Source organism: Rhizobium anhuiense bv. trifolii, assembly GCF_024346605.1.
Lineage (GTDB): Bacteria > Pseudomonadota > Alphaproteobacteria > Rhizobiales > Rhizobiaceae > Rhizobium > Rhizobium anhuiense.
The window spans coordinates 1,489,145-1,941,908 of record NZ_CP098803.1; the positions used below are offsets into that span (position 1 = coordinate 1,489,145).

The window sequence follows — 452,764 nt, forward strand, 5'->3', positions numbered from 1 at the left end:
GCCAGCCCTCTTCGCCGCCATGCGAATGCTCCATCCGCTTGAAATAGGGAAGCACGTCGGCATAGGCCCAGCCGCTGGCGCCGAGTTCCTCCCAGCGGTTGAAGTCTTCGGCATGGCCGCGCACATAGACCATGCCGTTGATCGAGGAGGAGCCGCCGATTACCTTGCCGCGCGGCGCGGTGATGCGCCGGTTGTTGAGGTTTGCCTCCGGCTCGGAGAGATAACCCCAGTTATACCGCTTCATGCTCATCGGCCAGGCAAGGGCTGCCGGCATCTGGATGAACGGCCCGAAATCGCTGCCGCCCGCCTCGATGACGAGGACGCTGGTCTTGCCGTCTTCCGACAGGCGATAGGCGAGGGCGGAACCGGCCGACCCCGAGCCGATGATGACGAAATCTGCTTGTTGCATGACGTTCCCTTAGATTCTTTGCAACGGTTCCGAAGACCCCGGACATTAAGACCCCGCCCCAAACCCCTCCCCACAAGGGGAGGGGCTTAACTTGCGGCACTGCCTCACTTCAAAATCAGCGCCGTAAGCGATGCGATGGAAGGAGGGCAAAACCGGTGCCCCGGATTGGCCCCTCCCTCTTGTGGGGAGGGGTCTTCACTCCTTCAATAAGGCGCCACCACCGGCCCCATGCCGACATAGACCGTCTTCAGCTCGGAATAATGCTCCAGCGCCGCAAGAGAATTCTCGCGGCCGAAGCCGGATTGTTTCGAGCCGCCGAAGGGGATTTCCACCGGGCAGAGATTGTAGGTGTTGATCCAGAGCGTGCCCGCCTCCAGCCGGTCGACGACGCGGTGGGCGCGGGTGAGGTCGGCGGTGAAGACGCCGCCGGAAAGGCCGAATTCGCTGGAATTGGCCCGCGCGATCACCTCGTCCTCCGCGTCGAAATCGAGCACTGACATGACCGGCCCGAAGATCTCCTCGCGGGCGATGCTCATGTCGTCGGTGACATCGGCAAACACCGTCGGCTGCACGTAATAGCCTTCGCCGGAGACGTTGTTCGGAATGCCGCCGCCGGCAATCAGCGTTGCGCCCTCGGCCTTGCCCTTCTCGATGTAGGAGATCACCTTCTCGCGCTGTGCCCAGGAGACCATCGGGCCGATCTGCGTCGCCTCGTCCATCGGATCGCCGATCAGCATCGCCTCGGTGCGGGCCTTCAGCCGCTTCAGGAACTCGGCTTTGATCGTCTTCTGTACGAAGACGCGCGTGCCGTTCGAGCAGACCTGGCCGGTCGAATAGAAATTGCCGAGCATCGCGCCCCCGACCGCCGAATCGAGATCGGCATCGTCGAAGACGATCAGCGGCGACTTGCCGCCGAGTTCCATCGTCACATGCTTGAGGTTGCCGGCCGCCGCCGCCGCGACCCTGCGGCCCGTCGGCACCGATCCGGTCAGCGATACCTTGGCGACGTCGGGATGGTTGACGAGCAGCGGCCCGGTGTCGCGGTCGCCCTGGATCACATTGAAGAGCCCCTTCGGCAGTCCCGCCTCATAAAGGATCTCGGCGATCTTCAATGCGCCGAGCGGCGTGTTCTCGGACGGTTTGAACACCATGGCATTGCCGCAGACAAGCGCTGGTGCAGCCTTCCAGCAGGCGATCTGCTGCGGATAGTTCCAGGCGCCGATGCCGACGCAGACGCCGAGCGGCACCCGCTTGGTATAGGCAAAGTCCTGGCCGAGCGGGATCTGCGAACCGTTGAGACCGGCCGGCGCAATACCGCCGAAGAATTCGAAGGCATCGGCACCCGAGGTCGGGTCGGCGACGATTGTCTCCTGGATCGGCTTGCCGGTATCGAGCGTTTCCAGTTCGGAGAGTGCCTGGTTTCTCTCGCGCATGATGTCGGCCGCCCGCTTCAGGATGCGCCCGCGCGCCATCGGGCTCATCGCCGCCCACTCCGGTTGGGCGCGTTTGGCCGCCGCGATCGCCCGCTCGACGATCGCAGGCGTTGCGGCATGCAGCCGGGCGATCACTTCGCCGGTCGCGGGATAGAGGCTCTCGATGACGGTGCCGTCGGTATCCTCGACATATTCGCCGTCGATGAAGTGCGAGGCTTTCGGCTGGGCTTTCATGTCATTTGTCCTTGGGTGGTTCGATGGGGTCGTCCCTTCTCCCCTCGGGAGGAAGGGGAGGCGGTGGCCAGGAGCGCATTCAGGTAATCCTCGGTCAGCGCGATCGAGGCTTCGATGCCGATCGGCGCTGATTTCAGACTTTGCCTGATATAGAGCCCGTCGATCATCGCCGCAGCGCCTTCGGCGATGCGTTCTGCGGCGTCAGCCGGCAGGAGTGCTTTCAGATCGGCCAAGAGATTGGAACGCAGCCGCCGGGCATAGATCACCAGGAAACGGCGGGTCTCTTCCGAGCGCTGCGCCTCGGCGTAGAAGGCGAGCCAGGCGGCAATCGTCTCCGGCGCGAACTGGTCGGCGTGGAAGCTGACGCGGATGACGGCCGAAAGCCGCGCCCGCGGCGTTCTGACCGCCTTGAGTGCTGCCACCGTATCACTGCGCAGCTGTCGGAGAAGCGAGCGGATCGTCTCGATCAGCAATTGCTCCTTGCTGCCGAAATAATGATGGGCCAGGGCTGGCGACACGCCGGCCTGCCGGGCAATGTCGGACATGGTGACGGCAAGCGAGCCGTGATCGCCGATCACCCGCAGCGCCGCATCGACAAGCGCCTTGCGGCGCACCGGCTCCATTCCGACCTTTGGCAAGCTGCCAGCTCCTGTAAAAATTTGAAGCAGGTTATTTTTGATTGACTGATCAATCAATAAAAATCTTTCTCGATTTGATCTGGCGCAGATCTTTCCGTGAAAAATTGCTGCAACATATTCCAAATCTCAGGAGGTGCATCATGGCCGATGTCTTTGAGGGAACACCGACATCTTCACTGCAGTCGAAATGGATCTGGTTCGTCGGCCTCGGCGTGGTGTTGCTCGTCTGCGGTCTGATCGCGCTCGGCAATCTGATGCTCGCCACCGTCGTCTCGGTCTACTATGTCGGCATGCTCATGCTGTTCGGCGGCGTGATCTATCTCGTCCATGCCTTCCAGGTGCGCGGCTGGGATCACGCGCTGTTCTGGGTGCTGAGCGGCCTACTCTACCTGCTTGCCGGCATCTGCGCCTTCATCAATCCGATCCTCACCTCGGTGGCGCTGACGCTGTTTCTCTCTTTAACCCTCGTCATCGCCGGCGTCTTCCGCACCTGGGTCGGCATGCGCATGAAGCCCACCAAGGGCTGGCGCTGGATCGTCGCAAGCGGCGTCATCACCGCCCTTGCCGGTTTCGTCATTGCGCTTGGCTGGCCGGTGAACAGTCTCTGGATCCTCGGCCTGTTCCTGGCCGCCGACCTCATTATCCAGGGTTGGACGATGATTGCCTTCGGCATCGGCATCCGCAGTGGGGCTGTGGAAAGTGATGCTCCGGCGTCGCTTTCCGACCGTTCTTTTTGACAAGGGGATGACAGGGGATTAGACTTTAAGGGTTAATGCCGGTCCAAAGACAGAGGATCGGCTACGTGCGAATGCACCAAGGCACCGGCTGGTATCGCCGAGAATGCTGAAAATGGTCATGCGTCCCCCAGAGGCAGGGTTCTGCCTGATCAGAAAAGGGAGGAAGTTCATGCCGATGGTCACCGTATCCATCTCTCCGCAACAGGCAGCGGGTATCCGCGCCGCCGTCGACAATGGCGGCTATGCCTCGAGCAGCGAGGTCGTCCGCGAAGCGCTGCGCCTGTGGGATACCGCCCGCAAGCTCAACGAATTCCGGGACGATGTCCTCGACGATGAGGGCGCTCCATCCGGCGGCAGATGCGTCGCCGACATGTTCGCCGATCACGAGGCGGAGCGCCGTCGTTCCGCCTGAGCAAGCATTTGATTGCATTTGAAAAATTGAATAAACGCGGAACGCGCGGCGAGTCTCTGCGCGTTTCATAAAACCTTCACACTGGCGAAAGAGTTCGTTGATCCTTCTGCGGCATGTTCCGGACGAAAAGAACAAGTCACAGTGGAGATCCGCCACAATGAAGACCGGCCACGTGAAGACCGACATGTCTTTGGTTGCTACCGTCGAGCCGGGTGTTCTGCGCCGCTACGCCAGCGATCAAATCGTCACGCTTGCCAAGCTCGTGGTCGAGAACGCCTTCCAGCCGATCGTCGAGGCCGGCACCGGCACGGTCTTCGGTTATGAATCCCTGATGCGAGGCCAGGAACGCATCGGCTACGACACGCCGGTCGAACTCCTCGACGAGGCCCATCAGCTCGGCCAGCTGCTGCAGCTCGAACAGATGCTCGCCAGCCGGGCGCTCGCCAAATTCGCCACGCTGTCGAATTTTGCGACCTCCACGCTGTTCCTTAATCTCGACGTCCGGTTGATCCCGCATGGCGAACGCCTGGTCGAGAACCTGCTGCAGCATCTGCGCAAGGCCAATATTCCGCCATCCTCAGTCTGCTTCGAATTCTCCGAGCGTTTCGACAATACCAGCGTGCCGGAATTTTCCGCCCTGGTGTCCAGGCTGCGCAAGGCCGGTTTCAAGCTGGCAATCGACGATTTCGGCGTCGGTCACGGCGAGATGAAGCTGCTCTGCGATTATGCCGTCGATTACCTGAAGATCGATCGACATTTCGTCGCCGAGATCGACCGCAGCCCGCGCAAGCGCCATCTGTTGAAGAGCATCGTCAACATCGCCCATGTGCTCGGCACCCGTGTCATCGCCGAAGGCATCGAGACCGAGGCCGAATTCATCGCCTGCCGCGAATACGGCGTCGACCTCGTCCAGGGCTGGTTCATCTCCCGCCCGACGACGCATATATCGGAGCTGACGCCGTCATTCCCGCATCTGCAGGAGCTCGGCAAGAGCAAGCGGGGATCGCTCGACGAAATCCTCATCCGCAAGCAGATCGAACTGCTGCCGACGGTTTATGAGAACGACAGCATCGACAGCGTCTTCGAACTCTTCCGCCGCAATCCGCGCCAGGCCTTCTTTCCGGTTCTGAACGCCAACAGCGAGCCGCGCGGCATCATCCACGAGCATCACCTCAAGGAATATATCTACCAGCCCTTCGGCCGCGATCTCCTGAAGAACAAGATGTACGAGCGCTCCATCTCGCATTTCGTCGAGATGGCGCCGATCGTCGGCCTCGACAGCGACGCCGAGCGGCTGATGGCGATCTTCGCCAGCATGGAAGGCAGCAACTGCCTGATCCTGACCGACAATATGCGTTATGCCGGCGTCGTCTCCGCCGCCTCGCTGATCAAGGTCATCAACGAGAAACAGCTTAAGACCGCCCAGGACCAGAACCCGCTGACCGGCCTGCCGGGCAATCGCGCCGTCCGCGATTTCATGCGTCAGTCCGGCCGCGACGGCGATGAGATCCGCCATTTCTGCTATTGCGACTTCGACAATTTCAAGCCGTTCAACGATGCCTACGGCTTCCATCTCGGCGACCACGCGATCTCGCTGTTTGCCGCGCTGATGCGCCGCTATTTCTTCGCCGAGCGCCATTTCCTCGGCCATGTCGGCGGCGACGATTTCTTCATCGGTGTCGTCGGCTGGACGAAGGAGGAGCTGACGGAGATCCTCGACCGGCTGATCAGCGATTTCCATGACGACGTGCGTGATCTCTATTCCGACGAGGACCGGGCCGCCGGCCGCATCCTCGGTCACGACCGCACCGGCGCCGAAGCCCTGTTTCCGCTGATGCGCTGCTCGATCGGCGTCATAGAACTGCCGGAAGGCCTCGTCATCGACGATATCAATCGCGTCAGCGCCGAGATCGCCATCATCAAGTCGGCCGCCAAGGAAAGCGAGGAAGGGCTCGTCTTCCACCTCCTACAGCGCCGCGCGTCTTTCTAGACGCGCAAAGGACGCTGTAGCACTGATGCAGTGGCCGAGGCGAATTGACGCCCTTGCCACTTCCAGCCTTCCCAAGCCTCCGGGGCTGATCTATTCCGAACATTCGGGATCAGGAGGGCCGCGACATGTCACTGCCTCAGGAAATGCACTTCGTCGATCTGCCGTCCTTCGGCGGGCCGGAGGTGATGGTGATCGGCAAACGCCCGCTGCCGGTGCCTGGTGAAGGTGAGATTCTCGTGCGCGCCGAGGCCATCGGCGTAAACCGTCCGGATATCGCCCAGCGCCAGGGCAGCTATCCCCCGCCCAAGGGTGCGAGCCCGATCCTCGGCCTGGAACTTGCCGGCGAAATCGTCGCGATCGGCCCAGGCGTCACCGGCTACGCCGTGGGCGACAAGGTCTGCGGCCTTGCCAATGGCGGCGCCTACGCCGAATATTGCCTGCTGCCGGCAGGCCAGATCCTGCCCTTTCCCAAAGGCTATGACGCGGTCAAGGCGGCGGCTCTTCCCGAGACCTTCTTCACCGTCTGGGCCAATCTCTTCCAGATGGCCGGGCTGACGGAAGGCGAGAGCGTGCTGATCCATGGCGGCACGAGCGGCATCGGCACCACGGCGATCCAGCTTGCCCGCGCCTTCGGCGCCGAAGTCTACGCGACGGCAGGTTCGAAGGAGAAATGCGAGGCCTGCGAAAGGCTGGGCGCCAAACGCGCGATCAACTACCGGACCGAGGATTTCGCCGCGGTCATCAAGGCCGAGACCGGTGAGGGCGTCGACATCATCCTCGACATGATCGGTGCAGCCTATTTCGAGCGCAACCTCGCCTCGCTCGCCAGGGACGGTTGCCTGTCGATCATCGCCTTCCTCGGCGGTGCGATCGCCGAAAAGGTCAATCTCTCGCCGATCATGGTCAAGCGCCTGACGGTCACCGGTTCCACCATGCGCCCGCGCACGGCGGAGGAAAAACGCGCCATCCGCGACGATCTGCTCTCGGAGGTCTGGCCGCTGCTCGAAGCCGGCACCGTCGCCCCGGTCATCCACAAGGTCTTCGCCTTCGAAGAGGTCGTGGAGGCGCACCGCCTGATGGAGGACGGCAACCATATCGGCAAGATCGTGCTCACCGTCCGAGGTTAGTGGACAAGGCACAGCGTTCAATTGTGAAAAGGCGCCCCGAACCCGAGGCGCCTCTTTCAATTCCGGCGGTCTCTCAGCGTCATCGCCGCCGCAATCGCGACGATGCCGGGCAGCGCCATCAGCAGATAGAGCCAGTGGGCCGCCGAGATGCTGCCGGCAATACCGCCCGGATCGACGAGGCCGGCGCCATTGGCAATGACCCCTGAGAAGGCCGCGCCGAAAGCCCCGCCGAGCGAACTCATCGTCGGGATCGCCGAAGAGGCCTTGTCCTGCTCATTGTCGGCAACGAGCCTCAGGACCATGGCGACGAGATGCGCCCAGCCGAGACCGATGCCGAAGCCCATCATGAACATGCCGATTGCCGCCGGCACGATGAGGAGCAGGTGCCCTTCCGGATTGTCGCTGCCGAGGAAGACGGCGAGCAACGCGGTCGCCGCCGCCTCGATGAGAGCGCCGATGACGATCGCCGCATGGGCTCGGCCGCCGGTTAGCGAGCCGCTGAGGAAGGCCGCGAATGTCCAGCCGAGGGCGACCAGCGCCACCAGATAACCCGATAGGAGTGGCGTCACCCCATGCAGCGTCTGCAGGAAATAGGGAATGAAGACGTCGCTGACCAGCACGACGGTCAGGGCGAACATCGTCAGATAGACCCGTGCAATCGGCCGGGACAGGCTGACGGCGCCGGAGGGCAGCAGCCGGTTCGCGCTTCGCCTCTCGATGAGAAACATGCCGGCGACGGCGACGACTGCGGCGGCAATCAGCGCTCCTCTCGCGCCCGTCGTCTCGATCGCGCCGGCGGCGCTGACCATCAGCACGGCCGCCAGCAGCAGCCCGATCTGCGCAACCGGGGTTTTCGCCTGCTCGCGATCGTCCTCGACTTCGGGCAACAGCCGCGGCGCCAGCGCCGCCATCAGCAGGCCGAGCGGCACGAGGACGATGAAGGCGTAGCGCCAGCTGCTGCCGGACGAAAAGAAACCGCCGAGCGTCGGCCCGATGACGGTCGCCACACCCCAGATCGCCGCATAGAGCGTCGAGGCCTTCGGCCAGAGCGGCTCGGGATAGACGAAGCGGATGAAGGCATAGCCGAGCGCGGCCAGTGCCCCGGTTCCCAGACCCTGGACGGCGCGTCCGATCAGCACCACCGGCATCGAGGGGGCGGCTGCGGCAATCAGGCTGCCGACGCCGAAGACCAGTGCTGCGATCACATAGACGGTGCGAAGCCCGATCCCTCGCGGCCGCATGGCGACGAAGATCGAGCCAAGCACGGCAGCCGCCACGAACAGGCTGGTGACCCAGGAAAACAGCGCGAGCCCGCCGATATCGCGCACGATCGAAGGCGCGATCGTCGCCATGATGTAACTCTCGACGGCATAAAGCATCACGCCGCCGGCCAGCATCAGCGTTGCCGGCAGGTGCTCGGGCAGGAACAGGCGAAAGACGGAGCCGGGATTCGGGAGGGCTGCGGTCTGGTCGATATTCGACATGGGAGAATCCCCGAGATTTTGACTGGCGAAGGATTATTTTCCAAGTTATAAATTGGAAAATTGCATGCTGTCTCGAATTAAACAAGACTTGACTTGGAAAAATATGCGCCAGTCCCCTGCCAACCGCATTCTGATCCTGATCAAAACCGACGGCCCGCAGCTCGCCGCCGCGATCGGCGATGCGCTCGGCATCTCAGGCGAGGCCGCCCGCCAGCAGCTTTCGAAGATGGCGGAGGAGGGGCTGGTGGAACCGGTCACAACAGCCGCCACCGGCAGGGGCCGGCCGCGCCAGCTCTGGCAGCTCACAGCCGCCGGCAACCGCCAGTTTCCCGATGGCCACGCCGAATTGACGGCAAACCTGCTCGGCACGCTGGTCGAACAGCTCGGACCCGCAGCCCTCGATACCGTCATCTCCGCCCGCGAGGCCGAGACGCTGCAGCGCTATCGGAAAGAGCTGGAGACTGCCGGCGACCTTGCTGCCCGCGTCGAGGGGCTTGCCGGCATCCGCACCCGCGAAGGCTATATGGCCGATCATTGGCAGGAGGCGGACGGCGCCTACATACTGGTCGAAAACCATTGCCCGATCTGCGCCGCCGCCACCGCCTGCGCCGGCTTCTGCCGCTCCGAACTCGAAACCTTCCGCACCGTCCTTGGCGCCGATGTCGAGCGCAGCGAACACATCCTCCTCGGCGCCCGCCGCTGCGCCTATCGCATCACGCCGCGTTGAGGCGGATTGTTCGGAACGTCGCACTTCATGCCGGCTGCCGCGCCTGACGCTTGCTGCTTTCGAGATAGAGCAGGGCGCCGATCGACGCCAGACCCGCGACCGCACCGACGAAAGCGGTGCCGGAATAATCGGTGATCGCGGTGCCGAAGGCGAAGAGGCCGGCGCTGATGCCAACCCCGATGAAGGTGTTCAGCGAGATCAGCGAGCTTCCGAGCCCCGGCCGATCGGCGATCAGGTCCTGCAGATAGGTGATCGGCACGCTGAGGATCGCTGCCACCCCGCAGGCATTGACCAGCAGCAGCGCATAGATGTGCCAGCGCGCGGACGCAAAGCCGAGCAGCGAGAGATAGACGCAGTAGATCAGCGCGCCGAAGGCGAGCACGTGCACGGTCCGGAAGCGGCGCTGCGCCAAACCCCACATCACCATGAACGGCATTTCGAGAAAGGCCGTCAGCCCGGCCATGAAGCCGACATCGACCACGGTGCCGCCGGCCGCATGGGTGATGATCAGCGGCGAGAGCATGCCGTTCAGCCGCTGCAGCCCGAACAGCATCGACATGACGATGACCCGCGACAGCACATAAGGCTCAAAGATCCGCTTCAGCGACGCAAGGAAGCCGACATGATCGGGGGCAGGGCCGGCGGCGCCATTTCCGGGCGCGAAGAAGAAATACAGGCAGAAGCAGGTGCAGCTTGCCAGCGCCGCGATCCCATAGGCCGGCGTCATCGACGGCGAACTGACGAGAGCAAGGCCGATCATCCCCGGCGCCAGCGCCCATGAGCCGGAATAGAGTGCCCGCACCGTCGCGGTGATCGCCGCACCCTGGCCGCGCTCCATCTGGTTGGTCCTGGCGCGCAGGCTGGCAAACAGCAGCGAATAGGTGGAGTTGCTCATCGGCACCAGCAACAGCGTGGAGAAGATGAAGACTGCGGGACTGTGGATGATCGCGATCGACCCGAAGCCGAGCATGCCGGCGACGGAAAGCCCCAGCACCAGCGGCCGCCGCTCTTTCAGCCTGTCCGACCAGATGCCGAGCGTCAGGCTCGTCGTGACGTTGACGATCGCCGAGAAGAACACCAGCGCCGAATAGGCGCCGTTGCTCAAGCCCAGTTCATTGATCCCGATGATCGACTGGTAGGGCACGGTCGAGGCATAGGTGAAGGCGAGCGCGACGAGCGTCACCGTCGGGATGCGGATCCTGTTGTCACGAAGGATCAAGGAAAAAGTAGAGGGCATGGCGCGGTTCCTGATGCACCACTCTTAGCTGCATCGGACCTATCAGAGAAACGATAGTTTTAGATCGCTTCGGTCAATTCATGTGATGAATGTTTGGGGGATGTGATCGCCGTCCAAGCCCGCAACAGGGCTGAACGCCTATTTTAGAATTTCGCGAGCAGATTGGAGAGCCAGAAGTCGATTTGCCCGAATGGAAGAACATTTCCCAAAAATCCGACCAGAGTTGATGTGATGATTATCAATGCCAGCCCTAGAAGGACTCCAAGGGTGATTCCAACGCTCGTCTTTGCGGGCCGGCGCGCCAGCCAACACGCCAAGCTCAGAGAGACAATCGTGAAAAGTGCCAGCAATGTGGACTCGGTGATAGATATGCCCGATTGCAAAAACAATTCCTCGGATTGTGAAAACTGGATTGCAAGGCATATCGTCTCGAGGCGTCTAAACTCAAGGGATAATGGAGGTTGGGGAGCGCGGCCGGCGGGAGGGCGCACTTCCGCTGCCGCGGTGACGTCCAGCCACATATAGAGCCGGCACTATCAGCAGGCATCCGCCTAGCCACCTAAACCTGGCAAAACGTCAACCCCGTTGGCTTTCGCCGCGTGACGCGTTATGGACTGCGCAACCCAGCCAGCATCCGGATGAGAGCCTATGTCCAATCCCGTCACCGTCGAAGTCACCCGCGGCCTGCTCGTTGAAAGCCGCCATCGCGGCGCGGTGGCGGTCGTTGATGGAGACGGCAAGCTTGTCCTTTCGCTGGGCGATATCGAGGCCGCCATCTTCCCGCGCTCGTCCTGCAAGGCGATGCAGGCGCTGCCGCTGGTCGAGAGTGGTGCTGCCGATGCCTATGGCTTCGGCGACAAGGAATTGGCGCTGGCCTGCGCCTCGCATAATGGCGAGGACGCGCATGTGGCGCTGGCCGCTTCGATGCTGTCGCGGGCCGGTCGCGATGCCGAGGCGCTGGAATGCGGCGCCCATTGGTCGATGAGTCAGAAGGTCCTGATCCATCAGGCCCGCACGCTCGATGCGCCGACCGCGCTGCACAACAATTGCTCGGGAAAACATGCGGGCTTCATCTGCGCCTGCTGCCATCAGGATATCGATCCGAAGGGCTATGTCGGCTACCAGCACCCGCTACAGGTCGAAATCCGCGCGGCGATGGAAAGCCTGACCGGCGCCGTGCTCGGAGCGGAAAGCTGCGGCACCGATGGCTGCTCCATTCCGACCTATGCCGTGCCGCTTCGCAGTCTCGCCCACGGTTTTGCCAAAATGGCGACCGGCACCGGCCTGGAACCTCTACGCGCCAAGGCGTCCCGCCGGCTGATCGAAGCCTGCATGGCCGAGCCCTTCTATGTCGCCGGTTCCGGCCGCGCCTGCACGGAATTGATGCAGATCGCCCCCGGCCGCATCTTCGTCAAAACCGGCGCCGAGGGTGTCTTCTGTGCGGCGATCCCGGAAAAGGGCATCGCCATCGCGCTCAAATGCGAGGACGGCACGACCCGTGCTGCCGAAGCCATGGTGGCGGCGACGCTTGCCCGTTTCTTCGAGACGGAGGGCGAGGTGCATGCGGGCCTGATGGCCCATGCCGAATTGCCGATGCGCAATTGGAACGGCATCCATGTCGGCGATGTCAGGGTCACCTCCGCCTTCGCCGGATGAGCGTGGCTCTGCATATATAAGTTATTAGAAAAATAAGAATTACCTAATATAAAAGGGTACGTCCCGCGATCGCGGATGCACCCCTTCGCGGCGGCGTGAGCACAGTCCTGGAAGCCATGAGGGCAGGGCATGTTTGCAGGCCGCTATCTCTGGTGGATGCTGATGGGGATCGGCATCTTCCTATTCGCCGCGCTGAGCCTCGATTATATCACCTGGCTCACCATCCAGCTGTCCGGCTGCGGAGAAATGGCCGGCGCCTGCCAGCCGACCCTCCGGCTGATATCGGGCTTGCTCAAACCCGCCTGCATCTGGACCGCGATCGGCATTCTCTTCGTCGCCACGCTGCTGCGTCTTCACAGGCTCTCGCTCCTCTGGTCCTGGGGGCCTGTTGTCACCGTCTGGTTCGTCGCCTCCACGCCGATCCTTCTCTTCCTGGCCGCGGATGCGGCGGCTCTGACGCAACCCGCCACCCTCGCCGCACTGCCCGTCGCCTTCCTGTTCCTGGCGGCTTTCGTCGCCTATCTCACGCTTGTGCTCGAGGATGGTGACACGCTGCCGCTTGCCGCCTCGGTGCCGTTGCGCCGCACAATCCGCCTGACGGCGGTCTACGGCGCGCTTGCTGGCGCAGCCTTCATGTCGGAGCTGTCGCGGATCGCCGGGACACTGCTCGACATGCCGGCGCTTGCCGTCGTCATCGCGCTGGCGCAGCCATATCTGCAGATGGTGCTCACCCTTGGAACCGGCAGCATGACGCCGGCCTATGCCGTGCTGGCGGCCTTCATCGCGGCTCTTGCCGCCAGCCTGCTGCCGCACGCCACGGCGCGGCAACAACCCTCGCGCAGGGCCATCATGCTGCGGCGATCGCGCCGTTGAGATCGCGATAGGGTTTCAGCCGCTCTGCCGTCATCTCCATCGGCACGATCAGCCCTGCCACCTCGGAAATGCCGAGCACCGGGCAGGGCGAGACGAGGTCGAACTTCTCCTCGGTCAGCAGCACATGGGTTTCGGCCGCGCAGTGGGCGATATGCCGCTTGATCGCCGCTTCCTCGAAATCGCCGGTGGAAAGCCCGTGCAGGGGATGGGCGGCGGTGACGCCGAGGAAGAACAGATCGGGGCGCAGCTGCGAGATTGCCGCCATCGCCGCCGCGCCGGTCGCCACCATCGAATGTTTGTAGAGCCGTCCGCCGGTGAGGATCACCTCGGCTGTGGCGTGGTGCTCCAGTTCGGCGGCGATGGTCGGGCTGTGGGTCGCCACCGTCAGCGGCATGTCGCGCGGCAAGTGCCTGGCGATCTCCGCCGTCGTCGTGCCGCCGTCGAGGAAGATCATCTGTCCCGGCCTGACCATCGCTGCCGCCGCGGCCCCCAGCCGCGCCTTGATCTGCGACGAGACGCTGCGCCGGGCGGTGAAATCAGGCAGGTCGGGCGCCAGCGGCATCGCCCCGCCGTGCACCCGTTTCAACAGCCCCTCCGCCGCCATTTCCCGGAGATCGCGGCGGATCGTGTCCTCCGAAAGCGCGAAATCCTCGGCGACACGCTTGGCGATCACCTGTCCGTCACGGCGCAGGATATCGAGAATGAGGGTCTTGCGTTGCGTCGTCAGCATGGGCTCTCTGCACGAAGTTAAACATAATCACCCGATATTGCACGAAGTGACTCGACATTCAAGAAATATCGTGCATTTTCACGACATCCCGTGCATGAGGCCGGGAGTGCTCCCGCACAGGCGGGGCGAATGGAGTGGATCATGTTGATTTTGATTGCCGGGCCTTACCGGTCCGGAACGGGCGACGACCCGGAGAAGATGGCCGCCAACCTGAAGCGGCTGGAAGAACCCTCGCACGCACTGTTTGCAGCCGGCCACGTGCCGATGATCGGCGAATGGGTGGCCCTGCCGATCTGGCACGCTGCCGGCGGCCGCTCGGTCGGCGACGCGCTCTACGAAGAAATCTTCCACCCGGTCGCCGGCCGGCTGCTGCAGCTCTGCGAGGGCGTGCTGCGCCTGCGCGGCGATTCCAAGGGGGCTGATAACGACGTGCGCATCGCCAGGGAGCGCGGCATCCCCGTCTGGCACCGGCTGGAGGATGTGCCGGGCTGCGGGTGAGGGTGGGCCTGGCTGCGTTAGCTGACAAGGAGTTGAAGTGCAAGATAGGCCCCTCACCCTAACCTTACCGGGGTCGAGCCACTCGTCTCGCCCCGTCCTTCGGACCCCCGTAAAAACGGGGCGAGGGGACGTGCCCTGCGAGAGGTGAGCGAGGCACCGAGAGGTTGCGGCTATCCCCTTCGCCCCGCCTGCGGGGAGAAGGGGGCGGCAGCCGGATGAGGGGCGCGGCACGGCACACCGATCATGCCCTCACACTCGCACCCACCCTTGTCCCGATGGAGGATCAAAACCCAATCCCCCAGTTCCGGCGCACCCACCGCTACGCTATAACCCTCGCCGAAAGGGAGTCGAACATGCTGACACTGTATTACGCGCCGGGAACCTGTGCGCTCGCAAGCCTTATTGCCCTGGAAGAATCCGGCCTGGCCTTCGACGTAAAGAAGATCAGCCTCCGCGATGGCGAGCAGCGTTCGCCGGACTATTTGAAGATCAACCCGAAGGGCCGTGTGCCGGCACTTGTCACCGATCGCGGCGTGCTGACGGAAACGCCGGCGATCCTGGCTTATATCGCCCAGAGCGCCCCGGCCGCCAAGCTGGCGCCGCTTGGCGATGTCTTCGAATTGGCCAGGCTCCAGTCCTTCAACAGCTATATTTGCTCGACCGTGCATGTGAACCATGCCCATCGCCCGCGCGGCTCCCGCTGGGCCGACGAGCCGGCCGCCATCGAAGCGATGAAAGCGAAAGTGCCGCAAAACATGGCCGATTGCTTCACACTGATCGAGCAGACGATGTTTAAAGGCCCATGGGTGATGGGCGAGACCTATTCGATCGCCGATCCCTATCTTTTCGTCATGACCGACTGGCTGCCGTCCGACGGCGTCGATCCCACCCGCTTCGAAAAGGCGAGCGACCATCACGCCCGCATGCTGCAGCGCCCTGCCGTCCAGCGGGCGCTGGCCTACGATCGGGCCTGATAGCGGGCGGCAAGCTTCTTCGGCGCCCGGAACAGCCAGGCGCCGATCAGCCGCAACCGCAATTCCTCGTCGCCGATCATGGCGGCGCGCACCGGCAGATATGGCCAGCCGACATAATGATCGGTTTGAAAATAGACGTCGGGCGCCATCTCCAGCAGGTGGTCCTTGTCGTCGAGCGAAATCGAGATGACGATCGTCTCGGCACCGCCACAAAACTCTTGCCGCCGACCTTCAGCGCCGGATTGCCATAGGAGGTGCTCTCCTCGACATCAGGCAGCCCGGCTTCCGCCGCCAGCCGCTTCAGCCGTTCGAAGATCGCATCGACATCACCGGCCATGGTTCCGCCCTTTCTGCCGGGGCGAACCTACCACGGTTTCACGCGCATTTCGCCAGCGGCGGCTTGGCCTCTTTGGGAAAGCCCGCCTGTATCCCGAGCGGCAGATCGGCGATTTCGCGCATCGACATGCGTTCGACCTCGGGATGCCGCAACGGATCGTCCTTCCAGGCCGGGACAATGTCTGCCCTTCCGACGGCAAGGGCAGGTCTCAAGAAAAACTTCAGCAATGACATGGCAGGCCTCGCTTTCTTCGGTGGCGTAGAAGGATGATCGCAAAGTGGCTTCCGTCTGCTGAACTATCTTATCCGCCTCACACACTGCGTTCGAATGGATTGCCTATGCTTGCAATGTCGGCCTCTCCAGGCAGAATTTCAATTGAGATTAAAGCGGAGCCGTTATAGAAAAACTATATGAAGAACCTGAATACCGTCCATCTCAACGGACTGCGGGCGCTGGAAACCGTCGGCCGTCTTGGCTCGCTCAAGGCCGCCGCCGAGGAACTCGGCGTCTCGGTCGGCGCCGTCAGCCAGCAGGTCATCAAGGCCGAAGCCCAGCTCGGCCAGGTGATCTTCGAGCGCACCGCCCGGGGAATGATTGTCACCGAAGCCGGCCGGCCGGTTCTCCTGGCGCTGGACGAGGGTTTCGCCCGGCTTTCGGCGGCGGTGTCGATCGCAAACCGCAAGGACGACACCATCCTGACCATATCGGTGGCGCCGGTTTTCGCCGCCCGCTGGCTGGTCTGCCGGCTCGATCGCTTCGCCGAGCGCCACCCAGACATCAAGCTGCGGCTGGATGCGACCACCAACCTCGTCAGCCCGGCGCTCTGCGACGTCGATATCGGCATCCGCGTCGGCAACGGCAAATGGCCTGACGTGAAGGCCGAACTGCTCCTGGAGCAGGAGGTCTTTCCCGTCTGTTCGCCCGAGATGGCGGCGAAATTGAAAGAGCCCGCCGATATCCTCGAACTGCCCGCCATCATCGATGGCCATGCCATGTTCACCTGGGAGGTCTGGATGCGCGAGGCCGGGCTATCGGGCGCGACGCTTTCGACCCGCCACGTCTTCAACGATGCCTCGCTCTGCCTCGATGCGGCGATCGCCGGCCAGGGCGTCATGCTCGCCTGGCAGACCCTTGCCGCCTTTGCGCTTGCCGAAGGCCGGCTCGCCGCCCCCTTCGGCATTCGCGCGCCGACCGGCTTCGGCCACTATTTCGTCACCGCCGAAGGCACACGCGAGCCGAAGAAGGTCAAGGATTTCAAGGCCTGGATCCGCGAGGAAATGGCCGGCACACTGGCTCTCTTCCGGTAGTCCTCACACCTCGATCGGCTCTTTGCCGCGGGTCGCCTGCATCGCCTTGTAGGCCGGGCGGGATTGGCAGCGCTCGACCCAGGCTTTGATATTCGGATGTGCCTGGAACAGCGCCTCCTCGCTCTGGGCGTAGCGCAGCACTTCGGCGAGGTTGAGGTCGGCGACGGTGAAGCGGTCGCCGACGATCCATGGCCGGCCGGCAAGATGGCCTTCGAGAACTTTTAGCGGCCTGCGCAGCGAGCGGCAGGCGACGGCGATCGTCTCTTTGCCGCCTTCGCTGTTTTCAAGCCCATTATCATAGGTGAGCACGATCCGCACCGTATGCGGCTCGACCTCTGCCGCCGCCCAGACCGTCCACATCGTCAACAATCCGTCTTCTTCGACGGTTTGACCGGAAAGCGGCCCGCCGTTTTTGCGGCCGAGGTAGAGATTGATCGCCAGCGACTCGTGCATGACGAGATCGCCGTCCCGAATGCTGGGGATCTGCCCCATCGGATTGACGGCGATGAATTCAGGCGAACACGTGTTGAGCGGCGCATCCTCCGCCAGCGGATCTGCAAGCCGCCTTGCCTGCAGCACCGGCACCGAGCGGAATTCGAGCCCAAGCTCCTCCGCCATCCAATAGACGCGGGAAGCGCGCGATCGATAGACTCCGTAGATTATCAGCATGAACGTATCCCCTCGATATTGTCCGCGGGAGCGTAAATGCCGGATCGGCGTGGGAAAAGTCCCTGTGGCTGATGGGATGATGAAAGCTTTTGATGGCCTCACCAATTCCAGCAAACGTGTATAGCGGTTTTGCCAGGTAAAGCGCGAAGCGCTTTTGCCGGGAATTGTCTAAACGGTCACGAGACCCGGTTGTGCTCGACGGTCAGTTGCGCATAAGGCGAGCCGCCGCCAGCCATCTCGGCGGAGACTTTCTTCTCCCACTGGAAGCCTAAAACTGCGCCTTCTGTGGTCTCCTGGAAGATGTTGTCGGTGATGACGGCCGTGCCGGCGCCGTCGGCCACCGAGACGGCGCATCCCACGGGCGCCTTGCGCACCACATTGCCTGTCACAACGACGTTGCGCAGATACGGACCCCAGCCGATCTGCAGACCCCAGCGCGGCGCGCCCTCGATCACATTGCCGGAAATCAGCGTATCGGCCTCCGCCGCGATGCCGATGCCGAAACCGACCTCGTGGGTGTAGGGGCCTTTCAGCGTGAGGTTGCGCACGACGTTGCCGGTGACGCTCGCCAGCCGGCCGCCCTCGTCGAAATTGGCGATCGAGATGCCGTTTGCCGCACCGTCGATCATATTGGCGGAAACCACGGCGCCCTCGAAGGCGAATTCGACATAGATCGCCGTCTCGCCGGAGCGCCGGCACTGGTTGCTGTTGATCTGGATGTCCGAGGCAGAATTGGCGCGGATCGCCGTGAAGGCACAGTCGGAGATATGGTTATTCGTTACCATCACGCCGTCGGCACGGAAGATATTGATGCCGTTACCGTTTTCGCCGGTACCGCCGTCATTGGCGCGGATGTTGGAGATGCGGTTGCCGGAAACGACGGTGCCGTCCTCCGCCTTCTTCCAGCGATGCACCAGGATGCCGCCATTGCCGCAATCCGAGACCGTGTTGCCGGTGACCGATAGATTTGCCGATTCGACCGCGTAAAGCCCGGATTGGGCCGCACCCGAAATGCGGCTGCGCTCGATCCGTCCGCCGCAGCGCTCCAGTTGCAGGCCGTGTTTGCGGCTGCCGCCGATCTCGCAATTGTCGATCAGCACCTCGTCGACGCCGGTAAATTGCAGCAGCGCGCCGGCGTAATCGCCAAGCCAGCGATTGCCGCCGTCGATGACGAGATTGGAAAGCTCGATGCGGCGCACGTTTTCGGCCGAAAACAGGTGGCCTTCGCCGGTGTAGACGATCCGCGAGGCGCCGGGCACGCCAGTGATGCGGGTATTGTCGGGCAGGGTGAGATTGGAGATCCGGTAGGTGCCGGGCGGCAGGAAGACCGGCACGTTCTCGCGCGCCGCCCGTTCGATCATCTGCTCAAGGTTGCGGGTCTTGCGGTCGCCGCTTTCGGGAACGGCGCGATATTCCACCGCGTCGATCGCACCGCGCAGATCGGGCTGGGCGGCGGCCGTCAGCGGCGAGGCAAGGGCGCGCGATGCCCCTCCCGCCACCGCCGAGGCAGCGAGAAAGAGAAGCATATCGCGGCGTGAAGGCATTCGGCGCACTCCTGTCATAACGCGCCCGTAGCAGGAAACGTGCCAGGTGGGCATGTATTCTTTTGGTACAAGCTTGGCAGAGGTGGCCGAAATTGCAGGTGTAGCCGCCGCCGACGGCAGGATATTGCCGCTTATATTGTCGTCTTGTTCACCCTTTCATTTAAGCAAGCCGAAGGGAATGAGGACTACTTTGAAGGGAAATTCTATGATGACAAGGGCGGGATACGGCCTTCGGCCGCGGGGGAGAATGGCGTTATGCACGAACCGAGTGCCAGGCGATGGGAATCGACCGATGCCCTGACAGCCGAAACGCGGCGCATCGTCGCCGCGACGGAGGCGATGATGGCATCGACCGCCCATCACCTTTCCGAGGGCATCGAGAACCTGCGCCTCAAGGAAATCGTCCACGAGCTTCCGGATTTCCTCTACGTCAAGGATCGTGACAGCCGCTTTGTCTTCGCCAATGCCGTCACCGCCAGCAGCCTCGGCGTGCAGAGCGCGGCGCAGATCACCGGCAAGCGCGATTTCGACCTGTTCGATTTCGAAACGGCGCGCCACCATTTCGATATCGAGCAGCAGATCATGGCGACGGGCGAAGCCCGCATCGACATGGAGGAATCCTACATCCTTCCCGGCGGCAAAAGACCGATATGCCGGCTGACCTCGAAGATACCGCTGCGCAACGATCGCGGCGAAGTCGTCGGTCTGATCGGCGTGTCCCGCGATATCACCGAGCGCAAGCTTCAGGAGGATCTCCATCGCGGCCAGGCGAAACTGCTCGAAATGATCGCCCGCAACGAGCCGTTGCCGATGATCCTCGAGGCGCTGGTGCTGATGATCGAATCGCAGCTGACGGGGATCGACGGATCGGTGCTGCTGCTCGACAGCGAGGGCACCAGGCTCTATCACGGCGCCGCTCCCAATCTGCCCGGCGGTTATAGCCGCCTGATCGACGGCGTCACCATCGGTCCCAAGGTCGGCTCCTGCGGCACCGCCGCATGGCGCGGTCAGACCGTCATCGTCGAGGACGTGATGGTCGATCCGCTGTGGGAGGATTTTCGCGCGCTGATTGCGCCGTTCGGCTTCCGCTCCTGCTGGTCGACGCCGATCGCCACCTCGCAGAACAACGTGCTCGGCACCTTTGCGCTCTATTCCAGGGAAGTCCGCCGTCCCACCGAGCATGAGATGACGCTGGTGGCGCTCGCCACCCACATCGCCGGCATCGCCATCGAGCGCAAGCGCGTCGATGACCGCATCCATTTCATGGCCCATCATGACGATCTCACCGGCCTGCCGAACCGCGCCTTCCTGAAAGAACGGCTGGCCAATATCCTCGACCAGGCCCGGCGCAACAACCGCAAGGTGACCGTCGCCTATATCGATCTCGACAATTTCAAGGATATCAATGACGGCCGCGGCCATGCCGCCGGCGACGAGGTGCTGAAGGAGGTTGCCGCCCGCATGGCCAACAGCGTGCGGGCCTCCGATATGGTCGTGCGTCTCGGCGGCGATGAATTCCTCGTGGTGCTCGTCCACCAGTCGAGCCATGATGCCGGCATCACGCGCCGCCTTCGCGAGCTGCAGAAGGCGATCAACCGGCCGATCCGCGGTGAGGATGGCGAGCTCACCGTCACCGCCAGCATCGGCGTTGCTGCCTTCCCGTTCGATGGCGCCACCTCGCAAGAGCTTCTCGCCAATGCCGACCGCGCCATGTACCGCGCCAAGGAGCTCGGCCGCAACACATTGCAGCATCATGAGGGCGGCAGCACGCCCGTCGGAATGCCGCTTGGCGAACAGGAGGAGCTGCACCAGGCAATCACCGGCGACCAGCTCTTCCTGCAATACCAGCCGCAGGTCGATGTCGCCACCGGCCGCATCACCGGGCTCGAGGCGCTGGTGCGTTGGAACCATCCGGCCAAGGGCAGGGTGCCGCCGGTCAATTTCATTCCGCTCGCCGAAGAGACCGGCCTGATCGTCCCCCTTGGCCTCTGGGTGCTGAACGAGGCCTGCCGCCAGGCGCGCCAGTGGCAGGATATGGGCCTGACGCCGCTGACGATCGCCGTCAACGTCTCGGCCAAGCAGTTCGCCGATCCGGATTTCGCCACCCATGTCGCCGAGGCGCTCGATCGCCACCGGCTGCAGTCGCGCTGGCTGGAGCTTGAGGTCACCGAAAGCGTGGTGATGCAGGATGCCGAGCGCGCGCTTGCCATGATGGAATCGCTGCGGGCGCTGGGTGTGCGCCTGTCGATCGACGATTTCGGCTCCGGCTATTCCAGCCTTGCGGCACTGAAGACCTTCCCCTTCGACCGGTTGAAGATGGACCGTTCGCTGGTCGAGGCCCTGCCGGGCGACAAGACCGCCGTCGCCATCGCCTCGGCCGTCATTTCACTGGCGCAGACGCTGAAGCTTTCGGTGCTGGCCGAAGGCGTTGAAACCGATGCCCAGATGGATTTCCTGCGCCACGCGCATTGCGAGGAGGCGCAAGGCTACCGCTTCTCCAAGCCCGTCTCTCCGGAGGAGATCCCGGCATTGCTGAAGGCGCGCAGCCTCTAATCAGCCGCCTTGATTTCTAAACGCGAATGACATTGAGCCGCAGAGCGCTGACGACGGCCTGCGTTCGCGTGGTGCATCCCAGTTTCTTGATCGCGCTGCCGATGTGATTGTTCACGGCATTTTCTGAGAGATCGAGAAGTTTGGCAATTTCATTGCCCTTCCTGCCGCCGGCGGTCAGCCTCAGGCAGTCCAGCTCGCTCGCCGTAAACTCGATGGGCTTGTGTTTCTCGTTCAATGTCAGTTGCGAGAGCCGGTCATAGATCAGCGTGGCGATGAACAGCAGCTTCGCCATCTCGATCATGCTGAAATTCCGCGACCCCGAAATCGACATGGCGCCGCGTCCGCCCGCGGCATCGTGGACAGGAAAATAGGCGCCTTTTTCCATGCCGTATCGGTTGAACAGCTCGATGACCGTGGACTTCTTGCCTTCGCCGCGATTGGTATTGATCGCTTCGACGTCATAGTTGAACGGGCTGGTCGATCTCAGCATCCGGCGGATGACCGGGCTGTCGATCATCAGGTTATGGGCGTCATAGAAATCCACCATCTCCGCCGGCCAATTGGTGATGATCTTCGTCGCGCCGATTTCGAGGATGTCGACGGTCGGCAGCGTCATGAACAGGAACGCATTCATTCCAAGGTCTTGCGTGAGACCCTTCATATATTTGAACACTTCGTAATGCGTGTTGAAGCCTGCGGCGACTTCCTCGATTCGATTGAATTCGGCCTCGAGCTTCATGTCTTCTCCATCAGCCGCCGCATCCGGGCGCTTGGCGACGGCCGCCTCATTCCTCAAATCGCAATCGATACAGAGAATGATGCAGCAATTCAAAGTGTTACAGCGTCCTTTGCGCGTCCGAAAGACGTGCAAGGGACGCTGTAATGTGCCGGGCGAATCCGCTCGGATCGGATGTGGATTCTACACGGTTGGAGGACGCTGCAACATGTGGCAGCGGAAGAAAAAGACAAGGCCTTAACTGCCGGGAAAAGTACGCTTACGAGACAACGAGCCCTTAACAAATCGTAAAGGCGCTTTCTGGCTTCCGGGCACAAAAGCGGTGAAAAATCGCCAATGTCGGCATGGAAAATCCACCGCGGCAAATCTTGTATCGAACCGATACGTTCGAAACGAATGCTTATATCAGATTGATTTTATTGACACATTTCTCCTCTGCCTGATTGGCTCGAAGAGCCTGTATGGGTGAATGACCGGGTTAATGGATACTTAAAGAATTTGCCGGATTTTATCTTCAGATTGCTCGTCCAGCGCAAGCTCGCAGTGGGAGCGCTGCTGGCACTCTTTGAGGGGACCGCATACCGACCGCCAATCGACGATGTCTTCCGCCAATTCGTTTTGATCGATGAAATTGTACTAAGTAACTGTAAATATTAGAGGAATATGTCGTGCCCTGGCAAGTCTTGATCGGAAATGTGGCTGCGGTTGCGCTCGTCATTTCGGTGTGGATGCACCTGCATTACAAGTTCTACCGCCTGTCGAAGGTCCAGGCAGAACTTGGTTTCGGCTTGATGATGGGCCTTGGGGCAGTCTTGTCGATGCTGCTGTCCGTCGAGGTCGACAGCGGCTATTATCTCGATCTCCGTTCGACCTTGCTGGCGGTCTCGGCAGTATACGGCGGTCCGCTGGCGGTTCTGACGACAGCCGCCCTCACATCCGTGCAGAGGATCTCCATGGGTGGCGCCGGTGTCGAGCCGGCACTGATCTCGATCATGCTGGTATCCGTGTTTGGACTGGCGGTCCACTTCCTGTTTGGCAGGGGCTCGGCGGATGTCAAAAAGGCTCTGGCTTGTGCCGTAACGGTGGCCGCGGTCACATTGGCGATGAGCATTTTCCATCGAGGCGGCTGGTCGCATATCACGACTGTCAGCCTTGCCGTCATAGGCGTGAAATTCGCCGCGACCTTGGCCGCGGCATCCGTCATTACCTATTTCCATGCCTTTACCCTCGAGCGGGATATCTTGAAGGCCGCGCTGACCCAGGCGCCGGATTTCCACTATGTCAAAGACCGGAATAGCCGCTTCGTCGTCACCAACCTCAACGTCGCGCGAAACCACGACCGCACCAAGTCTTCGGAGATGGTCGGCCTGACGGATTTCGATCTCTATCCCAGCGAAATGGCGCAAGCGTTCTTCGATCACGAACAGGAGATCATGGCGACCGGCGAACCCATCGTCGACTTCGAGGAACCGCTCGTCCAAGAGAATGGCCGGGAACGCTGGTTCATGACGTCGAAGGTCCCGTTGCGGAACCGCCACGGCGATCTGATCGGACTTTCCGGCGTGACCCGCGATATCACCGAGAAAAAGCGTCTCATTCAGGAAGCGCTCGACAGCAAGAACGTGTTGTCCCAAGCGATGACGGAAATGTCCGATGGGCTTGCCATGTTCAATTCCGCGGGCCGGCTGGTGTTTTGCAACGATCAGTATCGCGCCGCCTTTCCCCGTTCAGCCGATGCCAGACGGCCCGGCGCTGCTATAACCGACATTCTGCAGGCCGTTATGCGCAACGGTGAGCGGATCGACGTCGGCCCGGATGCCGGCGAGGATTGGATAGAGACGGAAGCAGCCCAGCTTTTCCTGACCCATGATAGTGACATACCGATGTTCGATGGACGCTGGCTCAGGCAGCGCACCCGTTTGGCGGCCGACGGCTCCGCCCTGGTGGTGGTTTCCGACATCACCTCGATGAAGCACTCCGAGGAACGGCTGACGCAGCTCGCCATGAAGATGAAAGGGCTGGCCGACACCGACGCATTGACCGGTATTGCCAATCGCAGAGTGTTCAACGAGGCGATCTCGGAAGAGTTTGCCCGCGCCCGCCGGGCCGAATCCGCTCTCAGCCTGCTGCTGATCGATGTCGATCACTTCAAGGCCTACAACGATACCTATGGTCATCTCGAAGGAGACAATTGCCTGAGGATGATCGGCGAGGTCCTCAGGTCGATTGCCAAGCGCCCCTGCGACCTCGCGGCGCGATTTGGCGGGGAGGAGTTCGCCATCCTGCTGCCCGGCACGGACAGGGACGGCGCGGTGCGGCTTGCCAAGATGCTGCGCTCGGCATTGCATCGGCGCGCAATCCCGCACAGTGAGAGCAGCAAAATGATCGTGACGGTCAGTATCGGTGTGGCGAACATCTTGGATCGATTTACGACGCCGGCAGAATTGGTCGCGGCCGCAGACCGGGCGCTTTACGCGGCGAAAAAGCACGGTCGCGACCGTATTGAAGCCGCTGCAGTTCAAGCAAGAGCGGCGTGAGTTCCGACACTTCGCACACGTCTCGCCCCTATTTCTCAGCGAGCCTCACTTTGCAAGCTTGCCGATCGCCTCGATCTCGTTCGTCCATATGCCCGCCGCATAGTCCTGTGGCAGCCGTGCCAGTTGCGTGGGGTCGTCGATGCCGCTGGAAAAATCGCTGCCGCGATAGGGGCCGAGCACGAAGACCTCGGTTCCGGCATCCTGCATCCGGTTGAGAAAACGGTCCGGCCAGCCCCAGAGCCACGGCGCGATATTGATCGGCACCAGCATCATCCGATGTTTGCAGACGTCCGGCAGCACGCCGCTCCAGCCATAGCCGATATAGCCGAACAGGCAGCCCTTCAGGCTCTTGCGCGAGGCGGTCCTGATATCGGGCGAAAGCCGGCGCAGGACGTCGATCGGCTCGTCGCCGCCATAGACTGTGATATCAGCCCGTCGCGCGGCGGGAAGCCCGTTGAGCACGGCGGCGAGCTTTTCGCCCTCGGAAGGGTCGCGGCTCTTGACGTTGATGAGGAAGCGCCGATCCGGAAAGGTCGTCAGCACCTCGGCAAGCGTCGGCATCATGCCGATGCCCTGGCCGCGAAAGGGAAAGCTCTTGCCGCCATCGGCCGTATAGCCATAGCCGAGGTCGAGCTTCTTCATGTCGGCCATCGAATGCTCGCGCGTGACGCCGTGCCCGTCGGTGCGGCAGTCGAGCGTCCAATCGTGAAAGACGGCGAATTGCCCATCCGTCGTCGGATGCACGTCGATCTCGACCATATCGGCGCCGGCTGCAAAGCCTGCCTGCATCGAGCGGATGGTATTTTCGAGATAATCGTGTTTCGGCGGCAGCATGCGGGCGGCCGTGCAGGTATCGTTCTTCAGATCGGTTTCGTCGAACCGCTGGGCGATGCCGCGATGGGCGAGCAGCACCGGTTTTCCCGGCCGATGCTCTGCGAGCAGGTTGGTATTGTTGAGGTAGATGCCGGCGGCTGCAGCGGCGATTGCCGCCGCGCAATAGAGAAGCTTCCTGCCCAAGATTTATCCCCCTCCGGTTGCATCGAACGCACAAGGGCTAGAAAGCGATTCCGGTTGTTCTTGGGCCCTTTTCCGGCTTTTCTATGCCATCGCCTATTTGCCGGACGGGAGCCTGATCGCTATGGAACCACAAGACGACGAGCTCATCCATTTTGAAGCGCATGGCGCCGCCCCGTTGCCGCCGGCAGCAGTCGAAGGCCATGTCGAGCACGACGGCGCCCGCATCTGGTATGCGAGCTACGGCGCCGGCCCTCCCGTCATTCTGTTGCATGGCGGCCTCGGCCATAGCGGCAACTGGGGCTATCAGATCCCGGCACTGTTGCTGAGCCGCCGCCGCGTCGTGCTGATCGACAGCCGCGGCCACGGAAGAAGCAGCCGCGATATCAGGCCCTATGCCTATGAGTTGATGGCTGCCGACGTGCTTGCCGTCATGGACGAACTCCATATCGATAAGGCGGCGATCGTCGGCTGGAGCGACGGCGCTTGCATCGCTCTGATCCTGGCCATGACGGCGCCGTCGCGGGTTGAGGGCGTCTTTTTCTTCGCCTGCAACATGGATCCGAGCGGCACGCTGGAATTTCATCCGACCCCGGTCATCGACCGATGCTTCAGCCGGCACGCCAGCGATTATGCCGCCTTGTCCGCCACGCCGGACGATTTCCATCCTTTTGTCGAGGCGGTCAGCCTGATGATGCGGACGGAGCCGAATTATGACGCGGCCGACCTCGGCCGGATCCGCGTGCCGGTCGCCATCGTGCTCGGCGAACATGATGAATTCATCAAGCCCGACCATGCCGAATATCTGGCCCGCAGCATTCGGGACGCTGCGATGATCTATCTCCCGGGCGTCAGCCATTTCGCGCCGCTGCAGCGGCCCGCCGAGTTCAACGCCGCGCTGGTCACCTTCCTCGATGGGATAGGATCACCGGCGTGAGCGGCGCATTCGATCGTGAGCTTTTCCAGCCCCTCTGGCCTCGCGCCCATTTCCCGCTATCTCTCGCTTCATGAGACCTGATGCGCTGCTCTATCCCGCCCCCGAAGGGCTCTATTGCCCCGAAGGCGGCTTCTATGTCGATCCGGTGCGGCCAGTCGAGCAGGCGCTCGTCACCCACGGTCATTCCGATCACGCCCGGCCGGGCCATGTGAATGTGCTTGCCACCCGCCAGACGCTCGACATCATGCGTCTGCGTTACGGCGAGGGTTTTTGCGCCAGCGAGCAGGCCGCCGCCTTCGGCGAGGCGCTGCTGGTCAACGGCGTCAAGGTGAGCTTTCATCCGGCTGGCCATGTGCTCGGCTCGGCCCAGATCGCCATCGAGAAGAACGGCACCCGCATCGTCGTCTCCGGCGATTACAAGCGCCGCCCCGACCCGACCTGCGAGGCCTATGTGCCGGTTCCCTGCGATGTCTTCATCACTGAGGCGACCTTCGGCCTGCCGGTCTTCCATCATCCCGATCCGATGGACGAGATCGGCAAGCTGCTGGCGTCGCTGCGGCAATTTCCCGAGCGCACCCATCTCGTCGGCGCCTATGCGCTGGGCAAGGCCCAGCGTGTCATCCGGCTGCTGCGCGATGCCGGTTATGCCGAACCGATCTATATCCATGGCGCCATGGAAAGGCTCTGCGACTATTATATCGGAGAGGGCATCGATCTCGGCGAGCTGCTGCCGGCCACCATCGAAAGCCGCGACAAATCAGCCTTCAGGGGCGCCGTCGTCATCGGTCCGTCATCGGCCTTCGCCGACCGCTGGGCTCGCCGTTTCAACGAACCGTTGCCGGCCTTCGCCTCCGGCTGGATGATGGTGCGCCAGCGCGCCAAACAGCTCGGCGTCGAACTGCCGCTCGTCATCTCCGATCATTGCGACTGGCCGGAACTGACGGAAACGATCCGGGAACTGCACCCGGCCGAGGTCTGGGTGACGCATGGCCGCGAGGAGGCCCTGGTGCGCTGGTGCCAATTGCAGGGCATCAAGGCGAAACCGCTGCATCTGGTGGGGTATGAGGACGAGGGGGATTGAGGATGGAGTTCGTTGCTGAAAATCCGTCCCCAAACCCTCCCCACAAGGGGGAGGGGATGCCGGGCCTCGCCCGTCGCATTTTACCTCTGACGGCCTTGCATGCAGCGACGTTGCCTTGGGACGAGGCGTTGCCGCAGGTTAGTTCCTCCCCCTTGTGGGGAGGGCTTGGGGAGGGGGCTTTTCCATGCGCCATTGGGGAGGGGTTTTCCTCAAGAGCCGGGAGGCGTCCATGAAAGCCTTCGCCGACCTCCTCGACCGTCTGGTGCTCACCCCCAGCCGCAACGGCAAGCTGAAGCTGCTCACCGATTATTTCCGCGACACGCCGGACCCCGACCGCGGCTATGGCCTTGCCGCCATCGCCGGCACGCTGGAGGTGCGCAACGTCAAGCCCGCCATGCTGCGCGAGCTGGTGCTGGAGCGCATCGACGAGGTGCTGTTCCGCTATTCCTATGACTATGTCGGCGATCTTGCCGAAACCATCTCGCTCGTCTGGGACAATGAGAGGGATATCGACCGTTCGGCACTCGCTCAGCCGCGCCTCGGCGAAGTCGTCACCGGCATGAACGCGCTCGGCCGCACCGAAGTGCGGAGCTTCGTCCGCGACCTGCTCGACCGGCTGGATTCGTCCGGCCGTTTCGCCTTCATCAAGCTGGCGACCGGCGCCATGCGCATCGGCGTTTCCGCCCGCCTTGCCAAGCAGGCGCTCGCCGATCTCGGCGGCAAGGACGTGACCGAGATCGAAACCCTCTGGCATGGCCTGCAGCCACCTTACGAGACCTTGTTCACATGGCTGGCAGGCGGCGGCGAAAAGCCGGTGCTGGCCACACCGGCGATCTTCCATTCCGTCATGCTCGCCAATGCGGTGGAGGAGGGCGATCTGGCCGGCCTCGATCCGGCCGGCTACGCCGCTGAGTGGAAATGGGACGGCATCCGCGTCCAGCTCTCCCGCTCGGGCGACAGGCGCAAGATTTATTCCCGTTCCGGCGACGACATTTCAGGCGCCTTTCCCGATATTCTCGACGCGATCAATTTTTCCGGCGTCGTCGACGGCGAGCTGCTGGTCGGCGGCACCGCCCGCTCCAACAGCCCGACCCGAACCTTCTCCGACCTGCAACAGCGCCTGAACCGTAAGACGGTGACGGCGAAGATGCTTGGCGATTACCCCGCCTTCATCCGCACCTATGACCTGCTCTTCGACGGCGAGGAGGATGTCCGCGGCCGCTCCTATATCGATCGCCGCGACCGGCTGACCGAGATCATCGATCGCGCCCCCCATGACCGTTTCGACCTCTCGCCGCTCGTGCCGTTCTCCTCATGGGAGGAACTCGACGCCCTACGCGCCGCCCCGCCCGATCCCGTCATCGAAGGCGTGATGATCAAGCGCCGCGACAGCATCTACCAGGCCGGCCGCATGAAGGGTCCCTGGTTCAAGTGGAAGCGCAATCCTTACAATGTCGATGCGGTGCTGATGTATGCCCAGCGCGGCCATGGCAAGCGCTCCAGTTATTATTCCGATTTCACCTTCGGCGTCTGGGCCGACGACGAGGACGGCGAACAGCTGGTGCCGGTGGGCAAGGCCTATTTCGGCTTTACCGATGCCGAACTCGAGGTGCTCGACAAATTCGTGCGCAACAATACCACCGAGCGTTTCGGCCCGGTGCGGGCCGTGCGCGCCGACAGGGATTTCGGCTTCGTCGTCGAAGTGGCTTTCGAGGGCATCAACCGCTCGACCCGGCACAAATCCGGTGTCGCCATGCGTTTTCCCCGCATCGCCCGCCTGCGCCCCGACAAACCCTCCTACGAGGCAGACCGGTTGCGCACGCTGATCGCCATGATCGACGCCAAACCGGCGTGACCGGATGGATAATGAATGACGCAGACTGGGGCAGAAGCCGTCAAGCGATCCGCCTACAGGTCCCAGGCGATGATTTCAAGATCCGGCCACAGCGTGCCCCACCGCGCGATCTTCTTCTCGTAGATTTCCCGGGTAATCTGCTTCTTGTTGGCTCGCACCACCGGGGCCAGGAGGTCCTTCAGGCCGTAGGGTGCAAACAGATCCAGCCCCTTGTCCACGGGGCGAATGCCGACGGCAGCGGCCGTGGTCGGAAAGGTCGTGATCGCCTCATCTGTGGATGTATACGGCGTTATCGAATGCCCGAACTTTTCCTTGTACCAAATATGAACTCTGGCCTGGTTCTTCATGTCTATCCAGACAGGCAGATTGGATAATAGCCCCCGAATACGGGCAGAGTGATCTGCTTCGGCGCTTTCGGACAGATCATTGCCATCGAAATAAACAATATCGATGTCATTGATGCCGTGATCGTGGGCAAAGCCAAAGGCGTGGTTCCATACTGTCTGGGCGATCGCCCCGGCCACCAATCGCGCATCAGGCAACCCGATACGGTCCCAGTGATCGAGCACCGTCGAGAGAAGCGGACTGTCCGAAATGATCGCCTGGAGTTCCATGTGCGGATTCAGCGTCAATTCCCCCTTTTCGCTTATCCAACGCGATTCCCGATATAAGATTGTTGCGATAAGGTTTGCGTGGCAACCTGCGCAACAATGACGCAGGGCAATATTTTCAACACCATGTGTATTGGCGGCAACGATCTTCCGGTGCAGATTTTGCATGCCGGGGAGATGATTTGGGTGCTGCGTTATGAGCTCGCGTGAACAAAATTCCTTTTTCCTCCAACGCCGTGCCGTGCTGGCGGGTCTTGCCGGTGCATTCGTCCTGCCGCGGATGGCGGCCGCCTTCGATGTCCCGGACGAGCCGCGCCTCGCCAAAGGCGACTATGCCAAAGTCCGCCACCATTTTCGCACCAAGCTGTTGCAGAAGGGCCCGGCGCCCGACAAATACGAACCGCTGAATGCGCCTGCCGATGCAGACAAGATCTTCTACCGCTCCGGCTACGGCGAGTTGGAACTGGCGGCCTGGGTTTCGAAATACAAGCGCGAGCGCGCCGCCAAACCGGCCGTGCTCTTCCTGCACGGCGGCAATGCCATGGGCATCGGCCACTGGCAGTTGATGAAGCCCTATATGGATGCCGGTTATGTCGTGATGATGCCATCGCTGCGCGGCGAAAACGGCCAGATGGGCAATTTCTCCGGTTTCTATGACGAGGTCGACGATGTGCTCGCCGCCGCCGAGCGCCTGGCGCATCTGCCGGGTGTCGATCCCGAACGCCTGTTCATCGCCGGCCACAGCATCGGCGGCACGCTGACCATGCTGGCGGCGATGAGCACCGATAAGTTCCGTGCCGCGGCGCCGATTTCGGGCAATCCCAATGCTTTCCGCTTCTTCAGCCGCTATCCCCAGGATATCCGCTTCGACGACAGCAATGCGCATGAGTTCGAGGTGCGGTCGGCGCTGTGTTACGCCCACAGCTTCAAATGCCCGGTCCGTGTCGTCCACGGCACCGAAGAGGCCCATTTCAATGACCGCGCCGATCTGCTTGCCCGCCGCGCCCGCGCCGCCGGCATCCATATCGAAACCGATACCGTCGCCGGCAACCACACCTCGGCGCTGCCGGCCGAGATCGAACAGAGCATCCGCTTCTTCCACGGGGTGGCGGCCTGAGTTTTGCCGATACCGGCAGCAGCGATGAAGTGTGACGGATGATTGATTGCGATCCCGCCGCCGCCCACGGTGGCGGGTTCATCGTTTGCTGATCTTGCTTTTCCCACCCCAACACCAGCCTCGCGCCAGCCGCAGATGCCATCGTCCCGGCAGATGTCGTTGTCTGCCGATCGTTGATAAGGGTGGTTCCATGAATTTTCTGCGCCGGGTCTTCCCGATTGCCGGGCTTGTGATTGCCGTTGCGTCGCTGAGCGGCTGCAACATTCTCATTCCCGATGTCGCCGCCGATTCGCCCGCCCGCTTCGTCCAGGAAACCTCGCCGGTGTTTTATCAGCCGCCCGGCGTCGATCCGCGCCGGGTGCGGCCCATTCCCGATCAGCCGGTGCCGCAGACGCGCGAACTCTACAAGACCCAGTTCCATCAGACCTACGGCCTGCCGGTCACCAATCCCGTGCACATGGCGATGTATGGCCAGCTTCGCGACGAGGATTTCACCCTGCCGGCGATCCCGATCAGCCGCGTGCAGCCGCAGTTCCTGCGCCAGGAGGTCGATTACCAGACGACAGAGCGGCCCGGCACCGTGATCGTCGATACCAAGACGCGCTTTCTTTATTTCGTCGAGGGCAACGGCAAGGCGATGCGCTACGGCGTCGGCCTCGGCCGCGACGGTTACGCCTGGTCGGGCCGCGGCACCATCCAGTGGAAGCAGAAATGGCCGCGCTGGACGCCGTCAGTCGAAATGGTCTCGCGCCAGCCTGAGGTTCGCCCCTTCGGCGCGGAGAATGGCGGCATGAATCCGGGACTGATGAACCCGCTCGGCGCCCGCGCCATGTATATCTTCAAGGGCGGGCAGGACACGCTCTACCGCATCCATGGCACGCCCGACTGGCAGTCGATCGGCAAGGCCACTTCATCTGGCTGCGTGCGCATGCTGAACCAGGACGTCATCGATCTCTACGACCGCGTTCCGGCCAAGGCTGAGATCGTTGTGATGTAGCGCTGCAACAGCGCGCCCCATATCGTCTGCCCCAGGCCGGACACGTCTGCGTGAAGCTATGGTTTATTTGGCGCAAGCCGATAGATTCACTGATGTCGTTATCCCAGGATTCCCGCATCAAAGGAAATCAGTCCCGCGTCATGAGCTTCGATAGACATCTTTCCCGCCGTAGCTTTCTTTCCTTTTCGGCATTGACCGCAGCCTCCGCACTCACCGGCTGCGCCTCCAGCGCCAACACGGTGACATCAGGCGATACAACGATCATTTACCGTTCGCCCATGCGCCTGTTCCAGTCCCCGGGGGCGTCGAGCGTGCCGAGCGGAGCCGAGCTTGCCGTCATGTATGGCCCCATCGAGGACGGCGGCTTTCTCATTCCCGCCGTTCCCTACGAACAGATCGATCCGCGCTATTATCGCCAGCGCGTCGTCGATCCCACCGGCCAGCCGCCGGGCACCATCGTCGTCGATACGCCATCGCGTTTCCTCTATCTCGTCCAGAGCGATGGCATGGCGATGCGTTACGGGGTCGGCATCGGTCGCGAGGGTTTTGCCTGGCAGGGCTCGGGCGTTATCCAGTGGCGGCAGAAATGGCCGCGCTGGAAGCCGCCGAACGAGATGGTCGCCCGCCAGCCGGAACTCGTCAAATATTCGATCGACAACGGCGGCATGGAGCCGGGCCTGAAGAACCCGCTCGGCGCCCGCGCGCTCTATATCTTCTCGAATGGCGAGGACACGCTCTACCGCCTGCACGGCAATCCCGACTGGCGCTCGATCGGCAAGGCCGTCTCATCGGGCTGCGTGCGGCTGATGAACCAGGATATCATCGATCTCTACGACCGCGTGCCGACAAAGGCGCCGATCGTCGTCTGGCAGTAATGATCACCAGGGCGGCCCACAATCCGGCCGCCCCGGATCGATCCTTTTCCCCGAGGAAGTCGTTGCTTCCGCCCAAAAGCACCAGCTTTCGCTTGAGCAAGAGTTTTCATTTTGCGCCGCCAGGGGATTTTATTTTTCGAAATACCATTGCTTAATTCGATAAATATCCTACATGGTGCGTATCGAATTGCTTGCGACCTTTGTCCACGCGCTGAAGCGCTCCGTCAGATATCCTCTCAACATCGATACGGCTTGTCGGATATCTCTCCGCAGGCGAACACAAACGGTTGAAAAGGAGATCGTTATGAATTCAGGCGTCGTCAAGTGGTTCAATGGCACCAAGGGCTTTGGCTTCATCCAGCCCGATGATGGTTCTACCGACGTTTTCGTTCACATTTCAGCGGTTGAACGCGCCGGCATGCGCGAACTCGTTGAAGGCCAGAAGATCCGCTACGATCTCGTCCGCGACAAGAAGTCCGGCAAGAACTCGGCTGATAATCTTCAGGCCGCATGATTTGTCATTCGCCTGCGCTGACCATGAACATGGCGGCGGGCTGACCAAATGCTGGCAGCGAGCTGACCACGGATGTACTGGCAGCGAACTGACCAAAGATTGGCAGCGGGCTGAGTGACTGGAAGAGGTCGGGTCCGAGCCCGGCCTTTTTGCTTTGATCGCCTGGCTTTGCTGATTTGATCGCCCGGCCTTTGATTGATCGATTGCGCAGCCGAAGAGTCGAAGGGACGCTGAAATGGGCAGACCAAACTATAAAGTCGGCGACATGATCGTGCTGAAATCCGGCCTCACCCGCACGGCGAAAGCCGACAAGCGGTGCCGGATTTCCAGCATACTGCCCAACGACCACGGGCATGTGCAATATCGGGTCCAGTTCGATGCGGAGAATTTCGAGCGCCGCATCACTGAGGCCGATATCGATACGGGGGAAACGCCATCCAGGGTTTCTCCCGAGGCGGCGGCCAAGTCCGATGGCGCCGAGCCATGGCTGAAGTTTTCGAGCATCAAGATCGGGAAGTAGTCCCGCCGTTTTTACTATGACAGCGCGGCCTTGCCGCCGACAGGAAGGATATCGTTTTGCAGGTTCTCGTCAGGGATAACAACGTCGATCAGGCGCTCCGCGTGCTCAAGAAGAAGATGCAGCGGGAAGGTCTGTTCCGGGAAATGAAGGCGCGCAGCGCCTTTGAGAAGCCGTCCGAGAAGCGCGCCCGCGAAAAGGCCGAAGCCATTCGCCGCCAGCGCAAGCTTGCCCGCAAGAAGCTGCAGCGCGAAGGTCTGCTGCCGGCACCGAAGAAGGTTCTTCGCGCCCGCTAAACCTAGCCGTGGAATCACGGCGCCTGCCGTGGAATCGTGGCGCCAAACATGGAGCCGCGGTTCCAGCCGCGGAGCCACGACTCTAGCGCCGCCATCACCTGAGAAAGGGGCACATGACCGCCACCAAGGGAGAATTCTTCAATCCCGCCAAGCTCTCGTCTCGCGACAAGGCGGAAGCGACCGATCATACGGCGCGCGCCATCATCGCCGCTGAGGCATCGGCTCGTGACAAGAAGACGGAGAAGCTGAAAGCACTGCGCCTGCAGCAGGAGGCCGAAGCCGAACCTAAGGCGCCGCCTGCAAAGAAGCGCCGGTCGCCGGCCAAGCCGGCTGCGGGACGGCCCTAATCCTCGGTGGGTGCCCTTATTTAGGCTGACCGGGTGGATGCGTTCAGCCGTCCGTGCCGGCGTGGGCGAGATTGCCGCGCAGCCGATGCAGCATGTCGCGCATCTCGGCCATTTCCTTGAGCGTGCAGCCGGCGGCTTGCCCGATCGCCGTCATGATCGTATCGATCTCCCCCTTCATCGCCTCACCTCTCGGGGTCAGTGACACGATTACCTGCCGTTCGTCGCGCAGGTCGCGGATGCGCTTGATCAGTCCGCCCTGTTCCAGCCGTTTCAACAGCGGCGACAGCGTGCCGGAATCGAGATCGAGCTGCTCGCCGATCGTCTTCACCGGCAACTCGCTGCGTTCCCAGAGCACCAGCATCACCAGATATTGCGGATAAGTCAGCCCGACCCGGTCGAGGATTGGCTTGTAGGCGCGGGTGAAAGCATGCGCCGTCGCATAGACCGCGAAGCACAACTGCTTTTCCAGTCGTTTCTCCTCTTGCGGTATCTCCATCGTCTTCGTCGTGTGCGCTTTCATATCCATCATCCTTGAGGCCTTATTGTCCTCTTTTCGAATTCGAAATGCAATTTGCAAAATTCACTTGCGTACAATTTAATTGTGCTATATTGAAAGTCCAACCCGATCGAAGGGCCAATCAAAGGAGATCGTCATGCCTATTCTCTATACGACCAAAGCCTCTGCCACCGGCGGCCGCGCAGGCCGCGCCGTTTCCGAAAACGGCGTTCTGGACGTGACGCTGACCGTTCCCAAGGAACTCGGCGGCGACGGCGCGACCGGCACCAATCCCGAACAGCTCTTCGCTGCCGGTTACTCCGCCTGCTTCCTCGGTGCTTTGAAATTTGTCGCGGGCCAGCAGAAGGTCAAGATTCCGGAAGAGACGACGGTTTCCGCCAAGGTCGGCATCGGCCCGCGTGAAGATGGCGGCGGCTTCGGCATCGAAGTGGCGCTGACGGTCAATATCCCCGGTCTCGACCGTGAAACCGCCGAAAAGCTCGCCGCCGCGGCCCACATCGTCTGCCCCTACAGCCACGCCATGCGCACCTCGACCGAAGTTCCGGTTACGGTTGCCTGATCGGCTTTAAGAAAGGCGGCAGCCGCGATGGCTGCCGCAATCTGCCGGTAGGGCAGGGCCATTGACCTGGTGGGAAATCGGTTCGATTTCAGCTCCGCATCGCGATCAGCGCCGCCGAACCCGCCATCAGCCCTGCCGCCGACCGGTTCACCGCCCGCATCTGGCGTGGTGAGCGGATAAAGGCGCGGGCTCTTGCCGCGACCATGAGATAGGCGAGTTGCACGCCGAGATCGATCGCAAGGCCGAGAGCGACGATCACGGCAATCTGCGATACCGACAGCGCCGTCAGATCGAAGGCCTGTGGCAGCACCGCCCCGAAAAACACCACCGCCTTCGGATTGCCGAGCGTCAGCAGCATGCCGGCGACCAGGTCGCGCTTGCCGCCCGCCTGCGCCTGGATGCCATCAGGCGCGCTCGTCCAGAGCTTCCAGGCTATGAACAGCAGATAGGCGACCCCCAGCCATTTGACGATGACGAAGGCGGCTTCGAAGCGCAATGCCAGCGCCGAAAGCCCTGAGATCGCTGCCACCAGCCAGAGCGAATTGCCGGCGATCATGCCGAGGATGAAGGTAAGCGTCGAGCGCCCGCCACGCGTAAGCACCTGCGCGATCAGCGCGCCCTGGGCCGGTCCCGGAAGGGCGGCGGCGAGTGTGAAGGGAATGATGAAGAACCAGATGCTCATAGCCCGCCTATTCCGCCGTTGTCCGCCTGTTATGACGGGACGGCCGCGGCGACGCAGCGGCCTTCAGCGTTTCGGCCGGCATGGATGATAGCGCCTGCAGGTCCTGCCGCAGCCGCGCGGAACCGCTATCCGAGAGCCTGCCGTCAAGCAGCGCATGCGTCGCTTCCCAGATCGGCAGCGCCTTTGCCAGCGCCGCCTTGCCATCGGCGGTGAGGCTCAGCAGCCGGCCGCGCCTATCCCGGGGGTTCTCCATCACTGCGACCCAGCCCTTGCGCTGCAGCGGCTTCAGCGCCGCCGTCAGCGTTGTCTGGTCCATCGCGAGCAGGGCGGCGACCGGTCCCATCGGCGGCGGTTCCGGCCGGTTCAGCGACATCATCAGCGAAAACTGCCCGTTGGTCAGCCCCGCCGGCCTCAGCGCATCGTCGAACAGCCGGGCAAGTGCGCGCGCCGCCCGCTGCACATGCAGGCAGAGGCAGGTGTCGCGCACCATCAGCGTCGTGGAAAAGGGAATCTCGATCGAATTTGACATGCTCCATTTCTATTGATATCAATGTAATTAGTCAAGGAAAAGGAGCGTGCCGGAGGAGGGCGCATTCCATGCAGAATGAGGTTGTTTCCCGAGAAGAATGGCTCGAAGCTCGCCGCGCCCTGCTGGTAAAGGAGAAGGAGGCGACGCGGCTGCGCGACAGCGTCAACGCCGCCCGTCTGGCGCTGCCCTGGGTGAAGGTCGACAAGGATTATGTCTTCGACACGCCGGAGGGAAAGAAATCGCTCGCCGATCTTTTCGACGGCCGCAGCCAGTTGCTGGTCTATCATTTCATGCTCGGCCCCGATTGGGATGCCGGCTGCACCGGCTGCTCCTTCCTGTCGGATCATGTCGACGGCGCCCTGCCGCATCTGAACCATCACGACGTCACCTGGGTCGCCGTTTCGCGCGCGCCGCTCGACAAGATCGCCGCCTACAAGCGGCGCATGGGCTGGCAATTTCCCTGGGTCTCTTCCTTCGGCAGCGATTTCAATTTCGATTATCACGTTTCTTTCAGCCCGGAGGATCTTGCCAAAGACAAGGTCTTTTACAATTTCACGCCTATGCCGCCGGCTGATGCCAATGACGAGCTGCCGGGCCTCAGCGCCTTCTACCGCGACGACAAGGGCGAGGTCTTCCATACCTATTCGAGTTATGCCCGCGGCCCGGAAGAACTGATCGGCACCCTGATGATCCTCGACCGCGCCCCGAAGGGCCGTAACGAGGACAGCACGATGAATTTCGTGCGCCGCCACGACGAATATGAGGGGGCCCCGAAGGCGCCATCCTGCTGTCACTGAGCCGGGATGCGGAAAGACGACGCCACCATCACTCAAGGGAGAAGAGGACGATGAAGACCGCTGAAGTGCTGAAGGAACATTCCTTCCTGGAAAGACTGATCGGCGAATGGACCGTCACCGCACCCGATATGACCGGCAGCGAGCCTTGGACGGAAACCGTGCGCTCGCTGCACGGCATCTGGTTCGTCGCCGAAGGGACCGGCCGCATGCCGGATGGTAAAGAGGCGACCAGCATCCTGACGCTTGGCTACAACGCCGCAAAAGGCAAATATATCGGCAGCTGGATCGGCAGCATGATGGACTATATGTGGGTCTATGAGGGCGAGCTCGACGCATCCGGCAATGTGCTGGACCTCTATACGACAGGTCCCGACTTCAATGGCGAGGGACTTGCCGATTACTGCGAGCAGATCACCTTCACCGACGCCGATCACCGCACCTTCATCTCCAGCGCCAAGCAGCCTGACGGTTCCTGGAAGCAGTTCATGGAAGCACATTACGCCCGCAAGATCTGACAATCACGGCGCTCGACCTTGAAAGAAGGGGTTTCGAAAAAGAGGCCTCGGGAAAGGAGCGTCGAAAAAGGGAGAGTAGGATGTCCGAGACGCATGGAAAGTTCATCTGGTGCGAGTTGATGACCCCCGACACAGCGGTTGCTGCGAAATTCTACAGCTCCGTCGTCGGCTGGACGACCTCCGAGATGAAAATGGAGGGCATGCCGACCTATACGATCTTCGAGGCGAACGGCATCGGCGTCGCCGGCCTGATGGAGTTTCCGGCCGAACTCGAGGGCAAGGGCATTCCACCGAACTGGACGGGTTATGTTGATGTCGACGACGTCGATCAGTCGGCCAAGGATTTCGCCGCCAATGGCGGTTCGGTCCGCCGTCCGCCGGAAGACATCCCGACCATCGGCCGCTTCGCCGTCGTCGCCGATCCGGGTGGCGCGGTGATCTGTATCATGACGCCGGCGCCGATGGACAAAACCTGGCCGGAACTGGCCTTCGACGCGCCCGGCAATATCGGCTGGCACGAACTCTACGCCGGCAATGGCGAACAGGCGCTGGCCTTCTATTCCAAGCTGTTCGGCTGGACGAAGCACAGCGATTTCGACATGGGTCCGATGGGCGTCTACCATCTCTTCGCCCATGGTGGCCGGCAGATCGGCGGCATGATGACCAAGCCGGACAATATGCCGATGCCCTTCTGGTGCTACTATTTCATCGTGCCGGCGATCGACGCCGCGATCGAACGCGTCACCTCAGGCGGCGGCAAGGTCGTCAACGGCCCGATGGAAGTCCCCGGCGGCAGCTGGATCATCCAGGCCACCGACCCGCAAGGCGCCTTCTTCTGCCTGGTGGCGCCGAAGCGGTAGGTTTTGCCGCATTTTTGGCGGTGTGGCGTAAAGCCCCCTTATCCGCCCTACGGGCACCTTCTCCCCGAGGAGAGAAGGGGGAATCGAGACGTCGCCACGAGTCCCTTCTCCCCGCGGGGAGAAGGGCGGCAGCCGGATGAGGTGGCTTCACGGCACACGGCCAACACCAATCACACCCATCCATCACCCCGCAACCGAAGCAAAGAACCCTTCCGGGCTCTCCACCTCCACCAGCCGCTTCTTCTCGATCAGCCAGAACCGGTTGCCCACCGCCCGCACGAAACTGCGGTCGTGTGAGACCAGCAGGCAGCTCGCTTCATGCGACATCAGTTCGCCCTCCAGCGCTTCCTGTCCATCGATGTCGAGGTGATTGGTCGGCTCGTCGAGCAGATAGAAGTTCGGCTCGGTCAGCCGCAGCACCAGCATGCCGAGCCGCGCCTTCTGGCCACCGGACAGCTGGCCGATCGGTTTTGCCTGCATGTCGATCGTCATGCCGGCGCCGGCCAGCAGGGCCCGTGCCCGCTGGTCGCCGACATCGAAGCGGCGGATGATCGTGCCAATCGGCGTGTCGCTGTCGGCGAGATCGGCAAGCGCCTGGTCGCCATAGCCGAGCACGAGCGAAGGCGTCGCCTTGATGCTGTCGCGCGCCGTCTCCGGCCTTTCGATCGCCTGCTTCAGCATCGACACCAGCCGCGACTTGCCGGCGCCGTTGAGGCCGAGCAGCACGATGCGGTCGCCCTGGCAGATGAATTGCCGGCCGGTCTTGAATAGAGGCGTCCCATCCGGCGTCGTCACGGCCGCATCCTCCAGCGTCACGAGCACCTTGGCATGCGTGCCGCGATTGGCGAGCCGGATGGCGCCGGCCGAGCGCTCGAGATGCGCCGGTTTTGCCGCATCCTCCAGCTTCTCCGCCCGCTGCTTGAGCTGCTTCGTCTTGACGACGAGCAGGTCGCTGCCCGAATTGATGCCGATATTGTTGAGCTTCGCCGCCTGCTTGCGCAACTGCTCCGCCACTTTCATGTCGCGCTCGTAGCGCCGCGCCTCGGACGCATCGGCTTCGTCGAGGGCGGCGCGCGCTCGTGTGTAGGGCAGGGCGAAGACCGGCGATTGCTCCGGCCGCAGGAACAGCGTCCGGTTGGTCGTCGCATCGAGGAAGGCGCGGTCGTGGCTGGACAGGATCACCGGCACGTCGCGCGGCAGCGCATTCAGCCAGCCTTCGAGCTGGGCGATCTTTTCAAGGTCGAGATGGTTGGTCGGCTCGTCGAGCAGAAGCACGTCGGGCTCGCTCACCCAGGTGCGGGCAAGCATGGCCAGCCGTTGCCATCCGCCGCTCAGCTGCTTCAGCGGCCGCTGGCGCATGGCCTCCGGCACCTCGAGCGATTCCAGCACCACATCGACGCGCCAGCTCTCGCTTTCGGCCTGATCGGCCGGCAGCGCCTGCAGCACGGCATCATAGAACGGCGTGTCGAAAAGCCCCGGCGGCACATTCTGCGCGACATGGCCGACGGTCAGCCCGCGCGCCTTGGTGATCTCGCCCTCGCTCGGCTCCAGCGCGCCGGTGATGCAGGCAAGCAGCGTCGATTTCCCCCGCCCGTTGGCGGCGACGAGGCCGATGCGATCGCCAGTGTTGACGACGAGATTGAGCTTGGAAAACAACGGATTGCCCAGCGTCACGCCGAGATTGCGGATATTGATGAGTGTCATGATCGTTCTCTGGTCTTGACCGGGTATCACGCGCGATCCGGGGCATTCAGCCATCACGGGATTGCGTGTATCGGGCCCGGAAATTGAGAAAAATGCGCGCTGTCAGCTACGGCGCCGCATTGGCCACGAAGGGCAGACCAGGAAGAGATGTCGAGAAACGGCCTCTGGTCAGCCCTGCAAACGCATCTGCAGGGCGTTGACGGGACCACGCTGGCGATTAAACCGAAAATAATACTGCATTGCGTGATCCTCCTTTCTCAAAAAAGGTTGCCGGATCCAAATAACATTGCCCGCAAAAAGAGGCAAGTGAGCCGGCCCTGTGCCGATTCTAGCCATAAACCGCGCATAGTGGATTCTTCGGGACCGACCGGGAGAATAAGACGCATGCTCATTGCCCATTTGCCTGCAGGCTACCTTCTCGGGAGCGCCGTGCGGCAACGGTCCGCCGCACCTGGCATCATGACTGCAGCCTTGATCGGCAGCGTATTGCCGGATTTCGACATGGTCTATTTCTTCCTGACCGGCGGCAAAGTCCACCATCACGACTATGTCTCCCACTGGCCGCTTTTTTGGCTCGGCTTCGCCGCCACGGCCCTGCCGGCCATCAGTCGACTGGCGCCGGACTGGCTTCCCACGGTCGCCGCGTTTTTCGCAGCCGTCACACTTCATATGATTATGGATACCGTCGCTGCGCCGATGCTTTGGCTCGCGCCATTCGATTGGTCGAAATTCGAGCTGACGACGGTGCCGGCGACCTACAGCAATTGGATCGTGAGTTTCATGCTGCATTGGACCTTCGTTCTCGAACTCCTGATCTGCGTCACCGCGTTGATCGTTGCCGTCTGCCGAAACCGTCGCGTTGGAGGCCGGCAGCAGGCGTGAGCCGGAATTATCCCGGGTCGCCGGCAGGTAATTCCAGCCGCTGCTCTATCCCGATACTCTCGAGAAACGTCTCGTCATGGCTGACCACCAGCAGCGCCCCGTCATAAGCGCGCAGTCCGGCCTCAACCGCAGCAATCGAGTCGATGTCGAGATGATTGGTCGGCTCGTCGAGGATCAGGAGCGGCGGCGGTGCTGAGCCCAGGACGCAGGCAAGGCCGGCGCGCAGCAATTGCCCGCCGCTGAGCGCCGAGACGGTCTGCAGCGCCGCATCCGCCCTGAACATGAAGCGGGCAAGGGCCGCCCGGCAAGTATTCTCATCGGAAAGCGGATTGATCCGGCGGAAATTGTCGCGGATCGAGGCCGAGGGGTCGAGCAAGCTGACCTTCTGATCGAGCATCGTGAAAGCGGTCATGACGGCGACGGTGCCGGCCCAGGGTTCCAGTTCGCCGGTGATGAGCGCCAGCAAGGTGGTCTTGCCCGAGCCGTTGGGGCCGGTGACGGCGATCCGTTCCGGCCCCGTCACGTCGAAGGAGAGATCGCGGATGACGGGATCACCCGGCTGGTAGCCCGATGTCACGTCATCCATCCTGAGCACGATCTTGCTGGCGGGCAGCCCGGTCGGCGGCAAGGTGACCGACAAGGGTTGCAGGATCTCGATCTTTTCGCGCGCCGCCTTTGCCTCTTCCAGCGCCTGGGCGCGCCGCCGTTCGGCAAGCCGCGCGTTGTCGCCGCCCGTCGTTTGGCTCCGCTCCTTCATGCCACCGAGCATGATGCGCGGTATGCCGCCCTTGGCGGCCATCTTCCGCCCGGTACTGTCCCTGTGCGCCTGACGCTCCACCGTCGCCTGCGCCTTCCGTGCCACCTCGGCCACGCGTTTATCGGCTTCAGTGAGATCATGTTGTGCCGCCGCCAGCTCGAGCGCCTTGCGCTCGCGATAATGGCTCCAGTTGCCGCCATAGCGCGTGGCGCTGAGCGAGGTCAGTTCGACGATCGCATCGACGCTTTCAAGCAATTCCCGGTCATGGCTGACGATGATGGCGCCGGCCCGCCAGCCTGAAATCAGGCCGATCACCGCCTCGCGGCCATCGCGATCGAGATTGTTTGTGGGTTCGTCGAGCAGCAGGAAATCCGGTTCGGTGAAAACAAGCGCCGCAAGCCCGGCACGTGTGCGCTGCCCGCCCGAGAGTGCCGCAAGCGGGGTCTGCGCGGCCACGTCGAGGCCGGTGCGATTGAGCGCTGCGGCCATGCGTGCCTCCAGCGTCCAGTCGGCCGATGCCAGCTCGTCGGCCGTCGCCTCGCCGGCTTCGGCACGATGCAGAATAGCCAGCGCATCGGTGACGCCGAAGAGATCGCCGACCGTCTCGTCAGACGCCACCTGAACGCTCTGCCGCAGCACGCCGAGGCTGCCGCTGACGGAAACCGTCCCCGAATGCGGTTGGATATCGCCGCAGACGAGCTTCAGCAGCGTCGTCTTGCCGACGCCGTTGCGCCCGACAAGACCGGTGCGCTCCGACCCGAAGCTGAGGTCGAGATTGGAAAAAAGCGGCCGCCCGTCAGGCGCGGACCATGAAATCTGGAAGAGGGTGATGGATGCAGGCATGGATGTGGATTTCCTCGTTGGCAAGGCGAACTGGCGTTGCGATCGAGTTGAAATCCATTGCGGCACACATCCTGTTGAAGTGATCGATGGCGGGGAATTTAGGGAAGAAAGGCGGAAGGTTCAAGGCAAAGAGCCAACTGACCGCCCGCTTTCTGGCTGGCTTCGTCAGGAGATTGCCCCTCACCCTAACCCTCTCCCCGTAAACGGGGCGAGGGAACGTGCCCTGCGAGAGGGTGGTGGGGAACGGAAAGGTCGAGACACGTGGCCCGACCCCGGTCGGTGCCGGCAGGCGGATGAGGGCTTACGGCGCGCCGCAAACCTACCGCTTCAAACTCCCCAATATCCCGCGCACCAGCGCCCGGCCGACTTGGGTCGCCACCGTGCGCGCCACGCTCTTCATCGCCGCTTCCACCACCGTTTCGCGCTGGTAGCCGGAAGTCCTGCCACGCGATTGGCCGCGGCCCCGGTTGTCGTCGTCATTGCCGCCGCCGAAGCCCGGCAGGTTCCAGCCGGAGGTCGTGCCGCCCTGCTGCTGGGCCGCTTCTTCCTGCGCCCGCTTGGCGGCCTCGGCATCCGCCGCCTTCTTCGCCTTTGCCGCCAGCAGCTCGAAGGCGGATTCGCGGTCGATATCCTCGTCATAGACGCCGAGAACCGGACTCCTGTCCATGATCTGCTGGCGCTCGGCATCCGTCACCGGGCCGACGCGGCCCGACGGCGGGCGGATCAGCGTGCGCTCGACGATCGACGGCGCGCCCTTGGCTTCCAACGTCGAGACCAGCGCCTCGCCCGTGCCGAGATTGGTGATGACGGTGGCGCAATCGAAGGCCGGGTTGGCGCGGAAGGTATCGGCCGCCGTCCTCACCGCCTTCTGCTCGCGCGGCGAATAGGCGCGCAACGCATGCTGCGCCCGGTTGCCGAGCTGGGCGAGCACCGTTTCCGGCACGTCGAGCGGATTCTGGGTGACGAAATAGACGCCGACGCCCTTGGAACGGATCAGCCGCACCACCTGCTCGACGCGTTCGGTCAGCACCTTCGGCGCGTCGTTGAAGAGCAGATGCGCCTCGTCGAAGAAGAAGACGAGCTTCGGCTTTTCCGGATCGCCCACCTCGGGCAGTTCCTCGAAGAGCTCCGAGAGCAGCCAGAGCAGGAAGGTGGCGTAGAGGCGCGGGTTCATCATCAGCTTGTCGGCGGCGAGCACCGAGATCTGGCCATAGCCATTGTTGCTGGTGCGCATGATGTCGGTGATCTTCAGCGCCGGTTCGCCGAAGAAATGCTCGGCGCCCTGCTGTTCGAGAACGAGCAGCGCCCGCTGGATCGAGCCGACCGAGGCCCTGGAGATCAGGCCGTATTGGTTGGAAAGCTCGGTGGCGTTCTCGCCCATATAGTTGAGCAGCGAGGTGAAATCCTTGAGGTCGAGCAGCGGCAGCCCGGCCTGGTCGGCGATCTTGAAGGCGATGTTGATGACGCCTTCCTGCGGTTCGGAGGCATCCATCAGCCGGGCGAGCAGCAGCGGCCCCATCTCGGCGACCGTGGTGCGCACCCGGTGGCCTTTCTCGCCGAACAGATCCCAGAAGATCACCGGAAACTGGTCGAATTCATAATCGGTGAAACCGATCTGCTCGGCGCGTTTCGTCAGGAAATCCTTGGGCTCGCCCTTGGCGGCGATGCCGGAAAGATCGCCCTTGATATCGGCCGCAAAGACCGGAACGCCGGCCCGCGAAAAGCCTTCGGCGAGCACCTGCAGCGTCACAGTCTTGCCGGTGCCGGTGGCGCCGGTGACGAGGCCGTGGCGGTTGCCGAACTTCAGGTCGAGATATTCCGGCTTGTTGATGCTGTCATCGGGATTGCGGCTCGCGCCGATGAAAATCTTGCCTTCCTCGATCATTCGGAATGCTCCCTTCGGGCTTTGCCGCCATTTATGTCAGAAGGCTCGGTGTTCTCTCCCGCCGCCTTCATCGAACCATCGTTTCCCTGTTATAAGCAGGGAGATGGATGCGGACAACCGTTTGCATTAAAAGCAAAACCGGACAAAGTGCCCCCGCGGAGAGACCGGCTTGAGTTGCTGTGGAATTTCCATTAACGTTGACGTTAACGTCAAAATAACAGGAGGCTGACGATGAATGAAATTGTGACCCAGATCGCCGATCGCGTGGGTATTGCGCCCGACTTGGCCGAAAAGGCGCTCGGCATGATGCTCGGCTTCCTGCAGCGCGAGGCTGCCGATGGTCCGGTCGCCAAGATGATCGAAGCGATCCCCGGCGGCGCCGATCTCGTCGCCCAGTTCAATGGGGCAGGTGCCGGCGGCGGCGGCCTGCTCGGCGGGCTGATGAGCTCGCTCGGCGGCGGCGGCATCATGGGCCTTGGCCAGCAGCTGATGGGCGAAGGCCTCGGCATGGGCGAGATCACCTCGCTTGCCAAGGAAACCATCGCCATCGCCAAGCAATATGCCGGCGAAGAGGTGGTCGACGAGGTCGTCGCTTCCGTCCCCGGCCTCAGCCAGTTCGTCTGAGACGGGAGATCGGCATGAGCCTCGCGTTGCCGCGGGGCTCATATTCTTGCGCCGGAAGCGCGCTGTCCACTGGCTGCCCTATGAACGGAAGGAGAGCAGATGACCGTCTGGCGCCCGTCGCAGCAGATCAGGGTGAAGGTGATCGGCCTTGCCTGGCGGAAAGACCAACTGCTCGCCGCCGAAGTGGAGGATGACAGTGGCCGTATCAGGGGCGTTCGCCCGCTCGGCGGCGCCATCGAATTCGGCGAGAGCCGCGAAGAGGCCCTGCACCGCGAATTCCAGGAGGAGCTCGAAACGGCGATCCGCGTCGTTGGCCCCTGGCATCTGCTTGAAAACATCTACGAGCATCATGGCGCGACCGGCCACGAATATATCTTCGCCGCCGATATCGAACTGGCCGATGAAAGCCTCTATGAGCGCGACGAAATCCGCTATTCCGAACTCGATGAGACGGCGGCGACGGCGCGCTGGTTCGGCCGCGACAGGTTGCGCGAGGCCGGCATCGATCTTTATCCGACAGGTCTCGAAAGACTGCTGTCGCGCTGGCGAGGCTGAGCCTGGTATCGCCCGCTTAGAGGACTGATATCCCGATCGCCAAACTTTGATCGCCAGTGCCCGCTTCCGGGGGGAACAATGAGGTCGTCCTGCTGTTTCTGTCGCATCGATGAAACCAGAAGGAATAGCATCATGCGCAGGTTTATTGCAGCAGCCTCGATCGCTCTCCTCAGCCTCTCCGCCCCGGTTCTTGCCCAGTCGAACATGGGCATGGATGCCAGCGGCCGGATCGACGGCACGCCGCCGCTCGGCACCGCGCCCGGAGCCGAAACGCAAAGCGGGCTGATAATCCCGCTCGACTCAATCGAAACCGGCAGCATCGACAATGAGCCAGTCAGCGGCCCCGTCGACTGGGCGCGCTGCCCGCCGCGCAAGGCGCGGGGAGCGCTGGCCACCGAAGGCGGCAACAGCGGCGCCTCGGTCAGCGCCGCATGCCGTGACGAGGGAAATCAGTAATATCAGGGGAGGGCGCTATTTGCCGTCCTTCTTGTCGTGATGCAGAATGACGCCGAGTTCATGCCACTCCCGCCTGTCGCGCTGGATCAGTTCGTCGGCTGAGGCAGGTCCCATGCTGCCCGGCGCGTAAGCGTCGGGCACGCTCTGATCCCTAGCCCAGATATCGAGGAAGGGCTGCACCGCCGCCCATCCTGCCTCGATGCCGTCGGCACGCTGGAACAGCGTCTGGTCGCCGATGAAGAGATCGTAGAGCAGTGATTCATAGCCGGTCGTCTTGGCGATATCGAATTTGTCCGCATAGCGGAAATCAAGGGAGACCGGCACGGTATCGACGGAAAGCCCCGGCGACTTGATCGAGATTTCCATGCTCATGCCTTCGTCCGGCTGCACCTGGATCACCAGCCGGTTCGGCGGCAGGCGGCGCTTGACGTCGGTCTCGCGAAACTGCGCGAAGGGAACCGGCTGAAAGGTGATGACGATCTCGGTGTCGCGCGCCGTCAGCGCCTTGCCGGTTCTCAGATAGAAGGGCACGCCGGCCCAGCGCCAGGTATCGGCATAGAGCTTCAGTGCCACGAAGGTCTCGGTCCTGCTGTCGGGCGAAACGTCCTTGGTGTCGCGATAGGCCGGAAGTTCAGCACCATTGAGCGGACCTGCGGCATAGGCGCCACGCACGCCATGCGTCTTGGCCTCCTCCGGTGTATAGATGCGCAGCGCCTTCAGCACCTTGCTCTTCTCGTTGCGGATCGCTTCGGCATCGAAGCTGTTCGGCGGCTCCATGGCGATCATCGCCAGCAGCTGGAAGAGATGGTTCGGCACCATGTCGCGCAGCGCGCCGGTTGCGTCGTAGAATTTGCCGCGGCTGCCGACATCGACGATCTCGGCGGCGGTGATCTGCACATGATCGATATAGCGGCTGTTCCACAAAGACTCGATCATCATATTGGCGAAGCGCGCCGTCATCAGGTTCTGCACCGTCTCCTTGCCGAGGAAATGGTCGAGCCGGTAGACTTGGCTTTCTTCAATCTGGGCGAGGATCTGCGCATTCAGCGCCTGCGCCGAGGCGAGATCGGTCCCGAACGGCTTCTCGATGGCGACGCGGCGGAAAATGCCGTCGCTTTCATCGGTCAGCCCGTGAGCGGCGAGCTTCTCGACGATCGTGCCGAAAAAGGATGGCGGTACCGCGAGATAGAAGGCGGCATTGGCATTCGGCCCCAGCCGCTTGCCGATCTCGACGAAAATATCGTCCTTGGTGAAATCCCCGGACGTATAGGAAATGCGCCGGCGCAGGCTTTCCCATGCTTCGTCCTTGACCCTCGGCTCTTCGCCGCTGAGATGGTTGAGGAACTGGTCGAGCCGCCCGCGCAGGAATTCGTCGTCACCCGGCTCGATGCCGATGCCGAGAATGTGGAGATCGTCGCCGACGAGGCGGCTGCGCGTCAGATTGATGATCGCCGGCACCAGCAGGCGGCGCGTCAGGTCGCCCGTCGCGCCGAAGATGACCAGGGTGACCGGCGGGGTGGGGGCAGCGTCCATGTGTCATCTCCTTGCAATTTGCGGCCGACTATAATGCGTGCCGGTTTCGCCGCAACATAGGCGGCGAGGGGTAACAGGCATTTGACATCCTCTGGCGTGCGCCCGAGGTCGGTTACGCTTTGACCGCCACCATGAAAATCCTCGGAAACCTGAGCAGCACCCGGCCATCCGAAAGCTTGGGATAGGCCTGTTCCACCCGCTTGAGGTAATCGGCCAGGAAGGCCTCGCGATGCTGCTCGCCGGCATGGGCGAGATAGGGCATCAACCCGGTTCCCTTCACCCATTCGACGATCGCGGCCGCATCGGCCATCGGGTGATTGTAGATGGTGTGCCAGATATCGACGCGCGAGGCTTTGGCGATCAGCCTGTCGTAATAGGCGGAGGGCGGCGGCAGCGCCTGGCGGCGCACGCTCTTCGCCTCGAAGGCGGCCTTCCATGGGCCGGCATGCGCCGTTTCCTCCATCGCCAGATGCGAGGGTTCGCCGAGATTGTCGGGCATCTGCACCGCGAGCACGCCGCCTGCGGAAAGCCCGTCCATCAGCCGGTCGAAAATGTCGATATGATCGGGCAGCCATTGGAAGACGGCATTGGCAAACAGCAGGTCGGCCGGTTCCGTGGGCTGCCAGCTGCCGAGATCGGCCTCGACGAAATCAGTGCCTGGAAGCCGCTTGCGGGCCGCCTCCAGCATGTTCATGTCGCTGTCGAGGCCGGAGACGCCGGACGCTCCGTAACGCTCGATGATCAGTTCGGTGGAATTGCCGGGTCCGCAGCCGAGATCGACGGCGTGGCGAAGGCTTTGCAGCGGCACCTGCGCCAGAAGGTCACGCGCCGGTCGCGTGCGCTCGTCCTCGAATTTCACATATTGATGGGCGGACCATGCCATGGCGTTCACTCCTGCTGTATCTGTGTAAGGCGCCTGCCGACCTTCATTCAGCCGACACAAGTATCTTGTCCACGCGCCTTCCGTCGAGATCGACGACTTCGAAGCGCCACCCATCTCTCGTGAAGCTCTCGCCCAGTTCCGGCAGATGTTTCAGCTCTTCCAGCACCAGGCCGGCCACAGTCTGATATTCCAGATCGTCATCGAGCTTGAGGTTTAGGAATTCAGCGAACTCGTCAATCGGCGTCCAGCCCGACACGAGATAGGAACCGTCGTCTCGACGAGCGATGGCCTGTTCATCGACAGGTCCCTCCTGGAGAGCCCCCATGATCGCTTCCAAAATGTCGCCTGACGAAACAACTCCCTCGAAATGGCCGTACTCGTCGAAAACCAGCACCATGTGAACGGGCGATTTCCGGATTGCCTCAATAACGTTGATGGCCGTTGAAAGGTCTGAAACCACCGGGACATCGTGTGTCAGAGCCTTGATATCGGCGCTGCCGTGTTCGGACATCGAGTCGTAGAAGTCCTTGACCGGAAGAATGCCAATCACCTCGTCCGAACTGCCTTTTCGAACGGGCAACCGCGACCGTTTCGTCCTGTGCAGCTGGGTCCGAATTTCCTCGAGGCTGTCGTCAATATCAATGATTTCGACGTCTCGCCGGGGCGTCATAAGCGCTCGGGCGGTGCGGTCCGCCAGCCGCATGACGCCTGATATCATCGCAGACTCTTCGCTTTCAATCACGCCAGCCGACTGCGCCTCGGCCAGTACGGTTTTGATCTCTGCGTCGGAGACATTGTCGCCGCCTTTTCCCGACTGGCCCAGGAGCTTCAGCACCAGATTTCCGGAGGCGTTCAGAAGCCACACGAGGGGCAACGCAATTTTTGAAAGCACCGCCATGGCGGGTGCGACCTTGGCCGCAACCGCCTCGGGTTCTCGCAATGCGATCTGCTTTGGAACAAGTTCGCCGATGATCAAGGAAAGATATGTGATTGCCACGACGACCGAACCGACGCCGATGGCATCAGCGGCCGTCGAGGACAACCCTTGTGCTTCCAGCCATCCGCTCAGCCGGCCCCCGAGCGTGGCGCCTGAGAAAGCGCCCGAGAGAACACCGACCAGCGTGATGCCGATCTGCACCGTGGAGAGAAAACGTCCGGGGTTTTCAGCGAGTTTGATCGCTTGAGCGGCACCCTTGCTCCCATTGTCGGAGAGAACCTTTAGGCGGGCCGTTCGCGAAGACACAACGGCCAGCTCCGACATGGCGAGCACACCATTCAGGATGGTGAGAAATGCCACAATTCCAATTTCCAGAAACACAGGGACCCTATTCGTTGAGGTTGTCATACCGCATTCATCAGGCGAAGCGGCGAGGTATTCGAAGGGACGCTACTATAGACGCATCACCTGTCGTCTTTCCATCATCGTGTTACATCGGTGTAGGTTCCATCCGTTTTCAGAATTCGGTGAGTGGCAACCCCGACCCATGGGGAAAGGGCCGAATCCAGTCGAAAGACATCAGCGACCATAAGCGGTCGTCGTCATGAGGGACCGCTCCTTGTGAAGTGGAAGTCATAGGTCGTCGGGAAAAGCGGGCCGGCATGCGGCCGCCCGTCATGCTCGATGACGTGGAAAGCGGCTGCTCGCTGCGGGAGCCTGAGGTGTCCAGGGCAAGGAGGAGGTCATCGCGCCATCTACAGTGGTCGCCAGCGTCCTCGGCCGGGAGATCCCGGTTGGAACGGGCGGAGCTTGTACTGGATGGGTCGCTGTCAGGCATGGCGCAATTTTGGCGGTGAAACGCTTCCGGCGCAAGAGGCGCCGGACGAAAATCCTTATAGCGTCTTGATATGACAGTTTTGAAAATAGCGGCAGCGCCGCGTTCCGGTTGAGAATTTCAGGGGAATTTTCGTGTTTCTACAGCGATGGAGGAACAACCGCTTTGGCGTATTATGCAAGTGCCTTGGCATCTCTCGTCAGTGATCGGGGGCCAAACGAGCCCTAGATGATCTCATCACAAAGAGAGGTCGAGATGATTGACAAGAAAACCGCACTCGTTACAGGCGCATCCTCCGGAATGGGCAAGGCGATCGCCAAGCGTCTGCTCGTCGATGGCTACAGGGTCTACGTCGCCGCCCGCCAGGTCGAGAAGATGGAAGACCTTGTACGGCTCGGCGCTACGCCCTTGCGCATGGACATATCGAGGGAAGGTGAGATCAAAGCCGCTGTTGAAACGATTCTGGCGGAAGTCGGCACTATCGACGTGCTGGTCAACAATGCCGGCTTCGGGCTCTACGGTCCGGTTGAGGAGATCGGTATCGACGAGGCCCGCTACCAGTTCGAGGTGAATGTGTTCGGCCTGGCGCGGCTGACGCAGCTTCTGCTTCCAGCGATGCGTGGGAAGGGCGCCGGCACGATCGTCAACATCACCTCCATGGGCGGCAAGATTTACACTCTGCTCGGCGCTTGGTACCACGCCACCAAACATGCGCTGGAAGGTTGGTCGGACTGCCTGCGGCTGGAGCTTGCCCCGTTCGGGATCCGAGTCGTGATTGTCGAACCCGGCCTGATCGAAACGGGATTTGGCGACGTCGTTGCCGACGGACTCATCAAGCGTTCGGGGAAGGGGCCCTATGCCGAGGTGACGCAGGCGGTTGCCAAGTCGACGCGCGAAGCTTACGGCCATGGCCGCGGCACCGATCCCGATGTGATCGCCGACATCGTCTCCAAGGCGGTCAAAGCGAAAAAACCGCGCACGCGCTACGTCGCCGGCAAGTATGCGAAGCCGATGATCATGATTCGCAACTGGTTCGGCGATCGCATATTCGACCGCGTGATCATGAGCCAGATGCGATAGGGGAGGCAGCCATGAGTGGAGCGCCGGCAGATCGGTGCAAGATACCGCGGGCTTTCTGGCTCGCGGTCGAGCATATCGGTGTGCCGCCCGCGGCGCTGCTGCGGCAGGCGCGCCTGCCGGCGACTTTGCACCTGAATGGCCAGGGTCTGGTCAGCACGGCGCAGTTCTTCGCCCTCTGGCGGGCGCTGGAGGAACTGACGGCGGATCCGGGCCTCGGGATCAAACTGGTTGAATCGGCGGAAACCGCCGTGCACCCGCCCTCCAGCCTCGCGGCCTTCCATGCCCGCGACTATCGGGACGGGTTGTCGCGATTAGCCCGGTTCAAGCGGCTTTGCACCCCGGAGCAATTGCACTTTTCCGAGCAAAGCGGGGAATGCACGATCAAGGTCGAGTGGCTCTACGCCACCGAACCGGAGCCGGCAGTCGCCGTCGATGTAGACTTCGCCACGCTGGTCGAACTCGGCCGGCGCGGTACCGGGCAAAGGCTGACGCCGGTTCGCGTGGAATTCCAGCGCGCCGGTCCGCAGCGCGACGCGCATCGATCCTATTTTGGATGCCCCATCCGCTATGGACAATCCCGCAACGCCCTGATTCTCAAATCCGCCGATCTCGGCCGGCCTTTCCTCGGGCACAATCCGGAACTGCTCGAACTCCTCACGCCCGCCCTTGCCTCAGCACTTGGCGAAATCCAGGCGCGCAGTGCAATCCGCGAGCAGGTCAAGATCGTTCTGAAGAGAAGCCTGGCGAGCGGCCGGCCGGAACTGTCCGATGTGGCCTTCGACCTGGGCATGAGTGAGCGCACACTGCAGCGCCGGATCACCGATGAGGGCTCGACCTTCCGGGAGTTGCTCGTCGAAGCACGTCAGGAATTGGGGAGGCAATTGCTCTCCGATCCCTCAGCCGGGATTGACGAGGTCGCGTGCCTGCTCGGCTATCAGGATACAAGCTCCTTCTATCGCGCTTTTCGGGATTGGGAAGGCGTGACGCCCAACCAGTGGCGGGAACGCAACCTGGGACACCTCGGACGCCGAGTGATTGCCGGCGTCTCCGTGCATTAGATCCATCACGCCGCCAGGATCGTAATCCCGTAAGCATTGGCGGCGGCCGTCATGCGGGCGATGGTCTCAGTCGAAGGGCTGGCCTTCGGGGGTTCGGTCGCGCCCTCCGCTTCGATGAACTCGGCCATCTCACGATCAACGATCGCGGAAAACACCACCGGGACGGTTCCGCGGTTGGCATAGCCATGCACCATGAAGGGCGGGATGGTGACGATGTCGCCGGCACTGGCCTCGATCTCTTCCGGGCCGCTGTCGCTCAGGCGCCAGATCGTCAGACGTCCCTCGCGGATGCGGAACACTTCAGGGCTCGCATGCGCATGTTTCGGCGTCCGGCTGCCTGATGGCACAGTGACGTCGAAGATATTCAGCCAGGTTCCGCTGATTCTAAGCCGCCGCTCGACCCGGTCGCCGAGAACGAAAAACCGCTTCGCCTCGTCACTGCCATGCATTTTCACAAATGAGTTGGACATCATGTCTCTTTCTTTTTCTTCCAGGGCTTTTTCTTGCGGGCGCAGCCGTTAAACCTCTACGCCGCTTTTGACAACCACACTGTTGTCTGGGGCAACATTGCCAAGCGCCTTCAACGCGGCGCTTCGGTCGCCGAAGCGATGAACGTACGGCTCCGTTGCCGAGAGTTCAGTGCAGCTCGTGCGCCTGGAGCAATTCCAGGAAAAGTGCGAACCGGTTTTCCGTCCGGAATTGCGCAAAAACAAAAGGATAGAGCGGTTCTGCGCTTCCGTTAAAAGCTGAACCGCTCTAGCCATCACGAGTAGTCGGCGCTGATATCGGTACGGCGGGTCGTTTCCGCAAGGCCCGAAAATGCCGCACCAGCTGTGCGGAAATGACTGAAGCCGGAAGGTTTCGAGTCTGCCTGTCTGTAATACCGCCGACACAGAAGGGGCGCATAGAACGCGGCGGCCGTTCTTGACCGTTCTTCCATTTTCACATTGATCATTCCAATTGATGGAGCGCATCCATGTCTTCTCTTCCCGTCGTCGGCGCCGCCATGACGCTCGATGAAGTCGAGCTTCACCGCGACTGGCTTTTCGAAAAATCCCGCGATCTCGAATTGCAGAGCTTCATCGATGCCGAGGTTCTCAACGGCGACTGGGCGCCGCTTGCCGCCCGCACCAGGCGGCTTCTCGACGGCCACAGCGGCCGCCTCGGCATTCACGGCCCGTTCTGGGGCTTCACCATCGCCTCGGAAGATCCCGATATCCGCGCCATCGTCACAAGGCGCCTGCTGCAGGGTCTCGATGTCTGCGCCGCCATCGGCGCCACCCATATGGTCATCCACAGCCCCTACACCTCCTGGTCTTACAACAATCTCGACGACAATGCCGGCGCCCGCGAAGCCTTGGTCGAGCGCACGCACGTGACCCTGCGCGACGCCGTCCGGCGCGCCGAGGATATCGGCTGCACCATGGTCATCGAGAACATCGAGGATAAGGATCCGCATATTCGCGTGGCGCTGGCCGAGAGCTTCCAATCGCCCGCGGTCGCCGTCTCGATCGATACCGGGCACGCCCATTATGCCCATGGCTATACCGGTGCTCCGCCGGTCGATTACTACGTCAAGGCCGCCGGCAATCGCCTGCAGCATGTCCACCTGCAGGATGCCGACGGATATGCCGATCGCCACTGGAGCCTCGGCGAAGGCTCGATCCACTGGCACGCCGTCTTTAGGGCACTTGCCAGGCTCGACAGCAATCCGCGCCTCATCATCGAGATCAAGGACAAGTCGAAAATCCCGGCTTCATCAGCTTTTCTCGCCTCGATTGGCGTAGCCCAATAGGGTCTTGTTGCTCGCCCCGCCCTCCCTCAGTCCGGGGCTCGTCACGGGCGGGGAGGGTGGAATTCCCTCATGAAAACCGGGTAATCACGCTGATTCCGGTGGCCTCCGCCTTGTCGAGCGCCATCAGCGCCGGCACGGCCTCTTCGAGGCTGACCCGCCGTCCGATCAGCTTCTGCGGCGCGATCTTGCCGGCCGAAAGCATCGACAGCATGGCGTCGTAACGCCAGGCCTGCATGCCGTGGCTACCGTAGATTTCCAGCTCGTGGCCGATGACCTGCGCCATTGGAATCTGCGGTGTTGCCTGTTCACCGAGCATCAGCCCCACCTGCACATGCCGTCCGCGCCGGCGCAGGTTCTTGATCGAGTTGAAGCAGGTGACAGGATGGCCGAGCGCGTCGATCGAGACATGCGCGCCGCCCTTGGTGATTTCGCGCACCGCCTCCGCCACGTCGGCGACGCCTGCTGCATTGACCGTCGCCACTGCCCCGCAATCCCGCGCAAAGGCGAGCTTCTCCTCGGATATGTCGATGCCGATCGCATTCGCCCCGAGGGCGGTGGCGATCATGATCGCCGACAGGCCGACGCCGCCGCAGCCATGCACGGCGATCCATTCGCCGGGCCCGGTGCGGGCCTGGTCGGCGACGGCGCGAAACGAGGTGGCGAAGCGGCAGCCGAGGCTTGCGGCCGTCGCATCGTCGATCGTATCGGGCAGGTGCACCAGATTGGTGTCGGCATAATCGATCGCCACATATTCGGCGAAGGAGCCCCAATGGGTGAAGCCCGGCTGGAACTGGTTCGGGCAGACCTGCTGGTTGCCGGAATGGCATTCGCTGCAATGGCCGCAGCCGGAAACGAAAGGCACTGTCACCCGGTCGCCGACCTTGAAACGCATCACGCCGCGGCCGGTGGCGACGATGCGCCCGGCAAGCTCGTGTCCCGGCACATGCGGCAGGCGGATATCGGGATCGTGTCCCATCCAGCCGTGCCAGTCGCTGCGGCAGAGCCCGCTTGCGCCGACCGCAATAACAACGCCGTCCTCGGTCGGCGTCGGGTCGGGCAGGGTGCGGATTTCGGGCGCCTGTTCGAAGGCTTCGTAGAACATGGCTTTCATCGGCGTCTTCCCTTGCTGCGTATCCGCTGTTGCACCCCATCATCGCATGCTGCAGCCAGCCATTCCAACATTCCATTCCATCATTTTTGCTGATGCACCCATCGATGAAGCCGCTGTTGCTGCGCACGAATATTGCGGCATGATCGCATCCTTCGGCATTTTCTTGCTTCCGTGTTTCCGAGCGGGATTTGTCCTTGACCCGGCTTGCCGCGGAGGTTTTTGCTTTGCCGGCTTTATAGGGAGGGCAGCATGGCCGTCGATACATCACCCCGTTCAACCACCTGGACCCATGTCGATGGAGAATGGCTCCCCGGCAATCCGCCGCTGATCGGGCCGACCTCGCATGCCATGTGGCTGGGTTCCACGGTCTTCGACGGCGCCCGCTGGTTCGATGGTATCGCGCCGGATCTCGACCTGCACTGCCAGCGCATCAACCGCTCGGCGCTGGCCATGGGCCTGAAGCCGGTGAAGTCGGCCGAGGAGATCGCCGCACTCGCCTGGGAAGGCGTTGCGAAATTCGATGGCGCCACGGCGATTTACATCAAGCCGATGTATTGGGGCGAACATGGTTCGCCCGGCAGCGTCGTTTCCGTCGACGCGGAATCGACCCGCTTCGCGCTCTGCCTGTTCGAGGCGCCGATGGGCGGCCATGGCGGCACCAGCCTCACCGTCTCGCCCTATCGCCGCCCGTCGCCGGAAACGGCGATGACCGAGGCGAAGACCGGCTCGCTCTATCCGAACAGCGGCCGCATGATCGCCGAGGCGCGCAGCCGCGGTTTCGACAATGCGCTGGTGCGCGACCTGAACGGCAACGTCGTCGAAACCGCCTCATCGAACGTCTTCATGGTGCGCGACGGCGTGGTGATGACGCCGGCCGCCAACCGCACCTTCCTCGCCGGCATCACCCGCGCGCGGGTCATCGGCCTGCTGCGCCAGGCCGGTTTCGACGTCGTGGAAGCAGCGCTCTCCGTCGAGGATTTCCTCGCAGCCGACGAGATCTTCACCACCGGCAACTACTCCAAAGTCGTCGGCGTCACCCGCCTCGACGACCGCAATTTTCAGGAAGGCCCGTTCACCCGCAAGGCGCTGGAGCTTTATATGGACTGGGCCTACGGCCGCAGCGAAAGCGAGGAGTGAGCAGCGGTTCGGCGCAGCCGAAGCAATCGATCCAGTGAATCGATTGCAGCAGCGAACGCCCGGAGCGCAAGCGCAGGGCAGGGGGTGCCACCCACACCCGAGCCCGCTCGCAAAAAAAAGAGCAGGCCTACCCCCGGGCAGGCCCCTCACGTCATCCACTTCCGATGCTCGGCAAATCTCTCCACCAAGAGATCAATGAACAGCCGCACCTTCGTCGGCAGATGGCTGCGGTTGGGATAGACGGCGTTGATGTTAAATTCCACCGGCCGGTAGTCCGGCATGATCTTCACCAGCCGCCCTTCGGCGATGTCGTCGAACACCACGAAGCTCGGCGCCAGGAAGATGCCCCGCCCGCTCAGCGTCAGGAAGCGCAGCATCTCGGCGCTGTTGGAGACGACGTTGCCGGCGATCTTGACGCTCTCCGCGTTGCCCGCACCATCCTCGAAGCGCCATTCGTCGCCATAGGGATAATAGGCATATTGCAGGCAATTGTGCTCCGCGACCTCCGCCGGCTTCTTCGGCATCGGATGAGTCTCGAAATAGGCCGGCGAGCAGACGAGCATATGGCGCCAGGGCGTCAGCTTGCGGGCAACGAGCGAGGAATCCGGCGGCGGTACGGTGCGCATCACCAGGTCGTAGCCGTCCTCGATCATGTCGACCATCCGCTCGCCGACGCTGAAATCGAGTGAGATCGACGGATAGAGCTCCATATATTCGCTGACGACGGGCAGCAGGAAACGCACGATGGCGCTGCTGGTATAGACCCTCAGCGTGCCGCGCGGCGTCGAGCTCAGCGCGCCGGCCGTCCGGTCCGCCTCCTCAAGTTCGGCCAGGATCTGCGACGAGCGTTCGTAGTAATATTTGCCGGTTTCGGTCAGGCTGACCTTGCGTGTCGTGCGGTTGAGCAGTCGCACGCCGAGCCGATCCTCCAGCGATTGCACGTGATTGCCGACCATGGTGACCGACATGTTGAGCCGGCGCGCCGCGGCGGAAAAACCGCCGCATTCCACCACCCAGCCAAAGACTGTGAGGCTTGTCAGCCGATCCATATTGCCCTCGGATTATCCGCTGAGAGTTGATGATCCTTCCCGATTTAAACAGATTATCAAAATAAATGTCAGGGCGCATTTTTCTTCGCATCGAACATGGCCTCTCACAGAGGAGGCCAACGGTGAAGGAGAATGACGATGGTCGAGTTACCCCAGAGGCAAGTTTTCGAAACTTCCAGGCAGGCCGAGCAGATCCTGGCCGAGGAAGCTGCCAGGACGCCCACTGCCGAGGCGCCGCCCATGCCGGCCGCCGAAGCACCGGTCGCGGCTGCTTCCGGAAAGACTGGCCGAGGGATCGTCAAGCGCGCCGTGCTTGCCGCCGCGCTGCTTGCCGGCGTCGCTTTCGCGGGTGATTTCGGCTACCGGTACTGGACGGTCGGCCGCTTCATCGAATCCACCGATGATGCCTATGTGAAGGCCGATTACACCACTGTCGCCCCGAAGGTCGCCGGCTATATCAGGGAAGTGCTGGTCAGCGACAATGACCAGGTCAAAGCCGGTCAGGTTCTCGCCCGCATCGACGACCGCGACTTCCAGGCTGCCCTGTCGCAGGCGAGAGCCGATGTGAAGGCGGCCGAAGCCGCCATCGCCAATATCGATGCCCAGATCGCCTTGCAGCAGTCGGTGATCGAGCAGGCGAGGGCGACGATCGACGCCTCGCAGGCCTCGCTGGATTTTGCCGTGTCGGACGCCGCCCGCTCGGCCCGCCTCATCACCAACGGCGCCGGCACTCAGTCCCGTGCCGAGCAGACCCAGTCGGCCAGGGAACAGGCCGCTGCCGCCGTCGAGCGCGACCGGGCAGCCCTCGTTGCAGCTCAAAACAAGGTGCCGGTGCTGCAAACCCAGCGCGAACAGTCGGTTGCCCAGCGCGACCGCGCCGCCGCCGCCGCCCAGCAGGCGGAGCTCAACCTCTCCTATACGGACATCGTCGCCGCCGTCGACGGCACGGTTGGCGCCCGCTCGATCCGCGTCGGCCAATATGTCAATTCGGGCACGCAACTGATGGCGGTCGTGCCGCTGCATGCGGTCTATGTCGTCGCCAATTTCAAGGAAACGCAGCTGACCTATATCAGCCCCGGCCAGCCGGTCGAGATCAAGGTCGACAGCTTTCCCGACATCTCGATCAAGGGGCATGTCGACAGCGTTTCGCCGGCAAGCGGCCTGGAATTCTCGCTGCTGCCGCCGGATAATGCTACCGGCAACTTCACCAAGATCGTCCAGCGCATCCCGGTCAAGATCGTCATCGACGATGAGCCTCTGAGCGGCCTGTTGCGTTCGGGCATGTCGGTCGAGCCCGAAATCGATACCAAGGCTGCCCAGACCCAAGCTGCCGAAACCAAGCCTGCCCAAGCCAGGGCTGGCCAGGTCTCCGGGGCAGCGGAAGAAGGATTGTCCAGCCACGAAGGTTGATCCTTCTCTTCTCTGCCGAATGATCACCCGAACCCCGTCATGAGAAAGTTTCCCGCGAGAGCTGGAAGGAGATAAGCCATGGCCACTCTTCAGATCGCCGCAAACGGCAATGCGCTTGCGCGCCCCGCCGCCGCAGCGCCCGTGGCGCCTGCCGCCATGAGCCCGCTTCGCATGTGGGCAGCCGTTGTCGGCTCGACACTCGGCGCCTTCATGGCCGTCCTCAACATCCAGATCGTCAATGCCTCGCTCGCCGATATCCAGGGCGCGATCGGCGCCGGCACCGATGACGGCGGCTGGATCTCGACGTCCTATCTGATCGCCGAAATCGTCGTCATCCCCTTGAGCGCCTGGCTGGCGCGCGTCTTCTCGGTCCGCAACTATCTGCTCACCAACGCCATCCTCTTCCTCGTCTTCTCCGTCGCCTGCGCCTTCGCGGCCAATTTGCAGCAGATGATTATCCTGCGCGCCATACAGGGCTTTTCCGGCGGCGTGCTGATCCCGATGGCCTTCACCATCATCATCACGCTGCTGCCCAAGGCCAAGCAGCCGATCGGTCTTGCGCTCTTTGCCCTGTCGGCCACCTTTGCGCCGGCGATCGGCCCGACGATCGGCGGTTACCTCACCGAGAACTGGGGCTGGGAACATATCTTCTACGTCAACCTGGTGCCCGGCGCGCTGATGGTCGGCCTGCTCTGGGCCTCGCTCGACCGTGCGCCGATGAACCTGAAGCTGCTCGCCAAGGGTGACTGGCCTGGTATCATCACCATGGCGATCGGCCTCGCAGCCCTGCAGACCGTGCTGGAAGAGGGCAACAAGGAAGACTGGTTCGGCTCCGATTTCATAGTCCGCCTGTCGGTTATCGCCGCCGTCTCGCTGACGCTGTTCCTGATCATCGAGCTGAAGACCGCCACTCCGCTGCTGAACCTCCGCCTGCTGGTCCGCCGCAATTTCGGTTTCGGCATCGTCGCCAATTTCCTGCTCGGCATTGCGCTTTACGGCTCGGTCTTCGTGCTGCCGATCTATCTGACCCGCATCCAGGGCTATAATTCCGAGCAGATCGGCATGGTTCTCGCCTGGACGGGCATCCCACAACTGCTGCTGATCCCGCTGGTGCCGCGCCTGATGAAGCGCTTCGATGTGCGCCTGCTGATCGTCGTCGGCTTTGCTCTCTTCGCCGCCTCGAACTTCATGAACGTGCACATGACCGGCGATTATGCGAGCGACCAGCTCTTCTGGCCGAACATCGTCCGCGCCATTGGCCAGGCGCTGGTCTTCACGCCGCTTTCGGCAATCGCCACAGCAGGCATCGAGCAGGAGAATGCCGGTTCGGCGTCGGCACTCTTCAACATGATGCGCAATCTCGGCGGTGCCGTCGGCATCGCCTCGCTGCAGACCTTCCTGTCGAAGCGCGAACAGTTCCACTCGAACATCCTGACCAATTCGGTCTCGGTCTTCGAGGAGGCCACCCGCGATCGCATCGCGGGGCTGACCGGCTACTTCATGAGCCATGGGGTCAGCGATCAGGCGCTCGCCGGCCACAAGGCCGTCGTCGCCATCGCACTCAAGATACGCAAGCAGGCCAATATCATGGCCTTCAGCGACACCTTCTTCCTGCTCGGCGTCGCGCTCGTCGTCGCCCTGCTGGCAAGCCTGCTTCTCAGAAAACCCGGTCAACTCTCCGGCGGCGGCGCTCACTAGCGCTCCGCCTTCCCTTAAGGAGGAGAAAGCCATGACATCAGCGATCTACGTTCCCGATACCGACAGGCTGCAAACGAAGACCGCCGGCCATGCCGTCAGCGCCGCCGCACTTCTGTCGATCATCGAATGGCTTTCCGGCGATGAATGCCACGCGCTCGACGAAGCGGGCCTCGTCTCCGGCCTCGGCCGCAGGCTCCAGGCGCTCGGCCTGCCTATCGACCGGTTGACCCTGCATCTGATGACGCTGCATCCCGAGTTCATCGGCCGCACCATCGCCTGGGCGCCGGGCGAGCCGGTCGAGATCCACGACCGGGAACACGGCGCCCGCGTCGCCATCGCCAATACGCCGCTGCGCAAGGTCATGGAGACCCGGGAGCCGCTGGTCGTCGATACCGGCGAAAGCGTGCATGGCCGCTGGCAGCATATCGATGTCTTCGCCGATCGCGGCCTGATGCAGCTCGTCATCGCGCCGCTCTGCAACGTCGACGGCCCGGTCAGCGCCGCCGTCTTCGGCACCAGGCGGCCTGGCGGCTTCACCGCCCCGGAGCGTCAGGTGATCGAGCGCATCCTGCCGGCGCTGCGCAACACCAGCGAGCTGCGCATTCTGCGCCAGGTCGAACTCAGCCTGCTCGATACCTATATCGGCCCGCTGACGGCAAGCCGCATCCTGGCCGGCCGCATCCGCCGCGACGAGATCGAATCGATGGAGGCGGCACTGCTGCTCTGCGATCTCAGAGGCTTTACCGAACTGTCGAACCGTCTGCCCGGCAGCACCGTGCTCGGCCTGCTCAATGCCTATTTCGACAGGATCGTGCCGGCCATCACCCGAGAAGGCGGCGAGGTGCTGAAGTTCATGGGCGATGGCGTGCTTGCCTTCTTCCCGGGTTACGATGCCGCCCATTCCTGCGGCGCCGCCCTGGCATCGGCCCGCGCCATCCTCGAGGAGATCGACCATTTTCAATATGAGGGCATCGGCGTGAAGGCCGGCATTGCCCTGCATTACGGCGAGGTCAGCTACGGCAATGTCGGCTCCGGCCGTCGCCTCGACTTCACCCTGATCGGCGGCGACGTCAATCTTGTCAGCCGCATCCAGACCGCCTGCAGCGAGTTGGGAGAGGCCTTGCTGATGTCGGCACCGTTCCGTCAGGAGGCCGGGGCAGGGGATGTGGTGTCCGCCGGGGCGCACAGGCTGAAGGGTTTTGCGGATCCGGTGGAGCTGTTCACGATCGTGCGGTAGGTGCGAACCCAGCCCGGAGATACTGCGCCCCAACGCCCCACTTGCATAAAATGCATGGCAGCTCTGCCCGAAACGGTTTCGTCCTCCCCCATCTTTTCGCCATAGTGGCGCCGAAATTCCGTAAGTGGGAGGAGAGGCTTATGACGGTGCTGTTCGACGAACAAGGCGAGATCATCCGCGAACTGGGTGTTGCCGCCGACATCGACCCTGAGCACGAGATCGAACGGCGGACCGCGTTCCTCAAGGATTATCTCGTCGCCTCGGGCATGCGCGGCTACGTCCTCGGCATCAGCGGCGGCGTCGATTCGCTGACGGCGGCGCTGCTGGCTCAGAAGGCGGTGCGCGAGCTGCGGGACAGCGGCCACACCGCCGAATTCATCGCCGTGCGCCTGCCCTACGGCGTCCAGGCAGATGAGGCCGATGCGGTGAGGGCGCTGGAAACGATCGGCGCCGACCGCTCGATGGTGGTCAACATCAAGGAGCCGGCCGATGCGATGCTTGCCGCCGCGCTAAATGGCGGCCTCGCCTTCGCCGATGCCGGCCGGCAGGATTTCATCCTCGGCAACATCAAGGCCCGTCAGCGGATGATCGCCCAATTCGCCCTGGCCGGCGCCCTTGGTGGCCTCGTCATCGGCACCGATCACGCGGCCGAGGCGGTCATGGGCTTCTTCACGAAGTTCGGCGATGGCGCCGCCGATATCCTGCCGCTCGCCGGCCTCAACAAGCGCCGCGTCCGTCTGCTGGCAAAGCGCCTCGGCGCCCCGGACGAGCTGGTGTTCAAGGTGCCGACGGCCGATCTCGAGAGCGAGCGCCCATTGCGCCCCGATGAAGAAGCCTATGGCGTCAGCTATGACGAGATCGACGATTTCCTCGAAGGCAGGCCGGTCGGCGAGATCGCCCGCCGCCGCATCCTCGCCGCCTATCGTGCCACCGGCCACAAGCGTGCCCTGCCGGTCGCCGTCAACGCCGTCTGATACCCCTCGGAGTCGCGGTGTGGCCGACCTCGTGTTTACGGCCTGACCGGCGAGCCGGTCCGTCCTGATGAGGCGAGATAGGCGTGTGGCGCAAAATAGACGCCGTCGGCATCGAAGGCCTCGAGATCTTCGGCCTGCAGCGCCTCGCGCACCTTCGGTCGAGCCGCCACGCGGGCCATGAAGCCGTGCAGTGCCGGCCATTGCTTGAGATCGATGTTGGTCCAAGGCGACCAGTTCAGGCAGACGAAGAGATAGGCATCCGCCACCGTAAACGCATCGCCGGTGAGATAGGGTCCGGCAAGACGGCCGTTCAGCCAGGCGAGTCGCTTCGATATCAGCGCGCGGATCTCCTCGTGAACGCTGGAATAAATCGGATTGAAGAGCAACACCATCGGCTTGTGCAGCTCGGCAGTGATGAAGTTGAGATAGGATTGCACCTCGTTGCGGCGGATGTTGCCGACCTCAGGCAACAGGGCTGCTCCTTCGGGCACGCTGTCGGCGAGGAACTGTACGATCGCCGGCCCCTCGGTCAACACCTTGCCATCGTCGAGCATCAGCGCCGGCACATAGCCGTTGCCGTTGATGGCTAGATAATCCTCGCCGTTGCTCGTCCGATGGGTCTGCCGGTCGACCTGGACGAGTTCGATATCGAGCCCCAGCTCCCGGCAGATGATGTGCGGCGAAAGCGAACAGGCCGCGGCGTGCATATAGAGTTTCATTGCGGTTTCCTCTCTTTGGGGAGGCAGGTGATGCCGCCCGCGATAGCATTGCACATTTGTACTGTTTCGCATAAAATAAACTTCGTCAAGAATTTAATGCGAAACGGTACAAAATATGAAGGACGAGAAGAAGCGCGGCCGCCCGAGGGGCTTCGACCCCAAGGCGGCGCTTGGCAAGGCGCGGGATGTGTTCTGGGACAGGGGTTTTGCCGCCGCCTCGCTCGACAATCTGAGCGCTGCGACCAACCTCAACCGCCCGAGCCTCTACGGCGCCTTCGGTGACAAGGAGGATCTCTATCTCGATACGCTGGAGGGGTATCGGCAGGACGGCATGGACGTGCTGATTGAGGCGCTCGACCCGTCACTGCCGCTTCGCGACAATATCGCCCGCGTCTATGCGGGTGCGCTGGCGATCTATCTGCACGGTGAAACCGCCGCCCGCGGCTGCCTGCTGATCGGCACGGCATCGGCCGAAGCGGTCCAGCATGAGCGGGTCCGCGAAGTGCTCGGCCGCAGCCTCAACGATTTCGACGACGAGATCGAAAAGCGCATGCGCCTTGCCGTGGAAAGGGGCGAGCTTCCCCGAAGCGCCGATCCGCAGATGCTTGCAAGGCTCGCCTCCGCCGTCATGCATTCGCTCGCCGTCCGCGCCCGCGCCGGCGACAGCCGCGAGACGCTGGAAGCGATCGCCCGGTCAGGCATCGAGATGATCTGCGGGAGCGCGCCTTAGCCGGATGTCTGCCGATCCCGCGGCCGCACGACCCAGGCATAGGCAGCGCCGGCGACAAGCAGCACGGAGGTGCCGAGGAAAACCGCCCGCATGCCGATATGGCCGCCGACGAAGCCGCCAAGGATGGGACCGGCGACTTGGCCGACATATTGCGAGGAGATGGAAAGCCCGAGAATGCTGCCGGCCGCACTGTCCGGCACGCTGTGGCGGATGACGGCGGCGATGCAGGGCAGAAGCCCGCCAAGTGCTGCGCCCATCAGAAAACGCAGGATGATCAACTGCCAGGAGCTGGTGACGAAGGCCTGTGGGATCAACAGCAGCCCGGCGACGGCGAGGGCGCCTGAAATCACCGGCCAATGGCCGATCCTGTCTGCAAGCTTGCCGAGCCACGAGGCCGAGAGAATGCTGCCGAGGGCGGCGGCCGACATGACGACGCCCGATACGATCGTCACCTGGGCTTCTACGGCCACCAGCTGCGCGACATAGACGGTGATGATCGGCTCGATCGACATATTGGCAAACATCAACAGCATGCCGGTTGCCAGCATGGCGACGACAGGCCGCTTGTCGGCAATGGATTTCCAGCCGCCGCTGGCCTTGGCGGCCTGCTTGCGGGCCGGCGATTTCTCCTCCTTGATCAGCAGGGCCGTGGCGAGAAAGGCGAGGAAGATCATGCCGCCGGCGGCGAGAAACGTGCCGCGGATGCCGATGATCGGCGGGAGCGCCCCGCCGAGCAGCGGCCCGACGAGATTGCCGGCCATGATGCCGGAGGAGAGCACGCCGAGCGCCCAGGCCGAACGGTCCTTCGGCGTCTGCGTCGCCACCAGCACCATAGAGCCGGAGGAGTACCCGCCGGCAAGCCCGACGAAGAGGCGCAGCGCCACCAACTGCCAGACATTGCCGGCCATGCCCATCAGCGCGATCGCCACCGTCATGCCGAAACTGGCGCGCACCAGCATCAGCTTGCGGCCATAGATATCGCCGAGCCGCCCCCAGAGCGGCGCGACGAGGGCGGCGGCAAAGAAGGTGGCGCCATAGGCGATGCCCGACCATTGCACGATCGCCGCATGGTCGCTGACGCCGAGTTCCTCGACATAGAGCGGCAGAAAGGGAAGCAGCAGCGTCATCGCCACGATCGTGGTGAAGGAGCCGATCAGCGAGATCACCAGGTTGCGCTTCCAGTAGATCGAGCCCGGCCTGGCGCTGGCAGCTTCCAATTGCGTATCGGTCATTCTTTCGGCCTCGGCATTGATCGCGCGGCGAAGTTCCGCCCGCCCGATGAAACGATGTACCCCTTGCCGCGGCGAGGAGATCGACGCGGGTAAAACTGTCCTGAGATCGAGCTTTTCGAGGTCGAGCGCACGGGCCTGGCGGAGCATGCGCTCGTCGTTCCAGGGCGGGCACGCGCTGATATAACCGCCTTGTCGCCCGTCCTTCAAGACGGCGTTTGCGCATCGGTGGCCTGTCTTTGGGAAATTATCGCCGTAAGCTGGACCCGTTCCGGCAAAAGTGTTAGAACGTGACTGATTGCATGATGCAATCAGTCACGCCGAGGAGATTGCCATGAGCGACATGCGCACATCCCGAGAACAGACCGTCCGCCATCTCTACGCCGCCTATCTCGACGACCGCAAGGATATGGTCGGCGCCATCTTGACGGAGGATTTCACCTTCTCCAGTCCGCGCGACGACCACATCGACCGAGCGACGTATTTCGAGCGCTGCTGGCCGAAGGAGCCGGTCTTCCGCGACTTTCACATCGAATTCCTGGCGATTGACGGCGACGAGGCGGTTGTCCGCTACCGCGCCGAAAAATTGGACGGTGGCAGTTTCCGTACCATCGAGAGCTTTCCCTCCGTGGATGTCTATTTCGGCCGGAATCTGTAACCCCTTTTACAGGATCCGCATCGCCGACGTGCCGATGATGATCATCGAGACAGCCACCATCAACGGCCGCACCGGCAGCCTCTTGACCAGGATCGCGCCGAAGGGGGCAGCGATGACACCGCCGATGATCAGGCCGATCGCCGAATCGAGCTCCGACCAGCCGAGCGTCAGGACGAAGGTCAGGGAAATCGTCAGCGTCACTGCGAATTCGGTGAAGTTGGTCGAGCCGATCACCCGCTTCAGGTCATGGCCGCGGCTGACGAGCGAACTGGTGACGATCGGCCCCCATCCGCCGCCGCCGATCGCATCGAGCAGGCCACCGAAAAGCCCGACCGGCGGCACGATCCAGTCGCGAACATCCCGCTTCGGCGGCGGCCGGAAGGCTTTGTAGAGAATCACCAGCCCGATCACGATCAGATAGGCCGACACGAAAGGCTCGATCGCCTTGCCGTCGACATTGGCAAGCAGATAGGCCCCCATCGCACCGCCGAGCATGCCGGCCGGGGCGAGCCGCGCCACCAGGCGCCAGTCGACATTGCGATGATAGGCATGTGAGAGGCCCGAGGCGGCGGTCGTGAACATTTCCGCCACATGCGTCATCGCGCTGGCATTGGCCACCGGTACCCCGAAGGCGAGAAGGCTCGTCGTCGACAGCACGCCGAAGGCCATGCCGAGCGCGCCATCGACGACCTGCGCGCAGAAGCCCACGACGATGAAGAAGAAAAAATCCGATGTCATGCGGTCCCCTCAGGCGAACGGTAGTATCAGAACAAACGACGCGGGGAAAAAAGTTCCGGTCTCAGGCGGCCAATACTCTCACGCGTTAGGTTCGCGCGGTTTCAGCCGGATGATCTTGAAGAAACCGTTCGGAAAGACCGGCAGGATTTCGGCAGCGTCAAAATCGCCGCGGCGCTCGGCCCAGGCGATGATGCGGTGGATACGGAAGGCGGAGGACCAGCCGATATGACGCACCAGCGGCGCCACCGCCGTCTCGATCGCGCCCTGCAGGCCGGCGCCGTCGCCAAGCTTGCTGGCAAGGATGATCTCGCCGCCCGGCCGCAGCACCCTTGCGCATTCGTCAAGCGCACGTTCGGGCTCGGGGATGAGCGTGATGACGAAGGGCAGGCAGACCGCATCGAAAGACCGGTCGGCATAGCTCAGCGCATGCGCATCCATCACATCGAGCGCCTGTACATGCTGCAGATTTTCGCGTTTCGCCTTTTCGCGCGCCCGCGCGATCATATGTTCGGAAATGTCGATGCCGGTCACCCGGCAGCGGCGCGGGTAGTGCCCGAGCGTCAGGCCGGTGCCGACGCCGATCTCCAGAATATCGGTGCCGGCCGCGGCGGCCAGCGCCGCCAGCTTGCGGTGGCCATCGCGCAGGATGCCGCGATAGACCCGGTCATAGACCGGCGCCCAGCGCTGATAGATTTTCTGCTGATCGTCCGCCCGGTTGCGAAGCTCTGACATGCCGACACCTCCCCAGCAAGTCCAGCAAAAGTGCACAGCGGTTTTGCGTTCGGAATTGCTTAAAACAAAAGATTTGGAGCGGTTGCGCGCTTCCATGAAAAAGCTGATCCGCTCGAAAGCCCAGCCTTTCAACTCCCAAGGGTAGCCTTCGGTTCCCCAGGAATGTGACGCAGGTCACAAATTGCCATGGTGGATCACCCGCAGCAGACTATTTTGCCGGCATCAGCCCGAGCTGTTTGGCATCTAGCTCGCTGCCGATCTCGACGGTCTTCTTCTGCTTGTCGTAGACGCAGATCTGGACAATCAGCCCCTTGGCACCCTTCGGTTTGCCCGTCACCAGGGCGAGCCCGTAATGCGAGCTGCCGAAGGGATCGACAGTGGCGCTGGGCTTTTCGATCGTGACCGCTGCCTTCTTGCATTTGACTTCGACGTCGGCAGCAAGCTGCTTCCAGGCATCGTCGGAGGAGGCATGCGCCGCAGCTGGGAGCGAAAGTAGCACGGCGGCAGCGAGAAGCTGGATTATATTCCTGTTCATATCGGTCTCCGTTGATCTCCGTCACAGGCGAAGCGGTTTTCGCGGCGCGCAACCCGGGCGATTTGCCCGCGCGACTAAAGCCCCGTAACTGAGGCAAATTTTCCTCCGGCCGGTCGTTTTTTGATATTTCGCCGGTTGCCTCTCCCCCTTTCCCCTCCTATGTTCCGCCACACCTGCCGATGACGCAATCTATTGCCAAGAGGAGATCTGACATGGCTTTCGAATTGCCTGAACTTCCCTATGATTACGAAGCGCTTGCTCCCTTCATGTCGAAGGAAACGCTGGAGTTCCACCACGACAAGCACCACAAGGCCTATGTCGACAACGGCAACAAGCTCGCCGCCGAAGCCGGTCTTTCGGATCTCTCGCTCGAAGACGTCGTCAAGAAGTCTTTCGGCACCAATGCCGGCCTCTTCAACAACGCGGCCCAGCACTACAACCACATCCATTTCTGGAAGTGGATGAAGAAGGGCGGCGGCGGCAACAAGCTGCCGGGCAAGCTCGAAGCGGCCTTCACCTCCGATCTCGGCGGCTACGACAAGTTCAAGGCCGATTTCGCCAATGCCGGCGCCACCCAGTTCGGCTCCGGCTGGGCCTGGGTTTCCGTCAAGAACGGCAAGCTCGAGATCTCCAAGACCCCGAACGGCGAAAATCCGCTGGTTCACGGCGCCACCCCGATCCTCGGCGTCGACGTCTGGGAGCATTCCTACTACATCGACTATCGCAACGCCCGCCCGAAATATCTCGAAGCTTTCGTCGATAGCCTGATCAACTGGGACTACGTCCTGGAACGCTACGAAGAAGCCACGAAGTAAGCGGCACCGGACTCGCCGCCATGGTGGCGATGTCGCCCGCCTCTTAGAATTCAGCACCCGGCGTCTCAGGCGCCGGGTGTTTTGTTTTCACACAAAGCCGTCACATCCCTGTCACCGACCGCTCCTAATCACGCCCCCATGTCGTCTTCCGATTCTCCCCTGTTCCGCTTCGGCATCATCGCCGATCCGCAATATGCGGCGATCGCGCCGCATATGGCCATGGATCGCCACTATGCCAACAGCCTCGCCAAGGTCGCCGAGGCGATCGAGACATTCAACGGTGAGGAACTGAGCTTCGTCATGACGCTCGGCGATGTCATCGACCGCAGCTTTTCAAGCTTCGACGATATCCTGCCGGTCTATCGGAAGCTCCGGCATGAGGCGCTCTTCCTGCTCGGCAATCATGATTTCTCGGTTTCGGCGGGGCATCTCTCCGAAGTTGCCGCGCGTCTCGGCATGCCGTCGCCCTATCACAGCTTCTTGCGCCACGGCTGGCGCTTCATCGTGCTCGACGGCAACGAGGTCAGTATCTTCGCGCCGCCCGAAGGCCATCCTCATCGCGCGTTGGCCGCCGAGATGCTGGCGGAGCTGCAGGCCAAGGGCGCGGCGAATGCCCATCGCTGGAATGCCGCGCTGAGCGACGAGCAGTTTGCCTGGCTCGGCGATGAAATCGCAAAAGCGGCCGCGGCCGGCGAGAAGGTAATCGTCATGAATCACTATCCGGTGCATCCGCCGAGCGAGCATGGCATGTGGGACAGCGAACGCATCGTCGCGCTGCTCGCCTCACGCAGCAATGTCATTGCCTATCTCAACGGCCACGACCATGTCGGCAATTACGGCATGGCCGGCGCCTGCCACTTCGTCAATTTCAAGGGCGTGGTCGACACCGAGACCAAAAACGCTTTCGCGATCGTCGAGGTCCATCCCGACCGCCTCGAAATCCGCGGCTTCGGCCGGGAAGAGAGCCGCACGCTGGCTTATTAGGTTGCTCGCTACTGTTTGATTCACGCGAGCAGCTGCCCCTCACCCTATAACCTTACCGGGGTCGAGCCACTCGTCTCGCCCCGTCCTTCGGACCCCCTTAAAAACGGGGCGAGGGGACGTGCCATGCGAGAGGCTGGCGGGGACGGAGAGGTCGCGGCATATCCCCTTCGCCCCGCCTGCGGGGGGCCGGAGGATGGGTCGAGACACGTGGCTCGATCCAAGCAGAGGTGCCGGCAGGCGGATGAGGGGCTGGTCTCGCCAACCTCATGGCCGGAATGTTAGGTGACACTGACGCCTGCTCGTACCTCAAACGCCGCGCCTCAGGCAGGAACAGCCTTCTCCGTCCAGCCGCTCGTCCACAATTCCCGCAGTCCATCGCCTTCACCCTTGAAGAAGCCATCGGCCTCCTCGCAGTGCTCCACCCGGTCACTGCGGAAATTGCGGATCGCCTGGCGCAGTTCGCACCAGGCGACGATATTGGCGGTCTGCGAATAATAGATCAGTGCGACCGGCCGGATCGTCCTTTCGCTGGCGCGGCCGAGTTCGTCGCGGTAGCCGAGCATCAGCTTGCGTTCGTCGCGGATCGCCCGGCGCACGATCGCCAGGTCCAAGCCGGCCGGCTGCGCGATCGAGCCCCAGGCATAGAGCGCCTTGTTGTCCATCGCCTGGCGCAGCGGGGCGGGCACCGCGCCTGAAATCTTCCGGTTGACCCGGCGCGCCGCCTGTTTCAGTTCCTCGTCCGCCGTCCGGTCGAGCAGCGCCAGCGACAGCACGATCGCCTCCATCTCCTCGATCGAGAACATTAAGGGCGGCAGGTCGAAGCCCGGTCGCATGATGTAGCCGATGCCGCGCCCGCCTTCGATCGGCACCCGCATCGCCTGGAGTGCGGCGATGTCGCGATAGATCGAGCGCACGGTCACTTCGAGCGTCTCGGCCATGTCAGCCGCCGTTATCGGCTTTCTTGCCAGCCGGAGGATCTGAATGATCTCGAAAAGCCGCGAGGCCTTGCGCATTTAACCTCTCCCATCCGCCACGCTCCTGACAGTACACTGTCAGTTGGGTTCCCGTATAGAGCCGCCTATCAGATTGAAATCAATCAGGGTCTTTGAAAACGGCCCGCAGAAATTCAAGGCGGTAACTGACATGAACTACCATGAAAACCTCTGGCTTTTCTTCACCCTTCTGTTCGGCATCATCATCGTGCCGGGCATGGACATGCTCTTCGTGCTCGCCAATTCGCTGACCGGCGGCGTCAGGCGTGGGCTGGCGGCAACCGGCGGCATCATGGCCGGGGGTGCGGTACATTCGGCCTATGGCGCGGCCGGCGTCGGCGTGCTCGTCACCATGCTGCCCCAGCTTTTCAACGTGCTGCTCTTTGCCGGCGTGGCCTACATGATCTGGATCGGGATTTCGCTGATCCGCAGCTCGATCACCGTCGAGGCGGTCGGGCCGGGAACGGCGCGCTCCGGCTGGCGCGCCTTCCGCCAGGGGGCCGTCACCTGTCTGGTCAACCCGAAGGCCTATATCTTCATGTTTGCCGTCTACCCGCAGTTCCTGAGACCGGAATATGGTCCGCTCTGGATACAGGGGCTGATCATGGGCGTCATGACTGTCGTCACCCAGTTCGCCATCTACGGCACACTGGCGATGACGGCCGGCCGCAGCCGCGACCTGCTCGTCGCCAACCCTGACGTCACGGCCTTTGTCGGCCGCTTCGCCGGACTGCTGCTGGTTGCGGTCTCCGCCTTCAGCCTCTGGCAGGGGTGGAAAAGCGCTTGAGCCGCTGCGGCCTATCACATTGTTTTTATGATGATCCGGCAAAACGTGACTGCCCGGACGCATGGATTTTGGCATGCTCCCGGTGCAGATTGGCCTTCGGCCACCCTGGCCGAGGAGAAATGGAGAGGAATATGAATTGGAAAGCAGTAGCTGCGGCCCTGGCGATGGCCGGCATGGCCGCCGGTTCGGTGACCGCCGCCGACGGCACTCATGATTCGCGCGTTGCGTTGATGAAGCAGATCGGCGGTTCGGCCGGGGCCTTGGCAGCCATCGCCAAGGGCACCAAGCCCTATGACGCCGAGGCAGTGAAGGCGGCGCTGACGACGATCGCCGCAACTGCCAAGGTCTTCCCCGACCAGTTCAAGCCGGGCACGGACACGAATGACGAAGGCGCGAGCCCGAAAATCTGGGAAAACATGGACGACTTCAAGGCGCGCGCCGCCAAGCTCTCCAGCGACGCTGAAACCGCGCTGGCTCAGCTTCCGGCCGATCCTGCGGCCGTCGGCGCCACGATGAACACGCTCGGCGCCAATTGCGGCGGCTGTCACAAGGCCTATCGCCTCAGCAAGTGAGCGATAGGCCATTTCATCTGGATACAGGATCCGCGCCGGCCTTGTCGCCGGCGCGGATCGCCTTATTCTCCGCCTGCGCAGATCGATCGGGGGATCGATCGACGCGGAAATCTCGGCAAAAGGGGAGGCGGCGCATGGTCCGCAGGTTCATCCGGTTATTGCTCTGTCTGATCGGCGTCGCCGTCCTCGGCGGAGGCGCCTTCTATCTCGTCACCGCACCCGATCCGCTGCCGGAAAGCCATTGGGCCAATCTCGGCGCGCCAGATACGGCAAACGGTGAGATGGTCTTCTGGGCGGGCGGCTGCGTCAGCTGTCATGCCGCACCCGGTTCCGAAGGTGATGCCAAGCTGACACTGTCAGGCGGCCTGGCGCTGAAGAGCCCTTTCGGAACCTTCCACGTGCCGAACATCTCACCCGATGAAAAGGCCGGTATCGGCGGCTGGACGCTTGCCGAGTTCGGCAATGCCATGAAGCGCGGCGTCGGCCCGGGCGGTCAGCATCTCTACCCATCCTTTCCCTATGCCTCCTATTCCCGGATGAGCGACAAGGACGTCAACGATCTCTACGCCTTCCTGAAAACCCTGCCGAAGAGCGCAAACGTCGCGCCGCCGCATGAGCTGCCGTTCCCCTTCAATATCCGGCTTGCGCTCGGCGGCTGGAAATTCCTCTATTTCAACGACCAGCCGCGCGTGGCGCTGGCAAAGAGCGACGACAAGATCAAGCGCGGGCAATATCTCGTCGAAGGTCCCGGTCATTGCGGCGAATGCCATACGCCGCGCGATGCGCTCGGCGGCTTTACGGCGGATCAATGGCTTGCCGGCGCTCCCAATCCGGAAGGCAAGGGCCGCATACCCGATATCACGCCGGCCTCCAAGAGCATCGGCGGCTGGAGCGAGGCCGATATCGCCAGCTATCTCGAAACCGGCTTCACGCCCGATTTCGATTCCGTCGGCGGCTCGATGGTCGATGTGCAGCAGAACATCGCCCATCTCCCGGCCGCCGACCGTGAGGCAATCGCCGCCTATCTGAAGGCCGTGCCGGGGCGTTAGTGGTGGGGCGAAGTCACTGCGGCCTGCAGTTGATAATATCTTTCTACGGGATATCGCTTTGCCCGGCGGCGGCAGCGCTTTCCGCTTCGATATGTCGGTGCTAAACGGCGACGTTTGTATTTCAAGGACATATCATGAAAAGATTGCTTCGCCTGCTGCTGACGATCGCACTTGCGGTCGTGATTTTCACCGGTTTCCGCTGGTATCGCTATATCACCAACACCGACAGCCCCTATGATGAAATCGGCATCACGCTCAACAATGCCATGCCCGGCCCGATCAACAGCTGGGGCTGCGCCAAGCTGAAAATCACCTTTGCCGGTTCCCTGCCGCCATACGGCTGCGCCGCCGCTGACGGGACGCAGTGGAAATAACGGTGCCAACCGGGCGAGGGCTTTCGCGCGTTCACTTGGTTGCTTGGCGCCTTCGGAAGATCCGATGCTCTGTCTACAGGGAGGTGGGACCCGGCATGAGATCATAGGGATGGCGCCAGCCAGCCATGTTTCTGATCCGATCTTTCCAGGCTGCGATAGCCGGAAAGGCGCTGTGATCGATCCCGGTTTCCTCCGGCATGAAGACGTAGCCCGCCAAAGAGAGGTCTGCGATCGTCAGCCGGTCGCCGACCACGAAGGCCCGACGCGCCAGATGTTCGTCGACGATTGCGTAGGCAGCTTTAGCCCTCAGTCTTAAAAACTCGACGACTGGCGTCTCGCCGCACTTCTGCAGGCCATACATGAACCTCAACGTCGCGTAATAGCTCGTGAATTTGTGGTTATCGAAAAGAATCCAACGCATGATGTCTCGTCGTTCTTCGGCTGTCTGCGCCCCGAAGTGCCCAGTCACCTCCGACAAATAGTCAAGGATGATCCCCGATTGGCTGATCTTCGTTTGCCCATGTTCAAGCACAGGGGCTTCGCCCTGCTCGTTTATGGTCTTTCGCCATTCTTCGGTGCGCGTTTCGCCGCCCAGATAGTCAACGAAAGTGCTCTCCCACTCGATGCCGGCAAGTGCGAAGAAGAGCGCGACCTTGTAACAGTTCCCCGAGAGAGCAAAACAATGTAGCTTGAAATCTGGCATGAAAGCTCCTCATGCAATTCGATAATTGTCGGTAGGCTGAAACCGGTTCCTGCATAAACCCGGCGGGCGCCTCGTGCCTGCCAGCCTTGAAGCGCGTCGCAATCTTTCAGATTCGTTCGTCGCGCTTTAGGGCTTTTTGTTAATGCATCCCGTTATCGCAACACCGCTCGCACCATGCCCGACGCGCTTCAGGCGATCGACTGCATGTAGCGCATGCCGGTTACCGGACGCGGGGTGAAATCCAGCTGTTCGTAGAAGCGGTGCGCCAGCACGTTTCCGGTCGCAGCACTGACGGAGAGGTAGCCGCAGCCGGCTTTGCGGGCGGTTTCGCGCGCCCGGTCGACGAGCAACTGGCCGGTGCCGTGACCGCGATGGCCGTCGCGCACGAACAGATGGTGCAGGTCCATGCCGCGCTTGCCTTCCTGCGCCCTGTAGAGCGGCACGAGAATGGCGTATCCGATCAGGCCTTCGCCGGTCTCGGCCACGAGCGCATGGATCCAGGGCAGCGGACCGAAGAGGTCGCGCTCCAGTTGCTCCGGCGTTGTCGCAGCCGCATCGCCATGATGGGCGGCGAGCAGGGCGATCATCTCGTTGAGCTCGGGCAGGTCGCGCGGCTTGGCGGCGCGGATCGTTACCACCGATGGGCGCATCAGTGAAATTTCGCTGTCTTCGATTTCGGTCATGGTCTTCGCGTCCTTTGATATTCTGCCGTCAGGACGCTGCCGATACAACAAAGCCGCCTGACGGCGGCTTGTTGACAATATGATCTTGTCCGGCCGCCCTTTACAGGTACAGCCAAAAATACGAGCGGCTCTGGTGCGCGTTTTTGATCATGGGCCATAGATCGTCGGAAACGCGGCCCTTGTCAATGGCGGATTAAGCCGCGCATTCGCTTTCATTAGAAAATGCTGTGAGGGGCTCGCGCGGCCATGATCGCATCGAATGTCGCGAGAAGGAGCGGTGCTGAACGACATCATCGGCATTGAGCTCTGGCTTTCCGCTTGATACTATACCCCCCTATGCTATATGAGAACCCACCATGTCCCACACCACCCTGCAGAAAAAGAAGCTCGTCGCCCGCATCAGCCGCCTGAAAGGGCAGATGGAGGCGGTCGAGCGTGCGCTCGAGGCTGAGCGCCCTTGCGGCGAGATCCTGCAGCTGCTCGCCTCGATCCGTGGCGCGCTGACCGGGTTGACCGGCGAGGTGCTCGACGACCACTTGCGCGAACATGTGCTGAATGCCGCCAATGATGCGGCGAGGGCCGAGGCGGTCGAGGAAATATCGGAAGTCTTGAGAATCTATATTCGCTGAATGCCGTGAAGAAGGAGCTGTAATGCGTGCCGGAATCGACAAGGCTGGAATGGACGCCCTGGAACACGACCATGTCTTCCTCGGCGCCGATCACACGCGCAATGAGCGGCGCATCTGGCTGGTGATCGCGCTGACGGCGGTGATGATGGTGGCGGAAATCGCCGCCGGCACCGTCTACGGCTCCATGGCCCTTGTTGCCGACGGCTGGCACATGTCAACCCATGCCAGTGCGCTGCTGATTTCGGCGCTCGCCTATCTCTTCGCCCGTCGGCAGGCGCGCAATCCGCGCTTCACCTTCGGCACCGGCAAGCTCGGCGATCTCGCCGGCTTTGCCAGCGCCATCGTCCTTGCCCTGATTGCCCTGCTGATGGCCTGCGAAAGCCTGCTGCGCCTTTCTAACCCCGTGCCGATCGGTTTTGCCCAGGCGATTGCCGTCGCGGTCATCGGCCTTGCCGTCAACCTCGCCAGCGCCTGGCTGCTCGCCGGCGGCGGCCATGCCGGGCATGGCCATCATTCGCACGCGCATGGCCAGCATGCGCACCACGGCCACCATCATCACGCTCACGGCGATCACGGGCGCCATGGACATGGCGATCACGGGCGCCATGGACATGGCGATCACGGGCGCCATGGACATGGCGATCATGCCCACCACACAAAGACTGGCGACAACAATATCCGCGCCGCCTACCTGCACGTCATCGCCGATGCCCTGACCTCCGTGCTCGCCATCGCGGCGCTGACGCTCGGCAGCCTTTACGGCTGGCTGTGGCTCGATCCGCTGATGGGCATCGTCGGCGGGCTAGTCATCGCCAACTGGTCATGGAGCCTGATGAAATCCTCCGGCGGCGTCCTTCTCGACGTCGTCCCCGAAGGCGAGACGCTGCCGGCCGAAATCCGCGGCGCCATCGAGACGGAGGACGATCGGATCACCGATCTGCATGTCTGGCAGGTCGGTCCCGGCCATCATGCCGCGATCGTCGCCGTCCTCACCTCGCAGCCGCGCGACCCGGCCTTCTACAAGGGCAGGCTTTCGGGCCTGGAGGAATTGTCCCATGTGACGGTCGAGGTCACCCGCGCCGCGTGACCAGTGCGGACGATAGAGGTCGCTCGGCGGGCGAAGAAGTCGCCGCGTTGACGACAAGTCGCCGCAATCGCTCCTTAGCTCTGTCCTCCCACCCGCCGGAGGATTTCATGGATCTCAGTTTGACCCGCCGCATGCTGCTCGGCTCGGCCCTTTGCCTGCCTGCGATGGGCCTGCCCGCGCTGGTGCTTCCCGCCAATGCCGAGGAGGGGACCAAGGAGGAGAATACCGAGAAGGGCGACGACGACATCCAGCACCGCCTTGCTGCGCTCGAAAAACGCACCGGCGGCCGTCTCGGCGTTTCGGTGCTCGACACTGAAACGAGCATCTCCTTCGGCTATCGCGGCAGCGAGGCCTTTCCGATGTGTAGCACCTTCAAGGCGCTGGCAGCAGGTTTCGTGCTGGCCCGTGTCGACAAGGGCGAGGAGAAGCTCGACCGACGGGTGACTTATGGCAAGGACAAACTCGTCGACTATTCGCCGCTCAGCGAAAAACATGCGGGCACCGACGGCATGACCGTTGCTGAACTCTGCGAGGCGGCGGTGACCGTCAGCGACAATACCGCCGGCAACCTGCTGCTCGAAAGTTTTGGCGGGCCGGCAGGACTGACCGATTGGCTGCGCTCGATCGGCGATGGCACCACGCGTCTCGACCGCACCGAACCGACGCTGAACGAGGGCAGGAAGGGCGATCCACGCGACACGACGACCCCGGAGGCGATGCTCGACACGCTCGGCAACCTGACGCTCGGCTCGGTGCTTGCCGAGGCTTCCTGCGACCGGCTGATCGCCTGGCTGGTGGCCAGCACCACAGGCAAGGAACGGCTGCGGGCCGGTCTGCCCCAGGATTGGAAGGTCGGCGACAAGACCGGCACCGGCCCGAACGGCTCTCTCGGCGATATCGCCGTCATCTGGCCGCCGGATCGCGGCCCGATCGTCGCTGCCGTCTATATCGCCGAGGCGACCGCACCGGTGACGGAACTCAACCCGGTCTTCGCCGAAGTCGGCCGCATGATCGTCGAGATGGTGTGAATCATTAGATATGCGGCGGCGGGTGTAGGATTTCTCCGCCAAATGAGCCGTGACCCATTGATCATCGATCAATACCCCGCACAGGTTCATGCAAGTTGTGTCGCGCCAACTTCATCAATTACTTAGTGACGTTCTTGATATATTTCGAATAAAAGGGATAACACAAAGCCTATTGCAAACAGCATCGAAAAAGAGCGCAACGAATATTTAAACCCAGAGGTGTTGAAGATGACTTCCCACAGTCGCTGCCCTCCAATGATTGTCAAACTTATCAAAAACGACCGCAAGGCAACGAATAGGAACGGTTTCATCACTTGATGCTCCTGAGTGAAGGCCTGTCAATGCCTTTGGCATTTGACCGGAACTAGCGATTTAGCTACGCGAGCCTGCGAGTCAACGCCTCGGTCATGTCGTTTTTGCACTTGCACGGTTCACAGTTTACATCTCACGATTGTCGTGCTCAATCGACTGGAATGTGGTTCGAGGCGTAGCTTCCCCATCAAGGCAGCGTATAGGCGATCACGTAATCGCCGGGCTTCGTGCCGACCGAGCCGTGGCCGCCGGCGACCATGACGATATATTGTTTGTTGTCATCAGCCATATAGGTCATCGGCGTCGCCTGGCCGCCGGCGGGAAGCCGTCCCTGCCAGAGCTGCCGCCCACTCGTCACGTCGTAAGCGCGCAGATAGTTGTCGACCGCAGCCCCTAGGAAGGCGACGCCGCCCTTGGTCAGTATCGGCCCGCCGATGCCCGGCACGCCCACCTTGAAGGGCAGGGGTAAGGGCGTCATGTCGTGCACGGTGCCGTTCTTGTGCATATAGGCGATCTTGCCAGTGCGCAGGTCGACGCCGGCGACATAGCCCCAGGGCGGCGCCTGGCAGGGGATTTTGAGCAGCCCGAGGAAGGGACCCATGAAGACGCCGTAGGGCGCGCCGTCATTGCGGTTGAGTCCCTGTTCGCTGCCCTTCTCGTCCTGGCCCCTCGGCGGAATGTCGGCCGCCTGCACCAGGCGCGAGGTGAAGGCGAGATAGGTCGGCATGCCGAACATGATCTGCCGCTCCGGATCCACGGCCACCGAGCCCCAGTTGAAGGTGCCGAAATTGCCGGGATAGACGATCGTGCCGACGAGCGAAGGCGGGGTGTAGCGGCCCTCGTAGCGATAACGGTGGAAGTCGATGCGGCAGGCGAGCTGGTCGAACAGCGACACGCCCCACATGTCCTTTTCCTGAAGCGGCTCGGGCGAGAAGGTGAGATCGGAGATCGGCTGGGTCGGCGAGGTATGATCGCCGGCAACAGCGCCGCCCGGCGCCGGGATTTCCTTGACCGGAATGATCGGTTCGCCGGTCCGCCGGTCGAGCACATAGATATCGCCCTGCTTGGTCGGGCCGACGAGCGCGGGAACGGTCGTGCCGTCCTGCTTCGTCAGGTCGATCAGAACGGGCTGTGCCGGCACGTCCATGTCCCAGAGATCGTGGTGCACGGTCTGGCGCACCCAGCGCAGCTGGCCGGTGGCGATATCGAGCGCGACGATCGAGGAGGAGAATTTCTCGACATTGTCGCTGCGGTTGATGCCGAGCTGATCAGGCACCTGGTTGCCGAGCGGGAGGTAGACCATGCCGAGCGCCTCGTCGACGCTGAAGACCGACCAGCTGTTCGGCGAATTGGTGGTATAGGTCTGCCCTTCGGTGATCGGCGTCGTCACGTCGGGATTGCCGGAATCCCAGTTCCAGATGAGCGCGCCGGTATTGATGTCGAAGGCGCGGATGACGCCGGACTGCTCCTGCGTCGAGTAGTTGTCGTTCACCGCCCCGCCGATGATGATCTTGCCGGCCACCGCGACCGGCGGCGAGGTGGAATAATAATAACCGGCCGGGTTGTAGCGCATGCCGGCTTCCAGATGCAGCACGCCCTGATCGGCAAAGCTGGTGCAGATCTTCCCGTCCGCCGCATCGAGCGCGATCAGCCGGGCGTCCGAGGTCGGCAGGTAGACGCGCTCGGCGCAGGGCTGGCCGGCGGCAACGGTTGGATCGGCATAATAGGTGACCCCGCGGCAGGTCTGATGCTGCCGGTCGGGGTTCATGCCGGAGTTGGCGTCGTACTTCCATTTCTCCTTGCCGGTCTTGGCGTTGAGCGCGATCGCCCAATTATGCGGCGTGCAGAGATAGAGCGTGTCCTTCACCTTGAGCGGCGTCACCTGATAGGTGGTCTCGCCGACATCCTCCGGCCGCTTGACGTCGCCGGTCTGGTATCGCCATACCTCCTTGAGGGTGGAGACGTTTTCGGCGGTTATCTGGTCGAGCGGCGAATAGCGCTGGCCGAAGGGCGTGCGGCCGTATTGATGCCATTCGCCGTCCGGCACGCTGCCGCCGAAGGCGGGGCTGGCGGCGACCTTATCGGTCGGCAGATCGCCGGCGAGATCATGCGGATCTGTGGTCATCGAATAGAGGGCGACGAGAATGGCGAGGATGACAGGTATGGCGAGCGGCCAGGGATTGGCGCCGTAAGTGAAGCCGGTCGGGCTGCGCAGGCCGAGCGGCCGGCGGATCCAGGGCGTCAGCAGCCAGAGCCCGAGCAGGATGATCATGCCGCCGCGCGGACCCAGCTGCCACCAGTCGAAGCCGACCTCCCACACCGCCCAGCCGAGTGCGGCGATGACCAGCACCGCATAGACCCAGAGCGCCACCGCCTTGCGCATCAGCAGCAGCCCGGCGGTGATCAGGAACATCAGCCCGGCGAACAGATAAAAGACGCTGCCGCCGAGCGTGACGAGCCACAGCCCGCCGCCGCCGAGGGCCAGCCCGATGATGATGAAGAAGATGGAGGTGATGACGATCGCCATAAGGCTGTATCTCCCGCTGAGGTTCGCCGGGGTGAGGGATCGGCGGAAAAGTCCCGCCGATCAGCCAGATAGCGCGAAGGAGATGCCTTTCAACGGCCACAATTGCCGCAGGCTGTCGTCACGTTTTGGATACCCTGAACTGGGCTTGGTGCTGGTTGTGAGGAGATGACGACGCCTGTTACGTCCCGCAGAAGGTCGCGAGCACCCGTTCATCCGGCTTCGGCGGTGCCCGATAGGCGGCAAAGCCCGGCTGATCCTCATAGGGTTTTGAAAGCACGGTCAGCAGCGCCTCGAACAGCGAGAAATCGCCGTTCTCGACCGCGGCCTCGATCGCCTGCTCGACCCGGTGATTGCGTGGAATGAAGGCCGGATTGACGCTACGCATGGCAATGGCGCGCTCGGTGGCCGTCTGCGGTTCGCGCGACAGCCGCTCGCGCCACTGCGCAAGCCAGGCGCCGCAGGCCTCCGGTTCGCGGAAACTCGCCGCAAAACCCGGCTCTGCCGCGTCATCGCCGGCAAGATCCGACAGCCGCCGGAAGGTCAGGGTGAAATCGGCGGCCTGCGTCTGCATCAGCGACAGCAGTGCCTGCACCAGTTCGAGATCGCCATCCTCTTGCCCGGCAAGGCCGATCTTCTCTCGCATGCCGGCCAGCCAATGCGCCTGGAACCGTTCGCCATAATTCTTGATCACCACATTCGCCTTGTCGACGGCGCTGTCGGGATTGGCGTCGATCAGCGACAGCAATGTCTCGCCGAGCCTTGCGAGGTTCCATTGGCCGATGCCCGGCTGGTTGGCATAGGCATAACGCCCGTGCTGGTCGATCGACGAGAAGACGATCGCCGGGTCATAGGTATCCATGAAGGCGCAGGGGCCGAAATCGATCGTCTCGCCGGAGACGGTCATATTGTCGGTGTTCATCACGCCATGGATAAATCCGACATGCAGCCAGCGGGCAATCAACGCCGCCTGGCGCTCGGAGACCGCATCGAAAAGCGCGAGATAGGGGTTCTCGGCCTCTTTCAGCGCCGGATAATGCCGGTCGATCACATAGTCGGCCAGCGCCCGCACGCCGTCGGTGTCGCCCCTGGCCGCGAAATACTGGAAGGTGCCGACACGGATATGGCTGGCTGCGACGCGGGTGAAGACCGCGCCCGGCAGCACCTCTTCGCGATAGACCGGCTCGCCTGTCGTCACCGCCGCCAGCGCCCGCGTGGCGGGAATGCCGAGCGCAAACATCGCCTCGCTGATGATATATTCCCTGAGCACCGGCCCGATTGCCGCCCGGCCGTCGCCGCGACGCGAAAAAGGCGTCGGGCCCGCACCCTTCAGCTGGATGTCATAGCGCTTGCCGTTGCGGTCGATCACCTCGCCGAGAAGGATCGCCCGCCCGTCGCCGAGCTGCGGCGAGAAGCCGCCGAACTGATGCCCGGCATAGGCCATGGCCAGCGGTTCGGCCCCTTCGGGCAGGAGATTGCCGGAAAAGATCGCCGCACCGTCGCGGCGCAGGGCCTCGACGTCAAGCCCGAGCTCGGCGGCGAGCGGCTCGTTCAGCTTGATCAGCCAGGGCTCCGCCACCGGCGTCGGCGCCTGCGGCGCAAAGAAGTGCTGGGGCAAGCCGACATAGCTGTTGTCGAACGGAAAGGCCGCACTGGGCCGGTTTGTCTGCAGGGCGGAGGTCATCACTCATAGGTAGGGCTGGGATGCATGCCGCGCAAGCCGGGAGATGAAGACCTTCACGAAGAGCGGACGAGTGCAAGGAATCGTGATCTGCCTTTACCTCTCGTCAAAGCAGCTTTGCCATAAAGGACATAGCGCCGCCATGATCGCCGGCGTATAGCAAATCGTCTCTCCTTGGCCTTGCGCCATGTCATCTCCGCGGCCCAGCTGCTTCGTGTGCTCCGCCGCGCCACCGCGAGTGATTCCGGACGATGTCGGATCAGATTTACCAGGCGCCGATGGTTCGGCGCGCCGCGCCCAATTTCCGGGTGATCGCGATGATTGTCGCGAGTGCGATGCTGATGGAAAATATCGATGCGACCGTGCTGGCGACGGCGCTGCCCACAATGGCGCGCGATTTCGCCGTCAGCGCGCCGGCCATGTCGATCGCGCTCACCTCCTATCTCCTGAGCCTGGCGATCTTCATTCCGGCAAGCGGCCGGATGGCCGACAGTTTCGGCTCGCGCACCGTCTTCCGCGCCGCCATCGCCGTCTTCGTCGCCGGCTCCATCCTTTGTGCGCTCGCGCCGACGCTGTCCTTCCTGGTGCTGGCGCGGCTGCTGCAGGGCATGGGTGGCGCGATGATGATGCCGGTCGGGCGCTTGGTGCTGATGCGCAGCGTCGACCGCAAGGATATGGTCAGCGCCATGTCATGGCTGCTCGTGCCGGCGCTGATCGGCCCGATCATCGGTCCGCCGCTCGGCGGCTTCATCGTCACCTATCTCGACTGGCGCTGGATCTTCTATATCAACGTGCCGGTCGGCATCGTCGGCATGATCTTCGTCTCGATCTACATTGACGAGGTGAAGGGCAAGGCCAGCGGTCCCTTCGATACGATCGGCTTCATCCTCTCCGGAATCTCGCTCGGCTCGCTGCTCTTCGGCTTCGAAATGTCGAGCCATGAAGGCGAGGGCGCCTTCTCGATCGTCCTGATCGCCCTTGGCCTCATCTTCGGCATCGCCTATCTCAAGCATGCCCGCAAACACCCGTCGCCGATCATGGATTTCTCGCTGATGAAGGTGCCGAGTTTCGGCACGTCAGTCATCGCCGGTTCGTTGACGCGCATCACGCAAGGGGCGCAGCCCTTCCTGCTGCCGCTGCTTTTCCAGATCGGCTTCGGTCTGTCTGCCGCCGCGGCCGGCCAGATCGTCATCGCCACCGCGATCGGCGCGCTCGCCATGAAGCCGATGGCAAAGTTCGTCTTCAGCCGGCTGGGCTTCCGCCGCAGCCTCGTCCTCAACGGCATCTTCGGCACGATTGGCTATGGCCTCTGCGCCGCCTTCCGGCCGGACTGGCCGATGCCGCTGATCTTCGTCGTCCTGGTGCTCAGCGCCTTCTTCCTGTCGTTCCAGTTCACCGCCTATAACACCATTGCCTATGACGAGATCGACAAGGAGCGGATGAGCTCGGCCACCAGCTTCTACACCACCTTCCAGCAGCTGATGCTGTCGCTCGGCATCTGCATCGGCGCCTTGGCGCTGCACGGCTCCATGGCCCTGTCAGGCGCCGAAACGCCCGCCCTTGGCGATTTTTCGGCAGCCTTCGTCGTCGTCACGATCATCTCGATCACCGCGACCTTCTGGAACCTGCGCTTCTCCCCGACCGCCGGCGAGGAGATCAGCGGCTACAAGGCCAAACCGGCGAAAGGCGTCGCCAAAGGCTGACGCCGTCTTTCCCTTCGTCAGAAGCCGACCGGCTCCCGCAGCCGCCTGCGTCGCGAGGACCGGCCCTCACGCCGCTCCGCCTGAAGCCCGGAGGTCACCTGGCCGTCGAAGGCGAGATCGCTATCGCGCAGCGCCACCTCCACGGCCGCCTCAGGCTCGGGGCGCCTGTGCCGTCCCGTGATCGCAAGCCACAGATCGTGCCAGCCGTGCTCCCGTGTCACCACTCCCATCATCGTCCATCCAATCGTCATTCTCTCCTCCCTCTCAGGTCGTCACGCCGCCTGCGGCAGGCATGCCTCGCAGATCGCCGCGACATGGCGGTGGTCGGTGCCGCAGCAGCCGCCGAGCACACGCACCGCGGGCATGCGGTCGAGCAGTCTGCGGTAGCGGCGGCCGAGATCTGCGGGATCGCCGGCATCCAGCGTCTCGCTATTGTCCAGCTGTTCGTGGCTCATGGTCGAGGCATTGGCGCGGATGCCGGAAATGCGCTTCACCCAGGCGCTTTCGGGATCGAGCGCGGCTTCGAAATGCGTCGGATGCGCGCAGTTGATCATGTAATAGGCCGGCGCCCCGCCGGTGGCCGCATCCGTCGTCTCGATGGCGTCCTGAATGCTGCGGCCCGTCACCAGCCGGCCATCCGTCTCCAGCGTGAAGGAGATGGCCGAGGGCATGCCGAGCGCCTGTGCCGCCCGCGCCACGCCGATCGCCTCGTCGATATTGGTCAGCGTGAAGGCGCTCACCATATCCGCCTCCGTACCGGCGAAAGCCGCGATCTGGAAGGCGTGGTAGTCCTCCGCCTCGGCCGCATCCATGATGCCCGCCTTATAGCCGTCGCCGCGCGGGCCGATCGCGCCGCTGATGACGATCTGCTGCTCCGGCCGCTCATAGGCGCTGCGCAAGCCGACGAGCAGGTCGACGGCCTCCTCGTTGACCGCCTTCAAGGCTTCGCTGGTATAGCCGAGCTTCTGCCCCCAGTCCGGATTGGCCCGCCATGTGGCAGTGTCGAGCACGAAGCCTGTGCCGTGGCGCCGTGCGATATCGAGGTAGCGGCGATAGTAATTCCGCATGCGCTGCCGCCCCTCTTCGGAAGCCAGCAATATGAAGGCGGCAAAATGCGGAAGTTCGATCCCTTCGTGAAATATCAACGTCGTTTCCATGCCGCCATCGGTAATGAAGGTGCCGCCTTTGAGTTGCGGCAAACCGTTTCTGTACTTTGCCATTGTGAAGTCTCTCCCTCGCAGCGCCAGATACGGCTGCTGTCGATGAATGATGTTCTGACGCTTATTCGGCTGCCAAACTAGGCGACTTGAGGTATACTCCAGGCGGTTTTGGGTTTTGCCGATGGATATCAATTGCTTGCTTCAGTCGATGCTGCCGGGGCGATGGCAGATCTGAATATGCGGCGCTGAAAACCGTACCGCCGGTACAGGAGCCAGGGCAGGAGGGGACATGCGAAAGGGCGAGGAAACGCGGACCCGCATCCTCGATGTGGCCGAAGCGGCGGTCTTGCAGAAGGGTTTCGGCGGCACCTCCATCGAGGAGCTGATCGCCGAGACCGGCATCACCAAGAGCGGCTTCTTCTATCATTTCCGGGACAAGAACGAGCTCGCCAAGGCGCTGCTCAACCGCTACATCGAAAATGACGAGCGCATCTACGATGAGATCTTCAGCCGCGCGCGCGATCTGGTCGACGATCCGCTGCAATCCTTCCTGCTCGGTCTGAAGCTGCTGTCCGAACTGCTCTCCGACCTGCCGAACGGCCATCCCGGCTGCCTCGTGGCGACCGTCTGCTACTACGAGCGGTTGTTCGACCGCGAGATACAGGAGACCAATCGGAATGCGGTGCTTGCATGGCGGCGCCGTTTCGGCCGCATGCTGCGGGAGATCATGGCCATCTATCCGCCGCGCGAACCCGTCAATGTCGACCAGCTCGCCGACATGGTGTCCTCCGTCCTGGAAGGCGGCATCGTCCTGTCGAAGACGCTGAAGGAGCCGAACACGCTGGCCGAACAGGTGCTGATGCTGCGCACCTTCGTGAAGATGCTCTTTCTGCCGGTGGTGGAAATGCCGAGGGCGTCGGGCGATTCAACTTTTCTTGGAAGCGCAGAACCGCACTGACTTTTTGAGGCCCCTCAGTCCTTGCCTTCCAGCGCCGCTGCCAATTCGGCGAGCTTGCGCACGGTATTGAGATTGCGCGAGGTTGCGGGCTTCAGCGCCGACAGTTTCAGCTTCGAGCGGCCGGATCCATTGGGATAATGCACATAGATTTCCCGGCCGGCGAGCTTGGCCTCCTCGCCATCGGGCGCCACCATCTTTTCCAGCGCATCACCGGGTGCCTTTTCGGGCAGGAAGTGGACGAGCAGGAAGTTCGGCTTGGCCTCGGGAAAGGGGGCGTCGGCAGCGATCTTGTCGAGTTCTTTGCGGCTGCGCACCATCACCCCTGGCCGCTTGCCCATCTTTTTGCCGAGCGCTTCGTCGAGCCGCTCCTCCACCGTCTTTTCCGCCTCGTCCGAGCGGAAAAGCACGTTGCCGCTCTGGATGTAGGTCTTCACCTCGGTAAAGCCGAGGCCTTCGCAGACTGCCTTCAGCTCGGCCATCGGCAGAGAGCTGGTGCCGCCGACATTGACGGCGCGGAGTAGGGCGACATAGACGGGCATTTCTCTCTCCCTGGCCTCTGTGACGCCCCACCCAACCCTTACATCTTCCCCGCAACCTTGATCGCAAACGCATACTCGAAGGCGATCTCTTCCAGCCGCTGGAAGCGGCCCGAAGCGCCGCCATGGCCGGCGTCCATATTCGTCTTGAGCAGGATCGGCGCGTCGCCGGTCGTCTTATCGCGCAGCTTCGCCACCCATTTGGCCGGCTCCCAATAGGTGACGCGCGGGTCCGTCAGGCCGCCGAGCGCCAGAACCGGCGGGTAGGCTTTCGCACCGACATTGTCATAGGGCGAGTAGGAGGCGATCTGCTCGTATTCTTCCTTGCTGTCGATCGGGTTGCCCCATTCCGGCCACTCGGGCGGGGTGAGCGGCAGCGTATCGTCCAGCATGGTGTTGAGCACGTCGACGAAGGGAACGGCGGCAATGATGCCGGCGAACTTCTCCGGCGCCATATTGGCAACCGCGCCCATCAGCATGCCGCCGGCCGATCCGCCCTCGGCGATGATCTTCGCGTAAGAGGTGAACTTCTGTTGATTCAGATAATCGGCCGCGGCGACGAAGTCCTTGAAGGTATTCGTCTTCTTGTCCATCTTGCCGTCTTCGTACCAGGCAAACCCCTTGTCCTTGCCGCCGCGGATATGGGCGATGGCATAGACGAAGCCGCGGTCGGCGAGCGACAAGCAATTGGTGTTGAAGCCGGCCGGAATGGTGATGCCGTAGGCGCCGTAGCCGTAGAGAAGGCAGGGTGCCGTGCCGTCGAGGGGGGTATCCCGGCGATAGAGCAGGGTGACCGGCACCTTCTCGCCATCCCAGGCCGGGGCGAAGACGCGGCGGGTGATGTAGTCGTCGGGATTGTGGCCGGACGGCACCTCCTGCGTCTTCAACAGCGTGCGTTCGCGCGTCACCATGTTGTAGTCGTAGAGCTGCGACGGTGTCGTCATCGAGGAATAGGAGAAGCGGATGATATCCGTGTCGTATTCGGCTGCACCCTGCAGCCCCAGCGAATAGGCTTCCTCGGCAAAGGCGATCGCATGCTCCTCGCCGGTCGCCCGGTCGCGGATCATGATCTGCGGCAGCCCGTCCTTGCGCTCCAGCCAGAGGAGATGGCGGGCATAGGCCATGTGGCTGATAACAAGCGTGCCGGGCTTGTGCGGCACCACTTCGCGCCAGTTTTCCTTGCCCGGCTTATCAACCGGCGCTTCCATGATCTTGAAATCCTTGGCGCCGCCGTCATTGGTCAGGATGTAGAAGACGTCGCGGCCCTCGGTCAGCGAATATTCGATGCCTTCCTCGCGCGCCGCCACAAGCTTCGGCTCGGCGGTCAGGTCCTTGGTCGACAGCAGCCGGTATTCGCTGGTCTCGTGGTCGTGAATGTCGATATAGATGAAATCGTCGAGCAGCGAGCCGCCGACGCCCATGAAGAAGCCGGCATCCGGCTCTTCGTAGACCAGCCGGTCTTCCGACTGCGGCTGGCCGAGAATGTGGTGGAATACCTTCGACGGCCGGTGGTTCTCGTCCAGCGCCGAATAGAAGAAGCTCTTGCCGTCGGGCGCCCAGACGCCGCCGCCGCCGGTATTCTCGATCCGGTCGGCAAGGTCCTCGCCGGTTGCGAGATCGCGGACCTGCAGCGTGAAGAATTCCGAGCCCTTGTCGTCATAGCCCCAGATGCCGCGGCTGTGGTCGCTCGTATGGTCGAGACCGGCGAGGCGGAAATAGGCCTTGCCGGCGGCCTCCTTGTCGCCGTCGAGCAGCACGGTGCGGATCGTCTCGTCGGCGACATTGCCGTCGCGGGCGATGCGGAAATAGCGCGGCTGTTCGCCGCCGGTGACATAAAAGGTGCCGTAGGCATAGGCGCCGTCCTTCATCGGCACCGAGCTGTCGTCCTCCTTGATGCGGCCGCGCATTTCGGAAAACAACACCTTCTGCAGCGGCTTGGTGTCTTCCATCGCTGCGTTCATATAGGCGTTTTCGGCTTCCAGATGCCGGCGGATATCAGGGTCGAGGATCGACGGATCCTTGAACATCGCCTGCCAGTTGTCGGCGCGCAGCCAGGCATAATCGTCCGTGCGGGTAATGCCGTGGCGCATATCGGAGATCGGCTTCTTCGGTGCGGCAGGCGGTGTCGGCAGACTTTTGAAAACGGACAAGGAATGGCTCCGGTGGGAATGTCGGGTTGGCAAGAGATAGAGGCGCACCGGCCCCGGATCAAGCGGCAAGGATGCGCCAAGGGTCGAGGTGCCCTTCCACAGGCAAGGAGGGCGCTCTGCCCGCCTTGCCTTGATGTCACCACAATATTTAAGAAAGTCCGCTCTCGTTGCGCGAAATTTGCACGTGCCAAGCCTCCGGCAAGCCGTCGGTGGCAGGGTGAAGAATGGACAACAGTAAGGGATTTTCTCCACAATGCCGAAACGTCTGCTCCTGTTTGTATCCCTCGCAAGCCTTGCTGCCCCCGCCTTCGCCGTCGATCCCGCCATCAAGAAGCAGCTGGAAAAACTCGATCCCTCGACCCGGCTGGAACAGAGCTGCGACACCGAGGCGATGAGCCGCATCAACAAGGACAGCACCGGCTTCAAGCCCGACAAGGTCATCGCCTATACGTTCAAGGACCCGATCCCCGGCGACAATTCGCTGCAGGCGCCGGGCGCGGTCTTCCGCAGCAAGGGCGACTGGTATCATCTCTCCTACAATTGCATCACCGGTCCGCAGCATATCAACGTGCGCGAGCTCAACTACGAGATCGGCGAGAAGGTGCCGCGCGAGAAGTGGGACAAGTATTATCTTTACGATTGATGCGGCTCCGTCCGCCCAAACGGGTGCGGTGACATCCGGCCACATGGCGCCGGGCAAACCCAACCGTTAGAACTGCCGGATCGAATCGTAGAAATCCACAATATGAACCGCATCCTGCTCGCTTCGGCGTTCCTACTGGCCAACATGTCCGCGGCATTGGCGGATGAAGTGCCGCCAACGCTGCCTGCCGCCGTTGGACCGGCCTCGGCCGTAATCAGCCCGGCCCCGAAGGCGCCGGCGCCAAAGCTCGTCGAGCCGCATCTGCATATCGCCCGCTCCAATCTTGCCGGCCACGCCCGCATTGCGCTGACCTTTGATGCCTGCATGGGCCAGGCGGACGAGCGCATCCTGTCGACGCTGGTGCGGGAACGCATCCCGGCGACGATCTTCGTCACCGCCCGCTGGCTGAAGCGCAATCCCGCTGCCGTCGCCGTGTTCCTGCAGAATCCCGATCTCTTCGAACTCGAAAACCATGGCGAGAACCATATTCCGGCCGTCGACACGCCGACGCTGATCTATGGCATCGCTTCCGCCGGATCACCGCAGGCGGTGCGGCAGGAAGTTGAAGGCGGCGCTGCCGCCATGGTCGCGGCCGGCATTCCGGCGCCGCACTGGTTCCGCGGCTCGACCGCCAAATACGATCTTTCCGCCATCGGCGAGATCCGCGCCATGGGTTATCGCATTGCCGGTTATTCGGTGAACGGCGACGGCGGCTCGCTGCTGGGAGCCGCGATCACCGAAAGGCGCATCGCTTCGGCCAGGGATGGCGATGTCGTCATCTCCCACGTCAACCAGCCGACCCATGCGGCCGGCGAGGGGGTGGCCAAGGCGTTGGTCGATCTGAAGGCCAAGGGGACCGAGTTCGTCCGCCTCGAGGACGTCGAGGACACTGGCGACGACAAGACGACGGAGTGATTTTGCGGCTGAAGGTATGCCAGGGGGGCGCCCACGCCACGACAGTCAATATGAGACCTTACCTCAGCTCCTTGCCCACCCGCACCACATCCTCTCCAAAACGACGCAAACCCGGTCCGTCCCTGTCGAGCGCGAAATCCTCGAACCAGTCGCGCTGCATACCGGCCAGCATGGCGCCGATCATCTGCGCGGCGAGATAGGAAAAGGTGATGCCGTTGCCGCCGTAGCCATAGGCGGCGAACACATGCGGCGTCTCCGGCACCGGGCCGATCAGCGGCAGGCCGTCGACCGTCTCACCGAAGGTGCCGCTCCAGGCGTGTTCCACCCGCGTATCCGCCTTCGGCCACAGCCGCTTCATCTTCTCCCGGATCGCCGTGATCTTGGCCGGCAGCTTGCGGTCGCGCGTCTGCGCGTCGATCGTCTCGTCATCCTCGCCGCCGGCGACGATGCGATTGTCCGCGGTCGTCCGCATGTAGAGATAGGGGTGGCTGTCCTCCCAGATCAGCGCCCTGTCGCGCCAGAAATGTGCCGGGTCCTGCGGCACGGTGGCGAGCGCCCAGCTCGAACTCGACCGATGCAGCTTCGGCATGTCGAGGCCCGGCATCGAATAGCCGGTCGCCAGCACGACATGCCGCGTCTCGATCAGATGGCCTCCATCCGTCTCCATCGTGACGTGATCGCCTTCGCTGTGAAGTGCCGTCACGGAAGCGTTGACCAGCCGCGCGCCGCGCCGTATCGCCATCTCCAGCAGCGCCCAGGTGAGAAGCAACGGATCGCATTCCGCCGAGCCCGGCGAATAGATCGCGCCATCCCGGTCGAGTTCGAATTGGGTGAAGAGATCGGGATGTTCGAGATAGACGCCGGGCAGGCCGGCCCGGCGGCGAAGCTGGCGCTCCTCCAGGAGATTGCGTGCGCCTTCCTGATTGGCGGCGAGATAGAGCGTGTTGCGCGGCCGGAAGCCGCAGGCAATCCCATTGGTGGCGATCAGCTTGGAAAGGCCGGCCACCGCGGCACCGCTGCGGCGGTAGATGCCGGCCGCGCGCTCGAAGCCATAATAATCCTCGAGCTCGGTGAGCGTGCTGTCGATTTCCCATTGCAGCATCGCCGTGCTCGCCGCGGTGCTGCCGAAACCGGGCTGCTCCCGGTCGATGACAACAACGGAAAAACCGCGCGCCGTCAGATGTTCGGCAACCAATGCGCCGGTGATGCCGCCGCCGATCACCGCGACGTCGGTGGAAAAGCTCTGCGCGATCGGCCGCCTTTCCGGTCGTATGCCGCTTTTCCCCCAGAGAGAACGGCCGCTGACCATCTGGTCGTGATCGGATTCGGCAAGATCGAGATCAGCTGCCACGAACGTCCCCCCGGTTGATCATTTCGGCAATTGCGGCTGCGGTTTTTCCTCGATCAGCAGTTCGTCGATAACAGTCATGACGATCAGCGACAGCGGCAGCGCCAGCATGGCGCCGACGGCACCCCACATCCATGTCCAGAACAGGATGGCGAGAAAAACGACGAAGGGATTGATTTCCAACCGCCGCCCCATCACTGCGGGAAAGATCAGGTTCTCCATGAGGAGATGCACCGTGAAGAAGGCCGCGGCCGGCATCAGGCCGATGAGAAAGCCATCATGGGTGAGGATGCCGGCGACCGCGACGGCAAGCGTCATCAGCGTGATGCCAAGGTATGGGATGAAGCTCGAGAGGAAGGCGAAGAAGCCCCAGAGCACCGGGGCAGACAGCCCGCCGGCATAGGCGATAACGGTCATGACGACGCCGAGCCCGACATAGATCAGCGAGGCCGTCGCGAAATAGAAGCCGAGCACCTGCTCGACAGCGTTGATGACGCGGATGGCTGCCAGCCGTTGCGTGCGGGTGCGGAAGGTCATGATGATCGTTTTGCGTAGGTTGACCCGACCAGCGAGGAAGAACAGCAGCGCCGCAAAGAATATCATCCCCTGCACCAGCGCCGGCGTCAGGCTGCTCGTCACCACATGCAGCACGTTGCCAGTGTTTTCGAGCAGTGCACCGATCGACATCGACCCGCTTTCGAATGTCGCTGGCGTAATATGCAGCCATCTGATGCGCTCGAGATAAGGCATGACGCGGTTGATGGTTCGCTCGGCGAAGGCCGGGCCTTCATTGGCAAACGTCATCAGCGGGTCGGCGAGCGAGTTGATAAGCAGGAAGATCACCAGCGCCACGCCGCTCGACAGCATGAAGGCGTTGGCAAGCCGCGGCACGCCCATCTTGCTGAGCTTTTCCGCCGCCATGCCGAGGATCATGCCGACGACGACGGCGAGCGTGATCGGAATGAGGATGAGCGACATCAGGTAGACGGCGGCAAGGAAGAGAATGCCGAAGATGCCGATGATCGCCCAGGCCATGGTGACATCGAGCCCGTCCTTTTCCAGACGGTGCAGCGGCGGCGGCGGCGGCAGTTCTTCCGCGGCTTCCTTCAGCGACTGTGCCCAGGCGCTGGTGTGGCGTTCGCCGATTGCGATCTTCTTTGCTTGTTTGCGGATGCCATTGGCGATGCCCATGCGGTGAGGTCCCCGAAGCCCCATTGCTTCCTCACGGAAACGCGTTGACAGGGTTCCGGTTCCGTGACTGGACTGACCATCCGATACGCTGCATGCCGCATGTCTTTGCGTCGACGGCATTGCTCCATGGCGCAAGCCTCTTCAACCGTTATGGCTGACCCGACGCGACCTGGAAATTATGCCGAAAGCGTCAGGCCGATGCCCCAGGGATCCTTGAGGAATACGCCGCCGTCGCGCTTCTCGCTCTTGATCTCCAGTGCATCGAGCTTGGAGACTGCCGCATCCAGCGTCGCCTTGTCATTGAAGCGGACCTTGTAGTCCGAAAGCCCGGTCATGTTGCCGGCGCGCGCAGTGGCGCCGCGGCTGTTCCAGATATTGGCGGCGAGATGGTGATGGTAGCCGCCGGTCGCAAAGAAGCTCGCGCCGGGATAACGCGCCATCAGCTTGAGGCCGAGAACGTCGTGGTAGAAGGCGTCGGCCTGCGGGATGTCGCCGACCTGCAGATGCAGGTGGCCGATCGCCGTCCCCGCAGCCATGCCGTCCCAGCGCTCATCAGGCGCACTGTTGTAGAGCGCCTGGAGGTCGAGGCGCAGCGTCGCCATCTCCACCATGCCATCCTGGTGGAACTTCCATTGTTCGTGCGGCCGGTCGGCATAGATCTCGATGCCATTGCCTTCGGGATCGGACAGATAGATCGCCTCGCTGACGAGATGATCCGAGGCGCCGTCGAGCACGACATTATTGTGTGCCGCATGGCGCAGCCAGCGTGCGAGTTCGACCCGGTTCGGCATCAGGAAGGCGGTGTGGAAAAGGCCGGCTGCATTGCGGGGCGCGATCGCAGCATCTTTTGCCGTGGTCAGCGTCAGCAACGGCAGATCGCCGACACCCAGCACTTCGCCGCTCGCCGTCTTCTCGATCACCTTCAGGCCGAGCATCGATTGATAGAAGCCGGACACCAGGCCGAGGTCGGTCACGACGAGATGCGACTGATCGATATAGGCAGGCCGCGTCAGCGCATAGGAAGTTTCGCTCGTCATGGATGACTCTCCTGGAGAATTGGCCCGTGAAAGGGAAGGCGTACCGGCTGTGGCGGCAAACACGCCGCCCGTGGCAAGCTCAAGGAAGTTTCGCCGGTTCATTCGTCTTTATCTCCCTGGCTGCCGTACTTGACCCCTATATGGCGCATTCCGATTGTTCACAGAAGACCCGTTTTTGACGATGAAGCGTTGAACAGATGTTGACGATGGCTTGCGCCCACTTGATTGCGATCAATGCGCTCATATCTTCTTTAGAGGAAGCTTATATATGTCAGTCATGGAGGGAAGCCATGTACAGGAAGATCATCGTAGCGATCGCGCTCGGCGGTATCGAAAAGGGAGAAAAGATCCTCCGCAAGGCCGCGTCCTTGCTCGATGACGGCGGCGAGATCATCGCGCTTAACGTCATCGAAGATGTGCCGAGCTATGTCGCGATCGAACTGCCGGCCAATATGGTCGAGGACGCCATGCAGGACAGCCGCGACAAGCTGCAAGCGCTGCTCGCGACCACCGGCGTCACGGCAACCGTCGAGATCCGCAACGGTCCACCTGCCAAAGCCATCATCTCGACCGCCGAAAGCCACGGCGCCGATCTCATCATCGTCGCCTCGCACGTTCCGGACTTTTCCAACTACTTCATCGGCGCCACTGCCGATCGGGTCGTGCGCCATGCCAAATGCTCGGTGCTGGTCGACCGGCAGAAGATTTGATCCTGGGCCACTGCCTGTTCGGCGTGTCGTGCGTCGGCCGCAGTCCTTGTCCGCGTACCATCAAAGGCAGCGCAGACTGCCTGCCTGGCTGTCACGAAGATTTACCGCCGGTGCGCTTTGCCGCAGTTGCGCCTCCACCCGTTCGATGCGACGATTGCAACCGGGGTATGAAACGGATTGGCGTGCATGGCCGAGTTCAACGGCATTCGCTGGGCTTACGACAGATATGAACTGATCGCCGACGGTATCGTCCACGGCGTCGGTCTCGTGCTGGCGCTGATCGGCGCCACCGTCCTGATTTTCTACGCCACGGTCTGGAGCTCCTACGGCGCGCTCGCCGCCGCCTGGATCTATGGCGTCGGGCTGGTGCTGACGCTGGCCATTTCCTTTTCCTACAACGCCTGGCCGGTCTCGCGTACGAAATGGTACCTGCGCCGCTTCGACCATTCGGCGATCTTCCTGCTGATCGCCGCCACCTACACGCCCTTCCTCGAACGCGGCGCCGACGATCCACTGCTCCTCTTCATGCTGGTCGCGATCTGGCTGTTCGCCGCTATCGGCATTATCCTGAAATGCGTCTTTCCCGGGCGCTACGACCGCCTCGCCATCCTGCTTTATCTCGCCATGGGCTGGAGCGGCGTGCTGGTGGCCGGACCTGTCGCCGCGCGCATTCCCTCGGCCTCGATGCTGCTGATCGTCATCGGCGGCGTCATCTATTCGCTCGGCGTCATCTTCCATGTCTGGGAGAAGCTGCGCTTCCAGAACGCCATCTGGCACGGTTTCGTCGTCACCGCTGCGGCGGTGCATTATTCGGCCGTCTTCACCTATTTCAGCCTGCCGGCGCCGGGTGTCTGAACGACGGCCGTTTACATCTGTCGGGGTCGGGCGTATGCCGCCTTGGCAGACAATGTGAACCTGAGCATCATGACAGACGCTGTCCTCCTCCGCGACGCCACCGAAGCCGATCTTTCCGCCATCCGCGATATCTACAATCACGCCGTCGAGCACACGACGGCAATCTGGAACGACACGCTGGTCGATCTTGAAAATCGGCTGGAATGGTTCAAGGCGCGCAAGGCGCGCGGCTTTCCCGTCATCGTTGCCGAGATGGCGGGCAAGGTCGCGGGTTACGCCTCCTATGGTGACTGGCGGGCCTTCGACGGTTACCGCCACACGGTGGAGCATTCCGTCTATGTCGACAAGGATTGCCGCGGTGCCGGCATCGGCGAGCGCCTGATGCGGGAACTGATCGCACGTGCCGCGGCCGCCAATATCCATGTGATGATCGCCGGCATCGAGGCTGAGAACACCGCCTCGATCAGGCTGCACGAAAAGCTCGGTTTCCGCATCGCCGGCAGATTTTCCGAGGTCGGCACCAAGTTCGGCCGCTGGCTGGACCTTACCTGCATGGAGCTTCGCTTGCCTCTGGAGTCGTCCGGCAACCCATTGTGAAGGGCGCTTGCCATCTTTTTATTGTAGTCTGAGCTGTGTAAGAAAGTGGAAGAAGCCTGCTTCGCCGGAGGCGGCTTCAGAATGTCACGGAGGTGAACAGTTCAATGGCAATGCACAGATCGTCGCTCGGTCTCCTTGCCCTCATTCTACTGGCATTTCCGCCGGTTGCAGCACGCGCCGCCGATTGCGGCAGCCTGGCATCGCCAAAGCTCGACTGGCAGGAATGCACCAAGAAGAACCTGATGCTGCAGGGCAGTGATCTCGAAGGCGCCAATCTCTTCGGCACCGATTTCTCGCTGACCGATCTCGCCGGCGCCAACGTCAAATCCGCCAATCTCGAGAAGGCGACCTTGGTGCGCGCCTCGCTCGAGGGCGCCCATGCCGAAGGCGCCAACTTCGCCAAGATCGAGGCCTATCGCGCCAGCTTCGCCAATATCATCGCCGAAGGCGCTTCCTTTGCCGGCGCCGAGTTGCAGCGGGCCAATTTCGCCGGCGCCCGGCTTGCCGGCGCAAGCTTCGAAAAGGCCGAACTCGGCCGCGCCGATTTCGACAAGGCCGTGCTGACGGGGACGAAATTCTCTTTCGCCAATCTCTCCCGCGCCGATCTCTCCGGCGCGGCCCTCGAAGGCCCGGCGATGTTCGAGCGCGCCTTCATGTTCTTGACCCGCATCGAAGGTCTCGACCTCTCGGCCGCCACCGGGCTCGAACAGGCGCAGATCGACCTTGCCTGCGGCGATGCCTCGACCAAGCTGCCGGCCGGCCTCTCCGCCCCGACAAGCTGGCCCTGTCCCGCCGACCACGAGTGATGGGTCCGTACCGCTCTACGCCGCGTCCGTGATGTAGAGGTAGAATTCCATCATGCCGCCATCGGGGCTGCCTGTTTTGGCGAATGTTTCTCGCCGCCGGTGCACCCGCTCCGCAACGCGCCGCGAGGGAATGTTGTCGGGCCTGACGATGGAGACGATGCGCGCAAGACTAAAGGTATCAAGCGCGTGGTCCCGGCATGCGGTGGCTGCCTCGACCGCATAGCCCTTGCCCCAATGGTCGCGCCACAGATGATAGCCGATCTCAGGTTCCAGCCCCGCAGACGTTTCCTGCATCGTTATGCCGCAATCTCCGAGCAACGCGCCGCTCTGCCGGTCCGTCACCGCCCAGAGGCCGAAACCGTGACTGGCATAACTGTCGAAGGCGAGCCTCTGAAACCAGAGCGCGGTTTCGTCGAAACTCTTGATGCCGGGGTAATAACGCATGGATTCGGCATCGCTGAAAATGCGGTGGAGAAACGGCAGGTCGGCAGGCGTGATCTCCCGCAGCACCAGCCGATCGGTCTTCAGGATATCTCCCGCCATTGGCTTCTCCTGGGACTACCGGTCCGTCGATAGCGTGAACGACACAGAAGATCAGCGGCTCATTGCATCCGGACGAGCCGCTTGCCGATGGCGCGGCTCAGCACTTACTTTCCGGGTTCGAACACCATGGAATGGCCGTTGATGCAGTAGCGCAGGCCGGTCGGCGGCGGGCCGTCGGGAAAGACGTGGCCGAGATGGGCCTCGCAGGCGCCGCAGCGGATTTCGGTGCGCACCATGCCAAAGGTCGTGTCGCGATGTTCGGTCACCGCATCGGGCGAGACTGCCTCGAAATAGCTTGGCCAGCCGCAGCCGGCATCGAATTTGGTGTCGGAGCGGAAAAGCGGGGCATTGCAGCCGACGCAGCGGTAAAGCCCTGTCTCGAAGGAATCCCAATAGGGGCCGGTGAAGGCGCGTTCGGTGCCGTGCTGGCGCGTGATGCGGTATTGCTCAGGCGTGAGCTGCTCTTTCCATTCGGCATCGGTCTTGTGGATCTTGGCGGTGGTTGCAGTTTCGGACATGCCATGCTCCTTTCGCCGAGGGGCGGTTCCGTTTCGCGCAAAATGTGGTGCGCCGTCACCGATTCATCAAGTCTTGGGCACCATCCTGCCCAATTCGCCGTGTACCGCTTTTGGGGGAGGACGCTTGCTCTTACATCCGTTAGGGGTTTTCTGTTAGGGTTAATGTTACGTGCATTGGGGAATCACTGGTGTTTGAAGCAGCAATCGTCCTGCTCTACGGCCTCGTCGCCGTGGCCGCCATGGCGGTCACGCTTTTGGAAGGCTGGGCCAACCATGACGGCTTGACGCTCCATCGTCTCGCCGGCCTCTTCGCCTGCCTGCTCTGGCCGCTGACGCTTCTGGTCTTCGTCCTGCACGGCTGCGTCGCCCGGCTGCTGACGCGTCTTTCCCGGCCGACGGCCTGATCGACGGGCCGGTCTGCGGTCTGAACCGCTTCGAACACACCTGCAGCTTTGTCTGCGGCCGAAATCGCTTGAGGCGCCCTCCCGTTTCGCCTAAGTCATGAAGACAGGCCGGTTTTCGCTGGCGTTTCGTTTCTTTTGCGGTTGGGGAGGAGACATGGCCGATGTCACGGCTCTGACATTTCTGGCCCTGTGTCTCCCGCTCGCCGGCGCTCTTGCCGCCCCCTTCGTCATCCGCATGCTCGGTGCCAACGGGGCCTGGCTTCTGGCGATCGCGCCCCTGCTCGCCTTCCTGCATTTCCTGCGTTTCGTCCCGCAGATCGCGCGCGGCCAGGTCGTCACCGGCGGGTATGCCTGGGTGCCGAGCTATCATCTCTCCTTCTCCTGGTTCCTCGACGGCCTGTCGCTGGCTTTCGCGCTGCTGATCACCGGCATCGGCACCCTGATCGTGCTTTATGCCGGCGGCTATCTCAAGGGACACAAGGATCAGGGCCGCTTCTTCTCCTTCATCTTTCTCTTCATGGGCGCGATGCTCGGCCTCGTCGTTTCCGACAGTTTCCTGATGCTCTTCATCTTCTGGGAACTGACATCGATCACCTCCTTCCTGCTGATCGGTTTCGATCACGAGCGGGAAGCGGCTCGCCGCGCCGCCCTGCAGGCCCTTGTTGTGACCGGCGGGGGAGGGCTCTGCCTGTTGGCCGGCCTGCTGCTGCTCTGGAACATCACAGGCGTCACGCAGATGTCTGAGCTCACAGGCTTCGGCGATGTCGTGCGCGAAAGTCCGCTCTATCTCGCCGCCCTCATCCTGGTCCTGGGCGGTGCCTTCACCAAGTCGGCGCAGTTTCCCTTTCATTTCTGGCTGCCGAACGCCATGGAGGCGCCGACGCCGGTTTCGGCCTACCTGCATTCGGCCACCATGGTGAAAGCCGGCGTCTATCTCTTGATGCGGCTCAATCCCGTCATGGGGGCGACGGCTGCCTGGGAAATCCTTCTGCCCTTCTTCGGCGGGCTGACGCTGGTGGTCGGCACCACGCTCGCCATCCGCCAGACAGACCTGAAGCTCAAGCTTGCCTATACCACCGTCTCATCGCTCGGCCTGCTGGTCATGCTGATCGGCTTCGGCTCGGAACATGCGGTGGAGGCGGCGGCCCTCTATCTGGTGGCGCATTCGCTGTTCAAGGGCGCGCTCTTCATGGTCGCCGGCATCATCGATCACGAGACCGGCACACGCGATATCACCAGGCTCCGCGGCCTGATGCGGGCGATGCCGCTGACTTGGATCATTGCGCTCGCGGCGGCTTTCTCCATGGCCGGCCTGCCGCCCTTCTTCGGCTTCCTCGCCAAGGAGGAGATCTATACCGCCCTTATCGGCGGCGACATCCGCGCGCTGACCTTTAGCGCCATAACCGTCTTCGGCAATGCGCTGATGTTCGCGGTCGCCTTCGCCGTGGCGCTGAAGCCCTTCCTCGGCCAGCCGGTGGAGACGCCGAAACATCCGCACGAAGCGCCCGTCCTGCTCTGGCTCGGCCCGGCCGTTCTCGCCATCCTCGGCCTGCTCGCGGCGGTCTTTTCGACTTTCACCCATGCCGTTCTGTCCTCGCCGATATCAGCCGCCATCCGCCAGACGCCTGTGGAAATCGACATTTCGCTGACGCCGCATCTCGGCCTGCCTTTGGCACTCTCCGCTCTGACCGTGCTCGTCGGCATCGGCGTCTACTGGCAGCTCGCGCCCGCCCGCTCGGCGCTGGCCGTCCTCCTGCGTGCGGCCGGGCGCGGGCCGGATCACGGTTTCGACCTCGCCATATGCGGCCTTGTCCGCTTCGCCGCCCACGCCATGCGTGTGCTCCAGCCGGGGCGGCTCGAGATTTATGTCACCTGCACTTTCCTCTGCGTTGCCGCCATCCTCATCGTCCCGCTTGTCGTCTATGGCGAACTGCCGCGCCTTCCCGCCTGGCCGGCCGATGTCAGGCTGCATGAATGGGCGGTCTTCCTGATCGCCGCCTTCGGCCTCGCCGCCGTGCTCGTCGCCCGCGACCGGCTGACGGCGATCGTCTCGCTCGGCATCCAGGGTTTCGCCGTCGCCATCATCTTCCTGCTGTTCGGTGCGCCGGACCTCGCCTTCACCCAGTTCATGGTCGAAACGCTGTCGGTGGTCATCCTCGCCCTCGTCATGACCAGGCTTCGCCTCTCTCCCGCCGACCGGCGCCCGCTCGGCCGCAGGCTCTTCGACGGAGCGCTTGCACTGGTCTGCGGCCTCGGCTTCGCGCTTCTGCTGATGCGGGCGACCGAGGCGCCGTTCAACGACGCGCTGACGGTCTTCTTCAACACCTATTCGAAATCGATTGCCCACGGCGCCAATGTCGTCAACGTCATCATCGTCGATTTCCGCGGCACCGACACGCTCGGCGAAATCGCCGTCGTCGCCGTCACCGGCCTCGCCATCCTGGCGCTGATCCGCATGCGCGCCGGCGCCGAGCGCAAGCTTGCCGCCAATGATCCCGGGCTGGAGGGCTGATCCGATGAACACCCTGATCTTCCGCACCGTCGCCCCGTTCCTCACCGCGCTGATGCTGCTGTTTTCCGTCTTCGTGCTGTTGCGCGGCCACAACGAGCCGGGCGGCGGCTTCATCGGCGGGCTGATCGCCGCCTCGGGACTGGCGATCTACGGCATTGCCAGCGGCGTTGCCGCCGTCCGCCGGGCGCTGTTCTTCCATCCACTGTCGATTGCCGGTTTCGGCCTGCTGCTGTCGACCCTGGCCGGCCTTCTCTCCATCCTCTTTGCCGTTCCCTTCATGACCGGCCTCTGGATCTATCCGAACCTCTTCGGTCTCGAAGTGCCGCTGTCGAGCGTCATGCTCTTCGATGTCGGCGTCTATCTCGTCGTGCTCGGCGCCATCACCTCGATCGCGCTGGCATTGGAAGAAAAGGAGGTGGGATGATGGAGCCGCTTCTTTCGATCCTCGTCGGCCTGTTCTTCGCCGCCGCCATCTACCTCTTGCTGTCGAAATTCTCGATCCGTATCGTGCTCGGCATCGCCATCCTCGGCAATGCCGTCAACCTGCTGCTCTTCACCGGTGGCCGGCTGACGCGCGGGGTGCCGCCGATCATTCCGGCGGGTCTCGAAACCTTGCCCGTAGGTGCGGCCAACCCGCTGCCGCAGGCCCTCATCCTGACGGCGATCGTCATCTCCTTCTCCTTCCTCGCCTTCCTGCTGGTGCTGACCTATCGCGCCTATCAGGACCTCGGCACCGACGACACCAACGACATGCGCGCCGCCGAGCCCGACGACCGGCCGCTGCCGCCATTGGGGTATTGAGGCGGATGCTGGTGCGGATGCTTGCCCCATGGCAAACCCTTTCTCGCGGTAGTGGAGGCGTCACCTGATGGCCGCCCCAACCACCGTCGATCTCTCCGATGCCCTGATCGCCGCCCCGGTGCCGCTCGCCCATTGGCTCGCCATCCTGCCGGTCGCCCATTGCATCACGCTCGGTGCGGTTCTGCTGATGCTCCGTGGCTATCCACGTGTGCAGGCCTGGCTTGCCATATCAGGGCTTGCGGGCCTGGCGCTGATCGATGCGGCGCTGCTCGCCAAGGTCGCAGCCGAAGGGCCGCTGACCATGGTCATGGGGCGCTGGCTGCCGCCCTTCGGCATCGCCTTCACCGTCGATCTCTTCGGTGCGCTGATGACCTTCACAGCAGCTCTTGCGGCGCTCGCCGGCGGCATCTATGCGCTGGCCGATATCGGTCAGAGCGGCCGGCGGTACGGTTTCTTCCCGCTGCTCATGCTGCTGATGGCCGGCGTCACCGGCGCCTTTCTCACAGGCGATATCTTCAATCTCTATGTCTGGTTCGAGGTGCTGCTGATCTCTTCCTTCGGGCTGATCATCCTCGGCTCCGAACGTGAACAGATCGACGGCGCGCTGAAATATGCGGTGCTCAATCTCATCGCCACGACGCTGTTCCTGATCTGCGTCGGCATTCTCTATGCTGCCTTCGGCACGCTCAACATGGCCGATATCGCCGCAAGAGCGAGGGATTTGAGCGGCACCGCACCGCTGATGACGCTGGCGAGCCTCTTCCTGCTCGCCTTCGGTATGAAGGCGGCCGCCTTCCCGGTGAATTTCTGGCTGCCCGCCGCCTATCATACGCCGCGCATCGTGGTCTCCGCGCTGTTTGCCGGCCTGCTCACCAAGGTCGGCATCTACGCGCTGATACGGGTGATCGTCATGCTGCTGCCGGTGGAACGCGCGGAACTGAGTCCGCTGATCGCGCTCGCCGCTGCCGCTACCATTGTCGTCGGCGCTCTCGGCGCTCTTGCCGAAAACGATATCCGCAGGCTGTTCGGCTATGTCGTCATATCGGGCATCGGCAACATGCTCGCCGGCGTCGCTCTCGGCGGCGTCAGCGGCCTTGGCGGCATCAGCGGCGCGGTCTTCTATGCGCTCCATTCCATGGTGCTGATGACCGCACTTTATCTTGCCGCCGGCGAGATCGCCCGGCGCGGCGGCGGCTTTTCACTGTCAGCCCTCGGCGGGCTCTACCGGCAAAGCGGCGGCTTCACCGCGCTCTCCCTGGTGCTCTTCCTGGCTGCCTGCGGCTTGCCGCCCTTTTCCGGCTTCTGGCCGAAAGTCATGCTCGTCAAGGCCTCGCTCGATAGCGGCGCCTGGTGGCTGGCGGCGGCGATTCTCGTCGGCGGTTTTTTGACGACGATCGCCTTCGGCCGCCTCTTCCTGCTCGTCTATTGGCGCCCGGCGGCGATGGTGCTCGCTCCGTCGAGAGCGAACTGGCGCACCGGCCTGCCGCTCGCCGCGCTGACGGCGCTGGTCATCGGCTTCGGCATCCTGCCGGAGCGGCTGCTGGCGCTGTCGCAATCGGCGGCCGCCGGCCTTGTCGAACCAGGGGCCTATCTTCATTCGGTCTTCCCGGGAGGCGCGCGGTGATCGCCTTCCTCTTCAACCTGCTGCTGGCCATTGCCTGGGTCGCCGTCACCGGCAGCGCCTCGCTGCACAATCTCGTCTTCGGCTTCCTGCTTGGGGCCCTGGCGCTGGTCGTCATCCGCGACTCTTTCGGCGGCAAGGGGGGGCATATCCCTCGCGTCGGCCCGCTGCTCTCGCTCGCCGCTTTGTTCCTGAAGGAATTGTCGCTGTCGGCCTGGAAGGTCACGGTCACCGTGCTCTCGCCCGATATGAAGCTGAAGCCCGGCATCTTCGCCTTCCCTTTGACGGTGACGAGCGATTTCGAGATCACCTTGCTCGCAAACCTCATCACCCTGACGCCCGGCACGCTTTCGGTCGACGTCTCCACAGATCGCCGCACGCTTTATGTCCACGCGCTCGATTGTTCCGATCCGGAGGCGAGCAAGCGTGACATCGCCAACGGTTTCGAACGCAAGATCATGGAGGCCTTCCGATGATCACACCTGCCGCCATCGTCGCGGTCGCATCCTCGGCCGCACTCGTCATCCTCGGCTTGGCGCTGATTCTGACGGTCTGGCGCGTCGTCGCCGGGCCGACATTGCCGGATCGTATCCTGGCGCTCGACATGCTGACCGGCATCGCCATCGGTTTCATCAGCGTCATCGCGGTCAAAACCGGCTTTTCGCTCTATATCGATATCGCCATCTCGCTCGGTCTCGTTGGCTTCCTGGCGACGGTCGCCTTCGCCCGATTCGTGCTGTCGCGCGGCAACATCAAATCGCCGCCTTCCGCAGCTGCAGCAAAGGGTGGCGGGAATAAGCGCCGGGCAGGAGGCAAGACGCGATGATGGATTATCTCGTGGCTGCGATCACCGCTGCGTTGCTGATTGCCGGTGCGTTCTTTGCGCTGGCGGCGGCGATCGGCCTGGTCAGATTGCCCGATCTCTACATGCGCATGCACTCGGCCTCGAAGGCCGGTACGGTCGGCTCAGGCCTGCTGCTGCTTGCCGCCGGCCTCTATTCGCAAGATCTGGCGATTCTCGCCCGCGCCATTGCCGGCTTCGTCTTCTTCCTGCTGACAGCGCCGGTGTCTGCCCATCTGCTTGCCAAAGCTGCCCATCATTCGGGATATGATCTCGCTGCACTCTCGGTTCGTGACGATATGCCGGATCGCTGAGCCTGTGCTGTTTGGCGACTTTACCAGATTTATGCAAAACTTATGCACAGGAAGCTGTGAGTAAAGCTTGCCGGAAAGCCCTTCAATTCTTCATCTGTCATTTTTTCTCAAGAAAAACGACAAATAATAATTGGCCTTTTGGCCAAACGATGGTATTTGAAAATGCAAGTAGAGTTCTGATTGTGAATTGCAATCGTACTGCTTCCAAGTCCCTCAGTTTTGATTTTTAATGTCTAAACTGAGGCCGTCGCGTGGAGCATGACGTAGTGGTTTCCAGTCAGGCAGTATAAGAATAGGTATCGGTCTTCGGAATCTAGGGGTGGATTTCGCGTTTTTCGAAACAGAAGGTCGCTTCCTGTACTTTTGCTGTTCGCTTCTACGAGGCGGGTCTTTGACGTGTCAGTCAAAGACCGTTTGAGCATGCTAACAGGAGAAAGAATATGACGGATATAGCGACCGGCAATGCGCCGGAGCTGCTTGTGGAACTGACGGCCGACATCGTCGCGGCTTATGTCAGCAACCATGTTGTACCGGTCAGCGACTTGGCCAATCTGATTTCCGACGTGCATTCGGCACTGAGCAACACGTCCGTTCCGCAGCCTGCTGCGGCGATCGTCGAAAAGCAGAAGCCTGCAGTTTCTGTCCGCAAGTCCGTACAGGACGAGCAGATCACGTGTTTGGAATGCGGCGGCAACTTCAAGTCCCTCAAGCGTCACCTGATGACGCATCACAGCCTCTCGCCGGAAGAATACCGCGAGAAGTGGGACCTGCCGACCGATTACCCGATGGTAGCGCCCGCTTATGCCGAAGCGCGTTCGCGCCTGGCAAAGGAGATGGGCCTGGGTCAGCGCCGCAAGCGCGGCCGCGGCTGAGCTTTTTCGAAAGCGTCGACGACAAGAGCCGGGCCTAGTGCCCGGCTTTTCAATTTGTGGAACTTCGCTCTCGACACGGCGTCATGCCATTGCTGTCCGGTTCGCGCAGGCGCGGCATCACCTTCGCCCCGTTTACGGGGGCCGAAGGATGGGTCGAGACCCTGTGGCTCGAACCCGGTAGGTTAGAGTGAGGGGCCGGTCTCATGTTTTTGTGTGCCGTTTCAAGGCGAGGAAAATAATCTTTCCAGTATTTCGAGCCTGCGCAAATGATTCGTGCGGATGTCCAGAGAGCGTGCGCGATCCCGTCTTATGCTTTGCCGGCGGACTTAGAATGTATTCCTATACTATGAGAAAGTGTGAATATACTGGATTCACCAGAGCGGACGCTTGCGAATCCACCGCCTGTTTGCTTCAAAGCCGATCGGCCATGATCGCGTTCAAGCCGCGACGCGGACTTTCGCCTCTTCGCGGATCCGGTTCACCATCGAGCGCAGTCCGTTCGAGCGCTGCGATGATAGGTTCTCCACCAGCCCGATCTTCGAGAAAATCTCGAAGGCATCGAGCCCGGCAATTTCGGATGCCGGCTTGCCGGAATAGGTGGCCAGCACGATGGCGACGAGACCGCGCACGATATGGGCGTCGGAATCACCCTCGAAACTCATGACCGGGTTGTCGGGATCGCCTGTCGTATGCGTCACCAGCCAGACCTGGCTGGCGCAGCCCATCACCTTGTTCTCGGAGGTGCGCTTCTCCTCGGCCAGGTCGGGCAGCGCCTTGCCGAGTTCGATGACATAGCGGTAGCGGTCTTCCCAATCGTCCAGGAAAGCGAAGTCGTCGATGATCTGGTCGAGGGATGCCATGGAGAAGCCTTTCACTGTTAAAGCAGTTCCAGCAAAAGTGCGCAGCGGTTTTGCGTCCGGAATGCGTGAGGAAATGCTCTAGATGTGCATATAGGTGAAAGACCGGCAGTTTTGAACCACTAAAGCAATTCCAGGAAAAGTGTGAAGCGGTTTTCCCAGGCAAAGCGCGAAGCGGTTTTGCCGGGAATTGCGCAGACCGGAGCAATTCCAGGAAAAGTGTGAAGCGGTTTTCCCAGGCAAAGCGCGAAGCGGTTTTGCCGGGAATTGCGCAGACCGGAGCAATTCCAGGAAAAGTGTGAAGCGGTTTTCCCAGGCAAAGCGCGAAGCGGTTTGGCCAGGAATTGCGCAAACAATAGAAAAAACGCCGTGAGGGATGGGCATCCTCACGACGCAGCAACATGCTGAATTAAACAGGGCAGGCACGTCAGGCATGGGGCATCTCCGCGTCATGCGGACCACCGATGCAAGCTGTAAAACCGAAAGGCACTGCGGGCGGGTGCCCGCGAAATTTCGTCAGATCGCCGGCTTTGGCGTCGGCAGCGGAATCGCGCCCGTTACCACCGTCTCGGCTGCGGCATCATCCTCGACGGGCGGGCGGTAAGGCATCGGCTGGTTGAGCGCGGCCTTTGCCTCGCGCACCTTTTCCTGGATGGTGGGTGCTGCCAGCGAAGGCATGTTGAGTGCGACCGGCGTCTGCGGTTCGCCAAGCTTAGCGGTCGCCGGCGCCTCGTCCTTGAACTGGCTGTCGAGAAGTTCATAGGCGACGCGGGCGCCCTCGCGGGCCCGGTAACCGAGTGCGGTGAGGGTTTCGCCGCCCTTGGCGCAGACCTCGGGTTTTTCCGAGCACATGCCGGTGAGATAGTCATAGGCGCCGCTGGCCGCGGTGAAGGCGTCAGAAAGCTGCAATTGCGGGCCGCTGGCGAACTTGTCGGAACTCTCCGTGCTGAAGACGGAGAGAAGCACGAGCACAAGGCCAAACCAGAAGGATCCTTTGATCAGAAACCACATTGTCGTTGCCCATCCTGTTTCCCGTCCGGTTCTTGTCGCCGAATCAGGCCGGTTGTCCGGTGTGTTTTCACCCTACCGCCAAGTTGCGAATGCCGCTTTTCGAAACTCACGCGCATTTGCGGCAAATTTAGTTCAAATTTTAGCGAACGGCATTTGAGGGACATTTTAGTCGAATGCGAGCGATCGGCGTTAAGCATCAGGGCAGGACCTCCTTGCAATTGCAGGGCTTTTGCCGGCTCGCCTTGCCACAGGAGTTAACGCAATGCTGAAATATGAGGAAAATCCGTCGCTTACCTGCTATTAACCACAAAAGGCAAAGACGCTTCCAGATGCCTCAAAACGGGAAATTCGGTCGTTTCAGGCTGTGAACTGCGCTTTTGCCTTATCCTTTCTTTAAGTCGCCAAGGCCTATTGTCCGGATCGATAGACAGCCTTTTGGGCGGGTATTGCGTGCGTGTATTGAGTAACATTGGCGGCTGGGTGACGGCCCTCGTAGACCGGGCAGCGACAAGCTGGCTCTCCCGGACCGGGGGCGGTGAAGCCGTGCGTCAACGCGAGCTCGCGATCCTGCGCCGCCTCGTGCTGTTCTCGTCGGTCGCTCTTGTCGCCGCGCCCATCGGTCTTTCGGCGGTCACCAGTCCGGCTGTCGCGCTGCCGGCCGGTGTCGCCATGGTCTGCGCCGCCTTTCTCTTTTCCGCCGTCGGCAGCATCGCGCTCGCCCGTCAGGGTTCGTCCGCCGGTATCGCCACGCAGTCGGCCGAGGATTTCTTCCTTGCCGCCACTCCCGGCCTCGTCTTCTTCCTCGACCCGCACGGCAGTGTGGCGACCGTCGGCGGTCGCGACCGGCGCGATTTCCTCGCCTGGATGCGCGATCCCAAGGGCAGGGGTTTTCTGGAGCAGGTGCATGTCTCCGACCGCATTCTTTTCCTGCAGGCGCTCGATGACATGCGCCGGGGCGAGGATGCGGCAAGCGTCGATCTGCGCCTCGATCGGCCCTCGGTCTCGCGCGATCAGCGCCAGTTCGCCTATCTCAGAATGGACATGACGGCCCGGCGCGATGCCGACGGCGAACTTGCCGCCATCATTGCCCAGCTGCGGGATGTCTCTGTCGAGCAGCAGCTGCGTGACGAAGCCCAGAACCGCGCGGCCGATGCCGAATCGGCAAACGACGCCAAATCGCGCTTCCTCGCCGCCGTCAGCCATGAGCTGCGCACCCCGCTGAACGCCATTCTCGGTTTTTCCGATATCCTGATCGGCGAATATTTCGGCAAGTTCGAAAACGACCGCCAGCGCGAATATGTCGGTCTGGTCCGCGAATCCGGCGCGCATCTGCTGTCCGTCGTCAACACCATGCTCGACATGAGCAAGATCGAAGCCGGTCGCTATGAGCTGATCCTTGAAGCCTTCGATATTTCGAGCTCCGTCAAATCTTGCGAATCGATGCTGGCATTGCAGGCCAAGACCAAAGGCCTCACGCTGACCAGCCGTATCCAGCGCGGCCTCGGCGAGATCGTCGCCGATCAGCGCGCCATCCAGCAGATCCTCATCAATCTCGTCGGCAATGCCATAAAATTCACCGAGGCCGGCGGCGTCGTCTCGATCGATGCGGCGGCGCGCGACGGCATCCTCAAGCTGACGGTCAGCGATACCGGCATCGGCATCCCGGCCGACAAGCTGGCCTCGCTCGGCCAGCCCTTCGTCCAGATCCAGAACGACTATACCCGCCGGTTCGAAGGCTCCGGCCTCGGCCTTTCCCTGGTCAAGGGACTGGTGGCGCTGCATGGCGGATATTTCGCCATCGCCAGCCAGCCGGGCGAAGGCACGATTATCACCATCGAGATCGCGGTGGACGGCTCGGGCGCCAAACACGCCGAAGACGCCGGCCATGGTGCGGCTGTCGAGTTTCCGCCGCGGCTGAAGGGCGCGGTCAATACAGGTGCAGAACTGGAAGAGGGGCGCTTCGATGGCCGCGCGCAAGCGAAAATCGCCTAAGGGAAAAAGGGGACGGCAGCAGCCGGGCCTACTGATGTCAGGCGCTGCCGCCCTTGGCGGGCTCGGCCTGCAGGGCGCATCCGCGCTCGGCGGCGTCATCGGCCGCAATCCGTCGGTCGCCGGCGGCACGGTCACCTTCGTCGTTATCTTCTCCTTCGTCGCCGCCAATGCGCTCTGGTATCAGCCGGGTCTGCATCCGCACCCGATCTTCCGCACCCGCGATCCCCAATCTCCAGCCGTGCTCGGCGCCCGCCGCCTGGCCGAGGAGCAACAGGGCGACGTCACCACCTTCCGGATCGAACGGCCGGAGGATGCCGCGACCACCAACGCGACGCCAGCGCCGGCGGCACCCGCTCAGCAGCCGAGCCAGCTCGTCATGGAGATCCAGCAGCAGCTGGTGCGCCGCGGCCTCTATAACGGCACCCCCGACGGCATCATCGGTCCGCGCACCAGTGCAGCCATCCTCTTCTTCGAGGAGACCGTCGGCATGGCCCAGACCGGCGATCCGACGCCGGAGGTGCTGGCGGCGCTGAAGACCGATGCATCAGGCCCTTCGACCGTGCCCGCCGAAAAGCCGGCCGAGGATGTGAGCTCGAAGGCGGCGGCGGAAGACCCGGTGGCAGCCGCGATCCGCAGCGCCGAAAAGACGGTCAAAACGTCTCCATCGGCCGCAAAGCAGGTTCCCTCTGGCGGACTCACCAATGTCGATCTGGTACTGAAGATCCAAAAGGGCCTTTCCAACATGGCCTATGCCAATGTCGGCGTCGACGGCGTCGCCGGCGAGCAGACCCGCGCAGCCATCCGGCATTTCCAGAAGCACTACAACCTGCCCGAAAACGGCGAGCCGACCGAGGCGGTGCTGAAGAAGCTCAAGGAAATTGGCGCGATCTAGCGGCTCCGCAGTTACCGAGCGGGCCTTCTCTCTACAACCTAAGTCTAAGGTGCGGCCGCTGTTTGCAACTTGTTAACCATGTTGCCTGAAGCTTTTCTGATTGAGGCGGGGGAGCGTCGGCATGCATGCGCTGAAGGCGATAGACGATCTGGCCGGAGAACCGGCGGTCGAAGCGGAAGGCCCTGATCCCGAGGCGTTGCGCCATATCCTGCTGCGCCTTGCCGAAGAGGCTTCCACCCTTGGCATCGATCTCGTCGATATCGCCGGCGCCATACAGGATATGGCGGGAATGTCGGCCCGGCATGCCTCCGCCTTCGATGATGTCACCCGCACCGCGCTTTCGATCGCCGAGACCAACCGCTCGGTCGCCGTATCGTTGCGCGAAACCGACCGCACGGCGGCAGAGGCCCGTCACATGTTGAAGGAATCGGCCGACCGTCTGACGGGCTCGGTCGCCGAGATCGGCCACATGGTTCAGTCCTCGAACGAGATCGGCACTGAGATCGCCGGCTTCTCCAAGTCGCTTGCCGATGTCGACAACATCGCCGAGGAGATCAGTACCATCGCCCGCCAGACCAACCTGCTGGCGCTGAACGCCGCGATCGCGGCGGCGCGCGCCGGCGATGCCGGCAAGGGTTTTGCGGTCGTTGCCGCCGAGGTCCGGGCGCTGTCGCTGCAGACCTCGAAGGCGACCGGCTCCATCCAGCAGACGCTCGACGAACTGCGTGTGAAGATCGACCGGCTGTCGGCCGTCGGCAGCGATGCGCGCGACAGTGCGGCCGGTGTGCGCGACAAGTCGGAGGCGATGCGCGGGGCCTTCGAAAGCCTGGAACATGTCATCACCCGCATCCTCGACAGTTCGACTGTCATGGCCAACACCACCGAGGCTGTCGACCTGCAATGCGCCGGCTTCGTCGGGAAACTCGGCGAGATGTCGGCCGAGGTCGCCGGCTCGAATGTCAGGTTGCAGCAGGCGGCAAAACGCGTCGACAGCGTCGTCGGCCTCTCGGAAACCCTGATCCAGCTGACGGCGAGCGCCGGCGTCAAGACCGCCGACAGCCGTTGGATCGAGGAAGCGCAGTCGGTGGCAAGGCAGATTTCCGCCGCCTTCGAACGCGCCGTTGCCGAGGGACAGATCGGGCTCGATGCTCTGTTCGACCGGCGTTATCGGCCGATACCGGGCTCGGATCCGGCCCAGGTGATGGCCGCCTTCACCGAACTCACCGATCGCCTGCTGCCACCGATCCAGGAACCCGCGGCAGCTTCGGACGAGCGTATCGCCTTCTGCGCGGCAATCGACGAGAACGGCTATCTGCCGACCCACAACCGTAAATTCTCGCAGCCGCAGCGCCCCGGCGACGTCGTCTGGAACACCGCCAATTGCCGCAATCGCCGTATTTTTGCCGATCGCGTCGGCCTTGCCGCCGGCCGCAGCACCGCGCCCTTCCTCGTCCAGACCTATCGGCGCGACATGGGCGGCGGCAATTTCGTGATGATGAAGGATATCTCCGCTCCGATCACCGTCCGCGGACGGCATTGGGGTGGATTGCGGCTCGCAGTCAAAGTCTGACCCTCGTCAAACTCTGACTCCATGGGTCAAACACTGACCCTGCATTGCCGCCGCCGGCGCGCCGGTCTATACCGCGCCGATGAGATTACGCGCCGACATCTTCGTTTCCGCCCTCCTGCGTCGCGTCTTCGCTAGCGGCGATTTTGCCGCCGTCGAGAAAAAGGGGGCGGAGGAGGCGGGTGCGATCTTCATCCGCCAGCATTTTCGCGATGGCCTGGAAACGCTCTATGCGCCGGCGCCGCAGACCGCCTTCGACGAAGGCCAGGCCAGCGACCGGCTGTTCGAGATCCGCCTGTTGCGAGCCGAGGCGGAAGCAGTGCGCGCCATGCTGGAGCGTGAACGCAGGTTCGATCCCGATCTCTGGATCGTCGAGCTGGAGGTGGAGGAATTGGGAGACGTGATCCCGCTTGCCAAGGACGGCTGACAGCCGCCCCCTCGTCGGCTCAGCGATACCGCCGTCCCATGACGCGCATGTCGCGTTGCGGCGGCGTCTGGCGGATGAAGCGGTGGTTCGGCGTTTCCTGAGGGGGCGTCACATTCGGCGCCTCCGGCTTATAGGTGTAGCGATCGGCGCGCCGCCAGGCGTCCACACGGTCGTGGCATTCTTCCGGATCAAGTGCATCGAGCACCATCCAGCCGCGTGTGACGTTGTGCTGCTGTTCGGAAAGATGCGGATAGAGCCTTTCGAGCACGAAGACGGCATCAAGAAAACCCATGCCGAGGCTGGTCAGCGTCGTGGCGAGCTGTTGGCCGGAAAGATCAAGCATGATGCGCTCGGCAAGCCAGCGGCTGGCCGACAGCGCATCGGCAAGGGCTGTTGCGAAATGCGCCGCCTCGCGGGAGCGGGCGAAGCGCACCAGCAACGCCTCCTGAATGTCGGTGAGCGTGCGCAGGCCGAGCCTGTCCTCGTCGGCACGGCCGAGATGACCGGCAAGCCCGAGGAGGCGCTCGCGCAACGCCTCTTCATTGGCCACCCGCTGTTCCTCCAGCGCATCCGCCTCATTGGTTTCGGTGGGCGTCGGCGAAAGCGGGACTGCCGGCGATTCCGTGATCGGCGCCGAGGCGGCGGCGGATCGCGGCTGGGTCTGGCGCAGCGCCACCAGCGCATCGATGACCTTCGGCGAGAGTGAATCGCGGCTGACGATCGCCTTGACATGCGCAGCACCCTGCATGCGCGCGATGGTGATCAGCGTATCGTCGGCAATTGCCTTTGAGGCGGCAAGAAAAGGGGCGGCGATCTCGATCGGCTGATTGCCGATGAACAGCGCCACGGCGGCCGGCATGTTCTCGCATTGGGACAGGGCTGCGACCGCCTGGCGCTTGGCCTCGTCGGAGGAGGCTTGGAACAGCGGCATGAAAAGCTCGGCAAATTGGCGCAGTTCGGACCGTGTCGGATGCGACAGGTTCTCAAAACTGCTGACAGTCGCCATCAATACCACGTCCTTTTTCCTGACGGCCAAGGGGCCTTCTAGGTCTCGAAACCGGTCACGCACAACAATACCCCGAAAACGCAGAATAAGGGGACCACAGGCCGATATGCGCTGGCGGAACGCATGTCGGGCCATACGGTTATGAATAAATCCTACACCGGTACGGTTAATGCATGCTGAAGATTTTATTAAAATGTAACAGAAATATACACGCAACGCGTGTCGCGGCACGGTTGGCCGGCAATATCAGAACGCGCGGTTTGAAAGGGCGTTGGGCCGCCTGCGTATCCCGCTGTGATTGCGGAAAAGTTCAGGCGATCCTGTGATCGCGCAGCGCGTGCAGCAGCTTTTCGCGGCTGTCGTAACCGGCTTGATAGAGGTCGAGTGCGGTGGATGCCGCAAACTGCGCCTCGACGCTTCTGATGTCGATGCGCCGTTCCGCGCACCAGTCGTCGAGCGCACTGCGCAGCACGTCGAGATCATCAGGCGAGAAAGAAGAATTCACCAGCAAAGACACCGCTTGCACTCCGCATTCCGGCAAGAGCGTGGATGATCCGCGATCGATCGGGGCCCGGAAACGTATGATCGATGAGAGCTACAATACGCGCATCTCAGTCGCTCGCAATTAAATATTTTCATGAAGCATTTTTGCAACACCGCCTTTTTCCGCGCGTGTAAGCTTGCCGCCTCAATGCCAACTATATGAATTGTTTCTAATTTTACGCGTCGATCTCCAACCGGTCTTTCCGTGGGCGGCGTGAAACCAAATCAACTCTTCGCGCGTTACAGAGGAAGTGAGGTGAACTGTGTTTGGCATCCGCCGAATATTAGTAAACTGTTAACTGTCATCTGTCTCAATTCGGATAGGAACGACGCGATTTGAGTGTTTGGATCGTTGAAACTCCGCATCACGGTATTTCAATCAGGTGCCGTGGGAAAGGCGCGAATGCCCTCGGTCCGGTCATCCCGGTTCCGCAGGACGCGCCGGCCCGCACATTGGCGGGCAGGGTGAAATCCATCGCAAGTTCATCCGTCTCGGGCAGTGCATGGAGACGAGAATGGCAATAGTAGTCGCATTGGCGGATCGGCGGCCGCGGGCGCCGCGTCGTCCGGACAAAGAGCCCCGTGAAGCCAAGATCCTCTGGTTCACCGGCGTTCGCTACGAGCGCTTGGCCGAGAGCCCGAAACATCGTCCGGCGCCCGCGCCGCGCGTCAACAAGAAGTAACCGCTTGTTCAACCTCAGCGAGCGGTGAATTGCTCGCAGCCGGCTTCCGTGAGAAAGTTGCGCGCGGCCTCATTAAAGCTCGCCTGCGGCGCCAGCGTCCGCAGCACGGCATAGCCGTCCGGCCGTGCCATTTCCACCAGGATCGCCTGCTGCAATTCCTGCGGCAGGTTCTTGCGCAGGTCCGTCAACTGGATCGGACCGCCGGCCAGCACATCGAGCGCCCCGCCGACCGACGTCCTGTCGTTCATGCTGAAGACCTCATTGGAGGCGCTGTCATAGATCGCGATCGACCAGAAGGGCACATTGCCCTTGGCGGTGAAATGCACCGGCCCATCTTCGATGTCGAAGGAGCAGACAGCGGTGCGCACGAAGGGGTCGCCATTGGCAAGGCCGGCCTCGTCATACCGGTCGGCGAGCAGATAGAAATTGTTGAGGTCGCCCTCCGCCTCCACGCGGGTCGCCGCATCCCTGCCGGTGAAATGCGGCAGCGACAGGATGATGACGAGATGCAGCAGGGCTGCGCCGAAAAGACCGGTGAGGATAGCGAAGAATATCCTAAGCATTGCCGCATCCGGTCTTGGTGAGCTTCGGCATGGCGAGGTCGATCACGCCGGAGCTGCCGGCGGTCGGGGTGTCGAACAGCGTCAGCACCAGCCGGAAGGTGCCGGCTTCCGGCAAGGCCAGCCAGTTGCCCGGCTGCGCGACGGCGGAGATCTCGATCGAGAAGCTGCTGTCCGGCTGGCGCAGCACCGTCCAGGAATTCAGCGCCGAGGGATGCCCGGTCTTCACCGCCGCCGGATTGCCGCCATTGTCGGCGGTAAAGAGGGTCCAGAGCCGGGCAGGCGGCGTCTGCCCGCTGATGCGGTAGCGGCAGTTGGCATTCAGCCGGCCGCCCTCGTCGTCGACGCTCGCCGTAAAGGTCAGGCCCTCGGCGCTGCCATAGAGCAGCTTGCCGGCGCGCGCCCGGTGCGACTTGGCGTAAGGGTCGGCTTCGACCGTCTGCAGCGCCGGAAACGCCTCCCAGGCGCCGAGCTTGATCGCCCCGAAACCCTGCGTCGCATCCAGCGCATAAAGCGAAATCATGATCCCGCCGCCGAAGGCGACGATCAGCGTGATCGCGATAAAGAGGGGGAATCGAAACACGTCAAGACCTTGGAAACCATATCGGATGAAAGGGTTACCACTGATTCTGGCGGGGTGGAATGGCGCGCCGCGACATAGGCGCCGATTGATCCCCGGTTGGTGGCGGCAGCCGGATGAGGGGCAGGCACCGAAGATCTGCCGGGTCGAGGATTTCTGAATCCGCGCGTGATGCCGCCAACTACTCCGCGCTCGCCACCTTCGCAGGCGCGAGCGGAGCGGCATTCTTCAGCTTCTCGCCGAGCTTCTTGAGGATGTCGGTCGATTGAACCGAGAGCATGCGCGGCCGGATTAGCTGCGGCAAACCGTCCTGCGGCTTGGCGGCGGCGGTTTTGGCGAGGTCCTTTTCCGAGGGCAGGGGGTTTTCGATGCCGGGAATGGCGCGCAGCGTCACACCCTGATGGGCATAGTCCATAGCGCGCTTGAAGGTCATCGCCGGCAGCGAGCCGCCGGTCATCTCGTTGGTCGAGGTATAGTCGTCATTGCCGAACCAGACGGCGCAGGTGTAGTTGCCGGTGTAGCCGACGAACCAGGCGTCGCGATAGGCCTGGGTCGTACCGGTCTTGCCGGCGGTCACAATGCCGTTGTCGAGGGCTGCCTTGCGCGCCGTGCCGACATAGGGAACGCGCGACAGCATCTGGTTCATATAGGCGTCGGCCTGTTCGGAGAGCACACGTTTCGGCGCCGGCTCGTCGCGGTCGAAATCATAGAGCACGTCGCCGTCGTAATCGAGGATCTGGGTGATGCCGTGGCGGCGCGACTGGTAGCCGCCGGCCGGGAAGGTGGCATAGGCCGTCGCCTGGTCGAGCACCGTCACCTCGGAGGTGCCGATCGGGATGGTGACGTCGTCGCGGATCGGCGTTTCGACGCCGAGGTTCTTCGCCATCGCCCGGATCGGCTGAATGCCGAGTTTTTCCTTGGCGAGCCGCACCGGCACGGTGTTGATCGACTGGGCGATCGCGGTCTCGAGCGTGATGCGGCCGGCATAGCGGTTGGCATAATTATGCGGGCTCCAATTGCCCCAGGAGATCGGCGCGTCGACGATCGTCGTCTGCGGCGTCATCCCGCTCTCCATCGCCACCGAATAGGTGTAGACCTTGAAGGAAGAGCCCGGCTGGCGCAGCGCCCTGGTGGCGCGGTTGAACTGGCTCTCGCCATAATCCCGGCCGCCGACCATGGCGCGCACGGCGCCGCCGTTTTCGATCATCACCATGGCGCCCTGCTTGGCGTGATAGGCCTCGCCATATTCGCGCAGCGACGTTTCGACCGAATCCTCGGCCGCCTGCTGGATGCCCATGTCGATCGTCGTGCGCACGATCAGCGAATGCTGGTGGAAACGCGGTGAAAGCCGCTGCACTTCGTCGAAAGCCCAGTCGAGGAAGAAGTCAGGCGATTCCACTTCGTTGCGGTCGACGACGGTCGCCGGATTGCGCCGGGCGGCGATCACCTGGCCTTCGGTCATCAGTCCGCTCTGCACCAGATTGGTCAGCACTTCGTTGGCGCGAGCACGCGCTGCCGGCAGGTTGACATGCGGCGCATATTTCGCCGGCGCCTTGAACAGGCCGGCAAGCATGGCGGATTCGGCAAGGTTCACATCGGTGATGTTTTTGCCGAAATAGAACTGTGCCGCCGCCGCGGCGCCAAACGTACCGCCGCCCATATAGGCCCGGTCGAGATAGGTGGAGAGGATTTCCTTCTTGGAAAGGTTCGCCTCGAGCCACAGCGCCAGGAAGGCCTCGGTGACCTTGCGGTCGATCGAGCGTTCGTTAGACAGGAACAGGTTCTTGGCGAGCTGCTGGGTCAGCGTCGAGCCGCCCTGGACGACCTCGCCGGCGCGCGCATTCTCGCTCATGGCCCGGAAGAGGCCGATGAAATCGATGCCGAAATGGTCGAAGAAGCGCCGGTCCTCGGTGGCGATCACCGATTTGATCAGCGAATCCGGCAGCTCGTCGATCGGCACGGAATTCTGGTGGATGACGCCGCGATGGCCGATGACGTTGCCGTAGCGGTCGGTGAAGGTGACAGCGAAATCGCCGCGATTGCGCCAGTCCTCCTTGGTCGCCTCGAAGGCGGGCTGGGCGAGCAGAAGCATCAGCACCGAGCCGGCCGCCCCGAGCGTCAGCCCTTCGCCGGCAAGTTCGAAGACCATGCGCTTCCAGCCGCGCACGCGGAAGCGGCGGAAGAAGATGGTGATGTCTTCCCAGATCTCGGCGGCGCGGAAGCCGGCGTTCCAGACGGTCGAATCGATCCAGGAATCGATGCGCAACAGAATGTGACGGCTCTTCCTAGGCCGCTTGTCCGCCGCCCCGTTCGCCACTTTTCCGGGCTCGTTGTCTGGCCCGTTTTCTGGGTTGTCCGGATCCTGCACGTCCTGTATTCCCGCCTGATCGTGCTTCGGTCATCTCCGACGAAAGCGCAAGGCCCGCATATGGCCGCAAAGCTCTCCGATACCAGGAGAGAATTCTCCGAGTACCAGGAGTATATTGAAGAATTGATTGATTTTGCGGCTGATAACAAGAGAGATGCATGAGGGTCACGCGAATTTGCGGGCCGCTGTTGCAAGAAACGAACGATGAACGATCTGCCCTTCTGGAAGAGCAAGACGCTGGCCGAAATGACCGTCGCCGAGTGGGAAAGCCTCTGCGATGGCTGCGGCCTCTGTTGTCTCAACAAGATCGAGGAATGGGACAGCGGCGATATCTATTTCACCTCGGTGAGCTGCAAGCTGCTCGACGGCGAAAGCTGTCGCTGCTCCAGCTATGAGAACCGCTGGGACTTCGTGCCGGATTGTGTGCAGCTGACCAAGGAGAACGTGCCCGATATCGCCTGGCTGCCGCCCACCTGCGGCTACCGGCTGGTCAATGAAGGCCATGACCTCTACTGGTGGCACCCGCTCGTCTCCGGTGACCCGGAAACCGTTCATGCCGCCGGCATTTCCGCGCGAGGCCGCACGATCAGCGAAAACGAGATCGATATCGACGATCTCGAGGACTACGTCGTCGACTGGCCGCTGACCGTGGGTGAGGTAAAGGACGATGAGGAAGCCTGAGGCGGCCGGCGCTCCCGGCTTTCTGTTGCGGGGCGAGTGACGCATTCGCACTGCCGCCTCCCGCGCGACATATAAAATTGGCGCCGGCCGCTGCTTGATTATTGAAAAGTGAGACCCCACTTGCGGTGCGACCCGCTGGTCCGGGCCCCTCTGGCGAGAGCTTCGGCACTCTTGCGATGTCGGACCTCTTCTCCGACAACCAGTGCCGACAGGGGACTATCCTTGGATCTCTCTTTTTTGTTCGTCGAGTGGCTGGGAACGCCGCTCTGGATGTGGTCGAGCTTTTTCGCCCTCGTCATCGCCATTCTGTCGTTCGACCTCGGTATTCTTCATAAGCAGAACAAGGAAATCGGCGTCGGCGAAAGCGTCAGGCTTTCCGCCCTCTATATCGCGCTCGGCCTCGCCTTCGGTGGTTGGGTATGGTGGTATCTCGGATCCGAGGCGGGCCTTGCCTATCTGACCGGCTTCGTCGTCGAAAAGACGTTGGCCCTCGACAATGTCTTCGTCATTGCCCTGATCTTCTCCTTCTTTGCCGTGCCGCGCATCTACCAGCACCGGGTGCTCTTCTGGGGCATTCTGGGCGTCATCCTGTTGCGCGCCATCATGATCGGCGTCGGCGCCACGCTGGTCGCCGAATTCGCCTGGCTTCTCTATATCTTTGCCGCGTTCCTGATCGTCACCGGCATCAAGATGCTGTTCGTCAAGGAGGCCGAGCCTGATGTCTCGAAGAACGTCCTCGTCCGCTTCATGCGCAGCCGCTTTAACGTCACCGACGAACATCACGGCGAGCGGTTCTTCGTCAGAAAGGCAAACCCCAAAACGGGAAGGATGACCTGGTTCATCACTCCGCTCTTCATGGCGCTCGTGATGGTCGAAGTGGCAGACGTCATCTTCGCCGTGGATTCGGTGCCTGCGATCTTCGCGATCACCACCGATCCGTTCATCGTCTACACCTCGAACATCTTCGCGATTCTCGGCCTTCGCGCCCTCTATTTCGCGCTGGCGGCGATGATTCATCGCTTCCGCTATCTGAAGCCCGCGCTTGCCATCGTGCTGATCTTCATCGGCTCGAAGATCTTCCTCGCCGATCTGCTGGGCCTGGAAAAATTCCCGGCCGCGCTCTCGCTCAGCATCACTTTCACGATCATCGCCGCCGGCGTGGTCTGGAGCCTTCTCAAGACGCGGGATCCGCAGCAGCCCGCCTGAGCGGGCTCTGCACACGCAAACGCTAACAAAGGAAGGAACCGGATATGATTTCGAATTTCATCGGCTGGATTTTTGCCCTCCTCGTCGTCGGTCCGCTGCAGGCTGAGATACAGGAGCAGGCTGAGCGCGCCCGGCTTCCCGTGGAGATCGTCCGCCAGTCCCGGGCCTGCCTGACATCCCAGGGGCCGCAGCTCATCGAGCGCGCCGCCGGCGACTACGGCTGGGCGGCGGCCACAGTCGTCAGCATAGCGATCGGCTATACTGCGCCGGCAGAACTTCTCGACGGCAGCGACCCACAATGCGCAGCCCTTGCCAGCGCCCTGAAGGGAGCCGGCGAGGGTGCGTGACCGCGACCAGCTGAAAATGGACCGTGCGATTGATCACGACGGAAATAGACGACCGCCGCGCGGTGTGGCCACCGCGCGGCTTCGGGAGATGCTGGAACTCGCCCGGGCGAAAGGCGGCCTCTCCATCGGCGAGGCTCTGGAGGCGATGGGCCCGACCAGCATCGCCTTCACCATCCTGTTCCTGGCAATCCCGGCTCTAACCCCGATCCCCGGGCCGTTCGGAATGGTTTTCGGCACCGCGCTTGCGCTGGTCTCCCTCCAGATCGTCGCGGGTGGCCGGAAGGTCTGGTTGCCCGCTATCATCAGGGATCGTCGGGTTTCGTCCGTGGCGCTTGATCTTATCGTGGGTCACGCGGTCCCGGTGATCGCCCGGGTGGAAAAGCTCGTGCGCGCCGGCCGGCTGCAGGCCCTCACCGGCCGGACCGTGCAGGCACTTCTTGGCATTCCTGTCTTTCTGCTCGCCGTCGTGATCGCGCTGCCGATCCCCTTCGGCAATATTCTGCCGGTGTTGTCGCTGGTGGTGCTCGCCGTTGCCCTGATGGAGCGGGATGGTCTCGTCACCCTGATCGGACTGCTGCTCACATCGGCGACGATCGTCGCGACCGCCGCCCTGCTTTATTTTATCAAGGCGATGATCTTCACGGCCTCCTAGGCTGAATGGACAGGTACCGCGCCGAGGAAACGCCGCAACTCCGTCTCGACATAGGCAGCCACCGGCCCTTCGGCGCCAAAACCCCACCAGAGCAGCGAACCCTGCCATTGCGACAGCATCAGCCGGGCGATCGTCTCCGGCGCCTTCGCCGATCCGAAACATTGCGCGATATCAGCCATCAGCGCTGTTCCCCAGGCAGCACCCCGGGCGCGCAGCACCGGATCGCGGAAATCCTCGCGAAGCACCAGCAGTCCTTCGCCATAGGCGGCGGCATCGTCCCCGTAGTCCTGCGACAGGCCGACGAGCAACGCGACGGCGCCGTCCGGGGTTTTCGGCACGGTCCCGGCAAGTCGCGCCGTTTCCGCGTCAAGCCTGTCCCAGGCATAAAGCAATGCTGCGCGCAGCATCGCCGCCTTCGTTGCGAAACGCTGCACCAGCGTCGAGCCGGAAAGGCCGCTTGCTTTCGCCACCGCCGCAAAGGTCGCCGCATCCGGCCCCTGTGCCTGGATCAGCGCAAGCACCATGGCGAGAAGCTGTTCATCGGAAACTGTGCGGCGGCGCGGCATGAAATTCCTCTCGCATTCATGTTGAATGTAAACGATCATTCGTTTATATACAACCAACCCCGGAAACCCGGGGCGCTTTCCATTTCGGCGTGAGAGCCGTTTTAGCGTGGAGGATGGAGAAGTGACAGCGAACTTGCGGGAGAAAGTGGCGTTGGTGGCGGGAGCTACGCGCGGCGCCGGCCGGGGCATTGCGATGGAGCTCGGCGCCGCCGGCGCCACCGTCTATGTCACCGGGCGTACGACGCGCGCGCAGCAATCCGAATATATGAGACCGGAGACGATCGAGGAGACGGCCGAACTGGTGACCGCTGCCGGCGGCAAGGGCATTGCCGTGCAGGTGGACCACCTCGTCAATCAACAGGTCGAGGCGCTGGTCGCCCGCATTCGCGAGGAAGCCGGCCGGCTCGATATTCTCGTCAACGACATCTGGGGCTGCGAGAAGCTGTTCGAATGGGACAAATCAGTCTGGGAGCATTCGCTGGACAAGGGCCTGCACATGCTGCGGCTCGGCATCGAAACACATCTGATTACCGCCCACTACGCGCTGCCGCTGATGATCGAGCGGCCGGGTGGACTGCTGGTGGAAGTAACCGACGGAACGGCCGAATACAACGCCACGCATTACCGGCTTTCGCCCTTCTACGATCTCGTCAAGACAGGCGTCACCCGCATGGCCTGGACGCATGCGCAGGATCTGGCGAAACACGGCGCCACCGCCGTTTCGATCACACCCGGCTGGCTGCGCTCCCAAATGATGCTGGATGCCTACGGTGTGCGCGAGGAGAACTGGCGCGATGCGACGAAGATACAGCCGCATTTCGCCATTTCTGAAACCCCGCGTTTCCTCGGGCGCGCCGTTGCGGCGATTGCCGCCGATCCCGACCGCGGCCGCTGGAACGGCCAGTCGCTATCGAGTGGCGGCGTGGCGAAGACCTATGGCTTCGACGACATCGACGGTTCGCGGCCGGATTGCTGGCGCTACCTGGTGGAAGTGCAGGAGCCGGGCAGACCGGCGGATGTGACGGGTTATCGCTAAAGCGAAACTGCGCGGGGTTTTGCGTCCGCAAAAGCCCGACCGATTCCAGGGAAACCGTCAACCGGTTTCCCTGGATTTTCGTATAAACAAAAGGTCAGAGCGGTCTACGCTTCAAAACCGGAACCGCTCAGAGCCCGCCGGTTATCTTGCTGCGGCGAGCCGGGCTGCGTCGCGAAACGACACCAGCCGCTTCGCCTGTTCGTCCCACAGCACCAGCTTGACGCAGCGCAGACTGTCCATCAGCGTGATGCGGCCGATATCGGCAAGCTCAGGATGGTCTCGCAGCACCTCCGGCAGCCGGTAGTAGGGCACCCGGCTCGACAGATGATGCACGTGGTGGATGCCGATATTGCCGGTGATCCAGCGCAGCACCGGCGGCAGGTCGTAATGCGAGGCACCGTGCAGGGCCGCATGCTGGAACTGCCAGTCCGGCTTCTTCGACCAATGTGTTTCCTCGAACTGGTGCTGGACGTAGAACAGCCAGACGCCGGCAGCGCCGGCCAGAAGCACGATCGGCAGATGCACCAGCAGAAAGGGGACGATCCCGACTGCCCAGATCAGCAGTGCGGCGGCTGCTGCGATGGCAAGATTGGTCGCCATGGTCGAGATCCAGGGCAGGGCGCCGGAGCGCATCATGCCGAAAGGCAGGCGCTGCTTGATGAGAAACAGCCATGCCGGTCCAATGCCGAACATCACGATCGGGTGCCGGTAGAGCCGGTAGCCGATCCGGCCCCAGCGCGACAGCGCGTTGTATTCGGCAATCGTCAGCGTCTCGATGTCGCCAACGCCGCGCTCGTCCAGGTTCCCGGCCGAGGCGTGGTGTTCTGCGTGCGCCCGGCGCCAATAGTCGTAAGGCGTCAACGTCAGGATGCCGATCGTGCGTCCAACCCAGTCGTCGACGCCGCGACGGGCGAAAAACGAGCCGTGGCCGCAATCATGCTGGATCATGAACAGCCGGAGCAGGAAAGCGGCGGCGGGAACGACGAGGATGAGACCTGGCCAGAAGCTGTAATGAACCGCCGCCCATGCGGCGGCCCAGAACAGCGCGAAGGGGACGACCGTGACGGCAAGCTCGAAGGCGCTGCGTCCGGCCCGTGGCTGGCGATATTGGGCAAGGATCTTCAACCAGCCCTTCTCGGTGAAAAGGGCGGTTTGATCTTCGGATCGCTTCGGGTTTTCGTCAGGCTCGCCCGAAGGGGCAACCCGGATTTCCTCGCACTCGCTGCGGCGCGCAGATTCGATCACAGAATAGCGCCGTGAAAGGCAGCGACAGTCGAAAAGCCGAGTGCAATCACCACGGCTGAGCGAATGAGGAATAGCGGATAGTCGAAGCGGTACATGGTATGAAGAGGGGTCATTTTGTGTGGCACCTTCCGTTTTCTTTAAAACACGTTCATGCGTGATCCCGTCACGCCAGAGCGCGGCGTGCCCGAAAGGGCACGCTGTGACTTTGAATCTGCGCATAATCCTTCCGCAAATCGATCTTGATTTGCGCTGTTATGCGCCATCGATGATGAGAGCCCCGTCCAGGGCTCGAGACGAGCCCCTATTTTTTTGGAGCACTGCCCTGCGGGGCGGCTTTGGTCGCCGTCTTCATCTGGTTGGCGAATGTGCTTTCCACTTTCGCAGCTTGCTTGTCCTTTTTTGGCTTCCGGACCTCGCGATTGCTTCTTACCTGTCCTTTTGCCATGGATGAGTCTCCCTTTGGATCGACATTAAAAACCGCGGCCTGCGTGGTATTCGCCCCGCTTGTCGGTCGCGACTGGAGATCGCGGGATCGTCATGAGGGGCAACCCGACAACACCGGGCCGCAGGGATGGAATGAAAATGATGCCTGCTGAAACCGCATCGCAGTCTGGAGGCGGATGACCGGAGAGGTCACCGAAAGCCAAACCCGACGTTGAGACGGGACGTCACCATGCTTTCGCGATCGGGAAAATGGCGGGGCCGGAAAACCGGTCACCGCAAATGCCGCATCGGCCAAATCAGCGAGCCCTCTTCATAGAATAAAATTGAGGTGCCATTAAGGCCATCGCCGCAGGAAAGCCATATTTCCACAGGGCTTATTCATTTAATGGAAACAGCCGGATCAGCTTCGTTCTTTCCATCTCGGCCATGCCTGATGCCGACATGATGCCGCGAGCCAAACAGAGTTCGATATCCCGCCCGATATCGAGTGGCACCCGCATGCCGCCGGCCTTGAGAAGGCGGTCGGTCAGCGACAGAAGCAGATCCACTTTCGCCTGGCAGCCGTCGATCTCAAGGAGCGCCACCCGGCGCTCCTTGTCGATGTCTGCAAGATCCTTGTCCTGCTGCCGTTGCTGGTAAGCTCCGAATTGCACCCATCCGAAATAGGCGGCCGCTGCGACTGAGATACAAAGCAAGGGGGTTTTCCGCACAATAATCCTTCGGAGCCGGGCGGCTGGCTAGCCGGCGGCACGTCTTTCGCGGGGCAATCCCTGTATCGCATATCGGTTACAGACAGGAGTTACCACTTTCGGCGGGGCCTTCGGCTTGCCGAAATGGTGTTCGAGCGCCCGTGAGAGCATGGCCGGCGAGGTGACGCCCTCTTGGAACAGCCTGATCAGCAGGATGGCCGCGACGTTGAAAACCCGTTCGTCATCGATCAGGATTCTGGCGTCGTAGCCGGCGTCGTCGAGCACGCCCTGAAGCATGTCGAGATCGGACGAGGTCAGATGCGGCTTTTCTGAGGTGGAAGACATCGGTCCTCCTTTCGTCGGGGCGAGGGTATAAAAACCCTCAGTCGGCAGCGCCCGTGCGATGGCTGCCGAAGGCGGGACCATGCGCCTTTCGCTGAGGCAACGCAACGGGAATCTTGCTGCGGATATCGCACCGGTTGATGGGCAGCCCGCACCGGTCAGGGTGCGGGCCGAGATGGTTATTCCGCCGCCTGATAGCTGGGTCTCCGGGCGGCCGATGTCCGCGGACCGGCGGCTGCAAGCAGGGTGATGGCGATGGCAAGCAACGCCACGAAGGCGATGCCGGCGACATAAGGGTCCCAGCCGAAATGCGGCGCGGCGCCGAAGACCGCCGAGGCGGCCGCAAGCACGATGCCGCCGCCGATCTGGAAGGAGGCAAAGAGCAGTCCCGATGCGAGTCCAGCCTTGTCGTCCTCCACATCGGAAAGGGCCGCGACCTGCACCGAGGGGTAGGTCAGGGCGTAACCGAGGCCGAGCGGGATCTGCGAGAACAGAACGAGCAGGATCGGGTCGACATGTCCGAGCGCGGTCACCCAGAAGATGTAGCTGAAGGCTTGCAGGCCGACACCCACCGCCATCAGCCCGGTGGCGCCGCGATTTTGCGCGAGTGTGGCAAAACGTGGCGCCAGGAACATCACGAAGACGCCGCCAAGCGCAAAGCAGAAGCCGGTGGTGAAGGCCGACCAGCCTATGACGTTCTGATAGTAGAGCGTCGCCAGGAACTGGAAGCCGACATAGGCGCCCTGGAAGAGGGCGGCAATCGCATTGGCATGCCGAAGCTTGGCCCGACGGAACATGCCGAGCGGCACCATCGGATCGGCATGGCGCGCTTCGACCGCGAGGAAGAGCAGGATCAGCACCAGCGACGCGATGAGCGAGCCCCAGGTCGAGAAGGCCTGCCAGCCCGCCGCCGCAGCGTTGGTGATGCCGAAGACGAAGAACAAGAGCCCGGGTGTGATGGTCAGCGCGCCGGCCCAGTCGAAGGCCGGCCGCGGTCCGGTTCTTTTCGGGTCGGCCGGCAGCACCAGCGGCGCAAGAAGGAGCGTCAGGATAGCGACCGGCGCGCCCATGACGAGCGTCGCCCGCCAGCTGAAGATCGTCGCAGCACCGCCGATCACCATGCCGAGCACGAAGCCGGCGGCGCCGGTGGAGGAGAAGACGCCGAGCGCCTTTGCCCGCGCCGCTCCCTCGCCGAAGACGGAGAGCAGCAGCGCCAGGGCGGCCGGCGCCGTGAAGGCGGCGGCAATGCCCTTGATCAATCGGGCGGCGATCAGTGTCGGGCCGCTGTCGACGAAGCCGCCGGCGATGCTGGCGGCGGCAAAAATTGCCAGCGACCAGAGGAAGACGCGGCGATGGCCGAAGACGTCGGCGACCCGGCCGCCGAGGAGCAGGAAGCCGCCATAACCGAGCACATAGGCGCTGACGGCCCATTGCAGCGAGGTCGCCTCCATGCCGAGTTCGGCCTGGATGGCAGGCAGCGCGACGCCGATGGTGGAGACATCCATGGCGTCGAGAAAATTGGCGGCGCAGAGCAGCAGCAATGCCAGCCCCGCCCCGTTTCGCGATTTGGAAAGAGTCATCGAAATCGTTCCTTCTTTGCTGCCGCCTCATCGGGGGAGGTTGCCGGGCGGCAGGGAACGAGAAAATGTACAGCTTCCTTTCCTATTGCAAATTGATAGTAGCCATGCCAGGTATTACTGGTGATGATGAATGATGCCACTCTTCGCAAGATCGACCTTAATCTGCTGCTGGCCTTTTCGGTGCTGATGCAGGAACGCAATGTCAGTCGCGCCGCAGAGCGGCTGCTGCTTGGCCAGCCCGGTCTTTCGGCCGCTTTGCGGCGCCTGCGCGAGGCACTGGATGACGAATTGTTCGTGCGCGTCGGCCGCGGCCTGCAGCCGACGCCACGGGCCCTTTCCATCGCCCCGGCGATCGAGGATGCGCTGTCGGGCATCGAGCGTGCCATCCGCCCGCAGGCCGAATTCGATCCGGCCAGCTGGCAGGGCGAGTTCCGCATCGGCATGTGCGACAATCTCGAATCGGCCTTCTTCGGCCCGCTTGCCGCCCGTCTTCTCCAGCTCTCACCCGGCGCCCGGCTGATCGGCATCGCTTCCGACAAACGCGATGCCGCGCGCCGGCTGGACGAGGGCGTCTTCGACTTCAGCGTCTCGGTGCACGAAGAGCCGGCCTCCTGGCACATCCGCGCGCCGCTGTTCGATCAGGCCTCGATCTGCATCTACGATGAAGCCCAGCTCCGGCTGAAGGCGCCGTTGAGCCTCAAGGATTTCGCCAATGTCGCCCATGTCACCGTTTCGTTCGAAGGCAATGCCGCGACCAGCATCGATAGCGCGCTGAGCCGCACTGGCCACGTCAGGCAGGTGGTGGCGACGGTGCCGCGTTTTTCCGCCTTGCCGACGGCGCTCAGGGCCATGCCGGCCATCGCCACCGTGCCGGAATCGATCGGTCGCTGCATGGCGCAATTGCATGGGCTGACGATCTGCCAGCCGCCGCTTTCCCTGCCGGCCGATCCCGTGACCATGCTCTATCGCCGCGTCGACCAGGCGGACGGCCGGGCGCGCTGGTTCCGCGGCCTGTTCCTTGACGTCGCCAGCGTGGCGCTCGAAGCCTCCGGCTGCCGCGTATCGATATCGAGAGCTGCGGCTTGACTCAGGGGTGATTGCATCGAGATTGTCGCCCCGGCTGCCGTCTATTCAATGACCGATTTGAACCACGTACAGAAGGCTGAAATTGATTTTTGGGGAGAAGCCCTGCAGATCAGAAAATAGCTCTCCTGTGCGAGAATCGCGATGTCCGAGAGCACGATCAGGTCGCCATTCTCGATTTCGCGGCGGCATAACTCGACCGGGCAAAGTGCCACGCCATGACCGGCAATGGCGGCGGTTGCGAGCAAATTGAAGTCTTGAAACACCGGCCCCCTTAGCGTTGGCGTCAACGGCACGCCCGCCTTGTCGAGCCACTGCGCCCAATGCGCTGTGGTCTCGTCGTGGAGCAGGTCTGCCGTTGCGATCTGTGTCGCGTGGTCGATGCTGCCCTTTCTTTCAAGATAGCGCGGACTGGCGACAGGTTGAGTGGCGCGGGAGAAAAGCTGGTGGCAAACGACGCCTTCGAAGGTATCGGCGCCAAGCGTAATCAGTACATCGCAGCCGGTTTCACGCAGACGCTGTTCGGCCATGGCGTAGACCACCTTTATTGTGACATCCGAATGCCTAGCCAGGAAATCGCTGAGCGATGGTATCAGCCATCGCGTCGCGATGGACGGGATGCAGCCGACGGTGATCTCGGATCTCGTCCTGAGCTTCAATAATTCCGCTTCTGCGGAAATTCTTTCAAGACTGCTCGATAGGGTTTCGGCAAAGCTTTTGGCCTCGGGTGCGAGCCGCACGCCGCGTTTTTCACGCAGAAACAAGGCACGTCCGAACCATTCCTCCAAATGACGGATCTGATGGCTGATCGCGGCATGCGTGACGCGCAATTCGTCGCCGGCGCGTGAGAAACTTGAAAGACGCGCTGCCGCTTCGAAGGCTCTCAATGCGCCGAATGGAAGTGTCATCTGTAAGTTTTCCTCAGCTATCCGATAGAAATCATCATTTGTCCGAATATGGAGATCACCAGTATGGCTGAAGGAAGCGGATCTGAACAGTATCGCTGACGTGTCAAATTTTCTTACACCAGGAGAGCGGAATGTACGTGCGCAGCCTGAAGGATGTCGAAGCAACCGACTATTTTGTGGAATGGGGCAATGGGACGAGCCACCGTTTGCTGACGGAAAAGGACGGGATGGGTTTTACCGTTTGTCATACGATCGTGCGCGCCAACACCGTTTCGCTTCTCGAATACCGCCAGCATCTCGAAGCCTGCTATTGCATCGCCGGCGAGGGCGAGGTGGAGGATATGGACGGCACCGTCTTTCCGATCCGTCAAGGCGATATCTATGTGCTCGACAAGCATGACAAGCATCTGCTGCGCGGCGGCCGTGACCAGGATATGATCCTCGTCAGCGTCTTCAATCCGCCGCTCGAGGGATCCGAGCGCCATAATCTGAACGACCCCTCGGGATCGGCTTATTGAAATCAGCCTATAAGGGAAAGTGCGCGGTTTTCTGACGGTCAGTCGGCCTGTTACAGCTCGCCTTTATGAAAATAGGCTTCGAGCCGGTAGCCGTCCGGGTCGATGATGAAGGCGGCGTAATAGAATTGTCCGTAATCCGGCCGGATCCCCGGTTCGCCATTATCCGTGCCGCCGGAGGCGACGGCCGCCGCGTGAAAGGCATCGACCGCAGCCTCGTTCGGGGCGACGAAGCAGAAATGCAGCCCGGATCGCAGATCGGCAACAACGGGGTGTTCGACCTGCATCACCCAGAGGCCGACCCTTTCCGGGCCGTAGCCGATCATCGCGTCGGAATTGGACAGCCGCTCATATCCGAGCGGCGCCAGCGCCGCGTCGTAGAAACGGCGGGCTCTTTCGATGTCCTTTACGCCGATGGAGACATGATCGAACATGGACGCAAACTCCCTGACTTCCCTTGGTCTCCGAAGGACGGCTCATCCCTCAAGATGGCACGACGCCAACATCTTTCAACCGCGATCCGAAGTCAACGAAAGGGCGTCGTTCAAAAAGGCTGGCGATCCGCTCGAGCGTCCTGGCAAAGAAATCGGCGCGCCGAATTACCGCTGTTCAGCGCAAGCCCTGCGACGCTGTCACGTGATTTAGGGGAGGGCGGAGTAGGGTCCGGATCCTAGCGCCACGGATGAGCCGGCGGGGTGTCACGAGCGATCTGCGCAGCGTCGGATAGCCTGAGCCATTCCTTCCGGTATCCGATGTTGAGAAGATTGAAGGACAACATGTCTCTCCCGGCCTGCGAACGGCTCGCGCCGGTCACGGCATGGTCCGCGTGCGTCGGAACGCTCGCGTGGTAGACGGTCCACGAACGGGCGGGTTCGACCCGGCGGTCGCGTCCAATGTCCATGGCGTAGTGGCCGGCCGCGCCGCCCTTGTTGTTGCCGACAGCAAAGGCGTTCGGTCTTCCTTCGTCTTCATGGCTGTTCACGATGTCAACCTTCCGTCATTCGGGCCGTGGCCAAACGTTGTCTCGATCAGTGTTGCGCCGCTGCCGGGCGATAGGTTTACCGGCTCCAGGCTGTCTTCCGTCGTGACCCGCTCGTGACGTTCGTCGTCGCTGCGAATGCGGTATTGCAGCAGATTGCCTCTCGGAGGCAGCGTGGCGGTAATGCGGTATGTGTCGGGGAGCTTGGAAGGCACGATCAGGAACCCGTCCTTCAACCGGACGGTCTGCCCAACCTTGAAGATATGTGTTGCTGGCTCGCGTCGGACCGAACGTCCATTGCGTTGCGGGGTGCGCGTAGCGGTCATGACGGTTTGTGGTCCTTTTCGAGCGCGGTTTCGAGATCTGACGGATGGATAGGCATCATCTGCAGTGTCGAACTCTGTGCGGCGATCGCCGGCAGGTGGATGAAGGCGCCGATCCGTCGCCAGGCAAGCCTGGAAACGCCATCGATCAATTCCTCGTCATAGTCGACGCGATATTCCCCGGCTGGCTGTGCTCTGTCGAAACCTGGCAGGCGGAAAGGAGATGAAAAGTGGACGACGGTTTGTGTGGTGCGACTTGTCATGACTGAAGCCTCCGCAGGAAACACCGATGCATTTCCTGTATCGTTGAGATCCGAACCGGACGAACTCGACGCTGCCGGTACATCCGCGGTCAGCGCCAAGCTCATTCCGGATCGAATACGCGAAATGCACGCCGGAACGACGTCATATATTCGCTATCGAGAATTCGGTGGTGTATGGCGGGTCGTAGGTCTCTGACACCGCGAAGCCAAGTCGGCCAAATCGACGAGGCTTATCGTTACGCCTGGATTACGTTTAAATCAAGATAAATTCGGATTTATCTATAAAAAACGCCAAATTAACTCCGTGGTCACGCAAATAAAATGGAGCGTAATGGCTCAAGAAATTCTATTCAATTCATAATTATTACAAACCATCCCGCCGAAATGATTTCCTGATTTTTCATGCGTGAATAATATTTATTGGCACTCCTATCAATCGAGTGCCACGGGTGCTATTTATGTGTTGCAGCCGCCATATGCGCCGGCAGCAGAAAGACCTCTATGAAATTCCGTTCACTTCACGACCGCGTCGTCATTCGACGTGCGGAAGGCGATGTCAAATCCAAGGGCGGGATCATCATTCCAGACGCCGCCAAGGAAAAGCCGCAGGAAGGCGACGTGGTCGCAGTCGGCCCGGGCCTGCGCGACAACAACGGTAATCTGATCCCGCTCGACGTTAAGGTCGGTGATCGCATTCTGTTCGGAAAATGGTCGGGGGCAGAGGTCACGATCGAGGGCGAGATCCTTCTGATCATGAAGGAGACCGACATCATGGGCATCGTCGAAAAGATCGGAGTGGCCTCTCAAAAGGCCGCCTGATCGACCGCATTCCGATCCGTATCTCAAGACCGAACTGGACCAATATTATGTCTGCCAAGGAAATCAGATTCTCCACCGATGCACGCGATCGCCTGCTGCGCGGCGTCGAATTGCTCAACAATGCCGTCAAGGTCACGCTTGGCCCCAAGGGCCGCAACGTCGTCATCGACAAGGCCTATGGCGCACCGCGTATCACCAAGGATGGCGTCACTGTCGCCAAGGAAGTCGAGCTAGCCGACAAGTTCGAGAACATGGGCGCGCAAATGGTGCGCGAGGTGGCGTCGAAGACCAATGATCTTGCCGGCGACGGCACGACGACGGCGACGGTGCTCGCGGCCTCCATCTTTCGTGAAGGCGCAAAGCTCGTCGCTGCCGGCATGAATCCCATGGATCTCAGGCGCGGCATCGATCTCGGCGTCGTTGCGGTGGTCAAGGAGATCCAGGCGCGGGCGAGGAAAGTCAAATCGTCAGGCGAGATCGCCCAGGTCGGCACCATTGCCGCCAATGGCGACGTCAGCGTCGGCGAGATGATCGCCAAGGCGATGGACAAGGTCGGCAATGAGGGCGTCATCACCGTTGAGGAGGCGCGCACCGCCGAGACCGAACTCGACGTCGTCGAGGGCATGCAGTTCGACCGTGGCTACCTCTCACCCTATTTCGTTACCAATGCCGAGAAGATGCGCGTGGAACTGGAGGACCCCTATATCCTCCTTCACGAGAAGAAACTCGGCAGCCTTCAGGCGATGCTGCCAATTTTGGAAGCCGTCGTGCAGACCGGCAAACCGCTTCTGCTCATCTCCGAGGATGTCGAAGGCGAGGCGTTGGCGACGCTGGTCGTCAACAAGCTGCGCGGCGGCCTGAAGGTCGCGGCCGTCAAGGCGCCGGGCTTCGGCGACCGCCGCAAGGCCATGCTGGAAGATATTGCCGTGCTGACATCAGGCCAGATGATTTCCGAGGATCTCGGCATCAAGCTCGAAAACGTCACGCTCGATATGCTCGGCCGCGCCAAGCGCGTGCTGATCGAGAAGGAGAGCACCACGATCATCGACGGTTCCGGCGAGAAAGCGGCCATCCAGGCGCGCATCCAGCAGATCAAGGCGCAGATCGAGGAGACCACCTCCGACTACGACAAGGAAAAGCTGCAGGAACGCCTGGCGAAACTGGCCGGCGGCGTCGCAGTCATCCGTGTCGGCGGTGCGACCGAGACGGAGGTCAAGGAAAAGAAGGACCGCATCGACGACGCGCTGAACGCGACCCGTGCGGCGGTCGAAGAGGGCATCGTGCCGGGCGGCGGCGTGGCACTGTTGCGCGCGAAGTCGGCGCTGACGGGTTTGACCGGCGAGAACGCCGACGTGACGGCCGGCATCTCGATCGTGCTCAGGGCGCTTGAAGCCCCGATCCGGCAGATCGCCGACAATGCCGGGTTCGAAGGCTCCATCGTCGTCGGAAAACTCGCCGGCAGCAATGATCACAATCAGGGCTTCGACGCACAGACGGAGACCTATGTCGATATGATCGAGGCCGGCATCGTCGATCCGGCCAAGGTCGTACGCACCGCTCTGCAGGACGCCGGCTCGATTGCGGCGCTTCTGATCACCGCCGAGGTGATGATCGCCGACATTCCCGCAAGAGACTCTGCCCCGGCAGCCGGAAATGGCGGCATGGGCGATATGGGATACTGAGGCCAGCCTGAACCGGTCCGGCGTCGCCGGACGGCGCAACCCGAACAGTAGACAGGGAGAATTCCAATGTCCGTGCAGAGCAGCAGCAAGACATCGATTACCCAGCGTTTCGACAATTACCAGCCATCCAAGACGCTTCTCGTCTGGGCCTGCGTCGTCACGGCGATCGCCACGATGATCATCGGCTTCAGCTGGGGAGGCTGGGTCACAGGCGGCACGTCAAGCAAAGCGGCAGCCGCCGCCGGCGATACCGCACGCGGAGAATTGGCGTCGGCCATTTGCGTCGAGCGCTTCAAGGCGGCGCCGGATGCGAGCGCTAAACTGATCGAGTTCAAAGCGCTTAACGATGGCTACAAGCAGCGTCAGTTTGTCGAGGCGGGCGGCTGGGCAACCATGCCTGGGCAGACCTCGTCCGACAGCCGAAGTGTTCAAGGCTGCGCCACTGCGCTTGCCGTCTGACACCGTTCTTCCAGAGCGCTCCGATATATCTGCGGAGCGCTCCCACTGTTGAAGCAGGAAATGACCCATGATCCGCTTTGAAAAAAAGAGCGACCCGCAGCCAGCCGCAGACGACGCCGGCGGCGAAAGCCTCAAGAAAGTCCCTGAGGCATCAGCCGACGGGCAGAAAAAAGCCGCCAACGACAGCACGCGTCGCCGCGCGCCGCGGGCGGCGGAAGATGACGACCGGCTTATCTGAGCATAGCGTCACACCGCGGTTGACGGCCTAGCGATAATCCAGCCAGACCCCGCCGGCGTCGGCGGACCGCACGCAGTTTTCCACCCAGCGCACCCCTTCCAGCCCGGCATCGACATCGGGAAAGACCAGATCTTCAATGCCCGCCGGCGCGAGGCCGCGCGCTCTGTTGATGGCAAAGCCGAAGCGACGGTAGAGGTTTGCCCAGGCTTCGAAAAGGCCTTCCGGATGGCCGCCGCCGATGCGGTCGTCGATCCTGGCCTCGGGATAGAGATAGTCCATGCCGCGCTCGAGAATGCGGGCGGGTTCCCCCTGGATTTCGTAGGAGAGCTGGTTCGGCCGCTCATCCCACCATTCGATGCTGGCCTTCGAGCCCACGATGCGGATCTTCTGGCCGTGCATGGAGCCGGCATTGACGGCGCTCGACCAGATGGTGGCGATCGCGCCATTGTCGTATTCCATCAGGGTCACCGCATTGTCCTCCAGCGGCGCGCGGCTTTTGACGAAGCTCTGGCGGGTGCAGAGGAGGCGGCTGATCTTGAGGTGCGGCAGAATGACCTTGGCAATGTAGAGCGGATGGGTTCCGACGTCGCCGAGGACATAGCTGGGGCCCGCGAATTTCGGATCGACACGCCAGCGCGTCGACGGGTTCTGCTCCTCCACCGCGGCACTGTGGAAGCCGTGCGCAAATTGCAGGTTGACGATGCGGATCTCACCGAGATCGCCATTCCTGACCATGGCGCGCGCCTGCTCGATCATCTGATGGCCGGCATAGCCATAGGTCACGCCGACGATCCGGCCGCGCGCTTTTGAAAGCGCCTTCAACTCCTCGGCTTCGGCGATGGTAAAGCAGAGCGGCTTTTCGCAGATCACATGCAGATCATGTTCGAGAGCTGCCTTGCAGATCGCGAAATGAGTGTTGTTGGGTGTTGCGATCGACACCGCCTCGATACCGTCGGCGCGTGCGGCTTCGGCGGCAAACATCGCTGCATAGTCCGGGTAGCTCCGGGCTGCGTCGAGTCCGAGATCGAGACCGAAGGCGTGACCGCGCTCGGGATCGATATCGAAGGCGCCCGCCGCAAGGGCAAAGACGTCGTCGCGATGCGCCGCCGAGCGATGAATATAGCCGATCTGGCTGCCTTTGCCGCCGCCGACCATGCCCCAGCGGATCGGCTTTCGCCTGTCATTCGTCATAGTGTTTTCCCTAAAAACCAACGGACCTGAGGTAATCGCGGCTTTGCTTCACATCGTCGAGGCTGCCGGCGACATTCCTCGGATCGCGCTCCTGCTCGACGGTGATGAAGCCGTGATAACCGATCTCCTCGAGCGTCCGCTTGACGGCGGGGTAGTCGATGATGCCGCGGCCGATCGGGCACATCACGCCCTGTCCGCAGGCCTCGAAGAAGCGGATCCTTTCACCGAGCACGCGGTCGAAGACGGCCTGGTCGATATCCTTGAAATGGACGTAGTCGAGCCGGTCGGCATAGCGGCGCAGCGTCTCCACCGGGTCCATGCCGGCATAATAAGTATGGCCGGTGTCAAGGCAGAATCCTGCGACTGCCTGCGGAATGTCACCCGCCACCCGCTCGATCTCGTCGGCGAATTCGATATAGCCGCCCGCATGCGGATGGATGACGGCGCGAACGCCGTATTTGCGCTGAGCAAGTTCGGCGATCGCCGTGATATTGGCGATCATCCCGGCCCAGGCCTTGTCGTCGAGGCGCGGCGCACGATCGGAATGGCCGGCGGCATAGTCTCGCTCGTCATGGCCCCAGTCCATGACCGTGAGATAGGGCGTCCTGAACCGCTGGCCCGCCACCTGTTCCGGCTGCGGCAGCCGGGTGATCACGGCGCAGATTTCGTCGGTCTGCCGCAGCAATGTCTCCCGATTGTCGGCGGAGACCAGATCGTCGAAGATCGTGCCGGCGACGATGAACAGATTGCGTTCGGCAAGCGCCTTGGCGACCAGCGCATCATCGAGCGGCACGTAGCCGTAGGGCCCGAGCTCAAGGCCGCCATAGCCGGCGGCGGCGGCCTCGTCGAAGACGCGCTCCCAGCCGGGAAGGTTTGGATTGTTGACGTCATCAACGCCCCAGCAGCAGGGGGCCGTCGTAATCGTGATGGTCACGGTTCTGTTCCTGATAGTGGTGATCTCGAGGGTCAGCCGCGTTTCCCGGGCCAGTATTTGTCGACATATTTCTGGATTTCGGCGCGCATGAAGCGGCCGGATTCATCGGCGCGGTCTTCCCAGCCGAAGACGCAGGCGGTGATGATGCCGTCGAAGCCGACAGCGGCGAGCGAGGAGAAGAACACATCCCAGTTGATCTCGCCCTGGTACATATCCATGTGCTGATGGATCGTCACCTTGGCGCCCGGCGGGTTGATGATGTAGCGCAGCCCTGACGACGCCTTGTGATTATAGGTATCGGCCACATGCACATGGGCGATCAGCGGGCCGGCATCGCGGATCATCCGCGCCATGTCGTCACCGAAATAGAAAGTATGCGGCGCGCAATAGAGGAACTTGACGTTCTTCGAGCCGATGGTCTTCAGCATGTCGATCGCCGGATGCAGCGTTTCGCACCAGTCTTCCGGATGCGGCTCCATGTTGAGCGTGACACCCTCGCGCTCGAACACCGGAACGAGCTCTTCCATCGAGCGCCACCAGGCTGCCTCGCTGTGCTCGTGGGTGTGCATGCCGCCGCAGCAGTTGGAGCGGTGGCTGCGATCCGGTGACGGGCCGCGGCCGAATTCCGAGTTCATCGTATCGCAGCCCATTTCGGCCGCGATTTCGATCGCTTCCTTCCAGTAGCGCACCGCCGCCTGCCGCTCATCCTCATGCGGGCTCGCCCAACGATACATCGGCAGCAGCGAGGCGAGCTGGACGCCATGATCCTTCAGCGCAGCCTTGAATTCCGCGATGCGTTCCTTGTGTGCCCGCGGGCGCACCCACCAGGGCAGAAAATCGTCACGCGGCGAAAGCTCGATATGCTCATAGCCGAGCTCCGCCGCCTTGCGGCAGAGGTCGTTGAGGTTGAGGTGACGGTGCATATGCGGGTCGAGTGCGATCTTCATCTGGTTCCTCCGTCATCCCCAGCCATCGCCAGCGGACGCTCCTTGATCTCGTTTCATGCTTCCGGTGCTCCTCCCGGATTGCCGCCACGATACTGCCGCGGCGCCTCGATATTCCAATGCTTCGATGATCAAATTTGATCATTGACCGTGCGAAGCGCGGATGCTCTGCTGTGTCAGCTTTGGGAGTGAATAAGCCTGTGACGAAGGTGACTTTGAAGGATGTGGCCCGGGAAGCCGGCGTCGGCACCGCGACGGTGGAGCGCGTCCTCAATAATCGCGGCGGCGTTCGGCCGGAGACGGTGGAGAAGGTGTTTCTAGCGGCAAGACGGCTTGAATACCGGCAAAGCCTGCCGGTCGCCCATCGCGGCCTGATCCGGATCGAGGTGATCCTGGTTCGCCCGGAGACCAGCTTCTATTCGCGCCTGAACCGGGCGTTCGAGCGCATCGCCGCCTCGCTCGACGACAGCATCGTCGTTCACCGCACCTTCGTGCGCGAGAACGAGCCGGCGCAATTTGCCCGCTATATCGCCAACCCGACGGCCCGCCGGTCGGCGCTGATCGTGGTCGCGCCCGACCATGCCGATGTCGTCACCAGCGTGCGGAAGGCGGCCGGTCTCGGCATTCCCGTCGTCCAGATCATGACCCGTCCGGCCCCCGAACTGCCCTATGTCGGTATCGACAATTACGCCGCCGGCCGCACCGCCGCCCATTACATGTCGGGCATGCTGGCGCAGCGCCCCGGCTCCTTCGTCGCTCTCTGCCATAGCGGCGCCTATGAGAACCATAAGGAGCGGATCCGTGGCTTCTCCGCCTATCTCTCGGACCATGCTTCAAACGAGCATCGTTTCATCGAAGTCATGTTCGATCTCGACGACGAGCACAATGCCATCGAACTGCTGCAAGCGGCGTTGAGGCGGGAGCCCGGCATCATCGGCGTCTATAGCGCCGGCGGCGACAACAAGGGCGTTGCCAGGGTGCTCGCGGCCAACAAGGCCGGGCGGCCCTTCTGGGTCGGCCACGAATTGACCGGGCAGACGCAGGACTATCTCCGCCGTGGTATCATGTCGATCGTGCTCGATCAGGCGCCGGAGGTCCAGGCGAGGCGTTCGATAGACCTTGCCCTGAACAGGCTTGGTCTCATCGAGGTGGAAGTCAGCGCCGAGCCAGTGCGCTTCCTGACGATCACGCGGGAAAATCTTTGAGGTGGATGTAATCGGCGTTTTGGGGCGCCGGCGCGCCCCTATTGCAACTGAGGCTTCTTGAGAAAGCTGTTGCGGTCGGCGGACTTGATGCGCAGCCAGGCTTCCCGGCCGTTCCTGAGGACCCGCATGGGGATCTCGGCGCCGGCGGGACCGCTGCTCCATAGCTTGCGGTAGAAATCGGCCAGGCCGTCGACCTCCTCGTCGCGGATCTCCGAGATGATATCGCCCTGCCGCAGGCCCGCCTGGGCGGCCGGACCGCCTTCGGCCACGCTCATCACCACCACGCCGCCATTGCTCTCGGCGGAGAAGGCACCGAGCCAGGGCCGCGGCGGCTTGTTGACCTGGCCCCGGTTCAACAGATCGTCGAGGATCGGCGGTAAAAGGTCGATCGGCACGACCATGTTAATATCGGCGACCTCGTCGCCCTGGCTCATCTGCAGGCGAAGCGAACCGATGCCGAGAAGTTTGCCGTCCGAACCGATCAGGGCTGCGCCGCCCCATGAGGGATGGGCCGGTGCGGTGAAAATCGCCTCGTCCAGCAGATATTCCCAGTAGCCGGCGAATTCCTGCCGGGCGACGATGTTTGCCTGGACGAATTCTCCGATCCCATCGGCGAGCACGACGGGATCGCCGGGCTTGGCCGTGGCCGCGTCGCCGAGATCCACCGCCGGCGCATTCAGCGGGCCAAGCGCCTGCACCAGGCCGAAGCCGCTCTCCTGATCGTAGGCAAGCGCATGGGCGGGAACGACGCGCCCGTCATGGGTCGTGAGCCATACTTCTTCAGCCTCGGTGATGAGATAACCGATGGTCAGCACCAGCCCGTTGTCGCGAATGACCACGCCGCTGCCCTCCCGGACAGTGCCCAGCGTCTGCGCTGTGAAGGCATCTTCCGGAATGGAGGAACGGACGGCCACGACTGACCGCAGAATCGGATCGATATTCATGCTTTCATCCCGATGGGCGCCGGAGCATTCTTCCTTGAATAGGTAAGAGAATGAACGGCGGGTGCAAGGCCGTATCGGACGGAATTTCGGCAGGCCAACGCTGATGCCTGCACCAATCAAGGTTTCACTGAGCGCCGAGACTATCTCGCATGGCTCCAGGCGGTTGAGCGCGGCCATATTGCCGCGGCGAGCATCCCATCACTCTCTTGAAAGCAGTGCTGAATGCGCTTTCGGATTCATAGCCGAGCGACAGGGCGACACCGGCGATTGCTTCAGCCGAGTTCGTCAATCGGTCACCTGCGAGAAGCATGCGCCAGCGCGTCAAATAATCCATCGGGGCAAGCCCGACCTTTTCCTTGAAGTGAAGAGCAAAACTCGACCGGGACATCGAGGCCCGTTCAGCCAGCGACTGCAAGGTCCACTTGCGGGCCGGATCGGCGTGCACCGCACGGATAGCCGCACCGATCCGCCGGTCGGCAAGCGCGAAAAGCCAGCCGACGCCGCGCGCATTCGGCGATGCGATATGGAGGCGCAATACCTGCATGAGCATGACATGAGCAAAATGCTCCGCCATCAGAAAGCCACCCGGCTGCTGGTCACGCAATTCGCGCGTCATCCGATCGAGACACCAGCGCAGCACGGCGGCATGATCGGAATCCTTCTTCACATGGACGATCGGCGGCAGGATTCCGAGAAGGATGTCCGAATTTCCTCCCGAAAAGGAAAAACGGCTGCCGATCAGGAAGAAATCGCCGCCGCCGCCGCAAGTTGCAATCCCATCGCGGGCGATCGAATAGATCGCATCGGACGGGATCGGTTCGAGAGTCGGATCGCTGGCGAGACGAAAGGCTCGGCGGCTCGTCAGCAGAAAGCAGTCGCTTTCCTCGAGGCGGACAGCTTCGGGGACGCCATCGACGCTCAGCCAGCACCCGCCTGATATCACCGCGTTGAACTTGATGCCATCAGGGGGCGGAAAATCGATCGCCCAAGCACCGCCAGCGTCAAGCCCCGCGGAAACATAGCTGCGCGGTTTGAGCAGTGCGAGAACATCGGATAATGGGTCCATGAAGAAATCCGGACGATGGCGAAGAGATAATGGACTCTAACGCATAGATCGTCTGGAGGCCACGCCTTATTCTCGCAGCCGTCGTACCGAGCGACGGCAACACGGAACAAGGGTAATTATCATGAATGACAAACAAGTCCCCATCGGCTCCGGATTTGGAGCCTACACGACTGCCGACGAGGTTCTGGCCGGTCTCGATCTTTCCGGCAAGCGCGCCATCGTCACCGGTGGCCATTCCGGCCTCGGGCTCGAGGCCACACGGGCTCTGGCGGGCGCGGGCGCTAAGGTGATCATCGGCGCAAGGAGCATCGAGGCGGCGCGCAGCGCGGTCGCCGGCATCGATGGCGTAGAGATTGATCGGATCGACCTTTCCGACCTCGAAAGCGTTCGCGTCTTTGCCGAGCGGTTCGTCGCGTCTGGCCGCAGCATCGATATGGTGATCAACAGCGCCGGCATCATGGCCTGCCCGGAAACGCGCGTCGGCGACGGATGGGAGGCACAGTTCGCGACCAACCATCTCGGCCATTTTGCCTTGGTCAATCGCCTTTGGCCGGCAATCTCGCGCGGCGCTCGCATCGTTTCGGTTTCCTCCGGTGGCCATCGCAACTCCGCCATACGATGGGAGGATATGCAATTCGAGACCGGTTACGACAAATGGCGGGCCTACGGCCAGTCGAAGACTGCCAACGCACTTTTCGCCGTGCATCTGGACAGGCTCGGGCGCGACAGCGGCATCCGCGCCTTCTCGCTGCACCCGGGCAAGATTTTTACCCCCTTGCAGCGCCATCTCGCAAAGGAGGAAATGGTCAGTGCCGGCTGGATCGATGCGGACGGCAATCCGATGGATCCGACGTTCAAGACGCCATCCCAGGGGGCCGCCACGCAGGTCTGGGCGGCGACCTCGCCGCAACTCGACGGTATGGGAGGCCTCTATTGCGAGGACTGCGATATCGCCATCCGCGCAACGGATGGAGAACCCGGCGGTGTCAGCGACCATGCAGCCGATGCCGAGGAGGCAGCGCGCCTATGGATCCTGTCGGCAAGGTTGACCGGCATTGACGCTTTCGCGGCGGCCTGAAGCCATAGCTCGCGGCAAACCCTCGTCAATGCGTGCTGAGACGCTGCCGATTGTCTTGCCGTCCTCGTGGCTCACCCGGGACTACTCGGGTGAAAGCCCGATCAACTCGATCCGCAGCGCCTCGCCGGGGCGGATGTTGCCGGAAAAGAGATCCCGCGGTGGATGACGGCTGACGTGCCAGATTGTATTTGCGCAAATAGCAGTCAAATCCGGCGACACTCCGTCATTAAAACGTATCAAGGAGTGCGCAAAAGCTGCGCCATACCGGCCAGCGTCGCTTCCCCAACTTGGCGCGCGACATTTTTCGTGACAGCGGCATTGTGCAACAATATACCGTCAATCTCATCAGGAATCAGACTGACACGGATCACGACATGAAAGACTGGCATCCCGATCTCAGCCGCAGCAGCAGTCCTCGTTATATGGCGATCGCCGACGTGATCGAAATGGATTTGCGCAGCGGGCATTTGGTGGTTGGGGACCGGCTGCCGCCGCAACGTGAACTCGCCAAGCGGCTGAATGTCGATTTCACGACGGTAGCCAGAGGTTATGTCGAGGCGCAGAAGCGCGGGCTGGTGGATTCGCATGTCGGCCGCGGCACCTTCGTCACCGGTGGCGCCGACAAGGAGCGCCAGGGTTTTGCGCCCGACGCCGCGCCCGATCCCCGCCGCGCCTCCGTCGTCGATTTCTCGATGAACATGCCGCCGGAGCCGGATGACCCGGAACTGATTGCCCGCATGCGCGAGGGCATGTCGGCGGTGGCGGCGAGCCTCATTCCGCTGCTGCGCTATCAGGGTTTCGGCGGCTCCAGCATGGACAAGGAGGCTGCAGCCTCCTGGCTCAGCCGTCGCGGGCTGGTGCCGTCGCAGGAGCGGATCTTCGTCACGCCAGGCGCCCATCCGGCCCTGCTGGCGATTTTTGGTCTGCTGGCAAAACCCGGCGAAACCGTGCTTTCGGAAGTCATCACCTATCCCGGCATGCGCTCGATCGCCGCCCAGCTGCGGCTCAATCTGACCGGCCTGCCGATGGACGAGGACGGTATCCTGCCCGACGCCTTTGCCGAGGCCTGCGAGAGATTGAAGCCGAAGGCGCTTTATCTCAATCCGACGCTGCAGAACCCGACGACGCTGACCATCCCGGTCAGGCGGCGCGAGGAAATCTGCGCCGTTGCCCGCAAATATCACGTGCCGATTGTCGAAGACGATGCCTACGGCTTCATTCCGCAGCAAGGTCCGGCGCCGCTCGCGGCAACAGCGCCTGATCTGACCTGGCATATTGGCGGACTGGCAAAATGCATCGGTGCGGGCCTGCGCCTTGCCTATGTCGTGGCGCCCGACAGCAAGGCCGTATGGCCCTTCGTCAGCGCCATGCGCGCCAACAACGTCATGGCCTCGCCGCTGACCGTGGCGCTCGCCACCCGCTGGATCGAGGATGGCACCGCCGATACGATCCTGCGCTTCATCCGTGCCGAGGCCGCCGCCCGCCAGCAGATGGTCGCCACCATCCTGCCTGCCGGCAGCTACCGCGCCGATCCGATCAGTTTCAACATCTGGCTGCCGCTTTCCAACGGCTGGACCCGCTCCACCTTCGGCAGCCATACCCGCTCCTCCGGCATCGGCGTCGTAGCAAGCGATGCCTTCACGGTGGAGGGCACGGCGCCCGAGGCGGTGCGCGTCTGCCTCGGCGGACCGATCACCCGGGAGAAGTTGCAGGGCGCGCTGGAATTCATGGCCCATGCGCTGGAAGGCCCGCCCGAGATGGCGGCCTCGTTCTTCTGACGTTCAAGCGTTGCGGCTGAACCTACCGGGCGCATCCGAAAGCCGGAAGGGTCACCCATCAAATCCGCCGCGACTCGAACCGTTCGGGATGGCCGAATGCGGCCGCTGCATTCGGTGCGCTCCCGTTATGGCGCCGCTTTGATCTCCATTTTCATGTTTGCCGTTGATCAGCCCCGGCCAGTCGGCAGGAAACCTGCGGCATTCTGACGAGTTGACTGGTAATGCATTTGCAATGTAACTATATTGAATGCATTCAATGTGCGGAATTGATGGAATCAATGTTCCGCGCCAGATAGGACGAGGTCATCATGGACACCGAATATCCGCCACTTCCTCCGATACAGACCGGCATCAGGGGACGCTGCCCGCGTTGCGGCGAGGGGCATATGTTCAAGGGCTTTCTGACGCTGCAGCCGCAATGCGAGGTCTGCGGCCTCGATTATTCCTTTGCCGATCCGGCTGACGGCCCGGCCTTCTTCGTCATCTGCTTCGCCTGCATTCCGAGCGTGCTGCTTGGCGTCTGGCTGGAGGTGGCCTTTTCGGCGCCGATCTGGGTGCAGCTTCTGGTCACCGGCCCCTTCATGCTCGCCACCTGCATTCCGCCGCTGCGGCCACTGAAGGGCTGGCTGGTCGCCAGCCAGTATTTCTACAAGGCGGAGGAGGGCAAGCTCGCCTGAGACTTGTTCAGCGTCGCGCGCAGCCGCGGCGTTGCGAAATCGAGCAGCGCCCGCAATTTCAGCGGCACCAGCCCCTGCGCGGGATAGACGAGATGCACCGGCGCCGGCGGCGGTTCGAAATCTTGGAGCAGCGGCACCAGCAGGCCGGCCATCTCGGCGCGTGCGGCCTGGTAGGAGAGCACGCGGGTGATGCCGAGACCGGCGACGGCCGCATCGACCGCGGCTTCGGCGGTGTTGACGGCAAGCCGCGAATGGACCGGCACGGTGAGATCGCGTTTCCCTTCAGTGAAGGTCCAGCTCAGCGCCGAGGCCATGCCCTCGAAGGTGACGCAGTCATGCGCGGCGAGATCGCCTGGATGCCGGGGCAGGGCCTGCCGCAAGAGATAATCGGGGCTGGCATAGACCGTGCGGCGGATCGCGCCGAGCCTTGTGGCGATCAGGTTGCTGTCCGGCAGGTTGCCGATCCGGAGCGCCACGTCGATATGATCCTCGACGAGGTTCGACAGCCTGTCGCCGAGCATTAGCTGCAGATTGATATCGGGATAGGCTTTCAGGAAATCCACCACGACGGGCAGGACATGCAGCCGCCCGAAGACGATCGGCGCGGTCATCGTCAACTCGCCTTTCGGCGCACTGTATTCGCCGGCAGCAGTCCGTTCCGCTTCTTCCACCCGGTCGAGAATTTCCCGCGCCGCCTCGACATAGGAGCGGCCCGCTTCTGTCAGCGTGATCTTCCGGTTGCTCCTCTGCAGCAGCTGGGCGTTGAGATGGGCTTCCAGGTCCGAAACCTTGCGGCTGACGGTTGCGAGTGGGGATCGCAGATGCCGTGAGGCGGCCGACAGGCTGCCCTGTTCGACAACGGCGAGAAGCACGGTCATGGCGTCGAGGCGGTCCATCCTATCCTTCCATGAATTGGGAGTATGCCTTCCAGATTAGCATTCTACTGTAGTCAGATGGAAGGCAGTAAATTGGCCGCAGATGGTTTCGAAACGGCCATCGCTATCGCGTCCCGTCGATCAGGAAGACCAAAGGAACCATCATGAAACTCTACCATCACCCGCTTTCCGGCCATTCGCACCGGGCCCATTTGTTCCTGTCGCTGCTTGGCGTGCCCTATGAACTGGTCGAGGTCGACATGGCGGCGGGCGCCCACAAGGCGCCGGGTTTCCTGAAGCTCAATCCCTTTGGCCAGGTGCCGGTCCTTGACGACAATGGCACGGTCATTGCCGATTCCTCTGCCATTCTCGTCTATCTCGCACGCAAATACGGCCGCACTGACTGGCTGCCGGAAGAGGCGGTGGCCGCGGCGCGGATACAGAAATGGCTCTCGGTTGCGGCAGGCGAGATCGCCTACGGACCATGTGCTGCACGCCTGGTCACCGTCTTCGGCGCCGACTTCCGCACCGACGAGGTGATCGCCCGGGCGCATCGCATTCTGGCGCTGATCGAGGCGGAACTCGACGGCCGCAATTTCCTGCTCGGCGGCAATCCTGTGATCGCGGACATCGCGCTCTACAGCTACATTGCCAATGCGCCGGAGGGCAATGTCGATATCTCGGCCTATCCAAACGTCCGTGCCTGGCTTGCGCGCATCGAGGCGCTGCCGGGCTTCGTCGGCTTTCGCAAGACCAAGATCGGCCTTGCCGCATAAGATCCTCCGGGGCGGATCACCGTCCCGGTTTCCCAAACCATGCCCGCAAGGAGACCCGTGATGCTGGAGCAGACAAGACAGGACGCGCCGTCACCCTGGCATGAAGGTGAACTCGCCATGCAGCGCAGCGTCGGCGTCGTCGAGCGCATGGACGGGCCGGGACGCAATTTCCTCCGCAAGGCCATGCCGGAGCAGCACCGCGCCTTCTTTCCGATGCTGCCCTTTATCGTGCTCGGCGCGGTCGATGCCAAGGGGGACGTCTGGGCGACGGTGCGGGCTGGGCACCCGGGTTTCTTGGTCTCGCCGGAGCCGGAGATCCTTGATGTCAGCCTGGCGCGCGACCCGGCCGATCCTGCCGACGCCGGCATGGAGGATGGCGATGCGATCGCGATGCTCGGCATCCAGCTCGAGACCCGGCGGCGCAATCGGCTGAACGGTGTGATCCGCAGGGCGGATGCCGGAACTTTCCACGTGCGCGTCGGCCAGAGTTTCGGCAATTGCCCGCAATATATCCAGCCTCGCTCTTCCGCCTTTGTCCGCGATCCCGATCTAGCCACAGCGATACCGCCGCTTCATTCCGGCCAGCTCGACGATCGGGCGCGGCGGATGGTCGAGGGAGCCGATACGTTCTTTGTCGCCTCCTATGTCGATCGCAACAATGGTGAACGGCAGGTGGACGTGTCGCATCGCGGCGGCTACGCCGGCTTTATCGATGTCGGCGCCGATGGCGTGCTGACTATTCCCGATTTTCCCGGCAATCGGTTCTTCAACACGCTTGGCAATTTCCTCGTCAATCCGAAGGCGGGGTTGGCCTTCGTCGATTTCGCAACCGGCGACATGCTGCAGATGACGGGAAGAGCCGAGGTGCTTCTGGAGTCCCCTGAGATTGCCGCCTTTCCACGGGCGGAACGGCTGTGGCGTTTCACGCCCGAAGCGGTCGTGCTTCGCCCGGATGCCCTGCCGCTGCGCTGGAGCCTGCCTCGCGACCTCTGAGGGGAAACACCGTTTCGTCCCACCTTGCCAATCATTGTACCGATCGGTACAATGAAACCATTCAGTACCGGAGAGCTCCTTGTCCAGGAGAACCCCTTGTCCAGGAGAACCTATGTCCAGCCTCGTCCCGCCCTTCACCCTTGAGACCGCCACCCAGAAAGTCCGTCTCGCCGAGGACGGCTGGAACAGCCGTGATCCCGAGCGCGTCTCGCTTGTCTACACGCCGGACAGCCGCTGGCGGAACCGCGCCGAGTTCATCACCGGCCGCGCCGAGATCGTCGCCTTCCTCACCCGCAAATGGGCAAAGGAGCTGGATTACCGGCTGATCAAGGAGATATGGGCCTTCACCGATCATCGCATCGCCGTGCGCTTTGCCTATGAATGGCATGACGACAGCGGCAACTGGTTCCGCTCCTATGGCAACGAGAACTGGGAGTTCGACGCCGCCGGCCTGATGCAGCGCCGCTTCGCCTGCATCAACGATCTGCCGATCCGGGAATCGGAACGCAAATATCATTGGCCGCTCGGCCGACGGCCGGACGACCATCCGGGCCTGAGCGAACTCGGTCTCTAGAGCGAACCAGGAAAGCCCGCCGGTGAAGACCGTCTACGAACGCGCCGACATCGTACCGCTGCTCGCCGAAATCTTCCGCGAGCTCGGCTATGAGGGCACGTCGCTCAGCCGCATCACCGAACGCACCGGCATCGGCAAGGGAAGCCTTTATCACTTCTTTCCCGGCGGCAAGGAGGAGATGGCGGGCGCCGTGCTCACCGAGGTCGATGCCTGGTTCGAACATGCGATCTATCGGCCGCTGAGAGAGGACGACGCCCATCAGGCGATCGCGGCGATGTGGGCGAATGTGAACGATTATTTCCGCTCCGGCCGCCGCATCTGCCTCGTCGGCGCCTTTGCGCTTGATGAGACCCGGGAACGGTTTTCAGCAGCGATCGGCAACTATTTCATCCGCTGGGTCGGCGCCTTGCGCTCGGCGCTGATGCGGGCTGGCTGTCCGGAGGAGGAGGCGCTGGCGCTCGCCGAGGAGGCCGTCGCGGGCATTCAAGGCGCGCTGGTGCTGTCGCGCGCGCTTGATAATACAGCAGTTTTCACCCGATCGCTGGAAACGCTGGCGAAACGGCTTGATGCTGTGATGTGATGAGTCAGGCCATCGGGACGTTATGGCAACTGTGAAAATTCGCCCGGCCACGATTGACTGGCCGGGGCATTGATCGGGCGCGGGTGGCGCTCGAGCTTACATCGGTATCGCTTTGCGTATATCAGCGTTGTTGTTGAGGCTGTTGGGCCGGGCGCGTATTTTCCCGTTCAGGGCGAATCTGGCGCCATTCGTTTTCCATCTGGTCGACAACGTGCTGGGGAATGGTGGTTGGGGTATTGGCGGGCATCTGCATCGGAAGTCTCCTCTTTTCGTGGTAAGGCTTCAGGGCAAGAAGATGCATTGCACAAGACAAAAGGTGTGTAAATCAGTGGCTTAAACACTTTAAACGATTAAATAGATTTTAATCGATTAAGACGGTTTTAACCATGAAATTTATGGGAAGCGCGGAATGGTTGTCCACATGGATCGGGCCTTCTTTTTCGATACTGTGCGGCGCGAACTCTTCAAGGGAGAGCTGACGCAGCCTCAGGTAGTGGGCATCACGGCGATTCTCGACGCCTGGGAAAGGCGGTTTGCCCATGCCGACTGGCGCTGGCTCGCCTATATCCTCGCAACCGCTTACCACGAGACCGCCTACACGATGCAGCCGGTCCGGGAGACGCTGGCCGATAGCGATGGGCGCGCGGTCGAGATCCTGGAGACGGCCTTTGCCGCGGGCCGGCTTTCCTGGGTAAAGACGCCCTATTGGCGGCCGGATGAGGATGGCCGCAGCTGGCTCGGTCGCGGCCTGGTGCAACTCACCCATAAGCGGAATTATCAGGCGATGAGCGTGCTGACCGGTATCGACGTCGTTGCCGATCCCGACCGCGCGATGGAGATGGACGCGGCAGTGACGATCCTGATCGAAGGCATGCTGCAGGGCAGTTTTACCGGCCACAAGCTTGCCGATCACCTGAACGCGACGACCGCTGACTGGGTGAATGCGCGCCGCATCGTCAATGGTACCGACCGGGCGGAAAAGCTCGCAGCCTATGCCATGGCCTTCGATGCGGCGATACGTCCCGATGCTGCGCATGGCATGCTGGCGCGGTTGAAGGCCTGGGGCGCGCGTGTTATCGCCCGGCTGAGATCTGGAGCGCCGCGCGTCTGATAGGATGCGCCAAGGTCGCTGCATCATTTTGACAAATCTGACAGGAGCTTGCGCGTGATCCGCCATATCGTCTTCTTCACCGTGCAGGAGGAACATCTGCAGGAGGTGAGGGCCGGGCTTTCCATACTGACCGGCATTCCGCATGCGCGGCTTTTGGAAATCGGCACCAATGTGAAGACCGATCAACTGGGCACCGAGATCGATCTCGTGGTCTACGGCGAATTCGACGACGAGGCGGCCCTTGCCGCCTACAAGGCCCATCCCGATTATCAGCTCTCGATCGATCGCGTGCGGCCGCTCCGGGAAAAGCGCATTGCCGCCGACTACGACAGCCGCACGGCGGTGACGCGGCCGCTCTGATTTCCCCAGGCAGCCGGCGGCCGAGCCACATTTCGTTGAAATTTCAAGTGGATGAGAAGCCATCCGGATTCGCATCGCCCTGAATCTGAATCAACTTCTGAGCCACCGGATTCAATTTTCGAAAAGGCGACGGCAACCGATTCAAAAGATTCGCCAAAAGCGGCGGCCGGTTCATCGCCAGATCGCTGCAGCGGTCGCGTTGGGTGGACGCAAAGGTGCTCTCGTCCCGATGTCGATGATAATCAAGACAGATTAAGAATGGCTGATTTTACGGGCTGGGCTCTCACGGAGCGACCGGACTTGGCTGCGATGCGTGGGCGCCGCGCACCAGCCCCATCAGCATCAATATGAAGGCCAGTGACAATGCCGCGAGAGCGGCGCAGGCAAAAAGTGCCGGGCCGGTGCCGGCGCGGTCGAGGATGGCGGTGAAGACGACGGGAGCGATGGCATTGGCGAGGTTTTGCGGCAGCGACAGCCGGGCCGATTGCAGGCCATATTCGCCCGGCGAGAACAGCGCCAGCGGTAGAAGCGCGCGGGCGACGGTCATGACGCCGGCGCCGAAGCCGTAGAGCAGCACGAAGGTGATGAGCAGCGGCGCCGACGGACTGGCGACCAGCATCGTCAGGAAACTGATCAGCATCAGCCCGATGCCCATGACAGCGCTGAGCATGGGATTGCCGCGCCGGCCGAGCAGCATGTCGAGGAAACGCGCCGAGATGCCGAGAACGCCGCGCGCTGAGCCGAGTTGTAGCGCGAAGGCCGGTGAGGCGCCGGACTGGCGGAAGATTTCGAGCAGCGATGGCGAGATGCCGAAGGTGATGAAGGTCGTGATCGTCGTCGCCGCGGCAATCAGCAGGAAGGCCTTGCGCCGCGCCGCGCTGGTGAGCGGCACCGGAGCGATTTCGGCCGTGCTGCCTTCGGCCTGCGCTACGATCGGTTTCGGCAGGGCGAAAAGATGCAGCGGCAGGCAGACGAAGAATTGCAGCGCCGCGCAGACGAGAAAGGTGAGCCGCCAGCCGACCGCCTCGTTGAGCAGGCTGAGGATCGGCCAGAAGATGGCGCTCGATAGTCCGGTGAACAGCATCAGGATGGCGATGACGCGTTTGCCGTTTACCCCTTCGCGCTCGACGACGGCGGTATAGGCCGGCGCCGACAGGCCGAACGCGCCGCCGATGCCGATGACGACCCAGGCGCTGGCGTAGAGCACGATGCCGTTTGCGGCGGCAAGCAGCAGCAGGCCAAGCGCAAAGGTCAGCGAGGCGGCCGAAAGCACGCGGGCGGCGCCGTAGCGCCCGAGCCAGCGGCCGGTCACGGGGCCGGCAATGGCGCTGACCATCATCATGATCGTCAGGCCGGCAAACGCCACCTCGTTCGGCAGGCCGAGAGCAGGCGCCACGACGCGGCCCATGACACCCAGCATGTCGAATGTTGTGCCCCAGCCGATCAGCTGGGTAACGGCAAGCACGGTGACCGTCTGCGCCGAGCGGAAGCGGGAGGATTTTGGCATTGGTGCTGAGCGGCCTGAAATGGGGAGCAGCAAGGACATAACAGTTTCAACCAGTCGGCGAAAGCGGCGATCGGCATTCCGTCGCGCCATGTGCGCCTTTCCCCGATCGGGCGAAAAGATGGAATGATGACATGAATGACACGAAACATCGGTACAATTTCAGGATGACCCGTTGCGGGCTGAAGCGCGCGGACATCGGCCGGTCTATACGGCTGCGGTCGGCCGGAATCGGAACGGCGTGGCCGATTCGCAGACAATGGCCGTGGGGTGGGGCCTGCCGGCTCCACGCCTTAGCGGGAGGTGATGAAGAATGCGTGGATACCAAGGCCGGAGGGCATCATTTTCAAGCGCCGGGCAAGGCCGTCGGAGCTTGCCGCGGCGGTGGTTTCCAGGCGCTGAAACCGGCTGTCCCGAACAGTCGAGAACAGTTCTAAACGCCCTGCATTACAGCGCATTCATTTGCCATTCAGGTCGCGTGAGTACATATTCGGGACAAGTTGGCATTACCTTGAAAGCATAACACATGGCCTTTCCTCTGAGCGTCGCAGCATTGGCCGCCGGACTGGTGGTATCGGCGCCCTCATCGGACGCCACGAGCACCCTTGTCCTGCGCGTGGCAGGCGATTGCAGCGCCGCCGCAGCCCAGGTCGTCGAGCAGACGGGCGGCCAGCTCCTGTCCGTGCAACCGGTGGGCGATACCTGCATCATCACCGTTCTTGTGCAGGGCAATGGGCAGCGTCCACGCAAAGTGACGGTAAAGGTTCCGATGTAAGCGGAATCGGCTTATTCAGGACATTGATGATTTCAAGCGGACGAAGGCGGACCGATGCGCATCCTGGTAGTCGAAGACGACGTTAATCTGAACCGGCAGCTGGCCGACACGCTGAAGGAGGCGGGCTATGTCGTCGACCAGGCGTTCGACGGCGAGGAGGGCCATTTCCTCGGCGACACCGAACCCTATGACGCCATCATCCTTGATATCGGCCTGCCGGAGATGGACGGGGTCACCGTTCTGGAAAAATGGCGCGGCGCCGGCCGCGGCGTGCCGGTGCTGATCCTGACGGCGCGCGACCGCTGGAGCGACAAGGTCGCCGGCATCGACGCCGGCGCCGACGACTACGTCACCAAGCCCTTCCATGTCGAGGAAGTGCTGGCCCGCATTCGGGCGCTGATCCGGCGTGCGGCCGGGCATTCCTCATCCGAGATCATCTGCGGCCCGGTGCGGCTCGATACCAAATCCTCGAAGGCGACGGTCAACGGCACGACGCTGAAGCTGACCTCGCACGAATATCGCCTGCTCGCCTATCTCATGCATCACATGGGCGAGGTCGTCTCGCGCACCGAGCTGGTCGAGCACATGTACGACCAGGATTTCGACCGCGATTCCAACACGATCGAAGTCTTCGTCGGCCGCCTGCGCAAGAAAATGGGCGTCGACCTGATCGAAACGGTGCGCGGTCTCGGCTACCGCATCCAAGCGCCGAAACATGCGAATTAAGTCGCTCACCGCACGTGTGTTGCTGCTGACCACGGTCTGGTCGACGGTGGCGCTCGTCGTGATCGGCCTGTTGATCTCCACCCTTTACCGCAAGAGCGCCGAACGCGGTTTTCAGGATCTGTTGCGGGCGCAGCTTTATAACGTCATCAATTCGGTGACGATTGGCGATCAGGGCGCGCTCAGCGGCAGCCCGCAGCTCGGCGATTTGCGTTTTGCCCAGCCGAAGACCGGCTGGTACTGGGTGGTGGAACCGCTTGGCACCTATACCACAGCACCGCTGGTGTCGCCGTCACTCGGCTCTGCGCTCATTCCGGTTCCCTCGGTGGTCGAAGCGCCCTTCGACAAGAATTACGAGCGCTACTACCAGGTGACGGATGCCTCCGGAAACCGCGTGCAGGTGGCCGAAACCGAAGTCGTGCTCGATACCGACGGGCGCGCAGCCCGCGTCCGCGTCACCGGCAATGTCGATGTCGTCGAGGACGACGTGCGCACCTTTTCCCACAGCCTCTATCTGGCGCTCGCCGGTTTCGGCGTCGGCAGCCTGATTGTCAACGCGCTGGCCATTCTCTACGGCCTGAAGCCGCTCGACAAGGCGCGCGCCGCACTGGAGCGCATCCGTGCCGGCGAGAGCGAGCAGTTGAAAGGCGACTTCCCGCGCGAGATCCTGCCGCTCGCCAACGAGGTGAACGCGCTGATCGACAGCAACCGCCGCATCGTCGAGCGGGCCCGTATGCAGGTCGGCAATCTCGCCCATTCGCTGAAAACGCCGATCGCCGTGCTCTTGAACGAGGCGCGTGTCTTGGAAAAATCCCATGGCGAGCTGGTGCGCAGCCAGGCGGAATCGATGCAGGGGCAGGTGCAGTCCTATCTCAATCGGGCCCGCATCGCCGCGCAGCGCGAATCCGTGCTCGCCCGCACCGATGCCGAGCCGGCGCTGGAGCGGCTGGTGCGCGTTATGCGCCGGCTGAACGTCGATACCGAATTCGATCTCGTCGTCTCGCCGCCGCATCTGGCCGTCGCCATGGAGCAGCAGGATCTCGAGGAGACCGTCGGCAATCTCCTGGAGAATGCGGCGCGTTTTGCCAAAAGCAGGGTGCGGCTTTCGGCCGTCGAGGCCGGCGACGACGTCAAGGGAGCGGAGGCCAGCGCACGCCGCCACTGGGTGGAGCTCGCCGTCGAGGATGACGGGCCGGGCCTGGAGCCGGACCAGATCCGCGAGGCGCTGAAGCGCGGCCGCAGGCTCGACGAGAGCAAGCCCGGAACCGGGCTCGGGCTTTCGATCGTCACCGAGATTTCCAGCGAGTATCAGGGACGGCTCGAGCTTTCCCGCGGCGAATGGGGCGGGTTGAAGGCGAAGCTTATCCTGCCCGGCATCACAAAGGATGTTGCATGAGCAACTACTTGATGTCACAAAGATACTGGCAAATGTATAGCATGCTTTGCCTTAATGCTGACACGGGGACGCTGCACTTCGATCGGCTGAAATTGACCCCTGATCGTGGTTCGACGCAATGATTTTACGCTCGCAAGGCATGATCGTTTCCGCTCTTCTCGTCGCCGTTGCGCTGTCCGGCTGCACGACGACGAAGAGCGCTGCTTCGCGCGGCATTTTTTCAGGCAAACCCCCGGCATCGGCCACCTTCATCACCGCGCTGCAGGGCGGCATCGTCGGCCGCAGCGGGGTGAACTTGAACGATAGCGACAAGCAGCGGGCGCTCGAGGCGGAATATCGGGCGCTGGAAGGCGCCGCCGTCGGCCAACCGGTGCTGTGGACAGGCAAGGATGTCACCGGCAAGGTCGTCGCGGCCGCACCCTATCAGGTCGGTTCGCAGAACTGCCGGCAATATACCCATACGCTGACCGTCGACGGCAAGGACACCGTGGCGCGAGGCGCTGCCTGCCGCAACGAGGACGGCAGCTGGTCGCCGCTCTGAATTGCGGCTTATAGCCTCAAATCTTCGTCATTCCGGCTTTGGCAGTTGGAATGAAGGCGCGCTTCACGTATTTGGGCCGGTATGCTGTTCTGGATTCTCGTTGCCGTTTTGACGGCAGTCGTCGCCGTCATCCTGCTCTACCCCCTTCTGCGCGGAGCGAAGGCGGCGGAAAATATCCGTGCGGGCGAGGCGGCAGTCTATCGCGACCAGCTGCGTGAACTCGACCGCGACCTCAGTGGCGGGCTGATCACCCCGGAGGAGGCAGACTACGCCAGGGCGGAAATCGGCCGCCGGCTGATCGCCGTCTCTGCCGACGAACCGGTTGAGACGCCGAAACCCGCACGGCATCACCGTTTCACCGAGGCCTTCGTCCTCCTGGTTCTGCCGGTTCTCGGGCTCTGTCTTTACTTGGCGACGGGCAGGCCGGACCTGCCCTCGCAGCCGCTGGAAGCGCGGCTGGAAAACCCCGGCAACGATGTGGCGGTGCTGATCACCAAGGCCGAACGGCACCTGGCCGAGAAGCCCGATGACGGCAAGGGCTGGGACGTGCTGGCGCCGATCTATTTCCGCACGATGCGCGTCAACGATGCGCAAGTGGCCTACCGCAATGCCATCCGGCTTCTCGGCCCGAGCCCGGTCCGGCTCGACGGCCTTGCCGAGACGCTGATGGCGGTCTCCGACGGCGTGGTGACGGAGGAGGCGCGCCAGGTGCTGGAACAGTCGCTGACGCTGGAGCCTGACAATCCGCGCGCCCGCTTCTACATCGCTCTCAGCAGCGAGCAGGCGGGACGGCGCGACGAGGCGCGCCAGGCCTTCGAGGCGCTGGCGAAGCAATCGCCGCCCGATGCGCCGTGGCTGCCGCTGGTCAACCAACACATCGCCATGAATGGCGCCAATCCGGCTGCCCCGGGCGCCAATTCGGCTGCCCCGGGCGCCAATTCGGCTGCCCCGGGCGCCGTTTCGGCTGCCCCGGGCAATCCCACGCAGCAGGATGTTGCAGCCGCCGAGATCATGAACGCCGGCGACCGGCAACAGATGATCCGCGGCATGGTCGAAAGCCTCGATGCCAAGCTCAGCGCGGATCCGAACAATTTCGAGGGATGGATGCGGCTCGTCCGCTCTTACGCCGTATTGAACGATAGGGATCGTGCTGCCGGCGCCCTGAAGCGCGGGCTTGCGGCCTTTCCGCCGGCCGGCGAACAGGGCAGGCAATTGCTGGCGCTTGCCCGGGAACTCGGCATAGCAACGGAAGGAATGGCGCAATGACGCGCAAGCAGAAGCGCCTGGCGGTGATCGCCGGCGGCATGGGCTTCATCGCCGCCGCCGTGCTGCTGGTGATGTTCGCCTTCAGCCAGTCGGTCGCCTATTTCTACATGCCGGCCGATCTGGCGAAGACGCCGGTGGCGCCGCAAACCCGCATCCGCCTCGGCGGCCTGGTCGGCGAGGGCAGCGTGGTGCGCGGCACCGGCTCGACGGTGGAATTTGCCGTCACCGACGCCAGCGCCAATGCCGTCAAGGTGAGATATACCGGCATCCTTCCCGATCTCTTCCGCGAGGGCCAGGGCGTCGTCACCGAAGGCATGTTTACGCCGGGAACGAATGTCTTCGTCGCCGATACCGTGCTGGCCAAGCATGACGAGACCTATATGCCGAAGGATGTGGCCGACCGGCTCAAATCCCAGGGGCTGTGGAAGGAAGGGCAAGGCGAGGACGTTCCGGGCAAGCAAGCTCAGGGCCAGGAAGTGAAGGCGACGCCATGATCATCGAGATCGGCCATTACGCGCTGGTGCTGGCGCTGGCCACGGCGCTCATCCTCTCCATCGTGCCGGTGATCGGCGCCCGTCGTCACGACCGGGCGATGATGGATGTGGCGACGATCGGCTCGCTGGCGATGTTCTCGCTGGTGGCCTTCGCCTTCGGCGTGCTGACCTATGCCCATGTCGTCTCGGATTTCTCGGTCGAGAACGTCTGGGAGAATTCGCATTCGCTGGTGCCGCTGATCTATAAATATTCCGGCGTCTGGGGCAATCACGAGGGATCGATGATGCTCTGGCTGCTGATCCTGACGCTGTTCAGCGCGCTGGTCGCCGTCTTCGGGCGCAATCTGCCGGAGACGCTGAAGGCCAATGTGCTTTCCGTGCAGGCCTGGATCTCGGTCGCCTTCACGCTGTTCATTCTTCTGACCTCCAATCCCTTCCTGCGGCTCGATCCGGCGCCGGCCGAGGGCCGCGATCTCAATCCGGTCCTGCAGGATATCGGTCTCGCCATCCACCCGCCGCTGCTTTATCTCGGTTATGTCGGCTTCTCCGTCTGTTTCTCCTTTGCCGTCGCGGCCCTTCTGGAAGGCCGCATCGACGCGGCCTGGGCGCGCTGGGTGCGGCCCTGGACGCTGGCCGCCTGGACCTTTCTGACGCTCGGCATCGCCATGGGCTCCTACTGGGCCTATTACGAACTCGGCTGGGGCGGCTGGTGGTTCTGGGACCCGGTGGAAAACGCCTCCTTCATGCCGTGGCTGGCCGGCACCGCCCTGCTGCATTCGGCGCTTGTCATGGAAAAGCGCGAGGCGCTGAAGATCTGGACGGTGCTGCTTGCCATCCTCACCTTCTCGCTGTCGCTGATGGGCACCTTCCTGGTGCGCTCCGGCGTGCTGACCTCGGTGCATGCCTTTGCCAGCGATCCCACCCGCGGCGTCTTCATTCTCTGCATCCTGCTGATCTTCATCGGCGGAGCGCTGTCGCTGTTTGCCTTCCGCGCGCCGCGGCTCGCTGCCGGCGGGCTGTTTGCGCCGATCTCGCGCGAGGGTGCGCTCGTCGTCAACAATCTGATCCTGACGGTCGCCTGCGGCACGGTGCTGACAGGCACGCTCTATCCGCTGCTGCTGGAAACGCTGACCGGCGACAAGATCTCCGTCGGACCGCCCTTCTTCAACCTGACCTTCGGCCTGCTGATGGCGCCGCTGATCGTCATCGTGCCCTTTGGGCCGATGCTTTCCTGGAAGCGCGGCGATCTGCTCGGCGCCCTGCAGCGGCTCTATGTCGTCGCAGCTCTCGCCTTCCTGGCCGCCGTGGCCTTCTTCTATGTCCAACATGGAGGACCGGTGCTGTCAGTGCTCGGGCTGGCGGCCGGCCTGTTCCTCATCCTCGGCGCCATCGCCGATCTCTGGTATCGCGCCGGTATCGGCAAGGTTTCCGCCAGTATCGCCTGGCGCCGGCTTTCCGGCCTGCCGCGTTCGGCCTTTGGCACCGCTCTTGCCCATGCCGGGCTCGGCGTCACCGTGCTCGGCATCGTCGCCGTCACGACCTTCCAGAGCGAATACGTCATCGAGATGAAGCCCGGCGCGATCACCGAGGCCGGCGGTTACAGCCTGCATTTCGACGGCATGCAGCCGGCGACCGGGCCGAACTATACCGAGGAGCGCGGCCACTTCACCATCCGGCGCGCCGGTGTCGCGGTGGCCGATACCTGGTCGGCCAAGCGTCTTTACACCGCCCGGCAGATGCCGACGACGGAGGCCGGCATTCTGACCTTTGGGTTCAGCCAGCTCTATGTCTCGCTCGGCGACGCCACCAAGGACGGCGGCATCGTCGTGCGCATCTGGTGGAAGCCGTTCATTCTCTGCATCTGGGGCGGAACGGTGATCATGGCCTTCGGCGGCCTCGTCTCGCTCACCGACCGCCGCCTGCGCGTCGGCGCCCCGCGCAGGAAGGCGAAAGCCACGAAGCCTGCGGCGCCTGCAATGGAGCCGGCGGAATGATGCGGCGTCTCTTGCTGGCTTTCGCTTTGCTGCTGATGGCGGCTCCCGCCTTTGCGGTCAATCCGGACGAGGTGCTGGCCGATCCGGCGCTCGAGGCGCGGGCCCGCGCCCTGTCGGCCGAACTGCGCTGCATGGTCTGCCAGAACCAGTCGATCGACGATTCCAATGCCGATCTGGCCAAGGATCTGCGCCTGCTGGTGCGCGAGCGCATCGCCGATGGCGACAGCGACGAGGCGGTGCTGAACTATATCGTCTCGCGCTATGGCGAGTTCGTGCTGCTGAAGCCGCGTATCGGCATGAAGACGGTGCTGCTCTGGGGCGCGCCGGTGCTGCTGGTGACCCTCGGCGGGCTGTCATTGCTGGTCTTTGCGCGCAAGAGGGCCGGCAAGCCGACCGGCAGCAAGCTGACAGCCGACGAACAGGCGAAGCTGAGCGAGCTTCTGAAGAAATAACCGACCGGGCTGAGCCGGCGGACGAGCATATCTGGCCGCGTCCGCGCTACCCGGGAAGCTGGCGGCACGTTTGGCCAAAAGCAAACATTACAAACATTACCAACTTTTCATTGGCCGGACAGTTCGCAGTAAGGTGCGGCGTCCTATATCTTCATTCATCGACTGATCCGGCGTCGCCGGTCTGAAGATTTAAGAACAAGAGAAGGTGCTCCAATGCTCAAGAATTTCAACGGACGTCCGTCCCTCGCCACTGTGCTCAAGGCTTCTACCGTCGCCGGTATCGCAGCCGCTGTGCTCGCAACCGGCGTTCCGCTCGAAATCACCCGGTCTTATGCCGAAGCTGTCAAGGTTCAGGCGCCTGCCGTTCCGAGCTTCGCCAATGTGGTCGACGCCGTCTCGCCGGCCGTCGTTTCCGTCCGGGTCGAAAACCGCGTCAATCCCGTCTCCGACAACAATGACGGCTTCTCCTTCGATTTCAACGGCCGCGGCTTCGACGACCTTCCCGACGATCACCCGCTGAAGCGGTTCTTCAAGCAGTTCGGCCAGGATCCGAATGACCAGCAGGGCCATCCCAGGCGCTTCGGCCAGAACGGCCCGAATGGCGGCCCGAACGGTCCGGGCGGCAAGGGTCGTCTGCGCCCCGTCGCCCAGGGCTCCGGCTTCTTCATCTCCGAAGACGGCTATATCGTCACCAACAACCACGTCGTGTCCGATGGCCAGGCCTTCGTCGCCGTGATGAATGACGGCACCGAGCTCGATGCCAAGCTGATCGGCAAGGATCCGCGCACCGACCTCGCCGTGCTGAAGGTCGACGGCAAGGGTAAGAAGTTCACCTACGTCAACTGGGCCGACGACAACAATGTCCGCGTCGGCGACTGGGTCGTTGCCGTCGGCAACCCCTTTGGTCTCGGCGGCACGGTCACAGCAGGCATCGTCTCGGCCCGTGGCCGCGATATCGGCTCCGGCCCTTATGACGATTACCTGCAGGTGGATGCTGCCGTGAACCGTGGCAACTCCGGCGGTCCGACCTTCAACCTCAGCGGCGAAGTCGTCGGCATCAATACCGCGATCTTCTCGCCGTCGGGCGGCAGCGTCGGCATCGCCTTCGCCATTCCCGCCTCGACCGCCAAGGATGTCGTTGCCGATCTGATGAAGGACGGCCAGGTGTCGCGCGGCTGGCTGGGCGTGCAGATCCAGCCGGTGACCAAGGATATCGCCGAGTCCATCGGCCTGTCCGAGCCGAGCGGCGCCCTTGTCGTGGCCCCGCAGGCCGGATCGCCGGGTGACAAGGCCGGCATGAAGGCGGGCGACGTTGTCACTGCGCTGAATGGCGAAACGATCAAGGATGCACGTGATCTCAGCCGCCGCATCGGTGCGATGCAGCCGGGCAGCAAGGTCGAGCTTTCGGTCTGGCGTGCCGGCAAGGCCCAGTCTCTCACCGTCGAGCTCGGCACGCTGCCGATCGATCAGAAGGATGCGTCGGCCGATGACAACAACCAGCCGCAGCAGCCTGAGGCACCGGCTTCCGAGAAGGCGCTTGCCGATCTCGGCCTGACGGTCGGTCCTTCCGACGACGGCAAGGGCCTGGCGATCACCGGCATCGACCCGGATTCCGACGCTGCCGACAAGGGCATCAAGGAAGGCGAGAAGATCACTTCGGTCAACAACCAGGAGGTCTCCAGCCCCGAAGATATCGTCAAGGTGCTGAACCAGGCCAAGAAGGACGGCCGCACCCGTGCACTGTTCCAGATCCAGTCCGGTGAAGGAAGCCGTTTCGTCGCGCTTCCGATCAACGGCCAGGGCTGATCCTTAAGAAAACGAGAGCCGTGCGGACGAAAGTCCGCGCGGCTCGATTCTTCTGAGCTTTGAAGGATGATCGCCATGAGCGCCGCCCCGCAGGAAAATGCTTTGAGCCTTGCCGAAACGCAGCCGGTGGGTAATGTCGGCCGCATGAAGATTCTCATCATCGAAGATGATCTCGAAGCCGCGGTCTACCTCACGAAAGCCTTTCGTGAGGCGGGCATCGTCGCCGATCACGCCAGCGACGGCGAGAGCGGCCTGTTCATGGGGTCGGAAAATACCTACGACGTCATCGTCATCGACCGCATGTTGCCGCGCCGCGACGGGCTCTCCGTCATCAGCGAGCTGCGCCGCAAGGCCATCCATACGCCGGTCCTCATCCTCTCCGCACTCGGTCAGGTCGATGACCGCGTCACCGGTCTTCGCGCCGGCGGCGACGACTACCTTCCGAAGCCCTATGCCTTCAGCGAACTTTTGGCGCGCGTCGAAGTGCTCGGCCGCCGCAAGGGCACGCCGGATCAGGACGTCGTCTATCGCGTCGGTGATCTCGAACTCGACCGGCTCTCCCATGAGGTGCGCCGCAGCGGCAAGGAGATCTTGCTGCAGCCGCGCGAATTTCGCCTGCTCGAATATCTGATGAAGAATGCCGGCCAGGTGGTGACCCGCACTATGCTGCTCGAAAATGTCTGGGACTACCATTTCGACCCGCAGACCAACGTCATCGACGTGCATGTCTCGCGCCTGCGCTCGAAGATCGAGAAGGACTACAACCAGCCCCTCCTGAAGACCATCCGGGGCGCGGGGTACATGATCAAGGATGAGGGATGAGCCGTTTCAGGGTTCTCTTCAAGTCCACCGCAGTCCGCCTTTCGGCACTCTATATCCTGCTTTTCGCCATCTGCGCCGCGACGCTCGTCTTCTATGTGACGGCGATGTCGGAACGGCTGCTGACCGGCCAGATCCGCGACGCCGTCCGACAGGAGGTGGAGCAGGTGCAGCGCGCCTATGACACCGGCGGCATGAACCTTCTCCTGCGCACCATGGAGCGGCGTGCCCGCCAGCCGGGCGCCAATCTCTACATCATCGCCGGTCCCTCGGGCGATATTCTCGCCGGCAACGTCGCGTCGGTGCAGCCGGGTGTCTTCGAGGAGATCGGCTGGACCTCCGCGCCCTTCATCTATCAGCGCTATACCGACAGCGGTATCGAGCGGCGCCACAAGGCGATCGCCAATATCTTCGTGCTCGACAACGGTCTCAGAATCCTGATCGGCCGCGACCTCGGCGATCCCGAGCGTTTCCGTCTGCTGGTGCGCCAGGCGCTGATGGTGGCTTTGGCGATCATGGGGCTCGGCGCCATCATCATCTGGTTCGCCATCGGCCGCAACGCGCTGAAACGCATCGACCGCATGTCCGATGCCAGCAAGAAGATCATGGCCGGCGACCTATCGCAGCGCCTGCCCGTCGGCGGCTCCGGCGATGAATTCGACCGTTTATCGATGTCTTTGAACACCATGCTGGAGCGTATCGAGAAGCTGAACGAGGGTCTGCGGCAGGTGTCCGACAATATCGCCCATGATCTCAAGACGCCGCTGACGCGGCTGCGCAACAAGGCGGCCGATGCGCTCGATATCAGCGATGGCGAGACGCGGCGCGCAGCACTGGAAGGGATTATTTCCGAATCGGATCAGCTGATCCGCACCTTCAACGCCCTGTTGATGATCTCCCGCGTCGAGGCCGGATCGGTCGCCGCCGAGATGTCGCCGGTGGAGCTTTCGGCGATCGTCTCCGACAGCGCCGAACTCTATGAGCCGGCGGCGGAGGAGGCCGGGCTTGGCCTCAGCTCCAGCATCGAACCGGATGTCGAGGTGCAGGGCAATCGCGAGCTGATCGGCCAGGCGATCTTCAATCTGCTCGACAATGCGATCAAATATTCCTCCGATACGCAAGGGGCGGGCGAGGTGTCGCTGAAGCTTTCCCGCCGCCCGGATGGCATCTGCCTGTCGGTCGCCGACCACGGACCGGGTGTTCCGGCCGACCGGCGCGACGATGTGGTGAAGCGCTTCGTCCGCCTCGATGAAAGCCGGTCGAAACCCGGGACCGGCCTGGGGCTTTCGCTGGTGGAAGCGGTGATGGAGCTGCACAACGGCCGGCTGGAACTCTCCGACACCGATCCCGACAAGCCCGAACAGCGCGGATTGACCGTCAGCATGATCTTCCCGGCCAAGGCTGCCTGATCTCTTCCGCCGAAATACGATCGGTTGAATCGCGTATTGGCGGTTTTCGGCCAAGACCCTAGTTTAATCTCGATCGAAGGCGCGGAGCGCGATTCTGCGTCGTCGTTTCCTGAGGTGCCAAAGCAGGGAGAGCGCATGCTGACGAAATCGACGCATGGCCTGAAGGATGTCGCCGAAGGGCTGCTGCGTCCGCTGAACCAGACGGAATTGAAGTTGGCGCTGGCCGACCTTCAGGAGGCCGGCAAAAGCGAGCCGTCGGTGGCGACGATGCTGAAGACGGAAGGGCCGCTTCGCGATTTCATTGCGGCGGTGCTGACGCTGTCGCCCTACCTGCGCGAAATCGCCAATCTCGACCCCGCCGTCCTCGCCGGTGCCGTCACCGAGCCGCTGGAGCCGCAGATCGAGGCGCTGGTCGCCGAGGCCAGGGGGTGCTGGCGACCGGACGGCGAGGGGGCGGCACCCGCCGAATCCGTGGTGATGAGCAGGCTGCGCATCATCAAGCGCAAGGTGGCCTTCCTCGTCGCGCTCGCCGATCTCTCGCGCATCTTCGACGGCCGGGGGACGACGGCCTGGCTGAGCGAGCTTGCCGAGGCTTCGGTCGCTGCTGCCATCGACCATCTGCTGCTTGCTGCGCATGAGGGCGGAAAGCTGCGGCTGCGGGATCCGGCGGCACCCAGTGACGGCTCGGGCTTGATCGTGCTCGGCATGGGCAAACTCGGCGCATCCGAACTCAACTACTCCTCCGATATCGACCTCGTCGTCTTCTTCGACGAAGAAGCAGGCGTGGTGCCCGACCCGGATGACGCGATCGAGGTCTTTCCGAGAATGATGCGCCGGCTGGTGCGCATCCTGCAGGAGCGCACGGCCGACGGCTACGTCTTCCGCACCGATCTCAGACTGCGCCCCGATCCCGGCTCGACGCCGCTGGCGATCCCGGTCGATGCGGCGATGATCTATTACGAGGGCAGGGGCCAGAACTGGGAGCGGGCAGCCTTCATCAAGGCGCGCGCCGTTGCCGGCGACTTGGCGGCGGGCGGCGATTTCCTGCGCGGGCTCGCCCCTTTCGTCTTCCGCAAATATCTCGATTACGCGGCGATTGCCGATATCCATTCGATCAAGCGGCAGATCCACGCGCATAAGGGCCACGGCGCGATTGCGGTCAAGGGCCACAACGTCAAGCTCGGCCGCGGCGGCATTCGCGAAATCGAATTCTTCGTCCAGACCCAGCAGCTGATCGCCGGCGGCCGCATGCCGGCCTTGCGCGGCCGGGCGACGGAAGAAACGCTCTGTGAACTCACCAAGGCGAAATGGATCGACGCGGAAACCCGTGACGAACTGACGGAGGCCTACTGGTTCCTGCGCGATGTCGAGCACCGCATCCAGATGGTGCGCGACGAGCAGACCCATCTGTTGCCGGAGACGGATGCCGACCTGAAGCGCATCGCCTTCATGATGGGATTCACCGACACGCCGAGCTTCTCCGAGCGGCTGGTCGGCGTGCTGAAAACGGTCGAGCGGCGTTATGCCCACCTGTTCGAGCAGGAGAGCAGGCTTTCCACCGATACCGGCAACCTGGTCTTCACCGGCCAGGGCGACGACCCCGATACGCTGGAGACGCTGAAGAAACTCGGTTTCACCAGGCCGTCCGACATTTCCCGCATCATCCGCACCTGGCATTATGGCCGTTACCGTGCGACGCAATCGGTGGAAGCGCGCGAAAGGCTGACGGAGCTGGCGCCGGAGCTCTTGCGGGTCTTCGGCGAAAGCAAGCGCGCCGACGAGGCGCTGCTGCGCTTCGACAGCTTCATCTCGGGCCTTCCCTCCGGCATCCAGCTTTTCTCGCTGCTCGGCAGCAATCCGGCGCTCTTGTCGCTGATCGTCAACATCATGTCCTCGGCACCCCGGCTCGCCGAGGTGATCGCCGCCAAGCCGCATGTCTTCGACGGCATGCTCGACCCCGGCCTGATGGCCGAACTGCCGACCCGCGATTATCTCGGCGAACGGCTGAAGGGCTCGCTCGCCCAGGCGCGCCACTATGAAGAGGTGCTCGACCGGCTGCGCATCTTCGCCGCCGAGCAGCGCTTCCTGATCGGTATCCGCCTGCTGACCGGCGCGATCAATGGTGCGATGGCCGCACGCGCCTTCACCCATCTGGCCGATCTCATCATCGCGGCGGCACTCGATGCCGTGGTGAGCGAAATGCGGGCCGCCCATGGCGATTATCCCGGCGGGCGTATCGCGATCGCCGGCATGGGCAAACTCGGCAGTTTCGAGCTGACGGCCGGTTCCGACATCGACCTGATCCTGCTCTATGATTACGACGATGCGGCCTCTGAATCCGATGGACCGAAGCCGCTCGACGCGACGCGTTATTTCACCCGCATCACCCAGAGGCTGATCGCCGCCTTCTCGGCGCCCACCGCAGAAGGTGTGCTCTATGAGGTGGACATGCGGCTGCGCCCGTCCGGCAACAAGGGGCCGGTCGCCACCCGCATCAATGCTTTCGGCAAGTACCAGCGCGAGGAGGCATGGACCTGGGAGCATATGGCGCTCAGCCGCGCCCGACTGATCTGCGGCAATGAAAGCCTGATCGCCGAAGCTGAGCATATCGTCCAGGAGGTGTTGTCGGCCGATCGCGACGTTGCCAAGGTGGCGCATGACGTCGCCGAGATGCGCGAAATGATCGACAAGGAAAAGCCGCCATCCGGCCCGTGGGATCTGAAGCTCATCCCCGGCGGCGTCATCGATCTCGAATTCATCGCCCAATATCTGGCGCTGATTGCGCCGACCAGAGGCGTCGGCATTGCCGTGAACGGGATGAGTACCGGCGAGGCACTGAAGGTGCTTGGCGACCGGCTGATGGCGACAGCCGATCTCGACACATGCCTTGAGGCCTTCGCGCTTTATACCGGCCTCTCGCAACTGATCCGCCTGTCCATTGACGGTCCGTTCGATCCGAAGGAGGCGCCGTCGGGTCTCGTCGAACTCGTCTGCCGCGCCGGCGACTGCCCTGACATCAAGACCCTGGAAGCCGAGGTAAAGCGGCTTTCGAAAGCGGTTCGGAAAATATTCCAGAATGTCGTGAAGCCCGGTAATTCAGGCGCATGATTTCACATCAGCTGGAATGACCGCGAGGATTATCTCGAACATGGGCTGTCGGAATCTCGTTTAGCCGGTCGTCTTCAAGGCAGGCACGCTAGGGAGAACACCAATGACGATTACCATTACCGCCTTTGAACACTCGCCCGATCGCGGCAAGGGGCTGGCGCGTGACATGCGCGTTCGCTGGGCACTCGAGGAAGTGGGTCTGCCTTACGACGTTCGCCTTGTTTCGTTCAAGGCGATGAGAGAACCCGCGCATGTCAGACTTCAACCGTTCGGACAGATTCCGACCTATGAGGAAGGCGATCTCGCGCTGTTCGAGTCCGGAGCGATCGTCTTCCATATCGCCGAGCGTCATGCGGGCCTGCTGCCGGAGGATGCGAATGCCCGAGCGCGCGCGATCGCATGGATGTTTGCTGCGCTCAACACGATAGAGCCGCCGATCTTCGACCGCGCTCTCGCCAGAATCCTGGAGCGCGACGAGCCTTGGTATGAGCAGCGCCTGCATGCCCTCGAGGTCGGCATCCGGAAACGGCTGGACGATCTTTCCCGTCGCCTTGGCGATGCCGACTGGCTGGACGGCGCGTTCAGCGCCGGTGATCTTCTGATGGTGACGGTGCTGCTCAGGCTGAAGGGATCGGACATATTGGACGACTATCCGAACCTCTCCGCCTATGTCGCCCGCGGCGAAGCGCGGCCCGCATACAACAGTGCTTTCGCCGCTCAGTTGGCGGTGTTCACTGCCGCATCGGCTGGCTGAAGAGGGTCCTATGAGCTCGAAGCCATCGTCTCCAGCCTCTCGCTCGGTTGCTGGCCGTGCGAGATCATGCAGTGATCAACTTGTCACTGCATGATCGAGCGAAATTGCCTACCGTTATCCCTGTGTGACCTCAAGCGATTGTCGCGGATAAAGCTTCTGCGAATACGGCAGGCTCTTCCCACATTGGATAATGTCCGCATCCCTCCAACACCTTCAGATCGAAATTAGGAAACCACGACCCGATTGTTTCTCTCAGCCGTTCCGGCACGGCACCGGGATCCTTCTCTCCGACAATCACCCGTACAGGTACGCGAACGTTCCGAATTTCGTCGGCGAAACCTTTACCGGTCCAAGAGGCCATGTAGGCGTCAAGAACGTCAGGTCGCGTGCCCGCGAGACTTGTGTCACGAAGTTTTTCGAGCCACTCATCAGAACGGATGCCCCCTGTATTTGTGTTGATAAGCTTCTTTCTCGCATCGGGCTGGTGAACTGCGGCAAGCAGTAGCTCGCGACGCTGATCATCGATCCTTGCTCCCGAAGCGGGCACCGGTGCCAACAAGATTGCCGACACAAGTCTATCGGGAATGTCGATCGCCAGACGTTGTGCGGACATCCCGGCCATCGAGTGGCCGACAACGTGGAAGCGATCCCATCCGAGTTGACTGGCGCATGCGACAATGTCAGATGCGATCTGTTCGATGGTGTACGGGCCTTCTTCCCGAATGCGACTGCCATATCCACGCGCGTCGAGCAGCGCGAAGCTGAATCGCTCCTTGTCGATGAACGGGACAAAAGGTTCGAAGAGGCGATGGTCACCCATCCATCCGGTTACCGCGATGATCCGGGTCGGTCCTTTGCCGACGACCCGTGCCGGCGATATGTTTGCGGTCATTCTCAATCCCTCAATTCAATACGAGCTTCTGCCACTCATCTCAGTCGAAGAGGTGGTAGCCCCGTTCGATCGCGATGCAGCGCTTAATTCCCGGAATGTCTTGACACTTGCGGCCGCAGCACCCGCCAATAGCCTGACATCATTGGAGACTGTAACCATGTCGAAGCCCCATTCGGCAGCTCTGGCCGCGTAGGTTGGAGTTCCGCAATGAAGCGCCGCCTTGATACCAGCACCGTGTGCAGCGTTCAGGATACGCTTGATACTCTCGATCAGTTCTGGTTCTTCTCGGTCGAACCCGGTTGGGTATTTCATGCCGGTAAGGCCGATCGTAAGATCGGCAGGCCCGATATAGACGCCATCCAGCCCGGGTGTCGTAACGATCTCCTCGAGGTTCTTGATGGCTTCGGCGGTTTCGATCATCGCAAAGCAAAGCACCTGGTCATCTGCTTCCTCTCCGTAGTTGGCGCCCGCGGAGATTGCCGCACGCGACGGTCCGAAACTGCGGATCCCTTTGGGTGGGTATCGGACATAGGACACCAGGGCGTCTGCCTCGGCGCGCGAGTTGACCATTGGGCAAACAATGCCATAGGCGCCTGCATCGAGCGCTTTCATGATCTGGGCCGGGTCGAGCCAGGGAACACGGATCAGCGGCACCACGCCGCTCGCCCGCATTCCTTGAAGCATGGAGACGGCGGCTTGATAATCTACGATGCCGTGCTGCAGGTCGATGCCAATGCTATCATAGCCTTGTTCGGCCATGATTTCGGCTGAAAATGAATTGGCGATCGACAGCCATCCGTTCAACACACAGCGGCCCTCTGACCAGATTTTTCGGATCTCGTTAGGTTTCATTGGTTTCTACTCCCCAGAACTCGGCCGTATTTCTTAACGACATCCAGGTCGGGCTCGAAGCCAATCCCCGGTTTGTCCGACACTTGGATCATGTCGCCGTCGCGGATCCCCTCGATTTCAGCCAGCCATGCGTCCGGCTGGACAAAGTTGTATTCCAGCGCCGCGATAGTTGGTCGGGCCGCCGCGACCTGTAGCGAGGCGAAAAAACCAGGACCGAAGTAAGGCGAGTGCGGCATCAGCGTTGCGCCGGCACCGTCTGCCAGATCCAAGATCCGAAGGTATTCGGATATGCCGCCAACCTTGGTCATACTCGGCTGCAGATAATCAACAGCGCCAGCTTTGAGCGCCTGCTCGACCTGGAAGCTTGTGCACCAATTTTCGCCGGCCGCGATGTTCAGCCCTTTGCCTCGAAGAGACGATAGAGTTGCAAAATCCTCCGGCGGATAGATCGGTTCCTCGAGCCAGGTGAGTGTGAGTGCCTTCAACTCCGCGAGATTCTTCTCGATAAACCCAGTCGACCAGGCGCAATTGACGTCAACGCAGATGTCGGTGTGATTGCCGACCGTTCTTCTGCAGGCAGCGATCGCCGGTAACGTGATCTCATGCAGCTTGATGCGGTTGAAGCCGGCTTCCCGCACTTGTTTAGAAGCGTCCACGACCAAATCATACTCGACGTACCGGACAAGGCTTGCATAGAACGGGATCTCGTGGCGGATCTGACGCTCACCTGCTAGCAACTGGTATAGCGGTTTTCCGGCGCGCTTCGCTGCAAGGTCCCATAGGGCAATGTCCACTCCCGAGAGTGCAAAGATCGTGACGCCATAACGCCCGAACATGTGCAACTGCCGTTGTGTTTTTGCATTCCACGCCGGAATGTCATCAATCTCTGCGCCCACAAGGAGCGGCAAAATCAAGCGATCTATCACAGACTTCGTCGCGTCGATGAGCGAATAACCAAAGCCTTCTCCCCAACCAATATTACCAAGCTCGTCCTCAAGACGAACCAGTGCAAATTCGAGCGTCTTCCACGCTGTCGGCATGATGCCGACACCTGTCCCGCGCAACGCAAAGGGAATTTCGACGAGAATGACTTCGGCAGACGTGACTTTCATGCTTTCCTCCCAGATGGTGCTGGCAATTCGTTGATCGCGAAAAAGCCACCGACTTTGGCCACAGCCTCCGACGACAGTTCATTAAGGTTCTTGAAGTTCGTTGCTCTGTTCTCCACCGCGAAATCGACTGGCCGATATCCCAGCTCTTCGGCGCGTCGATTATCGAATATTGGATTGGGGCAATTCGATATGGCGTAGACAATGTCGCATTCGACTTCAGTATGTCGAAGGCCGATGTCGATGAGCTGAGCCATATCTCTGGCGCTAGTCCACAGGCGCTCACGGCGACCGTCGACCACTTTAGGATCGGCATTACCAATGCGTAGCAACATGGTGCGGATACCATAGCGCCGGGCATACATGCTGCACGCAGCCTCTCCGAAAGCCTTGCTCAGCCCGTAGTAGCCATCAGGAGCGGGAGGCGCGCATTCGTGGTAGCGGCCAGACGAGGGGTAAAGGCCGACAGCATGATGGCTGCTCGCGAACACGAATCGTCTAACACCATGGAATCGACTGACCTCCAAAAGATTGAGAACCGCCCGATAGTTCGGTTCGATCGTTTCCTCGAAGTCAAAGTCAGGGCCGACCAGGCCGGCCAGATGAACGATGGCATCAACGCCGCTGACTGCGTGCCTGCAGAAATCCGCCGAGGAAAGATCCCCGATGATTTTCGTTTCGCCTTCCTCGCTCCGGAAGTCCACGATGTCCGTGACTTTCATCGCGAAGTGGCGGCCGAGGAGGGGTCGTAACAGGCGGCCGACATTGCCGGCCGCACCGGTGATCAGGACGGAGCGTGGTGTCATCGGGCTAGTGGATAAGCTGGCGGAGAAAGGCACGGCTGCGCGGCTCCTTCGGATTGTCGAAGAATTCGTCGGGCGGTGCGGTTTCGACGATCTTTCCATCCGCCATAAATATTACGCGGTCGGCGACCTGCCGGGCAAAGCCCATCTCGTGTGTGACGCAAAGCATCGTCATTCCGCTTTCGGCGAGATTGACCATGACATCGAGGACCTCCCGGATCATCTCCGGGTCAAGAGCGGAGGTCGGCTCATCGAACAGCATGATCCGGGGCTTCATTGCCAAAGAGCGGGCAATCGCCACGCGCTGCTGTTGGCCACCCGAAAGCTGGCCGGGATATTTGTTAGCCTGCTCGGGAATTTTCACTTTTTCCAGAAAGCCCATTGCTACGTCGTTGGCTTCCCAACGTGACATCCCCCGCACCGACCTCAGGGCAAGGGTGCAGTTTTCGAGAATGGTCTTGTGGGGAAAAAGGTTGAAGTGCTGAAACACCATTCCGACCTCGCGGCGGATGGCCTCAATCTGCTTTCGCTCGCTGGTCAACTGCACTCCCTCGACCAGAATTCGTCCTTTCTGATGCTGCTCGAGATGGTTGATACAGCGGATCATTGTCGATTTGCCTGATCCGGAAGGACCTGCGATAACAATCCGCTCTCCTTCTTTCACCTGAAGGCTGATGTCCGTCAGGACCTGATGGTTGCCGTACCACTTGGAGACGTTGTCGAACTCCACGGCGCAATTGGCAGATTTTTCGGCCATTGAAAGCTCCATGTTGGTCACGCTTGCACAACGACCGGTGGCTTGTTAACCGGTGTGACGCGATGGCGGAGATGTCGAGTGAGATACAATTCAAGGACGCCCCACAGTCTGCGGATCGTTTCCACCATCATCAGGTAGAGAACGGCGGCCCAGATATAGACCTGGAAGTCGAACGATCGGGAGAATGCTAGCTTCGTGGCCTGCATAAGCTCCGGTACAGTAATAACGCTCGCAAGGGCTGACGCTTTAAGCGACAGAATCAACTCATTTCCGAGCGGGCGCAGCGCGATGATCAACGCTTGGGGCAGAAGGATCCGAAAAAACGTTGTCGTCTGGCTGAGGCCGAGCGAATTGGCGGCTTCGAACTGACCTCGGGGCAAGGAACTGAGTGCACCGCGTAAAATTTCCGCTTGGTAGGCAATTGTGTTCAAGGTGAAGGCGAACAACGCACAGAAATACGCGTCCCGGAAAAACCACCAAACTCCAAGAGTTGTCAGTTCGGACCGGATTTGTCCGGCGCCATAGTAGATCAAGAAGATCTGGCCAAGCAGCGGCGTTCCGCGAAAAAAGACGATATAGGCCTTCGCAATATGGCGAGGAATGAGGAAGCGGCTATTGCGCATAACGGCGAGTGGGAGAGCGAGAACAGCGCCGATAAGTGCCGATGTTAGGACAAGTTGTAGGGTGACGACGAGGCCCCAAAGGATCTTCGGACCGTAATTTGACAGCAATTCGAAATTCATGACCGTCCTCCGAGAATCCCGCGATTGGACCGCGTTTCAAGGAGTCCAACGACACTTGACGAGATCATCGAGACCACGAGGTAGATCAGACAGACAACTGCGTAGAAGAAGAGGGGCTCCTTGGTATTCGCGACCGCCAGATTCGTCTGACGCATCAAATCCGCCAGCGAGATGATCGAGACCAGCGACGTGTCTTTTAGAAGCACGAACCAGAGATTGCCGAGCCCAGGAAGGGCCAGCCGCCAAAGCTGAGGCCCGATTACGCTTGCGAACGTCCGCCAACGCGACAACCCCAAAGCTGCTGCGGCCTCGTGTTGACCACGCGGAACGGAGCGCAATGCCGCAACGAACGTTTCCGAAGCGAAGGAGGCGAAGACGATACCGAGGGCGATCATGCCCGCGAGAAAACCGCTGAATTCACCAAAAGGCGTGCCGAAAAGCATCTGCGAAATGCTCTGCAGTATCGCGCCACCGCCATAGTAGATGATGAAAAGCGTCAGCAGTTCGGGCAGGGCACGAAATGTCGTCGCAAAAACGGTTGCAGCTCCAGCCAGCAATTTTTGCTTGCCGTCGATCAAAAGCGCAAGCCCTAGTCCGAGCAGCAGTCCAAACGGAAGAGTGGTGAGAGCAAGTCGGATCGTGAGTGACAGTCCGTCGAGCAGCGGCTGACCCCAACCGTCAGGGCTGAATGAAAGTAAGTGAAGAAGATCCACCGTCGTCTCCCGATAACGTCATGGCCCGGCCATTGCTGGCCGGGCGCCGGAGGGGTTGGCTTCAGTAGATCGAGAACGGAAAATACTTCGCGTTGATGGCCTTGTAGGTGCCATCGGCGAGGATTTCCTTCAGCGCAGCATCAAACTTTTCACGGAGCGCCGTATCTTCCTTACGAACGGCAATACCCTTGCCGGCGCCAAACTTCGGAGAACGGATATCGCCCCCGACGAGTTCGCAGCACGAACCGTCAGAAGATTTTTTCAGCCATTCGTTAAGCAGGACCTTATCCGACAAGACGAGATCAAGACGCCCGGCCGCCAGGTCCGCGCTTGCGTCATCGACTGATGAATAGGTCTTGATGGTAGAGTTCTTATAATCATCTTCAAGGTAGTTTTGCTGCGTCGTCGAGCCCTGAACGCCAATCGTCTTGCCGGCCAGCGCGGCGGGAGATATGTCGGTCACCTTGGCATCCTTCGGTACTAGGAATGCGGCGGGCGTATCATAATACTTTGCCGTGAAGTCGATCTTCTTCTTCCGCTCTTCGGTGATTGCCATCGAGGCTACGATCGCATCGAACTTGTGTGCCACAAGCGCCGGGATCATACCGTCCCACTCCTGGGTAACGATTTCGCACTTGAGGCTTGCCTTTTCGCAAAGAGCATTGGCGATGTCGACGTCGAAGCCGGTCAGTTTGCCGCCCTCGACATAGTTGAACGGAGGATAGACGCCCTCCGTAGCGATCTTGATGCTGTCTTCCGCATACGCCGAAGAAAACAGAGCGAGCGCCAGAGCGCTGGCGGTAACAATAAGCGAGAGTTTCATGTCGTTCCCCTTTAGGAAGGTCAAAGTTGGCGCGGTTTTTTCCGTCTTTTGTTGTTGCGTAGGTCCAAGGGCCTACGAGAGTTCGGCGAGTACCCCATCCAAAACGGACAGGAAAAGATCGGCGTTTTCTGCTGTGAAGGGCAGTGGAGGGCGAATTTTCAGGACGTTGCCTGATGAGCTGGAAGCGCTGATCAACATGCGCTTTTCGCGAAGTCCGTTGACCACGCCGAGCGACAGTTTTCCGTCCGGCGTTTTCGACTTGCGATCGGTAACAAACTCCATGCCCATGAAAAGGCCAGCGCCGCGGACATCGCCGATGGACTCGTACTTGTCCTGGAGCTTCTTCATTCCATCGACCATGTAGCTGCCGATTTTGACGGAGTTCTCCATCAAGTTCTCGTCTTTGATGACGTCGAGCACCGCTTGAGCCGCCGCAATTGATACCGTGTTGGCGCCAAAGGTGTTGAAGTACCGGATATCAGTGCCGAAACGCTCGAGAACTTCGGGCTTCGCGGCAACACCGGCGATCGGCATTCCGTTGCCCATGGGCTTGCCCATCACGACGAGGTCCGGGACTATGCCGTGGCGTTGGAAACCCCACCAATGCGTGCCGGTACGGCCAAATCCGGGCTGTACTTCGTCGGCGATATAAAGGCCCCCTGCAGCGTGAACGACCTCGATCGTTTTCTTCAGGAAGCCTGCTGGCTCGGTCAAGATGCCATCGGTCGAGAAGATGCCATCGGCGATAAAGGCGGCAAATTTGATGCCATGGCGCTGCATCGCCTTGATGGCATCTTCGACACGCTGGGCGAAGACCTCGCCGAGATCCTCGCCTTCGCTGCGATATTTGTCCGGTGCATCGACAACATAGACATGCCGGCCAATCGGAACATTCGGCCCCATCGAGGGAGAGATTTCCGCAACGGCAGTCGTCAGGCCGTGATAAGCATTGGCGGTAACGATGATGCCCGTGCCGCTGGTATAGTAGCGGGAGATGCGCAATGCCAGATCGACCGCCTCGCTTCCCGTGCAAGTGTACATGACATTGCCGATTTCCTCGGGATAGGTCGCGAGCAGATCATCGGAATATTTGAGGATCGAATCGTGCAGATAACGGGTGTGCGTGTTGAGGATTGCGGACTGATTGGCAATCGCATCGACGACCCGGGGATGGCAATGGCCGACCGACGGTACATTATTGTAGACATCGAGGTAGGCATTGCCGTCTGGGTCGTAGAGCCAAACGCCTTCGCCACGCACGACGTGTACGGGGTGTTCATAGAAGAGCTTGTAGGATGGCCCAAGAAGTTTGTGGCGACGCGCAATGAGCGCCTGTTCATCAGCGGAAAGGCGATCGACCGTGCTCGGGTCGAAGCCATTGATCATATACGCGGAAGCGGATGAAGACATCGGACGTGCTCCTACAGGGACAGTACGCGGGCAATCATATCGGTTGCCTGGGAGTGCGGGATTTCGGCGAGGCGATGGAATTGAAGCCAAGACTGCGGCGTGTTGCGCAGGATGTAGCTGCGGTTTTCAGGAAAGCGGACTGCCCGCCATTCCGTGATCGCAATGCGCATCACCATGCGCACAACGATCGTCGTGAAGAGCAGCTCGATTTCCTCGGGTTGCAGTGCGCGTCTGCTGTGAAACCCAGCAAGCAAATCGCAGGCCGCCACCATCGGATTGTCGGCATCCGTCAGTTGATAGGCAGCCGCGACTGCAGCGTCGAAGACGACCGGAGTCCGCACCATGTCACCAAAATCTATGATTCCAACGACACGATCGGCTTCCAGGGGATCGACGACGACATTGTCGCTGTTCAAATCATTATGAACGATCTGCGCGCGGAGGTCTGGAACCTTTGGCAGAACCTCGACGTTAAACCGGGCGACCCAGCTCAAAAGTTCAGCGACTTTCGAAGCATCCTTTATCTCCTCGGTCATCGGCTTGATCGAGAGCGTGTTTTTGAGATCCCAGGTGGAAAAGTGACTTTCCGCCGGGTGGCGGAAGTCCTCGAGAGCCTCTTGCAGGCGCGCAAGCATCGCGCCGATATTGCGGCGCTGTTGAGGAGTCTGCGGTGCTTTGCGCTGCAACTCGCCCTTGGTGAAGGTTACGAGGCGCACGGTTCTGCGATCGGCCGGACCGTAATCAATCTCGAAATCGTAGCGGCCGTTGAGGTCGGGGACAACGCGCTGGACGGGCATTCCCGGATCGCGTTCTTCCACGTGCCGAAGAGCCATCGTGTGCATGTTTGTCACTGCGGGATCTTCTCCCGGATTAACAATTTTCAGCAGATACTCATTCCCGCTCTCCGTTACGACACGGAAGTTGCTATCCTTCTCTCCTGAAAGACGGTGAGCGGAGACCTTGAGGCCGTAGTGCTCGCGAGCAAGGTCCGCCGCCTCGTCTGCTGTCAGCAAGCTGGATGTGGCCGCGAGTGCTGGCGTGACTGAATTTGGCTTTGCCTGAAGCATTCATGGGTCCCTTGCTCTTTGTCAGCGATATATTGGTATACAAATATCCTGCTGGCAAGCGAGAATCTTGAGGGAACCCCAAGGAAAAATTTGGAGCGTGCCGATGTATTGGTATATTGCTGGAAAATCACCGCTTGGTGCGGGTCGTCAGCTTATCGCAGAGGTAACCGTGGATCAAATCGTCCCGTTGTTTTCTCCTGACCAGTTGGATGGTCGGACATCGAAATCCGTTCAGGTCTATGAGTTGCTGCGTAGCGCGATCATCTCGTTGAAGATGCCTCCTGACAGCGCCGTCGTGGAAAAGGATATTTGCGCGCAGCTTGGTATCTCGCGAACCCCACTGAGGGAGGCGATCCTGCAGTTGGCGAAAGAGAGTCTGATAAAGATCGCTCCAAGTGACGGGACCTTCGTTAACAAGATCGTGCTTCGGGAAGTCTTGCAAGGTCAACTCGTTCGGGACACCATCGAAATGCGCCTGACCCGTTTGGCGGCTCGAAACTTCAGACAAGAGTACGAAAAAGACTTCGAGCTTGAGCTGTTTAAGCAAAAGGCTGCCGCTAAAAGGAAGGATGTCGACGAGTTCTTCGCACTCGACAATGAATTCCATAAACTGATTTGCGACTGCGCGGGCTTCCCAGATGCCTGGGTGACCATTCACAACGCAACTGGTCAACTTGATCGTGTCCGCCGACAGGCATTTCCACTCGAAGGCCATTTCTCAGCCGTTTTCGAGGAACATCGGGAGATTTACGAGCGCATCAAGCGTCGTGATGAATCCGGCGCGGCGGCAGCGTTTCAGGTGCAGTTGGACAGCACGTTCCCATCAATCCAAATATTACGGGAAAAACGGCCGGAACTTATCAGCGGCGATTCGGATATTTCGGTCGATAAAATCCGATAAGAATTCTTCTGTTGGCACGAGGCGACGGCGGTGGTCACCAACGGCAGGGAAATATTGGTCACTATCTGAGCGACAGACCAAGGCGATTTTCGCTGAGGAGACGCGTGGGAGATGCGCCATGGCCGGATAGCCTCGATTATTGTTTGTTACTTCACCGGGGTGCTGTGTCGGGATAAGCCAGGATATCTTTCAGCCGAAAAAGGAATCCTTAATCCGCCTCCTTGTTCAAAGGACGCGACCCTAAACATCATCCGGAATGCGCAGCGAGATCACGGTGCCCACAGCTTCGCGTGAGCGGATTTTCATGCGGCCGCCATGCAGCGAGGTCAGCGAGCGGGAGATGGCGAGCCCGAGGCCGGAGCCGCCCTTGCTCTTGGCATACTGGCTCTGCACCTGTTCGAAGGGCTGGCCGATTTTTGCCAGCGCCGAGCGGGGAATGCCGATGCCGGTGTCGGCGATGGTGACGAGGACGGCGCCGTCGACCCGGCGGGTGCGCACCGCGACGCGGCCGCCATTGTCGGTGAACTTCACCGCATTGGAGAGCAGGTTGAGCAGCACCTGTTTCATCGCCCGGCGGTCGGCCATCAGCGTCAGGCCGGAGCAGATGCGTTGTTCGATGACGATGTTCTTTTCAGCCGCGGGCATGGCGGTGAAGCGCAGGCTTTCCTCGATCAGCGGCACGAGGTCGATGCGCTCGCGGTGCAGCCGGAGGTGGCCGGCCTCGATCTTCGACATGTCGAGAATGTCGTTGATGACGTTGAGCAGATGTTTGCCGCTGTCATGGATATCGCGGGCATATTCGTCGTATTTCAGCGAGCCGAGCGGCCCGAACATCTGGTTCTGCAGGATTTCCGAGAAGCCGAGGATGGCGTTGAGCGGCGTGCGCAGCTCATGCGACATATTGGCGAGGAATTCCGATTTCGCCTGGTTGGCAGCCTCTGCGCGTTCCTTCTCCGCCTGATAGTTGGCGTTGGCCGTCGAAAGCTCGGATTTCTGGATCTCCAGCGTCTGGCGCGAGGCCGAGAGATCGCCGATCGTCGCCATCAGCCGGCGTTCGGATTCGCGCAGCCGCTCCTGATGGCGCTTCATCAGCGTGATGTCGGTTCCGACCGAGACCCTGCCGCCATCGCGGGTGCGCCGCTCATTGATCTGCAGCCAGCGCTCGTCGGCAAGCTGCACTTCCGTTGTGCGCGAATAGCCCGAACCGTCGGCATCGGCGATCCGCCGCTCGATGACGGGACGGGCGGCGGCGGCATTGACCACCGAGCGCTCGGTGCCGGGCACCAGCACACTGTCCGGCAAGCCATAGGCCTGCTGGAAATGCGTGTTGCACATCACCAGCCGATCGTTCTTGTCCCAGAGCACGAAGGCTTCCGAGGTGCATTCGATGGCGTCGGCCAGGCGCTGGTCGGCTTCTGCGTAGCGCTGGGCGAGCCGATGCTGTTCGGTCACGTCCATGGCGATGCCGATCAGGTGCATGCGGCCGGAATTGCTGCGGATCACCTGGGCGCGGGCGCGCATCCAGACATAATGGCCGCCGGCGTGGCGCATGCGGAAGATCTGATCGACCTGGCCGGAATCACCTTTGGCGATGGCGCGGGCGATCTCGTAGAGCCCGCCGTCATCGGGATGCATCAGCCGTGCGGCTTCGCCGAAGCCCATCGTCTTGTCGGAACCCGGCAGGCCGAGCATGTCGTACATCGACCGCGACCAGAAGAATTCGCGATTCTCGAAATCGAAGTCCCAGAGGCCGCAGCGACCGCGCGACAGCGCCGTCTCGACGCGCAGGTTCGATTCCAGGAAGATGTCGTCGGCATCGCGGGCGCGCTTCACCTGGGTGTAATAGGCGTAGAGGATGACCAGCAGGATCGAGGAGATGCCGGCAAACAGCGTGACGTTGAGCGCCAGTTGCTCGCGCCAGAGCCGTCCGATCTCGTCGAGCGAAGTGGCGGCGACGATATAACCGCCGGCATTGCCCATCAGCGTGATCTCGGCATAATGCGGCACGCCGCCGATCGTCGTTTCGATGACGCCGGCGCGATCGCCGAAACGCCGGATCGCCGAGACCTCGGGGAAGAAATCGCCGACATTGCTGCCCACATGCGAAAGCCCGGCGGTGGTCGCGGCAAAAACCTTGCCGCTTGCCTGGACGAGCAGCACAAAGGCGCCGTTGTCCAGCCGGTCCTGCGGCAGGAATTTGGCAAGCCGGGCCTGCGCTTGGCCGACGTCGCCGCTATCGAAGATGTCGGCTGCATCGGCAAACACGGCAGAGGCGGTTGCCGCCGAAAGGGCCGTGGCATGGCGGGCCGAGGACTCCAGCCGTCCATATTCGCTCATCATGCCGAAGAAATGCGAGGCGGCGACGACGGAGAGGAAAGCGACGATCAGCGCCGGAATGGCCCGCTTCAGCACGAGCTCGGCTTTCGGCAGGTGCCGAAGCAGCGGCTCCGATGTCGCGCGGCCTGAAAGGCTGTCTCGCCAGGCTTTCAGCCCGTCAAAATCGACACGCAGCCGTCCTTCGGCCACGGTTGCCCGTCGCACGTCCATCATCTCTTCGCCTTGTCCCTCGTGTGATTCGCGCGCCGCTCGCTCGAACCTGACTTAGAGAATCATGGGTGATTCGCCTTGTCCAGAGGCAAAGGTAAAAATCCGTTAACTATTTATAATTTTGTGCTTTTCAGACGATTCGAACCGATCGGCGGCCGGCCGCCGAGTTTTCGTCAGCGGCCAGTCGAATCAAAACTACCCTTTAAGCGTGCGCTCGACGATATCGCGCACGTCGGTCGAAAGATCGGCCGACTGCTCGATCTCGGTCAGCGCCGAGCGGGCGTGATCGGCCCGCACCGGTTCCAGCGAGCGCCAGGAGCGCATCGAAGTGAGAATGCGGGCGGCAAGCTGGGGGTTGCGCTCGTCGATATCGAGAATCTGACCGGCGAGGAAGCGATAGCCTTCGCCGTCGGCGCGGCCGAAACCGGTCGGATTGGTAAAGGCGAAGGTGCCGACCAGCGAACGCACGCGGTTCGGATTGGTCCGCTTGAACAGCGGGTCGTCCATCAGGGCGAGGACCCGCTCCAGGGTTTTTGCGCCGGGAATGCCGGCCTGGATCGCGAACCATTTGTCGATGACCAGCGCATTGTCCGTGAAGCGGTCGCGGAAACGTGCCAGCGCCTCGCTGGTCTCCGCGCTGTCAGGGAAACGATGGGCGAGGATCGTCAGCGCATGGCTGAGATCGGTCATGTTGTTGGCCGCATCGAAGGCGGCCTTGGCGCGGGCCGGAGTCTGTTCGGCATGCGAGAGGTAGGTGAGGGCGGTATTGCGCAGCGCCCGCAGGCCGGCGCTTTTCGCATCCGGGCTGAAATCGCCTGACGTCGTCATCGCCGCGTAAAGGCCGGCAAAGACGTCCTTTCCGGCATCGGCGATCTGGTTCAGGATCGCCTGCCGGCCGGCATGGATGGCATCGGGATCGTTGTTGCCGCCGAGTTCGCGGGCGATATCGGATTCGCTCGGCAGAGCCAGCGCCTGGGCGCGGAAGGCAGGTTCGAGGCTCTCGTCGGCCGCTGCCGCAATCAGCGCCTCGACGAAAGTCGCCTCGCAGACGACTGGCTTGCCCTCGCGGGCGTCGCGCGCCGCTTTCAGGAGGTTCGGCAGCGCCAGATCGGTCAGCGCCTGCCAGCGAGCGAAATGATCGGTCTCATGGCGGGCGAGACGGGCAAGGTCGGCCGGGCTCTGATCGAAATGCAGGTTGATCGGCGCCGAGAAGCTGCGGTTGATCGAAACGACCGGCCGCGAGCCAACGCCATGGAACACCGCCGTCTGGGTGCGGCCGGTGAGATGCAGCACCTCGCCGGCATATTCCGCACCGTCGACCGCGGTCGGTTCGATCTTGCCGCCGTTTTCGCCAAACAGCGCCAGGCTGAGCGGAATATGCATCGGCTCCTTGCGCGGCTGGCCGGGCGTTGCCGGGATCATCTGTTCGAGCGACAGGGAGAAGCTGCCGGCTGCCGCATCATAGCTGCCCGATGCGGTGACGAGCGGCGTGCCGGCCTGATGGTACCAGAGCGAGAATTGCGTGAGATCGCGCCCGCTCGCATCCTCGAAGCATTTGACGAAATCCTCGATCGTCACCGCCTGGCCGTCATGGCGGTCGAAGTAGAGATCCATTCCTTTCTTGAAGCCGTCCTTGCCGAGCAAAGTCGCGATCATGCGCGTGACTTCGCTGCCCTTTTCATAGACGGTCGTCGTGTAGAAATTGTTGATCTCGCGATATTTCGTCGGCCGCACCGGATGCGCCAGCGGGCCGCTATCTTCCGGGAACTGCTCCGATTTGAGATGGCGCACTTCGGCAATGCGCTTGACCGGGCGCGAGCGCTGGTCGGACGAGAATTCGTGGTCGCGATAGACCGTCAGCCCTTCCTTGAGGCACAGCTGGAACCAGTCGCGGCAGGTGATGCGGTTGCCGGTCCAGTTGTGGAAATATTCATGTGCGATGATCGCCTCGATATTGGCATAGTCGGCATCGGTCGCGGTCTCGGGATCGGCGAGCACGTATTTGGCGTTGAAGACGTTGAGGCCCTTGTTCTCCATTGCTCCCATGTTGAAGTCGGAGACGGCGACGATCATGAAGATGTCGAGGTCGTATTCACGTCCGAACCGCTCTTCATCCCACTTCATCGAGCGTTTCAGCGCGTCCATGGCATAGGCCGCGCGCGGCTCCTTGCCGTGCTCGACATAGATCTTCAGCACCACCTCGCGGCCGGACATGGTGGTGAACGTGTCTTCGACGACGCCGAGATCGCCGGCGACGAGGGCGAAGAGATAGCTCGGCTTCGGATGCGGGTCGAACCAGGCGGCGAAATGTTTGCCGGGGCCGTAGCCGGCGCCGCCGAGGAAGTTGCCGTTCGACAGCAGCAGCGGGTTGGCGTCCTTGTCGGCGATGATGTTGACGGTGAACGGCGCCAGCACGTCGGGCCGGTCGGGGAAATAGGTGATGCGGCGGAAACCCTCCGCCTCGCATTGCGTGCAGTAGATGCCGCCGGTGCGGTAAAGGCCCATCAGCTGGGTATTGGCTTCAGGGTTGATGATCGTGGTGATCGTCAGTTCGAAGGGCGCGCTCTCCGGCAGGTCGCGCACCGTCAGGCTTTCCGGTGTTGCGTCGTAGCGCGAAGGCTCCAGCTCCACCTGGTCGAACAGCAGTCCCGACAGAGCCAGCTCATCGCCGTCGAGGACGATCGGCGCTTTGAGATCGGCGCCCGGGCGACGATGAAAGATCAGTCGCGCCTCGACCTTTGTCTCCGTCGGGTCGAGCTCGAAAGTGAGGTCCACGCGTTCCAGCACGAAGTCGGTGGGACGGTAATCTGCCAGATGAATGACCTGGCCGGTATCTGTTCGCATGGTGTTTCCTGAAGACCGTTATTAGACAACCGCGGAATACAGAGGCGGGCGCACTCTGCCATAAATTTTGCCGGGCATGATTACATTAAAGTCTGAACTAAAGTTAAAGCAAATTGCCCGCGAACGCGAAGTTCGCGGGCAAAATACCTTGTTGGGGCTGATGAACGAGGTCGCCAGGGGGAGGGGCTCTACTTAAGATTGAGCGCAGCCTTGATTGTCGCGTCGTTTTCGGTCTGCTGCACGACGACGCCGTACCAGCCGAGCCCGTCATAATCCTCATAGCCGAGCGTACGCGCGAAGGCGACGATCGAACCGTTATTGTCGTAGTAGCTGCCTTTTGACTGGCCGGACGGGTTGGCGAGCACGAAATGGGAAAACAGCACGGCAGGATTGGTGGTGGCGATGACCCGGCTCTTGCCGTCGAGCAGCATGACCGTCGTTCTTTCCGCCAGCTGCGGCGGCAGGTTCGCCTCTTTCTCGACGATCGCCTGGCCCTGGTTCTGCCAGTCGAAATAGACGCCGAGCGTGCCGATCAGCCGTCCGTCGAGCTTGCCCTCTTCGCGGATGCCTGTGGCATAGACGAGCGCATGCCTGTTGTCGTGCAGCGGGCTCGCTTTGACCTCGTCGACAATGTAGGCGTCGCCGGAAGCGCAGCCCGATGCGGCGCGGAACCACGGATCGCCGGCAAGGCTCGTGCCGGCGATCTTGCGCTGGAACTTGGGATTGGCCGACGCGATCACCTTGCCCGAGAGATCGGTCATGACGAGATCGAGATAGACGGTGTAGAAGCGGTTGATGGCGCCGAGACGCTCCGCCGCAAAGGCGACGGTTTCCCGGTCCGGGTTGTGCAGCGCCTGCCAGAGCGCCGGGTCCGTCGCCCACCAGCGCACATCGGCCGTGCGCTCGAAGAGATTGCGGACAATGAGCTGCACCAGCGTCTGCGCCAGATCGGTGAGGCGAACGCCTTCCATCTCCTCGACCAGCGAATCCGCCATGGCGCGGCTGAGGCCGATGCGGCCGAGCACGTTGCTCTCGAACCGGCCGGTAATGTCGGTTGCGATCTGCGCCAGCCGCTGCACCTCGTTGGCAACGACGGCAAAGCCCTTTCCGGTCTCGCCGGCCCTTGCTGCCTCGATCAGCGCATTGATCGCCAGCAGCTTGATCTGCTTGACGATATGCGTGTTGTCGGCGCTGAACCGCTCGAGGTCGGTGCTGATGCCGTCGGTGACGACGCGCATCGAGCGCGGAGTCGCATTCTGCGACTGGGCAATGGTTTCGGCGCTAAGCGGCTTCATCAAAATGATCCTGGCAGGAACGGGCAATTGTTTGTGGCGAAGAAAATTTCGGGATAAGCCACAAACGATGCTTGCCTATGGTTTTCAATTGGTTAACGCCGAGCGGTCAGCGGTGAACATTTTAGGGTGAAACGGCTCAAGACAGAAAGATTTAATGGCGGTGGCGCGGTTGAGGCACGGTTGCGCCTGTGGCCGAACGCGATTTTATGATTCTCATGCGTGGCTTGCGGTTTTTTCGCCCATCGGGATTTTCTTTCGCTACGATGGCAGATGTCATCCATTGCGTTCCCGAGTCGAACGCGTCTCCCCATTCCGCTTAAGTCGATATAAGAGCCAGGATCATGCACTCGGTTCTCAGAAACCCGATGAGAGGCATTGCGCTGAAAGTCTCGTCGGTCGTGGTCTTCCTGGCCATGCAGACCTTCATCAAGCTGGCCGGCTCAGACATCCCGCCGGGTCAGGTCACCTTCTGCAGGTCCTTCTTCGCGCTCTTTCCGATCATGGCCTACCTCGCCTATATTGGACAGTTGCGCGCCGCCTTCTACACGTCCAATCCGATCGGTCACCTCAAGCGCGGCACGATCGGCATCATGTCGATGGCTTTCGGTTTCTATGGCCTGCTGCATCTGCCGCTGCCGGAGGCGATTGCGCTCGGCTACGCCCTGCCGCTCGTCGCCGTCGTCTTCGCTGCGGTTTTTCTCGGCGAGACCGTGCGTATCTATCGCTGGAGCGCCGTCCTGGTCGGCATCGTCGGCGTCGCCATCATCTCCTGGCCGAAACTCACACTGTTTCGCAACGGCGGCATGGAAGCGGAACAGGCCGTCGGCGCGCTCTGCGTGCTGCTCTCGGCCGTTCTCGGCGGCATGGCGATGATCCAGGTGCGCCGCCTCGTCGAGGAGGAGAAGACGGCAACGATCGTGCTGTATTTCTCGATCACCGCATCGGTCTTCTCGCTGGCTTCTCTTCCCTTCGGCTGGCTCCTCCTGCCGTGGCCCTCGGCGCTCTACCTGATCGCCGCCGGCTTTTGCGGCGGTGTCGCGCAGATCCTGCTGACGGAAAGTTACCGCCATGCCGACGTCTCCACCATCGCGCCGTTCGAATATACCTCGATCCTGCTCGGCGGCATCGTCGCCTATTTCGTCTTCGGCGATGTGCCGAGTGTGACCATGCTGATCGGCACCGCTATCGTCATCGGCGCCGGCATCTTCATCATCTATCGCGAGCATCAGCTCGGCATCGAACAGAGAGAGGCGCGCAAGGCCTCGACGCCGCAAGCCTGACACCCGCAAGCACATGATATCGAAGGTTTTAACGCGGGGATTGTCCACGCTTGATGCTTGCTCTCAAAGCATGAAAAGAATGGTGAATTCTTGGGATACCACCGGCCTGCGGAATGTGATTGTTGAAGATGAGAGAGTATCATTTATTCCAAGCTGTGCATGTTTGAATGGCCGCTGATGCCGGAGGAGCTCTCGGTGTCGTTGCTCCGAACGCTGGCCTGCGAGCGGAGGTGGAGAAAAGCATAATGACATTCACAGCGGCGCAATTGGCGGGGAACCCTTCCTTTCTGATGAGCATCCGCTTTTTGGCTGGGCAGATGCGCGGCATGTTCGATGCCGGTCCGCGGTTGGCGCGACTGCTCGCCTCGCATCAGCGCTGGCTTCTGACCCAGACGGCCTATGCCCTCAACCTGGAATATGATCCGCGCGACCCGACCTCGGGTTTCACCGCCGTCCGGCTGACAGGACGCATCACCGGGCACAAGGTGGCGAGCCGTAACACCGTGCTCGCCTTCATCGAAGAGCTCTTTACCTACCGCTTCATTGTCCACACGCCCGGCGACGAGCGGCGGCGGCCACGTCATTTCGAGCCGGCCGATGTCAGCCATCAGGCGATGTTTGCCTGGATTCTCGGCAATCTCGCTGCGCTCGATCTGCTCGACGGCGGTCAAAGGGCAGTCTTTTTCCAGGCAAACCCATCCTTGATGCGGCTCGTTCAGCCGCGCATCGCCCGCCATTGCCTGGAAGATGCCGCCTGGCGCGAGCCGCCGGAGCAGGTGGCACTGTTCCTCTGGACGGAAGCCGGCGGCCTCGTCGTCGACAACTTCATCGCCCGGATGGATATAGAAAGCCGCGAGCCGGACAGGTTTTCCGTCGGCCGCGTCGAAACCCGGGCGCTCGCTGCCGATTTCATGATGTCGCGCACCCATCTGCAGCGTGTGCTGGCAAAGGCGGCGCAGCGCGGTTGCGTCGGTTGGTATGACGAGCCGCGCAAGACGCACCTTTGGATATCGCGGGATTTCGTCGAGGAATATTGCGCCTGGCAGTCGGTCAAGTTCGCCTATGTCGACGAAGCTTTCGAATGGGCGAAAGCCCAGATCGAGGATATGGCCGGCTGATCAGAGAACGATCGCCGCAGCGCCTGCGCCAATACGCTCGCCGCCATCAGCCGGCTTGACGGAAAGCTCCCGCTCATATTCCCGCGCGGCGCAGACGGCGACGCGGATATGCTCGAAGGTTTCGATGTTGCGCAAAAGCGATATCAGGATCGTCGACATTGGCGTTACTCTTGATACGAAAGGGCGGCAATTCGAGGTGCGACAGCATCCTTTGCGCGTCCGAAGACGCGCAGCGGCTGTCGGCGGCTGCCGCTCAATATTGCTGGAAGTCCGAGAAAATCGCGTCGGGGCGCGCCGTGCGGCTGTTGATGCCGGTGCCGCGGGCAATCATCTGTTCGTTCGTGGCAAAGCCGTAACGGCTGTAGCCCTGAGTGGAGCGAACATGGTCGCCGGCGAGGCGAAGGGTTTCAAACCCGCAATGGATAGGACGAAAACGCTTGTTCATGGCCTTGGTTCCTGTGATTCCTCCCAAGACACATCTTCATATTGCGATGCAGCATTGATTTCGCAATGCGTCACGGCGGGATGCAGCCATGCGAAAGGTGCATGGCTTGATTCATAAAATATTCAACATTGACTAATTTCTAAGCAAAGAGAGGGACTTAAGCTTTGCTTGAAAGGCCAGCAGGTCGTTCCAGGCCAGCCGCTTGTTGACAGGTGCGGTTAATAGATCCTGCGGATGCAGGCTGGCTATGGCAGGAATGACACAGTCCGCAACCGCAATCTCCTTCCAACGGCCGCGCAGGCCGTGAATCGTGTCGTTTTCGCCGAAGAAGAAACGCGCCGAAAAATTGCCGAGCAGTAGGATCGCCTTGGGTTCGGCAAGCGCGATCTGCCGTTCGATGAACGGGCGGCATATGTCCATTTCCGCCGCCGACGGCGCACGATTGCCAGGTGGCCGCCAGGGGATGACCTGCGTCAGCAGAACGGTCGAGCGCGTCAGCCCGATCGCCGCCAGCATCTTGTCGAACAGCTGGCCGGATTTTCCCGAGAAGGGCACACCTTCACGATCGTCTTCGGCGCTCGGCGCCGAGCCGATCACCATGATCCCGCTTTCGACATCGCCGCTGGCAAAAATCGTCGAGCGGGCGCTGTGCTTGAGATTGCAGCCGTTGAAGGCTTCGATCGCGGTCTTGAGCTCTGCGAGCGATCGCGCAGTTTCGGCGACGAAACGCGCCTGCTGCACCGCCTCGCCATCCGGAATGGCAGGCTGCGGGCCGGACGCTGCGCGTTCGGCAGGCGCCGGGCGCGCCGCTGCATTCGGACGCGGCGGTGTCTGGCGTTCGCCGGCGGGCGGCTGTTGCTGCTGCGCCTGTGTCGCCGCCGGGCGGCGGGCGGCCTTCATCGCCTCGAACTCGGCGAAGCGGTCGATCGCCTCTTCTTCCAGCAGCCATTCCACGCCGGCATCCGCATGGAAATGCAGAAGTGCCGCAAGCTCGGCGGGGGAAAGGTCGTTGGCGGAGATCATGCGACAGGTTTAGCGGAGAGACAGTGGCATTGAAAGGGCAGGCGACGGATTGCAGGCCCTTGTCAGTGCTATTGCACAGTCCATTGCCCGATGTCGTCGCGTTCGCCGATCAGCGCCAGGCCATGGGCGATCGACAACAGCTCGCCGCCGCTTTCGATCCGGTCGCGCTCGAAGCGTTCGGTGAAGATGCGGCGCACCGCCGGTACGAAGGAGGTACCGCCGGTCAGGAACACCTTGTCGATCTCCGAGGGCTTCGTCTCGGTCTTCTCGAGCACGTCGTCGAGTGCACCTTCGATGCGGGCGAGATCCTCGGCGATCCAGCCCTCGAAGTCGCTGCGCTTGATGCTGCGACGCCCGCCGCGACCGAGCGGTGCGAAATCGAAAGGCGCCTCTTCCGAGGCCGAGAGCGCCATCTTCGTCGCCGACACCGCCTGATAGAGCGGATAGCCCTCGTCATGGTCGATGAGGTCGATGAAGATTTCGAGCTTTTCCGGTTCCAGGCTGGTGCGCACCAGCTTCTTCAGATCCTCGAATTCGCGCGTGGTCTTGAAGATCGACAGCTGGTTCCAGCGGCCGAAGCTGGAATAGTAGTTGGACGGCACTTCGAGAATCTTGTCGAAGCTCTTGAAATGGCTGCCCTTGCCGATCAGCGGCGCGACGATGTTGTCGATCATCCTGTAGTCGAAATGGTCGCCGGCGACGCCGACGCCGGAATGGCCGATCGGCGTTGCCGTCAGCTTGCCGGCAACGGTCTCGAAGCGGATCAGCGAATAGTCGGTCGTGCCCCCGCCGAAATCGGCGACTAGCACGGTGGCGTCCTGCTTCAGGTTCTGCGCGAAGTAGAAGGCGGCGGCGACCGGCTCGTAGACATAGTGGATTTCTGGGAAGCCGAAGCGCGACAGCGCCTCGTTGTAGCGCTCGGTTGCCAGGGCCGGATCGGGGCTGGCGCCGGCAAAATGCACCGGACGGCCGGTGACGATGCGGCTGACTTGAGAAGGCCAGTTGTCGCCGGCATAGTTGCGCAGGCGCCTGATAAAGATCTCCATCAGATCTTCGAAATTATGCCGCTTGGCGAAGATCAGCGTGCCCTGGAACAGGGCGCTCGCCGCAAAGGTCTTGATCGATTGCAGGAAGCGGCATTCGCCGGGATTGTCGATGAACTGCCGGATCGCCGCATGGCCCGCCTCCACCTTCAGCGCTGATGCGCCGAGCTGTGCATCCTTCATGAAGGAAAGCGCCGTGCGCATGCTGTCGGCCGTGCCTTCCGTGCTCGTGAACGCCATCGAGCGCGTCGCCCCGCCATCCGCCAGGGCGAGAACCGTATTCGTCGTGCCGAAGTCGAAACCCAGCGCCTGAGCCATGCCCGCACCTCTTCATGTCGATTGTTATTGGAGACGGAGCTTTACTCCGCAAGGGCGAACGAACGCCCGGATCAAGGAGGGCGGGTGATGCCACAGAGGCGTGACACATTCAAGAGGAGTGGAAGTTGATGTGATCGCGGCGCACTTCCTCTCCCGGTTGGAAGAAGAAGTGCGCCGCAAGGGCTGATCGGCAACGCCGAACTCAGAGGGCCGTCATCACTCGGCAGCCATCGCCCTTACCTCCTGCACCTTCGGCTCCTCGACCTTCTTCTGGCCCATCAGCCGGCCGAGGTAGTTTCCGAAGCGGTCCATCTCGACGAAGATGACGGGGGTGATGAACAGGGTCAGCATCTGCGAGACAACAAGGCCGCCGACGACGGCGATGCCGAGAGGCTGGCGCAGCTCCGAGCTTGCGCCGGTGCCGAGCGCGATCGGCAGGGCGCCGAGCAGGGCGCAGAAGGTCGTCATCATGATCGGTCGGAAGCGTCGCACGCAGGCCTCGTGGATCGCCGCTGTCGCCTTTTCTCCGGTCGTGCGCATGGTCTCCACCGCCACGTCGATCATCATGATCGCGTTCTTCTTGACGATGCCGATCAGCATCAACAGGCCGATAAGGGCGATGATCGACAGGTCGAAGCCCATGATCTTCAGAGCCAGCAGCGCACCGAAGGCGGCGGCCGGCAGGCCGGAGAGGATGGTGAGCGGATGGATGAAGCTTTCATAGAGCACGCCGAGCACGACATAGATTGTCAGAATGGCCGCCAGGATCAGATAGGGCGTATTGCCCTGCGACTGCTCGAAGATCTCAGCCGTGCCGCCATAGGAGGTGAAGACGTCGGCCGGCGTGGCGATGTCCTTCTTGATCTGATCGATCGCCGCCGTCGCATCGCTGAGCGAGACGCCTTCCGGCAGGTTGAAGGAAACGGTGGTCGAGACCAACTGGCCCGTCTGGTTGATGGTGACCGGGCCGGTGGTGCGCTGGACATGCGCGAAGTTCGAAAGCGGCACCAGGCTGCCATTGGACGAGGCGACACGGATCTCCGAGAGCTTCTGGTCGTCCCAGGGTTTGCTGGTGTCGTATTCGACGATCACGTCGTAGCTGTCGCCGGTCGACTGGATTTCCGCCGCTGAATAGCCGCTGAAGGATTCCTGCAGCGTCGTGCGCAGCGTGTCGTTGTCGATACCGTAGGCTGCTGCCCGCTCGGTATCGATGACGATATTGGCCTGCAGCGCGTTGTTCTGGGCGTCCGACGTCACGTCGGTGAACAGCCGGTCCTTGCGCATCGCCGCCTGGATCTTGCCGGCCCAGAGGTTGGTCTGATCGGCACTCAGCGCCTGCACCACCAGCTGATACTGGCTGGCGGTCTGGCGGCCGCCAAAGCGCAGGCTCTGGTTCGGCGTCACGAAGGCCTGCAGGCCAGGTATCTTGTTGATCGCCGTGCGCAGTTCGCGCAGCGTCTGGTCAAGCGGCGGGCGCTCTTTCTTGTCCTTGAGTTCGACGAACATCGAGCCGTTGTTCTGCGGTTTGTTCGGGTTGCCGCCGATCGTCGACATCACGTGGTTGACCGCCGGGTTGGCCTTGACGGCGGCTGCCGCCTGCTGCTGCAGCGCCTCCATGGCGGAATAGGAAATATCCTGCCGGGCCTGCGTGCTGATCGTCAGGCGGCCGATATCCTCCTGCGGAAAGAAGCTCGTCGGCAGCGTCATGAAGAAATAGACCGTCAGCGCCACCGAGCCGAGGAAAATCCCGAGGATGGTCAGGCGATGTCGAAGGCACCAGCCGACCGCCCGGTCGTAGCCGTTGAGCGTCCGCTCGAAGCCGGCATCGAAGATGCGGATGAGCAGCGGCGGGCGGCTGTGATTGTTGGAGAGACGCGAGCCGAGCATGGGTGTCACGGTCAGCGAGACGATGGCCGACGAGATGATGGCGATGGCGACCACCATGCCGAATTCGTTGAACACGCGGCCGACGACGCCGCCCATCAGCAGGATCGGGATGAAGACGGCGATGAGCGAAACCGACATGGAAATGATGGTGTAGCTGACTTCGCCCGCACCCTTGATCGCCGCTTCCCGCACCGGCATGCCTTCCTCGACATGGCGCAGAATGTTTTCGAGCATGACGATCGCGTCGTCCACCACCAGCCCCACCGCGAGCGTCAACCCCAGGAGCGAAATGTTGTCGATGCTGTAGCCGAGCACATACATCATGCCGAAGGTCGAGATCAGCGACAGCGGAACGGCAAGTCCCGGAATGATCGTTGCGGTGGCGTGGCCGGTGAAGAGGTAGATGACGAGAACGACGAGACCAATCGTCAGGAGCAGCGTGAACTTCACGTCGGCAATGGCGGCGCGAATGGGTTTTGCCGCATCGTTCATGACAACGGTGTTGACCGAAGGCGGAATTTCGGCGTGAAGCTGCGGCAGCTTGGCGTTGATCGCATCGACGACATCGACCGTGTTGGCATCGGGCTGGCGCTGGATGGCGAGGATGATGCCGCGCTGGCCGTCATACCAGCTGCCGGTATACTGGTTCTCGACGCTGTCCTGCACATCGGCGATATCGCCAAGGTGGATCGGCGCGCCGTTCGGATTGGCAATGACCAGCGAGCGGAACTGTTCCGCGTTAATGCGCTGCGTATTCGCCGTAATGGTCATGCTCTGCGAATTGTTCTGCAGCGTTCCCACTGGCTGCTGGCTGTTGGCGGCAGCAAGCGCCTTGTTGACGGTGTCGATGCCGATGCCGCGGGTCAAAAGCTTGTTGGGGTCGACCTCGACGCGCACGGCGTAGGTCTGGGCGCCATAGACGCTGACCTGGGCAACGCCGGGAAGCGTGGAAAGCGATGGCGAGATGATGTCCTCGGCGATCTCGTCGAGCTTGCTGCGCGGCATGGTGTTGCTCTGCACCGAGAGCAGCATGACCGGCGCATCGGCCGGGTTCGTCTTGCGATAGCTCGGCGGCGTGGTCAGGTTGTCGGGCAGTTGCCGGGTCGCATGCGAGATTGCCGCCTGCACGTCGGCTGCGGCCGCGTCGATATCACGGTTGAGGTCGAACTGCAGCACGATGCTGGTGCTGCCGAGCGAACTGGAGGCGCTGATTTCGCTGATCCCGGGAATGGTCTCGAACTGCTTGATCAGCGGCGTCGCAACCGACGTCGCCATCGTCTGCGGCGAGGCGCCGCTCAACTGCGCAGAAACGTTGATGGTGGGAAAGTCGACCTGCGGCAGGGCCGCGACCGGCACGAGTTGATAACCGGCAAGGCCGGCCAGAATGACGCCGATGGCAAGCAGCGTCGTCGCGACAGGGCGCTGGATACAGAAATTGGGGATCATTGCTCAGCTCCGACCGTGATCGTCTCGGACTGCTGCTGCCGAGGCTCTTCGGCGGAGGCGACATCAAGCGTCTTTTCGTCGAACTGCTCGTTGATCGCCTGCTGGTCGCTCAACTGGCCCTGGCCCTCGACGACGACATGGTCGCCAGCCTGAAGGCCGGATTCGATGGCGGTGAAGCCGCCATTTGCGCGGGCGATGGTGACGGGGGTCAGATGCGATTTGCCGTCCTTGGCGACGAAGGCGAAGAAACCCTCGGGACCGGGGCTGACGGCAACCGTCGGCACCACCACCTGCTGTTCGTCGTTGTTGAAATGCACCACGATGTTGACCGACTGGCCGGGCCAGAGAGCGCCGGAAGCATTCTCGAATTTCGCCTTGGCGAGGATCGTGCCCGATGCCGTGTCGACGGTGTTGTCGTAGAAGCTGATCTCGCCCTTCCTGACCTGGCCCTTGGCGGAACTGGGCGCGGTGCTGACCTCGACCGGACCGGCTGCCAGAGCTTTCTTCAGCTCACGCAGATAGCGCTCCTGCAGGTGGAATTTCACATAGATCGGATCGTATTTCGCGATGGTGACGATTGCCGAGCCGGCATTGAGGAAGGCGCCCTTGCTGATGGCGATATCGCCGAGCCGGCCGTCGAAGGGAGCGCGGATGTCGGTGTTCTCGAGGATGATCTGATCGGAGGCAAGCGCGGCCTTGTCGGCATCGACGGTGGCAGCGGCGGTGTCGCGGGCGGCGACCGCCTGGTCGAGGCTCTGCTGGGTCCCGGCCTTCTGGTTGAAGAGATCCTGCGCGCGCGTCAATGCGGTCTCGGATTCCGACAGGGTGGCCGTGTCGCGCACGATCATCGCATTGTCCTTGTCGACAGCCGCCTTGGCCGTCCGGTCGTCCAGCTTGGCGATCAGGTCGCCGGCTTTGACGGTCGCCCCATCCTGCGCATTGATGCTGACGATCAGGCCCTGTTCCTGGGCGGCGATGGTCGTATTGTCGTCGGCATCGGCCCAGCCCGAAGCGGTCACATCCGTCGGCAGCGTCGTTTTCACCGCTGCGACTGTCTTGACGACGGTCGGGCCACCACCGCCGCGTCTGCGCCCACCGCCCTGATGTTGCCCACCGTTCTGCGCTTGATCGGTTTGCGCCTGATCGGCCTGCTGCCCGCCGCCATGGCCGGCTGCCGGCTGCTTGATGAACTGCGAGAGGTAGGGGATGCGGGAGGCATAAGGGATTAGATTCCCGAATTGCCAGACGCCGACGGCGGCAACTGCGATAACGCTGACGGTGATCCAAAATTTCTTCATGGGCGAGACCGGTCTTTGGGCAAGGTTGCGGGGGCAAGGTTGCGAATTTTATGCTCTGATTGAGCCGCTTATATTGCGGCGCAAAAAAGACATAATTCCCGGAGCGCGATCACTAAGTGGTTATAACGGCTTAAATTTTTGTAATGAATATTCCGTAATATTCAAACTATACTAATATAGATCCAGTGTAACCCGATGGCCGATGCGCAGGCGGTTTGCCCGGCGATAATGTCGATCTGCATGCCGTCCATCGCGCGGGAAGAACACGGGAAAAAACCAGAGAAGGCAGGTCGTCATGACTGAGTTGGATGCCAGCGAGTTTCGCTCCCTCATCACAAGCGTATTTCCTGAACTCACGGCCTCCGTCTTCAAGCTGGCGGCGAAGGGCTGGGATTCGATGGCGGTCGACGTCGATGACACGCTGATCTTCAAGTTTCCCCGCAATCTCGGCGCGGAGAGAGCGCTTCAGAAGGAAGCCGCCTTGCTCGACATCGTTCGTCCGTCGCTGTCGATGGCGGTTCCAGACATGCGCATTCATGACGGGCCGCCGATCTTCTCCAGCCATGCCAAGCTCGACGGCGAGCATCTCATTGCCGAAGATTACGACGCGCTTCGCGAAGGCGATCGTCAGCACCTCGCAGAAGATCTCGCCCGTTTTTACGCCGAGTTGCACGTGCTCGATGCCGATCGGCTGCGCTCGGCCGGTGCCGGCCCCATTCAGCCATGGCAATCGCCGGAGGCCGTGCGAACGAGGGCCTTGCCGCTGCTGCCGCCGGACATCAAGAGCTTTGCCCAGGCCATCATTTCCGATTTCGAAGCCTTGCCGCCCGATCCTTTTGGCAGCATCTACGGCTTCTTCGACGGCCATGGCTGGAACATGGCCTTCGACCATAGGCAAAAGCGGCTGAACGGCATTTATGATTTTGCCGATTCAGGCTTTGGCCCGTTGCACCAGGAATTCATCTATTCGAACTTCATCTCGCCCGATCTGACCGCCCGCATCGTATCGGCATATGAAATGCTGACCGGACGCAGGCTCGACCGGCGGCGCATTGCGATCCTGACGGGTTTCCATCGCCTTTCCGAACTCGCCGAACTGGCGGACGATCCGGCGAACGTCGAACAGATGATCCGAAGTGTGGCGACATGGGCGGCGGCCGCCCGCGTCGGCTGAGAGGCGATGGTCAGACGGACCGTGCTGCGCCGCCGTCGCAGCGGATGAGCGAGCCGGTGATGTAGCTTGCCGGCTGGCTGCACAGGAAGGCAGCCGTTGCGGCAAATTCCTCCACCTTGCCGTAGCGGCCGACCGGAATGCGCGCTTCCTTGTCGGCGCGGATTTCCTCGAGGCTCTTGCCCGTTCGCTTAGCCGCAGCCCCATCGAGATCGTCGAGCCGTGCCGTCAGGATGCTGCCCGGCAGGAGCAGGTTGGTGGTGATGCCGAAGCCTGCGACTTCGGAGGCAAGCGTCTTGCTCCAGCCGGCAAGGGCGGGGCGCAGCGTATTCGACAGCGCCAGATTGGCGATCGGTTCGATCACGCCGGATGAGGCAACCGTCAGGATGCGGCCCCAGCCCTGCGCCTTCATGCCGGGCAGCAGCGCGTTGGTGAGCGTGATCACGCGGGCGACCATGGAGAAGAAATAGGTCTCGAGCTTTTCGCCCGTCATCTCCTCCGTCGTGCCCGGCGTCGGTCCGCCGGTATTGTTGACGAGGATATCGAGCCCGCCGAACTTTTCCTTCACCGCCGTCGTCGCCATCTCGACGAAGCGTTCGTCGCCGAGATCGGCCCAGATCCAGTCGGCCCGGCCTTTGCCTTCGCTGTTGATCGCCTTGCAATTGGCTTCCAGCTGTTCGCCGCTGCGCCCGCAGAGCAGCACGTTCGCGCCTTCCCGCGCCAGCGCCACGGCGATGCCGAGGCCGAGGCCGCGCGAGGAGGCGAGGACAAGCGCCCGTTTGCCTGTGATGCCGAGATCCATGATATCCTCCGATATTTTTCCAGCGATGTATAAGGCGCAAGCGGCGGAAAAGGAAAGGGAATGTCGCCGGGTTGGTGGCGTTTGATAATTGACGTTAACGTAAACGTTATATAACTCTGACTGGTGAGGCATATCATTGTGCGAATTGGAAGATTGGCTGTCGTATCCCGGCTCGACAATGCTTTCTTGTTTTGACAAGAAAGTGCCATGACGGGGATGACGGCCGCGTGCGGCCAAGCGGAGACGAGTGAATGACCGAGACGACTGATCTGCCCGAACGCGAGAGCATGGAATTCGACGTTGTGATCGTCGGCGCCGGTCCGGCCGGTCTTGCGGCGGCGATCCGGCTGAAGCAGGTCAATCCGGAGCTCTCGGTCGTCGTGCTGGAGAAGGGCTCTGAGGTCGGGGCGCATATTCTGTCGGGCGCCGTCGTCGATCCGATCGGCATCGACCGGCTGCTGCCCGGCTGGCGTGAGGAGGAGGGGCACCCGTTCAAGACCGAGGTCAGCGCCGATCACTTCCTGCTGCTCGGCCCGGCCGGCTCTGTTCGCCTGCCGAATGTGCTGATGCCGCCGCTGATGAACAATCACGGCAATTACATCGTCTCGCTCGGCAACGTCTGTCGCTGGCTGGCGAGCAAGGCCGAAGAACTCGGCGTCGAGATCTATCCGGGCTTTGCCGCCACCGAAGTGCTCTACAATGACGAAGGCGCGGTGATCGGCGTTGCCACCGGCGACATGGGCATCGAGAAGAACGGCGAGCCTGGACCCAACTATACCCGCGGCATGGAGCTGCTCGGCAAATATACCCTGATCGGCGAGGGCGTGCGCGGCTCGCTCGCCAAGCAGCTGATCGCCAAGTTCGATCTGCAGAAGGATCGTGAACCGCAGAAGTTCGGCATCGGCATCAAGGAACTCTGGCAGGTCAAGCCCGAGCATCACCGGCCTGGCCTGGTGCAGCACTCCTTCGGCTGGCCGCTCGGCATGAAGACCGGCGGCGGTTCCTTCCTCTATCACCTGGAAGACAATCTGGTGGCGGTCGGCTTCGTTGTCCATCTGAACTACAAGAACCCCTATCTCTATCCTTTCGAGGAATTCCAGCGCTTCAAGACGCATCCGGCGATCCGCACCACTTTCGAGGGCGGCAAGCGGCTGTCCTATGGGGCGCGCGCCATCACCGAGGGCGGCTACCAGTCGGTGCCGAAGCTCACCTTCCCCGGCGGGGCGCTGATCGGCTGTTCGGCCGGTCTCGTCAACGTGCCGCGCATCAAGGGCAGCCACAATGCGGTGCTGTCGGGCATGCTGGCGGCCGAGAAGCTGGCGGCGGCGATCGAAGCAGGCCGCAGCCATGACGAGGTCGCCGAGATCGAGAGCGAATGGCGCCAGGGCGACATCGGCCGCGACCTGAAGCGGGTGAGGAACGTCAAGCCGCTGTGGTCGAAGTTCGGCACCGCCCTCGGTGTGGCGCTCGGCGGCTTCGACATGTGGACCAATACGCTGTTCGGCTTTTCCGTCTTCGGCACGCTGAAACACGGCAAGACCGATGCGCAGAGCCTGGAGCCTGCCTCGATGCACAAGCCGATCGCCTATCCGAAACCGGATGGCGTCCTGACCTTCGACCGGCTGTCCTCGGTGTTCCTTTCGAACACCAATCACGAGGAAGACCAGCCGGTGCATCTCAAGGTCAAGGACATGGGCCTGCAGAAGCGTTCCGAGCACGATATCTATGCCGGCCCGTCGACACGCTACTGTCCGGCCGGCGTCTATGAGTGGGTGGAGAAGGACGGGCAGGACACCTTCGTCATCAACGCCCAGAACTGCGTGCACTGCAAGACCTGCGACATCAAGGACCCCAACCAGAACATCAACTGGGTGCCGCCGCAGGGCGGCGAGGGGCCGGTCTATCCGAATATGTGAGGCGGATTATCCCCGCTGCCGACAATTTTCACGTGCTGACGCCTTCGTGATCGCTTATTGCGGGCCGTCGTTAGTCGTTCGTTAACCATAATTTCCTTAGCTTGCGACATCATGTTGACGCACTAAGGACACATTCATGACGATCTCCCGCCGGGGCTTTCTGATCGCTCTGCCGCTTTTTGTCGCCGGCTGCTCTTCGACCGGCCTGAACAGCCAGACCAATTACGCCGCACTTCCGGAAGAAAAATTTCCGCTGAAGCAGGTGCCGATCGACAAGATCAAGCCGGAGCTCCGCCGCCAGGAAGTGGCCTATGAAACCACACACGCTGCCGGCACAGTGGTGGTCGATACCCCGGCGCGCCGCGCCTACTATGTCCTCGGCGACGGCAGGGCAGTGCGTTATGGGGTGGGCGTCGGCCGCGAGGGGCTGGCCTTTGCCGGCGACGCCTATATCGGCCGCAAGGCCGAGTGGCCGAGCTGGACGCCGACCGAAAACATGCAGCGCCGCGAAGAGCGTTATCGCAAGCTTGCCGGCGGCATGCCGGGCGGCCCGAACAACCCGCTCGGTGCGCGGGCGATGTATCTCTATCGCGGCGGCGGCGACACGCATTTCCGCATTCATGGCACCAACCAGCCGCAATCGATCGGGCTTGCCATGTCGAGCGGCTGCATCCGCATGATGAACCACGACGTGATCGACCTCTATAGCCGCGTCGAGGTCGGCGCCAGGGTCGTCGTCATCCAGGCTTGAGCAATATGTCTGCTGAAAAAGCCGCCGCAGCGATCGCTGTCGGCGGCTGTTGACGTGTTGGTTCCCGCTGATGGTCAATGGCGCGGCGCGGCAATACCCGTCGAAAGCGCCACCCCGATGCCGGTGATCACCGCGGCGCTGATTTCGGTGATGCCGATCGCTTCGCCGAGCAGGAATCCGCCGCCGAGGGTTGCGAGCACCGGTGTCAGCGCCGTGAAGGCGGCGGCCTGCGTTCCGCCGAGTGTTCTGACGGCGGTGCCATAAGCCAGCATGGCGATCAGGCCGGACAGAATGCCCTGGCTCAGCACCTGCAGGCCGATATCCGGGAGAGAAGCCTGCGGCAGTGAGATGCCGAAGACAAGGGCAAGCGCGCCCATGATCAGGAAGGACCAGACGGCGATCAGGGCGCTCGCCTGTACGGCGGTCAGGCCGGAGCGGCGGAAGGCATGTGTATAGCTTGCCCACAAAACGGCGCCGGCCGGCAGCAGCACGAAGCTCGTCCAGGGCAGCGAGGCGTCCGCAAGGCTCTGCGTCAGCAGGATCAGTACGCCGGCGATGATCGCGGCGAGCCCGGCGATGCGCGTGCTGTCAGGTCTTTCGCGAAACAGCGCAATGCCGATCAGCGCCGCAGCGAGCGGCATCGAGCCGCCGAGCAGAATGCCTGAAGAGGCGGCGGGCGTCGAATGGATTGCCAGCGTGGTCAGCAGGAAGAAGACGGCGCCGGAACCGGCGACCATGATCGCCAGCAGGTGGAGCGGCAGGGCCTTCGGCAGCAGTCCCGTCTTCAGCCAGACGGGTGCAAGCACCAGCGCCGGAATTCCGAAGCGGATCAGTCCGATGTCGATCGAGCCGAGTGGCGTTGCGGCGCTGTGGCGGGTGACGAGAAACCATGTCGCCCAGATCAACACGGTCAGAGTGCCGCTGACATAGCCCAACGCCTGCGACGGCGACTTGTCGTTCGTAAATGCAATGGTGGTCATCGTCCTGTCCTTTCTCTCGTCCGGAGCCTCTCCGGTTGAGAAAAGACTAGCGCTAGAGGGCAGGGCATGTCCTTGCTATCTCTGGCTCTAAAATCATGCTAGACGCAATCTTCTGCCAATCCGTGCCGACAGGGATCGCGAAAATGCCAAATCTCGATAAATTCGATATTGCCATCCTGAAGTGCCTGCAGGAGGATGCGCGCGCCACCAATGTCGAGATCGCCGAGAAGGTGAACCTTTCACCGTCGCCCTGCCTGCGCCGCATCCGCAATCTCGAACGCTCCGGCGTCATCCGCGGCTATACGGCCGATATCGATCGCAAGGAGGTCGGTCTCGGCTTGACCGTCTTCGTCGAATTCAAGGTCGTCCATCACAGCCGCGAAAATTCCGAGGCGCAGCAGAAGGCGCTGCTCGCCATCCCCGAGATCGTCTCCTGCTTCCTGATTTCGGGCACGGCCGATTTCCTCGCCGAAGTGGTGGTGGAGGATCTCGCCGCCTACGAACGGCTTCTGACGGAAACGCTGCTGACGCTGCCGAATGTCAGCGACATCCGCTCCAACTTCGCCATCCGCAGCATCAAGACGCATGGCCCGTTGAAGCTGCCCGAGGGGAAATAATTCTCCTCGGGCTTGCCGTTTTGGGCGCTACAGCAGCGTTCCGCTGAGGATGAGCAGCGCCACCGAGAAGTAGATGACGAGCCCGGTGACGTCGACCAGCGTGGCGACGAAGGGGGCCGAGGCGCTGGCCGGATCGAGCCGGAGTTTCTGCAGCACGAAGGGCAGCATCGAGCCGCAGATCGAGCCGAAGGTGACGATCCCGATCAAGGCGGCGAATACCGTGACGGCGACCATCTGCCAGTGCGGGCCGTAATCGTAGAGCCCGGCCGACTGCCAGAAGACGATGCGGACGAAGCCGACCAGGCCGAGGATCGCGCCGAGCACGATGCCGGTCGGCAGCTCGCGCAACAGCACCTTCCACCAGTCGGAAAGCTTCAGCTCGCCGAGCGCCAGGGCCCGGATGATCAGCGAGGTCGCCTGCGAACCGGAATTGCCGCCGGAGCTCATGATCAGCGGGATGAACAGCGTCAGCACCACGGCCTTTTCCAGCTCGCCTTCGAAATGCTGCATGGCGCTTGCCGTCAGCATTTCGCCGAGGAAGAGCGCGGCGAGCCAGCCGGCGCGCTTGCGGATCATGCCGGCGAAGCTGATCTTCATGTAGGGCTGGCCGAGGGCTTCCATGCCGCCGAACTTCTGGGCGGCTTCCGTCGTGTCCGATATCATCGTGTCGATCACGTCGTCGACGGTGACGATGCCGAGCACCTGCCCATGTTCGTCAATGACGGGCAGGGCGAGCAGGTCGTGCTTGCGGATCAGCCGGGCGACATCTTCCTGCTTCATCAGCGGGTCGGCCGAAACCGGCGCACCCTTCTGCGCCACCGTGAGGATCGAAGCCTCCGGCTCGCCGGTGATGAGCCGGCGCAGCGTCACCACATGCATGAGCGCGTGGCTGATCTCGTCGAGCACGTAGATAGCATAGACGGTCTCGCGCGAGCGTTCGACCTGGCGCACATGGTCGAGCGTCTGGGCAACTGTCCAGCTGTCAGGCACGCTGACGAACTCCGTCGTCATGATGCCGCCGGCCGTGCGTGGCGGATAGCCCATCAGGTGCTGGATCGCGATGCGCACCGGCTCGTCGAGGCTGGAGAACAGCCGGGCGCGAGTCTCGCCGTCGAGTTCGAGCAGCACGTCGGCGACGCGGTCGTTGGACATGCCGTGCAGCAGCCGTGCGGCGTCCTCCGCGCTGATCAGTGCAAGGATCTGTGCAGCGTTGCGAAGCTCCGGCCGGTCGAGAATGTTGACGGCATAGTCCAGCGGCATGCCGGACAGCACACGCCCGGCATCCTGGACGGCGAGCGCGTTCAACGCATCGACGCGTTCGGCGATCGTTGCGCCGCGGCTGTTGTTGATGAAGGCACGGGCGGCATGGCCTGCCCGAAGAGGGAAGCGATTGATATTCATGTGAGGCTCGCCTTTCCGTCGATCCGCCGTAGCGTCCGATCGGGCGAGCCGACAGGAGTCGGTCAGCGCACGAGGGCCGCGTACGGCAAAGGCAATCGACTGCTACTGTCGCTTGGCATCGTGAAGATGGCTCCGTTGAAATCCGTGGCTGACAGGTGTCGGCCACGTGTTTGCTAGGTGGTCCCGAATGCGGAAAAAGTCAAGCGGGGTCAATGCTTAACGCCAGAATGTCGCACCCCGCGATGCGGCATTCCGGGCGGATGGTTTGCATGACCTTGCGGTTCCGAAAAAATACCGGCCATGCTGGCGATCTCAGAATCCTGCAAGCACCGCCTTGCCCTTCATCCTGCCGCTTTCGACCATGGCATGCGCCTTCTTGAGATTGGCAGCATTGATCGGCCCGACGATCTCCGAAAGCGTCGTGCGAATCTTTCCGGCGTCGACGAGCTCGGAAACCTTGTTCAGCAGCTTGTGCTGCTCGATCATGTCAGGCGTGCCGTAGAGCGGGCGGGTGAACATCAGTTCCCAATGAACGGAGATGGCTTTGCGCTTGAAGGGCACGATGTCGAGCGTCTTCGGGTCGTCGATCAGCGCGAAGCGGCCCTGCGGCGCAATCGCTTCGACGATGTCGCCGATATGGCTGTCGGTATTGGTGGTCGAGAAGATGAATCCCGGCGCGCCGATGCCGAGCGCTGCCACCTGTGGCGCGATCGGTTTGGAATGGTCGACGACGTGATGCGCACCGAGTCCCTTTACCCAATCCTGCGTTTCCGGCCGCGACGCGGTGGCGATCACGGTGAGATCGGTCAGCGCCCGGGCGATCTGGATGGCGATCGAGCCGACGCCGCCAGCGCCACCGACGATCAGGATGGAGCGTGCCGCTCCCGAAACTGCGTCCTGTACCTTCAGCCGGTCGAACAGGGCTTCGTAGGCTGTGATCGAGGTCAGCGGCAGGGCGGCCGCGGCCGCGAAATCGAGGTTCTTCGGTTTGGCGCCGACGATGCGCTCGTCGACGAGATGGAATTCGGCATTGCTGCCCGGACGGCTGATGACGCCGGAGTAGAATACTTCGTCGCCTGGCCGGAACAGCGTGACCTCTGCGCCAACGGCTTTGACGATACCGGCGGCGTCCCAGCCGAGCACCTTGAGCTCGTCAGCGGGTGGCGCCGAATGGGCGCGGACTTTCACATCGACGGGATTGACCGAAATGGCCTTTATTTCGACGAGCAGATCCTGACCCTTGGCCTCCGGCATCGGCAGTTCGACATCGATCAGCGAGGTCTCGGCGGAAATCGGTTGGGGCGTTTTATAAGCGACGGCGCGCATGGGAGACTCCTGTGTTAATTGCACGGAAGCTAGATGCGCACTATGTTCTGACAACGCAAGAATGCACAAATTCTGTACGTAGTACCCAAAAGGATACCGTAAAATGTCATTGCCGCGCGCCAAGCTCGTCAAGAACTTTCCCGGTTGCCCGGTCGAGGCGACGCTGACTTACCTCGATGGCAAGTGGAAGGGCGTGATCCTCTTTCATCTGATGGAAGGAACCCTGCGTTTCAACGAACTGCGCCGCAAACTGCCGGCCGTGACCCAGCGCATGCTGACCAAGCAACTGCGCGAACTGGAAGAGTCCGGTCTGGTGTCGCGCACCGTTTTTCCGGTGGTGCCGCCGCGCGTCGAATATGCAATGACGCCGCTCGGCATGACGCTGAAGCCGGTCATTCGAGCGCTCGCAGCATGGGGCGATGATTATGTCTTCTGCAGCCCGGAAGGCCGCGAGTTGCGCATGGCCTCAGACGGCCTGCGCGCTCCGGCTGCGGCGCTCGAGGTGGAACGAGGCTGCAAACACGAAGAGGCCGAGGAATGAGAGCGCTGCGCCGACATAACCGGTTGCCGCAAAACCGTAACCCCAGGCGATGACGAGGCCGCCGAGCCAGGCGCCGATCGCATTGGCGATGTTGAAGGCGGAATGGTTGGAAGCGGCGGCAAGCGTCTGCGCATCGGCGGCGACATCCATCAGCCGCGTCTGCAGCGCCGGGCCGGCGGCAAAACCGCAGCCGACGAGGAAGACGCAAAGGCCGAGCATATAGGGGTTGGCGGCGGTCAGCGAAAAGATGGTCAGCACGACGATGTTATAGACCAGCGACCCGCCGATCGTGCCGAGCAGCGACTTGTCGGCGAGCCACGAGCCGATGAAATTGCCTGCGTTCATGCCGACGCCGAAGAGAACAAGCATGATCGGGACCGCACTTTCCGGCAGCATCGCCACTGCAGTCGTCGTCGAGGCGATATAGCTGAACATCGCGAACATGCCGCCATAACCGACGGCGGCGATGCCGAGCGTCAGCCACACTTGCGGCCGGCGGAAGGCGCCGAGTTCGCGCAGGAACCCCGCTTCCTCGGAAACCTGGTCCTTCGGAACGTAGAACCAGATCAGCGCCACGGTGAGCAGGCCGAGTACGCCGACCGAGAAAAACGCCACCTGCCAGTCGAGCGACTGGCCAAAGAACGTCGTCAGCGGCGTGCCGAGGAGGGTAGCGACCGTCAGGCCGAGCATGACGCGGCCGACGGCACGGGCGCGGCGGTGCACCGGCACCATCGAGGCGGCCACAAGAGCCGCGACGCCGAAATAGGCGCCATGCGGCAGGCCGCTGATGAAACGCAGCAGGGTGAAGGTCTCGAAGGTCGGCGCCATGGCGCTTGATATATTGCCGGCGGCAAAGATCAGCATCAGCGTCAGGAGCAGCGTGCGGCGCGCCATCTTCGCGGCGAGCACGGCGATGACGGGCGCGCCGACGACGACGCCGAGCGCATAGGCGCTGATGACGTAGCCGGCCTGCGGTGTGGTGACCGAGAAAGTCTCGGCGACATTGGGCAGCAGCCCCATGATCGCAAACTCGCCGGTGCCGATGCCGAAGCCGCCGCAGGCGAGCGCCAGTTGCACCAGCGCCACTGTCGTTGACGACGGCAGCTCTTCATCCCGGCTATCGACGGAAATATTGACGGCAATCTCACTCACGAGAGCTCCTCGAGGCGGTTTCTGCTTGGAAATGGCCCTTGGCGCAGGCGCGGCCGCGAGCCGATCGTAAAATGGCGGGAGGTGGAGACCCATGTCCCCGATACTTCATCTATCCCTAACGTTCAGGCTGGCGTCGAGTGCATTTTTTGCAGTGCAGCGTCCTGCTATGTGCATACGTCTATTGCAAATTTTGCATTTCTGTCATTTCTGCGGGGAAGCGGTGGCGCTTGAAATCGCCATGATCGCAACCATCTGATGGACAAAGGCAGGATTATCTCCACGCCAGGGACTGGAGCCCTTATGAAGCTTGTAGGCTTTTTCAATCGCGACGGCGGTACCTTCAAGACCACCGACATGCTGGCCTACGAAAAGAGGGCAGAGGCGGCTTTCCGCGAAGCGGGGCACGATTTCGATGCTATCGTCTTCTCCGGAAAGGAAATCATTCCCGCCATGGAGCGAGCGGCCAAGCGCGACGATATCGACGGGATCGTCGCCGGCGGCGGCGATGGCACGATTTCGGCGGCGGCCTCGATCGCCTGGAAAAACGGCATTGCGCTCGGTGTCGTGCCTGCGGGCACGATGAACCTCTTTGCCCGCTCGTTGCGTGTGCCTCTCGACATCTGGCAGGCGCTCGATGTGCTCGCCACCGGCGAGATCGACAATGTCGATATCGCCAGCGCCAACGGCCGGCCCTTCATCCACCAGTTTTCCGCCGGCCTGCATGCCCGCATGGTGCGCTACCGCAACGCTTACAGCTATCGCTCGCGGCTCGGCAAGATCCGGGCGAGCACGAAGGCGGCCTTGGGCGTCGTGTTCAATCCGCCGGAATTCGAGGTCGATTTCGAGGCGGCCGGCATGAGGGAGCGTCGCAGGGTGTCGGCGATTTCAGTCTCCAACAACCCCTTCGGCGAGAATGCGCTGCTCTATGCCGATAATCTCACAAGCGGCGAACTCGGCTTCTACACGGCAAATCCGCTGAAGCCTCTGGGTGTCGCCCGTCTCGCCATCGATATGCTGCGCGGCAAGTTCCGCGAGAATGCCGACGTCATGGTGATGCACCCGGCCGAAGTGCACCTGCATTTCCCGAAACTGCGCTTCAAGGCCAATTGCGTCATGGACGGTGAGTTGCTGCCACTCGAACGCGATGTCTCGATCCGGCTGCATCCGGGCGAATTGAAGGTTCTCGTCAAGCAGGGTCTTGCGGCGCAGGTGCACGCCAGCGAACGCCGCGAGCCCGCCGCGTAAGTCGGCGGCCGCGTAGATTTCAGAGCCGCGGCAGGTAGGTGCGATAGTCGAAATCCGAGACGGTGCGCAGATGCGCCAGCGCTTCCTTGCGCTTGGTGTCGCCATAGAGCGCCTGATACCGGGCGCCGAAGATATCGGCGATGAAGGGCGAGGTGCGGAAGCTTTCGACGGCGCTCAGGAAATCATGCGTCAGCCGTGCCGTATTCGCCGGCATGTGCGACGGCGTCGTCTCTTCGCCGGGGTCGAGTTCGTCGTCGAGACCGGTGAGCATGCCGCCAAGGATCGCCGCGAGCAGCAGATAGGGATTGGCGTCGGCGCCGGCGACGCGATGTTCGATGCGTGCAGCCGGCCCGTCCTTGTCGGGTATGCGGATCGCCGTGCCGCGATGGCCGCTGCCCCAGGTCAGATCGACCGGTGCGAACGAGCCCGGCTGGAACCGACGGTAGGAATTGGCGAAGGGCGCGAAGATCAGCTGCGCCTCGCGCATGGTGTTAAGCAGGCCTGCCGTCACCGATTTGAGCCGCTTCGGCTCGCCGCCTTCGGCATCGAGGATGTTGCGGCCTTGGCTGTCGATGATGCTCGCATGCACATGCAGGCCGGAGCCGGCATGTTCGGAATAGGGCTTGGCCATGCAGGTCGATTTCAGCCCGTGCCGGCGCGCCGCCTGCTCGGCGATGCGCTTGAGATAGAGGCAATCGTCGGCGGCTGCCAGCGCATCGGGGCGGTGCAGCAGGTTGACCTCGAACTGGCCCGGGCCGAACTCCGCCGTCGTCGCATCCGCCGGCAGCCCCTGCGCCCTCGCATAGGCCCTCAGCGTTTTGAGATAGCCGTCGAGCGCGTCGACGGCGCTCATGTCGTAAAGCTGGAAGCCGTTCGGCTCACCGCGATAGGTGAGGCTTTCGGGCGGGGAGGGGCGTCCGGTCTCGCGCCAGTCTCCCGCCATCACGTAAAATTCCAGCTCGGTTGCCACCACTGGCGTCAGGCCGCGCGAGGCATAGCGCTCCAGCACCGAGGCGAGGATGGCGCGCGGGTCCATGAAGCTCGGGCTGCCGTCGAATTCGTGCATGCTGGCGAGCACCTGCATCGAGCCTTCGGGCGCCCAGGGCATCGGCGCCAGGCTGCGCCGGTCGGCAACGAGCATGCCGTCGGGATCGCCGATCGTCAGCGACAGGCCGGTGATGTCGTCATTGTCGTCGCCCCAGATGTCGAGCGATTGCGTCGAGGTCGGCAGGCGGATGTCTCCGGCCCAGACCTTGCCTTCGGCGCCCAGCGGAAGCTGCTTGCCGCGCAGGTCGCCGTTCATGCCGACGATCAGGATCTCGAAACGCGGGTCGCCGCCATCGGTCTTGCCGTCCATCCTGTCGCTCGCCATGACCTTGAAAATCCTCCGGGACAAGGCCAAGCTCCTAACCCATCGACATCAGCCTTTCAATCCGCGAGGGTCTTTACCACCATGCCCGTTACCTACCCGCCCTCGAACCTTGCGGCGATCGACGCCGCGCACCACCTGCATCCCTTCGCCGACATGAAGAAGCTGAATGCCGAAGGCACGCGCATCATCCAGCGCGGCGAGGGCGTCCACATCTTCGACAATCACGGCAGGAAATATCTCGACGGCTTCGCCGGCCTCTGGTGCGTCAATATCGGCTATGGCCGCCGGGAGATCACTGACGCCGTCGCCAGGCAGATGAACGAGCTGCCCTATTACAACACCTTCTTCGGCACGACCTCGACGCCGACCGCGCTGCTTGCCGAGAAAGTCACCTCTCATGCCGGCGTACGTTTCAACCATATCTTCTTCACCGGCTCCGGCTCGGAAGCGAACGACACATGGTTCCGCATGGCCCGAGTGTATTGGAGTGCGGTCGGCAAACCGTCGAAGAAGATCGTGATCGCGCGGAAAAACGGCTATCATGGCTCGACCGTCGCCGGCGCCAGCCTCGGCGGCATGAAATACATGCACGAACAGGGCGACCTGCCGATATCAGGCATCGTCCATATCGGCCAGCCCTACTGGTACGGTGAGGGCGGCGATCTCTCGCCCGCCGAATTCGGTCTCAAAGTCGCGCGCGAGCTCGAAGCGAAGATCGACGAGCTGGGCGAGGAGAATGTCGCAGCCTTCGTCGCCGAGCCGGTGCAGGGCGCTGCCGGCGTCATTATCCCTCCCGAGACCTACTGGCCGGAGATCGACCGGATCTGCAAGGCACGCAATATCCTGCTCGTGACCGACGAAGTGATCTGCGGTTTCGGTCGCTTGGGTTCCTGGTTCGGCCATCAGCATTTCGGCGTCGAGCCGGATCTCGCGCCGATCGCCAAGGGACTTTCCTCCGGCTATCTGCCGATCGGCGGCGTGCTCGTCAGCGACCGCATCGCCGATGTGCTGATCAACGAGGTTGGCGAGTTCAATCACGGCTTCACCTATTCCGGACATCCGGTCTGTGCGGCCGCCGCACTCGAAAACCTGCGTATCATCGAGGAGGAGAGACTGGTCGAACGCGTGCGCGACGATATCGGCCCCTATTTCGGCAAGGCCTGGGCAGCGCTCGCCGAACATGATCTCGTCGGAGAAGCCGTCAGCATCGGCCTGATGGGCGGCCTGCAGCTTGCCGCCGAGAAAAGCACTCGCACCCGTTATGTCAAGCCCGATCAGGTCGGTGCGCTGGTGCGCAACCACGCGCTGGCGAACGGCCTCGTGCTGCGCGCCACCGGCGACCGCATGCTGGCCTCGCCGCCGCTCGTCATCAGCCATGCGGAGGTGGATGAGATGGCAAGGATTACCAAGCTGGCGCTGGACGCGGCCTGGAAGGAACTGAAATCCTGATGCCGTTCAGCCCGGCTGGTTGACCCAGGCATAACCGAAACGGTAGCTGCCGCCGCCACGCCCATGGAAATGGGGCAAGTCGACCACTGAGGGCTCAGGTGCGGCTACGCCGAGATTGCCTACAGCATTGAACCATGGCTGGCGGCGCGCAACATCCTGCTTTGGCGATGGGGCGCTTGCGAGGAAGCGGCTATGCCGATGCCAGGTCACCGCAGCTGCTGTCGGATAATGGGCAGAGCCAAGGTGAGGAGCGCGGCGAAAACCATGACGACGCCATAGGGCACCTTCCGGCTCGCCCGGATTTCCTCCACGCGCATGAAAAAGGCGAGATGTGCGACGGGCAGCGGCACCGGCAGCCGCAGGACCAGGAGCGTCACGATGCCGAGGACGAGGAGCAAAAACGAAAACGGCAGCATTCCGTGCCATCCGATAAAAAGGCCGATCGGCAGGAAAAGCTTGGCGTCTCCTGCGCCAAACAGCCGGAACGCCCAGAGCATCACCCCCAGCATGAACATCAGCAGGCCGGCCCCGACGTCGCCGCCAATTCCGCTCGAAGCAAATAGCGCGGCGCCGACGTCCTGTGAGCCAAGTATCACGGCCACCGTGCGCAATGCATAAAGTACAACAAGCGCGAGCACTATCGTGTTGGGGATCTTCCATGTGCGGAAATCGGTCCAGGCGGCGTAGAGAAAAAGAAATACCGAAAGCGAACTAATGACATCGATTACTTGCAGCATGGTATTCAACCTTTTGGGCTACTATAGTCGGATCTTTAAGTTCCGTTCCAATAAATCCAGACGAGTGGGTCAGTTTTTGCGAATGCGGCCGGACTTTGGTCTTAACCATAAAGTATAGATGCCGAACGTTCACGTATAAAACAATTGACTAAATTAGTCTTAAGAGATTATTAATATTCCCAGTCGAAGGGGCGGTCTCGACGACAAGGTGGCCGGGGGAAGTTACGGCGCACAACTTATCTGGGAGGAAATTCTCGATGAAAGCCTTTGTAAATAGCGTACGCGCTTTCGCGCGGGAAGAAGACGGCGTCGCACTCACGGAATACCTCATTCTGCTCGCCTTGCTGGTTGGCGGCGTGATCGGGGCGGTGACATTGGCCGGCACCAATCTGTCTACCGTTTGGAACGGCTGGGCAGGGTGGTTTACGACCAACCTGAGCTCCCCGGCTGCCCCAGCTGCCTGATATTGGCGTTCGAAGAAGCGAGGGGTTTTTGTTAACCCCTCTCTTCTAAATTAGAATTAATGAATGGATGCGTTCCGTCCAGTGTAGCGAGTAACCGTGATGCGTTCTTCAACGATTTTAAGTCTCGTTATTGCGTTTGTTCTCGCAGCGGCAGCAGTTTTCGGCATGCGCGAGTATCTCTCCGATCAGAAGGCCCGGCTGCTGGCGATGAACGGCATCAAGGCCGAGGAACGGACACTCGTTGTCGCCGCCAAGCCAATGCGCTTCGGCGACCGGATCCGATCCGAAAATCTCAGGGCCATTCCGTGGCCCTCGAATGAAACACCCGCAGGCTCGTTCGTCAGCATCGAGACGGTCGTCGGCAACGATGCCCAGCCCCGCTATGCCATGGCGGCGATCGACCCCGGCGAGCCGGTGCTATCCTCGAAAATCACTGGCACCGGCGAACGCGCCACGCTGTCGGCGGCCCTCGATCAGGGCATGAAGGCGGTTTCCATCCGCGTCAACGACGTGCTCGGCGTTGCCGGCTTCGTCAGGCCTTCCGATCGCGTCGACGTACTTCTGACGCGAGTCGTGCGCGGGCCGGCCGGCAACGATCAGACCTTCGTCGACGTGTTGCTGCAAGGCGTCAAGGTGCTGGCGGTGGACCAGACGGCAGACGAGCGCAAGGACGAGCCATCCGTCGTGAAAACCGTGACCTTTGAGGTCACGACCGATGAGGCGCAGCGCCTTACCCTCGGCTCCAGTATCGGCACGCTCTCGCTGGCGCTTCGCAATATTGCCTCTTCCTCTGTCGAGCAAACCCGACCGATCACCGTCGCCGACCTGGGTGGCGGGGCGATGGCGACGGAACTCGGCAATGATCTGGAAAAGAATAAGTTGCCAGAAGCTGAAAAACAAGTGCAGATTGTGGAGCCAAAGGTCGAACCGGTGTTGTCGGTCGAGCCGAAGTGGGTGACAGTGGGGGTCTGGAACACGACGAAGCGCGAGGAGCATCGAGTCGGCCTGATCCAGTGATGTTTATGCGGCCTGCCGCGGCGCGGCTAGCCGAATGAGGGGGGGGCTAAAGCAGGCATGGCGAACGACAAGAGACGAATCGCAAGGACCAAAAGCCTTGCGGCACTTGCGGCAGTGTTTTCGGCCTGTGTGTGTTTGGGGCCCGGATTTGCCGGCTGCGCCAACGCACAGGAAAAGTCGGTCACCCTCGGCAAATCGGTCCAGCATGTGACGTTGCCTCCGAACGAGACGCTGACGCTCAATACCGGCCAGCCCTTCGGTGATCTCGTCATCGGTAGCGCCGATATGATCGACGTGGTGCCGCTTTCCGATCGATCGCTGTTCATTCGCGGCAAAAAGACCGGCGCCACCAATATCTCGGTCTATGGCGACGACAAATCGCTTCTCGGCGTCATCGACATCCGCGTTGCCAGCGATTTCACCGAAGTCGCCGCCGCCATTCGCTCTGCCGCACCCTCGGCCCGGGTCAGAGTGGTCAACTCCAACGATCGTATTCGCCTGACAGGCATCGTCCGCGACGGCATCGAATTGCAGCGGGTGATGGAAATCGCCCAGTCCTATTCCGAGCAGCCGGTGCTGAACCAGTTGCGCGTCAGCGACAGCCAGCAGGTGATGCTGGAGGTCCGTGTCATCGAAGCCTCGCGTCAGACGGGTCGTGATCTTGGGATCGGTTGGTCCGGGCATGGCAACAACGGCATCGGCAAGGCAACGACCAGCCAGGGTATCACCGTGGACGATAACGGCAACCTGGCCCGTAGCCTCCTTGATCCCAAGGGTGCGGCAACGGGTATGCTGCCCTTCGGCCAGTTGATCGCCAAGGTGCTGGAAATCTCCGGCGGCCGCATCGACGTGGTCATCAATGCGCTCGAGCAGAAGGGATTGGTGCGTCGCCTGGCTCAGCCGAACCTCATCGCCATGAGCGGCTCGACCGCCAGCTTCCATGCCGGCGGTGAAGTGCCGATCCTGAAGACGACGAACAACGGCACGACAGTCGCCACCGAGACGGACTATCGCCCCTTCGGTGTGCGGCTGACCTTCAAGCCGGTGGTGCTTGACGACGGCGTCATCAATCTGGAGATCGAGCCGGAGGTTTCCGAGCTTGATCCGTCGATCAACGTCAACGGCAATCCAGGTTTCATCTCGCGTGCTGCGAGCACCACGGTAGCGCTTCGCGATGGCCAGAGCTTTGCCATGGCGGGCCTGCTGCAGTCGATCAATGCCAAAGACATCCAGCAACTGCCGGGCCTCGGGAAGATACCGATCCTCGGCGCACTGTTCCGTTCGACGAGTTTCCAGAAGAAGGAATCCGACCTCGTCATCGTCGTCACCCCGCACATAGTGCGACCGGCTCGCCCGGGCGAGGACCTCTACAGTCCGCTCGACCAGACGCGTTCGTCCAACGACGTCGAGCTTTTTGCGCTCGGTGTCCTGGAAGTCGACAAGGACATGCTCCGACGCTTTCGCAATGGCGTAGGCGTGACTGGGCCCTATGGCCATCGTCTCGACCTGAACCAGGGAGTCCAAGCCGTTGCTACAAAACGCTAAACGCGTCCTTCTCGTCCTTGCAGCCGCCGGCCTCGCTTCCGGCTGTGCCGACTACATGAACCATCGCGATACGATCACCTTCGGAGCCGGCAACGCCATGGAGGCAAACAAGGCCATCCATATCGAGGACCCGTTCCCGCCGGAAGCTCAGCGAACCCGTATCGCAAGCGACGGCAAGGTAATCCGCAGGGCGGTCACTCAGTATCAGAACGGCGGGGTGGGCGTTATTCAGCCGTCGCCGGCGATGGAGGCCAACGGGGCGTCCAGTGGGGCCACCGTCAGCCAGTAGCTGTTCGAAAGGCATGAACGGCGGCAGCGCGCCGGAAGGGGAAATGCACCAAACAGGGTCGTCACGGCGATAGCGCCGCGATGGGGGTATGCCAATGCTGAGCAGGGTTATCAGACGGTTCTGGAACGATCATCGTGGCTATGTCATCGCCTTGACGCTCATCGCCATGCCGATGCTTCTCGGCTTTTCGCTGCTGATCATCGATGTCGGCCGCAGCAGCAACCTGCACACCGATCTCCAGAACGCGGTCGATGCGATGGCGCTGGCCGGAGCCCGCGAACTCGATGGCCGCGATGATGCCATTTCGAGGGCGCAGACGGCGATCGAGAAAATCGCCAATAGCGCGGCTTTTTCCGGGGGCGGGGCCGGCATGTCGCTTGGCTCGCATATTACCGTGGCCTATGACGCCGGCAATGATGCCGGGAGCACGGTCACCGTGCTTTTTCTGAAGAGCATCCCGGCCAATGACGATACGCCCATCCCGTCTTCGATGGAAACGACAACGGCCAGCGAAGCGTCCTACGCCTGGGTCATCGCCAAGCCGCAGGCGATGCAGACGATCTTTCCGATCCCGGTTGGCTTCACCCGCAGTACGATCAATATCGCCGCCGACGCCGTGGCGGTATACCACGCCAGCGCCTGCGACGTGACGCCGATCTTTATCTGCAATCCGTTCGAGCCGGCGGGCAACACGAGTGAAAGCGCCAGCGAAGTTGCAGCCGCGGCCCTGCACACCAATTTTGCGGCCGGCAATCTCTACGGGCGACAGATCGAGCTTCACAGCACCTCGGCGTCCAATCCCGGTCCCGGCAATTTCGGGTTCCTGCGGACCCCCTTGGGCAATGGTGCGTCCGTGCTGGCGGAGGCTCTCGCCACCGGCAATCCCGGTACCTGCTACACGCAGGACAGCCTCGATACGGAGACCGGCGCAAAGGCGGGGCCAGTCGAGGACGGCGTCAATACGCGCTTCGGTTTTTACTCCTCGTCGTTCAACAAGGCGAACGGCGACTATCGTTACCGACCCGCCCAAAACGTGCGCTCCGCTCAGTCGATCAGCGGCAAGGGAAAGAAGGGCTGCGATACTTATGATCCGGTCACGGTCGGAGCCGTTGTCGGCGATGCCACCAAGGCTTTGCCGCTCGGCTACGGAGCGTCCATGACCTCGCTTGCCGGCGGCAAGATCAGCAGCAGCAACAATTGGCAGTACATGACATATTGGAATGTCGCGCAGGGAACGGCCGCGCCCTCGGTGAGCACGGTCCTCGGCAGCCACTCCAGTTATCCGGCGCCGACCGGAACGCCAAGTCAACCCTCCGCTTACGATGTTTATCGTTACGAGCTGGCAAACCCGTCTCTCATCAACCATGCCTCGGCCAATGGTGAGACCGGGACACCGGCAACCGGCGGCCAGTGCTATACCGGCCCGGACCTTTCGAACTATACGGCGGCCGAATACGGTGATCGCCGCGAGATCTTCTCAGCCATCGTCAATTGCGGCTATGAAGCCTCGGTCGGCCATTTGAACGGCCACAAGGCCACGCGCGCCGTGGCCTTCGCGCGCATGTTTCTGACCAAGCCGGCGATAAAGGATGGCGGCGAACGATACCTTTCCCTGGAGATGATCGACATCACCGGCAAGGGTGGTCGCGGTACGCTCGACGAATTCCTGCGGGAAGAAGCGGAGCTGGTCAGATGATGGCGCTCCGCAACTTTATCCGGCATCGGCTTTGCCTCGGCTTCTGGCGGCGGGAGGAAGGCGCGGTGCTTGCCGAAGCGCTACTCGCCATCCCCTTTGTGACGCTCTTTGCGGCGGGGATACTGGAGTTTGGCAGCATCTTCTGGGAGCGGATGCAGATCGACGCAGGCTTGCGCGATGCGGGGCGGTACCTTTCGCGATGCCGGCCGGTGTCGGGAACCTATGTGCCGACATGCAATCAGGCGACTGCGAAGACGATCGCCTTTTACGGAACGCAAACACCTGCGGCAGGCGCCATACCCCGCGTCCCCGGCTGGAAGGACGCTGCCGACATCACCATCACTGCACCCGATGCAGACGGGAACATCACCATTTCCACTGCTCATCTCTACGAGACCTCGCCGGTGTTCGGCTTTCTCGGAATCGACGCCATCACGATCAGCTCATTCCATGAAGAGAGGTACATCGGATGGTGACCTCTAGGGCGATCAAGACCTTCTGGCAGGATAGCAGCGGCGCCAGCCTTGTCGAAGCATTGCTGACCTTTCCGATCGTCATGCTGGTATTCGCCGCCTTCATCGAGTTCGGCTATGCCATGTCGCAGTGGAACCAGACCGTCAAGGCACTGCAATATGGTGCCCGTCTGGCGGCCGTATCCGATCCGGTGACGACGAATTTCAATGCCGTTTTCCCGATTGAAGCTGCCGATCCACTCAACAACGGCAAAGCGGCGCCGAACGATGCCACGATATCCTCGACCTGCGGGCCGGCTCTGGCGAACTGCACGGCGGCATTGAACCGGATCGTCCTGGGAAGCGACGGCGTTTGCAACGCGGGAACTGATCCTCACCCCGGCATTTGCGACCTCAATTGGCGCATCACGCCGGATAAGCTGATGGTCACCTACCAGCGATCGGGGCTCGGCTATTGGGGCCGGCCGGACGGGCCCGTGCTGACGATGCGGCTGGAGGTGCGCGATATCACCTTCGATCTGCCGATCCTCGGCGGCCTGCTGGGACTGAACGACATCACCGTCCCGGCCCACCCGGTGACGATCACGACGGAAGATCTAAAGACGTGCTCAACCTGCTGACTCCTTAAATTATGCGTAGGAAAGCGAAATGACAGCTCACATGAACATTGCCGCATCCACCAAGATCCTGGTTCTGTCCGACGACGCGGCTGCTGCGAGCTTCATGCTCGATACGTTCGGGTCGCTTTCGCGTTACGATGTCCGCCATCTCTCGCTGAAGGCGCTCGGAGAAAAGGGCCGCTTCGATCCGACGCAATTCGACCTGATCGTTCTCGACGTCGACAACGGGACATTGCTGCACCAGCCGGAGCTTTTCGCGTTTCGCACGAGCTATCGGGACATTCCGCTCGTCGTCGTTTCCGAAGACCTGGCGGACGACATGCTGCGGCTGCTCTTCCGCCTAAACGGCAATGACTGGCTGAAGAAGCCGCTCGATCGCCGCGCACTGATCGACATGATTTCGACCCACGCGCCGGGCACCGGGGCCAGCGACAGCCGGGTGCATGCCGTGGTCTCGGCCGTCGGTGGCGCGGGCGCCAGCATGATTGCTTCGTCGCTTGCGCATGTGCTGGCCCAGCCGACCAAGAATTCCACGCCGCGGATCGACTTGTTCGACACGGATTTTTGCTCCGGAGCGCTTGGCTATTATCTCAACCTTGTCAACGACTACGACTTGAAGCCGGTCATCGCCAATCCTTCCCGGGTCGATCTGGAATTCATCGATCTGGTCCGAAAGCGTCATTCGGGCGGCTTTTCACTGCTGTCCTTCAAGCAGCCATCAGTCCTTCTGGCGCCAAAGGGCCGTGAACTCGTGCTGCGTATGCTCGACGTGGCCGCCTTCGAGAGCGACCACACGATCATCGACGTTCCCTATTACGACACGCCGTGGAAATACGAGGTGCTGACGTCGGTCAACAGCATCTGCATCGTCACTGAAATGACGGTCCCTGCGCTTTCTCAAGCCAAGGATTTGTTTGCCAATCTGGTACGGCTGCGCGGTAGTTCGGATCAGATATTCATCGTCATCAACAAATACCGCAGCAAGCTTTTCGGCCTCGGCCTGCGCCGACAACAAACGGAGAAGATCTTCAAGGAGATCCCGACGCATGTCATTGCGGATGACTGGGATACTCTGAGCGAGGCAGTCAACCGCGGTGTGCTGCCATTTCAAGTGAATTCCCGGGCGCGCTTCTGCGGCGCGGTCGGTAAGCTTGGAGCACTGGTGCGATGAAGGCGATCGTCGGCCTTGCAGTTTTGGCAATTCTGGCCGCTGTCGGCGACGCCGCGGCAGGCGGGCTTGTGCCGCGAAGCCTTGGGCCGACGACAAGCGCCGTGGTGACGATCGAAAAAAGCTACGCGGCGGGGACGATCGTCATCGTCAGCGGCAATCGTACGCTGGATCTCGTCATCTCCGAAGGACGCGCGATCCGTTACAAAATCGGAGTCGGACGAGACGGATTTCGCTGGAGCGGTACCGTCAAGGTTGGACGCAAGGCAGAGTGGCCTGACTGGCGCCCGCCTGCCGAGATGAAGGCGCGCGCGGCCGGACTTCCGGACCTTGTGCCGGCTGGGCCGCTCAATCCATTGGGTGCCCGCGGGATCTATCTCTACAAGGGCGGGACCGACACGCTCTATCGCATTCATGGAACGAACGAGCAGTCGACGGTCGGCGGTTTCGCGTCATCGGGCTGTTTTCGCATGAGCAATGCCGACGTCATCGATCTCTATGCGAGGGTGAAAGTCGGTTCCACGGTCATTGTAAAATAAGAGTTCGGGGATGGGAAACATGGCGAACGGTATCATCGGGCGTTTCTATAAGCAGCGGGAGCCGGAAAGCCGCGAAGATCTGGAGGCGGCCGAACTGTCTTTGGTCGGCGCCGTTGAGAACATGCCTGCCCAACCGGCCTCCAACAGCGCCACTGCGAGCGGCGAAGAGGCTTCGCTGGGGCCGGACATGGTTTCCGAGCGGGTCAATCTGCACCGCTACCTGCTCGATCGCATCAACCTCGGGATCCTCGACACACTCGACAACGAGGAGATCGCCACCGAGATCCGACCGTTGGTCAAGGACTATATCCGGAACAACAACTTTCCGCTGAATGCCAAGGAAATCAATGATCTGATCCGCGATATCACCGACGAGATGCTGGGGCTGGGACCGATCGAGCCGCTGCTGGCCGATGATACAATCGCAGATATTCTCATCAACGGCTACAACAGCGTCTATGTCGAGCGGAGCGGCAAGCTCGAAGGCACTGCCGTGCGATTCAAAGACGAGGACCACCTGCTTCGGGTGATCAACAAGATCGTCTCGGCGGTCGGCCGCCGTGTCGACGAGTCAACGCCGATGGTTGACGCCCGCCTCAAGGATGGCTCGCGTGTCAACGTCGCCATCCGGCCGATCTCTGTCGATGGACCGCTCGTTTCCATTCGCAAATTCACGCGCAAGCCGCTGACAATGGAGCGCCTCGTGCAATATGGCGCTATGGCCGATGCGATGCGCGTCCTGCTCAGCGCCGCGGTCAAGGGCAAGGTGTCCATGGTCATTTCAGGCGGCACCGGTTCTGGCAAGACCACCTTGCTGAACGCGCTCTCGTCGCAGATTTCTCCAAAGGAGCGCCTGATCACCATCGAGGATGCGGCCGAGCTTCAACTGCAGCAGCCACATGTCGGGCGTCTGGAAACCCGGCCGCCGACGCTCGACGGGCGCAACGAGATCCGGCAACGCGAGCTTCTGAAAAACGCCCTGCGCATGCGTCCCGACCGCATTATCGTCGGCGAAGTACGCGGCGACGAGGCGTTCGACATGCTGCAGGCGATGAATACCGGTCACGAGGGGTCGATGACGACCATTCACGCCAACACGCCGCGCGACGCCGTCGGTCGGCTTGAGCAGATGGTCGGCATGGCAGGGATGCCGATGTCGCAGTTGAGCATTCGCTCGCAGATCTCGTCCGCCATCACCATGATCGTGCAGGTCCAGCGCCTGAGCGATGGCAGCCGCAAGATCGTCTCGATTTCCGAGATCACCGGCATGGAGGGCGAAGTCGTGCAGATGCAGGAGATCATGAAATTCAAGAAGATCGGCACCGACGAAGGCGGACGGATCCATGGAGAATTCCGCGCCACCGGCATCCGGCCGCGGTTCGTCGAGGAATTTGCCGAACTCGGGATCGAGATCCCTTTGACGATTTTTGATCCCGGCAAACCGCTGCAGACAGGACCTGTTCAATGACCCTGACGCTCCTTTACGCCGCCGTTTTCACCGCCGCCCTTGTTGCTGTCGAAGCGATCATGCGCAGCTACTTCAAGAGCTCCGAACGACACCGGGCCGTGAACCATCGGCTGAGCTTGCTCGAGGTCAGCGATGATCATCGCAAGACCTATAGCGATATGCTGAAGGAGCGCGGTGCCGGCGGCGGTTGGCGGCAAACCCCCATCACGCAGCGGCTGCTGCAGTTCTACGCCCAGTCCGGAATCAAGTTCGATGCCAGGCGATTTGCTCTCTTCGCGATCGCGGGCGCCCTTTTGACGTGGTTGGCCGTGGGATTCCTCGTGCCAAGCCCTCTGTTTCGGATCCCCGTCTTCCTCCTGATCTGCCTCCTCATCCCTGTACTCGTCGTCTGGCGCACCCGGGCGCGCCGCATGCGGAAATTCGAACTGAAGCTTCCTGAAGCGCTCGATGTCGCCAATCGCAGCTTGGCCGCCGGCCACCCGCTGCCGGCGGCGATTTCTTTGGTGGCACGCGAGATGCCTGATCCGATCGGCACCGAGTTCGGCCTCCTCTCGGATGAGCTCACCTACGGCGTGACGTTGGACGATGCCCTTGTCAACTTGGCGAACCGGGTCGGCGTCGAGGATCTGAACCTGCTTGCGATATCGCTAAGCGTGCAGGCCGGAACCGGTGGAAACCTCGTGGAGATCCTGCAGAACCTTTCGAAGACGCTGCGTGACCGGATGATGCTGAAGGCAAAGGTCAAGGCGATTTCGTCGGAAGGACGCATCACGGCGATCTTCATGTCGGCCTATCCGTTTCTGCTCTACGCGATGATCAAGGCGTTGTCGCCGACCTACTTCGATCCCCTCTGGGATAGCGGCCACGGAACCATGGTGGTGAGCGTGCTGCTGGCCGTCATGGCGATCGGGAATGTCATTCTCTACAAGATGGTCAACTTCGAGTACTGAGTCATGTCGAGTGAGTATGGAATTTACCTCATCGTCTTCTTTGCAGTGCTGATCTTTTCCGCAGCAGCATCGGAATTGTTTTTTCGACAGCGCGAGGTCTCGGTCCGGGTGTCGAAGAGCTCGGTGGCATCAGGCGACGAGTTCCACCTTGGCGATACGACGATTGCCGATCTCGGCGAGGCGGAAAACCGCCTGATCCGTCGCTATTTTGAGATTACGCGACGTGACACCAATGTGAACTCCACCCAGAACCGGCTGATCCGGGCGGGGTATTTCGCTGCCGGCGCCGTGACCACCTTCCAGGTGGTTCGCGCGGTGGTCTGTATCAGCATGCTCGTCGCAGCGGTCTGGGCCCTAAACCGGTTCGCGCCTGATATGTCGCAGATAGTGATGCTCATCCTTGGCATGTTTGCTGCGGGCGCGACCTTTATTCTGGTCAACATCTATATTGACCGGCGTGGTGCCGCCAAAGAGAGGGAGTACCGCCGCCTCTTTCCCGATTTCATGGATATGCTGATCGTCTGCCTTGATGCGGGGATGAGCATCGAGGCGGCGGCGAACCGCGTTGCCCGGGAATTCGTTGCCAAGCAGCAGGACTTCGGCCTGCATCTCTCGATCATGATGCTGGAAGTGCGAGGCGGCCGGCGATTGCGTGAGGCGCTCGCCAATCTTGCCGTCCGCCTGAGGATCGACGAGGCCAGGGCCCTTTCCGTTCTGTTCCGCCAATCGGAGGAACTCGGGACTAGCGTAACGCAGACGTTGCGGGTCTACTGCAAGGAAATGCGCGACCTCCGTGTTGTTCGCGCGGAGGAAAAGGCAAACGCCCTGCCGGTCAAAATGCTGCTGCCGCTCGGCGCATTCCTTTTTCCGGTAAGCCTGGTCATCGTTCTTGTACCCGTTGTTATGCGTGTCGTCAGTCTTCTCATCGGCATGAAACCCGGCGGTTGAGCCAAGCGAGGTCGTATGCAGTATTCGCTCGAACAGAATCGTAACGAGGCCATCATTACCCTCGATCCGCGTATGCCCATGGCACCGGCAAGCATAGAACAAGCCGGACTGGATCCGTCGTTCCTGCTTCGGCTGGCGGCAAAATGCGCGGCCGAGCAGGATACGACCACGGTATCTCATCTGGCTGACCGCATGAAATTGCCGAAAGTGATCGTCAATATCCTGATCAAGGAGCTCGTGAAACTCGCATACCTTGAAGCTCGCGGCTTGGCTGGTGAGGATGTGCGATCCGATATTCGATATGCTCTTTCCATGAAGGGGCTCGAATATGCCCACGCGGCGTCGCGTCAAAGCCAATATGTCGGGTCGGCGCCGGTGTCGCTCGACGCGTTCTGCCGGCAAGTCGGTTTGCAGTCCATCCATTACGAGCGCGTGACCCCGGAGCGGCTGAACGACAGCCTTGACGGGCTGGTGCTCTCAGACGCCCTGGTCGAAAAGCTCGGCCCGGCCATCAACTCCGGTCGCTCTATCCTGCTTTACGGCCCCCCCGGCAACGGAAAAACGAGCATCGCCGAGCGGACGTCGCAACTGTTTCGCCAAACGATCTGGGTGCCCTATGCCATCGAGGTCGGCGGCCATGTCATCAGTTTCTATGACGAAGCGGTGCATCACCCCGTATCGCAGGCTGACACGGAATCTCATCCGAAAGCGGATCAACGATGGATCGAATGCCGCCGTCCGGTGATCAAGACGGGCGGGGAATTGACCCTCGATCAGCTCGATCTCACCTTCAACGAAGGACCGAATGTCTATGAAGCGCCCATACACTTAAAGGCGTCCGGAGGTGTTTTCATCATCGACGACTTCGGACGCCAACAAGTGGCGCCGCAGGCGCTCATCAATCGCTGGATTGTGCCGCTCGAGCGCGGATATGACTTCCTGACGCTGCACACCGGCAAGAAGTTCAGGGTTCCCTTTGACGAGCTGGTGGTGTTTTCGACGAATATCGCACCGAAGGACCTTTCCGACGAGGCGGGCTTGCGGCGACTCAAGTACAAGATCTTTGTGAACACGCCGTCGCGCGACGAATATATCAGAATTTTCAAATCCTATGCCAGCAGCACCGGATTGGCTGTCTGTGATCCAGACCTGAACCTGTTCTACGATCGCAAGTACAAGGGCGATGTGCTGGCGTCTTGCTATCATCCGAAATATCTTCTGGATTTCGTCGGTTCTTACTGCGAGTTCAACGGCATAGCAGGAAACGCGTCGCTCGATATGCTCGAACGGGCGTGGGAAGGTGTCTTTACGTCGGAATGATTGCGCACTTGCCGCCGATCGCGGCCAGGTAGATTTGATGACTTACGGGGGAGTAAACGAATGACCAGCATTCCGAGTATCGAGGTCGAAGCAGAACGCCCAAAACCAGGCAATTTGCGAACAGTAGAGCAGAGGGGCTCAAAAAGCCCGCTGCTCATCGGTTTGCTCCTGATGCTCCTGCCGGTGAATGCCGGCGTTCTCATCTATACCGCCAAAAACTCGGCGGATGTTCGCGAGAGCCGCGAGACCATCGCCGCGCTGAAAAGGTCCATCGACGGCCTGAAAGGACAGATGGAAAAGCAGTCGCGCAAGATCGACGACAATGCCAAGGCCGACGACGTCGCGCTGATCCGCCAGGGGATGGATGAGCTGCAAAAAGCCGTGGTCAACGAACGGCACAACGACACAGACGGTCTTCGCATGGGTTCCGCTTTGGTCCTGAGCGCGCCCGGCAAGGAACCGGCACAATTTTTCGCACCCCGTGCTGCGCCGGCGGAGACTCTGATGCCGGATAGCAGTCTTGCGTCGATCGCAGCCGGGGGCATTGCCGTCAGCGACCTGCCGCGTTACGAACGAACACTCTCGCCGGAAGGCCAGCTCATCCTTCGCAAGGCACGGTAGATAAAGGCTTCACCTGCAAAGCACGTGGCATCAGACGTGCTTCATGTGACGTGCTTCAGATCTTTGCTTTTACATGATCTCCCTGCCGCAAACCGCCGCACAGTTTTGCGCGACAGTTTTAAGGTAATCGCCGGACGCTGCCAGGGGCGCCGCGCCGATGCTCGCAACGCGGCAAGGGCGCTCTCATCTCTACACAGATTGCCGATCGCCGAAGGGCCGATCACCGCTGAGCGTAATTGACGCTGTTCTTCATCAACTCGAGATTACGGGCTGTGACTTCGTTTCCGGGATCAAGCTCATAGGCTTTCAGGAAATACCCTCTGGCAGTGCGCAAATCGCCGCGTAAAAGGTGAGAATATCCAATATTGTTGTAGTAGACCGGGGTGTTGCCGATCATGCGCGAGAGTTGCTGGTAGGCGCGGTCGGAGGTGTCGAAGCGGGCAACCATGTCGGCGGAGGCTGCCAAGCCTAGCCAAGCGGCCGGATCCTGCGGAAAAACGTCAACTGCTCGCTTGTAAATGGCGTAAGATTTTCCGTAGTTCTTTTCCTGAAACTGCAGTTTGCCGGTGGTTATCAACTCGTCGTTCTTATAGAAGGCGACGGCTGAGTCATCCTCGAGGGTCTTTGCACTATCGCCATAAGCAGCCAGACCATCGCTGGATGACTGGCAACCAGCTAAGATCGCTCCGGTCGCTATCAAAAGCGCGATGCATTTCGTTCCAACTCTGATCTGCAACATTGGCAATTTGATCCCCATCAGACATTCTTACCTAAGACTCGGATGTGTTCACCCGAGATCATCGTGAAAAAAAGCTAACAACTCAAGAATTTAAGCATATACTCACAAAAAAGCGAGAGAGGCGGTCTTCGCCGGAATGCGACAGTGTGATAAAAATGCCTACTATCCAAGGTAGGCATCATCTGCCTCGTGACTCCTGAGTAGAAATCAAATCGACGTCGCCTATCCTGCTCGTCAGGTCAACGGATGGAACGCCGCATGTGGATCGCGATTTTCACGCTGATGCGACTTGGGCCATCGCTGGCTTACGCGATAGCATCGATCTTCGTACTCAGCATACCGCTCCTGGAAAGCCACCCCTCAAGTGCCTCCGCCTGGTGGCTTTACATGACAATACTTCCGGTCATGCGCGAGCCCATCTATCTGCTTTTGGCGGTACCCGGCATTGGAATTTGGAGCGCCACGGTCCTGTTGATGCTTGCATCGATTTTCGGGGTCAGAGTGGCCATGCAGCCACAAAGACACCCCCGTTCAGGCTTCATCCATGCCCATATCGCGCTGATCGCGACCGGTCTGCCTATGGGGCGGGGAGCCGTTGCGCAAGCCGGCCTTTCCGAGTTTGCGCTGCCTCAATTTCAACGAGGCGACTGGTCGTTCCTGCCGCTATCCCAACCGCTTGGGACCTTCCTTTTCATATCCGTGTTTTTGGCTTGCATTTGCTGCCATTTGACAGTGATCAAGCGTGCAATATCGGCGTGATAGAAAAGGGTCAAAATCCTGATTTCGTTCAGCCCGGCTGGTTGACCCAGGCATAACCGAAACGATAGCGGTCGTCGCCGCGCTGATAGAAATAGGGCTTGTCGATCACCAATGCCTCAGGCGTGGATGCGCCAAGATTGGTCTGTAGCCATTGCGCCATATCAGGCGGCAGTGCTTCGCTGCCGTCCTTGGGGAGGAGCCACACCAGGAGAAGCGGTCGCCGGCCGGAGAGATCCGGGCTGAAACCGGGATAATCCACCGAGAGGACCGGCACGCCGGGAATATCCTGCCTGAGATTGCCGGCGAGCAGACTGTCGCCGGCAAGGATCGCCGCCGGTTCGGCCTGCTGGCGCAGGGTTTCCAGCATCGGGGCATAAGGCCTGTTCAGCCGCTCGTAATGGCCGGTGAAACGTGCGGCCGCGACGCTGCCGTAAAGGGCCGCCGGTACGCCGATCATGATGATGGCGACGACAGCCATGAAACGCCGGAATGCCTTGGCGGTCGTGACACCTGCGGCCTCGATCTTCAGGCAGACATAGAGCGGCAAGATGAAGAGCATCGGCACCAGCCAGCGATCCTTGATGCCGGCAGCACCCCCGAAGACGATCAGAAGCAGAATGCCGATGAGGAAGACCAGCATCATCCGCTCGAGCAACTGCGTCCATTGCGAGCCGGAGCCGAGCGCCGGACGAAGGCTTTTGCCGAAGATGATCGCGAATATCGCCACGGTCAATCCGGCAAAGCTGATGACGGCGAGGGCGAGCGAGCTGACGCCCATCGCCACCTGCGCGGGATAGCTCGCATGGCCGCTGGCGGTCATCTTCTCCAGGGTGCGTGCTGTGGCGAAATCGAGATTGTCCTTCAGCCAGAAGAGATGTGGCAGGATGATGATGAGCGCCACCACCGCCGTCAGTACCAGCCGCCTATCGAAGATCCGCGGCCGCAGACGCGCATCCGCCAGTGCGGCGATGAGGGCTGCCGCCGGCAGGATCGCAAAATTATATTTGGCAAGCAGGCCGAAACCGATGCCGACGCCTGCTATCAGATAGGAGGCAAGACTAGGCTGTTTCAGGCTGCGGATGAAGCCGTAGAAGAAGATGCTCGCCGAGAAGAACACGGCAACCGTATGCGTCAGGTCGCGCTGCATCTCGAAAACCATCTGCGGGATGGTGAGCAGGCCGAGCGTGGCGATCGCCACCAGCGCCTTGTCGCGCAGGATAAGCCGCGCTGTCAGGCCGTAGAGCAGGTAGGAGATGAACAGCAGAAGATTCTTGACCACCGAAAGGGCGGCAAGCGAGACGCCTGTCAATTGGAAGACGGTGTATTGCAGCCAATTGTAGAAGGGCGGCTGCGGGCCGTAGCCGGCGGCAAGCCATTGCGACCGGAAGACCTGTTCGGCCTCGTCGAGATCGAGCGAATGCGAGGTTGCGAGCCGTACGCCGACCTGAAGCATGAAATAGGCGGCCAGCAGGGCGAAAATCCAACTGATGTCGCGACGATTGGTTTCGGTCATCCTATCTGGTCTCCGGCCGAACCCAGCCATAACCGAGCGCGAAATTGTCGCCCGGTCGGCCGAAATAATAGGGAAGCGACAGCGAGCCGATCTCCTGCGGTGCGATGCCCGCCGCCATCAGCGCCGATGAAAACCGCTCCGGCATGACGGCATCCGCAGCCGTCGCCGTCTTCTTGCCGCGCCAGACGATCAGCACCGGCCCCTTGGCCTCGGCATAGGCCGGAATGCCCGGTGCCGGAAAATCCGGGATCACCACCGGGACGTCGGGAAGCTGCAGCCGCATGTTGCCGCCGATATAGGGATCGGAAGCGATCACCAGCGCCGGTTCAGCCTGTCGCGTCATATCGCGCGAAAAACCCGCCATCGGCACATTCGGCCTGCTGTAGATGCCGATCAGCCCGGCGCCGACGACACGGAAACCGAGCGCGATCAGCACGCAGGCCATCAGCACCGGCAGCACCGGCCGGAAGCGGCGCAGCCCGGCGGAAAGGTCGAGGTCGGCAGCCTGCATCTTCGCCAGGAAATAGAGCGGCAGCACCAGCAGGAACGGGTCGAGCCAGCGTTCGCGCACGGTGGTTGAGCCGGTGAACAGCACGATCAAAGCGATGCCGGCAAGACTTGCGAGCATCATCCGCTCCATCATCCCGGTCCAGCGGTTTCCGGCCGAAAGCGCCCAGACGAAATCCCGGCGGAAGGTGACGGCGAAGATTGCGACCGGCAGCGCCGCAAAGGCGATGATGGCGACGAGAAAGGCGAGAAGGCCTTTGCCGATCCGTACAATGCCGGCCGGTTCGCTGCCGGCGGCCATCTTGACCAGAGTGTCGGAGGAGGCGAATGCCAGATTGCCCTGCAGCCAGATCGCGTGCGGCAGGACGATGACGAGCGCAACGGCGACTGCGGCCAGCATGCGCCAGTCGAGCGCCCTGCGCCGCCATTCGGCATCGGGCAGGATGGCGATCAAGGCGGCGACGGGCATCAGCGCGAAATTATACTTCGAGATCAGTCCGATGCCGGTCGCCAGCCCGAGCACGAGATAGCTGCCGATATCGGGTCGGTCGAGCGTGCGGAAGAAGCCGTAGAGAAACAGCGAACTGGCAAAGAGCAGCGCCGTCGTGTGGGTGAGATCCTGCTGGGCCATGTAGGAGACCTGGGGCAGGGTGATCAGCGCCAGCATGGCGACGGCGGCAAGCGCCTGGTCCTTCAGCACGCGCCGCCCGGCAAGGCCATAGAAGAGATAGGATAGGAACAAGAGGATGTTCTTCGGGACAATAAGCGCGCCGATCGACATGCCCGTCACCGAAACGACGGCATATTGCATCCAGTTGTAGAAGGGCGGCTGCGGGCCGTAGCCGGCCAGCAGATATTGCGAGAAGAAGGATTGCTCGGCCTCGTCGAGCTCCAGCGAATGCGGAAGCACGATGCGAAGCACGATGTTGAGCACGAAATAGGCTGCAAGCAGCAGGCCCGCGGTCTTGATCGTCCTCGTTGCGCGCTCCAGCATCGGGCTGCCGGCTTAGGCTTGGCTGTGATCGTCGAAGATCTGTCGCACGATGTAGTTCGGAGAGGCGTCGTCGCGATAATAGGTGCGCGCAATCATCTCAGCCAGAATGCCGGTGGTGATCATCTGCACCGACGACAGCAGCAGCACGACGCCGACCATCAGCATCGGTCGCGTTCCGATATCGTTGCCCAGGATGAACTTGTCGAAGCCGAGATAGAGCAGGATCAGCATGGCGACCGCGCCGAGGCCAAGACCCAGAGAGCCGAAGAAATGCCCGGGCCGTGCCTTGTAGCGCATGAAGAACATCACCGACAGCAGGTCGAGGATGACGCGGAAGGTGCGCGAAATGCCGTATTTCGAAACACCGTGCTCGCGGGCATGATGGGTGACGGCCATCTCGCCGATGCGCGAGCTCGGGACGACACCGGCGACCCAGGCCGGGATGAAGCGGTGCATTTCGCCCATCAGCTTCACCTGCTTGATGATCGAGGCACGGTAGATCTTCAGGCTGCAGCCGTAATCGTGCAGCTTGACGCCGGTGATACGGCCGATCAGGTAATTGGCGCACCACGACGGAATCTTGCGCAAGAACAGACCGTCCTTACGGTTCTTGCGCCAGCCGACCAAAAGGTCGAGTTCGCGCCGTTCCAGTTCGGCAACCATCGAAGGAATGTCCTTCGCATCGTTCTGGAGGTCGCCGTCCATCGTCGCGATCAGCCGGCCTCGCGCGGTGTCGATACCGGCCTGCATGGCGGCGGTCTGGCCGAAGTTGCGCTGCAGCTCGACGATTCTGAGCGCCAGCCCCTCGCGTCCGACAAACTTGCGCGCGTTGACGAGCGTCGCATCGGTGCTGCCGTCATCGACGAGGATCAGCTCCCAGCGATGCGGGTAGCCGGCCATCGCGGCCGCGACACGCTCGACAAGCGGACCGACGCTTTCCTCTTCGTTGAAAATGGGCACGACCAGCGACAGTTCGAGCGATTGTACCGGATCATTCGTATCGCGAATGGGCTCTACCGTTGTCTGCAACTTTCATCTCCAAAAGGCCGGGCGGCCGAGTATTCGTTACTGCTGCCGCCGCGCTTGCGGAAGGCTACTACATGAAGTGTCCGCCGGTTGCCAGCGGCAATGGCGGTTTCCCAGCAATCTGCTGCGCTGCCGGGGTGCTATTTCGCGCCCCCCTCCACCCAGGAGTAACCGATGGAGAAGCTACGTTTGCCGTCACCGAAGAGATAGGGCAGCGTCAGCGTGTTCAACTCTTGCAGATGAATGCCCGATTTGACGAGATCGCTGGCGAAACCGGGGGCAATTGTCGGGTCGTCTGCGGTCTCGCCGCGCCAGATAACCAGCACCGGCCCCTTCGCCGCCGCATATTCGGGAACCCCGGCACCCGGGAAGAACGGTATCACGACGGGAACATCGGGAAAGGCCAGCCTCAGATTGCCGGCCACGAACTTCGTCCCCGCCACGATAAGAACCGGCTTGCGGGTCGCGGTCAATTCAGCGACGTAACCGGAGAAGGGTACGTTCGTTCTCGTATAGGTGCCGATGTACTGAATGCCGACGATCCGGAAAAGAAGGATCGACAGGATGACGACCATGAAGACCGGCACCACGGGCCGGAAGCGGGCAAGGCCGGCGGAAAGATCGAGATCGGCGGTTTCCAGTTTCAGGAACAGATAGAGCGGCAGGACGAGTAGGCACGGGTCGAGCCAGCGCTCGTGGATATCGCTGGCGCCGGCAAAGAGGACCACGCCGACGAACGCGACCAGGCTGATGACCATCATCCGCTCGATCACCTGGATCATCGGGCTGGACGAGGAGAGCGCGCGAAAGAAATCGCGCCGGAAGGCCGCCGCGAGGAGAACGATCGGCAATGCGACGAAGCCGAGGACGGCGATGACGAGAGACAGCAACCCCTGTCCGATGCGCGGCAGGCCGGCGGGGGCCAGGTCTTCGGCGGTCATCCGCTCCAGTGTCGGCGCAGAGGCGCTGGCGAGATTGTCAGGCAGCCAGAGCGCATGCGGCAGCACGATCAGAATGGCGAGGACGACCGCCGGCAGCAAACGCCAGTCGATCAGACGGCCGCGCCATTTCCGGTCCGGCAGCACGGCGATCAGGGCGGCAGCCGGCAGGATGGCGAAATTGTATTTCGAGATCAGCCCGATGCCGGTGGCGATGCCGATGATCAGGTAGCTCCCGATCGTCGGCTGGCGCAGCGTGCGGAAAAAGCCGAAGAGGAAAAGCGAGGTTGCAAACAGCAGCGCGACGGTATGCGTCAATTCGCGCTGCGCCATCAAACCCACTTGCGGCAGGGTAATCAGGCTCAGCATGGCGACGGCTGCGAGCGAGCGGCCCTTGAGCACCTCGCGGGCTGCAAGCCCGTAGAACAGATAGCAGCCGAAGAGAATGATGTTCTTCGGCACCGACAGCACCCACATCGATATGCCGGTCACCGAAACGATGGCATATTGTATCCAGTTATAGAAAGGCGGCTGCGGGCCATAGCCGGCAAGCAGGTATTGTGAGTAGAAGGATTGCTCCGCCTCGTCGAGATCGAGCGTATGAGGCAAGGCGATGCGCAGCGCGATGTTCAGCAGGAAATAGACTGCCAGAAACATGCTGGCGCTCGTAATGCTTCTGGTAATCCGCTCCAACATCGATCTCCACGTCAAGCCGGCAAGGCGTGTCATATACCGGTCAGCGCCCGGATCGTCGGCGGGAAGGCGCCTTCGCCTCCGTCGCCATCAACTCCGCCGTTGTGCGCAACCTGCATTTCTCTTAAAAGGCCTGGCGACGGGACCGGTCCCATGCCGACCCAAGCGAGGAATGCCTACTACATGAAGAGCTCGATCGTTGAAAGCCGGCAATCCTGGTTTATGCGCAATCGCATGACCATTCTGACGGTCATCATCGTCGCAGCCTATGCGCTCTTCATCCAATGGTTCTGGGGGTGGCCCGTCATCATCAGGCAATGGGCCGATGTCGGCGCCGGTCCGGTGATCGGCGCGCTCGTGCTTTTGACGAGCACCTATTTCCTGCGCACCTGGCGCATCTATGATTATTTTCCAAAGGAAACGGCCGGCCGGTTCGCCGTCCTCTTCCGCGTCACGCAGATCCACAACCTCTTGAACATCATGCTGCCCTTCCGCACCGGCGAGACCAGCTTTCCGCTGCTGATGCGCACCGAATTCGGCATTCCGCTGACGCGCGGAACCTCGGCGCTCTTCGTCATGCGGCTGCTCGACCTGCACGCGCTTCTGGCCGCCGCTGGCATCGGCTTTGCCGTCGCCGCCGCCAATGCGGCTGTTGCCTGGTCGCTCTGGACCGCCTTTCTGCTGTTGCCGGTCGCAGCCTTTGCCGCCCGCAAGCCGCTGCTGCGCCTCGCCGCCCGGCTGCTGCCTAATAAGGCCCAGAAATTCGTCGCCGAGATCGAAAACGGTTTGCCGCTCGATGCCGTGGCCTTTGCGCGCGCCTGGGCGATGACCATCGTCAACTGGCTGATGAAGGTGATGGTGCTTGCCTGGGCGCTCGGCCTGATGGGCGTGTCGCCGATGGCGGCAAGCTTCGGCGGCGCGCTCGGCGGCGAGCTCTCCTCCGTGCTGCCGGTCCATGCGCCGGGCGGCGTCGGCACCTATCCGGCCGGCATCACCGCCGGCGCCATCGCTCTCGGTGCCTCGAGCGAGCGGATGGCTCTGGCCGCGCTGGCACAGGCGAGCATCAATGCCCACCTGCTGATCATCGTCTCGGCGCTCACCGGCACGGCGATCTCACTGCCGCTCGGACGTCGCGGCAAGCTCTGAAATCCGTTTTCTGAGAAACGCCTGCTCCGGCTCCTGCCGGCAGAGCGACAGCGCCGTTTCATAGGCGGCGATCGCCTCTTGTCTCCGGCCGAGACGGCGCAGGAAATCGGCGCGCGCCGAATGGGCGAGGTGATAGGCCTGCAGCTCCCGGCGGGCCAGAATGGCATCGATCAGTTCCAGCCCCTTTGCCGGCCCGTCCGCCATCGCGATCGCCACGGCGCGGTTGAGCTCGACGATCGGGGAGGGCTGGGCTGCCAGAAGCAGATCGTAATAAAAGGCGATCCGCCGCCAGTCGGTCTCTTCGGCAGCCGGCGCCCTGGCATGCTCGGCGGCGATCGCCGCCTGCAGCGTATAGGTGCCGATCTCTCCCGCCCGCATCGCCTCCTTGAGTAGCGCCAGGCCTTCCCTAATCTTCGCATGATCCCAGAGCGAGCGGTCCTGATCGGCAAGCAGCACCAGCGATCCCTCTTCGCCGCGGCGGGCGGCGCGGCGGGAGTCCTGCAGCAGCATCAAAGCCAGCAGGCCGGAGACGTCGGGATGCGGCAGCAGCGCCAGAAGCAGCCGCGCCAGACGTATCGCCTCTGCGGTCAGGTCGGCGCGGACCACGTCTTCGCCCGAAGAGGCGGAATAGCCCTCGTTGAAGACGAGGTAGATGACGTGTAACACCCGGTCGAGCCGCGGCGGCAGCGCTTCGCGGCCCGGCACCTCGTAGGGGATCTTCGCCGCCCGGATCTTGCCCTTGGCGCGCACGATCCGCTGCGCCACCGTCGGCGCCGGAATGAGGAAGGCATGCGCGATCTCTTCGGTGGTCAGTCCGCAGATTTCTCTGAGTGCCATCGCCATCTGCGCATCGGCCGGAATTAGCGGATGGCAGCAGGTGAAGATCAGCCGCAGCATGTCGTCCTCGATCGGTTCCATGTCGCCGATCTCCGTTGCGTCGGGGGAGTAGAGGCTGTCTTCGATGTGATGCTGCGAAGCATCGAAACGCGCCCGCCGCCGGATCGTGTCGATCGCCTTGAAGCGTCCCGTCGAAACGAGCCAGGCGAAGGGATTGCCGGGAATGCCGTCCGTCGGCCATGTCCGGGCGGCCGCAGCGAAGGCGTCGTGCAGCGCTTCCTCCGCCCGGTCGAAATCGCCGAGCAGGCGGATCAGCGTCGCCAGCACCCGGCGCGACTGCGTTCGATAGATCTCCTCGATCACGCGTTCCAACGGGCCACCTCAGTCCGGCAGGGTCAGCATTCGCACGGGCCTCAGTTCGACCGCGCCGAAACGTGCCGATGGGATCCGCCCGGCAATCTCCCTGGCTTTCACCATGTCAGGCGCCTCGATGACGTAGAAGCCGGCCAGATGCTCCTTGGTTTCGACATAGGGGCCGTCGGTAGCTGACAGGCTGTTGTTTCGAACACGCAGCACGGTCGCCTTATCAGGCATCTCAAGCGCATCGGCATGGATCATGATGCCGTCGCGGCGCAGCTCCTCGTCGAAGGCGAAATGCGCTTTGACGAGTTCATCGGTTTCCGCCGCGGTCAGCCTGCCGTCGGTGTCGGCACTGTTATAAATCAGGCAGATGTAGCGCATGGCTATTTCCCATCCTGGATGGAGTAAGTCGGGCGCACTTCGATTGAGCAATATTTGAGGATCGGAAAACTCGACACGATCGTCTTCGCCTCCTCGATGTTCTCGGCTTCGATCAGCACAAAACCGCCGAGGTGCTCTTTGATTTCGGCAAATGGGCCATCGGTCGCAAAGGCCTCGCCATTGCGCAGGCGGACCGTGATCGCCGTTGACGGTTCATGCAAGGCGAGCGCCACCTGCAGATGACCGCTCTCGCGCCAGCGATTGTCGCTGGTGATGCACTCCTGTGTGAGCGCATCCCATTCGGTCTGAGGGACCAGCTTGCTTTTTTCCGTGTCGAACCAGATCTGGCATAGAAATTTCATCGGTCTCTCCTCATTTAGCTCCGAATTCGTGGATTGGCCGCACTTCGATCGCACCGAGCCTGGCGAGCGGAATGCCGGCGGCGATGCGGATCGCCTCGTTGAGATCCTTTGCCTCGATCAGGATAAAGCCGCCGAGCGCCTCCTTCGTCTCGGCGAAGGGCCCATCCGTCACCGACATCTCGCCGCCCCGCACCCGCACGGTCACCGCCGATGTCGGCGGCTGCAGCGCCTGCGCGACAATCATATGCCCGCTTTCGGCAAGGTCCTTGTCATAGGCCAGGGAATTGGTGTCGAGTTCGGCCTTCTCCTCTTTCGTCATGGCGTCGAGCACACCGCCATCGAACCAGACCTGACAGAGATATTTCATCGCAGGCAGCCTCCTTGTGAGTATTCAATAACCCTGGACGACCGAGCTCCACGCAATTCGACAGCGGCGGAAAAAATCTTTGTTCCGGCCGGCTGTCGAAATCGCAAGGCAGCGCTCGACAAGGCTTCATCGAAACCTGTCGAGGAGAACGACAATGAGCATTCTTGAAATCGCCCTGGCAAGCCAGATCTGGGCACGCCGCCGCGAGAAGCGTCAATTGGGGCTGGACGATGCCGACGCGCTGAAGGCTCTTCTGCGCATCGCTTTCGTCATCGCCGCCTTCACCCTGCTGATTTCAGGGCTGAACCTTGCCGCGGGCAGGCCGCAGATGCTAGCGGACGGCTCGGCGTCTGTTGTGACAGGCAGGTGACGGCCTATTGGAAGGCCGTTTCGAAGAAGCTGCGCAGCTTACGTGAATGCAGCGCTTCCTTCGGCATGGCGGCCAGCTTCTGGACGGCGCGGATGCCGATCTGCAGATGCTGGTTGACCTGCGTCCGGTAGAAGGCCGTCGCCATGCCTGGCAGCTTCAATTCGCCGTGCAGCGGCTTGTCGGAGACGCAGAGCAGCGTGCCATAGGGCACGCGGAAGCGGAAGCCGTTGGCGGCGATCGTCGCCGATTCCATATCGAGCGCGATGGCGCGCGCCTGGGAGAGCCGCTTCACCGGCCCGCGCTGGTCACGCAGTTCCCAGTTGCGGTTATCGATCGTGCCGACCGTGCCGGTGCGCATAATGCGCTTCAGCTCGAAACCTTCATAGCCGGTGATTTCGGCAACGGCCGCTTCCAGCGCCACCTGGACTTCGGCCAGCGCCGGGATCGGCACCCAGACCGGCAGGTCGTCGTCGAGAACATGGTCCTCGCGCATATAGGCATGGGCGAGAACATAATCGCCGAGCCGCTGGCTGTTGCGAAGACCGGCGCAGTGGCCGAGCATCAGCCAGGCATGCGGGCGCAGCACGGCGACGTGGTCAGTGATCGTCTTGGCGTTGGAGGGGCCGACGCCGATATTGATCATGGTAATCCCGGCATGGCCCTTCTTCTTCAGATGGTAGGCCGGCATCTGCGGCAGGCGGGTAAGCGCCGCATCCGTTTCCGGCGCGTTCGAGCCGGGCAGGGTGACGACATTGCCGGGCTCGACGAAGGCGGTATAGCCATCGCCGCCGCCCTCGGCCATCAGCTTGCGCGCCCAGCCGCAGAATTCGTCGATATAGAACTGGTAGTTCGTAAACAGCACGAAATTCTGGAAATGCTCGGCATGCGTCGCCGTATAATGCGACAGCCGGGCGAGCGAATAGTCGATGCGTTGCGCGGTAAACGGCGCAAGCGGCGAGGGCTCTCCCGGCGGCGGGATATATTCGCCGTTGGCGATCTCGTCGTCGGTGGTGTTGAGATCGGGCGTGTCGAAGATATCGCGCATCGGAACGTCGATGAAGGCGTTGGTCGATGCTTCCACATGCGCACCCTCGCCGAAGGCGAAGTGCAAGGGGATCGGCGTCGTCGATTCCGAGACGATGACAGGAACATTGTGGCTCTTCATCAGCAACGCCAGCTGCTCCTTCAGGTAATGCTTGAAGAGCTTCGGCCGGGTGACTGTCGTCGTATAGATGCCGGGCGCCGTGACATGACCATAGGAAAGCCGCGAATCGACATGGCCGAAGCTTGTCGTCTCGATGCTGACCTGCGGATAAAAAGCGCGGTAGCGCGAGGAAATCGGTGCGCCCTGTGCGAGTTCGCTGAAGTTCTGGATCAGAAACGCCGTATTGCGCTCGTAAAGCGCCGTCAGCGCCTCGACCGCCTTGGCGGGATCATCGAAACTCTCAGGCTGGAAAGGGGGTGGAGAGGATGTGTCGAGGGGCGACAAAGGGGAGATTCGTTTGTTCATGACGCATTATAGAGAGTTGTTTTTGACAAGCAAACGACGCGCCGGCGGATTCCGATTTTTTATCCTCTTCCGCGTCTGGTGCGGATGCCTGTCGCCCAAAACTGCGCAGCGGTATTGGGACAACGACATGCGTAAATCAAAGATTTAAAGCGCGTCGTACGATGCGCATTGGTCAGCGCACCGCAGGCGCGCAGAAGGTGCCGTTTCTCTCCAGGCAGGTATAGCTCGCCCCGAAATGCGACTGGGCACCGCCACCGCCTTCGTGCACCACGACCGCCGAAAATGTGACCGCGAAGATCGCCGCAAACAGCGTGATGATGCTAAAGCGTCTTGCCAGAATATAGAGGTCCATTGCCTTGCCCCCGATCGCAACTCTATCGTGACAAGAGTTTTGCCATGCCGCGGCTGAACGAGTGCTGAGATGCCGGTTCATCCGCCGTTCAGCTTGCCGGGCAGGCTCGGGAGGGGTGCGGAGAGGATTTATAAGGGTTCGTCGGGCGGATCGCCCCCTTTCGGCCATCGCCGGACGGCTTACCGAATGGGGCGGTAAAGAGCATAGAAGCATGCCGGTGTGCCGGCATGCTTCTGTATTTGGGATGAGCTGTCTATGGTTCAGAGCCGCGTCCAGGTCTGCGACTTGCAGAGGATCTTCATCACGCAGCCCTGCATCCTCAGCGAATTGCCGGAAATCTTGCCCGAACCGCTATAGGTCTTTTCGGCCGCCGGGTCGGTGATCTCGCCGGCATAGCTGCCGCCGGTTCCCGCAAGCGTACCGATCTTCCGGCCGGCATATTTGCCGGTCTTCAGCGTCACGCAATAACTGCCGCCGCAGGATGCGATCACCGCCGTATCGCCGGCCGCCGTCTTCCAGCTGCCGACGATCGGCTCCTCGGCATGCGCGGTACCCGCGATCATTGCAATAGTGCCGGCGAGAACGAAGCTGCGGATCATCTTTTCCTCCATGATGTCCCTTGATCGGTCGCGAAAATAACTGACGCGAACGTAAAGGTAAATAAGCCCGATCGTTGTTCTGCGGATCGAGTGAAAAACCGGAGAAAAAAGCCATGCGGCGAGCTTGTAAAGATATCGCCTGCTGATTTCATGATGAACGATCCCTTTATTTTCAAATCTGAATCTTTCGTAAAATTGGCGCGAAAATCCTTAATTCGCAAGGAATCTGATGTTTAACAAAAACCCAAATTTACCAAGCATTTGCACTTTGTTTGTCTAGAATTAATCATGCATTTTAGGCGTTTTTTGAAGGCCGTTCGGCATAGTGAAGCCATCAAACGAGCGGGGCAAACCCGCCGGACCGGAAGGGCCGCCAAGCCGCGATAGACGGCAAGGCCCGGAGGTAAAACAGGGTAAGTCATAAACAGGCTAACAGGGATAAAACCGATGGCACGCTTTGAAATGCACAATGCTGAAACGGCCACCATGGGTGGCGACAACAACGCCGATGTCTTCTGCGAAATGGGTCTGATGTATGCGACCGGCCGCGGCTGTGAAGTCGATCTCGTCGCCGCCCACAAATGGCTGAACATCGCGGCCATCAAGGGCAACGATCGCGCCGCCGAGCTTCGTGCCGACGTGGCCGCCGCCATGGACAAGATGCAGATCGTGGCAGCGCTGCGCGCCGCCCGCGAGTGGATGACGGTTCACTGAAACCCACCTGCCGGTCATTCGGCAGGGACGATACGACAACCTCGGAAAGAGGGAGCTGGCGGGGCGCTTTGGACGGGGCCGACGCCGGGAGAAGGAAAGCGCGACCGGGATCCTCCACCGGCCGCGTTTTCCCGTTTATCGGCCGATCTTCTTCAGCACCTGCGGTAGCGCTTCTTCGAGGAGCGCCATATCCGCCTCCGGCCCGACGCTGACGCGAATGCAGCGATTGAGCGGCGCCACGCCGGGCATGCGGATGAAAACGCCGTGCTCCATCAGCCCGTCGACGATCGCGCGGGCATAAGCGCCGTCACGCCCGGCGTCGATCGCCACGAAATTGGTCGCCGAGGGCAGGGGCTCGAGACCGTTCGCCCGGGCGATAGCGCCGATCCGCTCCCGCGCCGCATGGATTTTCCCGACCACCTCGACGAGATAGGCCTGGTCCTTGAGGGCGGCGAGCGCTGCTGCCGTCGCCAGCCGGTTCATGCCGAAATGATTGCGGATTTTGTCGAAGGCCTGCGCCGTGCCTGGCGTCGAGATCACATAGCCGATGCGTGCGCCGGCAAGTCCGTAGGCCTTGGAGAAGGTGCGGGTGCGAACGACGTTCGGCAGCTCGATCAGCGAAGAGATCGACGGCAGCGACCCTGCCGGCCCCGTCTCGCTATAGGCCTCGTCGAGCACCATCAACGTCGTCTCGGGCAGCGCCCGGGCGAAAGCGACGATGCTCTCGGCATCCCACCAGCTTCCCATCGGATTGTCGGGATTGGCGAAATAGAAGAGCGGCGCATTCTCCCGCTTCACGGCATCGAGCAGGCCGTCGAGGTCCTCGCGGTCGTTGGTGTAGGGAACGGTCACCAGCCGGCCGCCGAAACCGGCGACGTGGAAATTGAAGGTCGGATAGGCGCCGAGCGAGGTGACGACGGGCGCGCCCGGTTCGATCACCAGCCGGACGATCTGGCCGAGCAATTCGTCGATGCCGCTGCCGATGGCGATGTTGGCGGCCGAGACGCCGAGATGGGCGGCAAGCGCTTCCCTGAGCGCGAAATTCTCCGGATCATTGTATTTCCAGATATTGCCGGCCTCTTCGCGCATCGCGGCAAACACGGAAGCGGCTGGGCCGAAGCCGTTCTCATTGGCGCCGATGCGTGCCGAAACGGCAAGTCCGCGCTGGCGTTCGATCGCCTCGGGGCCGACAAAGGGAACTGTGGAGGGCAGGGCGCTGGCAAGGGGGGTGAAGCGCGAAAAGGCGGACATGCGAAAGCGGGTTCCCGAGCATATTGACAATTGACGAAACAATAGGCCCGGGCACGGCCAACGCAAGCAAGATTATTTCTGCAACAAGCCTGTTATGGGACGGTTCACGCCCTGAAGATCGGCGCACGTCGGGCGGCGATCGCTTCCATGTTGCCGACGAGGAAATCGGTGCGCACGACGCGGCGCAGAACCTCGGGGTCCATGATGTTGATGAACCGGACGCCGATGCGTTCCTTGTGGCGATAGACCTCGGCGCAGCCGATGCGATAGGCGAGGCCGAGAATGTTGAGATAATAATGCTTCGGCAGGCCGGCCGTGGTCGAGACGATGAAGGTGGCGCCGCCTTGGGATATATCGATGATCTCGGCGCTTCGCATCGAGACGCCCGTCAGGCACGGCCGGACGGCGACGATGCGGGCTGGCCGTTTGACGATGAATTCTTCCCAGCGCTGGTCGTAGACGGCGGACTTGACCGTGGCAAGGTGTGTAGCGCGGAGCATAGTCATTCACATTCTCCGTCAGTCAGGACACATTGGGGGTTAATTTCAATCAAGCTGACCTTGATCTCATTCAGGCTGGCTTGATCGAGCAACTGGTCTTGATCCCAACCAACGTCACATGAATGTTTTGCACATTCGTCAAATATAAAATTACAATTTTAACGAGTTCAAACTTTGTTCCCAAGCGGGACGCCTTCATGTTCATTATCGGGACGCGGTTTTCCGGTTTCAGCCCAGAAATCTGACGGCAAGATATCCGCCGGCGGCGGTCAGCGCCGTCAGAGCCGTGCCCCAGGCCATGTCGACCAGGCTCATGACGACTGGCCAGTTGCGAAGCGTGGCAAGATTGGTGATGTCATAGGTGCCATAGGCCGCCAGTCCCAGAATGGCACCGTGGAGAAATGCGGTGACGATCGAGCCTGTCGACAGCGCCGGCAGCACGGCGAGCACGACCACTGCCGCGGCAAAGAGCAGGTAGAACAGGGCGGCGATCGCAAGATTGGGCGAGGGCAGCATCAGCGCGCCCAGCTGGTCGCGATAAAAATTGCGAGCGATGAGGCCGAGCCAGATTCCGTCGCAGGCGAGAAGGGTGAGAACGGCGCCGGCATAGGCGAGCAGTGATGTCTTCATCGTCAGTCTCCCGAACTTGGCCCTTTTTACGCAGCAAAGGCCGGCCGGATCGCTGCCCGTTCGATTTCGGTGCAATTTTCCCGAACTCTTTCAATAGCCAGGCGTTCTGCCTTGATCGATGAAGCATGGCGCGCTTCGAATGACGACAGTGAGGAATTGAAGATGACTGATGTCAAAGTCCCTTGGAAATCATGGGTCGTGGTCTGCAATGGAGCCAAGGCTCTGATCATGCAGAATGCCGGCGATGCCCAACTGATGAACCTGAAGGTGCTGGAAACCCTGACGCAGCCGAGCGCGCCCGATCGCGAGATTGGCGCCGATAAGCCCGGCCGCAGCCATGCCGCCAACGGCTTCAGCGGCAGCGCCGTCGAGGAGACCAACTGGCAGGATCAGGCCGAAGCCCAGTTTCTGAAACAACTGGCCGAAAGGCTGGACGAATTGGCGCAGGAAAAGGATGCCCGCCGCATCATCCTCGTTGCGCCGCCGAAGGCGCTCGGCGCGTTGCGGCCGGCCCTCAGCGCCGATACGCAGGCAGCGATCTCCGCGGAATTGGCGAAGGACTATACCAATATGCCGGTCGACGAGATCGAGCGGCATCTCGCGGCCTGAGCCCGTTCGCAGTAACTTGAGGAAACGCGGGTCGAGAGGCCCGCGTTTTCGCGTCATACCAACGGCATCCGCCCAGCAAACAGCTCTTCACGATCGGCAAAGAGCGCCGCCAGGCGGTCGATGACGATCCTGACCTCCGGCCGTTGCCGCTCGTCATCATGCGCAACAATCCACATCTCATACGTCAGCTCGTCGATCACAGGCCCGGCGCGGACGAGCCTGCGCTCCTGATCGCCGATAAAACAGGGAAGCACGCCACGGCCGGCACCGCCGCGGATCAGGTGAAACAGCATATGCGGCGTGTTCGTCCAGCTGGTGATCCAGTAATCCGGCTGTTCGAAAGTCCATTTGTCGGCCGGCGTGATGGCGGTATCGGTGCCGAGCGAGATCCAGTTGCAATTGGCCTCGTCATAATCTGCCGCCTGATAGGCCGCATGTGCCACCTTGACCGAACGGCGGATCGCGACGTTGCCGCTCTCCGGCCGGCTGTGGCCAACGGCGATATGCGCTTGCCGATAGGTGAAATCGACACTCGCATCTGAGGTTTTGTAGCACATGCGGAAGCTGTCCTTCGGCGTCCAGACGCTGGCCAGATGATCGGCGATGAAGCGCAAGGTCCAGCTGTCGGCGGCCGTCGAGACGATCGGTAGTGTCAGCACCTCACCGCGCCAGTCCGAGATCGCACGCGCGGCATCCTGCATCAGCCGGACGCGATCGAGCAGTTCCTGCCCATCCTTGGCGAGCAGATAACCGGTGGGGCCGCGGCTGAACAGCGAGCGGCCCGTCACCCGTTCGAGCGCCAGCATGCGCCGGCCGATGGTCGGGGCGCTGAGCCCGGTGCGCTGAGCCGCCGCCGAAAGCCCGCCGCCGGTCGCGACATGGAAGAAAAGCTGCAGGTCGTCCCAGCTGGCATCTTTCATGGATGAAAACCCCCTTTCCCCCACGCCTCTACATCGGATGGGCGCGAAGGCTTAGCTCAAGTGCACGAGCCAATAGATGGAGGACGAAGCAATGGATCTCAACTGGGTTACTCTCTTTAAGGAAGTCGAAACCCGCAATCGCCGGATCCGCCGCGATCGCTTTGCCGATCCGCTTGATAGGCCGGAATGGCGCGGATTTCTCTGGGTCGTTCCGATCATCGCGCGTCTCGCTGCGCGGCGGGGCGCCGAAACAAAGGCGATGCGCCGCGATGCTTCGCGGATCGCCAAAGGCCTCAGCTTTCGAAACTCAGCCGCAGCACGTGGTGCAGGAATTCCGGATTGAGCAGCATGTTGAAGCTGATCGTCACCAATTCGCCTTCGCGCTTGACGACGGTCGAGCCGATCTCGTCATGGATGCCGAGGATTTCGAGGAAGAAATGGCTCGGCATTTCCAGGTTGGGGCTGACTTCGAGCAGGGCGCCGGCGAGCGTGATCGTGCGGATCAGGCAGCGCACCTGCATTCCGGTGCTGAGATGATGGCCGACGAAGATGATGTTGCCCGGCCTGTCGAGATTGAATTCCCTGTAAGCACGTTCCGGCTTGGGGTGTTCTGTGTCGAGGTGCATCTGAAAGGCCCTTTTAGCCTCCGCTGGTATAGGACAGGATATTAGCTTAGGAATGCTGACACTTGTTGAAGAACATCGTTAGAATTGAATGCGTCGGTGAAATCTGCGGGAAAATCGCACCGATTTCGGGCAGGTTTGCTCCAAATTTGCTCATTTCTCAGCGCATATGCGCCATTCTTGACATGCCTGCGTCCTTGCCGCATACAAGGATCGGTTCGAGGCACCGGCCGCTCGCGGATGAAGATCCATGGTGAAGCCCTCGCGATCATGGTCACGGCCCCTTGTGCATGCTGACTGGCGGTAATGCGAGCTCCCATCCGCAGTCGAAGAGCATGCCTTGTGAAGGCTCACTCCATGACGACCTATCCTGCCATTGAAGAATTGAAGGCTCAGGCCAAGCGTCTGCGCCAGGCGATGAACGATCGCGGCACTCCGCTGACCCACAGTGCGGCGCTGGAAATGATCGCCCGCCAGCACGGCGTGCGCGACTGGAACACGCTCGCAGCCCTTGCGGCAAAACCCAATGCCGCTCCAAAGGCGCCGCTTTTCGTCGGCGCGCATATTCGCGGCCGTTATCTCAACCAGCCGTTCACCGGCGAGGTTCTGGCGCTTTCGGCCCTGCCGGGCGGCGATCTCCACAGGATCACCATCCATTTCGACGAGCCGGTGGATGTCGTCACCTTCGAGAGCTTCTCGGCCTTTCGCCGGCGCGTGAACGCGCAGATCGATGCCGACGGCGTGTCGCCGAGAAAGACCTCGAACGGTCTGCCGCATCTGGTGCTCGACCTGTAAGTTGCTTCTCTTTTTCTTTTGAGGCGGCCCGAATCCGCATGGTTACAAGCCGGGCTCGGGACTCGCCGATATGACACGGATTTCTCCATGACCGATCTTTCCCAGGGCAATGCGTTCCTCACCGGCGGGCTGCCGGGCGTCTTCATCAAGACGGCGGCGCCGATCGTCGCGATCACCACCGTCAACGGCCTGTTCACCGTCGTCGACGCCTATTTCCTCGGTGCCTATGTCGGCCCGGACGCGCTCTCTGCCGTCAGCCTGATTTTCCCGGGGCTGATGCTGCTGATCGCCCTGCAATCGCTCGTCTCGAACGGCATGGCAAGCATCCTCGCCCGCCGGCTGGGTGCCGGCAATCGCGATGGTGCGCGTCGGGTCTTTGCCGGCGCGCATGCGCTGGCGCTCGCCGTTACCCTTATCCTCAATTTGGTCTACTGGACGGTGGGCCGGCAGATCATCGGTGCCGGTGCTGCCGGCAATTCCGCCGTAACCGATGGCGCAACGCTGTTCATGGGCGCGATGATCGCCTGTGGGCCGGTCAGCTTCTTTCTGTCGCTGCATCTCGACGGATTGCGCTGCGAAGGCAAGATCGGCTTCATGACGCTGGTGACGCTGTCGGCCTCGCTGCTCAACATCTTCGCCAACTGGCTGTTCATGGCGGTGATGCATTGGGGCGTGCTCGGTTCGGCAGCCGGCTCTATCGCCTCGCAATTCGTCTGCCTAGCGGCCGTGCTCGCCTACCGCTGGCGTCGGCCCACGGCACTCAGGCCGTCCTCTGGAGCAGCACTTGCCGAATGGCGTGGCATCGTCGCCTTCGGCGCGCCGATGAGCCTCGGCTTCATCGGCATATCGCTGGCCTCGGCCGCCATTCTGATCAATGTCTCGCTCTGGAGCGTGGCAGATCATGTCGCCACGATTGCCGCCTACGGCATCATCACCCGGATCATGACCTTCACCTATCTGCCGCTGCTTGGCCTCAGCATCGCCCTGCAGACGATCGCCGGCAACAATCACGGTGCCGGCCTCGGGCTTCGCGTCGGCCGCAGCCTGCAGATCGCCATGCTCGCAGCACTCGTCTATTGCACTTTGGTGGAGGTTACCGTCGAGTTGCTGGCTGGCCGCCTTGGCGCCGTCTTCGTCGCCGATCCCGCCATAACAGCCGAGGTCAGGCGAATTCTGCCCTGGACGATCGCCGCCTATTTTCTCTTTGGGCAGATGCTGATCCTGTCGTCCTATTTCCAATCGATCGGCGATGCGCCGCGCGCCGCGATCTTCGGCCTGTCGCGGCCCTATCTGCTGACCCTGCCGCTCACCTTCCTGCTTCCCTTCATCTTCGGCGAGCAGGGAATCTGGATGGTGCCGGTCTTTGCCGAGGCAGGCATGGTCATCCTTGCCGTCCTGGTGCTGTCGCAGAACGCCAAACGCCGCGGCTGGCGCTATGGGCTTCTGCCCGCCTGATACGGCAAAGCCGTGCCGCCTCGTGAATTGACCCTCGAAGGTTAACATCAACCCTCGAGGTCAGTTCACTGGCGGCTCTATCTGATACCGTCATTCATTGGCGCTCGAAGCGGCCGATGTCGCAGCTTCCGCCTCGTTCAACGCCTCGGCGCATTCCTGGCAGCAGACCTCGACAGTCTTGCCCCCGAGCTTGACGGTGATGGTTTCCGGACCGAGTTCGCAGTCGCAGGCAGCGCATGTGGTCTTCTTCATCTGGTGATCCTCCGGTTATCGTCCCCAGATCGGGACAGGCTCATAAGATCATCGAAGACCGCATCGCCGCTGTCGAAATCTTTAGCGATTTACGGAGGCTTTTACCTCAGCCGTAGTTGCGCCGAGCGCTGGAATTCGGCCGGAGTCTGCCCGAAGGACTGCTTGAAGGACGCGCTGAAATGGCTGTGGCTGGAAAAGCCGAGATCGAGACCGAGCGCCGTCAGATCCTCATACTGGCCGAGCAGATCGAGCGCCCGGGCAAGCCGCAGCCGCAACTGGTAGCGATAAAGCGGTGTGGCCTCGACCTGCTGGAAGACCTGGGTGAGATAAACCGGCGACACGCCGACTTCCGAGGCGATTTCCGCAAGCGTCCAGCGTCGTGCGAGATCGGAGGAGAGCACCAGCTTGGCCCGGTCGACAAGTTTCTGCCGGCCGGCGCTGGCGCCCGCTGCGTGCGATGTGCGCTCGCCGAGCGAGCGGCGCACCAGCGTCAGCGCCAGTATCTCCGCCTCCAGCGTTTCGGCGACGTTGCGGCGCAGACCATGACGCAGGAGCGCGACCAGCGCCTGCGCCCGCGGATCGATCCGCCGGCGCTGACGGCGGAAGGAAAACGCCTGGCCGGGCTGCACCTGATCCTTCGGCGTGAGTTCTTCGAGCATGGATTCGTCGATCGCCAGATCGATGCAAGCATCGCCGCCCTCGATGGGGTGGCTGATCCGATATCCCTGGCCGGCATTGAAGAACACGACCTGATTGGCTTCGGCCACCGTGTCGTTGCGGCCGACATGCCGCATGAATACGCCGCGATAGGGATAGACGAGGCTCGTCCTGTGGGCGCATTCCTCGTCGCTCTTGTGGCGGCATTCGCCATTGCAGACGATGTCACGAATGGTGACCGTCTTCGTTTTCAGGAGCGGTGCTGTTGAAAACTGCGACATGGCATGTTCCGGGTCAGGCAGGTCGCCGGTGAGGCGACCTGCCGGCACAATATCACGCTCAAGTTTCAGTAGCGACTGTAGACATGGACGTCGCTTTCGGTCTGCCCCCTGGAAAGGCCGATATCCTTCAGCTGCTCGTCGGACAGCTCCATCAGCGCATTGCAGTTGCGCCGTTCGTTCATCTTGCGCGCCAGCCAGTGTGCTGCGGTGATGATGGCAAGGAACAAGCCGGGCCGCATATTGCGGGCCGAGATTGTGGAATTCGAACTATGCATGGTGATCCTCCATCCGTGTTTGGATGGAGGCAGTGAACCATCAGCGGCGATTTCGCGCTGTCAGATTATTTAGCGATCTGAATCAGCCTTCACGCCTTCAGTAACCACTCATGCTCGGCGGCATTGTGGAATTTCCAGATCCGCTTCGGCCCGGCCATGACGTTGAGGTAATAGAGATCGTAGCCGTGGGTAGCCGCGCAGGGATGATAGCCCTTCGGTACCAGCGTCACGTCGCCGTCCTCGATCGCCATCGCCTCGTCGAGCGAGCGGTCGTCGGTATAGACGCGCTGGAAACCGAAGCCCTGCGGCGGGTTGAGGCGGTGGTAATAGGTCTCTTCCAGGAAGCTCTCGTTCGGCAGGTCGTCCTGGTCGTGCTTGTGCGGCGGATAGGAGGAGGTATGGCCGCCCGGCGTGATCACCTCGACGACGAGCAGCGAATGCGCCGAGCTGTCGTCTTCCGGCATGATATTGTTGACGTAGCGCACATTCGTACCCTTGCCGCGCGTCGCCTGCGGATGCGTGCCGGGCGGGATGGCCTTTGCCTCATAGGTGCCGCCGCCGGGCGCCGAGCAGACGGCAAGCTCCAGATCGGTCTCGGCCGTCACCGACCATGTCGATTCCATCGGGATGTAGAGCGCATGCGGCGCGCCTTCGAACGGGCTCATACGGCCGCCGAGCGTGCCGAAATCCTTGGTGCCGGCCGATGCCTTGCCCTTGCCGGTCACCCAGACGAGGCAGACTTCGCGATCGCCCGTCTCTCCCGAAACAGTCTCGCCCGGCTTCAGCCGATGCAGATCGAAGCCGACATAGGTCCAGCCGGCATTTTCCGGAGTGACATGGGTGACGCGGCCATGCGCGCCGGACGGTTTCACCTTGAGGTTTGGCATTGGTATTTCTCCTCGTAAATTGACGGATGCGGCCCCCTCATCCGGCTGCCGCCACCTTCTCCGCGAGGGGAGAAGGGATATGCCGCACCTGCCTTGTTCGCCCTTCTCCCCTGGGGGAGAAGGTGCCCGAAGGGCGGATGAGGGCGCTTCTTGCCCTGACGATGCTATTCAGCCGCCCCTGGCGGAGAGGGCTTTCTTTTCGGTTATCCCTTCGGAAAGCCTTCCGTTTCCACGGTGTAACCCGCGGCGGTCATGACGCGCATCAATTCGGCATGGCCGATCTCGGCCATTTTCTGCGGCGGCGCTTTGCGCGGATCCTGTTCGGCCTCGACGACGAACCAGCCTTCATAGCCGTGATCGGCCAGCCGCTGGACGATGGCGCCGAAATCGAGCGAACCGTCGCCGGGCACCGTGAAGGCGCCGAGCGCCACCGCATCGAGGAAGGACTGCCGGCTGCGGTCCAGCCCATCGACCACGGGCTTGCGGATGTCCTTGACGTGAACATGGTTGATGCGGGCGTGGTGATTGTCGATGGCGCGCAGCACGTCGCCGCCGGCAAAGGCGAGATGCCCGGCATCGAGCAGCAGCGGAATGCCTTCACCCGAAGAGCGCATGAAGGCGTCGAGTTCCGGCTCGGTTTCGACCACGGCCGCCATGTGGTGATGATAGGAAAGCGGCATGCCCTGCTCGGCGCACCATTCCCCGAATTCCGTGACGCGCCGCGCATAGGCCTTCATCTCGTCATCGGAGAGGCGCGGCTTGGTGGCGAGCGGCTTGGAGCGATCGCCCTGGATGGAGCGGCCGACTTCGCCATAAACGATGCAAGGCGCATTGACCGCCTTGAACAGCGCAATCATCGGCGCGATGCGGTCCTTGTTGGCGGCAAGCTCCTCATTGACAAGCGTGCCGGAAAACCAGCCGCCGCATAGCGTCACGTCGGCGGCGCGCAGAATCGGGAGCATTTCTTCCGGATTGCTGGGGAAACGGCGGCCTTGTTCCATGCCGGTGAAACCGGCGCTGCGCGATTGCCGCAGGCATTCCTCGAGGGACACATCGTCGCTGAGCTCAGGAAGATCGTCGTTCCACCACGCGATGGGCGACATGCCGAGTTTGGCCTTCATCAACATTCTCCTTAAAAGCATTGCGGAAGAGCCGGGACGCTCCTCCGAAAAATGGTGGCACGACAGCGCCGCGCGCCTTTCCAGACGCGCAAAGGACGCTGTAGCACCTCGAATTGCTGCATAATTTTGTCCTTAAATCGATGCCGATTGAAGGAATTATGCAGTCGATCAGCCGATGCGCTGGGCGGCGCGTGCTTCGACATAGCCCTTGCGCGCTTCGTTGACCTGTTCGCGAGGACTGACCTCAGGCACCACGACATCCCACCAATGGCCGCCGGCTTCCGTGGTAATGAGCGGATCGGTGTCGATGAGGAAGACCGAGGTGCGGTCGTTCGTCTTCGAATCGATGATCGCCTGCTCGAGTTCCGCGATGGAACCGACCTTGACGGCGATGGCGCCCATGCTTTCGGCATGCGCGCGGAAATCGATCTCCGGCATCACCTCGTGATAGGAGTCCTTCAGCAGATTGTTGAAGTTGGCGCCGCCGGTGCCCATCTGCAATCGGTTGATGCAGCCATAACCGCGATTGTCGAGCACGACGATGTTGAGCTTGAGGCCGAGCATGACCGACGTGGCGATCTCGGAATTCATCATCATGTAGGAGCCGTCGCCGACCATGACGACGACATCCCGTTCGGGATGCGCCATCTTGGCGCCGAGACCGCCGGCAATCTCATAGCCCATGCAGGAGAAGCCGTATTCCATATGATAGCTGCCAGGCGCGGTCGCCGGCCAGAGCTTGTGCAATTCGCCGGGAAGGCCGCCTGCAGCGCAAAGAACCGTCGTATTCTCGCCGCCGATCGTGCGTGCCACCGCGCCGATCACCTGCGCATCGGAGGGCAGGGCGGCATTGCTCGTGGCCATCGCCCTGGCCGCAGCCTCTATCCAGACCTTCTTCTCCGCGGCCGCCTTCTCCACGAGTGCTGCCGGCGCCTTCCAGCCGGAAAGCCCTGCCGAAAGCGCCTTCAGCCCTTCGCGGGCATCGGCCACCAGCGGATGGCTATCGTGCTTCACCGCGTCATAGGCGGCGATATTGAGGCCGACCATCTTGAGGCTGTCGTTCTTGAACAGCGCCCAGGAGCCGGTGGTGAAATCCTGGCAGCGGGTGCCAACGGCGATGACGAGGTCCGTCTCTTCCGCGATCGCATTTGCTGCCGAGGTGCCGGTGACGCCGACCGAGCCGAGCGCCAGCGGATGGGTCTCGTTGATCGATGACTTGCCGGCCTGGGTGACGACGACGGGAAGGCCGTGGGCTTCGGCAAAAGCGGCAAGCTCCTGCGTCGCCTGCGAATAAAGCACGCCGCCGCCGGCAACGATCACCGGCTTCTGCGACGCCTTGATCAGCGCAATGGCATTTGCCAGCTCGTCCGCATCCGGCTGCGGCCGGCGGGTTGTCCAGACCTTTTCATCGAACAGGCTTTCCGGATAATCATAGGCTTCCGCCTGAACGTCCTGGCAGAGCGACAATGTCACCGGGCCGCAATCCAGGGGGTCGGTCAGGACCTGCATGGCGCGCTTCAGCGCCGTGATGATCTGCTCGGGCCGGGTGATGCGGTCGAAATAGCGCGAAACTGGACGGAACGCATCATTGGCCGAAACCGTGCCATCGCCGAAATCCTCGATCTGCTGCAGCACCGGATCCGGCGCACGGTTGGCAAAGACGTCGCCCGGCAGGAAGAGAACGGGAATACGATTGACATGCGCGACGCCCGCGGCCGTCACCATGTTCAGTGCGCCGGGGCCGATCGAGGTCGTGCAGGCCATGAAGCGCGTGCGGAAATTCGCCTTGGCATAGGCGATCGCGGCATGCGCCATGCCCTGTTCGTTGTGGGCGCGATAGGTCGTCAATTCGCCGCGCACCTGATAGAGCGCCTCGCCGATGCCGGCGACGTTGCCGTGACCGAAGATCGCCCAGACGCCGCCGAAGATCTGCACCTTCTTGCCGTCGACGATCGTCATCTGCTTCTTGAGGAAATGCGCGACGGCCTGCGCCATCGTCAACCGTATCGTCTTGCCCATCGGGTCCTCCCGCAATCTTTCTTTCACGTTTTTTCCTTCCCCAACCCTCCCCACAAGGGGAGGGGTTAACCTGGCGGGCTCTCACCATTCTCGCCGCAGGATCTCGTCCAAAAGAACGTTCGCTCATGGCGTGAGGCGAGCCTCAAGTTAAGTCCCTCCCCCTTGCGGGGAGGGGTTGGGGAGGGTCTTAATTCTCAGTGACGCCCACGCGTCTTCAGCCACGCTTCGGTCAGTTGCCGGAAGCGGCCGGCCATGTCGGCGATCGCCTCCTCGTCGTTTATTTCGCCCGAAAGCCAGGCGCGCGCCGGATCGGCAAAGATCGTCCGGCCAACGGCGAAGCCCTTGACGGAGGGAGCCGCCAGCGTCGCCTCGAAGCAGGAGATCAGCTCGTCGGCGGGCGCCTCGAGGCCCAAGAGCACGATACCGCGGCACCATGGATCATTTTTGGCGATCACCGCATCGATTTTCTTCCAGGCTTGGCTCGATGCCTGCGGCTCGAGTTTCCACCAGTCCGGCTTGATGCCGAGCGCATAAAGCTCTTCCAGCGCGGTCGCGATCGTATCGTCGGTGAGCGGCCCGTTCTTGCCGGCGATGATCTCCACCAGCAACTCGCGGCCGACCTTGCGGGCGGCCTCGAACAGCGTGCGCAGTTTCTCCTGCTGCTCCGTCTTCAGGTCAGCCGGATCATCGGGATGATAGAAGCACAGGCACTTGATGCAATGACCGAGCGGCCATTCCACAAGCTGCGAGCCGATATCCTGGCTGAATTCGAAGCGCAGCGGCTTCGAGCCCGGCAATTCCACCGGTCGGCCGATCCAAGAGAAATTCTTCGTTGCCGCGTCGAAGAAGGCGTCGCGGCCGAAACGTTCGTCGATCAGCATGCCGTAGCCGTCGCGGCCGTTCGACACCCGTGCCGCCGCCGCGACCGCCAGCCGCTTGAAGGCGCCGATCTTCTCATGGCCGACGCCGAGCTCATCGGCGACGCTGACGAGCTGCGAGCGGTGGTCGATCGCCAGCGCCATCAGAAGCGGGACTTCGCCGCGCCGGGTCGAGGCCCAGTGGATATGGTTGATCGCCTCGTCCTTGCGCAGTGCCCGGTGTTTGCTGCCGTTCGTCAGGAAGAAGTCGAGTTCCGCCCAGGTCGGATATTCCGGCGAGCAGAGCAGGCGGGAAACGGCGAAGGCGCCGCAGGCATTGGCCCAGGTGGCGCACGTCTTCAGCGGCTCGTCGCGCAGGAAGCCGCGCAGGAAGCCGGACATGAAGGCATCGCCGGCACCGAGCACGTTGAAGACTTCGATCGGGAAACCCTGGCCGACGATGCCGGCCTCGAGATCGTCGGCAATCGGCCCGTCATAGACGATGCAGCCCATCGCGCCGCGCTTCAGTACGATCGTTGCCGGCGACAGGCGGCGAATCTCCTTCAGCGCACCGAGCACGTCGTCGGCGCCGGAAGCGATCAGGATTTCCTCTTCTGTCCCGACGATGAGGTCGCAGTCCGGCAGCGTCTCCTTCATCTTCGAGGAGACCCGGTCGGATTTCACGTAGCGCTCGAAGCCTTCCGCATGGCCGGCAAGTCCCCACAGGTTCGGCCGGTAATCGATGTCGAAGATTACCTTGCGGCCGTTCGCCTTGGCGATACGGATCGCCTTGCGCTGCGCGGCCTCGGTATTCGGCCGCGAGAAATGCGTGCCGGAAACGAGAACGGCGCGCGACGATCTGATGAAATTTTCGTCGATATCGCCTTCATCGAGCGCCATATCGGCGCAGTCCGATCGATAGAAGATCATCGGCGAGACGCCCTCGGCCTCGACCGCAAGCAGCACCAGCGCCGTCAGCCGCTCCTTGTCGGTGATGATACCGTCTGTGGCGACACCTTCGCGCGCCGACTGCTCGCGGATGAAGCGTCCCATCTGCTCGTCGCCGACGCGGGTGATGAGGCCGGATTTGAGGCCGAGCCGCGCCGTGCCGATAGCGATATTGGCCGGGCAGCCACCGACGGACTTGGCGAAGGAGGCGATATCCTCCAGCCGTGAACCGATCTGCTGACCGTAAAGATCGACCGAGGAACGGCCGATGGTGATCACATCAAGCGCCGGCTCCGGCTGCGAACCCGGATTCGATTGTACCATGATGTCCTCCCGCTAGATTTTGCGCGGCTTCCAGTGCCTGCGAATTTTCAATAATGAAACATTGGTTCCGAGATTTTGTCAATTCGGAATGTTTATTCCATTTTGCCTTTTACAGGTTTTGACTGCTGCCGCTTGCGCCGCCGCTCGGCAATTGCAACCGGCAGTGCCATGGTGAGCGCCATCGAAGCCGAAAGCGAGCGGAAGCCGGCGAAATCGGCCTCCGCCACCTCGAACCAGTGCGTGGCACAGGCGGCAAGCGGCGAGAAAGCCGAATCGGTGATCGCGATAACGGGCACGCCGCGGTCGGCAAGTTCCTGGCTCTGGCTGAGGCTGTCGGCCGCATAGGGCGAGAAGCTCGCCGCGATCGCCGCATCCTTGGGTGTTGCAAACTGCACCATCTCCGGATCGACGCCGTTCGGCGAGGCGACGATCTGGTGGCGGATGTTGAGCTTGGAAAAAGCGTAGGTCATGTGCGCCGTCAGCGGGTAGGAGCGCCGTTTGGCGATCAGATAGATCGTCTCGGCGCCGGCAAGGATATTCACCGCTTTCGTGAAAGTATCGCTCTGCACTGTCGCCGCCAACCGGTTGACCGACTGGTTGGCCGCGGCAATGAAGCCGGAAAGCAGATTGGCGTCCTCATCGTCGCCGCTCGATTGCTCCAGCGTGACGAGCCGCTCTTCGTAACTCAGCGTCCGGTCGCGCAATCTTTCGCGAAAGATGCTCTGCAGGTCGGAAAAGCCTCCATACCCCAGATGATGCGCCAGGCGCACCAGCGTCGAGGGCTGGACGTCCGAGGCGGCCGCGATGCTCGCCGTCGTGCCGAAGGCGATTTCGTCGGGATTGCCGAGCGCGAAGGCTGCGACCTGCGCCAGCCGCTTCGGCATGTTCGCCTTGCGCTCGATGATGGTGCTGCGCAGGCTTTCAAAATCGCGCGGCACACGCGCGTGCCTCTTGGGATCGTTATCCATGCTTGCGGCTCACGAGATGAAACAAATATTCCATATTGTCGAACATAGACGATTTCAAACGACACGCCTAATTGTTTTTAATCGCCTGTAATTGAAGGCTTTTGGACAGTTGTGCGGGGAAGGGCGCGAGAAATGCCATGCGTAGGTCTCTTGTCAAAATGATCCAAATATTCCAAAAATCCGCGCGCAGCTCTGGAGGAGACGGAAATGAAGCCACTCGGCATCGGTTTGATCGGCACCGGTTATATGGGCAAATGCCATGCGCTGGCGTGGAATGCGGTGAAGACTGTGTTCGGCGATGTCGAGCGTCCGCGTCTCGTGCATCTGGCCGAAGCCAATGCCGGGCTTGCTGAGGCCCGTGCCGGTGAATTCGGCTTCGAGAAGGCGACGGCGGACTGGCGGGCGCTGATCGCCGACCCCGAGGTCGACGTCGTCTCCGTCACGACGCCCAATCAGTTCCACCCCGAGATGGCGATTGCAGCCCTCGAAGCCGGCAAGCATGTCTGGTGCGAAAAGCCGATGGCGCCGGTCTATGCCGATGCCGAGCGCATGCTGGAAACCGCAAAGCGGTCCGGCAAGGTCGCCGCCCTTGGTTACAATTACATCCAGAATCCCGTCATGCGGCATATCAGGACGCTGATTGGGGAGGGCGCCATCGGTACGGTCAACCACATCCGCGTCGAGATGGACGAGGACTTCATGGCCGATCCCGATGTCTTCTTTTATTGGAAGAGCGAGCTTTCCGCCGGCTACGGCGCCCTCGACGATTTCGCCGTGCATCCGCTATCGCTGCTTTGGTACCTCTTCGGCCATGTCGAGGCCGTCATAACGGATATGGTGAAACCCTATGCCGATCGCCCGCTGAGCGAAGGTGGTCGCCGTGCCGTCGAAAACCACGATGGCGCCAACGTGCTGATGCGGCTTGGCGGCGGCATATCCGCCGTGTTGATGGCGAATCGCGCCGCCTGGGGCCGCAAGGGCCGTATCGCCCTGCAGATTTTCGGCTCGAAAGGCTCGATCGTCTACGACCAGGAGCGCATGAACGAATTCGAACTCTATCAGGCCGAGGGCCGCGGCACCGAACAGGGCTTCCGCAAGATACTGGCGGCGCCCGCCCATCGGCCCTATGATCGCTTCATCCCGGCGCCCGGCCATGGCCTCGGCTTCAACGATCTGAAGATCATCGAATGCCGCGAGCTGATCCGGGCAATTTCAGGCGAGCCGTCGTCGATCGTGACATTCGAAGACGGTCTCAGGATAGAGAAGTCGGTGCATGCCATGGCACAGTCCTTCCACGAGCGCCGTTGGATCGAGATCGGCTGAATGTAAGAGGCCGCTTTCCGTTGACGGCGTATGAGGTCGCTGCATAATCCTTAAATCGGAATCGATTTGAAGAGGATGCGGCAAATTGAAAGTGCTACAGCGTCCTTTGCGCGTCTGAAGACGCGGGGCGTTGGAGGGGATAGCCTTGGCGCGAGTGTCGGGCGCAGCTTCAGGAGTGAGATCGTGACGGATAGACTGGTGATCATCGGCGCGGGACAGGCCGGTTTCGCATTGGCGGCCAAGCTGCGTGCGTTGAAGGACGCGCGCCCGATCACCCTTATCGGCGCGGAGGACGTGGCGCCCTATCAGCGCCCGCCGCTTTCGAAGAAATACCTGCTCGGCGAAATGGCATTCGACCGTCTGCTGTTCCGCGCCGAGCACTGGTATGCCGACAACGATGTCGACCTTCGCGTTTCGACCTGGGCCGAGCAGATCAAGCCTGACACCAAGCAGGTTCTCCTGCAGGACGGCTCCGTTCTCGATTACGGCACGCTGGCGCTGGCCACCGGCTCGACGCCGCGCCGGCTGCCGGCCGCAATCGGCGGTGATCTCGAAGGCGTCTATGTCGCCCGCGACAAGCGCGATGCCGATCTGCTCGCCGAAGAGATGCGTCCCGGTCGCCGCGTCCTCATCATCGGCGGCGGTTATATCGGTCTCGAGGCGGCCGCCGTCGCCCGCCATCGCGGCCTTGAGGTGACCGTCATCGAGATGGCCGACCGTATCCTGCAGCGCGTCGCGGCGAAGGAGACCGCCGACATCATGCGCGGGATCCATGAAAGCCATGACGTGGTGATTCGGGAAAAGACGGGGCTCAAGCATCTGATCGGCACGGATGGCCGCGTCACCGGCGCCGCACTTTCCGACGGTTCGGTCATCGATATCGACTTCGCCGTCGTCGGCATCGGCGTCGCGCCGAACGACCAGCTCGCCAAGGAAGCCGGCCTCGAAGTCGCCAACGGCATTGTCGTCGACGAATTCGCCCGCACCTCCGATCCGTCGATCTTTGCCGCCGGCGATTGCGCCGCCCTTCCCTGGCAGGGCGGCCGCATCAGGCTCGAATCGGTGCAGAACGCCGTCGACCAGGCCGAAGCGGCGGCAGCGGTCATCGCCGGTGGCAGCGAGCCCTATGAGCCGAAGCCATGGTTCTGGTCCGATCAGTATGACGTCAAGCTGCAGATCGCCGGCTTCAATCTCGGTTATGATGAGACGCTGCTGCGCCCCGGCGCCCGCGAAGGCGCCCACTCCGTCTGGTACTTCAGGGATGGCCTGCTGATTGCCGTCGATGCGATAAACGACGCGAAAGCCTATGTGACCGGAAAGAAACTGCTGGAATCCGGGATCAATCCCGACAGATCGATTCTCGCCGACCCCTCTGCCGACCTCAAGAGGCTGCTCGGCTAAATCAGCACCTGTTGGCGCCGGCGGTAACGCCGTCCTGGATTCGCTGATCCTGCCGGAGGCCGGGCGGCAAGGCTCGGCGTCTTTCGCCAAGACAACGAAGCGCGATTAATTTCTTCTGATCACGGCAGGAAATGCCGTTCTGTTTGCGCAGCCAGCCGAAAGGCTGCCTGCTGTATTTCTTCTGGTGAAAATTCAAAAAACTCTTGCATTCACAGGCCGGTCACCATAGTTAGGCCGCACCGGAGAGGTGGCCGAGTGGTCGAAGGCGCTCCCCTGCTAAGGGAGTATACGTCAAAAGCGTATCGTGGGTTCGAATCCCATCTTCTCCGCCATTCCGATTTTCCAAGAGTCTGCCGCTTCTTAGTTCCTGCCAGGAATCATATTCGCTTCGTCGATTACAGCGCCGCGCGTCTTTTCAGGCGGACAATGGACGCTGAAGCGACTTTGAGTCGCTGCGTAATTCCTTAAATCGGTTCCCGGTTTTATTGAATGATGCAGCGGGGCTTTGCGGCCACGCGACGGGAAGGTCTCTCCGCCTCGAGCGAGAGAATCGCTTTGCGGGAATCACTTCCCGCGCCCTGCATCGGCAGGTGACGAAAGCGGATTGGTGCACCTCCGGTTACGCTTCCCAGCGCTACGGTATCCCAGAAAGAACCGGATTTTGTCAAAAAAGTGTCGCGAATGTGTCACAAAGCGCATGTCCAATTCTTTGTCGATCAGAGCTAAGCAGCCGCAAAATCAGGGTTTTCTTAACAAAGCATAAAGGAAATCGGGGCTGGTTGCCCGACTTGTGTCCTTTCAGCAACAGAATGTCGGGAAGGCTCCCGCAAACCCCCCATCCGAGTAAGTTGGTGATTGCGTGACGGCTTCCGTCTTGTATTTTCAGCGTCGGAAGCAAGGGCGACTGATCGTCCACTTCTTGAAACACGGGGATGGGGCAGGGAACGCTGCTCAGCGAAAGATCCCAAACCCGATCGAAACTTTGAATTGGAGGTCATTTATGAACATCAAGAGCCTTCTTCTCGGCTCCGCTGCTGCTCTCGCAGTAGTTTCCGGTGCTCAGGCTGCTGACGCTATCGTTGCTGCCGAGCCGGAACCGGTCGAATACGTCCGCGTTTGCGACGCTTACGGCACCGGCTATTTCTACATCCCGGGCACCGAAACCTGCCTCAAGATCAACGGCTACATCCGTTTCCAGGTTAACGTCGGCGAAGATGTCGGCGGCGACTCTGACTGGGATGCCTTCAGCCGCGGTCAGGTTCAGTTCACGGCCAAGAGCGACACCGAATACGGTCCGCTGACCGGCGTCATCGTCATGCAGTTCAATGCTGACAATGCCTCCTCTCAGGGTGCCAAGCTCGACTCCGCTTACCTCGACATCGCCGGCTTCCGCGCTGGTCTGTTCTACAGCTGGTGGGACGATGGCCTCTCTGGCGAAACCGACGATATCGGCTCTCCGGTCACCCTGCATAACTCCATCCGTTATCAGTACGAAACCTCTGACTTCTACGCTGGCATCAGCGTCGATGAACTCGAAGACGGCTTCTACAAGACGGACGAAGAAGCCAACAACGTTGGTGTTGCAGTCGGTCTCGGCGGCAAGGCTGGCGCGTTCAGCTACCAGATCACTGCCGGCTACGACGTCGACAACGAAGAAGGTGCTGTCCGTGCAATGGGTACGGTTGACATCGGTCCCGGCACGCTCGGCCTCGCTGCCGTATACGCTACCGGCCCGAGCTCCTACTACACCAAGGCTGAATGGGCTGTTGCTGCCGAATACGCAATCAAGGCAACCGACAAGCTCAAGATCACCCCTGGCGTCCAGTACTACAGCGACTACTACGTTTCTGGCGACGACTTCGGCAACGGCGATGCCTGGAAGGCCGGTCTGACGGTTGATTACCAGATCGTCGACAACTTCTACGCCAAGGCTTCGGTTCAGTACCTCGATCCGGAAGATGCTGACGACTCCACGACGGGCTACTTCCGCCTGCAGCGTGCGTTCTAATCTGACCAGATTAGGCAATACGGAAAGCCCGGCTCTTGAGCCGGGCTTTCTGCTTTTGGTCACTGTCTCGATAGATGGAGATCAAAGCGCTTATCGGCAATTGGCGAGAAAAGCCTGAATCATTGCGGGGATTCTGCCGAGATGGAGGAGCGGTGCATGCCCTTGCTTCGCCGCGGTGTGCAGAACCAGTCCGGAATGGCGGCGTGCCATTTCGTCGGCCGTCTGCTTTGAGAGCAGCGACGTATTCTCGCCGCGGATCAACGTGAGCGGCAACCGGCTCAGGCTTTCGAATTGCTCCCACAGATCGGGTAGCGGCTGGCTGAAATCGACCGATTTGAGTGCCTCTGCGATCGCCGGATCGAAATCGGCGACCGGCCTTCCGCCGACGTCGCGATAAAGCGCAAGCGCCATCTCGCGCCAGTCTTCCCCCGCAAGTGCGGTAAACGACGCCCCATGATTTTCCTTCAATATATCGGCCGCCTCGCTCCACTCCGCCGGCTGCCTGCCGTTGTTGAGGTAATCTCGGATTCGTGCCAGCCCCTCAGCTTCGATCACAGGCCCGATATCGTTGAGGATGACGGCTTCGAGGAGAGCCGGACGCGTCGCTGCGATCAGATGCAGGATCAGCCCGCCGCGCGATGTGCCGATGAAGATCGCCCGCTCGAAGCCGAGCGCCGCGCAGGCGGCTATGACGTCGCCGGCTTCGACGGCGAGATTGTAGTTCGCCTTATTCTCGTCCCATGCCGAGTTTCCCCGGCCGCGCGAATCGAGTGCGATGACCCTGCGCGGCGATGTTCTGTCGCGGGAGAGAAGCAGCGCCAGCCGATGAAAATCCCGCGTATTGCGGGTCAGCCCGGGCAGGCAGATTACCGGCAGCCGTCCGCCTGTTAGGGCCTCGTCGGGCCGGTAGTCGCGGGCATAAAGCCTCAGCCCGTCGGAAGATGTGTAAAACCGTTCCTGGAAATCGCCTGCGTAAGTATCCGGCATCGCATCCCCTCGAGATCTGTTGATCCCGAAGATGTAGCCTGCTTTGCGAGCCGCACCAAACGGCTTCAGGAGGCGCTGCGTCCGCCGATCAGGTCGCGTTCGATATCGGTCGGCTGGCCAAGGCGGGCCTTGTAGACTTCGTAATTCTCCATCACCCGCTGCACATAGTTGCGCGTTTCGGGGAAGGGGATGCGCTCGATCCAGTCGACGATCTCGTCGATCGGCCTGCCGCGCGGATCGCCGTAGCGGCCGATCCATTCCGGCACCCGCTTCGGCCCGGCATTGTAGGCAATGAAGGTGAGGATATAGGAGCCGCCAAAGGCGTCTATCTGCTCGCCGAGATAATGCGCGCCGAGCGTCGCGTTGTAGCCGGCATCGGCCGTCAGTTTGTCTTTGGAATAGGTAATATTGTGGCGCTTGGCCACCGCCTGGGCTGTTCCCGGCAGAAGCTGCAGCAGGCCGCGCGCATTCGCCGCCGAAACGGCGGCCGGGTTGAAGGCGCTTTCCTGCCGGGCGATGGCATAGGCGAGTGCCTTGCCGGAGCCTGATATATTGGCGTTCGCTGGGATCACGCCGACCGGAAAGGCCAGCGCTGCGACATCGATGCCGCGCCCGTAAGCGATCTTGCCGATCTGCAGCGAGAGATGATGATCGCCGGATTGCTCGGCCTTTGCTGCAAGGACGGCCAATTCACCGGGGCTCTGCAGCTGATCGGCGAGCGCGAGATAGAGAATATCGGCCCGCCATCCATGGCCTGCGGCTTCCAGCCGGGCGATCGCCTGCACGGCTTCGCGCGCCTGGAAGCGTTGCCGGTCGGCCGTGCTCGGTGAGGGATAGGCGACGTTCAGCGTCTTTCGCCCCAGCCGTTCGGCCGCGAGCTGACCGTAGAAGGTGCCGGGAAAACTCGCGGCTTTCGTATAGAATTCACTGGATTGGCCGGGGCCGCCGGCCTCCGCTGCCCGGCCCAGCCAATACCAGGCGCGTGAAACCGAGATCGGCCCGTTTGATGTCTGGAGGATCTTGCGGAAGTGTCTTTCCGCCGTTGTCGGGTCCTGCAGGCCGCGAAGCGCGTACCATCCGGCATGGAACTCGGCCTCGACGATATCCGTCGGGCTTGTTGCGGCGTAGTTTGCGACGATGCGATAGGCGGGCTTGAATTGCCCCTGGTCGACGAGGCCGCGGCTGATGATCCGCTGCTCGTTCCACCACTCGCCGGAATTGACGAGTTCGCTGCGCTCGGGCGGCATCTGCTCCAGCAGCGCCGCCGCTTCGGCATATTTGTCCTGCTTGCGCAGATATTCGATCCGGGCAAACAGCAGGCCGGCATCGCCGCGCCATCTCGCATCGACGGCGTTAAGCAGGGCGCCGGCATTGCCGGCCTTGGCGTCGACGGCAGCCCAGGCCTTGTAGAGCGACTGCGCCTGGCCCATGTCGCCGAAGCGCTTGGCCTGCGCCACCCGGCCGCGATACATCAGATAGTCCATCCGCGCCTTATGGTCGGCAGGCGTCAGCAGCGCGGAAAACTCGATGAGGATCTTGTCTTCCGTCGCCTTGTCGAGAGCCTCTCCGCGCCAGACCTTGCGGATATATTTTGCTGCCTGCGCCTGCTTGCCTGTCGCAACCAGCGCCCGGCCGAGGATGACGGCGCCCTGCATCGTCTCAGGCGCAGTATCGCCGAAGGCGGCGAGCACGGCGGAAGGGGCGGGATTTTCGTCATAGAGCGCGCGCTCGGAATAGGCGCGCAGCCGCGAAAGACCCGGCCAGCCCTTGAGCTCCTGCGCGGCGCTGGCGATTTCATAGGAGGGAACGCCCTTCAATCCAGAAACGGCGATCGCCCAGGTGAGGATATGGCGGTCAAGCGTATCGTCGCGCATGCTGTCGCGGATCGAAAGCGCCAGCTGCGGGTCCTTGTCGGAAAGCGCGTCGAGGCCGGTTTTCAGGTCGCTGTTGACAGGCGCCACTGCCGGATTGCGCGGGATGGCGCCTGTGGTGATCGCTTCCGGTATGGATGTCTCGGGAATGAAGCCGAGCGGCTTGACATCAGGCACGGCAGCGCTCTCGCCGGGAAGCGGCGACGCAACGCTGCCCCACGCGGCGGCAATGAAGCCGAAGGCGGACAGAATCAGGACAGCTTTCTTCATCCGGGATCTCGCACCGAAAACACGCCCTGCCATTAGGCTAGAGGCATCTTAACGAAACCTTACCGTACCAGGTAAAATTCATTCACATCTGCTATCGGAATTTGCCCTAAACCGAACTCTCCGCGCTTGTCGCGATGATTTCGGCGCTCTATGGTGCGCAACTCTTATTCATGGAATGCGGCCGAAGCAAGGATTTGGTCGTGAGGAGCTTTGCATGTTCAATGGGTCCATTCCCGCCCTCGTCACCCCCTTCACCGACGCCGGACTGATCGACGAAGATAGTTTCGCCGCTCATGTCGACTGGCAGATCAAGGAAGGCAGCGCCGGTCTCGTTCCGGTCGGCACGACGGGCGAATCCCCGACGCTGTCGCATGCCGAACACAAGCGGGTCGTGGAACTTTGCATCGAGGTTGCCGCAAAACGCGTCCCCGTCATGGCCGGCGCCGGCTCGAACAATACGCGTGAGGCGATCGAGCTTGCCCAGCATGCCGAAAAGGTCGGTGCGAACGCCGTTCTGGTCGTCACTCCCTATTACAACAAGCCGACGCAGAAGGGTTTGATCGCGCATTTTTCGGCGATCGCCGAGGCCGTCGATCTGCCGATCTATATCTATAACATCCCCGGCCGCTCGGTGGTCGACATGACGCCGGAAACGATGGGGGCGCTCGCCAAGGCGCACAGCAATATCGTCGGCGTCAAGGATGCAACGGGTAAGATCGAGCGCGTCTCCGAACAGCGCATCACCTGCGGCACGGATTTCCGGCAGCTGTCCGGCGAGGATGCGACGGCGCTCGGCTTCAACGCCCATGGCGGTGTCGGCTGTATTTCGGTAACGGCCAATGTCGCCCCGCGGCTCTGCGCCGAGTTCCAGGCGGCGACGCTCGCAGGCGATTATGCCCGCGCCCTGGAATATCAGGATCGGCTGATGCCGCTGCACAAGGCGATCTTCCTCGAGCCGGGTCTTTGCGGCGCCAAATACGGGCTCTCCAGGCTTGGCCGCATGAGCCGCAACGTCCGCTCGCCGCTGCTTTCGACGCTGGAGCCGGCCACGGAAACGGCAATCGACGCCGCGCTGCGCCATGCCGGCCTGCTGAACTGAAAAGACCGGCCATCTTCACAAGGCCGGGTCGCTCCCTTACATAAAGGGCAAGCCCTCACATAGAGGTCGGGAATGAGGGCGCGGCTTTTCGCGCTCTAAATGAATGGAATGTCGTCATGGCCCCCAAAGGCAGCCAGCGCGTGGTGAACAAGGTCGTGGCCGAAAACCGCAAGGCCCGCTTCAACTACGAGATCATCGATACCTACGAGGCCGGCCTCGTGCTGATGGGCACGGAGGTCAAGTCGCTGCGCGAGGGCAAGGCCAATATCGCCGAATCCTATGCCTCGGATGAGGGGGGCGAGATCTGGCTGATCAATTCCTATCTGCCGGAATATCTGCAGGCCAACCGCTTCAATCACGAACCGCGCCGGCGCCGCAAGCTGCTGCTGTCGGGCCGTGAAATTCATCGCCTGCGTTCTGCCGTCAACCGTGAAGGCATGACGCTGATCCCGCTGAAGATCTATTTCAACGATCGCGGTCGGGCGAAGATGGAACTGGCGCTCGCCAAGGGTAAAAAATTGCATGACAAGCGCGAGTCGGAGAAAGAACGCGATTGGAACCGGCAGAAGAGCCGCCTGTTGAAGGACAATGGCTGATCTAAGATCGGCCGCTGTCGTTCAGCGCGCATGCCAAAGCATGGCGATGCGGGAACGCGGCTGCCGTACCGCGGAGCTTCGCAGCTCCGCTTCGAGATGGTGGAGAGATCACTCCTCGAAATCGCTGGCCGGGACGACTTCGACCGGACGTGGCGCCCGCTCGGAAGGATCACGACCGATTTCAGCCTTCAAAGACAAGAGATCGATGAAATGATCGGCCTGCCGACGCAGGTCGTCGGCGATCATCGGCGGCTGCGTCGCCATGGTTGAGATCACCGAGACCTTGCGGCCTCTGCGCTGCAGCGCCTCGACCAGATTGGTGAAATCGCCGTCGCCGGAGAAGATGACAAGATGATCGACCGTCTCGGACTGTTCCATGGCGTCGATCGCAAGCTCGATGTCCATGTTGCCCTTGATCTTCCGGCGACCCATGGAATCTGTGAATTCCTTGGCGGGCTTGGTGACGACTTTGTAGCCGTTGTAGTCGAGCCAGTCGATCAGCGGCCGGATCGATGAATATTCCTGATCCTCGATCAGAGCGGTATAATAATAAGCGCGCAGCAGATAACCGCGTTTCTGGAATGCTTTCAACAGCTTGCGGTAATCTATGTCGAAGCCGAGGCTCTTGGATGCAGCGTAGAGGTTGGCGCCGTCAATGAAGAGTGCAATTTTTTCGCGTGGGTCAAACATCGCTTACCAATCCAATGAGAGCAATCGAAATCCGCAGGTGACAAACTTCAATAAAAACAATATCTTGCGTTTCTATTTCGCTTTGATCCTTACTTTATGAATTATTCATATATGAAAGATTTAGGGCACGATTCGGCATATTCCAAGCAACCTTCGGTGGAATTATGACATTCTCCATGGAAATTTAGCTCAGTCGCGGATAAAGACGAGGGGCGCCGGAATGAAAAACTTGTATTTGCCCGGTTTTAATTGTATCGGGCGTGCTAATCCCGAAATGACGACCGCAAAGGACAGGCAATGGCCCGTGTCACAGTTGAAGATTGCATCGACAAGGTGGAGAACCGCTTCGAGCTGGTTCTGCTCGCCAGCCACCGCGCCCGGCTGATTTCCCAGGGTGCCTCGATCACCATCGATCGCGACAATGACAAGAATCCTGTCGTGGCCCTGCGCGAAATCGCCGACGAGACGCTTTCGCCCGATGACCTCAAGGAAGATCTGATCCATTCGCTGCAGAAGCATGTCGAAGTCGACGAGCCCGAGCCCGATCCGGCAAGCATGATCGCCGCCGGCGGCGTCGCCGCAGCCGACAGCGAGGAGCAGGACGACCTGCCGGAGACGATCACTTTCGACCAGATGTCGGAAGAAGAGCTGCTTGCCGGCATCGAAGGCCTGGTGCCGCCGGAAAAGAGCGACGACTACTAAGCGCATAGGCCGGATCCCGGTCACATCGGTCAGATGTGATACCGAAACAGCTTCATGCGATGCAAAAGAGCGATGATTACCAATCGTCAATCTTGCGCCTTTATTGCTTAGGCATATTATTGCCCATGTGTGCGCCAATCGTTGATTGGCGCGCTTTTATTTTTATCGGAGTGGCTTTGGAATGATGCGGCAGTACGAGCTCGTGGAGCGGGTTCAGCAATACAAGCCCGATGCCAATGAAGCACTGCTGAACAAAGCCTATGTCTACGCCATGCAGAAGCATGGCCAGCAAAAGCGCGCGAGCGGCGATCCCTATATTTCTCATCCGCTCGAAGTCGCCGCCATCCTCACCGACATGCACCTCGATGAATCGACGATCGCGGTTGCCCTTCTGCACGACACGATCGAGGATACGACGGCGACGCGCGCCGAGATCGACGAACTGTTCGGCGAGGATATCGGCCGCCTGGTCGAGGGGCTGACGAAGATCAAGAAGCTCGATCTCGTCACCAAGAAGGCCAAGCAGGCGGAAAACCTGCGCAAGCTGCTGCTCGCCATATCCGATGATGTGCGCGTGCTGCTCGTCAAGCTTGCCGATCGCCTGCATAATATGCGCACCCTCGATCACATGTCGGCCGACAAGCGCGCCCGCATCTCCGAGGAGACGATGGAAATCTATGCGCCGCTGGCCGGCCGCATGGGCATGCAGGACATGCGTGAGGAACTCGAGGAGCTCTCCTTCCGGCATATGAACCCGGAAGCCTACGAGACCGTCACCAAAAGGCTGGAAGAGCTTTCGAAGCGCAACGAGGGCATCGTCAAGAAGATCGAGGCCGAACTGCGCGACCTGCTGGTCGCAAGCGGGTTGACGAGCGCCTATGTCAAGGGCCGACAGAAGAAGCCCTATTCGGTCTTTCGCAAGATGCAGTCGAAGTCTCTTTCCTTCGAGCAGCTTTCCGATGTCTACGGCTTCCGCCTGATCGTCGAGGACATCCCGTCCTGCTATCGGGCGCTCGGCATCGTCCACACGCGCTGGCGCGTCGTGCCCGGCCGCTTCAAGGACTATATTTCGACGCCAAAGCAGAATGATTACCGGTCGCTGCACACCACCATCGTCGGTCCGTCCAGCCAGCGCATCGAACTGCAGATCCGCACCAAGCGCATGCACGAAATCGCCGAATTCGGCATCGCCGCCCACGCGCTTTACAAGGACGGCGCCACCAATGCCGACGGCGACATCCTTTCGCGCGAATCCAACGCCTATTCCTGGCTGCGCCATACGATCGAGGCGCTCGCCGAGGGCGACAGCCCGGAAGAATTCCTCGAACACACCAAGCTTGAGCTCTTCCAGGACCAGGTCTTCTGCTTCACGCCGAAGGGCAAGCTGATTGCCCTGCCGCGTGGCGCCACCCCGATCGATTTCGCCTATGCGGTGCACACCAATATCGGCGACACCACGGTGGGCGCCAAGATCAACGGCCGTATCATGCCGCTGGTGACGCGGCTTGCCAATGGCGACGAGGTCGAGATCATCCGCTCCGGCGTGCAGGTTCCGCCCGCCGCCTGGGAAGAGATCGTCGTGACCGGCAAGGCGCGCGCCGCCATCCGCCGCGCCACCCGCATGGCGATCCGCAAGCAATATGCCGGCCTCGGTCACCGCATTCTCGAGCGTACCTTCGACAGGGCCGGCAAGATCTTCTCGCGCGAGGCGATGAAGCCGGCGCTACACCGTCTCGGCCAGAAGGATGTCGAGGATGCGATTGCCGCCGTCGGCCGTGGCGAGATGTCCTCGCTCGATGTGCTGCGCGCCGTCTATCCCGATCATCAGGACGAGCGCGTCACCGTGAAACCATCAGGCGACGACGGCTGGTTCAACGTGCGCAGTGCGGCCGGCATGATCTTCAAGATCCCCGGCAAGACCAAGGCCGGGCCCGACGGCGGCCATTCGGAAGTCGACACGCATGCCGATATCGGTCCGATCCGCGGTCTGTCCGGCAATGTCGACGTCAAGTTCGCGCCGACTGGTGCTGTGCCTGGCGATCGCATCGTCGGCATCATGGACCAGGGCAACGGCATCACCATCTATCCGATCCAGTCGCCGAGCCTGCAGCGCTTCGACGATCAGCCCGACCGCTGGATCGACGTCCGCTGGGATCTCGACGAAGCCAACAAGTCGCGTTTCATGGCGCGCATCATGGTCAATGGGTTGAATGAGCCCGGCACGCTCGCCAAGGTCGCCCAGACGGTCGCAGGCCTCGACGTCAATATTCGCCTTCTGAACACGGTGCGGGTGGCGGCCGATTTCACCGAAATGATGCTCGAGGTCGAGGTCTGGGACTTGCGCCAGCTCAATCAGCTGCTCGCCCAGATGAAGGAACTGGATTGCATCGCCACCGTTCGGCGGCTTTACGAGTAAGCTTTTGTTAAGCCTGTCAGTGGGCTGGGCGAGAGATTGCATATTTTATGATCGTTTTGTGCGCAATGTGGAGCACCAAAAAGGCAAGCAATGCATTAGGCGCATGGCTGTCTCCATGTTGCGGCTGTAGTAATTAACCTGCGCCGGGCCTATCTTCTGATCATCGAAACGCAAACAGAAGATGAGACAAGATAATGTTTGACCCTATCAGGAAAATCGCTCGTGCCTTCCGCGCTCAGACCACGCAGGAACGTGAAATGGCATATCTCAATGGCTCGCTCGATCGTATCGATCTCGAGTTTCGTCAGCGCCAGGTCGACCGCGGTCTATTCCGCAATCGCTAATACTGAGCTTTATACTTGAGGCGAGTGAGGGACGTTTTGCATAACGGACGCCCCTCGGCTGAAGAAGTTCCTCTCCGCTGAGAGAGCTGAGCTGTTTTTCGGGCGGTATCATTTGCCGCTCTTGTCATGGTCATGTGCGCTGCACTAAATACCGGCCATGTTGTTTCGCCGTCGCAAGCCTGCGGGATTCAAGGAAAAGATGCGAGAGCTTTTATGGCCCCGCAAAGGTTTCCTTCGCCCGATCCGTTACCTGACAATGCGCATCCTGCGCCTGAGCGCCTCGCCGCACGCGGTTGCGGCTGGCGTCGCCGCGGGTGTCTTCGTCTCGTGGACGCCGTTCATCGGCGTGCATTTCGTCATGGCCTTCGTCATCACCTATTTCCTCTCCGGCAGCATGGTGGCCGCCGCCCTCGGCTGCGCGGCCTTCGGCAATCCGCTGACCTATCCCTTCATCTGGGGCATCACCTGGGAGATCGGACATCTGCTGCTCAGCCGCGAGGATCATCTGGCCGGTCAGACGGTGGATCTGGCCGCGCTTTTCCATAAGCTGAATTTCACCGAGCTGTGGAAGCCGGTGCTGGAACCGATGCTGGTAGGCGCCATTCCGCCGGCGATCGTCACCTCCGTTGCGCTCTATGCGCTGACGTTCTACACCGTGAAGGGTTTTCAGACGCGCCGCCACATACGGCTGATCGAGCGGGCGCGCCTGCGCCTTGCCAGCCCGGCCGGCGACATGCCGAGCGTTTGAACCCGATCGAGAATTCTCAAGCGACGGAAGGTTCCGGCATGATCATCGGCATTGGCAGCGATCTGATCGACATTCGCCGCATCGAGAAATCCATCGAGCGCTTCGGCGAGCGCTTCACCCAACGCTGCTTCACCGAGGTCGAACGCGCGCGTTCCGACCGTCGGGCAAATCGCGCCGAATCCTATGCCAAGCGTTTCGCCGCCAAGGAGGCCTGTTCCAAAGCACTCGGCACCGGTATCGCCCAGGGCGTTTTCTGGAAGGACATGGGCGTCGTCAACCTGCCGAGCGGCAAACCGACCATGGTTTTGTCAGGCGCCGCCGCCCTGATCCTCGAATCGCTGCTGCCCGCAGGCCACAAGCCCGCCATTCATTTGACAATAACCGATGATTATCCCTTGGCGCAGGCCTTCGTCATTATCGAGGCGTTGCCGGAGAACCTTTGATCCGGAGTGTTATCGCGACCCCCGTAAGCCTGTAGTCGCGACCTCTCGTCGCTTTTGACGTTGTCGCCATTGCCGCAATCGGCCGAAGCCGCTAGAGAGAACGACAGAAAGAATTGCGCCTCCGCGGCGTCTTGAAGGAATAAGACTGCGTGTCCGAAAAAGTCGAAGCCAAGCCGAACGCCCTCTGGGAAAATATCAAAGTCATCATCCAGGCGCTGATTTTGGCGATGGTGATCCGAACGGTGCTGTTCCAGCCCTTTACCATTCCGTCCGGTTCGATGATGCCGACGCTGCTCGTCGGCGATTATATCTTCGTCAACAAGTTCGCCTACGGCTATTCGAAATATTCGCTGCCCTTCTCCCCCGACATCTTCAGCGGCCGCCTGTTCGGCGCCGATCCGAAGCGTGGCGACATCGTCGTCTTCCGCTTCCCGCCAAACCCCGAGGTTGATTACATCAAGCGCTGCATCGGCCTGCCGGGCGATCACATCCAGGTGACCGACGGCGTGCTCTACGTCAACGGTAAGCCGGTTCCGAAGGTGGCGGACGGGACCTTCACGTCGGATTACAAGCTCGATCCGGGCGCCGATGTGCCGGTGTTCCGCGAAACGCTCGACAGCGGCAAGACCTACGACACGCTCGATCAGTCTCCGGTGTCGCGGGGTGACAACACCCGTGAATTCATCGTGCCGGAAGGCCATTATTTCATGATGGGCGACAACCGCGACAACTCGCTCGACAGCCGGTTCGACGTCGGCTTCGTGCCTGCCGAAAATCTTGTCGGCCGTGCCAGCGTCATCTTCTTCTCGCTCGGCAACGACACCTCCTTCCGAGAAATCTGGAAGTGGCCGACGAACATGCGTTGGGACCGCCTCTTCAAGGTTGTTGAATGAGCAAGGCGCAGACGCTTTCTGCGGCGGACCGTGCAAAGCTTGAAGGCCTGATCGGTCACGACTTCGCCGAAAAGGAACGCCTCGATCGGGCGCTGACTCATGCCAGCGCCCGCACGGAAAAGGGCGGCAATTACGAACGGCTGGAATTCCTCGGCGACAGGGTCCTCGGGCTCTGCATCGCCGAGCTTCTGTTCCGCACCTTCGGCACGGCAGGCGAAGGCGAGCTCTCGGTTCGCCTCAACCAGCTCGTCAGCGCCGAAACCTGCGCAGCGGTCGCCGACGAACTCAATCTTCACCTCTATATTCGCACCGGCGCCGATGTGAAGAAATTGACCGGCAAGCGCATGATGAACGTGCGCGCCGATGTCGTTGAAAGCCTGATCGCCGCGATCTATCTCGACGGCGGCCTTGAGGTCGCCCGTCGGTTCATACTGCGCTATTGGCAGGGCAGGGCGGCGCGGGCCGATGGCGCCAAGCGCGACGCCAAGACCGAGCTGCAGGAATGGTCGCACGCGAAATTCGGCGTCACTCCGATCTACCGGGTTGATGAACGCAGCGGACCGGATCATGATCCGCGTTTCAAGGTGACGGTGGAAGTTGCTGGCATTAAGCCCGAAACCGGCGTAGAGCGGTCGAAGCGTGCCGCCGAACAGGTTGCGGCGACGAAGATGCTTGAGCGCGAAGGCATTTGGCAGCAATCGCCTGCCGGAAACTGACGGGACAATGACACAAGAAGAAGATATCGCGGCCGAAGCTGCCGCAGAAACCAGTGGTCCGACGCATTCGGGCTTCGTCGCGCTGATCGGGCCGACCAATGCCGGCAAGTCGACGTTGGTAAACCGCCTCGTCGGCGCCAAGGTCTCGATCGTCAGCCATAAGGTGCAGACGACGCGGGCGATCGTGCGCGGCATCGCCATCCACGACAATGCCCAGATCGTCTTCATGGACACGCCTGGTATCTTCAAGCCGCGTCGCCGGCTTGACCGTGCCATGGTGACCTCGGCCTGGGGCGGTGCCAAGGATGCCGATCTGATCGTGCTCTTGATCGACAGCGAGCGCGGTCTGCGCGGCGATGCCGAAGCCATCCTCGAAGGCCTCAAGGAGGTCCGGCAGCCGAAGATCCTGTTGCTCAACAAGATCGACCGCGTCAATCGCGAGGATCTGCTGGCGCTGGCCGCTGCCGCCAACGAGAAGATCGCCTTCGAGCGCACCTTCATGATATCGGCCGAAAACGGCTCCGGTTGCGACGACGTCATGGACTATCTGGCGAAGACCCTCCCGGAGGGGCCGTGGTACTATCCGGAAGACCAGATCTCCGATTTGCCGATGCGTCAGCTCGCCGCCGAGATCACCCGCGAAAAACTGTTTCTGCGCCTCCATCAGGAGCTTCCCTATGCCTCGCACGTCGAAACGGAGAAGTGGGAAGAGCGCAAGGACGGCTCGGTGCGGATCGAGCAGGTGATCTATCTCGAGCGCGACAGCCAGAAGAAGATCGCCCTCGGCAAGGGTGGTGAAACCATCAAGGCGATCTCGACTGCCTCCCGCAAGGAACTGTCGGAAATCCTCGAACAGCCGGTCCATCTCTTCCTGTTCGTCAAGGTTCGTGAGAATTGGGGCGATGATCCCGAGCGGTTCCGCGAAATGGGCCTCGATTTCCCGAAATAAAGCATGGCAAAGATTTCATGGGGCACGCGCCAGCCCTTTGTTTTCGCATAAAAAATCTGCCTCGCTCGTGGAACAAATCCGTGGCCTGCGCATTCTTTGATGAGCGGCGCGCCAACGTTGGCGCGCCGGTTTTGCGACGGCAAGGGCAAATATGGCGACGTCGAGACCCATCCATTCTTTCAAGACCCCTTGCGAGCAATGTCCTTTGCGCCCCTTGCCGCATTTCAGGGAGTTCAGCCGCGACGAGCTGGAATTCGTCTCGCGTTTCAAGAGGGGCGAGCTTGCCGTCGATGCCGGCTCCACCATCCTCGTTGAGGGCGCACACAGCGCTCATCTCTTCACGGTGCTTTCCGGCTGGGGCTTCCGCTACAAGATGCTGGAGGACGGGCGCCGCCAGATTCTGAATTATATCATGCCGGGCGACCTGATCGGCCTGCAGGGAACGATCGCCGGCGAGATGCAGCACTCCGTCGAAGCGCTTTCGCCCGTTTCCCTGTGTGTCTTCGAGCGTGACCGGTTGATGACGCTCTACAACAAACATGCCTCGCTCGCCTTCGACATCACCTGGATCGCCGCGCGCGAGGAACGCATCCTGGATGAGCATCTCCTGAGCATCGGCCGCCGCACGGCGCTGGAAAGAGCCGCCTACCTGATCGCTTTCCTGTTCGAGCGCGGCCGGAAGCTCAATATCTTCAACGGCCGCAAATTCATCCCCATCACCCAGCAGCACATTGCCGACACGCTTGGTCTTTCCATCGTCCACACCAACAAGACTCTGAAAAAGCTCGCCGAACGTGGGTTGATTCGCTGGCAGGAGCGCGGCTGCGAGGTGCTGAACGGCGAAGAGTTGATGGCGATCGCCGGTTGGGAAGGGCTCGGAGAGGGCAAACGCCCGTTCATCTAAATTCCATTCTCAGCGTCCCGGACATGCTCTATCGCTTTGTTTCGGCGTTATTGCGCTCGATTTCGATCGCTTGCTACCATCCACATTTGATGGGCAAACTCTCGCATTTCTGTGAGATCGGTCCGCCTGCGACGACAAAACTGCCGGTAGCCGTCTTGGCTTCGCGCAAATCACAGTCATCCGTCTGAGGACACGATTATTTGTCGACAGAGCCCTGGCCAACCAGCTTGGTTATGTCTTTTTTAAATGCAGATTAGCATCAGGGAAAATAAGGTCGGGCATCATCTTTCCTCCGATTTTGATTCTTATCGACCGGGCAGAAAAATGGTTTATTCAGACAAGGTGGCGGAATTCACCGATAGCGTGCCATGCGGGGCACCGGAGGGCAATGATGTTGGCGAAACGGCCTGGGCGCTGCGACAGGCGCCCGACGAGGGGCATCGAATCATGAGCGCAATCCGTGTTCTGGTTCTTGAGGACAGTCTGATCATCGCGATGGAGGCGGAGGATATTCTGCGCCTGGCCGGCGTCGAGAGCATCGATATCGTCGGCAGCGTCGAGCAGGCGAGGGCTGCCATCGCGGCGGAGACATATGATTTCGCCCTTCTCGACGTCAATCTCGGTGACGGCATGAGCTTCGGATTTGCCCGCCATCTTTTCGATATCGGCATCCCCTTCGGCTTCGTCAGTGGCTATTCCGATACGGGCGATTTCCCACCCGACCTGCAGCACATCCCGCTTTTGGTCAAGCCTTTCGACGAAACCGCGATGCGTGACTTCCTGCTGAGGCTTTTCCCGGCTGTCGCCTGACGCGGTCCATGACAGAAACCGGTCCTTGGATTAGGATGGATTCGTCATCCGCAAGGACTTCTTTCGATGCAGTGGCAAGACCATGCGATCATTCTGGGCGTCAAGCGCCACGGTGAGACGAGCGTCATCGCCGAGGTGATGACGCGTGATCGCGGCCGCCATCTCGGCCTGGTGCGTTCCGGCCGCTCGCGCGCCATGCAGCCTGTGCTGCAGGCGGGCAATGCCGTCGAAGTCACCTGGCGCGCTCGGCTTGACGAGCATCTCGGAGATTTCCGCGTCGAACCGGTGACGCTGCGCGCCGCCCGCCTGATGGAAACGGCGACCGCCGTCTACGGCGTCCAGGCCATGGGCGCGCTGCTGCGGCTGCTGCCGGAGCGTGACCCGCATCCGCATCTCTTCGATGCGCTTGAAGTAATCCTCGATCACCTGCACAACCCGGCCGATGCCGGCGAACTCTTCGTGCGTTTCGAGCTTGCGGTGCTGAATGATCTCGGCTTTGGACTCGATCTTGCCGAATGCGCCGCAACCGGCGCCCGTTCCGATCTCGTCTATGTCTCGCCGAAATCCGGGCGTGCCGTCAGCCGCACGGCCGGTGCCCCCTGGGCGGACAAGATGCTGCTCCTGCCGCCGTTCCTCAGTGCCGAAGGCAATCATGCGGCCGACTTCGATAGTCTCGCAGCAGCATTCCGGCTGACGGGGTTCTTTCTGCATCGCCACGTCTATGAGCCGCGTGGTATCGAGGCGGCGGCGGCCCGCGACGGTTTCGTTCAGGCCGCGCTCAAGGCGCTCAATCCAGCCTTGCGGACGCTTTCCCCTCCGAATGGTATTTCCGCCTGACCTCGTTTTTTACGGGTGCAAAACATCCTCCGGATTTGGCGGTTTACCTGCCGAAGAGCGCTTCCTATGTCTTCACAGGATTGCCAATCAAGGAGGACCTCATGCTGACCAAGACCGCATCACCGACGACGATCACGCTCTGGAACGGCCGCGAAATTCCGCGCCTCGGCATGGGATGCTGGGCGATCGGCGGTCCCTTCTTCGCCGGCGACACGCCACTCGGCTGGGGCGATGTCGACGACGATGAATCCGTCGAAGCGATCCATCGCGCCATCGAACTCGGCATCCGCTTCTTCGACACGGCGTCGAATTACGGCGCCGGCCACTCGGAGGACGTGCTCGGCCGGGCGATCGGCAATCGCGACGATATCGTCATCGCCACCAAATTCGGCTTTGCCACCGATCCGGAAACCAAGCAGGCAACCGGTGCCTTTGCCGATGAGGCCTTCATTCGCCGTTCGGTCGAGACCTCGTTGTGCCGCCTGAAGCGCGACCGCCTCGATCTGCTGCAGTTCCACATCAATGATTTTCCGCTGGAACAGTCGGATGCCGTCTTCGATACGCTGGAGGCGCTGCGGGCCGAAGGCAAGATCGATGCGTTCGGCTGGAGCACCGATTCTCCCGATCGCGCCGCCCGTCATGCCGGCCGCCGGGGCTATGTCTCGATCCAGCATACGATGAACGTCTTCGAGCCGGTGCCGGAGATGATTGCGGTGATCGAGGGGAAGGGGTTGATCTCCATCAATCGCGGCCCGCTGGCCATGGGTCTCCTCACTGGCAAGTTCACCGCCGACAAGGCGGTGGGCGCGAAGGATGTCCGCGGTGCCGCCCTCGACTGGATGGTCTATTTCAAGGACGGGCGCATCGCCCCCGAATTCGCCGCAAGGCTCGATGCCGTCCGTGATCTCCTGACCTCAGGTGGCCGCACGCTGACGCAGGGCGCGCTTGCCTGGCTTTGGGCACGCTCGCCGCGCACGCTCCCCATTCCGGGTTTCCGCACCGTCGCCCAGGTGGAGGAAAATGCCGGCGCACTGGAAAAGGGACCGCTGCCGGCCGATGTCATGGCGGGAATCGATGCCGCGCTTGATCGCGTCTGAAAAGGCTAGAGCCTTTCCGGGTTAGATTGCAGCATTCTGCCGGAGCAGGTTTTCGTCAGGGCAGAGGCGATTGGCGAAGGGCGTACCTCCTGGTACGTTCGAGCCGATCGCCTTTGATCCTGGCGGAAAGATGCCCGGCCCTTCGGGTTGGCTGAAACGGGCCGTCTGATCGACCGGCCGGCTTGGCCGTAGAGCTGGGCTACGACGCGCGCCGGCCGGTCGACCATCCGACTCCGTTTGAGCCAACAGAATGTTTCAATCTAACCCGGAAAGGCTCTAGGCTGCGGCGCGACGTTTGAGCGCCCAGCCTTCCGGTCTCTCTTCAACGATGCTGACGGCGTCGCCGACCGTAATCCTGCCGCTGCCGCGCGGCGTGACGTTCCAGCCGAACAGTGGGCCGGGCACGCGCCGGTCGGCCGACATGCGGATGCGGCCCATGGCCGGCATCGGGTTTGGCCCCTCGCGTGAACCGGTCAGCTGGTCTTGCGTCGTCATGATGCAGCGGGAGCAGGGTTTGACGAGATCGAAGCGGATGCCGGCGATCTCGATTGCCGCCCAGCGGTCCTCTGGCCAGGCCTCGTCCGTATCGATGACGATGTTCGGACGGAAGCGTTCCATGCCGACACTGCCTTCGCCATGGGCGGCGAGATCGGCATTCAATGCCTTCAACGAGCCGGTTGTCGTCACAAGGATCTGATAGCCGTCGGTGAAGGTGACGGGCGTGCCTTCGCCAGCCCATTCGGCATTCGCCGTTCGCCGCGCCTGGCCATCGAAGAAGACCAGCCGCACCTCGCGGCCGAGCCACTCGGAAAGCTGCCGGTTGCTCTCCGGATCGGCGACGGCGGCACTGACGGCAGATTTCCACACGGTCACATCCATGCGATTTTCAGGCTGAGGCGGCTGAACCGATATGTCAGGCTTTCCCTGCATCAGCAGCCGAAAGGCGTTCGCTTCCGGTCGCACCTCGATACGTGCGAGGTCTGGCAGCTCGCGCTGGGTGATGAAGTGCCCCTGCGCATCGGTGATCATCGCCCGTCGGTCGCCGGGAAGCCCGTAGGCGTCGATGTCGGCGGCCGGCAGCGCAATGCCGCGGGCGCTCTTGAGCGGGTAGATGAAGAGGTCGCTGACACGCATGTTGTGCTCCTGTAGAGATGCCCGGCCCACCGGCCGCACTGGTTCGCCATGCGAAGCAACAGGTGCGTCCGGCGATTTTAAAGTCTTGCAGATTTGCCAGGCAAATCTGCGGGAGGGTTGGCTGAAACGGGCCGTCTGATCGACCGGCCGGCTTGGCCGTAGAACTGGGCTACGACGCGCGCCGGCCGGTCGACCATCCGACTCCGTTTGAGCCAACAGAATGCTGCAATCTAACCCGGAAAGACTCTAGATTTCATCCATGAAGGCCGAGAGGAAGTCGCGCAAGCTCTTGTCGCGCGCGGCCGCCAGCCTGCGGCCGGTCTCGGTCTGGAACCCTTCTGCCAGTTTGAACAGCTTCGTCTGGAAATGGTCAATGGCATAACGCTTGTCATCGAGCGGACGGTCCGCTGCCACCGGATCGAACGGATCGTAGAGCCCGGATCCTAGTCGCCCGGCGATATAGAAGCAGCGTGCGGCGCCGATCATGCCGATCGCGTCCAGCCGGTCGGCATCTTGCAGGATCTTCGCCTCCAGCGTCTGCGGCGCCAACCCGGCCGAGAAGCTGTGCGCGGTGATTGCATGGGCCGCGGCGTCAATATCCGCTTCGCTCCAGCCGAGTTCCGCCAGGATTGCCGATGCCTTCTCCGCCGCCAAAGCCGATGCTTTTGCCCGCAACGGCGAATTCTTCTCGACGGCGACACAGTCGTGCAGCAGCACGGAAGCGGCAAGAACCCGCCCGTCGCCGCCTTCGCCCGCATGGATGCGCATGGCATTCCTGAACACGCGCAGGATATGCGCAAGGTCGTGCGAGCCGTCGTCGCCGTCGGTCGCATGGGCAATCAGCGCCGCCGCGAGCGTTTCGTATGGGGAGAAGGCTTCGGCCTCGAACATTGCGCCACCTGTCATAAGGAAAATCGTTTCCGCCAACAGGGCATCGGGCGGAAGTGATGCCGGCGGGTAAAGTATGCGACAACGAAGACACCGGGAATCGCAGCCGATTGTGTAGCGGCTTGCCGTGCGAGTCGCAATCGACGGCACTGCCCGTCTGAGAAGACGAGAGCGCCGTAAGGCCCTGAATTGGGATCTCAGTGCTTGGCTTGAGGGTGATGCGCCACGGCGCCGTTCTTTGGCGGCAGGGAGAGAAGATGAGCCACGTCACCTGCAGGTCTCGGCGGGCTGATATGATAGCCCTGGATCTCGTCGCATTCCTCGCGTTCGAGCAGTGCCAACTGCGCTGCGGTCTCGACACCTTCGACCGTGACGCGCATACCGAGCGCATCGCCGAGCAGGATGATCGCGTGCATGATCGCATGCGCTTCCTTGTTGTCGACGATGTCGTTGACGAAGGATTTGTCGATCTTGATCTTATCGAAGGGGAAGCTCGAGAGGTAACTCAGTGAGGAATAGCCGGTGCCGAAATCGTCCATCGAGATGCGGATGCCGCGCTCCTTCAGCGCATGCAGGATCGGCAGCACCTCGCCCAGATTTTCCATCAGCACGCTCTCGGTGATTTCGAGCTCTAGCCGCGACGGCGACAGCGATGCAGCGCCAAGCGCCTCGCTGACATCCTGCGTCAGGTCGCTGCTGCTGAACTGGATCGCCGAGACATTGACGGCGACCTTGATGCCCTCCGGCCATTGCGCCGCATCGCTGCAGGCCTGGCGCAAAACCCATCGGCCGATATCGACGACGAGGCCGACCTCTTCGGCAAGCGGAATGAAATCCATCGGCGGAACGCGGCCTCGGACGGGGTGGTTCCAGCGGATCAGAGCTTCGAAGCCGCAGACGCGCCGCTGCGAGAGATCATAGAGTGGCTGGTAGTGCAGCTCGAATTCCTCGTTCTCAACGGCGGCTTTGAGGTCTGCCTCAAGCGCGTGGCGCAGCTGCATCTGCGCTTCCATCTCGCCGGTAAAGAAGCGCTCGCGCTTGCGCCCATCTGCCTTGGCATGTGACAGCGCCACGCCGGCGTTCCTCAACAGGATGTCGGTTTCCTCGCCATCATCAGGGGCGACTGCGATGCCCATGGAGACGCTGAGTTCCACCTGTTTTTCGCCGTGGAAGAACGGTGCGGAAAGCTCTTGGCGGATCTGCTCTGCAAGCGCCGTCACGTTCCACGGCTGCTGCTTGCCCGTCTGCAGGATGGCAAATTCGTCCGAACCGAGGCGCGCCAGGGTGTTCTCCGAACCGGCCGAGATTCGGATACGCGCGGCGACCTGCTGCAGGATCGTGTCGCCGGCCGAAACGCCCATCGTGTTGTTGATCGATTTGAACCCGTCGAGATTGAGGTGGACGAGGGCTATCTGCTCATCCGGCTTGCGCTCGGTGAGCGTCGCATCGACCTGCTCGCGGAAATGGATGCGGTTCGGAAGGCCGGTCAGCGGGTCGTGGTGGGCGAGATAGGTGATGCGCTCGGCCGCCCTTCGATCCTCGGTAATATCGGCATGTATGGCGATGTTGCTGCCGTCGGCAAGAATGGTCACCATGCTCTGAATGATGCGGCCATCGTCCATTACCCATTCGCGCCGGCGGATGCTGCCGGTTCTTGCGGTTGCGGAGGAATGTCGCCCGCTCCGCCGGCCGGGCTTGGCCCCGGCGCTCTCTGTACCGCGCATTTTGGCCGTGAGATCGGCGATTGCCGCGCCGGCAGTGACATCTTCCTGCGTCAGGCCGAAGAGTTGACGGAAGCGGATGTTGGAAAGCGTCAGCCGCTGGTCGGCGTCGAAGACGCTGAGACCGAGCGGCAGATTGTTGAGAATGATTTCGAAGAGCTTTGTCTGTCCGTCGAATGCCTGGCTGAGGGCGGAAATATTGCCTCGCAGCGCATGGTTTTCCCTGAGCAGCGTCTCCGCGCTTCTTTCGATTTCGTCATAATCGCTTTCATGGACGCGATAGGTCGCGATCACAAGTTCCATCAGGCGCTGCGCATCGATCGATCCATCGGCGGCGACGGCCTGGCTACATTGCTGCCAGAAGAGCGCTTCAGCTTTCATGCCGATACATCTTGCGAGACGGCTGCGACGGCATGGTCGTCTTCATTGATGAACGTACCTCATTGCGTTGGGAAACCTCTAAAATTGATTTTTTATAAGCTGAACGCCTGGGTGGTGCCTTGTAACGCCCATTTTGTACGGGCCGGATTAATATTCGGTTGCAGTGCAGCAGCGGCGTTGACGCGATAGACGTTTGTTTTTTATGTGAAAAATCGCTGAAATACGGAGAAAATCGGCCCGTTGACACTGGCGAAAGCCTGTGCCGAGGCGTTCCGTTAACGTTTGTCAATCATCGTTAATGAGAAGTTAACAACTTATTGACGCACTGCGCAAATCAGTTTAACCACCGAGTCAACAGTGATTTTCCACCTTCGTATTGCGTACAGACACCACCGGCAAAAGGCGGTGAATGGAGGTTTGTATGACCAGCACCACATCCGTTTCAGACACCTCATATGCATATCTGGCGACGCTTTCGCGGCTCGATGCCAATGGCGATGGCGTACTCAGCCGCGGCGAACGTGCCGCCGACAAGAAGCCCGGCATCATCAAGGAGCTCCTCGAAGAGGACAAGGCCAGCGAGACGCAGCCGAAGTTTTCCGGCAGCCTGATTGCGCTGATGATGGACACGCGTGACAGTGGCACGGCAAGCAGCATCGCCGTTTCCTATCCGTTGCAGCAGACCGCGCCGACAACGGGCGATCAGCCCGAGGATCTCTACCGCAAGACCTACGGCCAGTTCGATTTCGACGCCGTCGCCTGAACGGCATCCCGATCCAGGTGATCTGCAAGCCGGCCGGTTGGCCGGCTTTTCTCGTCCCGTCTTCTTCGTTCGATCTTCCTCGGTCAGGAACACCTTCCGGTTTGACACGTTCAGGAGGACAACCGAATGGAAGGAGATCGTCATGAAAGCCATGCGCACCATCGCCGCCCTGAGCCTGCTTGCGGTTGCATTGCCGGCGGCGGCTCAGGACAAGCAGACGGCGGTCGCCAATTTCGTCGGCAAGGACGGCAAGGAAGACGGCCGCGCCCAGCTGACGGCCGCCGCCACTGGCGGTGTGCTGATCGAAGTCGAGATATCGGGACTGCCGGCGAACAAATGGGTGGCCTTCCATGTTCATGAGACCGGCCGCTGCGACGCCGCGACCCATCACGAGTCGGCAGGCGGCCACTTCAACCCTGGCAAGGCCGAGCATGGCATCCTTGCCGCCAAGGGGCCACACGCCGGTGATATGCCCAATCAATATGTCGGGCAGGATGGCGTGCTCCGGGCGCAGATCTTCGACAGCATGGTCACGCTCGACGGCAAGACCGACGGCATTCGCGGCCGCGCCTTGATGGTGCATGCCAATTCCGATGATTATCGCAGCCAGCCCTCGGGGGATGCCGGGGAAAGACTGTCCTGCGGCGTCATCCAATAACCCACGGGGCAACTCCTTGATCGGATCGATTCAAGAGCAAAGTTATGCAGAAATTCAAGATGTTACAGCGTTCTTTGCGCGTCTTGAACGACAAGGCGCGCTGTAAGCTTTCATTGCCGCGTCGCCGCCTGCTTTTCGGCCGCCGTCCTGCCGTTGGACTTCTTTGTCGGTGTTGCGTCTGAGGTATCCGACAGCGTGGCCGGACGACCCTTCTCGTCGAAGGCGAGTTTCACGCGCTTCACCATGTCACGGCTGAGCGACCACCAGTCGCCGGTCTTTGCCCAGTAGCGCAGCGTTACGAAGATCGCGCCGTCAGCGATGCTGTCGATAAAGACGCTGGGAGCCGGTGATGGCAGCACCCGCGAATCGGCTTTGGCGAGGCCCATCAGCGTCCCCATCGCCAGATCGATATCATCCTCATAGGCGACCTTGATCTTCACATCGTTCTGCCGCGTGGGCTCGCGGCTGAAATTGGTAATCGGCGTGTTCCAGAGCGTCGAATTCGGCGCCAATCGGTAGAGCCCGTCGCCGGTCCTGAGTTCGGTCGCAAACAATCCGATTTCGCGCACCGTGCCGGCCACGCTGCTGGTTTCGATATATTCCCCGACGCGAAACGGCCTGAGGATCAACAACATGATGCCCGCAGCGATATTCTGCAGCGTCCCTTGCAGCGCCAGTCCGATCGCGAGGCCGGCTGCGCCGAGTGCCGCGATGATCGAGGCGGTCTGGACGCCGAACTGGCCGAGGACGGTGATGAACACCAGGATGAGCAGCGCATAGCGCAGCACGTTGGTGAAGAATCGCGCCAACGTCTCGTCTATGCCACGGACACGCGACAGGCCTTCATAGGCCCAGCGGCTGGTAAAGCCGGCAAGCGCCCAGCCAAGAACAAGCAGGATCACCGCGCCGAGGACGGAGAAGGAATACTGCACCGCCAGCGCGCTTGCCTGGCTGAGTGCGGTTTGCGTGGCGAGGAGGACATCGGCTGCCTGTTGTTCCATGATCTGGCCCTGTCGTTGTGCTTGGTCGGGGGCTAGATGGAGCGGCTAGCGGCAGCGTCAACCGCAGTAGGTGTCCCGGATATCAAGCACGAAGGGCGCATTGCCGTCGGCATCGGCGCCGCGGCCGATCGCCCGCACCGCCGCGACCAACCGGCCGCCGCGGTCAAGCAGCGCGTCACCGATCTCGACCAGCCGGGTATTCGGTGTTGCGAAAGGCGAGGCGGCCCGCAGCCGGCGGGCAAGCGTTTCCTCGCTCTGATCCGGTGCCAGCGACAGGGCGGCGATCAGGGCTGCGGCCGGCGATCGCGACACGCCCATCCAGCAATGGATGAGCAGCGGCGTCTCCTGCCGCCACGAGGCGGCAAAGTCGATAATCCCGCGCACATGCGTCTCGTCAGGCGCTACAAGATTGCCGGTGCCCTTGAAGGCGATGTCGTTCATACCGAGCGTCAGATGACGATCGGCCGCGATCACGCCCGGCCGGTGAAAGGCCTGCTCCTTGGCGATCAGGCTGATCATGTCGCGCGCCTTGTGGCGCACCGCCATTTCCGCAATGCGGGCCAGCGGCGAGACGACGATGAAGCTCACGATACCGTCTCCCGCTCGGCGTCGATCGCCGCGAAACGCTCGCAGAACAACCGCTGCGCTTCGATCGCCGGCAAGGGCTCGATCATCAGCATGTCCTTGCTGATGCCGCGTGGCTGGCCGAAGAATTTCTGCGCCTCGGCGGGCGTGAAGCCGGCAAGCACCGTCGCTTCGAAATAGGCGGCGATCGCGTCGGCCTTCTTGATCCGGTCCTTGAGGTCGCGCGAGGGGTGCGGTGGCAGGCCGAAGCGCAGGTGCACGGCGGCCTCCAATCGCTTTTCCACCGTCTTGTAGCCGCCGCCGACCACCGATTTGAACGGCGATATCATATCGCCGATCACATATTCGGGTGCATCATGCAACAGCGCCATCAGGCACTCCTGCGGCCGCGCGTCGTTGAAGCGGCGGAAAATATCCTCGACGACGAGACTGTGCTGGGCCACCGAAAAAGCATGATCGCCTGAGGTCTGGCCGTTCCAGCGGGCGACGCGCGCAAGGCCATGGGCGATGTCGGCGAGTTCGACGTCGAGCGGTGAGGGGTCGAGCAGGTCGAGCCTGCGCCCGGACAGCATGCGCTGCCAGGCACGCGGAGTTTTCGCCGTTGTCACGCGCTGGCCTCGTCGGCGCTGGTGGGAAAGACAAGGCCGGACCATGCCGGCAGGACGAGGGAAACAGGCGTTTCGCCGGCGAGCAGCGGCGTGCCTGCCGCCATCGCGGCGCCGGCGCGGTCGATGCGCACGATCGCAAGCCCATGGCCGCCTTCGACGGAGCCGAGCGTTCCCACGGGCTTGCCGGCGGCGGTGATCTCCGTCCCGGTCTCCGGCAAGGCTGTTGCGGCGGACACCGTGACGACGCGCCGGCGCGCGGTGCCGCGGTGCTGCATCCGCGAGACGACCTCCTGGCCGACATAGCAGCCTTTCCGGAAGGAGAGGCCGCCGTTGAAATCCATCAGCACGTCATGCGGGAAGGCGTCCTGCAAGGCGAAGTCCGATCCCGATGTAACGATGCCGTGGCTGATGCGCAGCGCGTCGTAGAGCGCTTCCTGGCCGTCGCCATGTTTGCCGGGACGTCGGATCAGCGTGACGCCGGCCTTGGCAAAGCGGCTATCCCGGACGCCTTGGCTGTCTCGGACGCCTTGGCTGCCGTCGGCATCCTCATCCCAGGAAACGGTGACGCCCTCTTCGGCACTCGGCGCAAGTGTGACGGCGGCGCGCAGCTTGTACATGGTCAGCCGCTTCAGCAGGCCGTCGCGCTGGCCGGCATCGGTTTCGATCCTGTAGCCGTCGCCGTCCTGCCAGATCATGAAGTCGAACAGGATCTTGCCCTGCGGTGTCAGCAGTGCCCCGGGCCGCGCCTCGTCGGCGCCGAGCGAGGTGATATCGGTGGTGATCAGGTTCTGCAGGAAGGATTGGGCTTCCGCACCGCTGACGAGAAGCAATGAGCGGTCTTTCAGGAATACGGCTGGCATGGCGGAACCTGTCGCGTTGGTCATCGCTCAGAGGTATGTCTTCATGAGGTGGATCGCAAGCGCCATGCGAGATGTGAAAGGCGCAAGTGAGACGGGGGTGTCAGTCGCCCGCCGTGAAGAATTTCCATTTGCCCGCAGGTGTGATGCCGAGGCGGTAGAAATTATATCCGCCGAACTCCTGCATGTCGGAGAGATCGCCGGCGGTGACGATGCGCAGCAGCTCGACGCGCTCCGGCGGCGTCAGCGACTTCAGATCCTTCTCGGCAAAATAGGGCCAGACATACATGTCGTCTGCTGTGCCCTGGCCGACATGCACGAAACCGGTCGAGACGATGTCGAGCATGATGGCAAGAATCTCGTCTCCGTCAGGATCGCCTGAAAGATCCTTCAGCGTGCCGATCGGATCGTCGGTCGGCTCGCCTACCGTCACCTGCGTCTGTTCGGCACCGGTGCCCATCAGCGGCCGCAGCCGTTCGAGATCGCCGGAGGCGGCCGCCTCGACGATCTGCTCACGCATTTTGCGAACCGGCTCCGGCACCTCGCCGATATCGTAGATCACCTCGACGGGCTTGGAAGCATCCTGGGCGCCGGGCGTCTTGTCGACACCCTGATTGTTCTGGCTGTTGACCAGCGGATCAGCCATCGGAACACCGGGAGTGGTCCCGCCTTGCGGCTGGCTCTGTCCCTGAGCGTTTCCCTGCGCGGGCGGAGTGTCGTTGGCCGCCTGGCCCGGGATCTTGTGCAGTTCGGAAAGCGCATAGGCTGCCGGCGCGAGGAAAACATTGCCGGCGGCGAGGCTGAACGCAAGCAGCACCGGCGCGAGGGGAGTTCGCGAAATTTTCTCTTTACCGGGGCGCATCAATCTCTCTGATTGGTAGTTATTGCAGGGTGCGGTTCGCGGAGAATTCGCCGGCAAGCATGCGCTCACGCAGCGAATCCAGCAGGGCTTCGGCACTGTTTTCCCCATGCAATCTGATCGTCTCGCGCAGCGCATGCGCAATGGCTGCATCAGCGATGATTTCAGGCTCGATTCCGTCGGCCATGCCGTCGGCCCAAGCCTCGTTCTGGTACTCCAGAGCCGCCTGCATCTTTTCGTGGACGATCATGTCGTCGATGTCGTTGAGGCTTGCTTCCATTGTTTTTTCCTCAGAACTTCTCATGTCTTACTGCACCGTTAACAACACTAACAGCCTTTTCCCAAAACGACACGTCCGCATGCGAAAACAGGTTAATTTAAGGTTAATTTCCAAAGCGCGAGGTAATTTCTGTGGCGAGTGTTGCACCTTCGTTACGGTAGCGCTCTTCTGCCACGATGGCCGCCGGGGTGCAATCCGTATAGACCGAGGCGAAGGTGCGATAGCCGCGATTGAAGGCCGCTGTGAGCTTTTCCCGGCGCTGCGGTTCGTTGCCGGTCTCCGAATCGAGCAGTTGCTGCATGCCGTCTCGCCACTCGTCGCCGCCCGCCGCCTTGCAGAGCGTTCTGAGATAATGCACCGATCCCAGCACTTCGGCGAGCCGCGCCAGCTTGTCATCATAGGGCACGGCTACAGCAGGCGGCGGCGCAATTTCCTCCTCCTGTGGAGGCGGCGTATTCTTGCCCTGCGCCATCGTGGGGCCGGCGAGCACGAGCAGGGCCAGGAAAACGCGTCGAACGGGAATCATGCTCGTAGTTGATACGCTGAGCATGACGGCAACAAGGCGTGCCTGAAAGTTTCCACTTCTATTCGCCGCCCGAAAGCCGCTCCGCGCATTCGAGCACGCTCTGCGGAACCGGCAGCCGCCGGATTTCCTCCACCGTGTACCAACCGAGGGCGGCCGCATCGTCGGCGGCTTCCGCCACCGCGTCGCGATCCGCGTCGACGCGAAAGACCGACAGCAGGAAATGGCTGTTGATGCTGCCGTCGGCCGCATGCGTCTTCAGGTCATAGGTCGAAAACAGCCGCGGATTGCGGGCGGAAATGCCGGTTTCCTCGCGGAATTCCCGCAATGCCGTTTCCTCCGGCGTTTCGCCGGGTTCGGCACGTCCGCCGGGAAAGGCATACATGTCGGCTGAAGGCGGGTTGCGTCGCAACACCAGAAGGAAGCGTCCGTCACGTTCGAGAATGGCGGCGGAGCCGGGTTTGGCGGTGGATGTCATCGGGCCTGCTCTTGCTGTGATCGCCCATCTTATCGGATGAAGAGTGCGACGGGGATTCGAAAGGTGCTTCCGTGACCTACATCATCTTTGCGTTTGCCGCTCTCTTCGAGATCGCTGGCTGCTTTGCCTTCTGGGCATGGCTGAAGCTCGAAAAGCCCGCTTGGTGGCTGGCGCCGGGCATGGTCTCCCTGGCGCTTTTCGCCTGGCTTCTGACGCTGGTTCCGAGCGAGGCCGCCGGCCGTACCTTCGCAGCCTATGGCGGCATCTACATCCTCGCCTCGCTGCTCTGGCTGTGGCTGGTTGAGAGCCGCGTGCCGGACCGTTACGACATCGGCGGCGCGCTGATCTGCCTTGCCGGCGCCAGCCTCATCCTCTTCGCGCCGAGAGGTTGAGGCGCCTTGACCGGACACGAGCTGGGTGCAAAAACACGCCGATGTGTGGACGTTTCTCCCTGACAAGCTCCCGCGCCGACCTGCGCGATTTCTTCTCCGGTCTCGATCTCGACGATTTTCCGGCGCGCTACAATATTGCGCCGACGCAGCCGATCCTCGTCGTCATCGCGGGCGAGGGCAGGGAGCAGGGCAGCAATCTGCCCGACCGGCGCGCCGTGCTCGTGCGCTGGGGCCTCACGCCGGGCTGGGTCAAGGACCCGAAGGATTTCCCGCTGCTGATCAATGCGCGCTCCGAAACCGCGATCGGCAAAGCCTCCTTCCGCGCCGCCATGCGCCATCGCCGCGTGCTCATTCCGGCCTCCGGCTTCTATGAATGGCATCGCCCGTCCAAGGAAAGCGGCGAGCGGCCGCAGGCCTACTGGATCAGGCCGCGCCAGGGCGGGGTCATCGCCTTTGCCGGGCTGATGGAGACATGGTCCTCGGCCGACGGCTCCGAGGTCGATACCGGCGCGATCCTGACGACATCGGCCAATTCAGGCATATCGGCGATCCACGATCGCATGCCTGTCGTCATCAGACCTGAGGATTTCTCGCGCTGGCTCGATTGCAAGACGCAGGAACCACGCGACGTGGCCGACCTGATGCAGCCCGTTCAGGATGATTTTTTTGAGGCCGTCCCGGTCTCCGACAAGGTCAACAAGGTTGCCAATATGGGGCCGGACCTGCAGCAGCCGGTCGTCATCGAAAAGCCGCTGAGGGCGCCCGAGAAGCAAAAGCCGGAAGACGGCCAACTCAGCTTCTTCTGAACGATATCCTAAGATGTTCAGGGCCGCCGGCGGCCTATCGGCGCCGACGTCTCACATCAGCGGCGGCGTCGCGTCGGCCATCAGGTTTTTCGGGTTGTGCTTATGTCGCCAGAGCGTTGTTAGGAGATTTCCGGCGATCGCCTCGTCATTCACTTCGTCAGCGGTGCCTAACGCATGTAACCCGAAAGCACGCATGATCCCAATTTGAAGTCTTCCGCCTCAAGCGGATTTCTTGACGCTGGTCGGCTTATGCTTTGCCATCAGCGATGCTGCGGCAACAGCCTTCAGGCCGACGGGGCGATAGTTGGCGGCGAGGTCTGGCTTGGACGCCTGCTGTTCGCCGGTACTGCTCTTCTTCGAAGTCACGATACTCTCCTTACGTGGTTCTTCCCTGGGTATTTTATGGTTTGATGTTTGGTCACGAATAGCGACAAAACGGGGGCGTAGCTTATCAGGATTTGTAAACGCCGACCATAATTCGCGAGGCTTAACTGAAGCCTACGTTGGTTAATACTTACTGAAGGGAGCGGTTCCAATAAAAGCGCGAAAGCGGTTTTCTGGGGAAAAGCGCGCAACGGTTTTCACCGGGATAAAGCGCCTGCTTTCCCGGGGATAGCTGAGAATGAAGGAAAAGAAGCATTTCCGTCATTTGGAGAAATCCGGAAATGCTCGAAGATCAGATGTGCCGGCCGATATCGTCGTCGCCGACGCCGGGTTCCTCGATCGTCAGGGTCCCGTATTTCCGCTGCCATTTCCGTGCGCCGAAGGGAAGCGAAACGAGGTAGGCGGCAACGGTAAAGACCATTACCTCCCAGGTGTAGCTCATTAGCAGCGCCACATAGAGCACGACGCCGAGCATCATCGGCAGCACGAGATCGCGCCGCAGACGGTTGCCTTCCGATTTGCCCGACCAGACCGGCAGCCGGCTGATCAGCAGGAAGGCGATCAGCACCGTGTAGATCGACGAGAGATAGGCGAAGGTGCGGTCCGTTGCCAGTCCGAGGAAGCCGAGATAGACCGGCAGCAGCACCAGCATGGCGCCGGCCGGCGCCGGCACGCCGACGAAATATTCCGATTGCCAGCTCGCCTTGTTCTCGCGTTCTGACATGACGTTGAAGCGGGCAAGGCGAAGTCCGGCGGCGATCGCATAGATCAGGGCGGCGATCCAGCCGAGCGAACGCGCCTGGTCGAGGGCGAAGACATAGACGACGAGGGCGGGCGCGACGCCGAAATTGACGATGTCGGCAAGCGAATCCATCTGCGCGCCGAACTTCGAGGTCGCCTTCATCAGCCGCGCCACGCGCCCGTCGATGCCATCGAGGAAGGCGGCGAGCAGCACCATGGCGACGGCGAGCTCGTAACGATTCTCGAAAGCCAGCCGGATGCCGGTCAACCCGGCGCAGATCGCCAGAATGGTGATGAGGTTCGGAAAGACGAGCCGGAGCGGGATTTCGCGCAGACGCGGGCCGCGGGCGGAATCATCCGGCCCATTGGGCTCGAAAGGCGGAAAAGGCGTTTCCATATCGCGTTCCAATCGTTCCTAAAGCAATTCCAGCAAGGCTGCCCAGCGGTCGCTTCCGTGAAAAGCTGAACCGCTTTAGCTGCGGCGGCTGATGACAGGACCCTTGGCGGAGGCGAATTCGGCAATCACGGTTTCGCCGGCAACCGCCGTCTGGCCGAGCGAGACGCGTGGTGCCGCACCGGCGGGCAGGAACACGTCGAGTCGCGAGCCGAAACGGATCAGCCCGAAGCGCTCGCCGGCATCCACCGGCTCGTTCGGGTTCGCCCAGCAGAGGATGCGCCGCGCCACCAGGCCGGCAATCTGCACGACGCCGATCTGGCCGTGGCGGGTTTCGATCACCAGTCCGTTGCGCTCATTGTCCTCGCTCGCCTTGTCGAGTTCGGCGTTGACGAAGCTGCCGGGGCGGTAGTTGATGCTGACGATCCGCCCCCGCATTGGCGCCCGGTTCACATGGCAATTGAAGACGTTCATGAAGACCGAGATGCGCAGCATCGGCTCGGAGCCGAGGTCGAGCTCGGCCGGCGGCGTCACCATCTGGATCGCCGAGACCTTGCCGTCGGCAGGAGAGATCACCAGATCGTCGTCCTGCGGGGTCACGCGCTCCGGATCGCGGAAGAAATAGGCGCACCACAGCGTGAAGATCATGCCGATCCAGAAGAGCGGCTTGAAGATCCAGCCCAAGACCAGCGATGCGACGAAGAAGGCGGCAACGAAGGGATAACCCTCCTTGTGCACGGGGACGATCGTGTTGCGAACCGTGTTGAACAGGCTCATGCTGCCGGTCTCCTTGCGTTGTCGTTTTTTGCTGGTTAGCGAAAAACCGTCTCCGGGGCAATGCTGTGGCCCTGGCCCCGGTTCCCATGCCGGGGTTCTGAACAACAAAAGCCGGCCGGCGCCGGTTTCCAGGTTCAGCTTGCCGGAGCAAGCCGCGTGATCACGCCCATGTCGTCGCTTTCGCGCACTTGCTTCAGATGTTCCTCCGCCTGTGTCGCCTCGCGCTGGCGGTTCCACATCGAGGCATAGAGGCCGTTCCTTTCGAGGAGGGCGGCATGTGTGCCGCGCTCGGCGATCTCGCCGCTTTTGAGCACGATGATTTCATCGGCGCTGATGACCGTCGAAAGACGGTGGGCGATAACAAGCGTCGTGCGGTTCTTCGAGACCACGTCGAGCGCCGTCTGGATCTCCCGCTCCGTCGTCGTGTCGAGCGCCGACGTCGCCTCGTCGAGGATCAGGATCGGCGGCGCCTTGAGGATGGTGCGGGCGATTGCCACCCGCTGCTTCTCGCCGCCGGAAAGTTTGAGCCCACGCTCGCCGACCTTGGTTTCGAACCCCTCGGGCAGCGTTTCGATGAAATGCGCGATCTGCGCCACCTCGGCCGCCGCAAAGACCTCGCCGTCGCTGGCCGATGTGCGGCCATAGCGGATGTTGTAGGCGACCGTGTCGTTGAAGAGCACCGTATCCTGCGGCACCATGCCGATATGAGAGCGCAGGCTCTTCTGCGTCACCGTGCGGATATCCTGGCCGTCGACGGTGATCGCGCCGCTCTGAATATCGTAGAAACGATAGAGCAGCCGTGACAGCGTCGATTTGCCGGCACCCGACGGACCGACGACGGCGACCGTCTTGCCGGCCGGCACCTCGAAGGAAATGCCCTTCAGGATCGGACGGGCCGGGTCGTAGGCGAAGTGCACGTCCTTGAAAGAGATTGCGCCCTGGCCGATCCTGAGCTCGCTCGCATCGGGTGCGTCTTTGACCTCGGACTTCACCTCGAGCAGGTCGAACATCTGCTCGATGTCGGTCAGCCCCTGGCGAATTTCGCGGTAGACGAAGCCGATGAAGTTGAGCGGCACGGAAAGCTGCAGCAGCATCGAATTGACGAAGACGAAATCGCCGACCGTCTGCTCGCCGCGCTGCACCGCCAGTGCCGACAGCACCAGCATGATGGTCGTGCCGATGCCGAAGATGACGCCCTGGCCGAAGTTCAGCCAGCCGAGCGAGGTCCAGACATCGGTCGCCGCCTTTTCGTAGCGTTCCATCGATTTGTCGAAGCGCTTTGCCTCCATTTCCTCATTGCCGAAATATTTGACGGTCTCGAAATTGAGGAGGGAGTCGATCGCCTTGGTGTTGGCGTCGGTATCGCTGTCGTTCATCGACCGGCGGATGGCGATGCGCCAGTCGGATGCGCGGATCGTGAACCAGATATAGGCCCAGACGGTGAAGGCGGTGACGGCGAGATAGGAGAAACCGTAACCCCACCAGAAGATCACCGCCGTCAGCAGGAATTCGATGACGGTCGGGACCGAATTGAGGATCGTGAAGCGTACGATCGTCTCGATGCCCTTGGTGCCGCGCTCGATGATGCGCGAAAGCCCGCCGGTCTTGCGCTCGAGATGGAAGCGCAGCGACAGTTCGTGCATGTGCACGAAGGTCCTGTAGGCGAGTTGGCGCACCGCATGTTGCCCGACGCTGGCAAAGAGCGCGTCGCGCAGCTGGTTGAGGCCGAGCTGGATCAGCCGGGTGATGTTGTAGGCGATGACAAGGGCGATGGCGCCGGCAAAGAGCGGCGGCACGGAGCCGGCAAGATCCATCCTGCCGTTCAGCGCATCGGTCGACCACTTGAAGAAATAGGGAACCAGCAGCAATACGAATTTGGAGATCAGCAGGTAGACCGAGGCCCAGACGACGCGCATCTTGAGGTCGCTTCGGCCGGCCGGCCACATATAGGGCCAGAGGTTGAGAAGTGTGCGCAGCAGATTGGATTCCGAGACTGTCTTGCCGTTTGCCATGCTTATCTCCAGCCCGGACGAAATGTACCGTCGTAGCGGCGCTTCGATGCCGGCAAAGCGCGGAATCGGAATGTGCCTGAAGGCGTTTCCCACAACCCGCAGCCGCCAGATAGGGTGCCGCGCGGACGAATACAACACGTGCGGGCTTCAGGAAAAGAGAAGCCGGGCGGGTTATCCCGCCCGGCCTCGTCATGTTGTTGTTGGAGCTTAGAGCCGCTGACCGGAAAGACGCTTGCGGTGCAGCTCTTCGGCATTCGGCAACACATCTTTCGGCAGGCCGAAGATCTGGCCGGGGCGGATGCGATCGGGATTGATGATCTTGTCTTCGTTGGCGATGTAGATCGTCGTGTAACGCACGCCGAGGCCGTAGGTGCGGCGTGAGATCTGCCACAGCGTGTCGCCGCGGCGAATGATGACCGCCGCGTTGTTTGCCGTCAGCGGCGCCTGTTCGATCGTCTTCGGCTCATTGCTGCCGATATCGTTTGCAGTGGGTGCCGCCGGAGCGGGTGCAGCGGTGAGTTCGGCAATCATGCCGCCCAGCCTGTCGAGTGCGGCGCCGACGGACTTCGCATCCCCGGGCAGGCTTTGCAGCAGCTTCAGCGCATTGCCGGCGACCTGCGACGAAGAGCCGGAGGCTTGTTTGAAGGCGTCCGGGGCATCGGCCGCCGGGCGGAAGTCGGCGACGGAGCGCAACGCGAATTCCGTTGCCGAGCGCGCCGCCGCAAGCTGTTCGGCGCCAGGCAGCTTGCCGTCGGCAAACAGCCCCTTCAGCAGCCCGAACGCCTTGCCGGCCTCGGCCTTGAGCTTGCCGAGCTCGCCTTCGTCGAGCGGCACCATCGAAGAGGCGCCACTCGCATCGGCCGGGACCGATTGCGCCGCGACCCTCACCTGATCGCCGGCCGGGCGATTGAAATTCACCGCCGCGCGCACGATCACTTTCCCTGTGGGGTCGACGACATCGACGCGGATTTTGTGGTCGCCGACCGAAAGCGCCACCACGCCGTCGATGACGAAATGACCGTCGGTGCCGGCCGTGTCCTGGCCGATGAGGTTGTCGTCTGCATAGCCGATGACCTTGGCATTGGAGCGCGTCGTGCCGGCAATGAAGATCTTGTTGCCCTCGATCTCGACGGCATTGACCATCACATCGGGCGCAGTCGTCTTGTCAGGTGCGGCCGTGCCGGGAGTGGCCGGTGCCGTATCCGTGCCGCCGGAGGTGTCGGTGACACCAGGCGTCTGCAGCGCCAGGTCGCCGGTCGGCGCAGCCGCGGTTTCGCCCGCCGGCTTGTCCGCAGGCGGCGCCGCCGGATTGGAGGCATCGGCGACTTCGGTTCCGGCCTTCGGCGCGGTGATGATCCGGCTCGCCGCGCCGGGTTTGGAGACCATGGCGAGCAGATTGGCGCCATTGCCGTCCTTCGGCACGGATATGGTCGCGACCTCTTCGGAAAGCGTGCTCTTGCCGTCCTTGTCCGTGAATTTGAGCACGAGCTGGTGGTCGCCGGCTGGAAGCGGATCGTCGAGGACGGCGGCAAAATCGCCGCTCGCATCGACATTGGCCGTCGTCACCACCTTTTCGCCGTCGAGCACCTCGAGTTTGCCGTTCGGTTCGGCGGAGCCGGCAATCACCGTCGAGCCGTCGGGTTCGACGCGCAAGACGTCGAAAGCCGGAAGCTTCGGTCCGGTATTCGCCGCCGCATTATTCGCAGTTGGGGCGGGCTCGGGCGCACCGGTCAGCGCGGCCTCGGCCCTGGCGATCGCGGCAGACGCATCGGCGATGTTCTCTGGCAGCGACTGAACGATGGCGAGCGCCTTTGCGCCGCCGTCCTTGGCCTTGGCGGCAAGGGTCTGGGTCGCGGGATCGAGACCCTCGGGGATGGCAAAATCGGCAAGTGCCGTCAATGCATTGACGGCCTTGGTCTTGGCGGCGGTGAAGGCATCGATGGCGGGGCCTTTGCCATCGGCGAACAGCGCCTTGAGCTCGCTGAGCGACACGCCGGCATCGGCCGAAAGACGACCCACCTTATCGGCGACCGCAGCCGTGTCGGCGATGGTGGAGCGTGATGTCTTTGCCGCCTCGTTGACCGTGTTCTTGAGCTCCGTGCTTGCCTGGTTGATGGCGTCGCCGACCTTGGTTGCATCGCCGCCGATGCGCGGCATGACGAAAAACACCATCAATAGGATTGCGATTACGAGGACTGCAAGAGCCAGCAAGCCGGCACGGTTCTTCATCATTATGTCTCCCAAGGCGGCAATTTGCCGTAGTAACCAAAATTGCTAGCGATTCCCGTTGCTTTTCACAAGCATTCAAAGCAATTAGGCAAGCTAGGCATGCTGCTTTTCAGTCAATTTTCTTGACTGCATTGAAATGGAATAGTTGTTTGCCTCTATGACCGAACAATCTGTATCGATTCGATCCATCTGCGTTTACTGCGGCTCAAGGCCGGGACGCGATCCTTCCCACATGGCGGCCGGGCGTGCTCTCGGAAGAGAGATCGCCGAATACGGCCTGCGCCTCGTCTATGGCGGGGGTACCAAAGGCATCATGGGCGCGGTTGCGAGCGGTGTTCTTTCAGGCGGCGGTCAGGTGACGGGCATCATTCCCGAATTCCTGATCGATATGGAAGCGACTCGCCACTCGCTCGGTCAGCTCAACGAACTCATTGTAACCCCTGACATGCATGCGCGCAAACACACCATGTTCGAGCGCTCCGATGCTTTCGTCGCTTTGCCCGGCGGCATCGGGACGCTGGAGGAGATCGTCGAGATCATGACCTGGGCGCAGCTCGGCCGCCACGAGAAGCCGATGGTCTTCGCCAACATCAACGGTTTCTGGGATCCGATGATGGAACTGATGCGCCATATGACCGAAGAGGGCTTCCTGCACACCGCCCACCGGGTTCAGCCGCTCGTCGTCGACGAGATCTCCGGCATCATCCCGGCGATCATGGCCCAGGCAGCCCAGCTCGCCGCCGATCGTGACGGCGAGGAGGACGTGATTTCGAAGATGTAGGGTTTCAATGCAGGTCGCCCCAGCGGTTTTGGGACAACGGCATGCATAGAACAAAGACCTGAAGCGCGTCGCGTGACTCCGGTTTGACGCGACGCCCTTTGGCGCTTCAGCGTCCGCGGCTCCCCTTCAGCATCGACCAGCTATAGAGGAACAGCCCCGCCCAGATCAGCGGGAAGGCGATCATGCGCGCCGTGCCGAGTGGCTCGTGGAAGACGAAAACCGCGATCAGGAAGATCATTGTCGGCGCGATATACTGCATGATGCCGATCGTCGAGAGCTTCAGGAGCTTGGCGCCGTTCGCATAGATCATCAGCGGCACGGCGGTGATGACGCCGCAGCCGAGCAGCAGGGTCGTGTCGGCAAGGCCGGTGCGGTAGAGATGACCCTGGCCGCTGCCGAATTCGAGATAGAGGATGTAGAGCAGGGCCGGGCCGCTGAGGATCAGCACTTCGAGGAAGAAGCCCTGGTTCGGCCCGAGCGGCAGCGTCTTGCGCAGCAGGGCATAAAAACCCCAGCTGATTGCCAGCGTCAGCGCCACCCACGGGATGCCGCCGCTATCCAGCGCGAGAACGGCGACGGCGAGGGCTGCCAGTCCGATCGCCGCCATCTGCAGCGGCTGCAGCTTTTCCTTGAGGATCACCGCGCCGAGAAAGATGCTGAACAGCGGATTGATGAAATAGCCAAGCGCCGCATCGAGCGAATGGCCGGCGCCGATCGCCCAGACATAGGTGCCCCAGTTGACGGTGATCAGCGACGCCGTCAGCGCCCCCATCGCCAGCATGCGCGGCGAGCGGAGCGCGGCACGGATATCCCCGGTGCGTCCGAGCACGACCAGCACTAGGCCTGCCAGCGGCAGCGACCAGACGATGCGATGGGCGATCACCTCGGCCGGCGAAATATGCGCCACCGCCTTCATGTAGATCGGCAGGAAGCCCCAGAGCAGATAGGCCGTCAGCGCGAAGGCGAACCCGCGCGGACTGTCTTCGTTCTTGGCCAACGGAAGGGATGCATCGGTCGACATCGGTGTTTCCATCTTTGTTCTTCTTCTGATCCGGCCTAGCTTAAGCGCCGTGAATAGGCCAATTCATTTCGTTGAATGAAGGGTGAGAAGATCTGAAGCGCAAGACGCCGGCCGGCATTGGCCGCGGCGACGCCCGAAGGGGACGAACGGTATTTAGATGGGTCTTGTCGCCGAACCGGCGGAATAGACTTATTCCGCCGCGATCTTGCCCGCCAGCTGCCGGTTCTTCATCAGCTTATAGATGACTGAATCCATCAGCGCCTGGAACGAAGCGTCGATGATGTTCTCCGAGACGCCGACCGTCCACCAGCGCACGCCGTCGCTGTCGGTGGATTCGATCAGCACGCGGGTGATCGCCTCCGTGCCGCCATTGAGGATACGCACCTTGAAATCGGCGAGCACCAGATCGTCGATCTCGTGCTGGTACTTGCCGAAATCCTTGCGCAGCGCGAGGTCGAGCGCGTTGACGGGACCTTCGGCATCGGCAACCGACATCAGCGTTTGGCCGTCGATGGTAATCTTGACCACCGCTTCCGAGACGATCTTCACACGGCCAAGACTGTCGAAGCGGCGCTCGATCATGACGCGGAAGCCGTCGATGGTGAAGAATTCGGGGATCGTGCCGAGCGTGCGGCGCGCCAGCAGCTCGAAGCTCGCATCCGCGCCCTCATAGGCATAGCCCGTCGCCTCGCGTTCCTTGACGATCGAGATCAGCAGGTCGAGCTTCGGATCGTCCTTGGCGACCTCGATGCCGCGCCGTTTCAACGCATTGATGAAGTTTGCCTTGCCGCCCTGGTCCGACACCATGACCTTGCGGAAATTGCCGACGCTTTCCGGCGGCACATGTTCATAGGTGCGCGGATCCTTGAGCAGCGCCGAGGCGTGGATGCCGGCCTTGGTGGCGAAGGCGGAAGCGCCGACATAGGGCATCTGGTGATCGGGCGAGCGGTTGAGCAACTCGTCGAAGGCATGCGAGAGCCGGGTGAGGTTGAGCAGCCGCTCCTCGTCAATCGCCGTTTCGAAACGTGTATTGTAGGCGCTCTTCAGCGCCAAGGTCGGGATCAGTGTCACCAGATTGGCATTGCCGCAGCGCTCGCCGATGCCGTTCAGCGTGCCCTGGATCTGCCGGACGCCGGCTTCGACTGCGGCAAGCGAATTGGCGACCGCCTGGCCGGTGTCGTTATGTGCATGGATTCCAAGACAGTGGCCGGGAACACCCGAGGCGATCACCGCCTCGACGATCGCCCGCACCTCCGGGGGCTGCGTGCCGCCATTGGTATCGCAGAGCACGACCCAGCGTGCGCCGCTCTCATAGGCCGTCTTGGCGCAGGCGAGCGCATAGGCCGGATTGGCCTTGAAGCCGTCGAAGAAATGCTCGCAATCGACGATCGCCTCCTTGCCGGCGCCGACCGCCGCTTTGACGCTTTCGCCGATGCATTCGAGGTTTTCTTCATTGGTGCAGCCGAGCGCCACCGCGACGTGATAGTCCCAGCTCTTGGCGACGAAACAGATGGCGTCGCTCTTGGCCTGCAAGAGCCCCGCAATGCCGGGATCGTTGGACACCGAAATGCCTGCCCGTTTCGTCATGCCGAAGGCGACGAAACTGGCCCGGCTGGTGCGCTTCTCGCCGAAGAAGGCAGTATCCGTCGGATTGGCGCCGGGATATCCGCCCTCGACATAATCAAGGCCGAACTCGTCCAGCATGGCGGCGATCGCAATCTTATCCTCGACGGAGAAATCGATGCCGGGCGTCTGCTGCCCGTCCCGGAGCGTCGTGTCAAAGAGATAGATGCGTTCTTTCATGTCGTTTCCTCCCGCCAAGCGGGTGTTGTTTCTGTCGTGCGGATGCCCCCTCATCCGCGCTACGGGCACCTTCTCTCCGAGGGGAGAAGGGTAGCCACGTCGTTCGCCTTGTCCCCTCTCCCCTCGGGGAGAGGGTTAGGGTGAGGGGGCTTCACGGTGTGGCTTATGCCTTCCCGGCAAACTGATCCGTCGCCCGGATCAGCCGATCGAGAATCCCGGGCTCCGAATAGGCATGGCCCGCACCCTCGATCAGATGGAACTCCGCCTTCGGCCAGGCCTTGTGCAACTGCCAGGCATATCTAGCCGGGCAGGGCATGTCGTAGCGGCCATGCACGATGACGCCGGGAATATCCTTGAGCCTGCCGGCATCGCGGATCAGCTGTCCCTCGTCCATCCAGCCGGCATTGACGAAGAAATGGTTCTCGATGCGCGCAAAGGCATAGGCGAATTCCGGCTCCTCGAACTTGCCGCTCGTCGAAGGTTCGGGCAGCAGCGTGATCGTTTCGCCTTCCCAGATACTCCAGGCCTGCGCGGCCTCGAGGCGCACCTTCCTATCCTCGTGCGTCAGGCGGCGATGATAGGCATGCATCATCTCATGCCGCTCTTCCGGCGGAATGGGAGCGATGAAGCGCTCCCACTTATCCGGGAACATTTCTGAGACGCCGAATTGATAGTACCAGTCGAGCTCGGCCTTGGTCAGCGTGTAGATACCGCGCAGGATGAGCTCGGACACGTGCTGCGGATGCGTCTCGGCATAGGCGAGCGCCAGCGTAGAACCCCAGGAGCCGCCGAACACCTGCCAGCTGTCGACGCCGGCCATTTCGCGCAGCCGCTCGATATCGGCGACGAGGTGCCAGGTCGTGTTGGCATTGAGATCCGCATGCGGCGTCGACCTGCCGCAACCGCGCTGGTCGAACAGCATGACGTCGTAAAGCGCGGGATCGAAAAGCCGGCGGTGTGCGGGCGAAAAACCGCCGCCCGGACCGCCATGGAGGAAGACGGCGGGCTTGGCGCCAGGCGTACCGGAGCGCTCCCAATAGATCACATGGCCATCGCCGACATCGAGATGGCCGGACGCATAGGGTTCGATTTCCGGATAGAGCGTGCGCAGGATCTCGGTCATATCTTCACGCCTTTCGCGGGCCAGACTTCTGTGTCGTGATCGGGATGCTGGAAGGAGATGATCGCCTCCTGCCGGGCGTAGAAATCCTGATCCTTCAGCACCGGCGCCTTGAAGATTTCCTCGACCCAGGGCAGGCGGGCCTCGTAGTTGACCTGGATCAGCGGTGCGAGGTCGCTGCGGTCGTCGAAGGTGCCGATCGCAAGCTCCAGTCCGCCCGGATGACGATAGGTCATCGGGGTGCCGCAATTGCTGCAGAAGCCGCGATCGATATTGACCGAGGACTGGAAGTAGCTCGGCTCACCGCGCGTCCACTCCATACCTTCCTCAGGCGCGGTGACGAGCGCCGAGAAAAAGCCGCCGAACTGCTTCTGGCACATGCGGCAATGGCAGATCGAGGGACGCCCCAACTTGCCTGAGATGCGGAAGCGCACGGCGCCGCACTGGCATCCGCCTGTCTTGATCGTGTCCGTCATGAGGTCTCTCCGAAAGGCCAGCTTTTCGTGTCGTGGTCGGGGTGCTGATGATTGCTCGCCGCGATCGCGTTCTCGCGGTCGGGCGTCTCAGGCTCCGGTTCGAGCGGCAGGCCGTCCAGCGCATGAAACCAGGACATCTTCTGGCCGGTATTCGATTGCGCCACCGGCCTGACCGCGTCGGGCTCGTCGAGCGAGCCGAGCGCGAGGTTGATGAAGTCTTCGCCCGGAATGTCGTAGAACAGCGGCGTGCCGCAATCGCCGCAGAAACCGCGCCGCACCAGATCCGAGGACTGGAACCATTTTGGCGCGCCGCGCGTCATGGTGAAATCGCTGCGCTTCACGCCGGCCAGCGGCATGAAATAATTGCCGGCCGCCTTCTGACACATCCGGCAATGGCAAAGATGGGGATAGCCGAGTTCGCCTTTGGCACGGTAACGCACCGCCCCGCACTGGCACCCGCCGCTTTTGTCCGTTCCCGTCGTCATCCGAGCTCCTTGGGGGGCCATGCCTGCGTCTCATGATCTGGATGCTGGTAGGAGACAAGCTCGAGCAGGAAGGGAGCGGCTTGCACATCCTCCTCCGTCCTGTGCCCAGGCAATTCGTGCAGATGATCGACGAAACCGATCTTGCCCTCGACGCCGAATTGGACCAGCGGCGGAAACGCCGAAGGATCGTCGAAGGCGCCCGCGGCAATCGCCATTCCATCCGGCGCTTCGTAGGTGAGCGGCGTGCCGCAATCGCCGCAGAAGCCGCGCTCGACGAAATTGGAAGAGCGAAATCTTTTCCGCTCTCCGCGGGTCCATTCGAAATTGGCACCGCGCACCGAGACCAGCGGCGCATAATAAGCCCCGAACGCCTTCTGGCACATGCGGCAATGACAGATCGACGAATCCTTGATGTCCCCGCTGACCCGGAAACGGATCGCCCCGCATTGGCAGCCGCCGGTGTAGGTGGTCATCTCTTGACCTCCCACGTCGTCACGCGCTCGCCTGTCACCGGATCCTTGCCGTCTTTCAGCTGGATACCCTTTGCCGTCAATTCGTCGCGGATCTTGTCGGCCTCGGTGAAGTTCTTCGCCTTCAGCATTTCGAGACGCATGGCGACCAGCGCATCGATCGCCGATGCGACGGCTTCGTCGATCTCCGTCTTTTTCGGCAGCAGGCCCAGAAGGTCGGCCGTTGCCGCAAAGGTGGCGCCCACGGCGGGATCCGTATGGGCGGCCTGCGCCAGTGCATGCAATGCCTGCACCGCCGCCACCGTGTTGAGATCGTCCGCCAGCGCATTCAGCACGCTTTCATCGGGCGCCGCATCGCCGGCATCTGTTGCCGGCCATTTGGCGAGCAGGCGTTCGGCCTCTTCCAGTCGCTTGATCGAGAAATCGATCGGCTCGCGGTAATGCGTCATCAGCATGGCAAGGCGCAGCACCTGGCCCGGCCATTGGCGGCCGCCGAAAGTTTCCGTGTGCAGCAATTCGTGGATGGTGACGAAATTGCCTTCGGATTTCGACATCTTGCGGCCTTCGACCTGCAGGAAGCCGTTATGCATCCAGACATTCGCCATCACTTGGGTATCATGGGCGCAGCGCGACTGGGCGATCTCGTTTTCATGATGCGGGAAGATCAGGTCCAGCCCGCCGCCGTGAATGTCGAAGACATCGCCGAGATAACGCTTGCTCATCGCCGAGCATTCGATGTGCCATCCAGGCCGGCCGCGGCCCCACGGGCTCTCCCAGCCGGGCTCGTTGTGGCTCGACAGTTTCCAGAGCACGAAATCGCTCGGGTTCTTCTTATGCGCGTCGACGGCGATGCGCGCACCTGCCTGCTGCTCGTCGAGCGGACGCTTCGAGAGCTGACCGTAATCCGCCATGGATTTGGTGTCGAACAGCACTTCGCCCGATGCGACATAGGCATGGCCGTTACCGATCAGCTTCTCGATGATCTCGATCATCTCGGCGATGTTGTCGGTGGCGCGCGGTTCGAAATCCGGCTCCAGGCAGCCGAGTTCGGCGACATCGGCGTGAAATTGCGTTTCGGTCTTTTCGGTGACCGCGCGGATCGCCTCATTGAGCGGCAGGCCCGGGTGGTCCCGAAGTGCGCGCGCATTAATCTTGTCGTCGACGTCGGTGATGTTGCGGGCGTAAATGACGTGGTCTTTGCCGTAGACATGACGCAGCAGCCGGAACAGCACATCGAAGACGATGACCGGCCGGGCATTGCCGATATGAGCGAAGTCATAGACGGTCGGCCCGCAGACATACATGCGGACAGCGTCGGGATCGATCGGCGAAAACACCGATTTTTCCCGTGTCAGCGTGTTGTACAGCTTCAGTTCCGGCGTCGCGTCCATTCCACTCTCCCAAAGGCACGATCAGAAAAATAATGCGACCGGCGGACCGGGGCGTTTCGCATCTTGACTATTTGGGAGACGAAAACGGCCGGGCCAGCGCTCGCGCTAGCGAATAATCTTCCGGCAGATAATGCAGATAACCGTTTTCATGGCGGGTTTTATGGCCCGGTTCGCGCTTCCGGTCAAGGGGGACGAAGAGCGATCGGCGGCAACAGGATCCATCCATCCGATTCTGCCATTTTCGCGGCGCAAATCTCGCATAGCCAGATGAGAAGCTGTCGAAAATTGGGGGGAAGGGATGCGGAAACTGGCTCGATCGACGATCGGAGCAACTGCAATTCTGGTGGTCGCATTCGCGGCATATCTGGCATACGATTTCGGGATGCTTCGCTTCAACAATCCCTCTCTCGACAGCTATCCGATCCAAGGCATCGATGTCAGCCATCACCAGGGTGATATCGATTGGAAGGCGGTCGCTACGCAGGCGAATGTCCGCTTCGCCTTCATGAAGGCGACCGAAGGGGGAGATCATCGGGATTCCAAATTCGCCGACAACTGGCAGCGCGCCAGAGATGCCGGCGTGGTCAGGGGCGCTTATCATTTCTTCACCTTCTGCCGCCCGGGCAGGGATCAGGCGCAGAATGTCCTGGCGACCGTGCCGAAGGAGCAGGGAACCCTGCCCATCGCCGTCGATCTGGAGTTTGTCGGCAATTGCAACAGAGTCCCGACGCTCGAGGAAATGGCGGCCGAGGTGAGCGCCTTCTTCGCCGAACTGAAAGTCACCTTTCCCGAAAAGCCTATCTTTTACGTCACGCAGGAATTCTTCGATCAATATCTGAAAGGCAATGAATCCCGCTTCCCCGATCATTACCTGTGGCTGCGAAGCGTGTTCAGGGAGCCGAGGCAGGAAGAATGCAGCCGTTGGTCGATCTGGCAATTTGCCGATAACGGCACATTGGACGGCATTCAGGGACCGGTGGATCTCAACGTCCTATGCCCGTCGGAAACGGGCCTGGCGCATCTGTTCCCGGCCGTTGCTGCGAAGTGAGACGTCTATAGCGCCGCGCGTCTTTCTATTCCGGCAGCCGGTAATCGACGAGCTTGTTTTCCCGCACCATAAACAGTTTGCCCGTCTCCGTTACTCCGGGACCGAGCAACGGCAGGATCGCCTTCGCCACTTCGGATGGATGCGGCAATGTCTGCGGATCTTCGCCGGGGACCGCCTGCGCCCGCATCGCGGTGCGTGTCGCGCCGGGATCGACGCTGGTGATCCGCAGCGGTGTGCTTTGACTTTCGCCCGCCCATGTGCGCGCCAGCGCCTCGACGGCGGCCTTGGAGGCAGAATAGGCGCCCCAGAAGGGGCGGCATTTATGGGCAGCGCCTGAAGACAGGATGACCGCTCGGCCGGCATCGGAACGGGCGAGCAGCGGATCGACCGAGCGGATCAGCCGCCATGTCGCGGTGACGTTGATGCTCATCACCTTCTCGAACACTTTCGCTTCGATATGGCCGATCGGCGAAATGACGCCGAGCACGCCGGCATTGGCGACGAGGATGTCGAGCTTGCCCCAGCGCTCGAAGATCGAGCCGCCAAGCGCATCGATCGCATTCATGTCGGCAAGGTCGAAGGGCACGAGCGTCGCCGTGCCGCCGACGGCCTTGATCGCATCGTCGAGATCCTCGAGCCCGCCGACCGTGCGGGCGCAGGCAATCACATGGGCGCCGGCTTTGGCCAGTTCCAGCGCCGTGAAATAGCCGATGCCGCGCGACGCGCCGGTGACGAGTGCGATCTTGCCCTCAAGATTGATGTTCATGATGTCGTATTCCCCGACGAAGGGAGAGGGGTGCGGTGAACCCCTCCAGGATGGATGATAGGAAAGCCGGCCCCGGTCAGCCGTTGCTTGTCAGCCGTTGCTGGCAAGCATCGAAAGCTTGTTGCCCATCGACTCGCCGTTCTTGTCGAGTAGGCGGGTCGGGTAGTCACCGGTGAAATAGTGATCGGTGAATTGCGGCCGGGCCGGATTGCGATCCTCGCCGCCGACGGCGCGGTAAAGCCCGTTGATCGACAGGAAAGCCAGCGAATCCGCACCGATATATTTGGCCATGGCTTCGACATCGGCATACTGGTTTGCCAGCAGCTTTTCGGCATCGGGCGTGTCGATGCCGTAGAAATCCGGGAAGAAGATCATCGGGCTTGCGACGCGGACATGGACTTCGCGCGCGCCGGCTTCGCGGATCATCTGGACGATCTTGAGAGAGGTCGTGCCGCGCACGATGGAATCGTCCACCAGCACCACTCGCTTGCCTTCGATCATCGCCCGGTTGGCCGAATGCTTCAGCTTCACGCCGAAGGCGCGGATCTGCTGCGTCGGCTCGATGAAGGTACGGCCGACATAATGGTTGCGGATGATACCGTATTCGAAGGGAATGCCGCTCTGCTGGGCATAGCCGAGCGCTGCTGGCGTGCCGCCATCCGGCACCGGCACGATCACGTCGGCATCGACGGGCGATTCCTTGGCGAGGTTCATGCCCATGTTCTTGCGCGTCGTATAGACGTTGCGGCCGCCGACGACCGAATCCGGCCGGGCGAAATAGACATATTCGAACAGGCAGAGGCGCTCCGGCTGCGGCTTGCTGGGCTTGCGCGCATCGATGCTGATCGAGCCGTCGGGCTGGATTTCGCAGATGACGACTTCGCCGTTTTCCACGTCGCGGATGAACTTGGCGCCGATGATATCGAGCGCGCAGGTTTCCGAGCAGAAGATCGGCTTGCCGTCGAGTTCGCCCAGCACGAGCGGGCGGATGCCTGTGGGGTCACGGGCGGCAATCAGCTTCGTGCGCGTCATGGCGAGCATCGAATAGCCGCCTTCCATCTGGCGGATCGCATCGATGAAGCGGTCGGATGTGGACGCATGGCGCGAGCGGGCAATGAGGTGGAGGACGACTTCCGTGTCGGAGGTCGACTGACAGATGGCGCCGGTGGCGATGATCTGGCGGCGCAGCGTCAGGCCATTGGTGAAATTGCCGTTATGGGCAATGGCGATGCCGCCTTCTTCCAGTTCGGCAAAGAGCGGCTGCACGTTGCGCATGGCCACTTCGCCTGTCGTCGAGTAGCGCGTATGGCCGATCGACATGCTGCCCGGCAGGCGGGCGAGCGTCATAGGATTGGTATAGTGGTCGCCGACGAGGCCCATATGGCGCTCTTGATAAAAGCGCTTGCCGTCGAAGGAGACGATGCCGGCCGCTTCCTGTCCGCGATGCTGAAGCGCATGCAGGCCAAGCGCCGTGAGCGCTGCGGCATCGGGATGTCCCAAAATTCCGAATACCCCGCATTCTTCATGCAGCGTATCTCCGTCGAGCGGATCGTCGGTCGGGATGGCATGGGACTGGTTCATTTCTGCGGGCCTCTGCTCTCACAAGAATGGATCGGCATTTCCAGAAATAACGGAAGCCCGGCGGAGCTGGAATGCCCGACCGGACCCTCATTCACATTCCGCTCAAATGGCAATTGCCTTAAGGCGGGTCAAGCTCTTGAACACTGTGTCAATTCGCCGGCTGCTGTGCGCCGTCTGCAGGCGCATTCGGTGCGTCTTCCGCTGGAGCCTGGTCGCCCGTCGGCGGCGTGGTACCCTCAGTGCCCTGTGCCTGCGGCTGAAGCTTATCACGGATGCTCGCCGGTATCATCTGGGCAAATTGCTCCGGCAGAGCCGATTTCAGCTTCACGACCATCGAATCCAGGAAGGGTTTCGATTTGGCTTCGTTGACCCAGGCCGGGCGGTGATCGACATCGACCAGCCAGTTCCAGAAGGCGACGGCAACGACCAGGAGCAGCACGCCGCGGGCTGCCCCGAACAGGAAGCCGAGCGTGCGATCAAGCGCGCCGACGCGGCTGTCGATGATGAAATCGGCGATCTTCATCGTGATGAAGGAGATGACGATGAGCGCGATCAGGAAGACGACCGCTGCCGAACCGATGATCGCGATGCGGTCGTCATCGGTGTATTTCTTCGCATAGGGCAGCAGGTAGGGATAGAGGTAATAGGCCGCCGCCGCCGAACCGCCCCAACTCGCGATCGAGAGGATCTCGCGCGAAAAGCCGCGGACCATCGCCAGCACGGCGGAGAAGAGCACGACGCCGATGACAATACCGTCGAAAATCGTAATGGGCATGTAAATTCAACTCCAGGACTGCCGCTTGGCGGCCGTGTCGTGCCTTATCGTGTGCCTCCTATATCATCACCAATCTTGGCAATGAAAGGATCAAACCTCGTCTTCCACACGCAACGCCCCCTTCGACCCGGCGATGCGCGCGACCAGATCCGGCAGGCTTTCGACCTCGCTCCAGCGCCCGCCGGAACCCTTCGGCAATTCGGCGGAGGCGGATGGAAGCAATGCTGCGGAAAAACCCAGCTTCTCGGCTTCCTTGAGGCGCTGGGCGGTGTGCGCAACCGGCCGGATGGCGCCCGACAGGCTGACTTCGCCGAAATAGACGCAATCGGCAGGAAGGGCAATACCGGCAAGCGAGGAAACGAGCGCCGAAGCGACGGCCAGATCGGCCGCCGGTTCGGTGATGCGGTAACCGCCGGCAACGTTGAGGTAGACGTCGTGCTGGCCGAGCCGGACGCCGCAATGGGCTTCGAGCACGGCCAGGATCATCGATAGCCGGGCCGAATCCCAGCCGACCACGGCGCGCCGCGGCGTGCCAAGCGAGGTCGGCGCCACCAGCGCCTGCACCTCGACGAGCACCGGACGCGTGCCTTCCATGCCGGCAAAGACGGCAGCACCTGGCGATTTTTCGTTGCGCTCGCCGAGGAAGAGCTCCGACGGGTTGGCGACTTCGCGCAAGCCCTTGTCGGACATTTCGAAGACGCCGATCTCGTCGGTCGGGCCGAAGCGGTTCTTGACCGTGCGCAGGATGCGGTAGTGATGGCCGCGATCGCCTTCGAAATAGAGCACGGCATCGACCATGTGTTCGACGACGCGCGGGCCGGCGATCTGCCCGTCCTTGGTCACATGCCCGACGAGCACCATGGCGGCCCCCGTCTGCTTGGCGAAACGGATCATCGCCTGCACACCGGTGCGCACCTGCGTCACCGTTCCCGGCGCGGATTCGGCCAGTTCGCTCCAAAGCGTCTGGATCGAATCGATGATGACGAGGTCCGGCCGCTTGCCCTCGGCGAGGGTCGCCAGAATATCCTCGACATTGGTTTCGGCCGCCAGCATCACGTCGGTATCGGCCGCCGCGAGGCGTTGCGCCCGCAGCCGGACCTGCGCTACGGCTTCTTCGCCGGAGACGTAGATGATCTTGTGGCCGCGCCGTGCAAGGGCGGCGGCCGCCTGCATCAGCAGCGTCGATTTGCCGATGCCGGGATCGCCGCCGATCAGCACCGCCGAGCCGCGCACGAAGCCGCCGCCAAGCGCCCGGTCGAGCTCCGACATGGCGGTGTGGATGCGCGGCGCCTCCTCGATCTCGCCGGATAGCGCCGTCAGCGCCACCGGGCGGCCCTTTTTCGGCGTCTTGCCCGGACCGGAGCCGATCCCGCCCATCGGGTCCTCTTCGACGATGGTGTTCCACTCGCCGCAGTTTTCGCATTTGCCGGCCCAGCGGTTATGAACCGTGCCGCAATTCTGGCAGATGAATTGTGTCCTGGCCTTCGCCATCAATTACTCTTTCAGTCCGGGTTCCCGAGGCAAGCAGACGCGCCGCTTCATCGAATCATTGTCGTGCTTGAGATAATGGCTATCGCGACGGATCAAAACTAATGATTTCCCCATCAGCGCGCGCCGTGCCTATCCTTTGTTCTCTGCTTATCCGGAACGGTGGAAGATGTTCGATTATTCGCTCGCGCACTGGCTTGCATTTCTGTCGGCTGCGGTTTTGCTCAACCTCTCGCCCGGCCCCGACATCGCCTTCATCCTCGGTCACACGATGAGAGGCGGAAAACGTGCCGGTTTTTCTGCGTTGTTCGGCGTCTGGTCTGGCGCCTGCCTGCACGTGCTGATGGCGGCACTCGGTCTTTCCGCCGTGCTTGCCGCTTCCGCCGCCGCCTTCTCGACGGTCAAATGGATCGGCGCCGCCTATCTCGTCTGGCTGGGCATCCAGGCGTTGCGCGCCGGCGGCGGCAATGGACTGATAAAGGCTGCCGGTGAAGAAATGCCGAGCGCAAGGATCTACCGGCAGGGAATCCTGGTGTCGTTGCTCAATCCGAAGGTGGCGATCTTCTTCCTGGCCTTCCTGCCGCAATTCGTCGTCGAAGGGGCAGGACCGGCATGGGCCCAACTCCTGCTGCATGGCGGGCTTATCATTGTCGTCGCTGCCTTCATCGAGCCGCCGCTCGTCCTTCTCGGCGGGCGCCTTGCCGATGCGCTCAGGCATAATCAGAAAGTCGGGCTATGGCTCGATCGCAGCCTCGGCGCGCTTTTCGTAGCGCTCGGCGTCCGCCTTGCGCTCAGCAGCCGTTGACGGGCGAACTCTACTCCTCGGCGACATAGCGCCGCTCATGGCGGAGCCCCATGCTGGTCAGGATCTCGTATCCGATCGTGCCTGCTGCCCGCGCCACGTCGTCGACTGGCATATTCTTGCCGAACAGCTCGACATAATCCCCGGCGCGCACGGCATTGTCAGGCAGGTCGGTGATATCGAAGATCGTCAGGTCCATGGTGATCCGGCCGGCAACCGGCACCTTGTGTCCGGCGATAAAGCCTTGCCCGCCTTGCGGCACCGCTTGGCGCAGCGGCACGCCGCCGCTCGACTGGCTGCGCATATAGCCGTCGGCATAACCGGCCGAGGCGATCGCCAGCCGGCTTTTGCGGTTGAGCTGCAGCGCCCGCCCATAGCTGACGGTCTCGCCGGCCTCGACATTTCGCACCTGGATGATGCGCGCTTCCGCGGTTGCCACCGGCCGCATCGGGTTCGTCATGCCGCAGACCGCTTCGCCGCCATAGAGCGCAATGCCGGGGCGGGTCAGGTCGAAGTGATAATCCTCGCCGAGAAAGATGCCGGCCGAGGCCGCAAGACTTGAATCGATGCCTTCATAGGCGGCGCTAACCCTGTGGAATGATTCGAGCTGCCGCCGGTTCATCGCATGGCTGGGATCGTCGCCGCAGGCGAGATGGCTCATGACAAGCACCGGCGCGAAACTCGCCGGCCGCGAAACATCGTCGACGAGCGCGATCGCATCGTCGATATGTAGTCCGAGCCGATTGAAACCGGTATCGACATGCAGCGCGCAGGGGTAGTCGCCGTAATCGGCCAGCACCGCCATCCAGAAGGCGAGTTGCTCGTCGGAAGAAATCACCGGCACCAGATCATTGTCGAAGAAGCGTCGCTCGGTGCCCGGCCAGATGCCGGAGAGCACGAAGATGCGCGCCTCCGGCGCATAGAGGCGAAGGGTGACGCCCTCGTCGACGGTCGCGACGAAGAAGTCGCGGGCGCCTGCCATATAGAGCGCTTCGCCGGCATCCTCGATGCCCATGCCATAGGCATCCGCCTTGACGACGGCCGAGGCGCGCGCTGCACCGGAGCGGCGCGCCATATCGCGCCAGTTCTCCGTAAGCGCGGTCAAGTCGACGGTCAGCCGCAGGCCTGCGGAAGCGAAAAGATCGTCATCGTCGAAGGGAATGGGAAAATCTGTCATGAATCGCCGTGAAGAAATGAAAGGAAAATCACCTCACCCAGTCTAGTGAGCATTGTGGCCAAGGGAAAGCGCGGGCGGTCACATACCATCCTTTGCCGCCTGTACGATCACTTTTGTTCAAGACGCATGGCGGCTTCGGCGCTAATCTACCCGCATGCAGAACGTATCTCAGAAAGAGGCGGCGGAGGCTATGCCGCTCGCCAACGTGGAATCGGCCCGCTTTTGGCGGGACAGCCGCTTCCGTGACATGGAGTGTCTGAGCGCTACCTTTCTCACTCATGAATATGCGCCGCATGCGCACGATACATTCAGCATCGGCGCGATTGAAAGCGGCAGCCAGATCGCCACGCTGAGCGGCAGGCGGGAGGAAACCGGCCCGGGCGACCTTTATCTTATCGATCCGGGCGTCATTCATGACGGCGCTCCCGGCGGCGAGGGCTACCGCTACCGCATGATTTATCCGGACATGAAATTATTCATCGATATTCTGGAGGATGTGACGGGCAAGGCCTTTCACGCGACGCCGTCTTTTTCCGGCGGGCTTCCACGCGATCCGCAACTCGCCAATGCTTTTCACGCCGCCCACCGCACGCTCGAAAGGGGCGCAGGTGCATTGGAGTCCGATGAAAGCATGTTCTCGGTGCTGGCGGCGATCTTTGCGCGCCACGGCAGCACAATCGTCGTGCCTGTCGATACGCAGGAGCGAAGCGCCGTCGCCCGCGCGCGCGAATATCTCATCGAGAATTTCGACAGCGACGTCGGCCTTGAGGAACTGGCCGGGGTGGCGAGGTTGAGCCGCGCGCATCTCATCCGCGCCTTCCGCAAGGAATACCACATCACGCCACATGCCTTCCTGACGGACCGGCGCGTGCAGGTGGCCCGCAGGCTGCTGCGGCAGGGGCGCATGCCCGCCGATATCGCGCTCGAATGCGGTTTTGCCGATCAGGCGCATTTCTCCCGGCACTTCAAGGCGCGGACAGGCGTAACACCCGGTCAATTCCGTACTGGCTGATCACTTTCGTTCAATACGGCTGTGTCGGGCTGGGCTACTGCTCCGTGATCTCAATCAGGAGGTTGCCATGTTGCAGCAAAGCCGGCCATCCAGCGAATTTCTTACCGGCGAATTTCTTGCCGGAATGCGCGCCATCTTTCCGCTTGTCGTCGCCGTTGCTCCGATCGGTCTGGTTTTCGGCGCGATTTCGGCCACCAAGGGTCTTTCGGTGTTGGAAACGACGCTGATGAGTGCGCTGGTCTTCGCCGGCGGCTCGCAGTTCGTGGCAATGGATATATGGGCGCATCCGGCAAGCTGGGTCGGCGTCGGCTTCGCAACACTGCTGGTCAATATCCGCCATGTGCTGATGAGCGCGTCGCTCGGTATGAAGATGCAGTCCTTCTCCACCATCAAGCGCTATGCCGCCATGCTGTTTCTCGCTGACGAACTCTGGGCCATGGCGGAGTTCCGCGCCGGCAGCACACGGCTGACGCCCGTCTGGTATGCCGGCATCGTCGCGCCCTTCTATGTCGCCTGGGTCGGCTCTTCGCTCGCAGGCGCGTTGCTCGGCGTCTTTCTGGGCGATCCGGCGGTCATCGGTCTCGATTTCGCTTTTCCGGCCGTGTTTGTCGTGCTGGTCATGGGCTTCTGGAAGGGACCGGAAACGGGCGCAATTCTGGCCGCGAGCGGAATTGCAGCCGTCGCCGTCCATCATTTCGTGCCGGGCGTCTGGTATATCGCAGCCGGCGCTTTGGCCGGACTGGTGATGGCTTTCTGGAAGGGTGGGGTCCAGGAGCAGGCCGCATGACGCTTGATATCAATACCCTGCTTGCCATCCTCGCGATGGCATTCGCGACGATTTTCACGCGCATCAGCGGTCTCGTCCTCATCCGTCACGTGCAGCTGGACGAGCGCTGGAAAACGGCGATTGAGGCGATCCCGCCTGCGGTCCTGATGGCCGTGATCGCTCCGACCGCCTTTGCGACCGGCTGGGCGGAGACACTGGCATGTGCCGCAACGGCGCTGGCCGCCCGCCGCCTGCCGATGCTTGCCAGCGTCGTCGGCGGCGTTGTGACGGTGGCCTTGTTGCGGGCCACAGGTTTCTAGGGGAAATTGACCCGGAAAACCGCGTCAATGTTCCTCGTACTGTGTGAAGGAGGGATCGGCGAGATCGGCGAAGCGGGTGAATTCCGACTGGAAGGCGAGCTTCACCGTGCCTGTCGGCCCGTGGCGCTGCTTGGCGATGATGACGTCGGCCGTACCTTTTACCTTGTCGAACAGCGCTTCCCATTCCGGATATTTCGGATCGTGGATGTCGCGCGGCTCCGAATTTTTGACGTAGTATTCCTCGCGGAACACGAACAACACGACGTCGGCGTCCTGCTCGATCGAGCCGGATTCGCGAAGGTCGGAAAGCTGCGGGCGCTTGTCGTCGCGGCTTTCGACCTGACGCGAGAGCTGCGACAGCGCGATGATCGGAACGTTGAGCTCCTTGCCGAGCGCCTTCAGGCCGGTGGTGATCTGGGTGATTTCCTGGACGCGGTTGTCGCTGGATTTGCCCGAGCCGGTCATCAGCTGGATGTAGTCGACCACAAGCACGTCGAGGCCGCGCTGGCGCTTGAGGCGGCGGGCGCGCGCCGAAAGCTGGGCGATCGAAATACCGCCGGTCTGGTCGATATAGAGCGGCACTTTCTGCATCATCATCGAGCAGGCGACGAGCTTTTCAAAATCGGCATCGTTGATGTCGCCGCGGCGGATCTTCGAGGAGGAGACTTCCGTCTGCTCGGAGATGATACGGGTGGCGAGCTGTTCGGACGACATTTCGAGCGAATAGAAGCCGACGACGCCGCCGTTCTTCGCTTTCATGCTGCCGTCCGACTGGACTTCGCCTTCGTAGGCGGCGGCGATATTATAGGCGATATTGGTGGCAAGCGAGGTCTTGCCCATGCCGGGACGTCCGGCCAGCACGATCAAGTCCGAACGCTGCAGGCCACCCATCTTGGAATCCAGCGAATGGATGCCGGTGGAAATGCCGGAAAGCCCGCCATCGCGTTCCTTGGCGACGGCCGCCATGTCGATCGCCAGCGCAACGGCATCGTTGAAGGCCTGGAATCCGCCGTCGTAGCGGCCGTTTTCCGCCAGTTCGAAGAGGCGGCGTTCGGTATCTTCGATCTGCGACTGCGGCGGCATGTCGAGCGGCGCGTCATAGGCGATGTTGACGACGTCCTCGCCGATGGTGATCAGCGCCCGGCGCAGCGCCAGGTCGTAGATCGCCCGGCCGTAATCCTCGGCATTGATGACGGTGACGGCGTTGCTGACGAGGCTCGCCAGATATTGCGAAACCGTCATGTCGCCGACCTTCTCGTCGGCCTTCAGGAAGGTCTTGATCGTCACCGGATTGGCGATCTTGCCCATGCGGATGATATCGCCGGCAACCTCGAAGATCTTCCGATGCAGCGGTTCATAGAGATGGATAGGCTTCAGGAAGTCCGACACCCGGTAATAGGCGTCGTTGTTCATCAGGATCGCGCCCAGAAGCGCCTGCTCGGCTTCGATATTGTTGGGTGCTTCGCGATAATGCTGCTCCGACGGAGCAACGGCTGCAATCTTTCGAGCGGCGTCGTTCATCATCATCCGTTCTGTCTTTTTCCAGCTCCGGATTTGCAATTCCGGACGCGAAAATCAAGAGGCTGCGAAAGGAGCGGGAGCTCTCTTCGCCTAAATCCTGAACGCTGTGCACGTTGTTCGACTTCTCCACAGTCCTGGGCGACACAAAGGAGAAATACCGGCAGTGTCACCCGCACGACACGGTCTGGCGCCGACTCAGCGCATCCGTTTCGGAGAAGGGTATTTTAGCGTGGCGCGATAAGGCGCGCAGCAAAAACATCCAGGAAATCCCCTTAAAAAAGCGACCCCGATCGGCCGCGCCTGTCGAAGGGGTGGAAAACGGTCTGTCGAAGGTGTGTAAACGAAAAAGCCCGGCGCGATGGCCGGGCTTTCTCTCTCGTGGATCGCTCCGACGAAAATTATGCTTCGTCTTCGTCGACGCCGTCGGCTTCCGGATCGAAGAAGTCTTCCGGACGCAGCGCGTCTTCGTCGACGCCGTAGATCGCGTCGACCGAGGTGAGTTCTTCACCCTTGGCCTGGCGCTCTGCCTCTTCGGCAGAACGGGCAACGTTCAGCTCGACGTGGATTTCGACTTCGGCGTGCAGTTGCAGCTCGACCTTGTGCAGGCCGATCGACTTGATCGGCGTGTTGAGGTGGACCTGGTTGCGGCCGATGTTGAAGCCTTCGGCGGCGAGGATCTCGACGACGTCACGGGCGGCGACCGAACCGTAGAGCTGGCCGGTTTCGCCGGCGGAACGCACGACGATGAAGGACTTGCCGTCGAGAACGTCGGCGACCTTCTGGGCTTCCGACTTGCGCTCGAGGTTGCGGGCTTCGAGCGTCGCACGCTCGGCTTCGAAGCGGGTCTTGTTGGCGGCGTTGGCGCGCAGCGCCTTGCCGAGCGGCAGCAGGTAGTTACGGGCAAAGCCGTCGCGAACCTTGACGGTTTCGCCCATCTGGCCGAGCTTGGAGATGCGTTCGAGAAGAATGACTTCCATTTTCTTTTTCCTTTCTTGTGTCTCAGATTTTCGTATCGGGTTGTTTGGGGGCATCAGCATCTTTCGTCGGGGTCAGCGCGATCGCCTTGCGCGTATCGCTGAGACCAAGGACGAGGATGAGGAGAGCTGGCAGCAGCATGAGCATCGAAGCCAGGTAGCTAAGGATGAGGGCCGGCATGCGCCAGTCCTTGCCGCGCGTGCGGAAATGCAGCGAGGCGAAACCGGAGAGCATGAAACCGGCGCCGAAGGTGCCGATCACGGTCGCGCCGACCAGCGCCGGAACGCCGCCGAAGAAGCAGGCGGCAAGCCCGGCCAGGAAGATGAAGATCGAGTTGCGGTTCATGCGCAGAGACGAGGGAATGTCCTCGCGCGGGCGAAGGCCGCGGCCGGAGGCTGAGACGATGCGCACCGCAAAATAATAGGCAGCAAACAGCATGGAGACCCACATGCCGCCCTGCAAAGCCGGCAGCATCAGCAGGATCAGCGATTTGGTCTGCGCGGTCGCCGCCGGATCGGGCATGAATTCCGGCTGCTGCTGTTTGAGCGAGGTGATCAGCAGGTCGACGATCGGATCGGTGATCTCAGGCCCGTAGCCGATGATCACGCCGATGACGATGACGGCGAGCGTCACCAGGCCGCAGAGATGCAGCAGGATATCGGAGAGCGGATACCAGGCAAGCAGGTGGTCGGGGCCACCGAGTTCGGAGGCGGGACGCGCGAGATTGGCGAGATGGCTCAGCCAGCCGGCCGGCAGAAGCGTCACCAGCGTCATGATCAGCGCGAAGGAAGGCGAGATCAAGATCGCGCCGAGTGCGGCAGCGGTGGTGACGGCCGAGATCGCCGCGGCATTGCCCCATCCGAGCCCGACGATCAGGATCGGCAGCGCTGAAGCCGTGTAGAGAAGCGCGCTGAAAAACGACGGCTGCATGCTCGCGCCCAGCACCAGCAGGGCGGCGGTCAATCCGGCGAGTGCGCCGATCAGCAGCGTTCTAATGTTTAGTCGTTTCAAGGTCGCTGTCCTGCTTCATCAAGCAGTTAGAGAATGTTGCTGAATCGAATTCAGAAACGTCTCAACATGGGTTTTAAGAGTTCCGATCCGCGCCCATCGCGAAAGGGAGAAGGGAAGGCACGAATGCCTTCCCTCAATGGTATTGGTGTCGGCCGATCAGGCGACGACGTAGGGCAGCAGGCCGAGGAAACGGGCGCGCTTGATCGCCTGGGCGAGTTCGCGCTGCTTCTTCTGGGAAACCGCCGTGATGCGGGACGGAACGATCTTGCCGCGCTCGGAAATGTAGCGCTGCAGCAGACGTACGTCCTTGTAGTCGATCCGCGGCGCGTTGGCGCCGGAGAACGGGCAGGTCTTGCGGCGGCGATGGAACGGGCGGCGGACCGGAGCGGAGGAAGTTTCAGACATATCTCGGATCTCCCTTATACACGGTCTTCGCGCGGACGGCGCGGACGGTCGTCACGGTCGCCGAAGCCACCTTCACGCGGCGGACGCGGGCCACGGTCGCGATCACCGAAGCCGCCTTCACGCGGGCCACGGCCGCCTTCACGCGGACGGTCGTCACGGTCGCGCTTCTGCATCATGGCAGACGGACCTTCTTCATGCTTCTCGACGGCGATCGTCATGTAGCGAAGAACGTCTTCGCTGATGCGCATCTGACGTTCCATTTCCTGGACGGCAGCAGCCGGTGCATCGATGTCCATCAGGGCGTAGTGCGCCTTGCGGTTCTTCTTGATGCGATAGGTGAGGGACTTGAGGCCCCAGTTCTCGATACGCCCGACCTTACCGCCGTTAGCTTCGATCACACCCTTGTACTGTTCTACGAGGGCATCGACCTGCTGAGCGGAAATATCCTGCCGGGCAAGGAATACATGTTCATAAAGAGCCATGACAGCTTTGCCTTTCTTGCGTTTGGTTCAACCCGATATTCGGCGGCTAAGCCTCAACGACTGCTCCTGATTGGGTAAACCCAGGCAAGAAAGCGTTTCCGAGACGGTCGAGAGCGGAGACACGGGAGGCTGGAACGCTTCCGTTCCGAACGATTTCCAAAAGGAAACCGGCCCTCCGTTCAGCCACCAGCCAGAAGACCGGGTTAACGAACAGGGCGGCTTATACGGATTTTTTGGGCAAAGGCAAGTGCAATCGGACCCGACGCAAACCGATGGTCGGCGTCGGGGGGCGTTACGGCAAGATGATCAAAGCGTCAGCGGATACTGGCGGTGCACCTTGGCGATCTCCGCCAGGACTTCGTGAGAGAGCGTCAGTTCGGCCGCGCCGATATCGACTTTCAGCTGCTCCATCGAGGTAGCGCCGATGATGACCGAGGCCATGAACGGCCTTGATCGGCAGAAGGCGAGCGCCATGGCCGCCGGGTCGAGGCCGAAGGTTGCGGCGATCTGCAGGTAGGCTTTGGTCGCCGGTTCCTGCAACGGCTGCAGGCGACCGCCGATATCGGGGTTGATCGAACCGCGCGAACCCTTTGGCCTGCCGCCATCTACATATTTGCCGGACAGGATGCCGCCGGCAAGCGGCGAATAGGCGAGCAGCCCGACATCCTCGTGATGCGAGAGTTCGGCGAGGTCGAGATCGAAATGACGGTAGAGCAGGTTATATTCGTTCTGGACGCTGGCAACGCGCGGCAAGCTCTTCTGTTCGGAAAGCGTCAGATATTTCTGTATGCCCCAGGTGGTTTCGTTGGAAAGGCCGATCGCGCGGATCTTGCCTTCCTGCACCAGCGCGCCGAGCGTTTCCAGGATGTCGAGCATGTTGGCGACGGCCTTGTCGCGATCCTGGTTGAAGGGATTGTAGCTCCAGTTCTGGCGGAAATGGAAATGGCCGCGGTTCGGCCAGTGGACCTGGTAGAGATCGACGTAATCGGTCTTCAGCCGCGCCAGGCTGGCCTCGAGCGCCAGTCGGATATTCTTTGCATCGGCGCCTTGGCCGCCGCGAATATAGTCGCGGCCGCGGCCTGCAACCTTGGTGGCGAGCACGATATCCCCGCGCTTGCCGGTCTTTTCGAACCAGCTGCCGATATAGTCTTCGGTCCAGCCCTGCGTTTCGGCCGAAACCGGCGTGGTCGGATAAAGCTCGGCCGTGTCGAAGAAATTGACGCCTTTTTCGACGGCGTAGTCCATCTGCGCATGCGCGTCGGCTTCGCTGTTCTGCGAACCCCAGGTCATCGTGCCAAGGCAGATCTCTGAAACGGAAATCTCGGTGCGGCCTAGTGAATTGTACTTCATGGAAAAACCTTGGAAGAGAGGTGAAAGCCTTGGGAGGGTCCGCGCAAATCTAGGCTGGATTTGGCGGAGCGCAAGAGCAAAAACCGGGCTTTTGCGCGCGTGCGAAAGGCTTTGCGCAGAAGGGGCCGCCACTTGACTCTGCCGGAAAGAATGTCAATTGGAGGCAAAACAGCCTCAAGGGGCGCAATCAGGGACATGAAAATGACCATCGCTTTCACTTTTCCCGGCCAGGGCAGTCAGGCCGTCGGCATGGGCAAGGATCTCGCCGAGAATTTTGCCGAAGCCCGCGCCGTCTTCGACGAGGTCGACGAGGCACTCGGTGAAAAGCTTTCGGACGTCATGTTCAATGGTCCCGAGGATACGTTGACCTTGACGGCGAACGCCCAGCCGGCGCTGATGGCCGTCTCGATCGCCGTCGTCCGCGTTCTTGAAGCCAAGGGGCTGGAGCTGAAGTCCAAGGTCGCCTATGTCGCCGGCCACTCGCTCGGCGAATATTCGGCACTTTGCGCCGCCGGCACCTTCTCGCTCGCCGATACTGCGCGGCTTTTGCGCATCCGCGGCAATGCCATGCAGGCGGCCGTCCCCGTCGGCGTCGGCGCCATGGCCGCGATCATCGGCCTCGAACACGCCGACGTCGTTGCCGTCTGCGAGGCAGCGGCTGCCGTCGGCGCCTGTCAGATCGCCAACGACAATGGCGGCGGCCAGATCGTCATCTCTGGTGAGAAGGCCGCCGTCGAAAAGGCCGCCGGCCTTGCGACCGACAAGGGCGCCAAGCGTGCCATCCTGCTGCCGGTCTCCGCTCCCTTCCATTCAACGCTGATGGCGCCGGCCGCCGACGCCATGCGCGAAGCACTGGCAACGGTTTCGAAATCCGATCCGGTCGTGCCCCTCATTGCCAATGTGCGTGCCGCCCCCGTGACCGGCGCCGACGAGATCGCCGGCCTCCTGGTCGAGCAGGTCACCGGCCAGGTCCGCTGGCGCGAGACGGTGGAATGGTTCGCCGGAAATGGCGTCACGACGCTTTATGAACTCGGTTCCGGCAAGGTGCTGACCGGCCTTGCCCGTCGCATCGACAAGACGATCAACGGCATCTCCGTCAACGGTCCGGCGGATATCGACGCGGCCGTCGCCGCCCTCATGGCCTGATTGGTATCTCCAGATATAAGGAACGTTTCCATGTTCGATCTTTCCGGCCGCAAGGCTCTCGTCACCGGCGCATCGGGCGGTATCGGCGAGGAAATCGCTCGCCTTCTTCATAAGCAGGGCGCTATCGTCGGCCTCCACGGCACCCGCGTCGAGAAGCTGGAAGCGCTGGCCGCCGAACTCGGCGAGCGCGTCAAGATCTTCCCGGCCAACCTCTCCGACCGCGATGAGGTCAAGGCGCTCGGCCAGAAGGCCGAGGCCGACCTCGAAGGCGTCGACATTCTCGTCAACAATGCCGGCATCACCCGCGACGGCTTGTTCGTGCGCATGAGCGACGAGGACTGGGACAGCGTGCTCGAAGTCAACCTGACGTCGACCTTCCGCCTGACGCGCGAATTGACGCATCCGATGATGCGTCGCCGCTATGGCCGCATCATCAACATCACATCGGTCGTCGGCGTCACCGGCAATCCGGGCCAGGCCAATTACTGCGCCTCCAAGGCTGGCATGATCGGCTTCACCAAGTCGCTGGCGCAGGAAATTGCCACCCGCAACGTGACGGTCAACTGCGTGGCGCCCGGTTTTATCGAGAGCGCCATGACCGGCAAGCTGAACGACAAGCAGAAGGAAGCGATCATGGGAGCGATCCCGATGAAACGCATGGGTACGGGCGGCGAGGTCGCTTCGGCTGTCGCTTATCTTGCCTCCTCCGAGGCTGCTTACATGACGGGCCAGACGCTGCACGTAAACGGCGGCATGGCGATGATCTGAAACGACAAACTGTTGGCATGGGTATAATTCCGCCAATAGCATGTTGAGCAATCACGAACCGTTGATTTTCTGGCTTTGCGGCAGACATAAAGCATGTTAAGCGGGCCATGACTGTGAACAGTCGTCCCGAGAAAGCAGACGGACCGGCGGGCTTTTTGCAAGCCTGGGACATCTCTGAAGCCGGGTAAACGAGTTTGCCGAGGATGTCTGAAAACATCGCAGGCTGAAACAGGGTAAGGGTGCCGCAACGGCATTCCGATCAGGACATAAGGTCGAGGAAACCGACATGAGCGATATCGCAGAACGCGTAAAGAAAATTGTTATTGATCATCTTGGCGTCGATGCCGACAAGGTCGTCGAGAGCGCCAGCTTTATCGACGATCTGGGCGCTGACTCGCTCGACACGGTCGAACTTGTCATGGCTTTCGAAGAAGAATTCGGCGTTGAAATTCCTGACGACGCTGCCGACTCGATCCTGACGGTCGGCGATGCCGTGAAGTTTATTGAGAAGGCCCAGGCCTGATCCTGTGCATTTGAGAAAGGGCGGGCCTGGAGTCCGCCCTTTTCTTTTCGGCATATTTCTCCATAGAACATAAGAGACGGGGGGAAGCACGCGATGAGACGTGTCGTCATCACCGGTACCGGCATGGTATCACCCTTGGGATGCGGAACAGAGGTGACGTGGTCCCGGCTGCTTGCCGGCCAGAACGGCGCCCGCCTCGTCACCGAATTCGAAGTCGACGACCTTCCCGCCAAGATCGCCTGCCGTATCCCTGTCGGTGACGGCACCGACGGCACATTCAATGTCGATCAGTGGATGGAGCCGAAAGAACAGCGCAAGGTCGATCCCTTCATCATCTTCGGCATGGCCGCCGCCGACATGGCGCTTGCCGATGCCGGCTGGCACCCCGAGACCGATGAGGACCAGATCGCCACCGGCGTGCTGATCGGCTCCGGCATCGGCGGCATCGAAGGCATCGTCGAGGCGGGTTACACCCTGCGCGACAAGGGCCCGCGCCGCATTTCTCCCTTCTTCATTCCCGGCCGCCTGATCAACCTCGTCTCCGGCCAGGTCTCGATCCGCCACAAGCTGCGCGGCCCCAATCATTCGGTCGTCACCGCCTGCTCGACGGGCGCGCATGCGATCGGCGATGCCGCTCGGCTGATCGCGCTGGGTGACGCCGACGTCATGGTCGCCGGCGGCACGGAATCCCCGGTCAGCCGCATTTCGCTTGCCGGCTTCGCCGCCTGCAAGGCGCTGTCGACCCAGCACAATGACGACCCGCAAAAGGCTTCGCGCCCCTACGACCGCGACCGCGACGGCTTCGTCATGGGCGAGGGCGCCGGCATCGTCGTGCTCGAGGAACTGGAACACGCCAAGGCGCGCGGCGCCAGGATCTACGCCGAAGTCGTCGGCTACGGCCTGTCGGGCGATGCCTATCACATCACCGCGCCGTCCGAGGACGGCGAGGGCGCCGGCCGTTGCATGGCGATGGCGCTGAAGAGGGCCGGGCTGACGCCGGCCGATATCGATTACATCAACGCCCACGGTACTTCCACCATGGCCGATACGATCGAACTCGGCGCCGTCGAACGGCTGGTCGGCAATGCGGCGTCGAAGATCTCGATGTCCTCGACCAAGTCGGCGACAGGGCACCTTCTCGGTGCTGCCGGCGCCATCGAGGCGATCTTCACCACGCTCGCCATCCGCGACAATATCGCGCCGCCGACGCTCAATCTCGACAATCCCGAACGTGAGACGGCGATCGATCTTGTGCCGCACAAGGCGCGCGAGCGAGAAATCAATGTGGCGCTGTCCAATTCGTTCGGATTCGGCGGCACGAACGCGTCGCTCGTGCTGCGCCGCTACGCACAATAAGGGCCTCTACGCGGCGTAACGGGTGTCCCTTGCGCCGCAGGGCGGCCGTTCCCTACGTTGCGTAGCGGGACGTGCGGGAGCATAACGACCGGCAGCGGCGCCGTTGAACGGCGGCAGAACCTGCTTTTGCCGCATTGCTTCGCGAAATAGCGAAGTGAGGGTCAAGTTTTAGAGGATTGCCGGTGAGCGATACGACGAACCAGAGCAACGATACCCCGCAGGGCGAGAACGACCGGCAGGCACAGAAGGGACCGATCATCCCGAAGTCGCCGAGCGAAGCCCTGCGTCCGGAGCGCGTTCCGGAGCCGCCGAAGCGGTCCAAGAAAGCCCGCGGACAGGTGGTTCTTTTCCTGAACTTCATCATGACCATGGCGGTTCTGGTCTGCGTCGTCGCCGTCATCGGCTTCTACTATGCCACATCGACCTATCGAAACCCCGGTCCGCTGCAGACCAACACCAATTTCATCGTCCGCAACGGCGCTGGTCTGGCCGAAATCGCCTCGAACCTCGAGCGCAATGCGATCATCAGCGATGCCCGCATCTTCCGCTATCTCACGGCAACGCATCTTTCTGCCGGTGAGAGCCTGAAAGCGGGTGAATACGAGATCAAGGCGAGGGCTTCCATGAGCGATATCATGGAGCTTCTGAAATCGGGCAAGTCCATTCTCTATTCCGTTTCCTTCCCGGAGGGCCTGACGGTCCGCCAGATGTTTGACCGCATGCTGCAGGATACTGTGCTGGAAGGCGACTTGCCGGCCGCCCTGCCGACCGAGGGCAGCCTGCGTCCGGATACCTACAAATTCTCGCGCGGCACCAAACGCTCGGAAATCATCGACCAGATGGCGGCTGCGCAGCAGAAGCTCGTCGATCAGATCTGGGACAAGCGCGACTCCTCGCTGCCGCTGCGATCCAAGGAGGAGTTCGTGACGCTCGCCTCGATCGTCGAAAAGGAAACCGGCGTTCCCGACGAGCGTGCCCATGTCGCCTCCGTTTTCCTGAACCGGCTCGGCAAGGGCATGCGCCTGCAATCCGATCCGACGATCATCTACGGTCTCTTCGGCGGCGAGGGTAAACCGGCCGACCGGCCGATCTACCAGTCGGACCTGAAGCGGGACACGCCATACAATACCTATGTCATCAAGGGGCTGCCGCCGACGCCGATCGCCAATCCCGGCAAGGATGCGCTCGAAGCCGTCGCCAATCCCTGGAAGACGCAGGATCTCTATTTCGTTGCCGACGGCACCGGCGGCCATGTCTTTGCGGCCACGCTCGAGGAGCACAACGCCAACGTCAAGCGCTGGCGCAAGCTCGAAGCCGACAAGGGTTCGGATCCGAACATCGCAGTCGACGGCCAGCCGGAAGAGCAGCCGGCGGATAGTGGCGCGACCGTCGTGCCGCCGAAGAAAAAGAAGATCAACTGATACCTTCGGGAGGTTCGCATGGCTTTGCAGTCCATGACCGGTTTTGCGCGGCGCGAGGGAACGAGCGGCCGCTGGCGCTGGGCATGGGAACTGCGCTCGGTCAACGGCAAGGGCCTTGATCTGCGCCTGCGCCTGCCGCCCGGCCTCGAACGCATGGAGGCGGAGGTCCGCCGCCTCGCCGGCGAAAGCTTCAGCCGCGGCAACCTGCAGGCATCCCTATCCGTCACCGCCGACGAGAACCGCTTCGAGGCGGTGCTGAACAGGGAGGCGCTCGCCGCCGTGCTGGCCATGCGCGAGCAATTGGACGGGGTGATCGATCCGTCGCCGCTGAAGCTCGATACGCTGCTCCTGGTGCGCGGCATCGTGGAATTCCGCGAAGGCGAGGATGGCGAGGAGGCGCTTGCCGCCCGTGACGCCGATATCGCTGCCGGTCTGTTGGCCGCGCTTGCCGATCTGAGGGCGATGCGCGAACAGGAAGGGGCGGCGCTGACCCGCATTCTTCTCGACCATGTCGCGACGATCGATGGCCTGGCACGGACGATCGAGGCCGATCCGTCGCGCTCGCCGCAGGAGATCGCTGCGCGGCTTGCCGGGCAGGTCGCCTTGCTGATGGACGGCATGGCCGCGCTCGACCGCGACAGGCTGCATGCCGAAGCCGCGCTGCTGGCGACCAAGGCCGATCTGCGCGAGGAAATCGATCGTCTGAAGGCCCATATCGCCGCCGCGCGCGATCTTCTGGTGAAAGGTGGCCCTGCAGGGCGCCGGTTGGACTTCCTTGCACAGGAATTTAACCGCGAATCGAATACCATCTGCTCGAAGTCGAATGCCTCGGCGGTCACCGCTGCCGGCATCGAGCTGAAAGTCGTGATCGACCAGTTCCGCGAGCAGGTCCAGAATTTGGAGTAAGACATGAAACCGGCGAAAACTTCGCCCGTGCAGATCGCCCGCCGCGGTCTGATGCTTGTCATTTCGTCGCCGTCGGGCGCCGGCAAGTCCACCATCGCGCGCACGCTGCTGGGGATCGACAAGAATATCGGCCTTTCCGTCAGCGTTACCACGCGCCCGCGCCGCCCGAGCGAGGTTGAGGGCGTGCATTACCACTTCAAGAGCGTGCGTGAGTTCGAGCGGCTGCGTGACAGCGATGCGCTGCTCGAATGGGCCGAGGTGCACGGCAATTTCTATGGCACGCCGCGCGAGCCGGTGGAGCAGGCCATGGCCGAAGGCCGCGACATGCTCTTCGATATCGACTGGCAGGGCGCCCAGCAATTGCAGGAGAAAATGTCGGCCGACGTCGTCTCGATCTTTGTGCTGCCGCCGACCATGACCGAACTGCAGTCGCGGCTGCATCGCCGCGCCGAGGATTCCGAAGAGGTCATCCAGACGCGCCTCGCCAACAGCCGCGCCGAGATCGCCCACTGGCGCGAATATGACTATGTCATCGTAAACGACGACCTCGACACCGCCTTCGACGCCGTTCAGTCGATCGTCAAGGCCGAACGCCTGCGCCGCGACCGCCGCCATGGCATGTTCGACTTCGTCCGCGGACTGCTGGAAGAAACGCCGTCGCTTTAGAGCAATTCCAGCAAAAGTGCACAGCGGTTTTGCGTCCGGAATTGCGTGAAAACAAAGAGATAGAGCATTTTCGTGATTCGAAGAAAAACGGAAATGCTCTAGAACGGCTGGCTTTTCGCCGAGCTTTGAAGGCTGTTCGCCAACAGGCAGAACTCTTCGACGGAAAGGGTCTCGGCTCGCCGCGCCGGATCGATCCCGGCCTTGATGAGCAGGCGCTCACCGCCGAGCGGTTTCAGGCTTTGGCGCAGCATCTTGCGGCGCTGCCCGAAGGCGGCCTGCGTCACCTTTTCCAGATCGGCGACAGCGCAGGGGATGGGATTTTCGCGGGGTGTGAGATGCACGACCGTCGACGTCACCTTCGGCGGCGGTGTGAAGGCTTGCGGCGGCACGTCGAAAGCCATGCGGGCCTCTGTCCGCCAGCCGCAGAGCACGCCGAGACGGCCGTAGTGATCATCGTCTTCGCCAGCGACGATACGCTCGCCGACTTCCTTCTGAAACATCAGCGTCAGCGACTGCCAGAACGGCGGCCAGGCTTTCGGCAGCAGCCAATTGACCAAAAGCTGCGTGCCGACGTTGTAGGGCAGGTTGGCGATGATCTTGATCGGGCCTTCCGGCGCCAATGTCTCGAAATCCGTCTTCAGCGCGTCGCCTTCGATCACCTCGAGCCGGCCGGGATAATGATCGGCGATCTCGGCGAGCGCCGGCAGGCAGCGTGTATCCCGCTCGATGGCGATAACCTTCCTGGCGCCGAGCGCCAGGATCGCGCGGGTCAACCCGCCGGGGCCGGGGCCGACCTCGATGACGGTTGCCTCGTCGAGCGTCCCCGCCGTGCGGGCGATCTTCTGGGTGAGGTTGAGATCGAGCAGGAAGTTCTGCCCGAGCGCCTTGCGCGCATCGAGGCCGTGGCGTTGGATGACGTCACGAAGCGGTGGCAGACCGTCGAGTGCAGCCATCAGCGGCGGCTTTCGGCGCTGCGGCCAAGCTGGGCGGCGAGCTTCAGCGCGGCAATGAGGCTCTGCTCGCGCGCCAGTCCCTTGCCGGCGATGCCGAAAGCGGTGCCGTGATCCGGCGAGGTGCGCACGAAGGGAAGCCCGAGCGTCACGTTGACGCTGTCGTCGAAAGCGAGTGCCTTGGCCGGGATCAGCGCCTGATCGTGATACATGCAGACGGCGACGTCGTAACGCGCCCGCGCCTCGTCATGGAACATCGTATCGGCGGGCAGGGGGCCGATCGCATCGATGCCCTCGTCGCGCAGGCGCTCGATCGCCGGACGGATAATGTCCTCGTCCTCCCGGCCCATCGTCCCGCCTTCGCCCGCATGCGGGTTGAGGCCGGCAACGGCGAGCCGCGGCGCCTCGATGCCGAAGCGGTGCCTGAGGTCTTCATGGGCGACCCGGCAGGTTTCCACAATCAGTTCGCCGGTCAGCGCCTGCGGCACGTCCCGGACTGGAATGTGGATAGTGACGGGAATGGCCCGCAGTTTCGGACCGGACAGCATCATGACAGGCGTCACCGGCCGGCCCGTCGCCCTGGCGGCGAGATCGGCGAGAAATTCGGTATGGCCGGGAAACCGGAAACCCGCCTCGTAGAGCACGGCCTTGGCGATCGGGTTGGTCACGACCGCGAGCGCCTCGCCGCTGATGACGAGCGACACGGCTTTCTCGATCGATGCGATCGTGCCCTTCGCCGTAGCCGCATGCGGCTCGCCGGCCACCACTTCGATGCCGGCCGGTACGGTCATGACCGGCAGCGCGTCGGCAAATAGGCCGGCAGCCTCGCTGGCCGTGTCCGTCTCGCGGATCGAAACCGCCAGATTGAGCTGGCGGGCTCTCAGCGCCAGAACATCAGGATCGCCGATCAGGAAGAAAGGCGGCAGCCCGAGTTCGCGCCGCCGCAGCCACGCCATCAGCGTAATATCCGGCCCGATGCCGGCGGGGTCGCCCTGGCTCAGCGCAAGCGGTCGCGAAAACGGTGTCGCCATCGTCGGTCAGCGGTAGGCGATCTGCGCCTTTTTGCGCAGTTCATCCAGGTATTTCTTGCTGTTTTCATTTTCCGGGCCGGCATCTTTTTTACCGGCCTTGGACTTGTCGAGATCCTCCTGGCGGAAGACCATTTCGGCGGCCTGGTCGTCGGAGACCTGGCGCTGGCTGCAGATCGCCAGATATTCGACGCCCTTGTCGGTGACGCGGGTGCCCGTCGTATTGCCCTTGGCCTGCTCGACCAGCGGTTTCCAATCCGGCGGGATCTCGGGGGCGAGCATGCGGCCGAGATCGCGCACAGACACGTCGCGCATCGTCGCGGCAAAGACCTTTGCCTGATCACAGCCCGGAAATTTCGAGCGCGACGCCTCGGCCTCGCCCTTACGCTTGCCGGTGATGGCGCCGCGCTTGGCTTGCGGAATGACGAAGATGATCTGCTGCAGCATATATTCCGTCGTCACCGGCTTCTGTTTGTTGTTCTGCATCATGCGCGAGACGAGATCATAGTTCGACAGCCGCGAGGTCGAGCCGTAGCGCGCGTTGACGACGCGCGGCCAGCTCATCTGTACGGCGATGAAAGCCTTGAAATGATCGACGCCGACGCCGGCGCGATCGAGGATCTGCGACATTTGCTCGACGGAAAGCTTGTTGCCGCTCGAAAAGCGCGCGAAAGACGCATCGACGTCCTGCTGCGAAACCGACATATGGACGCGGGAGACCTCCTGCCGCTTGAGCGTTTCGTCGACCAATTGCTCCTGCGCAGTCTTCGCATCGGCCTTCGTGTGCTGCAGGCGCAGGAAGGCCTGGCGCTTGGCGACATCGCCGCTGGTGATGGCGGTGCCGTTGACCACGGCCTTGACTTCGCTTGCCGCAAGCGCGGGACCGGCGAGGCTTGTCAGCAATGCAAGCGCCGCCCCGGCGAGGAACGTGGTTATGGCTTTTTTCGCGTCAATCATCTGTTGACCTCCCAATAGCGCCGCGAGACGTGTTCGCGGCGTCCTTACCACAGTGCGAGACATGCAGAAATCGCTCCCGTCACGGCGCGAAACCCCTATGCCTCAGATATCGACTGGCGGCAATGTCCTGCACAGGCTTACGGCGAAAGAATGGCTTCAGGCGATGTTTGCGCCCGCCTGCCGTCACTCCAGGCTGTCGGTGCCGATCTTGATGTCGCCGAGCGTGCGGAAGGTCAGCCGTGCGCCGATCGTCCAGTCGCTTGCCGTCTCGTCGTCGGAATCCCTGCTGTCGGTGTAGGCGATCGTGAAGATCGTGCACTCGTCGTCATAGGAGAGACCAAGCGTCCGGCGGCTGATCACATCATTATTCAGATCCCAGGCGATGCCGCCGAAAATCGCCCAGTAATCCTTGAACTTGATTCTGCTGCTGGTCTGGATCTCGTCATTGTCTTCGTCGAAGCCATATTCCGGCTGGGCGCTGAGATGGGTGAAGGTCACCTGCGTCGAGAAGGTGTCGTTCTGGTAAGCCGTCGTCAGGTCGCCGCGGCGGAAATCGAAATCCTTCTCGTCGAGGCGGTAGGAGGCGGTCACTGAAAGGCCGAACGGTGTCTCGACGCCGCCGAGGCCGACATAGTCGGAACGCGTGGTTTCAAGGCCGGAATCCGCGCCGACATTGACGAGATCATCGGTCGCAAACGAATTCTGACCGGCGATCTGGTAGGACTGGCCAAAAATGCCGTGCAGCTTGTAGCCGCTGTCGAACGTACCGGTGTACTGGACGCCGACATTGGCGCGGGTCCCGCCTTCGACGCGGTCATAGCCCGAGAATTTGTCGCGGTCGAACAGTGAGGTGGCGTCGAAGACGAAGCTTTGCGCATCCTCGTTCGGCAGGCGGCCTGCCAGCTGCTCGTCGGGGCGGGCATAGATCTGTGCGATCGGCTCGAGAATATGCGTGCTGTTATCCGTCGTCATCAGGATCGGATAACGCATCTCCAGCCCGGCCGTGAACATCGAACGGGTGGCGGAATTGCCGTCGACATAGTTGCCGGTGTAGCCCGTGGGATCGTCCATGTTCAGCGCGAAGGCGTCGCCGCGCGCAGCCAGCAGCGGCGTGATCACCAGGCCGGTCGGCGTGACGTAGGTGCGTTTCCACTGCAGCTCGGCAGTCAGCCGCGAGGTCTGGCCCTTCAGGCCGCGGAAGCGGTCGAAGCCGTCGACGGTATAGAAGTCGTCATGGGTGCGCGAAATATTCGTCAGGTTGACATCGGCCGAAAGCTCGCCGCCGGCAAGCGGCTGCGGCGCCACATAGTGATAGTCCATCGCGGGATAGACGATCGCCTGCTTTTTCTCGGCCGTGTTCGTCCGGTCGGCATCCTGGACGTCGAAATAGAACGCCCGCATATCGAAATAATTGCGTTTTCCAAGCCCCGTCAGGTAGATCTGGTTGGTCCGATCCGTGCTGCTCAGACCGCGCAGCTTGTAGGTGCGTGAAAAATTGTTGTCGCTCTGCATCATGACGTCCCAGCCGAACGTCCAGCGCGGATTGATGCGGAATTCGGCCTTCGACGCCACCATGCCACGCTGGCCGGCTTCGGCATCGCTGGTGCCGGAGCTGAAATTGTCCGGCTTTGCCTGGTCGATGCCGGCGACGCGCAGGATATGCGTGCCATTTTCGAAGCGCTGGCGGAATTCGCCTTCGACGAGGAAGCCCTGGGCCGTGTAGCCGGTGGCGGTGACCGTCGCGTCCATGCTCGGCGAGATCACGTAATAATAGGGAACGGAAAGCCCGAAGCCGAGATTCTGCGACAGGCTCATCGTCGGGAAGAGAAAGCCGGACTTGCGCTTCACCGTATTGTCGGGAACTTCCATGACCGGCACGAAGGCGATCGGATAACCGAGCAGTTCGAAGCGCGCGCGCTCCAGGCGGATCGTGTGCGTCACGCCGTTCTGGATCACGCGCTTGGCCTTGACCTGCCAGAAGGGCGCGCGTTTCGGATCTTCGGCGCAGGGAAGGCAGGCCGTGTAGACACCCTTGTTCAGAATCATCTGCGTGCCGCCGACACGCTCGCCGCTCTCGGCGACGATACGCGTATTGTCAGCCGTTTCGATGCGCAGTTCGTTCAGGAACCCGTCCGCGAAATTGTCGGTCACGTCAAGGTTGTCTGCATAGATGCGGTTGCCGTCGGGGCTGACCAGCTCGACATTGCCGAGCGCCATCATCCGGCCGGTCTTCTGATTGTACTCGACCTTCTGTGCGACCATTTTGTAGCCGCCATAATTGATCTGAACGCCGCCGACCGCCGACACCAACTGGGCGTCGCGATTGTAGAGGAGTTCGTTGGCCGAAAGCAGAAGCTTCGCCCCTTCAGGAATCTTATTCTTTATCGTTTGTTCGGGCGCGCTGGCCTGGCCGTAAGAGGCCGGGGCACTGCCGAAATAGGAAGATACAGTCGCGCCGACAAGCAGGGCAACCAGCTGTTTACTAAAATACTTGCGGTCGCCTGCCGCCACTAGCCGTCCTCCTGATGAAGCAGAATAGTCGCACCCAAGGCCAGCGCGACGACCACCGGTATCCACGTCGCCACGAAGGGAGGCACGACTCCACTGCTTCCGAATGCCTTTACAAGCACGGTGATGACATAAAGCATGAAGCCCGAGAGGATGCCACCCAGAATCACTGAGCGGGATTGGTTGAACCGGCTAAATTTTAGGGACACTGTTGCAGCAATGAGAGTCATGGCCACCAGCAGCAATGGCTGGGACAACAGGGAGTTGAATTGCGTCTCCAACGCCTTGGTTGAAATACCGAAGGATTTGGCAGCCGCAATCCGGTTGGAAAGGTCAAAGAAACCAATTGTTTCCGGCGCTGTCAGCCGCTCCTGGACGAAATCCTGTTTCAGATTGGTGCGAAGTTGAACCGAAGCTTTACGCAGGGGGATTTCGCCAGGCTTACGCTCGACGACGTTGTTAAGTTGCCAGTAACCATCTTCCAATTTTGCCGTGGCGGCATCCTGTCTCAGAATGACCTGACCACCTGAATCGAAATGGATCAGCACGGCGTCGATCAGCTTGGTTCCGTTCTCCTGAACCGTCTGAGCGCCGATGATGACATCGTCTCGGCCACTGATCTGGCGCAGCCACGGAATCTGCGGCGCCTTGCGCAGGACCGCGTTCTCGCCGCGCCAGTCGGATTCGACCAGCAGCGCCTGGCGCTGTCCCCAGGCCGCGAGCGGATTGAGCGCCGTCATCGTCAGCAGGCCGAGCGCCAGCGAGCCGGCGATGAAGGGGAACATGAACTGCCAGACCGAAATGCCGGCTGCGCGCGTGACGACCAGCTCATATTTGCGGTTGAGCCCGATCAGCACCGTCATGCCGACGAACAGCGCGATGAACGGCACGGTCTGCTGCAGGATGAGCGGCAGGCGCACGGCGGTCATCAGGATGCCGCCGCTGATCGTGTAGCCGGGCAGGCCGGACATGCGGCCCGCCGTCTCGCTGAAATCGAGCAGGAAAGAAATCGCCGAGACGCCGATCAGGAACCAGCCCGTCGTCGCCAGGTAGCGGCGAAAGAAATAACGCGACAATGTCCCGAACATCATTGGGCAGTGCCCCCGCCGGTCCTGCCGGTGGCGGCAAGCAGTCTTTCCTGCGTTCGTCTCCAGAAGGACGACATCCGGTCCCGAACGAACGACGGCATGACCAGTCGTTTGTGCAGGCCGAGGAAGACGATCGAGATGATGCTGCTGACGATCGGGATGGCGTAGAGGACGGCAATATATTCAGGGTCGGTGTCGATCTGATTGGCCGCGTAGAAGGCCGCCCATCGCATCGCGAAGGCATAGGCAAGCGCGCTCACCATCGGATGCAGCCGCGCTTCGCGGTGCGAGCGCGCGTCGCCGGCGATCGCCAGCGAAAACAGGGCAAAGACGACCGGCAGGATCCAGTCCGTCAGCCGGCGGTGCAGTTCGGCGCGGTAGCTCTGCGGCCGGATCGTATAGTCCTTGTCGGCCGGATCCGGGTTGAACAGGAACCACAGGTCACGGTCGCTGGCACGCAGCGTCGCCTGGCCGCGATTCTCGGTCATGTCGGAGAGGTCGAAGGAATAGGAATCGAAGTTGATCACCGAGACATTGCCATCGGGCGTTTTGCGGTGCACTTCGCCCTCATGCATGATCAGCGTCGTGCCCGTATCGTCGACGGCGCCTTCCTTCGCATAATAGATCAGTTCGTAGGCCGGATCGCGCTCGTCGGCGACGAACAGGCCCTTCAGCATGCGGCCCGCCATCCGCTTCGAGATCTGCACATAAAGACCTTCATCAAGCTTGCGGAAGGTCTTTTCTTCGATCACCGAAGACAGCAGGTCGGCATAGGTCTCGGCGATCATCTGGCGCACGACGGTCTTTGCACGCGGCTCGACGACGTTGTCGACGAAGAAGGAAAAGACGCTGATGACGGCGGCAAGCAGCAGGATCGGGCGGATCAGCACACTGCGCCGCGCCCCGGCCGCGTCGATGACGGTGAGCTCGGAATCGTTGTTCATCGTCGTCAGTGTCTGGGTGACCGCGATGACGAGTGCGAAGGGCAGCACGACGGGAATGATCGACGGCAGAATCATCGTCGCGAGCTTGGCGAACGAGCCGATCGACTGGCCGCTGTCGGTGACCAGGTTGATGCGCTGCAGAACCTGTGTCGTCCAAATGATCGCCAGAACGGGCAGGAGCGCCACGAGAAACATCTGGCCGACGCGCCGCAATATGTATGTCTCGAGTAGTTTCATGCCTGCCCTTGAAAGCACCTGCACGCCCAAACGGCTTTGCAGGAGAATCCCTCTACGCTCTTTGTCGCGCTTTTGCGACAAGCTGGTGTCAAAAATTCATTCAAATTTCAGAATTTTTTTGATGCTGTTGCGACTCAGTTAACGCCAGCAGTGCGGCGAAGACGACCAGCGAGGAAAGCCATCCAAGAACGACGTCGGAGAGGTAGTGCGCGCCGAAGGATAGCCGCATCGCCGGCGTGAGGATGGAGATCGCCGCCACCGGCGGCACCAGCGCGTAACGCAGGGATTTCGGAACGAAGATCAGAAGGCAGAAGAGCCAGCCGGCGCTTGCTGCCTCGCCTGATATGAACGAGCAATTCGAAACGCATTTTCCGGCAAGCGAACCCGCCTCGGCGAAATGCAGCGCACCGCCGAAAATATCCGTCTGTATCGGCCGCGGCCGGCCCCAATGTTCTTTCAGCACGACATTGACGAGCAGCACCGGTCCGATCAGCAGCGTTCCGAGTGCGACCTTGAGCTTGCGGGCCCGATCTGCGTTGAAAGTCGCGCCATGCTGCTGGTGGCATTCGATGATTTTCCACACCATCACGATCGCGACGACATAGGGCAGGCGGAAAAAGATGGTGCGTAGCAGATCGAAGGTCGCGACGTCGCGATAGGGAAAGCCGCCGCAGATGCTCCCGGCGGCGGCAGTCGCACCGCAATCTGTGGCCACGAAAAAAAGCTGGGAAAAATAGATGTCTATTCCGGGGAAGGCGCGGAAGACGGCAAGCAGCGCCCACCACGTCCAGAACAGCAGCATGAATGCGCCGAAAGTCGTTTTCGGCAGGCGGATTGCGAGCCCCCGCCATCGATTTTTCGAAAAAACTGTCAACGCGAATATCTACGAAACTGACGAAAACATGAGGGCCGTGATGGCCGCGGGCGACCATAACAATTGTCGCAAGCCATTGACAGACCCGCCAAACGCGAAATTATCCGCCAGGGACGGATTTCAAAGAATCCCAGCGGAGAAGACATGTCAGCAAAGTTGGAAATTTCATTCGCAAAGTCGGCAAAGCTCAATGGCGGCCTGTCGATCCTGTTGAAGACCGTGGAGGCCGACAGCGCTGCCGGCGCCGAAACGGTCGACCCGGCAGGCGTGATCGTCAAGGCTGCCAGGATCGCCCGATTCTCCGCGAAATCCATGAGCGCTCTCGATATCGTCGCCCCCGAAGGCGCGGCCGTCGAGCGGATCGTCGTCATCGGGCTTGGCAAGGCCGCCGAACTCACCGCCCATGACTGGCTGAAGGCCGGCGGTGCCGCGGCATCGAGAATCAAGAATACCGACAAGGCCGCTGTCTTCATCGACGTGCCTGGGCTCGAGACGAGCGCGCGGGCCGCCGCCGACTTCGCGCTCGGCATGCTGTTGCGCGCCTATAGCTTCGATACCTACAAGACGAAGAAGGGCGACGAGGAGGAGAAGCCGGCGAAATCTGTCAAGGTGACGATCGTCACCGCCGATGCGGCTGGTGCCAAGAAGGCGTTTTCCGATTCCGAAGCGGTTGCCGGCGGCGTCAATCTGGCCCGTGACCTCGTCAACGAACCGCCGAATGTGCTCGGGCCCGTCGAGTTCGCCGCCAAGGCGAGAGAGCTGGAAAAGCTCGGCGTCGAAGTGGAAATCCTGACCGAGAAGGAGATGCGCCGTCTCGGCATGGGCGCCCTTCTCGGCGTCGCCCAGGGCTCCGTGCGCCCGCCGCGCCTGGCGGTCATGCAGTGGAAGGGCGGCAAGGCCAAGGATCGTCCCGTCGCCTTCGTCGGCAAAGGCGTGGTCTTTGATACCGGCGGCATTTCGATTAAGCCGGCCGCCGGGATGGAGGACATGAAGGGCGACATGGGCGGGGCGGCGGCCGTCACCGGCCTCATGCATGTGCTCGCCTCGCGCAAGGCCGCCGTCAACGCCGTCGGTATCATCGGCCTGGTCGAGAACATGCCCGACGGCAACGCCCAGCGTCCGGGCGACATCGTCACCTCGATGTCCGGCCAGACGATCGAGGTGATCAACACCGATGCCGAGGGCCGCCTCGTGCTCTGCGATGCGCTCTGGTACTGCAACGATCGTTTCAAGCCGCAGTTCATGATCAATCTCGCCACGCTGACCGGCGCGATCGTCGTGGCGCTCGGCAACGTGCATGCCGGGCTGTTCTCCAATGACGACCAGCTTTCCGCCCAGCTGACGGCAGCGGGCCTTTCGAGCAATGAGAAGCTCTGGCGCATGCCGCTCGGCCGGGATTACGACAAGCTGATCGACAGCAAGTTCGCCGACATGAAGAATACCGGCGGCCGGCAGGCGGGCTCGATCACGGCGGCGCATTTCCTCAAGCGCTTCGTGCAGGACACGCCCTGGGCGCATCTCGACATTGCCGGCACGGCGATGGGCTCGCCGCAGGACGAGATCAACCAGTCCTGGGGTTCCGGTTTCGGTGTGCGCCTGCTCGATGAGCTCGTCCGCGCCCATTATGAATCCTGATGACGGACGTTCTCTTCTATCATCTGACCGAAAGCCGGCTGGAGGACGCGCTTCCGCCGCTCATCGACAAAAGCGTCGAGCGCGGCTGGCGCGTTGCCGTCCAGACGCGTGAGCCGGCGCGGCGCGATGCTCTCGATCAGCATCTTTGGACGTTCCGCGAGGAGAGCTTCCTGCCGCACGGCACCGACGAGGCCGATTTCGCCGAAAGCCAGCCTGTGCTTTTGACGGTGACGTCAGACAATGCCAATGCGGCGACCGTGCGTTTCATCGTCGACGGCGCCGAGCCGCCGCCGGCCGATGCCTATGAGCGCATCGTCTTCATGTTCGACGGTCATGACCAGGAGCAACTGGAAGCCGCCCGTGCGCAATGGAAGAAGCTGAAAGGCGAGGGGCATAACCTCACCTATTGGCAGCAGACGCCGGAGGGGCGCTGGGAGAAGAAGGCCTGACGCTGTAAGATCTTGAATTGCTGTATGAAGTCTTCCGACGTCGTTCTCAGCGGCCGTCGGAAGCCGTTATCCTTTCGACCCTTTGTCCTCGTCGAGGTTCGTCAGGATGTTGAGGGGGACGATCCCTCCCGCATCTTCCGACGGATTGAGCGCCTCCACTGCCAAAACCCGCTTGCCGCTCGGACTGACAAAAGCGAATGCCCATGCGCTGTCGGCAAAAGTGCTGACCGGCATTTCCGCCCAGCCGGCTTGATGGACAAGGCGTTCGGCATAATAGGCCTTGATGCTCTGCGGGCTGGTGGTGCTGGCGAGATTGCGCGCCAGGACACGCACGGATTTCTCTCCGAACCGCCCTTCCAGTTGGTCCAGCACCTTTTTGGTGGCCTGCCAATCCTGGGCCTGGGTCGCAGATCCGAAGGAATATTCCTCGGATCGGGAAACGCCCGGTGCATCAGGAGGCATGACGACATGTTCGCCCGAACATGCTGCAAGGCCGAGAAGCGGCACCACAAGGATGCCAATCTTCAAAACGCGGAAAAATCGGCCCTTGCGGCGGATTTTGTTGCTCATGAGCGGCTGCCCCCGAACACTATTGCACATAGGCCGGCAAATCTTGCCGGTTTCTATGACGTTATTGCGACCCTCAGTCGTGGAATGCGTCGACGAACTTCCGCTTGCCGAGCATGAAGGCGTCGGCGACGTGGCGCAGCGGCGCGAGGTCGACATCCGATCTGCCGGCTTTGACGATTTCGGCGAAGCGACGATAGAGCGAAGGATATTCCTGCTCCGGTTCGGCGAATGTCAGCGCACCGTTGATGGAAAGCTTGGCGCCGCCCTCGGAAAGCACCATCTGGCCGGCGGCCGTCTCCGCGACGATGTCCCAGCTCTGCTTGCCGGTCTGGCGCCAGTCGAATTCGGCATGAACCGGCAGGCCGTCGGCATTGCGGAAGTGGATATCGGCCGCGATCGGCGCATCGCGATTCTCGGGAAACTCGAGAACGGCCTCGGTGATGAAGATCGGCCGCGGCAGGATATGGGTGACGATCGACAGCGCATTGATGCCGGGATCGAAGACGCCGAGGCCGCCGGCCTGCCAGATCCAATCCTGGTTCGGATGCCAGTGGCGGACATCCTCCTTCCAGATCACATGCACGCTTTCAATCGTCGTCGAGGCAAGAAACGCCTTCGCGGCCTCGACGCCCGGCGCATAGCGGGAATGCCAGCTGGCAAAGAGCGACGCGCCCTGCTTGCTCGCAAGCGCCTCGAGATCGGCCACTTCGCTCAGCGTGGCGCCGGGCGGCTTTTCCAGGAAGACATGCTTGCCGGCGACGAGTGCTTTGTAGGCTGCCTCATAGCGATATTGCGGCGGCATGCAGAGCGAAACCGCATCGATCGACGGCTCGGCGTCGAGCATCGCCTCGATCGTGGTGTAGCTCGTGACGCCTTCGACCGTGCCGTGGCGGCTCGCCGTGGCGACGAGCTTAAAATCCGGGTTCTTGGCGATGGAGGGAAGATGCTGGTCGCGGACGATCTTGCCGACGCCGACGATGGCGAGGTTGATAGGGGACATGGTGTTTCGCTCGAGCCTGTTAAAAAGTATGATTTATTGAGCCTGTTTGTAGCAGAAAGAGGCGCGCCGACAAGCTCTCCTCCTCCAATTCTGTTGTATCCTAATACATGTCGCCCGGAAGTGTGCAGCGGTTCCGGGATAACGACATGTATAAAACAAAGAGCTTTAGCGCATGATGGTTTGGCGAAGGAAGCTGTAACCCATCGCCGCGCGGGCGGCGCGCTCTTCGGAATTGCCGTCGCCACCATGCCCGCCGGAGCCGAATTCATGGAAGAGCGGACGGTGTCCCGCTTCCTCCAGCCGCGCGGCAAAGCGGCGCGCATGCGAGGGATGCACGCGGTCGTCATTGGCGGAGCTTTCGATATAGATCGGCGGATAGCTGACCTCGGTCGCCGGCCCGACATTGTGCAGCGGCGAATAACCGAGCATGAAATCCCGGTCCGCCGGCGTCTCCGGATCGCCGTATTCGTCCATCCAGGCTTGTCCTGCGCTGAACAGGTGGAAGCGTGTCATGTCGAGGACCGGCACCTGGCACCAGACGGCGCCGAAATCCTCCGGGTAGCGCGTCAGCATCACGCCGGTCAGCAGACCGCCATTGCTGCCGCCCTGGCAGGCGATCCGCGACGGCACGGTGTAGCCGCGGGCGACGAGATCGCGGGCAATGGCGACGAAATCGGCAAAGGCCCGGTCTCGCCCCTGCCGCTTGGCGCTGCGATACCAGTCGGGTCCGAATTCGCCGCCGCCGCGGATATAGGCCTGCACATAGGCGCCGCCTTGCTCCAGCCAGCGTCCCGTCACGCCGGAATAGTTCGGCGACAGCGAAACATCGAAGCCGCCATAGCCGTAAAGCAGCACCGGCAGCGCCCCCTTGATCCACTGCTTCGGCAGGATCAGCCGATAGGCAACCTTCGTCCCGTCCTCGGAAACAGCCTCCAGCAGTTCGGATGACATATCGGTCGCATCGAAATAGCTTGGCGCCGCGGCGACGAAAATCGGTTCGGCCTCTCTGCTGCGATCCGACAGCTCGAGGCGATAACAGGCCGGAGGCTGCAGGAAGCCTTGGCCGACGATGCAGAGCGTATCGTCGCCAAGATGCAGATCGGCATGCATCGGCCTGAAATGGGCCGTCTGCATGTCCGCCGGCAGCGCGATTTCGCGCTGTTCGGCATCGGGCCTTGTCAGGTCCAGCACCATGAGACGCGGACGCAGCCGATCGGAGATGATGAAGACGCACCACTCCCGCATCAGCATCATTTGCGAGATGGACTGGCCCTCGGCAGGCTGAAACAGAATCCGCTCCGGCCCGAGCAGAGCCGTCTCCGAGTTGGCGTTGAAGCGTTGCAGCACGAGGCTGCCGGACACAACGCGCTCATCGGTCTTTGCCCGCCAAAGGCAATGATCGTGATTGAACTGGAAATCGGCCTCCTGAGGCAGATCGATGCGCCGCTGCGTGCCGTCATTGGCGATCAGGAACGCGCTGGCGACGCCGATCTCATGGGCGGCGACGAAAATGTCAATCAATCCGGCATCGGCCGAAGCGCCTGACAGGGCCGGGTCGATGACGAGATTGAAGCCGTAGACGTCCTCGTCGGCGGCTTCGACCATGACGGCGGCCTCTTCCGGCCGCTGCCCGCGCTTCAATCGCCGCCCGACCCGCGGCCATCCCGAACGGGTCGCCGAAAATCGGTCGATGGAGCCGAAATAGCAGATCTCGTCACGGCTCAGCCAATTGGCATGCGATCGCGCGGCTGGCGTATCGAAGCCGCCCTCGACGATCTGCTTGCTCTCGGCGTCGAATTCGAGCAGCCGGAGAAGATCGGAGCCGCCGTCCGAAAGTGTGAGCAGCACTCGCGTCGGTTCCCATGGGCAGGTGACGGCGCCGCGCCAGTTCCAACGCTTGCCTTCGCTCACGCAGAAGGCATCGAGATCGAAGACCGGTTCCCAGCCGGCATCGGGCAAGGGCTGCTGATCGGCCGGCAGGCGGAGCCAGACGCCGAGAGGATTGTCCTTGCTCTGCCGGAAATCGAACAACCACCCGCCTCGGCGCATCGGGACGATCAGCCTGTCCTGCCGTTCGATCAATGCTTTTATCGCATCGCGATCCCTAACGAATTCCGGTGTTCTCAGTGCCTTGTCGGAAAGCCCGTTATGCTCGTCGATGAATTGGCGGGTACGCGGATCGTCGTCCGTTTCGAGATGAAGGTTCATGTTCGACCTGCCTGATTCCGTTGACGTCGTATGTCTAGCCAATATTTCGCACAGTTAGGGCGAAATTAGTGCCGGCCGCGCAAGGCCGAGATGCTCGCGCAGTGTCGAGCCATCATATTGGGTGCGGAACAGGCCGCGTTCCTGCAGGATCGGCACGACCATCTGCGTGAAGTCTTCGAGCCCTTCGGGAAAAAACGGCGGCATGACGTTGAAGCCATCGGCGGCGCGGCTTTCAAACCATTGCTGCATCCGGTCGGCGATCTCGACCGGCGTGCCAAGCACGATATGGTGGCCGCGACCGGCGGCAACGCGCAGCGCCAACTGACGGATGGTCAGGTTCTCGCGCCTTGCAAGCGCGGTCAGCAATTCGGCACGGCTGCGCAACTGGTCGGAGATCGGAAGGTCCGGCAGAGGGCCATCGACATCGTAATCGGCAAGGCTGTGGCCGATGCGTTCTTCCAGAAGCGGCATGGCGCTTTTGATGTCAGTCCACTTGTCGAGTTCTGCAAGTTTGTCCTCGGCTTCCCTGGCGGTGCGGCCAATCACCGGCAGGAAGCCCGGCATGATGGCGACCTCGTCCGGCTGACGTCCGAAGCGCGCGACGCGCTCCTTGACGCTCTTGTAGAAGGCCTGCGCCTCTTCGAGGCTCTGCTGCGCGGTGAACACCACTTCGGCGGTGCGGGCGGCAAGATCCTGGCCGGGGCCGGATGAGCCGGCCTGGATCAGGATCGGATGGCCCTGCGGTGCGCGCGGAATGTTCAGCGGCCCCTTGACTGAGAAATACTTGCCCTTGTGATCGAGCACATGGAGCTTGGCAGGGTCGGCATAGACGCCGCTCTGCTTGTCCTTGACGAAGGCGTCGTCATCCCAGCTGTCCCACAGTCCGCGCACGACGTCGACGAATTCCTGGGCCACGGCGTAACGCTCATCGTGCTCCGGGTGCGCCTTGGAGAAATTGTTCGCCGTGCGGGCATAGGATGTCGTGACCACGTTCCAGGCGGCCCGGCCGTGGCTCAGGTGGTCGATCGAGGCGAAGGCGCGGGCAGTGTGATAGGGCTCGCCATAGGTCGTGGATGCGGTTGCCGCGAGGCCGATCTTGTCTGTCACCACGGCGAGCGCCGAAAGCAGCGTCAAAGGCTCGAAACGCGCGATCGTCGAGGGATGAGCATCGATGCCGCTGGTCAATCCGTCGGCCAGAAAGACCATGTCGAATTTCGCTGCTTCGGCGATCTGGGACACGCGTCTCAGCAAGTCGAAATTCTCGCTTCCCGCCTCGGCGTGAGGATGACGCCAGCCGGATACGTGGTGGCCCGCCCCTTGCAGAAACAGACCCAGGTGGATTTCTCTTTTGCGAGTCATGACAATATCCTTCGTCATTCTGGATTTCGGGCGGCATCCTGGTTGAGCAGCGCCAGAAGTTGGCGAAGGTCGGGCGTGCTGCTCATTGTCCGGACGAGCGACGGGACATCCGCGAAGGCGGGATTGCGCGCAGTTGCGTCGCGAAATTTTTCGGCCGGATCGCTCAGCCCCGGCAGGCCGTCGAAGCGGCGCTGTATCGCGCTGCCGTCGCGAAGCACGATATCGACGATCACGAAGCGGGTGCGTGGATCGCTCGACATGCGGGGCGCAGTCTCGTCGTGGCGGCGGCCGGCGCGCCGGGCAAGGTCCATCAGGCGCGGCAAGACAGGCCGCTCGTCGAAATGGTCGAGCCGCAGAGCCCCGTCGATGAGGGCGGCGGCGAACACGTATTCGGGACTGAAGCGCGCCTCGATCCCATTGCCGGGCTTGCTCACCACCAGGGCGGCATCGGCGCCGGGCGGGTAGGTGAAGGTGATATGCTCGATCGCATCAGCCTCCAGGCCTTCCCGGTTGAGGCCGATGCCGAGAGACGCGACCGGATGGCTGGCGGTGCAGCAGGGATAGGCCTTCAGCGTCAGCCCGGGCGTCACGATCTGCCATGGCGAACCCCAGTTCTCGGTCACGGCGGACGGGCGTTCCGCGCCGAAGGCATAGACCGAATGGAAGCCGACCGGATTGTCGAGGAAATCCGGCGCGCCGCCGAAACCCGCCGCGGCCATCCTCGCCGACAGGAGCCCGGATCGCGCCGCCATGCCGGCGTGGAAAGGTTTGGCGTCCGTGCCGAACTGCAGCCGCAGGCCGGACGATTGCGTTGCCGCAAGGCCTAGCGCGACGGCGGTCTCGTCGATGGAGGCGCGGGTCAGATGGGCGATTGCCGCCGCCGCGCCGATCGTCCCGAGCGTCGCCGTGGCATGGAAACCGTTCTCGTAGTGCTTCGAGCCGAGCGACAACCCCAGCCGCGCCATGGCTTCGAGCCCGACGACATAGGAGGCGATCAGCGCATCTGCGGAAAACTCGCGCTCGGCGGCGAACGCCAGCAGGGCCGGGATGATCACGGTCGTCGGATGGCCGCGCACGCTTGCATGCACGTCGTCATAATCGAGCACATGGCCGGCATGACCGTTGACGAGTGCTGCGACCAGCGGATCGGTTCGGCGCGAGCTGCCGAGCAGGATCGCGTCGCCCGGCAGGTTGGCGCCGACGGTATCTGCCAGAATGCCGGTCGTGCGGTCGCCGGCGCCTGCGATCGCACAGGCGAGAAAATCGATGATCGCCGTGCGCGCCGCGTCCAATGCTAGGGGATCTTTCGATGGATCCGAGGAGATGATCGCCTGGGCGAATGCCGAAGTCAGGGGCGCGAATGTGCTCGTCATGAAAAAATCCTAGATGCCTTCGCGCACTGGCCCGCGCCCTCCGGCGAGACCGCCGACGAATTGGCGGATACGGGGATTGTCGAAGGTATGGAAAATCTGTTCAGGCGAGCCTTGGTCGACGATGCGGCCGTTCTCGGTGAAGACGACGATGTCGCTGATCTCCTCGGCGAACCGCATTTCGTGGGTCACGAGGATGCTGGTCATGCCGTCGCGGATGAGGTCGCGGATCACCCACAGCACTTCGCCCACCGTCTCGGGGTCAAGCGCCGAGGTGACTTCGTCGAACAGCACCAGTTCCGGCTTCATCGCCAGCGCGCGGGCGATCGCGACGCGCTGCTGCTGACCACCGGAAAGCTGGCCGGGATAGGCGCCGGCTTTTTCCGAAAGCCTGACCTTGTCGAGCAGTTCGCGTGCGAGTTTTTCCGCTTCGCGCCGCTCGACGCCGAGGATGCGGGTCGGGGCCAGCACGATATTGTCCAGCACGCTCAGGTGGGGAAAGAGATTGTACTGCTGGAAGACGATGCCGATACGCTTGCGCAGCGCGATGCGTTCGCTCTCCTTGGCCAGTTGATCGACGCGGGTGCCGTCGACCGTGATGCGGCCGCGCTGCGGCGCCACCAATGCGTTGATGCAGCGCAGGATCGTCGACTTTCCCGAACCGGACGGGCCGATAATGGAAACCGCATTGCCCTTGTTGACGGTGAGGTCTATGCCCTTCAGCACCTCCGTCTGGCCGAAGGACAGGTGCACTTCTTCCAGTCGCACGATCGTTTCGTCGGTTTTTGCGTTCATCATTCAAATCCTCAGGCCGTCTTGAAACGCCGCTCGAGGCGTCGGGTCAGGCGGGCGATCGGGTAGCAAAGCGTGAAGAAGGCGGCCATCACCACGATATAGGCGATGATCGTGAAATCGAGGCGGCGCACGGATGTGCTGGCATCGGTTGCGGCATGCAATAGTTCGTGCACGCCAACCAGCGAGGCGAGCGACGTGCCCATGGTAATGGAGGCCAATATGTTCATCCATGGCGGCAGCGAGCGCCGCAGGCATTGCGGCAGGATGATCCAGCGCAAGGCCTGGCCGCGCGAAAAACCGAGCCCCTTTGCCGCTTCCCATTGCGTGGTCGGGATCGAAAGGACGGCGCCGCGGGTGATCTCGGCCACATAGGCGCTGGCCGGTATGGCAAGGCCGATCACCGCCTTCAGCCAATCCGGGAAGGGCAGATAGTTGCCGGCCACCACGATTTCGAAGGGAAAGATGTAAGTCGTCGCGAAGATCAGCACGAGATGCGGGGCATTGCGGAAGACTTGCACATAGGCCACGACCGGGTAGCGCACCAGCTTGAAGGGAACCAGTTCCAGTATGCCGAACACGGCTCCGACGGTCGTTCCAAGCGTCATCGCGCACAGGCTGATGATGACGTTCATCATGAAGCCCGAGCCGAGATAGGGAAGCCACGTCACCAGTTCGCGCCCCAGCGTCAGGTCGGTCAGCGACCAGAGGACGATAACAAGCGGGAGTGCCGTAAAGCCGATATTGCGCAGCAGGCGACCATTCCTGCGCTGCTCGGAAAGTACCGCAGTCGTCATAGGCCATACCCCGGAATGGCGAGCTTGCGCTCCACCCACAGGCCGATGCGGGCAACGGCAAGGTTGATGATGCTGAAGAACAGCAGAATGACGATCATCAGTGACACCACGTTGTCGCGCTGCGTCCAGACCATGATCGAGGCATAGGTAATCTCGCTGACTGCAATCGCATTGCCCACCGTCGTCAACTTCACGAGATTGATGAGATTGTTGACGATCGCGGGCAGCGATGCCCTCATTGCCAGGGGAACTTCGACGTAACGCAGGATCTGCAGCGCGCTGAAGCCGATGCCGCGCGCCGCTTCCACCGTGGCCGACGGCACCGCCTCGATACCTGCGCGGATCGCCTCGGCATGCAAGGCGGCGATGTGCAGTCCGACCACCGCCACCACCCAGAAGAAGGGTGTGAGCGGATTGTTCTGCGTCCCGCCGACCAGGTTCGATACGAATGTATTGAGAACGAGGAAGCTGAACATCAACTGTACCAGCGTCGGCGTGTTTCGGGTGATTTCCACGAAAGCGCGGACCGGCGTCGATAGCCAGGGCTTGCCGGATGTCAGGCAGGCGGCAAACAGCAGCCCGGCAATCAGGCTGACGGGGATCAAGAGGGCAATCAGATAGAGCGTGGTGATGAAACCATCACGCCATATCTGCGCCTCGTACCTCGTCGCCAGGAACTCGTAGTTAAGGCCAAGCCTGTTCGTCAGGTTGACGAACAGGCCGGTCATGCTGGTGTCCTGCATGTCGATCCGCCAGTGTAGCCTGTCTTACTTGCCAGCCGACAGGGTCTTGCGCTCTTGTTCGAGATAGTCGGTATTGCGGAGCCGGTTTGCCTTCGCAAATTCCAGGAGCTTTCCTGACGTATGGAGCTGCCGGATCGACTTATCGAGTGCCTCGGCCGTCTCCTTTTCGCCTTTTCGCACCCAGATCACCGAGTCGGAAGGGAGCAGTTCGGTCGGGAAGAGAATAGTGTAGTCCTTCCACTCCTCGGGCCGGTCCTCCAGCAGAAGGCCGACGGTTGCGCCGACATGGACGGCGGCGACACAATTGCCGCCCTGCAGCGCCAGCAGCGATTCCGGCTGGCTCGGCAAGCCCTTTACCTCGGCGCCGTATTGTTCGATGAGCGGCTGCGTGAAGTTCGACCCTTGCGAAACGCAGACCGGCTTTCCCTTGAGATCTGCCCAGTCCTTCAGGCCGCTGTCCTTGCGTCCGACGGCAGCACCGCCGCTGCGATCATACGGCGTCGCCACCCAATCAAGAACTTTGGCGCGGTCCTCGGTATATTGCATGTTCGCAATCAGGATATCGACCTTGCCCTGCTGGAGAAATTGCACCCGGTTCGGGGGCGTGACGGTGACTGTTTCCAGCTTGACGCCAAGATCGTCCGCGAGCGCTTTTGCAATATCGAGATTGTATCCCTTCTGCGTTTGCGATGTCGGATCGATATAGCCGAAGGGCGCCCCCGAGAGGATGACGCCAACGGTAAGGGTGCCGCGGGCTTTGATGCGGTCGAGCGTGGCATCCGCCGATGCCTGCGTTGCCGCCAGCAAGGCAATCGACATGGCGAGGAGCGCCTTCGGGAGAAATTTGCGTGACATGTTTGAGCTCCGTCTTGGGAAGGTGGAGGGACCGGTTCAGGTCCTCGAGCAATTGCAGCGCTCTTTGGCTCGACTGCTATGGCGTGGATGTGCGCCACTTCGAGGTGAGGCCGAAAGGCTGGTGATGAGATGGACGTCGGCTTCCCGCGCAATATTGGCCATGCTTCTCCGCGCTGATAGAAAAGGACGCTGACCGCATCGCTTTCCTGCGCGAATCGGCAACTGGACGGCTTTGAAAGGCATAGGGAACCGATGAGAGAGAAGGAACGTTCTGTCTCAGAGAAAATCATCATTGTGATGGATTTTGTAGATTTTATTTTCTGAAATAGGCGCGTTCGTTGAAAAATCTTGTGCACGAGAGGGTTGCTGATCGGCAACCTTCCCGCCCGGTAGTGGCATCAAAAAACGGATTTTGCTCGGCCGAATTCCTGCCGTCTTGCGGCTAATCCCGACTTGGCAACCCGCCTTAGCGGATCGTCACGAAATCGGCCGAGGCAAGGACGTTGTTCGGCATCGGCGTCTTCTTGAATTTCAGCGTCACGACCTTGTAGCCTTCGGTTTCGAGTTCCGAAAGCAAGGTTGGCAGCATCGTCGCCGTGCGTTTGTGGATGTCATGCATCAGGATGATGCCGCGGCCGCGCTTGTGCAGCAGGTCCATCGTCCGCTGCGTCACGGAGACCGGCGTCGTGTTGAAATAGTCCTTGCTGTCGATGTCGACATCCATGACCACCATGTCGCGCATGGCGATCGCGGCGCGCAGCCTGTGGCTCTCGGCTAGATAGGGGAAGCGGAAGAAGGAGACATCCGTGCCGGTCGCCTTGGTCACCGCCAATTCGCCCTTGATCACCTCGGCCATCGCCGCGTCGAAATCCAGCGAACTCAAATTGGCGTGGTCATAGGTGTGACTGCCGATCGTGTTGCCGTCCTCGGCGACCTTGCGCGCCAGCGCCGGATGCATCTCGGCCATTTCGCCGACCATCATGAAGGCGCCCTTGACACCGAACTGGTCGAGGATCGCCAGTACCTTGTCCGTCCGGCCGGGGATCGGGCCGTCGTCGAAGCTCAGGATCACTTCCTTGTCCTGCAGCTTGAGATCGGCGAGCGAGGAAACCTCCAGCGTCCGCCCGGCCAGATGATGCCAGCCGGTCATGCGCGGCGCCGCAGCGTCGCCGGTATAGGCAAGCTTCCGCTCCTCGGGTGCGATCACCGAGGAGGTCTTGATCGATGTGTCCGGCGCGGATTGTCTGGTGGTGCTGCAGGCAGAAAGAGTGGCCATGAGGGCCATGCAGGACAGAACGAAAAAACGGTACATGGAAAGGGCTCAACAAATCGGTAACGAATGTTGAGACAACCTTTCGAATTATGGTTAACGATCGGTTGATGCAGGCGGGAATTGTGCCGATGCGCGGCACTTCGCCACGCTTTCGCCAGAGCATGATGCCGAAAAGTGTGCGCGGTTTTCGGACGACATCCTGTTCTAAGGCCTATGGCTATCCCGCCATCGCTTCTTCGTATTCGGCCGAAAGCATCAGCCAGTCTTCCTCGGCGGCAGCCAGTTTTGCCGCCGCTTCGCCGCGCTGTTTTGCCTTCTCGGCGGCCTTGGCCGGTGTCTTTTCATAAAGGGCGGGATCTGCAAGTTCCGCGTCAAGCGCCTGAATCTGTTTCTCCAGTTTCGCCGTCAAGGATTCGATTTCGTTGATCTTTTTCTTGAGTGGGGTCAGCGAGGCGCGACGTTCGGCATTGAGCTTGCGCTGGTCGGCCTTCGACGTCGCCTCTTCAGTTAGCTGCGGCTTTTCTTCTTTTTTTTTACCGGATGTGACGATGAGGTCGCGATACTCGTCCATATCGCCTTCGAAGGCCGTCACCGTACCGCCGTTGACCAGCCACAGCCGGTCGACCGTCGCCTCGATCAGATGGCGATCGTGCGAGATCAGGATGACGGCGCCTTCGTAATCGTTCAGCGCCTCGATCAGCGCGCGGCGGCTGTCGATGTCGAGGTGGTTGGTCGGCTCGTCGAGGATCAGCAGATTGGGCGCATGGAAGGCGGCAAGCCCCATCAGCAACCGGGCCTTTTCGCCACCGGAAAGATCCTTGGCGGCCGTTGCCATCTTCTCGGTCGCAAGCCCCATCTGGGCGACGCGGGCGCGCACCTTGGCCTCAGGCGCACCGGGCATCAGCCGGCGCACATGTTCCACCGGTGACTGCTCGGGAATGAGGTCGTCGAGCTGGTGCTGCGCGAAGAAGCCGATCTTCAGGCTCGGCGCCAGCTTCACTTCGCCGCTCTCGGGTGCAAGTCTTCCTGAGATGAATTTGGCAAAGGTCGATTTGCCGTTGCCGTTCGAGCCGAGCAGGGCGATGCGATCGTCATTGTCGATGCGCAGATTGAGGTTCTTCAGGATCGGATTGCCGGGCTCGTAGCCGACGGCGCCGCTCTGGATCGCGACGATCGGCGAGGCCGGCTGCTTTTCCGGCTCGGGAAAGGTGATCGGCTGGACATGATCCTCGATTACCGCGGCAACCGTTCCCATGCGCTCGAGCGCCTTGACGCGTGACTGCGCCTGGCGGGCCTTGGAGGCCTTGGCCTTGAAGCGATCGATGAAGCTCTGCAGATGTTTGCGGGCCGCGTCGTTCTTGGCCTTCGCCTTGGTCTGCAGCTCGTCGGCTTCGGCCTTCTGCCGCTCGAACTGGTCGTAGCCGCCGCGATAGAAGGTCAGCTTCTTCTGGTCGAGATGGACGATCGCATTGACCGCATTGTTCAGGAGGTCGCGATCGTGGCTGATGATGATGACGGTGTGCGGATAGCGGCGGACATAATCTTCCAGCCACAGCGTGCCTTCGAGGTCGAGATAGTTGGTCGGCTCGTCGAGCAGCAGCAGATCCGGCTCGGAAAACAGCACGGCGGCAAGGGCGACGCGCATGCGCCAGCCGCCGGAGAAGGAGGAGGCGGGGCGGGCCTGCGCCGCCTGGTCGAAACCGAGGCCGGCAAGAATGCTCGCTGCGCGCGCCTCGGCCGAATGCGCGTCGATATCGACGAGACGCATCTGGATTTCGGCGATGCGGTGCGGATCGGTCGCCGTCTCCGCCTCGGTCACCAGGGCCGTGCGTTCCTTGTCGGCGGCAAGCACGATCTCGATCAGCGCGTCTTCGGTCGCCGGTGCTTCCTGCGCCACCTGGCCGATGCGTGCGGCCTTCGGGATCGACACCGATCCGGTCTCCGAGCCGAGATCGCCTGTTATGACGCGAAACAGCGTGGACTTGCCGGCGCCGTTGCGCCCGACCAGCCCTGCCTTCGTGCCCGAAGGCAGCGAAATGCTGGCATTGTCGAGAAGCAGGCGGCCTGCAATGCGGGCGGAAATGTCGGTGAGCGTGATCATGGCCGGCGTTTTGGCCGAAAGCGCTCGCCAAGGCAAGAGTGCTTTGCCTGCCGCAAGAGACTTGTACGCCTCAGCGGCCGAAAGCCTGCACCGGTTGTCGGGGGTTCGACTGCGCGGCGAGAAGCGCCACACGGGCATTGGCCTGCAACTGCCCGGGCGTTGCCGCATCAGTGCTGAGCGCCACGCCGATCGAAATGGTGAGCCGGCCGGGATCGGCCTTGTCGGATGTCGCGAAGACGAGATTGTCCTCGACGGAGGTGCGCAGGCGCTCGGCGATCGTGATCGCATCCTGCATGCCGACATGGGAAAACAGCAGGGCGAATTCGTCGGCCTCGGTGCGGGCGATGAAATCGTTCTTCTTGACGCATTTGCGGAAGAGGCCGGCGAGCTTCTTCAGAAGCTTGTTGCCCGCCTGGGTCCCGTATCTGTCGTTGAGATCGCTGAAATTGTCGATATCGACCATGATCAGCGCGCTGCCGGCGGCACCCTCTTCGCGCGCGTAGAGATCTGATATCGTCCGGTTCAGCGCGATGCGGTTCGGAAGCCCGGTGATCCTGTCGGCCACAGTGGCCGATTGCATCGCCGAAATGCCGCGTTCCAGCGTTTCCAGCACCCTGATGTCATCCTGCAGCCTGACGCCGATTTCCATCTCCGCCGACAGCACTGTCGTCAGCGAGGCGGTGAGATAGTCGATCTCGCCGAGAAAGGCGGCAAGGCTCTGGTCGTCGTTGCCGGAAACGGATTTCAGGATCGTCCCGCAGGCGCGGGCAAAGGCGTTCTTGTGCTTCAGCCCTTCGGCAAGCCTTTCCGCCACCTCGCGCAGCATCCGGCTCGCCTCGTTGCGTGAGGTCTCCCCCGCCAGTCCGCAATGGCCGACGAGGCGGTATTTCAGGCCGAGTTCGTCGAGCATCGGCTGCTGCGGTTGCGGCCCGAGTGCTGCGATATCCTGCGCAAGGCCGGCATTGAGCCCGACGATCGCTTCATGGAAGAGTTCATAGTTGCGCGGCAGCGCGGCAACGTTGAGGCGCGCCATGTGCTGGGCAATCTTCTGAATATCCGCCATCGGCGCCGGACGCGCGGTCTCGCGCGGCACCAGTGCGTTTGCGCTTGCATTCTGCATGACGATCCCTCGCAGCCCGGCCACATCTCTCACATCCCGCTATGCCCGCAAGCTTTTAAAAGAGGCTGAATTTTCAATCGGAAAGCTATGGATCGGCGGCGGAACCGGCAAAGGCGGTTAATTCAGTGTTGATCGCCGGAGCATGATGCCGAAAGTGCGAGCGGTTTTGGATGACATCATGTCCTCGCTTTTAATTTGGATCGGATCTTACATCCACTCGCGGCCCTCGTTGCGCAGGAAGTAGATGAGATCCAGCGTGAGACTCGGCTTGCCGAGTGCCGTCAGCGTCATATGGCACTGGCCGCGATGATGGGTCTGGTGGTTGAAGAAATGCGCGACCGCTGCCGACAGAGGTTGGGTGATCTCGACCGGCTGTACCACCGTGACATAAGTGAAGTCGCCGGCGAGGGTTTTCTCGTCCAGCATTCCCGTCCAGGCAATGATCCGCTCATCCTCTGCCTTGCGGGCGGCGGCCAGCGTATCCAGATCCTCGAAGAGCACGGCATCGAGTGTCGTCGGCGCTTCGCCGGCGCCGGTGAAGCGCTTCATCCATATTCGGTCGGCGACGAGCAGATGATTGAGCGTACGATGGAGCGAGCCGAAGAAAGCGCCGCGATTGCTGCGGAAGTCTGCATCGCTGAGTTCGGCCGCGGCCGCGTAGACTTGCGTGTTGGCCCAGCGATTATAGGCGGCGAACATCCTGTAATGTCTGAGCATTCACTCCCTCCCGGATTGGTCGCTGCAGTCTAGCCCGGTTTCCCCGAAATCGCAGTGATATGCCCATGAAATTTCCTGATTTGATCGCCGGCGCTTTCTGTCGTGGAATGGATGCAGCCGTGATCTCGAAAGGACTGTCATGACCAGAGCCCTCTATTCCCTCTGCGGTGCCGACGAACGGCGCTTCTTTTCGCCCCATTGTTGGAAGGCGGTGATGGCGCTCGCCCATAAGGGGCTCGATTTCGAGGAGATTCCGACGACCTACGCCCGCATCCGCGCGATCGGCGGCGGCGTGTCGCCGACCGTGCCGGTGCTCGATGACAACGGCCGGCTGATCCCCGATAGTTTCGACATCGCCCTCTATCTGGAGGAGGCCTATCCCGAGCGGCCGTCGTTGTTTGGCGGCGAGGGCGGCAAGGCGCTGTCGCGCATGGTCGAAGGCTATTCGCAGATGATCATCCATCCGGCGATCATGCGCATTGCCCTTCTCGATATCCACGCGAACCTCGACGAGGGCGACAAGGCCTATTTCCGCGAAAGCCGTGAGGGCAGGCTGGGCAAGCCGCTGGAAGTGGTTGCCGCCGATAGCGAAGCGGAGAAGGCTTCCTTCGGCGCCAAGCTGGAGCCGCTCCGCCACATGCTGAAGTTCCAGCCCTTCATCGGCGGGCAGACGCCGCTGTTTGCCGACTATATCGTCTTCGGCGCGCTGCAATGGCTGCGTGTCTCCGCCGGTCTCGCCATGCTGGCCGCCGCCGATCCGGTCATGGGCTGGTTCGAATGCTGCCTCGATCTTCACCAAAGCCGCGGCAGGACTGTGACAGCGGCGTGAAATTGCCGCCGACCCCTTGTTTTCGGGCGTTGGGGCGGGTAAAGACCGCCCACTTTTCCCGAGAAAACAGAGGATTTGACTATGGCGATTGAACGCACCTTCTCGATGATCAAGCCGGATGCAACCAAGCGCAACCTGACGGGCGCCATCACCAAGATGCTCGAAGATGCCGGTCTGCGCGTCGTCGCCTCCAAGCGCGTCTGGATGAGCCGTCGCGAAGCCGAAGGCTTCTACGCCGTTCACAAGGACCGTCCCTTCTTCGGCGAACTGGTCGAAGGCATGACCTCCGGCCCGACCGTCGTCCAGGTGCTGGAAGGCGAAGGCGCGATCCTTAAGAACCGCGAGATCATGGGCGCGACCAACCCAGCAAACGCTGACGAAGGCACGATCCGCAAGGTTCACGCCCTCTCGATCGGCGAAAACTCCGTTCACGGCTCGGATGCTCCGGAAACGGCCGCCCAGGAAATCAAGTACTGGTTCTCCGACACCGAAATCGTCGGCTGAGGCCTTACGTCGGCATTCGTGCCGAACACCTTGAATTGACTCTTGTAAGCCGGGGCTCTGCTCCGGCTTTTTCTATGTGCCCTTGTTTCTATGCCGGGCATTTATCGGTATTGGAGAAATCGACGCTGCCGTCAGGCTTGAAGACCTCAGGGTTCTTTTCATAAAGCGCGCCGATAACGAGCGGTTTGCTCGGCAGGACGGTCTGGTCGAGGTCGGAACGGAACTGCGTTTTCAATTTCTGCAGCACCTTGCCGTCCTTGTCGACCAGCCGGACACTCACGGAATAGGGGCGGTCCTTGCGCACGCAGTGCAGGTTCTCGCTCTGCAGCGCGATCTTGTCGTCGATCGGGTAGATCTTCTGATTCAGTACCAGCGGATCGCCACCTTCAGGATTTTCGAATTCGGCGATGATCACCGAACCGTCGGGAATGGGTCCTGTCTTCTTCAGCGTCAGCAGGTAGGTGGCGCTCGCCACCCGATAGTTGAAGACGAAGAGATGGCCGGTGACCTCGACCAGGTTTTCCGCCTGGCGCTGGCAGGCGGACAGCAGCCCGACAGTGACCGCCATCACGATCCAATAATTCCTCATGGCGTCTCCTCCTTCTTGCGGCGATAGTGCCGATTGGCCTTGGCGCGGTTGCCGCAGACCGCCATGTCGCACCAGGCCCGGCTCCGGTTCTTGCTGCGATCGATGAACAGCCAGCCGCAATTTCCGCAGATCTTCATCCGCTCCGGATCCGGCATGGCGATCAGCCGTAGCACCGAATGGGCAGTAGCCGAGGCCAGGCTGGCGGGGCTTGGGTCGCGCAATGTCTTCGCCAAGGCTTCCAACAGCCCGGCCAGCAGTTGGTCGTTGCCGCCATCGAGTATACGCTTGCGGAAATAGAGGTCGATCTCTTCCCGCAGCGCGATGAAATCCGCCTCGTTTTCCGCCGCCACCGGCGCGATGTCGCCGAAGAGGGCGCGTTCGGCGCAGAATTCGGCGGCGGCGCGCGGAAAACTCCGCATCTGATCGCTGACTGCGAAGCGATCGATCCGCCGCGTGGCATCGTGGCGCAGAACGACGCTGTTGGCGACATCGAGCGCCAGTGCGCCGCCGGCAAAGCGGTGAGGGGTCCAGGAAAAGCTCATGCTGAAATTATAACTAGTGAAATAGGTTTTACCAGTTATAATTTTGCGGACGCGGAGTGTCTGGAATGGCCTATCTTCTGCAGCAGCTGGCGAATGCGGTTCCGCTCGCTGCCCTCTATGCCGCACTCGCCTTCGGTTATGCCGTGGCCTTCGGCGTGACGAAGCGGGCCGACATCACCTATGGGGCGATCTTTGCCTTCGCCGGCCAGATTCTGCTGCTCTTCACCGAACTCGCCTATGTCAGGTTCTGGCTGGTGCTGCCGGCGGCTCTTGCCATCGGCGCCGGCGCTTCCATCGTCTATTCGCTGGCGGCGGGCCTCTGGATCGGCCGCTCGATCATGCTGCCGCTGGTCAGCAAATCGCCGAATACGGTCATCGTCGCCGCCCTCGGCATGATGATCGTGCTGATGGAGACAGCCCGGCTTGCCGCCAATAGCCACGGCATCTGGCTGCCGCCGTTCCTGAACGACACGGTCGTCTTCTGGAGCGACGGCCTGTTCAAGGTGACGCTCACCTATATCCAGCTGATCGACACCGCGCTGATGTGCGCCATCGTCGCGGTGGGTGCGCTGATCCTCAGACGTACGGCTTGGGGCCGCGTCTGGCGCGCCGTCACCGACGATCCGTTGGCCGCCGAACTCTGCGGCACCAGCGCCGATCGCGTCTTTCTCGGCGCCTATGCTGCCGCGGCCCTCGTCGCCACCCTCTGCGGCATCCTCGCCACCTTCTATTACGGCTCGATGGATTTTGGCGCCGGCCTGATGTTCGGGCTGAAGGTGCTGCTGATCGCTGCCGTCGGCGGCTACTCCGATCCGCTGCGCTCGGCCGGTGGCGCTGCCGGGCTTGCCGTCGTCGAAACTTTGTGGGGCGCCTACGGCCCCTTCGTCTGGCGGGATCTCGTCATCTTCTCGCTGCTCGTCCTGCTCCTGGTCATGAGCCGCAGGGAGCGCGTCGTGCTCTGATCATTTCCACTTGTCGCGCGCCGTATCGTCGGCGTCTTTCGCCGCGACCCAGTTGCCCGTAGCGCCATCCTTGCCATGTTCCTTCTTCCAGAAGGGGGCGGCGGTCTTCAGGAAATCCATGACGAAATTGGCGCCGTCGAACGCCGCCTGCCGGTGCGGTGCGGCTGCGACGACCAGGACGATATTCTCGCCGGCCGCGATCTTGCCGTAGCGGTGGATGGCGGTCAGGCCGAGAAGTCCGAAACGCGTTATGGCAAGATCGCCGATGCGCCGTATCTCCGCCTCCGCCATGCCGGGATAATGCTCCAGTTCGAGGGCCGCCAGCGTACCGCTTTCATCGCGGCAGAGACCGGAAAAAGTGACGACGGCGCCGATACCGGCTTTATCTTTGGAGAGCAGATCGACCTCGGTCTGCAGGTCGAAGTCTTCGTGTTGAACGCGGATGGTGGGGGTAACGGTCATGATAACATCCCCGACTGTTTTGATGCCGTAGCGGGAGGTATGGAGAGGGCGGAGCGGGGTATCGATACGACACCACCATCACCGCTTCATCCCCCGGTCATCGGCGGAAATATCCCGATCTCCCGTGCGGCGCCGATCGGTTCGTCATGCTCGACATGCTCCATGTCGAGCGCCACGCGGATCACCTCGGGATATTGAAGTGCGGTCTCATATTCTTCGCCGAGCGTCTTCAAATGATTCAGAAGATCGGCGACGGTGACGACGGAGGAGGGGAGGTCGATCTCCTCCTCGCCCTTGCCGATGCGCTCGCGCACCCATGCGAAATAGACAAGCCGCGTCATTCCTCGTCATCCACGATATGTTTCAGCCCGGCGCGGAAATAATCATAGCCAGTATAGATGGTCAGCAGTGCGGCGATCCACAGCAGCGCAATGCCGGTCTGCGTCGTATAGGGGAAGATCTCGTCACCGGCCGGGCCGGCGAGCAGGAAGGCGATGGCGACGAGCTGCAGCGTCGTCTTCCATTTGGCGATCCGTGTCACCGGTACGCTGACCTTCAGCGCCGCCAGATATTCGCGCAGTCCCGACACCAGGATCTCGCGGCAAAGAATGGTGATCGCCGCCCAGATCGACCAGCCGGCAATCGTCTGGTCGGCCGCGACCAGCAGCAAGATCGAGGCGACCAGCAGCTTGTCGGCGATCGGATCGAGCATGCGGCCGATATTCGACGTCTGGTTCCAGATGCGTGCGAGATAGCCGTCGAGGAAATCGGTGAGTGAAGCGATGACGAAGATCCACAGCGCCACCCAGCGCGCCGTGTTGCTGATCGACAGCCTGCCCTCGATGAAGAAGCAGAGAACGATCAGCGGCACGGCGAGGATGCGGCCGTAGGTCAGAAGATTGGGAATGCTGTACGCACGCGATGCCATGGGATCGTTTCTCTGAATTGATGCGCCGTTACAGCGCCGCGCGTCTTTCTGAGGCGCGCAAAGGACGCTGTAACATTTTGAACCTGCGCATCGTGCTTTCCGAAAATCGAGTCCGATTTTCGGGCCGATGCGGTAGATGACGGCTTTGGCCGCGGACCGTCAACATTCTTTCTGTCTTTTCACCGCCTTTGCGTGGAATTTGCGACGGAGGCCGGTTATTTCGCGGCGTCGTCGTGGAAATGATTATAGACCTGCTTGGCGACCGCTTCCGATATGCCTTCCACCGCCATCAGGTCGGACAGGGCGGCGCGCGAAACCGCCTTCGCCGTGCCGAAATGCTGGAGCAGCGCCCGTTTGCGCGATGGGCCGATGCCGCCGATCTCGTCGAGCGGGTTCTTGATCATTTCCTTCTTGCGCCGCGCCCGGTGTGAGCCGATCGCGAAACGATGCGCTTCGTCGCGCAGGCGCTGGATGAAGTAGAGCACCGGATCGCGCGGCGGCAGCGTGAAGCTCTCGCGCCCCGGCGGAAAGAAACGTTCGCGCCCGGCGTCGCGGTCGACGCCCTTGGCGATGCCGATCGCCGTGACGCTGTCGGTGATGCCGAGTTCGGCAAGGATGGCGCGCACCGCCGTCATTTGCCCCTGGCCGCCGTCGATCAGGATCACATCGGGCCAGGTGGGGAAGGGCATGTCGGCGGCGTCGGGTGTGGCCGCCTGCACCGTCCGGTCTGGAATGCCTTCCTCCTTGATCAACCGCGAGAAACGCCGTGTCATCACCTCCTTCATCATGCCGAAGTCGTCTCCGGGCGTGATGTCGGTCGATTTGATGTTGAACTTGCGGTACTGGTTCTTGACGAAGCCTTCCGGCCCCGCGACCACCATGCCGCCGACGGCATTGGTGCCCATGATATGCGAGTTGTCGTAGATCTCGATGCGCTGCGGCGCATGGGAAAGCCCGAACGTTTCCTTGAAACCCTCGAGCAGCCGCGACTGCGACGCCGTTTCGGCGAGCTTTCTCCCATGCGCCTCGCGTGCATTGCCGACGACATGATCGACCAGATCGCGCTTCTCGCCGCGCTGCGGCACGAGGATGGAAACCTTGTGGCCGGCCTTTTCGCTGAGTGCGGCAGCGAGCAGTTCCAACTCCTCGACCGTTTCCGACAGCATGATCTGCTTCGGCACCGGCTTGTCGTCGTAGAACTGCGCCATGAAGGAGTTCAGCACTTCGGCGCTCGAAAGCTGCGGATCGGCCTTTGGGAAATAGGCGCGATTGCCCCAGTTCTGTCCGGTGCGGAAGAAGAACACCTGGATGCAGGAAACGCCGCCCTCATGGTGGATGGCGAAAACATCAGCCTCTTCGACGCCGGCCGGATTGATGCCCTGGTGGCTCTGCACATGCGAAAGTGCCGCCAGGCGATCACGATAGATCGCCGCCCGCTCGAAATCGAGGTCCTCGGCCGCCTGGTTCATGGCCTCGGCCATATGCGACTTCACCTTCTGGCTCTTGCCGGACAGGAAGTCCTTCGCCTCCTGCACCAGTTCGCCATAACCCTCGTCGCTGACCTCATGCGTGCAGGGCCCGGAACAGCGCTTGATCTGGTAGAGCAGGCAGGGTCGCGTCCGCGTTTCGAAGACGCTGTCGGTGCAGGTGCGAATCAGGAAGGCGCGCTGCAGCGAATTGATCGTCCGCCCGACAGCGCCGGCCGAAGCGAAAGGTCCGAAATAGTCGCCCTTTCGCGCTCTCGCACCGCGATGCTTGAAAATCGCAGGCGCCCGGTGGTCGCCGGTGATGAGGATGTAGGGGAAGGACTTGTCGTCGCGCAGCAATACGTTAAAGCGCGGCCGCAAGCGTTTGATCAGATTCGCTTCCAGAAGCAGCGCTTCGGTTTCCGTGCGCGTCGTCACGAATTCCATGTTCGCCGTCTGGCGCACCATCTGGGCGATGCGGTTGGAATGCACGCGGCCGACGGCGTAATTGCCGACGCGCTTCTTCAGGCTGCGCGCCTTGCCGACATAAAGCACGTCGCCCTCGGCATTGAACATGCGGTAGACGCCCGGGCTGTTCGGCAGCCGCTTGACGAATTCACCGATCAGTTCCGCGCCGATGAGCCCGGTTTCATTGAGGCTGCCGGCATTCCAGTCGACGGCTGCGGCAAGCGGAGCGGCGGGGGAAACATCGCCTTCCACCTCGATATCGTCTTCGTTCTCATCCGTCTCGTCGTAGAGAACGCCGCCATCCGGCAGCTTTCGTCCGTTCATTCCGTAATCTCCGCCACATCGGGCGTCTGCCAGGCGAGGTGCTGGCCGCCGTCGAGGGCAATCATCTGGCCGGTGATCGAGGGCGTGTCGTAAAGGAAGCGAATCGTTTGTCCGAATTCCTTCAGCGCCGGCCCTCGCTGCAAGATAAGGGCTGAGATCTGCGCTTGGAAGTCCTCCATCGCCTGCCGCTCGCTCGGCATCGAGGGGCCGGGGCCGATGGCATTGACGCGGATGCGTGGCGCCAATGCCTGTGCAAGCGTCTGCGTCGCCGTCCACAGAGCGGATTTGGAGAGGGTATAGGAATAGAAGCTGGGCCTCAGCGCCCAAACCCGCTGGTCGATGATATTGACGATCAGCCCCGATGCCGCAGCGGGCATCTGCTGCGCGAAGGCCGCCGCAAGGATAGAGGGCGCACGTACATGCAGGTCGAAGTGCAATGCCCAGGTGGCGGCATTGAAACTACGCGCTGAATCATGCTGGAAGACCGACGCATTGTTGACGAGCAGATCGAGCGGCCCGAGTGCTTCCGACGCCTTCGCGACCAACGCGCCGGTTTCGCCGATATCGGTCAGGTCGGCCTGCAAGGCGGCTGCCCGATATCCCTTCCGCCGCAATTCCGCCACCAGCTCTTCGGCTTCACCAATGGAGCCGTTCGCGTGGATCGCGACGGAAAAGCCATTTGCAGCAAGGTCTTCGGCGATTGCCCGTCCTATTCTCTTAGCTGACCCTGTTATAAGGGCCGTGCGAAGTCTTTCGTCGTTCAAAATCTTGCTTTCTGATCCCGCGAGTCTGCCTGCAGACTATATAGGGGCCGGCGGAGATTATATAAATAGGCCGTTGCGGTTGCGTCCCCGAGCGAGATATTCTATGTATTATTTAAGAATGCGATTTACTAAAATAAGTATTTCAAGTTTAACTCTTCGGTAGGGTTAATGAAGTGTATGTTGCGTCAAAGCAACATCGAATTTCAGCCATGCGGCTGCCACAATGATATCACAATTTGGCTCTTTCAAATCCGCATTTGAGTTCCAATTTCAGTCTCGATCCGGAAGGGACATCTGGCAATATCCCGCCAATGCTTCACTGATAGACAGATGACAAGCGGCGCGGGACTGAAAGGAGACTAAGTATGCGTGTACTCATTGCTGGCCTCATGGCCTCCGTTTTTGCAATTGCGGGCGTCTCGGCAGCTCAGGCGGCCGATGCCGTCGACCAGGTTCCGGAAGCGCCGGTTGCCCAGGACGCTCCGGTCAAGCCGGCAGGAAACTGGGAAGGCTTTTATCTCGGCGGCGCCGGCACCTACAACATGGGTGACTTCGGTTCCGACCGCCACACCTATGGTTTCGGCGGCCAGGTCTTCACCGGCTACAACTGGCAGGCGGGCCAGATCGTCTACGGCGTTGAATCCGACCTCGGCTACAGCGGCGACGACGTCTCCTCGGGCGGCGTCAAGAACAAGTATGGCTGGAACGGCTCCGTCCGTGGCCGCGTCGGCTACGACATGAACCCCTTCCTGCTCTACGGCACGGCCGGTCTGGCGATCGGCGACGTCAAGGTTTCCGACGACACCTCGGACGAAAGCAAGACGAACTTCGGCTATACGGTCGGCGCCGGCGTCGAAGCCTTCGTGACCAACAACATCACGACGCGCCTGGAATATCGCTACACCGACTACCAGAGCAAGGACTACGACCTCGACTCCGGCAGCTTCTCGCGCGGTTACGACGAGAACAGCGTCAAGCTCGGTATCGGCGTCAAGTTCTAAGCCGGACAAACCGTTCAAGCATGAAAAGCCGGGCTCATCGCCCGGCTTTTTGCTGTGCGCTTGTTGGTCCGGTCGTTCAGCCGTGCGCTTTGAGCACACTCAGCCCTGGGACTTGAGCTCGTTATGGGCAGGGAATTTCTTGCCGAACTGCCGCAGCCAGTCGGTGAGCGGCGCATGATCGGCCTCCCACTGGTCCTTGAAGCGCAGTTCAAGATAATCGAGCGTCGCGGCCAGGGCGAAATGCCCGCCGCTGAGCTTCTTGCCGAGCTTCGGCGGATTGGCGCTCAGATGCGCGAGCCCGCTCGTCGCCTTCTTCCATTGCCGGTCGATCCACGGCTGGTGAACCTTTTCCTCGTCGCGGAAGCGCCGCTCATAGACGATCGCCAGCAGGCAGTCGCAGATGCCGTCGCAGAGCGCCTCGAGGATTTCCGCATCCGTGCGCTTGCCCTTCTTGGAGGGGTAGAGCCCACCCTTCGTCAGCCGGTCGAAATAATGCATGATCGCCACGCTGTCATAGATCGAAAGCCCGTCATCGGTCAGAAGCGTCGGAATCTTGCCGAGCGGATTGTTATCCACCAGGATCGCCGGTCCGGTATTGGTGTCGACCCGGATGGCGTTCAACTCCAGCTCCAGAAAATGCGCGGCCATCCGCACCTTGTTGGAATAGGGCGAGGCGGGCGAACAAAGGAGCTTCATGGGACACCTGATGAGATTGTGGATTGCGGCGCGGACTATCCGCGAAGCTAGCGCATAACCCCGAAAATCGAAATCGATTTTCGGAAAGGATTATGCGCAAATTCAAAGTGCTACGGCGTCTTTGCGCGTCTGAAAAGACGCGCGGTGCTGTAGTTAGCTATCGTCCTTTATGGCCTTGTTCTCGCCGCGCAGCCAGAAGGCGCGGTGCGAGGCGAAACGATCCTGCGCCAGATGGTCCTTCAATGCGGGCAGCAATTGGTGCAACTCGTCCTTCAGCGTGAAGGGCGGGTTGACGATGACGAGGCCTGAGCCCGTCAATCCGGTAGTGCCGCGGTCGCTGCGAACCACGAGTTCGGCGCAGAGCATTTTCGGGATGTCGAGCGCCTGCAGGCTCTCGTGGAATTCCTTGATCGGCGCGCCCTTCTTCAGTGGATACCACAGGCAATAGGTGCCGCCGGGAAAACGCCGATAGGCCTTTTCCAACCCTTCGGCCAGACGCTGATATTCATCCTCTTCCTCGAAGGGCGGATCGACGAGCACGATGCCGCGCTTCTCCTTCGGCGGAAGATGCGCGCCGAGCGCCAGCCAGCCGTCGAGCTCGGTGATGCGGGCATGGTGATCGCCCTCGAACAGCCGGTGCAGCCTGATAAAGTCCTCGGGGTGCAGTTCCATGGCCGACAGCCGGTCCTGCGGGCGGAACAGCATGCGCGCAAGTTTCGGCGATCCAGGATAGAAGCGGATGCCGCCCTCTGGGTTGAGTTCGCGGATTGCCCAGAGGTAGGGCTCAAGCAGTTCGGAAACCTGAGGTCCGAGCTCGGCCTCCATCAGCTTGCCGATGCCCTCGAGCCATTCGCCGGTTTTCTGCGTTTCCTCGGAGGAGAGGTCGTAGAGGCCGATGCCGGCATGCGTGTCGAGCACGCGGAACGCCCCATCCTTCTTCTGCATGTAGCGGATCAGCCGCGCCAGCACGGCATGTTTCAGCACATCGGCAAAGTTGCCCGCGTGGTAGATATGGCGGTAGTTCATTTTCGCTGATGTCCGTATGAATTCGCGTCATGGCGAGCTTTTGTGGCTTTTGGCCGTGCAAGCCTTGGAATATACAAATGCCATGAACATTGCGACCCCCATCCACGCCAAATCAGAAAAGCCGGCCAACAGGGTGGGCCACACCGCCTGTCCGCATGACTGTCCCTCCACCTGTGCGCTGGAGGTCGATATATCAGAGGATGGCCGCATCGGCCGTGTGCGCGGCGCCAATGACCATTCCTACACGTCAGGCGTCATCTGCGCCAAGGTCGCCCGTTATGCCGAGCGGCTCTACCATCCCGACCGCCTGATGCATCCCTTGCGCCGCGCCGGCGCCAAGGGGGCAGGGCAGTGGCAGCAGATTTCCTGGGACGATGCGCTGGATGAGATCGCCGAAGCCTTTGTGAAGGCCGAGGCGAGGGACGGCAGCGAGGCGATCTGGCCCTATTTCTACGCTGGCACCATGGGCTGGGTGCAGCGCGATTCGATCGATCGTCTGCGTCATGCCAAGCGTTACTCCGGCTTCTTCTCCTCGATCTGCACCAACCCCGCCTGGACCGGCTTCACCATGGCCACCGGCACGCTGCGTGGTCCCGATCCGCGCGAGATGGGCAGCACCGATTGCGTCGTCATCTGGGGCACCAACGCGGTCTCGACGCAGGTCAATGTGATGACCCACGCCATCAAGTCGCGCAAGGAGCGCGGCGCAAAGATCGTCGTCATCGACATTTACGACAATCCGACGATGAAGCAGGCCGACATGGCGCTGATCGTCAGGCCGGGTACCGATGCAGCACTCGCCTGCGCTGTCATGCACATCGCCTTCCGCGACGGCCATGCCGACCGTGATTACATGGCGCGGTATGCCGACGATCCCGAGGGTCTCGAAGCGCATCTGAAAACCAGGACGCCGCAATGGGCCGCCGCCATCACCGGCCTCTCGGTCGAGGAGATCGAAGCCTTCGCCAGCCTCGTCGGCATCACGAAGAAGACCTTCTTCCGCCTCGGCTATGGCTTCACCCGCCAGCGCAACGGCGCGGTCGCCATGCATGCGGCCGCCTCGATCGCCACCGTTCTCGGCTCCTGGCAATATGAAGGCGGCGGCGCCTTCCATTCGAACAGCGATATTTTCCGCATGAACAGCGCCGAACTGACCGGCCGGTCGATGAAGGATGCCGATATCCGCATGCTCGACCAGTCGCAGATCGGCCGGGTGCTGACCGGTGATGCGGTGGCGCTCCGTCATCGCGGCCCGGTGACGGCGATGCTGATCCAGAACACCAATCCCGCCAACATCGCCCCCGAGCAGCGCCTCGTCAGGCGCGGCTTTGCCCGCAACGACCTCTTCGTCGCCGTCCACGAGCAGTTCATGACCGAAACGGCTGAGATCGCCGATATCGTCATTCCGGCGACGATGTTCGTCGAGCATGACGATATCTACCGGGCCGGCGGCCAGAACCATATCCTGCTGGGGCCGAAGCTGGTCGAGCCGCCGCCGACCGTGCGCACCAATCTCTTCGTCATCGAGGAACTGGCCAAACGCCTCGGCGTCGCCGATCGTCCCGGCTTCGGCTTCACCGCCCGCGAGATGGTCGACCGCATCCTCGAATCGAGCGGCCTGCCGGATTATGAGCATTTCCTCGAACACAAATGGTTCGATCGCCAGCCCGCCTTCGAGGAGGCGCATTATCTGAACGGCTTTGCCCATCCGGATGGCAAGTTCCACTTTCGCCCGGACTGGATCAATCAGCCGGCGCCGAACAAGCCGCCGGCCGCCATCGGGGTGCTCGGGCCGCATGCCGAGCTTCCGGCCTTCCCTGATCAGGTCGATGTCATCGAAGTCGCCGATCCCGAGCATCCTTTCCGGCTGGCCACGTCGCCCGCCCGCAACTTCCTGAATTCGAGCTTCTCCGAGACCAAGACCTCTCGCCAAAAGGAAGGGCGCCCCGAGGTGATGATCAATCCCGCCGACGCCGAAGCCAATGGCATCGCCCATGGCGATCTCGTTCGCATTGGCAACAGCCGCGGCGATCTGCGCATCCACGCCCGCATCACCACCGAAGTGAAATCCGGCGTGCTGATCGCCGAGGGGCTTTGGCCGAACAAGGCGCATGTCGATGGCGAGGGCATCAATGTCTTGACCGGCGCCGATCCCGTCGCACCCTATGGCGGGGCGGCCGTGCACGACAACAAGGTCTGGCTTCGCAGGGACGCAGCATGATGCAGCCGACATCACGCGTGAAGATCGCCGGCGAGCAAACTCTGTCGAATGGGTGGACGCGGCTCGCCAGCTACCTGCTCGATTATATCGACCGCAAGGGCGCAACCCAGCGGTTGAAGCGGGAAGTCTATCACCGCACGCCCGCCGCCTGCATCCTGCTTTATGATCCCAAGCGCGACCTTGTCGTGCTCGTCCGCCAGTTCCGCCTCCCTGTTCATCTCAACGGCGATCCCGCCTGGACAATCGAGGTGCCGGCCGGCCTTCTCGATGATGATCATCCCGAGGCGGCGATCCGCCGCGAGGCGATGGAGGAGACCGGCTATCGCCTGCGCGACGCGCGCTTCCTGTTCAAATCCTATACCTCGCCGGGCGCCGTCACCGAGGTCGTCCACTTCTTCGCAGCCCTCATCGACACCGCCGACCGCGTGGCGGAAGGCGGCGGCCTGGACGAAGAGCACGAGGATATCGAGGTTCTCGAAGTCCCGCTCGACGCCGCCGCGGCAATGATCGAAACTGGCGAGATCTTCGACGCCAAGACGATCGTGCTCTTGCAATGGGCGCTGTTGAACAGGGGCAAACTTCGTTAGCGGGTAAGGCGATCGAGACCTGGTTCGTCAAGTTACTTTGGGCGGATCGACATGATTCGCGACCCGTTTAGTTTTCTCCGCGAACTCGCATCATCTGCTGAAAGGCGCGCTGCTTCAGTGCAGGTACCGCATTGATGATGCGCATTACGCCGCGCGTGACAGCGAGTTGAAGTCTGCCGACAATCGGCCGATGGACCAGGTCGCTGGCATCCATCTGCTTTTTCGATTCTCGGATTGCTTCGGTACTGTAGCGAAGCATCTCGACTTCGTAGGCATGTATGGCTTCGACAAGCGGTTTTCGCCCTTGGTTCGCTTCAACCAGCATGCGTCCGAGCAGTGCGGCATCGCGAAGCGCGGTATTGGCGCCCGCGCCTCGTCCTGGCGTCATCGTATGGACGGCGTCACCGAGCAGAGTGACATTCGAACTCGCCCAAGGCGTCAGCGGGACGGCGGTTCTCATCCTGATATCGTGGATCGTCGAGGGCTCCGTCATCTGAATGAGCGCATGTAAGTGCGGATGCCAGTCCCGGGTGAGTTTCAAGCCCAGTTCTCTCAATTGTTCGCCGCTCAGACCGGTCGGGTCCTGCGGCCAGTTCTGCCGAGCGCCCCATACTCCCCAACCGACGCTGTCCTCGTCGAGTGCTTCGACGAAGTCCGGCCAACGAGCAACAAAACCTGGGTCGCTTCTAGTGTCGGCGAACTCGAGCGAGTGAATGATTGCGCCGAAGCCCATCGGCGCCATGATCAGCGACATGCCTTGAAACATTTTGTCCGACAGCAGAGCTTTCGTCGCGACCGTCATCGGAATTTTGCCCCCGAGCGACACGATCCCCGTGTCTTCCAGACGCGCTTCCGGCAGACGTTGCTTGCGTACAGTCGAATTCGTGCCGTCAGCGCCCACCAGTACATCTCCCGTCGCGAGACTTCCATCCTGAAAGCAAGCTATGACCGACCCGTCGGCGCTGTTTGTGTAACTTTGAAGCGTCTTCCCGAAGAAGACGTCGTCTTCAAGTCCTCTGAGCAGAACCCGCCTCAGCGTCTTTCGAATGACGTTCTTTTCACCGTCGAGAGTGTTCGGGCCTGCATCATCGATATCGAAGCTCAGGACTTCGCCCAGTTGTTCAGTGAGCATGTTGAAATAGCGTGGCGACCTGGCGCAGGTGGCGACATAGAGATCGTAGAGTTCGCCGGGGACACAGGCTTTTAGCGCGCGGCTTCCAGCCGGGCTGATGCCGACGCGATAACCACCACTGTCGGTGCTCGGCGCAAAGTCGCGCTCATATACCGCTATGCAAACCCCAGCCTGCTTAAGCAGATGTGCGAGTGCCAAACCGCCGGTCCCGGCGCCGATAATCAAAACCTTCATGGTGTTGGTCCTAGTCGAGTTTGGGGGCGATGGAGAATTTGGCGGCGATCTGTCTCAACCACTCCTCTGTCCAGGTGATACGCTGGGCGCTGAGGTCCCCGACAATGCCACTGACCCAGGATAATTCGGCTGCGTGGATCGCTCGGAGATATTCCATCTCGAGAAGGAAGAGCCTTGGAACAGCCTGAGCTTCCTGCAAGACGTCGTCGATCCTGCGAAGTTCCGACTCGATGGCTTTTGCTCTGAGCTCAAGCTGGCTCGCCACATCATCAGGCGTAAGCAGCGGAAGAAATGACATCGCCGCGGGGAATTCCGGATATTCTCGCGTCAGGGTCGACAATATCGCCCGCATCCATTCCAGCGCGATTTCGCGGCCTTTCTCGGTTATCTCGTACACGGTTCGCTCTGGACGCTTGTCGTCCCGGACTGTTTTCCGCGGGATGATCAAGCCCTCGCGTTCGAGCCGCTGGATTGTTTGATAAAGGCTCGTCCTCTGCGTGACATTGATCACTTCGTCCTTGCCGCGCTCCTTGATGAGCCGCTGCATTCGGTAAGGATGCATTGGCTCTTCCATGAGCATTGCAAGGACGGCGAGCGCGACTGGAGAGCGTTTGATAGATGTCATAGTAATAATACTACTAGTTTATTTATAACTAGTCAATTCGAAGGCTCCAGGTCGCTGGATTCGAGACTCGCGCTGTTTGAAACGATGGTCGTGAATCCGCGCGGCGAGCGCATTCAACCAATTCCAAAGCGCAAGTTTCCGCTTTAAGGTGATCGCGCTCGAAATTTCATACGACTGTCACGAAGCGGTTTTATCCGCTGCGGCTTGTCAATCATCGGATGCGGTCAGGAGAAAGCCCATGTGGCTCAGCAATTTCACTCTCGTTCTCCCAAACGAGGTGGTGAGTGAAGGTGCCGTGCGTGTTGAGGATGGCGTCATCGCTGAGATCAGGCCGGAGCCGGTCGCCGCCGCTGCCGTCGATGGCGGCGGACGGCTGCTGATGCCCGGATTCGTCGATCTGCACGGCGACATGATCGAGCGCGAGATCGCCCCGCGGCCGAACGCGACGATGCCGATCGATTTCGGCATCCACGAACTCGACAAGAAGCTTGCCGCCGCCGGTGTCACGACCGCCTTTGCCGCCGTCTCTTTTGCGACCGAGAGCGTCTACGGCCATGTCCGTTCGCTGGAGACGACCTCGGCAGTGATCGAGGGCATCAACCGTCTGCGCGATGATCTGCTGATCGACCACCGCGTCCATGCCCGCTACGAAATCACCAATGTCGGTGCAGCCCCGGCACTCGAGCGTCTGCTGAATGCCGACCAGATCGACATGGTGTCGCTGACCGACCACACGCCGGGCCAGGGCCAATACAACAATCTGCAGAGCTACATCCTCAGCATTTCCGAGCGCCGCGCCATCTCAGAGGACATGGCGGCGGAGATCGTCGCCAAGCGCATCGCCATGCGCAACAATCCTGACATCGAGGCCAAGCTGAAGGAGATTGTCGCGCTGTCGCTGAAGCACAAGCTGTCGCTTGCCTCGCATGACGATGACAGCGTCGAAAAGGTCGCCGAAATGCATGATCTCGGCGTGACCATCAGCGAGTTTCCGGTCACGGCGCCTGCGGCGGAAGAGGCGCGCCGCCGTGGCCTCTGGACGCTGATGGGCGCGCCGAACGCGCTGCGCGGCCAGTCGATGTCGGGCAATCTCAGCGCCCTCGATGCCGCAAGGGCCGGCCTGCTCAGCGTCATCGCCGCCGATTATCATCCGGCCGCCTTCGTGCCCGGCATCTTCAAGCTTGCCGACATGGTGGAAGGCGGCCTGCCGGCAGCCGTTGCCATGGCGACCGGCAATGCGGCCCGCTCGGCCGGTCTGTCGGATCGTGGCGAGATCGCCCTTGGTCAGCGCGCCGATCTCGTCGTGGTCGAACCGGGCGATATCAACCGCATCCGCGCCACTTTCCGCGCCGGCCGCTTCGTCTACAGCGACGGCACGCTGCATCCGCTGCGGGCTTTGGCGGCTTAGCTGCACGTCTGAGCGTCGAAATAATCCCTCCACCACAGAATGACGAGATCCCGGCTAAGCTGGCTTTCTCGTCGACGGTACCCCGACTATCACATAACTCCGGAACAAGACGCCAACGATGCGGAGTCAAGATGTCATCTGAGCCGAGATTGCTGCACAAGGAGTGGGGGCTGCTGCCGCTCGTTTTAAGTGGAATCGCGACAATATGTGTAATTGTTGTGTCAATTTACTACGACAACCAATATGGTATCCCGAAAGTCTATATAGGTGGCAAATATATACAATGCGAAAAATCGGCTGCTTCCTTATTGAATGCGATTATATTTGTATATAAGTATCCAGGATTTGTTCTGATATTTATTTCTTTGATTTCTGTTGTTTTTTGTTATATATATGACAGGGGAATATTTGTTTTTGTTGTAATATATTTTGTAATATTCAACTATACATTTGCTACGATATTGAGCGGATCCAAGATTGTTTTAAGTCAAGCTTCAGTAGAGACGCTGTGTGAGAGGGGAGGTTACGGCTCGGTCGCGATTCACCTTCCTCTATTGTTTTTGTCCTCTTACGTAATCATTGGAAATATTGTTCTGGTGGCCAAGCGATGGCTCAGAAGGAGAATCAAGAATACCTGATACCACAGGATGGAATCAGTTGGCTGACCTCTGTGATTATTTTGGGGTCATAGCGGCGAGCGCTGCTCAATTCTTTCCGAAAGCTCCGGTGTTGAGATCAGTAGGGAAGACCTGATAAAGTTACAGGCTTTCAGAAAATAGCGCAGCAATCTAAGCGCGGTCGCCGATCAGCGAAATCAGCTGTGCCTTGGGTGCGGCGGTCGAGGCCTCCGCGCCGACGGCCTTGCCGCCTTCCATCGTCACCCGGCCTTCGGCAAACAGCCGCAGCGCCTGCGGATAGATTTGATGTTCGATGGTGAGCACACGCGCGGCAAGGCTTTCGGCTGTGTCGCCCGAGAGAACCGGTACGACCGCCTGGCCGATCACCGGCCCTTCATCCATGCCCTCGGTGACGAAATGCACCGTGCAGCCCGCGATCCGCATCCCGGCGTCGATCGCCCGCTGATGCGTATGCAGGCCGGGAAACAGCGGCAGCAGGGAAGGGTGGATGTTGAGCATCCGGCCTTCGTAACGCTGGATGAAAGTTGCCGTCAGTAGCCGCATGTAGCCTGCCAGGCACAGAATGTCGGGCGAAAGCTCGTCGAGCGCCGAAAAGATCGCCGCCTCATGCGCGTCCTTGCTGGCGTAGTCCTTGCGGGGGAAAGCGAAGGTGGCGATGCCTTCGGCATCAGCCTTGGCAAGCCCGCCGGCATCCGCCTTGTCGGAGATCACCCCGACGATCTCGGCCGGATAGTCGGCGGCCTTCGCCGCCGCAACCAACGCCATCATGTTGGAGCCGCTGCCTGATATGAAGACGACGACGCGTTTGCGCGGTGCGCTCATATCGCAAGCGTGCCCTTGTAGACCGTGCCGGCAGCGCCTTCGTCGCGGGCGATCATGCGGCCGAGCGTGATCACAGTCTCGCCCTCGGCTTCGAGGGCGGCCGAAACGGCCGCGACGTTCTCGACGGCAACGACGGCGATCATGCCGACGCCGCAATTGAAGGTGCGCAGCATTTCCCTGGATTCGACGCCGCCCGTCTTGGCGAGCCACGAAAACACCGCTGGAACCTTGACGGCATCAAGATCGATCTCGGCGGCTAGGTGTTTCGGCAAGACGCGCGGAATGTTTTCCGGGAAACCGCCGCCGGTGATGTGCGCCAGCGCCTTGATGGCGCCGGTCTCGCGGATCGCCTTCAGAAGCGGCTTCACATAGATGCGGGTCGGCTCGAGCAGCGCTTCGCCGAGCAGCCTGCCTTCGGCAAAAGGTGCGGCGGCGCTCCAGTCGAGGCCGGACAGTTCCACGATCTTGCGTACCAGCGAAAAGCCGTTGGAATGGACGCCGGAGGAGGCGAGGCCGAGGATCACGTCACCCTCGGCGATATCGCCCGAGGGCAGCAGCTTGCCGCGTTCGGCAGCACCCACGGCAAAACCGGCGAGATCGTAGTCGCCGGAGGAATACATGCCGGGCATCTCGGCGGTCTCGCCGCCGATCAGCGCGCAGCCGGCCTCGCGGCAGCCGGCGGCAATGCCGCCGACGATGGCTGCGCCCTGGTCGGGGTCGAGCTTGCCGGTCGCGAAATAATCGAGGAAGAACAGCGGCTCGGCGCCCTGCACCACGAGATCGTTGACGCACATGGCGACGAGGTCGATGCCGACGGTGTCGTGATAGTCGGCATCGATGGCGATCTTCAGCTTGGTGCCGACGCCGTCATTGGCGGCGACCAGAACCGGATCGCTGAAGCCCGCCGCCTTGAGGTCGAAGAGCCCGCCGAAGCCGCCGATCTCGCCATCGGCGCCGGGACGGCGCGTCGAACGCACTGCCGGCTTGATCTTCTCGACGAGGAGGTTGCCGGCATCGATATCGACGCCTGCATCGCTATATGTCAGGCCGTTTTTCCCAGACTGGCTCATGCTGGTCTCCGATGGCTATTTCAGGCGGCAAACGTGCCGCGTCATCTGCCGGTCGCAATTGCATGACAGGGGCGTTTATGCAAGCGTTGCATGGCAAAAGCCCCCAATTTCCCGCGTCTCCCTCCACCCTTTCCGGGATTTGACGCGACAGGGTTGACCATCTTTGCGCCTGCATCCTATGTGCTGAATGGCCGCTTCGGATCGGATGCGGCGTTTGGCGGCGGCGAGCAATCAACGGGGAAGCGATGCCACAGCATGTCAGCGGCAACAGTCTCAAGCGTCAGATCTTCTTCTGGCTGGCAGTGCTCGTCTTCTTCATCGTCTTTCTCTATGTCTTCAGCTCGATCCTGCTGCCTTTCATCGCCGGCATGGCGATCGCCTATTTCCTCGATCCGGTGGCCGACCGGCTTGAACGCCTGGGCCTGAGCCGCATGATGGCGACCATCGGCATTCTGGTCGCCTTCGTCATCGTCTTCGCCTTAGCGCTGATGATCCTCATTCCGGTGCTCATCAGCCAGTTCAACGATTTTGCCGAGCGTCTGCCGGGTTATATCAGCCAGTTGCAGCAGTTCATCACGCAGGCGCAGAATTCGCTGCTGCCGGACTGGGTCGAGAACCAGATGGGCGCGATCAAGGACAATCTCTCCGGCATCCTGTCGGAGGGTATGGGGTTCCTCACCGGGCTCTTCGCGCAGATCTGGAATTCCGGCAAGGCGATCGTCGACGTCATATCGCTGCTCGTCGTCACCCCCGTCGTCGCCTTCTATATCCTGCTGGACTGGGACCGCATGGTTGCCAAGGTCGATCAGTGGATCCCGCGCGATTATGTCAGCGATGTCCGCCAGATCGCCAAGGAGATCGACCAGGCGATCGCGGGCTTCATCCGCGGCCAGGGCTCGCTCTGCCTTATCCTCGGCATCTATTATGCCGTCGGCCTTTCTCTCGTCGGGTTGAATTTCGGCCTGCTGATCGGCCTCTTCGCCGGCATGATCAGTTTCATTCCCTATGTCGGCTCGATGGTTGGCCTCGTCCTCGCCATCGGCGTGGCGCTCGTGCAGTTCTGGCCGGATTATCCCTGGATCGGGCTGGTGCTCGTCGTCTTCTTCAGTGGTCAGTTCCTGGAAGGCAACATTCTGCAGCCGAAGCTCGTCGGTTCCAGCGTCGGCCTGCATCCGGTCTGGCTGATGTTTGCGCTTTTTGCCTTCGGCGCGCTCTTCGGTTTCGTCGGTCTTTTGGTCGCCGTGCCGGCCGCCGCAGCCGTCGGCGTCCTTGTTCGCTTCGCGCTTTCACGCTACCTTCAGAGCGATCTTTATTTTGGCGGGTCATCAAGCGGCCGCGCCAGGAAGACGAAATCAGTTCCCAATGAATGACGTCAAGAACGCTGATCCGAAGCGCAAGGCCGGAGAGCAGTTGCCGCTGGTCTTTTCGCACGATGCCGCAAGCGGGCGCGACGACCTCCTGATCTCGGAGCGTCTCGCCGCCGCCGTTTCGATCGTCGATGCCTGGCCCGCATGGCCATCGCCGGTCGTCGTGCTCGCCGGCCCGGTCGGCTCGGGTAAATCGCATCTTGCCCGCATCTGGCGGGACTTGAGCGGCGCCGTCGACATCCATCCCGAGCTCGGCTCGGATGCCGCCGTTGCCGCCGCCGCCGGCCCGGTGCTGTTCGAGGACGCCGATCGCCTCGGCTTCGATGACAACGCGCTATTCCACGTCATCAACAGCGTGCGCGAAAACGGCACCAGCCTGCTGATCACCAGCCGTCTCTGGCCGATGTCATGGCCGGTTTCGCTGCCCGATCTGCGCTCACGCCTGAAAGCGGCAACCGTCGTCGAGATCGGCGAACCCGATGAGGCGCTGTTGTCGCAGGTGATCGTCAAGCTCTTCGCCGACCGGCAGCTTTATATAGATGACAAACTCGTGCTCTATATCGTCAACCGGATGGAGCGGTCGCTGAACGCGGCCCAGACGATCGTCGAAAGGCTCGACCGGCTGGCCCTGTCGCGGGGTACGAAAATCACCCGGTCTCTTGCGGCCGAAGTATTGAATGAATTGGGAAATTCAGAACCGGCCGATTGACTGTCACAGTTCCGTCGTCAAACTGATATAATTGCCTTTGGCGATTGAGAACGGGGTAAGCGGACAATGGATAGTGCAGTCGCAGAACATCAAGAACTCGCTCCCGAGATCAACGACAACACTCCCCCGCTGGAAGAGCTGCTCAAGAGCCCCGAGCGCTTCATCAACCGAGAATTCTCCTGGCTGCAGTTCAACCGCCGTGTCCTCGAAGAAACGCTGAATACCGAGCATCCGCTGCTCGAGCGCGTCCGCTTCTTGTCGATCTCAGCCGCCAACCTCGATGAATTCTTCATGGTGCGTGTCGCCGGCCTCGAGGGCCAGGTGCGCCAGAACATCGCCATCCGCAGCCCCGACGGCAAGACGCCGGCCGAGCAGCTCGACTCGATCCTGCAGGAGATCGACCATCTGCAGATGGAGCAGCAGGCCTCGCTCGCCGTCCTGCAGCAATATCTCGCCAAGGAAGACATCCTGATCGTGCGCCCCGGCGCCTTGAGCGATGCCGACCGCCAGTGGCTGGCTGCCGAATTCGAACAGGCGATCTTCCCGGTCCTGACGCCGCTGTCGATCGATCCGGCCCATCCGTTCCCCTTCATTCCGAATCTCGGCTTCTCGATCGGCCTGCAGCTCGTCAGCAAGAACGGCCGCGAGCCGATGACGGCGCTGCTGCGCCTGCCGGTGGCGCTCGACCGCTTCGTTCGTCTGCCGGATGATGGAAACACGATCCGCTACATCACGCTGGAAGATGTCGCCAACATCTTCATCCATCGGCTCTACCCGGGTTACGAGGTGCAGGGTTCCGGTACGTTCCGCGTCATCCGCGACAGCGATATCGAAGTCGAGGAAGAGGCCGAGGATCTCGTCCGCTTTTTCGAAACGGCGCTGAAGCGCCGCCGCCGCGGTAAGGTCATCCGCATCGAGACCGACTCGGAAATGCCGGCCTCGCTGCGCCAGTTCGTCGTTCAGGCCCTCAATATCCCGGACAATCGCGTCGCCGTTCTGCCGGGTCTTTTGGCGTTGAACACCCTGTCCGAGATCACCAAGGCGCCGCGCGAGGATCTCAGGTTTGCCCCCTACAATGCGCGATTTCCCGAGCGCGTTCGCGAACATGCCGGCGACTGCTTTGCCGCCATCCGCGAAAAGGACATGGTCGTCCATCACCCCTACGAATCTTTCGACGTGGTGGTCCAGTTTCTTCTCCAGGCTGCGCGCGATCCTGACGTCCTGGCGATAAAGCAGACGCTTTACCGTACCTCCAACGACAGCCCGATCGTCCGCGCCCTGATCGACGCCGCCGAAGCCGGCAAGTCGGTGACGGCGCTGGTCGAGCTCAAGGCCCGCTTCGACGAAGAGGCGAACATCCGCTGGGCGCGCGATCTCGAACGCGCCGGCGTGCAGGTCGTCTTCGGTTTCATCGAGCTCAAGACCCATGCCAAGATGTCGATGGTCGTCCGGCGCGAGGAAGGCAAGCTGCGCACCTATTGCCACCTCGGAACGGGCAACTACCACCCGATCACCGCGAAGATTTATACCGACCTTTCCTATTTTACCTGCAATCCCGTCATCGCCCATGACATGGCGAATATCTTCAACTTCATCACCGGCTACGGCGAGCCTGAACAGGGCATGCAGCTCGCCATCTCGCCCTATACGATGCGCCCGCGCATCCTGCGCCACATCGAGGAGGAGATCCAGCATGCCAGGAACGGCGCGCCGGCCGCGATCTGGATGAAGATGAACGCGCTTGTCGATCCCGACATCATCGATGCGCTCTATCGCGCCAGCCATGCCGGCGTCGAGATCGATCTGGTGGTGCGCGGCATCTGCTGCCTGCGCCCGCAGGTGCCCGGCCTTTCGGAGAAGATCCGCGTCAAGTCGATCGTCGGCCGCTTCCTCGAACACAGTCGCATCTTCTGCTTCGGCAACGGCCACGGCCTGCCGTCCGATAAGGCGCTGGTTTACATCGGTTCGGCCGACATGATGCCGCGAAACCTCGATCGCCGCGTCGAAACCATGGTTCCGCTGACGAATCCGACCGTTCACGAGCAAGTCTTGTCACAGATTATGCTCGGCAACGTGATTGACAATCAACAAAGCTACGAGATATTGCCCGACGGTACGTCGCGACGCATGGAAGTGCGCAGGGGCGAAGAACCGTTCAATGCGCAGCAGTATTTCATGACCAATCCGAGCCTGTCGGGCCGTGGTGAAGCTCTGAAGTCCAGTGCGCCGAAGCTGATCGCCGGCCTGCTCGAAGGCCGCAACAACAAGTAAAACTGGACCTAAATGGTTGAATCTGAAGCCCAGGGGCGCCTTCCGGGGATCGCCCCGGTCTCCGTCGTCGATATTGGATCGAATTCCATTCGTCTAGTCGTCTACGAAGGCATGTCCCGTTCGCCGACCGTCCTGTTCAACGAAAAGGTCCTCTGCGGCCTTGGCAAGGGCGTCGCCCTTACCGGCAAGATGGATGACGACAGCGTCGCGCGGGCTTTGGCGGCGCTGCATCGTTTCAAGGCTCTGTCCGACCAGGCGCGCGCCGCCACCATGTATGTGCTGGCAACGGCAGCCGCGCGCGAGGCGAGCAACGGTCCCGATTTCATCCACCAGGCAGAAACCATCCTGAACCGCAAAGTCCGCGTGCTTTCGGGCGAGGAAGAGGCGAAATTCGCCTCGCTCGGCATCATCAGCGGTTTCTACAATCCTGACGGCATTGCCGGCGACCTTGGCGGCGGCTCGCTGGAGCTGATCGATATCAAGGGTAAGGAATTCGGCAAGGGCATCACTCTGCCGCTCGGCGGCCTGCGCCTGTCGGAATATGCCGGCGGTTCGCTCTCCAAGGCCCAGAGCTTTGCCCGCAAGCAGTTGAAGACGGCAAAGCTGCTGTCGAAAGGCGAGGGGCGTACCTTCTACGCCGTGGGCGGCACCTGGCGAAACATCGCCAAGCTGCACATGGAAATCACCCATTATCCGCTGCACATGATGCAGGGCTATGAGGTGTCGCTCGAAGCGATGATGCAGTTCCTCGACCAGGTGGTGGCCGCGCGCGACTCCAGGGAGCCGGCGCTGCAGGCCGTTTCCAAGCACCGTCGGTCGCTGCTGCCCTTCGGCGCCGTCGCCATGAAGGAAGTGCTGAGCGCGATGAAGCCGTCGATGATTTCCTTCTCGGCGCAAGGTGTGCGCGAGGGATATCTCTATTCGCTGCTGTCGGAGGCCGAGCGCCGCGCCGATCCGCTGCTTGCCGCTGCCGGCGAGCTGGCGATCCTGCGTGCCCGCTCGCCGGAGCATGCTCGCGAGCTGGCCGAATGGACCGGCCGCATGATGCCCCTCTTCGGCATCCAGGAAACCGAAGAGGAAAGCCGCTACCGTCAGGCCGCCTGTCTGCTTGCCGATATCAGCTGGCGCGCCCATCCTGACTATCGAGGGCTGCAGGCGCTGAACGTCATCGCTCACTCTTCCTTCGTCGGCATCAGTCATCCCGGCCGCGCCTTTATCGCGCTTTCCAACTATTACCGTTTCGAAGGCCTGCATGACGACGGCGCCACCGGCCCGCTGGCCCAGATCGCCACGCCTCAGCTCATCGAGCGCGCCAAGCTGCTCGGCGGCATGCTGCGTGTCGTCTACCTCTTCTCGGCCTCGATGCCCGGCATCGTCAAGAACCTGACCTTCCGCAAATCGCCGAACCCGGACCTCGACCTCGAATTCGTCGTGCCTCCCGAGTACCGCGATTTCGCCGGCGAACGCCTGGACGGCCGCCTGCAGCAGCTGTCGAGACTGACCAACAAGCGGCTGGCGTTTCTGTTCGAGTAGGGTAGGCATCTTTACGGCGGGCTGTTTTGACCGTGCCGTCCCTCCGCCTTCCCTCATTCCTGTGCTCATCACAGGAATCCAGCCACCGCGCGTCCGCTCGGTGAACGACTCAATGCGAGGGTTGAAAAAGTCTCTTGCGCCCAACGACTTGGGCGCACTGCATTCCTGTGACGAGCACAGGAATGAGGGAGAAACTTAGATGCCCACGACCAGATAAAAAAGGGCGGCGCTTACGTACCGCCCTCTCTATCTCACATCAAACCCGAATTACTTCGCGTTCAAAAACTCGCCGACCTCAAGCAGGCTGAACTCGTTATTGTCGGCCTTGTCGACGGCGCGGCCGGCCGAGAAGGGCAGGTTGTTGTCGTTGCCGATGATGATGTGCGTGGCGTCGACGCGGTCGACGTTTTCGATCGTCACGAACGGCATGTCGTAGACGCCGTCCTTGCTGCCGGCCTTCTTCTTGTTGTCGGGGTCCTGGATATTGAGGAGGTCGATATAGCCGATCTTGCGGACGGCCTTGCCGACATTGGCATCGTTGAACTCGATCTTGTAGACGCGCTTCAGTTCGGCCGGAGCCTCGAAGCAATCCGGCTTCGGCTGCTTGGGGTCGGCGCAGGCCTTGTCCTTGGCGCCGGCGCCGCTGTCGCGCTCGATGACGAGAGCGGTCGTGTCGTCGAGCATGTTGAAGTCGCCGATCGACACGCCCTTGTCTTCGAACGGATAGAGCCAGCTGCGGCCGGTCCACTTCTTGGCGGCGACGTCGAATTCGATAACGCGGATGGCGGTGTGGCCATCGACCGTTTCCATCGTGCCGTCATCCTTGTAGATGGCGCCTTCGAGTAGGCCGTAGAGCTTGGAACCATCCTTCGACATGGCGAGGCCTTCGAAGCCGCCGGAGCGCTTCAGGTTGAAGACCGGCATCTTCGCGGCCGGGTTGCCCGGCAGCTGGATCAGCGGATTGTCGGGCGAAAGCACCGGCTTGCCGTCGAGCGTCGTCGGGATGACGTCGGTCAGGCGGCCTGACGGGTCGAATTTCAGGATGTAGGGACCGAATTCGTCGCCGAGCCAGAAGCCGTCGGCAACCGGCTGGATCGATTCGATATCGAAGTCGGCGCCGGTGAGGTAGCGCGTGTCGGTGCCTTCGAGCACGATCGGGAACGGAGCGATCTTGTTGGGGTCGGAGAGGAAGAGGTTCTTGACGACATCAGCCTTGTTGCCGGCCCAGTCGAACTTCATCTGGTGCAGGAAGAGCATGGAGTCGGACGAGTTGGCCTTCGAGCCGAAGCCGTTGTCGGAGAGCGTCCAGAAGGTGCCGTCGGTCATCGTCTTGATGCCGGAAAAACCCTGGATCGGCTGGCCGTTGAAGGGAAGCTTCAGATCGGTGATGCGGGCGCCGTCCTTGCCGGGAACGGTGCCGAGCGCTTCGGTGCGCTTGCGGTCCGCCGTCGTGAACTTGCCGGAATGCTTGAGGAATTCGGGGGCATCGGCCGGTGCCGGAACCATGGTGTTGGCAGGCAGGATCGCCTGGCCGGCGAGCTTGGCCGGAAACTGCTGCTGGTCGGCCGCAGCGGAGGTCGCGACCAGGATGAAAAGCGATACGGAAGCAAAAAGGACGGTCTTCATAATATCCCCGTGGAACGGATGCGAATGCTTTCCGCTTAGCAGGGCTTTGATGTCAGCGAATTGACGGTTGGGTGAAGCTTTGGTGACGTGCGGCCGAACCGCTGCTCAGCCGTGCAGAATGACGGCGGGCGTGTTCAGGACGGTCACCGCGCGTGAGGAAAGCGCCATGACGCCAAGCGCCTGGCCGCGGCCCCTGACGGCATGGGTGCCGAGATCTTCGCAGGAGATGTTGTCGGGAAACTCCATGCGCCGGGCAAGCTCGGCGGAGATCAGCACCGGCCGGTTCAGACTGCGGCAGAGGGTTTCCAGCCGAGCGGTGGTGTTCACCGTATCGCCGAAATAGCTGATTTTGTGATGGTCGACGCCGACTTCGGCGGTGATGATCTCGCCGCCGTGAAGGGCGGCGCGCAGCTTCGGCACCTGGCCGTAATTTTTCCGCCAGCCGGCGGCATTGGCGTCGATATCGGCGAGAATGTCGAAGATGCAGCGCACGCAGCGCGCATTCTTGACACCACGGGCAAGCGGCCAGGTGATGATCGCGGCATCCCCGACATAGTCGTTGATCATGCCCTTGTGACGCCTGACGGGCTCGGCGAAGGTCGCAAACAGCGAGCTCAGCAGCTGCTGCGCCCTGAGGTCACCGTGCTTTTCGGCAAAGGCCGTCGAATCGACGAGATCGATGAACAGGAAGACACGTTCTTCCCTGACCGGATTGCGGTAGCGGCTGACGAGCATGCTGAGGAAAACGTCGCGGCCGAGCAGTTCTCGCACACGCAGGACGAAGATCATCAAGGCGCAGACCGCCAGCGCATAGAGGAAGACCTCGAACGGCATGATGACGAGATCGAGGAGCGACGGCGGCTTCAGCATGCCGACCGACCAGAGCAGCAGGCCCGCGCAGGCAAAGCCGATGCTCATCAGGATCTCATAGATCACCAGCTCGGTGATGATGAAGGCGAAAGTCGGCAGCTTTTGGATGCGCCTGTAGAGCGTGCGCAACAGCACCTTACGCTCGAAAGCGATGATCGGCATGCCGATGAAAAGCGCGAAGATCGCTCCGATGACGGGCGTCTGGTTGGAATAGAACATGGAATCATAGATGACGCCGCTGGCCGCGAGGACGATCGCGATCAGGATCCAATTCTGCGTCGGAGATATTTCCCGCATGCCGCCTCTGCGCCGTGATGTTTCACCCAGCCATTGTTTCCGGCCGGAACCAACCGTCAAGCGAATTCGAAACGACGGCGCCGCGTCGTTCGGACGCGTGAAGCACGATGCAGCCCTTGGAAGTGCTGCATAATCTATCCAACCTCAGAGGCTGACGGTTTCGACCTTCCGGTCGACGAAGCGCAGAGCGATGTCGCCCTGGATCAGCCGCAGCGCCGGCTCGCCGAAAAGATCGCGCCGCCAGCCGCTGAGGGCCGCGACATCGGCCTTTTCGCCCTCGGCGGCGATCCTGTCGAGATCCTCGCTGTTGGCGATCACCTTCGGCGCCACGCCGTGTTTTTCCGAAATCAGCTTCAACAGCACCTTGAGCAGTTCGACGGCGGCAGCGGCCCCTTCGGGCGCCTGCGCCTGGCGTGGTGCGTGCGGCATATCGGCCTTCGGAAGAGCAAGCGCCGCGTTGACGGCCTCGATGACAGCGGCGCCGGAAGTCGAGCGCTCCCAGCCTTTCGGAATGGTGCGCAACCGGCCCAGCGCCTCGGTATCCTTGGGCTGCTGCTGGGCGATCTCGTAGATCGCATCGTCCTTCAGCACGCGCGACCGCGGCACGTTGCGGGCGCGGGCCTCGCGTTCGCGCCAGGCGGCGACATATTTCAGGATCGCCAGCTCCTGCGGCTTGCGCAGGCGCATCTTCAATCGCTGCCAGGCATCGTCGGGATGCATGTCGTAGGTTTCGCGCGCCTCGAGAATGTCCATTTCCTCGGAGAGCCAGGAGGTGCGGCCTTCGCGATCGAGCTCCGCCTTCAGCGACAGGTAGACGTCGCGCAGGTGGGTGACGTCGGCCAGCGCATATTCCAGCTGCTTGTCGGAGAGCGGCCGGCGGCTCCAGTCGGTGAAGCGCGACGACTTGTCGATATGGACACTCTTGATGCGGCTGACCAGTTGATCGTAGGAGACGCTGTCGCCGAAGCCGCAGACCATGGCGGCGACCTGCGTGTCGAAGATCGGATGCGGAATGAGATTGCCGCGATTGAAGATGATTTCAATGTCCTGGCGCGCCGCATGAAAGACCTTCAGCACCTTCGTATCGGCCATCAGCTCGAAGAAGGGGGCGAGATCGATGCCCTTGGCCAGCGGATCGACGAGAACTTCGGTCGTCGGGCTTGCCATCTGGATCAGGCAGAGCTCCGGCCAGAAGGTCGTCTCGCGCAGGAATTCGGTGTCGATGGTGATGAAGTCGGACTTGGCCAGCTCTTTGCAGGCGGCCGCCAAATCGGCGGTGGTTTCGATCATATCATTTCATTCGCAAGGAAAAGGTCGGTTGAACCTTCCTTCTCCTTTCGGTTCGATATGTCAATACAACAGCATACGCTTCGAGCATTGCTGGCGAAGAATCACGTCCAAACTGAGGCAAGGGCGAACCACGGCGCGACGCGCGGCCACGATCGTGAAGGCGCGCGGTCTCAGCTCACCCTGAGATAACTCGTCATCCCCGTCTTCTGATGCTCGATGATATGGCAATGCAGCAGCCAGTCGCCGGGATTGTCGGCGACGAAGGCGAGCTGCACCTTCTCGTCCGGTTGGATGAGATAGGTATCGGAGGTGAGCGGCATCACCTCCCGCGTCGAGGAGGAGATCACCGTGAAGCTCATCCCGTGCAGATGGATCGGATGCGTATGCGGCGTGGTGTTCTCCAGATTGAAGACATAGCTCCTGCCGAGCTTCAATTCCGCAAGCGGCGCCGTCGGATCGGGCGTGTCGCCCGGCCACGGCACCTTGTTGATGGCCCAGAAACTGTAGCCGAGCGTGCCGCAGATGCTTTCGACGGCGGCATTCTCGGCGGTGGCGCTCAGCACCAGCGGGATCTGTTCGGCGGCGGAAAGATCGGCCTTCGGCACCGGATTTTCGACAAGCGTCCCGAGATCGCCGATATCGCGCTTCAACGATGATCCGACCGCGCGCAGGCTGGCGATCGTCTTCGGCGTCGTGCCGCGGATATCTTCCAGCGTCGCGACCGCGCCGTCGCTATCCGGCATGCGCACGGCGAGATCGAGCCGTTGACCCGGCCCGATCTGCAGGAGGTCGAGGGGAAAACGCTTCGGCACCGGGTTGCCGTCGATCGCAATCACCGTCGCATCGGCGCCTTCCATCTTCAGCGAGAAGATCCGCGTCACGTCGGTGATCGCGATGCGCAGCCGCACCAGCCCGCCGGCCGGCGCGTCATATTGCGGTTCCTGGTGCCAGTTGGCCGTGCGCACCGTGCCGTAGGTGCCGGTCTTGGCCGCGTCGCGCGGCCGGAAGGGAGCGATGAATTGCCCGTCGCCGCCGAGCCGCCAGTCACGCAGGTTCAGCACCACTTCGGCATCGAACCCCGGATCGGCTGGGTCCTCGACGACGATGACGCCGGTCATGCCGTGCCCCATCTGCGTCAGCGTGTTGCAATGTGGATGATACCAGAAGGTGCCGGCATCGGGTGGCGTGAAGGCATAATCGAAGCTGTCGCCGGTATAGATGTAGGGCTGCGTCATGAACGGTACGCCGTCCATGCGGTTGTCGATGCGAAGCCCGTGCCAGTGGATCGTGGTCGGCTCGTCGAGCCCGTTTTTCAGCCGCGCCGCATAAGGGCGTCCCTTGGTCATCCTCAAAACCGGCGGCATGCCGTCGTGGCCCCAGCTCATGATATCCTTGGTCGGTCCCGCCTCGGTCAGCATGGCCTCGGTCTTTACCGCCGTCAGCAACTGCGGCTCGGGAGCTGCCTCGGCAAGCCCGAATTTGCCGGCAATGCCAATGCCGGCGCCATAAGCGCCCGCGACGGCGGATGCCTTCAAGAGGTTGCGGCGGGTAAGCAGAGGCATGCGGACGCTCCACGGTGAGAATGCCGATCCTTTTAAAGTTGACCGGTAGCTTCAGCAATACGGCAAGCGCGGCCAAACTGCCGCAGCATGGCGGCCGCCGCCTCGCCATAAACGCGTGTCAAACGCCCGGCCGCGTGCGCCAAGCCTTGACAAATCGGAGCGTCCATGCGCTTTTCCGCCCGATTTTCTTGTCGGCGCTTGAGGGTCCTGAAACCCTTGCTGCCGTCTCAGTACATGCCAGGATTTGACATCATGCATCGCTATCGCAGCCACACATGCGCCGCACTCCGCAAGACGGATGTCGGCTCGACCGTCCGCATTTCCGGCTGGGTCCACCGCGTTCGCGACCATGGCGGCGTTCTCTTCATCGACCTTCGCGACCATTACGGCATTACCCAGGTCGTCGCCGATCCCGACAGCCCGGCCTTCAAGATGGCGGAAACCGTGCGCGGTGAATGGGTCATCCGCATCGACGGTCTCGTCAAGGCCCGCACCGAAGACACCGTCAACAAGACCATGGCGACCGGTGAGATCGAGCTCTACGCGCAGGAGATCGAAGTCCTCTCCGCCGCCAAGGAATTGCCGCTGCCGGTCTTCGGTGAGCCGGACTATCCCGAGGACGTCCGCCTCAAATATCGTTTCCTCGATCTTCGCCGCGAAACGCTGCACCGGAACATCGTCAAGCGCACCCAGGTCATCTCCGCCATGCGCCGCGAAATGGGCAATGTCGGCTTCACCGAATATACGACCCCGATCCTGACGGCTTCCTCGCCGGAAGGCGCACGCGACTTCCTCGTGCCCTCGCGCATTCATCCCGGCACCTTCTATGCCCTGCCGCAGGCGCCGCAGCAGTACAAGCAGCTGCTGATGGTCGCGGGCTTCGACCGCTACTTCCAGATCGCGCCGTGCTTCCGCGATGAAGATCCGCGCGCCGACCGCCTGCCGGGCGAATTCTATCAGCTCGACCTCGAAATGAGCTTCGTGACCCAGGAAGACGTCTGGAACACGATGGGTCCGTTGATGACCAACATTTTCGAGGAATTCGCCGAAGGCAAGCCGGTCACCAAGGAATGGCCGCGCATCCCCTATGACGAGGCGATCCGCAAATATGGTTCGGACAAGCCGGACTTGCGCAACCCGATCGTTATGGAAGCGGTGACCGAGCATTTCGCCGGCTCCGGCTTCAAGGTCTTCGCCGGCATGATCGCCTCCAACCCGAAGGTTGAGATCTGGGCGATCCCGGCAAAGACCGGCGGCTCGCGCGCCTTCTGCGACCGCATGAACGCCTGGGCGCAGAGCCAGGGCCAGCCGGGCCTCGGCTATATCTTCTGGCGCAGCGAGAACGACAAGCTCGAAGGCGCAGGTCCGCTTGCCAAGAACATCGGCGAGGAACGCACCGATGCGATCCGCACCCAGCTCGGTCTCGGTGATGGTGACGCCTGCTTCTTCGTCGCCGGCGAGCCGGAAAAGTTCTACAAGTTCGCCGGCGAGGCTCGCACCAAGGCTGGCGAAGAACTGAACCTCGTCGACCGCGACCGCTTCGAACTGTGCTGGATCGTCGACTTCCCCTTCTTCGAGTGGAGCGAGGAAGACAAGAAGGTCGACTTCGCCCACAACCCGTTCTCGATGCCGCAAGGCGGCCTTGACGCGCTGCAGAACCAGGATCCCTTGACGATCAAGGCGTTCCAGTATGACGCCGTCTGCAACGGCTTCGAAATCGCCTCGGGCTCGATCCGCAACCAGTCGCCGGAAACCATGGTCGCCGCCTTCGAGAAGGTCGGCCTCAGCCAGCAGGATGTCGAAGATCGTTTCGGCGGTCTCTACCGTGCCTTCCAGTATGGCGCGCCCCCGCATGGCGGCGCTGCCTTCGGCATCGATCGCATCGTCATGCTGCTCGTCGGCGCGAAGAACCTGCGCGAAATCTCGCTGTTCCCGATGAACCAGCAGGCCCAGGACCTCTTGATGGGGGCGCCGAGCCCGGCAACGCCGACGCAGCTGCGCGAGCTCTCGATCCGGCCGATCCCGCCGGTCAAGAAAGACTGAGATCTCTGATCCCAAATGCAAAAGCCCGGCGGCACAACCGCCGGGCTTTTTGCTTGTTTCACTCGCTCATAATGCCGCGTAGATCGCCTCGCGAAGATCGACGGTGAACTTGCCCCACATGCCCTCCAGCGTCGTGTTGGTCAGCGCCACGACGGTCAGCCCGTTGACCGGGTCGATGAACCAGCTATGGCCGTAGACGCCGCCCCATTTCAGCGTGCCCTTGGGGAAGGGGACGCCTGCCTCGGCCGGATTGGTGATAACGGACCAGCCGAAACCGAAGCCGGAACCGGGCTCGTGCTGTTGGCGGCGCCCGCCGGCCTGGTCGGTCGTCATCATCCCTACGGTTTCGCTCGAGACCAGCGGGGCGCCGCCCCTGCGGATGGTGTCGAGGATGGCGAGCACGTCACCCGCGGTTCCCGCCATGCCGGCGCCGCCCGAATGATAGGAGGCGGGGTCGAAGATACGGTTCGGCGCGAAGCGGATGGGACCCATCAGCGACATCACCAGCGCATTCTCGCCCATCAGCGCCGGTTCCGGTGAAGCATCCATATAGGCCGCCGCCAGCCGGCTGCGGTCGCGAACCGAAAACGTGGTATCGGCAAGACCGAGCGGTTTCGTCACTAGATCAGCGACCGCGTCGCCGAGCGGCACGCCGGTTTCCGCCTCGATGACGCCGCCCAGAACATCCATGGCGAGGGAATATTGCCAGTCGCTGCCCGGGGTGAAGCGCAGCGGCGCGCTGGCGATCCGCCGCAGGTTCTCGGCCAGCGGCAGTCCCGGTTCGTCGAGGCCGTCGGAAACGCCGGCGCTGATATAAGGGCCGCCGTCCTCTTCGGAGAAGCTGTAGCCGAGGCCCGCTGTATGGGTCAGCAGGTGGCGGATGCGAATGGTTGCTTCGGCGCCGTCGGGCAGCCTTGGACGGAAGTCCGGCAGCCATTGCGTCACCGCGTCGTCGAGCCCGATTCTTTCCTGCTCGACGAGCCGCATCGCGGCGATGGTGACGATCGGCTTGGTAATGGAGGCGAGCCTGAAGATCGTGTCCTCGCGCATGGCCAAACCGTTTTCGCGATCGGCAAGGCCGGCGGCGCGGCGATGGACGATCTCTCCGTCGCGGGCGATAAGCACCACCGTTCCAACCAGCCGTTGTTCGGTAAGCGCGCTTGTGATTGCCGCATCGACCGCTGCGGCAAGGGATGAACTCCTGTCGGCATCCGCCGTTTCGAGGGGAAGACTCATCAGATTAAATCTCCTATAATCACAATGACCGTTCCTGAATATAGCAAGGCGCCTCGAATTTCTAGAGTGATCATTGTGAAAAATACTCCAGACGTAGAAAAAACCACCGCCCGACGACGCGGCCGCCCGCCGGCCTTCGACCGCGAGACCGTTCTCTCGGCGGCGCGCGAGACCTTCTGGGCGCATGGATATGAGGGCGCCTCGATCGCCGATCTCACCGCCGCCATGGGCATCACGCCGCAAAGCCTCTATGCCGCCTTCCACTCGAAGGCCGATCTCTATCGCGCGGCGCTCGAGCAATATCGCGGCCTGGGCGCCGATACGTTTTCCGCGCTCGGCGAGCCGATCGACACCGTCTCCGCCTTCGAGCGCATATTGCGGGGCTCGGCGGCGATCTTCTCGGCACCGGAGCATCCGAAAGGCTGCATGATCTCGACGGCAGCGCTGAACTGCGCCAGCGAGAACGACGTGATCGTCGATCATGTTGCCGCGATGCGCCGTCGGTCGCTCGACGCTTTCACCGCGAGGATCGAGCGCGGCATTCGCGAAGGCGATATCAAGGCCGGGACGAACCCTCGCGCACTCGCACGGTTCCTCGGCGCCATCATCCAGGGCATGTCGGTGCAGGCGAGGGACGGGGCGCCTCTTGAAGAACTGCTTGATATCGCAGCCCACGCGATCGCCGAGGTCGCCCGCCACCGCGCCTGAAAACGAAAAGGCCCGGCAGTCCGTGAACTGGCCCCGAAAGTTGGACATCAACCTTTGGGGCGCAGTTCACTGCTGCCGGGCCTTTGATCGCAAGATCGAAGCGATCAGTCGTTGGCGGTAACCTTGACGCCGAGCACCTGCGGCAGGGTGTTCGGGGCGCCCATGGCGGCGCCCACGATCGTCGGGAACGGCACCGGCTTTTCAGGCGCGGCCTTGACCGTCAGGCTCTTCGGATCGTCGAGGAAGGTGTTGACGGCGGCCGAAACGGCGTTCTGCAGTTCCGGGATATTGAGCTGCGCCAGCATGATCGGCGTCATCGCCTTCAGCGAATCCGCCATCTGCTTGCCGGACATGTTCTGCTGCGAACCGGCATAATCCAGCGCGCGCTTGGTGATCGAAGCATCTTCGAAGCGCACCTGTGCGGCCTCGAAGGACAGCTGCTGCATCAGGCCAAGCATGGCAAGGCCGAGCGCCTGCTGCGACTGTTCCTTGTTCGGATTGGCTTCGGATTCCTTCATCGCATCCTGCATCGATTTCATGAAGGCCATCGTGTAGCCGGAGATCTTGAAACCGAGATTGAGCTTGCCGACGTTGGTGAAATCGAGGGCGAATTCCGAAATGTCGATCGTGCCGGGCGCGAGTTCCCAGGCGCCCTTCATGGTGATGTCGCCCTGGACGTGCTGCAGAGCGAGCTTCTCGATCGCGTCCTTGCTCTGCGCATCCTGGGTCTTGGTCAGATCGGCCTTCATGCTTTTGAAGGCGCCGTCGAAATCGAAGCCGGATTCGTCCTCGCGCAGCGTCAGGTTCATATTGCTTTCGAGCACCGAGAACACTTCCGCGCCGTCCTTGACCACCTTCAGCGGGCCGGTATGGGCACTTTCGTAGAGCATCATGGTATCGAGCGTGTCGCCGCCCGCCGTTGCCGGGATCGAAATGCCGCCGAGCGTCAGCTCCTGCGCCGTCACCGTGACGCCGTCTTCCGTTTTGTTGATATCGGGGAAGGCGGCCTCTTCGATGTAATAGCCGCCATCCTCGTCTTCTTCGACGCCGGAAAGGGTGACTTCGCCGATCGGCAGGCTCTCGCCGCCGGTCGGCTTGACGGTGACATTCTTCAAGGTCACGGTCGTGCCGTCGATGTCGATGTTCTCAGCCGCAATCGTCCCGCCCTGAGCGGCATAGGCGGCATTGAGCTTCTTCAGCAAATCGGTGCCGTCGAGAGCGAAAGCCGAACCGGCGAGCGAGAAAAAGGCGGCGCCCGACAGCATCAGCCGCGTTGTCCGGGAAATATTCATGGGGTGATTCCTCTGGTGGCGTGTGGCGGTTGGAAATCTGCAGTTACGCTACTACGGATTGGGCCCGCTTTATATTTGCGGACTTCTAAATTTCCGTTGAAAGGAACGGCAAACGAAGTCCAAATTACGGCGGAACGTTTGTCTCATCCTTACAGTGCCGCGCGTCTTTCAGACGCGCAAAGGACACTGTAACACTTTCAATCCTCGCATCGTGCTCTGCGAAAATCCATTCCGATTTTCGGAGAGCACGATGCGTTGGAGATGTCATTCCCAAGACTTCATCCACAGCTGCAATAGGCTAGATTCCTTGCCCGCCGGGCTCTTCTGGGCTAGTCAAGACCCATGGGACAAGAGATTTTGCCGCCTTCCGGCGGAGACGACGACAACATCCAGCCGGTCGACCTCAAGGCGGCGCTCGAGCAGCGTTACCTTGCCTATGCGCTGTCGACCATCATGCACCGCGCTTTGCCTGACGTGCGCGACGGGCTGAAGCCCGTCCATCGCCGCATCGTCTATGCGATGAACGAGATGGGGCTGAGGCCGAATACAGCCTTCAGGAAATGCGCCAAGATCGTCGGCGAAGTGATGGGTAACTACCATCCGCACGGCGACCAGTCGATCTACGATGCGCTTGCCCGTCTCGCCCAGGATTTCTCGCAGCGCTACACGCTGGTCAACGGCCAGGGCAATTTCGGCAATATCGACGGCGACAGCCCCGCCGCCATGCGTTACACCGAATCGAAGATGACGGCGGTCTCCGAACTGCTGCTCGAGGGCATCGATCAGGATGCCGTCGATTTCCGTGATACTTACGACGAATCGAATACCGAGCCGGTCGTCCTTCCCGGCGCCTTCCCGAATCTGCTCGCCAACGGCTCCTCCGGCATCGCCGTCGGCATGGCGACCTCGATCCCGTCGCACAATGCCCACGAGCTTTGCGATGCCGCCCTGCATCTGATCAAGCATCCGGATGCCACCGTCGAAAAGCTCGTCGAATTCATTCCCGGCCCGGACTTCCCGACCGGCGGCATCATCATCGACAGCCGCGACAGCATCATCGAGAGCTATCGTACCGGCCGCGGCGGTTTCCGCGTGCGGGCGAAATGGCAGACGGAAGATCTCGGCCGCGGCGGCTACCAGATCGTCATCACCGAAATTCCCTTCCAGGTGCAGAAATCGCGGCTGATCGAGAAGATCGCCGAGCTGCTGATCGCCCGCAAGCTGCCGTTGCTGGAGGATATCCGCGACGAATCGGCCGAGGACATCCGTGTCGTGCTGGTGCCGAAGACCCGCAGCGTCGATCCGACGATCCTGATGGAATCGATGTTCAAGCTGACGGAGCTCGAGAGCCGATTCCCGCTCAACATGAACGTGCTCTCCATGGGCCGCATCCCGCGGGTCATGGCGCTGAACGAGGTGCTGAAGGAGTGGCTGGACCACCGCCGCGAAGTTCTGCAGCGCCGCTCGCGCTTCCGTCTGGCGGCGATCGACAGGCGCCTCGAAATTCTCGGTGGTCTTCTGGTCGCCTATCTCAACATCGACGAGGTCATCCGCATCATCCGCGAGGAGGATGAGCCGAAGCCGGTGATGATGGCGCGCTGGGATCTGACCGACAATCAGGTCGAGGCGATCCTCAACATGCGGCTGCGCGCCTTGCGCAAGCTCGAAGAGTTCGAGATCCGCAAGGAATTCGACGAACTCACCAAGGAAAAGGGTGAGATCGAGACACTTCTTGCCTCCGACGAAAAGCAGTGGCAGACGGTCGCCTGGGAAATCGGCGAAGTGAAGAAGAAATTCGCCAAGGCGACCGAGGTCGGCCGCCGCCGCACGCAGTTTGCCGATGCGCCTGAGGCCGACGAGGAAGCAATCCAGCAGGCGATGATCGAGAAGGAACCGATCACCGTCGTCATTTCCGAAAAGGGTTGGATCCGCGCGCTGAAGGGCCATATCGCCGATACGGCGACGCTGACCTTCAAGGAAGGCGACGGCTTGAAGATAGCCTTCCCGGCGCAGACGACGGACAAGATCCTGATCGTCACGACCGGCGGCAAGGCCTTCACGCTCGGCGGCGACAAGTTGCCCGGCGGTCGCGGTCACGGCGAGCCGCTGCGCATCATGGTCGACATGGATAACGATCAGGCGGTGTTGACCGCTTTCGTCCACGATCCCGCGCGCAAGCAGCTGATTGTCTCCACAGCCGGCAACGGCTTCGTCGTTCCGGAGGCAGAGCTGGTCGCCAATACGCGCAAGGGCAAGCAGATCATGAACGTCGCGCTGCCCGAGGAAACGCAACTGCTCGTGCCCGTCAGCGGCGACCATGTCGCCGTCGTCGGCGAAAACCGCAAGCTGCTGGTCTTCCCGCTGGCGCAGGTGCCGGAGATGTCGCGCGGCAAGGGCGTCCGTCTGCAGCGTTACAAGGATGGCGGCATTTCCGACGTCCGCTGCTTCGCGATATCAGACGGCCTTATCTGGGAAGACAGTGCCGGCCGTACCTTCACGAAGAACAAGGACGAGCTTGCCGAATGGCTGGCCGACCGCGCCACTGCCGGTCGCACCGTGCCGAAGGGCTTTCCGCGCAGCGGTAAATTCGCCGGCTGAGGCATAAATTCCGCGCTCGTCTCTTGGCGGGCGCGGCAACTCCTCTATCTCATTGCTGTTACCAAAAATATGAGAGGCCGGCTCCGGAGGCGGACGGAATGGTCGCAGGCCGCGCACGGGAGGAGTGTGCGCGCATTACCGGAGGAAAATTGATGCCCGCCAGCACAATTAAAGTGCATGTCAGCCACACCTACAGGGCCCCGCCCGCCGTCGTCTACGACGCCTGGCTTAACCCCGAAATCGCCCGCCGCTTCCTGTTCGCGACCGATGACGGTCACGTCATCCGCGCCGATATCGATCCGCATGTCGGCGGCCGTTTCTTCGTCGTCGACCGCCGCCCGACCGGCGACGCCTTCCACCAGGGAGTCTTCCTGGAACTGAAGCGCCCACGACGCATGGTCTTCAGCTTCTCCGTCGAGGAGCATGATCACAATTGCGACCGCGTCGAAATCGAGATCGAGCCTCTCGGCGGCGGCAGCCGCCTGACGTTGACCCACGAAATGTGCGCCGAATGGGCCGAACACGAGGAAAAGACCCGGCAAGGCTGGGCGCATGTGATCGAGGGGCTTGGCAGGGAACTGGAGCAGCAGCAGTTCAAGGCGACGGGTTGAGCGCTATGCTGAAATCCCGAAGGAAGCGGGTCGCGCCTTCCTCGTCGATCTCGCCGGCGGCGACGTCGAGTACAAATGCAATGACCTGCGCGTTATCGGCATTGATGACGTAGCGGTTGATATAGAGAAACGTAAACGCCGCGAGATAGCCGGTACGCTTGTTTCCATCCTTGAATGGGTGGTTTCTAACAATGGCGTAGAGATACGCTGCGGCGAATACGAAGATATCGGTTTCGCCACATGCCGCCTTGTCGAGCGGGCGCGCCAAACTGGTTTCCAATGCGTTGGCATCCCGCAGGCCAGACAGACCGCCATGCTCGGCAATCTGCTCGTCATGCATATTTTCAACCGCCTGGCGGATTCGCGGAGCGCCACTCGATATTTTTCCATGCCGATGCGGGCTGCCCGCACTTGCTCGGCAAGGTCAGCCGATTCCGGCACGAGCCGAATATTACCCTCGACCTCTCGCAATTCGAGGCTGTCACCGCTGCTCAAGCCCAGCCGCTGCAGTACCTCTTTAGGGATAATAACGCCCTCGGAATTGCCGACCTTGCGGATTGTGCCCTTCATCATTTTATCCCCTGTAATAACGGAGTTACAACATGGTCCGATCCGGCGGCAACGTCCTATTCCGCTGGTTGCCTGATGCTCTTCTCCCGCACCATCCAGAAGCAATGCCCGGCGATCGCCGTCACCAGGATGCCGCCGCCGACCAGCGTCATCGTCGCCGGCGTTTCGGCGAAGATCAGCCAAACCCAGATCGGCGCGAGCACGGTTTCCAGCAGATAGAACATGCCGACTTCAGGCGCGGAAAGATAACGCGGCCCCGTTGCAAGGCACCAGAAGGCGACCGGCATCATGATGGCGCCATTCAAGAGGATCCAGCCGGGATGGGCGATGGAAAATCCCAAGGGCAGAGCTTGCGCGAGGCCGAGGGCGGCCGGCAGGATGGCGGCAAGCAGCGGCACGAAGCCCATTTCCCGGCGCGAGCCACGTCCGATGGTGATGGCTGCGGCAAGAATAAGCGCGCTGAGAAGCGCCATGGCGTCGCCAAAAATATGGCCGCTCGCAAGCCCTTCGCGCACGATCAGCCCGACGCCGAAGATCATGAACAGCATGGCGATCAGCGTCGCGGCCTGCGGCTTCTCCTTCAGGAAGATCCAGGAAAGCAGGGCAGCGAACATCGGGTTGAAGGCGACGATGAAGACGACATTGGCTGTGGCCGTATTGAAGACTGAAAGCACGAAGGTGAGGGAGGAGAGGCCGTAAAGCAGGCCGGCGAATAGGCCTGCTCGCCCAGGAATGAGGACCGGCCATTTGCCCGAGGCAAGGCGCATTGCTCCAAGGATGACGAGCGTGGCGAGAATCGTTGCTGCGCTTCGTATTCCCAGGATCGACCAGATGTCGCCATCGCCAAGACGGACGAGCGGGATATCCATCGAAAGCGCCAGCCCGCCGATCGCCGTCAGCAGCAGACCCTTCCGATGATCGGAAAGAGCGGTGGGGAACATTCAGTCGTGGGTGCTTTCGGGCATGGAGGCGGGATCGAAACGTTCCCAGCCGCGCGGCGTCAGATGCTCCTGCGGCTGGAAGCGCGTCTTGTAGTCCATTTTCCGCGACCCTTGAACCCAGTAGCCGAGATAGACATGCGGCAGTCCCAGCGCTTTCGTGCGCCTGATATGGTCGAGAATCATGAAGGTGCCGAGCGAACGCCGATCGAGCGCCGGATTGAAATAGGAATAGACCATCGACAGCCCGTCGCTCATCGTATCGGTCAGCGCTGCGGCAAGCAGCTCGCCCTTCGGCCGCTGCTCCAGTCCGGAGCCTTCCTCGCGCCGGCGGTATTCGATGATTCTCGTATTCACATGCGTGTCTTCCACCATGATCGCATAGTCGAGCACGGTCATGTCGGACATGCCGCCCTGCTGGTGGCGAAAATCGAGATAACGCCGGAAGAGCGAATATTGCTCGCTGGAAGGCTGGGCGGGGAATTCAGTGGCGATGACGTCGGAATTGGCGGCAAGCACCCGCTTCATCGATTTCGTCGGCTCGAATTCCTGGGCGAGAATGCGCACGGAAACGCAGGCGCGACAGGATTCGCAGGCCGGGCGGTAGGCGATGTTCTGCGAGCGGCGGAAACCGCCCTGCGTCAGGATGTCGTTCATCTCGGCGGCACGCGGGCCGACCAGATGGGTGAACACCTTGCGCTCCATCTCATGCGGCAAATATGGACACGCAGCCGGAGCCGTCAGATAAAACTGCGGGGATGGCGTGGTCTGCGTATTCATTTGTCGCGGAAATTTCCTTGTCGAGACAGTGCCGTTTTCAGACAGCATGACCTAAGAATAGAAAACGTCAACAGCGGGGCGGGTTTCGCCCTTCATTTCAGTCTTCTAATTTTAGATATGGAGCGTCCGAAGTTCCCGGCAAAGGCAAGGCGGAGACTTTATTTCGTCTCCGCCCTCCAAAAAAGCCCAAAGTTGCAATGAGGCTTTGAGCCAGGGTCTCAGGCTGTGCGCACCGTTGCCGTGCCGACCAGCAGGTCGTGGACGAGACGGCTGCGCTCGATGAACAGGCCGGCCAGCAGGATGAGCGGCGTCAGCACCGAGTTGAGGATCCAGAACAGCGCCAGATGCGCGATCGCCGTCATGAAATCCATCGGCCGCCCATCGACGCGCACGATTGCGATTCCCATGGCGCGCATGCCGAGCGAGGCCTGGCTCGGTCCGCCCACCGTCAGGCCGAAATAAATGCCGGCGACGATGACGAAGAGGGCAGGGTAGAGAAAGAAGCCGAGCCCCAGCGTGACGATCGACAGGAAGAACAGTACGATCGCCGCGGGAATGCAGAGCAGCGCCACGATGACGTAATCGAGGATGAAGGCGAGGACACGGCGGCTCAACACGCCGCTATAGGCGCGCCAGTCCTCCGGTGCGGCATAAAGCGGATTGGGGTTGTAGCTCATCTCAATCTCCTGCGGAAAAACGATGCCGCTGATATGGTATCGGCAGGGCAAAATGCAATAATCTGCCCCCAAATCGCCAATCTGCTTGAAATCACCGCTTCGCGAGAATCCTCGCCACCTCGACCGCGAAATAGGTGAGGATGCCGTCGCATCCTGCCCGCTTGAACGACAGCAGCGTTTCGAGCATCGCCCGCTCGCCGTCGATCCAGCCGTTCATCGCCGCAGCCTTGATCTGCGTATATTCGCCGGAAACCTGGTAGGCGAAAGTCGGCAAGCCGAAGGCCTCCTTTATCCGCCAGCAGATATCGAGATAGGGCAGGCCGGGCTTGACCATCAGCATGTCGGCGCCTTCCTCGACGTCGAGGGCCGCGTCGCGGACTGCCTCGGTGCCGTTGGCGGGGTCGAGATAATAGGTCTTCTTGTCGCCTTTCAGCAGCCCGCCCGTCGAGATCGCCTCGCGATAGGGACCGTAGAAGGCGGAGGCGAATTTCGTCGCATAGCTCATGATGCCGACGTTCTGGTGGCCGGCCGCATCGAGCGCCATGCGGATCGCGCCGATACGCCCATCCATCATCTCCGACGGTGCGATGATGTCTGCGCCGGCATCCGCCTGCATCACGGCGGCGCGCGCCACCTGGTCGACCGTTTCGTCATTGACGATTTCGCCGCCTCTGAGAATACCGTCATGGCCGTGGCTGGTGAAGGGATCGAGCGCGACGTCGGTGATGACGCCGATATTGGGCACCGCCTTCTTGATCGCCGCCGTTGCCTGGTTGATCAGGTTGTTGGCTTCGAGGCTGTTCGAACCGGTCTCGTCCCGCAGTTCCATCTCGATATTCGGAAAGGTGGCGAGCGCCGGAATGCCGAGGCCGGCCGCTTCACGCGCGGCTTCCACGGCTTTGTCGATGCTCATCCGGTTGACGCCGGGCATGGCCGGGATCGGATCGACGATGCCGGAACCCGGGACGATGAAGATCGGCCAGATCAGGTCGTCGACCGTCAGCCGGTTCTCCTGCACCAGCCGGCGTGTCCAATCCGCCTTGCGGTTGCGCCGCATGCGGCGATGGCCGGTGATCTCGTCGACGAGATGAGTTCTGTCCTGCATGATATCTGTCCCAAGCCCATTCCATTTATCCGAGCGCTCATTATCATGGCGCCCGGAAAATCCAAACCGGACGATTGGCCGCGGCGGAAAACCTCCGGCGCATAACCGCGAAATTTGGAGTCGATTTTCAGGGTTATGCGCCAACGCAATGTGATAGAGCGTCCTCAGCCCGTCTTGTCAGATGCGCGGGCGCCTTTGTGAAGATGCAACCCCAAACCGATGTCTGCGCTATGGAAACCGATTCCCCGACGATACCGAAACGCACGCTGGCGGATATCCTCTTCATTCTCTTCCTGAGGCTGGTTGCCGTCTCCTGCTTCTGGTTCGGCCTGCAATATTGGGCGATGCTCGTCGGCTATTCGCTGGTCGGCGCCGGCCGCTTCGATCTTTTGAGCCTGCCGTGGAAGGTGGCGAGCACCAGTCTCGCCGTGCTTTTCCCCGTGGCCTCCCTCGGTCTCTGGCTCACCGTTTCCTGGGGACCGGTGATCTGGGTGCTCGCCGCCGGCGGGCAGATCCTGATGTATGGCCTGCTGCCGGATATTTTCGGCCCCAACCAGCTGATCATTCTGCTGCATGTCATGGTCGCCGTCGTTTACTGGATTTTCCGCCTGCTGCTGTGGCTGGAAAAGCGCCGGCATCGCCGCCAGGTAAGCGTTGATTTACCCTGAGACAACGTGGAGTTACCGGTAAGGCTCCGTTAAGCCTGCGGTTTAAGTCGAATTTTATATGTATTCGATAGGGTCTCACTCAAGGCGGGAAGAAAACACACCGCCAAACAAACAGTGAGGCAGTCAATATGAATACGAAAATCAAGCCGCAGGCGGTATCGACCTTCCGTGACCAGCAGGATCATGACATCCGTGATCTTTACATGGAATCCCTTCATCTCGTTGAACGTCTGCACCGTCGTCTTCTCGATGTCATCAAGGACGAATTCGACCGTCAGGGTCGCAGCGACGTCAACGCCATCCAGGCGCTGCTCCTTTTCAACATCGGCAATTCCGAACTGACCGCCGGCGAGCTGCGCTCGCGTGGCTACTATCTCGGCTCCAACGTTTCCTACAACGTCAAGAAGCTGGTCGATCTCGGCTTCATCAACCACCAGCGCTCGCGCATCGACCGCCGCTCGGTCCGCATCAGCCTGACCGAAACCGGCCAGGACATCGCCGAAACGGTGGCCAAGCTCTACGAACGCCACATCGCCTCGATCGATAAGGTCGGCGGCATTGGCACCGATGAGTTCACGCAGATGAACAAGCTGCTCCAGCGTCTCGATCGCTTCTGGAACGATCAGATCCTGTACCGCCTCTAAAACCCGGACCTCCTTTCAGGGTTGCAGAAAATCGGACGTGTTCCCTGCACGTCCGATTTGCCGTTTGATCCGCGTGGCATCTTTGCAACGCATGGCTGACAAGCGCAAAGCCCGGTATTCAAGCCGTTTTTTAGCCGTTATTAACCGGCACGGTTTACCCCGTCATATGGTTCGTTGCGTCGTGTTCCCGGCAGCCGACAGTCCTTCTGCCGACCTGGCAACACGAATTGGCCATATTGGTGTGGCAGCGGAAGGCTTAACAACCGGCGCTTTCAATGGACCGATCAGAGTTCAGGCTTTCTCATCGCAATCTTGTGATGGGGGAGGCGGAGTTTTTTGATACGCCGGGACAACGAATGGACAGGGATCTGCGTTAAAGCGCAGTGATTTCGCAAAGAGCCGCGGCTTGTTCTTATGGCGGCATTGAGTGGTTGGGACTATGTCGAAGAAAAACGGAATTGAAGCTCTCTCTCGCCGCGCTTTCCTTGCGTCCGCGGCAACGGTTGGCGCCAGCGCGATCGCGGCGCCGGCATTTGCGCAATCGGCGCTCGATACGCTGATCAACGCGCCGCGCCGCGGCAACTGGGACGACCAGTTCGACGCCAAGGCGGCGTCGCGCACGGCGACCGCCATGGTTTCCAACACGCCGATCCTTGGGCCCCAATCTGTCGCGAGCGCCCAGCAGGCAATCATGCAGTATCAGCAGATCGCCGCAGCCGGAGGCTGGCCCGAGGTCAATCCCGGTGATCAGCGCCTGCAACTCGGCGTCAGCTCTCCCGCCGTCCAGGCGCTGCGCCAGCGTCTCGCGATCACCGGCGATCTGCCGCGCGAGGCCGGCCTGTCCAACGCCTTCGATTCCTATGTCGACGGCGCCGTCAAGCGCTTCCAGGCGCGTCACGGTCTGCCGGCCGATGGCGTTCTCGGCGAATTCACCCTGAAGGCGATGAACATCCCCGCCGATGTTCGCCTGCAGCAGCTGAACACCAATGTCGTCCGTCTGCAGACCTTCCCCGAGGACTTGGGCCGCCGTCACCTGATGGTCAATATCCCGGCCGCCTATGTCGAGGCCGTCGAAGACGGCAGTGTCGCGACGCGTCACACCGCGGTCGTCGGCCGCTTGAGCCGCCCGACGCATCTGGTCAATTCGAAGATCTACGAGGTCATCCTCAATCCTTACTGGACGGCGCCGCGCTCGATCGTCGAGAAGGACATCATGCCGCTGATGCGCAAGGATCCGACCTATCTCGAAAAGAACGCCATCCGCCTGATCGACGGCAAGGGCAACGAAGTCGCCCCCGAAACCGTCGACTGGAACGGCGAGGCGCCGAACCTGATGTTCCGACAGGACCCCGGCAAGATCAACGCCATGGCGTCGACGAAGATCAACTTCTACAACAAGAACGGCGAGTACATGCACGACACGCCGCAGCAGGGCCTGTTCAACAAGCTGATGCGCTTCGAATCCTCGGGCTGCGTCCGCGTGCAGAACGTGCGCGACCTGACCAACTGGCTGCTGCGCGAGACCCCCGGCTGGAGCCGCCAGCAGATGGAGCAGGTGATCGCCACCGGCGTCAACACGCCGATCAAACTCGCGGCGGAAGTTCCGGTTTACTTCGTCTATATCTCTGCCTGGGGCATGCCCGACGGCATCGTCCAGTTCCGTGACGACATCTATCAGATGGACGGCAATGCCGAGCTGGCGCTCGACACCACGGCTGGCATGGAACAGCCAGTTCAGTAAGCGGCAAGCTCTGCATCGCAATTTGAGAACCGCGCTTTCGGGCGCGGTTTTTTTATGCCGGGAGGGGCTCTCCATAAAATGGCCGCCAGGCATCGGCGCGGCGCGGCCGGAAAAGAGCGTGAGCGCGCGCTTTGCTCAGCAAATGTCGTTCTTCGTATTGCCCTTGCCACAGCGGGAGGCTAATACCTCAGCGCATTCCAGTTGAGGAGCCCGCCCATGACCAATGCTTCCACCGAATCCTTCTTCAATCGCTCGCTTGCGGACGTCGATCCGGACATTTTCAGCGCGATCGGAAAGGAGCTCGGTCGCCAACGGCACGAGATCGAACTGATCGCTTCTGAGAACATCGTCTCCCGCGCCGTGTTGGAAGCCCAGGGCTCCATCATGACCAACAAATATGCCGAGGGTTATCCCGGCAAGCGTTATTACGGCGGCTGCCAGTTCGTCGATATCGCCGAGGAACTGGCGATCGAGCGCGCCAAGAAGCTGTTCGGCGTCAATTTCGCCAACGTCCAGCCGAATTCCGGTTCGCAGATGAACCAGGCGGTGTTCCTGGCGCTCCTGCAGCCCGGCGACACTTTCATGGGTCTCGACCTGAATTCGGGCGGCCATCTCACGCATGGTTCGCCGGTCAACATGTCCGGCAAGTGGTTCAACGTCGTTTCCTACGGCGTGCGCGAAGGCGATAACCTGCTCGACATGGATGAGGTCGCCCGCAAGGCCGAAGAAACCAAGCCGAAGCTCATCATCGCCGGCGGCACTGCCTATTCCCGCATCTGGGACTGGAAGCGCTTCCGCGAGATCGCCGACAGCGTCGGCGCCTATCTGATGGTCGACATGGCCCATATTGCCGGCCTCGTCGCCGGTGGCGTTCATCCGTCGCCGTTCCCGCATTGCCATGTCGCGACGACGACGACCCACAAGTCGCTGCGCGGCCCGCGCGGCGGCGTCATCCTCACCAATGACGAGGATCTGGCGAAGAAATTCAATTCGGCCGTTTTCCCCGGCCTGCAGGGTGGTCCGCTGATGCACATCATCGCCGCCAAGGCCGTTGCCTTCGGCGAGGCACTGCAGCCGGAATTCAAGGATTATGCCGCTCAGGTCGTCAAGAATGCCAAGGCGCTCGCTGAAACGCTGATATCAGGCGGCCTCGACGTCGTCTCCGGCGGCACCGACAACCATCTGATGCTGGTCGACCTGCGCAAGAAGAACGCCACCGGCAAGCGCGCCGAGGCAGCGCTCGGCCGTGCCTACGTCACCTGCAACAAGAATGGCATTCCCTTCGATCCGGAAAAGCCCTTCGTCACCTCGGGTGTGCGCCTGGGCGCACCGGCCGGCACCACCCGTGGCTTCAAGGAAGCGGAATTCCGCGAAATCGGCAATCTCATTGTCGAGGTTCTCGACGGCCTGAAGGTCGCCAATTCCGATGAAGGCAATGCCGCCGTCGAAGCCGCCGTGCGCGGCAAGGTGGTCAATCTCACCGACCGCTTCCCCATGTATGGCTACATGGGATAAGGAGTAGGGATGCGCTGCCCCTATTGCGGTTCGGAAGATACTCAGGTCAAGGATTCGCGCCCGGCGGAGGACAGCACCTCCATCCGCCGGCGGCGCATCTGTCCGGATTGCGGCGGTCGCTTCACCACCTTCGAGCGCGTGCAGCTGCGCGAGCTGATGGTCATCAAGAAGACCGGCCGCAAGGTGCCATTCGACCGCGACAAGCTGGTGCGCTCTTTCGAGGTGGCGCTACGCAAGCGCCCGGTCGAGCGGGATCGCATCGAGCGCGCCGTCTCCGGCATCGTCCGCCGGCTTGAAAGCTCCGGCGAAACCGAGATCTCTTCCGAGCAGATCGGCCTGCAGGTGCTGGAGGCGATGAAGAGCCTCGATGATGTCGGCTTCGTGCGCTACGCCTCGGTCTATCGGGATTTCTCGCTTGCCGAGGATTTCGAGAAGGTCATTTCGGAAATCAACGCCAAGATTGCCCGCGACCCGCTGGACAGGTGAGCCATGAGCATCACGCCGCATGACGAACGTTTCATGGCGGCGGCGATCCGCCTGTCGCGCTGGCATCTCGGCCGCACCGCTACCAACCCCTCCGTCGGATGCGTGATCGTCAGGGATGGCGTCATCGTCGGCCGGGCGGTGACGGCGCTCGGGGGCCGCCCGCATGCCGAGACGCAGGCGCTGGCTGAAGCCGGCGCGCTCGCCCGCGGCGCCACCGCCTATGTGACGCTCGAACCTTGCTCGCATCACGGCAAGACGCCGCCCTGTTCCGAGGCGCTGATCGCCTCTGGCGTTGGCCGCGTCGTCATCAGCGTCACCGATCCAGATCCGCGTGTCTCGGGCCGCGGCATCGCCATGCTGCGTGAAGCCGGCATACAGGTGGATGCCGGTGTTCTGGAGGAAGAGGGCCGGCGTTCGCTTGCCGCCTATCTCACCCGCCAGACGAAGAACCGGCCCTATGTGACTCTCAAGCTTGCCGTTTCCGCCGACGGCATGGTCGGCCGTCAGGGGGAGGGACAGGTGGCAATCACCGGCCCGCTCGCCCGCGCGCAGGTGCATGCGCTGCGCGCCGAAACCGATGCGATCCTCGTCGGCATCGGCACGGCGATTGCGGACGATCCGCTGCTGACGGTGCGAACACCAGGTCTCGAAGCCCAGTCCCCGATCCGCATCGTTCTCGATCCCACCCTGGCATTGCCGCTGACCAGCAAGCTCGCCCTGACGGCGCGGGACGTGCCTGTCATCGTGGTGGCGAGTGAGGAAGTGTGGCCTTTGTCGGCGGATGCGGAGGGGCTACCCCCCTCTATCCTGCCGGACACCTCCCCACCTGTGGGGGGTCCGAAGGACGGGTCGAGACCTGTGGCTCGGCCCCGGTACTCCGGCAGGGCAGAGGGGGGTACCCCATCCACAGACGCTACCGACATGGACTCGCGCCGCGCCGCACTCGAAGCCGCCGGCGTCGAGATCGTCTATTGCAATCCTTACCATCCGGAAATCCTGCTGCCGGCACTCGCAACACGCGGTATTTCCTCGCTTCTGGTCGAGGGCGGCGCAAAGACGGCGCGGCTTTTCCTCGAGGCTGGCCTCGTCGACCGTATCCAGCTTTATCAGGCGCCTGTCGTTATCGGCCAGCGCGGTATTGAATCGCCGCTTGATGCAACCGACATACCATCGGGTTTTGCCCATAGGGGCACGCGGATGTTCGGCGAAGATCGCCTGGACGAATATGAAAGAGGGTTTTGATGTTCACCGGAATAGTCACCGATGTCGGCACGGTCGAATCCGTTTCCCCGTTGAAGGAAGGCATCCGCTTGCGGGTCGCGACCGCCTATGATCCCGCGACCATCGACATGGGCGCCTCGATCTCGCATGCCGGCATCTGCCTGACCGTCACCGCCCTGCCGGCCGAAGGCAGCAACGGCCGCTGGTACGAGGTCGAGGCCTGGGAGGAGGCGCTCCGGCTGACGACGATCAGCACCTGGCGGGAAGGCAGCCGCATCAATCTCGAACGGTCGCTGAAGATCGGCGACGAGCTCGGCGGCCATATCGTTTCCGGCCATGTCGACGGCAAGGCGGAAATCCTCTCGGTGACATCGGAGGGTGACGCCACGCGCTACCGCCTGCGTGCGCCCGAACACCTCGCAAAATTCGTCGCCCCCAAGGGTTCGATCGCACTCGACGGCACCTCGCTGACGGTCAATGCGGTCGACGGCACGGATTTCGACGTGCTGCTCATCCGCCATACGCTCGAAGTCACCACATGGGGCGACCGCAAGGCCGGCGATTTCGTCAATTTCGAGGTCGATACCATGGCGCGTTACGCCGCCCGGCTGGCCGAATTCCCCAGCGCCTCAGCCTGAAATGTGCCCCTCACCCTAACCTGCCGGGGTCGAGCCACTCGTCTCGCCCTGTCCTTCGGACCCCCGTAAAAGCGGGGCGAGGGGACGTGCCATGCGAGACGCCGGCGAAGGACGGAGAGGTCGCCGCATATTCCCTTCGCCTGCGAGCGGAGAGAAGGTGCCGGCAGGCGGATGAGGGGCCGCTACCGCGAAAACTGAATAATCTCGCCATTGTATTGCGTCCGCGCCGTCTCGCGAAAACCGAGCTTGGCTGCCACCCGCAACGAAGCCTCATTCTCGGGGCTGATGATGCAGCTCATTGGTTTTCCTGGGAAATGCGCCTCCGCCCAGCCGATCAGGATTGCCAGCGCCTCGGTGGCATAACCGCGGCCGTGTGCTAAGGGCATCAGCGCCCAGCCGACTTCCATCGTCCCTTCGATCGACGGTTCCATCTCGCGGCGGGCTTCGAGGAAGCCCGCTTCGCCGATGAACCGGCCGCTCTCTTTTTCGATGATCGCCAGAAAGCCGAAGCCCATATGATGCCACATGCCGGCGAGGCGCAGCATGCGGCTCCAGCTCTGCTCGCGCGTCGATGGCACGCCGGTGATGAAGCGAACGACGTCCTCGTTTGCCCATAATGCCGCATGCGCCTCGAAATCGTCGAGGCGGTGGGGGCGCAGCGTCAGCCGCGCCGTTTCGAAGGTCGGAATGTCGGTCACATCAGGTCCTTATGGAAATCGCGCCCTCAGGCGCCGGGCTCGCCGTCCCAATAATCGAGATCACCTTCCGGCCGTCCGATGTGGCGGAAGCGCCCGGCTTTTGTGCCGTCCCTGTTGGTCTTGGCAAGGAACTTTCCGGAATCGGGATATTCGACGATCTCGGTCTTCGCCATCGTCGAGATGCCGAGATAGACAAGCGTCGTCGTGCCGGTGTTGATGATTTGGTGCGCCGTTTCCGGCCCGCCAGCCGGCGCGCCGAGCACGTCGCCCGCCCTGATCGGATGGCGCGCGTCGCCGAAGCGGTATTCGCCGGTGCCTGCGATTATATGGAAGAGTTCGTCTTCGACATGATGATTGTGGAAGGGACAGCCCGACTTGCCTGGCGGTACCTCGTTGTAGCTGACGCCGAGTCCGGCGAGGCCGAGAAGCGTGCCGAACGAGGTGTCGACGCTTTCATAGAACTCGCCCTGTTTCCAATGGTCGAGCTTGAGATCGGCGGTATTGATCACCGCCTTCGGTTCCATCGCCATGATGTTCTCCTGTTCCAGGAAGAGAAACTATCATCGCGCCGGAAAATTCAATGCCTATCTCGGAAATCCCCGGCATGGGCGGAGAGGAGACCGCCGCCCATGCTGTGAGCGGCCGCGCATGGAATGGAACACGCTAGGGACGCTCGATCACTTCAACCCACGCATACCCCCGAAGATCGATTCCGATCTCGGGGGTATGCGCTGGAGCGTCAGCGGACGTAGAAGGTCAAGCTTCCGTCGGCTGCCTGCTCGGCGTTGACGATGTTGCGGACGTCGACGCCTTCATTGTTGAGCCGGTGGGCCAGCGATCTGTTGGCGTCGATCGAGGCCTGGATGCCGCGAACGGCCTGACCGGAGCGTTCCGGCGCCGAGCGCGGACCGGTCGTTTCGTCGTCGAGATTGCGCCAGTTATGGACCTGCTCGACATTGAAATCATTGCCGTGGAAGGTCCGGAGTGTCTGTTCGATGCCCTGGGCCGTGTTCATTCCAAGGCTTTCGGCCCGGCTGACGCCGGCAAATGCGAGCGAGGAGAGGGCTGCGGCGAGGGTGATGGTGACAACGCGGTTCATGATGGTATCCTTTCATCTGCTTTGACGGTCGACTGTCGTTGCAGGGGATCGTCTGCGTCACGACATGGAATTGGCGTTGCCCTCTTCGCGATTCAATGGGTTAAGCCACTGAAAATCCATTAAGAATTGTTCATGAAAACCGCCTTCGAATTGCCGTTTTCAAGGCATCCGGGAAAGCTGATTTGAAAGGCTTGCCCAGCAGTGCAGGCAGGACGCGGCTATCCCCTTGCAGATATTTCTTCTTTGGCATTGGGGCATCGGGCGAAATTGCTTGCCATTCGGACGAAGGCATGTTTTGACCGCGGGCTGCCGAGTGGGAAATGTCCCGCCAACCGAAGGTGAACCATGCCGAGAGAGACCGCTCCCCATATTTTGATCGTTGAGGCCCGCTTCTACGACGACATGGCCGACGCCCTGCTCGAAGGCGCGACTTTCGCATTGCAAGAAGCCGGCGCCACCTTCGAGGTGGTCACCGTTCCCGGCGCACTGGAAATTCCGGCGGCGATTGCCATGTCGCTCGATGGAGACGACAATGGCGGCACGCATTATGACGGCTATGTCGCCCTCGGCATGGTCATTCGCGGCGAGACCTATCACTTCGATATCGTGTCGAACGAATCCTCGCGCGCCTTGATGGATCTTGCGGTCAGCGAGTCCCTTGCCATCGGCAACGGCATCCTGACCGTCGAAAACGATGAACAGGCATGGGCGCGCGCGCGCCGCTCGGATAAGGATAAGGGCGGATTTGCCGCTCGTGCAGCTCTGACGATGATCGAGCTGAAGCAGAAACTGGGTGCATAACGAATGAACGACGACAAGACGGAACGGCCGGTCAAGACTGCAAACCAGCGGGGCGCTGCCCGTCTTGCTGCCGTTCAGGCACTTTATCAAATGGATGTCGGCGGCACCGGCGTTCTGGAAATCGTCGCCGAATACGAGGCGCACCGTCTTGGCCAGGAACTCGACGGCGCGACCTATCTGAAGGCCGATGCCGCCTGGTTCCGTTCCATCGTCTCCGGCGTCGTGCGCGATCAGGTCCGCCTCGATCCGCTGATTGCCGCGGCACTGCAGGATGATTGGGCCTTGTCGCGCCTCGACAGCACCGTGCGCGCCATTCTGCGCGCCGGCGTCTTCGAGATCACCGACCGCAAGGACGTTCCCGTGGCGGTCATCGTCACCGAATATGTCGAGATCGCCCAGGCCTTCTTCGACGACGACGAGCCGAAGCTTGTCAACGCCGTGCTCGACCGCATCGCCAAGCAGGTCCGCGGCGAGGCGAAGAAATAACTCCTTAGCCGCCAAACAATCTCCCTGCGTCTTTCTTCGCACTGCAATGGTTTTCGCCCGTTGCGGTCTTGACGCAACGTGATCGACCACGCAATCTCCACACCGCTTAGCTGTGGCATTTCTGTGGAGAGGAAGGCGATTCGGCGGCGTATCTGCCGGAGAAGGAGTGATCTCCGGCCTATGGGAGGAACGAGCGAAATGACCATTCTTTTATGCGTAATCGCATGCGGTCTGCTCTCGGTGGTCTATGCCGCCTGGGCAACCCGGTCGGTGCTTGCCGCCGATCAGGGCAATAGCCGCATGCAGGAGATCGCGGGTTACATCCGCGAAGGCGCTCAAGCCTATCTGACGCGCCAGTACAGAACCATTGCCCTTGTCGGCGTTGTTGTTTTCATCGCAGCCTGGCTGCTTCTTTCCGCCACGGCCGCCATCGGTTTCCTGATTGGCGCCGTACTATCAGGCGCTGCCGGTTTCATCGGCATGCATGTCTCCGTCCGCGCCAATGTGCGCACCGCCCAGGCAGCCTCCATCAGCCTTTCCGCTGGCCTCGACATCGCCTTCAAGTCGGGTGCGATCACCGGCATGCTGGTGGCCGGTCTGGCGCTGCTCGGCGTCTCCATCTACTACACTATTTTGACCATCGGGCTCGGCCATGAGAGCGGCTCGCGCGAAGTCATCGATGCGCTGGTGGCGCTCGGCTTCGGCGCTTCGCTGATCTCGATCTTCGCCCGTCTCGGTGGCGGTATCTTCACCAAGGGCGCCGACGTCGGCGGCGACCTCGTCGGCAAGGTGGAAGCCGGCATTCCCGAAGACGATCCGCGCAACCCGGCAACGATTGCCGATAATGTCGGCGACAATGTCGGCGACTGCGCCGGCATGGCCGCCGACCTCTTCGAGACCTATGCGGTCTCGGTCGTCGCCACCATGGTTCTCGCCGCCATCTTCTTTGCCGGCGCGCCGATCCTCCAGTCTGCGATGGTCTATCCGCTGGCGATCTGCGGTGCCTGCATCATCACCTCGATCATCGGCACCTTCTTCGTCAAGCTCGGTGCGAACGGCTCGATCATGGGCGCTCTTTACAAGGGCCTCATCGTCACCGGCCTGCTGTCGATCGTCGGTCTCGGCGCTGCCACCTCGCTGACCATCGGCTGGGGCTCGATCGGCTCCGTCGGCGGCGCCGATATCTCGGGCGCGCACCTCTTCTTCTGCGGCGTCATCGGCCTCGTCGTCACCGCGCTGATCGTGGTGATCACCGAATATTATACAGGCACCGGCAAGCGCCCGGTCGTTTCGATCGCCCAGGCCTCGGTCACCGGTCACGGCACCAACGTCATCCAGGGTCTGGCCGTCTCGCTGGAATCGACGGCACTGCCGGCGATTGTCATCGTCGGCGGCATTCTCGCCACCTACCAGCTCGGCGGCCTGTTCGGCACCGGCATTGCGGTCACGGCGATGCTGGGCATTGCCGGGATGATCGTCGCGCTCGACGCCTTCGGACCGGTGACGGACAATGCCGGCGGTATCGCCGAAATGTCGCATCTGCCGCCGGAGGTGCGCAAATCCACCGACGCGCTCGATGCTGTCGGCAATACGACCAAAGCCGTCACCAAGGGTTATGCCATCGGTTCCGCCGGTCTCGGCGCACTGGTTCTCTTCGCCGCCTACTCCTACGACCTCAAATATTTTGCGGCGAATGGCGACAAGTTCCCTTATTTCGCGGGCATAGGCGAAATTTCCTTCGATCTTTCCAACCCCTACGTCGTGGCGGGATTGATCTTCGGAGGTCTCGTTCCCTACCTCTTCGGCGGCATTGCCATGACCGCCGTCGGCCGTGCGGCCGGCGCGATCGTCGAGGAAGTCCGCCGTCAGTTCAAGGAAAAGCCCGGCATCATGCAGGGCACGGAAAAGCCGGATTACGGCAGGGCCGTCGACCTTCTGACCAAGGCCGCCATCCGCGAGATGATCGTGCCGTCGCTGCTGCCGGTGCTGGCGCCGATCGTCGTCTATTTCGGCGTGCTGCTCATCTCCGGCTCCAAGGCTTCCGCCTTTGCCGCGCTCGGCGCATCGCTGCTCGGCGTCATCATCAACGGCCTCTTCGTCGCCATCTCGATGACATCGGGCGGTGGCGCCTGGGACAATGCCAAGAAGAGCTTCGAGGACGGTTTCGTCGACAAGGACGGCGTGCGTCACATGAAGGGTTCGGATGCGCACAAGGCCTCCGTCACCGGCGATACGGTCGGCGATCCCTACAAGGATACCGCCGGCCCCGCCGTCAACCCGGCGATCAAGATCACCAATATCGTCGCACTTCTGCTGCTCGCCGTTCTTGCTGGCTAGACAGATCAGAGACCATTAAAAAACCCGCCGGAGCGATCCGGCGGGTTTTTCGTATGAGGTATGTCCGATCAGCGCAGGCTGCTTGGGTTCTGCGGCGTACCGCCCGCACCGCCGCCGAACAGGCTGCGGGCAGCACTCGCGGCGCTGCCGCCGGAGAGCATCTGCTGCAGGAAGGTGAGTTCCTTGCCGCCGGTCGGCGTGACGCGTCCGATCGTGTCGAACACCTTGCCGTCCTGCAGCGTATAGTTGGCACGGCGGCTGACGACGTTGTCCTTGTCGAAATAGATTGCCAGAACGCTCTGGTCGACGACCTTCAGCTTCTGGAAGGCGACGGCACGCGTGCGTCGCTGCGAGATATAATAGAAGACTTCGCCGTCGAAGGTCGCCGTCGTCGAGGGGGTGCCGAGCGACAGCAGCACCTGCTCGCGGCTTGAACCCTCCGGAACGAGGTTCAGCGACTGCTGGTCGGCGACATAACCGCCGTTGAGCACGGTGCTGGTTTGGCAGCCGGAAAGAGCTGATGTGGAGGCGATTATGAAGGCAATGGCCGCACTGCTGAAGAATTTCATGTCAGACTTGAAATACCGTTTCTTCAACGACATCTACTCCCTTGAGTGTCGATAGCAGCCATTTTGGGCCTTGCACGCTTTCCTCCTGCAAAACCATTGTGGCCATTCCGAGTCGAATGTCCCGAATTCGCTTCGTAGACGCATTGAAGGCATTGTCCCGAAACTGGCCACGATCAGCATTGCAATTCGCGCCTGCTTCGGTAAACCAGCTTTCGAAATCATGCAACAAGGCCAGACGCCAGCCGGCATGAAGAATGAGGCATTTCCGGAAAAAACAATGATCTTCGGGCTCTTCCGTAAGAAAAACAACAATCAGGCGATCGTCGACAGGCAATATGCGGCCTTGGCGGCGGCCGCGCGCATGCCGGAACTCTACGAGCAGCTCAATGTGCCCGATACGGTCATGGGCCGTTTCGAGATGCTGTCGATCACCATGATTCTGTTTTTTCGCCGCACGCGCGCTTCCGCCACCAGCGGTCAGGAGATCGCCCAGGAGATCGTCGACGCCTTCTTCCAGGATATCGACTATTCGATCCGCGAGCTCGGCATCGGCGACAACAGCGTGCCGAAGCGCATGAAGAAGCTTGCCGGCATGTTTTACGGCCGGCTCGAAGCCTATTCGAAGGCGATGGACACCGGCGATGCCGAAGCCCTGGCTCTTGCTCTTCAACGCAATATCTACCCCGAAACCGAAGCGCCGGCCGATATGTCCGGCCTCGCCGGATGGATGATCACCGCGGAAGCGCATCTGTCCGCTCTAGCCGAAGAGGTGATCGCCACCGGCTCGGCAACGCTTCCGCCGGTCGCCAGCCCACCGGTTGCCTGAAGGAGGAAACGATGAAGAATGATCGGGACGATGTTCCCTTCTCCTATCATGTCAAGGTCGGCCATATTTCGGCCAACCCCGTCGAGGTCCATGTCGAGGCCGACGCCAGCGAACTCACGGCGCTTGCCAAGACCTGGAACGTCGTTTCCGTCGACGATCTCAGCGCCGATCTGCAGATTGCCCGCTGGAAGCGCGACGGCGTGCGCATCAAGGGCCGCGTGCAGGCGAAGATCGTCCAGTCCTGCGTCGTGACGCTGGAACCGGTCGAATCCGCCATCGATGAGAGCTTCGAGCAGATCTTCGTGCCGGAGGGCTCCAAGCTTGCGCGCCAGCCCGGCAGCGACGCCGGCGAGATGCTGCTCGATCCCGACGGTCCCGATCTGCCCGAAACCTTTGTCGGCGATACGATCGATGCCGGCGAGGTGGTTGCAGAATTCGCCGCTTTGGCGATTGATCCCTATCCGCGCAAGGAGGGTATCGAATTCTCAGGTCATATCGAGGATAGCGGCGAGGACGATAAAAAACCCTCCGCTTTCGCGGTCCTCAAGGACTGGAAAAAGGACTGAAGCGTCTCGGGCATTTGACACAATTCAGTTGTAAGCGACGCCAAAACCGGTATTTTGGCCGAAATTTCGCCCCTCGGCGAAAAGAAGGATCAGGGACGCGTGATCAGAATATCTCTCGACCTCATGGGTGGCGACTTTGGTCCCCAGGTTGTCATCCCCGGCGCCGCCAAGGCGCTGGATCGGCATCCGGATATTTCCTTCGTTTTCTACGGTCTCAAGGAACAGTGCGATCCGGTTCTCGCCAAGTTTCCGAAACTCAAAGAAAAATCGCTCTTTCACGATTGCGAACTTGCCGTTGCTATGGATGAGAAGCCGAGCCAGGCGCTGCGCCGCGGCCGCTATATCTCCACCATGTGGCGTTCGATCGAGGCGGTGAAGACGGGGGAGGCCGATGTCGCGGTCTCAGCCGGCAATACCGGGGCGCTGATGGCGATGGCGAAGTTCTGTCTGCGCACCATGGCCAATATCGAGCGCCCGGCGATCGCTGCGATCTGGCCGACGCTGAAGGGTGAGAGCATCGTCCTGGACGTCGGTGCGACGATCGGCGCCGATGCGCAGCAGCTGATGGATTTCGCCCTGATGGGTGGCGCCATGGCGCGCGCGCTGTTCGAAGTCGAACGCCCGACGATCGGCCTTCTGAACGTCGGTGTCGAGGAGATGAAGGGCCAGGAGGAGGTCAAGGAAGCCGGCCGGCTGTTGCGCGAGGCCAATATCGATTCGCTCGAATATTCCGGCTTTGTCGAGGGCAACGACCTTGGCAAGGGCACGGTCGACGTGGTCGTCACCGAAGGATTCTCCGGCAACATCGCACTCAAGACCGCCGAGGGCACCGCCAAGCAGATCGGCGAATATCTGCGTGCCGCCATGTCGCGCACGCTGCTCGCCCGCATCGGCTACCTCTTTGCCAAAAGCGCCTTCGACATGCTTCGTGAGAAGCTCGATCCGAGCAAGGTCAATGGCGGCGTGTTTCTCGGCCTGAACGGTATCGTCATCAAGAGCCATGGCGGAGCGAATGCCGAAGGCATCGCAGCCGCCATCGAAGTCGGCTACGACATGGCCAAGAACGGCCTCAATCAGAAAATAGAAAACGATCTTAAGAAATATCATGCCAAACGGCTGCCCCCAATGGGCCCGGAAGCGGCATGAGCGATAGGGTTCAGTCAAATATGATCCGTTCAGTGGTTCGCGGGTTCGGAGCCGCACTTCCGAAGCGCGTGATGACCAATGGTGACATGGAGGCGATCGTCGACACATCCGACGAATGGATCGTCCAGCGCACCGGCATCCGCCAGCGTTATATCGCCGGTGATGACGAAACGACGGCGTCGCTCGGCGAGGCCGCCGCGCGTGCAGCCCTTGCCAATGGCGGTCTGACGCCCGCCGACATCGATCTCATCATCTGCGCCACCTCGACGCCGGACAACACCTTTCCGGCAACGTCGGTCAACATCCAGAACCGTCTCGGCATGAGCCACGGCTTCGCCTTCGACGTCCAGGCCGTCTGCACCGGTTTCGTCTATGCGGTCACCACAGCAGATGCCTATATCCGCGGCGGGCTTGCCAAGCGTGTTCTCGTCATCGGCGCCGAAACTTTTTCGCGCATTCTCGACTGGAACGACCGCACCACCTGCGTGCTTTTCGGCGATGGCGCCGGCGCGATCATACTCGAAGCGACCGAAGGCGAGGGCACCGTTGCCGACCGCGGCGTGCTGACCGCGCATCTGCGTTCCGACGGCTCGCATAAGGAAAAGCTGTATGTCGATGGCGGACCGTCGACGACCGGCACTGTCGGCAAGCTGCGCATGGAAGGCCGTGAGGTCTTCAAATATGCCGTCGGCATGATCACCGATGTCATTCAGGCGGCTTTCGATTCGACCGGCACCACTGCCGATGATCTCGACTGGCTGGTGCCGCACCAGGCCAATCGACGCATCATCGATGGTTCGGCGAAGAAGCTGAACATCGACGCGGCGAAAGTCGTCGTAACCGTCGACCTGCACGGCAACACGTCGGCCGCCTCGATCCCGCTCGCACTGGCGACCGCTGCCGGCGACGGCCGCATCAAGAAGGGCGACCTGGTGATGCTCGAAGCGATGGGCGGCGGCTTTACCTGGGGCGCCGTTCTGCTGCGCTGGTAGGCAGGAATCCTAAAAAACTGGCGGCGAACAAGAGCTTGACCGTAAGGCGCAAGACAAATACTCTTCGTGCGATTTCACAAAATAGTTTGTAGTGGGCGGGGAAACCATGACCGGAAAAACAGTGACGCGAGCAGACCTGGCGGAATCCGTTTTCCGAAAGGTCGGGCTTTCCCGGACCGAATCTGCCGAACTCGTCGAAACCGTCATCGACGAGATCTGCAATGCGATCGTGCGCGGTGAAACCGTCAAGCTTTCCTCCTTTGCCACTTTCCAGGTGCGCGACAAGAACGAGCGGATCGGCCGCAACCCGAAGACCGGCGAGGAGGTTCCGATTTCCCCGCGCCGTGTCATGACCTTCAAGGCGTCGAACGTGTTGAAGACGCGCATCCTCAAGGCGCATGTCGCTCGCAAGATCAAGCTGAAGCCGCAGAATCCGGCTCCCTGATCATCGGCTTCCCGTTTCTAAGCAGCGTTTTTTGCTTTCGCACTGTCCAACGTTGTGCGCAACGTCGAGACATGACTTGAATTGTCGACGCCAAACCGTTGAAATATGATGAGTCGCCGTTGGATCGAGCCGCGAGGTCGCGTAGCAGTATGACGTTGGACAAGAGCCCCGATGCCTTTCGCACCATCAGCGAAGTCGCAGACGATCTTGATCTGCCGCAGCATGTGCTGCGCTTCTGGGAAACGCGTTTTCCCCAGATAAAGCCGATGAAGCGCGGCGGCGGCCGTCGTTATTACCGGCCGGAGGACGTGGATCTCCTCAAGGGCATCCGGCATCTGCTCTATGATCACGGCTATACGATCAAGGGTGTGCAGAAGCTTCTGAAGACCAACGGCAACAAGTTCGTCATATCGGTCGGCCACGGCGATCTCGCCAGCGTCGAGGCGCTTGCCTCGGGCGTGCAGGATGCCGGTGCCGGCGAACCGCGCGTCGGCATGGCCGACGAAGATCAGATCGTCGGCCGCGCCAAGCCGCCGATCACCCGCCGATTCTTCAATTTCGTCGCTGGAGACGACGAGCAGGAAGTTTCGATCGGCAAGTCGAGCGTCGGCAAGGAAGACAGGGCGCTACTGCAGGAGGCGCTCTACGATCTCCTGGAATGCAAGCGCCTGCTCGACCAGGTGCGCTGAACCGCTTCAGGCTTCGGTCAGTCGCTTCATCGCCTGTTCGAGTTCGCTAAGCTGGAAGGGTTTTTGCAGCACGGGCAATGTGCTGGGGCTGCTGCCATCAGGCGCGGTGCCGTATCCCGTCGCGTAGAGATAGGGTTTGCCGCGTTCGTCGAGCAGCTTTGCGACCGGTAGTGAACTCTGCCCGGCCAGCGAGACGTCGAGTATGGCAGCGTCGAACTCCGTATCCCTGGCGGTTGCCAGCGCTCGCTCCAGATCGGGCGCGCTGGCGCAGACCCGGTAACCCAGATCGGCGAGCATGTCCTCGAGCAGCATGGCAATCAGCGCGTCGTCTTCGACGATGAATATGTCTTTCATGATCCGGTCCACCCATTGCCCCCTTGCTAGAGCGCCGTGCGTCCTTTCGGATGCACAAAGGACGCTCCGACACTTTAAACCTACGCATCGTGCTTTCCAAAAATCGATTCTGATTTTCGGAAAGCACGATGCGTAGGCATGATGGTTTATGTGGACCGCTTGCACGGCTCGTCAAGACGTCGTGCCCGGCAGTGTGAGAAACAGCATATTGCCGGTTGAAATTCGATGTGCAAAAGCTGGGATGCCGGCCGCGCAACGGCCACTTGCTGCATAATTCCTGAAATCCGAATCGATTTCGGGATAAAATTATGCAGAAATCCAAAGTGTTACAGCGTCTTTTGCGCGTCTGAAAAGACATGGCGGTGCTGTAAGAAGGGGTGTCGGATGGATTTGCTGAGTGCCACGGATTGGCTGCGTCACAGGCCGGGTTTTACCTACCCGCTTGCCGTTGCCTTCGTTGGTCTGACGTTTCTTTTGAGGCTTGCCGCCAGCGACTATCTCTCCGGCTTTCCCTTTCTGAGCTTCCTTCCGGCGATATTGCTCGCAAGTTTCATCGGCGGCGCCGGGCCGGGCCTTGTCGCGGCCATGCTTGCCGCTTTCATCGTCCAGCAATTTTTCGTCGAGCCGCACAATATTTTCTGGCCGGTCAGCGCCGGCCAATGGGTCGGTCTTTCCACTTATCTCATCAATGCCGCGATCATCGTCGGCCTGATGGAGATGATCATTATCGCCCATGAGCGGCAGAGCCGCCTTCGCAACGAGCTCAACAGCTTCAACACGCGCCTCGAAGAGACGGTGGTCCAGCGCACGGCCGAGCTCCGGCACGAGATGGAAGAGAATGCTGCCGCTCAGGCGCAGGTCCGCCAGTTGCAGAAGATGGAGACGATCGGACAGCTGACCGGCGGCGTCGCTCACGATTTCAACAACATGCTGGCGATCATCATCGGTAACCTCGATCTCGCCCAGCGGCGCCTGACCGGCAACGAGGATCCCCGGCTGCTGAATTCCATCCAGAACGCCAAAGACGGCGCGCAGAGGGCGGCCGTTCTGACCGCGCGCCTTCTCGCCTTCTCGCGCCAGCAGCCGCTCGCGCCTGAAGTGATCGACCTCAACAAGCTGGTCGGCGGCATGTCCGAGCTGCTACGGCGCACGCTCGGCGAGCAGATCCGGATCGAGACCGTGCTCGCCGGTGGCCTCTGGCCAAGCTTTGCCGATCTGAGCCAGCTCGAGAACGCTATTCTGAACCTGGCCGTCAACGCCCGTGATGCCATGCCGGGCGGCGGAAATCTGACGATCGAGACCGCCAATACCGAACTCGACGAGCGCTATTCGCGCATGCATTCGGAGGTGGAGGCCGGCCAGTATGTGATGATCAGCATCACCGATACCGGCACCGGCATGTCGCCGGAGGTGATCGAGCGCGCCTTCGACCCGTTCTACACGACCAAGGGACCCGGCAAGGGCACCGGTCTCGGCCTTAGCCAGGTTTACGGCTACATCAAGCAGAGCGGCGGCCACATCAAGATCTATTCGGAAATCGACAGGGGCACGACGGTGAAGATCTATCTTCCCCGTCATGTCGGCGCGACGGACGCCCGCTTGAGCGCCGCCGGCGCTCAGCCGCTTCCTCAGGGCAGCGTCAACGATACGATCCTGGTGGTGGAGGATGATGAGAACGTCCGCACCATGACCGCAGAAAGCCTGCATGAACTCGGTTACACCGTATTGCAGGCGGCAAGCGGTATGGAGGCGCTTTTGCTTCTGGAGGAGAATGCGGCAGTCGACCTGATCTTCACCGATATCGTCATGCCGCAGATGAGCGGACGCCAGCTTGCCGATGTCGTCCAGGAAAAATGGCCGGCGATCCGGATCCTCTACACGACGGGCTACACCCGCAATGCCATCGTCCACAATGGTGTGCTCGATCACGGCGTTTCCCTGCTCGCCAAGCCCTTCAGCCTGGAGCAGCTCGCCCACAAGATTCGTGAACTTCTGAATGTGCCGGTGAGGATGGAAGATGAGCGGACGTGAAGCCGCTAGATCATAATGCCGAAAAGTGTGTGCGGTTTTCGCACGACATCATGTTCTACTCCTTAATTTAGAACAGGATTTAGATTTTAGGCTGGCCGGGCCCAAAAAACATCCTGTTCTAGACGGCCGCACGTCCACAGTTAGATCAGATTATTCCAGGACCTGGATTATGCGGTGCGTCTTCGGCTCGACGATCACGCGCCGCTCGTTGACGACGGTGTAGCCGTAGCCGTCGACGTTGGGCACGGTATGCACTTCGACGGTATCGGGCAGTGTCGCGCCGACTGCGATATCGCCTTCATAGACGACGGACGGCGCGGTTTGCTCCATCACATAGGTGCGCACTTCGCCGGGCAATACCACGGAGCCGGTCGGTGCGGGATCGGTGACGATGACGGTGCTCTGCGCGAAGGCGGCGGAGCTGATGGTCAGCATGGCGGCCGCAGCCAGCATGATCTTGCGCATGGGATATTCTCCTTTTCCTACCCAGACATCAACGCAACGCCGGCCATGCGGCATAGTTCCCCACTGACTTTTGCCGGACGGAGACACGCGCAATGAGAGCGGTTGAGGTGTTGCGAAACTGGTTTGTGCATCATACGGTTGAGCTGTCCGAATAACGTCCAGTGTGATTCCCTCCGGTGATATCAGCGGCTCGTTCTTTTTTACTCTTCATTAACCATGCTGGCGGTTTATGTCGGATGAACGGCCGGGTGGTCGTTGATTCGAAGGTCCGTCGCGTTTCGGTTCGCGAATGGATATCTGAAAAGACGATTGCGGCGGCTCGAAACATGCGTTTGCGGAAGACGATATCGCTGATGGCCGTGGCAGGCGTGATGGCCGGCTGCACGTCGACCGGCGGTGTGCATCAGCCTTCCGGGCCGGAAACCGTGGCGCCTGAAAAGGCGCTGGTCCTGCCGCCGCCGGGCGGCCCGTCGATCGTCAGCGTCGTCGAGCGCAAGCGCGGCAACGGCGTCGAGCAGACGATCTCGCTGTTTACCTCATCCGCCGTGCCCGGTCAGAATTTCCTCAAGGTCCAGTTCCTCGGCGCTTCCGGCGCCAATCCCGGCACCGGCAATGCCGGCTTCAGCATGATCAACGAGAGCGGCATTACCCGCGAGGTGGCCCGCTCGGCCCCCGGTGTGCCGATGGCGACCTCGGCGACCTTCCTGCAAAACGCTTATGGGCCCTTCGGCTATGCCGCCGGCCGCAGCCGCGCAGGCGACACCTGCATCTATGCCTGGCAACAGATCCGGTCGAGTGCCGCCGCCAATACCCAGGCGCGCAATTTCGGCATGATCCAGCTGCGTCTGCGTCTCTGCGATGCGAGTGCTACCGAGCGTCAGCTGCTCGGCATTGTCTACGGCTACACCGTATCAGGCACGTTCGACGGCGAGATCTGGAATCCTTACGGCAATCCGCCGCCCGCCGATGGTGCGCTCGGGCGCAGCGGCGCGCCGATCTATCCCGACGAGGGCGGTTATCGCGCCAGTCCGATGCCGATCGGCTATGAGCCGGCGCCCGCGATTGTCAGCCGGCCGCGGGCAACGCCTCTTCGCAAGACCCCGACCTCGCAACCGGCTCAAGGCGCAGCACCTATGCCCGCGCCCATTGGCCCGCGCGTGCCGCTGCCGGGCGAGGCGCCACAGACGAGCGCAAAGCCGGATGCCGCGCCTGCGCCGAACCAACAATCGGCAAGGGCGATCGGCGTCACCGTGCCTTCGCCGGACTGTATAGGCGACGCGGCCATGACGGCCGCCTGCCGGAAATAGTGAGCATGCCAGGGGCGCCGGAAGGCGCCCTGGTTGAGCAACTTCGAAGGAACGACGATGCGCAAAGCCCGCAGTGTCATCATATGGGCCGTGGTTTCGCTCTGCCTGATCGTGCTGATCACGCTGCCGGTCAACCTGCAGACCCAGCTCATCACCAGCATCACCGTGGTAACCGTCATGGCGGTGATCAAGGTCTTGAAGGGCGAGGGGACGTGGCGCCTCGTGGCGCTTGCCTTCGGCACTTCGATCGTGCTGCGTTATGTCTATTGGCGCACCACCAATACGCTGCCGCCTATGAACCAGCCTGAGAATTTCATTCCCGGCCTGCTGCTCTATCTCGCCGAAATGTATAGCGTCGCGATGCTGGCGCTCAGCCTTTTCATCGTCGCCACACCGCTGCCGCCGCGCCCCTCGCGTGCCGCCAATCCCGGGCGTCTGCCGCATGTCGATGTCTTCGTACCGTCCTATAACGAGGATGCCGGGCTTCTCGGAAACACGCTCGCCGCCGCCAAGGCCATGGATTATCCGGCCGAGAAGCTGCATGTCTGGCTGCTCGACGACGGCGGCAGCTTGCAGAAGCGCAATTCCGGCAAGCTGCTCGAAGCCCAGGCGGCTGCCGCCCGCCATATCGAGCTGAAGCAACTCTGTCAGGATCTCGACGTCAGCTACCTCACGCGCGACCGCAACGAGCACGCCAAGGCCGGCAATCTCAACAACGGCATGAAACATTCGACCGGCGAACTCATCGCCGTCTTCGATGCCGACCACGCGCCGGCTCGCGATTTCCTGCTCGAGACCGTCGGTTATTTCGAAGACGATCCGAAGCTCTTCCTCGTCCAGACCCCGCACTTCTTCATCAATCCCGATCCGCTGGAGCGCAATCTGCGCACCTTCGACAAGATGCCGAGCGAGAACGAGATGTTCTACGGCATCATCCAGCGCGGCCTCGATAAATGGAACGCCGCCTTCTTCTGCGGCTCGGCGGCGGTTCTGAGCCGCAAGGCGCTCGAATCCCAGAACGGCTTTTCCGGCATCAGCATCACCGAGGATTGCGAGACGGCGCTAGCGCTTCATGGCAGCGGCTGGAACAGCATCTATGTCGACAAGCCGCTGATCGCCGGCCTGCAGCCGGCCACCTTCGCAAGCTTCATCGGTCAGCGCAGCCGCTGGGCGCAGGGCATGATGCAGATCCTGCGCTTTCGCTTCCCGCTTCTGAAGCGCGGCCTGACGATCCCGCAGCGCTTCTGCTACATGTCGTCTACGCTTTTCTGGCTCTTCCCGTTCCCGCGGACGATCTTCCTGTTTGCGCCGCTCTTCTACCTGTTCTTCGATCTGGAGATCTTCACCGCCTCCGGCGGCGAGTTCCTTGCCTATACGCTGGCCTACATGCTCGTGAACCTGATGATGCAGAACTACCTCTACGGGTCGTTCCGCTGGCCCTGGATTTCCGAGCTGTACGAATATGTCCAGACCGTACATCTGCTGCCGGCCGTGGTCTCCGTCATGCTCAATCCGAGGAAGCCGACCTTCAAGGTCACCGCCAAGGATGAATCGATCGCCGTCAGCCGTCTGTCGGAGATCAGCCGTCCGTTCTTCGTCATCTTTGCGGTACAGATCGTCGCGCTCATCATCACCATCTACAGGATCTATGCCGAGCCTTATAAGGCCGACGTCACGCTCGTCGTCGGCGGCTGGAACCTCATCAACCTGATCATGGCCGGTTGCGCGCTGGGTGTCGTGTCGGAACGCGGCGAGCGCGCCTTGTCCCGCCGCGTCCGAGTTAACCGGCGCTGCGAATTCGGCGCCAACGGCAAGTGGTACGCGGCTTCGATCGAGGACGTTTCCGTCCACGGTGCGAGGCTTCACATCTTCAACAAGCAACTCGACGAGATGCTGGTCGGCGCACTCGGCGAAATCCGCTTCCGGCCCTATAGCGGCGCCGATCTGGAAACCCTGCCGCTCATCGTCCGCAACATCGAGCCGTCGGGCGACATCAGCAATGTCGGCTGCCAGTACGTGCCGAAAAGCGCGCTCGACCATCGCCTGATCGCCGACCTGATGTTTGCCAATTCCGGTCAGTGGACCGAGTTTCAGGCCTCGCGCCGCCGCAATCCCGGCCTGATCCGCGGCACCATCTGGTTCCTCGGCCTGTCGTTCTACCAGACGAGCCGGGGCCTCATTTACTTCTTCCGCAGCATGCGGCCGGAGCGGGAAGCCCAGCAGCGGGCGGCAAAGGTCAATGCCGGATGAGAAGGATCGTCGCCGCCTCGCTTCTCCTGCTGAATGCCTCCGCCTTTGCCCAGGCGCAGACGGCGCCCTTCGACATGTCCGGCGAGCGGCCACCCGGGGCATCCGTTACCCCGAGATTGACGCCACCCACGCCGCCGACAGCCCCTGCACCCGCTCCCGGCACGCCTCCGGTTTCCGTAACACCCGCACCTGCAACGCCGGCCGCTCCTGCTCCCGCAGCCGTTCCTCTGACGATTGTCGTCCAGCCGCAACTGGCAGCACCCGCGCTCCAGCCAGCCGCGGCGGCAAATACCGCAGCGCCGCCGCGCTCCGGCGATGTCCGTCGCTATGTCGTGCCCTTTTCGAAACTGGATCTCAGTGGCGAATACGATCGCCGGTCATGGTCGGTCTATCTGACGCCGGAACAGGCGGCGGCCAAGGCAAGCTTTACCTTCGCCTACCAGAATGCGATCGTCGTCGCGCCTGAGGCATCGGCGGTGACCGTCTATCTCAACAACCGCCCGATCGGCCAACAGCGCGTCGGCTCGCCGGATGGACCGTCGGCCGTCACCTTCCAGGTTCCGCCCGGTTTGCTGCAGCCCGGCGCCAATCTCGTCACCTTCGAGGCCGCCCAGCGCCACCGCACCGATTGCAGCATCCAGTCCACTTATGAGCTGTGGTCGAACATCGATCCGGCCGGAACCTATCTGAGCTTTGCCGGCAGGGATGCCGCCCAGCTGTCGAGCGCCGACGCGATCCGCGCCATCGGCGTCAACGGCGCCGGCAAGACCGAGTTCGACATCGTCGTCCCGGCACTGGAGCAGCCGGGAACCACCAAGCCGCTGCTGCGACTGGCGCAGGGCCTGTCGGTGCTGAGCAGCATGCCGAACCAGATCTTTGCCTTCAGCACCGCTTCGCTTCCGGCCGCCGGGCCAGGTAAACTCAGCGTGCTCGTCGGTACCGCGGCGGAGCTGCGGCCGCTCTTTCCCAGCCTGCCGCCCGGCGCCGAAAGTGCGGCATTCGCCGCTTTCGCCACCGATCCGCGCAGCGGTTCGCCGGTGCTTCTGATCAGCGGCCCCTCCTGGCAGGCGGTCTCCTCGGCGATCGATACCATCGTCTCGCCGACGGACAGGTCCTCGGATGTCCGCCGCGACGTGCTGACGACCGAGCGCTGGAGCGCGCCGAACGCGCCGCTGGTCTTTTCCGATACGAACATCGCCTTGTCCCAACTCGGCGTGAAGACCACCGAATTCTCCGGCCGGCGGCTGCGGACCAGTTTCAATGTTGCCGTGCCGGCCGATTTTTATGCCAATGCCTACGGCGAGGCGAAGGTGCTGCTCGACGCCGCCTATACCGATAACGTGCTGCCCGGCAGCCACATCGATATCTACGTCAACGACAACATCGCCTCCACCGTGCCGATTACCACCACCACCGGCGGCATTCTCCGTCATCTGCCGATCCGCGTGACGATGCGGCACTTCAAGCCCGGTCTCAATTCGGTGGCGATCGAGGCGATCCTGATGACCAAGGACGATGCGGCTTGCGCGCCGGGCGCCACGGCCGGTGCGACGCCGCGCTTTGCCCTGTTCGACACATCCGAGCTGCAGATTCCGGATTTTGCCCGCGTCGGTCAGCGTCCGAATCTGGCGGCAATGTCCGGCACCGCCTATCCCTATGGTCGGGCCACCGAGCCGACGCCGCTCTTTATCGACCGCGTCGATGCCGATACGCTTTCGGCCGCCGCCACGCTGCTCGGCCAGATGGCGATCACGGCCGGCCATCCGATTGACGTCGACACCGTCGCCTCGCCGAATATGATCGGCGATCGCGACGCCATCTTCATCGGCTCCGTCTCGCAGATGCCGGCCACCGCGTTGTCGCAGGCCAATATTTCGACGGAGAGCCAGGCCTCGTGGCGTCCGGTGGCCGATACGCAGGCGAGCGTCGTCGATACCGGTACGGCCTTTGAGGAATGGAATTCCAAGGTCAGCGGCGGTGTCTTGCACAACCGGATCACGGCTTTCCGCGAATGGGTGTCGCGCAATTTCGATATCTCCCGCAGTTCGCTGCAATTCGTGCCCGGCGCCGAGGAGATTTTCACGCCGTCCAACGTCGACACGCTCCTGGTGGCCCAGGGCTCCAGTCCCGCGGGGGCGGGCGCGTGGACCGTGGTGACGGCGCCGTCGGCGAAGGATTTGCGCGAAGGGCTGGAGGTTCTGACCGCGCAGCTGAACTGGCCGCAGATATCAGGCCACATCACCACCTACTCGAGCAAGACAGGCAAGATCGAGACCGTGCCCGTCACCCGTTTCGATTTCGTGCCGTCCACCCCCTGGTCGATCTCCAATTACCGCTTGATCGCCGCCAACTGGCTGTCGACGAATATCCTCTCCTATGCCTTCCTGCTGGTCGTCTTCGTGCTGCTGATCGGGGTCACCACCTCAAGCATGCTCGGAAGGCTGGGTCGGTCGAAATGAGACGGTTACGCGCGCTCCTGCTTGCGGCATCGGTCGCGCTCGCTCCGGCTGGAGCGCCCGCCGTTGCGCAGCAGGCGATGATCAATGCCGGCGCATGGTCGGCATACAAGGCGAAGTTTCTCGATGCGAGCGGCCGTATCGTAGACAACGGCAACGGCAATATCAGCCACAGCGAAGGGCAGGGCTATGGCATGCTGCTCGCCTATCTCGCCGCTAGCCCCGCCGATTTCGAGCAGATCTGGTATTTTACCCGCACCGAACTGCTGCTGCGCGACGATGGCCTGGCCGTCTGGAAATGGGATCCGAACGTCAAGCCGCACGTCACCGACACCAACAACGCCTCGGATGGCGACATGCTGATCGCCTATGCGCTGGCGCTGGCCGGCACGGCGTGGAAACGCGAGGACTATATCCTTGCCGCCTCCCGCATGGCGCAGGCGCTGCTTGCCGAAACCGTCGTGCGCTCGGCTGGCCGGACGCTCCTGTTGCCGGGAAGCGAGGGTTTTACCGGCAGCGACCGTGACGACGGTCCCGTCGTCAACCCGTCCTACTGGATTTACGAGGCTATTCCGGTGATGGCGGCGCTCGCTCCGTCGGATGCCTGGAAACAACTGTCGGAAGATGGCGTGGCGCTGCTGAAGACGATGCAGTTCGGCCCGCGCAAGCTTCCCGCCGAATGGGTGAGCCTGCGCGGTCAGCCGCAGCCGGCCCAGGGTTTCGATGCGGAATTTGCCTATAACGCCATTCGCATTCCGCTTTATCTCGTTCGCGGCGGCGTCACCGACAAGGCGCTGCTGACCCACCTGCGCGAAGGGATGTCGAAAGACGGTGTTCCCGCCACCTTCGATCTGACCACCGGCCGGCCGAAGGCCGTGTTGCCGGATCCGGGTTATAGAATTGTTAACGATGTTGTGGCCTGTGTAATCGATGGGACCAAGCTGCCGGGCTCGGCCCTGCAATTTGCGCCCGCACTCTATTATCCGTCTACGCTCCAGTTGCTGGGGCTGGCCTATATCGGGGAGAAGCATCCGGAGTGTCTGTGAAGTCTTCCCTCGTGGCGGTTTCAGCGGCAGTCGTGGTGGCGACCCTCGTCACCGGGTTGAAGGATCGTGCCGCTCTGCAGGAACGGTTCGGCCTTGGGCCTGCCGGCAAGCCGGTGCCGGAGCTGATGATGATGGGCCGCATCAAGCCGGCCGATGCTCCCGGCGGCAATTCCGAATTCAACGCGCAGCTCGTCGCCGACAAGATCGAGGCAATCACTTCCTCGCCGCCGCCGGCACCGGATACATCCGCGCCGGATGCCGCAGCACAGCAGCCCGAAGTCCCTCCACCTGTGGCATCACAACCTGCGGCACCGCAGACGGCCGCCCCGCCGGCGCCGGTCACGCCCCCCATCGTTTCCGAGCCGCCCACGCCGCAACAGGCTGCGGCGCCGCCGCCGCCCGCCGTCGATGAAAGTGCGCTTCGTTATTTCGCCAGCCGCGGCGACAAGCTGCGCCTGCAGGCCGAAATCTCCCGCCTTCAGGCGCTCTACCCCAACTGGGTTCCGCCGGCCGATCCGCTCGCCGTGCCGCAGAATGGCGACAAACAGCTCGAGGCCATGTGGCAACTCTATTCCGATGGCCGCTATGCGGAGCTGCGCAAGGCGATCGCCGACCGCCAGGCAGCCGATGCCGGATGGCAGCCGCCGGCCGATCTGCTCGACCGGCTTGATGTCGCCGAGGCCCGCGCCCGCCTCATCAATGCGTCCGACCTCAAGCAATTTGCGACGGTGGTCGATACCGCTGCCGCAACGCCGAGCCTGCTCACCTGCAGCGAGATCGATATTCTCTGGCGCGTGGCCGAAGCCTTCATCCGGACCGAGAGGACGCAGCGCGGCCAGGACGCCTACACCTATATCCTGAAGAACTGCCCCAATCCGGCCGAGCGGCAGGCGACGGTCGAAAAAGCCTCGACGCTGCTTGCCTACCAGCCGATGCAGGCGCTGCTCGCGCTGGAGAGGCCTGCCAGTGAGGGCAGCAGCGAATTCGATGCGATCCGCGACAACCTCGCCCGGCGCTTCATGGCCGAAGGCAATGACGATCCGAATCTCGCCATCGCGCCCGATTATGTCGCCCGTCTCGAAAAGCTCGCCGCGACCCAGGGGCTTGCCTCGGATGCGCTGCTGCTCGGCTGGTATCAGCTTCGCCGCAACAACGATGCCGATGCCGAGAAGTGGTTCCGCGCCGCCCGCGCCAAGCAAGATTCGGCGGCCGCTTCGCAGGGGCTGGCGCTGGCGCTGATTGCCCGCAAGGCGCCGCAGGAAGCCGAAGAGGTGATGTTCCGCTGGCGCGCCGATTCCGAGGATGCAACATCAACCTATCTCGCCGCCACCGCCAATCTGATGGCGCTGCAGCCGCCGGCCGATCTGGCCGAGGATGTGCTGCATCGCGTCGCCGCCGAAGTCATCGCCCGCAAATACGCGCCGACGGCGCAGCAGTTCGGCTGGTATGCCCGTTCACTCAATCAGTTCCAGACCGCCGCACGCTGGTTCGAGACGGCTCTTGCCTGGAAACCTGATGACGAACCGTCCGCCTATGGCCTTGTCATCACCCGCGAGCAGTTGAGCGACCGCAAGGGCGTGCTCGACCTCCAGCGCGCCTGGGCCGGCCGGTCGACCCGGATCACCAAACTCGAAGATACCTCCTCGCTGACGCCGAATGCGGTCGCGACAGAGAAGGGGACGCTCGCTCCGCAGCAGCCGGTTCAGCCGACGCAGCCGCCGCGTCCGACCGCCGCTCAACCGCTCCCAGCCGAGCAGGGACCTGCACAGCAGCCGGAGCCGGAAGTCGCCGTTGGCGCGGCAAGGCCTTCGCTGCAGACGGTGACCGTCCAGCGCGGTCCGCGCCAGACACGCGGCTGCTCGACGACCATCGATGCAGGGCAGCTCAGCCCGGCCGACGCCCTGTCGCGCGGCTGGTGCCTGATGGATATCAACCGGCCGATGGAGGCGATCTCGGCCTTCGAGGCGGCATTGCAGAGCCCGGCCCGCAAGGTCCGTGAAGACGCGGCCTACGGCCAGAGTCTTGCCTATCTGCGCGCCGGCCTTTCCGGCAATGCTGCCGTCGCGGCCACCAAGGCGCCACAGAACCGACAGCGCGCCGCCGAGCTTCAGGTGGCGATCCTCGCCGACCGGGCGCTTTCGGCCTTCGATGCCGGCCGTTATCGCGAAACCCTGATCTATCTCGATCAGCGTGCCCAGCTGCAGCAGGAACGTATCGACCTGATGGTTCTGCGCGGCTACTGCTACCTCAATCTCAAAATGTACGGCGATGCGACCCGTATCTTCGAAGCCGCTGCCGCGACCGGCAGCCGTGATGCCGCCCGCGGCCTTGCCGACGTCCGCAACGTCACCCATCCGGACGTCAACGACTGACGTTGACGCCGCCGCCGCTCTCCGCTACTCGCCTGCGCAGGGGCCGCCGCGGCCTCATGCTTCCCGGCCTCATGCTTCAAGGAAAAGCCCGTGCCCGCTCGCCATGACGTCCTCGACAGGTCCTATGATGCCTTCCTCTTCGATATGGACGGAACCCTCCTGAATTCCATCGCCGTCGTCGAACGCGTCTGGAGCGACTGGGCAAGGCGCCACGGCTTCGAACCGGAGGTTTTCCTGAAGACCATCCACGGCATCCGTGCCTCCGACGTCATCCGCGGGCTCGGCCTGCCCGGCGTCGATCCGGCCCACGAGGCGGATCTGCTGCTCGCCGAGGAGATGGAGGATGTCTCCGGCATCGTCGAAATCCCGGGAGCCATCCGCTTCCTCTCCGCCATTGCCGATGACAAATGGGCAATCGTCACCTCGGCGCCGATCGAGCTCGCCAGGCGCCGCATGGCTGCCGCCGGCATCCCGATGTCGAAGGTCATCGTCAGCGGCCAGGAGGTCAGATCAGGCAAGCCCAGCCCCGAAGGTTATCTGCTCGGCGCAAGCCGCCTCGGCGTCGATCCCGCGAAATGCCTGGTCTTCGAAGATGCCGTCGCCGGCATCCTCGCCGGTGAAGCCGCCGGCGCCGACGTCACCGTCATCACCGAAACCCACGCCACCCCATTCGAAACACCGCATTTTTCGATCGCCAACTACCAGGCATGGCAGCCCATTCAAACCGCTGAAGGCCGATTGGCACTCGCCGCGATCTGAGCATTCGCACAAACCGCTTCCTTTTTGTGGGAGGCAAGGTTTTTCCGCTTGCATTGCACGCGCTGAAAAACTAAACGAAGCAAGCCGTTTCGGCAGGTCGGGGCGTAGCGCAGCCCGGTAGCGCACTTGACTGGGGGTCAAGGGGTCGCTGGTTCGAGTCCAGTCGCCCCGACCATTTATCCCCTTGAAATCCCAGTCAGAATGTCACTTTCTTCGTCCCGCCGGCGGCGGAAAACGGAACGAGACATGGCCAGTAGTGCTGAAACGGGAACCGAAAACCCCGGAAAAGTCCCGAACGAAAACGTCATTTGTTGATGTTGCAGACGAGTTGCTGCGCCGCCATTGAAAACACGGCGGGCGTTACGCCGTCTTCAGTGCGGTTTCTGAGCGATCGCGATCATCGACTTCGCCAGCAGCGGAATCCTCCCGACATATTCGAAGTCGACGTCTTCGAAGCCTGTTTCGACGAGCAGCGTGCTGAGCGTTTCGGGAGACCAGAATTTGATATGGCCATGGTCCTTGAGCGGCATGAAATGGTCATCCATCTTTCCGCTTACGGCCAACGCCAGATTTTTCCAGTAACCGTGAAAAGGCGTCGACACGACCGCGATGCCGCCGGGCTTGACCAGATCGTAAATGGTGGCAGAGAAAGCTTTGGGATCATAAACGTGCTCCACCACTTCGAGGCTTATCACCGCATCGAAGGTCCCGTACCGGCTGGAGAGATCTTCGTAGCCAGAGCCGATCTCCAGCGGAAGATCGGGATGAGCCGTTCTCGCTTTCGCAATGCCGTCCTCGGACGGATCGACACCGACGACGTCGTAACCTTTTTTTGCCAGCACGGCGGCAGCACCGCCGGTGCCGCAACCGAGGTCGAAAACTGCAGTCTCGTTTGCCTCCTGAAAATTATTCTCGAGAACATCGACAACGGCCGGCAAGATATAGGAATGGGCGGTCGCCGGCTTGGCGTGGACATAGGTAGTCGCGTCCAGTTCGATAGACATATTACCTCCTGATAAGTGAGCCGCCGCAATGGTACGGCGGACTTTGACGGCAGTGTGGTGTCGTTGTGGTATTAAGGTGATAAACGCCGAAGGCGTTCGCGGCTGCCAAGGGATCTCCAGCGGTCCCGGCGCTCGTCTCGGGGAAATCCGCGAAGCTGATTGACAGGGTGCCAGGAAGATGCTGAAAACGGGCCGCAATTGAGGTTGCCGCATTCTCGCGGACCAAAGGGCCGCTGTATCGGCTCCAGCCGTTTCGACCATTTAAAATAAATAACGCGCCGGAATACCCTTTGGGAGTGTGTCGCAAATAGTTCCTGTAGTTCTTTTTGGTACTGCCTCAGTTGGGAGAGGTGATGATTGTTGCATTTTGTTAAGGCTATACAGAGCTTTGAAGTTAAGAGCCCAATTTTGATTTGAAAAAGATCTGAACCCTCTTCGCTTTCTGGCGAATATGTGTAGATTAACATTATCCCTGTCAGAAATAGCCTAGTGCGAGCGCATGGCGGATATGAAGCAGAATCTCACTTGCAGGCAGGCCCTCGCAGCCGCTTTCCAAGCTCTGTCGGAAGAGGCCGTCAAAGCCGGCTGGTCGGAGGGCGATGTCGCCCTCGCGCTCGCTGAACTCGCCGAGGAGCAGGTGATCGAGGTGACCGCCAAGGTCATCACGGAAGGCTCCATCCATCCCCAGTTCGCCGCCAGCGGCCGTAGCAGCTAGAGCAATTCACACCAGCAATCCTGCCGCTTTGGCTGCCGTGGCGAAGGAAGCCTGCGCTGCGCGCGGGCTGCGCAGTCCGTCGAGCGCATCCAGGCAATGCTGGCGCGCAACGCGATAATCGCGCCCGCGCTTGCTCGGCCACCGTTTCAGATATTCGACGGCCTCCCAGACGGTGGAAACGATCAGGCTGCTATTTGGAGAAAGGACCCGGACGGGGGAGGGAAAGCGTATTTCGCTCACGTCTGCACTCACTGATTCCTGTTACAAGCGCCACCAAACGCGCGGGACAAAATTTTGTTCCATAATTTTATTCCCCGGGAATTTGCGCAGTTGCTAAAGTTCGGACCGTCGCGCATAATGATTTTATGACGGTTGCGGAGGGCGGCCGGCGATGCAAGCGTGAATGCGTTTGCCCTCGGAGGATGTGCGGCGTGATGTTACGATCATCAATTCATCCGCATGATTTACCGCTATTTTCGGAAGATCTCGATTTGCTGTCGCAAGTGCTCGACAAGGTCTGCGACGAACGCGGCCTGGCCAGGACGACACCGGAGGCCGAGCGGATCGGTGCGGTCATCATTCAGCTCTACAGGCAGGGCGTGAAAGACGGCGGCAAACTCGCCGATCTTGCAAAAACCTATCTCTGACGATCAGTTCTGCTCGATCGACACACCATTCTTGCCGATGCTCATCTCGATCCCCTGCGGCTTGCTTTCCTCGTGGAAGATGTAGGCGCCGAGACCGACGACGGCGACGACGAGAACGCCGATGATGGCGTAGAGACCATTGCTTCGGTTCAAGAGACTGCCCCCGGATGTGTTCATGGGACAGCGAAACGCTTAGCGCACCGATTGGTTCCGTCAGTCGTCGTTGGCGGCGTTGAGGTTTTCCGGCCGGATGCCGTCATCGCTGGAGCTGCGTGCGCGCAACCGGATGCCGGGGCCGCCTTCATCTTGATTGCCGCTGGAAAGGAAGATGATGCCGTGCGCTTCGAGCGTACTGCGCACATCGAACAGCGCGTGCGGCTCGCCCGCAAATTCACCGTTTTCGAGCGCCGTCACGGTCTCCACGGGCAGGCCGCTGGCGGCGGCGAGCTCTTCGATACTCATTCCGATCATGGCGCGCGCGCCGCGTATCTGCGTTGCCGTTATCATGGTGGAAAATCTAGCGCATTTGCAGCGCTTCTCAAGTGGCCCGGCGATTGATTGGCGAACGAAGCAATGCTGCATGCATTCTTCAAACGTCCCTCAGTTTTACGCCAAACAGATCATCATGCATGCGCTGGACCGCGATCCCCACGCCGCCCATAAGGGCGGCCCGGTTTCCGAAGCGGCTGATCTCGATGCGCGGCGGATAAGGGGTACAACGCGGCAGGAAACGCCGGATGGCGTCCACGAGTTCCGGTCTCGAGCCGATGCTGCCACCGGTGATCACCAGTTCAGGATCAAGAGTTGCTCCGATTGCCGCAATGGCGACCGCCACCAGCCTGGCCGTCTCTTCGATTGCGGCCACGGCGCTTGTATCTCCTGCATCAAACGCGGCGAAGAGATCGGCCACGGTGGATGCGTCACGCCCGCCGAAACCGGTGTAGCGGCGCAGCATCGCCACGCTGCCGACCGCGCTCTCAAAGGTTCCAAGCGTAAAGCCGCCGGGATCGAACGCATCCCCGCCGATCGGGAGATAGGCGATTTCGCCGGCCGCGCCACGCGCGCCGCGCAACAGAGTTCCGTTGGCGATGATGCCCATGCCGACGCCTGTTCCAAGGGCAACGAAAGCAAAATTGCCGGTTTCGACACCGTGTCCCTGCCACCGCTCCCCTTGCGCCGCAAGGTTCACATCGTTTTCCACGATCACGGTGATACCCATTCTGTCGCTGAAGACTTGCTGCAGATTTATGGCGTCGATGCCGGGGATATTCGGCGCGACGTTGATGTGTCCGGTGACCGGATCGAGCACGCCGGGTGTGCCCAGGACGGCGAGACGGAGCTTGTCGGCGGTGGTCCCGGCCGCAAGCGCGAGTTCAACGAGAAGATCGCTGAATTGATTGACGAGATGCATGCCTCCGCGCGGGTCGGTGGCCACTTTGGTTTCGGCAACCACGTTTCCCAACAGATCGCAGATGGCTGCGGCGATCTTGGTGCCTCCGAGATCGATAGAGACAGCCAGTCCGGCCCTCGCATTGATTTCATAGATAATGGCATTCCGGCCTGGACGACCGTCGGTCTGCCCGACAGGTTTCAGCCATCCGTCATCCTCGAGGTCGCGCACGACCTCGGAAATCGTCTGCTTTGATAGACCGGTCAGCTTGGCGATATCGGCGCGGGAGATCGGCCCGTTTGCCAAAATGGTTCGGATCACCGCATTGGTTGAAATTTTTCGTGCGATGGGTGTCTGTACGACGGAAGATGTCATTGCCATCCAGCCAGATCGATCCAATTAGTTCGGAGCGCATACTTAATTGGGGCGATATTAGATCATAATTATCAAGAAGAAGAGAAATTCGGAGGCTTGGCTCCGCCGTCCTCCCGGATTTGAGTATAGCAAGATCGGCAATTTGTCTATGTCCTTGACAAATAGGGATCGGCCTGTAGGCTGAGGTCAACGCGCAATCCAATGCGCGTGATATAAAGAGGGTCGAGGAGCAGTATGCGCCATACGTCTCGTCCGGGTAGACATGCGCTCGCCAAGGTCGTCCGAAGAGGAGCTGGCCTGGGCTTATTCGGCTCTATTTCTTTTTCTCGTCCTGCTGTCTGTTGAACTTGGCGTGCGGGGATCTGCCCATGATAAAGCCTTCGACTGATGGACAGCTTTTCGCCGAAGAGCCCGTATTACTGCCTGTAATGGCGCCGCGCCTTCAGGCCGATGTTCATCCGGGTGGATATGCTGATCTTGCCCTGTGGGGAGCCGGCAGCCTGGGGCGTGTGAGATTTTCTCCACTCACCGGCCCTTATGCTTATGCCCCGAACCGAGTCGTCTCGAAACAGGGCGGCGTGTTTGTCGCGCAGTCGCGGCCGGTGATGCTGATCCGCCAAGCAAGCCTTCGGGGCGTGTACCCTGCGCGTCGTTGCGCTTGGTGGCACGAGCCGGATGGCAAGGGTCCCAGGGTGAGGGTCACCCGCAACCACCATCGGCAGACTTTCGAAATGGCCTGGGGTGTCCTCATTGTCGAAACGTCGGGTTCGGATTTGCGGATCGCCATCGGCGCCTCAGGAGACGAAGCTGAGAAAGCGTTGAGCCTCACCAGCGAAGCCATCATCGGGGAAGCCGCTGAATATGCGGCGCGTTGCGACAGGATGCCCGAGGCCGATCCGTTGATGCGCAGCATGGTCAGCCAGGGGATACACGCCGCTCTTTCCAGCATCAGGCACGACGAAAACGGGGCCTTCGCTGGCCTTGCCGCCGGGCAGGCCTATAGTGCTCCGGCGCGAACCTATTACCGCGACGGCTACTGGACGATGCAGCCTCTTTTGATGCTGGCGCCGGAGGTGGTGCGCGACGAGATCCGAATTCTCGCCAAGGGAGTGCAGCCGGATGGAGAGGCCCCGAGCGGCGTGATCTTGACGGGGCCGGCGCAATCACAGGCCTGGCAGCACTTTGTCGCCGACAGCAAGGCCAATCCCAAAAACCACAAAAGAGCCGTTCCGGAATACCACAACCGTCCGCAGGACTGGTGGAGCGATCACTTCGACAGCCCGCTTTTTTTCATTCTGTTTCTGAGCGATTATTTCAGCGTGACGCAAGACCTGGCAGAGGTGCAACTGCACTGGCCGATCGTCAGAGCAATCACCGATCGCTATCTCGGCCTGGCCGGGGCTGACAGCGTTCTGCCGCTGAAACCGCGCAACGACCGGGACTGGGCCGACAACGTCTATCGTGAGGGTCTCGTCTCCTATGACCTCGGTCTTTTCGTCGGCGCCATGGACGCGGTGGCAAGGCTTGGCGAGGGCCACGATCCGACGCTTGCCGCACGCGCGCTCAAGACCGCAAATCTGGCCCGTGAAGAAATCGAGGCCAGGCTCTTCGTGCCGGCAACGGCGGGATATATCGATTATGGAACGCCTGGCGCTTTCATCGAGGATCATCTGGCTCTCGACAGCCTGACCTTGTCGCGATTCAGCGCAATTTCGAAGCATAGGGCCGTCGGCTTGTTGAAAGCTTTTGAAAACAGACTGGAAACGCGCAACAATCAACAACAGCCCTATGGCAGTTGGGGTGTCATGTGCGCCTATCCGCCATTCAAGCGGCAAGGCGATCTGCGATCCAAGACCGCTTTTCCCTACCGCTACCACAATGGCTCGGACTGGCCGTATTGGGATGGCGCCTATGCAGAAGAACGCCTTCGCCACGGACTTGGGGGTGCACGCTATGCATTGACACGCTGGTGGGAAACCTGCCTCGACAATGGCTGGATCGGTGCGGTGGAATATTTCTCGCCGCCTTATGGGCGCGGTTCCCTGCTTCAGGGCTGGAGTGCCATGCCGGCGGCGGTCGTCTTGAAATATGGCCTGGACGCTGCAAATGCGGAGCCAAGGTCATGAACAATACTGCGCCGTCGGTTCTAGCGGGACCCCTCATCGATCCGCATCGCGAAGGCGACGGAACCATCCCGTTCGAATTCGGAAAAGCCGAGGTGATGGTAGAAGCCCCTGGCGCGGTGGTTGTTGGGATCGACACCGAGATGCACCGCTCGGACGCCGTGATCTCTCAGCGCCTCAAGCTCAATGCTGATCATCCTGCGTCCCCAACCGGCTGCCTGAAGTCCGGGAAGGATGTTGATGTGAAGATGCGCGGGGTAGTCGTCTTGAAGCCACGGCGTGCCGCTGCGCGGGTTTTGAATACGTTCGATCACGTCGGCGTCGCGCGGACGGGCGGGCGTCAGGCCAGCGATCTCCTGGCGGACGAACGGCCACCAATTCGCCTGCAACTCTCTGTCGAACGCCCTGGTATCCGGGACGCCGACGATATAGCCGACCGGGCGGCCGTCCTGAATCAACACAAAGGCAAAGTCTTCGGCGAATTTGAGATAGGGCACCGACCAGATGTAGCCGGGCAGATGCGGGTCGCTATAGAGCGCGCTGGCATCGTCGCCGCCGTTCGCGGTTTTCAGGCAGATGTCGAAAAGGGCTTCGGTATCCGCTTCGGTCGCCGGGCGGATGGAGCAGTTGTTGTCCATCACTTTGCCACCTCCTGCGTGGCGTTTTTTTATTTCAGGTTGCGAGGGAGGCTCATGCATTGACGATTACCTCAGATTCGCCAGCCCGGCAAAGCTCTGGGGGAAGAAAACGTTCGGCCGTCGCCTGGGCGGCAGGTCTGAACGGAAAGTGGAGAATAAATCAATGAGGTGGAACCGATGAATAGAAGCGTGAAATCGATCAACATACTGCCGGGATGCCAATGGAAGGCAGCCGTCGCGCTTGCTGGTGCAGCGCTTATAAGTTTGGGCCTTTCGGCAGCCGCGCGCGCTGACGATCTGGCTGTGTGGGATGACCAGACCTATGAAGGTCAGAGCGCTGTTATAGAGCAACTGAACAAGGAGTTCGAAGCTGCGCATCCCGGTGTCACGATCAAACGCACCGCCCGCACCTTTGATGACATGAAGTTGACGCTGAAGCTTGCGGTTTCGGCAGGGAACGGCCCTGTCATCACGAAGGTCAACCAGGGCGCCGGCGACATGGGCGCGATGGTCAAGGAAGGATTGCTCCTTCCGGTTGACGACTACATCAAGAAATACAGCTGGGACAAGCGGCAGTCGGATTCAGTGCTTGCTCGAGACCGCTGGGAGGATGGAAAGTTCGGGGTCGGCAAGACCTACGGCATATCAGGCCTCGGTGAGATCGTTGGTCTCTTTTACAATAAAAAGATCCTCGACGATGCGGGCGTAGCATTGCCGCAAACCTTCGAGGAGTTTCTGGCCGATCTTGATAAGCTGAAGGAAAAAGGCGTTGCGCCCTTCATGATGGGCTCGGCAAAGCAGCATCTGGCCCTGCACATGATCGGCGCCATCGAGCAAGCGCATATCGACGCGAGCAATCGCGCCGAACTTGATGATCTGATCTACGGCAGGGGCGGTTCCTGGAACACCAAGGGGAACATCGAATCCGCGAAACTCGTGCAGCAATGGGCACAGGGCGGTTATTTTTTCCCCGGTTTCGAGGGCATCTCGGGTGATGACGCCGTCCAGCTTTTCATATCAGGGCAGGGTGCCTTCCTGATCTCCGGAACCTGGTATTTCGGCGACATGCAACACAATCCGGATATCGGCTTCATGGCCATTCCCGCCCCGAAGGGCATTTCCAAACCATTGAGTGTCGGAGGCGTGGACCTTGCTTGGGCGATAACGAGCCTTGCCAAAACCAAGGCAACGCAGGACCTGGCAGGCGATTATATCGACTATATGGTTTCGGAAAAGGCTGCTGAAACCTGGGCCGCTGCCGGCTATCTTCCGGCGACGTCGCTGGCGGCCGACGCAAAGCCAAAGCTCACGCCGCTGCTGAGCTCCGGCATCGAAATGTGGAAGACACTCAACGCGAACGACGCGCTCGGCCATTACCCCGACTGGTCGAGCCCGACGATGCTGAAGACGATAGACGACAACACGCCGCTTCTTCTGTCCGGCAATATCACCCCCGAAGCCTTCGTCGACGCCATGGACAAGGACTATCAGGCGTATTTGAAGGATAAGAAATAAAAGGTGCGGGCGCCGGTCGCGGCCGTCCGCCTTGGAGGCCGCGGCCCGCGTCTTGTCGATCCACGTTAAAATCAGCGCTGCGAGCTGCGGCTTGCAGCGCGATCACCAGCGCCTTGGCTTCATGGAGTACTGGATGAAACGCTCCGCACTTGATGGCTCGAAACACACCAATTTTATCTATTTATTGCCTGGATTGCTGCTCTATGCGGCCTTTGTCTTTGGACCGATTATTGCGGCTTTGGCTTTGAGCCTGACCAGTTGGGACGGCTTGAGCATGCCCAGTTGGGTTGGCTTGGGCAATTACGTCGATCTCTTTTCCGACAATCGTTTTTATATCGCCTTGCGTAACAATGCCGCGCTGATGATCTTCTATTGTGTTCTGCCGCTGGTGCTCGGTATAGGCCTTGCCGCCTGCGTCTGGAATCTGAAGCAACGCGAACAGCTCGCGCTGCGGACATTCTTGTTCCTGCCTTACATCATGCCGACGGCCGTGTTGGGCATCATCTGGGCATGGCTCTACAATCCTGCCTTTGGCCCGTTCAATCAGTTTCTGAGAGCAGTAGGGTTGGGCGCCTTCGCGTTGCCGTGGCTCGGCGATTTCAATTTTGTGCTCCCCGCGGTCGGGATCGTTGCCACTTGGTATTTCTTCGGTTTTTGCATGGTCATCTTCCTCACAGGAATTCAGCGCATCGACCCGTCTCTCTTCGACGCCGCCAAGGTCGATGGCGCTTCGGCGCGAAAAACCTTTTTCTGGATCACGCTGCCGCTTCTATTGCCTGAGATAAGGGTGGTTTTGCTTTTGACGGTCATCGCGTCGATCAAGAGCTTCGACCTGATTTTCACGATGACCCGAGGGGGACCCGCCAACGCCACCCTCGTGCCGAATATCTACATGTATCAGCTCGGCTTCGAGCTCAATCGCTTCGGCGCCGCGGCGGCCATCGCCATTGTCGGCGCGGTACTCACATTCGTCATCAACTATGCAATTCACCGATTTGTGGGATCGCAGAATAAAGGATTGGCTTGATGAGCCGTTCGTCCAACTTTCCCGTCGGTGCACTATTCCTCCGCATTGTCCTCTGGCTTCTTGCGTTCGTCACCATCATCCCCTTCCTGCTTCTGCTTCTGACGTCGATAAAGAGCAAGGCTGACGTTCTGCAGGGTGCGTTCGCTTTGCCGGCATATCCCCATTTCGAAAATTACGTCGATGCCTGGAATGCCGGACATTTCAACGTTTACTTCTGGAATTCGATTACAGTTGTCATACCCGTCGTTGCTGCCAGCGTCTTTCTGGGCCTGCTGACCGGTTTTGCCTTCGCTTACCTGTCATTTCCGTTTCGGCGCACGCTGTTCGCTATCCTGACGCTCGGCATGATGGTGCCGGCGGAGGCCTTCATCATCCCGCTTTATTATGAAATGCGTTATCTCGGCCTTATCAACACCTATGCGGCTCTGATCTTGCCGCAGATCGCGATGTCGATACCGTTCTCAACGATCTTCCTCGCCAGCGCGATGCAGCAATTGCCGGAAGAAGTTCTCGAAGCGGCGGTTCTCGATGGCGCCGGACGCTTCTATATCCTCCGTAAGATCGTTATCCCGCTTATGGTGCCGGCAATGTCGACGCTGGCGCTGTTCCTGTTCATCTGGACCTGGAATGAGTTTTTGATCCCCTTCATTCTGGTCAACGACGACGCCTATCGGACGCTGCCCCTCGGTATGCTGTTTTTCCAAGGGCGCTACACTGTCAATACGCCGGTTTTGACCGCCGGTGCGGTGATCGTCATTGCCCCGCTCATCCTGACCTATCTGGTTTTCCAGCGGCGGTTCATTGCCGGCCTGACGGCAGGAGCCACGAAATAGACAGCTGTGCGATTTCAGACGCGCAAAGCACGATGCGCCAGAGGGTCAGGCCTCACGCCGGTCCCTGGCGCCTTCGCTCGCGCTTGTGGCGCACTTCCAGCGCCGCGCAGCCCCAGACGGTGCCAAGCAGCAGATAGACATGGCGCCAGTGGTCGATGTCGATGACGTTGCCGATCGCCGCATGGCCGAGGACGGAGATCCAGGCGACCATCAGGAAGGGTTGCCACGGCCGGTCGAGCAGCAGGTATCGAAAGCCGAGGGCGAGCGTCCAGACAAGCATGCCGACATAGCTGACGAAGCCGAGCCAGCCATAGGTGGTCAGCGATTTCAGCCAGATATTATGCTCGTCCTCGGGAAACATCGTCCCGAACACCAGCGGACCGATGCCGAGCGGGCGCTCCATCATCATGGTGAAGCCGATCCGGTGGCGCTCGAAGCGGCCGAGATGTTCGCCGTCATATTGCTGCACCAGCTGGGCGCGCGCTGAAAACAGTTCGGCGACCTTCGGGATCTGCAGCGCCACCAGCAGCGAGGCGACCAGCATGATGATCGCCGCCAGCGATAGCACCAGGACCCTCAGACGAAAGGCGCCGCTGCGCTCCTTGAGCAGCATGATGAAGATCAGCAGCACCAGGCCGAGCGCAAAAAGCCCCCAGGCGGCGCGGGAAAAGGAGAGGAAGATGCCGAGTGCAAGCACGAGCAGGGCGGCGGCCTTCAACGGCGATTTCTTCAGGTCGCCGGCCAGAATGCCGTGGATGAGGTAGAGCGATGGCGGCACCAGAAAGGGGCCGAAAACGTTGGGGTCCTGGAAGGCGCCTTTGGCGCGGTCGTAGAGCGTGAAGACCTCCGCGCCCGGAAATGCGTGGAAATAGCCGAGTACGCCGAGCGCCGAGGTGGCGACGGCGGCGAAGGTCCAGGCGTTGAACATCAACGGCAGCCGCTTGTGGCTGTCCTCGATGATTGCTGCATAGAACACCGCCGTCAGCGCCAGGAAGGTCGACACCGCGATATACATCGGCCCCGTCGCCAGGTCCTTCATCTGCGTCAGCGACAGCATGCCGCCGATATTGAAGGTGAGCAGCAAGGCGAGCAGCGGCGCTACGCCGCGCGAAATCCTGAGGCCCAGGATGAACCAGAGGCCGATCAGCCCGGCCATCCAGAGTTCATAGGGCGCCGGCTCGTCGATCACGAAACCGGAGAGGAAGACGCCGAAGGCGACGAAGGCCGAGCCGATCAGGCGCAGCGTCATCCGCTGCGGGTGGGCGACACGGGGATATGTCGCCTCGATCGCGCTCAATAGGCGTTTTCCGTGTTGAGCAGCCGGATCGGTGTCAGGAACAGGATCTTGAGATCGAACCAGAGCGACCAGTTCTCGATGTAATAGAGGTCGTAAGCCGTGCGGAACTTGATCTTCTCGTCATTGTCGACTTCGCCGCGCCAGCCGTTGATCTGCGCCCAGCCGGTGACGCCGGGCTTGACGCGGTGGCGGGCGAAATAGCCCTCGACGACATCGGAGAAGGCGCGATCGCGCGCCTGGGCGAGAACGGCATGCGGCCGCGGACCGACCAGCGAAAGCTCGCCTCTCAGCACATTGAAAAGCTGCGGCAATTCGTCGATCGAGCTCTTGCGGATGATACGCCCGACGCGGGTAACACGTGGATCGCCCTTGGTCACCGCAGCCTTGCCTGTGGGGTCGGCCATGTTGGTGTACATCGAGCGGAACTTGAAGACGTTGATGATCTCGTTGTTGAAGCCGTGGCGCTTCTGCATGAAGAAGACCGGGCCTTCGGAGGTCGCCTTGATGGCGATCGCGGTCGCGACCATCACCGGCCAGAGCAGCGCAAGCGCGACCACGGTGAAGAAGATGTCGAAGCCGCGCTTGGCGACGGAATCCCAGTCGCGGATCGGCTTCTTGAAAATGTCGAGCATCGGCACCGTGCCGACATGCGAGTAGGCGCGCGGCCGGAAGCGCAGCCGGTTGGCATGCGCGGCAAGGCGGATATCGACCGGCAGAACCCAGAGCTTCTTCAAAAGGTCGTAGATGCGGGCCTCGGCCGAAAGCGGCAGGGCGATGATCAGCATGTCGATGCGCGTCAGCCGTACGAATTCGACGAGTTCGGCCACGGTGCCGAGCTTCGGATAACCGGCGACCATGATCGGCGAGCGTTTCTCTCCGCGGTCGTCGAAGATGCCGCAGATGCGGATGTCGTTGTCGTCCTGCTGTTCGAGGACGCGGATCAGATCCTTGGCCGGCTCGCCGCCGCCGACGATGACGGCGCGGCGCTCCATGATGCCGTTGCGCGCCCAGTTGCGGATGCCGTAAGCGACGAGGAAACGTTCGGCCACAAGGAAGAGCGCGCCGGCTGCGAACCAAGAAATATAGGCATCGACCATTGCCCATGTGGTGCCGCGAATGAGCGTAAACAGGCCGAGGGTCAGAAGAAGCGCGATCGTCCACGACGCCAGAATGCGCGGCATCAGCCGCAGCTTCGCCCGAAGCGCGGGAATGGTGTAGGTGTCGGTAAGCTGGAGGCCGATGACGGTCAAGGCAGAAGCGATCGCCGCCATGCCAGCCCGCACCAGCGCGGAATCGTGGCCGTCGCCGGGCCAGACATAGTGGACGATCAGGGCGATTGCGAAGAGCGCCAGGAATTCCAACAGCCGCAATTGCCCGATGATGATGGCCGGCGAATAGGTTCCATCGCGGAACTGCTCGGCGATCTGGCGGGCATAGGGGTTGATCTCGGTCGGGTCGGAAGGTTTTTCCTTACCTGCGTCGCCGCGCACCTCGATGTCGGAGACCTGCTTGCGCAGCGCTTCCACGTCGAATTGATCGCCTTTTTCCAGCTTGTTCATGGGGCCAGCTTGTCTATGGGGCATTGTCGCTCATTGTCACCGAGCGAAATACCAGAAAGCCCCTAAGAAATATTTACGAGGCGGCGGGCATTGCTTGGGCCGGCAGCGGTCTCGACGAGTTCGTGGTACAATTTCAGCACATCGCGCGCCATGACGGCGGAGGAAAACACCGCCTTCACCGCCTCGGGCTTCGGCATCGTCCTGGCGTGCCAGCCGGGCGTGCTCAGCGTTTCCGCCATGACGCGGGCGAGATCGTCGGAATTGCCGGGCTCCACCAGTGCAGCGCTGTCGGCGCCGAGCACCTCGGGAATGCCGCCGACTCGGCTTGCGATGATCGTCTTGCCGGCGCCGAGCCCCTCGAGCACGATATAGGGCATGGCTTCGGCGCGCGAGGGAACGACGAGGTTCTGCGCCATCGAGAAAGCCTCATGCACCCGCATTGCCGGCAGCATGCCGATACGTTTGCCGAGGCCGCGTTCGACCATCATCTCGCGGTAGCGGTCGCGATCCGGCCCGTCGCCGATCATCAGCGCCGACAGCGGCCTGCCGAGCAGCCGTTCGGTCTTGGCGAAGGCATCGACAAACAGATCGGGACCCTTGAGGTCCCGGAGCATTCCCACATAGATGAAATGCACGGCATCCGAACGGGTCGGGATCGGCTCGAAATCACGCTCGCTGATACCGTTATAGATCAGTTTCGTCTTCGTCCGCGGCTTACCCACCTTGCGTGCATAGGTGTCGCGCTCATATTCGCAGATGAAGACCAGCGCATCGGTGAAATATTCCTGCAGCCGCTCCATCCTCAGGACGAACTGTCCACTGAAGGAGGAGCGCGAATAATGCAGGCTTCCGCCATGTGCGGTATAGAGGCGGGCTACGCGATACCTGTTCACCCGCAACGCTGAGCCGGCAAGTCGCGCGAGCACGCCGCCCTTGGCGCCGTGTCCGTGCAGCACATCCGGCCGCAAACTTTTGATTTTCTTGTATGTATCCCACATCGTCGCAATATCGGACGGGCTGATCGAACGCCGGATCGGCACGCGTGTCAGGCCGAGCGAGAGATAGGGTCTTATATCGTCGAACAGGCTGTCCTCGTACTCGCCGCCGGTCGAGCTGTCGCAGAGGATGCCGATTTGATGACCGGCCTTGCTGTGCTCCTCGACCAGATCGCGGACATGGCGGAATATTCCGCCGACCGGCGACCTGAAGCAATGGAGGATGCGGAGCGGTCTCTGTTTTGACATTGCTCAGAAGAGCCGTTCGCGAACGTAGATCGTGTCGCCTGCAATGATCGGGCCCGATATGTTGATGCGGCCGGTCAGCACCTGTCCGTTGATCTTGCGGGTGACGTCGACCATGCTCTGGTTGGCGCGGCTGGTGAAGCCGCCGGCAACCGCGATGGCATTCTGCACCGTCATGCCGGGAACATAGGCATACTGGCCGGGCTGGCCGACTTCACCCATGATGAAGATCGAACGGTAGCGATCGACATCGATGGTGACGTCGGGATCGCGAAGATAGCCTTGCTGCAGTTTCTGGGCGATCTGCCCCGAGAGTTGCTGCAGGGTCCGGCCGCGGGCAGGGACCTGGCCGATGAGCGGGAAGGCGATATAGCCGGCCTGATCCACCGTATAGGTGTTGGTCAGGCTCTGCTGGTCGAAAACGGTAACACGCAACCGATCGCCGCTGTCGAGCGTATAGGGCTGGATGGTCGCCTCGTTGAAGGCCTTCGGAGCCGGCTTATACGTCGTGCAGCCGCCCAGTGCTGCCGTCATGGCTGCAAGGCTCAGGGCCAAAAAGATCTTGGGCTGGACGAAAGACATCCGTTTGTGCTCACAGAAAATGAACTCGGTGCAGTCGTTATCGATCCGTTAGGGTTAATGCCCGGTAAAGGACGCTTGCAATTTCCCGGTATCCTTGATCGATCGTCCCTCCTCTACTTGGCAAGGTCGCCATTAACCGTTGAGTTACCATGGTCGTTTACACTTGCGGCACCTTTGTTGTGGAGTAAGAGCATGTCCAGCGTAGCTCGTGATCAGGATGTGGACATCGACCTCGGCCAGTTGGCCCGCGCGGTCTGGGCGCGCCGTCTGCGGATTTTGACGATCACCCTCGTGGGGGCGGGCGTCGCCTTTGCCGGCGCCAAGATCATGTCGCCGCAATATCGCAGCGAAACGCGCATCCTCATCGAACCCCGTGCGCCGGCCTTTGCCAACACCCAGCAGGTCAACGACGCCAGCGCCGGTCCGCTGATGGATGAACTCAACATCGCCAGCCAGGTGCAGCTCCTGCAATCGGCAGATCTCCTCAAGAAGGTGATCAACGACCTGAAGCTCTACAACCTGCCGGAATTCGACGATGCCGCCAACGGCTCGGCGATGAGCAGCATCCTGGTGAAGCTGCACCTGAAAAAGAACCCGCTGGAGAATCCGCCGGAAGAGCGTGTCATCGATGCCTTCGTCGAGCGCCTGCAGGTCTATCAGGTACCGGGTTCACGCGTCATCGGCATCAATTTCACCTCCAAGGACCCGAAACTCGCCGCCGCAATTCCGAACGCCATGGCGAATGTCTACCTTTCGACCCAGAGCGGCGCCAAGCTCGATTCCAACTCCGAGGCGACCCGCTGGCTGGAGCCGGAGATCGAAGGCCTGCGACGGAAGGTCAGCGAAGCCGAGAAGAAGGTCGCCGAATACCGCACCTCGCACGGGCTGTTGCAGACGAACGGCACGACCACTTTTCCGGCGCAGCAATTGAACGATATCTCCGCCGAACTGACCCGCGTCAGGGGCGACAAGGCCAATGCCGAGGCGAGAGCGCAGGCGGTGCGCAATGCGCTGTCTTCGGGCGAAGCCTCCGATACGCTGCCCGACATCATGTCCTCGCAGGCGATCCAGCGGCTGAAGGCGACGGAATCCGGCCTGCAGTCGCAGATCTCCGATCTGCAGACCAGTCTTCTCAACAACCATCCGCGGCTGAAAAGCCTGCGTGCGCAACTCGCCGATATCCGTACCCAGATCCGCCAGGAGACGCAGAAGATCCTGACGAGCATCGAGAACGAGTCCAAGGTCGCAGATCTCCGCGCTAGCGAACTCGAGCGCCAGTCGGACACGGTGCAGGCCACCAGCGCCCGCGCCGGTGAGGATGAGGTCGGTCTCAATGCGCTGGAGCGTGAGGCCAACGCCCAGCGCCAGCTGCTCGAAACCTATCTGGTGCGCTATCGCGAGGCCGCCTCCCGCGCCGACAGCAATTCGAGCCCAGCGGATGCCCGCATCGTGTCCAGGGCCGTCGAGCCGGTCGATCCCTATTTCCCCAAGGTGGTGCCGATCGTCGTCGTCGCTGCCGTCGCGACGCTGATTATGAGCGCCATCATCACCATGCTGGCCGAACTTTTCAGCGGCCGGGCGCTCCGCCCGGTGGATGCGTCCCCGGAGGCAATCGAGGCGGAAGCAGCCGTCGAGGAGAAGCATGTGCCGCAGGCCGCTCCGATCGCCGTAGCAGTCAGAAAGCCCGTGCAGCCGAGCATGCTCGCCGTGGTCGCGGACGAGGATGAGCCGGTAGCGGCCGTGGAGGCTGCCGAGGCGCCGGAGGACGACAATGAATTCTCCATCGCCTCAGTTGCGGATTATCTGACCGGCAGCCGTGCGCCGCTGGCAATTGCCATATCCCCGACCGGTGACAATGGTTCGGCGGCGACGGTTTCGCTGACCCGCACGCTCGCCGACGCCGGCCGCCGCGTCATCCTCATCGATATGACCGGCTCCGGCTACCCCACGGAACTGATGGTCGAGGATCAGGCCGCCCTTGGCGTCACCGATTTGCTTTGCGGCGAAGCCGCCTTCGGCGACACGATCCACAGCGACCGCCTGTCCGATGCCCATCTGATCCCCCAGGGCCAGAGCGACGTGCGCCGGGCCATGCGCGGTGTCGACCGGCTGTCCTTGCTGCTCGATGCGCTTGCCGCCGCCTACGACCTCGTGGTGGTCGAATGCGGTTCGGCCGATGTGGCCGGCGTCTCGCGGCTGACGCGCAGCCGCGACGTCGAGATCATCCTCTCGCTGCCTGAAGTCGAAGAGACCATCTTCGTTGCACTGATGACGGAATTCCAGGCTGCGGGCTATGAGCGCGTCGTGCTGATGTCGGGCGGCGAAGGGGCCGAGCAGGAGTTCGGCCGGGCGGCCTGAACGGTTGAAGCATGTCGCGCAAAAGTGTGCCGCGGTTTTGCGGCAACGACATGCGTAAAAACAAAAGGATAGAGCGGTTCTGCGTTTCAGTTAAAAGCTGAACCGCTCTAGCCAATTCGTGCCCGGACGCCCTGGGCGAATCTATAAAGCTTCGGGCGCGCCTTGATATGGGCCTTGCTGCGGGTGACGACCCGGTGGGCGGCGCCGGCGAGAACGCCGAACCGAGAGACCGGCAGCACCACGTCGTAGTGGGCGGTCTCCACAGGCGCCCAGGAGCGCTTGTAGGTCTGGTCGCCGAGACCGAAATCGAACAGCGCGACACCCTTGCCATGCAATCCCGAAATGGTCTGCCAATAGAGGAATTCGCCGGGGCTGGTATCAGGCACGAGCTCTTCATCGATCGCGCCGAACTGGCAGATGATGTGGTCACCCTTGCGCGAGATGCCTGCTATCGCGGCGATCCTGCCCTCAAGCGCGCCCTTGAGCCGGAGCACCTGCATCTGCAGCCCGAAATACTGCCTGCTGTCATCCACCCTGTCGAGCAAGCCATGCAGGAAGGCCTGCGTTTCCCTGTCGGCGAAAACGTCGGGAAGGCCGAGACTGGCAAAGCGTGCGCTCTTCAGGCGGAAAAAGATATCGAGCAGGCGATGCTGCTCTTCCGATGTCTCGGGAATGACGTATTCGAAGCCGCCGGCTGCCTCGAGGCGCTTCGACTGAACACGGAATTTCTTGCGCCGGTTCTTGGCGTTGAGCTGCTTCAGCGTTTCCTCGAAAGTCGAGAAGAACGGCAGCTGGTAGGCATGATTCTGGTTCTGCACCATCGGCAGTCCGGTGAGCGGGGTCTGTCGCCCCCGCCATTCCAGCGGAATGTTCTGCAGCAGCAGCAGATCGGCTTGGCCCCTGAGCGCCTGTTGTAGCTGGCCGGCGAACTTGCCGGCATCAATGGATCCGCCGCTTTCCGCAAAACTCTCGGAGAACAGGCCGGTATTGATGTTGCTGTGATCGGCACCGATGAACTTCGCGATCGCCAGTCCCCGGGACTTGACGATTTCGACCGGCAGAATGAAAGCCGTCTGGCCGGCATGGGTGCCTTTGAGGATTGCAAGCGGCCGCTGGAAGGCGCTCACCCAGGCGGCGCACCAGTCGTAGCTTTGATGGAGTGATTGCAGATTGTCGCGCTCCAGAGCCCGCCAGTCATCTTCCAGCGGCTGCATCGCGTCGAATACGTCGATGTCGATTTCAGCCATGGCGAGTTTCATGCTCAGCTGGCGCAGGCGCGACATGGCCATATCGGCCAGCGCCACCTTGTCGGACGGCTGTTCATGGACATCGAGCTTTTGCGTCTGCACGGTTTTCTCCGGTCAAGAATGCTGAACGGGAAAGTAGGTATGGGAGACGTATATTTGGTTTAATCGCAGGCGGTGAGCGAGGTTTTCCGCGCATCACGGTTATTCGGCCGTTAATGACCTACCGCTGCGGCGGCCCGGCCATCCATTTGATGATTACCATCGCCGGCAATACCCAGAGCAGGCCGGTGAGAAAGAAATAGAGCAGATGTCCCCACCAGGGCGCGTTGCCGAGCGTTGCCACCGCGATCGTGTTCGCCACCAGCGCATAGACGAGCACGAGCACGATGATGAGGATCGTGCCGATGAATTTGCGGAGGCGGACGGGCATCGGTTATCTCTCGGCATGGAGGGGGCGAACCGGCGCGACGGCATGCCGCAAAGGTTCGGGGCTTGTTTTGCATGAGCCGGTGGGGCAAATCAACTGCCGGATAGAAGGAGACATCATGGCCGTCGCAAACCCGACCACGGAACAGGCGATCCTGAGCGAAATGCGCAAGCAGAATCGCGACCGCCGCGCCTTGCGCCTCTGGCTCGGCTTCGTGCTTTTGGCGCTCTTCTGTCTCGTGCTCGTCGGCGGCGCCACGCGACTGACCAATTCCGGCCTGTCGATTACCGAGTGGAAGCCGATCCATGGCGTCATCCCGCCGCTGTCGGCCGCCGAGTGGGAGGAGGAATTCCGCCTCTATCAGCGCATTCCCGAATTTCAGCAGCTGAACAGTTCCATGACCGTCGACGAGTTCAAGGGCATCTTCTGGTGGGAATGGGCGCACCGGCTGATCGCCCGCGGCATCGGCGTGATCTTCGCGCTGCCGCTGATCTATTTCTGGCTGACGGGGCGTATCGAAAAGCGCCTGCGCTGGCCGCTCGTCGGCATCCTGGCGCTCGGCGGCCTGCAGGGCTTTATCGGCTGGTGGATGGTGTCTTCGGGCCTTTCCGTCCGCACCGACGTCAGCCAGTACCGGCTCGCCACGCATCTCGTCATGGCCTGCCTGATCTTTGCCGGCTGCATGTGGATCATGCGCGGTCTCTCACCGCACTCCGACGATCCGCCGCCGGCCAGAAGCTCGCGCGCCTTTGCCGCCGCGATCGCCATCTTCTCGCTGTTCCAGATCTATCTCGGCGCGCTGGTGGCGGGGCTCGATGCCGGTTTTTCCTACAATACCTGGCCGCTGATGGATGGCGCCGTTATCCCCTCCGATCTGCTGATCCAGCAGCCCTTCTGGATCAATGTTTTCGAGAACCCGAAGACGGTGCAGTTCATCCACCGCATCGGCGCCTACACGCTCTTCGCATTGACGCTGATCAACATGGTGATCGCCCTTCGCGCGGCACCTTGGACCACCCATGCACGCCGTGCCGTGCTGCTTTTCGCACTGGTGACGATGCAGGCGGCGATCGGCATCGCCACGCTGCTGATGCAGGTGCCGCTCCACTGGGGCCTGTTGCATCAGGCCGGTGCGCTGGTGGTTTTCGGTTTCGCCGTCGCCAACTGGCGCGGCTTTTACGGTGAATATCCGCATGGGACGATGATCGCCGAACGCGATTGAAGCCGTCGCTGCTGGGTTCTACCGCAGCACCCCATCGAGCAGCGGCATGCCGATGATCGCGGCGGCGGCGATCAGGACGTAGCAGGCGATACGGAAGGTCCGTTCTTCGGCAAGCCCGAACAGTTTCGACCCGCCATAGAGCCCGACCGCATAACTCGGCAGGACGACGACGGTGAGCGCGAAGACGGCAGGCACGAACAGCCCGCCGAAATAATAGCTGATGGCGCTGAGAACGCTCGAGATCGAGAAATAGAGCACGACATTTGCCCGGACGCGGGTGAAGTCGCTCTTGCCGCCGAGCCAATAGGCGACAACCGGCGGCCCGCCGAGCTGCGCGGCGCCGCTGAAAAGCCCGGCGATCAGCCCGACGCCGCTGGTGAGCGGTGCGGATGCCTCGCCGTGGTAGCGCCATCCCGATACCAGCAGCGCAAGCAGGCAGCTGGCGATGATCGTGATACTCCAGCGCAAGAGCAGCGGGTCGAGCAACGCCAGTATCGCCGTGCCGGCCGGAATGCCGAGCGCAGCACCTGCCGCCATGACGAAAACTTCTCGCCGGTTGGCGCCGCGCCAGGCCGGCGGGATCATCCCGAGCGAGGCAACGCCGTCGATGACGAGCAGGATCGGCGAGATCAGCTTCGGCCCGACGATCGCGCCGCCGAGCGGAACGAAGATCAGGGCGGCGCCGAAGCCGGAAAAGCCGCGGGCAAGCCCGGCGATGAAGGCAAAGACCATCAGCGCATAGATGCCTTGGTCGGGCAGGGCGGCGGTAAACCATGCGTGCACGCCATCGACCAGCGCATCGAGCGTCATGACATCAGGCTCCGTGATTCGGGAACGGCAGGCGAGGAAGGTCCGCCCTCATAGCCCAATCGTCGCCGATGATCGAGCCGAAAACGATGCTGCGGCCGCCGAGGCAGGCGGCCACGAGATCATTGTATAACGAGATCGACACGAAGCGTGAGCGGCATCATCTCGATGCCGCCATTCACGCCCTTACGAGGCGAGCATCAGGTCCATGTTCTGGACGGCGGCGCCCGATGCGCCCTTGCCGAGATTGTCGAGCAGCGCCACCAAATTGACCTGCGAAGCGCCTGGGGTGCCGAAGACGAAGAGCTTCATCGTGTCCTTGCCTTCGAGCTCGACGGCGTTGACGCGGGCAAGCCCCTTGCTTTCGGCCAGCGGCACGACACTGACGATATCCTGGCCGGCATAATGGGCGACGAGGGCGGCATGGATGCTCTCCATCGTCGCGCCCTCGGCGAGATCGTCGAGATGCAGCGGCACCTGCACGATCATCCCTTGAGCAAACTTGCCGACAGATGGCGAGAAGATCGGCGCGCGGTCGAGCAGGCCGTGCACGGTCATCTCCGGCACATGTTTATGGGTGAGCGGCAGGCCATAGAGGAAATGCGGTGCGGTGATCGCATCCGGGTGATCCGGGTTTTCCATCTGCGCGATCATCTGCTTGCCGCCGCCGGTATAACCGGAGACCGCGTTGACCGTGACCGGATAACCGTCCGGCAGAATGCCGGCGGCGCGCAGCGGCCGGATGAGACCGATCGCTCCCGTCGGATAGCAGCCGGGATTGGCGACGAAACGGGCGGCCTTGATCCTGTCGGCCTGCGCACCGTCCATCTCGGCAAAGCCATAGGCCCAACCGGGATTGACGCGGAAGGCGGTCGAGGTGTCGATGACGCGCACATTGTTGTTGGCCGAAACCATCTGAACCGCTTCCTTCGACGCGTCGTCGGGCAGGCAGAGAATAGCGATATCGGCGCTGTTCAGCATGTCCTCGCGCAGGGCGGCGTTGCGCCGCTCGGCTTCGGGGATGGACAGAAGCTCGACATCGCGGCGGCCGGCCATGCGCGTGCGGATCTGCAGACCCGTCGTGCCGTGTTCGCCGTCGATGAAGATTTTCGGTGCCATGTTAAACCTGCGCTTTCAATGGGTTCTGAAGGTTTCCGGATTCAGTTTGAGCGATGATAAGTCAGCCTTGTGACACGGCGATGGCGCGTCGCTCGGCGTGAAGCCCCAGCATATACATCGCCACCGTTGCCCCCGCAATGGCGGTGATATCGGCATGATCATAGGGCGGCGATACCTCGACGACATCAGCGCCACGGATATCGAGCTGGTGCAGGCGCTGCAGCACCGAGAGGATCTTGACGCTCGACGGCCCGCCGGCAACCGGTGTGCCGGTACCCGGCGCAAAGGCCGGATCGAGGCAATCGATATCGAAGGTGAGATAGGCTGGCGCCCCGCGCGTATGGGAGATGATCGCCGAGGCGATATCGCCGGCGCTCATTTCTTCGACCTGATGACCGTAGAGAATATTGACGCCGCAATCCTCCGGCGCATGGGTGCGGATGCCGATCTGGATCGAGCGGTCGGGATCGATGATGCCTTCGCGAGCCGCCCGCGCCACGAAGGAGCCATGGTCGATGCGCCGTTCTTCGTCGAACCAGGTGTCCTGGTGCGCGTCGAACTGCACGAGCGCCAGCGGCCCATGTTTTGCCACATGGGCTTTCAGCAGCGGCCAGGTGACGTAATGATCGCCGCCGAGCGTCAGCAGGAAGGCGCCGCTGTCGAGGATGACATTCGCCTGGCGCTCGATGGCGGCAGGCGTATCCTGATGATTGCCGTAGTCGAGCAGGCAGTCGCCGTAGTCGATCACCGCCATGTCGGCGAAGAGATCGCGGTGGAAGGGATATTGCGCGTCATTGTCGAAGATCGCCGAGGCGCGCCGGATCGCCTGCGGCCCGAAGCGCGTGCCCGGCCTGTTCGATGTCGCGGCATCGAAGGGAATCCCCCAGACGGCGACGTCGACGCCGGCGAGTTCCTTGGTGAAGCGGCGACGCATGAAGGACAGCGCGCCGGCAAAGGTCGGGTCGCTGGCGGCAGAAGTGAGGCTGGTCGCCGTGAAGGCGTGGTCAATCGATCTGTTCGCCAAGTCATGCTCCTTTTTTCGGTGGCAAAACCATAGTCGCGTTCGGTGCGGACGCTGCGTTGCATGATCACCGTTCGACGCCAAAGCGTCGGGTGGCGGTCTCGCGAAGGAATTGGCTGATCCCTTGCGCGCAGAAAGGGGTAGGCGAGCTGCGGGCAGATTTCAAGCCATCGATCGGATGACGGCCGCCCATTGCGGTCGAGCGGCCGTTCTTGACCATCTGCTGTCAGGCCGGCTGCCGCAGGGACCACAACCCGGCGAGCGTCGCCAGCGCGCTCACAGAGATATAGCCAACGACCGGCCAGGCGCTGTCGCCGCCGAGCAGAAGCACAAAGACCGTTCCGGCAAAGCCGACCAAGATGCTCTCGACACAGAAATACAACGCGACCGCCGTTCCTGCCGTGTCGCCAAAGGCCTCAAGCGCGCCATTGGCAGTCACCGCGGTCGCCAGGACGATGCCGATCGCGATGATCCACATCGGCACGACGAAGCTGACAAAGGAGGGCTGCAGAAACAATTCTCCAAAGGCAAGCAGCACGGCGCCGAGAAGCAGCGTCGCCATGCCTCTGGCAAGACTGCCTGCAATGCCCCAGCGCATGACGAAGCTTTTGGCGAAAGGCGCCGTCACGATCATCGCCAGTGCCACGGTGGCAAAGGCGACGCTGAAGCCGATGCCGGAGAAGCCGGCCCTATCGATCAGGATACGGGGTGCCGTCGAGAAGAAGACGAAGAAGGCACCCATCGCCGTGCTGAAGCCTAATGTATAGACCCAGAAGGGAAAGCTCTTCAGGATCGGGCGGAGGGCGATCTTCGCGGTGGCGGCGGGACGGGTCTCATGCCACCGCATGCCGGCGTTGAAAAGGGCGGCAACCGAAAGGAGGCCGATGACGAGGAAGATGGCGCGCCAGCCGAAGCGATCGGCGATCAAGGCTCCGGCGATGGGGCCCAATGCCGGCACGAAGGAGAGGATGGAGCCGAGCAGGCTATAGATCGTGCTGCTTTCGGGACGCCCGGCGTAGACGTCGCGCACTGTTGCGAAGGTTGCGACGAGAGCCGCCGACGCACCGACTGCCTGCAGCAATCTCCAGGCCACGAAAAGCGGTGCCGCCGAAGTGCCGGCAAGCAGGAAGGAGGAAGCGGCAAAGAGTGCCGTGCCTCCGAGCAGGACGGGCCGTCGTCCGACAATATCGGAAATCGGCCCGAAGACGATCTGCCCGGCGCCGAGCACGAGCATATAGAGGCTGAGGGTCAGTTGGATGACTTCAGGTGAGGTGCCGAGCGCCTCCGGCATAACAGGCACAATCGGCAGATAGATATCCATGGCGAGAGAGGTCAAGATGTCGAAAGGCGCCATCAGCAGCATGGCTGCCGGCACGGAATAGCTCCAGCGCTGGATTTTGGGATAAGACATGGGAAAGCATCCGCTCAAATGATTTCATTCGGCGGCGATCTGTCTTTTCATCAGTATCGGAATTGGCCGGACAGACGCCGCAACAACAGGGCAGGGTTGTTGCGGCCTATTTGTCTGCGGACTTGGTTGTTCCCATGATGCGACCCTGACTGCGGCTTCGCTCATTCGCGAAGCGTTTTGCCCAGTTTCTACCAGCAGAGTTTCTACCAGCAGAACCGAAATGCGACAATGGCAGCCGGCACGCTTCCGCCTGGGTTGAACAGCGCAAATAAAAAGGCCGGGTTTCCCCGGCCTTCGTAATTCCGTCTGTCCGAAGCGATTAACGCTTGGAGAACTGGAAGGAGCGGCGGGCCTTTGCCTTGCCGTACTTCTTGCGTTCGACGACGCGGCTGTCGCGGGTCAGGAAGCCGCCCTTCTTCAGCACCGAGCGCAGGCCCGGCTCGAAGTAGGTCAGCGCCTTGGAGAGACCGTGGCGAACAGCGCCGGCCTGGCCGGACAGGCCACCGCCGGCAACGGTTGCGACGATGTCGAACTGGCCGTCACGGGCAGCCGCAACGATCGGCTGGCGCAGGATCATCTGCAGCACCGGACGGGCGAAATATTCCGCGAATTCCTTGCCGTTGATGATGATCTTGCCGGAGCCCGGCTTCACCCAGACGCGGGCGACGGCGTTCTTGCGCTTGCCGGTCGCGTAGGAGCGGCCGAGCGAATCGACCTTGCGGACGTGGGCCGGAGCAGCAGCTTCGGAAGCCGTGCCGAGATCCTTCAGGGAGGAGAGGTCAGCCATGATCAGGCGCTCCTTACGTTCTTTTTGTTGAGCGCGGCAACGTCGAGGGCGACCGGCTGCTGGGCTTCATGGGGATGGTTGGAGCCGGCGTAAACGCGCAGGTTCTTCATCTGGCGACGGCCGAGCGGGCCACGCGGAACCATGCGTTCGACGGCCTTTTCGAGGACGCGCTCCGGGAAGCGGCCTTCGATGATCTGGCGTGCGGTGCGTTCCTTGATGCCGCCGGCATAACCGGTGTGCCAGTAGTAGACCTTGTCGGAATACTTCTTGCCGGTGAAAACGACCTTGTCGGCATTGATGACGATGACGTTGTCGCCGTCGTCAACGTGGGGCGTGAAGGTTGCCTTGTGCTTGCCGCGCAGGCGCATAGCGATGATGGAAGCGAGACGGCCAACGACCAGCCCTTCGGCGTCGATGATCACCCACTTCTTCTCCACCTCTGCAGGCTTCTGGGAGAAGGTTGCCATAGTGAATACTCTCTTTTGGGACCCTTGGCCCTAGGGCTTAAAGGGCGTTTCTTGTTGCTTGGATTGGCAGGCGCGAGGCATGCCAAAAAGAAAGCAGCCCGGACAGGCTGCGTTCTGGCGCGGTGTATAAAGGGAATGTGACATCGGGTCAATATCGACTCTTCCGACGCCTGTAAAAAATTCCAAGCGAAAACAATATGTTAGATGTATGGTATTATGATACCTCACATTTGTTAGGTAGTGAACTGGGGAGGCTGACGTTTTTTATCTCGTCGCTGCCGGCTTTTGAAACCGCATCCCGCGGTCGAAAGCGGCCCTAACCTTTGAACTCGCGCAGGCATTTCATCATTTCGCGAAGGCCGCGTGTCAGATGTTTGTCCCGGCGCAGCACCATGCCGAGGCGGCGCGTGAGCCGCGGATTCAGCGATGATGTCGTCACCAGACCGGCGCGTTCGCGCTTCAGCGCCAGTCCCGGCAGGATCGACCAGCCGAGCCCCACCGCCACCAGTTCCTTGATTGCCTCGATGCTGCCGAACTCCATCGCGGGGCGGATTCTGGTATTGGGAGCAGCAAGCCACCCATCGATTGCCCGCCGCGTATTGCCTCCCTCGTAAAGCAGCAGCGTCCTGTCGCGCATGAAGGCGGCGTCCGGCCCGCCTTCGGGAATGAGACTGCCTGCGGGAGCGACGGCCAGCAGTTCCTCCTCGTAGAAGGGTTCGATCTCGAAGTTCCGTCCCGATGCCGGCAGAGCGATGACGGCGATGTCGAGGCTATTGTCCTCCAGATCGCGCAGAACGTCATCGGCATCACCGATGCGCACGGTGATTTCGAGGCCGGGCATGCGTTTTCTGGCGGCGGCGATGGCGCGTGGCAGCAGATGAATCGACGCCGTGCCGCCGCTGCCGATGCGCACGCGGCCGCTTGCGCCATCTCTGTACGGCAGCATCGCTTCTTCCGCCGCCGCCGATTCCTGCAGCAGGCGTCGTGCATGCGCGAGAAGATCGAGACCTGCCGCGGTGGGCTGCGCCCGTCGCCCGACGCGCTCGATCAGCCGGACACCGAGCCGCTGTTCGAGGCCCTTTACCTGCAGGCTGACGGCCGGTTGAGTGAGGGCCTCCTTGTCGGCTGCAGCCGTAAAGCTTCCGAGATCGGCAACATTGACGAAGGTCGCGAGTTGATCGAGGTTGAGCGCCATGCCAAAGAAATCCTTATACATATCATAATATCTATAAGCTTCTTTCGTGGCGTCTTCCAGCGCATCTTTCATCCCTTGAAGAAGGGAAGAACAGATGGCTTTGGAAACCAGCGGGATCTTTGTGGCGCCTCGCGATATCGTTCGATCGAAACTGCGCCGCCTGGCGCGTTGGAGCCTGCGGCGGCTGGCGATGATCGAGCATCATCTCGAAAAGCGTCGTAGCCGCCGCACGCTGTCCGAACTCACCGACGACGAGCTTCGCGATGTCGGTCTGACGCGTGCGCAGGCAAGTGCCGAGGCATCGAAGTCGTGGTTCTGGTCCTGACGGCAGCGGCTTACGCGCGGAGTGCGGATCCTGCTCGAAATTGCCAGCGCCTTGTGGCAAAACGTCTGCTGGAATCGAGCGGGCGCAGGGAGCAGCATCATGGCCGAAATCGTATCCTTCCCGGACGCAGCCAGGGCAGAAGAGTGCGGATTGCTGACCCGCTCGCTGCGCGACGGCGTGCTGCGGTTGGTGCTCAACAATCCGCCGGCCAATGTGCTTTCGATCGCGCTTCTCGAAGCGCTGATGCACGAGCTGGAGACGGCCGGGGCGGATTCGGATGTGCGCGTCGTCGTCATCGCTTCGACCGGCAATGTCTTTTCCGCCGGGCATGATCTCAAGGAACTCACGACCCATCGCGCCGATGAAGATCAGGGGGCCGGCTTCTTCGAAAAGTCCTTCCGGCTCGCTGCCGATCTGATGCTGAAGATCGCCCATCTGCCGAAGCCTGTCATCGCCGAGATCGACGGGCTTGCAACGGCTGCCGGCTGTCAGCTGGTTGCCTCCTGCGATCTGGCGATCTGCACCGACAGTTCGACATTCTGCACGCCGGGCGTCAACATCGGCCTGTTCTGTTCGACGCCGATGGTTGCCGTTTCCCGTGCCACGCACCGCAAGCAGGCAATGGAAATGCTGCTGACCGGCGAGACGATCGACGCCTCGACCGCCAAGGATTTCGGCCTCGTCAACCGCATCGTGCCAAAACAGTATCTGGTGCAGGTCGTGTCCAAATATGCGGCGGTGATCGCCAGCAAATCGCCGATGGCGCTGAGGATCGGCAAGGAAGCCTTCAACCGCCAGCTCGAACTGCCGGTGGAGGCGGCCTATGATTATACCGCCAAGGTGATGGTCGAAAACATGCTGACGCAGGACGCGCAGGAAGGGATCGGCGCCTTCCTCGGCAAGCGTATGCCGGAATGGAAGGGCGAATGACTCACGCCAGTTTCAGAACCAGTCCGCCGATTGCGATAACCACGCCGGCGACGTAGCGCCAGATGCTGGCCTTTTCCTTGAAGACGGTGATCGAGATCACCAGCGCAAAGAGGATCGCGGTTTCGCGCAGAGCGGCGACGGTCGCGACCGGGGCTTTCGTCATCGCCCAGAGCGCCAGCCCGTAGGAAGCGATCGAGCCGGCGCCGCCGATGAGGCCGCGCCACCAGTTGCGACGGACGTGGCGCGCGACGGCGGCAGCGCCGCGCTGCGACGCTGCCCAGGCAAACAGCAGCACCGGCGGCAACAGCGACATCCACAAAGTGTAGGAAACCGCATTGCCGGAGATGCGTGCGCCGATACCGTCGACATAGGTGTAGCTGGCGATGACGCAGGCATTGGCAAGCGCGAACATGACGGCGCGGCTGCTGCCGCGCCTCGCCTCCAAAGCCAGCGTCAGTACCCCGGCCGAAATCGTCATCGTGCCGGCAAGAGCGCCCCAGGAAAGATCTTCCTTGAGGATGAAACCGCTTGTCGCGGCAATCAGCAGCGGTGCGCTGCCACGCATCAATGGATAGACGAGGCCGATATCGCCGGCGCGGTAGGCGGCGGCGACCAATTGAAAATAGGCGAATTGCAGGATGGCCGAGGCGCCGATGAACGGCCAGGCTGAGGCTTGCGGCAGCGGCAGGAATGCCAGGAGCGGCAGCGCCGAAACCGCACCGCCGGCCGAGATCAGTGCCGCATCGAGGGATTTGTCGCTCCCCGCCTTGACGATGGCGTTCCATGTCGCGTGCAGCAGTGCGCCGAAGAGAACGAGCAGGATGACGTCGAGAGGCAAGGGAGTAAATCCGGAAAGGATGAGAAGAAGCGGAACACGCCTCGCTTCAGCGTTTCGAATTCCTGAAAAGACAACTGAGATTTGCACGAAAATGCACGGCGGCCGCCGCTTATGCGGTCATGTGTCGAATAGCATTCTTTCAGTAGGTGAACAATGGTGGCTCATTGGAGCAATTTTTACGTGCGCGCGACATGCGTTCAATCCAGGCGCTCCTTTCAACTATGAGATGTTTCTAATGGACATAAGAACATAGCGCGGCATTATCATGAACAAAAGGAGAAAAAAGCTGTCGGAATTCGGAAGTAGATTATCCTATGCTGCTGAAATATAGATATTATTCTATAACTTTGACATAGGGGAAAATTAAAGCTTTTGATTGTGCAATCTTCAAAAAATCGCAGCGCGGGATTGAGCCCCAAACCTTTCGCAAGCGCGAAAGACGTATAGTTTCCCGCAGCCGTTACAACCGTTAAAACCATCAAAGTTGATGATGAGGAACGAAAAGCATCCCGTCAAGGTTGTCGATGTTCTGGCAGTTCAGGACCGGGCAGCGGGGATCGTCCTTCGAGGGAATATGCGTCCATTCCGCATAATCGGTCGCGTCGCAATAATTGCTGTTGCGGACATAGCGATCGTAGAGCGGCAAGCCGCGGGGAGACTGGTAGCGGAAGATGACGGCGCCCTGATTGTGGATGGCGGCGCGCACGCTGGCACAGCTCATGGCGAGCGGATTGTAGCGCGAGATCGCCAGCGCCGGCGATGCGGCAAGCACGAGCATGAGGGCAAGAGCGATTTTTTTCATCGAATCATCCTCAGGGAGTATCCAATTCATATATACGGAAAAGACGCCCAACCGGTTTCACGGAAATGCAAAAAAATATGCGGGGCCGTGCTGAAGGGCTTTCGGGAGTGGAGACACGGACATGAAACACGACGCTTACACGGATGACTACCTCGCCGGAATCCTGCATTCGGTAAAGACCATCGCTCTGACCGGCGCTTCGCCCAATCCGGCCCGGCCGAGCAACGGCGTCATGGGTTATCTGCTGTCGCGCGGCTATGAGGTCATTCCTGTCAATCCGGGGCAGGCGGGTAAGCAGATTCAGGGCCGTACCGTGTATGCCCGGCTCGCCGACATTCCCGTGCCGATCGACATGGTCGACGTATTTCGCGCCTCCGAATATCTGGACGGGGTCATCGAGGAGGCGCTGGCGCTGAGCCCGCTGCCGAAGATCATCTGGTCTCAACTTGGTGTCCGCGACGATGCGGCGGCGGCAAAGGCGGAGGCCGTCGGTGTCAAGGTGGTGATGAACCGTTGCCCGGCGATCGAATATCCTCGTCTCATTGCCTGAGTTGCTGTTGGCGGAGACGGATTTTCCACGGAACGCCCGCGGGTTGAAACGGATCGCGATTAACTTTCGTTCGTGAGTGGTTATGATCCCGCTCGTCAGCAATAACGGGAGGACGACATGGCCAAGAACGATCCGGGATTCAACACGTTGGCGATCCATGCCGGCGCACAGCCCGACCCGGCGACCGGCGCGCGGGTAACGCCGATCTACCAGACGACCGCTTTCGTCTTCAATGATTCCGATCATGCCGCCGCCCTCTTCGGCCTGCAGGCCTTCGGCAACATCTACACCCGCATCATGAACCCGACCCAGGCCGTGCTCGAGGAGCGTGTCGCAGCGCTCGAGGGCGGCACGGCAGCACTTGCCGTCGCCTCCGGCCATGCAGCGCAGATGATCGTCTTCCACACCATCATGCGCCCCGGCGAGAACTTCATCGCTGCGCGCAGGCTCTATGGCGGCTCGATCAACCAGTTCGGCCATGCCTTCGAGAATTTCGGCTGGCAGGTGCGCTGGGCCGATTCCGACGATCCGGCAAGCTTCGAAAGCCAGATCGACGACAAGACGCGCGGTATCTTCATCGAAAGCCTGGCCAATCCCGGCGGCACCTTCGTCGATATTGCCGCTATCGCCGACGTCGCACACCGCAACGGCCTGCCGCTGATCGTCGACAACACGTTGGCGACCCCCTATTTCATCCGTCCGATCGAGCATGGCGCCGACATCGTCGTACATTCGCTGACGAAATTTCTCGGCGGCCACGGCAATTCCATGGGCGGCCTCATCGTCGACGGCGGCACCTTCGACTGGTCGAAATCCGGCAATTACCCGATGCTGTCGAGCCCGCGGCCGGAATATAACGGGATGGTCCTGCACGCGACGTTCGGTAATTTCGCCTTTGCGATCGCTGCCCGCGTGCTCGGCCTGCGCGATCTCGGGCCGGCGATTTCGCCCTTCAACGCCTTCCTGATCCTGACCGGCATCGAGACGCTGCCGCTCCGCATGCAGCGCCACAGCGACAATGCGATCGCCGTCGCCAAGTGGCTGAAGGCGCACAGCAAGATCGCCTGGGTGAATTATGCCGGCCTCGACGACGACCCGAACCATGCCCTGCAGCAGCGCTATTCGCCGAAGGGCGCCGGCTCCATCTTCACCTTCGGCGTCAAAGGCGGCTATGAGGCGGGCAAGACGCTGGTCGAGGGACTGGAGCTCTTCTCCCACCTCGCCAATATCGGCGACACCCGTTCGCTCGTCATCCATCCGGCCTCGACGACGCACCGGCAATTGACCGACGAGCAGAGGATCGCCGCCGGCGCCGGGTCTGACGTCGTGCGCCTTTCCGTCGGCATCGAGGACGTCAAGGACATCATCGCCGATCTCGAACAGGCGCTCTCGAAGATCTGAGATCAAAGGGGTCCATAATGACCACGGCAAATTTCATCACCTTCAGCATCGACGGCGTC

451 protein-coding genes, 2 tRNA genes and 3 pseudogenes (2 of these 456 cut by a window edge) are annotated in these 452,764 nt (G+C 61.7%); 226 read left to right on the top strand and 230 right to left on the bottom strand.

All coding sequences use genetic code 11. From position 1 onward, the window contains the following. The 3 genes from betA to betI form a co-directional block, all read right to left on the bottom strand. A protein-coding gene (gene betA / locus NE851_RS15935; protein WP_168333895.1) for a choline dehydrogenase crosses the window boundary here: on the bottom strand, positions 1-409 show its 5' portion. The gene continues 1,244 nt to the left of window position 1, outside the view; only the first 409 of its 1,653 coding nucleotides appear in the window; its start codon is at positions 407-409; the stop codon falls past the left edge of the window. Positions 410-612: 203 nt separating this feature from the next. Further along, positions 613-2,076 carry a betaine-aldehyde dehydrogenase gene (gene betB / locus NE851_RS15940; RefSeq protein WP_168334129.1) on the bottom strand — a complete coding sequence of 488 codons (1,464 nt, stop codon included), beginning with the start codon at positions 2,074-2,076 and terminating at the stop codon, positions 613-615. Then, complete coding sequence (gene betI / locus NE851_RS15945) at positions 2,073-2,699, bottom strand: transcriptional regulator BetI (protein WP_047614175.1); 627 nt, start codon at positions 2,697-2,699, stop codon at positions 2,073-2,075. The genes betB and betI overlap by 4 nt, the downstream gene beginning before the upstream one ends. Positions 2,700-2,854: 155 nt before the next feature. Here betI and NE851_RS15950 point away from each other — a divergent pair, with 155 nt between their 5' ends. From NE851_RS15950 to NE851_RS15965, 4 genes are all read left to right on the top strand, one after another. Further along, positions 2,855-3,451: an HdeD family acid-resistance protein gene (locus NE851_RS15950; protein ID WP_063476611.1), complete on the top strand. Its 597-nt coding sequence runs from the start codon at positions 2,855-2,857 to the stop codon at positions 3,449-3,451. A 169-nt stretch (positions 3,452-3,620) separates the two neighbouring features. Next, a complete protein-coding gene (locus NE851_RS15955) occupies positions 3,621-3,863 on the top strand; it encodes a ribbon-helix-helix domain-containing protein (RefSeq protein ID WP_047614177.1) in 243 nt (80 codons plus the stop codon). A 157-nt stretch (positions 3,864-4,020) separates the two neighbouring features. Next, positions 4,021-5,853, top strand: a complete 1,833-nt coding sequence (locus tag NE851_RS15960; protein ID WP_168334130.1) for a GGDEF domain-containing protein — start codon at positions 4,021-4,023, stop codon at positions 5,851-5,853. Between the two features lie 125 nt (positions 5,854-5,978). Beyond that, on the top strand, positions 5,979-6,980 hold the full coding sequence (locus NE851_RS15965; RefSeq protein ID WP_063476613.1) for an NAD(P)H-quinone oxidoreductase: 1,002 nt from the start codon (positions 5,979-5,981) through the stop codon (positions 6,978-6,980). 56 nt (positions 6,981-7,036) lie between these two features. Here the strand turns inward: NE851_RS15965 and NE851_RS15970 are convergent, their stop codons facing one another. Continuing rightward, positions 7,037-8,464 (bottom strand): MFS transporter, encoded by a 1,428-nt coding sequence (locus NE851_RS15970; protein WP_168334131.1) that lies wholly within the window; start codon positions 8,462-8,464, stop codon positions 7,037-7,039. Between the two features lie 103 nt (positions 8,465-8,567). Between NE851_RS15970 and NE851_RS15975 the strand changes: the two genes are divergently transcribed. Next, positions 8,568-9,191, top strand: a complete 624-nt coding sequence (locus NE851_RS15975; RefSeq protein WP_168334132.1) for a helix-turn-helix transcriptional regulator — start codon at positions 8,568-8,570, stop codon at positions 9,189-9,191. A gap of 25 nt (positions 9,192-9,216) precedes the next feature. Here the strand turns inward: NE851_RS15975 and NE851_RS15980 are convergent, their stop codons facing one another. Continuing rightward, positions 9,217-10,428 (bottom strand): MFS transporter, encoded by a 1,212-nt coding sequence (locus NE851_RS15980; protein WP_047614182.1) that lies wholly within the window; start codon positions 10,426-10,428, stop codon positions 9,217-9,219. A gap of 648 nt (positions 10,429-11,076) precedes the next feature. On the opposite strand from NE851_RS15980, the gene NE851_RS15985 reads away from it, so the two are divergent. Both NE851_RS15985 and NE851_RS15990 read left to right on the top strand, forming a co-directional pair. After that, positions 11,077-12,084 (top strand): asparaginase, encoded by a 1,008-nt coding sequence (locus NE851_RS15985; RefSeq protein WP_168334133.1) that lies wholly within the window; start codon positions 11,077-11,079, stop codon positions 12,082-12,084. A gap of 129 nt (positions 12,085-12,213) precedes the next feature. Continuing rightward, the gene (locus tag NE851_RS15990; RefSeq protein WP_183909287.1) at positions 12,214-12,957 is read left to right on the top strand and encodes a hypothetical protein; all 744 of its coding nucleotides are present in this window, start codon (positions 12,214-12,216) and stop codon (positions 12,955-12,957) included. On the opposite strand, the gene NE851_RS15995 is transcribed toward NE851_RS15990, so the two are convergent. Continuing rightward, positions 12,932-13,687 carry a DeoR/GlpR family DNA-binding transcription regulator gene (locus tag NE851_RS15995; protein ID WP_168334134.1) on the bottom strand — a complete coding sequence of 252 codons (756 nt, stop codon included), beginning with the start codon at positions 13,685-13,687 and terminating at the stop codon, positions 12,932-12,934. The genes NE851_RS15990 and NE851_RS15995 overlap by 26 nt on opposite strands. A 141-nt stretch (positions 13,688-13,828) precedes the next feature. On the opposite strand from NE851_RS15995, the gene NE851_RS16000 reads away from it, so the two are divergent. Continuing rightward, complete coding sequence (locus NE851_RS16000; RefSeq protein ID WP_254961469.1) at positions 13,829-14,185, top strand: DUF4406 domain-containing protein; 357 nt, start codon at positions 13,829-13,831, stop codon at positions 14,183-14,185. Between the two features lie 353 nt (positions 14,186-14,538). Continuing rightward, positions 14,539-15,159 carry a glutathione S-transferase family protein gene (locus NE851_RS16005; protein ID WP_168334135.1) on the top strand — a complete coding sequence of 207 codons (621 nt, stop codon included), beginning with the start codon at positions 14,539-14,541 and terminating at the stop codon, positions 15,157-15,159. On the opposite strand, the pseudogene NE851_RS16010 reads toward NE851_RS16005, so the two are convergent. Both NE851_RS16010 and NE851_RS16015 read right to left on the bottom strand, forming a co-directional pair. Beyond that, positions 15,144-15,496 (bottom strand): annotated as a pseudogene (locus NE851_RS16010) (MmcQ/YjbR family DNA-binding protein). The gene NE851_RS16005 and the pseudogene NE851_RS16010 sit on opposite strands and share 16 nt — an antisense overlap. 38 nt (positions 15,497-15,534) lie before the next feature. After that, positions 15,535-15,729, bottom strand: coding sequence for a hypothetical protein (locus NE851_RS16015; protein WP_047614189.1), 195 nt, complete (start codon positions 15,727-15,729; stop codon positions 15,535-15,537). A 177-nt stretch (positions 15,730-15,906) separates the two neighbouring features. On the opposite strand from NE851_RS16015, the gene NE851_RS16020 reads away from it, so the two are divergent. Next, entirely contained in the window at positions 15,907-16,803 is an 897-nt protein-coding gene (locus NE851_RS16020; RefSeq protein ID WP_168334136.1) for a LysR substrate-binding domain-containing protein, read from the top strand. A 3-nt stretch (positions 16,804-16,806) separates the two neighbouring features. Here NE851_RS16020 and NE851_RS16025 read toward each other — a convergent pair whose 3' ends face one another. Both NE851_RS16025 and NE851_RS16030 read right to left on the bottom strand, forming a co-directional pair. Then, positions 16,807-17,472 (bottom strand): glutathione S-transferase family protein, encoded by a 666-nt coding sequence (locus NE851_RS16025; protein WP_168334137.1) that lies wholly within the window; start codon positions 17,470-17,472, stop codon positions 16,807-16,809. Between the two features lie 176 nt (positions 17,473-17,648). Beyond that, positions 17,649-19,016: a TIGR03808 family TAT-translocated repetitive protein gene (locus tag NE851_RS16030; protein WP_097542743.1), complete on the bottom strand. Its 1,368-nt coding sequence runs from the start codon at positions 19,014-19,016 to the stop codon at positions 17,649-17,651. Between the two features lie 255 nt (positions 19,017-19,271). Here NE851_RS16030 and NE851_RS16035 point away from each other — a divergent pair, with 255 nt between their 5' ends. Continuing rightward, entirely contained in the window at positions 19,272-21,569 is a 2,298-nt protein-coding gene (locus NE851_RS16035) for a sensor domain-containing protein (RefSeq protein WP_047614196.1), read from the top strand. Positions 21,570-21,585: 16 nt separating this feature from the next. Here the strand turns inward: NE851_RS16035 and NE851_RS16040 are convergent, their stop codons facing one another. After that, positions 21,586-22,308, bottom strand: coding sequence for a helix-turn-helix transcriptional regulator (locus NE851_RS16040; protein ID WP_047614496.1), 723 nt, complete (start codon positions 22,306-22,308; stop codon positions 21,586-21,588). A 665-nt stretch (positions 22,309-22,973) separates the two neighbouring features. On the opposite strand from NE851_RS16040, the gene NE851_RS16045 reads away from it, so the two are divergent. After that, positions 22,974-24,842, top strand: a complete 1,869-nt coding sequence (locus NE851_RS16045; protein ID WP_097542740.1) for a diguanylate cyclase — start codon at positions 22,974-22,976, stop codon at positions 24,840-24,842. Between the two features lie 45 nt (positions 24,843-24,887). On the opposite strand, the gene NE851_RS16050 is transcribed toward NE851_RS16045, so the two are convergent. Then, complete coding sequence (locus NE851_RS16050; protein WP_183905771.1) at positions 24,888-25,859, bottom strand: glycerophosphodiester phosphodiesterase family protein; 972 nt, start codon at positions 25,857-25,859, stop codon at positions 24,888-24,890. A 121-nt stretch (positions 25,860-25,980) separates the two neighbouring features. Here NE851_RS16050 and NE851_RS16055 point away from each other — a divergent pair, with 121 nt between their 5' ends. The 3 genes from NE851_RS16055 (at position 25,981) to NE851_RS16065 (ending at position 29,729) form a co-directional block, all read left to right on the top strand. Then, positions 25,981-26,793 (top strand): alpha/beta fold hydrolase, encoded by an 813-nt coding sequence (locus NE851_RS16055; RefSeq protein WP_097542738.1) that lies wholly within the window; start codon positions 25,981-25,983, stop codon positions 26,791-26,793. Between the two features lie 70 nt (positions 26,794-26,863). After that, on the top strand, positions 26,864-27,874 hold the full coding sequence (locus NE851_RS16060; protein ID WP_048338326.1) for a ligase-associated DNA damage response exonuclease: 1,011 nt from the start codon (positions 26,864-26,866) through the stop codon (positions 27,872-27,874). A gap of 229 nt (positions 27,875-28,103) precedes the next feature. After that, on the top strand, positions 28,104-29,729 hold the full coding sequence (locus NE851_RS16065; protein ID WP_168333952.1) for a cisplatin damage response ATP-dependent DNA ligase: 1,626 nt from the start codon (positions 28,104-28,106) through the stop codon (positions 29,727-29,729). A 53-nt stretch (positions 29,730-29,782) separates the two neighbouring features. Here the strand turns inward: NE851_RS16065 and NE851_RS16070 are convergent, their stop codons facing one another. Beyond that, complete coding sequence (locus NE851_RS16070) at positions 29,783-30,361, bottom strand: nucleotidyltransferase family protein (protein WP_254961485.1); 579 nt, start codon at positions 30,359-30,361, stop codon at positions 29,783-29,785. 175 nt (positions 30,362-30,536) lie between these two features. On the opposite strand from NE851_RS16070, the gene NE851_RS16075 reads away from it, so the two are divergent. The 7 genes from NE851_RS16075 (at position 30,537) to NE851_RS16105 (ending at position 35,003) form a co-directional block, all read left to right on the top strand. Continuing rightward, positions 30,537-31,457, top strand: coding sequence for an alpha/beta hydrolase family protein (locus tag NE851_RS16075; RefSeq protein ID WP_029868116.1), 921 nt, complete (start codon positions 30,537-30,539; stop codon positions 31,455-31,457). Between the two features lie 190 nt (positions 31,458-31,647). Next, positions 31,648-32,454, top strand: coding sequence for a L,D-transpeptidase (locus NE851_RS16080; protein ID WP_029868115.1), 807 nt, complete (start codon positions 31,648-31,650; stop codon positions 32,452-32,454). 140 nt (positions 32,455-32,594) lie between these two features. Further along, the gene (locus NE851_RS16085) at positions 32,595-33,329 is read left to right on the top strand and encodes a L,D-transpeptidase family protein (RefSeq protein ID WP_029868114.1); all 735 of its coding nucleotides are present in this window, start codon (positions 32,595-32,597) and stop codon (positions 33,327-33,329) included. Positions 33,330-33,633: 304 nt separating this feature from the next. Next, positions 33,634-33,843 carry a cold-shock protein gene (locus NE851_RS16090; protein WP_003546468.1) on the top strand — a complete coding sequence of 70 codons (210 nt, stop codon included), beginning with the start codon at positions 33,634-33,636 and terminating at the stop codon, positions 33,841-33,843. A 235-nt stretch (positions 33,844-34,078) separates the two neighbouring features. Then, positions 34,079-34,363, top strand: a complete 285-nt coding sequence (locus tag NE851_RS16095; RefSeq protein WP_029868111.1) for a hypothetical protein — start codon at positions 34,079-34,081, stop codon at positions 34,361-34,363. 56 nt (positions 34,364-34,419) lie between these two features. Continuing rightward, positions 34,420-34,656 carry a 30S ribosomal protein S21 gene (gene rpsU / locus NE851_RS16100; protein WP_003569533.1) on the top strand — a complete coding sequence of 79 codons (237 nt, stop codon included), beginning with the start codon at positions 34,420-34,422 and terminating at the stop codon, positions 34,654-34,656. Positions 34,657-34,769: 113 nt separating this feature from the next. After that, entirely contained in the window at positions 34,770-35,003 is a 234-nt protein-coding gene (locus NE851_RS16105; protein WP_029868110.1) for a hypothetical protein, read from the top strand. 43 nt (positions 35,004-35,046) lie between these two features. Here NE851_RS16105 and NE851_RS16110 read toward each other — a convergent pair whose 3' ends face one another. After that, positions 35,047-35,532: a MarR family winged helix-turn-helix transcriptional regulator gene (locus NE851_RS16110; RefSeq protein ID WP_047614211.1), complete on the bottom strand. Its 486-nt coding sequence runs from the start codon at positions 35,530-35,532 to the stop codon at positions 35,047-35,049. 124 nt (positions 35,533-35,656) lie between these two features. Between NE851_RS16110 and NE851_RS16115 the strand changes: the two genes are divergently transcribed. Then, positions 35,657-36,079 (top strand): organic hydroperoxide resistance protein, encoded by a 423-nt coding sequence (locus NE851_RS16115; protein WP_029868108.1) that lies wholly within the window; start codon positions 35,657-35,659, stop codon positions 36,077-36,079. An 88-nt stretch (positions 36,080-36,167) separates the two neighbouring features. Here NE851_RS16115 and NE851_RS16120 read toward each other — a convergent pair whose 3' ends face one another. Together NE851_RS16120 and NE851_RS16125 are read right to left on the bottom strand one after the other, a co-directional pair. After that, the gene (locus NE851_RS16120; protein ID WP_168333954.1) at positions 36,168-36,761 is read right to left on the bottom strand and encodes a LysE family translocator; all 594 of its coding nucleotides are present in this window, start codon (positions 36,759-36,761) and stop codon (positions 36,168-36,170) included. Positions 36,762-36,768: 7 nt separating this feature from the next. After that, a complete protein-coding gene (locus NE851_RS16125) occupies positions 36,769-37,290 on the bottom strand; it encodes a MarR family winged helix-turn-helix transcriptional regulator (protein ID WP_168333955.1) in 522 nt (173 codons plus the stop codon). Between the two features lie 68 nt (positions 37,291-37,358). Here NE851_RS16125 and NE851_RS16130 point away from each other — a divergent pair, with 68 nt between their 5' ends. From NE851_RS16130 to NE851_RS16140, 3 genes are all read left to right on the top strand, one after another. After that, positions 37,359-38,087, top strand: a complete 729-nt coding sequence (locus NE851_RS16130) for a DUF899 domain-containing protein (protein ID WP_029868105.1) — start codon at positions 37,359-37,361, stop codon at positions 38,085-38,087. 50 nt (positions 38,088-38,137) lie between these two features. Continuing rightward, on the top strand, positions 38,138-38,602 hold the full coding sequence (locus NE851_RS16135; protein ID WP_029868104.1) for a DUF1579 domain-containing protein: 465 nt from the start codon (positions 38,138-38,140) through the stop codon (positions 38,600-38,602). 80 nt (positions 38,603-38,682) lie between these two features. Further along, the gene (locus NE851_RS16140) at positions 38,683-39,462 is read left to right on the top strand and encodes a VOC family protein (protein WP_168333956.1); all 780 of its coding nucleotides are present in this window, start codon (positions 38,683-38,685) and stop codon (positions 39,460-39,462) included. 183 nt (positions 39,463-39,645) lie between these two features. Here NE851_RS16140 and NE851_RS16145 read toward each other — a convergent pair whose 3' ends face one another. Continuing rightward, the gene (locus NE851_RS16145; protein ID WP_183905770.1) at positions 39,646-41,166 is read right to left on the bottom strand and encodes an ABC-F family ATP-binding cassette domain-containing protein; all 1,521 of its coding nucleotides are present in this window, start codon (positions 41,164-41,166) and stop codon (positions 39,646-39,648) included. A 384-nt stretch (positions 41,167-41,550) separates the two neighbouring features. Between NE851_RS16145 and NE851_RS16150 the strand changes: the two genes are divergently transcribed. Further along, on the top strand, positions 41,551-42,048 hold the full coding sequence (locus tag NE851_RS16150) for a metal-dependent hydrolase (RefSeq protein ID WP_168333973.1): 498 nt from the start codon (positions 41,551-41,553) through the stop codon (positions 42,046-42,048). A 7-nt stretch (positions 42,049-42,055) separates the two neighbouring features. On the opposite strand, the gene NE851_RS16155 is transcribed toward NE851_RS16150, so the two are convergent. Together NE851_RS16155 and NE851_RS16160 are read right to left on the bottom strand one after the other, a co-directional pair. Next, on the bottom strand, positions 42,056-43,648 hold the full coding sequence (locus tag NE851_RS16155) for an ABC-F family ATP-binding cassette domain-containing protein (RefSeq protein ID WP_183905769.1): 1,593 nt from the start codon (positions 43,646-43,648) through the stop codon (positions 42,056-42,058). Positions 43,649-43,967: 319 nt separating this feature from the next. Further along, a complete protein-coding gene (locus tag NE851_RS16160) occupies positions 43,968-45,533 on the bottom strand; it encodes a helicase HerA-like C-terminal domain-containing protein (protein WP_029868099.1) in 1,566 nt (521 codons plus the stop codon). A 231-nt stretch (positions 45,534-45,764) separates the two neighbouring features. On the opposite strand from NE851_RS16160, the gene NE851_RS16165 reads away from it, so the two are divergent. The 3 genes from NE851_RS16165 to NE851_RS16175 all read left to right on the top strand — a co-directional run bounded on the left by NE851_RS16165 (position 45,765) and on the right by NE851_RS16175 (position 47,168). Further along, entirely contained in the window at positions 45,765-46,157 is a 393-nt protein-coding gene (locus NE851_RS16165) for a hypothetical protein (protein ID WP_003546502.1), read from the top strand. 99 nt (positions 46,158-46,256) lie between these two features. Then, positions 46,257-46,712, top strand: coding sequence for an NUDIX hydrolase (locus NE851_RS16170; protein ID WP_254961520.1), 456 nt, complete (start codon positions 46,257-46,259; stop codon positions 46,710-46,712). Positions 46,713-46,844: 132 nt separating this feature from the next. After that, on the top strand, positions 46,845-47,168 hold the full coding sequence (locus NE851_RS16175; RefSeq protein ID WP_025554717.1) for a hypothetical protein: 324 nt from the start codon (positions 46,845-46,847) through the stop codon (positions 47,166-47,168). Between the two features lie 15 nt (positions 47,169-47,183). Here NE851_RS16175 and zwf read toward each other — a convergent pair whose 3' ends face one another. The 3 genes from zwf to NE851_RS16190 form a co-directional block, all read right to left on the bottom strand. Beyond that, positions 47,184-48,701 (bottom strand): glucose-6-phosphate dehydrogenase, encoded by a 1,518-nt coding sequence (gene zwf, locus NE851_RS16180; protein WP_025554806.1) that lies wholly within the window; start codon positions 48,699-48,701, stop codon positions 47,184-47,186. 112 nt (positions 48,702-48,813) lie between these two features. Further along, positions 48,814-49,584, bottom strand: a complete 771-nt coding sequence (tam, locus tag NE851_RS16185; RefSeq protein ID WP_254961526.1) for a trans-aconitate 2-methyltransferase — start codon at positions 49,582-49,584, stop codon at positions 48,814-48,816. A 43-nt stretch (positions 49,585-49,627) separates the two neighbouring features. Beyond that, a complete protein-coding gene (locus tag NE851_RS16190) occupies positions 49,628-50,902 on the bottom strand; it encodes a hemolysin family protein (protein WP_025554804.1) in 1,275 nt (424 codons plus the stop codon). A gap of 709 nt (positions 50,903-51,611) precedes the next feature. Here NE851_RS16190 and NE851_RS16195 point away from each other — a divergent pair. Then, positions 51,612-52,436, top strand: coding sequence for an oxidoreductase (locus NE851_RS16195; protein WP_097542913.1), 825 nt, complete (start codon positions 51,612-51,614; stop codon positions 52,434-52,436). Positions 52,437-52,447: 11 nt separating this feature from the next. Then, positions 52,448-53,494 carry an AraC family transcriptional regulator gene (locus NE851_RS16200; RefSeq protein ID WP_025554952.1) on the top strand — a complete coding sequence of 349 codons (1,047 nt, stop codon included), beginning with the start codon at positions 52,448-52,450 and terminating at the stop codon, positions 53,492-53,494. 5 nt (positions 53,495-53,499) lie between these two features. On the opposite strand, the gene NE851_RS16205 is transcribed toward NE851_RS16200, so the two are convergent. Next, entirely contained in the window at positions 53,500-53,967 is a 468-nt protein-coding gene (locus NE851_RS16205; protein ID WP_025554954.1) for a cupin domain-containing protein, read from the bottom strand. Positions 53,968-54,470: 503 nt separating this feature from the next. On the opposite strand from NE851_RS16205, the gene NE851_RS16210 reads away from it, so the two are divergent. After that, positions 54,471-55,289 carry a sugar phosphate isomerase/epimerase family protein gene (locus NE851_RS16210; protein ID WP_168333964.1) on the top strand — a complete coding sequence of 273 codons (819 nt, stop codon included), beginning with the start codon at positions 54,471-54,473 and terminating at the stop codon, positions 55,287-55,289. Between the two features lie 67 nt (positions 55,290-55,356). On the opposite strand, the gene NE851_RS16215 is transcribed toward NE851_RS16210, so the two are convergent. Beyond that, complete coding sequence (locus NE851_RS16215; RefSeq protein WP_025554528.1) at positions 55,357-56,400, bottom strand: zinc-dependent alcohol dehydrogenase family protein; 1,044 nt, start codon at positions 56,398-56,400, stop codon at positions 55,357-55,359. 249 nt (positions 56,401-56,649) lie between these two features. On the opposite strand from NE851_RS16215, the gene NE851_RS16220 reads away from it, so the two are divergent. Beyond that, positions 56,650-57,537: a branched-chain amino acid aminotransferase gene (locus NE851_RS16220; protein WP_047614241.1), complete on the top strand. Its 888-nt coding sequence runs from the start codon at positions 56,650-56,652 to the stop codon at positions 57,535-57,537. Positions 57,538-57,683: 146 nt separating this feature from the next. On the opposite strand, the gene NE851_RS16225 is transcribed toward NE851_RS16220, so the two are convergent. Continuing rightward, on the bottom strand, positions 57,684-58,586 hold the full coding sequence (locus tag NE851_RS16225) for a LysR family transcriptional regulator (RefSeq protein ID WP_254961531.1): 903 nt from the start codon (positions 58,584-58,586) through the stop codon (positions 57,684-57,686). 138 nt (positions 58,587-58,724) lie between these two features. Between NE851_RS16225 and NE851_RS16230 the strand changes: the two genes are divergently transcribed. The 4 genes from NE851_RS16230 (at position 58,725) to nadE (ending at position 63,905) form a co-directional block, all read left to right on the top strand. Beyond that, positions 58,725-59,996 carry an HlyD family secretion protein gene (locus NE851_RS16230; RefSeq protein ID WP_254961533.1) on the top strand — a complete coding sequence of 424 codons (1,272 nt, stop codon included), beginning with the start codon at positions 58,725-58,727 and terminating at the stop codon, positions 59,994-59,996. 78 nt (positions 59,997-60,074) lie between these two features. Beyond that, positions 60,075-61,694, top strand: a complete 1,620-nt coding sequence (locus tag NE851_RS16235; RefSeq protein ID WP_184390598.1) for an MDR family MFS transporter — start codon at positions 60,075-60,077, stop codon at positions 61,692-61,694. A 31-nt stretch (positions 61,695-61,725) separates the two neighbouring features. After that, a complete protein-coding gene (locus NE851_RS16240; RefSeq protein WP_254961535.1) occupies positions 61,726-62,931 on the top strand; it encodes an adenylate/guanylate cyclase domain-containing protein in 1,206 nt (401 codons plus the stop codon). A 140-nt stretch (positions 62,932-63,071) separates the two neighbouring features. Then, complete coding sequence (gene nadE / locus NE851_RS16245; RefSeq protein WP_047614250.1) at positions 63,072-63,905, top strand: NAD(+) synthase; 834 nt, start codon at positions 63,072-63,074, stop codon at positions 63,903-63,905. Positions 63,906-63,940: 35 nt separating this feature from the next. Here nadE and gstA read toward each other — a convergent pair whose 3' ends face one another. After that, complete coding sequence (gene gstA, locus NE851_RS16250) at positions 63,941-64,624, bottom strand: glutathione transferase GstA (RefSeq protein WP_097542722.1); 684 nt, start codon at positions 64,622-64,624, stop codon at positions 63,941-63,943. Between the two features lie 115 nt (positions 64,625-64,739). Between gstA and NE851_RS16255 the strand changes: the two genes are divergently transcribed. Further along, positions 64,740-65,354, top strand: a complete 615-nt coding sequence (locus tag NE851_RS16255) for a TetR/AcrR family transcriptional regulator (protein WP_047614252.1) — start codon at positions 64,740-64,742, stop codon at positions 65,352-65,354. Here NE851_RS16255 and NE851_RS16260 read toward each other — a convergent pair. Continuing rightward, positions 65,351-66,586 (bottom strand): multidrug efflux MFS transporter, encoded by a 1,236-nt coding sequence (locus tag NE851_RS16260; RefSeq protein ID WP_254962435.1) that lies wholly within the window; start codon positions 66,584-66,586, stop codon positions 65,351-65,353. The two genes, NE851_RS16255 and NE851_RS16260, sit on opposite strands and share 4 nt — an antisense overlap. A gap of 331 nt (positions 66,587-66,917) precedes the next feature. Between NE851_RS16260 and NE851_RS16265 the strand changes: the two genes are divergently transcribed. Further along, positions 66,918-67,241 carry a nuclear transport factor 2 family protein gene (locus NE851_RS16265; protein WP_254961549.1) on the top strand — a complete coding sequence of 108 codons (324 nt, stop codon included), beginning with the start codon at positions 66,918-66,920 and terminating at the stop codon, positions 67,239-67,241. Positions 67,242-67,247: 6 nt separating this feature from the next. On the opposite strand, the gene NE851_RS16270 is transcribed toward NE851_RS16265, so the two are convergent. From NE851_RS16270 to NE851_RS16280, 3 genes are all read right to left on the bottom strand, one after another. After that, positions 67,248-67,979, bottom strand: coding sequence for a sulfite exporter TauE/SafE family protein (locus NE851_RS16270; protein ID WP_025570126.1), 732 nt, complete (start codon positions 67,977-67,979; stop codon positions 67,248-67,250). A 78-nt stretch (positions 67,980-68,057) separates the two neighbouring features. Then, positions 68,058-68,711, bottom strand: coding sequence for a class I SAM-dependent methyltransferase (locus NE851_RS16275; protein ID WP_183909301.1), 654 nt, complete (start codon positions 68,709-68,711; stop codon positions 68,058-68,060). 208 nt (positions 68,712-68,919) lie between these two features. Beyond that, a complete protein-coding gene (locus NE851_RS16280) occupies positions 68,920-69,246 on the bottom strand; it encodes a hypothetical protein (protein WP_025570130.1) in 327 nt (108 codons plus the stop codon). Between the two features lie 212 nt (positions 69,247-69,458). Between NE851_RS16280 and NE851_RS16285 the strand changes: the two genes are divergently transcribed. Beyond that, positions 69,459-70,061 (top strand): superoxide dismutase, encoded by a 603-nt coding sequence (locus NE851_RS16285; RefSeq protein ID WP_008528928.1) that lies wholly within the window; start codon positions 69,459-69,461, stop codon positions 70,059-70,061. Between the two features lie 138 nt (positions 70,062-70,199). Further along, the gene (locus NE851_RS16290) at positions 70,200-71,045 is read left to right on the top strand and encodes a metallophosphoesterase (protein ID WP_025570133.1); all 846 of its coding nucleotides are present in this window, start codon (positions 70,200-70,202) and stop codon (positions 71,043-71,045) included. 320 nt (positions 71,046-71,365) lie between these two features. On the opposite strand, the gene NE851_RS16295 is transcribed toward NE851_RS16290, so the two are convergent. Continuing rightward, on the bottom strand, positions 71,366-72,058 hold the full coding sequence (locus NE851_RS16295; protein ID WP_097542720.1) for a helix-turn-helix transcriptional regulator: 693 nt from the start codon (positions 72,056-72,058) through the stop codon (positions 71,366-71,368). A 130-nt stretch (positions 72,059-72,188) separates the two neighbouring features. Here NE851_RS16295 and NE851_RS16300 point away from each other — a divergent pair, with 130 nt between their 5' ends. The 4 genes from NE851_RS16300 to NE851_RS16315 all read left to right on the top strand — a co-directional run bounded on the left by NE851_RS16300 (position 72,189) and on the right by NE851_RS16315 (position 74,819). Then, on the top strand, positions 72,189-72,824 hold the full coding sequence (locus tag NE851_RS16300; RefSeq protein ID WP_183909303.1) for a LysE family translocator: 636 nt from the start codon (positions 72,189-72,191) through the stop codon (positions 72,822-72,824). Between the two features lie 131 nt (positions 72,825-72,955). Continuing rightward, the gene (locus NE851_RS16305; RefSeq protein ID WP_025570139.1) at positions 72,956-73,396 is read left to right on the top strand and encodes a c-type cytochrome; all 441 of its coding nucleotides are present in this window, start codon (positions 72,956-72,958) and stop codon (positions 73,394-73,396) included. Between the two features lie 134 nt (positions 73,397-73,530). Continuing rightward, positions 73,531-74,445, top strand: a complete 915-nt coding sequence (locus NE851_RS16310; protein ID WP_047614262.1) for a cytochrome c — start codon at positions 73,531-73,533, stop codon at positions 74,443-74,445. Between the two features lie 134 nt (positions 74,446-74,579). Then, complete coding sequence (locus NE851_RS16315; protein ID WP_047614263.1) at positions 74,580-74,819, top strand: hypothetical protein; 240 nt, start codon at positions 74,580-74,582, stop codon at positions 74,817-74,819. Positions 74,820-74,892: 73 nt separating this feature from the next. Here the strand turns inward: NE851_RS16315 and NE851_RS16320 are convergent, their stop codons facing one another. Together NE851_RS16320 and NE851_RS16325 are read right to left on the bottom strand one after the other, a co-directional pair. Then, complete coding sequence (locus NE851_RS16320; RefSeq protein ID WP_025570145.1) at positions 74,893-75,522, bottom strand: glutathione S-transferase family protein; 630 nt, start codon at positions 75,520-75,522, stop codon at positions 74,893-74,895. A 188-nt stretch (positions 75,523-75,710) separates the two neighbouring features. Beyond that, positions 75,711-76,205: a GNAT family N-acetyltransferase gene (locus NE851_RS16325; protein WP_254961567.1), complete on the bottom strand. Its 495-nt coding sequence runs from the start codon at positions 76,203-76,205 to the stop codon at positions 75,711-75,713. 356 nt (positions 76,206-76,561) lie between these two features. Here NE851_RS16325 and dmeR point away from each other — a divergent pair, with 356 nt between their 5' ends. The 3 genes from dmeR (at position 76,562) to bla (ending at position 78,949) form a co-directional block, all read left to right on the top strand. Then, positions 76,562-76,834: a Ni(II)/Co(II)-sensing transcriptional repressor DmeR gene (gene dmeR, locus NE851_RS16330; protein ID WP_025570150.1), complete on the top strand. Its 273-nt coding sequence runs from the start codon at positions 76,562-76,564 to the stop codon at positions 76,832-76,834. A gap of 22 nt (positions 76,835-76,856) precedes the next feature. After that, the gene (gene dmeF, locus NE851_RS16335) at positions 76,857-77,921 is read left to right on the top strand and encodes a CDF family Co(II)/Ni(II) efflux transporter DmeF (protein ID WP_254961578.1); all 1,065 of its coding nucleotides are present in this window, start codon (positions 76,857-76,859) and stop codon (positions 77,919-77,921) included. Between the two features lie 107 nt (positions 77,922-78,028). After that, positions 78,029-78,949 (top strand): class A beta-lactamase, encoded by a 921-nt coding sequence (bla, locus tag NE851_RS16340; RefSeq protein ID WP_183909311.1) that lies wholly within the window; start codon positions 78,029-78,031, stop codon positions 78,947-78,949. Between the two features lie 499 nt (positions 78,950-79,448). On the opposite strand, the gene NE851_RS16345 is transcribed toward bla, so the two are convergent. Both NE851_RS16345 and NE851_RS16350 read right to left on the bottom strand, forming a co-directional pair. Beyond that, a complete protein-coding gene (locus NE851_RS16345) occupies positions 79,449-81,788 on the bottom strand; it encodes a glucose/quinate/shikimate family membrane-bound PQQ-dependent dehydrogenase (RefSeq protein ID WP_254961582.1) in 2,340 nt (779 codons plus the stop codon). Positions 81,789-81,966: 178 nt separating this feature from the next. Next, entirely contained in the window at positions 81,967-83,469 is a 1,503-nt protein-coding gene (locus NE851_RS16350) for a protein adenylyltransferase SelO (protein ID WP_048338340.1), read from the bottom strand. 248 nt (positions 83,470-83,717) lie between these two features. On the opposite strand from NE851_RS16350, the gene NE851_RS16355 reads away from it, so the two are divergent. Continuing rightward, positions 83,718-85,169, top strand: coding sequence for an MFS transporter (locus NE851_RS16355; protein WP_254961583.1), 1,452 nt, complete (start codon positions 83,718-83,720; stop codon positions 85,167-85,169). Positions 85,170-85,186: 17 nt separating this feature from the next. On the opposite strand, the gene NE851_RS16360 is transcribed toward NE851_RS16355, so the two are convergent. After that, entirely contained in the window at positions 85,187-85,420 is a 234-nt protein-coding gene (locus NE851_RS16360; protein WP_254961584.1) for a hypothetical protein, read from the bottom strand. A gap of 21 nt (positions 85,421-85,441) precedes the next feature. Next, positions 85,442-86,389, bottom strand: a complete 948-nt coding sequence (locus NE851_RS16365; protein ID WP_048338342.1) for a homocysteine S-methyltransferase family protein — start codon at positions 86,387-86,389, stop codon at positions 85,442-85,444. Between the two features lie 229 nt (positions 86,390-86,618). Here NE851_RS16365 and NE851_RS16370 point away from each other — a divergent pair, with 229 nt between their 5' ends. After that, on the top strand, positions 86,619-87,287 hold the full coding sequence (locus NE851_RS16370) for a TetR/AcrR family transcriptional regulator (RefSeq protein ID WP_047614276.1): 669 nt from the start codon (positions 86,619-86,621) through the stop codon (positions 87,285-87,287). Between the two features lie 14 nt (positions 87,288-87,301). Here the strand turns inward: NE851_RS16370 and NE851_RS16375 are convergent, their stop codons facing one another. Next, positions 87,302-87,826, bottom strand: coding sequence for a DUF1697 domain-containing protein (locus NE851_RS16375; protein WP_047614278.1), 525 nt, complete (start codon positions 87,824-87,826; stop codon positions 87,302-87,304). Positions 87,827-87,864: 38 nt separating this feature from the next. Further along, positions 87,865-89,973, bottom strand: coding sequence for a S9 family peptidase (locus NE851_RS16380; protein WP_097623225.1), 2,109 nt, complete (start codon positions 89,971-89,973; stop codon positions 87,865-87,867). A gap of 253 nt (positions 89,974-90,226) precedes the next feature. Here NE851_RS16380 and NE851_RS16385 point away from each other — a divergent pair, with 253 nt between their 5' ends. After that, the gene (locus tag NE851_RS16385) at positions 90,227-90,616 is read left to right on the top strand and encodes a DUF930 domain-containing protein (RefSeq protein WP_025570167.1); all 390 of its coding nucleotides are present in this window, start codon (positions 90,227-90,229) and stop codon (positions 90,614-90,616) included. A 102-nt stretch (positions 90,617-90,718) separates the two neighbouring features. Then, entirely contained in the window at positions 90,719-91,531 is an 813-nt protein-coding gene (locus tag NE851_RS16390) for a polysaccharide deacetylase family protein (protein WP_063476645.1), read from the top strand. Between the two features lie 58 nt (positions 91,532-91,589). On the opposite strand, the gene NE851_RS16395 is transcribed toward NE851_RS16390, so the two are convergent. The 3 genes from NE851_RS16395 to NE851_RS16405 all read right to left on the bottom strand — a co-directional run bounded on the left by NE851_RS16395 (position 91,590) and on the right by NE851_RS16405 (position 95,107). After that, positions 91,590-92,882: an NAD(P)/FAD-dependent oxidoreductase gene (locus tag NE851_RS16395; RefSeq protein ID WP_097623224.1), complete on the bottom strand. Its 1,293-nt coding sequence runs from the start codon at positions 92,880-92,882 to the stop codon at positions 91,590-91,592. A gap of 18 nt (positions 92,883-92,900) precedes the next feature. Beyond that, a complete protein-coding gene (locus NE851_RS16400) occupies positions 92,901-94,070 on the bottom strand; it encodes an AI-2E family transporter (RefSeq protein ID WP_025570172.1) in 1,170 nt (389 codons plus the stop codon). A 176-nt stretch (positions 94,071-94,246) separates the two neighbouring features. Further along, on the bottom strand, positions 94,247-95,107 hold the full coding sequence (locus NE851_RS16405; protein ID WP_047614286.1) for a VOC family protein: 861 nt from the start codon (positions 95,105-95,107) through the stop codon (positions 94,247-94,249). Between the two features lie 290 nt (positions 95,108-95,397). Here NE851_RS16405 and NE851_RS16410 point away from each other — a divergent pair, with 290 nt between their 5' ends. The 4 genes from NE851_RS16410 (at position 95,398) to NE851_RS16425 (ending at position 98,075) form a co-directional block, all read left to right on the top strand. Further along, positions 95,398-95,817: a universal stress protein gene (locus tag NE851_RS16410; protein ID WP_028756897.1), complete on the top strand. Its 420-nt coding sequence runs from the start codon at positions 95,398-95,400 to the stop codon at positions 95,815-95,817. 186 nt (positions 95,818-96,003) lie between these two features. Next, positions 96,004-96,672, top strand: a complete 669-nt coding sequence (gene trhA / locus NE851_RS16415; RefSeq protein ID WP_254961588.1) for a PAQR family membrane homeostasis protein TrhA — start codon at positions 96,004-96,006, stop codon at positions 96,670-96,672. A gap of 69 nt (positions 96,673-96,741) precedes the next feature. Continuing rightward, positions 96,742-97,269: a GNAT family N-acetyltransferase gene (locus NE851_RS16420; RefSeq protein ID WP_025570645.1), complete on the top strand. Its 528-nt coding sequence runs from the start codon at positions 96,742-96,744 to the stop codon at positions 97,267-97,269. A gap of 104 nt (positions 97,270-97,373) precedes the next feature. Next, positions 97,374-98,075, top strand: coding sequence for a pentapeptide repeat-containing protein (locus tag NE851_RS16425; RefSeq protein ID WP_028756900.1), 702 nt, complete (start codon positions 97,374-97,376; stop codon positions 98,073-98,075). A gap of 15 nt (positions 98,076-98,090) precedes the next feature. On the opposite strand, the gene NE851_RS16430 is transcribed toward NE851_RS16425, so the two are convergent. Both NE851_RS16430 and msrB read right to left on the bottom strand, forming a co-directional pair. Further along, positions 98,091-98,618, bottom strand: a complete 528-nt coding sequence (locus NE851_RS16430) for a GNAT family N-acetyltransferase (protein ID WP_097623223.1) — start codon at positions 98,616-98,618, stop codon at positions 98,091-98,093. A 104-nt stretch (positions 98,619-98,722) separates the two neighbouring features. Next, positions 98,723-99,136 carry a peptide-methionine (R)-S-oxide reductase MsrB gene (msrB, locus tag NE851_RS16435; RefSeq protein ID WP_025570650.1) on the bottom strand — a complete coding sequence of 138 codons (414 nt, stop codon included), beginning with the start codon at positions 99,134-99,136 and terminating at the stop codon, positions 98,723-98,725. Positions 99,137-99,324: 188 nt separating this feature from the next. Between msrB and NE851_RS16440 the strand changes: the two genes are divergently transcribed. The 9 genes from NE851_RS16440 (at position 99,325) to NE851_RS16480 (ending at position 106,501) form a co-directional block, all read left to right on the top strand. Beyond that, a complete protein-coding gene (locus NE851_RS16440) occupies positions 99,325-99,540 on the top strand; it encodes a hypothetical protein (protein ID WP_025570652.1) in 216 nt (71 codons plus the stop codon). A 154-nt stretch (positions 99,541-99,694) separates the two neighbouring features. Then, positions 99,695-102,052 (top strand): putative monovalent cation/H+ antiporter subunit A, encoded by a 2,358-nt coding sequence (locus NE851_RS16445; RefSeq protein ID WP_097623222.1) that lies wholly within the window; start codon positions 99,695-99,697, stop codon positions 102,050-102,052. A 4-nt stretch (positions 102,053-102,056) separates the two neighbouring features. Then, positions 102,057-102,476, top strand: coding sequence for a Na(+)/H(+) antiporter subunit B (locus tag NE851_RS16450; protein ID WP_028757652.1), 420 nt, complete (start codon positions 102,057-102,059; stop codon positions 102,474-102,476). Further along, entirely contained in the window at positions 102,473-102,853 is a 381-nt protein-coding gene (locus tag NE851_RS16455) for a Na+/H+ antiporter subunit C (protein ID WP_373289070.1), read from the top strand. Before NE851_RS16450 ends, NE851_RS16455 begins: the two co-directional genes overlap by 4 nt. Before the next feature lie 67 nt (positions 102,854-102,920). After that, the gene (locus NE851_RS16460; RefSeq protein WP_097623221.1) at positions 102,921-104,477 is read left to right on the top strand and encodes a Na+/H+ antiporter subunit D; all 1,557 of its coding nucleotides are present in this window, start codon (positions 102,921-102,923) and stop codon (positions 104,475-104,477) included. After that, the gene (locus NE851_RS16465) at positions 104,474-104,950 is read left to right on the top strand and encodes a Na+/H+ antiporter subunit E (protein ID WP_063476653.1); all 477 of its coding nucleotides are present in this window, start codon (positions 104,474-104,476) and stop codon (positions 104,948-104,950) included. Before NE851_RS16460 ends, NE851_RS16465 begins: the two co-directional genes overlap by 4 nt. Continuing rightward, positions 104,947-105,300 carry a cation:proton antiporter gene (locus NE851_RS16470; RefSeq protein ID WP_063476654.1) on the top strand — a complete coding sequence of 118 codons (354 nt, stop codon included), beginning with the start codon at positions 104,947-104,949 and terminating at the stop codon, positions 105,298-105,300. Before NE851_RS16465 ends, NE851_RS16470 begins: the two co-directional genes overlap by 4 nt. Beyond that, entirely contained in the window at positions 105,297-105,629 is a 333-nt protein-coding gene (gene mnhG, locus NE851_RS16475) for a monovalent cation/H(+) antiporter subunit G (RefSeq protein WP_097623220.1), read from the top strand. Before NE851_RS16470 ends, mnhG begins: the two co-directional genes overlap by 4 nt. 440 nt (positions 105,630-106,069) lie before the next feature. Then, complete coding sequence (locus NE851_RS16480) at positions 106,070-106,501, top strand: Ros/MucR family transcriptional regulator (RefSeq protein ID WP_003557810.1); 432 nt, start codon at positions 106,070-106,072, stop codon at positions 106,499-106,501. Positions 106,502-106,938: 437 nt separating this feature from the next. Here NE851_RS16480 and NE851_RS16485 read toward each other — a convergent pair whose 3' ends face one another. Together NE851_RS16485 and NE851_RS16490 are read right to left on the bottom strand one after the other, a co-directional pair. Then, entirely contained in the window at positions 106,939-107,361 is a 423-nt protein-coding gene (locus NE851_RS16485) for a SufE family protein (protein ID WP_028757571.1), read from the bottom strand. Between the two features lie 513 nt (positions 107,362-107,874). Further along, complete coding sequence (locus NE851_RS16490) at positions 107,875-108,369, bottom strand: DUF5330 domain-containing protein (RefSeq protein ID WP_028757572.1); 495 nt, start codon at positions 108,367-108,369, stop codon at positions 107,875-107,877. A 450-nt stretch (positions 108,370-108,819) separates the two neighbouring features. Here NE851_RS16490 and NE851_RS16495 point away from each other — a divergent pair, with 450 nt between their 5' ends. From NE851_RS16495 to NE851_RS16510, 4 genes are all read left to right on the top strand, one after another. Beyond that, entirely contained in the window at positions 108,820-110,361 is a 1,542-nt protein-coding gene (locus tag NE851_RS16495; protein WP_097623219.1) for a sensor histidine kinase, read from the top strand. Next, positions 110,333-111,253 carry a peptidoglycan-binding domain-containing protein gene (locus NE851_RS16500; RefSeq protein WP_097623218.1) on the top strand — a complete coding sequence of 307 codons (921 nt, stop codon included), beginning with the start codon at positions 110,333-110,335 and terminating at the stop codon, positions 111,251-111,253. Before NE851_RS16495 ends, NE851_RS16500 begins: the two co-directional genes overlap by 29 nt. 121 nt (positions 111,254-111,374) lie before the next feature. Beyond that, the gene (locus tag NE851_RS16505) at positions 111,375-112,823 is read left to right on the top strand and encodes a methyl-accepting chemotaxis protein (RefSeq protein ID WP_254961635.1); all 1,449 of its coding nucleotides are present in this window, start codon (positions 111,375-111,377) and stop codon (positions 112,821-112,823) included. Positions 112,824-112,902: 79 nt separating this feature from the next. Further along, on the top strand, positions 112,903-113,247 hold the full coding sequence (locus NE851_RS16510) for a DUF1491 family protein (RefSeq protein WP_097623216.1): 345 nt from the start codon (positions 112,903-112,905) through the stop codon (positions 113,245-113,247). Positions 113,248-113,266: 19 nt separating this feature from the next. Here the strand turns inward: NE851_RS16510 and NE851_RS16515 are convergent, their stop codons facing one another. Continuing rightward, positions 113,267-114,316 carry a DUF2336 domain-containing protein gene (locus tag NE851_RS16515; RefSeq protein WP_047614311.1) on the bottom strand — a complete coding sequence of 350 codons (1,050 nt, stop codon included), beginning with the start codon at positions 114,314-114,316 and terminating at the stop codon, positions 113,267-113,269. 247 nt (positions 114,317-114,563) lie between these two features. After that, positions 114,564-114,770, bottom strand: coding sequence for a hypothetical protein (locus tag NE851_RS16520; protein WP_063476709.1), 207 nt, complete (start codon positions 114,768-114,770; stop codon positions 114,564-114,566). 541 nt (positions 114,771-115,311) lie between these two features. Here NE851_RS16520 and NE851_RS16525 point away from each other — a divergent pair. Next, entirely contained in the window at positions 115,312-115,479 is a 168-nt protein-coding gene (locus NE851_RS16525; RefSeq protein WP_003546657.1) for a hypothetical protein, read from the top strand. Between the two features lie 14 nt (positions 115,480-115,493). Here the strand turns inward: NE851_RS16525 and NE851_RS16530 are convergent, their stop codons facing one another. From NE851_RS16530 to NE851_RS16540, 3 genes are all read right to left on the bottom strand, one after another. Then, positions 115,494-116,042, bottom strand: coding sequence for a DUF1254 domain-containing protein (locus tag NE851_RS16530; RefSeq protein ID WP_047614314.1), 549 nt, complete (start codon positions 116,040-116,042; stop codon positions 115,494-115,496). Beyond that, complete coding sequence (locus NE851_RS16535; RefSeq protein WP_047614316.1) at positions 116,035-116,622, bottom strand: DUF1214 domain-containing protein; 588 nt, start codon at positions 116,620-116,622, stop codon at positions 116,035-116,037. Before NE851_RS16535 ends, NE851_RS16530 begins: the two co-directional genes overlap by 8 nt. 178 nt (positions 116,623-116,800) lie before the next feature. After that, the gene (locus tag NE851_RS16540; RefSeq protein ID WP_063476661.1) at positions 116,801-118,987 is read right to left on the bottom strand and encodes a transglycosylase domain-containing protein; all 2,187 of its coding nucleotides are present in this window, start codon (positions 118,985-118,987) and stop codon (positions 116,801-116,803) included. Between the two features lie 204 nt (positions 118,988-119,191). Between NE851_RS16540 and NE851_RS16545 the strand changes: the two genes are divergently transcribed. The 4 genes from NE851_RS16545 to NE851_RS16560 all read left to right on the top strand — a co-directional run bounded on the left by NE851_RS16545 (position 119,192) and on the right by NE851_RS16560 (position 121,873). Next, positions 119,192-119,668 carry a YcgN family cysteine cluster protein gene (locus NE851_RS16545; RefSeq protein WP_048338360.1) on the top strand — a complete coding sequence of 159 codons (477 nt, stop codon included), beginning with the start codon at positions 119,192-119,194 and terminating at the stop codon, positions 119,666-119,668. A 222-nt stretch (positions 119,669-119,890) separates the two neighbouring features. Then, complete coding sequence (locus NE851_RS16550) at positions 119,891-120,874, top strand: TerC family protein (protein ID WP_097623215.1); 984 nt, start codon at positions 119,891-119,893, stop codon at positions 120,872-120,874. A 44-nt stretch (positions 120,875-120,918) separates the two neighbouring features. Continuing rightward, positions 120,919-121,221: a hypothetical protein gene (locus tag NE851_RS16555; protein ID WP_097623214.1), complete on the top strand. Its 303-nt coding sequence runs from the start codon at positions 120,919-120,921 to the stop codon at positions 121,219-121,221. A gap of 16 nt (positions 121,222-121,237) precedes the next feature. Further along, positions 121,238-121,873, top strand: a complete 636-nt coding sequence (locus NE851_RS16560) for an exopolysaccharide biosynthesis protein (protein WP_097623300.1) — start codon at positions 121,238-121,240, stop codon at positions 121,871-121,873. Here the strand turns inward: NE851_RS16560 and NE851_RS16565 are convergent. After that, positions 121,870-122,439 carry a TetR family transcriptional regulator gene (locus NE851_RS16565; protein WP_063476662.1) on the bottom strand — a complete coding sequence of 190 codons (570 nt, stop codon included), beginning with the start codon at positions 122,437-122,439 and terminating at the stop codon, positions 121,870-121,872. The two genes, NE851_RS16560 and NE851_RS16565, sit on opposite strands and share 4 nt — an antisense overlap. A 121-nt stretch (positions 122,440-122,560) precedes the next feature. Between NE851_RS16565 and NE851_RS16570 the strand changes: the two genes are divergently transcribed. Beyond that, positions 122,561-123,475, top strand: a complete 915-nt coding sequence (locus NE851_RS16570) for an SDR family oxidoreductase (RefSeq protein WP_097623213.1) — start codon at positions 122,561-122,563, stop codon at positions 123,473-123,475. 141 nt (positions 123,476-123,616) lie between these two features. Here the strand turns inward: NE851_RS16570 and NE851_RS16575 are convergent, their stop codons facing one another. The 5 genes from NE851_RS16575 to NE851_RS16595 form a co-directional block, all read right to left on the bottom strand. Further along, positions 123,617-124,720 (bottom strand): fatty acid desaturase, encoded by a 1,104-nt coding sequence (locus NE851_RS16575; RefSeq protein WP_047614325.1) that lies wholly within the window; start codon positions 124,718-124,720, stop codon positions 123,617-123,619. A gap of 301 nt (positions 124,721-125,021) precedes the next feature. After that, a complete protein-coding gene (locus NE851_RS16580) occupies positions 125,022-125,165 on the bottom strand; it encodes a hypothetical protein (RefSeq protein WP_164735919.1) in 144 nt (47 codons plus the stop codon). A gap of 373 nt (positions 125,166-125,538) precedes the next feature. Beyond that, positions 125,539-125,874, bottom strand: coding sequence for a hypothetical protein (locus tag NE851_RS16585; protein WP_097623212.1), 336 nt, complete (start codon positions 125,872-125,874; stop codon positions 125,539-125,541). 27 nt (positions 125,875-125,901) lie between these two features. Beyond that, complete coding sequence (locus NE851_RS16590) at positions 125,902-126,279, bottom strand: hypothetical protein (RefSeq protein ID WP_174824448.1); 378 nt, start codon at positions 126,277-126,279, stop codon at positions 125,902-125,904. A 95-nt stretch (positions 126,280-126,374) separates the two neighbouring features. Next, positions 126,375-127,775 (bottom strand): MFS transporter, encoded by a 1,401-nt coding sequence (locus NE851_RS16595; protein ID WP_254961642.1) that lies wholly within the window; start codon positions 127,773-127,775, stop codon positions 126,375-126,377. 123 nt (positions 127,776-127,898) lie between these two features. Between NE851_RS16595 and NE851_RS16600 the strand changes: the two genes are divergently transcribed. Continuing rightward, entirely contained in the window at positions 127,899-128,861 is a 963-nt protein-coding gene (locus NE851_RS16600; RefSeq protein WP_047614329.1) for a LysR family transcriptional regulator, read from the top strand. 41 nt (positions 128,862-128,902) lie between these two features. On the opposite strand, the gene NE851_RS16605 is transcribed toward NE851_RS16600, so the two are convergent. Beyond that, positions 128,903-129,766 (bottom strand): LysR substrate-binding domain-containing protein, encoded by an 864-nt coding sequence (locus tag NE851_RS16605; RefSeq protein WP_097623210.1) that lies wholly within the window; start codon positions 129,764-129,766, stop codon positions 128,903-128,905. Between the two features lie 131 nt (positions 129,767-129,897). On the opposite strand from NE851_RS16605, the gene NE851_RS16610 reads away from it, so the two are divergent. Beyond that, a complete protein-coding gene (locus NE851_RS16610) occupies positions 129,898-130,284 on the top strand; it encodes an ectoine synthase (protein ID WP_048338366.1) in 387 nt (128 codons plus the stop codon). A 50-nt stretch (positions 130,285-130,334) separates the two neighbouring features. Here NE851_RS16610 and NE851_RS16615 read toward each other — a convergent pair whose 3' ends face one another. The 4 genes from NE851_RS16615 to NE851_RS16630 form a co-directional block, all read right to left on the bottom strand. Next, complete coding sequence (locus NE851_RS16615) at positions 130,335-130,715, bottom strand: VOC family protein (RefSeq protein WP_097542694.1); 381 nt, start codon at positions 130,713-130,715, stop codon at positions 130,335-130,337. 236 nt (positions 130,716-130,951) lie between these two features. After that, positions 130,952-131,263, bottom strand: coding sequence for a hypothetical protein (locus NE851_RS16620; RefSeq protein WP_097623209.1), 312 nt, complete (start codon positions 131,261-131,263; stop codon positions 130,952-130,954). After that, complete coding sequence (locus NE851_RS16625; protein WP_097542692.1) at positions 131,260-131,586, bottom strand: hypothetical protein; 327 nt, start codon at positions 131,584-131,586, stop codon at positions 131,260-131,262. The genes NE851_RS16620 and NE851_RS16625 overlap by 4 nt, the downstream gene beginning before the upstream one ends. Further along, positions 131,583-131,846, bottom strand: a complete 264-nt coding sequence (locus NE851_RS16630; RefSeq protein WP_097542691.1) for a hypothetical protein — start codon at positions 131,844-131,846, stop codon at positions 131,583-131,585. Before NE851_RS16630 ends, NE851_RS16625 begins: the two co-directional genes overlap by 4 nt. Positions 131,847-132,347: 501 nt before the next feature. On the opposite strand from NE851_RS16630, the gene NE851_RS16635 reads away from it, so the two are divergent. From NE851_RS16635 to NE851_RS16650, 4 genes are all read left to right on the top strand, one after another. Further along, a complete protein-coding gene (locus NE851_RS16635) occupies positions 132,348-132,665 on the top strand; it encodes a co-chaperone GroES (protein WP_097623208.1) in 318 nt (105 codons plus the stop codon). Positions 132,666-132,712: 47 nt separating this feature from the next. Further along, positions 132,713-134,347: a chaperonin GroEL gene (gene groL / locus NE851_RS16640; protein ID WP_097623207.1), complete on the top strand. Its 1,635-nt coding sequence runs from the start codon at positions 132,713-132,715 to the stop codon at positions 134,345-134,347. A gap of 66 nt (positions 134,348-134,413) precedes the next feature. Continuing rightward, positions 134,414-134,806, top strand: a complete 393-nt coding sequence (locus NE851_RS16645) for a hypothetical protein (RefSeq protein WP_047614341.1) — start codon at positions 134,414-134,416, stop codon at positions 134,804-134,806. 67 nt (positions 134,807-134,873) lie between these two features. Next, complete coding sequence (locus NE851_RS16650; RefSeq protein WP_176707420.1) at positions 134,874-135,044, top strand: hypothetical protein; 171 nt, start codon at positions 134,874-134,876, stop codon at positions 135,042-135,044. 27 nt (positions 135,045-135,071) lie between these two features. Here NE851_RS16650 and NE851_RS16655 read toward each other — a convergent pair whose 3' ends face one another. The 3 genes from NE851_RS16655 to NE851_RS16665 are packed head-to-tail and all read right to left on the bottom strand — an operon-like array spanning position 135,072 to position 138,116. Continuing rightward, positions 135,072-136,235 (bottom strand): Gfo/Idh/MocA family protein, encoded by a 1,164-nt coding sequence (locus NE851_RS16655; RefSeq protein ID WP_097623206.1) that lies wholly within the window; start codon positions 136,233-136,235, stop codon positions 135,072-135,074. Positions 136,236-136,245: 10 nt separating this feature from the next. Further along, positions 136,246-137,169, bottom strand: coding sequence for a TIM barrel protein (locus tag NE851_RS16660; protein ID WP_097623205.1), 924 nt, complete (start codon positions 137,167-137,169; stop codon positions 136,246-136,248). Positions 137,170-137,201: 32 nt separating this feature from the next. Beyond that, a complete protein-coding gene (locus tag NE851_RS16665; RefSeq protein WP_047614347.1) occupies positions 137,202-138,116 on the bottom strand; it encodes a sugar phosphate isomerase/epimerase family protein in 915 nt (304 codons plus the stop codon). A gap of 197 nt (positions 138,117-138,313) precedes the next feature. Between NE851_RS16665 and NE851_RS16670 the strand changes: the two genes are divergently transcribed. Next, positions 138,314-139,318 (top strand): LacI family DNA-binding transcriptional regulator, encoded by a 1,005-nt coding sequence (locus NE851_RS16670; RefSeq protein WP_097595718.1) that lies wholly within the window; start codon positions 138,314-138,316, stop codon positions 139,316-139,318. Between the two features lie 38 nt (positions 139,319-139,356). Here the strand turns inward: NE851_RS16670 and NE851_RS16675 are convergent, their stop codons facing one another. Both NE851_RS16675 and NE851_RS16680 read right to left on the bottom strand, forming a co-directional pair. After that, on the bottom strand, positions 139,357-140,262 hold the full coding sequence (locus NE851_RS16675) for a S1C family serine protease (RefSeq protein ID WP_063476672.1): 906 nt from the start codon (positions 140,260-140,262) through the stop codon (positions 139,357-139,359). Between the two features lie 124 nt (positions 140,263-140,386). After that, on the bottom strand, positions 140,387-141,328 hold the full coding sequence (locus NE851_RS16680) for an AraC family transcriptional regulator (protein WP_097542684.1): 942 nt from the start codon (positions 141,326-141,328) through the stop codon (positions 140,387-140,389). Positions 141,329-141,449: 121 nt separating this feature from the next. Here NE851_RS16680 and NE851_RS16685 point away from each other — a divergent pair, with 121 nt between their 5' ends. From NE851_RS16685 to NE851_RS16695, 3 genes are all read left to right on the top strand, one after another. Then, on the top strand, positions 141,450-142,406 hold the full coding sequence (locus NE851_RS16685) for an SDR family NAD(P)-dependent oxidoreductase (protein WP_097623204.1): 957 nt from the start codon (positions 141,450-141,452) through the stop codon (positions 142,404-142,406). 374 nt (positions 142,407-142,780) lie between these two features. Further along, complete coding sequence (locus NE851_RS16690) at positions 142,781-144,184, top strand: aminotransferase-like domain-containing protein (RefSeq protein ID WP_047614519.1); 1,404 nt, start codon at positions 142,781-142,783, stop codon at positions 144,182-144,184. A gap of 308 nt (positions 144,185-144,492) precedes the next feature. Beyond that, positions 144,493-144,861 (top strand): DUF983 domain-containing protein, encoded by a 369-nt coding sequence (locus NE851_RS16695; RefSeq protein ID WP_025554894.1) that lies wholly within the window; start codon positions 144,493-144,495, stop codon positions 144,859-144,861. Here NE851_RS16695 and NE851_RS16700 read toward each other — a convergent pair. Next, positions 144,831-145,757, bottom strand: coding sequence for a LysR substrate-binding domain-containing protein (locus NE851_RS16700; RefSeq protein ID WP_097623203.1), 927 nt, complete (start codon positions 145,755-145,757; stop codon positions 144,831-144,833). The genes NE851_RS16695 and NE851_RS16700 overlap by 31 nt on opposite strands. Before the next feature lie 143 nt (positions 145,758-145,900). On the opposite strand from NE851_RS16700, the gene NE851_RS16705 reads away from it, so the two are divergent. From NE851_RS16705 to NE851_RS16720, 4 genes are all read left to right on the top strand, one after another. Beyond that, the gene (locus NE851_RS16705; protein ID WP_063476677.1) at positions 145,901-146,512 is read left to right on the top strand and encodes a glutathione S-transferase family protein; all 612 of its coding nucleotides are present in this window, start codon (positions 145,901-145,903) and stop codon (positions 146,510-146,512) included. Between the two features lie 60 nt (positions 146,513-146,572). Further along, on the top strand, positions 146,573-147,505 hold the full coding sequence (locus NE851_RS16710) for a pyridoxamine 5'-phosphate oxidase family protein (RefSeq protein WP_097623202.1): 933 nt from the start codon (positions 146,573-146,575) through the stop codon (positions 147,503-147,505). Between the two features lie 112 nt (positions 147,506-147,617). Next, positions 147,618-148,079: a nuclear transport factor 2 family protein gene (locus tag NE851_RS16715; RefSeq protein WP_025554821.1), complete on the top strand. Its 462-nt coding sequence runs from the start codon at positions 147,618-147,620 to the stop codon at positions 148,077-148,079. A 22-nt stretch (positions 148,080-148,101) separates the two neighbouring features. Beyond that, the gene (locus NE851_RS16720; protein WP_097623201.1) at positions 148,102-148,659 is read left to right on the top strand and encodes a TetR/AcrR family transcriptional regulator; all 558 of its coding nucleotides are present in this window, start codon (positions 148,102-148,104) and stop codon (positions 148,657-148,659) included. A 121-nt stretch (positions 148,660-148,780) separates the two neighbouring features. Here the strand turns inward: NE851_RS16720 and NE851_RS16725 are convergent, their stop codons facing one another. Further along, positions 148,781-148,912: a hypothetical protein gene (locus NE851_RS16725; RefSeq protein WP_254961655.1), complete on the bottom strand. Its 132-nt coding sequence runs from the start codon at positions 148,910-148,912 to the stop codon at positions 148,781-148,783. Positions 148,913-149,068: 156 nt separating this feature from the next. On the opposite strand from NE851_RS16725, the gene NE851_RS16730 reads away from it, so the two are divergent. Both NE851_RS16730 and NE851_RS16735 read left to right on the top strand, forming a co-directional pair. Next, positions 149,069-149,770 (top strand): hypothetical protein, encoded by a 702-nt coding sequence (locus NE851_RS16730; RefSeq protein WP_254961656.1) that lies wholly within the window; start codon positions 149,069-149,071, stop codon positions 149,768-149,770. Positions 149,771-149,824: 54 nt separating this feature from the next. After that, positions 149,825-150,130, top strand: a complete 306-nt coding sequence (locus NE851_RS16735; protein WP_003546748.1) for a Dabb family protein — start codon at positions 149,825-149,827, stop codon at positions 150,128-150,130. A gap of 283 nt (positions 150,131-150,413) precedes the next feature. Here the strand turns inward: NE851_RS16735 and NE851_RS16740 are convergent, their stop codons facing one another. Continuing rightward, positions 150,414-151,637 (bottom strand): MFS transporter, encoded by a 1,224-nt coding sequence (locus tag NE851_RS16740; RefSeq protein WP_097623299.1) that lies wholly within the window; start codon positions 151,635-151,637, stop codon positions 150,414-150,416. Between the two features lie 523 nt (positions 151,638-152,160). Between NE851_RS16740 and NE851_RS16745 the strand changes: the two genes are divergently transcribed. The 13 genes from NE851_RS16745 to NE851_RS16805 all read left to right on the top strand — a co-directional run bounded on the left by NE851_RS16745 (position 152,161) and on the right by NE851_RS16805 (position 167,171). Then, a complete protein-coding gene (locus tag NE851_RS16745) occupies positions 152,161-152,409 on the top strand; it encodes a hypothetical protein (protein WP_025554677.1) in 249 nt (82 codons plus the stop codon). Positions 152,410-152,463: 54 nt separating this feature from the next. Next, positions 152,464-153,135, top strand: a complete 672-nt coding sequence (locus NE851_RS16750) for a response regulator transcription factor (RefSeq protein WP_018241306.1) — start codon at positions 152,464-152,466, stop codon at positions 153,133-153,135. Continuing rightward, positions 153,125-154,528, top strand: coding sequence for an ATP-binding protein (locus NE851_RS16755; protein ID WP_025554680.1), 1,404 nt, complete (start codon positions 153,125-153,127; stop codon positions 154,526-154,528). The genes NE851_RS16750 and NE851_RS16755 overlap by 11 nt, the downstream gene beginning before the upstream one ends. A 118-nt stretch (positions 154,529-154,646) precedes the next feature. Further along, the gene (locus tag NE851_RS16760; protein WP_025554682.1) at positions 154,647-155,069 is read left to right on the top strand and encodes an RT0821/Lpp0805 family surface protein; all 423 of its coding nucleotides are present in this window, start codon (positions 154,647-154,649) and stop codon (positions 155,067-155,069) included. An 81-nt stretch (positions 155,070-155,150) separates the two neighbouring features. Continuing rightward, complete coding sequence (ccmI, locus tag NE851_RS16765; RefSeq protein WP_254961660.1) at positions 155,151-156,335, top strand: c-type cytochrome biogenesis protein CcmI; 1,185 nt, start codon at positions 155,151-155,153, stop codon at positions 156,333-156,335. Beyond that, positions 156,332-156,829, top strand: coding sequence for a cytochrome c maturation protein CcmE (gene ccmE / locus NE851_RS16770; protein ID WP_063473311.1), 498 nt, complete (start codon positions 156,332-156,334; stop codon positions 156,827-156,829). Before ccmI ends, ccmE begins: the two co-directional genes overlap by 4 nt. Continuing rightward, positions 156,826-158,823, top strand: a complete 1,998-nt coding sequence (locus NE851_RS16775; protein ID WP_254960202.1) for a heme lyase CcmF/NrfE family subunit — start codon at positions 156,826-156,828, stop codon at positions 158,821-158,823. The genes ccmE and NE851_RS16775 overlap by 4 nt, the downstream gene beginning before the upstream one ends. After that, positions 158,820-159,275: a cytochrome c-type biogenesis protein gene (locus NE851_RS16780; protein ID WP_254961665.1), complete on the top strand. Its 456-nt coding sequence runs from the start codon at positions 158,820-158,822 to the stop codon at positions 159,273-159,275. The genes NE851_RS16775 and NE851_RS16780 overlap by 4 nt, the downstream gene beginning before the upstream one ends. Positions 159,276-159,488: 213 nt before the next feature. Further along, positions 159,489-161,081, top strand: a complete 1,593-nt coding sequence (locus NE851_RS16785; protein WP_025570247.1) for a Do family serine endopeptidase — start codon at positions 159,489-159,491, stop codon at positions 161,079-161,081. Between the two features lie 66 nt (positions 161,082-161,147). Beyond that, positions 161,148-161,903 (top strand): response regulator transcription factor, encoded by a 756-nt coding sequence (locus NE851_RS16790; RefSeq protein WP_373289194.1) that lies wholly within the window; start codon positions 161,148-161,150, stop codon positions 161,901-161,903. Continuing rightward, positions 161,900-163,309, top strand: coding sequence for a sensor histidine kinase (locus NE851_RS16795; protein WP_097623081.1), 1,410 nt, complete (start codon positions 161,900-161,902; stop codon positions 163,307-163,309). The genes NE851_RS16790 and NE851_RS16795 overlap by 4 nt, the downstream gene beginning before the upstream one ends. A 135-nt stretch (positions 163,310-163,444) precedes the next feature. Then, positions 163,445-166,417, top strand: a complete 2,973-nt coding sequence (locus NE851_RS16800; RefSeq protein WP_097623080.1) for a bifunctional [glutamine synthetase] adenylyltransferase/[glutamine synthetase]-adenylyl-L-tyrosine phosphorylase — start codon at positions 163,445-163,447, stop codon at positions 166,415-166,417. Positions 166,418-166,520: 103 nt separating this feature from the next. Beyond that, positions 166,521-167,171 (top strand): glutathione S-transferase family protein, encoded by a 651-nt coding sequence (locus tag NE851_RS16805; RefSeq protein ID WP_097623079.1) that lies wholly within the window; start codon positions 166,521-166,523, stop codon positions 167,169-167,171. Between the two features lie 130 nt (positions 167,172-167,301). Here NE851_RS16805 and NE851_RS16810 read toward each other — a convergent pair whose 3' ends face one another. From NE851_RS16810 to NE851_RS16855, 10 genes are all read right to left on the bottom strand, one after another. Continuing rightward, complete coding sequence (locus tag NE851_RS16810) at positions 167,302-168,063, bottom strand: alpha/beta fold hydrolase (protein ID WP_097623078.1); 762 nt, start codon at positions 168,061-168,063, stop codon at positions 167,302-167,304. A 15-nt stretch (positions 168,064-168,078) separates the two neighbouring features. After that, positions 168,079-168,915: an HpcH/HpaI aldolase family protein gene (locus NE851_RS16815; RefSeq protein ID WP_097623077.1), complete on the bottom strand. Its 837-nt coding sequence runs from the start codon at positions 168,913-168,915 to the stop codon at positions 168,079-168,081. Then, positions 168,912-170,027, bottom strand: coding sequence for a mandelate racemase/muconate lactonizing enzyme family protein (locus NE851_RS16820; RefSeq protein WP_097623076.1), 1,116 nt, complete (start codon positions 170,025-170,027; stop codon positions 168,912-168,914). Before NE851_RS16820 ends, NE851_RS16815 begins: the two co-directional genes overlap by 4 nt. Then, the gene (locus NE851_RS16825; protein WP_210203323.1) at positions 170,024-170,863 is read right to left on the bottom strand and encodes an NAD-dependent epimerase/dehydratase family protein; all 840 of its coding nucleotides are present in this window, start codon (positions 170,861-170,863) and stop codon (positions 170,024-170,026) included. Before NE851_RS16825 ends, NE851_RS16820 begins: the two co-directional genes overlap by 4 nt. Further along, positions 170,835-171,584 carry an amino acid ABC transporter ATP-binding protein gene (locus tag NE851_RS16830; protein WP_097623074.1) on the bottom strand — a complete coding sequence of 250 codons (750 nt, stop codon included), beginning with the start codon at positions 171,582-171,584 and terminating at the stop codon, positions 170,835-170,837. Before NE851_RS16830 ends, NE851_RS16825 begins: the two co-directional genes overlap by 29 nt. Positions 171,585-171,601: 17 nt before the next feature. Beyond that, positions 171,602-172,327 carry an ABC transporter permease gene (locus NE851_RS16835; RefSeq protein WP_097623073.1) on the bottom strand — a complete coding sequence of 242 codons (726 nt, stop codon included), beginning with the start codon at positions 172,325-172,327 and terminating at the stop codon, positions 171,602-171,604. Beyond that, positions 172,324-173,040, bottom strand: coding sequence for an ABC transporter permease (locus tag NE851_RS16840; RefSeq protein ID WP_097623072.1), 717 nt, complete (start codon positions 173,038-173,040; stop codon positions 172,324-172,326). The genes NE851_RS16835 and NE851_RS16840 overlap by 4 nt, the downstream gene beginning before the upstream one ends. A 61-nt stretch (positions 173,041-173,101) precedes the next feature. Continuing rightward, positions 173,102-173,863: a transporter substrate-binding domain-containing protein gene (locus NE851_RS16845; protein WP_097623089.1), complete on the bottom strand. Its 762-nt coding sequence runs from the start codon at positions 173,861-173,863 to the stop codon at positions 173,102-173,104. Between the two features lie 72 nt (positions 173,864-173,935). Continuing rightward, the gene (locus NE851_RS16850) at positions 173,936-175,249 is read right to left on the bottom strand and encodes an aspartate aminotransferase family protein (protein ID WP_179877560.1); all 1,314 of its coding nucleotides are present in this window, start codon (positions 175,247-175,249) and stop codon (positions 173,936-173,938) included. A 35-nt stretch (positions 175,250-175,284) separates the two neighbouring features. After that, a complete protein-coding gene (locus tag NE851_RS16855) occupies positions 175,285-176,340 on the bottom strand; it encodes a phosphotransferase (RefSeq protein WP_097623070.1) in 1,056 nt (351 codons plus the stop codon). Between the two features lie 103 nt (positions 176,341-176,443). On the opposite strand from NE851_RS16855, the gene NE851_RS16860 reads away from it, so the two are divergent. Further along, positions 176,444-177,241 carry a GntR family transcriptional regulator gene (locus NE851_RS16860; RefSeq protein ID WP_245445204.1) on the top strand — a complete coding sequence of 266 codons (798 nt, stop codon included), beginning with the start codon at positions 176,444-176,446 and terminating at the stop codon, positions 177,239-177,241. A 240-nt stretch (positions 177,242-177,481) separates the two neighbouring features. Here the strand turns inward: NE851_RS16860 and NE851_RS16865 are convergent, their stop codons facing one another. The 3 genes from NE851_RS16865 to NE851_RS35215 all read right to left on the bottom strand — a co-directional run bounded on the left by NE851_RS16865 (position 177,482) and on the right by NE851_RS35215 (position 183,927). Then, positions 177,482-179,791 carry a PAS domain-containing sensor histidine kinase gene (locus NE851_RS16865; RefSeq protein ID WP_097623069.1) on the bottom strand — a complete coding sequence of 770 codons (2,310 nt, stop codon included), beginning with the start codon at positions 179,789-179,791 and terminating at the stop codon, positions 177,482-177,484. A gap of 192 nt (positions 179,792-179,983) precedes the next feature. Further along, entirely contained in the window at positions 179,984-182,632 is a 2,649-nt protein-coding gene (gene pepN, locus NE851_RS16870) for an aminopeptidase N (protein WP_097623068.1), read from the bottom strand. 188 nt (positions 182,633-182,820) lie between these two features. Then, the gene (locus tag NE851_RS35215) at positions 182,821-183,927 is read right to left on the bottom strand and encodes a methyl-accepting chemotaxis protein (protein ID WP_097623067.1); all 1,107 of its coding nucleotides are present in this window, start codon (positions 183,925-183,927) and stop codon (positions 182,821-182,823) included. A 341-nt stretch (positions 183,928-184,268) separates the two neighbouring features. Between NE851_RS35215 and NE851_RS16880 the strand changes: the two genes are divergently transcribed. Continuing rightward, positions 184,269-185,207: a DMT family transporter gene (locus tag NE851_RS16880; RefSeq protein WP_097545380.1), complete on the top strand. Its 939-nt coding sequence runs from the start codon at positions 184,269-184,271 to the stop codon at positions 185,205-185,207. A 245-nt stretch (positions 185,208-185,452) separates the two neighbouring features. Then, positions 185,453-186,325, top strand: a complete 873-nt coding sequence (locus NE851_RS16885) for a hypothetical protein (protein ID WP_048338623.1) — start codon at positions 185,453-185,455, stop codon at positions 186,323-186,325. On the opposite strand, the gene NE851_RS16890 is transcribed toward NE851_RS16885, so the two are convergent. The 6 genes from NE851_RS16890 to NE851_RS16915 form a co-directional block, all read right to left on the bottom strand. Continuing rightward, positions 186,326-186,484, bottom strand: a complete 159-nt coding sequence (locus tag NE851_RS16890) for a hypothetical protein (protein WP_164736006.1) — start codon at positions 186,482-186,484, stop codon at positions 186,326-186,328. Between the two features lie 94 nt (positions 186,485-186,578). After that, positions 186,579-186,770 (bottom strand): hypothetical protein, encoded by a 192-nt coding sequence (locus NE851_RS16895; RefSeq protein WP_047616129.1) that lies wholly within the window; start codon positions 186,768-186,770, stop codon positions 186,579-186,581. Between the two features lie 132 nt (positions 186,771-186,902). Then, positions 186,903-187,793: a uracil-DNA glycosylase gene (locus tag NE851_RS16900; RefSeq protein ID WP_047616132.1), complete on the bottom strand. Its 891-nt coding sequence runs from the start codon at positions 187,791-187,793 to the stop codon at positions 186,903-186,905. A 68-nt stretch (positions 187,794-187,861) separates the two neighbouring features. Beyond that, on the bottom strand, positions 187,862-189,154 hold the full coding sequence (locus tag NE851_RS16905) for an Hsp70 family protein (RefSeq protein WP_047616135.1): 1,293 nt from the start codon (positions 189,152-189,154) through the stop codon (positions 187,862-187,864). A gap of 216 nt (positions 189,155-189,370) precedes the next feature. Continuing rightward, a complete protein-coding gene (locus NE851_RS16910; protein WP_047616136.1) occupies positions 189,371-192,487 on the bottom strand; it encodes an efflux RND transporter permease subunit in 3,117 nt (1,038 codons plus the stop codon). Then, positions 192,484-193,785: an efflux RND transporter periplasmic adaptor subunit gene (locus tag NE851_RS16915; protein ID WP_097623066.1), complete on the bottom strand. Its 1,302-nt coding sequence runs from the start codon at positions 193,783-193,785 to the stop codon at positions 192,484-192,486. The genes NE851_RS16910 and NE851_RS16915 overlap by 4 nt, the downstream gene beginning before the upstream one ends. Positions 193,786-194,080: 295 nt before the next feature. Here NE851_RS16915 and NE851_RS16920 point away from each other — a divergent pair, with 295 nt between their 5' ends. Continuing rightward, a complete protein-coding gene (locus NE851_RS16920) occupies positions 194,081-194,959 on the top strand; it encodes a phosphotransferase family protein (RefSeq protein ID WP_063474868.1) in 879 nt (292 codons plus the stop codon). Positions 194,960-194,969: 10 nt separating this feature from the next. Here the strand turns inward: NE851_RS16920 and NE851_RS16925 are convergent, their stop codons facing one another. After that, positions 194,970-195,758 (bottom strand): SDR family oxidoreductase, encoded by a 789-nt coding sequence (locus tag NE851_RS16925; RefSeq protein ID WP_047616141.1) that lies wholly within the window; start codon positions 195,756-195,758, stop codon positions 194,970-194,972. Positions 195,759-196,009: 251 nt separating this feature from the next. Here NE851_RS16925 and NE851_RS16930 point away from each other — a divergent pair, with 251 nt between their 5' ends. Further along, the gene (locus NE851_RS16930) at positions 196,010-197,674 is read left to right on the top strand and encodes an electron transfer flavoprotein-ubiquinone oxidoreductase (protein ID WP_254961679.1); all 1,665 of its coding nucleotides are present in this window, start codon (positions 196,010-196,012) and stop codon (positions 197,672-197,674) included. A 136-nt stretch (positions 197,675-197,810) separates the two neighbouring features. Continuing rightward, entirely contained in the window at positions 197,811-198,425 is a 615-nt protein-coding gene (locus NE851_RS16935; protein WP_047616146.1) for a L,D-transpeptidase, read from the top strand. Positions 198,426-198,499: 74 nt separating this feature from the next. Here NE851_RS16935 and NE851_RS16940 read toward each other — a convergent pair whose 3' ends face one another. Beyond that, complete coding sequence (locus NE851_RS16940) at positions 198,500-199,405, bottom strand: DMT family transporter (protein WP_097623064.1); 906 nt, start codon at positions 199,403-199,405, stop codon at positions 198,500-198,502. A 95-nt stretch (positions 199,406-199,500) separates the two neighbouring features. On the opposite strand from NE851_RS16940, the gene NE851_RS16945 reads away from it, so the two are divergent. Beyond that, positions 199,501-200,022, top strand: a complete 522-nt coding sequence (locus tag NE851_RS16945; protein ID WP_174824460.1) for an Lrp/AsnC family transcriptional regulator — start codon at positions 199,501-199,503, stop codon at positions 200,020-200,022. 27 nt (positions 200,023-200,049) lie between these two features. Here NE851_RS16945 and mgtE read toward each other — a convergent pair whose 3' ends face one another. Then, positions 200,050-201,423 carry a magnesium transporter gene (mgtE, locus tag NE851_RS16950; RefSeq protein WP_063474203.1) on the bottom strand — a complete coding sequence of 458 codons (1,374 nt, stop codon included), beginning with the start codon at positions 201,421-201,423 and terminating at the stop codon, positions 200,050-200,052. A gap of 312 nt (positions 201,424-201,735) precedes the next feature. Continuing rightward, complete coding sequence (locus NE851_RS16955) at positions 201,736-202,749, bottom strand: zinc-binding alcohol dehydrogenase family protein (protein ID WP_097623063.1); 1,014 nt, start codon at positions 202,747-202,749, stop codon at positions 201,736-201,738. 103 nt (positions 202,750-202,852) lie between these two features. On the opposite strand from NE851_RS16955, the gene NE851_RS16960 reads away from it, so the two are divergent. Next, positions 202,853-203,290 (top strand): winged helix-turn-helix transcriptional regulator, encoded by a 438-nt coding sequence (locus NE851_RS16960; RefSeq protein ID WP_097542936.1) that lies wholly within the window; start codon positions 202,853-202,855, stop codon positions 203,288-203,290. Here NE851_RS16960 and NE851_RS16965 read toward each other — a convergent pair. Next, the gene (locus NE851_RS16965; RefSeq protein WP_097623062.1) at positions 203,216-204,442 is read right to left on the bottom strand and encodes an MFS transporter; all 1,227 of its coding nucleotides are present in this window, start codon (positions 204,440-204,442) and stop codon (positions 203,216-203,218) included. The two genes, NE851_RS16960 and NE851_RS16965, sit on opposite strands and share 75 nt — an antisense overlap. Positions 204,443-204,742: 300 nt before the next feature. On the opposite strand from NE851_RS16965, the gene NE851_RS16970 reads away from it, so the two are divergent. Continuing rightward, positions 204,743-205,687 carry a diacylglycerol/lipid kinase family protein gene (locus tag NE851_RS16970; RefSeq protein WP_047616159.1) on the top strand — a complete coding sequence of 315 codons (945 nt, stop codon included), beginning with the start codon at positions 204,743-204,745 and terminating at the stop codon, positions 205,685-205,687. Positions 205,688-205,706: 19 nt separating this feature from the next. Here the strand turns inward: NE851_RS16970 and NE851_RS16975 are convergent, their stop codons facing one another. After that, positions 205,707-207,059 carry a glutamine synthetase family protein gene (locus tag NE851_RS16975; RefSeq protein ID WP_097623061.1) on the bottom strand — a complete coding sequence of 451 codons (1,353 nt, stop codon included), beginning with the start codon at positions 207,057-207,059 and terminating at the stop codon, positions 205,707-205,709. Between the two features lie 81 nt (positions 207,060-207,140). Between NE851_RS16975 and NE851_RS16980 the strand changes: the two genes are divergently transcribed. Then, a complete protein-coding gene (locus NE851_RS16980) occupies positions 207,141-208,508 on the top strand; it encodes an aspartate aminotransferase family protein (RefSeq protein WP_097623060.1) in 1,368 nt (455 codons plus the stop codon). A 206-nt stretch (positions 208,509-208,714) separates the two neighbouring features. Here the strand turns inward: NE851_RS16980 and NE851_RS16985 are convergent, their stop codons facing one another. After that, positions 208,715-209,245 carry an A24 family peptidase gene (locus tag NE851_RS16985; RefSeq protein WP_047616164.1) on the bottom strand — a complete coding sequence of 177 codons (531 nt, stop codon included), beginning with the start codon at positions 209,243-209,245 and terminating at the stop codon, positions 208,715-208,717. A gap of 257 nt (positions 209,246-209,502) precedes the next feature. Between NE851_RS16985 and NE851_RS16990 the strand changes: the two genes are divergently transcribed. The 14 genes from NE851_RS16990 (at position 209,503) to NE851_RS17055 (ending at position 222,363) form a co-directional block, all read left to right on the top strand. Beyond that, positions 209,503-209,709, top strand: coding sequence for a Flp family type IVb pilin (locus NE851_RS16990; protein WP_097623059.1), 207 nt, complete (start codon positions 209,503-209,505; stop codon positions 209,707-209,709). A gap of 99 nt (positions 209,710-209,808) precedes the next feature. Further along, positions 209,809-210,726 carry a Flp pilus assembly protein CpaB gene (cpaB, locus tag NE851_RS16995; protein WP_097623058.1) on the top strand — a complete coding sequence of 306 codons (918 nt, stop codon included), beginning with the start codon at positions 209,809-209,811 and terminating at the stop codon, positions 210,724-210,726. Positions 210,727-210,783: 57 nt separating this feature from the next. After that, positions 210,784-212,271 carry a type II and III secretion system protein family protein gene (locus NE851_RS17000; RefSeq protein ID WP_047616169.1) on the top strand — a complete coding sequence of 496 codons (1,488 nt, stop codon included), beginning with the start codon at positions 210,784-210,786 and terminating at the stop codon, positions 212,269-212,271. Continuing rightward, on the top strand, positions 212,255-212,560 hold the full coding sequence (locus NE851_RS17005) for a hypothetical protein (RefSeq protein ID WP_097623057.1): 306 nt from the start codon (positions 212,255-212,257) through the stop codon (positions 212,558-212,560). Before NE851_RS17000 ends, NE851_RS17005 begins: the two co-directional genes overlap by 17 nt. 94 nt (positions 212,561-212,654) lie before the next feature. Then, on the top strand, positions 212,655-214,256 hold the full coding sequence (locus NE851_RS17010) for a TadE/TadG family type IV pilus assembly protein (RefSeq protein ID WP_097623056.1): 1,602 nt from the start codon (positions 212,655-212,657) through the stop codon (positions 214,254-214,256). Continuing rightward, positions 214,253-214,732, top strand: a complete 480-nt coding sequence (locus NE851_RS17015; protein ID WP_063474209.1) for a TadE/TadG family type IV pilus assembly protein — start codon at positions 214,253-214,255, stop codon at positions 214,730-214,732. Before NE851_RS17010 ends, NE851_RS17015 begins: the two co-directional genes overlap by 4 nt. After that, complete coding sequence (locus tag NE851_RS17020; protein WP_063474210.1) at positions 214,726-215,349, top strand: TadE/TadG family type IV pilus assembly protein; 624 nt, start codon at positions 214,726-214,728, stop codon at positions 215,347-215,349. The genes NE851_RS17015 and NE851_RS17020 overlap by 7 nt, the downstream gene beginning before the upstream one ends. Positions 215,350-215,377: 28 nt before the next feature. Next, positions 215,378-216,520 (top strand): response regulator/pilus assembly protein, encoded by a 1,143-nt coding sequence (locus NE851_RS17025; protein WP_063474211.1) that lies wholly within the window; start codon positions 215,378-215,380, stop codon positions 216,518-216,520. Further along, complete coding sequence (locus NE851_RS17030; RefSeq protein WP_063474212.1) at positions 216,517-217,056, top strand: L,D-transpeptidase; 540 nt, start codon at positions 216,517-216,519, stop codon at positions 217,054-217,056. Before NE851_RS17025 ends, NE851_RS17030 begins: the two co-directional genes overlap by 4 nt. Positions 217,057-217,075: 19 nt before the next feature. Further along, positions 217,076-218,524 (top strand): TadA family conjugal transfer-associated ATPase, encoded by a 1,449-nt coding sequence (locus tag NE851_RS17035; protein ID WP_063474213.1) that lies wholly within the window; start codon positions 217,076-217,078, stop codon positions 218,522-218,524. Further along, positions 218,521-219,474 carry a type II secretion system F family protein gene (locus NE851_RS17040; protein ID WP_097623055.1) on the top strand — a complete coding sequence of 318 codons (954 nt, stop codon included), beginning with the start codon at positions 218,521-218,523 and terminating at the stop codon, positions 219,472-219,474. Before NE851_RS17035 ends, NE851_RS17040 begins: the two co-directional genes overlap by 4 nt. 3 nt (positions 219,475-219,477) lie before the next feature. Beyond that, complete coding sequence (locus NE851_RS17045) at positions 219,478-220,422, top strand: type II secretion system F family protein (protein WP_047616187.1); 945 nt, start codon at positions 219,478-219,480, stop codon at positions 220,420-220,422. A 15-nt stretch (positions 220,423-220,437) separates the two neighbouring features. Further along, a complete protein-coding gene (locus NE851_RS17050) occupies positions 220,438-221,742 on the top strand; it encodes a DUF8689 domain-containing protein (protein ID WP_254961699.1) in 1,305 nt (434 codons plus the stop codon). A 60-nt stretch (positions 221,743-221,802) separates the two neighbouring features. Next, positions 221,803-222,363 (top strand): hypothetical protein, encoded by a 561-nt coding sequence (locus NE851_RS17055; protein ID WP_047616191.1) that lies wholly within the window; start codon positions 221,803-221,805, stop codon positions 222,361-222,363. Between the two features lie 220 nt (positions 222,364-222,583). Here the strand turns inward: NE851_RS17055 and NE851_RS17060 are convergent, their stop codons facing one another. Further along, a complete protein-coding gene (locus NE851_RS17060) occupies positions 222,584-223,102 on the bottom strand; it encodes a tetratricopeptide repeat protein (protein WP_028758844.1) in 519 nt (172 codons plus the stop codon). A 258-nt stretch (positions 223,103-223,360) separates the two neighbouring features. Here NE851_RS17060 and NE851_RS17065 point away from each other — a divergent pair, with 258 nt between their 5' ends. Continuing rightward, positions 223,361-223,861, top strand: coding sequence for a hypothetical protein (locus NE851_RS17065; protein ID WP_047616602.1), 501 nt, complete (start codon positions 223,361-223,363; stop codon positions 223,859-223,861). Between the two features lie 28 nt (positions 223,862-223,889). On the opposite strand, the gene NE851_RS17070 is transcribed toward NE851_RS17065, so the two are convergent. From NE851_RS17070 to NE851_RS17085, 4 genes are all read right to left on the bottom strand, one after another. Further along, positions 223,890-225,374, bottom strand: a complete 1,485-nt coding sequence (locus NE851_RS17070) for an ArnT family glycosyltransferase (protein ID WP_047616193.1) — start codon at positions 225,372-225,374, stop codon at positions 223,890-223,892. Position 225,375: 1 nt separating this feature from the next. Then, the gene (locus NE851_RS17075) at positions 225,376-226,875 is read right to left on the bottom strand and encodes a glycosyltransferase family 39 protein (RefSeq protein ID WP_097542948.1); all 1,500 of its coding nucleotides are present in this window, start codon (positions 226,873-226,875) and stop codon (positions 225,376-225,378) included. Between the two features lie 12 nt (positions 226,876-226,887). Next, the gene (locus NE851_RS17080; RefSeq protein WP_097623053.1) at positions 226,888-227,904 is read right to left on the bottom strand and encodes a glycosyltransferase family 2 protein; all 1,017 of its coding nucleotides are present in this window, start codon (positions 227,902-227,904) and stop codon (positions 226,888-226,890) included. Positions 227,905-228,041: 137 nt separating this feature from the next. After that, complete coding sequence (locus NE851_RS17085) at positions 228,042-229,535, bottom strand: ArnT family glycosyltransferase (RefSeq protein WP_097623052.1); 1,494 nt, start codon at positions 229,533-229,535, stop codon at positions 228,042-228,044. A 180-nt stretch (positions 229,536-229,715) separates the two neighbouring features. On the opposite strand from NE851_RS17085, the gene NE851_RS17090 reads away from it, so the two are divergent. Further along, positions 229,716-230,678 (top strand): lysylphosphatidylglycerol synthase domain-containing protein, encoded by a 963-nt coding sequence (locus NE851_RS17090; RefSeq protein ID WP_097623051.1) that lies wholly within the window; start codon positions 229,716-229,718, stop codon positions 230,676-230,678. Here NE851_RS17090 and NE851_RS17095 read toward each other — a convergent pair. From NE851_RS17095 to NE851_RS17110, 4 genes are read right to left on the bottom strand one after another with little or no spacing between them, the layout of a single operon-like run. Continuing rightward, the gene (locus tag NE851_RS17095) at positions 230,646-231,887 is read right to left on the bottom strand and encodes an RNA polymerase sigma factor (RefSeq protein ID WP_047616199.1); all 1,242 of its coding nucleotides are present in this window, start codon (positions 231,885-231,887) and stop codon (positions 230,646-230,648) included. The genes NE851_RS17090 and NE851_RS17095 overlap by 33 nt on opposite strands. A gap of 9 nt (positions 231,888-231,896) precedes the next feature. Beyond that, positions 231,897-232,256 carry a YciI family protein gene (locus NE851_RS17100; RefSeq protein WP_028755915.1) on the bottom strand — a complete coding sequence of 120 codons (360 nt, stop codon included), beginning with the start codon at positions 232,254-232,256 and terminating at the stop codon, positions 231,897-231,899. Between the two features lie 2 nt (positions 232,257-232,258). Continuing rightward, positions 232,259-232,618: a YciI family protein gene (locus tag NE851_RS17105; protein WP_028755916.1), complete on the bottom strand. Its 360-nt coding sequence runs from the start codon at positions 232,616-232,618 to the stop codon at positions 232,259-232,261. A gap of 10 nt (positions 232,619-232,628) precedes the next feature. After that, entirely contained in the window at positions 232,629-232,985 is a 357-nt protein-coding gene (locus tag NE851_RS17110) for a YciI family protein (protein WP_028755917.1), read from the bottom strand. A gap of 154 nt (positions 232,986-233,139) precedes the next feature. Between NE851_RS17110 and NE851_RS17115 the strand changes: the two genes are divergently transcribed. Beyond that, positions 233,140-233,355, top strand: coding sequence for a hypothetical protein (locus NE851_RS17115; RefSeq protein ID WP_244604802.1), 216 nt, complete (start codon positions 233,140-233,142; stop codon positions 233,353-233,355). A 4-nt stretch (positions 233,356-233,359) separates the two neighbouring features. Here NE851_RS17115 and NE851_RS17120 read toward each other — a convergent pair whose 3' ends face one another. The 3 genes from NE851_RS17120 to NE851_RS17130 all read right to left on the bottom strand — a co-directional run bounded on the left by NE851_RS17120 (position 233,360) and on the right by NE851_RS17130 (position 235,816). Beyond that, a complete protein-coding gene (locus tag NE851_RS17120; RefSeq protein ID WP_028827834.1) occupies positions 233,360-234,865 on the bottom strand; it encodes an AMP nucleosidase in 1,506 nt (501 codons plus the stop codon). A 172-nt stretch (positions 234,866-235,037) separates the two neighbouring features. Further along, entirely contained in the window at positions 235,038-235,217 is a 180-nt protein-coding gene (locus tag NE851_RS17125; RefSeq protein ID WP_028755920.1) for a hypothetical protein, read from the bottom strand. 260 nt (positions 235,218-235,477) lie between these two features. After that, the gene (locus NE851_RS17130) at positions 235,478-235,816 is read right to left on the bottom strand and encodes a DUF2147 domain-containing protein (protein ID WP_097623050.1); all 339 of its coding nucleotides are present in this window, start codon (positions 235,814-235,816) and stop codon (positions 235,478-235,480) included. Between the two features lie 447 nt (positions 235,817-236,263). On the opposite strand from NE851_RS17130, the gene NE851_RS17135 reads away from it, so the two are divergent. Then, positions 236,264-236,530, top strand: coding sequence for an SEL1-like repeat protein (locus NE851_RS17135; protein WP_097623049.1), 267 nt, complete (start codon positions 236,264-236,266; stop codon positions 236,528-236,530). 135 nt (positions 236,531-236,665) lie between these two features. Here the strand turns inward: NE851_RS17135 and NE851_RS17140 are convergent, their stop codons facing one another. The 3 genes from NE851_RS17140 to NE851_RS17150 all read right to left on the bottom strand — a co-directional run bounded on the left by NE851_RS17140 (position 236,666) and on the right by NE851_RS17150 (position 238,911). Further along, a complete protein-coding gene (locus NE851_RS17140; protein WP_097623048.1) occupies positions 236,666-237,781 on the bottom strand; it encodes a pyridoxal phosphate-dependent aminotransferase in 1,116 nt (371 codons plus the stop codon). 104 nt (positions 237,782-237,885) lie between these two features. After that, a complete protein-coding gene (locus NE851_RS17145) occupies positions 237,886-238,287 on the bottom strand; it encodes a pilus assembly protein PilZ (RefSeq protein WP_028755924.1) in 402 nt (133 codons plus the stop codon). A 222-nt stretch (positions 238,288-238,509) separates the two neighbouring features. After that, positions 238,510-238,911: a DUF2177 family protein gene (locus NE851_RS17150; RefSeq protein ID WP_047616207.1), complete on the bottom strand. Its 402-nt coding sequence runs from the start codon at positions 238,909-238,911 to the stop codon at positions 238,510-238,512. Positions 238,912-239,073: 162 nt separating this feature from the next. Here NE851_RS17150 and NE851_RS17155 point away from each other — a divergent pair, with 162 nt between their 5' ends. Next, positions 239,074-239,520: a baeRF12 domain-containing protein gene (locus NE851_RS17155; RefSeq protein ID WP_028755926.1), complete on the top strand. Its 447-nt coding sequence runs from the start codon at positions 239,074-239,076 to the stop codon at positions 239,518-239,520. A gap of 53 nt (positions 239,521-239,573) precedes the next feature. On the opposite strand, the gene NE851_RS17160 is transcribed toward NE851_RS17155, so the two are convergent. Then, positions 239,574-240,440, bottom strand: a complete 867-nt coding sequence (locus tag NE851_RS17160; RefSeq protein ID WP_097542952.1) for a LysR family transcriptional regulator — start codon at positions 240,438-240,440, stop codon at positions 239,574-239,576. 91 nt (positions 240,441-240,531) lie between these two features. Between NE851_RS17160 and NE851_RS17165 the strand changes: the two genes are divergently transcribed. Beyond that, a complete protein-coding gene (locus NE851_RS17165) occupies positions 240,532-240,783 on the top strand; it encodes a hypothetical protein (RefSeq protein ID WP_080759974.1) in 252 nt (83 codons plus the stop codon). On the opposite strand, the gene NE851_RS17170 is transcribed toward NE851_RS17165, so the two are convergent. After that, positions 240,734-241,066, bottom strand: coding sequence for a hypothetical protein (locus NE851_RS17170; RefSeq protein WP_047616214.1), 333 nt, complete (start codon positions 241,064-241,066; stop codon positions 240,734-240,736). The genes NE851_RS17165 and NE851_RS17170 overlap by 50 nt on opposite strands. Positions 241,067-241,420: 354 nt before the next feature. Between NE851_RS17170 and NE851_RS17175 the strand changes: the two genes are divergently transcribed. Next, the gene (locus NE851_RS17175) at positions 241,421-241,858 is read left to right on the top strand and encodes a glyoxalase superfamily protein (protein WP_047616216.1); all 438 of its coding nucleotides are present in this window, start codon (positions 241,421-241,423) and stop codon (positions 241,856-241,858) included. Between the two features lie 87 nt (positions 241,859-241,945). After that, positions 241,946-243,313, top strand: a complete 1,368-nt coding sequence (locus tag NE851_RS17180; protein ID WP_097623047.1) for an MATE family efflux transporter — start codon at positions 241,946-241,948, stop codon at positions 243,311-243,313. A 90-nt stretch (positions 243,314-243,403) separates the two neighbouring features. Here NE851_RS17180 and NE851_RS17185 read toward each other — a convergent pair whose 3' ends face one another. The 8 genes from NE851_RS17185 to NE851_RS17220 all read right to left on the bottom strand — a co-directional run bounded on the left by NE851_RS17185 (position 243,404) and on the right by NE851_RS17220 (position 251,902). Further along, positions 243,404-243,565, bottom strand: coding sequence for a hypothetical protein (locus tag NE851_RS17185; protein WP_164735939.1), 162 nt, complete (start codon positions 243,563-243,565; stop codon positions 243,404-243,406). 101 nt (positions 243,566-243,666) lie between these two features. Continuing rightward, positions 243,667-244,503, bottom strand: coding sequence for a helix-turn-helix transcriptional regulator (locus NE851_RS17190; RefSeq protein ID WP_028755931.1), 837 nt, complete (start codon positions 244,501-244,503; stop codon positions 243,667-243,669). 65 nt (positions 244,504-244,568) lie between these two features. Beyond that, positions 244,569-244,778, bottom strand: coding sequence for a DUF1127 domain-containing protein (locus tag NE851_RS17195; RefSeq protein WP_063474228.1), 210 nt, complete (start codon positions 244,776-244,778; stop codon positions 244,569-244,571). 89 nt (positions 244,779-244,867) lie between these two features. Continuing rightward, positions 244,868-245,665, bottom strand: coding sequence for a 5-deoxy-glucuronate isomerase (iolB, locus tag NE851_RS17200; protein WP_097623046.1), 798 nt, complete (start codon positions 245,663-245,665; stop codon positions 244,868-244,870). A gap of 203 nt (positions 245,666-245,868) precedes the next feature. Next, complete coding sequence (iolE, locus tag NE851_RS17205; protein ID WP_063474230.1) at positions 245,869-246,786, bottom strand: myo-inosose-2 dehydratase; 918 nt, start codon at positions 246,784-246,786, stop codon at positions 245,869-245,871. 168 nt (positions 246,787-246,954) lie between these two features. Then, on the bottom strand, positions 246,955-248,805 hold the full coding sequence (gene iolD / locus NE851_RS17210) for a 3D-(3,5/4)-trihydroxycyclohexane-1,2-dione acylhydrolase (decyclizing) (RefSeq protein ID WP_097623045.1): 1,851 nt from the start codon (positions 248,803-248,805) through the stop codon (positions 246,955-246,957). A 194-nt stretch (positions 248,806-248,999) separates the two neighbouring features. Continuing rightward, positions 249,000-250,934, bottom strand: coding sequence for a bifunctional 5-dehydro-2-deoxygluconokinase/5-dehydro-2-deoxyphosphogluconate aldolase (locus tag NE851_RS17215; RefSeq protein WP_028758256.1), 1,935 nt, complete (start codon positions 250,932-250,934; stop codon positions 249,000-249,002). A gap of 92 nt (positions 250,935-251,026) precedes the next feature. Next, positions 251,027-251,902 (bottom strand): MurR/RpiR family transcriptional regulator, encoded by an 876-nt coding sequence (locus tag NE851_RS17220; protein ID WP_097623044.1) that lies wholly within the window; start codon positions 251,900-251,902, stop codon positions 251,027-251,029. Positions 251,903-252,109: 207 nt separating this feature from the next. On the opposite strand from NE851_RS17220, the gene NE851_RS17225 reads away from it, so the two are divergent. From NE851_RS17225 to NE851_RS17240, 4 genes are all read left to right on the top strand, one after another. Further along, entirely contained in the window at positions 252,110-253,225 is a 1,116-nt protein-coding gene (locus NE851_RS17225; protein WP_097623043.1) for a Gfo/Idh/MocA family protein, read from the top strand. A 183-nt stretch (positions 253,226-253,408) separates the two neighbouring features. Next, positions 253,409-254,626: an NAD(P)/FAD-dependent oxidoreductase gene (locus NE851_RS17230; RefSeq protein ID WP_254961724.1), complete on the top strand. Its 1,218-nt coding sequence runs from the start codon at positions 253,409-253,411 to the stop codon at positions 254,624-254,626. A gap of 241 nt (positions 254,627-254,867) precedes the next feature. Continuing rightward, positions 254,868-254,958: transfer RNA gene (locus NE851_RS17235), tRNA-Ser, on the top strand. 668 nt (positions 254,959-255,626) lie between these two features. Further along, entirely contained in the window at positions 255,627-256,634 is a 1,008-nt protein-coding gene (locus tag NE851_RS17240) for a porin (RefSeq protein ID WP_047616236.1), read from the top strand. Positions 256,635-256,724: 90 nt separating this feature from the next. Here NE851_RS17240 and NE851_RS17245 read toward each other — a convergent pair whose 3' ends face one another. Both NE851_RS17245 and NE851_RS17250 read right to left on the bottom strand, forming a co-directional pair. Continuing rightward, the gene (locus NE851_RS17245) at positions 256,725-257,621 is read right to left on the bottom strand and encodes an alpha/beta fold hydrolase (RefSeq protein ID WP_254961727.1); all 897 of its coding nucleotides are present in this window, start codon (positions 257,619-257,621) and stop codon (positions 256,725-256,727) included. Between the two features lie 65 nt (positions 257,622-257,686). Further along, positions 257,687-259,762, bottom strand: coding sequence for a lytic transglycosylase domain-containing protein (locus NE851_RS17250; RefSeq protein WP_097623040.1), 2,076 nt, complete (start codon positions 259,760-259,762; stop codon positions 257,687-257,689). A 214-nt stretch (positions 259,763-259,976) separates the two neighbouring features. On the opposite strand from NE851_RS17250, the gene dapA reads away from it, so the two are divergent. Together dapA and smpB are read left to right on the top strand one after the other, a co-directional pair. Further along, on the top strand, positions 259,977-260,861 hold the full coding sequence (dapA, locus tag NE851_RS17255; protein WP_028758248.1) for a 4-hydroxy-tetrahydrodipicolinate synthase: 885 nt from the start codon (positions 259,977-259,979) through the stop codon (positions 260,859-260,861). Between the two features lie 116 nt (positions 260,862-260,977). Further along, on the top strand, positions 260,978-261,457 hold the full coding sequence (gene smpB / locus NE851_RS17260; protein ID WP_012557117.1) for an SsrA-binding protein SmpB: 480 nt from the start codon (positions 260,978-260,980) through the stop codon (positions 261,455-261,457). 108 nt (positions 261,458-261,565) lie between these two features. Here smpB and NE851_RS17265 read toward each other — a convergent pair whose 3' ends face one another. Further along, complete coding sequence (locus tag NE851_RS17265; RefSeq protein ID WP_028758247.1) at positions 261,566-262,147, bottom strand: LabA-like NYN domain-containing protein; 582 nt, start codon at positions 262,145-262,147, stop codon at positions 261,566-261,568. A gap of 297 nt (positions 262,148-262,444) precedes the next feature. Between NE851_RS17265 and rpoZ the strand changes: the two genes are divergently transcribed. The 12 genes from rpoZ to NE851_RS17325 all read left to right on the top strand — a co-directional run bounded on the left by rpoZ (position 262,445) and on the right by NE851_RS17325 (position 273,006). After that, positions 262,445-262,849 (top strand): DNA-directed RNA polymerase subunit omega, encoded by a 405-nt coding sequence (rpoZ, locus tag NE851_RS17270; RefSeq protein WP_003574261.1) that lies wholly within the window; start codon positions 262,445-262,447, stop codon positions 262,847-262,849. Positions 262,850-263,030: 181 nt separating this feature from the next. After that, positions 263,031-265,265 (top strand): RelA/SpoT family protein, encoded by a 2,235-nt coding sequence (locus NE851_RS17275; RefSeq protein WP_047616251.1) that lies wholly within the window; start codon positions 263,031-263,033, stop codon positions 265,263-265,265. A gap of 194 nt (positions 265,266-265,459) precedes the next feature. Then, positions 265,460-265,609: a DUF3563 family protein gene (locus NE851_RS17280; protein ID WP_080759973.1), complete on the top strand. Its 150-nt coding sequence runs from the start codon at positions 265,460-265,462 to the stop codon at positions 265,607-265,609. A 157-nt stretch (positions 265,610-265,766) separates the two neighbouring features. Continuing rightward, the gene (locus tag NE851_RS17285) at positions 265,767-266,357 is read left to right on the top strand and encodes a DUF2062 domain-containing protein (RefSeq protein WP_028759157.1); all 591 of its coding nucleotides are present in this window, start codon (positions 265,767-265,769) and stop codon (positions 266,355-266,357) included. Between the two features lie 38 nt (positions 266,358-266,395). Beyond that, positions 266,396-266,800 (top strand): holo-ACP synthase, encoded by a 405-nt coding sequence (gene acpS / locus NE851_RS17290; protein ID WP_063474237.1) that lies wholly within the window; start codon positions 266,396-266,398, stop codon positions 266,798-266,800. 149 nt (positions 266,801-266,949) lie between these two features. Next, positions 266,950-267,693, top strand: a complete 744-nt coding sequence (gene lepB, locus NE851_RS17295; RefSeq protein ID WP_028759159.1) for a signal peptidase I — start codon at positions 266,950-266,952, stop codon at positions 267,691-267,693. Next, positions 267,690-268,409, top strand: a complete 720-nt coding sequence (gene rnc / locus NE851_RS17300; RefSeq protein ID WP_047616253.1) for a ribonuclease III — start codon at positions 267,690-267,692, stop codon at positions 268,407-268,409. Before lepB ends, rnc begins: the two co-directional genes overlap by 4 nt. Positions 268,410-268,416: 7 nt before the next feature. Next, the gene (era, locus tag NE851_RS17305) at positions 268,417-269,358 is read left to right on the top strand and encodes a GTPase Era (RefSeq protein ID WP_047616255.1); all 942 of its coding nucleotides are present in this window, start codon (positions 268,417-268,419) and stop codon (positions 269,356-269,358) included. Positions 269,359-269,509: 151 nt separating this feature from the next. Continuing rightward, positions 269,510-270,262, top strand: a complete 753-nt coding sequence (locus tag NE851_RS17310; RefSeq protein ID WP_047616257.1) for a Crp/Fnr family transcriptional regulator — start codon at positions 269,510-269,512, stop codon at positions 270,260-270,262. A gap of 324 nt (positions 270,263-270,586) precedes the next feature. After that, complete coding sequence (locus NE851_RS17315) at positions 270,587-271,072, top strand: response regulator (RefSeq protein WP_047616259.1); 486 nt, start codon at positions 270,587-270,589, stop codon at positions 271,070-271,072. A 66-nt stretch (positions 271,073-271,138) separates the two neighbouring features. Beyond that, positions 271,139-271,909 (top strand): DNA repair protein RecO, encoded by a 771-nt coding sequence (gene recO, locus NE851_RS17320; RefSeq protein WP_047616261.1) that lies wholly within the window; start codon positions 271,139-271,141, stop codon positions 271,907-271,909. 101 nt (positions 271,910-272,010) lie between these two features. After that, complete coding sequence (locus NE851_RS17325) at positions 272,011-273,006, top strand: aldo/keto reductase (protein ID WP_097623087.1); 996 nt, start codon at positions 272,011-272,013, stop codon at positions 273,004-273,006. 276 nt (positions 273,007-273,282) lie between these two features. Here NE851_RS17325 and NE851_RS17330 read toward each other — a convergent pair whose 3' ends face one another. The 3 genes from NE851_RS17330 to NE851_RS17340 all read right to left on the bottom strand — a co-directional run bounded on the left by NE851_RS17330 (position 273,283) and on the right by NE851_RS17340 (position 277,130). After that, positions 273,283-274,140 (bottom strand): MOSC domain-containing protein, encoded by an 858-nt coding sequence (locus NE851_RS17330; RefSeq protein WP_048338678.1) that lies wholly within the window; start codon positions 274,138-274,140, stop codon positions 273,283-273,285. A 246-nt stretch (positions 274,141-274,386) separates the two neighbouring features. After that, positions 274,387-275,046 (bottom strand): HD domain-containing protein, encoded by a 660-nt coding sequence (locus NE851_RS17335; protein ID WP_179877559.1) that lies wholly within the window; start codon positions 275,044-275,046, stop codon positions 274,387-274,389. 179 nt (positions 275,047-275,225) lie between these two features. Then, positions 275,226-277,130, bottom strand: a complete 1,905-nt coding sequence (locus tag NE851_RS17340; protein ID WP_047616267.1) for a putative bifunctional diguanylate cyclase/phosphodiesterase — start codon at positions 277,128-277,130, stop codon at positions 275,226-275,228. 409 nt (positions 277,131-277,539) lie between these two features. Between NE851_RS17340 and NE851_RS17345 the strand changes: the two genes are divergently transcribed. Beyond that, a complete protein-coding gene (locus NE851_RS17345) occupies positions 277,540-277,893 on the top strand; it encodes a hypothetical protein (RefSeq protein WP_174824458.1) in 354 nt (117 codons plus the stop codon). A gap of 142 nt (positions 277,894-278,035) precedes the next feature. Continuing rightward, positions 278,036-278,551 (top strand): superoxide dismutase family protein, encoded by a 516-nt coding sequence (locus tag NE851_RS17350; protein WP_048338677.1) that lies wholly within the window; start codon positions 278,036-278,038, stop codon positions 278,549-278,551. A gap of 110 nt (positions 278,552-278,661) precedes the next feature. Here the strand turns inward: NE851_RS17350 and NE851_RS17355 are convergent, their stop codons facing one another. The 8 genes from NE851_RS17355 to NE851_RS17390 form a co-directional block, all read right to left on the bottom strand. Beyond that, on the bottom strand, positions 278,662-279,552 hold the full coding sequence (locus tag NE851_RS17355) for a mechanosensitive ion channel family protein (protein WP_063474243.1): 891 nt from the start codon (positions 279,550-279,552) through the stop codon (positions 278,662-278,664). 57 nt (positions 279,553-279,609) lie between these two features. Next, positions 279,610-280,140: a tyrosine phosphatase family protein gene (locus NE851_RS17360; RefSeq protein ID WP_047616271.1), complete on the bottom strand. Its 531-nt coding sequence runs from the start codon at positions 280,138-280,140 to the stop codon at positions 279,610-279,612. Continuing rightward, entirely contained in the window at positions 280,137-280,745 is a 609-nt protein-coding gene (locus NE851_RS17365) for an HD domain-containing protein (protein WP_047616273.1), read from the bottom strand. The genes NE851_RS17360 and NE851_RS17365 overlap by 4 nt, the downstream gene beginning before the upstream one ends. Then, the gene (gene ygfZ / locus NE851_RS17370; RefSeq protein ID WP_047616612.1) at positions 280,742-281,605 is read right to left on the bottom strand and encodes a CAF17-like 4Fe-4S cluster assembly/insertion protein YgfZ; all 864 of its coding nucleotides are present in this window, start codon (positions 281,603-281,605) and stop codon (positions 280,742-280,744) included. The genes NE851_RS17365 and ygfZ overlap by 4 nt, the downstream gene beginning before the upstream one ends. A 100-nt stretch (positions 281,606-281,705) precedes the next feature. Further along, positions 281,706-282,464, bottom strand: a complete 759-nt coding sequence (locus NE851_RS17375) for a hypothetical protein (RefSeq protein ID WP_097623037.1) — start codon at positions 282,462-282,464, stop codon at positions 281,706-281,708. A gap of 19 nt (positions 282,465-282,483) precedes the next feature. Next, positions 282,484-282,741, bottom strand: coding sequence for a hypothetical protein (locus NE851_RS17380; RefSeq protein ID WP_047616277.1), 258 nt, complete (start codon positions 282,739-282,741; stop codon positions 282,484-282,486). Positions 282,742-282,844: 103 nt separating this feature from the next. Then, positions 282,845-283,291 (bottom strand): TIGR02301 family protein, encoded by a 447-nt coding sequence (locus NE851_RS17385; protein ID WP_063474246.1) that lies wholly within the window; start codon positions 283,289-283,291, stop codon positions 282,845-282,847. Positions 283,292-283,325: 34 nt separating this feature from the next. Then, positions 283,326-283,742 (bottom strand): NUDIX hydrolase, encoded by a 417-nt coding sequence (locus NE851_RS17390; RefSeq protein WP_047616281.1) that lies wholly within the window; start codon positions 283,740-283,742, stop codon positions 283,326-283,328. Between the two features lie 71 nt (positions 283,743-283,813). Here NE851_RS17390 and NE851_RS17395 point away from each other — a divergent pair, with 71 nt between their 5' ends. Next, positions 283,814-284,134 carry a YnfA family protein gene (locus tag NE851_RS17395; protein WP_047616284.1) on the top strand — a complete coding sequence of 107 codons (321 nt, stop codon included), beginning with the start codon at positions 283,814-283,816 and terminating at the stop codon, positions 284,132-284,134. A 41-nt stretch (positions 284,135-284,175) separates the two neighbouring features. Then, positions 284,176-284,940: an SOS response-associated peptidase gene (locus NE851_RS17400; RefSeq protein ID WP_047616286.1), complete on the top strand. Its 765-nt coding sequence runs from the start codon at positions 284,176-284,178 to the stop codon at positions 284,938-284,940. A gap of 219 nt (positions 284,941-285,159) precedes the next feature. Here the strand turns inward: NE851_RS17400 and NE851_RS17405 are convergent, their stop codons facing one another. From NE851_RS17405 to NE851_RS17425, 5 genes are all read right to left on the bottom strand, one after another. Then, positions 285,160-285,306, bottom strand: coding sequence for a hypothetical protein (locus tag NE851_RS17405; protein WP_164735938.1), 147 nt, complete (start codon positions 285,304-285,306; stop codon positions 285,160-285,162). Positions 285,307-285,616: 310 nt separating this feature from the next. Further along, positions 285,617-286,462, bottom strand: a complete 846-nt coding sequence (gene pssA, locus NE851_RS17410) for a CDP-diacylglycerol--serine O-phosphatidyltransferase (RefSeq protein WP_048338675.1) — start codon at positions 286,460-286,462, stop codon at positions 285,617-285,619. 75 nt (positions 286,463-286,537) lie between these two features. Further along, the gene (locus tag NE851_RS17415; protein ID WP_047616290.1) at positions 286,538-287,236 is read right to left on the bottom strand and encodes a phosphatidylserine decarboxylase; all 699 of its coding nucleotides are present in this window, start codon (positions 287,234-287,236) and stop codon (positions 286,538-286,540) included. A gap of 134 nt (positions 287,237-287,370) precedes the next feature. Next, positions 287,371-289,248, bottom strand: coding sequence for an ABCB family ABC transporter ATP-binding protein/permease (locus NE851_RS17420; RefSeq protein WP_047616292.1), 1,878 nt, complete (start codon positions 289,246-289,248; stop codon positions 287,371-287,373). Positions 289,249-289,455: 207 nt separating this feature from the next. Next, complete coding sequence (locus NE851_RS17425; protein ID WP_097542972.1) at positions 289,456-291,480, bottom strand: LysM peptidoglycan-binding domain-containing protein; 2,025 nt, start codon at positions 291,478-291,480, stop codon at positions 289,456-289,458. A gap of 154 nt (positions 291,481-291,634) precedes the next feature. Between NE851_RS17425 and NE851_RS17430 the strand changes: the two genes are divergently transcribed. Beyond that, complete coding sequence (locus NE851_RS17430; RefSeq protein ID WP_080759971.1) at positions 291,635-292,258, top strand: LOG family protein; 624 nt, start codon at positions 291,635-291,637, stop codon at positions 292,256-292,258. 106 nt (positions 292,259-292,364) lie between these two features. On the opposite strand, the gene rarD is transcribed toward NE851_RS17430, so the two are convergent. The 7 genes from rarD to cysS form a co-directional block, all read right to left on the bottom strand. Continuing rightward, positions 292,365-293,279, bottom strand: a complete 915-nt coding sequence (gene rarD / locus NE851_RS17435; protein WP_097595046.1) for an EamA family transporter RarD — start codon at positions 293,277-293,279, stop codon at positions 292,365-292,367. 189 nt (positions 293,280-293,468) lie between these two features. After that, positions 293,469-295,082: a citramalate synthase gene (cimA, locus tag NE851_RS17440; protein WP_047616297.1), complete on the bottom strand. Its 1,614-nt coding sequence runs from the start codon at positions 295,080-295,082 to the stop codon at positions 293,469-293,471. A 163-nt stretch (positions 295,083-295,245) separates the two neighbouring features. Further along, complete coding sequence (gene pip / locus NE851_RS17445) at positions 295,246-296,205, bottom strand: prolyl aminopeptidase (protein ID WP_028756966.1); 960 nt, start codon at positions 296,203-296,205, stop codon at positions 295,246-295,248. Further along, positions 296,202-296,678 (bottom strand): GFA family protein, encoded by a 477-nt coding sequence (locus NE851_RS17450; RefSeq protein ID WP_028756965.1) that lies wholly within the window; start codon positions 296,676-296,678, stop codon positions 296,202-296,204. Before NE851_RS17450 ends, pip begins: the two co-directional genes overlap by 4 nt. After that, entirely contained in the window at positions 296,675-297,163 is a 489-nt protein-coding gene (locus tag NE851_RS17455) for a GFA family protein (protein WP_028756964.1), read from the bottom strand. Before NE851_RS17455 ends, NE851_RS17450 begins: the two co-directional genes overlap by 4 nt. Further along, entirely contained in the window at positions 297,160-297,636 is a 477-nt protein-coding gene (locus tag NE851_RS17460) for a GFA family protein (RefSeq protein WP_028756963.1), read from the bottom strand. Before NE851_RS17460 ends, NE851_RS17455 begins: the two co-directional genes overlap by 4 nt. Continuing rightward, on the bottom strand, positions 297,633-299,024 hold the full coding sequence (cysS, locus tag NE851_RS17465; RefSeq protein ID WP_028756962.1) for a cysteine--tRNA ligase: 1,392 nt from the start codon (positions 299,022-299,024) through the stop codon (positions 297,633-297,635). The genes NE851_RS17460 and cysS overlap by 4 nt, the downstream gene beginning before the upstream one ends. Before the next feature lie 298 nt (positions 299,025-299,322). On the opposite strand from cysS, the gene NE851_RS17470 reads away from it, so the two are divergent. Then, positions 299,323-300,072, top strand: a complete 750-nt coding sequence (locus NE851_RS17470) for a glycoside hydrolase family 25 protein (RefSeq protein ID WP_028756961.1) — start codon at positions 299,323-299,325, stop codon at positions 300,070-300,072. Between the two features lie 25 nt (positions 300,073-300,097). On the opposite strand, the gene NE851_RS17475 is transcribed toward NE851_RS17470, so the two are convergent. The 4 genes from NE851_RS17475 to radA form a co-directional block, all read right to left on the bottom strand. Next, positions 300,098-300,838 (bottom strand): SDR family NAD(P)-dependent oxidoreductase, encoded by a 741-nt coding sequence (locus NE851_RS17475; RefSeq protein ID WP_028756960.1) that lies wholly within the window; start codon positions 300,836-300,838, stop codon positions 300,098-300,100. A 90-nt stretch (positions 300,839-300,928) separates the two neighbouring features. Next, the gene (gene purF / locus NE851_RS17480) at positions 300,929-302,419 is read right to left on the bottom strand and encodes an amidophosphoribosyltransferase (protein ID WP_028756959.1); all 1,491 of its coding nucleotides are present in this window, start codon (positions 302,417-302,419) and stop codon (positions 300,929-300,931) included. Positions 302,420-302,567: 148 nt separating this feature from the next. Next, entirely contained in the window at positions 302,568-303,194 is a 627-nt protein-coding gene (locus tag NE851_RS17485; protein ID WP_028756958.1) for a CvpA family protein, read from the bottom strand. A gap of 90 nt (positions 303,195-303,284) precedes the next feature. Then, positions 303,285-304,685 (bottom strand): DNA repair protein RadA, encoded by a 1,401-nt coding sequence (gene radA / locus NE851_RS17490; protein WP_028756957.1) that lies wholly within the window; start codon positions 304,683-304,685, stop codon positions 303,285-303,287. A gap of 166 nt (positions 304,686-304,851) precedes the next feature. Between radA and NE851_RS17495 the strand changes: the two genes are divergently transcribed. Beyond that, positions 304,852-305,487 carry a LysE family translocator gene (locus NE851_RS17495; RefSeq protein ID WP_028756956.1) on the top strand — a complete coding sequence of 212 codons (636 nt, stop codon included), beginning with the start codon at positions 304,852-304,854 and terminating at the stop codon, positions 305,485-305,487. Between the two features lie 10 nt (positions 305,488-305,497). Here the strand turns inward: NE851_RS17495 and alr are convergent, their stop codons facing one another. Beyond that, positions 305,498-306,661 carry an alanine racemase gene (gene alr / locus NE851_RS17500; RefSeq protein WP_018241436.1) on the bottom strand — a complete coding sequence of 388 codons (1,164 nt, stop codon included), beginning with the start codon at positions 306,659-306,661 and terminating at the stop codon, positions 305,498-305,500. Positions 306,662-306,851: 190 nt separating this feature from the next. Between alr and NE851_RS17505 the strand changes: the two genes are divergently transcribed. The 3 genes from NE851_RS17505 (at position 306,852) to NE851_RS17515 (ending at position 308,759) form a co-directional block, all read left to right on the top strand. Continuing rightward, a complete protein-coding gene (locus NE851_RS17505; RefSeq protein WP_028756955.1) occupies positions 306,852-307,673 on the top strand; it encodes an AraC family transcriptional regulator in 822 nt (273 codons plus the stop codon). A gap of 67 nt (positions 307,674-307,740) precedes the next feature. Further along, positions 307,741-308,460: an AzlC family ABC transporter permease gene (locus NE851_RS17510; RefSeq protein ID WP_028756954.1), complete on the top strand. Its 720-nt coding sequence runs from the start codon at positions 307,741-307,743 to the stop codon at positions 308,458-308,460. Continuing rightward, a complete protein-coding gene (locus NE851_RS17515; RefSeq protein ID WP_028756953.1) occupies positions 308,457-308,759 on the top strand; it encodes an AzlD family protein in 303 nt (100 codons plus the stop codon). The genes NE851_RS17510 and NE851_RS17515 overlap by 4 nt, the downstream gene beginning before the upstream one ends. A 24-nt stretch (positions 308,760-308,783) precedes the next feature. Here NE851_RS17515 and NE851_RS17520 read toward each other — a convergent pair whose 3' ends face one another. The 6 genes from NE851_RS17520 to NE851_RS17545 all read right to left on the bottom strand — a co-directional run bounded on the left by NE851_RS17520 (position 308,784) and on the right by NE851_RS17545 (position 314,503). After that, a complete protein-coding gene (locus tag NE851_RS17520; protein WP_025393962.1) occupies positions 308,784-310,280 on the bottom strand; it encodes a replicative DNA helicase in 1,497 nt (498 codons plus the stop codon). A 398-nt stretch (positions 310,281-310,678) separates the two neighbouring features. Next, a complete protein-coding gene (gene rplI / locus NE851_RS17525) occupies positions 310,679-311,257 on the bottom strand; it encodes a 50S ribosomal protein L9 (RefSeq protein ID WP_028756952.1) in 579 nt (192 codons plus the stop codon). Between the two features lie 22 nt (positions 311,258-311,279). Beyond that, positions 311,280-312,266, bottom strand: coding sequence for a DUF2232 domain-containing protein (locus NE851_RS17530; RefSeq protein ID WP_047616315.1), 987 nt, complete (start codon positions 312,264-312,266; stop codon positions 311,280-311,282). A 156-nt stretch (positions 312,267-312,422) separates the two neighbouring features. After that, on the bottom strand, positions 312,423-312,671 hold the full coding sequence (gene rpsR, locus NE851_RS17535; RefSeq protein ID WP_003547038.1) for a 30S ribosomal protein S18: 249 nt from the start codon (positions 312,669-312,671) through the stop codon (positions 312,423-312,425). 14 nt (positions 312,672-312,685) lie between these two features. After that, entirely contained in the window at positions 312,686-313,153 is a 468-nt protein-coding gene (rpsF, locus tag NE851_RS17540) for a 30S ribosomal protein S6 (protein ID WP_003547040.1), read from the bottom strand. A 306-nt stretch (positions 313,154-313,459) separates the two neighbouring features. Then, positions 313,460-314,503, bottom strand: coding sequence for an aldo/keto reductase (locus tag NE851_RS17545; protein ID WP_028756969.1), 1,044 nt, complete (start codon positions 314,501-314,503; stop codon positions 313,460-313,462). A gap of 201 nt (positions 314,504-314,704) precedes the next feature. Between NE851_RS17545 and fabD the strand changes: the two genes are divergently transcribed. The 7 genes from fabD to gmk all read left to right on the top strand — a co-directional run bounded on the left by fabD (position 314,705) and on the right by gmk (position 321,289). Beyond that, the gene (gene fabD, locus NE851_RS17550) at positions 314,705-315,649 is read left to right on the top strand and encodes an ACP S-malonyltransferase (protein WP_028756971.1); all 945 of its coding nucleotides are present in this window, start codon (positions 314,705-314,707) and stop codon (positions 315,647-315,649) included. 30 nt (positions 315,650-315,679) lie between these two features. After that, on the top strand, positions 315,680-316,417 hold the full coding sequence (gene fabG / locus NE851_RS17555) for a 3-oxoacyl-[acyl-carrier-protein] reductase (RefSeq protein ID WP_028756972.1): 738 nt from the start codon (positions 315,680-315,682) through the stop codon (positions 316,415-316,417). 286 nt (positions 316,418-316,703) lie between these two features. After that, complete coding sequence (locus tag NE851_RS17560; protein ID WP_003547058.1) at positions 316,704-316,940, top strand: acyl carrier protein; 237 nt, start codon at positions 316,704-316,706, stop codon at positions 316,938-316,940. A 93-nt stretch (positions 316,941-317,033) separates the two neighbouring features. Then, the gene (fabF, locus tag NE851_RS17565; RefSeq protein ID WP_028756973.1) at positions 317,034-318,296 is read left to right on the top strand and encodes a beta-ketoacyl-ACP synthase II; all 1,263 of its coding nucleotides are present in this window, start codon (positions 317,034-317,036) and stop codon (positions 318,294-318,296) included. 182 nt (positions 318,297-318,478) lie between these two features. After that, positions 318,479-319,717: an endolytic transglycosylase MltG gene (mltG, locus tag NE851_RS17570; RefSeq protein ID WP_028756974.1), complete on the top strand. Its 1,239-nt coding sequence runs from the start codon at positions 318,479-318,481 to the stop codon at positions 319,715-319,717. A gap of 18 nt (positions 319,718-319,735) precedes the next feature. Further along, positions 319,736-320,623 carry a YicC/YloC family endoribonuclease gene (locus tag NE851_RS17575; RefSeq protein ID WP_028756975.1) on the top strand — a complete coding sequence of 296 codons (888 nt, stop codon included), beginning with the start codon at positions 319,736-319,738 and terminating at the stop codon, positions 320,621-320,623. 3 nt (positions 320,624-320,626) lie between these two features. Continuing rightward, on the top strand, positions 320,627-321,289 hold the full coding sequence (gene gmk / locus NE851_RS17580; RefSeq protein ID WP_028756976.1) for a guanylate kinase: 663 nt from the start codon (positions 320,627-320,629) through the stop codon (positions 321,287-321,289). Between the two features lie 98 nt (positions 321,290-321,387). Here the strand turns inward: gmk and rsmA are convergent, their stop codons facing one another. The 7 genes from rsmA to NE851_RS17615 all read right to left on the bottom strand — a co-directional run bounded on the left by rsmA (position 321,388) and on the right by NE851_RS17615 (position 329,875). Next, complete coding sequence (gene rsmA / locus NE851_RS17585; RefSeq protein ID WP_028756977.1) at positions 321,388-322,242, bottom strand: 16S rRNA (adenine(1518)-N(6)/adenine(1519)-N(6))-dimethyltransferase RsmA; 855 nt, start codon at positions 322,240-322,242, stop codon at positions 321,388-321,390. Then, positions 322,242-323,270, bottom strand: a complete 1,029-nt coding sequence (pdxA, locus tag NE851_RS17590; RefSeq protein ID WP_028756978.1) for a 4-hydroxythreonine-4-phosphate dehydrogenase PdxA — start codon at positions 323,268-323,270, stop codon at positions 322,242-322,244. The genes rsmA and pdxA overlap by 1 nt, the downstream gene beginning before the upstream one ends. A gap of 6 nt (positions 323,271-323,276) precedes the next feature. Continuing rightward, on the bottom strand, positions 323,277-324,224 hold the full coding sequence (locus NE851_RS17595; protein ID WP_028756979.1) for a SurA N-terminal domain-containing protein: 948 nt from the start codon (positions 324,222-324,224) through the stop codon (positions 323,277-323,279). A 183-nt stretch (positions 324,225-324,407) separates the two neighbouring features. After that, positions 324,408-326,735: an LPS-assembly protein LptD gene (locus NE851_RS17600; RefSeq protein ID WP_028756980.1), complete on the bottom strand. Its 2,328-nt coding sequence runs from the start codon at positions 326,733-326,735 to the stop codon at positions 324,408-324,410. Further along, a complete protein-coding gene (lptG, locus tag NE851_RS17605) occupies positions 326,735-327,823 on the bottom strand; it encodes an LPS export ABC transporter permease LptG (RefSeq protein WP_028756981.1) in 1,089 nt (362 codons plus the stop codon). Before lptG ends, NE851_RS17600 begins: the two co-directional genes overlap by 1 nt. Beyond that, entirely contained in the window at positions 327,820-329,001 is a 1,182-nt protein-coding gene (lptF, locus tag NE851_RS17610; RefSeq protein ID WP_028758445.1) for an LPS export ABC transporter permease LptF, read from the bottom strand. Before lptF ends, lptG begins: the two co-directional genes overlap by 4 nt. 100 nt (positions 329,002-329,101) lie before the next feature. Next, a complete protein-coding gene (locus tag NE851_RS17615) occupies positions 329,102-329,875 on the bottom strand; it encodes a phosphatase PAP2 family protein (RefSeq protein WP_097542974.1) in 774 nt (257 codons plus the stop codon). A 144-nt stretch (positions 329,876-330,019) separates the two neighbouring features. Between NE851_RS17615 and NE851_RS17620 the strand changes: the two genes are divergently transcribed. Together NE851_RS17620 and NE851_RS17625 are read left to right on the top strand one after the other, a co-directional pair. Next, on the top strand, positions 330,020-331,510 hold the full coding sequence (locus NE851_RS17620) for a leucyl aminopeptidase (RefSeq protein ID WP_097542975.1): 1,491 nt from the start codon (positions 330,020-330,022) through the stop codon (positions 331,508-331,510). Beyond that, entirely contained in the window at positions 331,510-331,959 is a 450-nt protein-coding gene (locus NE851_RS17625; protein WP_028758448.1) for a DNA polymerase III subunit chi, read from the top strand. The genes NE851_RS17620 and NE851_RS17625 overlap by 1 nt, the downstream gene beginning before the upstream one ends. Before the next feature lie 66 nt (positions 331,960-332,025). On the opposite strand, the gene NE851_RS17630 is transcribed toward NE851_RS17625, so the two are convergent. The 13 genes from NE851_RS17630 to NE851_RS17690 all read right to left on the bottom strand — a co-directional run bounded on the left by NE851_RS17630 (position 332,026) and on the right by NE851_RS17690 (position 346,864). Next, complete coding sequence (locus tag NE851_RS17630; protein WP_097542976.1) at positions 332,026-332,529, bottom strand: hypothetical protein; 504 nt, start codon at positions 332,527-332,529, stop codon at positions 332,026-332,028. A gap of 73 nt (positions 332,530-332,602) precedes the next feature. Beyond that, entirely contained in the window at positions 332,603-333,529 is a 927-nt protein-coding gene (locus NE851_RS17635) for a Gfo/Idh/MocA family protein (protein WP_028758450.1), read from the bottom strand. 165 nt (positions 333,530-333,694) lie between these two features. Further along, positions 333,695-335,737 (bottom strand): prolyl oligopeptidase family serine peptidase, encoded by a 2,043-nt coding sequence (locus NE851_RS17640; RefSeq protein ID WP_097542977.1) that lies wholly within the window; start codon positions 335,735-335,737, stop codon positions 333,695-333,697. Between the two features lie 54 nt (positions 335,738-335,791). Beyond that, positions 335,792-337,096 (bottom strand): LLM class flavin-dependent oxidoreductase, encoded by a 1,305-nt coding sequence (locus NE851_RS17645; RefSeq protein ID WP_097623086.1) that lies wholly within the window; start codon positions 337,094-337,096, stop codon positions 335,792-335,794. A gap of 14 nt (positions 337,097-337,110) precedes the next feature. After that, positions 337,111-338,469, bottom strand: a complete 1,359-nt coding sequence (locus NE851_RS17650) for an MmgE/PrpD family protein (protein ID WP_097542978.1) — start codon at positions 338,467-338,469, stop codon at positions 337,111-337,113. A gap of 9 nt (positions 338,470-338,478) precedes the next feature. After that, a complete protein-coding gene (locus tag NE851_RS17655) occupies positions 338,479-339,261 on the bottom strand; it encodes an amino acid ABC transporter ATP-binding protein (protein ID WP_097543047.1) in 783 nt (260 codons plus the stop codon). An 11-nt stretch (positions 339,262-339,272) separates the two neighbouring features. Then, positions 339,273-340,055: an amino acid ABC transporter permease gene (locus tag NE851_RS17660; RefSeq protein WP_025570179.1), complete on the bottom strand. Its 783-nt coding sequence runs from the start codon at positions 340,053-340,055 to the stop codon at positions 339,273-339,275. Continuing rightward, entirely contained in the window at positions 340,052-340,798 is a 747-nt protein-coding gene (locus NE851_RS17665) for an amino acid ABC transporter permease (RefSeq protein WP_097542980.1), read from the bottom strand. The genes NE851_RS17660 and NE851_RS17665 overlap by 4 nt, the downstream gene beginning before the upstream one ends. A gap of 24 nt (positions 340,799-340,822) precedes the next feature. Next, on the bottom strand, positions 340,823-341,653 hold the full coding sequence (locus NE851_RS17670; RefSeq protein ID WP_047616335.1) for a transporter substrate-binding domain-containing protein: 831 nt from the start codon (positions 341,651-341,653) through the stop codon (positions 340,823-340,825). 466 nt (positions 341,654-342,119) lie between these two features. Next, complete coding sequence (locus tag NE851_RS17675) at positions 342,120-342,965, bottom strand: polysaccharide deacetylase family protein (RefSeq protein ID WP_025570186.1); 846 nt, start codon at positions 342,963-342,965, stop codon at positions 342,120-342,122. 178 nt (positions 342,966-343,143) lie between these two features. Further along, positions 343,144-345,027 (bottom strand): ABC-F family ATP-binding cassette domain-containing protein, encoded by a 1,884-nt coding sequence (locus NE851_RS17680; RefSeq protein ID WP_097543048.1) that lies wholly within the window; start codon positions 345,025-345,027, stop codon positions 343,144-343,146. A gap of 70 nt (positions 345,028-345,097) precedes the next feature. Next, positions 345,098-346,147, bottom strand: a complete 1,050-nt coding sequence (locus tag NE851_RS17685; RefSeq protein WP_097542981.1) for a GGDEF domain-containing protein — start codon at positions 346,145-346,147, stop codon at positions 345,098-345,100. Between the two features lie 207 nt (positions 346,148-346,354). Continuing rightward, entirely contained in the window at positions 346,355-346,864 is a 510-nt protein-coding gene (locus tag NE851_RS17690; protein WP_047616339.1) for a DinB family protein, read from the bottom strand. A gap of 139 nt (positions 346,865-347,003) precedes the next feature. On the opposite strand from NE851_RS17690, the gene NE851_RS17695 reads away from it, so the two are divergent. Together NE851_RS17695 and ndk are read left to right on the top strand one after the other, a co-directional pair. Further along, positions 347,004-347,693 carry a glutathione S-transferase family protein gene (locus NE851_RS17695; RefSeq protein ID WP_047616341.1) on the top strand — a complete coding sequence of 230 codons (690 nt, stop codon included), beginning with the start codon at positions 347,004-347,006 and terminating at the stop codon, positions 347,691-347,693. A gap of 81 nt (positions 347,694-347,774) precedes the next feature. After that, positions 347,775-348,197 carry a nucleoside-diphosphate kinase gene (gene ndk, locus NE851_RS17700; protein WP_004680549.1) on the top strand — a complete coding sequence of 141 codons (423 nt, stop codon included), beginning with the start codon at positions 347,775-347,777 and terminating at the stop codon, positions 348,195-348,197. An 88-nt stretch (positions 348,198-348,285) separates the two neighbouring features. Here ndk and NE851_RS17705 read toward each other — a convergent pair whose 3' ends face one another. Both NE851_RS17705 and NE851_RS17710 read right to left on the bottom strand, forming a co-directional pair. Beyond that, entirely contained in the window at positions 348,286-348,786 is a 501-nt protein-coding gene (locus tag NE851_RS17705; protein WP_047616345.1) for a hypothetical protein, read from the bottom strand. Continuing rightward, entirely contained in the window at positions 348,783-349,328 is a 546-nt protein-coding gene (locus NE851_RS17710) for a CGNR zinc finger domain-containing protein (RefSeq protein ID WP_047616346.1), read from the bottom strand. The genes NE851_RS17705 and NE851_RS17710 overlap by 4 nt, the downstream gene beginning before the upstream one ends. A 65-nt stretch (positions 349,329-349,393) precedes the next feature. Here NE851_RS17710 and NE851_RS17715 point away from each other — a divergent pair, with 65 nt between their 5' ends. Beyond that, the gene (locus tag NE851_RS17715) at positions 349,394-350,290 is read left to right on the top strand and encodes a branched-chain amino acid ABC transporter permease (RefSeq protein ID WP_047616348.1); all 897 of its coding nucleotides are present in this window, start codon (positions 349,394-349,396) and stop codon (positions 350,288-350,290) included. Here NE851_RS17715 and NE851_RS17720 read toward each other — a convergent pair whose 3' ends face one another. The 5 genes from NE851_RS17720 to NE851_RS17740 form a co-directional block, all read right to left on the bottom strand. Beyond that, on the bottom strand, positions 350,291-350,752 hold the full coding sequence (locus NE851_RS17720) for a molybdenum cofactor biosynthesis protein MoaE (protein WP_025570201.1): 462 nt from the start codon (positions 350,750-350,752) through the stop codon (positions 350,291-350,293). 86 nt (positions 350,753-350,838) lie between these two features. Then, positions 350,839-351,093, bottom strand: a complete 255-nt coding sequence (gene moaD / locus NE851_RS17725; RefSeq protein WP_025570203.1) for a molybdopterin converting factor subunit 1 — start codon at positions 351,091-351,093, stop codon at positions 350,839-350,841. Continuing rightward, positions 351,090-351,680, bottom strand: coding sequence for a CDP-diacylglycerol--glycerol-3-phosphate 3-phosphatidyltransferase (gene pgsA / locus NE851_RS17730; protein ID WP_003574129.1), 591 nt, complete (start codon positions 351,678-351,680; stop codon positions 351,090-351,092). Before pgsA ends, moaD begins: the two co-directional genes overlap by 4 nt. Before the next feature lie 215 nt (positions 351,681-351,895). Next, positions 351,896-353,938, bottom strand: a complete 2,043-nt coding sequence (uvrC, locus tag NE851_RS17735; RefSeq protein WP_097542982.1) for an excinuclease ABC subunit UvrC — start codon at positions 353,936-353,938, stop codon at positions 351,896-351,898. Next, positions 353,935-354,702, bottom strand: coding sequence for an SDR family oxidoreductase (locus tag NE851_RS17740; RefSeq protein WP_097542983.1), 768 nt, complete (start codon positions 354,700-354,702; stop codon positions 353,935-353,937). The genes uvrC and NE851_RS17740 overlap by 4 nt, the downstream gene beginning before the upstream one ends. Positions 354,703-355,067: 365 nt before the next feature. Here NE851_RS17740 and NE851_RS17745 point away from each other — a divergent pair, with 365 nt between their 5' ends. Beyond that, positions 355,068-355,703 carry an outer membrane protein gene (locus NE851_RS17745; protein WP_025570209.1) on the top strand — a complete coding sequence of 212 codons (636 nt, stop codon included), beginning with the start codon at positions 355,068-355,070 and terminating at the stop codon, positions 355,701-355,703. A 99-nt stretch (positions 355,704-355,802) separates the two neighbouring features. Here NE851_RS17745 and NE851_RS17750 read toward each other — a convergent pair whose 3' ends face one another. Further along, complete coding sequence (locus tag NE851_RS17750) at positions 355,803-356,399, bottom strand: glutathione S-transferase (RefSeq protein ID WP_047616355.1); 597 nt, start codon at positions 356,397-356,399, stop codon at positions 355,803-355,805. Positions 356,400-356,552: 153 nt separating this feature from the next. Beyond that, positions 356,553-357,425 (bottom strand): 23S rRNA (adenine(2030)-N(6))-methyltransferase RlmJ, encoded by an 873-nt coding sequence (locus NE851_RS17755; RefSeq protein ID WP_025570213.1) that lies wholly within the window; start codon positions 357,423-357,425, stop codon positions 356,553-356,555. A gap of 16 nt (positions 357,426-357,441) precedes the next feature. Here NE851_RS17755 and NE851_RS17760 point away from each other — a divergent pair, with 16 nt between their 5' ends. Next, the gene (locus NE851_RS17760; protein WP_097542984.1) at positions 357,442-359,646 is read left to right on the top strand and encodes a molybdopterin oxidoreductase family protein; all 2,205 of its coding nucleotides are present in this window, start codon (positions 357,442-357,444) and stop codon (positions 359,644-359,646) included. Beyond that, positions 359,643-360,233: an NUDIX domain-containing protein gene (locus NE851_RS17765; protein WP_097542985.1), complete on the top strand. Its 591-nt coding sequence runs from the start codon at positions 359,643-359,645 to the stop codon at positions 360,231-360,233. Before NE851_RS17760 ends, NE851_RS17765 begins: the two co-directional genes overlap by 4 nt. A 67-nt stretch (positions 360,234-360,300) precedes the next feature. Here NE851_RS17765 and NE851_RS17770 read toward each other — a convergent pair whose 3' ends face one another. Both NE851_RS17770 and NE851_RS17775 read right to left on the bottom strand, forming a co-directional pair. Further along, entirely contained in the window at positions 360,301-361,599 is a 1,299-nt protein-coding gene (locus tag NE851_RS17770) for an FAD-dependent oxidoreductase (protein ID WP_097542986.1), read from the bottom strand. A gap of 10 nt (positions 361,600-361,609) precedes the next feature. Beyond that, positions 361,610-362,224 carry a PadR family transcriptional regulator gene (locus tag NE851_RS17775; RefSeq protein WP_179877558.1) on the bottom strand — a complete coding sequence of 205 codons (615 nt, stop codon included), beginning with the start codon at positions 362,222-362,224 and terminating at the stop codon, positions 361,610-361,612. A gap of 238 nt (positions 362,225-362,462) precedes the next feature. Here NE851_RS17775 and NE851_RS17780 point away from each other — a divergent pair, with 238 nt between their 5' ends. Then, positions 362,463-363,632, top strand: coding sequence for an alpha-D-ribose 1-methylphosphonate 5-triphosphate diphosphatase (locus NE851_RS17780; RefSeq protein WP_025570221.1), 1,170 nt, complete (start codon positions 362,463-362,465; stop codon positions 363,630-363,632). Between the two features lie 788 nt (positions 363,633-364,420). On the opposite strand, the gene purN is transcribed toward NE851_RS17780, so the two are convergent. Together purN and purM are read right to left on the bottom strand one after the other, a co-directional pair. Further along, entirely contained in the window at positions 364,421-365,092 is a 672-nt protein-coding gene (gene purN, locus NE851_RS17785; RefSeq protein ID WP_097542987.1) for a phosphoribosylglycinamide formyltransferase, read from the bottom strand. Continuing rightward, a complete protein-coding gene (purM, locus tag NE851_RS17790; RefSeq protein WP_025570225.1) occupies positions 365,089-366,162 on the bottom strand; it encodes a phosphoribosylformylglycinamidine cyclo-ligase in 1,074 nt (357 codons plus the stop codon). Before purM ends, purN begins: the two co-directional genes overlap by 4 nt. A gap of 245 nt (positions 366,163-366,407) precedes the next feature. Here purM and NE851_RS17795 point away from each other — a divergent pair, with 245 nt between their 5' ends. From NE851_RS17795 to ppx, 4 genes are all read left to right on the top strand, one after another. Beyond that, positions 366,408-367,532 carry an AI-2E family transporter gene (locus NE851_RS17795; RefSeq protein WP_097542988.1) on the top strand — a complete coding sequence of 375 codons (1,125 nt, stop codon included), beginning with the start codon at positions 366,408-366,410 and terminating at the stop codon, positions 367,530-367,532. Next, positions 367,525-368,238, top strand: a complete 714-nt coding sequence (gene hdaA / locus NE851_RS17800) for a DnaA regulatory inactivator HdaA (RefSeq protein WP_025570229.1) — start codon at positions 367,525-367,527, stop codon at positions 368,236-368,238. The genes NE851_RS17795 and hdaA overlap by 8 nt, the downstream gene beginning before the upstream one ends. Positions 368,239-368,304: 66 nt before the next feature. Then, positions 368,305-370,509, top strand: a complete 2,205-nt coding sequence (locus tag NE851_RS17805; RefSeq protein WP_047616369.1) for an RNA degradosome polyphosphate kinase — start codon at positions 368,305-368,307, stop codon at positions 370,507-370,509. A 12-nt stretch (positions 370,510-370,521) separates the two neighbouring features. Beyond that, positions 370,522-372,042: an exopolyphosphatase gene (ppx, locus tag NE851_RS17810; protein ID WP_097542989.1), complete on the top strand. Its 1,521-nt coding sequence runs from the start codon at positions 370,522-370,524 to the stop codon at positions 372,040-372,042. A gap of 267 nt (positions 372,043-372,309) precedes the next feature. Here the strand turns inward: ppx and NE851_RS17815 are convergent, their stop codons facing one another. The 4 genes from NE851_RS17815 to NE851_RS17830 form a co-directional block, all read right to left on the bottom strand. Further along, positions 372,310-373,668 (bottom strand): esterase-like activity of phytase family protein, encoded by a 1,359-nt coding sequence (locus tag NE851_RS17815; RefSeq protein ID WP_063474264.1) that lies wholly within the window; start codon positions 373,666-373,668, stop codon positions 372,310-372,312. 105 nt (positions 373,669-373,773) lie between these two features. After that, positions 373,774-374,835 carry an adenylate/guanylate cyclase domain-containing protein gene (locus tag NE851_RS17820; RefSeq protein WP_025570680.1) on the bottom strand — a complete coding sequence of 354 codons (1,062 nt, stop codon included), beginning with the start codon at positions 374,833-374,835 and terminating at the stop codon, positions 373,774-373,776. A 144-nt stretch (positions 374,836-374,979) separates the two neighbouring features. Continuing rightward, complete coding sequence (gene rnd, locus NE851_RS17825; protein ID WP_063474265.1) at positions 374,980-376,125, bottom strand: ribonuclease D; 1,146 nt, start codon at positions 376,123-376,125, stop codon at positions 374,980-374,982. A gap of 170 nt (positions 376,126-376,295) precedes the next feature. Continuing rightward, a complete protein-coding gene (locus tag NE851_RS17830; protein ID WP_097542991.1) occupies positions 376,296-377,687 on the bottom strand; it encodes a multicopper oxidase family protein in 1,392 nt (463 codons plus the stop codon). Between the two features lie 252 nt (positions 377,688-377,939). Here NE851_RS17830 and aspS point away from each other — a divergent pair, with 252 nt between their 5' ends. Continuing rightward, positions 377,940-379,730 carry an aspartate--tRNA ligase gene (gene aspS / locus NE851_RS17835; RefSeq protein ID WP_047616382.1) on the top strand — a complete coding sequence of 597 codons (1,791 nt, stop codon included), beginning with the start codon at positions 377,940-377,942 and terminating at the stop codon, positions 379,728-379,730. 66 nt (positions 379,731-379,796) lie between these two features. Here aspS and NE851_RS17840 read toward each other — a convergent pair whose 3' ends face one another. Beyond that, complete coding sequence (locus NE851_RS17840) at positions 379,797-380,966, bottom strand: serine hydrolase domain-containing protein (protein ID WP_097542992.1); 1,170 nt, start codon at positions 380,964-380,966, stop codon at positions 379,797-379,799. 66 nt (positions 380,967-381,032) lie between these two features. On the opposite strand from NE851_RS17840, the gene NE851_RS17845 reads away from it, so the two are divergent. Then, positions 381,033-381,674: a TetR/AcrR family transcriptional regulator gene (locus NE851_RS17845; RefSeq protein ID WP_097542993.1), complete on the top strand. Its 642-nt coding sequence runs from the start codon at positions 381,033-381,035 to the stop codon at positions 381,672-381,674. A 104-nt stretch (positions 381,675-381,778) separates the two neighbouring features. Here the strand turns inward: NE851_RS17845 and NE851_RS17850 are convergent, their stop codons facing one another. Beyond that, entirely contained in the window at positions 381,779-382,966 is a 1,188-nt protein-coding gene (locus NE851_RS17850) for an aq_1923 C-terminal domain (RefSeq protein WP_047616388.1), read from the bottom strand. Between the two features lie 342 nt (positions 382,967-383,308). Between NE851_RS17850 and parC the strand changes: the two genes are divergently transcribed. Then, a complete protein-coding gene (gene parC / locus NE851_RS17855) occupies positions 383,309-385,564 on the top strand; it encodes a DNA topoisomerase IV subunit A (protein ID WP_097542994.1) in 2,256 nt (751 codons plus the stop codon). Positions 385,565-385,716: 152 nt separating this feature from the next. Next, a complete protein-coding gene (locus NE851_RS17860) occupies positions 385,717-386,175 on the top strand; it encodes an SRPBCC family protein (protein WP_047616391.1) in 459 nt (152 codons plus the stop codon). On the opposite strand, the gene NE851_RS17865 is transcribed toward NE851_RS17860, so the two are convergent. The 6 genes and pseudogenes from NE851_RS17865 to hemB all read right to left on the bottom strand — a co-directional run bounded on the left by NE851_RS17865 (position 386,159) and on the right by hemB (position 390,245). Then, positions 386,159-386,515, bottom strand: a complete 357-nt coding sequence (locus tag NE851_RS17865; RefSeq protein ID WP_097542995.1) for a type II toxin-antitoxin system death-on-curing family toxin — start codon at positions 386,513-386,515, stop codon at positions 386,159-386,161. The two genes, NE851_RS17860 and NE851_RS17865, sit on opposite strands and share 17 nt — an antisense overlap. 11 nt (positions 386,516-386,526) lie before the next feature. After that, positions 386,527-386,745 (bottom strand): annotated as a pseudogene (locus tag NE851_RS17870) (AbrB/MazE/SpoVT family DNA-binding domain-containing protein); the annotation flags it as partial. Between the two features lie 56 nt (positions 386,746-386,801). Next, positions 386,802-387,686, bottom strand: a complete 885-nt coding sequence (locus NE851_RS17875; RefSeq protein WP_097542996.1) for a DMT family transporter — start codon at positions 387,684-387,686, stop codon at positions 386,802-386,804. Continuing rightward, complete coding sequence (locus NE851_RS17880) at positions 387,687-388,463, bottom strand: arginyltransferase (RefSeq protein WP_047616394.1); 777 nt, start codon at positions 388,461-388,463, stop codon at positions 387,687-387,689. A gap of 218 nt (positions 388,464-388,681) precedes the next feature. Further along, positions 388,682-389,140 (bottom strand): RDD family protein, encoded by a 459-nt coding sequence (locus NE851_RS17885; RefSeq protein ID WP_097542997.1) that lies wholly within the window; start codon positions 389,138-389,140, stop codon positions 388,682-388,684. Positions 389,141-389,231: 91 nt separating this feature from the next. Beyond that, complete coding sequence (gene hemB / locus NE851_RS17890) at positions 389,232-390,245, bottom strand: porphobilinogen synthase (protein ID WP_097542998.1); 1,014 nt, start codon at positions 390,243-390,245, stop codon at positions 389,232-389,234. A gap of 230 nt (positions 390,246-390,475) precedes the next feature. Between hemB and NE851_RS17895 the strand changes: the two genes are divergently transcribed. From NE851_RS17895 to NE851_RS17925, 7 genes are all read left to right on the top strand, one after another. Next, on the top strand, positions 390,476-390,913 hold the full coding sequence (locus tag NE851_RS17895; protein WP_063474274.1) for a DUF6163 family protein: 438 nt from the start codon (positions 390,476-390,478) through the stop codon (positions 390,911-390,913). 128 nt (positions 390,914-391,041) lie between these two features. Further along, positions 391,042-391,557, top strand: coding sequence for a transcriptional regulator LdtR (gene ldtR / locus NE851_RS17900; RefSeq protein ID WP_003547156.1), 516 nt, complete (start codon positions 391,042-391,044; stop codon positions 391,555-391,557). 439 nt (positions 391,558-391,996) lie between these two features. Next, a complete protein-coding gene (locus NE851_RS17905) occupies positions 391,997-393,298 on the top strand; it encodes a L,D-transpeptidase family protein (RefSeq protein ID WP_047616400.1) in 1,302 nt (433 codons plus the stop codon). Positions 393,299-393,514: 216 nt separating this feature from the next. After that, positions 393,515-394,813, top strand: coding sequence for a serine hydroxymethyltransferase (glyA, locus tag NE851_RS17910; RefSeq protein ID WP_018447470.1), 1,299 nt, complete (start codon positions 393,515-393,517; stop codon positions 394,811-394,813). A 9-nt stretch (positions 394,814-394,822) separates the two neighbouring features. After that, complete coding sequence (gene nrdR / locus NE851_RS17915) at positions 394,823-395,299, top strand: transcriptional regulator NrdR (protein ID WP_254961893.1); 477 nt, start codon at positions 394,823-394,825, stop codon at positions 395,297-395,299. 3 nt (positions 395,300-395,302) lie between these two features. Then, entirely contained in the window at positions 395,303-396,541 is a 1,239-nt protein-coding gene (gene ribD / locus NE851_RS17920; RefSeq protein ID WP_097542999.1) for a bifunctional diaminohydroxyphosphoribosylaminopyrimidine deaminase/5-amino-6-(5-phosphoribosylamino)uracil reductase RibD, read from the top strand. Then, positions 396,541-397,158: a riboflavin synthase gene (locus NE851_RS17925; RefSeq protein WP_097543000.1), complete on the top strand. Its 618-nt coding sequence runs from the start codon at positions 396,541-396,543 to the stop codon at positions 397,156-397,158. Before ribD ends, NE851_RS17925 begins: the two co-directional genes overlap by 1 nt. A 182-nt stretch (positions 397,159-397,340) precedes the next feature. Here NE851_RS17925 and NE851_RS17930 read toward each other — a convergent pair whose 3' ends face one another. From NE851_RS17930 to NE851_RS17940, 3 genes are all read right to left on the bottom strand, one after another. Further along, complete coding sequence (locus NE851_RS17930; protein WP_097543001.1) at positions 397,341-397,856, bottom strand: GNAT family N-acetyltransferase; 516 nt, start codon at positions 397,854-397,856, stop codon at positions 397,341-397,343. Between the two features lie 26 nt (positions 397,857-397,882). Next, positions 397,883-398,386, bottom strand: coding sequence for a cupin domain-containing protein (locus tag NE851_RS17935; protein WP_097543002.1), 504 nt, complete (start codon positions 398,384-398,386; stop codon positions 397,883-397,885). Between the two features lie 209 nt (positions 398,387-398,595). After that, positions 398,596-398,955: a hypothetical protein gene (locus NE851_RS17940; protein ID WP_047616410.1), complete on the bottom strand. Its 360-nt coding sequence runs from the start codon at positions 398,953-398,955 to the stop codon at positions 398,596-398,598. A gap of 345 nt (positions 398,956-399,300) precedes the next feature. Between NE851_RS17940 and ribH the strand changes: the two genes are divergently transcribed. The 3 genes from ribH (at position 399,301) to NE851_RS17955 (ending at position 402,579) form a co-directional block, all read left to right on the top strand. Further along, a complete protein-coding gene (gene ribH, locus NE851_RS17945; protein ID WP_004674116.1) occupies positions 399,301-399,756 on the top strand; it encodes a 6,7-dimethyl-8-ribityllumazine synthase in 456 nt (151 codons plus the stop codon). Between the two features lie 3 nt (positions 399,757-399,759). Beyond that, on the top strand, positions 399,760-400,242 hold the full coding sequence (nusB, locus tag NE851_RS17950; protein ID WP_018241520.1) for a transcription antitermination factor NusB: 483 nt from the start codon (positions 399,760-399,762) through the stop codon (positions 400,240-400,242). A gap of 198 nt (positions 400,243-400,440) precedes the next feature. Continuing rightward, positions 400,441-402,579, top strand: coding sequence for a sodium-translocating pyrophosphatase (locus tag NE851_RS17955; protein ID WP_047616414.1), 2,139 nt, complete (start codon positions 400,441-400,443; stop codon positions 402,577-402,579). A 68-nt stretch (positions 402,580-402,647) separates the two neighbouring features. Here NE851_RS17955 and NE851_RS17960 read toward each other — a convergent pair whose 3' ends face one another. Further along, on the bottom strand, positions 402,648-403,181 hold the full coding sequence (locus NE851_RS17960) for an outer membrane protein assembly factor BamE (RefSeq protein ID WP_047616416.1): 534 nt from the start codon (positions 403,179-403,181) through the stop codon (positions 402,648-402,650). A gap of 187 nt (positions 403,182-403,368) precedes the next feature. Between NE851_RS17960 and NE851_RS17965 the strand changes: the two genes are divergently transcribed. The 6 genes from NE851_RS17965 to NE851_RS17990 all read left to right on the top strand — a co-directional run bounded on the left by NE851_RS17965 (position 403,369) and on the right by NE851_RS17990 (position 407,812). Next, on the top strand, positions 403,369-403,974 hold the full coding sequence (locus NE851_RS17965; protein ID WP_052213390.1) for a ubiquinol-cytochrome C chaperone family protein: 606 nt from the start codon (positions 403,369-403,371) through the stop codon (positions 403,972-403,974). A gap of 11 nt (positions 403,975-403,985) precedes the next feature. Next, complete coding sequence (locus tag NE851_RS17970) at positions 403,986-404,540, top strand: YceD family protein (protein ID WP_047616418.1); 555 nt, start codon at positions 403,986-403,988, stop codon at positions 404,538-404,540. Between the two features lie 99 nt (positions 404,541-404,639). Further along, complete coding sequence (gene plsX, locus NE851_RS17975; protein ID WP_047616628.1) at positions 404,640-405,686, top strand: phosphate acyltransferase PlsX; 1,047 nt, start codon at positions 404,640-404,642, stop codon at positions 405,684-405,686. A gap of 20 nt (positions 405,687-405,706) precedes the next feature. Next, the gene (locus NE851_RS17980; protein ID WP_047616630.1) at positions 405,707-406,678 is read left to right on the top strand and encodes a beta-ketoacyl-ACP synthase III; all 972 of its coding nucleotides are present in this window, start codon (positions 405,707-405,709) and stop codon (positions 406,676-406,678) included. A gap of 106 nt (positions 406,679-406,784) precedes the next feature. Beyond that, the gene (locus tag NE851_RS17985) at positions 406,785-407,123 is read left to right on the top strand and encodes an integration host factor subunit alpha (protein WP_047616420.1); all 339 of its coding nucleotides are present in this window, start codon (positions 406,785-406,787) and stop codon (positions 407,121-407,123) included. Positions 407,124-407,272: 149 nt separating this feature from the next. Further along, positions 407,273-407,812 carry a MerR family transcriptional regulator gene (locus NE851_RS17990; protein ID WP_047616421.1) on the top strand — a complete coding sequence of 180 codons (540 nt, stop codon included), beginning with the start codon at positions 407,273-407,275 and terminating at the stop codon, positions 407,810-407,812. A 6-nt stretch (positions 407,813-407,818) separates the two neighbouring features. Here NE851_RS17990 and NE851_RS17995 read toward each other — a convergent pair whose 3' ends face one another. Continuing rightward, entirely contained in the window at positions 407,819-408,166 is a 348-nt protein-coding gene (locus NE851_RS17995; RefSeq protein WP_018447482.1) for a response regulator, read from the bottom strand. Between the two features lie 384 nt (positions 408,167-408,550). Here NE851_RS17995 and NE851_RS18000 point away from each other — a divergent pair, with 384 nt between their 5' ends. Further along, positions 408,551-410,197, top strand: coding sequence for an ATP-binding protein (locus NE851_RS18000; RefSeq protein ID WP_047616423.1), 1,647 nt, complete (start codon positions 408,551-408,553; stop codon positions 410,195-410,197). Positions 410,198-410,347: 150 nt separating this feature from the next. Here NE851_RS18000 and NE851_RS18005 read toward each other — a convergent pair whose 3' ends face one another. After that, complete coding sequence (locus NE851_RS18005; protein WP_063474280.1) at positions 410,348-410,662, bottom strand: DUF1236 domain-containing protein; 315 nt, start codon at positions 410,660-410,662, stop codon at positions 410,348-410,350. Positions 410,663-410,988: 326 nt separating this feature from the next. Here NE851_RS18005 and bcsN point away from each other — a divergent pair, with 326 nt between their 5' ends. The 7 genes from bcsN (at position 410,989) to NE851_RS18040 (ending at position 421,027) form a co-directional block, all read left to right on the top strand. Next, complete coding sequence (bcsN, locus tag NE851_RS18010; protein ID WP_097543049.1) at positions 410,989-411,969, top strand: cellulose biosynthesis protein BcsN; 981 nt, start codon at positions 410,989-410,991, stop codon at positions 411,967-411,969. 57 nt (positions 411,970-412,026) lie between these two features. Continuing rightward, on the top strand, positions 412,027-414,219 hold the full coding sequence (gene bcsA / locus NE851_RS18015; RefSeq protein WP_097543050.1) for a UDP-forming cellulose synthase catalytic subunit: 2,193 nt from the start codon (positions 412,027-412,029) through the stop codon (positions 414,217-414,219). Beyond that, the gene (locus NE851_RS18020; RefSeq protein ID WP_097623034.1) at positions 414,216-416,678 is read left to right on the top strand and encodes a cellulose biosynthesis cyclic di-GMP-binding regulatory protein BcsB; all 2,463 of its coding nucleotides are present in this window, start codon (positions 414,216-414,218) and stop codon (positions 416,676-416,678) included. Before bcsA ends, NE851_RS18020 begins: the two co-directional genes overlap by 4 nt. Beyond that, on the top strand, positions 416,675-417,721 hold the full coding sequence (locus NE851_RS18025; protein WP_063474282.1) for a family 8 glycosyl hydrolase: 1,047 nt from the start codon (positions 416,675-416,677) through the stop codon (positions 417,719-417,721). The genes NE851_RS18020 and NE851_RS18025 overlap by 4 nt, the downstream gene beginning before the upstream one ends. Further along, entirely contained in the window at positions 417,718-420,093 is a 2,376-nt protein-coding gene (locus NE851_RS18030; RefSeq protein WP_063474283.1) for a tetratricopeptide repeat protein, read from the top strand. The genes NE851_RS18025 and NE851_RS18030 overlap by 4 nt, the downstream gene beginning before the upstream one ends. Positions 420,094-420,183: 90 nt before the next feature. Continuing rightward, the gene (locus tag NE851_RS18035) at positions 420,184-420,852 is read left to right on the top strand and encodes an HAD family hydrolase (protein WP_097543005.1); all 669 of its coding nucleotides are present in this window, start codon (positions 420,184-420,186) and stop codon (positions 420,850-420,852) included. A 98-nt stretch (positions 420,853-420,950) separates the two neighbouring features. Beyond that, positions 420,951-421,027: transfer RNA gene (locus NE851_RS18040), tRNA-Pro, on the top strand. 196 nt (positions 421,028-421,223) lie between these two features. Here the strand turns inward: NE851_RS18040 and NE851_RS18045 are convergent. Next, positions 421,224-421,856 carry a class I SAM-dependent methyltransferase gene (locus NE851_RS18045; RefSeq protein ID WP_097543006.1) on the bottom strand — a complete coding sequence of 211 codons (633 nt, stop codon included), beginning with the start codon at positions 421,854-421,856 and terminating at the stop codon, positions 421,224-421,226. Between the two features lie 499 nt (positions 421,857-422,355). Here NE851_RS18045 and NE851_RS18050 point away from each other — a divergent pair, with 499 nt between their 5' ends. Continuing rightward, positions 422,356-422,571, top strand: a complete 216-nt coding sequence (locus NE851_RS18050) for a hypothetical protein (protein ID WP_047616437.1) — start codon at positions 422,356-422,358, stop codon at positions 422,569-422,571. A 6-nt stretch (positions 422,572-422,577) separates the two neighbouring features. Here NE851_RS18050 and NE851_RS18055 read toward each other — a convergent pair whose 3' ends face one another. Further along, positions 422,578-422,811, bottom strand: coding sequence for a DUF982 domain-containing protein (locus NE851_RS18055; RefSeq protein WP_097543007.1), 234 nt, complete (start codon positions 422,809-422,811; stop codon positions 422,578-422,580). Positions 422,812-423,005: 194 nt separating this feature from the next. Here NE851_RS18055 and NE851_RS18060 point away from each other — a divergent pair, with 194 nt between their 5' ends. Continuing rightward, positions 423,006-423,218, top strand: coding sequence for a hypothetical protein (locus NE851_RS18060; RefSeq protein WP_029872887.1), 213 nt, complete (start codon positions 423,006-423,008; stop codon positions 423,216-423,218). 3 nt (positions 423,219-423,221) lie between these two features. Here the strand turns inward: NE851_RS18060 and NE851_RS18065 are convergent, their stop codons facing one another. The 3 genes from NE851_RS18065 to NE851_RS18075 all read right to left on the bottom strand — a co-directional run bounded on the left by NE851_RS18065 (position 423,222) and on the right by NE851_RS18075 (position 424,989). Next, a complete protein-coding gene (locus NE851_RS18065) occupies positions 423,222-423,371 on the bottom strand; it encodes a hypothetical protein (protein ID WP_097543008.1) in 150 nt (49 codons plus the stop codon). Positions 423,372-423,431: 60 nt separating this feature from the next. Beyond that, a complete protein-coding gene (locus NE851_RS18070) occupies positions 423,432-423,725 on the bottom strand; it encodes a helix-turn-helix domain-containing protein (protein ID WP_047616439.1) in 294 nt (97 codons plus the stop codon). Between the two features lie 82 nt (positions 423,726-423,807). Then, a complete protein-coding gene (locus NE851_RS18075; RefSeq protein ID WP_047616440.1) occupies positions 423,808-424,989 on the bottom strand; it encodes an ROK family transcriptional regulator in 1,182 nt (393 codons plus the stop codon). Positions 424,990-425,351: 362 nt separating this feature from the next. On the opposite strand from NE851_RS18075, the gene NE851_RS18080 reads away from it, so the two are divergent. Beyond that, on the top strand, positions 425,352-427,109 hold the full coding sequence (locus tag NE851_RS18080; RefSeq protein ID WP_047616441.1) for a glucosidase family protein: 1,758 nt from the start codon (positions 425,352-425,354) through the stop codon (positions 427,107-427,109). A gap of 20 nt (positions 427,110-427,129) precedes the next feature. Here NE851_RS18080 and NE851_RS18085 read toward each other — a convergent pair whose 3' ends face one another. Then, positions 427,130-427,744 carry a GNAT family N-acetyltransferase gene (locus NE851_RS18085; protein WP_047616442.1) on the bottom strand — a complete coding sequence of 205 codons (615 nt, stop codon included), beginning with the start codon at positions 427,742-427,744 and terminating at the stop codon, positions 427,130-427,132. Positions 427,745-427,921: 177 nt separating this feature from the next. Here NE851_RS18085 and NE851_RS18090 point away from each other — a divergent pair, with 177 nt between their 5' ends. The 3 genes from NE851_RS18090 to NE851_RS18100 all read left to right on the top strand — a co-directional run bounded on the left by NE851_RS18090 (position 427,922) and on the right by NE851_RS18100 (position 431,119). Beyond that, complete coding sequence (locus NE851_RS18090) at positions 427,922-429,259, top strand: extracellular solute-binding protein (protein WP_063474288.1); 1,338 nt, start codon at positions 427,922-427,924, stop codon at positions 429,257-429,259. A 133-nt stretch (positions 429,260-429,392) separates the two neighbouring features. Beyond that, positions 429,393-430,286, top strand: coding sequence for a carbohydrate ABC transporter permease (locus NE851_RS18095; protein WP_047616639.1), 894 nt, complete (start codon positions 429,393-429,395; stop codon positions 430,284-430,286). Next, complete coding sequence (locus NE851_RS18100; RefSeq protein ID WP_097543010.1) at positions 430,286-431,119, top strand: carbohydrate ABC transporter permease; 834 nt, start codon at positions 430,286-430,288, stop codon at positions 431,117-431,119. The genes NE851_RS18095 and NE851_RS18100 overlap by 1 nt, the downstream gene beginning before the upstream one ends. A 52-nt stretch (positions 431,120-431,171) precedes the next feature. On the opposite strand, the gene NE851_RS18105 is transcribed toward NE851_RS18100, so the two are convergent. The 4 genes and pseudogenes from NE851_RS18105 to NE851_RS18120 form a co-directional block, all read right to left on the bottom strand. Beyond that, complete coding sequence (locus NE851_RS18105; RefSeq protein WP_063474290.1) at positions 431,172-432,416, bottom strand: O-antigen ligase family protein; 1,245 nt, start codon at positions 432,414-432,416, stop codon at positions 431,172-431,174. Continuing rightward, on the bottom strand, positions 432,413-433,975 hold the full coding sequence (locus tag NE851_RS18110; RefSeq protein WP_097543011.1) for an undecaprenyl-phosphate glucose phosphotransferase: 1,563 nt from the start codon (positions 433,973-433,975) through the stop codon (positions 432,413-432,415). Before NE851_RS18110 ends, NE851_RS18105 begins: the two co-directional genes overlap by 4 nt. A 73-nt stretch (positions 433,976-434,048) precedes the next feature. Then, positions 434,049-435,219 (bottom strand): annotated as a pseudogene (locus NE851_RS18115) (glycosyltransferase family 4 protein). Positions 435,220-435,222: 3 nt separating this feature from the next. Beyond that, the gene (locus tag NE851_RS18120; protein WP_047616454.1) at positions 435,223-435,798 is read right to left on the bottom strand and encodes a polysaccharide biosynthesis/export family protein; all 576 of its coding nucleotides are present in this window, start codon (positions 435,796-435,798) and stop codon (positions 435,223-435,225) included. 192 nt (positions 435,799-435,990) lie between these two features. Between NE851_RS18120 and NE851_RS18125 the strand changes: the two genes are divergently transcribed. After that, positions 435,991-438,156, top strand: a complete 2,166-nt coding sequence (locus tag NE851_RS18125; protein WP_047616456.1) for a GumC family protein — start codon at positions 435,991-435,993, stop codon at positions 438,154-438,156. A gap of 107 nt (positions 438,157-438,263) precedes the next feature. Here NE851_RS18125 and NE851_RS18130 read toward each other — a convergent pair whose 3' ends face one another. Both NE851_RS18130 and NE851_RS18135 read right to left on the bottom strand, forming a co-directional pair. Continuing rightward, positions 438,264-439,505: a GNAT family N-acetyltransferase gene (locus NE851_RS18130; RefSeq protein ID WP_097543012.1), complete on the bottom strand. Its 1,242-nt coding sequence runs from the start codon at positions 439,503-439,505 to the stop codon at positions 438,264-438,266. Between the two features lie 118 nt (positions 439,506-439,623). Beyond that, on the bottom strand, positions 439,624-439,833 hold the full coding sequence (locus NE851_RS18135) for a DUF2842 domain-containing protein (RefSeq protein WP_047616460.1): 210 nt from the start codon (positions 439,831-439,833) through the stop codon (positions 439,624-439,626). Between the two features lie 115 nt (positions 439,834-439,948). Here NE851_RS18135 and NE851_RS18140 point away from each other — a divergent pair, with 115 nt between their 5' ends. After that, positions 439,949-441,052 (top strand): COX15/CtaA family protein, encoded by a 1,104-nt coding sequence (locus NE851_RS18140; RefSeq protein ID WP_097543013.1) that lies wholly within the window; start codon positions 439,949-439,951, stop codon positions 441,050-441,052. An 18-nt stretch (positions 441,053-441,070) separates the two neighbouring features. Here NE851_RS18140 and NE851_RS18145 read toward each other — a convergent pair whose 3' ends face one another. From NE851_RS18145 to NE851_RS18175, 7 genes are all read right to left on the bottom strand, one after another. Further along, positions 441,071-441,862 carry a sulfite exporter TauE/SafE family protein gene (locus NE851_RS18145; RefSeq protein WP_097543051.1) on the bottom strand — a complete coding sequence of 264 codons (792 nt, stop codon included), beginning with the start codon at positions 441,860-441,862 and terminating at the stop codon, positions 441,071-441,073. A gap of 183 nt (positions 441,863-442,045) precedes the next feature. Further along, on the bottom strand, positions 442,046-442,978 hold the full coding sequence (argC, locus tag NE851_RS18150) for an N-acetyl-gamma-glutamyl-phosphate reductase (RefSeq protein WP_063474292.1): 933 nt from the start codon (positions 442,976-442,978) through the stop codon (positions 442,046-442,048). A 61-nt stretch (positions 442,979-443,039) separates the two neighbouring features. Further along, positions 443,040-444,002: an agmatinase gene (gene speB / locus NE851_RS18155; RefSeq protein ID WP_063474293.1), complete on the bottom strand. Its 963-nt coding sequence runs from the start codon at positions 444,000-444,002 to the stop codon at positions 443,040-443,042. A gap of 223 nt (positions 444,003-444,225) precedes the next feature. Then, on the bottom strand, positions 444,226-445,410 hold the full coding sequence (cml, locus tag NE851_RS18160; RefSeq protein ID WP_097543014.1) for a CmlA/FloR family chloramphenicol efflux MFS transporter: 1,185 nt from the start codon (positions 445,408-445,410) through the stop codon (positions 444,226-444,228). A 319-nt stretch (positions 445,411-445,729) separates the two neighbouring features. Continuing rightward, entirely contained in the window at positions 445,730-446,197 is a 468-nt protein-coding gene (gene rpsI / locus NE851_RS18165) for a 30S ribosomal protein S9 (RefSeq protein ID WP_047616469.1), read from the bottom strand. 2 nt (positions 446,198-446,199) lie between these two features. Continuing rightward, positions 446,200-446,664, bottom strand: coding sequence for a 50S ribosomal protein L13 (gene rplM, locus NE851_RS18170; RefSeq protein WP_012483399.1), 465 nt, complete (start codon positions 446,662-446,664; stop codon positions 446,200-446,202). Positions 446,665-446,980: 316 nt separating this feature from the next. Further along, on the bottom strand, positions 446,981-447,880 hold the full coding sequence (locus NE851_RS18175; protein ID WP_254961918.1) for a LysR family transcriptional regulator: 900 nt from the start codon (positions 447,878-447,880) through the stop codon (positions 446,981-446,983). 73 nt (positions 447,881-447,953) lie between these two features. Between NE851_RS18175 and NE851_RS18180 the strand changes: the two genes are divergently transcribed. Together NE851_RS18180 and NE851_RS18185 are read left to right on the top strand one after the other, a co-directional pair. After that, positions 447,954-448,184 carry a DUF1127 domain-containing protein gene (locus NE851_RS18180; RefSeq protein ID WP_063474295.1) on the top strand — a complete coding sequence of 77 codons (231 nt, stop codon included), beginning with the start codon at positions 447,954-447,956 and terminating at the stop codon, positions 448,182-448,184. Positions 448,185-448,283: 99 nt separating this feature from the next. Beyond that, entirely contained in the window at positions 448,284-449,114 is an 831-nt protein-coding gene (locus NE851_RS18185; RefSeq protein WP_254961920.1) for an enoyl-CoA hydratase, read from the top strand. A 1-nt stretch (position 449,115) separates the two neighbouring features. Here NE851_RS18185 and NE851_RS18190 read toward each other — a convergent pair whose 3' ends face one another. Beyond that, a complete protein-coding gene (locus tag NE851_RS18190; protein WP_097543016.1) occupies positions 449,116-449,952 on the bottom strand; it encodes an EamA family transporter in 837 nt (278 codons plus the stop codon). A gap of 478 nt (positions 449,953-450,430) precedes the next feature. Beyond that, entirely contained in the window at positions 450,431-450,754 is a 324-nt protein-coding gene (locus tag NE851_RS18195) for a hypothetical protein (protein ID WP_063474297.1), read from the bottom strand. A 121-nt stretch (positions 450,755-450,875) separates the two neighbouring features. On the opposite strand from NE851_RS18195, the gene NE851_RS18200 reads away from it, so the two are divergent. The 3 genes from NE851_RS18200 to NE851_RS18210 all read left to right on the top strand — a co-directional run. After that, entirely contained in the window at positions 450,876-451,304 is a 429-nt protein-coding gene (locus NE851_RS18200; RefSeq protein WP_097543017.1) for a CoA-binding protein, read from the top strand. A gap of 117 nt (positions 451,305-451,421) precedes the next feature. After that, positions 451,422-452,705, top strand: coding sequence for an O-acetylhomoserine aminocarboxypropyltransferase (locus NE851_RS18205; RefSeq protein WP_047616478.1), 1,284 nt, complete (start codon positions 451,422-451,424; stop codon positions 452,703-452,705). Between the two features lie 17 nt (positions 452,706-452,722). After that, positions 452,723-452,764: the 5' portion of a cupin domain-containing protein gene (locus NE851_RS18210; RefSeq protein WP_047616480.1), read on the top strand. Its footprint extends 309 nt past the window's final position; 42 of the gene's 351 nt are visible here — the first part of the coding sequence; the start codon lies at positions 452,723-452,725; its stop codon lies beyond the right edge, outside the window.

Coding starts and splice junctions, on each gene's coding strand:
- betB (WP_168334129.1), bottom strand. CDS start 2,076: ATGAAAGCCCAGCCGAAAGCCTCGCACTTCATCGACGGCGAATATGTC.
- betI (WP_047614175.1), bottom strand. CDS start 2,699: ATGGAGCCGGTGCGCCGCAAGGCGCTTGTCGATGCGGCGCTGCGGGTG.
- NE851_RS15950 (WP_063476611.1), top strand. CDS start 2,855: ATGGCCGATGTCTTTGAGGGAACACCGACATCTTCACTGCAGTCGAAA.
- NE851_RS15955 (WP_047614177.1), top strand. CDS start 3,621: ATGCCGATGGTCACCGTATCCATCTCTCCGCAACAGGCAGCGGGTATC.
- NE851_RS15960 (WP_168334130.1), top strand. CDS start 4,021: ATGAAGACCGGCCACGTGAAGACCGACATGTCTTTGGTTGCTACCGTC.
- NE851_RS15965 (WP_063476613.1), top strand. CDS start 5,979: ATGTCACTGCCTCAGGAAATGCACTTCGTCGATCTGCCGTCCTTCGGC.
- NE851_RS15970 (WP_168334131.1), bottom strand. CDS start 8,464: ATGTCGAATATCGACCAGACCGCAGCCCTCCCGAATCCCGGCTCCGTC.
- NE851_RS15975 (WP_168334132.1), top strand. CDS start 8,568: ATGCGCCAGTCCCCTGCCAACCGCATTCTGATCCTGATCAAAACCGAC.
- NE851_RS15980 (WP_047614182.1), bottom strand. CDS start 10,428: ATGCCCTCTACTTTTTCCTTGATCCTTCGTGACAACAGGATCCGCATC.
- NE851_RS15985 (WP_168334133.1), top strand. CDS start 11,077: ATGTCCAATCCCGTCACCGTCGAAGTCACCCGCGGCCTGCTCGTTGAA.
- NE851_RS15990 (WP_183909287.1), top strand. CDS start 12,214: ATGTTTGCAGGCCGCTATCTCTGGTGGATGCTGATGGGGATCGGCATC.
- NE851_RS15995 (WP_168334134.1), bottom strand. CDS start 13,687: ATGCTGACGACGCAACGCAAGACCCTCATTCTCGATATCCTGCGCCGT.
- NE851_RS16000 (WP_254961469.1), top strand. CDS start 13,829: ATGTTGATTTTGATTGCCGGGCCTTACCGGTCCGGAACGGGCGACGAC.
- NE851_RS16005 (WP_168334135.1), top strand. CDS start 14,539: ATGCTGACACTGTATTACGCGCCGGGAACCTGTGCGCTCGCAAGCCTT.
- NE851_RS16015 (WP_047614189.1), bottom strand. CDS start 15,729: ATGTCATTGCTGAAGTTTTTCTTGAGACCTGCCCTTGCCGTCGGAAGG.
- NE851_RS16020 (WP_168334136.1), top strand. CDS start 15,907: ATGAAGAACCTGAATACCGTCCATCTCAACGGACTGCGGGCGCTGGAA.
- NE851_RS16025 (WP_168334137.1), bottom strand. CDS start 17,472: ATGCTGATAATCTACGGAGTCTATCGATCGCGCGCTTCCCGCGTCTAT.
- NE851_RS16030 (WP_097542743.1), bottom strand. CDS start 19,016: ATGCCTTCACGCCGCGATATGCTTCTCTTTCTCGCTGCCTCGGCGGTG.
- NE851_RS16035 (WP_047614196.1), top strand. CDS start 19,272: ATGCACGAACCGAGTGCCAGGCGATGGGAATCGACCGATGCCCTGACA.
- NE851_RS16040 (WP_047614496.1), bottom strand. CDS start 22,308: ATGAAGCTCGAGGCCGAATTCAATCGAATCGAGGAAGTCGCCGCAGGC.
- NE851_RS16055 (WP_097542738.1), top strand. CDS start 25,981: ATGGAACCACAAGACGACGAGCTCATCCATTTTGAAGCGCATGGCGCC.
- NE851_RS16060 (WP_048338326.1), top strand. CDS start 26,864: ATGAGACCTGATGCGCTGCTCTATCCCGCCCCCGAAGGGCTCTATTGC.
- NE851_RS16065 (WP_168333952.1), top strand. CDS start 28,104: ATGAAAGCCTTCGCCGACCTCCTCGACCGTCTGGTGCTCACCCCCAGC.
- NE851_RS16075 (WP_029868116.1), top strand. CDS start 30,537: ATGAGCTCGCGTGAACAAAATTCCTTTTTCCTCCAACGCCGTGCCGTG.
- NE851_RS16080 (WP_029868115.1), top strand. CDS start 31,648: ATGAATTTTCTGCGCCGGGTCTTCCCGATTGCCGGGCTTGTGATTGCC.
- NE851_RS16085 (WP_029868114.1), top strand. CDS start 32,595: ATGAGCTTCGATAGACATCTTTCCCGCCGTAGCTTTCTTTCCTTTTCG.
- NE851_RS16090 (WP_003546468.1), top strand. CDS start 33,634: ATGAATTCAGGCGTCGTCAAGTGGTTCAATGGCACCAAGGGCTTTGGC.
- NE851_RS16095 (WP_029868111.1), top strand. CDS start 34,079: ATGGGCAGACCAAACTATAAAGTCGGCGACATGATCGTGCTGAAATCC.
- NE851_RS16105 (WP_029868110.1), top strand. CDS start 34,770: ATGACCGCCACCAAGGGAGAATTCTTCAATCCCGCCAAGCTCTCGTCT.
- NE851_RS16110 (WP_047614211.1), bottom strand. CDS start 35,532: ATGATGGATATGAAAGCGCACACGACGAAGACGATGGAGATACCGCAA.
- NE851_RS16115 (WP_029868108.1), top strand. CDS start 35,657: ATGCCTATTCTCTATACGACCAAAGCCTCTGCCACCGGCGGCCGCGCA.
- NE851_RS16120 (WP_168333954.1), bottom strand. CDS start 36,761: ATGAGCATCTGGTTCTTCATCATTCCCTTCACACTCGCCGCCGCCCTT.
- NE851_RS16125 (WP_168333955.1), bottom strand. CDS start 37,290: ATGTCAAATTCGATCGAGATTCCCTTTTCCACGACGCTGATGGTGCGC.
- NE851_RS16130 (WP_029868105.1), top strand. CDS start 37,359: ATGCAGAATGAGGTTGTTTCCCGAGAAGAATGGCTCGAAGCTCGCCGC.
- NE851_RS16135 (WP_029868104.1), top strand. CDS start 38,138: ATGAAGACCGCTGAAGTGCTGAAGGAACATTCCTTCCTGGAAAGACTG.
- NE851_RS16140 (WP_168333956.1), top strand. CDS start 38,683: ATGTCCGAGACGCATGGAAAGTTCATCTGGTGCGAGTTGATGACCCCC.
- NE851_RS16145 (WP_183905770.1), bottom strand. CDS start 41,166: ATGACACTCATCAATATCCGCAATCTCGGCGTGACGCTGGGCAATCCG.
- NE851_RS16150 (WP_168333973.1), top strand. CDS start 41,551: ATGCTCATTGCCCATTTGCCTGCAGGCTACCTTCTCGGGAGCGCCGTG.
- NE851_RS16155 (WP_183905769.1), bottom strand. CDS start 43,648: ATGCCTGCATCCATCACCCTCTTCCAGATTTCATGGTCCGCGCCTGAC.
- NE851_RS16160 (WP_029868099.1), bottom strand. CDS start 45,533: ATGATCGAGGAAGGCAAGATTTTCATCGGCGCGAGCCGCAATCCCGAT.
- NE851_RS16165 (WP_003546502.1), top strand. CDS start 45,765: ATGAATGAAATTGTGACCCAGATCGCCGATCGCGTGGGTATTGCGCCC.
- NE851_RS16170 (WP_254961520.1), top strand. CDS start 46,257: ATGACCGTCTGGCGCCCGTCGCAGCAGATCAGGGTGAAGGTGATCGGC.
- NE851_RS16175 (WP_025554717.1), top strand. CDS start 46,845: ATGCGCAGGTTTATTGCAGCAGCCTCGATCGCTCTCCTCAGCCTCTCC.
- zwf (WP_025554806.1), bottom strand. CDS start 48,701: ATGGACGCTGCCCCCACCCCGCCGGTCACCCTGGTCATCTTCGGCGCG.
- tam (WP_254961526.1), bottom strand. CDS start 49,584: ATGGCATGGTCCGCCCATCAATATGTGAAATTCGAGGACGAGCGCACG.
- NE851_RS16195 (WP_097542913.1), top strand. CDS start 51,612: ATGATTGACAAGAAAACCGCACTCGTTACAGGCGCATCCTCCGGAATG.
- NE851_RS16200 (WP_025554952.1), top strand. CDS start 52,448: ATGAGTGGAGCGCCGGCAGATCGGTGCAAGATACCGCGGGCTTTCTGG.
- NE851_RS16205 (WP_025554954.1), bottom strand. CDS start 53,967: ATGATGTCCAACTCATTTGTGAAAATGCATGGCAGTGACGAGGCGAAG.
- NE851_RS16210 (WP_168333964.1), top strand. CDS start 54,471: ATGTCTTCTCTTCCCGTCGTCGGCGCCGCCATGACGCTCGATGAAGTC.
- NE851_RS16215 (WP_025554528.1), bottom strand. CDS start 56,400: ATGAAAGCCATGTTCTACGAAGCCTTCGAACAGGCGCCCGAAATCCGC.
- NE851_RS16220 (WP_047614241.1), top strand. CDS start 56,650: ATGGCCGTCGATACATCACCCCGTTCAACCACCTGGACCCATGTCGAT.
- NE851_RS16225 (WP_254961531.1), bottom strand. CDS start 58,586: ATGGATCGGCTGACAAGCCTCACAGTCTTTGGCTGGGTGGTGGAATGC.
- NE851_RS16230 (WP_254961533.1), top strand. CDS start 58,725: ATGGTCGAGTTACCCCAGAGGCAAGTTTTCGAAACTTCCAGGCAGGCC.
- NE851_RS16235 (WP_184390598.1), top strand. CDS start 60,075: ATGGCCACTCTTCAGATCGCCGCAAACGGCAATGCGCTTGCGCGCCCC.
- NE851_RS16240 (WP_254961535.1), top strand. CDS start 61,726: ATGACATCAGCGATCTACGTTCCCGATACCGACAGGCTGCAAACGAAG.
- nadE (WP_047614250.1), top strand. CDS start 63,072: ATGACGGTGCTGTTCGACGAACAAGGCGAGATCATCCGCGAACTGGGT.
- gstA (WP_097542722.1), bottom strand. CDS start 64,624: ATGAAACTCTATATGCACGCCGCGGCCTGTTCGCTTTCGCCGCACATC.
- NE851_RS16255 (WP_047614252.1), top strand. CDS start 64,740: ATGAAGGACGAGAAGAAGCGCGGCCGCCCGAGGGGCTTCGACCCCAAG.
- NE851_RS16260 (WP_254962435.1), bottom strand. CDS start 66,586: ATGACCGATACGCAATTGGAAGCTGCCAGCGCCAGGCCGGGCTCGATC.
- NE851_RS16265 (WP_254961549.1), top strand. CDS start 66,918: ATGAGCGACATGCGCACATCCCGAGAACAGACCGTCCGCCATCTCTAC.
- NE851_RS16270 (WP_025570126.1), bottom strand. CDS start 67,979: ATGACATCGGATTTTTTCTTCTTCATCGTCGTGGGCTTCTGCGCGCAG.
- NE851_RS16275 (WP_183909301.1), bottom strand. CDS start 68,711: ATGTCAGAGCTTCGCAACCGGGCGGACGATCAGCAGAAAATCTATCAG.
- NE851_RS16280 (WP_025570130.1), bottom strand. CDS start 69,246: ATGAACAGGAATATAATCCAGCTTCTCGCTGCCGCCGTGCTACTTTCG.
- NE851_RS16285 (WP_008528928.1), top strand. CDS start 69,459: ATGGCTTTCGAATTGCCTGAACTTCCCTATGATTACGAAGCGCTTGCT.
- NE851_RS16290 (WP_025570133.1), top strand. CDS start 70,200: ATGTCGTCTTCCGATTCTCCCCTGTTCCGCTTCGGCATCATCGCCGAT.
- NE851_RS16295 (WP_097542720.1), bottom strand. CDS start 72,058: ATGCGCAAGGCCTCGCGGCTTTTCGAGATCATTCAGATCCTCCGGCTG.
- NE851_RS16300 (WP_183909303.1), top strand. CDS start 72,189: ATGAACTACCATGAAAACCTCTGGCTTTTCTTCACCCTTCTGTTCGGC.
- NE851_RS16305 (WP_025570139.1), top strand. CDS start 72,956: ATGAATTGGAAAGCAGTAGCTGCGGCCCTGGCGATGGCCGGCATGGCC.
- NE851_RS16310 (WP_047614262.1), top strand. CDS start 73,531: ATGGTCCGCAGGTTCATCCGGTTATTGCTCTGTCTGATCGGCGTCGCC.
- NE851_RS16315 (WP_047614263.1), top strand. CDS start 74,580: ATGAAAAGATTGCTTCGCCTGCTGCTGACGATCGCACTTGCGGTCGTG.
- NE851_RS16320 (WP_025570145.1), bottom strand. CDS start 75,522: ATGCCAGATTTCAAGCTACATTGTTTTGCTCTCTCGGGGAACTGTTAC.
- NE851_RS16325 (WP_254961567.1), bottom strand. CDS start 76,205: ATGACCGAAATCGAAGACAGCGAAATTTCACTGATGCGCCCATCGGTG.
- dmeR (WP_025570150.1), top strand. CDS start 76,562: ATGTCCCACACCACCCTGCAGAAAAAGAAGCTCGTCGCCCGCATCAGC.
- dmeF (WP_254961578.1), top strand. CDS start 76,857: ATGCGTGCCGGAATCGACAAGGCTGGAATGGACGCCCTGGAACACGAC.
- bla (WP_183909311.1), top strand. CDS start 78,029: ATGGATCTCAGTTTGACCCGCCGCATGCTGCTCGGCTCGGCCCTTTGC.
- NE851_RS16345 (WP_254961582.1), bottom strand. CDS start 81,788: ATGGCGATCGTCATCACCTCCATCTTCTTCATCATCATCGGGCTGGCC.
- NE851_RS16350 (WP_048338340.1), bottom strand. CDS start 83,469: ATGACCTCCGCCCTGCAGACAAACCGGCCCAGTGCGGCCTTTCCGTTC.
- NE851_RS16355 (WP_254961583.1), top strand. CDS start 83,718: ATGTCGGATCAGATTTACCAGGCGCCGATGGTTCGGCGCGCCGCGCCC.
- NE851_RS16360 (WP_254961584.1), bottom strand. CDS start 85,420: ATGACGATTGGATGGACGATGATGGGAGTGGTGACACGGGAGCACGGC.
- NE851_RS16365 (WP_048338342.1), bottom strand. CDS start 86,389: ATGGCAAAGTACAGAAACGGTTTGCCGCAACTCAAAGGCGGCACCTTC.
- NE851_RS16370 (WP_047614276.1), top strand. CDS start 86,619: ATGCGAAAGGGCGAGGAAACGCGGACCCGCATCCTCGATGTGGCCGAA.
- NE851_RS16375 (WP_047614278.1), bottom strand. CDS start 87,826: ATGCCCGTCTATGTCGCCCTACTCCGCGCCGTCAATGTCGGCGGCACC.
- NE851_RS16385 (WP_025570167.1), top strand. CDS start 90,227: ATGCCGAAACGTCTGCTCCTGTTTGTATCCCTCGCAAGCCTTGCTGCC.
- NE851_RS16390 (WP_063476645.1), top strand. CDS start 90,719: ATGAACCGCATCCTGCTCGCTTCGGCGTTCCTACTGGCCAACATGTCC.
- NE851_RS16400 (WP_025570172.1), bottom strand. CDS start 94,070: ATGGGCATCGCCAATGGCATCCGCAAACAAGCAAAGAAGATCGCAATC.
- NE851_RS16405 (WP_047614286.1), bottom strand. CDS start 95,107: ATGACGAGCGAAACTTCCTATGCGCTGACGCGGCCTGCCTATATCGAT.
- NE851_RS16410 (WP_028756897.1), top strand. CDS start 95,398: ATGTACAGGAAGATCATCGTAGCGATCGCGCTCGGCGGTATCGAAAAG.
- trhA (WP_254961588.1), top strand. CDS start 96,004: ATGGCCGAGTTCAACGGCATTCGCTGGGCTTACGACAGATATGAACTG.
- NE851_RS16420 (WP_025570645.1), top strand. CDS start 96,742: ATGACAGACGCTGTCCTCCTCCGCGACGCCACCGAAGCCGATCTTTCC.
- NE851_RS16425 (WP_028756900.1), top strand. CDS start 97,374: ATGGCAATGCACAGATCGTCGCTCGGTCTCCTTGCCCTCATTCTACTG.
- NE851_RS16430 (WP_097623223.1), bottom strand. CDS start 98,618: ATGGCGGGAGATATCCTGAAGACCGATCGGCTGGTGCTGCGGGAGATC.
- msrB (WP_025570650.1), bottom strand. CDS start 99,136: ATGTCCGAAACTGCAACCACCGCCAAGATCCACAAGACCGATGCCGAA.
- NE851_RS16445 (WP_097623222.1), top strand. CDS start 99,695: ATGGCCGATGTCACGGCTCTGACATTTCTGGCCCTGTGTCTCCCGCTC.
- NE851_RS16450 (WP_028757652.1), top strand. CDS start 102,057: ATGAACACCCTGATCTTCCGCACCGTCGCCCCGTTCCTCACCGCGCTG.
- NE851_RS16455 (WP_373289070.1), top strand. CDS start 102,473: ATGATGGAGCCGCTTCTTTCGATCCTCGTCGGCCTGTTCTTCGCCGCC.
- NE851_RS16460 (WP_097623221.1), top strand. CDS start 102,921: ATGGCCGCCCCAACCACCGTCGATCTCTCCGATGCCCTGATCGCCGCC.
- NE851_RS16470 (WP_063476654.1), top strand. CDS start 104,947: ATGATCACACCTGCCGCCATCGTCGCGGTCGCATCCTCGGCCGCACTC.
- mnhG (WP_097623220.1), top strand. CDS start 105,297: ATGATGGATTATCTCGTGGCTGCGATCACCGCTGCGTTGCTGATTGCC.
- NE851_RS16480 (WP_003557810.1), top strand. CDS start 106,070: ATGACGGATATAGCGACCGGCAATGCGCCGGAGCTGCTTGTGGAACTG.
- NE851_RS16485 (WP_028757571.1), bottom strand. CDS start 107,361: ATGGCATCCCTCGACCAGATCATCGACGACTTCGCTTTCCTGGACGAT.
- NE851_RS16490 (WP_028757572.1), bottom strand. CDS start 108,369: ATGTGGTTTCTGATCAAAGGATCCTTCTGGTTTGGCCTTGTGCTCGTG.
- NE851_RS16500 (WP_097623218.1), top strand. CDS start 110,333: ATGGCCGCGCGCAAGCGAAAATCGCCTAAGGGAAAAAGGGGACGGCAG.
- NE851_RS16505 (WP_254961635.1), top strand. CDS start 111,375: ATGCATGCGCTGAAGGCGATAGACGATCTGGCCGGAGAACCGGCGGTC.
- NE851_RS16510 (WP_097623216.1), top strand. CDS start 112,903: ATGAGATTACGCGCCGACATCTTCGTTTCCGCCCTCCTGCGTCGCGTC.
- NE851_RS16525 (WP_003546657.1), top strand. CDS start 115,312: ATGGCAATAGTAGTCGCATTGGCGGATCGGCGGCCGCGGGCGCCGCGT.
- NE851_RS16530 (WP_047614314.1), bottom strand. CDS start 116,042: ATGCTTAGGATATTCTTCGCTATCCTCACCGGTCTTTTCGGCGCAGCC.
- NE851_RS16545 (WP_048338360.1), top strand. CDS start 119,192: ATGAACGATCTGCCCTTCTGGAAGAGCAAGACGCTGGCCGAAATGACC.
- NE851_RS16555 (WP_097623214.1), top strand. CDS start 120,919: ATGATTTCGAATTTCATCGGCTGGATTTTTGCCCTCCTCGTCGTCGGT.
- NE851_RS16560 (WP_097623300.1), top strand. CDS start 121,238: ATGGACCGTGCGATTGATCACGACGGAAATAGACGACCGCCGCGCGGT.
- NE851_RS16565 (WP_063476662.1), bottom strand. CDS start 122,439: ATGCCGCGCCGCCGCACAGTTTCCGATGAACAGCTTCTCGCCATGGTG.
- NE851_RS16580 (WP_164735919.1), bottom strand. CDS start 125,165: ATGGCAAAAGGACAGGTAAGAAGCAATCGCGAGGTCCGGAAGCCAAAA.
- NE851_RS16590 (WP_174824448.1), bottom strand. CDS start 126,279: ATGGTCCCGCCTTCGGCAGCCATCGCACGGGCGCTGCCGACTGAGGGT.
- NE851_RS16595 (WP_254961642.1), bottom strand. CDS start 127,775: ATGACTCTTTCCAAATCGCGAAACGGGGCGGGGCTGGCATTGCTGCTG.
- NE851_RS16600 (WP_047614329.1), top strand. CDS start 127,899: ATGATGAATGATGCCACTCTTCGCAAGATCGACCTTAATCTGCTGCTG.
- NE851_RS16605 (WP_097623210.1), bottom strand. CDS start 129,766: ATGACACTTCCATTCGGCGCATTGAGAGCCTTCGAAGCGGCAGCGCGT.
- NE851_RS16610 (WP_048338366.1), top strand. CDS start 129,898: ATGTACGTGCGCAGCCTGAAGGATGTCGAAGCAACCGACTATTTTGTG.
- NE851_RS16615 (WP_097542694.1), bottom strand. CDS start 130,715: ATGTTCGATCATGTCTCCATCGGCGTAAAGGACATCGAAAGAGCCCGC.
- NE851_RS16625 (WP_097542692.1), bottom strand. CDS start 131,586: ATGACCGCTACGCGCACCCCGCAACGCAATGGACGTTCGGTCCGACGC.
- NE851_RS16630 (WP_097542691.1), bottom strand. CDS start 131,846: ATGACAAGTCGCACCACACAAACCGTCGTCCACTTTTCATCTCCTTTC.
- NE851_RS16635 (WP_097623208.1), top strand. CDS start 132,348: ATGAAATTCCGTTCACTTCACGACCGCGTCGTCATTCGACGTGCGGAA.
- groL (WP_097623207.1), top strand. CDS start 132,713: ATGTCTGCCAAGGAAATCAGATTCTCCACCGATGCACGCGATCGCCTG.
- NE851_RS16645 (WP_047614341.1), top strand. CDS start 134,414: ATGTCCGTGCAGAGCAGCAGCAAGACATCGATTACCCAGCGTTTCGAC.
- NE851_RS16650 (WP_176707420.1), top strand. CDS start 134,874: ATGATCCGCTTTGAAAAAAAGAGCGACCCGCAGCCAGCCGCAGACGAC.
- NE851_RS16655 (WP_097623206.1), bottom strand. CDS start 136,235: ATGACGAATGACAGGCGAAAGCCGATCCGCTGGGGCATGGTCGGCGGC.
- NE851_RS16665 (WP_047614347.1), bottom strand. CDS start 138,116: ATGAAGATCGCACTCGACCCGCATATGCACCGTCACCTCAACCTCAAC.
- NE851_RS16675 (WP_063476672.1), bottom strand. CDS start 140,262: ATGAATATCGATCCGATTCTGCGGTCAGTCGTGGCCGTCCGTTCCTCC.
- NE851_RS16680 (WP_097542684.1), bottom strand. CDS start 141,328: ATGGACCCATTATCCGATGTTCTCGCACTGCTCAAACCGCGCAGCTAT.
- NE851_RS16685 (WP_097623204.1), top strand. CDS start 141,450: ATGAATGACAAACAAGTCCCCATCGGCTCCGGATTTGGAGCCTACACG.
- NE851_RS16690 (WP_047614519.1), top strand. CDS start 142,781: ATGAAAGACTGGCATCCCGATCTCAGCCGCAGCAGCAGTCCTCGTTAT.
- NE851_RS16695 (WP_025554894.1), top strand. CDS start 144,493: ATGGACACCGAATATCCGCCACTTCCTCCGATACAGACCGGCATCAGG.
- NE851_RS16700 (WP_097623203.1), bottom strand. CDS start 145,757: ATGGACCGCCTCGACGCCATGACCGTGCTTCTCGCCGTTGTCGAACAG.
- NE851_RS16705 (WP_063476677.1), top strand. CDS start 145,901: ATGAAACTCTACCATCACCCGCTTTCCGGCCATTCGCACCGGGCCCAT.
- NE851_RS16710 (WP_097623202.1), top strand. CDS start 146,573: ATGCTGGAGCAGACAAGACAGGACGCGCCGTCACCCTGGCATGAAGGT.
- NE851_RS16715 (WP_025554821.1), top strand. CDS start 147,618: ATGTCCAGCCTCGTCCCGCCCTTCACCCTTGAGACCGCCACCCAGAAA.
- NE851_RS16725 (WP_254961655.1), bottom strand. CDS start 148,912: ATGCAGATGCCCGCCAATACCCCAACCACCATTCCCCAGCACGTTGTC.
- NE851_RS16730 (WP_254961656.1), top strand. CDS start 149,069: ATGGTTGTCCACATGGATCGGGCCTTCTTTTTCGATACTGTGCGGCGC.
- NE851_RS16740 (WP_097623299.1), bottom strand. CDS start 151,637: ATGCCAAAATCCTCCCGCTTCCGCTCGGCGCAGACGGTCACCGTGCTT.
- NE851_RS16745 (WP_025554677.1), top strand. CDS start 152,161: ATGGCCTTTCCTCTGAGCGTCGCAGCATTGGCCGCCGGACTGGTGGTA.
- NE851_RS16750 (WP_018241306.1), top strand. CDS start 152,464: ATGCGCATCCTGGTAGTCGAAGACGACGTTAATCTGAACCGGCAGCTG.
- NE851_RS16755 (WP_025554680.1), top strand. CDS start 153,125: ATGCGAATTAAGTCGCTCACCGCACGTGTGTTGCTGCTGACCACGGTC.
- NE851_RS16760 (WP_025554682.1), top strand. CDS start 154,647: ATGATTTTACGCTCGCAAGGCATGATCGTTTCCGCTCTTCTCGTCGCC.
- ccmI (WP_254961660.1), top strand. CDS start 155,151: ATGCTGTTCTGGATTCTCGTTGCCGTTTTGACGGCAGTCGTCGCCGTC.
- ccmE (WP_063473311.1), top strand. CDS start 156,332: ATGACGCGCAAGCAGAAGCGCCTGGCGGTGATCGCCGGCGGCATGGGC.
- NE851_RS16775 (WP_254960202.1), top strand. CDS start 156,826: ATGATCATCGAGATCGGCCATTACGCGCTGGTGCTGGCGCTGGCCACG.
- NE851_RS16780 (WP_254961665.1), top strand. CDS start 158,820: ATGATGCGGCGTCTCTTGCTGGCTTTCGCTTTGCTGCTGATGGCGGCT.
- NE851_RS16785 (WP_025570247.1), top strand. CDS start 159,489: ATGCTCAAGAATTTCAACGGACGTCCGTCCCTCGCCACTGTGCTCAAG.
- NE851_RS16790 (WP_373289194.1), top strand. CDS start 161,148: ATGATCGCCATGAGCGCCGCCCCGCAGGAAAATGCTTTGAGCCTTGCC.
- NE851_RS16795 (WP_097623081.1), top strand. CDS start 161,900: ATGAGCCGTTTCAGGGTTCTCTTCAAGTCCACCGCAGTCCGCCTTTCG.
- NE851_RS16800 (WP_097623080.1), top strand. CDS start 163,445: ATGCTGACGAAATCGACGCATGGCCTGAAGGATGTCGCCGAAGGGCTG.
- NE851_RS16805 (WP_097623079.1), top strand. CDS start 166,521: ATGACGATTACCATTACCGCCTTTGAACACTCGCCCGATCGCGGCAAG.
- NE851_RS16810 (WP_097623078.1), bottom strand. CDS start 168,063: ATGACCGCAAACATATCGCCGGCACGGGTCGTCGGCAAAGGACCGACC.
- NE851_RS16815 (WP_097623077.1), bottom strand. CDS start 168,915: ATGAAACCTAACGAGATCCGAAAAATCTGGTCAGAGGGCCGCTGTGTG.
- NE851_RS16820 (WP_097623076.1), bottom strand. CDS start 170,027: ATGAAAGTCACGTCTGCCGAAGTCATTCTCGTCGAAATTCCCTTTGCG.
- NE851_RS16830 (WP_097623074.1), bottom strand. CDS start 171,584: ATGGCCGAAAAATCTGCCAATTGCGCCGTGGAGTTCGACAACGTCTCC.
- NE851_RS16835 (WP_097623073.1), bottom strand. CDS start 172,327: ATGAATTTCGAATTGCTGTCAAATTACGGTCCGAAGATCCTTTGGGGC.
- NE851_RS16845 (WP_097623089.1), bottom strand. CDS start 173,863: ATGAAACTCTCGCTTATTGTTACCGCCAGCGCTCTGGCGCTCGCTCTG.
- NE851_RS16850 (WP_179877560.1), bottom strand. CDS start 175,249: ATGATCAATGGCTTCGACCCGAGCACGGTCGATCGCCTTTCCGCTGAT.
- NE851_RS16855 (WP_097623070.1), bottom strand. CDS start 176,340: ATGCTTCAGGCAAAGCCAAATTCAGTCACGCCAGCACTCGCGGCCACA.
- NE851_RS16860 (WP_245445204.1), top strand. CDS start 176,444: ATGTATTGGTATATTGCTGGAAAATCACCGCTTGGTGCGGGTCGTCAG.
- NE851_RS16865 (WP_097623069.1), bottom strand. CDS start 179,791: ATGATGGACGTGCGACGGGCAACCGTGGCCGAAGGACGGCTGCGTGTC.
- pepN (WP_097623068.1), bottom strand. CDS start 182,632: ATGCGAACAGATACCGGCCAGGTCATTCATCTGGCAGATTACCGTCCC.
- NE851_RS35215 (WP_097623067.1), bottom strand. CDS start 183,927: ATGAAGCCGCTTAGCGCCGAAACCATTGCCCAGTCGCAGAATGCGACT.
- NE851_RS16880 (WP_097545380.1), top strand. CDS start 184,269: ATGCACTCGGTTCTCAGAAACCCGATGAGAGGCATTGCGCTGAAAGTC.
- NE851_RS16885 (WP_048338623.1), top strand. CDS start 185,453: ATGACATTCACAGCGGCGCAATTGGCGGGGAACCCTTCCTTTCTGATG.
- NE851_RS16890 (WP_164736006.1), bottom strand. CDS start 186,484: ATGTCGACGATCCTGATATCGCTTTTGCGCAACATCGAAACCTTCGAG.
- NE851_RS16895 (WP_047616129.1), bottom strand. CDS start 186,770: ATGAACAAGCGTTTTCGTCCTATCCATTGCGGGTTTGAAACCCTTCGC.
- NE851_RS16900 (WP_047616132.1), bottom strand. CDS start 187,793: ATGATCTCCGCCAACGACCTTTCCCCCGCCGAGCTTGCGGCACTTCTG.
- NE851_RS16905 (WP_047616135.1), bottom strand. CDS start 189,154: ATGGCTCAGGCGCTGGGTTTCGACTTCGGCACGACGAATACGGTTCTC.
- NE851_RS16910 (WP_047616136.1), bottom strand. CDS start 192,487: ATGATCCCCAATTTCTGTATCCAGCGCCCTGTCGCGACGACGCTGCTT.
- NE851_RS16915 (WP_097623066.1), bottom strand. CDS start 193,785: ATGAAGAAATTTTGGATCACCGTCAGCGTTATCGCAGTTGCCGCCGTC.
- NE851_RS16920 (WP_063474868.1), top strand. CDS start 194,081: ATGACTGAGTTGGATGCCAGCGAGTTTCGCTCCCTCATCACAAGCGTA.
- NE851_RS16925 (WP_047616141.1), bottom strand. CDS start 195,758: ATGGATCTCGGCATCACAGGCAAACGGGCGCTTGTCCTCGCCTCCTCG.
- NE851_RS16930 (WP_254961679.1), top strand. CDS start 196,010: ATGACCGAGACGACTGATCTGCCCGAACGCGAGAGCATGGAATTCGAC.
- NE851_RS16935 (WP_047616146.1), top strand. CDS start 197,811: ATGACGATCTCCCGCCGGGGCTTTCTGATCGCTCTGCCGCTTTTTGTC.
- NE851_RS16940 (WP_097623064.1), bottom strand. CDS start 199,405: ATGACCACCATTGCATTTACGAACGACAAGTCGCCGTCGCAGGCGTTG.
- NE851_RS16945 (WP_174824460.1), top strand. CDS start 199,501: ATGCTAGACGCAATCTTCTGCCAATCCGTGCCGACAGGGATCGCGAAA.
- mgtE (WP_063474203.1), bottom strand. CDS start 201,423: ATGAATATCAATCGCTTCCCTCTTCGGGCAGGCCATGCCGCCCGTGCC.
- NE851_RS16955 (WP_097623063.1), bottom strand. CDS start 202,749: ATGCGCGCCGTCGCTTATAAAACGCCCCAACCGATTTCCGCCGAGACC.
- NE851_RS16960 (WP_097542936.1), top strand. CDS start 202,853: ATGTCATTGCCGCGCGCCAAGCTCGTCAAGAACTTTCCCGGTTGCCCG.
- NE851_RS16970 (WP_047616159.1), top strand. CDS start 204,743: ATGAAGCTTGTAGGCTTTTTCAATCGCGACGGCGGTACCTTCAAGACC.
- NE851_RS16975 (WP_097623061.1), bottom strand. CDS start 207,059: ATGGCGAGCGACAGGATGGACGGCAAGACCGATGGCGGCGACCCGCGT.
- NE851_RS16980 (WP_097623060.1), top strand. CDS start 207,141: ATGCCCGTTACCTACCCGCCCTCGAACCTTGCGGCGATCGACGCCGCG.
- NE851_RS16985 (WP_047616164.1), bottom strand. CDS start 209,245: ATGCTGCAAGTAATCGATGTCATTAGTTCGCTTTCGGTATTTCTTTTT.
- NE851_RS16990 (WP_097623059.1), top strand. CDS start 209,503: ATGAAAGCCTTTGTAAATAGCGTACGCGCTTTCGCGCGGGAAGAAGAC.
- cpaB (WP_097623058.1), top strand. CDS start 209,809: ATGCGTTCTTCAACGATTTTAAGTCTCGTTATTGCGTTTGTTCTCGCA.
- NE851_RS17000 (WP_047616169.1), top strand. CDS start 210,784: ATGGCGAACGACAAGAGACGAATCGCAAGGACCAAAAGCCTTGCGGCA.
- NE851_RS17010 (WP_097623056.1), top strand. CDS start 212,655: ATGCTGAGCAGGGTTATCAGACGGTTCTGGAACGATCATCGTGGCTAT.
- NE851_RS17015 (WP_063474209.1), top strand. CDS start 214,253: ATGATGGCGCTCCGCAACTTTATCCGGCATCGGCTTTGCCTCGGCTTC.
- NE851_RS17020 (WP_063474210.1), top strand. CDS start 214,726: ATGGTGACCTCTAGGGCGATCAAGACCTTCTGGCAGGATAGCAGCGGC.
- NE851_RS17025 (WP_063474211.1), top strand. CDS start 215,378: ATGACAGCTCACATGAACATTGCCGCATCCACCAAGATCCTGGTTCTG.
- NE851_RS17030 (WP_063474212.1), top strand. CDS start 216,517: ATGAAGGCGATCGTCGGCCTTGCAGTTTTGGCAATTCTGGCCGCTGTC.
- NE851_RS17035 (WP_063474213.1), top strand. CDS start 217,076: ATGGCGAACGGTATCATCGGGCGTTTCTATAAGCAGCGGGAGCCGGAA.
- NE851_RS17040 (WP_097623055.1), top strand. CDS start 218,521: ATGACCCTGACGCTCCTTTACGCCGCCGTTTTCACCGCCGCCCTTGTT.
- NE851_RS17045 (WP_047616187.1), top strand. CDS start 219,478: ATGTCGAGTGAGTATGGAATTTACCTCATCGTCTTCTTTGCAGTGCTG.
- NE851_RS17050 (WP_254961699.1), top strand. CDS start 220,438: ATGCAGTATTCGCTCGAACAGAATCGTAACGAGGCCATCATTACCCTC.
- NE851_RS17055 (WP_047616191.1), top strand. CDS start 221,803: ATGACCAGCATTCCGAGTATCGAGGTCGAAGCAGAACGCCCAAAACCA.
- NE851_RS17060 (WP_028758844.1), bottom strand. CDS start 223,102: ATGTTGCAGATCAGAGTTGGAACGAAATGCATCGCGCTTTTGATAGCG.
- NE851_RS17065 (WP_047616602.1), top strand. CDS start 223,361: ATGTGGATCGCGATTTTCACGCTGATGCGACTTGGGCCATCGCTGGCT.
- NE851_RS17070 (WP_047616193.1), bottom strand. CDS start 225,374: ATGACCGAAACCAATCGTCGCGACATCAGTTGGATTTTCGCCCTGCTG.
- NE851_RS17075 (WP_097542948.1), bottom strand. CDS start 226,875: ATGCTGGAGCGCGCAACGAGGACGATCAAGACCGCGGGCCTGCTGCTT.
- NE851_RS17085 (WP_097623052.1), bottom strand. CDS start 229,535: ATGTTGGAGCGGATTACCAGAAGCATTACGAGCGCCAGCATGTTTCTG.
- NE851_RS17090 (WP_097623051.1), top strand. CDS start 229,716: ATGAAGAGCTCGATCGTTGAAAGCCGGCAATCCTGGTTTATGCGCAAT.
- NE851_RS17100 (WP_028755915.1), bottom strand. CDS start 232,256: ATGCGCTACATCTGCCTGATTTATAACAGTGCCGACACCGACGGCAGG.
- NE851_RS17105 (WP_028755916.1), bottom strand. CDS start 232,618: ATGAAATTTCTATGCCAGATCTGGTTCGACACGGAAAAAAGCAAGCTG.
- NE851_RS17110 (WP_028755917.1), bottom strand. CDS start 232,985: ATGAAATATCTCTGTCAGGTCTGGTTCGATGGCGGTGTGCTCGACGCC.
- NE851_RS17115 (WP_244604802.1), top strand. CDS start 233,140: ATGAGCATTCTTGAAATCGCCCTGGCAAGCCAGATCTGGGCACGCCGC.
- NE851_RS17120 (WP_028827834.1), bottom strand. CDS start 234,865: ATGAACAAACGAATCTCCCCTTTGTCGCCCCTCGACACATCCTCTCCA.
- NE851_RS17125 (WP_028755920.1), bottom strand. CDS start 235,217: ATGGACCTCTATATTCTGGCAAGACGCTTTAGCATCATCACGCTGTTT.
- NE851_RS17130 (WP_097623050.1), bottom strand. CDS start 235,816: ATGATCCGCAGCTTCGTTCTCGCCGGCACTATTGCAATGATCGCGGGT.
- NE851_RS17135 (WP_097623049.1), top strand. CDS start 236,264: ATGGCACGCTTTGAAATGCACAATGCTGAAACGGCCACCATGGGTGGC.
- NE851_RS17140 (WP_097623048.1), bottom strand. CDS start 237,781: ATGTCCGCCTTTTCGCGCTTCACCCCCCTTGCCAGCGCCCTGCCCTCC.
- NE851_RS17145 (WP_028755924.1), bottom strand. CDS start 238,287: ATGACTATGCTCCGCGCTACACACCTTGCCACGGTCAAGTCCGCCGTC.
- NE851_RS17150 (WP_047616207.1), bottom strand. CDS start 238,911: ATGAAGACATCACTGCTCGCCTATGCCGGCGCCGTTCTCACCCTTCTC.
- NE851_RS17155 (WP_028755926.1), top strand. CDS start 239,074: ATGACTGATGTCAAAGTCCCTTGGAAATCATGGGTCGTGGTCTGCAAT.
- NE851_RS17160 (WP_097542952.1), bottom strand. CDS start 240,440: ATGAAAGATGCCAGCTGGGACGACCTGCAGCTTTTCTTCCATGTCGCG.
- NE851_RS17165 (WP_080759974.1), top strand. CDS start 240,532: ATGGATCTCAACTGGGTTACTCTCTTTAAGGAAGTCGAAACCCGCAAT.
- NE851_RS17170 (WP_047616214.1), bottom strand. CDS start 241,066: ATGCACCTCGACACAGAACACCCCAAGCCGGAACGTGCTTACAGGGAA.
- NE851_RS17175 (WP_047616216.1), top strand. CDS start 241,421: ATGACGACCTATCCTGCCATTGAAGAATTGAAGGCTCAGGCCAAGCGT.
- NE851_RS17180 (WP_097623047.1), top strand. CDS start 241,946: ATGACCGATCTTTCCCAGGGCAATGCGTTCCTCACCGGCGGGCTGCCG.
- NE851_RS17185 (WP_164735939.1), bottom strand. CDS start 243,565: ATGAAGAAGACCACATGCGCTGCCTGCGACTGCGAACTCGGTCCGGAA.
- NE851_RS17190 (WP_028755931.1), bottom strand. CDS start 244,503: ATGTCGCAGTTTTCAACAGCACCGCTCCTGAAAACGAAGACGGTCACC.
- NE851_RS17195 (WP_063474228.1), bottom strand. CDS start 244,778: ATGCATAGTTCGAATTCCACAATCTCGGCCCGCAATATGCGGCCCGGC.
- iolB (WP_097623046.1), bottom strand. CDS start 245,665: ATGCCAAACCTCAAGGTGAAACCGTCCGGCGCGCATGGCCGCGTCACC.
- iolE (WP_063474230.1), bottom strand. CDS start 246,786: ATGAAGGCCAAACTCGGCATGTCGCCCATCGCGTGGTGGAACGACGAT.
- iolD (WP_097623045.1), bottom strand. CDS start 248,805: ATGGGCAAGACGATACGGTTGACGATGGCGCAGGCCGTCGCGCATTTC.
- NE851_RS17215 (WP_028758256.1), bottom strand. CDS start 250,934: ATGGTACAATCGAATCCGGGTTCGCAGCCGGAGCCGGCGCTTGATGTG.
- NE851_RS17220 (WP_097623044.1), bottom strand. CDS start 251,902: ATGGATAACGATCCCAAGAGGCACGCGCGTGTGCCGCGCGATTTTGAA.
- NE851_RS17225 (WP_097623043.1), top strand. CDS start 252,110: ATGAAGCCACTCGGCATCGGTTTGATCGGCACCGGTTATATGGGCAAA.
- NE851_RS17240 (WP_047616236.1), top strand. CDS start 255,627: ATGAACATCAAGAGCCTTCTTCTCGGCTCCGCTGCTGCTCTCGCAGTA.
- NE851_RS17245 (WP_254961727.1), bottom strand. CDS start 257,621: ATGCCGGATACTTACGCAGGCGATTTCCAGGAACGGTTTTACACATCT.
- NE851_RS17250 (WP_097623040.1), bottom strand. CDS start 259,762: ATGAAGAAAGCTGTCCTGATTCTGTCCGCCTTCGGCTTCATTGCCGCC.
- dapA (WP_028758248.1), top strand. CDS start 259,977: ATGTTCAATGGGTCCATTCCCGCCCTCGTCACCCCCTTCACCGACGCC.
- smpB (WP_012557117.1), top strand. CDS start 260,978: ATGGCCCCCAAAGGCAGCCAGCGCGTGGTGAACAAGGTCGTGGCCGAA.
- NE851_RS17265 (WP_028758247.1), bottom strand. CDS start 262,147: ATGTTTGACCCACGCGAAAAAATTGCACTCTTCATTGACGGCGCCAAC.
- rpoZ (WP_003574261.1), top strand. CDS start 262,445: ATGGCCCGTGTCACAGTTGAAGATTGCATCGACAAGGTGGAGAACCGC.
- NE851_RS17275 (WP_047616251.1), top strand. CDS start 263,031: ATGATGCGGCAGTACGAGCTCGTGGAGCGGGTTCAGCAATACAAGCCC.
- NE851_RS17280 (WP_080759973.1), top strand. CDS start 265,460: ATGTTTGACCCTATCAGGAAAATCGCTCGTGCCTTCCGCGCTCAGACC.
- NE851_RS17285 (WP_028759157.1), top strand. CDS start 265,767: ATGTTGTTTCGCCGTCGCAAGCCTGCGGGATTCAAGGAAAAGATGCGA.
- acpS (WP_063474237.1), top strand. CDS start 266,396: ATGATCATCGGCATTGGCAGCGATCTGATCGACATTCGCCGCATCGAG.
- rnc (WP_047616253.1), top strand. CDS start 267,690: ATGAGCAAGGCGCAGACGCTTTCTGCGGCGGACCGTGCAAAGCTTGAA.
- era (WP_047616255.1), top strand. CDS start 268,417: ATGACACAAGAAGAAGATATCGCGGCCGAAGCTGCCGCAGAAACCAGT.
- NE851_RS17310 (WP_047616257.1), top strand. CDS start 269,510: ATGGCGACGTCGAGACCCATCCATTCTTTCAAGACCCCTTGCGAGCAA.
- NE851_RS17315 (WP_047616259.1), top strand. CDS start 270,587: ATGGTTTATTCAGACAAGGTGGCGGAATTCACCGATAGCGTGCCATGC.
- recO (WP_047616261.1), top strand. CDS start 271,139: ATGCAGTGGCAAGACCATGCGATCATTCTGGGCGTCAAGCGCCACGGT.
- NE851_RS17325 (WP_097623087.1), top strand. CDS start 272,011: ATGCTGACCAAGACCGCATCACCGACGACGATCACGCTCTGGAACGGC.
- NE851_RS17330 (WP_048338678.1), bottom strand. CDS start 274,140: ATGCGTGTCAGCGACCTCTTCATCTACCCGCTCAAGAGCGCCCGCGGC.
- NE851_RS17335 (WP_179877559.1), bottom strand. CDS start 275,046: ATGACAGGTGGCGCAATGTTCGAGGCCGAAGCCTTCTCCCCATACGAA.
- NE851_RS17340 (WP_047616267.1), bottom strand. CDS start 277,130: ATGAAAGCTGAAGCGCTCTTCTGGCAGCAATGTAGCCAGGCCGTCGCC.
- NE851_RS17345 (WP_174824458.1), top strand. CDS start 277,540: ATGGAGGTTTGTATGACCAGCACCACATCCGTTTCAGACACCTCATAT.
- NE851_RS17350 (WP_048338677.1), top strand. CDS start 278,036: ATGAAAGCCATGCGCACCATCGCCGCCCTGAGCCTGCTTGCGGTTGCA.
- NE851_RS17355 (WP_063474243.1), bottom strand. CDS start 279,552: ATGGAACAACAGGCAGCCGATGTCCTCCTCGCCACGCAAACCGCACTC.
- ygfZ (WP_047616612.1), bottom strand. CDS start 281,605: ATGCCAGCCGTATTCCTGAAAGACCGCTCATTGCTTCTCGTCAGCGGT.
- NE851_RS17375 (WP_097623037.1), bottom strand. CDS start 282,464: ATGCGCCCCGGTAAAGAGAAAATTTCGCGAACTCCCCTCGCGCCGGTG.
- NE851_RS17380 (WP_047616277.1), bottom strand. CDS start 282,741: ATGGAAGCAAGCCTCAACGACATCGACGACATGATCGTCCACGAAAAG.
- NE851_RS17385 (WP_063474246.1), bottom strand. CDS start 283,291: ATGCTCAGCGTATCAACTACGAGCATGATTCCCGTTCGACGCGTTTTC.
- NE851_RS17390 (WP_047616281.1), bottom strand. CDS start 283,742: ATGACATCCACCGCCAAACCCGGCTCCGCCGCCATTCTCGAACGTGAC.
- NE851_RS17400 (WP_047616286.1), top strand. CDS start 284,176: ATGTGTGGACGTTTCTCCCTGACAAGCTCCCGCGCCGACCTGCGCGAT.
- pssA (WP_048338675.1), bottom strand. CDS start 286,462: ATGGAAACGCCTTTTCCGCCTTTCGAGCCCAATGGGCCGGATGATTCC.
- NE851_RS17415 (WP_047616290.1), bottom strand. CDS start 287,236: ATGAGCCTGTTCAACACGGTTCGCAACACGATCGTCCCCGTGCACAAG.
- NE851_RS17420 (WP_047616292.1), bottom strand. CDS start 289,248: ATGGCAAACGGCAAGACAGTCTCGGAATCCAATCTGCTGCGCACACTT.
- NE851_RS17425 (WP_097542972.1), bottom strand. CDS start 291,480: ATGATGAAGAACCGTGCCGGCTTGCTGGCTCTTGCAGTCCTCGTAATC.
- NE851_RS17430 (WP_080759971.1), top strand. CDS start 291,635: ATGACCGAACAATCTGTATCGATTCGATCCATCTGCGTTTACTGCGGC.
- rarD (WP_097595046.1), bottom strand. CDS start 293,279: ATGTCGACCGATGCATCCCTTCCGTTGGCCAAGAACGAAGACAGTCCG.
- cimA (WP_047616297.1), bottom strand. CDS start 295,082: ATGAAAGAACGCATCTATCTCTTTGACACGACGCTCCGGGACGGGCAG.
- pip (WP_028756966.1), bottom strand. CDS start 296,205: ATGACCGAGATCCTGCGCACGCTCTATCCGGAAATCGAACCCTATGCG.
- NE851_RS17450 (WP_028756965.1), bottom strand. CDS start 296,678: ATGACGGACACGATCAAGACAGGCGGATGCCAGTGCGGCGCCGTGCGC.
- NE851_RS17455 (WP_028756964.1), bottom strand. CDS start 297,163: ATGACGACGGGAACGGACAAAAGCGGCGGGTGCCAGTGCGGGGCGGTG.
- NE851_RS17460 (WP_028756963.1), bottom strand. CDS start 297,636: ATGACCACCTACACCGGCGGCTGCCAATGCGGGGCGATCCGTTTCCGG.
- cysS (WP_028756962.1), bottom strand. CDS start 299,024: ATGGACGCGACGCCGGAACTGAAGCTGTACAACACGCTGACACGGGAA.
- NE851_RS17470 (WP_028756961.1), top strand. CDS start 299,323: ATGCGGAAACTGGCTCGATCGACGATCGGAGCAACTGCAATTCTGGTG.
- NE851_RS17475 (WP_028756960.1), bottom strand. CDS start 300,838: ATGAACATCAATCTTGAGGGCAAGATCGCACTCGTCACCGGCGCGTCG.
- purF (WP_028756959.1), bottom strand. CDS start 302,419: ATGAACCAGTCCCATGCCATCCCGACCGACGATCCGCTCGACGGAGAT.
- NE851_RS17485 (WP_028756958.1), bottom strand. CDS start 303,194: ATGCCCATTACGATTTTCGACGGTATTGTCATCGGCGTCGTGCTCTTC.
- radA (WP_028756957.1), bottom strand. CDS start 304,685: ATGGCGAAGGCCAGGACACAATTCATCTGCCAGAATTGCGGCACGGTT.
- NE851_RS17495 (WP_028756956.1), top strand. CDS start 304,852: ATGTTCGATTATTCGCTCGCGCACTGGCTTGCATTTCTGTCGGCTGCG.
- alr (WP_018241436.1), bottom strand. CDS start 306,661: ATGACAGATTTTCCCATTCCCTTCGACGATGACGATCTTTTCGCTTCC.
- NE851_RS17505 (WP_028756955.1), top strand. CDS start 306,852: ATGCCGCTCGCCAACGTGGAATCGGCCCGCTTTTGGCGGGACAGCCGC.
- NE851_RS17510 (WP_028756954.1), top strand. CDS start 307,741: ATGTTGCAGCAAAGCCGGCCATCCAGCGAATTTCTTACCGGCGAATTT.
- NE851_RS17515 (WP_028756953.1), top strand. CDS start 308,457: ATGACGCTTGATATCAATACCCTGCTTGCCATCCTCGCGATGGCATTC.
- NE851_RS17520 (WP_025393962.1), bottom strand. CDS start 310,280: ATGAACGACGCCGCTCGAAAGATTGCAGCCGTTGCTCCGTCGGAGCAG.
- rplI (WP_028756952.1), bottom strand. CDS start 311,257: ATGGAAGTCATTCTTCTCGAACGCATCTCCAAGCTCGGCCAGATGGGC.
- rpsR (WP_003547038.1), bottom strand. CDS start 312,671: ATGTCTGAAACTTCCTCCGCTCCGGTCCGCCGCCCGTTCCATCGCCGC.
- rpsF (WP_003547040.1), bottom strand. CDS start 313,153: ATGGCTCTTTATGAACATGTATTCCTTGCCCGGCAGGATATTTCCGCT.
- NE851_RS17545 (WP_028756969.1), bottom strand. CDS start 314,503: ATGAAGTACAATTCACTAGGCCGCACCGAGATTTCCGTTTCAGAGATC.
- fabD (WP_028756971.1), top strand. CDS start 314,705: ATGACCATCGCTTTCACTTTTCCCGGCCAGGGCAGTCAGGCCGTCGGC.
- fabG (WP_028756972.1), top strand. CDS start 315,680: ATGTTCGATCTTTCCGGCCGCAAGGCTCTCGTCACCGGCGCATCGGGC.
- NE851_RS17560 (WP_003547058.1), top strand. CDS start 316,704: ATGAGCGATATCGCAGAACGCGTAAAGAAAATTGTTATTGATCATCTT.
- fabF (WP_028756973.1), top strand. CDS start 317,034: ATGAGACGTGTCGTCATCACCGGTACCGGCATGGTATCACCCTTGGGA.
- NE851_RS17575 (WP_028756975.1), top strand. CDS start 319,736: ATGGCTTTGCAGTCCATGACCGGTTTTGCGCGGCGCGAGGGAACGAGC.
- gmk (WP_028756976.1), top strand. CDS start 320,627: ATGAAACCGGCGAAAACTTCGCCCGTGCAGATCGCCCGCCGCGGTCTG.
- rsmA (WP_028756977.1), bottom strand. CDS start 322,242: ATGGCTGCACTCGACGGTCTGCCACCGCTTCGTGACGTCATCCAACGC.
- pdxA (WP_028756978.1), bottom strand. CDS start 323,270: ATGGCGACACCGTTTTCGCGACCGCTTGCGCTGAGCCAGGGCGACCCC.
- NE851_RS17595 (WP_028756979.1), bottom strand. CDS start 324,224: ATGATTGACGCGAAAAAAGCCATAACCACGTTCCTCGCCGGGGCGGCG.
- lptG (WP_028756981.1), bottom strand. CDS start 327,823: ATGATGTTCGGGACATTGTCGCGTTATTTCTTTCGCCGCTACCTGGCG.
- lptF (WP_028758445.1), bottom strand. CDS start 329,001: ATGAAACTACTCGAGACATACATATTGCGGCGCGTCGGCCAGATGTTT.
- NE851_RS17620 (WP_097542975.1), top strand. CDS start 330,020: ATGTCAGCAAAGTTGGAAATTTCATTCGCAAAGTCGGCAAAGCTCAAT.
- NE851_RS17625 (WP_028758448.1), top strand. CDS start 331,510: ATGACGGACGTTCTCTTCTATCATCTGACCGAAAGCCGGCTGGAGGAC.
- NE851_RS17630 (WP_097542976.1), bottom strand. CDS start 332,529: ATGAGCAACAAAATCCGCCGCAAGGGCCGATTTTTCCGCGTTTTGAAG.
- NE851_RS17635 (WP_028758450.1), bottom strand. CDS start 333,529: ATGTCCCCTATCAACCTCGCCATCGTCGGCGTCGGCAAGATCGTCCGC.
- NE851_RS17640 (WP_097542977.1), bottom strand. CDS start 335,737: ATGAACCTTCATCTCGAAACGGACGACGATCCGCGTACCCGCCAATTC.
- NE851_RS17645 (WP_097623086.1), bottom strand. CDS start 337,096: ATGACTCGCAAAAGAGAAATCCACCTGGGTCTGTTTCTGCAAGGGGCG.
- NE851_RS17650 (WP_097542978.1), bottom strand. CDS start 338,469: ATGACGAGCACATTCGCGCCCCTGACTTCGGCATTCGCCCAGGCGATC.
- NE851_RS17655 (WP_097543047.1), bottom strand. CDS start 339,261: ATGAACGCAAAAACCGACGAAACGATCGTGCGACTGGAAGAAGTGCAC.
- NE851_RS17660 (WP_025570179.1), bottom strand. CDS start 340,055: ATGACGACTGCGGTACTTTCCGAGCAGCGCAGGAATGGTCGCCTGCTG.
- NE851_RS17665 (WP_097542980.1), bottom strand. CDS start 340,798: ATGCAGGACACCAGCATGACCGGCCTGTTCGTCAACCTGACGAACAGG.
- NE851_RS17670 (WP_047616335.1), bottom strand. CDS start 341,653: ATGTCACGCAAATTTCTCCCGAAGGCGCTCCTCGCCATGTCGATTGCC.
- NE851_RS17675 (WP_025570186.1), bottom strand. CDS start 342,965: ATGTACCGTTTTTTCGTTCTGTCCTGCATGGCCCTCATGGCCACTCTT.
- NE851_RS17680 (WP_097543048.1), bottom strand. CDS start 345,027: ATGATCACGCTCACCGACATTTCCGCCCGCATTGCAGGCCGCCTGCTT.
- NE851_RS17685 (WP_097542981.1), bottom strand. CDS start 346,147: ATGCAGAATGCAAGCGCAAACGCACTGGTGCCGCGCGAGACCGCGCGT.
- NE851_RS17690 (WP_047616339.1), bottom strand. CDS start 346,864: ATGCTCAGACATTACAGGATGTTCGCCGCCTATAATCGCTGGGCCAAC.
- NE851_RS17695 (WP_047616341.1), top strand. CDS start 347,004: ATGACCAGAGCCCTCTATTCCCTCTGCGGTGCCGACGAACGGCGCTTC.
- ndk (WP_004680549.1), top strand. CDS start 347,775: ATGGCGATTGAACGCACCTTCTCGATGATCAAGCCGGATGCAACCAAG.
- NE851_RS17705 (WP_047616345.1), bottom strand. CDS start 348,786: ATGAGGAATTATTGGATCGTGATGGCGGTCACTGTCGGGCTGCTGTCC.
- NE851_RS17710 (WP_047616346.1), bottom strand. CDS start 349,328: ATGAGCTTTTCCTGGACCCCTCACCGCTTTGCCGGCGGCGCACTGGCG.
- NE851_RS17715 (WP_047616348.1), top strand. CDS start 349,394: ATGGCCTATCTTCTGCAGCAGCTGGCGAATGCGGTTCCGCTCGCTGCC.
- NE851_RS17720 (WP_025570201.1), bottom strand. CDS start 350,752: ATGACCGTTACCCCCACCATCCGCGTTCAACACGAAGACTTCGACCTG.
- moaD (WP_025570203.1), bottom strand. CDS start 351,093: ATGACGCGGCTTGTCTATTTCGCATGGGTGCGCGAGCGCATCGGCAAG.
- pgsA (WP_003574129.1), bottom strand. CDS start 351,680: ATGGCATCGCGTGCGTACAGCATTCCCAATCTTCTGACCTACGGCCGC.
- uvrC (WP_097542982.1), bottom strand. CDS start 353,938: ATGAACGGACGAAAGCTGCCGGATGGCGGCGTTCTCTACGACGAGACG.
- NE851_RS17745 (WP_025570209.1), top strand. CDS start 355,068: ATGCGTGTACTCATTGCTGGCCTCATGGCCTCCGTTTTTGCAATTGCG.
- NE851_RS17750 (WP_047616355.1), bottom strand. CDS start 356,399: ATGAAGCTCCTTTGTTCGCCCGCCTCGCCCTATTCCAACAAGGTGCGG.
- NE851_RS17755 (WP_025570213.1), bottom strand. CDS start 357,425: ATGAACTACCGCCATATCTACCACGCGGGCAACTTTGCCGATGTGCTG.
- NE851_RS17760 (WP_097542984.1), top strand. CDS start 357,442: ATGAATTCGCGTCATGGCGAGCTTTTGTGGCTTTTGGCCGTGCAAGCC.
- NE851_RS17765 (WP_097542985.1), top strand. CDS start 359,643: ATGATGCAGCCGACATCACGCGTGAAGATCGCCGGCGAGCAAACTCTG.
- NE851_RS17770 (WP_097542986.1), bottom strand. CDS start 361,599: ATGAAGGTTTTGATTATCGGCGCCGGGACCGGCGGTTTGGCACTCGCA.
- NE851_RS17775 (WP_179877558.1), bottom strand. CDS start 362,224: ATGACATCTATCAAACGCTCTCCAGTCGCGCTCGCCGTCCTTGCAATG.
- NE851_RS17780 (WP_025570221.1), top strand. CDS start 362,463: ATGTGGCTCAGCAATTTCACTCTCGTTCTCCCAAACGAGGTGGTGAGT.
- purN (WP_097542987.1), bottom strand. CDS start 365,092: ATGAGCGCACCGCGCAAACGCGTCGTCGTCTTCATATCAGGCAGCGGC.
- purM (WP_025570225.1), bottom strand. CDS start 366,162: ATGAGCCAGTCTGGGAAAAACGGCCTGACATATAGCGATGCAGGCGTC.
- NE851_RS17795 (WP_097542988.1), top strand. CDS start 366,408: ATGCCACAGCATGTCAGCGGCAACAGTCTCAAGCGTCAGATCTTCTTC.
- hdaA (WP_025570229.1), top strand. CDS start 367,525: ATGAATGACGTCAAGAACGCTGATCCGAAGCGCAAGGCCGGAGAGCAG.
- NE851_RS17805 (WP_047616369.1), top strand. CDS start 368,305: ATGGATAGTGCAGTCGCAGAACATCAAGAACTCGCTCCCGAGATCAAC.
- ppx (WP_097542989.1), top strand. CDS start 370,522: ATGGTTGAATCTGAAGCCCAGGGGCGCCTTCCGGGGATCGCCCCGGTC.
- NE851_RS17815 (WP_063474264.1), bottom strand. CDS start 373,668: ATGAAGACCGTCCTTTTTGCTTCCGTATCGCTTTTCATCCTGGTCGCG.
- NE851_RS17820 (WP_025570680.1), bottom strand. CDS start 374,835: ATGCGGGAAATATCTCCGACGCAGAATTGGATCCTGATCGCGATCGTC.
- rnd (WP_063474265.1), bottom strand. CDS start 376,125: ATGATCGAAACCACCGCCGATTTGGCGGCCGCCTGCAAAGAGCTGGCC.
- NE851_RS17830 (WP_097542991.1), bottom strand. CDS start 377,687: ATGCCTCTGCTTACCCGCCGCAACCTCTTGAAGGCATCCGCCGTCGCG.
- aspS (WP_047616382.1), top strand. CDS start 377,940: ATGCATCGCTATCGCAGCCACACATGCGCCGCACTCCGCAAGACGGAT.
- NE851_RS17840 (WP_097542992.1), bottom strand. CDS start 380,966: ATGAGTCTTCCCCTCGAAACGGCGGATGCCGACAGGAGTTCATCCCTT.
- NE851_RS17850 (WP_047616388.1), bottom strand. CDS start 382,966: ATGAATATTTCCCGGACAACGCGGCTGATGCTGTCGGGCGCCGCCTTT.
- parC (WP_097542994.1), top strand. CDS start 383,309: ATGGGACAAGAGATTTTGCCGCCTTCCGGCGGAGACGACGACAACATC.
- NE851_RS17860 (WP_047616391.1), top strand. CDS start 385,717: ATGCCCGCCAGCACAATTAAAGTGCATGTCAGCCACACCTACAGGGCC.
- NE851_RS17865 (WP_097542995.1), bottom strand. CDS start 386,515: ATGCATGACGAGCAGATTGCCGAGCATGGCGGTCTGTCTGGCCTGCGG.
- NE851_RS17875 (WP_097542996.1), bottom strand. CDS start 387,686: ATGTTCCCCACCGCTCTTTCCGATCATCGGAAGGGTCTGCTGCTGACG.
- NE851_RS17880 (WP_047616394.1), bottom strand. CDS start 388,463: ATGAATACGCAGACCACGCCATCCCCGCAGTTTTATCTGACGGCTCCG.
- NE851_RS17885 (WP_097542997.1), bottom strand. CDS start 389,140: ATGAGCTACAACCCCAATCCGCTTTATGCCGCACCGGAGGACTGGCGC.
- hemB (WP_097542998.1), bottom strand. CDS start 390,245: ATGCAGGACAGAACTCATCTCGTCGACGAGATCACCGGCCATCGCCGC.
- NE851_RS17895 (WP_063474274.1), top strand. CDS start 390,476: ATGGAAACCGATTCCCCGACGATACCGAAACGCACGCTGGCGGATATC.
- ldtR (WP_003547156.1), top strand. CDS start 391,042: ATGAATACGAAAATCAAGCCGCAGGCGGTATCGACCTTCCGTGACCAG.
- NE851_RS17905 (WP_047616400.1), top strand. CDS start 391,997: ATGTCGAAGAAAAACGGAATTGAAGCTCTCTCTCGCCGCGCTTTCCTT.
- glyA (WP_018447470.1), top strand. CDS start 393,515: ATGACCAATGCTTCCACCGAATCCTTCTTCAATCGCTCGCTTGCGGAC.
- nrdR (WP_254961893.1), top strand. CDS start 394,823: ATGCGCTGCCCCTATTGCGGTTCGGAAGATACTCAGGTCAAGGATTCG.
- ribD (WP_097542999.1), top strand. CDS start 395,303: ATGAGCATCACGCCGCATGACGAACGTTTCATGGCGGCGGCGATCCGC.
- NE851_RS17925 (WP_097543000.1), top strand. CDS start 396,541: ATGTTCACCGGAATAGTCACCGATGTCGGCACGGTCGAATCCGTTTCC.
- NE851_RS17935 (WP_097543002.1), bottom strand. CDS start 398,386: ATGGCGATGGAACCGAAGGCGGTGATCAATACCGCCGATCTCAAGCTC.
- NE851_RS17940 (WP_047616410.1), bottom strand. CDS start 398,955: ATGAACCGCGTTGTCACCATCACCCTCGCCGCAGCCCTCTCCTCGCTC.
- ribH (WP_004674116.1), top strand. CDS start 399,301: ATGCCGAGAGAGACCGCTCCCCATATTTTGATCGTTGAGGCCCGCTTC.
- nusB (WP_018241520.1), top strand. CDS start 399,760: ATGAACGACGACAAGACGGAACGGCCGGTCAAGACTGCAAACCAGCGG.
- NE851_RS17955 (WP_047616414.1), top strand. CDS start 400,441: ATGACCATTCTTTTATGCGTAATCGCATGCGGTCTGCTCTCGGTGGTC.
- NE851_RS17960 (WP_047616416.1), bottom strand. CDS start 403,181: ATGTCGTTGAAGAAACGGTATTTCAAGTCTGACATGAAATTCTTCAGC.
- NE851_RS17965 (WP_052213390.1), top strand. CDS start 403,369: ATGCAACAAGGCCAGACGCCAGCCGGCATGAAGAATGAGGCATTTCCG.
- NE851_RS17970 (WP_047616418.1), top strand. CDS start 403,986: ATGAAGAATGATCGGGACGATGTTCCCTTCTCCTATCATGTCAAGGTC.
- NE851_RS17980 (WP_047616630.1), top strand. CDS start 405,707: ATGATCCGTTCAGTGGTTCGCGGGTTCGGAGCCGCACTTCCGAAGCGC.
- NE851_RS17985 (WP_047616420.1), top strand. CDS start 406,785: ATGACCGGAAAAACAGTGACGCGAGCAGACCTGGCGGAATCCGTTTTC.
- NE851_RS17990 (WP_047616421.1), top strand. CDS start 407,273: ATGACGTTGGACAAGAGCCCCGATGCCTTTCGCACCATCAGCGAAGTC.
- NE851_RS17995 (WP_018447482.1), bottom strand. CDS start 408,166: ATGAAAGACATATTCATCGTCGAAGACGACGCGCTGATTGCCATGCTG.
- NE851_RS18000 (WP_047616423.1), top strand. CDS start 408,551: ATGGATTTGCTGAGTGCCACGGATTGGCTGCGTCACAGGCCGGGTTTT.
- NE851_RS18005 (WP_063474280.1), bottom strand. CDS start 410,662: ATGCGCAAGATCATGCTGGCTGCGGCCGCCATGCTGACCATCAGCTCC.
- bcsN (WP_097543049.1), top strand. CDS start 410,989: ATGCGTTTGCGGAAGACGATATCGCTGATGGCCGTGGCAGGCGTGATG.
- bcsA (WP_097543050.1), top strand. CDS start 412,027: ATGCGCAAAGCCCGCAGTGTCATCATATGGGCCGTGGTTTCGCTCTGC.
- NE851_RS18020 (WP_097623034.1), top strand. CDS start 414,216: ATGAGAAGGATCGTCGCCGCCTCGCTTCTCCTGCTGAATGCCTCCGCC.
- NE851_RS18025 (WP_063474282.1), top strand. CDS start 416,675: ATGAGACGGTTACGCGCGCTCCTGCTTGCGGCATCGGTCGCGCTCGCT.
- NE851_RS18045 (WP_097543006.1), bottom strand. CDS start 421,856: ATGTCTATCGAACTGGACGCGACTACCTATGTCCACGCCAAGCCGGCG.
- NE851_RS18050 (WP_047616437.1), top strand. CDS start 422,356: ATGGCGGATATGAAGCAGAATCTCACTTGCAGGCAGGCCCTCGCAGCC.
- NE851_RS18060 (WP_029872887.1), top strand. CDS start 423,006: ATGTTACGATCATCAATTCATCCGCATGATTTACCGCTATTTTCGGAA.
- NE851_RS18070 (WP_047616439.1), bottom strand. CDS start 423,725: ATGATAACGGCAACGCAGATACGCGGCGCGCGCGCCATGATCGGAATG.
- NE851_RS18075 (WP_047616440.1), bottom strand. CDS start 424,989: ATGGCAATGACATCTTCCGTCGTACAGACACCCATCGCACGAAAAATT.
- NE851_RS18080 (WP_047616441.1), top strand. CDS start 425,352: ATGATAAAGCCTTCGACTGATGGACAGCTTTTCGCCGAAGAGCCCGTA.
- NE851_RS18085 (WP_047616442.1), bottom strand. CDS start 427,744: ATGGACAACAACTGCTCCATCCGCCCGGCGACCGAAGCGGATACCGAA.
- NE851_RS18090 (WP_063474288.1), top strand. CDS start 427,922: ATGAATAGAAGCGTGAAATCGATCAACATACTGCCGGGATGCCAATGG.
- NE851_RS18095 (WP_047616639.1), top strand. CDS start 429,393: ATGAAACGCTCCGCACTTGATGGCTCGAAACACACCAATTTTATCTAT.
- NE851_RS18100 (WP_097543010.1), top strand. CDS start 430,286: ATGAGCCGTTCGTCCAACTTTCCCGTCGGTGCACTATTCCTCCGCATT.
- NE851_RS18110 (WP_097543011.1), bottom strand. CDS start 433,975: ATGAACAAGCTGGAAAAAGGCGATCAATTCGACGTGGAAGCGCTGCGC.
- NE851_RS18120 (WP_047616454.1), bottom strand. CDS start 435,798: ATGTCTTTCGTCCAGCCCAAGATCTTTTTGGCCCTGAGCCTTGCAGCC.
- NE851_RS18125 (WP_047616456.1), top strand. CDS start 435,991: ATGTCCAGCGTAGCTCGTGATCAGGATGTGGACATCGACCTCGGCCAG.
- NE851_RS18135 (WP_047616460.1), bottom strand. CDS start 439,833: ATGCCCGTCCGCCTCCGCAAATTCATCGGCACGATCCTCATCATCGTG.
- NE851_RS18140 (WP_097543013.1), top strand. CDS start 439,949: ATGGCCGTCGCAAACCCGACCACGGAACAGGCGATCCTGAGCGAAATG.
- NE851_RS18145 (WP_097543051.1), bottom strand. CDS start 441,862: ATGACGCTCGATGCGCTGGTCGATGGCGTGCACGCATGGTTTACCGCC.
- argC (WP_063474292.1), bottom strand. CDS start 442,978: ATGGCACCGAAAATCTTCATCGACGGCGAACACGGCACGACGGGTCTG.
- cml (WP_097543014.1), bottom strand. CDS start 445,410: ATGTCTTATCCCAAAATCCAGCGCTGGAGCTATTCCGTGCCGGCAGCC.
- rpsI (WP_047616469.1), bottom strand. CDS start 446,197: ATGGCTGACCTCTCCTCCCTGAAGGATCTCGGCACGGCTTCCGAAGCT.
- rplM (WP_012483399.1), bottom strand. CDS start 446,664: ATGGCAACCTTCTCCCAGAAGCCTGCAGAGGTGGAGAAGAAGTGGGTG.
- NE851_RS18175 (WP_254961918.1), bottom strand. CDS start 447,880: ATGTATAAGGATTTCTTTGGCATGGCGCTCAACCTCGATCAACTCGCG.
- NE851_RS18180 (WP_063474295.1), top strand. CDS start 447,954: ATGGCTTTGGAAACCAGCGGGATCTTTGTGGCGCCTCGCGATATCGTT.
- NE851_RS18185 (WP_254961920.1), top strand. CDS start 448,284: ATGGCCGAAATCGTATCCTTCCCGGACGCAGCCAGGGCAGAAGAGTGC.
- NE851_RS18195 (WP_063474297.1), bottom strand. CDS start 450,754: ATGAAAAAAATCGCTCTTGCCCTCATGCTCGTGCTTGCCGCATCGCCG.
- NE851_RS18200 (WP_097543017.1), top strand. CDS start 450,876: ATGAAACACGACGCTTACACGGATGACTACCTCGCCGGAATCCTGCAT.
- NE851_RS18205 (WP_047616478.1), top strand. CDS start 451,422: ATGGCCAAGAACGATCCGGGATTCAACACGTTGGCGATCCATGCCGGC.